This is a genomic window from Pseudomonas sp. LW8 (assembly GCF_041956865.1).
GTDB lineage: Bacteria > Pseudomonadota > Gammaproteobacteria > Pseudomonadales > Pseudomonadaceae > Aquipseudomonas > Aquipseudomonas siliginis.
Genome location: NZ_CP168138.1, coordinates 5539955 through 5902350 on the forward strand (window position 1 = coordinate 5539955; position 362396 = coordinate 5902350).

Annotated in this window: 332 protein-coding genes and 2 pseudogenes (1 of these 334 cut by a window edge); 144 read left to right on the plus strand and 190 right to left on the minus strand. The window is 60.1% G+C overall.

Annotated features, from left to right (window positions below; all coding sequences use genetic code 11):
* Positions 1-2672 carry the 3' portion of a class I adenylate cyclase gene (locus AB9L16_RS25170; RefSeq protein WP_375122860.1) on the plus strand. It extends 172 nt beyond the left edge of the window, so the window shows 2672 of its 2844 coding nt (coding positions 173-2844); its start codon lies off the left edge, out of view; its stop codon occupies positions 2670-2672.
* A gap of 9 nt (positions 2673-2681) precedes the next feature.
* Here AB9L16_RS25170 and rnk read toward each other — a convergent pair whose 3' ends face one another.
* From rnk to cyaY, 3 genes are all read right to left on the minus strand, one after another.
* A complete protein-coding gene (gene rnk / locus AB9L16_RS25175) occupies positions 2682-3101 on the minus strand; it encodes a nucleoside diphosphate kinase regulator (RefSeq protein WP_024014769.1) in 420 nt (139 codons plus the stop codon).
* A gap of 254 nt (positions 3102-3355) precedes the next feature.
* Positions 3356-3577: a DUF1289 domain-containing protein gene (locus AB9L16_RS25180; RefSeq protein ID WP_076564524.1), complete on the minus strand. Its 222-nt coding sequence runs from the start codon at positions 3575-3577 to the stop codon at positions 3356-3358.
* A gap of 3 nt (positions 3578-3580) precedes the next feature.
* A complete protein-coding gene (gene cyaY, locus AB9L16_RS25185; RefSeq protein WP_056791639.1) occupies positions 3581-3913 on the minus strand; it encodes an iron donor protein CyaY in 333 nt (110 codons plus the stop codon).
* A gap of 314 nt (positions 3914-4227) precedes the next feature.
* On the opposite strand from cyaY, the gene AB9L16_RS25190 reads away from it, so the two are divergent.
* Genes AB9L16_RS25190 through AB9L16_RS25215 form a run of 6 tightly spaced genes read left to right on the plus strand, consistent with a single transcriptional unit; the run spans position 4228 to position 8834 of the window.
* Entirely contained in the window at positions 4228-4398 is a 171-nt protein-coding gene (locus AB9L16_RS25190; RefSeq protein WP_016772589.1) for a lipoprotein, read from the plus strand.
* A 9-nt stretch (positions 4399-4407) separates the two neighbouring features.
* Positions 4408-5655, plus strand: coding sequence for a diaminopimelate decarboxylase (gene lysA / locus AB9L16_RS25195; protein WP_056791636.1), 1248 nt, complete (start codon positions 4408-4410; stop codon positions 5653-5655).
* Between the two features lie 3 nt (positions 5656-5658).
* Complete coding sequence (gene dapF, locus AB9L16_RS25200; RefSeq protein WP_041476933.1) at positions 5659-6489, plus strand: diaminopimelate epimerase; 831 nt, start codon at positions 5659-5661, stop codon at positions 6487-6489.
* A 13-nt stretch (positions 6490-6502) separates the two neighbouring features.
* The gene (locus AB9L16_RS25205) at positions 6503-7228 is read left to right on the plus strand and encodes a DUF484 family protein (RefSeq protein ID WP_315434573.1); all 726 of its coding nucleotides are present in this window, start codon (positions 6503-6505) and stop codon (positions 7226-7228) included.
* 2 nt (positions 7229-7230) lie between these two features.
* Positions 7231-8130 (plus strand): tyrosine recombinase XerC, encoded by a 900-nt coding sequence (xerC, locus tag AB9L16_RS25210; RefSeq protein WP_252877097.1) that lies wholly within the window; start codon positions 7231-7233, stop codon positions 8128-8130.
* The gene (locus tag AB9L16_RS25215; RefSeq protein ID WP_056791630.1) at positions 8127-8834 is read left to right on the plus strand and encodes an HAD family hydrolase; all 708 of its coding nucleotides are present in this window, start codon (positions 8127-8129) and stop codon (positions 8832-8834) included. The genes xerC and AB9L16_RS25215 overlap by 4 nt, the downstream gene beginning before the upstream one ends.
* Before the next feature lie 190 nt (positions 8835-9024).
* On the opposite strand, the gene sutA is transcribed toward AB9L16_RS25215, so the two are convergent.
* The 4 genes from sutA to glnK form a co-directional block, all read right to left on the minus strand.
* Positions 9025-9351 carry a transcriptional regulator SutA gene (gene sutA / locus AB9L16_RS25220; RefSeq protein ID WP_056791627.1) on the minus strand — a complete coding sequence of 109 codons (327 nt, stop codon included), beginning with the start codon at positions 9349-9351 and terminating at the stop codon, positions 9025-9027.
* A gap of 101 nt (positions 9352-9452) precedes the next feature.
* Positions 9453-9878, minus strand: coding sequence for a secondary thiamine-phosphate synthase enzyme YjbQ (locus tag AB9L16_RS25225; RefSeq protein ID WP_024014775.1), 426 nt, complete (start codon positions 9876-9878; stop codon positions 9453-9455).
* A gap of 215 nt (positions 9879-10093) precedes the next feature.
* Positions 10094-11431 (minus strand): ammonium transporter, encoded by a 1338-nt coding sequence (locus tag AB9L16_RS25230; protein WP_041476939.1) that lies wholly within the window; start codon positions 11429-11431, stop codon positions 10094-10096.
* Between the two features lie 37 nt (positions 11432-11468).
* On the minus strand, positions 11469-11807 hold the full coding sequence (gene glnK / locus AB9L16_RS25235; RefSeq protein ID WP_002555808.1) for a P-II family nitrogen regulator: 339 nt from the start codon (positions 11805-11807) through the stop codon (positions 11469-11471).
* 394 nt (positions 11808-12201) lie between these two features.
* Here glnK and AB9L16_RS25240 point away from each other — a divergent pair, with 394 nt between their 5' ends.
* Entirely contained in the window at positions 12202-12462 is a 261-nt protein-coding gene (locus AB9L16_RS25240) for an accessory factor UbiK family protein (RefSeq protein WP_095181253.1), read from the plus strand.
* 211 nt (positions 12463-12673) lie between these two features.
* Here AB9L16_RS25240 and AB9L16_RS25245 read toward each other — a convergent pair whose 3' ends face one another.
* Positions 12674-12862, minus strand: a complete 189-nt coding sequence (locus AB9L16_RS25245) for a transcriptional regulator (RefSeq protein WP_375122861.1) — start codon at positions 12860-12862, stop codon at positions 12674-12676.
* 333 nt (positions 12863-13195) lie between these two features.
* Here AB9L16_RS25245 and AB9L16_RS25250 point away from each other — a divergent pair, with 333 nt between their 5' ends.
* A complete protein-coding gene (locus AB9L16_RS25250; protein WP_082530345.1) occupies positions 13196-13660 on the plus strand; it encodes a hypothetical protein in 465 nt (154 codons plus the stop codon).
* Positions 13661-14043: 383 nt separating this feature from the next.
* Positions 14044-15537 (plus strand): YifB family Mg chelatase-like AAA ATPase, encoded by a 1494-nt coding sequence (locus AB9L16_RS25255; protein WP_071172128.1) that lies wholly within the window; start codon positions 14044-14046, stop codon positions 15535-15537.
* Here AB9L16_RS25255 and AB9L16_RS25260 read toward each other — a convergent pair.
* The 3 genes from AB9L16_RS25260 to AB9L16_RS25270 all read right to left on the minus strand — a co-directional run bounded on the left by AB9L16_RS25260 (position 15534) and on the right by AB9L16_RS25270 (position 20029).
* A complete protein-coding gene (locus AB9L16_RS25260) occupies positions 15534-16748 on the minus strand; it encodes an aldose 1-epimerase family protein (protein WP_252877101.1) in 1215 nt (404 codons plus the stop codon). The genes AB9L16_RS25255 and AB9L16_RS25260 overlap by 4 nt on opposite strands.
* 195 nt (positions 16749-16943) lie before the next feature.
* Complete coding sequence (locus AB9L16_RS25265) at positions 16944-18920, minus strand: methyl-accepting chemotaxis protein (protein ID WP_016772578.1); 1977 nt, start codon at positions 18918-18920, stop codon at positions 16944-16946.
* A gap of 188 nt (positions 18921-19108) precedes the next feature.
* The gene (locus AB9L16_RS25270) at positions 19109-20029 is read right to left on the minus strand and encodes a LysR substrate-binding domain-containing protein (RefSeq protein WP_024014781.1); all 921 of its coding nucleotides are present in this window, start codon (positions 20027-20029) and stop codon (positions 19109-19111) included.
* Between the two features lie 159 nt (positions 20030-20188).
* On the opposite strand from AB9L16_RS25270, the gene AB9L16_RS25275 reads away from it, so the two are divergent.
* Positions 20189-21583: a NorM family multidrug efflux MATE transporter gene (locus AB9L16_RS25275; protein ID WP_236167766.1), complete on the plus strand. Its 1395-nt coding sequence runs from the start codon at positions 20189-20191 to the stop codon at positions 21581-21583.
* Between the two features lie 128 nt (positions 21584-21711).
* Here the strand turns inward: AB9L16_RS25275 and AB9L16_RS25280 are convergent, their stop codons facing one another.
* Positions 21712-23385, minus strand: coding sequence for a bifunctional diguanylate cyclase/phosphodiesterase (locus AB9L16_RS25280; protein WP_056791613.1), 1674 nt, complete (start codon positions 23383-23385; stop codon positions 21712-21714).
* Positions 23386-23657: 272 nt separating this feature from the next.
* On the opposite strand from AB9L16_RS25280, the gene rep reads away from it, so the two are divergent.
* Together rep and AB9L16_RS25290 are read left to right on the plus strand one after the other, a co-directional pair.
* On the plus strand, positions 23658-25667 hold the full coding sequence (gene rep, locus AB9L16_RS25285; protein WP_016772574.1) for a DNA helicase Rep: 2010 nt from the start codon (positions 23658-23660) through the stop codon (positions 25665-25667).
* Positions 25668-25724: 57 nt separating this feature from the next.
* A complete protein-coding gene (locus AB9L16_RS25290; RefSeq protein ID WP_016772573.1) occupies positions 25725-26297 on the plus strand; it encodes a xanthine phosphoribosyltransferase in 573 nt (190 codons plus the stop codon).
* A 131-nt stretch (positions 26298-26428) separates the two neighbouring features.
* Here the strand turns inward: AB9L16_RS25290 and AB9L16_RS25295 are convergent, their stop codons facing one another.
* From AB9L16_RS25295 to dadA, 6 genes are all read right to left on the minus strand, one after another.
* On the minus strand, positions 26429-28351 hold the full coding sequence (locus AB9L16_RS25295; RefSeq protein ID WP_375122862.1) for an acetyl-CoA hydrolase/transferase C-terminal domain-containing protein: 1923 nt from the start codon (positions 28349-28351) through the stop codon (positions 26429-26431).
* Positions 28352-28521: 170 nt separating this feature from the next.
* Positions 28522-28935 (minus strand): cytochrome c5 family protein, encoded by a 414-nt coding sequence (locus tag AB9L16_RS25300; protein WP_039757383.1) that lies wholly within the window; start codon positions 28933-28935, stop codon positions 28522-28524.
* A gap of 181 nt (positions 28936-29116) precedes the next feature.
* Complete coding sequence (locus AB9L16_RS25305) at positions 29117-29665, minus strand: cupin domain-containing protein (protein ID WP_375122863.1); 549 nt, start codon at positions 29663-29665, stop codon at positions 29117-29119.
* Positions 29666-29753: 88 nt separating this feature from the next.
* Positions 29754-30827 (minus strand): alanine racemase, encoded by a 1074-nt coding sequence (gene alr, locus AB9L16_RS25310; RefSeq protein ID WP_252877104.1) that lies wholly within the window; start codon positions 30825-30827, stop codon positions 29754-29756.
* Between the two features lie 93 nt (positions 30828-30920).
* A complete protein-coding gene (locus AB9L16_RS25315; RefSeq protein ID WP_041476645.1) occupies positions 30921-31274 on the minus strand; it encodes a RidA family protein in 354 nt (117 codons plus the stop codon).
* Positions 31246-32550, minus strand: a complete 1305-nt coding sequence (gene dadA, locus AB9L16_RS25320; protein ID WP_122506211.1) for a D-amino acid dehydrogenase — start codon at positions 32548-32550, stop codon at positions 31246-31248. Before dadA ends, AB9L16_RS25315 begins: the two co-directional genes overlap by 29 nt.
* A gap of 153 nt (positions 32551-32703) precedes the next feature.
* Here dadA and AB9L16_RS25325 point away from each other — a divergent pair, with 153 nt between their 5' ends.
* On the plus strand, positions 32704-33192 hold the full coding sequence (locus AB9L16_RS25325) for an Lrp/AsnC ligand binding domain-containing protein (RefSeq protein ID WP_010465173.1): 489 nt from the start codon (positions 32704-32706) through the stop codon (positions 33190-33192).
* 120 nt (positions 33193-33312) lie between these two features.
* On the opposite strand, the gene AB9L16_RS25330 is transcribed toward AB9L16_RS25325, so the two are convergent.
* Entirely contained in the window at positions 33313-33666 is a 354-nt protein-coding gene (locus AB9L16_RS25330; protein ID WP_041476668.1) for a YkgJ family cysteine cluster protein, read from the minus strand.
* Between the two features lie 146 nt (positions 33667-33812).
* Between AB9L16_RS25330 and AB9L16_RS25335 the strand changes: the two genes are divergently transcribed.
* Positions 33813-35123, plus strand: coding sequence for an NAD(P)/FAD-dependent oxidoreductase (locus tag AB9L16_RS25335; RefSeq protein ID WP_375122864.1), 1311 nt, complete (start codon positions 33813-33815; stop codon positions 35121-35123).
* Positions 35124-35170: 47 nt separating this feature from the next.
* Here the strand turns inward: AB9L16_RS25335 and AB9L16_RS25340 are convergent, their stop codons facing one another.
* Positions 35171-35413, minus strand: coding sequence for a DUF1127 domain-containing protein (locus AB9L16_RS25340; RefSeq protein ID WP_150637114.1), 243 nt, complete (start codon positions 35411-35413; stop codon positions 35171-35173).
* A 175-nt stretch (positions 35414-35588) separates the two neighbouring features.
* Between AB9L16_RS25340 and AB9L16_RS25345 the strand changes: the two genes are divergently transcribed.
* Both AB9L16_RS25345 and AB9L16_RS25350 read left to right on the plus strand, forming a co-directional pair.
* Positions 35589-37010, plus strand: a complete 1422-nt coding sequence (locus tag AB9L16_RS25345; protein WP_252882864.1) for a PLP-dependent aminotransferase family protein — start codon at positions 35589-35591, stop codon at positions 37008-37010.
* A 61-nt stretch (positions 37011-37071) separates the two neighbouring features.
* Complete coding sequence (locus tag AB9L16_RS25350; protein ID WP_375122866.1) at positions 37072-38640, plus strand: phospholipase D family protein; 1569 nt, start codon at positions 37072-37074, stop codon at positions 38638-38640.
* A gap of 87 nt (positions 38641-38727) precedes the next feature.
* Here AB9L16_RS25350 and AB9L16_RS25355 read toward each other — a convergent pair whose 3' ends face one another.
* Together AB9L16_RS25355 and AB9L16_RS25360 are read right to left on the minus strand one after the other, a co-directional pair.
* A complete protein-coding gene (locus tag AB9L16_RS25355; protein ID WP_375122867.1) occupies positions 38728-39870 on the minus strand; it encodes an MFS transporter in 1143 nt (380 codons plus the stop codon).
* A gap of 261 nt (positions 39871-40131) precedes the next feature.
* Positions 40132-41625, minus strand: coding sequence for an aldehyde dehydrogenase (locus AB9L16_RS25360; protein ID WP_041476638.1), 1494 nt, complete (start codon positions 41623-41625; stop codon positions 40132-40134).
* A 236-nt stretch (positions 41626-41861) separates the two neighbouring features.
* Between AB9L16_RS25360 and AB9L16_RS25365 the strand changes: the two genes are divergently transcribed.
* Entirely contained in the window at positions 41862-42224 is a 363-nt protein-coding gene (locus AB9L16_RS25365; RefSeq protein WP_150637118.1) for a cupin domain-containing protein, read from the plus strand.
* 203 nt (positions 42225-42427) lie between these two features.
* On the opposite strand, the gene rpmG is transcribed toward AB9L16_RS25365, so the two are convergent.
* Both rpmG and rpmB read right to left on the minus strand, forming a co-directional pair.
* Entirely contained in the window at positions 42428-42583 is a 156-nt protein-coding gene (gene rpmG, locus AB9L16_RS25370) for a 50S ribosomal protein L33 (RefSeq protein ID WP_016772554.1), read from the minus strand.
* Positions 42584-42594: 11 nt separating this feature from the next.
* Positions 42595-42828 (minus strand): 50S ribosomal protein L28, encoded by a 234-nt coding sequence (gene rpmB / locus AB9L16_RS25375; protein ID WP_007920377.1) that lies wholly within the window; start codon positions 42826-42828, stop codon positions 42595-42597.
* 446 nt (positions 42829-43274) lie between these two features.
* On the opposite strand from rpmB, the gene AB9L16_RS25380 reads away from it, so the two are divergent.
* Entirely contained in the window at positions 43275-44861 is a 1587-nt protein-coding gene (locus AB9L16_RS25380; RefSeq protein WP_150637120.1) for an ABC transporter substrate-binding protein, read from the plus strand.
* A 145-nt stretch (positions 44862-45006) separates the two neighbouring features.
* Here the strand turns inward: AB9L16_RS25380 and radC are convergent, their stop codons facing one another.
* A complete protein-coding gene (gene radC / locus AB9L16_RS25385; RefSeq protein WP_375122868.1) occupies positions 45007-45681 on the minus strand; it encodes a DNA repair protein RadC in 675 nt (224 codons plus the stop codon).
* Positions 45682-45814: 133 nt separating this feature from the next.
* Between radC and coaBC the strand changes: the two genes are divergently transcribed.
* The 7 genes and pseudogenes from coaBC to AB9L16_RS25420 all read left to right on the plus strand — a co-directional run bounded on the left by coaBC (position 45815) and on the right by AB9L16_RS25420 (position 51426).
* Positions 45815-47023, plus strand: coding sequence for a bifunctional phosphopantothenoylcysteine decarboxylase/phosphopantothenate--cysteine ligase CoaBC (gene coaBC / locus AB9L16_RS25390; protein ID WP_016772551.1), 1209 nt, complete (start codon positions 45815-45817; stop codon positions 47021-47023).
* 5 nt (positions 47024-47028) lie between these two features.
* Entirely contained in the window at positions 47029-47484 is a 456-nt protein-coding gene (gene dut / locus AB9L16_RS25395; protein WP_016772550.1) for a dUTP diphosphatase, read from the plus strand.
* A 239-nt stretch (positions 47485-47723) separates the two neighbouring features.
* Positions 47724-49127, plus strand: a pseudogene (locus AB9L16_RS25400) (phosphomannomutase/phosphoglucomutase); the annotation flags it as partial.
* A gap of 17 nt (positions 49128-49144) precedes the next feature.
* Complete coding sequence (gene argB, locus AB9L16_RS25405) at positions 49145-50050, plus strand: acetylglutamate kinase (RefSeq protein WP_016772548.1); 906 nt, start codon at positions 49145-49147, stop codon at positions 50048-50050.
* A 196-nt stretch (positions 50051-50246) separates the two neighbouring features.
* The gene (locus AB9L16_RS25410) at positions 50247-50459 is read left to right on the plus strand and encodes a hypothetical protein (RefSeq protein WP_056791581.1); all 213 of its coding nucleotides are present in this window, start codon (positions 50247-50249) and stop codon (positions 50457-50459) included.
* Between the two features lie 15 nt (positions 50460-50474).
* On the plus strand, positions 50475-51047 hold the full coding sequence (locus tag AB9L16_RS25415; RefSeq protein WP_016772546.1) for a hypothetical protein: 573 nt from the start codon (positions 50475-50477) through the stop codon (positions 51045-51047).
* Entirely contained in the window at positions 51034-51426 is a 393-nt protein-coding gene (locus AB9L16_RS25420; protein WP_150637124.1) for a hypothetical protein, read from the plus strand. Before AB9L16_RS25415 ends, AB9L16_RS25420 begins: the two co-directional genes overlap by 14 nt.
* A 102-nt stretch (positions 51427-51528) precedes the next feature.
* On the opposite strand, the gene pyrE is transcribed toward AB9L16_RS25420, so the two are convergent.
* The gene (gene pyrE, locus AB9L16_RS25425) at positions 51529-52173 is read right to left on the minus strand and encodes an orotate phosphoribosyltransferase (protein ID WP_056791572.1); all 645 of its coding nucleotides are present in this window, start codon (positions 52171-52173) and stop codon (positions 51529-51531) included.
* A gap of 82 nt (positions 52174-52255) precedes the next feature.
* Between pyrE and AB9L16_RS25430 the strand changes: the two genes are divergently transcribed.
* Positions 52256-53035, plus strand: coding sequence for an exodeoxyribonuclease III (locus tag AB9L16_RS25430; protein ID WP_016772543.1), 780 nt, complete (start codon positions 52256-52258; stop codon positions 53033-53035).
* 67 nt (positions 53036-53102) lie between these two features.
* On the opposite strand, the gene gltS is transcribed toward AB9L16_RS25430, so the two are convergent.
* The 3 genes from gltS to rph all read right to left on the minus strand — a co-directional run bounded on the left by gltS (position 53103) and on the right by rph (position 55798).
* A complete protein-coding gene (gene gltS, locus AB9L16_RS25435) occupies positions 53103-54311 on the minus strand; it encodes a sodium/glutamate symporter (RefSeq protein ID WP_056791569.1) in 1209 nt (402 codons plus the stop codon).
* A 370-nt stretch (positions 54312-54681) separates the two neighbouring features.
* Positions 54682-55050, minus strand: coding sequence for a DUF4870 domain-containing protein (locus tag AB9L16_RS25440; protein WP_016772541.1), 369 nt, complete (start codon positions 55048-55050; stop codon positions 54682-54684).
* Positions 55051-55075: 25 nt separating this feature from the next.
* The gene (gene rph, locus AB9L16_RS25445) at positions 55076-55798 is read right to left on the minus strand and encodes a ribonuclease PH (RefSeq protein ID WP_027610407.1); all 723 of its coding nucleotides are present in this window, start codon (positions 55796-55798) and stop codon (positions 55076-55078) included.
* Positions 55799-56066: 268 nt separating this feature from the next.
* Here rph and AB9L16_RS25450 point away from each other — a divergent pair, with 268 nt between their 5' ends.
* The 6 genes from AB9L16_RS25450 (at position 56067) to AB9L16_RS25475 (ending at position 61369) form a co-directional block, all read left to right on the plus strand.
* Positions 56067-56930 carry a YicC/YloC family endoribonuclease gene (locus AB9L16_RS25450; protein ID WP_016770639.1) on the plus strand — a complete coding sequence of 288 codons (864 nt, stop codon included), beginning with the start codon at positions 56067-56069 and terminating at the stop codon, positions 56928-56930.
* Positions 56931-56942: 12 nt separating this feature from the next.
* Positions 56943-57563, plus strand: coding sequence for a guanylate kinase (gmk, locus tag AB9L16_RS25455; RefSeq protein ID WP_039757364.1), 621 nt, complete (start codon positions 56943-56945; stop codon positions 57561-57563).
* A gap of 168 nt (positions 57564-57731) precedes the next feature.
* Positions 57732-57995 (plus strand): DNA-directed RNA polymerase subunit omega, encoded by a 264-nt coding sequence (rpoZ, locus tag AB9L16_RS25460; protein WP_008030604.1) that lies wholly within the window; start codon positions 57732-57734, stop codon positions 57993-57995.
* Between the two features lie 57 nt (positions 57996-58052).
* A complete protein-coding gene (spoT, locus tag AB9L16_RS25465; RefSeq protein WP_007920338.1) occupies positions 58053-60158 on the plus strand; it encodes a bifunctional GTP diphosphokinase/guanosine-3',5'-bis pyrophosphate 3'-pyrophosphohydrolase in 2106 nt (701 codons plus the stop codon).
* A gap of 24 nt (positions 60159-60182) precedes the next feature.
* Positions 60183-60563 carry a RidA family protein gene (locus AB9L16_RS25470; protein ID WP_014340863.1) on the plus strand — a complete coding sequence of 127 codons (381 nt, stop codon included), beginning with the start codon at positions 60183-60185 and terminating at the stop codon, positions 60561-60563.
* A 65-nt stretch (positions 60564-60628) separates the two neighbouring features.
* A complete protein-coding gene (locus tag AB9L16_RS25475; protein WP_252868469.1) occupies positions 60629-61369 on the plus strand; it encodes a hypothetical protein in 741 nt (246 codons plus the stop codon).
* Positions 61370-61456: 87 nt separating this feature from the next.
* Here AB9L16_RS25475 and AB9L16_RS25480 read toward each other — a convergent pair whose 3' ends face one another.
* Complete coding sequence (locus tag AB9L16_RS25480) at positions 61457-62311, minus strand: SDR family oxidoreductase (protein ID WP_095181235.1); 855 nt, start codon at positions 62309-62311, stop codon at positions 61457-61459.
* Between the two features lie 188 nt (positions 62312-62499).
* On the opposite strand from AB9L16_RS25480, the gene exbB reads away from it, so the two are divergent.
* From exbB to AB9L16_RS25510, 6 genes are all read left to right on the plus strand, one after another.
* Entirely contained in the window at positions 62500-63453 is a 954-nt protein-coding gene (gene exbB / locus AB9L16_RS25485) for a tonB-system energizer ExbB (protein WP_041476629.1), read from the plus strand.
* A 6-nt stretch (positions 63454-63459) separates the two neighbouring features.
* The gene (gene exbD, locus AB9L16_RS25490) at positions 63460-63888 is read left to right on the plus strand and encodes a TonB system transport protein ExbD (protein WP_016772535.1); all 429 of its coding nucleotides are present in this window, start codon (positions 63460-63462) and stop codon (positions 63886-63888) included.
* On the plus strand, positions 63885-64631 hold the full coding sequence (locus tag AB9L16_RS25495) for an energy transducer TonB (RefSeq protein WP_024014804.1): 747 nt from the start codon (positions 63885-63887) through the stop codon (positions 64629-64631). The genes exbD and AB9L16_RS25495 overlap by 4 nt, the downstream gene beginning before the upstream one ends.
* A 216-nt stretch (positions 64632-64847) precedes the next feature.
* Positions 64848-65777, plus strand: coding sequence for a hydrogen peroxide-inducible genes activator (locus AB9L16_RS25500; protein WP_024014805.1), 930 nt, complete (start codon positions 64848-64850; stop codon positions 65775-65777).
* Positions 65778-65786: 9 nt separating this feature from the next.
* Positions 65787-67862 (plus strand): ATP-dependent DNA helicase RecG, encoded by a 2076-nt coding sequence (recG, locus tag AB9L16_RS25505; RefSeq protein WP_375122870.1) that lies wholly within the window; start codon positions 65787-65789, stop codon positions 67860-67862.
* A 79-nt stretch (positions 67863-67941) separates the two neighbouring features.
* On the plus strand, positions 67942-69342 hold the full coding sequence (locus AB9L16_RS25510; RefSeq protein WP_041476626.1) for an aminoacyl-tRNA deacylase and HDOD domain-containing protein: 1401 nt from the start codon (positions 67942-67944) through the stop codon (positions 69340-69342).
* A gap of 88 nt (positions 69343-69430) precedes the next feature.
* Here the strand turns inward: AB9L16_RS25510 and AB9L16_RS25515 are convergent, their stop codons facing one another.
* Both AB9L16_RS25515 and AB9L16_RS25520 read right to left on the minus strand, forming a co-directional pair.
* Positions 69431-71995 carry a hypothetical protein gene (locus tag AB9L16_RS25515; protein ID WP_375122871.1) on the minus strand — a complete coding sequence of 855 codons (2565 nt, stop codon included), beginning with the start codon at positions 71993-71995 and terminating at the stop codon, positions 69431-69433.
* A gap of 188 nt (positions 71996-72183) precedes the next feature.
* Positions 72184-72567 (minus strand): hypothetical protein, encoded by a 384-nt coding sequence (locus AB9L16_RS25520; protein ID WP_007920327.1) that lies wholly within the window; start codon positions 72565-72567, stop codon positions 72184-72186.
* 368 nt (positions 72568-72935) lie between these two features.
* On the opposite strand from AB9L16_RS25520, the gene AB9L16_RS25525 reads away from it, so the two are divergent.
* Positions 72936-73298: a DUF6124 family protein gene (locus AB9L16_RS25525; RefSeq protein ID WP_056790830.1), complete on the plus strand. Its 363-nt coding sequence runs from the start codon at positions 72936-72938 to the stop codon at positions 73296-73298.
* 59 nt (positions 73299-73357) lie between these two features.
* On the opposite strand, the gene AB9L16_RS25530 is transcribed toward AB9L16_RS25525, so the two are convergent.
* The 4 genes from AB9L16_RS25530 to AB9L16_RS25545 all read right to left on the minus strand — a co-directional run bounded on the left by AB9L16_RS25530 (position 73358) and on the right by AB9L16_RS25545 (position 76354).
* Positions 73358-73789: a hypothetical protein gene (locus AB9L16_RS25530; protein WP_252877114.1), complete on the minus strand. Its 432-nt coding sequence runs from the start codon at positions 73787-73789 to the stop codon at positions 73358-73360.
* A gap of 13 nt (positions 73790-73802) precedes the next feature.
* A complete protein-coding gene (locus tag AB9L16_RS25535; protein WP_237143798.1) occupies positions 73803-74390 on the minus strand; it encodes a lysozyme inhibitor LprI family protein in 588 nt (195 codons plus the stop codon).
* Between the two features lie 4 nt (positions 74391-74394).
* Positions 74395-74850 (minus strand): cell division protein, encoded by a 456-nt coding sequence (locus AB9L16_RS25540; RefSeq protein ID WP_252877116.1) that lies wholly within the window; start codon positions 74848-74850, stop codon positions 74395-74397.
* Between the two features lie 139 nt (positions 74851-74989).
* Positions 74990-76354, minus strand: coding sequence for a lysozyme inhibitor LprI family protein (locus AB9L16_RS25545; protein ID WP_256807625.1), 1365 nt, complete (start codon positions 76352-76354; stop codon positions 74990-74992).
* Between the two features lie 11 nt (positions 76355-76365).
* On the opposite strand from AB9L16_RS25545, the gene AB9L16_RS25550 reads away from it, so the two are divergent.
* Positions 76366-76638 carry a hypothetical protein gene (locus AB9L16_RS25550; protein ID WP_375122873.1) on the plus strand — a complete coding sequence of 91 codons (273 nt, stop codon included), beginning with the start codon at positions 76366-76368 and terminating at the stop codon, positions 76636-76638.
* Positions 76639-76811: 173 nt separating this feature from the next.
* Here the strand turns inward: AB9L16_RS25550 and AB9L16_RS25555 are convergent, their stop codons facing one another.
* The 23 genes from AB9L16_RS25555 to tssA form a co-directional block, all read right to left on the minus strand.
* Positions 76812-77321, minus strand: coding sequence for a hypothetical protein (locus tag AB9L16_RS25555; RefSeq protein ID WP_252877119.1), 510 nt, complete (start codon positions 77319-77321; stop codon positions 76812-76814).
* Complete coding sequence (locus tag AB9L16_RS25560; protein WP_375122874.1) at positions 77311-80346, minus strand: hypothetical protein; 3036 nt, start codon at positions 80344-80346, stop codon at positions 77311-77313. The genes AB9L16_RS25555 and AB9L16_RS25560 overlap by 11 nt, the downstream gene beginning before the upstream one ends.
* A 16-nt stretch (positions 80347-80362) precedes the next feature.
* Positions 80363-81382 (minus strand): tetratricopeptide repeat protein, encoded by a 1020-nt coding sequence (locus tag AB9L16_RS25565; RefSeq protein ID WP_256807621.1) that lies wholly within the window; start codon positions 81380-81382, stop codon positions 80363-80365.
* A gap of 5 nt (positions 81383-81387) precedes the next feature.
* Positions 81388-83424, minus strand: coding sequence for a type VI secretion system tip protein VgrG (locus tag AB9L16_RS25570; RefSeq protein WP_375122875.1), 2037 nt, complete (start codon positions 83422-83424; stop codon positions 81388-81390).
* 28 nt (positions 83425-83452) lie between these two features.
* On the minus strand, positions 83453-84454 hold the full coding sequence (locus tag AB9L16_RS25575) for a serine/threonine-protein kinase (RefSeq protein WP_375122876.1): 1002 nt from the start codon (positions 84452-84454) through the stop codon (positions 83453-83455).
* Positions 84451-85179, minus strand: a complete 729-nt coding sequence (locus AB9L16_RS25580) for a PP2C family serine/threonine-protein phosphatase (RefSeq protein ID WP_041476618.1) — start codon at positions 85177-85179, stop codon at positions 84451-84453. Before AB9L16_RS25580 ends, AB9L16_RS25575 begins: the two co-directional genes overlap by 4 nt.
* On the minus strand, positions 85179-88718 hold the full coding sequence (gene tssM / locus AB9L16_RS25585; RefSeq protein WP_375122878.1) for a type VI secretion system membrane subunit TssM: 3540 nt from the start codon (positions 88716-88718) through the stop codon (positions 85179-85181). The genes AB9L16_RS25580 and tssM overlap by 1 nt, the downstream gene beginning before the upstream one ends.
* 14 nt (positions 88719-88732) lie before the next feature.
* Positions 88733-89608 carry a type IVB secretion system protein IcmH/DotU gene (gene icmH / locus AB9L16_RS25590; protein ID WP_016772511.1) on the minus strand — a complete coding sequence of 292 codons (876 nt, stop codon included), beginning with the start codon at positions 89606-89608 and terminating at the stop codon, positions 88733-88735.
* 5 nt (positions 89609-89613) lie between these two features.
* A complete protein-coding gene (gene tssK / locus AB9L16_RS25595) occupies positions 89614-90945 on the minus strand; it encodes a type VI secretion system baseplate subunit TssK (RefSeq protein ID WP_256807612.1) in 1332 nt (443 codons plus the stop codon).
* Between the two features lie 2 nt (positions 90946-90947).
* Complete coding sequence (gene tssJ / locus AB9L16_RS25600; protein ID WP_016772509.1) at positions 90948-91448, minus strand: type VI secretion system lipoprotein TssJ; 501 nt, start codon at positions 91446-91448, stop codon at positions 90948-90950.
* A gap of 5 nt (positions 91449-91453) precedes the next feature.
* Complete coding sequence (gene tagH, locus AB9L16_RS25605) at positions 91454-92650, minus strand: type VI secretion system-associated FHA domain protein TagH (protein WP_056790868.1); 1197 nt, start codon at positions 92648-92650, stop codon at positions 91454-91456.
* Positions 92651-92668: 18 nt separating this feature from the next.
* The gene (locus AB9L16_RS25610) at positions 92669-92809 is read right to left on the minus strand and encodes a hypothetical protein (protein ID WP_003229566.1); all 141 of its coding nucleotides are present in this window, start codon (positions 92807-92809) and stop codon (positions 92669-92671) included.
* Between the two features lie 297 nt (positions 92810-93106).
* Entirely contained in the window at positions 93107-94627 is a 1521-nt protein-coding gene (locus tag AB9L16_RS25615; protein ID WP_150637159.1) for a sigma-54-dependent Fis family transcriptional regulator, read from the minus strand.
* Positions 94628-94637: 10 nt separating this feature from the next.
* Complete coding sequence (gene tssH / locus AB9L16_RS25620) at positions 94638-97295, minus strand: type VI secretion system ATPase TssH (protein WP_041476615.1); 2658 nt, start codon at positions 97293-97295, stop codon at positions 94638-94640.
* A gap of 11 nt (positions 97296-97306) precedes the next feature.
* A complete protein-coding gene (gene tssG / locus AB9L16_RS25625) occupies positions 97307-98314 on the minus strand; it encodes a type VI secretion system baseplate subunit TssG (protein ID WP_095181222.1) in 1008 nt (335 codons plus the stop codon).
* On the minus strand, positions 98278-100065 hold the full coding sequence (tssF, locus tag AB9L16_RS25630; RefSeq protein WP_056790882.1) for a type VI secretion system baseplate subunit TssF: 1788 nt from the start codon (positions 100063-100065) through the stop codon (positions 98278-98280). Before tssF ends, tssG begins: the two co-directional genes overlap by 37 nt.
* A gap of 80 nt (positions 100066-100145) precedes the next feature.
* Positions 100146-100523 (minus strand): hypothetical protein, encoded by a 378-nt coding sequence (locus AB9L16_RS25635; RefSeq protein WP_056790885.1) that lies wholly within the window; start codon positions 100521-100523, stop codon positions 100146-100148.
* The gene (locus tag AB9L16_RS25640) at positions 100520-101371 is read right to left on the minus strand and encodes a hypothetical protein (protein ID WP_095181221.1); all 852 of its coding nucleotides are present in this window, start codon (positions 101369-101371) and stop codon (positions 100520-100522) included. Before AB9L16_RS25640 ends, AB9L16_RS25635 begins: the two co-directional genes overlap by 4 nt.
* A 4-nt stretch (positions 101372-101375) precedes the next feature.
* Positions 101376-101882: a PAAR domain-containing protein gene (locus AB9L16_RS25645; protein WP_353187220.1), complete on the minus strand. Its 507-nt coding sequence runs from the start codon at positions 101880-101882 to the stop codon at positions 101376-101378.
* A gap of 11 nt (positions 101883-101893) precedes the next feature.
* Positions 101894-102301, minus strand: coding sequence for a type VI secretion system baseplate subunit TssE (gene tssE / locus AB9L16_RS25650; protein ID WP_007920274.1), 408 nt, complete (start codon positions 102299-102301; stop codon positions 101894-101896).
* Positions 102302-102310: 9 nt separating this feature from the next.
* Entirely contained in the window at positions 102311-103786 is a 1476-nt protein-coding gene (gene tssC / locus AB9L16_RS25655; RefSeq protein WP_016772499.1) for a type VI secretion system contractile sheath large subunit, read from the minus strand.
* 28 nt (positions 103787-103814) lie between these two features.
* The gene (tssB, locus tag AB9L16_RS25660; RefSeq protein WP_016772498.1) at positions 103815-104318 is read right to left on the minus strand and encodes a type VI secretion system contractile sheath small subunit; all 504 of its coding nucleotides are present in this window, start codon (positions 104316-104318) and stop codon (positions 103815-103817) included.
* Between the two features lie 32 nt (positions 104319-104350).
* On the minus strand, positions 104351-105913 hold the full coding sequence (gene tssA, locus AB9L16_RS25665; RefSeq protein WP_252877123.1) for a type VI secretion system protein TssA: 1563 nt from the start codon (positions 105911-105913) through the stop codon (positions 104351-104353).
* A gap of 698 nt (positions 105914-106611) precedes the next feature.
* Between tssA and tssI the strand changes: the two genes are divergently transcribed.
* The 6 genes and pseudogenes from tssI to AB9L16_RS25695 all read left to right on the plus strand — a co-directional run.
* On the plus strand, positions 106612-108636 hold the full coding sequence (gene tssI, locus AB9L16_RS25670; RefSeq protein WP_375122879.1) for a type VI secretion system tip protein TssI/VgrG: 2025 nt from the start codon (positions 106612-106614) through the stop codon (positions 108634-108636).
* On the plus strand, positions 108633-109481 hold the full coding sequence (locus AB9L16_RS25675; RefSeq protein ID WP_252879114.1) for a DUF4123 domain-containing protein: 849 nt from the start codon (positions 108633-108635) through the stop codon (positions 109479-109481). Before tssI ends, AB9L16_RS25675 begins: the two co-directional genes overlap by 4 nt.
* A complete protein-coding gene (locus tag AB9L16_RS25680) occupies positions 109478-110269 on the plus strand; it encodes a hypothetical protein (protein ID WP_252868481.1) in 792 nt (263 codons plus the stop codon). The genes AB9L16_RS25675 and AB9L16_RS25680 overlap by 4 nt, the downstream gene beginning before the upstream one ends.
* Positions 110266-112596, plus strand: a complete 2331-nt coding sequence (locus AB9L16_RS25685) for a lipase family protein (protein WP_375122880.1) — start codon at positions 110266-110268, stop codon at positions 112594-112596. Before AB9L16_RS25680 ends, AB9L16_RS25685 begins: the two co-directional genes overlap by 4 nt.
* Positions 112597-112622: 26 nt before the next feature.
* Entirely contained in the window at positions 112623-113243 is a 621-nt protein-coding gene (locus AB9L16_RS25690; protein WP_375122881.1) for a hypothetical protein, read from the plus strand.
* Positions 113244-113287: 44 nt separating this feature from the next.
* Positions 113288-113449, plus strand: a pseudogene (locus tag AB9L16_RS25695) (phosphatidate cytidylyltransferase); the annotation flags it as partial.
* Positions 113450-113552: 103 nt separating this feature from the next.
* On the opposite strand, the gene AB9L16_RS25700 reads toward AB9L16_RS25695, so the two are convergent.
* The 3 genes from AB9L16_RS25700 to AB9L16_RS25710 form a co-directional block, all read right to left on the minus strand.
* A complete protein-coding gene (locus tag AB9L16_RS25700) occupies positions 113553-113828 on the minus strand; it encodes an HU family DNA-binding protein (RefSeq protein WP_003213368.1) in 276 nt (91 codons plus the stop codon).
* Positions 113829-114018: 190 nt separating this feature from the next.
* Positions 114019-115167, minus strand: a complete 1149-nt coding sequence (locus AB9L16_RS25705) for an NAD(P)/FAD-dependent oxidoreductase (RefSeq protein WP_375122882.1) — start codon at positions 115165-115167, stop codon at positions 114019-114021.
* A gap of 19 nt (positions 115168-115186) precedes the next feature.
* Entirely contained in the window at positions 115187-115354 is a 168-nt protein-coding gene (locus tag AB9L16_RS25710) for a rubredoxin (RefSeq protein ID WP_016772491.1), read from the minus strand.
* Between the two features lie 201 nt (positions 115355-115555).
* Here AB9L16_RS25710 and AB9L16_RS25715 point away from each other — a divergent pair, with 201 nt between their 5' ends.
* On the plus strand, positions 115556-116116 hold the full coding sequence (locus AB9L16_RS25715; protein ID WP_041476602.1) for a chorismate lyase: 561 nt from the start codon (positions 115556-115558) through the stop codon (positions 116114-116116).
* Positions 116116-117006, plus strand: coding sequence for a 4-hydroxybenzoate octaprenyltransferase (gene ubiA / locus AB9L16_RS25720; RefSeq protein WP_056790919.1), 891 nt, complete (start codon positions 116116-116118; stop codon positions 117004-117006). Before AB9L16_RS25715 ends, ubiA begins: the two co-directional genes overlap by 1 nt.
* Positions 117007-117121: 115 nt before the next feature.
* On the opposite strand, the gene AB9L16_RS25725 is transcribed toward ubiA, so the two are convergent.
* Positions 117122-117505, minus strand: a complete 384-nt coding sequence (locus AB9L16_RS25725; RefSeq protein WP_252877130.1) for a hypothetical protein — start codon at positions 117503-117505, stop codon at positions 117122-117124.
* Positions 117506-117656: 151 nt separating this feature from the next.
* On the opposite strand from AB9L16_RS25725, the gene phoB reads away from it, so the two are divergent.
* The 3 genes from phoB (at position 117657) to AB9L16_RS25740 (ending at position 121234) form a co-directional block, all read left to right on the plus strand.
* A complete protein-coding gene (gene phoB / locus AB9L16_RS25730; protein WP_007896474.1) occupies positions 117657-118346 on the plus strand; it encodes a phosphate regulon transcriptional regulator PhoB in 690 nt (229 codons plus the stop codon).
* Between the two features lie 137 nt (positions 118347-118483).
* Complete coding sequence (gene phoR, locus AB9L16_RS25735; RefSeq protein ID WP_240997448.1) at positions 118484-119770, plus strand: phosphate regulon sensor histidine kinase PhoR; 1287 nt, start codon at positions 118484-118486, stop codon at positions 119768-119770.
* Positions 119771-119893: 123 nt separating this feature from the next.
* The gene (locus tag AB9L16_RS25740) at positions 119894-121234 is read left to right on the plus strand and encodes a hemolysin family protein (RefSeq protein WP_016772486.1); all 1341 of its coding nucleotides are present in this window, start codon (positions 119894-119896) and stop codon (positions 121232-121234) included.
* 172 nt (positions 121235-121406) lie between these two features.
* Here AB9L16_RS25740 and AB9L16_RS25745 read toward each other — a convergent pair whose 3' ends face one another.
* From AB9L16_RS25745 to AB9L16_RS25780, 8 genes are all read right to left on the minus strand, one after another.
* On the minus strand, positions 121407-122303 hold the full coding sequence (locus AB9L16_RS25745; protein WP_150742875.1) for a M23 family metallopeptidase: 897 nt from the start codon (positions 122301-122303) through the stop codon (positions 121407-121409).
* Positions 122304-122619: 316 nt separating this feature from the next.
* On the minus strand, positions 122620-123558 hold the full coding sequence (locus AB9L16_RS25750) for a response regulator (protein WP_056790928.1): 939 nt from the start codon (positions 123556-123558) through the stop codon (positions 122620-122622).
* Between the two features lie 176 nt (positions 123559-123734).
* Positions 123735-124496, minus strand: coding sequence for a phosphate signaling complex protein PhoU (gene phoU / locus AB9L16_RS25755; RefSeq protein WP_016772483.1), 762 nt, complete (start codon positions 124494-124496; stop codon positions 123735-123737).
* Positions 124497-124601: 105 nt separating this feature from the next.
* The gene (gene pstB, locus AB9L16_RS25760; protein WP_041476597.1) at positions 124602-125435 is read right to left on the minus strand and encodes a phosphate ABC transporter ATP-binding protein PstB; all 834 of its coding nucleotides are present in this window, start codon (positions 125433-125435) and stop codon (positions 124602-124604) included.
* A gap of 93 nt (positions 125436-125528) precedes the next feature.
* On the minus strand, positions 125529-127199 hold the full coding sequence (gene pstA, locus AB9L16_RS25765) for a phosphate ABC transporter permease PstA (protein ID WP_016772481.1): 1671 nt from the start codon (positions 127197-127199) through the stop codon (positions 125529-125531).
* A 16-nt stretch (positions 127200-127215) separates the two neighbouring features.
* Positions 127216-129501: an ABC transporter permease subunit gene (locus AB9L16_RS25770; protein ID WP_024014834.1), complete on the minus strand. Its 2286-nt coding sequence runs from the start codon at positions 129499-129501 to the stop codon at positions 127216-127218.
* A gap of 252 nt (positions 129502-129753) precedes the next feature.
* Positions 129754-130752 carry a phosphate ABC transporter substrate-binding protein PstS gene (locus AB9L16_RS25775; protein WP_016772480.1) on the minus strand — a complete coding sequence of 333 codons (999 nt, stop codon included), beginning with the start codon at positions 130750-130752 and terminating at the stop codon, positions 129754-129756.
* Positions 130753-130986: 234 nt separating this feature from the next.
* The gene (locus AB9L16_RS25780; protein WP_016772479.1) at positions 130987-132285 is read right to left on the minus strand and encodes an MFS transporter; all 1299 of its coding nucleotides are present in this window, start codon (positions 132283-132285) and stop codon (positions 130987-130989) included.
* Between the two features lie 377 nt (positions 132286-132662).
* Between AB9L16_RS25780 and AB9L16_RS25785 the strand changes: the two genes are divergently transcribed.
* Positions 132663-133067, plus strand: coding sequence for an acyl-CoA thioesterase (locus tag AB9L16_RS25785; protein ID WP_003229628.1), 405 nt, complete (start codon positions 132663-132665; stop codon positions 133065-133067).
* A gap of 57 nt (positions 133068-133124) precedes the next feature.
* Positions 133125-134024 carry a D-hexose-6-phosphate mutarotase gene (locus AB9L16_RS25790; protein ID WP_375122884.1) on the plus strand — a complete coding sequence of 300 codons (900 nt, stop codon included), beginning with the start codon at positions 133125-133127 and terminating at the stop codon, positions 134022-134024.
* 233 nt (positions 134025-134257) lie between these two features.
* On the opposite strand, the gene AB9L16_RS25795 is transcribed toward AB9L16_RS25790, so the two are convergent.
* The 5 genes from AB9L16_RS25795 to AB9L16_RS25815 all read right to left on the minus strand — a co-directional run bounded on the left by AB9L16_RS25795 (position 134258) and on the right by AB9L16_RS25815 (position 138073).
* Positions 134258-134794 carry a DUF3299 domain-containing protein gene (locus AB9L16_RS25795; protein WP_056790934.1) on the minus strand — a complete coding sequence of 179 codons (537 nt, stop codon included), beginning with the start codon at positions 134792-134794 and terminating at the stop codon, positions 134258-134260.
* A gap of 93 nt (positions 134795-134887) precedes the next feature.
* Positions 134888-135133, minus strand: coding sequence for a GlsB/YeaQ/YmgE family stress response membrane protein (locus tag AB9L16_RS25800; protein ID WP_016772475.1), 246 nt, complete (start codon positions 135131-135133; stop codon positions 134888-134890).
* 111 nt (positions 135134-135244) lie between these two features.
* Complete coding sequence (locus AB9L16_RS25805) at positions 135245-136327, minus strand: 5-(carboxyamino)imidazole ribonucleotide synthase (RefSeq protein ID WP_041476593.1); 1083 nt, start codon at positions 136325-136327, stop codon at positions 135245-135247.
* Between the two features lie 10 nt (positions 136328-136337).
* The gene (gene purE, locus AB9L16_RS25810) at positions 136338-136829 is read right to left on the minus strand and encodes a 5-(carboxyamino)imidazole ribonucleotide mutase (protein WP_007920220.1); all 492 of its coding nucleotides are present in this window, start codon (positions 136827-136829) and stop codon (positions 136338-136340) included.
* Between the two features lie 335 nt (positions 136830-137164).
* Positions 137165-138073 carry a LysR substrate-binding domain-containing protein gene (locus AB9L16_RS25815; RefSeq protein WP_024014837.1) on the minus strand — a complete coding sequence of 303 codons (909 nt, stop codon included), beginning with the start codon at positions 138071-138073 and terminating at the stop codon, positions 137165-137167.
* Positions 138074-138253: 180 nt separating this feature from the next.
* Here AB9L16_RS25815 and aspA point away from each other — a divergent pair, with 180 nt between their 5' ends.
* From aspA to AB9L16_RS25850, 7 genes are all read left to right on the plus strand, one after another.
* Positions 138254-139678: an aspartate ammonia-lyase gene (gene aspA / locus AB9L16_RS25820; RefSeq protein ID WP_016772472.1), complete on the plus strand. Its 1425-nt coding sequence runs from the start codon at positions 138254-138256 to the stop codon at positions 139676-139678.
* Positions 139679-140162: 484 nt separating this feature from the next.
* Positions 140163-141611, plus strand: a complete 1449-nt coding sequence (locus AB9L16_RS25825; protein ID WP_150637183.1) for a sodium:alanine symporter family protein — start codon at positions 140163-140165, stop codon at positions 141609-141611.
* Positions 141612-141782: 171 nt separating this feature from the next.
* The gene (locus AB9L16_RS25830; protein WP_375122886.1) at positions 141783-142787 is read left to right on the plus strand and encodes an asparaginase; all 1005 of its coding nucleotides are present in this window, start codon (positions 141783-141785) and stop codon (positions 142785-142787) included.
* Positions 142788-143032: 245 nt separating this feature from the next.
* Positions 143033-144028: an AraC family transcriptional regulator gene (locus tag AB9L16_RS25835; RefSeq protein ID WP_256807576.1), complete on the plus strand. Its 996-nt coding sequence runs from the start codon at positions 143033-143035 to the stop codon at positions 144026-144028.
* A gap of 155 nt (positions 144029-144183) precedes the next feature.
* Positions 144184-145209, plus strand: coding sequence for a histone deacetylase family protein (locus tag AB9L16_RS25840; RefSeq protein WP_150637187.1), 1026 nt, complete (start codon positions 144184-144186; stop codon positions 145207-145209).
* On the plus strand, positions 145206-146300 hold the full coding sequence (locus tag AB9L16_RS25845) for a polyamine ABC transporter substrate-binding protein (protein ID WP_150637189.1): 1095 nt from the start codon (positions 145206-145208) through the stop codon (positions 146298-146300). Before AB9L16_RS25840 ends, AB9L16_RS25845 begins: the two co-directional genes overlap by 4 nt.
* A gap of 141 nt (positions 146301-146441) precedes the next feature.
* Complete coding sequence (locus AB9L16_RS25850; protein WP_375122887.1) at positions 146442-151046, plus strand: dermonecrotic toxin domain-containing protein; 4605 nt, start codon at positions 146442-146444, stop codon at positions 151044-151046.
* Here AB9L16_RS25850 and AB9L16_RS25855 read toward each other — a convergent pair.
* Positions 151003-152553 carry a PLP-dependent aminotransferase family protein gene (locus AB9L16_RS25855; RefSeq protein ID WP_375122889.1) on the minus strand — a complete coding sequence of 517 codons (1551 nt, stop codon included), beginning with the start codon at positions 152551-152553 and terminating at the stop codon, positions 151003-151005. The two genes, AB9L16_RS25850 and AB9L16_RS25855, sit on opposite strands and share 44 nt — an antisense overlap.
* Before the next feature lie 93 nt (positions 152554-152646).
* Here AB9L16_RS25855 and AB9L16_RS25860 point away from each other — a divergent pair, with 93 nt between their 5' ends.
* From AB9L16_RS25860 to AB9L16_RS25870, 3 genes are read left to right on the plus strand one after another with little or no spacing between them, the layout of a single operon-like run.
* Positions 152647-153270 carry an FMN-binding negative transcriptional regulator gene (locus tag AB9L16_RS25860; protein WP_252868487.1) on the plus strand — a complete coding sequence of 208 codons (624 nt, stop codon included), beginning with the start codon at positions 152647-152649 and terminating at the stop codon, positions 153268-153270.
* 10 nt (positions 153271-153280) lie between these two features.
* A complete protein-coding gene (locus AB9L16_RS25865) occupies positions 153281-153727 on the plus strand; it encodes a GNAT family N-acetyltransferase (protein WP_236167797.1) in 447 nt (148 codons plus the stop codon).
* A 12-nt stretch (positions 153728-153739) separates the two neighbouring features.
* Positions 153740-154411 (plus strand): GNAT family N-acetyltransferase, encoded by a 672-nt coding sequence (locus tag AB9L16_RS25870; protein ID WP_375122890.1) that lies wholly within the window; start codon positions 153740-153742, stop codon positions 154409-154411.
* Between the two features lie 122 nt (positions 154412-154533).
* Here AB9L16_RS25870 and AB9L16_RS25875 read toward each other — a convergent pair whose 3' ends face one another.
* Complete coding sequence (locus AB9L16_RS25875) at positions 154534-155436, minus strand: homocysteine S-methyltransferase family protein (protein WP_375122892.1); 903 nt, start codon at positions 155434-155436, stop codon at positions 154534-154536.
* A 113-nt stretch (positions 155437-155549) separates the two neighbouring features.
* Between AB9L16_RS25875 and AB9L16_RS25880 the strand changes: the two genes are divergently transcribed.
* The gene (locus tag AB9L16_RS25880) at positions 155550-156368 is read left to right on the plus strand and encodes an ABC transporter substrate-binding protein (protein WP_016772458.1); all 819 of its coding nucleotides are present in this window, start codon (positions 155550-155552) and stop codon (positions 156366-156368) included.
* Positions 156365-157201, plus strand: coding sequence for an amino acid ABC transporter permease (locus AB9L16_RS25885; RefSeq protein WP_056790962.1), 837 nt, complete (start codon positions 156365-156367; stop codon positions 157199-157201). The genes AB9L16_RS25880 and AB9L16_RS25885 overlap by 4 nt, the downstream gene beginning before the upstream one ends.
* 7 nt (positions 157202-157208) lie before the next feature.
* Here the strand turns inward: AB9L16_RS25885 and AB9L16_RS25890 are convergent, their stop codons facing one another.
* Positions 157209-157487, minus strand: coding sequence for a helix-turn-helix domain-containing protein (locus tag AB9L16_RS25890; RefSeq protein ID WP_041476582.1), 279 nt, complete (start codon positions 157485-157487; stop codon positions 157209-157211).
* The gene (locus AB9L16_RS25895; RefSeq protein WP_252887032.1) at positions 157484-158833 is read right to left on the minus strand and encodes a HipA domain-containing protein; all 1350 of its coding nucleotides are present in this window, start codon (positions 158831-158833) and stop codon (positions 157484-157486) included. The genes AB9L16_RS25890 and AB9L16_RS25895 overlap by 4 nt, the downstream gene beginning before the upstream one ends.
* A gap of 179 nt (positions 158834-159012) precedes the next feature.
* On the opposite strand from AB9L16_RS25895, the gene AB9L16_RS25900 reads away from it, so the two are divergent.
* Both AB9L16_RS25900 and AB9L16_RS25905 read left to right on the plus strand, forming a co-directional pair.
* Entirely contained in the window at positions 159013-159300 is a 288-nt protein-coding gene (locus tag AB9L16_RS25900) for a hypothetical protein (protein WP_375123787.1), read from the plus strand.
* Positions 159203-161392: an autotransporter domain-containing protein gene (locus tag AB9L16_RS25905; RefSeq protein ID WP_375122893.1), complete on the plus strand. Its 2190-nt coding sequence runs from the start codon at positions 159203-159205 to the stop codon at positions 161390-161392. Before AB9L16_RS25900 ends, AB9L16_RS25905 begins: the two co-directional genes overlap by 98 nt.
* Before the next feature lie 209 nt (positions 161393-161601).
* Here AB9L16_RS25905 and oadA read toward each other — a convergent pair whose 3' ends face one another.
* Together oadA and AB9L16_RS25915 are read right to left on the minus strand one after the other, a co-directional pair.
* Complete coding sequence (gene oadA / locus AB9L16_RS25910; RefSeq protein ID WP_083353857.1) at positions 161602-163410, minus strand: sodium-extruding oxaloacetate decarboxylase subunit alpha; 1809 nt, start codon at positions 163408-163410, stop codon at positions 161602-161604.
* A gap of 11 nt (positions 163411-163421) precedes the next feature.
* Positions 163422-164837, minus strand: a complete 1416-nt coding sequence (locus AB9L16_RS25915) for an acetyl-CoA carboxylase biotin carboxylase subunit (RefSeq protein ID WP_024014853.1) — start codon at positions 164835-164837, stop codon at positions 163422-163424.
* Between the two features lie 190 nt (positions 164838-165027).
* On the opposite strand from AB9L16_RS25915, the gene AB9L16_RS25920 reads away from it, so the two are divergent.
* Positions 165028-165990 (plus strand): LysR family transcriptional regulator, encoded by a 963-nt coding sequence (locus AB9L16_RS25920; protein ID WP_095181203.1) that lies wholly within the window; start codon positions 165028-165030, stop codon positions 165988-165990.
* On the opposite strand, the gene AB9L16_RS25925 is transcribed toward AB9L16_RS25920, so the two are convergent.
* From AB9L16_RS25925 to AB9L16_RS25935, 3 genes are all read right to left on the minus strand, one after another.
* Positions 165932-166135 carry a PA3496 family putative envelope integrity protein gene (locus AB9L16_RS25925; RefSeq protein ID WP_080902479.1) on the minus strand — a complete coding sequence of 68 codons (204 nt, stop codon included), beginning with the start codon at positions 166133-166135 and terminating at the stop codon, positions 165932-165934. The genes AB9L16_RS25920 and AB9L16_RS25925 overlap by 59 nt on opposite strands.
* 233 nt (positions 166136-166368) lie before the next feature.
* Positions 166369-167235 (minus strand): transcriptional regulator HexR, encoded by an 867-nt coding sequence (gene hexR, locus AB9L16_RS25930; RefSeq protein ID WP_007962240.1) that lies wholly within the window; start codon positions 167233-167235, stop codon positions 166369-166371.
* 127 nt (positions 167236-167362) lie between these two features.
* Complete coding sequence (locus AB9L16_RS25935) at positions 167363-170236, minus strand: GGDEF domain-containing phosphodiesterase (RefSeq protein WP_056790975.1); 2874 nt, start codon at positions 170234-170236, stop codon at positions 167363-167365.
* A 256-nt stretch (positions 170237-170492) separates the two neighbouring features.
* Between AB9L16_RS25935 and uvrD the strand changes: the two genes are divergently transcribed.
* From uvrD to AB9L16_RS25950, 3 genes are all read left to right on the plus strand, one after another.
* A complete protein-coding gene (uvrD, locus tag AB9L16_RS25940) occupies positions 170493-172676 on the plus strand; it encodes a DNA helicase II (protein WP_016772450.1) in 2184 nt (727 codons plus the stop codon).
* A gap of 239 nt (positions 172677-172915) precedes the next feature.
* Entirely contained in the window at positions 172916-173791 is an 876-nt protein-coding gene (locus tag AB9L16_RS25945; protein ID WP_016772449.1) for a Tim44 domain-containing protein, read from the plus strand.
* Between the two features lie 135 nt (positions 173792-173926).
* On the plus strand, positions 173927-174334 hold the full coding sequence (locus AB9L16_RS25950; RefSeq protein ID WP_056790981.1) for an SMI1/KNR4 family protein: 408 nt from the start codon (positions 173927-173929) through the stop codon (positions 174332-174334).
* A gap of 21 nt (positions 174335-174355) precedes the next feature.
* Here AB9L16_RS25950 and AB9L16_RS25955 read toward each other — a convergent pair whose 3' ends face one another.
* The gene (locus tag AB9L16_RS25955; protein ID WP_095181199.1) at positions 174356-176119 is read right to left on the minus strand and encodes a cation:proton antiporter; all 1764 of its coding nucleotides are present in this window, start codon (positions 176117-176119) and stop codon (positions 174356-174358) included.
* A 278-nt stretch (positions 176120-176397) separates the two neighbouring features.
* On the opposite strand from AB9L16_RS25955, the gene AB9L16_RS25960 reads away from it, so the two are divergent.
* The gene (locus AB9L16_RS25960) at positions 176398-176880 is read left to right on the plus strand and encodes an acyl-CoA thioesterase (RefSeq protein ID WP_016772447.1); all 483 of its coding nucleotides are present in this window, start codon (positions 176398-176400) and stop codon (positions 176878-176880) included.
* A gap of 105 nt (positions 176881-176985) precedes the next feature.
* On the opposite strand, the gene pdxY is transcribed toward AB9L16_RS25960, so the two are convergent.
* Positions 176986-177858 carry a pyridoxal kinase PdxY gene (gene pdxY, locus AB9L16_RS25965; RefSeq protein WP_041476573.1) on the minus strand — a complete coding sequence of 291 codons (873 nt, stop codon included), beginning with the start codon at positions 177856-177858 and terminating at the stop codon, positions 176986-176988.
* Between the two features lie 117 nt (positions 177859-177975).
* Here pdxY and AB9L16_RS25970 point away from each other — a divergent pair, with 117 nt between their 5' ends.
* Positions 177976-178389, plus strand: coding sequence for a DUF3301 domain-containing protein (locus tag AB9L16_RS25970; RefSeq protein ID WP_038861179.1), 414 nt, complete (start codon positions 177976-177978; stop codon positions 178387-178389).
* Between the two features lie 6 nt (positions 178390-178395).
* Here the strand turns inward: AB9L16_RS25970 and AB9L16_RS25975 are convergent, their stop codons facing one another.
* Positions 178396-179361, minus strand: coding sequence for a CobW family GTP-binding protein (locus tag AB9L16_RS25975; RefSeq protein WP_375122894.1), 966 nt, complete (start codon positions 179359-179361; stop codon positions 178396-178398).
* A 40-nt stretch (positions 179362-179401) separates the two neighbouring features.
* Here AB9L16_RS25975 and AB9L16_RS25980 point away from each other — a divergent pair, with 40 nt between their 5' ends.
* Entirely contained in the window at positions 179402-179758 is a 357-nt protein-coding gene (locus tag AB9L16_RS25980; RefSeq protein WP_375122895.1) for an NADH:ubiquinone oxidoreductase, read from the plus strand.
* 4 nt (positions 179759-179762) lie between these two features.
* Here the strand turns inward: AB9L16_RS25980 and AB9L16_RS25985 are convergent, their stop codons facing one another.
* The gene (locus AB9L16_RS25985; RefSeq protein WP_150743153.1) at positions 179763-180413 is read right to left on the minus strand and encodes a DUF1826 domain-containing protein; all 651 of its coding nucleotides are present in this window, start codon (positions 180411-180413) and stop codon (positions 179763-179765) included.
* Entirely contained in the window at positions 180413-181618 is a 1206-nt protein-coding gene (zigA, locus tag AB9L16_RS25990; RefSeq protein WP_375122896.1) for a zinc metallochaperone GTPase ZigA, read from the minus strand. Before zigA ends, AB9L16_RS25985 begins: the two co-directional genes overlap by 1 nt.
* Positions 181619-181827: 209 nt before the next feature.
* On the opposite strand from zigA, the gene AB9L16_RS25995 reads away from it, so the two are divergent.
* The 5 genes from AB9L16_RS25995 to AB9L16_RS26015 all read left to right on the plus strand — a co-directional run bounded on the left by AB9L16_RS25995 (position 181828) and on the right by AB9L16_RS26015 (position 185606).
* Positions 181828-182205, plus strand: coding sequence for a glutamine synthetase (locus AB9L16_RS25995; protein WP_375122897.1), 378 nt, complete (start codon positions 181828-181830; stop codon positions 182203-182205).
* An 83-nt stretch (positions 182206-182288) separates the two neighbouring features.
* Positions 182289-183185 (plus strand): GTP cyclohydrolase FolE2, encoded by an 897-nt coding sequence (gene folE2, locus AB9L16_RS26000; RefSeq protein ID WP_375122898.1) that lies wholly within the window; start codon positions 182289-182291, stop codon positions 183183-183185.
* Positions 183182-183850: a metal ABC transporter ATP-binding protein gene (locus tag AB9L16_RS26005; protein WP_375122899.1), complete on the plus strand. Its 669-nt coding sequence runs from the start codon at positions 183182-183184 to the stop codon at positions 183848-183850. The genes folE2 and AB9L16_RS26005 overlap by 4 nt, the downstream gene beginning before the upstream one ends.
* Entirely contained in the window at positions 183850-184719 is an 870-nt protein-coding gene (locus AB9L16_RS26010) for a metal ABC transporter permease (protein WP_375122900.1), read from the plus strand. Before AB9L16_RS26005 ends, AB9L16_RS26010 begins: the two co-directional genes overlap by 1 nt.
* An 11-nt stretch (positions 184720-184730) precedes the next feature.
* The gene (locus AB9L16_RS26015; RefSeq protein ID WP_375122901.1) at positions 184731-185606 is read left to right on the plus strand and encodes a metal ABC transporter substrate-binding protein; all 876 of its coding nucleotides are present in this window, start codon (positions 184731-184733) and stop codon (positions 185604-185606) included.
* 81 nt (positions 185607-185687) lie between these two features.
* Here the strand turns inward: AB9L16_RS26015 and AB9L16_RS26020 are convergent, their stop codons facing one another.
* The gene (locus tag AB9L16_RS26020; RefSeq protein WP_016772436.1) at positions 185688-186206 is read right to left on the minus strand and encodes a DUF3617 domain-containing protein; all 519 of its coding nucleotides are present in this window, start codon (positions 186204-186206) and stop codon (positions 185688-185690) included.
* Between the two features lie 131 nt (positions 186207-186337).
* Here AB9L16_RS26020 and cls point away from each other — a divergent pair, with 131 nt between their 5' ends.
* A complete protein-coding gene (cls, locus tag AB9L16_RS26025; RefSeq protein ID WP_375122902.1) occupies positions 186338-187777 on the plus strand; it encodes a cardiolipin synthase in 1440 nt (479 codons plus the stop codon).
* A 10-nt stretch (positions 187778-187787) separates the two neighbouring features.
* On the opposite strand, the gene cfaB is transcribed toward cls, so the two are convergent.
* The 5 genes from cfaB to hflK (AB9L16_RS26050) form a co-directional block, all read right to left on the minus strand.
* Positions 187788-188975, minus strand: a complete 1188-nt coding sequence (gene cfaB, locus AB9L16_RS26030; protein ID WP_252868501.1) for a C17 cyclopropane fatty acid synthase CfaB — start codon at positions 188973-188975, stop codon at positions 187788-187790.
* A gap of 177 nt (positions 188976-189152) precedes the next feature.
* The gene (locus tag AB9L16_RS26035) at positions 189153-191063 is read right to left on the minus strand and encodes a heavy metal translocating P-type ATPase (protein ID WP_375122903.1); all 1911 of its coding nucleotides are present in this window, start codon (positions 191061-191063) and stop codon (positions 189153-189155) included.
* Positions 191060-192109: a protease modulator HflK gene (hflK, locus tag AB9L16_RS26040; protein ID WP_056791024.1), complete on the minus strand. Its 1050-nt coding sequence runs from the start codon at positions 192107-192109 to the stop codon at positions 191060-191062. The genes AB9L16_RS26035 and hflK (AB9L16_RS26040) overlap by 4 nt, the downstream gene beginning before the upstream one ends.
* A complete protein-coding gene (hflC, locus tag AB9L16_RS26045; protein ID WP_375122904.1) occupies positions 192106-193134 on the minus strand; it encodes a protease modulator HflC in 1029 nt (342 codons plus the stop codon). The genes hflK (AB9L16_RS26040) and hflC overlap by 4 nt, the downstream gene beginning before the upstream one ends.
* Positions 193131-195092 (minus strand): protease modulator HflK, encoded by a 1962-nt coding sequence (gene hflK / locus AB9L16_RS26050; RefSeq protein ID WP_375122905.1) that lies wholly within the window; start codon positions 195090-195092, stop codon positions 193131-193133. Before hflK (AB9L16_RS26050) ends, hflC begins: the two co-directional genes overlap by 4 nt.
* Before the next feature lie 210 nt (positions 195093-195302).
* Here hflK (AB9L16_RS26050) and lpdA point away from each other — a divergent pair, with 210 nt between their 5' ends.
* Positions 195303-196703 carry a dihydrolipoyl dehydrogenase gene (gene lpdA / locus AB9L16_RS26055; RefSeq protein WP_016772429.1) on the plus strand — a complete coding sequence of 467 codons (1401 nt, stop codon included), beginning with the start codon at positions 195303-195305 and terminating at the stop codon, positions 196701-196703.
* Positions 196704-196802: 99 nt separating this feature from the next.
* Here the strand turns inward: lpdA and AB9L16_RS26060 are convergent, their stop codons facing one another.
* Positions 196803-197276, minus strand: a complete 474-nt coding sequence (locus AB9L16_RS26060) for an Lrp/AsnC family transcriptional regulator (protein ID WP_024014870.1) — start codon at positions 197274-197276, stop codon at positions 196803-196805.
* Positions 197277-197422: 146 nt separating this feature from the next.
* Here AB9L16_RS26060 and AB9L16_RS26065 point away from each other — a divergent pair, with 146 nt between their 5' ends.
* Complete coding sequence (locus AB9L16_RS26065; RefSeq protein ID WP_375122907.1) at positions 197423-198052, plus strand: LysE family translocator; 630 nt, start codon at positions 197423-197425, stop codon at positions 198050-198052.
* Here AB9L16_RS26065 and AB9L16_RS26070 read toward each other — a convergent pair.
* The 6 genes from AB9L16_RS26070 to AB9L16_RS26095 all read right to left on the minus strand — a co-directional run bounded on the left by AB9L16_RS26070 (position 198049) and on the right by AB9L16_RS26095 (position 206348).
* Positions 198049-200184: a hypothetical protein gene (locus AB9L16_RS26070; RefSeq protein WP_375122908.1), complete on the minus strand. Its 2136-nt coding sequence runs from the start codon at positions 200182-200184 to the stop codon at positions 198049-198051. The two genes, AB9L16_RS26065 and AB9L16_RS26070, sit on opposite strands and share 4 nt — an antisense overlap.
* On the minus strand, positions 200171-201355 hold the full coding sequence (locus AB9L16_RS26075; RefSeq protein ID WP_375122909.1) for a DUF3142 domain-containing protein: 1185 nt from the start codon (positions 201353-201355) through the stop codon (positions 200171-200173). The genes AB9L16_RS26070 and AB9L16_RS26075 overlap by 14 nt, the downstream gene beginning before the upstream one ends.
* Before the next feature lie 136 nt (positions 201356-201491).
* Positions 201492-202331: a class I SAM-dependent methyltransferase gene (locus tag AB9L16_RS26080; RefSeq protein ID WP_375122910.1), complete on the minus strand. Its 840-nt coding sequence runs from the start codon at positions 202329-202331 to the stop codon at positions 201492-201494.
* Positions 202325-203479 (minus strand): acyltransferase, encoded by a 1155-nt coding sequence (locus AB9L16_RS26085; protein ID WP_310218618.1) that lies wholly within the window; start codon positions 203477-203479, stop codon positions 202325-202327. The genes AB9L16_RS26080 and AB9L16_RS26085 overlap by 7 nt, the downstream gene beginning before the upstream one ends.
* Positions 203476-204777 carry a glycosyltransferase gene (locus tag AB9L16_RS26090; protein WP_375122911.1) on the minus strand — a complete coding sequence of 434 codons (1302 nt, stop codon included), beginning with the start codon at positions 204775-204777 and terminating at the stop codon, positions 203476-203478. Before AB9L16_RS26090 ends, AB9L16_RS26085 begins: the two co-directional genes overlap by 4 nt.
* On the minus strand, positions 204771-206348 hold the full coding sequence (locus tag AB9L16_RS26095; protein ID WP_375122912.1) for a glycosyltransferase: 1578 nt from the start codon (positions 206346-206348) through the stop codon (positions 204771-204773). Before AB9L16_RS26095 ends, AB9L16_RS26090 begins: the two co-directional genes overlap by 7 nt.
* 426 nt (positions 206349-206774) lie before the next feature.
* On the opposite strand from AB9L16_RS26095, the gene AB9L16_RS26100 reads away from it, so the two are divergent.
* From AB9L16_RS26100 to AB9L16_RS26135, 8 genes are read left to right on the plus strand one after another with little or no spacing between them, the layout of a single operon-like run.
* Positions 206775-207689 carry a GDP-mannose 4,6-dehydratase gene (locus AB9L16_RS26100; RefSeq protein ID WP_375122913.1) on the plus strand — a complete coding sequence of 305 codons (915 nt, stop codon included), beginning with the start codon at positions 206775-206777 and terminating at the stop codon, positions 207687-207689.
* The gene (gmd, locus tag AB9L16_RS26105) at positions 207686-208657 is read left to right on the plus strand and encodes a GDP-mannose 4,6-dehydratase (protein ID WP_105704732.1); all 972 of its coding nucleotides are present in this window, start codon (positions 207686-207688) and stop codon (positions 208655-208657) included. The genes AB9L16_RS26100 and gmd overlap by 4 nt, the downstream gene beginning before the upstream one ends.
* A 3-nt stretch (positions 208658-208660) precedes the next feature.
* Positions 208661-210103: a mannose-1-phosphate guanylyltransferase/mannose-6-phosphate isomerase gene (locus AB9L16_RS26110; RefSeq protein WP_375122915.1), complete on the plus strand. Its 1443-nt coding sequence runs from the start codon at positions 208661-208663 to the stop codon at positions 210101-210103.
* Positions 210104-210901: an ABC transporter permease gene (locus tag AB9L16_RS26115; RefSeq protein WP_056791068.1), complete on the plus strand. Its 798-nt coding sequence runs from the start codon at positions 210104-210106 to the stop codon at positions 210899-210901. It begins immediately after the preceding gene.
* Positions 210901-212154, plus strand: a complete 1254-nt coding sequence (locus tag AB9L16_RS26120; protein ID WP_056791071.1) for an ABC transporter ATP-binding protein — start codon at positions 210901-210903, stop codon at positions 212152-212154. Before AB9L16_RS26115 ends, AB9L16_RS26120 begins: the two co-directional genes overlap by 1 nt.
* Positions 212151-213518, plus strand: coding sequence for a glycosyltransferase family 4 protein (locus AB9L16_RS26125; RefSeq protein ID WP_375122916.1), 1368 nt, complete (start codon positions 212151-212153; stop codon positions 213516-213518). Before AB9L16_RS26120 ends, AB9L16_RS26125 begins: the two co-directional genes overlap by 4 nt.
* Positions 213502-214632, plus strand: coding sequence for a glycosyltransferase family 1 protein (locus AB9L16_RS26130; protein WP_150637253.1), 1131 nt, complete (start codon positions 213502-213504; stop codon positions 214630-214632). Before AB9L16_RS26125 ends, AB9L16_RS26130 begins: the two co-directional genes overlap by 17 nt.
* Positions 214633-215763 carry a glycosyltransferase family 4 protein gene (locus AB9L16_RS26135; RefSeq protein ID WP_150637255.1) on the plus strand — a complete coding sequence of 377 codons (1131 nt, stop codon included), beginning with the start codon at positions 214633-214635 and terminating at the stop codon, positions 215761-215763.
* A 7-nt stretch (positions 215764-215770) separates the two neighbouring features.
* Here the strand turns inward: AB9L16_RS26135 and AB9L16_RS26140 are convergent, their stop codons facing one another.
* From AB9L16_RS26140 to mnmG, 18 genes are all read right to left on the minus strand, one after another.
* Positions 215771-216397: a glutathione S-transferase family protein gene (locus AB9L16_RS26140; protein WP_236167828.1), complete on the minus strand. Its 627-nt coding sequence runs from the start codon at positions 216395-216397 to the stop codon at positions 215771-215773.
* Positions 216398-216501: 104 nt separating this feature from the next.
* Positions 216502-217428 carry a LysR family transcriptional regulator gene (locus tag AB9L16_RS26145; protein ID WP_041476539.1) on the minus strand — a complete coding sequence of 309 codons (927 nt, stop codon included), beginning with the start codon at positions 217426-217428 and terminating at the stop codon, positions 216502-216504.
* A 75-nt stretch (positions 217429-217503) separates the two neighbouring features.
* The gene (glmS, locus tag AB9L16_RS26150; RefSeq protein ID WP_041476529.1) at positions 217504-219336 is read right to left on the minus strand and encodes a glutamine--fructose-6-phosphate transaminase (isomerizing); all 1833 of its coding nucleotides are present in this window, start codon (positions 219334-219336) and stop codon (positions 217504-217506) included.
* 2 nt (positions 219337-219338) lie between these two features.
* Positions 219339-220115: a DeoR/GlpR family DNA-binding transcription regulator gene (locus tag AB9L16_RS26155; protein ID WP_041476528.1), complete on the minus strand. Its 777-nt coding sequence runs from the start codon at positions 220113-220115 to the stop codon at positions 219339-219341.
* A gap of 206 nt (positions 220116-220321) precedes the next feature.
* Positions 220322-221689 (minus strand): bifunctional UDP-N-acetylglucosamine diphosphorylase/glucosamine-1-phosphate N-acetyltransferase GlmU, encoded by a 1368-nt coding sequence (gene glmU / locus AB9L16_RS26160; RefSeq protein ID WP_056791096.1) that lies wholly within the window; start codon positions 221687-221689, stop codon positions 220322-220324.
* Positions 221690-221807: 118 nt separating this feature from the next.
* Entirely contained in the window at positions 221808-222233 is a 426-nt protein-coding gene (locus AB9L16_RS26165) for a F0F1 ATP synthase subunit epsilon (RefSeq protein ID WP_016772407.1), read from the minus strand.
* 45 nt (positions 222234-222278) lie between these two features.
* Positions 222279-223658 (minus strand): F0F1 ATP synthase subunit beta, encoded by a 1380-nt coding sequence (atpD, locus tag AB9L16_RS26170; protein WP_016772406.1) that lies wholly within the window; start codon positions 223656-223658, stop codon positions 222279-222281.
* Between the two features lie 27 nt (positions 223659-223685).
* Entirely contained in the window at positions 223686-224546 is an 861-nt protein-coding gene (gene atpG / locus AB9L16_RS26175; RefSeq protein ID WP_056791102.1) for a F0F1 ATP synthase subunit gamma, read from the minus strand.
* A gap of 50 nt (positions 224547-224596) precedes the next feature.
* Positions 224597-226141: a F0F1 ATP synthase subunit alpha gene (gene atpA, locus AB9L16_RS26180; RefSeq protein WP_016772405.1), complete on the minus strand. Its 1545-nt coding sequence runs from the start codon at positions 226139-226141 to the stop codon at positions 224597-224599.
* A 21-nt stretch (positions 226142-226162) separates the two neighbouring features.
* Positions 226163-226699, minus strand: coding sequence for a F0F1 ATP synthase subunit delta (locus AB9L16_RS26185; protein WP_016772404.1), 537 nt, complete (start codon positions 226697-226699; stop codon positions 226163-226165).
* A 12-nt stretch (positions 226700-226711) separates the two neighbouring features.
* On the minus strand, positions 226712-227182 hold the full coding sequence (locus tag AB9L16_RS26190; protein ID WP_016772403.1) for a F0F1 ATP synthase subunit B: 471 nt from the start codon (positions 227180-227182) through the stop codon (positions 226712-226714).
* Between the two features lie 58 nt (positions 227183-227240).
* Positions 227241-227498 carry a F0F1 ATP synthase subunit C gene (gene atpE / locus AB9L16_RS26195; RefSeq protein WP_003097235.1) on the minus strand — a complete coding sequence of 86 codons (258 nt, stop codon included), beginning with the start codon at positions 227496-227498 and terminating at the stop codon, positions 227241-227243.
* Between the two features lie 133 nt (positions 227499-227631).
* Positions 227632-228501 (minus strand): F0F1 ATP synthase subunit A, encoded by an 870-nt coding sequence (gene atpB / locus AB9L16_RS26200; RefSeq protein WP_016772402.1) that lies wholly within the window; start codon positions 228499-228501, stop codon positions 227632-227634.
* A 16-nt stretch (positions 228502-228517) separates the two neighbouring features.
* Positions 228518-228925 carry a F0F1 ATP synthase subunit I gene (locus tag AB9L16_RS26205; RefSeq protein WP_016772401.1) on the minus strand — a complete coding sequence of 136 codons (408 nt, stop codon included), beginning with the start codon at positions 228923-228925 and terminating at the stop codon, positions 228518-228520.
* 148 nt (positions 228926-229073) lie between these two features.
* Complete coding sequence (locus AB9L16_RS26210; protein WP_375122918.1) at positions 229074-229946, minus strand: ParB/RepB/Spo0J family partition protein; 873 nt, start codon at positions 229944-229946, stop codon at positions 229074-229076.
* Between the two features lie 9 nt (positions 229947-229955).
* Positions 229956-230753, minus strand: a complete 798-nt coding sequence (locus AB9L16_RS26215) for a ParA family protein (protein ID WP_016772400.1) — start codon at positions 230751-230753, stop codon at positions 229956-229958.
* Positions 230754-230771: 18 nt separating this feature from the next.
* Entirely contained in the window at positions 230772-231416 is a 645-nt protein-coding gene (gene rsmG, locus AB9L16_RS26220) for a 16S rRNA (guanine(527)-N(7))-methyltransferase RsmG (RefSeq protein WP_123441912.1), read from the minus strand.
* Positions 231413-233311: a tRNA uridine-5-carboxymethylaminomethyl(34) synthesis enzyme MnmG gene (gene mnmG, locus AB9L16_RS26225; protein ID WP_056791112.1), complete on the minus strand. Its 1899-nt coding sequence runs from the start codon at positions 233309-233311 to the stop codon at positions 231413-231415. Before mnmG ends, rsmG begins: the two co-directional genes overlap by 4 nt.
* A 569-nt stretch (positions 233312-233880) precedes the next feature.
* On the opposite strand from mnmG, the gene AB9L16_RS26230 reads away from it, so the two are divergent.
* From AB9L16_RS26230 to AB9L16_RS26240, 3 genes are all read left to right on the plus strand, one after another.
* Positions 233881-234387, plus strand: a complete 507-nt coding sequence (locus AB9L16_RS26230) for a sigma-70 family RNA polymerase sigma factor (protein ID WP_375122920.1) — start codon at positions 233881-233883, stop codon at positions 234385-234387.
* Complete coding sequence (locus AB9L16_RS26235) at positions 234387-235337, plus strand: FecR domain-containing protein (protein ID WP_375122921.1); 951 nt, start codon at positions 234387-234389, stop codon at positions 235335-235337. The genes AB9L16_RS26230 and AB9L16_RS26235 overlap by 1 nt, the downstream gene beginning before the upstream one ends.
* A gap of 117 nt (positions 235338-235454) precedes the next feature.
* Positions 235455-237890: a TonB-dependent siderophore receptor gene (locus AB9L16_RS26240; protein WP_375122922.1), complete on the plus strand. Its 2436-nt coding sequence runs from the start codon at positions 235455-235457 to the stop codon at positions 237888-237890.
* A gap of 43 nt (positions 237891-237933) precedes the next feature.
* Here AB9L16_RS26240 and mnmE read toward each other — a convergent pair whose 3' ends face one another.
* The 5 genes from mnmE to rpmH all read right to left on the minus strand — a co-directional run bounded on the left by mnmE (position 237934) and on the right by rpmH (position 241855).
* Entirely contained in the window at positions 237934-239301 is a 1368-nt protein-coding gene (gene mnmE, locus AB9L16_RS26245) for a tRNA uridine-5-carboxymethylaminomethyl(34) synthesis GTPase MnmE (RefSeq protein ID WP_252877171.1), read from the minus strand.
* A gap of 81 nt (positions 239302-239382) precedes the next feature.
* A complete protein-coding gene (gene yidC / locus AB9L16_RS26250) occupies positions 239383-241062 on the minus strand; it encodes a membrane protein insertase YidC (RefSeq protein ID WP_041476523.1) in 1680 nt (559 codons plus the stop codon).
* 2 nt (positions 241063-241064) lie between these two features.
* Positions 241065-241310 (minus strand): membrane protein insertion efficiency factor YidD, encoded by a 246-nt coding sequence (gene yidD, locus AB9L16_RS26255; protein ID WP_027901580.1) that lies wholly within the window; start codon positions 241308-241310, stop codon positions 241065-241067.
* Positions 241303-241704: a ribonuclease P protein component gene (gene rnpA / locus AB9L16_RS26260; RefSeq protein WP_024014946.1), complete on the minus strand. Its 402-nt coding sequence runs from the start codon at positions 241702-241704 to the stop codon at positions 241303-241305. The genes yidD and rnpA overlap by 8 nt, the downstream gene beginning before the upstream one ends.
* A gap of 16 nt (positions 241705-241720) precedes the next feature.
* Entirely contained in the window at positions 241721-241855 is a 135-nt protein-coding gene (gene rpmH / locus AB9L16_RS26265) for a 50S ribosomal protein L34 (RefSeq protein WP_003213577.1), read from the minus strand.
* Positions 241856-242421: 566 nt separating this feature from the next.
* Between rpmH and dnaA the strand changes: the two genes are divergently transcribed.
* Genes dnaA through gyrB form a run of 4 tightly spaced genes read left to right on the plus strand, consistent with a single transcriptional unit; the run spans position 242422 to position 248629 of the window.
* Positions 242422-243945, plus strand: a complete 1524-nt coding sequence (dnaA, locus tag AB9L16_RS26270; RefSeq protein ID WP_024014947.1) for a chromosomal replication initiator protein DnaA — start codon at positions 242422-242424, stop codon at positions 243943-243945.
* A gap of 39 nt (positions 243946-243984) precedes the next feature.
* Positions 243985-245088 (plus strand): DNA polymerase III subunit beta, encoded by a 1104-nt coding sequence (gene dnaN, locus AB9L16_RS26275; protein ID WP_016772390.1) that lies wholly within the window; start codon positions 243985-243987, stop codon positions 245086-245088.
* Positions 245089-245102: 14 nt separating this feature from the next.
* The gene (gene recF, locus AB9L16_RS26280; protein WP_056791117.1) at positions 245103-246206 is read left to right on the plus strand and encodes a DNA replication/repair protein RecF; all 1104 of its coding nucleotides are present in this window, start codon (positions 245103-245105) and stop codon (positions 246204-246206) included.
* A gap of 5 nt (positions 246207-246211) precedes the next feature.
* Positions 246212-248629 carry a DNA topoisomerase (ATP-hydrolyzing) subunit B gene (gyrB, locus tag AB9L16_RS26285; protein WP_024014948.1) on the plus strand — a complete coding sequence of 806 codons (2418 nt, stop codon included), beginning with the start codon at positions 246212-246214 and terminating at the stop codon, positions 248627-248629.
* A gap of 56 nt (positions 248630-248685) precedes the next feature.
* On the opposite strand, the gene AB9L16_RS26290 is transcribed toward gyrB, so the two are convergent.
* On the minus strand, positions 248686-249405 hold the full coding sequence (locus AB9L16_RS26290) for a response regulator transcription factor (RefSeq protein WP_073470814.1): 720 nt from the start codon (positions 249403-249405) through the stop codon (positions 248686-248688).
* Positions 249406-249569: 164 nt separating this feature from the next.
* Between AB9L16_RS26290 and AB9L16_RS26295 the strand changes: the two genes are divergently transcribed.
* Complete coding sequence (locus tag AB9L16_RS26295; RefSeq protein ID WP_375122923.1) at positions 249570-251105, plus strand: ATP-binding protein; 1536 nt, start codon at positions 249570-249572, stop codon at positions 251103-251105.
* A 170-nt stretch (positions 251106-251275) separates the two neighbouring features.
* Here AB9L16_RS26295 and AB9L16_RS26300 read toward each other — a convergent pair whose 3' ends face one another.
* The 4 genes from AB9L16_RS26300 to glyQ form a co-directional block, all read right to left on the minus strand.
* Complete coding sequence (locus AB9L16_RS26300) at positions 251276-252055, minus strand: 1-acyl-sn-glycerol-3-phosphate acyltransferase (RefSeq protein WP_041476517.1); 780 nt, start codon at positions 252053-252055, stop codon at positions 251276-251278.
* 84 nt (positions 252056-252139) lie between these two features.
* Entirely contained in the window at positions 252140-252679 is a 540-nt protein-coding gene (gmhB, locus tag AB9L16_RS26305; RefSeq protein WP_163018924.1) for a D-glycero-beta-D-manno-heptose 1,7-bisphosphate 7-phosphatase, read from the minus strand.
* A gap of 4 nt (positions 252680-252683) precedes the next feature.
* The gene (glyS, locus tag AB9L16_RS26310) at positions 252684-254738 is read right to left on the minus strand and encodes a glycine--tRNA ligase subunit beta (RefSeq protein ID WP_076564738.1); all 2055 of its coding nucleotides are present in this window, start codon (positions 254736-254738) and stop codon (positions 252684-252686) included.
* On the minus strand, positions 254735-255688 hold the full coding sequence (glyQ, locus tag AB9L16_RS26315; RefSeq protein WP_003187265.1) for a glycine--tRNA ligase subunit alpha: 954 nt from the start codon (positions 255686-255688) through the stop codon (positions 254735-254737). The genes glyS and glyQ overlap by 4 nt, the downstream gene beginning before the upstream one ends.
* 81 nt (positions 255689-255769) lie before the next feature.
* Here glyQ and AB9L16_RS26320 point away from each other — a divergent pair, with 81 nt between their 5' ends.
* On the plus strand, positions 255770-256327 hold the full coding sequence (locus AB9L16_RS26320) for a DNA-3-methyladenine glycosylase I (protein ID WP_056791133.1): 558 nt from the start codon (positions 255770-255772) through the stop codon (positions 256325-256327).
* Positions 256328-256368: 41 nt separating this feature from the next.
* On the plus strand, positions 256369-257256 hold the full coding sequence (locus AB9L16_RS26325) for a lysophospholipid acyltransferase (protein WP_056791136.1): 888 nt from the start codon (positions 256369-256371) through the stop codon (positions 257254-257256).
* Positions 257257-257313: 57 nt separating this feature from the next.
* Here the strand turns inward: AB9L16_RS26325 and AB9L16_RS26330 are convergent, their stop codons facing one another.
* The 5 genes from AB9L16_RS26330 to def form a co-directional block, all read right to left on the minus strand.
* Entirely contained in the window at positions 257314-257628 is a 315-nt protein-coding gene (locus AB9L16_RS26330; RefSeq protein WP_252868526.1) for a tetratricopeptide repeat protein, read from the minus strand.
* 149 nt (positions 257629-257777) lie between these two features.
* Positions 257778-259154, minus strand: coding sequence for a Trk system potassium transporter TrkA (trkA, locus tag AB9L16_RS26335; protein ID WP_041476512.1), 1377 nt, complete (start codon positions 259152-259154; stop codon positions 257778-257780).
* A 21-nt stretch (positions 259155-259175) separates the two neighbouring features.
* Complete coding sequence (gene rsmB / locus AB9L16_RS26340; RefSeq protein ID WP_375122924.1) at positions 259176-260486, minus strand: 16S rRNA (cytosine(967)-C(5))-methyltransferase RsmB; 1311 nt, start codon at positions 260484-260486, stop codon at positions 259176-259178.
* The gene (fmt, locus tag AB9L16_RS26345; protein WP_150743207.1) at positions 260483-261442 is read right to left on the minus strand and encodes a methionyl-tRNA formyltransferase; all 960 of its coding nucleotides are present in this window, start codon (positions 261440-261442) and stop codon (positions 260483-260485) included. Before fmt ends, rsmB begins: the two co-directional genes overlap by 4 nt.
* 57 nt (positions 261443-261499) lie before the next feature.
* Entirely contained in the window at positions 261500-262006 is a 507-nt protein-coding gene (gene def / locus AB9L16_RS26350; protein ID WP_041476509.1) for a peptide deformylase, read from the minus strand.
* Positions 262007-262165: 159 nt separating this feature from the next.
* Here def and AB9L16_RS26355 point away from each other — a divergent pair, with 159 nt between their 5' ends.
* The 4 genes from AB9L16_RS26355 (at position 262166) to AB9L16_RS26370 (ending at position 265915) form a co-directional block, all read left to right on the plus strand.
* On the plus strand, positions 262166-263191 hold the full coding sequence (locus AB9L16_RS26355; protein ID WP_375122925.1) for a LysM peptidoglycan-binding domain-containing protein: 1026 nt from the start codon (positions 262166-262168) through the stop codon (positions 263189-263191).
* Between the two features lie 84 nt (positions 263192-263275).
* Complete coding sequence (dprA, locus tag AB9L16_RS26360) at positions 263276-264373, plus strand: DNA-processing protein DprA (RefSeq protein ID WP_375122926.1); 1098 nt, start codon at positions 263276-263278, stop codon at positions 264371-264373.
* A 55-nt stretch (positions 264374-264428) separates the two neighbouring features.
* Positions 264429-264986, plus strand: a complete 558-nt coding sequence (locus AB9L16_RS26365; RefSeq protein WP_039757175.1) for an L-threonylcarbamoyladenylate synthase — start codon at positions 264429-264431, stop codon at positions 264984-264986.
* 260 nt (positions 264987-265246) lie between these two features.
* A complete protein-coding gene (locus tag AB9L16_RS26370; protein WP_052392118.1) occupies positions 265247-265915 on the plus strand; it encodes a hypothetical protein in 669 nt (222 codons plus the stop codon).
* Between the two features lie 179 nt (positions 265916-266094).
* On the opposite strand, the gene AB9L16_RS26375 is transcribed toward AB9L16_RS26370, so the two are convergent.
* A complete protein-coding gene (locus AB9L16_RS26375; protein WP_375122927.1) occupies positions 266095-267072 on the minus strand; it encodes a quinone oxidoreductase in 978 nt (325 codons plus the stop codon).
* Between the two features lie 150 nt (positions 267073-267222).
* Between AB9L16_RS26375 and hemF the strand changes: the two genes are divergently transcribed.
* Positions 267223-268137 (plus strand): oxygen-dependent coproporphyrinogen oxidase, encoded by a 915-nt coding sequence (gene hemF / locus AB9L16_RS26380; RefSeq protein WP_024014963.1) that lies wholly within the window; start codon positions 267223-267225, stop codon positions 268135-268137.
* Positions 268138-268146: 9 nt separating this feature from the next.
* Complete coding sequence (gene aroE, locus AB9L16_RS26385; protein WP_252868530.1) at positions 268147-268968, plus strand: shikimate dehydrogenase; 822 nt, start codon at positions 268147-268149, stop codon at positions 268966-268968.
* Positions 268969-269045: 77 nt separating this feature from the next.
* Here the strand turns inward: aroE and AB9L16_RS26390 are convergent, their stop codons facing one another.
* The 3 genes from AB9L16_RS26390 to betC form a co-directional block, all read right to left on the minus strand.
* Positions 269046-270614, minus strand: a complete 1569-nt coding sequence (locus AB9L16_RS26390; protein ID WP_252885082.1) for a SulP family inorganic anion transporter — start codon at positions 270612-270614, stop codon at positions 269046-269048.
* A gap of 256 nt (positions 270615-270870) precedes the next feature.
* Positions 270871-271791 (minus strand): choline ABC transporter substrate-binding protein, encoded by a 921-nt coding sequence (gene choX, locus AB9L16_RS26395; RefSeq protein ID WP_056791166.1) that lies wholly within the window; start codon positions 271789-271791, stop codon positions 270871-270873.
* 10 nt (positions 271792-271801) lie between these two features.
* The gene (betC, locus tag AB9L16_RS26400) at positions 271802-273322 is read right to left on the minus strand and encodes a choline-sulfatase (protein ID WP_375122928.1); all 1521 of its coding nucleotides are present in this window, start codon (positions 273320-273322) and stop codon (positions 271802-271804) included.
* Between the two features lie 114 nt (positions 273323-273436).
* Here betC and AB9L16_RS26405 point away from each other — a divergent pair, with 114 nt between their 5' ends.
* The gene (locus AB9L16_RS26405; RefSeq protein WP_252879170.1) at positions 273437-274387 is read left to right on the plus strand and encodes a choline sulfate utilization transcriptional regulator; all 951 of its coding nucleotides are present in this window, start codon (positions 273437-273439) and stop codon (positions 274385-274387) included.
* Positions 274388-274410: 23 nt separating this feature from the next.
* Here AB9L16_RS26405 and AB9L16_RS26410 read toward each other — a convergent pair whose 3' ends face one another.
* On the minus strand, positions 274411-275076 hold the full coding sequence (locus AB9L16_RS26410) for an NAD(P)-dependent oxidoreductase (protein WP_375122929.1): 666 nt from the start codon (positions 275074-275076) through the stop codon (positions 274411-274413).
* Positions 275077-275157: 81 nt separating this feature from the next.
* Between AB9L16_RS26410 and AB9L16_RS26415 the strand changes: the two genes are divergently transcribed.
* The 10 genes from AB9L16_RS26415 (at position 275158) to AB9L16_RS26460 (ending at position 286516) form a co-directional block, all read left to right on the plus strand.
* Positions 275158-275484 (plus strand): DOPA 4,5-dioxygenase family protein, encoded by a 327-nt coding sequence (locus AB9L16_RS26415; RefSeq protein WP_024014969.1) that lies wholly within the window; start codon positions 275158-275160, stop codon positions 275482-275484.
* A gap of 403 nt (positions 275485-275887) precedes the next feature.
* Positions 275888-277195, plus strand: a complete 1308-nt coding sequence (locus AB9L16_RS26420) for a CitMHS family transporter (RefSeq protein ID WP_076564783.1) — start codon at positions 275888-275890, stop codon at positions 277193-277195.
* An 85-nt stretch (positions 277196-277280) separates the two neighbouring features.
* Positions 277281-278048 carry a TerC family protein gene (locus tag AB9L16_RS26425; RefSeq protein WP_041476497.1) on the plus strand — a complete coding sequence of 256 codons (768 nt, stop codon included), beginning with the start codon at positions 277281-277283 and terminating at the stop codon, positions 278046-278048.
* A gap of 432 nt (positions 278049-278480) precedes the next feature.
* Complete coding sequence (locus AB9L16_RS26430) at positions 278481-280139, plus strand: Na/Pi cotransporter family protein (RefSeq protein WP_056791186.1); 1659 nt, start codon at positions 278481-278483, stop codon at positions 280137-280139.
* 176 nt (positions 280140-280315) lie between these two features.
* Complete coding sequence (locus AB9L16_RS26435) at positions 280316-281710, plus strand: M16 family metallopeptidase (RefSeq protein ID WP_375122930.1); 1395 nt, start codon at positions 280316-280318, stop codon at positions 281708-281710.
* Positions 281711-281921: 211 nt separating this feature from the next.
* Positions 281922-282950, plus strand: coding sequence for a DUF5924 family protein (locus AB9L16_RS26440; RefSeq protein ID WP_375122931.1), 1029 nt, complete (start codon positions 281922-281924; stop codon positions 282948-282950).
* A gap of 54 nt (positions 282951-283004) precedes the next feature.
* Positions 283005-284153, plus strand: a complete 1149-nt coding sequence (locus tag AB9L16_RS26445; protein WP_076564805.1) for an ABC transporter permease — start codon at positions 283005-283007, stop codon at positions 284151-284153.
* Positions 284150-284953, plus strand: coding sequence for an ABC transporter ATP-binding protein (locus AB9L16_RS26450; RefSeq protein WP_122506332.1), 804 nt, complete (start codon positions 284150-284152; stop codon positions 284951-284953). The genes AB9L16_RS26445 and AB9L16_RS26450 overlap by 4 nt, the downstream gene beginning before the upstream one ends.
* Before the next feature lies 1 nt (position 284954).
* A complete protein-coding gene (locus AB9L16_RS26455; RefSeq protein ID WP_150637292.1) occupies positions 284955-285893 on the plus strand; it encodes an MlaD family protein in 939 nt (312 codons plus the stop codon).
* Positions 285890-286516: an ABC-type transport auxiliary lipoprotein family protein gene (locus AB9L16_RS26460; RefSeq protein ID WP_375122932.1), complete on the plus strand. Its 627-nt coding sequence runs from the start codon at positions 285890-285892 to the stop codon at positions 286514-286516. Before AB9L16_RS26455 ends, AB9L16_RS26460 begins: the two co-directional genes overlap by 4 nt.
* 115 nt (positions 286517-286631) lie before the next feature.
* On the opposite strand, the gene AB9L16_RS26465 is transcribed toward AB9L16_RS26460, so the two are convergent.
* The 5 genes from AB9L16_RS26465 to AB9L16_RS26485 all read right to left on the minus strand — a co-directional run bounded on the left by AB9L16_RS26465 (position 286632) and on the right by AB9L16_RS26485 (position 291102).
* Positions 286632-287861 (minus strand): nucleoside recognition domain-containing protein, encoded by a 1230-nt coding sequence (locus tag AB9L16_RS26465; RefSeq protein WP_041476489.1) that lies wholly within the window; start codon positions 287859-287861, stop codon positions 286632-286634.
* A 202-nt stretch (positions 287862-288063) separates the two neighbouring features.
* Positions 288064-289395: a glutamate/aspartate:proton symporter GltP gene (gene gltP, locus AB9L16_RS26470; protein ID WP_253497553.1), complete on the minus strand. Its 1332-nt coding sequence runs from the start codon at positions 289393-289395 to the stop codon at positions 288064-288066.
* Positions 289396-290111: 716 nt separating this feature from the next.
* Positions 290112-290576 (minus strand): inhibitor of vertebrate lysozyme family protein, encoded by a 465-nt coding sequence (locus AB9L16_RS26475; RefSeq protein ID WP_016772356.1) that lies wholly within the window; start codon positions 290574-290576, stop codon positions 290112-290114.
* Positions 290577-290578: 2 nt separating this feature from the next.
* Positions 290579-290743: a DUF1328 domain-containing protein gene (locus AB9L16_RS26480; protein WP_003177151.1), complete on the minus strand. Its 165-nt coding sequence runs from the start codon at positions 290741-290743 to the stop codon at positions 290579-290581.
* Between the two features lie 74 nt (positions 290744-290817).
* Positions 290818-291102 (minus strand): hypothetical protein, encoded by a 285-nt coding sequence (locus AB9L16_RS26485; protein WP_024014979.1) that lies wholly within the window; start codon positions 291100-291102, stop codon positions 290818-290820.
* A 428-nt stretch (positions 291103-291530) separates the two neighbouring features.
* On the opposite strand from AB9L16_RS26485, the gene algB reads away from it, so the two are divergent.
* Both algB and AB9L16_RS26495 read left to right on the plus strand, forming a co-directional pair.
* Complete coding sequence (algB, locus tag AB9L16_RS26490; RefSeq protein WP_024014980.1) at positions 291531-292877, plus strand: sigma-54-dependent response regulator transcription factor AlgB; 1347 nt, start codon at positions 291531-291533, stop codon at positions 292875-292877.
* 10 nt (positions 292878-292887) lie between these two features.
* A complete protein-coding gene (locus AB9L16_RS26495; protein ID WP_095182300.1) occupies positions 292888-294678 on the plus strand; it encodes an ATP-binding protein in 1791 nt (596 codons plus the stop codon).
* Here AB9L16_RS26495 and AB9L16_RS26500 read toward each other — a convergent pair.
* From AB9L16_RS26500 to AB9L16_RS26530, 7 genes are all read right to left on the minus strand, one after another.
* The gene (locus AB9L16_RS26500; RefSeq protein ID WP_095182299.1) at positions 294675-296288 is read right to left on the minus strand and encodes an EAL domain-containing protein; all 1614 of its coding nucleotides are present in this window, start codon (positions 296286-296288) and stop codon (positions 294675-294677) included. The genes AB9L16_RS26495 and AB9L16_RS26500 overlap by 4 nt on opposite strands.
* 75 nt (positions 296289-296363) lie before the next feature.
* Entirely contained in the window at positions 296364-297146 is a 783-nt protein-coding gene (locus tag AB9L16_RS26505) for an N-acetylmuramoyl-L-alanine amidase (RefSeq protein WP_375122933.1), read from the minus strand.
* Positions 297147-297247: 101 nt separating this feature from the next.
* Positions 297248-299263: a diguanylate cyclase gene (locus tag AB9L16_RS26510; RefSeq protein ID WP_375122934.1), complete on the minus strand. Its 2016-nt coding sequence runs from the start codon at positions 299261-299263 to the stop codon at positions 297248-297250.
* Entirely contained in the window at positions 299260-300138 is an 879-nt protein-coding gene (locus AB9L16_RS26515) for an endonuclease/exonuclease/phosphatase family protein (RefSeq protein ID WP_024014985.1), read from the minus strand. Before AB9L16_RS26515 ends, AB9L16_RS26510 begins: the two co-directional genes overlap by 4 nt.
* Before the next feature lie 14 nt (positions 300139-300152).
* Positions 300153-300794, minus strand: a complete 642-nt coding sequence (locus AB9L16_RS26520) for a thiol:disulfide interchange protein DsbA/DsbL (RefSeq protein ID WP_016772349.1) — start codon at positions 300792-300794, stop codon at positions 300153-300155.
* A 199-nt stretch (positions 300795-300993) separates the two neighbouring features.
* Complete coding sequence (locus AB9L16_RS26525; protein WP_056791217.1) at positions 300994-301605, minus strand: cytochrome c; 612 nt, start codon at positions 301603-301605, stop codon at positions 300994-300996.
* A 30-nt stretch (positions 301606-301635) separates the two neighbouring features.
* A complete protein-coding gene (locus tag AB9L16_RS26530) occupies positions 301636-301941 on the minus strand; it encodes a cytochrome c5 family protein (protein WP_016772347.1) in 306 nt (101 codons plus the stop codon).
* Between the two features lie 191 nt (positions 301942-302132).
* On the opposite strand from AB9L16_RS26530, the gene yihA reads away from it, so the two are divergent.
* Entirely contained in the window at positions 302133-302777 is a 645-nt protein-coding gene (gene yihA, locus AB9L16_RS26535) for a ribosome biogenesis GTP-binding protein YihA/YsxC (protein WP_056791221.1), read from the plus strand.
* Between the two features lie 401 nt (positions 302778-303178).
* Here the strand turns inward: yihA and polA are convergent, their stop codons facing one another.
* A complete protein-coding gene (gene polA / locus AB9L16_RS26540) occupies positions 303179-305983 on the minus strand; it encodes a DNA polymerase I (RefSeq protein WP_375122935.1) in 2805 nt (934 codons plus the stop codon).
* Positions 305984-306057: 74 nt separating this feature from the next.
* Between polA and AB9L16_RS26545 the strand changes: the two genes are divergently transcribed.
* Positions 306058-306345, plus strand: a complete 288-nt coding sequence (locus AB9L16_RS26545; RefSeq protein WP_095182295.1) for a DUF2782 domain-containing protein — start codon at positions 306058-306060, stop codon at positions 306343-306345.
* A 58-nt stretch (positions 306346-306403) separates the two neighbouring features.
* Positions 306404-307357 carry a homoserine kinase gene (locus AB9L16_RS26550; protein ID WP_150743225.1) on the plus strand — a complete coding sequence of 318 codons (954 nt, stop codon included), beginning with the start codon at positions 306404-306406 and terminating at the stop codon, positions 307355-307357.
* Positions 307358-307485: 128 nt separating this feature from the next.
* Here the strand turns inward: AB9L16_RS26550 and AB9L16_RS26555 are convergent, their stop codons facing one another.
* Complete coding sequence (locus AB9L16_RS26555) at positions 307486-308406, minus strand: zinc ABC transporter substrate-binding protein (RefSeq protein ID WP_375122936.1); 921 nt, start codon at positions 308404-308406, stop codon at positions 307486-307488.
* Between the two features lie 66 nt (positions 308407-308472).
* Here AB9L16_RS26555 and AB9L16_RS26560 point away from each other — a divergent pair, with 66 nt between their 5' ends.
* Genes AB9L16_RS26560 through AB9L16_RS26575 form a run of 4 tightly spaced genes read left to right on the plus strand, consistent with a single transcriptional unit; the run spans position 308473 to position 311272 of the window.
* On the plus strand, positions 308473-308955 hold the full coding sequence (locus tag AB9L16_RS26560; RefSeq protein WP_024014990.1) for a Fur family transcriptional regulator: 483 nt from the start codon (positions 308473-308475) through the stop codon (positions 308953-308955).
* On the plus strand, positions 308955-309740 hold the full coding sequence (gene znuC / locus AB9L16_RS26565; RefSeq protein ID WP_024014991.1) for a zinc ABC transporter ATP-binding protein ZnuC: 786 nt from the start codon (positions 308955-308957) through the stop codon (positions 309738-309740). The genes AB9L16_RS26560 and znuC overlap by 1 nt, the downstream gene beginning before the upstream one ends.
* A complete protein-coding gene (znuB, locus tag AB9L16_RS26570) occupies positions 309733-310521 on the plus strand; it encodes a zinc ABC transporter permease subunit ZnuB (RefSeq protein ID WP_016772340.1) in 789 nt (262 codons plus the stop codon). The genes znuC and znuB overlap by 8 nt, the downstream gene beginning before the upstream one ends.
* 37 nt (positions 310522-310558) lie before the next feature.
* Positions 310559-311272, plus strand: a complete 714-nt coding sequence (locus AB9L16_RS26575; protein ID WP_016772339.1) for a PA5502 family lipoprotein — start codon at positions 310559-310561, stop codon at positions 311270-311272.
* Positions 311273-311366: 94 nt separating this feature from the next.
* On the opposite strand, the gene katE is transcribed toward AB9L16_RS26575, so the two are convergent.
* Positions 311367-313508: a catalase HPII gene (gene katE / locus AB9L16_RS26580; protein ID WP_024014993.1), complete on the minus strand. Its 2142-nt coding sequence runs from the start codon at positions 313506-313508 to the stop codon at positions 311367-311369.
* A gap of 263 nt (positions 313509-313771) precedes the next feature.
* Between katE and AB9L16_RS26585 the strand changes: the two genes are divergently transcribed.
* From AB9L16_RS26585 to AB9L16_RS26595, 3 genes are all read left to right on the plus strand, one after another.
* Entirely contained in the window at positions 313772-314779 is a 1008-nt protein-coding gene (locus tag AB9L16_RS26585) for a methionine ABC transporter ATP-binding protein (protein WP_016772338.1), read from the plus strand.
* Positions 314779-315453 carry a methionine ABC transporter permease gene (locus AB9L16_RS26590; protein WP_016772337.1) on the plus strand — a complete coding sequence of 225 codons (675 nt, stop codon included), beginning with the start codon at positions 314779-314781 and terminating at the stop codon, positions 315451-315453. Before AB9L16_RS26585 ends, AB9L16_RS26590 begins: the two co-directional genes overlap by 1 nt.
* Positions 315454-315517: 64 nt before the next feature.
* Positions 315518-316288 carry a MetQ/NlpA family ABC transporter substrate-binding protein gene (locus AB9L16_RS26595; protein ID WP_252879183.1) on the plus strand — a complete coding sequence of 257 codons (771 nt, stop codon included), beginning with the start codon at positions 315518-315520 and terminating at the stop codon, positions 316286-316288.
* A 281-nt stretch (positions 316289-316569) separates the two neighbouring features.
* On the opposite strand, the gene AB9L16_RS26600 is transcribed toward AB9L16_RS26595, so the two are convergent.
* The 5 genes from AB9L16_RS26600 to AB9L16_RS26620 are packed head-to-tail and all read right to left on the minus strand — an operon-like array spanning position 316570 to position 320478.
* A complete protein-coding gene (locus tag AB9L16_RS26600) occupies positions 316570-317205 on the minus strand; it encodes an SCO family protein (protein ID WP_375122937.1) in 636 nt (211 codons plus the stop codon).
* Positions 317202-318101, minus strand: a complete 900-nt coding sequence (gene cyoE, locus AB9L16_RS26605) for a heme o synthase (RefSeq protein WP_375122938.1) — start codon at positions 318099-318101, stop codon at positions 317202-317204. Before cyoE ends, AB9L16_RS26600 begins: the two co-directional genes overlap by 4 nt.
* On the minus strand, positions 318089-319168 hold the full coding sequence (locus tag AB9L16_RS26610; protein ID WP_375122939.1) for a heme A synthase: 1080 nt from the start codon (positions 319166-319168) through the stop codon (positions 318089-318091). The genes cyoE and AB9L16_RS26610 overlap by 13 nt, the downstream gene beginning before the upstream one ends.
* 10 nt (positions 319169-319178) lie before the next feature.
* A complete protein-coding gene (locus AB9L16_RS26615; RefSeq protein ID WP_236167896.1) occupies positions 319179-319772 on the minus strand; it encodes a hypothetical protein in 594 nt (197 codons plus the stop codon).
* Entirely contained in the window at positions 319738-320478 is a 741-nt protein-coding gene (locus tag AB9L16_RS26620; RefSeq protein ID WP_353188168.1) for an SURF1 family protein, read from the minus strand. The genes AB9L16_RS26615 and AB9L16_RS26620 overlap by 35 nt, the downstream gene beginning before the upstream one ends.
* A gap of 70 nt (positions 320479-320548) precedes the next feature.
* On the opposite strand from AB9L16_RS26620, the gene AB9L16_RS26625 reads away from it, so the two are divergent.
* The gene (locus AB9L16_RS26625) at positions 320549-320752 is read left to right on the plus strand and encodes a twin transmembrane helix small protein (protein ID WP_016772330.1); all 204 of its coding nucleotides are present in this window, start codon (positions 320549-320551) and stop codon (positions 320750-320752) included.
* A 9-nt stretch (positions 320753-320761) separates the two neighbouring features.
* On the opposite strand, the gene AB9L16_RS26630 is transcribed toward AB9L16_RS26625, so the two are convergent.
* From AB9L16_RS26630 to coxB, 4 genes are all read right to left on the minus strand, one after another.
* Positions 320762-321649: a cytochrome c oxidase subunit 3 gene (locus AB9L16_RS26630; RefSeq protein WP_095182286.1), complete on the minus strand. Its 888-nt coding sequence runs from the start codon at positions 321647-321649 to the stop codon at positions 320762-320764.
* 25 nt (positions 321650-321674) lie between these two features.
* Positions 321675-322226 carry a cytochrome c oxidase assembly protein gene (locus AB9L16_RS26635; protein ID WP_375122940.1) on the minus strand — a complete coding sequence of 184 codons (552 nt, stop codon included), beginning with the start codon at positions 322224-322226 and terminating at the stop codon, positions 321675-321677.
* 261 nt (positions 322227-322487) lie between these two features.
* On the minus strand, positions 322488-324074 hold the full coding sequence (ctaD, locus tag AB9L16_RS26640) for a cytochrome c oxidase subunit I (protein ID WP_016772327.1): 1587 nt from the start codon (positions 324072-324074) through the stop codon (positions 322488-322490).
* Positions 324075-324156: 82 nt separating this feature from the next.
* A complete protein-coding gene (coxB, locus tag AB9L16_RS26645) occupies positions 324157-325284 on the minus strand; it encodes a cytochrome c oxidase subunit II (RefSeq protein WP_016772326.1) in 1128 nt (375 codons plus the stop codon).
* Between the two features lie 370 nt (positions 325285-325654).
* Between coxB and AB9L16_RS26650 the strand changes: the two genes are divergently transcribed.
* Positions 325655-326305, plus strand: a complete 651-nt coding sequence (locus tag AB9L16_RS26650) for a hypothetical protein (RefSeq protein ID WP_041476468.1) — start codon at positions 325655-325657, stop codon at positions 326303-326305.
* A gap of 136 nt (positions 326306-326441) precedes the next feature.
* On the opposite strand, the gene AB9L16_RS26655 is transcribed toward AB9L16_RS26650, so the two are convergent.
* From AB9L16_RS26655 to AB9L16_RS26665, 3 genes are all read right to left on the minus strand, one after another.
* The gene (locus AB9L16_RS26655) at positions 326442-327968 is read right to left on the minus strand and encodes a SulP family inorganic anion transporter (RefSeq protein ID WP_375122941.1); all 1527 of its coding nucleotides are present in this window, start codon (positions 327966-327968) and stop codon (positions 326442-326444) included.
* A 90-nt stretch (positions 327969-328058) separates the two neighbouring features.
* On the minus strand, positions 328059-328787 hold the full coding sequence (locus AB9L16_RS26660; protein WP_016772323.1) for a carbonic anhydrase: 729 nt from the start codon (positions 328785-328787) through the stop codon (positions 328059-328061).
* 237 nt (positions 328788-329024) lie between these two features.
* Positions 329025-330083, minus strand: coding sequence for a PA0069 family radical SAM protein (locus AB9L16_RS26665; protein ID WP_375122942.1), 1059 nt, complete (start codon positions 330081-330083; stop codon positions 329025-329027).
* A gap of 243 nt (positions 330084-330326) precedes the next feature.
* Here AB9L16_RS26665 and AB9L16_RS26670 point away from each other — a divergent pair, with 243 nt between their 5' ends.
* Positions 330327-330629, plus strand: coding sequence for a hypothetical protein (locus AB9L16_RS26670; RefSeq protein ID WP_236167900.1), 303 nt, complete (start codon positions 330327-330329; stop codon positions 330627-330629).
* A 69-nt stretch (positions 330630-330698) separates the two neighbouring features.
* Here the strand turns inward: AB9L16_RS26670 and AB9L16_RS26675 are convergent, their stop codons facing one another.
* The 3 genes from AB9L16_RS26675 to AB9L16_RS26685 are packed head-to-tail and all read right to left on the minus strand — an operon-like array spanning position 330699 to position 334543.
* Positions 330699-332000 (minus strand): cytochrome c, encoded by a 1302-nt coding sequence (locus AB9L16_RS26675; RefSeq protein ID WP_236167901.1) that lies wholly within the window; start codon positions 331998-332000, stop codon positions 330699-330701.
* A 12-nt stretch (positions 332001-332012) separates the two neighbouring features.
* Positions 332013-333797: a GMC family oxidoreductase gene (locus AB9L16_RS26680; protein WP_024015017.1), complete on the minus strand. Its 1785-nt coding sequence runs from the start codon at positions 333795-333797 to the stop codon at positions 332013-332015.
* Positions 333798-333799: 2 nt separating this feature from the next.
* On the minus strand, positions 333800-334543 hold the full coding sequence (locus AB9L16_RS26685; RefSeq protein WP_056791272.1) for a gluconate 2-dehydrogenase subunit 3 family protein: 744 nt from the start codon (positions 334541-334543) through the stop codon (positions 333800-333802).
* A 280-nt stretch (positions 334544-334823) separates the two neighbouring features.
* Between AB9L16_RS26685 and AB9L16_RS26690 the strand changes: the two genes are divergently transcribed.
* On the plus strand, positions 334824-335471 hold the full coding sequence (locus AB9L16_RS26690) for a tyrosine-protein phosphatase (protein ID WP_024015019.1): 648 nt from the start codon (positions 334824-334826) through the stop codon (positions 335469-335471).
* A 5-nt stretch (positions 335472-335476) separates the two neighbouring features.
* Here the strand turns inward: AB9L16_RS26690 and AB9L16_RS26695 are convergent, their stop codons facing one another.
* The 3 genes from AB9L16_RS26695 to prlC form a co-directional block, all read right to left on the minus strand.
* Positions 335477-337504 (minus strand): M3 family metallopeptidase, encoded by a 2028-nt coding sequence (locus AB9L16_RS26695; protein WP_375122943.1) that lies wholly within the window; start codon positions 337502-337504, stop codon positions 335477-335479.
* Positions 337505-337617: 113 nt separating this feature from the next.
* A complete protein-coding gene (locus AB9L16_RS26700) occupies positions 337618-337908 on the minus strand; it encodes a YheV family putative zinc ribbon protein (RefSeq protein ID WP_016772316.1) in 291 nt (96 codons plus the stop codon).
* The gene (gene prlC / locus AB9L16_RS26705) at positions 337905-339956 is read right to left on the minus strand and encodes an oligopeptidase A (RefSeq protein WP_375122944.1); all 2052 of its coding nucleotides are present in this window, start codon (positions 339954-339956) and stop codon (positions 337905-337907) included. Before prlC ends, AB9L16_RS26700 begins: the two co-directional genes overlap by 4 nt.
* 89 nt (positions 339957-340045) lie before the next feature.
* Here prlC and AB9L16_RS26710 point away from each other — a divergent pair, with 89 nt between their 5' ends.
* Together AB9L16_RS26710 and AB9L16_RS26715 are read left to right on the plus strand one after the other, a co-directional pair.
* Entirely contained in the window at positions 340046-340591 is a 546-nt protein-coding gene (locus tag AB9L16_RS26710) for a gamma carbonic anhydrase family protein (protein ID WP_375122945.1), read from the plus strand.
* A gap of 28 nt (positions 340592-340619) precedes the next feature.
* The gene (locus tag AB9L16_RS26715) at positions 340620-341270 is read left to right on the plus strand and encodes an HAD family hydrolase (protein WP_024015022.1); all 651 of its coding nucleotides are present in this window, start codon (positions 340620-340622) and stop codon (positions 341268-341270) included.
* Between the two features lie 99 nt (positions 341271-341369).
* On the opposite strand, the gene AB9L16_RS26720 is transcribed toward AB9L16_RS26715, so the two are convergent.
* On the minus strand, positions 341370-342446 hold the full coding sequence (locus tag AB9L16_RS26720) for an aminopeptidase (RefSeq protein WP_375122946.1): 1077 nt from the start codon (positions 342444-342446) through the stop codon (positions 341370-341372).
* Positions 342447-342504: 58 nt separating this feature from the next.
* Between AB9L16_RS26720 and AB9L16_RS26725 the strand changes: the two genes are divergently transcribed.
* Positions 342505-342927, plus strand: coding sequence for a hypothetical protein (locus tag AB9L16_RS26725; RefSeq protein ID WP_056791288.1), 423 nt, complete (start codon positions 342505-342507; stop codon positions 342925-342927).
* 39 nt (positions 342928-342966) lie between these two features.
* Positions 342967-343386 carry a hypothetical protein gene (locus tag AB9L16_RS26730; protein WP_095182275.1) on the plus strand — a complete coding sequence of 140 codons (420 nt, stop codon included), beginning with the start codon at positions 342967-342969 and terminating at the stop codon, positions 343384-343386.
* Between the two features lie 7 nt (positions 343387-343393).
* Here AB9L16_RS26730 and AB9L16_RS26735 read toward each other — a convergent pair whose 3' ends face one another.
* Positions 343394-343633: a DUF1161 domain-containing protein gene (locus tag AB9L16_RS26735; protein WP_095182274.1), complete on the minus strand. Its 240-nt coding sequence runs from the start codon at positions 343631-343633 to the stop codon at positions 343394-343396.
* 240 nt (positions 343634-343873) lie between these two features.
* Positions 343874-344305, minus strand: a complete 432-nt coding sequence (locus AB9L16_RS26740) for an OsmC family protein (RefSeq protein WP_016772308.1) — start codon at positions 344303-344305, stop codon at positions 343874-343876.
* 240 nt (positions 344306-344545) lie between these two features.
* Here AB9L16_RS26740 and AB9L16_RS26745 point away from each other — a divergent pair, with 240 nt between their 5' ends.
* Positions 344546-345547, plus strand: coding sequence for an LLM class flavin-dependent oxidoreductase (locus AB9L16_RS26745; protein WP_375122947.1), 1002 nt, complete (start codon positions 344546-344548; stop codon positions 345545-345547).
* Between the two features lie 164 nt (positions 345548-345711).
* Here AB9L16_RS26745 and AB9L16_RS26750 read toward each other — a convergent pair whose 3' ends face one another.
* Together AB9L16_RS26750 and AB9L16_RS26755 are read right to left on the minus strand one after the other, a co-directional pair.
* Positions 345712-345936 (minus strand): DUF1161 domain-containing protein, encoded by a 225-nt coding sequence (locus AB9L16_RS26750; RefSeq protein ID WP_071173980.1) that lies wholly within the window; start codon positions 345934-345936, stop codon positions 345712-345714.
* Positions 345937-346065: 129 nt separating this feature from the next.
* Entirely contained in the window at positions 346066-346281 is a 216-nt protein-coding gene (locus tag AB9L16_RS26755) for a dodecin (RefSeq protein ID WP_016772305.1), read from the minus strand.
* A gap of 166 nt (positions 346282-346447) precedes the next feature.
* Here AB9L16_RS26755 and AB9L16_RS26760 point away from each other — a divergent pair, with 166 nt between their 5' ends.
* Positions 346448-346774, plus strand: coding sequence for a YqjD family protein (locus AB9L16_RS26760; protein ID WP_039757078.1), 327 nt, complete (start codon positions 346448-346450; stop codon positions 346772-346774).
* Here AB9L16_RS26760 and AB9L16_RS26765 read toward each other — a convergent pair.
* Complete coding sequence (locus tag AB9L16_RS26765; RefSeq protein ID WP_375122948.1) at positions 346747-347664, minus strand: LysR family transcriptional regulator; 918 nt, start codon at positions 347662-347664, stop codon at positions 346747-346749. The two genes, AB9L16_RS26760 and AB9L16_RS26765, sit on opposite strands and share 28 nt — an antisense overlap.
* 113 nt (positions 347665-347777) lie before the next feature.
* Between AB9L16_RS26765 and trpB the strand changes: the two genes are divergently transcribed.
* Positions 347778-349010, plus strand: a complete 1233-nt coding sequence (trpB, locus tag AB9L16_RS26770; RefSeq protein WP_016772302.1) for a tryptophan synthase subunit beta — start codon at positions 347778-347780, stop codon at positions 349008-349010.
* Entirely contained in the window at positions 349010-349819 is an 810-nt protein-coding gene (gene trpA, locus AB9L16_RS26775; protein ID WP_016772301.1) for a tryptophan synthase subunit alpha, read from the plus strand. Before trpB ends, trpA begins: the two co-directional genes overlap by 1 nt.
* Positions 349820-349876: 57 nt before the next feature.
* On the opposite strand, the gene AB9L16_RS26780 is transcribed toward trpA, so the two are convergent.
* From AB9L16_RS26780 to AB9L16_RS26825, 10 genes are all read right to left on the minus strand, one after another.
* The gene (locus tag AB9L16_RS26780) at positions 349877-351838 is read right to left on the minus strand and encodes a DUF4105 domain-containing protein (protein ID WP_315435052.1); all 1962 of its coding nucleotides are present in this window, start codon (positions 351836-351838) and stop codon (positions 349877-349879) included.
* Complete coding sequence (locus AB9L16_RS26785) at positions 351835-352155, minus strand: DUF2388 domain-containing protein (protein WP_041476450.1); 321 nt, start codon at positions 352153-352155, stop codon at positions 351835-351837. The genes AB9L16_RS26780 and AB9L16_RS26785 overlap by 4 nt, the downstream gene beginning before the upstream one ends.
* Before the next feature lie 27 nt (positions 352156-352182).
* Entirely contained in the window at positions 352183-352500 is a 318-nt protein-coding gene (locus AB9L16_RS26790; protein WP_375122949.1) for a DUF2388 domain-containing protein, read from the minus strand.
* Between the two features lie 108 nt (positions 352501-352608).
* A complete protein-coding gene (locus AB9L16_RS26795) occupies positions 352609-352926 on the minus strand; it encodes a DUF2388 domain-containing protein (protein WP_016772298.1) in 318 nt (105 codons plus the stop codon).
* 333 nt (positions 352927-353259) lie between these two features.
* The gene (locus AB9L16_RS26800; RefSeq protein WP_007911656.1) at positions 353260-353475 is read right to left on the minus strand and encodes a DUF1127 domain-containing protein; all 216 of its coding nucleotides are present in this window, start codon (positions 353473-353475) and stop codon (positions 353260-353262) included.
* A 321-nt stretch (positions 353476-353796) separates the two neighbouring features.
* Positions 353797-355290, minus strand: coding sequence for an acetyl-CoA hydrolase/transferase family protein (locus AB9L16_RS26805; RefSeq protein WP_071173986.1), 1494 nt, complete (start codon positions 355288-355290; stop codon positions 353797-353799).
* A gap of 214 nt (positions 355291-355504) precedes the next feature.
* Positions 355505-356938, minus strand: a complete 1434-nt coding sequence (locus AB9L16_RS26810) for an NAD(P)(+) transhydrogenase (Re/Si-specific) subunit beta (RefSeq protein WP_041476447.1) — start codon at positions 356936-356938, stop codon at positions 355505-355507.
* Complete coding sequence (locus AB9L16_RS26815) at positions 356938-357258, minus strand: NAD(P) transhydrogenase subunit alpha (RefSeq protein WP_003220416.1); 321 nt, start codon at positions 357256-357258, stop codon at positions 356938-356940. The genes AB9L16_RS26810 and AB9L16_RS26815 overlap by 1 nt, the downstream gene beginning before the upstream one ends.
* 15 nt (positions 357259-357273) lie before the next feature.
* Positions 357274-358395, minus strand: coding sequence for a Re/Si-specific NAD(P)(+) transhydrogenase subunit alpha (locus tag AB9L16_RS26820; protein ID WP_375122950.1), 1122 nt, complete (start codon positions 358393-358395; stop codon positions 357274-357276).
* Between the two features lie 434 nt (positions 358396-358829).
* A complete protein-coding gene (locus AB9L16_RS26825) occupies positions 358830-359729 on the minus strand; it encodes a LysR family transcriptional regulator (RefSeq protein WP_056791320.1) in 900 nt (299 codons plus the stop codon).
* 157 nt (positions 359730-359886) lie between these two features.
* Between AB9L16_RS26825 and AB9L16_RS26830 the strand changes: the two genes are divergently transcribed.
* Together AB9L16_RS26830 and AB9L16_RS26835 are read left to right on the plus strand one after the other, a co-directional pair.
* Entirely contained in the window at positions 359887-361068 is a 1182-nt protein-coding gene (locus tag AB9L16_RS26830; protein ID WP_024015035.1) for an acyl-CoA dehydrogenase, read from the plus strand.
* Between the two features lie 14 nt (positions 361069-361082).
* Entirely contained in the window at positions 361083-362303 is a 1221-nt protein-coding gene (locus tag AB9L16_RS26835) for a CaiB/BaiF CoA-transferase family protein (RefSeq protein WP_252877204.1), read from the plus strand.
* Positions 362304-362396: the final 93 nt, after the last annotated feature.

Here is a 362396-nt window from a genome sequence, read left to right on the forward strand (position 1 = left end):
ACGTCAATCATCCGTTGCTGCCCGGCTATGTCTCGGGCAGTACGCCGGCCGGTCTCTCGAATTATGAGCCGGACGCCAATGCGCTGACCGAGGCGCAGCGCCTGACCCGCTCGTTTTCTTACAAACCGCGCCATGGCAGCAACCCGCCGCGACCGATTCACGGTTTGTTCCTGATGGGCAGCCTCGGCACGCTGGCACAGGCCGATCAGAGCGACATGGATGTGTGGGTCTGCCATGCCCCAGATCTGAGCGAAAGCGAACTCGCCGAGCTACGCAAGAAATGCCAGTTGCTGGAAACCTGGGCCGCGAGCCAGGGTGCCGAAGCGCATTTCTTCCTGATCGACCCGGCGCGCTTCGTAAAAGGCGAACGTGATGCTCAGCTCAGTTCGGAAAACTGCGGCAGCACCCAGCACTATCTGCTGCTCGACGAGTTTTATCGCACAGCGATCTGGCTGGCCGGGCGCACGCCGATCTGGTGGCTGGTGCCGGTCTATGAAGAAACAGCCTACGACGCTTACACCCACACCCTGCTGTCCAAACGCTTTATTCGCGCCGACGAAACCCTCGATCTCGGGCCGATGGCGACCATTCCGCCCGGGGAATTCATCGGTGCCGGGTTGTGGCAGTTGTTCAAAGGCATCGAATCGCCCTACAAGTCTGTGCTCAAACTGCTGCTGACCGAGGTGTACGCCAGTGAACACCCGCACGTGCAGTGCCTGAGTCTGCGCTTCAAGAAAGCCGTATTCGCCAATCAGCTCGATCTCGATGAGCTTGACCCATACATGGTCGTGTACCGGCGTATCGAGGAATACCTGATCGCCCGCAACGAACCGGAACGTCTTGAGCTGGTGCGCCGTGCGCTGTATCTGAAGGTCAACCGCAAGCTCACCGGCAACAGCCGCAGTCAGGGTTGGCAACGCGCACTGCTCGAACGCCTGGCCGGCGAGTGGCACTGGGATCAGCGGCAACTGGCGCTGCTCGACAGCCGCAGTCAGTGGAAAGTCCGCCAGGTCAGCGCCGAGCGCCGCGCGCTGGTCAACGAACTCAACTACAGCTATCGCTTCCTGACCCAGTTCGCCCGCAGCGAACAGACTGTCAGCCTGATCAACAAGCGCGACCTCAATGTGCTTGGCCGTCGACTCTACGCGGCATTCGAGCGCAAGGCCGACAAGGTCGAGTTCATCAATCCGGGCATCGCCCCGGACCTGGCCGAAGATACCCTGACCCTGGTGCAGTCGCCGAACAAAAAGGAGCCGGGGCAGACCCAGTGGGGTTTGTACAACGGCAGCCTGACGGCGCTGGAGTGGGAACATTTCGCGCCGATCAAGCGCAGTCGCGAGCTACTTGAACTGCTGACCTGGTGCCACCGCAACGGCGTGATCGACAGCAGTACGCGCCTGGCCCTGCATCCGGGCACCAGCGACTTGAGCGAGTTCGAGCTGTTCAACCTGCTCGGCAGCCTGCAGCAATGCATCGCCCTGCCCTTGTCCACCGTCGCCGAAGAGCCCTTGCTGCGCGCCGCCGTGCCCAGCGAAGTGCTGCTGCTGATCAACGTCGGCGTCGATCCGCTCAAGCATCACCGTGATCTGAACATTTTGATGACCACCGAACGCACCGACTCGCTGAGCTATGCCGGCGTGCGCGAGAATCTGGTGCTGACCCTCGATCAGGTCACGCTCAACAGCTGGAACGAAGTGCTGGTCAATCGTTTCGACGGCCCGCATGCGCTGCTCGACTGCCTGCGCGATTACCTCAACAACCTGCCGCGCGGCCCGGTGCAGCCTTCGCTGAAAGTGCGCTGCTTCTGCCACAACCGCGCGCAATTCATTGCCCGCCGCGTCGAGGAAATCGTCGACACCGCGCAGACCCTGTTGCTCAGTGACTTGAATCATCGCTACCTGATTCAGGTGCAGCAGCACTATCACGTGCTGGAGCTGGTGCCGGGTCAGGTCAACCATGTCGCCCTCGCCACCCTGCCGGCGCTGCTCGATTATCTGGGCGAAGAACAACCGCGCTACAGCCCGCTGCACCTCGACCCGATGGCGCTGGAAGATCACGATCTGGCGCTGATCCTGCCGATGGGTCAGCCGGAGTGCATTCAGGTGTTCTATCGCATCAGCGAACAGCAGGCGGAGCTGTACGTGCTGGATGAATTCAATGCGCTGTGGCAACAACATCTGCCGTACCACGACGAGCAGAGTCTGCTGGTGCCGCTGCAACGTTTTCTGCAATCGATCCAGTACCGCCGTGAAGCGCAATTGCCGATGGACGGTGGCCCTGCGGGCAGCCCCGAGACTTTGTATTACCAGCTGTTGCCGTCAGGCCCGGGGCGCTCGCGCAGGGTCGAAACCCGACCAGCACCGCAGACCCCGGTGAACAAACCGTTCTACGACGTGCAGGCAATCATCGGCAAAGCCGCACCCGGCGAAGTGCAGGTCACCTTGTACTGCAATCAGCGGGAATTCAGCGAGCTGGAGCATGGCGACCAGTTGTTCAGCGTGGTCGCCCGGGAGATCGTCGAGCAGCGTCGCGAGACCGATCGTTATCGCTGCTACATCACCGACCTCGACCTGTCGGGTCTGCTCGGTGACGGGCACAGTTCAAGCAATCTGTATCTGCGCTACAAGGCAGACCTGGAGCGCTCGTTGAATGAAGCGCTCGAACAGGTTTGAAGCAGGAATTTATTCGGGAAAGGCGCCGCCGTTGACCGGTTGCGATTCCACTTCCAGCAAGGTCAGTTTCAGCGACTTGCCGCCCGGCGCCGGCCAATCGATGTGCTGACCGACCTTCAGGCCCAGCAGCGCACTGCCAACCGGAGCGAGAATGGAAATCTTGCCTTCATCGGCGTTGGCGTCCTTGGGATAGACCAGCGTCAGGTGGTAATCCTTGCCACTGCCTTCTTCGCGGCAATGCACGCGGGAATTCATGGTCACGACATCGGCGGGCACTTCATCGTGGCCGACCACGGTATCGGCGCGGTCCAGCTCGGTTTGCAGCGCAATCACGCCCGGCGCAGCCTGGTCTTTGTCGCTCAGGCTGTCGATCAGGCGCTCCAGACGTTGCACGTCCAGACGGGTAAGGGTGATGGAAGGTGCGGTCATGATCCAGGCAGACTCCTTTCTTCTGCACAAAAAAAGCAAAACCCCGCCAAAAAAGACGGGGTTTTCACCGTGCCTCGGTGGTTTGAGGCGTTCGCGGACACTATCACAGCTCAAAAAATATACAAGTCACGCCCTTTTTTGCCTGGGTGAAACCCTTGTGGCGAGGGGATTTATCCCCGTTCGGCTGCGCAGCAGCCGTATAGATTTTGGGGCCGCTACGCGACCCAACGGGGATAAATCCCCTCGCCACAATATCAACAGGCTTGGGACTTTCGTGCGGTAGCCTGCTGGCAAATCACCCGGCGCCGCTGATCATCCGCCGAGCGCCACTCGCGAATGTCCTCGACGTGGCGCGCACAGCCGAGACAGACTTTCTGCTCGTCCAGTCGACACACACCCGTGCAGGGCGAAGGCACCGCCGGGCTGACGTTGCTGTAGAGCGGTTTCGGCGGGCGAACAGGCGCGGCATCCGTCACGAATCACAGACCTTCGAAATCGAATTCGGCGCCAGCCTGCTGCTTTACGAGGCGCTGAAGCATTTCGCCCAATTGCTCTTCGCTCTTGTCGCACATCCAGCGCTCGCTTTCTTCGTCGTAGTCGAAGTGGAAACCACCGGACACGGCCGCCAGCCACAGCTGACGCAACGGCTCCTGGCGGCTGAAGATCAGCTGCGAGCCATTTTCGAACTTGACGGTCAAGACACCTGCCGAGCTCTCCAGGTCGATATCCAGGTCGCTGTCATCAAAGATATCTTCCAGCGTCTGCTGGGTAGCATCGACCAGATCGTGGAAACGGGCTTCGGACAAACTCATTGCGGCAACCTCAAAAATGTCTGATCAGGCTCAAGCGCCGAAAGATACGGACGCTGCCGACCGATTGCAAAGATTAACGACCAAGCACCTGTCGGCCCATCCAGCACCGCCCCCGTGGGAGCGAGCCTGCTCGCGAAAGCGGTGTGTCAGGCAACGAGCCTGTTGAATTTGCCGACGCCTTCGCGAGCAGGCTCGCTCCCACAGGGATGATGCGCATCACAGGAGCCCCGCCGGACGGGAACCCCCTCGCATAGGCAAGCTGCCGGGTGGCCGGTATACTCCGGCGCAATTAACGCATTTTCAAGGATTTCGCCATGAAGCGCCTGATCTCTTCCCTTGCTGCGCTCGTCGCGGTTGCCTGCCTCGTTTCGGCCTGTGGTCAAAAAGGCCCGCTGTACCTGCCGGATGACGATCAGGACCCGGCCGAACAAGCCCAGTCTTCGCAGAAGCAGCCATCCAAGGCTCACAAGCACGACGTTTACTAAGGGATCGCCATGGACGCTTTTAACTACCGTGGCGGGGAGCTGTTCGCGGAAGGTGTGGCGCTGTCCGCCATCGCCGACCGCTTCGGCACGCCCACCTATGTCTACTCGCGCGCGCACATCGAAGCGCAGTATCTGGCCTACGCCGATGCGCTGGCCGGCATGCCGCATCTGGTCTGCTTCGCGGTCAAAGCCAACTCCAACCTCGGTGTACTGAATGTCCTGGCCCGTCTCGGCGCCGGTTTCGACATCGTTTCCCGTGGCGAGCTGGAACGTGTACTGGCCGCTGGTGGCAGCGCCGACAAGATCGTTTTCTCCGGCGTCGGCAAGACCCGTGACGACATGCGCCGCGCCCTCGAAGTCGGCGTGCACTGCTTCAACGTCGAATCCACCGACGAGCTCGAGCGCCTGCAAGTAGTCGCCGCCGAGCTGGGTGTTCGCGCCCCGGTTTCGCTGCGCGTGAACCCGGACGTCGATGCCGGCACCCATCCGTACATTTCCACCGGTCTGAAAGAGAACAAGTTCGGCATCGCCATTGCCGATGCCGAAGACGTGTACGTGCGCGCCGCGCATCTGCCGAACCTGGAAGTAGTCGGTGTCGACTGCCACATCGGTTCGCAACTGACCACCCTGCCGCCATTCATTGACGCCCTCGATCGCTTGCTCGATCTGGTCGACCGTCTGGGCGATTGCGGCATTCACCTGCGCCACATCGATCTCGGTGGCGGCCTGGGCGTGCGTTACCGCGATGAGGAGCCGCCGCTGGCTGCCGACTACATCAAAGCCGTGCGCGAGCGTCTCGACGGGCGTGATCTGGCGCTGGTGTTCGAACCGGGTCGCTTCATCGTTGCCAATGGCGGCGTGTTGCTGACGCAGGTCGAATACCTCAAGCACACCGAGCACAAGGATTTCGCCATCGTCGACGCGGCGATGAACGACCTCATCCGTCCGGCGCTGTATCAGGCGTGGATGGACGTCACGGCGGTGAAACCGCGCGACAGCGCTGCACGCAAGTACGACATCGTCGGCCCGATCTGCGAAACCGGCGACTTCCTCGCCAAGGACCGCGAGCTGGCGCTGGAAGAAGGCGATCTGCTGGCGGTGCATTCGGCCGGCGCCTACGGTTTTGTGATGAGCTCCAACTACAACACCCGTGGCCGTGCCGCCGAGGTGCTGGTGGATGGTGATCAGGTTTTTGAAGTGCGTCGCCGCGAAACCGTGGCCGAGCTGTTTGCCGGCGAAAGCCTGCTGCCGGAGTAACCCATGCTGCTGCGTTTTACCAAAATGCACGGCCTGGGCAACGACTTCATGGTCCTCGACCTGGTCAGCCAGCACGCGCACATTCAGCCCAAACACGCCAAGCAATGGGGCGATCGCCACACCGGTATCGGTTTCGACCAGTTGCTGATCGTCGAAGCGCCGAGCAACCCGGACGTGGACTTTCGCTACCGGATCTTCAACTCCGACGGCTCGGAAGTGGAGCAGTGCGGCAACGGTGCGCGCTGCTTCGCCCGCTTCGTGCTCGACAAGCGCCTGACCGCCAAGCGGCAGATCCGCGTCGAGACCAAGGGCGGCATCATCGAACTGGACGTGCGTAACGACGGCCAGATCGGCGTCAACATGGGCGCGCCGCGCCTGGTGCCGGCAGACATTCCATTCCAGGCGCCGGCCCAGGCCAGCAGCTATCAGCTGGAAGTCGATGGCACCACGGTCGAACTGGCCGCCGTGTCGATGGGCAATCCCCATGCGGTCATTCGCGTGGACGACATCAACAGCGCACCGGTGCATGAACTGGGGCCGAAGATCGAACACCACCCGCGCTTTCCGGCGCGGGTCAATGTCGGCTTCCTTCAGGTCATCGATCGCCATCGCGCGCAACTGCGTGTTTGGGAGCGCGGCGCCGGGGAAACCCAGGCCTGCGGCACCGGCGCCTGTGCGGCGGCGGTGGCGGCCATCAGTCAGGGGTGGATGGATTCGCCGCTGTTGATCGACCTGCCCGGCGGGCGTCTGTCCATCGAGTGGGCCGGCCCGGGCGAACCGGTGTTGATGACCGGTCCGGCAGTGCGTGTATACGAAGGACAAGTGCGTCTTTGAGCGAGCAGAAATCATGACCGACAAGCCACAGGTACCCGCCCGACCAGCCGACGAATCAGCGTCCGAGAGCCTCGAGGCAGCCGCGGTTGCCGCCTACCTGGGGGCTCATCCGGACTTTTTCGTCGAGCACGAAGAGCTGCTGCCGTCGTTGCGCATCCCGCACCGACGCGGCGACACCGTGTCGCTGGTCGAACGGCAGATGACCATCCTGCGCGACCGCAACATCGAGATGCGCCATCGCCTTTCGCATCTGATGGACGTGGCCCGCGACAACGATCGCCTGTTTGAAAAGACCCGCCGCCTGATTCTCGCGCTGATGGATGCATCGACCCTGGAAGACGTGGTCATCAGCGTTGAGGACAGCCTGCGTCAGGATTTCCAGGTGCCTTTCGTCAGCCTGATCCTGCTCGGCGACAACCCGGCACCGGTCGGCCGCTGGGTGACTCACGCCGACGCGCAAACCGCGATCGGTGGCCTGCTCACCGAAGGCAAAAGCGTCAGCGGCAGCCTGCGTGAACATGAGCTGGATTTCCTCTTCGGCGAAGAACAGCGCCAGCAGATCGGCTCGACCGCCGTGGTTGCCATCAGCCATCAGGGCATTCACGGCATTCTGGCCATCGCCAGCCGTGACCCGCAGCACTACAAGAGCTCGGTCGGCACCCTGTTCCTGAGCTACATCGCCGAGGTCATGGGCCGCGTGCTGCCACGGGTCAACAGCTCGCTGCGCTCGGTACGCTGACCATGGAACGACAACTGGACGCTTACTGCGAACATCTGCGCAGTGAGCGACAGGTGTCGCCGCACACCCTGTCGGCTTATCGCCGCGACCTCGATAAAGTCCTTGGCTGGTGCATCAAGCAGAACATCGGCAGTTGGGCCGCGCTGGATATCCAGCGCCTGCGCAGCCTGATCGCCCGGTTGCATGCGCAAGGCCAGTCCTCGCGCAGCCTCGCCCGCCTGCTCTCGGCGGTGCGCGGGCTCTATCACTACTTGAATCGCGAAGGCCTGTGCGACCACGACCCGGCCACCGGCCTGGCCCCGCCGAAAGGCGAACGACGCCTGCCGAAAACCCTTGATACCGATCGCGCATTGCAGCTGCTGGAAGGTGCGGTCGAGGACGATTTTCTCGCCCGGCGCGATCAGGCGATTCTGGAGCTGTTCTATTCCTCTGGCCTGCGCCTGTCCGAGCTGACCGGGCTCAATCTCGATCAACTCGACCTCGCCGACGGCATGGTTCAGGTGCTCGGCAAGGGCAGCAAGACCCGGCTGCTGCCAGTCGGCGCCAAGGCCCGCGAAGCCCTCGAACACTGGTTGCCGCTACGCGCAATGACCAACCCGGCAGACGATGCCGTATTTGTCAGCCAGCAGGGCCGACGCCTTGGCCCGCGCGCGATTCAGGTGCGGGTCAAACTGGCTGGCGAGCGCGAACTGGGGCAGAACCTGCACCCGCACATGCTCCGGCACTCCTTCGCCAGCCATTTGCTCGAGTCCTCGCAGGATCTGCGCGCGGTGCAGGAATTGCTCGGCCACTCCGATATCAAAACCACACAGATCTATACCCACCTCGACTTCCAGCATCTGGCGGCGATCTACGACAGCGCCCATCCCCGGGCCAAACGCATGAAAGGCGATGATTCATGAGCATTCAGTTGATCACCTTCGACCTCGACGACACCCTGTGGGACACCGCTCCGGTGATCGCCAGCGCCGAAACCGTGTTGCGCGAATGGCTGAGCGAACATGCCTCGGGTCTGGGCGCGGTGCCGGTGGAGCATTTGTGGTCGATTCGCGAGCGTGTGCTGGCGGGCGAACCGGGGCTCAAGCACCGCATCAGCGCGCTGCGTCGACGTGTGCTGTTCCATGCGCTGGAAGAAGCCGGGTATGCCCACGGCGAGGCCTCGGAGCTGGCTGACAAGGCTTTTGAAGTGTTCCTGCATGCGCGGCATCAGATCGAGGTGTTCCCGGAGGTCGAGCCGCTGCTGGAGCTGCTCGCCAATCATTACGCCCTCGGCGTGGTCACCAATGGCAATGCCGACGTGCGTCGGCTGGGGCTGGCGGATTACTTCAAGTTCGCCTTGTGCGCCGAAGACATCGGCATCGCCAAACCGGATGCGCGGCTGTTTCATGAAGCGTTGCAGCGCGGCGGTGTAAGCCCCGCAGCGGCGGTGCATGTCGGCGATCATCCTGGCGATGACATTGCCGGCGCTCAGCAGGCAGGCTTGCGCGCGGTGTGGTTCAACCCGACGGGCAAGGTCTGGGAAGCGGAGCGCTTGCCGGATGCGGAAATTCGCAGCCTGACCGAATTGCCCGTCGTCCTCTCCCGCTGGAATGCCACCTCGAAATAATCCACAAACCCTGTGGGAGCGAGCCTGCTCGCGAATGCGGTGTGTCATTCAACATGTATGTCGGCTGACATGCCCTCTTCGCGAGCAGGCTCGCTCCCACAGAGGACTGCATTTGCTTTCAACGGATTTATTTCAGGCATAAAAAAGCCCGCAGCGACGGCGGGCTTTTTCAGCAAGCGAGCGACGCGCCTCAGATAGGGCGGCTGCCGTACTTGTTATCCGGCTTCTTGGGCGGATCGGCGACCACGTTGGCCTCCACTTCCTGCACCTTGCCGCCGCGCGCAAGGAATTCTTCCATGGCCTTGGCCAGGGCGTCACGCTCCTTGTTCTTGGCTTCGATGCTCGGCAACTCGTCGACCGAGACCGCAGCCTTGGCTTTGCCTTTGGCAGCCGGGGCCGGCGTGTCGTCACCGCCATCGTCTTCGGTAACGTCTTCCGCTGCCGCTTCCAGGCCTTCCTCGGCCTCGTCTTCGTCGCCTACTTCGAGGTCGTCGTTTTCCAGATCATCGTCGCTCATGTTCTACCTCATGACTTGCCAAAAGCAGATTAGTTATAGACCAGCTTTGGCGGCTGTCGAAGCCGCCGTTGAAAAATCTTCTGCCGCTGCCCGGCAGCGGCTCATGCCTGTTCACCGTGCAAGGTGGCGAGGACTTTACGGGCACCGCCATGATCACGGTGCTCGCCCAGATAAATCCCTTGCCAGGTACCCAGTGCCAGCCGCCCTGCCGCAACCGGCAGACTGATCTGGCAACCGAGCACGCTGGCCTTGAAGTGCGCCGGGAGATCATCCGGGCCTTCGTCGTTGTGCTCGTAGCCGTCTGTTCCTTGTGGGATCAGACGATTGAAAAATCGTTCGAAGTCGCGACGAACTGCCGGATCGGCGTTCTCGTTGATGGTCAACGATGCCGACGTGTGCTGCAGCCACAAATGCAACAGACCGACCCGACAGGTCTTGAGTTCAGGCAAGCCTGCGAGTAACTCGTCCGTCACCAGATGAAAGCCCCGGGGCCTTGCCCGCAGGGTTATCAGAGTCTGTTGCCACATACAGTTCTCCGCTCGTTCGGGGCGCATTCTAGCGTGCTCTGAAAAAAAACAAAGGCCCTAATATTCCTGCAGCGATGTAAGCGATTGCCCGCAGAAAAAGCCTCGTCGTAAAGACGACCAAAGCCGTAAGAAAAATCCTTTCAGCCGCACCTTGAATGACAAATCCCGGACAAAAAAATGCCCGGCGAACCGGGCAATTTTTTTATCGCGCGTACTTACAGGTTGTAGCCGCGTTCGTTGTGTTGTGCCAGATCGAGGCCGACCGACTCTTCTTCCTCGGTTACGCGCAGACCCATGACGGCGTCCAGCACCTTGAGGATGATGAAAGTCACGATCGCGGTGTAGATCACCGTGAAGCCGACGCCTTTGATCTGAATCCAGACCTGCGCGCCGATGTCAGTCACGGTGCCGAAGCCGCCCAGTGCCGGTGCGGCAAACACACCAGTGAGGATCGCGCCGAGGATACCGCCGATACCGTGCACGCCGAAGGCATCCAGGGAGTCGTCATAGCCGAGTTTGCGTTTCAGGGTGGTGGCGCAGAAGAAGCACACCACGCCTGCGGCCAGACCGATCACCAGTGCACCCATCGGGCCTACAGTGCCAGCGGCCGGAGTGATCGCGACCAGACCGGCGACCACGCCCGAAGCAATCCCCAGTGCGCTTGGCTTGCCGTGGGTGACCCACTCGGCAAACATCCAGCCCAGTGCCGCAGCGGCCGTGGCGATCTGGGTAACCAGCATGGCCATACCGGCAGTGCCGTTGGCGGCTGCAGCGGAACCGGCGTTGAAGCCGAACCAGCCGACCCACAGCATCGCCGCGCCCATCAGGGTGTAGCCGAGGTTATGCGGAGCCATCGGTGTGGTCGGGAAGCCTTTTCGCTTGCCCAGTACCAGGCACGCGACCAGGCCGGCGATACCGGCGTTGATGTGCACCACGGTGCCGCCAGCGAAGTCGAGCACGCCCCAGTCCCACATCAGGCCGCCGTTACCGGACCAGACCATGTGCGCGATCGGTGCATAAACCAGCGTGAACCAGATGCCCATGAAGATCAGCATCGCGGAGAACTTCATGCGCTCGGCGAACGCACCGACGATCAGCGCCGGGGTGATGATCGCGAAGGTCATCTGGAAGGTGATGAACACCGCCTCAGGGAACAGCGCCGCCGGGCCGGTGATGCTCGAAGGCGTGACACCAGCGAGGAACGCCTTGCCCATGCCGCCGAAGAACGAATTGAAGTTGACGACGCCCTGTTCCATGCCGGTGGTGTCGAAGGCAATGCTGTAGCCATAAATGACCCACAGGATGCTGATCAGGCCGGTAATGGCGAAGCACTGCATCAGCACGGAAAGAATGTTTTTCGAGCGAACCATACCGCCGTAGAACAGCGCCAGACCGGGGATGGTCATGAACAGCACGAGCGCTGTCGAGGTGAGCATCCAGGCGGTGTCGCCGGAATTGAGGACTGGCGCTGCCACTTCGTCTGCCGCCATGGCGATGCCGGGCATTACGATGGACAACAGGGCGCCTAGCCCTGCGAATTTACGCAGAGTCATATTGTTTTCTCCTGGGGCGTTGGGTTTGTGGCGGCGCTTAGATCGCGTCGGTATCGGTTTCGCCGGTACGGATGCGGATCGCCTGTTCCAGATTGACCACGAAGATCTTGCCGTCACCGATCTTGCCGGTGTTGGCCGCTTTGGTTATCGCCTCGATAACCCGATCCAGGTCCTTGTCGTCGATGGCCACGTCGATTTTCACCTTGGGCAGAAAATCGACCACATATTCCGCGCCGCGATACAGCTCGGTGTGACCCTTCTGCCGGCCGAAGCCTTTGACTTCAGTGACGGTAATGCCCTGCACGCCGATTTCGGACAGCGACTCGCGCACGTCGTCCAACTTGAACGGCTTGATGATGGCAGTGACTAGCTTCATGAAACTCTCTCCCGAATTGGTGGACTTGCCCCAGGAAAACAAACCCGTCTCAAGTCTAAGCGCAGTGCCTGGCTTTGTAACGCATCGTTGACGCCAGCTAACCGCATCAGACGAAACTCCCCGCTTCGTCTGCCGCACTGCATTCGTCACAGCGACTGCATCAGTGCATGGGTCGAGGGTGACTAAGCAGAAACCTTGCCAGCTCGGCAAAAACCCTGCATTTCAATCGCTTGGCACCTGTTGCAAGCGCTCGGGCAGAAAAGCTTTTGCCGATACGCACAACAACGGTGCGCCACCGTCCGTCCCCCTGCGCGAAAAGCGTGCATCCGTGCAACGGGATTGACTATAGACACTGCGTGATACACTGCCGGCCATTGTTTCCAGGACATTTCCCATGCTCGCGCCCAAAGACTTCCTCGACGCCCTGAGCGGCACCGCCTCCCGCCTCTTCAGCGGCGACACCCCGCTGCCGAAAGCCGAAATGGAAAGCCAGTTCAAAATGCTGCTGCAAAGTGCCTTCAGCAAACTCGATCTGGTCAGCCGGGAAGAGTTCGATAGTCAGATGGTAGTGCTGGCGCGTACTCGCGCCCGCCTCGAAAGCCTCGAAGCCAAGGTTGCCGAGATGGAAGCGAAGCTGACACCGCCCGCTGAATAATTCGCGTCCCCTGTAGGAGCTGCCGAAGGCTGCGATCTTTTGATCTTCAGCCCTTGAACCATCCCCGCAACGTCCTACAACCTTAATGACCGCCGTCCGATTGCGCCAAAAAGCCCAGGTTTCTAAGCTATCTGATGCTGAATGTTCAGCAGAGGATTGGGCGACCCGGGCAGGGCCATGGTGGAAATGGGCTTCGCGGATGCTGCAATCGCTATGAGCCCGCATGCCGGAGCTGGGCTCTGCGCAAATCGTAAGTCGACTGAAGATTCATCCAGAACTCAGGCGTAGTGTTGAGCTGAATGGCGAGGCTGATTGCCAGATCGGCGCAGATCCTGAGCTGGCATTTCACAAGCTCTTCGATCTCGCTTTCGAGCCATTTCGTGGGCATGGCCAGATCCATGACAGTCACGCCCAACGGCTCCATGAATCCTTATTCAGAACCTCGCCCGGATGAATCGGGCGCATACCACTGCGGTCCGTTTTTTTCGCCTCCAGAGGCTGCGTTGAGTGGCCAACTGGAGCATCCGACTCCCGGATACAAGACCTTCACACCCCTTTCGCCAGCGTCCTACAAATATTAGGGCATGGCCCTACAAACATCAGCGTCTGCGCCTGATTCCGTGAGCTCTTCGCTGTGATTAGGCTGGTGGCTTTCGCCTGCGCTGGTCGATCCTATTCGTCGAGTTCCAGGCGATACACATTGATCGCCAGACACTCTGGTTCTGGATCCCTCTTGTCTGATTTGCTCAAGCTCAAAGAAAACACGCTGGTTCAGCATCCAGATGGTGGTTACATCTTTGGCACGATCCCCGATATGCCAAAATTCGGCTTGCCAGGCGGGAAGATTTATCTGCGGGTAGGTATTCACCGTCGAGCGAATAGTGGTTTTGGCGTAGTGCACATTTGGGAAGCCCATAGTGCCGATTTGCTCAAGCATGGTTGCCAGACTGCCGATGGGGTAGCAGCGATTGTTGCGAAAATGATCGTCCCGGGGGCGCAAATCTATTGTGAGTTCAAAGAACAACGATGTGGAAACAGGGTCGCGGTACTGAGGACATCTATGGGAACACTGATTCTTGAACCGCGACACGAGCGCGCCACAGGATTTGGTTACTTCGTGGTGACTTGGTACCCGCAAAAACGTGCACATGGCACGTTAGTGGGGCAGATACCACGAGCACCACCAAATCAGAAATAAAAAAAGGCGTCCGATGGACGCCTTTTAAGTATTTTTTGAGGAGTAGTCGCAGCGATTCTTTAGCTCCTGGCTTTACGGCCTTGGGTTCAGAATCCGACAGGCTAGCCCGTCGTCACTACTTCAGAGAAACCAGCTTTCTCTGCTGCCAAAAATGCGGGGGAGCTTTTGCTGGTGCCCAGTCCCGACGAATGCGCAGTTGCAGTCCTCGAATGGGATGATCCTTCAATGCCGTGCGAGAGTCAACGCTCTAATTCAGGCAAGCAGTGACAGCCCATCGGGTCTGGATACGTCTTGTAAACCTCTATTTCAGCACCGAAACCCGGCTCAACTACCCTTCAAAAACCCGCATGAAGCGGCTCCCCGATTCAGCTCAAGGAACGACCATGTCCCTCTCCATTGTCCACAGTCGCGCCCAGATTGGCGTGGAAGCCCCCGCTGTTACCGTCGAAGTCCATCTGGCCAACGGTCTGCCGTCGCTGACCATGGTCGGCCTGCCCGAAGCGGCGGTGAAGGAGAGCAAGGATCGCGTACGCAGCGCGATCATCAATTCCGGGCTGCAATTTCCGGCGCGGCGGATCACCCTGAATCTGGCGCCGGCGGATCTGCCCAAGGATGGCGGGCGGTTTGATCTGGCGATTGCCTTGGGGATTTTGTCGGCCAGTGTGCAGGTGCCCTGCCTGACCCTGGACGAGGTGGAATGTCTGGGCGAGTTGGCGCTGTCGGGTGCCGTGCGGCCGGTGCGTGGTGTGCTGCCGGCGGCACTGGCGGCGCGCAAGGCCGGGCGGGCGCTGGTGGTGCCTCGAGCGAATGCAGAAGAGGCGTGCCTGGCATCCGGGCTCAAGGTGTTTGCGGTCGATCATTTGCTGGAAGCGGTGGCGCATTTCAATGGGCACACGCCGGTCGAGCCTTACGTTTCCGATGGTTTGATGCACGCTGCCAAGCCCTATCCCGACCTCAACGAAGTGCAGGGTCAAACAGCCGCAAAACGCGCATTGCTGATTGCCGCAGCGGGGGCGCACAACTTGTTGTTCAGCGGGCCTCCGGGAACCGGCAAGACGCTGCTGGCCAGTCGTCTGCCAGGATTACTGCCACCGCTTTCCGAATGTGAGGCGCTGGAAGTGGCAGCGATTCAATCGGTCGCCAGCGGGGTGCCTCTGACTCACTGGCCGCAACGCCCCTTCCGCCAACCACACCATTCGGCTTCAGGGCCGGCATTGGTCGGTGGCAGCTCGAAACCGCAACCCGGCGAGATCACCCTCGCCCACCATGGCGTGCTGTTTCTCGATGAGTTGCCGGAGTTTGATCGCAAGGTGTTGGAAGTTTTACGCGAGCCTTTGGAGTCGGGACATATCGTCATCGCGCGGGCCAAGGATCGCGTACGTTTCCCCGCGCGATTTCAATTGGTTGCCGCGATGAATCCGTGTCCCTGTGGATATCTTGGCGAACCGAGCGGCAAATGCTCGTGCACACCGGACATGGTCCAGCGCTATCGCAACAAGCTGTCAGGGCCGCTGCTGGACCGGATCGATCTGCACCTGACCGTGGCGCGGGAGGCAACCGCGTTGAATCCGGCAGCCAAGCCCGGCGAAAACAGCGCCAGCGCTGCGGCTCTGGTGGCCGAGGCTCGCGAACGACAGCAGAAGCGTCAGGGCTGTGCCAATGCGTTTCTCGATCTGCCGGGGCTCAAGCGTCACTGCAAGTTATCCACAGCTGACGAGAAATGGCTGGAGGCGGCATGCGAGCGACTGATCCTGTCGCTGCGCTCGGCGCATCGCCTGCTCAAGGTCGCGCGCACACTGGCGGATCTTGAGCAGGCCGATGCGATTACCCGCGAGCATCTGGCCGAGGCACTGCAATACCGGCCGGCGACACCTTAATGCTCGGTCAGATCAACCAGCGGTGCCTGACGCACTTCGGTATCACGCCCGGCCTGAATATCGGTCACACGCTTCAAGGCGTTATCCACCGCAGCTTTATCCGCCAACAGGCTGTAGCTGATCTGGAACTGCTTGTGCTGTTTTGGGGCGATGGTCGGCACCAGATTCAACGGCCGCTGATAGCGACGGTTATAGGAAAAACTCGTCCCAGGCTCCAGCCCGGTGACGTAGCCCTGCCCCTGGGTGTCGGTGTTTTTCCACAGCGAGAACACCGGCAACTGCTCGGTGTTGAAGCCAACGGATACGCCGAGACTACCGGCCTTGTTGTGCAACACAGTCAAGGTGTCACCCTTGGCGTCCGCATACGGCACGACGTTGTAGACAGTTTCGTCGTAGTCCTTGGTTGGCGCGCGATAGGTCTGCCAGTCGGGCAGGTCACCCTTGGCCTTGTCGTTGAACGGCGATACCTGCTTCACCGGCGCAGCGAATTTTGCCCCTTGCTCAAGAAACGGCGTGCTGAAATTGCTGTGATACAGCGCCTGATATTCCTTCGCATAGTCGCCGTTGTTGGTCAGAGTGTCGTTAAGGGCGAAGCTTGCGCTGCCCGGTTCGGTGACCAGTTCGGTCGCTACCGAGAAATCGACTTTCTTGAATGCCTGCTCTTTCAGCTCGCCACGCAGCGTGATGGCATACGGCGGCTTCTCGTCGATGTGCAAAGTGACGGTGCTGGCCGGGATGTTGGCGGCGCGACCGTGCAGGGTCAGCAGTTCGCCGTTGTCCATGCCGGGATGGCCAACCCACTCGTAACCGCAACGGGTGACCAGCTCATTGAAGCCTTCCAGCCAGCCCAGACCACCGCGACCGTTGAGTTCGATGAACGCTGGGTTGACCACGTCCTTGACCGGCGAATCCCAGCCCATGCGCACGTCGCCCACCGAAGCCTGCAACACGTTCATGCCACGGGTTGGCACCACCGAGAGTTTCATCGTGCCGTTATCGATGTCGACGATGCTGACGCCCTCCTGACGACCGCCATGCAGAGTACGCAAGGTCACGGAAAACGGTTTGGCGGTTTTTACACCGAGTTGCTCACTGGTGATCGTCCGGTTTTTTGCCGGAGTGTTGGCGTCGAGCAGGACATAGTCCCAAGCCATGGCATGAGAAGCGGCAGAGAATGCGCCGAGGGCGACGAGGAGTTTGAGCGGGGTCATGGCAGCAGCCTTTATTGGAGTTGTGCCATTTTTATAGCGCTGCGGAAACGTTTCAGCAAGTGCAAAGAAGAGGCGGGAGAAAAGCATTCGCAAGCAGGCTCGCTCCCACTGGGGTTTCCGGATTTCACAACCTTTGTGAATCACACCGAAAACTGTGGGAGCGAGCCTGCTCGCGGTAGCTGTTTCAAAGACGCATCAACGGAAGCGATCAACCTCGGAACGCAGATCCGCCGCCAGCTTCTCCAGCTCTTTCGCGGTGACAGCCAGGTTCGACACCACCTCACGCTGCTCACTGTTGGCCAGTGCGATGCTCTGCAAATTGCTGCTCAGCAACGTAGCAGTGCTGCTCTGCTCCTGAGTGGCGGTGGTGATCGCGGCGAACTGCTGGCCTGCCGAACGGCTCTGCTCGTCGATCCGCGCCAGCGCCGAGGCGACATTGGCGTTGCGCGACAGGCCTTCCTGCATCAGCACGTTGCCCTGTTCCATAGTGCTGATCGCGTTGCCGGTTTCCTGTTGGATGCTGTGGATCATGCTGGAGATTTCATCGGTCGCCTGACGGGTACGCGAGGCGAGGCTGCGCACTTCGTCCGCGACCACGGCAAAACCGCGACCTTGTTCACCGGCACGCGCGGCTTCGATGGCAGCGTTGAGTGCCAGCAGGTTGGTCTGCTCGGCGATCGAGGTGATCACACCGACAATTCCGCCGATTTCCTGAGAGCGCTGCCCCAGCGTGTTGATCACGCTGGCGGTGCTGTTCAGCGCACCGGCGATCTGCTCCAGCGACGACGACGCTTCTTCCATCGAGCTGCGGCCGATCTGCGTTTGCTGAGCGTTTTCCTGCGCCAGGCGCTGGGTCGCGCCCATGTTGTCGGCGATGTTCAACGACGTCGCGCTGAACTCTTCCACGGCGCCGGCCATGCTGGTGATTTCGCCCGACTGCTGCTCCATGCCCTCATACGCACCGCCGGACAAACCGGACAGCGCCTGCGCACGGCTATTGACCTCTTCCGAAGCGCGGCGGATGTGCTCGACCATGGTCGACAGCGCCTGGCTCATCTGGTTGAACGCGCGGGACAGCTGCCCGATTTCATCGTGGCTCGATACGTTCAGACGCACGCTCAGATCACCAGCACCCAAGGCCTCAGCCTGACGCACCAGATCGCCCAGCGGCGCGAGTTTGCTGCGCAGCAGCCAGACCACGGAACCGACCGCGAGCAACATCGCCAGCAGGCTGCCGATCGCCAGTTGCGTACCGACGCTCCAGGTCACCGCGCGGATCTCGGCTTTCGGCATGCTCGCCACCACCGACCAAGGGCCACCTTCGAACGGCACGGCGATGCTGTAGAAGTCCTCGCCCTTGTCGCTCCAGAACTCACCCTTGCCCGGGGTTTTGACCAGATTGTTGATGGTCGGGGCGGCTTGATCCAGGTTTTCGACACCGGCAATCGGCACCAGCCATTTGTTCTGCTCGTCGAGCAGGGCCAGCGAGCCGGTCTTGCCAATGCGGAAGCGCTTGAGATTGGCGAACTGCGCGTTCTGCGCGTCGGTGTAATCGAAACCTACATACAACACGGCGATGATCTTGCCGCCCGCATCGCGCACCGGTGTGTACTGCGACATGTAGTAGCGCTCGAACAGCAACGAGCGGCCGACATAACTCTGCCCTGCCATCAACTTCGCGTAGGCCGGGTTGGCATGATCGAGCACGGTGCCGATGGCACGGGTGCCGTCCTGCTTGCTGACGTTGGTGCTGACGCGAATGAAGTCTTCGCCGCTGCGCACGAATACCGTGGCCACACCGGCAGTCATCTGCTTGAACTCGTCAACTTCCTTGAAGTTGTTGTTCAGCACTTCGTTGCCCAGATGCAGACCCGGGGTCTGCACGCCGGCCACGGTCACTGGCTGATCGGGGTGCACACTCAGGCCACTGCCGAAGCGTTTTTCGAACAGACCGCTCAGGCGCAGGGTGCTTTCGCGCAGCGTACCGTGGAAGGTACTCAGTTGATCGGCCAGCAGCCGGGCCTCACTGGCCAGATGCTCTTCACGGGTGGCGAGGTTGGCGGAATCCAGCGAACGCAAGGCGAACACCGTACTGCCGCTGATGACTATCGCCAGTATCACAGCAAGGGCAAGGCCCAGCTGCGAGGCGATCCGAGCACGAGGTTGAGACATGAACAGCTCCTGGCCGAGCCACCGAATCCTCCTTGATCGCGGTAATTGCCCGGAAAATATTCTAATAGTGGGGTGTAACGCGGAACCGGCACGACGGTTCCACAAGCTCGTAGTCGGCGGTAAAACCGAATACTTGAGCGCATTGCGTGGGTATGGCGCAGTGGTGGCATTGTGCCGGCTCGAACGTTTCAGCTCAAGCGCTCTACCGCCGGCAATTGCATGGCGCGGACTTCGCCTTGGAGAAAATCGCTGAGGCGGCGCAAACGTTCACCTCCCGGGCGCGGCTTTGGCCAGACCAGGTAATAATTCAGGCCACTGGCGACGGCCGTAGGCCACGGCAGGCTCAAGCGCCCTTGCGCAACATCTTCGGCAACCATCAATAGATCCCCCATCGAAACGCCGTAGCCGCGCGCCGCCGCGATCATGCCCAGCTCCAGCGTATCGAACACTTGCCCGCCCTTGAGCGAAACCTGATCGGACAGGCCCATGCGCTCCAGCCAACTGCGCCAGTCGCGGCGATCCGGGGTCGGGTGCAGCAGTTCAGCAGTCGCCAGACGCGCTACATCCCAAGGTTGATCATTGAGCAGGTTCGGCGCGCCGACCGGGATCAATTCCTCGGGAAACAGCAGGCTCGCTTCCCAGTCCGGCGGGAAATGCCCGTCACTGAGCAACACCGCGCAATCGAACGGTTCGTTGTTGAAGTCCACCGAATCAATGTCCATCCACGCGCTGGTCAGTTGCACCTCATTGCCCGGCTGCAAATGGCGGAAGCGACTCAACCGCGCCAGCAGCCAACGCATGGTCAGGGTAGATGGCGCTTTCATGCGCAGGATGTCGTCCTCGGCGCGCAAGGTATTGCAGGCGCGCTCAAGGGCGGCGAAGCCTTCGCGGATTCCGGGTAGCAGCAGCCGCGCCGATTCGGTCAGTTGCAGGTTGCGCCCGCTGCGATGAAACAGCCGGCAGGCGAAGTGTTCTTCAAGGGTGCGCATGTGCCGACTGACCGCGCTCTGGGTGATCGACAATTCTTCCGCCGCGCGGGTGAACGAGCTGTGTCGCGCTGCCGCTTCGAATGCGCGCAGGGCATACAACGGCGGAAGGCGTCGGGACATGCAAAAAGCTCCAGTAGCGGGGATACAGCCAATTCGGCAGGACGTTTCAGGATGAGTATTAATCATGCCACCCATCCTTTTTATCCCTTTGTGCAAAGCCTGCCAAGCGCCGAGAATCGACGCTCTTCTGCTTCCTCTGATATTTGGGTGGTGATGACCATGCAGCATCCTGTGCGTACCGAACTCTGGGCCATTCTGCGGCTGGCGGGGCCGCTGATTGCTTCGCAGTTGGCGCACATGCTGATGGTGCTCACCGACACCCTGATGATGGCGCGCCTCAGTCCCGAAGCGCTGGCCGGTGGCGGCCTCGGTGCGGCGAGCTACTCGTTCGTGTCGATTTTCTGCATCGGCGTGATTGCAGCGGTCGGCACACTGGTGGCGATTCGTCAGGGTGCCGGCGACATCATCGGCGCGGCGAGGCTGACGCAGGCCGGGTTGTGGCTGGCGTGGCTGATGGCCCTCGGCGCCGGGCTGCTGTTGTGGAACCTCAAACCGGTGTTGCTGCTGTTTGGCCAGACCGAAACCAACGTCAACGCCGCCGGGCAATTCCTCATCGCCCTGCCCTTCGCCCTGCCCGGTTATCTGAGCTTCATGGCTCTGCGCGGCTTTACCAGTGCAATCGGCCGGGCGACGCCAGTGATGGTCATCAGCCTCGCCGGCACGGTGGCCAACTTCCTGCTCAACTACGCGCTGATCACCGGCATGTTCGGCCTGCCGCAACTGGGTCTGACCGGCATCGGTCTGGTCACGGCGATTGTCGCCAACTGCATGGCACTGGCGCTGGCCTGGCATATCCGTCGGCATCCGGCTTATGACGCTTATCCGTTGCGCGCCGGTCTGTCGCGGCCGAACCGGCAATACCTGAAAGAACTCTGGCGCCTGGGCCTGCCGATTGGCGGCACCTATGCGGTGGAAGTCGGGCTGTTTGCCTTTGCCGCGTTGTGCATGGGCACCATGGGCAGTACGCAAATGGGTGCGCATCAGATCGCCCTGCAGATCGTGTCGGTGGCCTTCATGGTCCCGGCCGGGATGTCCTATGCCATCACCATGCGCGTCGGCCAACACTACGGCGCCGGGCAACTGGTCGATGCACGGATGTCCGGGCGTGTCGGTATCGCTTTCGGCGCCGTGGTGATGCTCGGCTTCGCCCTGGTGTTCTGGCTGTGGCCGAACCAGTTGGTCGGCCTGTTCCTGGACCATAATGACCCGGCGTTTGCCGAGGTGATCCGTCTGGCGGTGAGCCTGCTGGCAGTAGCGGCGTGGTTCGAGCTGTTCGACGGCACGCAGACGATTGCCATGGGCTGTATTCGCGGGCTCAAGGATGCCAAGACTACGTTTCTCGTGGGGCTGGCTTGCTATTGGCTGATTGGCGCACCGGCGGCGTGGTGGATGGCGTTCCACCTCAACTGGGGGCCGACGGGCGTCTGGTGGGGATTGGCGCTGGGCCTGGCGTGTGCGGCGGTGAGCCTGACGCTGGCGTTCGAATGGAAGATGAAGCGGATGATTCGGCGCGAGCCGCAAGCTCAAGGTTTCAACATCCCCCAGGCCGAATGAGGGTTTCCTTTGTGGGAGCGAGCCTGCTCGCGAAGACCGAGTGTCAGGCCCAGATCATTCAGCTGACATAACGCCTTCGCGAGCAGGCTCGCTCCCACGGGGATTTGTGCCGGCCGCAACAATCGTGATCAACCGACGATTTCCAAAGCCGGCTGCTGGTTCGATCCCGAGGTCAGATATTCCACCAGCTCATCCAACGGCAACGGCCGGCTGATCAGATAACCCTGCACCTGATCGCAGCCGAACCCGCGCAACAATTCCAGCTGCTCCGGCGTTTCGACGCCCTCGGCGACCACTTCCAGATGCAGGTTGTGCGCAAGGTTGATCATCGCGTGCACCAGTTTGCGGTTCTCTTCGCGCTGTTCCATGCCGCCGACAAAACTCTTGTCGATCTTCAGCAAGGTGATGGGCAGGCTGTTGAGGTGCACGAATGATGAAAACCCGGTGCCGAAATCGTCCAGGGAGAAGCGCACGCCGAGGCGGCCGAGAGCATCCATGGTCTGTTTGACCAGATCGCTGCGCCGCATTACCGCGGTTTCGGTCAGTTCGAATTCCAGCCACTGCGCCTCGACGCCGCGCTCGGCAATCAGACGGCTGAGCGTCGGCAGCAACTGGCTGTCCTGAAACTGTCGGAACGACAGGTTGATCGCCATGTGCAGTGCCGGCAGACCCTGCTCGCGCAAGGCCTGCATGTCGCGCAAGGCGCGGGAAATCACCCAGTAACCCAATGGCACGATCAGACCGCTCTGCTCGGCCAGCGGCACAAATTCACTCGGTGGCAGCAGACCGCGCTCACCGTGACGCCAGCGCACCAGCGCTTCGAGGCCGACAATCTGGCCGTCCTCAAGATTCAGGCGTGGCTGGTAATGCAGTTCCAGCTCATCGCGGCGCAACGCCCGGCGCAGTTCACTTTCGAGGTCGGCCATGCTCCGCGCGTTGCGGTTGATGCGTTCGTTGAAAATATGAAAGGTGCAGCCCTGCGTGCTCTTGGCCTGCTGCATGGCGATATGGGCGTGCCACATCAGTGGATCGGCACCGCCGTTGGCACGGGCATGGGCGATGCCAAGGCTGGAGCCGATCAGCAGGCTCTCGCCGTCGACCCAATAAGGTTCGGCCAACGCCTCAGTGATGCGTTCGGCCATCCACTCGGCGCGTTGCGGCGCGCGGCGGGTATCGATCAGCAGAGCGAATTCATCGCTGCCCAGCCGTGCCAGTTGATCGCCGGCCTCCAGCTGACTTTTCAGCCGCGCGACGACCTGCAGAATCAGACGATCCCCGGCCTGATGCCCGAGGGCGTCGTTGGCATGGCGAAAATTGTCGAGATCAAGATGGCCGAGGGCGAGACCGCGCCCGTCGCCTTCGGCAAGACGCGCAGTAAGCAGGGTCTGAAAGCCCTGGCGATTGGCGATGCCAGTCAGCGGATCCTGTTCGGCGAGACGCTGGAGAGTGTTTTCCAGCACGCCGCGCTCGCGCACATGGCGCAGGCAGCGCTGGAGCATGCCGGCGTCGAGAGCGTCGAACACCAGCCAATCGCTGACACCGACCGGCGCAGTGGCCGGTTCGTGCTCCAGCAGCAGAACGGTCGGCAGGCTGCAACGACCGGGCGGCGGTTGCAACGCTGGCAGGGTCAGCAGTACCGCGTGGCGGTTGTCTTCGAACAGGCGGCTGACCGAATCCCAGTTCGGCGCGCTGATCAGCACCGCCGCGCTCCCCATCGGAGCCAGACACTCACGCAACAACGCTGTCCACGCTGGCTCTTCGGCCAGTAGCAGCAAACGCAAGGGTTCGACAGGCGTAGACAAGCTGACTCCCTAGACTCTGCAATGATGTAGGCGGGGCATTATGCCGGTGTGCTGAACAATGACCAATGCGTTGTCTGATGACAACGGCATCGAAACGTTATTTTGTGTCACGAATGAGAACATTAGCCGCAAAATCCCCGCGCATCCTGCGTGAAAGTAACAAAACCGGCAAATTTGAATCGCGTGTTGCGTCACAAGTCGGACAGAGCAGCACAAATCGCTGAGCCTGTTAAAATGCCGGCCCATTTCGTCAACGACTCCCGAATTTTCGTATGTCCCGACTCAATCCCCGGCAGCAAGAAGCCGTGAACTACGTCGGCGGCCCTCTATTGGTGCTCGCCGGTGCTGGCTCCGGCAAGACCAGCGTGATCACGCGCAAGATCGCGCACCTGATTCAGAACTGCGGCATCCGCGCCCAGTACATCGTCGCCATGACCTTTACCAACAAGGCCGCGCGCGAAATGAAAGAGCGGGTCGGCACCCTGTTGCGTGCCGGCGAAGGACGCGGCCTGACCGTCTGCACCTTCCACAACCTGGGCCTGAACATCATCCGCAAGGAGCATGCGCGGCTGGGCTACAAACCCGGTTTCTCGATCTTCGACGAGACCGACGTCAAAGCCCTGATGACCGACATCATGCAGAAGGAATACGCAGGCGACGACGGCGTCGACGAGATCAAGAACATGATCGGCGCCTGGAAAAACGATCTGATCCTGCCCGCCCAGGCCCTGGAAAACGCGCGCAATCCCAAGGAACAGACCGCGGCGATCGTCTACACCCACTATCAGCGCACGCTCAAGGCGTTCAACGCGGTGGACTTCGATGACCTGATCCTGCTGCCGGTAAAGCTCTTCGAAGAACACGCCGACATTCTCGAAAAGTGGCAGAACAAGGTGCGGTACCTGCTCGTCGACGAATACCAGGACACCAACGCCAGCCAGTATCTGTTGGTGAAGATGCTCATCGGCAAGCGCAACCAGTTCACCGTGGTCGGCGACGACGACCAGTCGATCTATGCCTGGCGTGGCGCGCGCCCGGAAAACCTGATGCTGCTCAAGGACGACTACCCGTCCTTGAAAGTGGTCATGCTCGAGCAGAACTACCGCTCCACCAGCCGCATCCTGCGCTGCGCCAACGTGCTGATCTCGAACAATCCGCACGAATTCGAAAAACAGTTGTGGAGCGAGATGGGCCACGGCGACGAGATCCGCGTGATCCGCTGCCGCAACGAGGACGCCGAAGCCGAGCGCGTGGCCATGGAAATCCTCAGCCTGCACTTGCGCACCGACCGCCCGTACAGCGATTTCGCCATTCTCTATCGCGGTAACTACCAGGCCAAGCTGATCGAATTGAAGCTGCAGCACCACCAAGTGCCGTATCGCCTGAGCGGCGGCAACAGCTTCTTCGGTCGTCAGGAAGTGAAGGACCTGATGGCCTACTTCCGCCTGATCGTCAATCCGGATGACGACAACGCCTTCCTGCGCGTGATCAACGTGCCACGCCGCGAGATCGGCTCGACCACCCTGGAAAAGCTCGGTAACTACGCTACCGAACGCAAGATCTCGATGTACGCCGCCACCGACGAAATTGGCCTGGGCGAACATCTCGACAGCCGCTTCACCGATCGCCTGGCGCGCTTCAAGCGCTTCATGGACAAGGTCCGCGAGCAGTGCGCCGGCGAAGATCCGATTTCGGCGCTGCGCAGCATGGTCATGGACATCGACTACGAGAACTGGCTGCGCACCAACAGCTCCAGCGACAAGGCGGCGGACTACCGCATGGGCAACGTCTGGTTCCTGATCGAGGCGTTGAAAAACACCCTCGAGAAAGACGAAGACGGCGAAATGACCGTCGAAGACGCCATCGGCAAACTGGTGCTGCGTGACATGCTCGAGCGCCAGCAGGAAGAAGAGGACGGTGCCGAAGGTGTGCAGATGATGACGCTGCATGCGTCCAAAGGGCTGGAATTTCCCTACGTGTTCATCATGGGCATGGAAGAGGAAATCCTCCCGCATCGTTCCAGCATCGAAGCCGACACCATCGAAGAAGAGCGTCGCCTGGCCTATGTGGGCATCACCCGCGCCCGCCAGACCCTGGCATTCACCTTCGCTGCCAAGCGCAAGCAGTACGGTGAAATCATCGACTGCGCGCCGAGTCGCTTTCTGGATGAGCTGCCGCCGGACGATCTGGCCTGGGAAGGCAACGACGACACCCCGACTGAAGTCAAAGCCGTGCGTGGCAATAGCGCATTGGCCGATATACGCGCGATGTTAAAGCGCTAGAATCGACTACTTTTTAATCTACCTTCGGCGCCCATCGCGCCAACAGAGGAAGCTGTTGTGGAAGCACTGCACAAAAAAATCCGCGAAGAAGGCATCGTGCTTTCCGATCAGGTCCTGAAAGTCGACGCTTTCCTGAACCACCAGATCGACCCGGCCCTGATGAAGCTCATCGGTGACGAATTCGCCGCGCTGTTCAAGGATTCCGGGATCACCAAGATCGTCACCATCGAGGCCTCAGGCATCGCCCCGGCGATCATGACCGGTCTGAACCTCGGCGTGCCGGTGATCTTCGCCCGCAAGCAACAGTCGCTGACCCTGACTGAAAACCTGCTCTCGGCGACCGTCTACTCGTTCACCAAGAAGACCGAAAGCACCGTGGCCATCTCCCCGCGCCACCTGACCAGCAGCGACCGCGTGCTGATCATCGACGACTTCCTGGCCAACGGTAAGGCCTCGCAAGCGCTGATCTCGATCATCAAACAGGCCGGCGCCACCGTTGCCGGTCTGGGCATCGTCATCGAGAAGTCGTTCCAGGGCGGCCGCGCCGAACTGGACTCGCAGGGCTACCGCGTTGAGTCGCTGGCCCGGGTGCAATCGCTGAAGGATGGCGTCGTTACCTTCATCGAGTAACCAGCGGCACCGAGTTTCCCCTGTGGGAGCGAGCCTGCTCGCGAATGCATTGTGTCAGTCACCCTGTTGAGTGAATGACACACCGCTTTCGCGAGCAGGCTCGCTCCCACAGTGGGTTCTGGTGTGGGCAGTTATTGCGCGGTAGCTTTGAGGCCTGTGAGCAGCAGGCGTTGGAAAAGGTCCTCCTTCAGGCCCTCCGGATTGGTCAGCTGCATCCGCTCAAGGTGTTCCGGGAACGTTGAGGCCTCCGGCGCATCCAGCGCTGCCTTGCCCAATTCCAGAATCTCCGTCAGCTTGAACTTGCTCTTCAGCCAGTTCAGCGCCCGCAGCAGATCCCGTTCGATCACAGTGAAATCACAGCCCAGCGGATACTCCGGAAACAGGTTCGGATGTCGCGCGGCAATCGCCTGCAAGCGTTGCGGTGTGTTATCGGCAAACCGTGGATCGATACGGAAATCCTTTGGCAGCTTGCCGACTTTCTGCGCCTGTTCGATCAGCCCCGGCTGGAAGCGCGAATCGCTGATATTGAGCAGCGCTTCAATCACCGACGCGTCGGACTTACCGCGCAGGTCGGCGATGCCGTACTCGGTGACGACGATGTCGCGCAGGTGCCGCGGGATCGTGCAGTGGCCGTAGTCCCAGACGATATTGGAGCTGACTTCGCCGCCGGACTCGCGCCAGCTGCGCAGGATCAACATCGATCTCGCGCCTTCCAGTGCGTGTCCCTGAGCAACAAAGTTGTACTGCCCACCGACACCGCTGAGCACGCGTCCGTCTGCCAATTGATCAGCCACGCCGGCGCCGAGCAGAGTCATGGTGAACACTGTGTTGATGAAGCGCGCATCGATGCGCTGCAAGCGCTTGAGCTCTTCCTGGCCGTACAGCTCGTTGATGTAGCTGATACGGGTCATGTTGAATTCCAGCAGCTTGCTTTGCGGCAACTCGCGCAGCCGCTCATAGAAACTGCGCGGGCCAAGGAAGAAGCCGCCGTGCACCGAGATACCGTCGGGCTGCGCGCCTTCGTCGAGGGTACCGGCATTGGCCTGCTCCTGGGTCGGCACATCCGGATAGACCTTGCGCCGAATGATCCCGGCATCCGCCAATACCAACAGCCCGTTGACGAACATCTCGCTGCAACCGTAAAGGCCTTTGGCAAATGGCGCGGTGCCGCCCTCGCGCTGGATCAATTGCGCCCATTGGCTGAGGTTGATGTCATCCAGCACCGCCTGATAGCCGGCGTTATCGGCCTGCCGCGCGAGTAGCGCAGCAGTCAACGCATCCCCCATCGAGCCGATACCAATTTGCAATGTACCGCCATCGCGCACCAGCGCACTGGCGTGCAAACCAATGAAATGATCCTGAAAGCCCACCGGCATATTCGGCGTGGAAAACAGCGTGCTGCTGTCCTTTTCGTCGATCAGCAGATCAAACGTGTCGATATCGACTTCCGCATCGCCGGGCATGTACGGCAGATCCGTATGGACCTGGCCGACCAGCACAATGGTCTCCCCCGCTTCGCGGCGCTTGGCGATCATCGGCAGCAGGTCGAGGGTGATGTCCGGGTTGCAGCTCAGGCTCAGACGATCGGGATGCTCACTGTTGCTGGCCAGCAGTTGCGCCACAAGGTTCAGGCCCGCCGCATTGATGTCGCGGGCAGCATGGCTGTAATTGCTGCTGACGTAATCCTGCTGCGCCGGCGCGCTGTTGAGCAGACTGCCCGGCTGCATGAAGAACTGTTGGATTCGGATGTTGGCGGGCAGGCTGTCATGCTGGAGATCGGCGAGAAAATCAAACTCCGGATAATCACCAAACACGCGTTCGACGAAAGGCTCGATAAAGCGCTTCTGCAACCCATCGCCCAGATTCGGCCGACCGAGGCACAGCGCGGTATAGATCGTCAGCTGCCGCTCGGGCAGGTCCTTGATGCGCCGGTATAGCGCGTTAACGAAGTGATTCGGCTTGCCCAACCCCAGCGGCAGGCCCATGTGGATGTGCGCAGGCAAACGCGCCAGCACGTCGTCCACCGCCTGTTCGATCGAACACAACTGCACCATCTGAAGCCTCCCGCCCGTTCTATTGATAGGGGTAGACCGAGATTGCCTTGAGTTTGCTGCAAAGGACAGTGTTTGGTTTGGAGGGATCAGGGCCTGAATGAATCGGAAACCAGAAACCACAGACACAAAAAAACCGTCCGAAGACGGTTTTTTTTCAAAGCCGGCGCTGATTACAGACCGGACATCTCTTTGATCGCGCCCTTGAGCTCTTCATCGGAGCAATCGGCGCAGGTGCCTTTTGGCGGCATGGCGTTGATGCCGGTGATGGCCTTGGCGAGGATGCCGTCCAGACCACCCTGATGATCGGCCCGCTCCTTCCAGGCTGCCTTGTCGCCGATCTTCGGCGCGCCGAGCAGGCCCGTGCCGTGACAAGCGTTGCAGTGCTTGGCGATCACGTCTTTAGGGGCCTTTGCTCCGCCGCCACCGCCAGCGGTAGCAGCCACTTCCATACCCTTGCATTCCTGCCCTTGAACACACACCTGGCCGACGGGCTCGAGGCGTTTGGCGATGTCGTCATTTGTCGCAGCTTGAGCGCTGACAGCCCAGAGGGCCAGTACGGTTGCTGGTGCAGCCAGCATTTTCATAATTAGGTTCACGCGTTCACCCTCAATGGTGGCTATTCACGCCTGCGGCCACGGTTCGCAGGCGGGCGCAAGTATAGCGGGTAGGCCGCTGTACTGAAACAACCCCATGGTTAGAGGGGTCTTGTTGCCCATCGGTAAAACGGTTCTGGGGCCTTTGCCGTATTGGCTTGGCGCCTTCTGCTTAGAAATTCGCCGGCGTGGCTGCGCTGATTAGTCGCGCCGGCACGTCGAACGGGTTACGGAAACGATGCGGCTTGGTACTTTCAAAATAGTAGCTGTCGCCGGCTTCGAGGATAAAAGTTTCCAGACCCACCACCAGTTCGAGGCGGCCTTCGACCAGAATTCCGGTTTCCTCGCCCTCGTGGGTGAGCATTTCTTCGCCAGTGTCGGCGCCCGGCGGATAGATTTCGTTGAGGAAGGCGATGGCGCGGCTCGGGTGGGCGCGGCCGACCAGTTTCATGGTCACGGCGCCGTCGGAGATGTCGATCAGCTCATTGGCCTTGTAGACGATCTGGGTCGGCTGGTCCCGCAGGATCTCTTCGGAAAAGAACTCGACCATCGACATGGGAATGCCGCCGAGCACCTTTCTCAGCGAACTGATCGATGGGCTGACGCTGTTCTTTTCGATCATCGAAATGGTGCTGTTGGTGACGCCCGCGCGTTTGGCGAGTTCACGCTGGGAAAGCCCTTTGAGCTTGCGGATCGATTGCAGTCGTTCACCGACGTCCAAGGCGGGAGCCTCCTGATGTTGTAAGAATATTGAGCGTTATCATGGCGACAGCGTTCAGTATTTACAACACTTGGCCCCCGCAGCGGCGTCAACCCTCGGAATAGAGCCTTGGCACACGTTTCAGGTTGCAGAAGATCTGATACGGGATGGTATCGGCCCACTTCGCCACATCGCTGGCGAGGATGTTTTTGCCCCACAGTTCGACGTTGGAACCGAGGCCCGCTTCCGGTATGTCGGTCAGGTCGATGCAGAGCATGTCCATCGACACACGCCCCAGCAGGCGGCTGAGTTTGCCGGCCACCAGCACCGGCGTGCCGGTCGGCGCCTGACGCGGGTAACCGTCGGCGTAACCCATGGCGACCACGCCGATGCGCATCGGCTTGTCGGTGATGAATCTGGCGCCATAACCGATCGGTTCGCCGGCCGGCAATTCACGCACGCTGATGACTTTCGATTCGAGGGTCATCACCGGTTGCAGGCGTTCGGCCACGGCGTTGACTTCTTCGAAGGGGGTCGCGCCGTAGAGCATGATGCCCGGGCGTACCCAGTCGCTTTGGATTTCTGGCCAACCGAGCACGGCTGGCGAGTTGCGCAGGCTGACTTCCGCCGCCAGACCCTGACGCGCCGCTTCGAACACCGCGACCTGCTCGGCGCTGCTTTGCGCATGCAGTTCATCGGCGCGGGCGAAGTGGCTCATAAGCACGATTTTCGCCACCTTGCCGCTGGCCAGCAGACGCTGATAGGCCGCTGGATAATCTTTCGGATGCAGGCCGACGCGATGCATGCCGGAATCGAGCTTGAGCCACACCGTGATCGGTTTGCTCAGGACTGCCTGTTCGATCGCTTCGAGCTGCCACAGCGAATGCACCACGCACCAGAAATCATGCTCGACGATCAACGCCAGCTCATCGGCTTCGAAGAAGCCTTCCAGCAGCAGTACCGGCGCGCGAATTCCGGCAGCACGCAGCTCCAATGCTTCTTCGATGCAGGCCACGGCAAAACCATCCGCTTCGGCTTCCAGCGCTTGGGCGCAACGTACCGCGCCATGGCCGTAGGCGTCCGCCTTGATCACGGCGAGCGCCTTGGCGCCGGTGACTTCGCGGGCAATTCGGTAGTTGTGGCGCAGGGCTTGGAGGTCGATCAGGGCACGGGCAGGACGCATGGCGGCAGACTTCTGGGCGGTCATGGGAAGAAAAACCGGCGCTGACTGACGACGTGAACCGCCAACAGCACCGGGAGAGGGATCTGTAAAACGTTATGGCAGCGCGGCGACGATGGATATCTCCACCAGAATGCTTGGCTTGGCCATCTTCGCTTCGACGGTGGCACGGGCCGGTGCGGCGCCTTTTGGCAGCCACTGGTCCCACACCGCGTTCATCCCGGCGAAGTGCGCTTCAATGTCGTTCAGGTAGATCGTCGCCGACAACAGATGCTGCTTGTCCGTCCCGGCCAGATCGAGCAGGCGCTCGATATTGGCGAGCACCTCGCGGGTCTGCTGTTCAATTCCGGCGTCAAAGTCGTCGCCGACCTGCCCGGCCAGATACACGGTGCCATTGTGGCTGACGATCTGACTCATGCGCTCATTGGTGAGCTGGCGCTGGATTGACATGTTTTGCGGACTCCTGGGTCTGGTTGCCGTAACGGGAAATATCGAGGCCTTCGGCGCTGATCTGCGGCTTTTTCTTCGCCATCAGGTCGGCGAGCAAACGGCCGGAACCGCAGGCCATGGTCCAGCCGAGCGTGCCGTGACCGGTGTTGAGGAACAGATTCTTGAACGGCGTGGCGCCAACGATCGGCGTACCGTCCGGCGTGGTCGGGCGCAGGCCGGTCCAGAAACTCGCCTCGGCCAGATTGCCGCCCTGAGGATAAAGGTCGTTGACGATCATCTCCAGGGTTTCGCGCCGACGCGGGTTCAGCGACAGGTCAAAACCGGCGATCTCGGCCATGCCGCCGACGCGGATGCGGTTGTCGAAACGGGTGATCGCGACCTTGTAGGTCTCGTCGAGAATGGTCGACGTTGGCGCCATGTCCGGGTTGGTGATCGGCACGGTCAGCGAGTAGCCCTTGAGCGGATACACCGGGGCCTTGATGCCCAACGGCTTGAGCAGTTGCGGCGAGTAGCTGCCGAGCGCCAGCACGTAGCGGTCAGCGGTTTCCAGCTTGCCGTCAATCCACACGCCGTTGATTCGATCACCGGCGTAGTCGAGTTTCTGGATGTCCTGGCCAAAACGGAATTCCACGCCGAGCTTGCGCGCCATTTCGGCGAGGCGCGTGGTGAACATCTGGCAGTCGCCGGTCTGGTCATTGGGCAGACGCAGCGCGCCAGCGAGAATGTCAGTCACGCCTGCCAGAGCCGGTTCGACGCGGGCGATGCCGGCGCGGTCGAGGACTTCAAAGGGCACGCCGGATTCTTTCAGCACGGCGATGTCTTTGGCGGCGTTATCCAGTTGCGCCTGAGTACGGAACAACTGCGTGGTGCCGAGGCTGCGGCCTTCGTAGGCGATACCGGTTTCGGCGCGCAATTCATCGAGGCAGTCGCGGCTGTACTCGGACAGACGCACCATGCGCTCCTTGTTCACCGCGTAACGGCTGGCGGTGCAGTTGCGCAGCATTTGCGCCATCCACAGGTATTGGTCGATGTCGGCAGTGGCTTTGATCGCCAGCGGCGCGTGGCGTTGCAGCAGCCACTTGATCGCTTTGAGCGGTACGCCCGGCGCAGCCCACGGCGAGGCGTAACCCGGCGAGACCTGGCCGGCGTTGGCGAAACTGGTCTCCATGGCCGCAGCAGGCTGCCGGTCGACCACCACCACTTCAAACCCGGCACGGGCCAGATAGTAAGCACTGGCGGTACCGATGACGCCGCTACCCAAGACCATGACGCGCATTTTCAATCCCTCATCGCGGCTTTTCGCCGAACTGTTTGTTAGAGCAATGATGGGCGCAGTGTAAAAAAGAAATGCCAGTGCTTTTCACTATATAAGCGCCTATATTTGGCGACAATTCTCGGCAAAAACCCTTTTCACGGAGGCGCATCCCCTATGCGTACCAACACTCAGACCAAACGTGAGCTGGACAAGATCGACCGCAACATCCTGCGCATCCTCCAGGCGGACGGGCGGATTTCCTTTACCGAACTCGGGGAAAAGGTCGGTCTCTCGACCACGCCCTGCACCGAGCGCGTGCGGCGCCTGGAGCGCGAGGGGATCATCATGGGCTACAACGCCCGGCTCAATCCGCAGCACTTGAAGGGTAGCTTGCTGGTGTTTGTCGAGATCAGCCTCGACTACAAATCCGGCGACACATTCGAAGAATTCAGACGCGCGGTGCTGAAGCTGCCCCATGTGCTGGAGTGCCATTTGGTGTCAGGGGATTTCGACTATTTGGTGAAGGCGCGGATTTCCGAGATGGCCTCGTACCGCAAACTGCTCGGCGACATTCTGTTGAAGCTGCCACATGTGCGTGAATCGAAGAGCTATATCGTCATGGAAGAGGTGAAAGAGAGCCTTTGCCTGCCGATTCCGGACTGATCACCGCAATGATCGTTCCCACGCTCTGCGTGGGAATGCAGCCCGGGACGCTCTGCGTCCCACAGGCCGAACGCGGAGCTTCCGAAGAGGCATTCCCACGCAGAGCGTGGGAACGATCGCTTACACCAACACCTGCCGATTCGCCGCCATGTACTCGAAAATCTGCTTCTCGACCCGTGGATGTATCAACTCCACCGGCCGCCGCTCGTTCGGGCACGGCAGGGTCTTGGTCGTACCAAACAATCGACAGATCAGCGGCCGCTCTTCATACACCGTGCAGCCATTCGGCCCCAGGTGCACACAGTTGAGTTCTTCCAGCGCGGCATCCTGCTCGGCGCGGGATTTGCGCGGCAGCCGGGCCATTTCCTCGGGCGACGTGGTCACCGGGCCGCAGCAGTCGTGGCAGCCCGGCACGCAGTCGAACGTGGGGATCTGCTGACGCAGGGTGCGGATTTTCTGACTGTTGCAGCTCATCGAAACGGTGACCAAAGTGGCGGGCTGATGATTGTGCCGCAAAAGTCCGGATCCAGACACCGCAGGCCGACCGATGTTGCCCACGTTCGGGCGCGCGGCTTATGCTCCGTCAAATTTTCTCGACACTCAGCCGTTGGATGATGCCCATGACCGCCCGCGCCCCGACCACCGCGAGCCAACCCCACGTTGCCTCTTATTACGCCGCCAGCAGCCTGCAGCAGCCTGACCATCCCGTGCTGCAAGGCGAGGTGGTGGCGGATGTCTGCGTGGTCGGCGGTGGCTTTTCCGGGTTGAACACGGCGCTGGAACTGGCCGAACGCGGTTTCAGCGTAGTGTTGCTGGAAGCGCACCGGATCGGCTGGGGCGCCAGCGGTCGCAACGGCGGGCAGTTGATTCGCGGTGTCGGTCACGGCCTTGACCAGTTCGCCAATGTCATCGGTGCCGAGGGCGTGCGCGAGATGAAACTCATGGGCCTGGAAGCGGTGGAGATTGTCCGTCGGCGCGTTGAGCGTTTCGGCATTGCCTGCGACCTGACCTGGGGCTACTGCGACCTCGCCAACAAGCCTTCCGATCTCGACGGTTTTGCCGAAGATGCCGAAGAACTCCGCAGCCTGGGTTATCGCTACGAAACCCGTCTGTTGCAGGCCAGTGAAATGCACACCGTGGTCGGTTCCAAGCGCTATGTCGGCGGTTTGATCGACATGGGTTCCGGGCATCTGCACCCGCTGAATCTGGCGCTGGGCGAAGCGGCAGCGGCGCAGCAACTGGGCGTGCAATTGTTCGAGCAATCGGCAGTGACGCGCATCGATTACGGCCCCGAAGTGAAGGTGCACACCGCGCTAGGCTCGGTGCGGGCGAAGACTCTGGTGCTGGGCTGCAATGCCTATCTCCATGACCTCAACCCGCAACTGAGCGGCAAGGTCCTGCCCGCCGGCAGCTACATCATCGCCACCGAACCGCTGAGCGCAGAGCAGGCGCACAACCTGCTGCCGCAGAACATGGCGGTCTGCGACCAGCGGGTGGCGCTCGATTACTACCGGCTCTCGGCGGATCGACGTTTGTTGTTTGGTGGCGCCTGCCATTATTCAGGGCGCGATCCGAAAGACATCGGCGCCTATATGAAACCGAAGATGCTTGAAGTGTTCCCGCAACTGGCCGAGGTGAAAATCGATTATCAGTGGGGCGGAATGATCGGCATCGGTGCCAACCGCTTGCCGCAGATTGGCCGGCTCGTCGACCAGCCGAATGTGTATTACGCCCAGGCCTATTCCGGGCATGGGGTGAATGCCACGCACTTGGCCGGCAAGCTGCTGGCCGAGGCGATCAGCGGGCAGCATGGCGGCGGCTTTGATCTGTTCGCCCAGGTGCCGCACATCACCTTCCCCGGCGGCAAGCACTTGCGCTCACCGTTGTTGGCGTTGGGGATGTTGTGGCATCGGCTGAAAGAGTTGGTCTGACGAATCAGGATCGTTCCCACGCAGAGCGTGGGAACGATCTGTGGTATTCATATCCGCCAGAACGGCTTCAACCCCTCCTCCCTTGCCTGCTCCCGCGTCAACCCGACATCCTTGAGCTGCTCCGGTGTCAGGCCGAGCAATGCCTTGCGCGTGTGCAGACGATGCCAGAACAGCTCCCAGCGACTGAGGCCGGACGGCGCATTACGCAGCAGATTGCGCGCGTTGTCCTTTTGCCCTGCCGCCAGTTCCTGACTGTGCAACGTCAGCCGCACATCGCTCAAGCCGTTCATTTTCGTTGCTCCTGTTTACTTGGGTAGCCAGAGATTCCATGATGCGCGGGCGAGCAAAACCATTACAGACTCAAAGAACCAGTATTAAATCCATACAGATTTGCCGATTCGCCGACTGAATGATTGATTTTTGCCGCATCTGTACTGGTTTTCACCAAGACGCACCGAGGCCACCATGACTCTGTATGTAAACCTCGCCGAATTGCTCGGCACCCGCATCGAACAAGGCTTCTATCGTCCCGGCGACCGCTTGCCGTCGGTGCGTGCCTTGAGCGTCGAACACGGAGTCAGTCTGAGCACGGTGCAGCAGGCGTATCGCGTGCTTGAAGACAGCGGTCTGGCCACGCCAAAACCCAAGTCCGGCTATTTTGTCCCCGTAGGACGCGAATTGCCGGAGCTGCCCGCAGTAGGCCGCCCCGCGCAACGGCCGGTAGAGATTTCGCAATGGGATCAGGTGCTGGAACTCATTCGCGCCGTACCGCGCAAGGACGTCGTGCAATTGGGTCGGGGCATGCCCGATGTCGGCTCACCTACCATGAAGCCGCTGCTGCGCGGGCTGGCGCGAATCAGTCGGCGGCAGGACATGCCCGGTCTGTATTACGACAACATCCACGGCAACCTCGAACTGCGCGAACAGATCGCGCGCCTGATGCTCGATTCCGGCTGCCAGTTGAGCGCCAGCGATCTGGTGATCACCACTGGCTGCCACGAAGCGCTGTCCACCAGCATCCATGCGATCTGCGAGTCGGGCGACATCGTCGCGGTGGACTCGCCGAGTTTTCACGGCGCCATGCAGACCCTCAAAGGCCTGGGCATGAAAGCCCTGGAGATTCCCACCGACCCGCTCACCGGGATCAGCCTCGACGCCCTGGAACTGGCGCTGGAACAGTGGCCGATCAAGGCCATTCAGCTCACCCCAAACTGCAACAACCCGCTCGGCTACGTCATGCCCGAGTCGCGCAAACGCGCGTTGTTGACCCTGGCCCAGCGTTTCGACGTGGCGATCATTGAAGACGATGTGTATGGCGAGCTGGCCTATACCTACCCGCGCCCGCGTACGATCAAATCCTTCGACGAAGACGGCCGCGTGTTGCTCTGCAGCTCGTTCTCCAAGACCCTGGCGCCGGGGCTGCGCATCGGCTGGGTGGCGCCGGGCCGATATCTGGAGCGAGTGCTGCACATGAAATACATCAGCACCGGCTCCACCGCACCACAACCGCAGATCGCTATCGCCGAATTCATCAAGGCCGGCCATTTCGAGCCGCACTTGCGGCGTATGCGCATGCAGTACCAACGCAATCGTGACGCGATGATCGACTGGGTGACGCGCTATTTCCCGGCCGGCACCCGCGCCAGTCGCCCGCAGGGCAGCTTCATGCTCTGGGTGGAACTGCCGGAAGGTTTCGACACGCTGAAACTGAATCGCGCGTTGCACGATCAGGGCGTACAGATTGCTGTCGGCAGCATCTTTTCCGCCTCGGGCAAGTACCGCAATTGTTTGCGGATGAACTACGCTGCCAAACCAACAGCGCAAATCGAAGAAGCGGTGCGCAAGGTCGGCGCTGCGGCAATCAAATTACTCGCTGAGACCGACTGACCTTTTTTGCGCGCCCGGCGTCCAAATTGCCGACCTCAGCCGCCAACCGGAACGACCCTACGTGAGCTTCAGACAGCCCTTACTCGCTTTACTGATACTCGCCTCGTTCCTCAGCGGCTGCGCCAGCCTTGATGTACCGCGCGAACCGAGCCAGGCTTTGCCAGCTTCGCAATCCAGCTTCGGCCGTTCGATCCAGGCGCAGGCCGCGCCCTACAAGGGGCAGTCAGGGTTTCGCCTGCTCTCCGACAGCGGCGAGGCGTTTACTGCCAGGGCCGAGCTGATTCGTCACGCCCAGGTCAGCCTCGATTTGCAGTACTACATCGTCCACGACGGCATCAGCACGCGGATGCTGGTGGAGGAAGTGTTGAAGGCGGCCGACCGTGGCGTGCGCGTGCGCATCCTGCTCGACGACACCACCAGCGACGGCCTCGACCAGATCATCGCGACCCTTGCGGCACATCCGCAGATCCAGATTCGTTTGTTCAATCCGTTGCACCTGGGACGCAGCACCGGCGTAACACGCGCGGCCGGGCGACTGTTCAATCTGTCCGTGCAGCACCGGCGCATGCACAACAAGTTGTGGCTGGCGGACAACAGCGCGGCCATCGTCGGCGGGCGCAATCTGGGCGATGAATATTTCGACGCCGAACCCAATCTGAATTTCACCGACATCGACATGCTCAGCATCGGCCCGGTGGCCGAGCAGCTCGGACACAGTTTCGACCAGTACTGGAACAGCGCGCTGAGCAAGCCGATCGACGAATTCCTCTCCAGCCAACCGACCGCCGCCGACCTGCAAAACACGCGCACGCGCCTGGAAGAGTCGCTGGAAGAAACCCGCAAGCAGAACCACGCGCTGTATCAGCAGTTGATGAAGTTCACCACCGACCCGCGCATGGACATCTGGCGCAGAGAGCTGATCTGGGCCTGGAACCAGGCCTTGTGGGATGCGCCGAGCAAGGTCCTGTCCAAGGGCGAACCCGATCCGCATCTGCTGCTGACCACGCAACTGGCGCCGGAACTGACCGGCGTCAGCAAAGAGCTGATCATGATTTCCGCCTACTTCGTGCCGGGTCAGCCAGGGCTGGTGTACCTGACCGGGCGCGCCGATGCCGGGGTCTCAGTAAGTCTGCTGACCAATTCGCTGGAGGCTACCGACGTACCGGCGGTGCATGGCGGTTACGCGCCCTATCGCAAGGCGTTGCTTGAACACGGGGTGAAACTCTATGAGTTGCGCCGCCAGCCTGGGGATAACTACGGCAGCGGGCCACGCGTGTTCTACAGCAAGTCGTTTCGCGGCTCGGATTCCAGCCTGCACAGCAAGGCGATGATCTTTGATCGACGCAAATCGTTTATCGGTTCGTTCAATTTCGACCCGCGCTCGGTGCTGTGGAACACCGAAGTCGGCGTGCTCGTCGACAGCCCGGAACTGGCCGAGCACGTGCGCGCACTGGCACTGCAAGGCATGGCGCCGACCTTGAGTTATCAGGCGAAACTCGAGGACGGCAAGGTCGTCTGGGTCACCGAAGACAACGGCCAGATGCACACCCTGACCAAGGAACCGGGGAGCTGGTGGCGGCGCTTCAACTCATGGTTCAGCACCAGCGTCGGCCTGGAGCGGATGCTGTAAAAAGCAAAGATCGCAGCCTTCGGCAGCTCCTACAGGGCAAACGCATTTCCAACTGTAGGAGCTGCCGAAGGCTGCGATCTTTTGATCTCAAGCAGTCTGGATTTTGCCGAAGGCGCCCTGGCGCAACAACAGGATAACCAACCCGAAAGCCCCCGCCGCCATCAACAGTGGCAACGCATGCCCGTTGATCCACTGACTCCCCGCCCCCGCCGCCAATGGCCCGACCAGACAACCGACACCCCACAACTGGGCAATATGCGCATTGGCGCGCACCAGCGCATCGTCACGATAACGCTCGCCAATCAGAATCAGCGACAGGGTGAACAAGCCGCCAGCACTGGCGCCGAACAGCACCCACAGCGGCCAGATCAGCAGCGTGTCGATCAGCATCGGAATGGCCAGACTCGACAGCATCAACACCACCGCGCAACCAGCGAACAGCGTGCGCCGCGACAGGTAATCGGCCAATGCGCCGATCGGCAATTGCAGCAGCGCATCGCCGACCACCACGGTGCTGACCATGGCCAGCGCGATTTCGGCGGTGAACCCCTGTTGCAGACAATACACCGGCAGCAGCGTCAGGATCATCGCCTCGAACGCGGCGAACAACGACACCGCCCAGGCAATCGCCGGCAGCTCACGGGCGAAGCCCCACAGATCACCAAACGTGACGCTGTTGGCCTCGCTGCTCGGCGCGCCGCTGCGCCCCAGCAGCAGGAAAGGCGAGAGCGTCAGCAGACCGGCCCCGACCCAGAAACCGTAATCATGCTCGGTACCCAGCGCACCCAGCAGCAACGGACCGGACAGTTGGCTCAGCGCATAGCTGCTGCCATACACCGCCACCAGACGCCCGCGCCACTGCTCGACCACCAGCTGATTGATCCAGCTCTCGCCGAGGATGAACACGATGGTCAGGATCACACCGATCAGCAACCGCAGCAGCAACCAGATCGGATAACTCGGCAGCAGCGCCAGCAGGCCGATCGACAATGCCCCGGCCCACAGGCACAGGCGCATCAGGTTCGCCGTGCCGAAAAACGCAGCGAGATGGCTGGAAACCTTCGCCCCCAGCAACACGCCGATCGCCGGCATGGCTGCCATCACACCGATCGCGAACGAGCCGTAGCCCCAGCCCTCCAGACGCAACGACACCAGCGGCATGCTGACCCCCAGGGCCAGGCCGACACTCAAGACAGACGCCAACACGGCGAAATACGTCGCCCACCGCATGTTCCACGCTCCTGTGGATATTTTTATATGCACCACAAAATCACTGTGGGAGCGAGCCCCTGTGGCGAGGGGTTTATCCCCGTTGGGTCGCGCAGCGGCCCCAAAACCTGCAACCACGATGTACCAGGTACACCGCGTGCAATGGTTTAGCGACTGCTTCGCAGCCGAACGGGGATGAATCCCCTCACCACAGAGGCTCGCTCCCACAGGGGATCTCTGTCCGGTTCGGGAGCCTGACTGAATCAGGCTCCCTTTAGCGGTTTACAGCTTGATCCACGTCGCCTTCAGCTCGGTGTACTTGTCAAAGGCGTGCAGCGATTTGTCGCGACCGTTGCCCGACTGCTTGAAGCCACCGAACGGCGCGGTCATGTCGCCGCCATCGTACTGGTTGACCCACACGCTACCGGCGCGCAGGGCCTTGGCAGTCAGATGCGCCTTGGAGATGTCCTGGGTCCACACCGCTGCGGCCAGACCGTATGGCGTGTCGTTGGCGATCTGGATGGCTTCTTCGGCGCTATCGAAAGCGATCACCGACAACACTGGGCCGAAAATCTCTTCCTGAGCAATCTTCATCGCATTGCTCACACCATCGAAAATGGTTGGCTCGACGTAAGTGCCACCGGTCTCCTGGAGGATGCGCTTGCCGCCGGCGACCAGTTTGGCGCCATCGCTATGGCCGGATTCGATGTACGACAGTACGGTGTTCATCTGCTGGGTATCGACCAGCGCACCGACGTTGGTCGCCGGGTCCAGCGGATTGCCGGGCTTCCAGGTTTTCAGCGCCTCGATCACCATCGGCAGGAATTTGTCCTTGATCGAGCGCTCGACCAGCAGACGCGAACCGGCGGTGCAGACTTCGCCCTGGTTGAAGGCGATGGCGCTGGCGGCGGATTCAGCGGCGGCCTGCAGATCCGGCGCATCGGCGAAGACGATGTTCGGGCTCTTGCCGCCGGCTTCCAGCCAGACGCGCTTCATGTTCGATTCGCCGGCGTAGACCATCAGTTGCTTGGCGATCTTGGTCGAGCCGGTGAAGACCAGCGTGTCGACATCATTATGCAGACCCAGCGCCTTGCCGACGGTGTGGCCATAGCCCGGCAGCACATTGAGCACGCCTTTCGGAATACCGGCTTCAATGGCCAGCGCAGCGATACGGATGGCGGTCAGCGGCGACTTTTCCGACGGCTTGAGGATCACCGAGTTGCCGGTCGACAGCGCCGGGCCGAGTTTCCAGCAAGCCATCATCAGCGGGAAGTTCCACGGCACGATAGCGCCGACCACGCCCACCGGCTCGCGAGTCACCAGGCCCAGTTGGTCATGCGGGGTCGCGGCGACTTCGTCGTAGATCTTGTCGATCGCTTCACCGCTCCAGCTCAGCGCCTGCGCCGCACCCGGCACGTCGATGTACAGCGAATCGCTGATCGGCTTGCCCATGTCGAGGGTTTCCAGCAGCGCGAGTTCTTCGGCGTGCTGTTTCAGCAGGCTGGCGAAGCGGATCATGGTGGCTTTGCGTTTGGTCGGCGCCAGGCGCGACCAGACGCCGGAGTTGAAGGTGGCGCGGGCGTTTTCTACAGCACGGTCAGCATCGGCGGCGTCGCAGCTGGCGATCTTGCCGAGCAAGCGGCCATCGACCGGGCTGATGCATTCGAAGGTTTCGCCGGAAACGGCGTCGGTGTATTCGCCATTCAGGAAGGCGCGGCCTTCGATTTTCAGATCGCGGGCGCGTTGTTCCCAGTCGGCACGAGTCAGGGTGGTCATTCGGGTGTCCTCCTCTTATTGAATACGAGCACCGCAAGCGCTGCGGCGCTGTTCAAGAATTCTGCCCGGCCAGCCTGCACTTTCGGCCCGAGGCACCCGCCACCCTAAACCAGCGACCGGGTTTGTTTCAATATATTTGACATAAGCTGGCCATACGGCCTTGCGGTGTTCATTTTAATAAACATAGACTTTGGCCCATTCCAGCCAACGCGCCGTCATTAACGGAGAAAACAACAATGAACATCCAGAACGTCGTCGACATCAGCCTCGCCAGCAGCGAAGTCGAGCGTTATCGCCCGGACCCGGCGAAAGTGCTCAAAGGCGACCCTGAGCAAGCGGTGTTTCATCAATACGACAGCCCTTGTGGGCAAATGGGTGTTGGTGTGTGGGAAGGCGCGGTGGGCCAGTGGACGGTGAATTACACCGAGAATGAGTACTGCGAGATTCTGCAGGGGGTTTCGGTATTGCGTGACAGCGATGGCAATGCCAAGACCTTGCGCGTTGGCGATCGCTTCGTGATCCCGGCGGGGTTTCGCGGAACCTGGGAAGTGCTGGAGGCTTGCCGCAAGGTTTATGTGATCTTTGAACAGAAGGCTTGAGATGTTTGCTGGCTGATCGGCCCTCATCGCTGGCAAGCCAGCTCCCACAGGTTTTGTGCATGACACAGGTTCTGTGAAGACCGGCAATCAATGTGGGAGCTGGCTTGCCAGCGATAAGGCCTAACCGGTCACCGCAGAATCCAAGCAAAAAAAAAGGCCCGTATCTCACGATACGGGCCTTTTTCGCAGTCAGGAAAAATCAATTACTTGATTTTGCCTTCCTTGTACATCACGTGCTTGCGAACAACCGGATCATATTTCTTGATCTCGATTTTGTCCGGGGTAGTACGCTTGTTCTTGTCGGTAGTGTAGAAGTGACCAGTACCGGCGCTCGAGATCAAACGAATCAATTCACGCATGATTAGCTCCCTTAAATCTTGCCATCGCGGCGAAGTTCGGCGAGCACGACAGTGATGCCACGCTTGTCGATGATACGCATGCCTTTGGCAGATACGCGCAGACGCACAAAACGTTTCTCTTCTTCAACCCAGAAGCGGTGATGCTGCAGGTTCGGCAGGAAACGACGACGGGTTTTGTTGTTTGCGTGGGAAATGTTATTCCCAGTCACCGGACCCTTACCGGTAACTTGACATACTCTCGACATGCCTCAGCCCTCTAAAACCACATGCCCAACCCGGCATGGGTTGGCCGCTTAATCTCTCAGTCATTTGGCGCCAGGCGCCGCGTTTCTTTAGAGGTCTTACCGGCTACACCTACAGTGAAGGAACCGGGCCCCTAGAAAAGAGCGCTGCTTTATACCAGAAAGACCGGGGTGCAACAACAATCGGTGTGCAATCAATCGGCAAAAGGGCGATTTTTTCCGCCGCAGACGCCTTGGGCAAAGGCTGCGGCCAGTTTTGACCACTCGTCGCAGAAATCCCGTCCTACAGGCGATTCAGACTTTTCATCGGGCGGCCCACGCTCGAAACCGCGCAAGAGTGCGCCTGAAAATGCAAAAAGGGGATAGTCATTTGCAATTCAGAGCTCTAGGGTAGGACTTTTCCAGACTGCACTTGCAGATGGGCCTTCGATCTGTAAAGGAAACCGACCATGCGCCTCGCTGCCCTACCCCTGTTGCTCGCCCCGCTCCTGCTGAGCCCCCTTGCCCAGGCCGCCGCGTTGAGCGTGTGCACCGAGGCCAGCCCTGAAGGGTTCGACGTGGTGCAGTACAACTCACTGACCACCACCAATGCTTCGGCTGACGTATTGATGAACCGCCTGGTGGATTTCGACACCGCCAGCGGCAAGGTCATTCCGAGCCTTGCCGACAGCTGGGAAGTCAGCACCGACGGCCTCACCTATGTGTTCAAACTGCACCCGCAGGTGAAATTTCACACAACCGATTACTTCAAGCCGAGCCGCGAGCTGAGTGCCGAAGACGTAAAATTCAGCTTCGACCGCATGCTCGACCCGGCCAACCCGTGGCACAAAGTCGCGCAGAGCGGCTTCCCCCATGCGCAGTCGATGCAACTGCCAAGCCTGATCAAGAAGATCGACGCCCTCGACCCGCTGACCGTGCGTTTCACGCTTGATCATCCGGATTCGACCTTCCTCGCGACCCTGAGCATGGGTTTCGCCTCGATCTATTCCGCCGAATACGCTGACAAACTGATGAAGGCCGGCGCCACCGACAAACTCAACAGCCAGCCGATCGGCACCGGCCCGTTCGTGTTCAATCGCTTCCAAAAAGATGCAGCGATTCGCTACAAGGCCAATCCGGACTATTTCCGTGGCAAGCCTGCCGTCGACCCGTTGATCTTCGCCATCACGCCGGACGCCAACGTGCGCCTGCAAAAGCTGCGGCGCAATGAATGCCAGATCGCCCTGTCGCCGAAACCATTGGATGTACAGGCCGCGCTGAAGGAACCGACGCTGAAAGTCGAAAAGACTGACGCGTTCATGACCGCTTTCGTGGGCATTAACAGCCAGCATCCGCCGCTGGACAAGCCGGAAGTGCGCCAGGCGATCAACCTCGCCTTCGACAAGGCCAACTACATCAAAGCCGTGTTCGAAGACACCGCCGAGGCAGCCAATGGGCCATACCCACCGAACACCTGGAGCTATGCCAAGAACCTGCCGGGCTATCCGCACGACGTGGCCAAGGCCAAGGCGCTGCTGGCCAAGGCCGGCTTGAAGGACGGCTTCCAGACCACGATCTGGACGCGGCCATCGGGCAGCCTGCTCAACCCGAACCCAAGCCTCGGCGCGCAGATGCTGCAGTCGGATCTGGCCGAGATCGGCATCCAGGCAGAAATTCGTGTGATCGAATGGGGCGAGCTGATTCGTCGCGCCAAGGCCGGCGAACATGATCTGCTGTTCATGGGCTGGGCCGGTGACAACGGCGACCCGGACAACTTCCTCACCCCGCAGTTTTCCTGCGCAGCAGTGAAGTCCGGGACCAACTTCGCCCGGTACTGCAACGCCGATCTGGACAAGCTGATCAGCGCCGGCAAGACCACTAGCGAGCAAGGCGTGCGCACCAAGCTGTATGAGCAGGCACAAGCGCAGATCCAGCAGCAGGCATTGTGGCTGCCACTGGCGCACCCGACGGCCTACGCTTTGACGCGCAAGGATGTTCAGGGTTATTCCGTCAGCCCGTTTGGCCGGCAGGATTATTCCAAGATCAGCCTCAAATAACCTGCCTGACACACCGGTGGATGGAAACAATCTGTGGGAGCGAGCCCGCTCGCGAAAGCGGTCTTTCAGCAAACAATGATGCTGACTGATAAAACGCCTTCGCGAGCAGGCTCGCTCCCACAAGGTCCAGAATCGGCGCCGAGAACTACATCCAACCACACTCCGCCATCGACAGCGGCTCGCCGTCGCCGATGATGAAGTGATCGAGCACTCGCACGTCAATCAGCTCCAGCGCTTTCTGCAGGAGCTTGGTCAGCAGCCGATCGGCCTGACTCGGATCGGTGTTGCCGGACGGGTGGTTGTGACACAGGATCACCGCTGCGGCGTTATTGGCCAGCGCGCGCTTCACCACCTCCCGAGGATGCACGCTGGTGTTGTCGATCGAGCCGCGAAACAGCGCCTCGAAATTCAGCACCTGGTGCTTTGAATCGAGAAACAGGCAGCCGAACACCTCGTGCGGCTCATGCCGCAGCATCGCCTTGAGGTAATCGCGGACGACCTGAGGGTTCTCCAGCGCCGGTTTCTGCCGTGAGCGCTCGGCCAGATGGCGCTTGCTCATTTCCTGCGCGGCTTGCAGCTGGGCGAACTTGGCCGGGCCGAGGCCCAATTGTTTGCTGAATGCGTCCTGATCGGCCTCGAGCAGCAAACGCAGGCCACCGAATTGCGTCAGCAGATGTCTGGCGAGGTCGACAGCGCTTTTTCCGGGCAATCCGGTGCGCAGAAAAATCGCCAACAACTCAGCGTCCGAAAGACTCCCTGCGCCGTGTTCCAACAGCCTTTCCCGCGGCCGTTCCGCCGCCGGCCAATCGCGAATACTCATAGCACCTCCTTGTCTGTGGGCGCCGCTGTTCCGTAGCGGTCGCTGTGATATCGTAGCCCATCTTTTTGGCGGTCGATTCAACCCTGGGGAGGGGCATCGCACCGCCGTCATCAACGAAATGAAAGGCAGACCTATGCAGCGGCTGTATCGGAAACGCATCGTTCTGGGCGTCGGCGGCGGCATTGCGGCCTACAAGAGCGCCGATCTGGTTCGCCGCCTGATCGACCAGGGTGCCGAAGTGCGCGTGGTCATGACCCATGGCGGCGCCGAATTCATTACCCCGCTGACCATGCAGGCCCTGTCGGGCCACCCGGTTCACCTCGACTTGCTCGACCCTGCCGCCGAAGCCGCCATGGGCCATATCGAGCTGGCGAAATGGGCCGATCTGGTGCTGATCGCCCCGGCCACCGCCGACCTGATCGCCCGTCTGGCCCAAGGCATTGCCAACGATCTGCTGACCACGCTGGTGCTGGCCACTGATGCCGTGGTTGCCGTCGCACCAGCGATGAACCAGGCGATGTGGCGCGACCCGGCGACCCAGGCCAACCTGCAACTGTTGGAGAGCCGTGGCCTGAAGACTTTCGGCCCGGCCTCGGGCAGCCAGGCCTGCGGCGACGTCGGCATGGGCCGCATGATGGAAGCCACCGATCTGGCACTGCTCGCCGCCGATTGCTTCCAGCGCCAGGCCCTGACCGGCAAGCATGTGGTGATCACCGCCGGCCCGACTCAGGAAAACATCGACCCGGTGCGTTACATCACCAACCACAGCTCCGGCAAAATGGGTTTTGCCCTCGCCGAAGCAGCCGTGGAAGCCGGCGCCCGTGTGACGTTGATCAGCGGCCCGGTGCACCTGCCGACGCCGGATCGCGTGACGCGGATCGATGTGGTCAGCGCCCGCGACATGCTCGCCGCCTGCGAATCGGCCATGCCTTGCGATGTGTTCATCTCGTCGGCAGCGGTGGCGGACTACCGCCCGGAAGTAGTAGCTCCGCATAAACTCAAGAAAGATCCTACGAGCGGCGACGGCTTCGTCCTGCAAATGGTGCGTAACCCGGACATCCTGGCCACCATCGCGACCCGTCCCGACCGTCCGTTCAGTGTCGGCTTCGCCGCCGAAACCGAACACCTGCTCGACTACGCTGCACGCAAGCTGAAGGACAAGAATCTCGATCTGATCGTCGCCAACGACGTCGCCAACCCGAGCATCGGTTTCAACAGCGAAGAAAACGCCTGCAGCGTCATCGACCGTGAGCTGCACGCCACGGTTTTCGCCCAGACCAGCAAGAGCAAGATCGCTCGCCAACTGGTCACTTTTATCGCCGAACGTCTGAACCAGGTTTAATTTACATGCACGCTTTGCAAGCCAAGATCCTCGATCCACGCATCGGCACCGAATTCCCGCTGCCGCAATACGCCACGCCGGGCTCCGCCGGCCTCGACCTGCGCGCCATGCTGGAACAGGACATCGTGATCAAACCGGGTGAAACCGTGCTGATTCCCACCGGCCTGTCGGTGTACATCGGCGACCCGAATCTCGCCGCACTGATCCTGCCTCGCTCGGGCATGGGCCACAAACACGGCATCGTGCTGGGCAATCTGGTCGGCCTGATCGACTCCGATTACCAGGGTCCGCTGATGGTCTCCTGCTGGAACCGCGGCCAGAGCGACTTCACCATGACCGTCGGCGAACGCCTGGCGCAATTGGTGCTGGTACCGGTAGTGCAAGCACATTTCGAAATGGTTGAAGAGTTTGTCGAGACCGAGCGCGGTACCGGTGGTTTTGGCCATACCGGCACCAAATAACCGGATAGAAATTATTGTGGTGAGGGGATATATCCCCTCGCCACAAAAAATGCGCTACATCGGCAGCAGGTTTTAACACCGTAAATCAAGGTTTTGCCGGCCGAAAGCCACGCCAGCCGGGGCGTCATGGCCCTTTCATAGCACGAACTCTCTGTGGAAAACGCCGTCATACCCTTCAGTTTGAGCCTGCCGTCGAATCATTCGCCGGTCTGTCCCGCCCTTTTCGAGATGGAGCATGTCCACAGATGAGCACCCCCGCCAAGATCGCCCCGAAGCTGCCTGACAGCATTTTCCGCGCCTACGACATTCGTGGCACCGTGCCGGAATTCCTCAACGGTGAAACCGCCTACTGGATCGGTCGCGCCATCGGCTCGCAGAGCCTGGCTCAGGGCGAACCGAACGTGTCGGTCGGTCGTGACGGTCGCCTGTCCGGCCCGGAGCTGGTCGCGGAACTCATTCGCGGCATCGCCGAGAGCGGTTGCCACGTCAGCGATGTCGGCCTGGTGCCCACGCCGGCACTGTACTACGCCGCCAACGTGCTGGCCGGCAAGTCCGGGGTGATGCTCACCGGTAGCCACAATCCGTCGAACTACAACGGCTTCAAAATCGTCATCGCCGGCGACACCCTCGCCAACGAGCAGATTCAAGTGCTCCACGAGCGCATCAAGAACAATGACCTGAGCAGCGGCCAGGGCAGCGTCACTCAGGTCGAAATCCTCGACCGCTACAACACCGAAATCGTCCAGGACATCAAACTCGCTCGTCGCCTGAAAGTCGTGGTCGACTGCGGCAACGGCGCGGCCGGCGTGATCGCCCCGCAACTGATCGAAGCGCTGAACTGCGAAGTCATCCCGCTGTTCTGCGAAGTCGACGGCAACTTCCCGAACCATCACCCGGATCCGGGCAAACCGGAAAACCTCGTAGACCTGATTGCCAAAGTCAAAGAGACCAACGCCGATATCGGCCTGGCCTTCGACGGTGACGGCGACCGCGTTGGCGTGGTGACCAACACCGGCAGTATCGTCTACCCGGATCGTCTGCTGATGCTGTTCGCTCGCGACGTAGTGGCGCGTAACCCGGACGCGGAAATCATCTTCGACGTCAAATGCACCCGTCGCCTGGTGCCATTGATCAAGGAATACGGCGGTCGGCCGCTAATGTGGAAGACCGGTCACTCGTTGATCAAAAAGAAAATGAAACAATCCGGCGCGCTGTTGGCCGGCGAAATGAGCGGGCACATCTTCTTCAAGGAACGCTGGTTCGGTTTCGACGACGGCATCTACAGCGCCGCACGTCTGCTGGAGATCCTCAGCAAGGAAAAATCCACCGCGGAAGAGCTGTTTGCGACCTTCCCGAACGATATTTCCACGCCGGAAATCAATATCCATGTGACCGAAGAGAGCAAATTCAGCATCATTGATGCACTGCACGATGCTCAGTGGGGCGAAGGCGCCGACCTGACCACCATCGACGGCGTGCGTGTCGATTACGCCAAAGGCTGGGGCCTGGTGCGCGCATCCAACACCACACCGGTGCTGGTGCTGCGCTTCGAGGCCGATGACGAGGCTGAATTGCAGCGCATCAAGGATGTGTTCCACGCCCAACTGAAACGCGTTGCACCTGATCTCCAACTACCGTTCTGATCCACCCGGAGCCCTGAATGACCCTCGAACGCGAAGCCGCCGCCAACACTGCCAAGGTCCTGTCCGAAGCGCTGCCTTACATCCGACGCTATGTCGGCAAGACCCTGGTGATCAAATACGGCGGCAACGCGATGGAAAGCGAGGAGCTGAAAACCGGCTTCGCCCGCGACATCGTGCTGATGAAAGCCGTGGGCATCAACCCGGTGGTGGTGCACGGTGGCGGCCCGCAGATCGGTGATCTGCTCAAGCGCCTGTCGATCGAAAGCCACTTCGTCGACGGCATGCGCGTTACCGACGCGGCGACCATGGACGTGGTGGAAATGGTCCTTGGCGGTCAGGTCAACAAGAGCATCGTCAACCTGATCAACCGCCATGGCGGCAGCGCCATCGGCCTGACCGGTAAGGATGCCGGGCTGATCCGGGCGAAGAAGCTCACCGTCTCCCGCCAGACCCCGGAGATGACCCAGCCGGAAATCATCGACATCGGCCACGTCGGCGAAGTCGTCGGCATCAATACCGAGCTGTTGAATCTGCTGGTCAAAGGCAACTTCATCCCGGTCATTGCGCCGATTGGCGTCGGTGAGAACGGCGAGTCGTACAACATCAACGCCGACCTGGTGGCGGGCAAGGTTGCCGAAGCACTGAAAGCTGAAAAGCTGATGCTGCTGACCAACATTGCCGGCCTGATGGACAAGTCGGGCACCGTGCTGACCGGCCTGAGCACGCAGCAGGTCGACGACCTGATCGCCGATGGCACGATCTACGGCGGCATGCTGCCGAAGATCCGCTGCGCACTGGAAGCGGTTCAGGGTGGCGTAGGTAGTTCGTTGATCATCGACGGTCGTGTGCCGAACGCGATTCTGCTGGAAATCTTCACTGATACTGGCGTGGGTACGCTGATCAGCAATCGCAAGCGTCCTTGATCGCTGATACACCGGAGATCGCAATCTGCGGCAGCGCCTGCAAATTTCGTTGATGCGAAATTTCTGTAGGAGCTGACGAAGGCTGCGATCTTTTTTGTGCGCGCAGGAAACGCCTGACTCGACACAGCGAAACGTCCGACATCCCTCCAGAACAAATCTCCATAGGATCTTCCCCTCATCCAACGGAGATCTTCCCATGCAAAAAAACAGCGTTCCTTACGGCAGTGACATTTCGGCTGGCACTTACGCCTGCGTGGACTGCGGCCGAGAGTATTCAGCCCCTTCGCAGACTTCGATGCCGCCCTGCCCTGACTTCACCGAAGCCTCTCACCCACTCAAGGGCTGGAAAGTGCTCACCGGCCAAGGAGATGCACCCCAGGATCCCTACCCAGCCGCCAGCGACAAATAACCGGAGCGGCGACTCATGCAGATCTCGTTCACGATCGACGCCGATGCTTTCGAGCAGGAACAGAAGGAACCGGTGAAAAAGACCTTGCGCATCGGCGATGCGGAAATCGCCCATGCGCTGGAGCGCATCGCCAAAGCCAGCCTGACCGAATACCTGAAAATGCTGGTCGAGGGCGGCATGCCCAGCCGGGCCGACGAAGCCAAGCAGGATCGCCTGCTGTATCTCATTCAGAGTTACTTCGGGCAAACCCTGCCGACCGAATCGCAGATCTCGACGATCTTTCAACTGACCCAGAGCCAAAGCAAAACCCTGCTGAAGAACACCGTTTCGCGTTTTCGCAACCAGCTCGACGACATCCTGCAGCACAGCATGCGCGCCGTAATCCAGTCCGCCGAGCATGCGCAAAACGTGTTTCTGGTGGTGATCAGCTCGGACGTGATCCGCGATGAATTGAACATGCTCATCACCCAGAACGAGCCGACCTTCAAACCCATCACCAAACGCAAGGGCAGCGCCGGGCAATTCGAGATCAGCGAAGATTCCCACGCATTGCTCTGTGCAACGCTGGGTCTGAATGCCGTTCAGTGACATCGTCGCGGTCAGTGGCTTGCTGCTGACCCTGACCACGTTCATGTTCAATCTGGCATGGCCGGCGCTTAATGCAGCGTTGGCTGAGGATGAATTTCAAAAAGGTTCGCAGGGCCGAAAGCGCAGTCGAGACAAGGTGATGGCTGCTTTCTGCTGGCAAGCAGTGCCACTGACGTGCGCGTTTGTGGCGCTGTTTTACGTCAACTTGCCGGCTGCGGTTGGCATCATCGACAGCAGCACGCTGGATTTGTGGGATTTCGATGTGGATCGCACGTTGTACGTGATGGTGGTTGTAGCGCTGCTGGTGTTTGCGCTGGTCAATGCGGGACTGGCGCTGAGACTGCTGATCAAATGGCAAAAACTGCGTAGACCACTGTAGGAGCTGCCGAAGGCTCGGGCCGCGATCGGACGATCTTTTGATCTTGATCCTGAAAAACAAGATCAAAAGATCGCAGCCTTCGGCAGCTCCTACAGGTGCGTATCACACGCCAAATTGGGCGCGGTACGCTTCCACGGCTGGGAGGTGTTGCTTGAGCTGCGGATCGTCGGCGAGGAACTCCAACACCTGATTCAGCGAGACGATGCTGATCACCGGAATGCCGAAGTCACGCTCGACTTCCTGGATGGCCGACAATTCGCCGTTGCCACGCTCCTGGCGGTTCAGCGCGATCAGCACACCGGCGGCTTTGGCGCCGTCTTGGGAAGCGATGATCTGCATCACTTCACGAATGGCGGTGCCGGCGGTGATCACGTCGTCGATGATCAAGACTTCGCCAGTCAGCGGCGCGCCAACCAGGCTGCCGCCCTCGCCGTGGGCCTTGGCTTCCTTACGGTTGAAGCACCACGGCAGATCACGATCGTGATGCTCGGCCAGCGCAACGGCGGTCGTGGCCGCCAGCGGAATACCTTTATAAGCCGGGCCAAACAGAACGTCGAAGGGGATGCCGCTCTCGGTGATGGCGGCGGCGTAGAAACGCCCCAGCTGCGCCAGGGCCGAACCCGAGTTGAACAGGCCGGCGTTGAAGAAGTAGGGACTGGTGCGCCCGGACTTCAGGGTGAACTCACCGAAGCGCAAAACGCCGCGATCGATGGCAAAACGAATGAAATCGCGCTGATACGCTTGCATGAAAAAAACCCCAAATACCACGGATTTAGCTAATTAGCTTGACGCCGTGTATCATACACGCACGCGATTTTTGGGGCCATTTATGCGGATCATCAGTGTGAACGTCAATGGTATTCAGGCGGCAGTCGAGCGCGGTTTGCTCAGTTGGCTGCAAGCCCAGAATGCCGACGTCATCTGCCTGCAGGACACCCGTGCCTCCGCCTTTGAACTGGATGACCCAGCCTTCCAACTGGATGGCTACTTCCTTTATGCCTGCGATGCTGAAGTCCCTGCCCAAGGCGGCGTGGCTTTGTATTCGCGGTTGCAACCGAAGGCTGTCATCAGCGGTCTCGGTTTCGAGACGGCCGACCGCTACGGGCGCTACCTGCAAGCAGATTTCGACAAAGTCAGTATTGCCACCTTGCTGTTTCCTTCGGGGATGAACGGCGATGAGGACTTGAACCAGAAGTTCAAGCTCATGGACGATTTCGGCAAGTACCTGGACAAACAGCGACGCAAACGTCGCGAGTACATTTATTGTGGCTCGCTGTACGTTGCGCAGCAGAAACTCGACATCAAGAACTGGCGCGACAGCCAGCAATCTCCAGGCTTCCTGGCGCCGGAACGCGCCTGGATGGACGAGATTGTCGGCAACATGGGCTACGTCGATGCGCTGCGCGAAGTCAGCCGCGAAGGCGATCAGTACAGCTGGTGGCCGGATAACGAACAGGCCGAGATGCTCAATCTGGGCTGGCGTTTCGATTATCAGATCCTGACCCCGGGCCTGCGTCGCTCGGTGCGCAGTGCACGCCTGCCGCGTCAGCCACGGTTCTCGCAGCACGCGCCGTTGATCGTCGACTACGACTGGACGCTGACCATCTAAGCGTCGTATCGCAGCCAAAGAAAATGCCCGCATCGTGAGATGCGGGCATTTTTATGCGCCGTGCTTCCTAAACCGCAGCGAAGAATGGCAAGGCCAGGTACAGCTTGATCACGATGACGTTAACGATATCGATGAAGAACGCTCCTACCATCGGCACCACCAGAAACGCGATTTGCGAAGGGCCATAGCGCTGCGTCACCGCTTGCATGTTGGCAATGGCCGTAGGCGTGGCACCCAGCCCAAAGCCGCAGTGTCCCGCAGCGAGTACGGCGGCATCATAGTTGCTGCCCATCACCCGAAACGTTACGAAAATCGCGAACAGCGCCATGACCAGCGCCTGCACGGCCAGAATGATGAAGATCGGCAATGCCAACGCCGCCAGATCCCAAAGCTTCAGCGACATCAGCGCGATCGCCAGAAACAGCGAGAGGCTGACATTGCCGAGCACGGAAACTTCACGCTCGAACACCTGATACAAGCCAAGTGCTGACAGACTGTTGCGCAACACCACACCTACAAACAGCACGCAAACAAACGTCGGCAGTTCGAACGCAGTGCCATGCAGAACGCCATTCAGAAGGTTGCCAGCGAGCAGGCTGACGGCAATCAGCGCCAGCGTCTCGACGAACGAAAACGGCGTGATTGAGCGTTCCTTGTTTGGCTGTTCAAAACCTCTTGGCAGTCGCGGCGCTTGTTGCGGATTGCAACCCGGCACTTGCACGCGCTTGATCAGCAACCGGGCAACGGGCCCACCGATCAGACCACCCAGCACCAGACCGAACGTCGCTGAGGCCAGCGCCAGCTCTGAAGCCGACGCCAGGCCATATTTCTCGCTGAACACCGCGCCCCATGCAGCGCCAGTGCCGTGGCCGCCGGCCAGCGTGATCGAGCCCGTCAGCAAGCCCATCAAAGGGTCGAGCCCGAGCAGGGTTGCCAACCCGATGCCCATGGCGTTCTGCACCACCAGCAAGCCAATGACCGCCAGCAGGAAGATACCGACAATGCGGCCGCCCTTCTTCAGACTGGCAAGGTCAGCACTCAAGCCAATGGTGGCAAAGAAAGCCAACATCAGGGGGGTTTGCAATGATGTATCGAAGCGGACTTCAATGTCGAAAGTGCGCAATATCAACAGGAGCACGGCAACCACAAGGCCGCCTGCTACCGGTTCAGGAATATTGTAACTTCGCAGAAAGCCGACACGCGTAACAAGTCCGCGTCCGAGCAGCAGTACTAAAGAAGCGGCCACGAGCGTGCCGTAGAAATCGAGCTCAATCATGTGGATTATTCTTGGCTAAGTATTCACGAGGCGAGCGTTTACCTGGGCTCGACGGGTGAACCGGCTGATTTTCTCAACACTGATTACTGGGGAATTCAAGTGCCATCGATGGCTTGAACATATCGGAATGTTTCAACCGAAACATTACATCGGGCAACTTTAACAACCAGCTCGCGCCAATAACAAGAACGGGAATAAGCACTGGACCGATCAGTTGTGACCAAAGATGTAATAGAGGAATATCAGCAAATAAATGCCAAACCGCACATCGTTAACAGACTAGTCCTACAACAAAAACCAATTATTAAGTTGCACAAATAAAAATACCCCGATAAGTCGGGGTATTTTCATATTGCGATACAACAGACTTTCACTTGATCAATCGCCAGGTGAACGGATATCTGTATGGGAAACCTTCGTTGGCTTTGACCCCTGCAATGATCGTCAGGACCAGTGCGGCGATCGCCAACAAACCAAACAGGAAGAAACCAATGATCAGCAGCATGAGCAGGAAGCAGATCATTGAGGCTATCGCCACCGTGATCTGAAAATTCAACGCCTCTTTGCCCTGTGCATCGATGAACGGGTCTTTCTCGCGCTTCATCTGCCATAGGATCAACGGCCCGATCAGATTGCCGAACGGAATCCAGATCCCCAGCAAGGCGGACAGGTGACAGAACATTGCCCACTGGCGAACCTCCTGGCTCGGTTTGGGCAGCAACTCTTGCTCGTCACTCATCATGTCCTCCTTGTGGTCGAAAACCTCAGTCGGCCAGTGCAGCCTTCTGCAGTTCGAAGATCTCGTTCATGCCTTTCTTCGCCAGTTCCAGCATGGCGTTCAAGTCTTCAGGCTGGAACGGCGCGCCTTCAGCAGTGCCCTGCACTTCGATGAAACCGCCGGTGCTGGTCATCACTACGTTCAGGTCGGTTTCAGCAGCGGAATCTTCAAGATAGTCCAGATCCAGCACCGGCTCGCCCTGATACATGCCCACCGAGACTGCACCGATCATCTGCTTGAGCGGGTCACCGCCTTTCAGGCCGCCGCGCTTCTTGATCACTTTCAGGGCATCGACCAGCGCAACCATGGCGCCGGTGATGGACGCGGTGCGAGTACCGCCATCGGCCTGGATCACGTCGCAATCGACATACAGGGTCACGTCGCCAAGCTTGGACATATCCAGCGCCGCGCGCAGGGAGCGGCCGATCAGACGCTGGATTTCGAGAGTACGACCGCCCTGCTTGCCACGGCTGGCCTCACGCTGGTTACGCTCACCGGTGGCGCGCGGCAGCATGCCGTACTCGGCAGTCAACCAGCCCTGGCCCTGGCCTTTGAGGAAGCGCGGCACGCCATTTTCGACGCTGACGGTGCAGATGACTTTGGTATCACCGAATTCGACCAGTACGGATCCCTCGGCGTGTTTGGTGTAGTTGCGGGTGATGCGGATCGAGCGGAGCTGATCGGCAGCGCGACCACTTGGACGTTTCATAGGGATACCTGTACTGAGGACGGAAAACTGCCGAGCATTATAGAGCGCTGCACCGCGAGTGGGCACTGGTTAAAACCGCCGGCCGACGACCGAAGCCCCTCGAGCGCGCATAACCGACGGGCTGCAGCGCTTTGTCACACCGTGTGTTTGGGCGCATTCGCCGCACTGCGCTACAATCCTGCGCCTTTGCTGCCAGTCGGCTTAAATTCATTGAAATCGCGCCTGCGAAACAGCGTTTCGCGCCGATCTGCATTGCGAGGTCACCGCCATGGTGCACAGCATGACCGCCTTCGCCCGCGTCGAGAAAGCCGGCGTTCAGGGCACCCTGAGCTGGGAACTGCGCTCGGTCAACAGCCGCTATCTGGAACCGCACCTGCGCTTGCCCGAATCGTTTCGCGACCTCGAAGGCGCCGTGCGTGAAGCACTGCGTCAGGGCCTGTCGCGGGGCAAACTGGAATGCACGCTGCGCTTCACCGAAGAAAGCACCGGCAAACCGCTGCAAGTGGACCGCGAACGCGCCGCACAACTGGTGGCCGCTGCGGAAACCGTTGCCGGGCTGATCAAGAATCCTGCTGCGCTGAATCCGCTGGAAGTGCTGGCCTGGCCCGGCGTGCTGGTGGCCGATGCGACCGACCCGCAAGCGCTGAACGCCGAAGCGCTGGCGCTGTTCAATCAGGGCTTGAAGGATCTGAAGGCTGGTCGCGAGCGCGAAGGCGCGGAGCTGGCTCGCTTGATCAACGACCGCCTGACTTCCATCGAAGAAGACGTGGTGACCCTGCGTGAACTGGTGCCGCAGATGCTCGCCACCCAGCGCCAGAAGGTCCTCGACCGCTTTGCCGACATGAAGGCCGAGCTCGACCCGCAGCGCCTGGAACAGGAAATGGTCATCCTCGCGCAAAAAAGCGACGTGGCCGAAGAACTGGATCGCCTGAGCACTCACATCATCGAAGTCCGCCGGGTGCTCAAGTCCGGTGGTGCCGCCGGGCGGCGTCTGGACTTCCTGATGCAGGAGCTCAACCGCGAGGCCAACACACTGGGCTCCAAAGCCTTCGACCCGCGCAGCACCCAGGCCGCCGTCAACCTCAAGGTGTTGATCGAGCAGATGCGCGAACAAGTGCAGAATATTGAGTAAGGCTACCCTGACATGACCCAACACACCGGCACCCTGTACATCATTTCCGCGCCATCGGGCGCGGGCAAGAGCAGTCTGGTCAAGGCGTTGACCGACGCCGACCCGGAGATCCGCGTTTCGGTCTCGCACACCACCCGCGCCATGCGCCCGGGCGAAGTGGATGGCGTGAACTACCATTTCGTGACCCGCGAAGAGTTCGTGAAGATGGGCGAGCACGGCGACTTTCTTGAACGCGCCGAAGTCTTCGGCAACTTCTACGGCACCTCGCAAAGCCGTTTGCAACAGACTCTGGACGAAGGTCACGACCTGATTCTGGAAATCGACTGGCAAGGCGCCGAGCAAGTGCGCAAGCTGATGCCGCAAGCGCGCTCGATCTTCATCCTGCCGCCATCGCTGCAAGCCCTGCACCAGCGCCTGACCAACCGCGGCCAGGACAGCGACGAGATCATCGACGGCCGCATGCGCGAAGCGGTCAGCGAGATGAGCCATTACGTCGATTACGATTACCTGATCATCAACGACGATTTCGCCCACGCGCTGGACGATCTGAAAGCGATTTTCCGCGCCAATCAGCTGCAACAGAAACGCCAGCAAGTGCGTTTCGGCAAATTGCTGGCTGAATTGCTCGGCTAAAACAGCACTTCCCAAAATGCCTGCAAGCGCTTTACATTGGTGCTTGCAGCGCGTTGAAGGGTCTGGTCAAAAAATCAGCGCTTCCCTAATCGCTGGTGATTTTTTAAACTGCTCAGTCCGCTCGCCCAACCGGGCAGCGCGCATATTGCATTCGCTCCGAGGAATACCATGGCCCGCGTAACCGTTGAAGACTGCCTAGAACACGTGGAAAACCGCTTTGAGCTGGTCATGCTCTCTACCAAGCGTGCCCGTCAACTGGCCACCGGCGGCAAAGAGCCATTGGTGCAGTGGGAAAACGACAAGCCGACCGTTGTCGCGCTGCGTGAAATTGCTGAAGGCCTGATGAGCTACGAGTTCATCGCCGAGCAGGAAATCGTCCAGGATGAACCGCTGTTCGCAGCGTTCGAGGACGAGTCGAACGAGGCCGTCTAAGCCTATGCCTGGTCGACGTAGCACGGCGCGGGGTCACAGCTTTCGGCAGGAATCATCATGCCGAGCATAGACGCCCTCGCCGATCGCTTATCGACCTACCTCGGCAACGACCAGGTCAACCTGGTCCGCCGAGCGTATTTCTACGCCGAACAAGCCCATGACGGTCAACGCCGTCGCAGTGGTGAGGCGTACGTCACGCATCCTCTTGCCGTGGCCAATATACTTGCCGACATGCACATGGACCATCAGAGCCTGATGGCCGCGATGCTGCATGACGTGATCGAAGACACCGGTATCGCCAAGGAAGCGCTGCAAGCGCAGTTTGGTGAAACCGTGGCCGAACTGGTCGACGGGGTCAGCAAACTGACCCAGATGAACTTCGAAACCAAGGCCGAAGCACAGGCTGAAAACTTCCAGAAAATGGCCATGGCCATGGCGCGCGACATCCGGGTGATCCTGGTCAAGCTCGCCGACCGTCTGCACAACATGCGCACGCTGGAAGTGCTGTCCGGCGAAAAACGCCGGCGTATCGCCAAGGAAACCCTCGAGATCTACGCACCCATCGCCAACCGGCTGGGCATGCACGCGATCCGCATCGAATTCGAAGACCTCGGCTTCAAGGCCATGCACCCGATGCGTTCCGCGCGGATCTACCAGGCGGTCAAGCGCGCCCGGGGCAACCGCAAGGAAATCGTCAACAAGATCGAAGAGTCCCTCGGCCATTGCCTCGCCATCGACGGCATCCAGGGCGAAGTCAGCGGTCGGCAGAAACACCTCTACGGCATCTACAAGAAAATGCGCGGCAAGCGTCGGGCCTTCAACGAAATCATGGACGTTTACGCGTTCCGGATCATCGTCGACAAGGTCGATACCTGCTACCGCGTATTGGGTGCTGTGCATAATTTGTACAAACCGTTGCCAGGGCGCTTCAAGGATTACATCGCGATCCCCAAGGCCAACGGCTATCAGTCGCTGCACACCACGTTGTTCGGCATGCACGGTGTACCGATCGAGATCCAGATCCGCACCCGCGAAATGGAAGAAATGGCCAACAACGGCATCGCCGCCCATTGGCTGTACAAATCCAGCGGTGACGAGCAACCGAAAGGCACGCACGCCCGCGCTCGCCAGTGGGTCAAAGGCGTGCTGGAAATGCAACAACGTGCCGGCAACTCGCTGGAATTCATCGAAAGCGTGAAGATCGACTTGTTCCCGGACGAGGTCTACGTGTTCACGCCCAAAGGCCGGATCATGGAGCTGCCAAAAGGCTCCACGGCGGTCGACTTTGCCTACGCAGTGCACACCGATGTCGGCAACAGCTGCATCGCCTGCCGCATCAATCGTCGTCTCGCGCCGCTGTCGGAACCGCTGCAAAGCGGCTCCACGGTCGAGATCGTCAGCGCTCCCGGCGCACGGCCGAACCCGGCGTGGCTCAACTTCGTGGTCACCGGCAAGGCACGCACACATATTCGTCATGCGCTGAAGCTACAACGCCGCTCCGAGTCCATCAGTCTTGGCGAACGCCTGCTGAACAAGGTCCTCAACGGTTTCGACAGCTCCCTGGAGAAGATCCCGGCAGAGCGCGTCAAAGCAATGCTTACCGAGTACCGCCTCGAACTGATCGAAGACCTGCTCGAAGACATCGGCCTGGGCAACCGCATGGCCTATGTCGTTGCCCGTCGCCTGCTCGGCGAAGGTGAGCAGCTGCCGAGCCCGGAAGGTCCGCTGGCGATTCGCGGTACCGAAGGCCTGGTGCTCAGCTACGCCAAATGCTGCACGCCGATCCCGGGCGACCCGATTGTCGGGCACCTGTCGGCGGGCAAAGGCATGGTCGTGCACCTGGATAACTGCCGCAACATCAGCGAAATCAGGCACAACCCGGAAAAATGCATCCAGCTCTCGTGGGCCAAGGATGTCACCGGCGAATTCAACGTCGAGTTGCGCGTCGAGCTGGAACACCAGCGCGGCCTGATCGCCCTGCTGGCCAGCAGCGTCAACGCGGCCGACGGCAATATCGAGAAAATCAGCATGGACGAACGCGATGGTCGCATCAGCGTCGTGCAGTTGGTGGTCAGCGTCCACGACCGTGTGCACCTGGCCCGCGTGATCAAGAAACTGCGCGCCTTGACCGGGGTGATCCGCATCACCCGCATGCGCGCATAACCTGCCTATTACAAGGAGTCCTACATGACCAAAACCGTCATCACCAGCGACAAGGCCCCGGCCGCCATCGGTACTTACTCCCAGGCGATCAAGGCAGGCAACACCGTGTACATGTCGGGCCAGATTCCTCTGGACCCAAAAACCATGGAACTGGTTGAGGGCTTCGAAGCCCAGACCGTCCAGGTCTTCGAGAACCTCAAAGCCGTGGCCGAAGCTGCCGGCGGTTCGTTCAAGGACATCGTCAAACTGAACATCTTCCTCACCGACCTGAGCCACTTCGCCAAGGTCAACGAGATCATGGGCAAGTACTTCGACCAGCCATACCCTGCCCGCGCCGCCATTGGCGTGGCCGCCCTGCCGAAGGGTGCGCAGGTTGAAATGGATGCCATTCTGGTCATCGAGTGATGCGCACGGCGCGGCCTTCACGCCGCGCCGACTGCCGCAAGAAAAGGTTTTGAAAGGATTTCACCATGCGCAAAGCGCTAGCTCTCTCGCTGCTCGCCCTGTTTCTCGGCGGCTGCGCCAGCGACCCTGCCGACCGTGACATCAGCGGCACCTGGATCAACCAGGTGGCGATCGATGCCGCCGCCAAGGGCGGTCCCCTGCGTGAAGCGCTGCAGGCTTACGGCCCGAATCTGGAGTGGGACGTCAACACCAAGGCCGGTCAGGCCCGCTACACCAACGGTTTTGAGAACGTCGAAGGACGGCTGCTGGGCGGAGAGTCCGGCGCCTGGAAGGTCGACTTCTACGGCAGCTCCGCCAGCGAACTGAAACGCGACGGCGGGCGCCTGCAACAAGCTGCCAGCGACAACGAACCCGAACAAGTCTTCGATCGCGCACAAATCCCCGTGCCGGAAGGCGCGCCAATCGGTGCCAGCTTCGAACGCGCGCTCTACTCAGCATACCTGGGCGGCAACTGGACCATCGCCAGCGGCCAGGGTGAAGGCGGCACCGTGCAGTTCCAGGCCGACGGCCAGGTGACCGGCCTGCCGGGCGTTGACCGTTATGCCTTGTGTCTGGCCGGCGATTGCGCGTCCATGAGCAATGGCAACGACAGCATGTGGCTGCAACTCAATGGCCAGGGCAACAACTGGATCTTTGTGCGCAAGGGCAAGGAGCTGGAGATTCTGCAGGCAGTCAATGCTGCGCTGGCAGATGAGCAACCGCAGTTTGCCGCAGGTGAGCGCAAGTGGTTGCTGGAAAAGCAGTAACCCGCTGAAAAGATCGCAGCCTTCGGCAGCTCCTACTTTGGAATGCATTTTCCTGAAGGAGCTGCCGAAGGCTGCGATCTTTTGCTTTTAGCGACCTTCCAGGATCGCTGCATAGCCTTCGCGGTAACTTGGATACTTCGGCACCCACCCCAACGCTTTCGCCCGCGCATTGCTGCAACGCTTGCTGCCGGTGCGCCGCACACTGGCGTCGTCCGCCCATTCAGTCACACCCAGGTACTCGCGCAACCAGCCCACCACTTCGGCCAATGGCGCAGGCGCGTCATCCACACCGATAAAGAGCTCGTCCAGCTTGACGCCCTCGCGGTCTTTTTCCAGCAAGAACGCCAGCAGCCCCGCTGCATCATCGGCATGAATACGATTGCCATACAGCGGTGGCTCCGTAGCCACGCGATAGCCGCGACGCACCTGAGTCAACAGCCACTCGCGGCCCGGGCCGTAAATGCCGGTCAGGCGCAGCACGCTTGCCGGGATGCCGCTATTGAGCGCGACCTGCTCGGCTTCGAGCATCAAGCGACCTGAATATCCGGCCGCGACAGTCTCGGAGGTCTCATCCACCCATGCTCCATCCTGCTGGCCGTACACGCTGCTGCTGGACACGAAGATCAGCCGCTCAGGCACTTGCCCATAGTCACCCAGCCAGCTCAGCACATTCTGCAAACCCTGCACGTAAGCTTTGCGATAGCCCTCTTCGTCGTGATCGGTGGCCGCAGCGCAATACACCAGATAATCGACAGCGCCTACCGGCCAGGTCGCCGGGCACTCTTCGCTGAACAGGTCGCCGGCGACGCCGATGACACCCTCCGGCAGCTTGGAAACGTCGCGGCGCAGGCCATGGACTTGCCAGCCAGCCGCCAGCAATTGCGTGGCCAGACGACTGCCGACATCACCACAACCGGCAATCAAAACAGAAGGCGCGGACATCAGAAAACTCCCATCGGAAAGGCACAGACTAGCTCTGGCACAGGACGAACGGCTAGCAATGAAGGAAAAAAAGTTACTCTATTACTTTTGTTAACAAGAATTACTTGCAATAATGCACGCCACTTTTGTTCTCGGCCTCACGAGGCCTGGAAGAGCAACAACGTTTTTCTATCTCAGGTCCGGCCAGCATGACACGTAATCAAACTCCCGCTTCGCCAACCACTCGACCTCGCGCCTGGAGCGCCGTCGCGGCTCTGTTGCTCAGCCTGATGCTGGCACCGACCGCCGCCTTCGCCGACGCCCAAGCGCCCGCCACCCCAGCCGCCACCGAGCAGAGCGCACCCGCTGCCGCTCCGGCTGCACCAGCCGCCACCGATCCGGTGCAGGCTGTCGACGCCGCCGACGCACCTGAAGCCCTCGAAGCCGACAACACCTTGGGCATGGCCCACGACCTTTCGCCGTGGGGTATGTACCAGAACGCCGACATCATCGTGAAAATCGTGATGATCGGTCTGGCCATCGCTTCGATCATCACCTGGACTATCTGGATCGCCAAAGGCTTCGAGCTGATGGGCGCCAAGCGTCGTCTGCGTGGCGAAATCGCTGCACTGAAAAAAGCCACCACCCTCAAGGAAGCCAGCGCCACGGCTGGCAAGGAAGGCACCCTCGCCAACCTGCTGGTGCATGACGCGCTTGAAGAGATGCGCCTGTCGGTCAACAGCCGCGAGAAAGAAGGCATCAAGGAACGCGTCAGCTTCCGCCTCGAGCGCCTCGTTGCTGCCTGCGGTCGCAACATGAGCAGCGGCACCGGCGTCCTCGCCACCATCGGTTCGACCGCACCGTTCGTAGGTCTGTTCGGTACCGTGTGGGGCATCATGAACTCGTTCATCGGCATCGCCAAAACCCAGACGACCAACCTTGCAGTTGTCGCACCGGGTATCGCTGAAGCGCTGCTGGCCACTGCACTGGGTCTGGTTGCGGCGATTCCTGCTGTGGTGATCTACAACGTCTTCGCCCGTTCCATCGCCGGTTACAAGGCGCAGGTCTCCGATGCCTCGGCAGAAGTCCTGTTGCTGGTCAGCCGCGATCTCGACCACCAGCCTGAGCGCAGCTCGCAGCCGCACATGGTTAAAGTGGGGTAATCGGCCATGGGCCTGCATTTGAAAGAAGGCGCAGACGACGATCTGGCCGAGAACCACGAAATCAACGTCACGCCGTTCATCGACGTGATGCTGGTGCTGTTGATCATATTCATGGTGGCCGCGCCGTTGGCCACTGTGGACATCAAAGTCGACCTGCCGGCCTCGACCGCCAAACCGGCGCCGCGGCCAGAGAAACCGGTGTTCCTCAGTGTGAAAGCGGACCAGCGCCTGTTCCTCGGTGACGACGAAGTGAAAGCCGAAACCCTCGGCGCCACCCTCGACGCCAAGACCCAGGGCAAGAAAGACACCACGATCTTCTTCCAGGCTGACAAAGGCGTGGATTACGGTGACCTGATGAGCGTGATGGACAGCCTGCGCGCCGCCGGTTACCTGAAGGTCGGTCTGGTCGGACTTGAGACGGCAGCCAAGAAATGATCACGACGCGCCATAAGCTGACGCGTTACAGCGGTAGCCTGGCCGTGGTGCTGGGCGTGCACGCGCTGGCCATCGCGCTGGCGCTGAACTGGACCGCCCGCCCGCCCATCGAATTGCCGCCGCAGGCAATGATGGTCGAGCTGGCCCCGTTGCCTGCCCCGCCACCGCCGGCTCCGCCGAAAGTCGTCACACCGCCGCAGCCACCGGCTCCGGTTGAAGAGTTGCCGATCCCGAAACTGGCTGAAGCACCAAAAGCGGAAATCGCGGTACCGAAACCCAAGCCGAAGCCCAAGCCAAAACCGCCGAAGCCGGTCGAGAAAAAGCTGCCCGAGCCGCCGAAGGAGAAACCTTCCGAGGAGAAACCGGCCGATACCCAGCCGACCCAGGCACCGACGGAGAAATCCGCCCAGCCGGCACCGGGCCCATCGCCAGCTCAAGTCGCGGCCAAGGCCAGTTGGCAAGGCGCCCTGCTCGCGCATCTGCAGAAGTACAAGAAGTACCCGCAGAGTGCGCAGTCGCGGGGCAAGGAAGGCTTGAATCGTCTGCGTTTCGTGGTTGATGGCGAAGGTAATGTGCTGTCGTTCGAACTGGTGGGCCGCTCTGGCAACGCTGATCTGGACCGGGCCACCCTGGACATGATCCGCCGCGCGCAACCGCTGCCCAAGCCTCCGGCCGACATGCTCAACAACGGCTCGATCGAAATTGTTGCGCCGTTTGTTTATTCGCTGGAACGCCGCCGCTAAGAAGCACCGCAATACCTGTGGGAGCTGGCAAGCCAGCTCCCACAAGGTTCTCCGCCAGCCGAGAGAACCAAGCCAAGAGGCACCGAAAGGTGCCTTTTGCATATCTGCCAGCGGCAAACCGACCTCGACCGGTGTCGCACTCAGCCCGCAGTCTGATAACGTGCGTCTATCGATTGCAGCCGGTATGCTTGGCGCGCATCTTCATGGACGCTTGCTATGACCCTCACAGAATTACGCTACATCGTTACCCTCGCCCAAGAGCAGCACTTCGGCCATGCCGCCGAGCGTTGCCACGTCAGTCAGCCGACGCTGTCGGTGGGCGTGAAAAAACTTGAAGACGAACTCGGTGTGCTGATTTTCGAGCGCAGCAAAAGCGCCGTGCGCCTGACCCCGGTCGGCGAGGGCATCGTCGCCCAGGCGCAGAAAGTCCTCGAACAAGCCCAAGGCATTCGCGAACTGGCCCAGGCCGGCAAGAACCAGCTGACCGCACCGCTGAAAGTCGGCGCCATCTACACCGTCGGCCCGTACCTGTTCCCGCATCTGATTCCACAACTGCACCGGGTCGCCCCGCAGATGCCGTTGTACATCGAAGAAAACTTCACCCACGTGCTGCGCGACAAACTGCGCAACGGCGAGCTCGACGCGATCATCATCGCCCTGCCGTTCAATGAAGCCGACGTGCTGACCCTGCCGCTTTACGACGAGCCGTTCTACGTGCTCATGCCGGCCCAGCATCCGTGGACCAAGAAAGAATCCATCGACGCCGGCCTGCTCAACGACAAGAGCCTGCTGCTGCTCGGTGAAGGTCACTGTTTCCGCGATCAGGTGCTCGAAGCCTGCCCGACTCTGACCAAGGGCAACGACGGCGCCAAGCACACCACGGTAGAATCCAGCTCGCTGGAAACCATTCGCCACATGGTCGCGTCCGGCCTGGGCATCTCGATCCTGCCGCTGTCGGCGGTGGACAGCCATCACTACGCCCCCGGCGTGATTGAAGTGCGTCCACTGACCGCGCCGGTGCCGTTCCGCACCGTGGCGATCGCCTGGCGCGCCAGCTTCCCACGGCCGAAAGCCATCGAGATCCTCGCCGACTCCATTCGCCTGTGCTCGGTGGCCAAGCCAGCGGCGCCGGTCACGGCCGGTTAAGCGAGCGTCATGACGGAGCTGTCGCAAGTGTCGGTGATGGCACTCAAGGGTGTCGGCGAAGCCATGGCCGAGAAACTGGCCAAGGTCGGCCTCGAGAATCTGCAGGACGTGCTCTTCCACTTGCCGCTGCGTTATCAGGATCGCACCCGCGTGGTGCCGATCGGCGCATTGCGACCGGGGCAGGACGCCGTGGTCGAAGGCACCGTCAGCGGTGCCGACGTGGTCATGGGTCGCCGCCGCAGTCTGGTCGTGCGCTTGCAGGACGGCACCGGCGGGCTGAGCCTGCGCTTCTACCATTTCAGCAACGCGCAGAAGGAAGGGCTCAAGCGTGGCACGCGGGTTCGCTGCTACGGCGAAGCCCGGCCCGGCGCCTCAGGCCTGGAAATCTACCACCCCGAATACCGCGCCATCACCGGCGACGAACCGCCGCCAGTGGATGAAACCCTGACCCCGGTCTACCCGCTCACCGAAGGCCTGACCCAGCAGCGCCTGCGCCAGTTGTGCATGCAGACCTTGACGCTGCTCAAGCCGAGCACCCTGCCGGACTGGCTGCCGACCGAACTGGCCCGCGACTACCAACTGGCGCCGCTGGCCGACGCGATCCGTTACCTGCACAACCCGCCCGCCGATGCCGACGTCGATGAACTCGCCCTTGGCCATCACTGGGCGCAGCATCGTCTCGCTTTCGAAGAACTGCTGACGCACCAACTTTCACAGCAACGTCTGCGCGAAAGCATGCGTTCCTTGCGCGCCCCAGCGATGCCGAAAGCGAAAAAGCTGCCGCCGAAATACCTGGCCAACCTCGGCTTCAACCCGACCGGCGCGCAAAAGCGCGTCGGCAACGAAATCGCCTACGACCTCAGTCAGCACGAACCGATGTTGCGGCTGATTCAGGGTGACGTTGGCGCGGGGAAGACCGTGGTTGCCGCCCTCGCCGCACTGCAAGCGCTGGAGGCCGGTTACCAGGTTGCATTGATGGCGCCGACCGAGATCCTCGCCGAACAACACTTCATCACCTTCAAGCGCTGGCTCGAACCGCTTGGCATTGAAGTCGCGTGGCTGGCCGGCAAGCTCAAAGGCAAAAACCGCGTCGCCGCGCTGGAGCAGATCGCCAGCGGAACACCAATGGTGGTCGGCACCCACGCGCTGTTCCAGGACGAAGTGCAGTTCAAGAACCTCGCACTGGTGATCATCGACGAACAGCACCGCTTCGGCGTGCAACAGCGTCTGGCACTGCGGCAGAAAGGCGTTGGCGGGCGCATGTGCCCGCACCAACTGATCATGACCGCCACACCGATTCCACGGACGCTGGCGATGAGCGCCTACGCCGACCTCGACACCTCGATCCTCGATGAATTGCCGCCCGGGCGTACCCCGGTCAACACCGTGCTGGTCACCGACACCCGCCGCGTCGAAGTCATCGAACGGGTGCGCAGCGCTTGCGCTGAAGGTCGTCAGGCCTATTGGGTATGTACGCTGATTGAAGAATCGGAAGAGCTGACCTGCCAGGCCGCCGAAACCACGTTTGAAGACCTCACCGCCGCCCTCGGCGAATTGAAGGTCGGGCTGATTCACGGGCGCATGAAACCGGTAGAGAAAGCCGCCGTCATGGCCGAGTTCAAGGCCGGCAACCTGCAACTGCTGGTCGCGACCACGGTGATCGAAGTCGGCGTCGACGTGCCCAACGCCAGTCTGATGATCATCGAAAACCCTGAACGCCTTGGTCTCGCACAGTTGCACCAGTTGCGTGGTCGCGTCGGCCGGGGCAGCGCCGCCAGCCATTGCGTACTGCTCTACCATCCGCCGCTGTCGCAGATCGGTCGCCAGCGCCTGGGCATCATGCGCGAGACCAACGACGGTTTCGTTATCGCCGAAAAGGACCTCGAACTGCGCGGCCCCGGGGAAATGCTCGGCACCCGCCAGACCGGCCTGCTGCAATTCAAGGTCGCCGACCTGATGCGCGACGCCGATTTATTGCCCGCCGTGCGCGATGCAGCCCAGGCTTTGCTGGAGCGCTGGCCGACCCACGTCAGCCCATTGCTTGACCGTTGGCTGCGGCATGGGCAGCAATACGGCCAAGTGTGAGCACCGTCGCAGTTTGTGCAGGATCGTTCCTACAGAGCTGGTTATACTCCTGCCATTGTTTCAAAAACGGATACAGACCATGACCGAAGCTGCTCTCGTCCCCGAATCTCCGCAAGCTCCGTCTGTTATTCGGCTGCTGCTCAACAAGCTGGGCGTTGCCTACGAAGAAGTGCTCGACCACCACGGCCTCAATGCCTCGCGCAAAGTGCAGGCCGTGTTGCTGGACGACGCCGTGGGCGCGTTGATGGTGCTGTTTCCACAGAGCCAGTTGCTGGATCTCAATCGCCTCGCCGAACTCACTGGTCGCCGACTCACAGCCGTGTCCACCGAACGCCTGGAAAAGATGCTCGGCAAACACAATCTGAGCCTGCTCCCAGGCCTGCCGGCGCTAACCAGTTCGCCGTGCCTCTACGAAGAAAGCCTGCTGCGCGAGCCGAAGCTGCTGATCAACTCCGGCGAGCCGGGCCTGCTGCTGGAAATCAGCAGCGAAGACTTCAAATCGATGCTGACCAAGGCCAGCGCCGCCAACTTCGGCGAAGCCCTGAGCAGCATCCGCCCGAACCTCGACCGCCCGGACGATGACCGCGAGGAAATCACCCAGGCCGTGCAGGCGTTCACCGCGCGGCGCATTCAGCAGCGTCTGGAAGCGACCATCGAGATTCCGCCGCTGGCCGAAACCGCGCAAAAAATCATCAAGCTGCGCGTTGACCCCAATGCCACCATCGACGACATCACCGGCGTGGTTGAAACCGACCCGGCGCTGGCCGCGCAAGTGGTGAGCTGGGCGGCGTCACCGTACTACGCCTCGCCGGGCAAGATTCGTTCGGTGGAAGACGCGATCGTCCGCGTGCTGGGCTTCGATCTGGTGATCAACCTCGCGCTGGGCTTGGCCCTCGGCAAGACCCTGAGCCTGCCGAAAGACCACCCGCAACACACCACGCCGTACTGGCAGCAGTCGATCTACACCGCCGCCGTCATCGAAGGCCTGACCCGCGCCATGCCGCGCGCCCAGCGCCCGGAAGCCGGCCTGACGTATCTGGCCGGTCTGCTGCATAACTTCGGTTACCTGCTGCTGGCCCACGTGTTCCCGCCGCACTTCTCGCTGATCTGCCGCCACCTGGAGGTCAACCCGCACCTGTGCCACAGCTACATCGAGCAACACCTGCTCGGTATCAGCCGTGAACAGATCGGCTCGTGGCTGATGCGCTACTGGGACATGCCGGATGAACTGGCCACCGCCCTGCGCTTCCAGCACGACCCAAGCTACGACGGCGCCTACGCCGAATACCCGAACCTCGTCTGCCTGGCCGTACGCCTGCTACGCAGCCGCGGGATTGGCTCCGGGCCGGATGAAGATATTCCGGATGCCCTGCTTGAACGCGTCGGCCTGAGCCGTGACAAAGCCAACGATGTCGTCAGCAAAGTGCTTGAGGCTGAAGTGCTGCTGCGTGAACTGGCTTCGCAGTTCAGCCAGGCCTGAAAAGCTTCGCAGGCAAGCCCGCTCCCACAAGATCGATGCGATCTTCAGGAGCGGGTGCGTTGCGGCCAACTGTTGATTATTGGCGTAATCAACCGCGGTACCGAATCACCCAGCCCTGCGGGTTCGGGAAGCTTCCAATGAAATACCCTCCCACTACAATTCGGCCGTCCCCCAGTACCGTCATGTCATGAAGAGCCTCCAGGACCCCGGCCTCGTCGAAGATGCTGAACCCTGTGCCGTTGAATGACAGGTCCGGTGTTCCGTCCGCCAAAAACTTCGCCGTGATCGCACTCGGATCATCGTCGGTGACTCCGATTCCGGTGTCGCCGCTGACGACGATTGAACCGTCAGGTCGCGCTACACAGCGCAACCATCTCAAACCTTGCGGGACGAAGTCGGATAACAACGGTTTACCATTATTGAATACGAGATTGTAGGAACCTTTGGATGTGAGTACCGCAATCACTCCACGCATACCACCGTCCCTTACGGCAGCCCCTGCAAGAACAATCTTGCTATCCACAATTGAAACGGCGGACAGGTGGATCTCATCCTCACCTGAGAGGGTCACGACTCCGTTACCGCTCTCGCCGAATGACCTGTCGATCTTGCCGTTAGCGTCGAATCGAATGACGTAAGCGCCCGAAGATGGCCCGCTATAGCTGCCACCAACCACCACAGCGCCGTCAGGTTGATGCACGACCAGCTGCGCAGAACTGTGTTGGTATGCAATGCCAGCGAGCTCGACAAGCGCGAAACCCGTGCCATTGAACGTGGTGTCGTCGGAGCCATCCGCATTGAGCCGCATGACGATGCCGCTCACACGGCCAGTGTCGTCTTCGACGGAGCCGACCAGCAGGATTTTCTCGTCTTGCCGCAAGACATTGTCGCCATGACCCGCGCTCCCCATCTGCGCATAAGGAATGTAACGCACACCCTGGTCAGCAAAGTTGTGATCCAGCCGTCCATCTTTGTCTTGTTTCACGACAACCAGCCCGGCAGAAACATCAGGCCCATTGTTCTGGTACTCGGCACGAACGAGCCAACCGCCATCCGGGAACGGCGTCAACTCGAGCATCGAGTGCATATACAAACCGTCCTTGAGTGAAATCTCGACGAATCCGGTCTTTTCTTCACCAAAACCGAGGTCCAGTTGGCCGTCCTCCAGAAGCCGGGCGATCAGCGTTTCCAGGCCATCCTTGCGTCGACGAACAGCCACCAGCAACTTGTTGTCCGGCAGAGCCAATACCGCTCTTACGTCAAACTCAGACAATCCTCCAAGCGGAAATCTGACAATGCCGTTTTCGCCAAAAGACGGATCAAAATTCAGCGTGCCACTCGTCAGGTTTGCGCTTAGATAGCGAGTGATCCAGCCATCCACCCGGGAAGGGTCAGAAAGGCTGGTGTGGGTCATGGACACCACTATCCGACCGTCCTCCATGATTGCCAGATCATGAGGAAACACTGGCCCCGCTACGTTATCGAATAGCGTATAGCCAATACCGTTGAAGGCCGTGTCCAGCTTGCCGTCTGCGAGAAAGCGCGCGGTAATTACCGCGGAATCACCGGCTCCAACGACAATGATCGAGCCGTCGAGCTGTGATGTATGCCGCCACGTCAATCCGTCTGGCAGTAACGGGGAAAACAGAGGCTGGCCATTATTGAATACAAGATTGGATGCTCCGCTGGCGTTCAGCACAACCACCAACCCGCCATGGACGTTCTTTTGCCAGGCGTCACCCACCGCAACGATCCTGCCATCACTTTCGCGCACCGAAACAGCGTTCAAAGAGCTCTCGCCATCCTCGTCGAAAATCAGCTTCGCCTGGCCGTTGTTGAAATCCTTATCCAGCTTCCCCGCTACGTCCAAACGTGCCAGAAAAACTCCGGAGGCTGTCTCACCACTCTGAAAAACGCCGCAAACCAATACTTTGCCATCGGCTTGAACAGCGATAGCGCCAGCGGTGCTCGAGGTGGCACCGACATCCACCAAGACGTACCCCGCGCCGTCAAATGATGGATCGAGCGAGCCGTTTGCCAAAAGACGCATCACGACGGGCGATGGCCATGGCTCATCGATCAGCAGGAAATGGAGCAGGACGATTTTGCCATCGGCCTGCTGAACTGCAGAGACGGTAGAGGCATCTGTAGCGGGGGACTTTTGGCTTGACTTCGCCCCTGCCGACGACGCAAGCGTGGAGCCCGGGATCTTGTAGAAAGAAAATAAACTCACGCCTTTATCGCCGAACGAATCGTCCAGCTCACCGTCGCCTTTCAAGCGGATCATTGCTTGGCCGGCATCGACGGCCTTCTGTGTGAAGTATTGAACGCGCACCAGCCAGCCGCCGTCCCGCAACGCATCGAGCCCAAACACGGTGCTGATGCTAGCGCCGTTCAAAGATATCTCGACGAAACCCGTCTCATGACTTCCGAAGGACTTGTCGAGCGTACCGTCTTCGTTCAATCGGGCGATGGCCAGCAGCGCGTCACTTCCTTCCAGAGGAAGAGCGACCAGCAACTTCCCGTCGGGAAGGGCCAAAACGGCCGCAGCCTCATGGCTTGCAATGCCCGGTATCGGTAATTTCAATAAACCATTCAGGGCAAAAGAGGGATCGGGGGTACCTGGGGTGGTCAAGTCCTGAGCCTGAGTCATGTTCTTGCTCCATCAAGTGCGTGGCGTCCTTTACGGGACCGGAGCTTGAGTAGAGCATCGCGAAGATGAGCAAAGCACCTGACAGAAATGACAGTTCGACCGTCTTTACAGGCCTGAATAAAGACTTTGCGAGCCAAAGAACGCACGATTCTTCATTGTGCTTCGCTTGAAGCCAACCCAAAAAAATCTCAAGCCTTGGCCTTTGCCTTCCTCGGCTTCAAATACTTCATCAACCCCTGAAACCACATCACCAGCGCCGGATTGCCCTTGAGCTGGATCGACTTGTCCTGAATCCCCTGCATAAACGCCAACTGCTTGTTCTTCGCCTGCATTGTGGCAAAGCCATAACCGGCATCTTTAAACGCAATCGCAAACGCCGGCTCCGCCACCACGCCAGACTTGCTGGTGATGCGCTGATCCTTGACCACGAAATGCCGCGCCACTTTCCCGTCCAGCGTCTGCAACTGAAACACCAGATCCTTGTCACCCAACTGCTGCTGGAACGCAGGATTTGTCCGGCTGGCCTTACCCATCAACAAACCCATCATCCACAGGAGAAAACGAAATTTCATGCGCACAGCCTCAAAAGGAAAATGAACGGCCGGGGCAGTGTAAGGGATTCGGACGATAACGCCAGTATCTGAAGCTGTTGGAAGAGGATGCAGACCATTTCCCGCACGATGACCGCCAAGTCACGATTCCGCAAGCAACGTCCTACACCTGTTGAAACACATCCCTGTAGGAGCTGGCGAAGCCTGCGATCTTTTGATCTTCCGCCCCGCGAATCCATGGGAAGTTTCCTGCAAAGTGCGGGGCTGTCCGTGAACTAGGCGAGCTTGAAGATCACCGATAGGCTTCCTGCGTCATCGGGTATTCGGTGACCGGATGTGCAAGTCCGAATTCGGGAGCAATTTCTTCTTACTCCAAGGGATTTACACCGATGACCAATTCAAATACCAACACCGAGGACACCTCCCCCTACGAATCCTTCGATTCAAGAAAATTACATGAAGCCGCCGAACGCGCCCTCGATCACCACTTCGGCAAATCTGACCTCTCTCAGGCCCCACGCCCTGAAGGCCTGTTCAGCCTGAACCCGGACATCGATGCCGAAGCCCTCCTGGCCAACGCCTCGGAAGACCTGCTATCCATCAGCATCATCGCTGCGGACCTTGCGGACGACATAGATGGCTCACGCCGCTCGGTTGCATTGGCATTGAGTAGGATGGCGGACGGGGTCAGATTGATGGTGGAAGGGACGCTTGATCACATTGAAGTGCGAAGCGTGGCGGCCAAGCCGTAGCGAGATTGGTGAATGAAAAAAAAGGGGACGTTAAGTCCCCTTTTTGAATATTCCCTGCTTCACCACTGGCAACCTGTTTCAGGTTTCGCATCCACGTTGTAATCGTTTTCAAACGAATACTTCTTTGCAGACTTGTAATTCGTATACGTCATCGCATCAACCCGGCCACCCTGAGTGACCATCTGATACTCACCTGTCAGTGCGCCATCAACTACTTCAACCCAAGTTGTCGTGTACTGGTAGGGCCGGCCATACACGAGTTCTTCTTGTTCAGTACTGCGATGAACCAGCCCGATTGCCTTTTTCGACTTGCTGTACTTGACGCCAGCACCGCTCCATTTGGCGACAGAGTCGTAATAGGTTCGGAATTCAAAATTTATGGGTTTGCCTTCGTAGGAGCGAAAGCAAAAAACCCCGGTCGTGACCTCGCTATGAGCCGCCAGAGGAATGAAAACGAGCATCGCGGAAAACAATGCAGACGAAAATTTCAAACCAAACATTCCTTTAGCGGTTCATGGGTAATTGAAAGCGCATCCTCACCACGCAGTAGGCGACGTCTTCACGCAACAGACGGCTAGCCATCTGGCAGTGCCCTTCTGCGTACTTCTTCCAAAGCGGATCATCGAATTGATCCCCTCCCAGCCGCTCGATTGAGGCCGCTAAATTTCTCTCACGATCCTTCCCTGCAATCGCGGATGCCGCTTTGTAAAAACCATCCAGCAGTAAACCCGTCTGTAGAGCGATCAACTCTCCCAGCCGAGCATTGGTCGTCTGCACCAGACACCCAAGCCTCTCGATTGGCGCCTCAGCACCCGGCAACGCAGCTTGGTAAAGCTCTTCGCAAAACGACTCTTTGAAGCGCACCCAGTTCTTTTGCACATCTCTCAGGTGGCTTTGCTCCGCAGGAGCCAGAGTCGACAGCGCTTTTTTGTATTGCTCGTTCAAGACACCATCGACTTTCTTGAAGGTTTGCTGGCCGCAGGTGATCAAGTCCGGGTTGGACAAACTGTCTGGGTTGCACGCTTCTCCAGCAAACAATGCGGATGAAGCAGCAGAGAGCAAGCAACCGAGAAGAATCGAAAATACTTTCACGCTGTTACTCCTTCCTTTGACGGTCATGTCTGTACAGCCAAAACAGCGGCGGCAACAACACCAACAGAGCTAAACCATCCAGCCACACGTGCGACCAGACCTGCTGTTGCGCCGAGAGCCACATGTCCTGCGGCGCCCATAACAGGATGCCGGCGATCAACCAGCCCCAGATGGCCGGAGCTTTCAAGCGATTGCCCAAGTGCACCAGCGCGAACATGTACAGCGAATAACTTTGCAACGTCGCGCCGAACAGCGCGAGCCACCAGACTTGTTGTTCGCGGCCGGCGGTGGGAACCGCATCGGCACCCCAGAACGACAGTTCGAGGACTTGCAGGTAGCCATCGAGCAAGCCGGAGTCACCGGCCCAGGTCAGGGTAAGACCGGCGAGGATATGCGTGATCGCAGCGGCATATAGCCAAAGCACCAACGCTGGGCGAAGCGAGGAAGAAGGGGCTGGCATTCCGTGTCCTGAGCGCGTTCCTTGGGGGTGGGGAGTTTAAAGGAAAATCGGGGGAGTCAGATGCTCAAGCGTTAAACGTTTTAGCCTGAGGGATTCAGGCAAAACTTGTGCAAAACCGCCTCAAACAGGCCCTCGAAATTCAAATGCAGTGGCTGGATTTGATGGGCGCCGTGGCTGACGATCCCAATCGCCCCACGTTGAAGAGGCCCAGCTGATCACCTTTGTCAGCCGCCATTTGATAACAGGCTAACGCTCGAGACATATCCTTCGTTCCCCACTCGCCTGCTTCAAAGGTAGAAGCCAGATAATTCATCGCGTCTGTGGAGCCCATGGTAATCGCTCGAATAACCTGCTCTTCTGCCTGCTTGGGATGAAGGCAAGGGCCGTTATAGTCGGTGGAGTTTCCCGAACAAAGAAACGTCGCATAGCCCAGCGCACCCTTTGGTATTTTCGAGGCCGCTTTGAACAAAGCCTCAACCTTAGGGGTTTCCAACTGAGATGCCATTTGCGAAAGACTCAGGCTCGCCGCCGACAGGCTCGCCTGTGCATCGCCCGACTCTGCAGCACACACAAAATTTTCCAGCGACGCTTCAATCAGCTCCGCAGTCAGCCCGTATTGCTCAAGAGACCCCAGCCCACCCAACGCTTCTGCACGCTGATAACAAAAGTTTTCGGCGCGGCTCATTCCCGGGTTATCCGTTGCGACAAGATCCTTCTCGCTGACCGACCAATCCTCAATCCCCTCAAGCACCCAGCACGCCTGACGAGAGAAGTTGAAGATCTTGATATTGCTGTTGCCGGCCCGTTTATCCACCACGTTGACGTGACTGTCATCAACCTCTTCAATCTCGACCCCAGGTGTCTTGCCGGGCGTGATTGCAGCCATCAGCGGATAGGTGAAGGTTGTTCCACTGACACCCGAGGTCGAAGGCTCAAAGGTACGTCGATCCTTCCCAGCTACCGGTTTCAACACCAGCGACTTGACCGTCATTGCAGTCAGACGGCGTTGTGATTCGCTGTTGGCGGAAAACGCGGTCAGGAAAGGCGCGAACTCCTCCGAGGGGCAAGCGTCGCTGGTCGGTGCCGTCGAAGCGCTCTTATCGGATGCAAGCGCAGGGACAATCTTGTCCAGATACGCCGAGCGCTCGCGACTCATTCTGGCGATGCACAAGTTAACCGCGAACACATGCGCCGGCATCCCAGTCTCGATCTCGAATGCCTCCAAAGGGCAGTTAGCATCGCGCAATTTCAACCACGCACGTTGCGACTCTTTAACCTTCGCCGCGTACTCCGCACCCAACGCCGGATCTGCTCGATAGTCAGACTCAAGCCGCGACATCAACTGCTTGTAGCTGACGTTCAACTGCGCATCGGCAGCCTTCTTCGCCGCCTCCGAACAGGGCACCATTTCCAGGCTTGAGGTGACATGGCTGCAGTCATCCTGCGCATAGGCCGCTGAAACCGGCAGTAGCACGGCCAGCAGGGTAAAAACAAAACGTTTCACGGGGTTCTTCCTTGAGTCATTCAGGCTTTGCGTTTGGTGAGTCGGGTGATGCATCGATCTGGTCCGTTCATGCCCCAGTAAGTGCTGAGCAACGTCTTACGTTTTTTGTCGACGCGCAGGTTAACGAAGCCATCGCCGCAGTCCGGCTGCAACTCTTCAAACGTGCCGGATTTGGGGCTGATTTCGTGTCGACACCGTTGACGGGACTCAATGTGGTGGTTTCAGCTAACGCCGGCATCGTCCAAGTCAGACCGATTAGTGATGCCGCTAAAGGGTTGAACTGAATTTACCCGCCCTACTCCCACCTGCGCCCGGAATCCCAGGAGTGCAAACGGGTCGTTGCAACATCAGGGATAGTCGATGGCGACAACGCAGGAAATGAACACGCTGGAGAAAGGGGAGGTGCGGACTTAGCCAGAGGCACATCCGTCACCTTTCCCCTTGGAATAAACCAAATTTACTGATCGACAAGTTCGATCAGAGTGAGCTTCTTGCCATCGAACTCGTAGAAGCGCTGCCGGTTACCCTCCTCGAGATCGTTACCCTCTACATCCACTTCCGGATCGGCCGCTACACCCATAATTTCGAGCAATTTGCTGTCTGGCTTGTAGACGGCCGCGTAGGGTGCGGTACCGTCATTTCCGATGATGTAATAAGCATTAGGAAAGGACGTAACAACCTCCCCCGTTTTCACGTCAAGAATTTCGCCACAGATAGACCCGCCGCCACAGCCGTTTGCGTAAACAACATAATGGCCCGCAAAATTTACGGGTTGCTTGATGGCTTTCTTGCGCCCCTCAGCCCAGCTTTTATTTTCATCACTGGCAACAGCGTCGTGATGTTGGCCCTTAAAAATTTCGTCGACTTTATAGTTTTCGAACCGCGGCACATCGGCCTTGGCAAAACACGAGAAGAGAAAAAGCGCGCCCAGCCAAAACAAGCGGGACGCTGATAACTTACTTGCCATTGTTTTTTGACTCCTCGAGAACACGAACCATGTCAGCCGGCAAAATGTGAGCGGTATTGAGACCGTCGCCCGCATAATACGACTGTCCCTCAAAGCTTGCGACCCTCGCGAGCATCACCGGTTTGCCGTCTTTCATTTCGATGTTTCCGTGCTCATCTTTCTTCGGCACCGGGCTAATGGTCTTGCCCTTTCTTACACCTGCCGAGGCGAATTCCAAGGCCCAGGCATAGGCAGCTTTTTCGACGTCGCCATCGCCTTCCAGATACTGGATGAATGCCTTGCGCTTAACTTTTATCAAGTATTCCTCAAAAATCTTATCCTGAGTCTCTTCGTCAAATTTAAGCGTGGAAGCAAGTTCGAGCTTTTTCACAGCACCATTTATCGTGTCAGGAACCATTTGATAGCGACCCGCCGCAAAAATATCCCGGTCCTTCTGTTTCTGCTGTAGTTCAGCGATGGTCAACGTAGTCAAATCAGTTTTATAAAACGCTTTCAGTCCACCCTTGGTCCTATTGTAAGCAGTGTAATCATTATTCGACTCAACGCTCGCGAGCAAATTGGCAAACGCACTGTGCGCCCAACCTTTTCCAGGCACGGCAAACTTCATGAAATTATTGACGAACGCAATCGGGTGAAAATGATAGACCTGTTTCGGAAGAGGCATCTGTAACGCACCCGCCAGCTCATCCCAAAAAACAAGCTTGTCAATCCGCTCTTTTTCATGTTCCAGTAACTTTGGCGACTCAGCGAGCAATTGATCAAGACGACTCCACTTGGGCTCGGAAGACTTCGCCTGCCACTCGGTGGGGTGGTAAGCAATCAACTTTGTCCATTTATCCCGGAACTCCACATTCTTCAATGCCGAGTTCAAGTCCGCGGAGGTAACTTCACCATCTTTGTCACCCAAAGCGTCGAGTTTCGCATGGAGCTCCTTGAAAAAAGGCGGCATCGAGTCCGGATCAAGAAAACCATCTGAATTCTCATCGCCCTCTTTGACAACTGCATATCCCAACTTTGCCCAATCATGTTGAGATATCAACTGAGCACCTGCAGACGTAAAGGTAACATCTGCCTTTTTGATCAGGCCCGTCAGCTTTTTATCTTTCTCTGTAACGGTCGGCTCATACCACTCAACCCCTTTTGAGTCCTTGAACACAGAGACCGATCCCATAGGAACTATATGTTTGGACTCAAGGGTCGCAGGCTGTCCCGTGGTCGCCTTACTGGCAAGTACCGTGCCCGCCGGCAGATTCAGGTAACTCATGCCAATTTTCAGGGCAGCTTCATTCTGCAAGAATTTATCGAGGCCGGTATCACTGGTGAATATCTCAATATGAGCGTGATATTTGCTAGAGATTGAACCCTCAACTTTCCCGAGGTTCTCCTGCAAGCCTAAAAACCCTATTGGATGGCCTGCTTTTATCGCTGCTTCGCAAGCAATTACCTTATCGAATTCGGCAGGTGTGACTTCGGCCCACGTGACCATCCGACCGTTACCGATATCTTCGACGCTCGCCCAGAATGTTGACGGAACCGTTCCTGCGCCTCTCAAACCGCCAGACAGGCAGGTGCACTCAGCCATCCGAACCAGAGAACTTCCAACCTTCAGATTAAATACTTTTGTGCCGTCGAATTTAATTTCACTGTTCAAACAAAGGGCCATTTCTCCCAGCGGTTCACCAGCACTTTCACCGTTAGCAACAGCTTTGGGCGCTGCGAACAACGGCAATCCGTTCGGGGCGCTGACACGAGCCTTAACCAGCCCCTTCCAATAGCCTGGCCGGGTTCGTTCCGGCGGTAATATTGCGCTCCAGATCGCGGTGTCTTTTTTATTCTTGACTGCCACACCATCTTTCTTATAAGCAAACCAGGATTCTTCCCCTAATTTCCTGTTAGGCACCTTGCCACTTAACAACTTACCTCGGGCGTAAGTGATACCGTTGCTGGCAAGCTTTTCTTCTAGAACTTCAAAGACAGAGCCCGCAGAAATCAGCCCATACTTCACGCATTCCGGACCTTCCTCAGAATCACTGCGGGCAGTAAAATCTCCCACCGTGAACTTTATCTTCGGCTTACCCAACTCCTCCTCTGTAGGCAAGTAGCCTTTATAGGGCATCAAGTGCATATAAAGACTGAAAAATACCAGCTTATTTTGTTTCCCTTTGTTCGGGCCTTCTTCCGGGTTAGCGGGCGACTTGTAGTCATGCCGAACCAGGCAGAAAGAATTAGAGTATTTAAGCTTGGCCGGTTTATCTCCAGCGTACTCCGACTGTAAATAATCTTCGTTGAGGCGATAGGCTACAACCACACCATCCGCCATGCATCGTACGGGCTCGTCTTTCACACAGTAGGATGCACTGGCATTGCTAATATGAATGCCACCGTGCCAAAAGTTATAGCTACCCAAAAGGTATTGACCTGAGGTCTCATTTTCGATGGCGGTATACAGTTCATTGGCACTGTCGAACTGTTTCCCATCAGCCTTTCTTATGGGGAATTGAAAGTTTAGAACAGGCTCCGGTCCAGCAGGCGTTGGTGCAGGAGCGGGGGCAGGGGCCGGTTGTTCCGCTGCGCCGGTTCTATACTCTTCTTTAGCCCTGAGAAATTTTGTAGGAATGGGCCAGTAGAAGGCCGGATCTTTAGTGCCAAAGTAAGTAAATGACGGCCCTTTCCTCGTCTGCGCGCCGAAGAACTTGCCTGCAGTACCGGTAGGATTAACGTCAACAACAATACCGGTATGAAATAACTTATCTCCACCACCCAGCGGATCTTCATTAATCCAAAGAGCGATATCGCCTTTCTTGACGTCGGGTGGCACCACGGTTGTGTAGTAAGTGGAGTCCACCATTACACGTGTGTCTTGATACGGGATTTTATAGCCAGCCCCCGTTAGCAACAAATTAACCATGTGCGAGCAGTCGATTAACTTATTACCGGCCGCATTTGTTTTTATGCCATCGCCGCCCATCTTGTACACGTAGCCACGGCTTTCGTAATTACCCGTTAAATCTAATGGTTCTGTCATTTCTGCATCCTGCAAATCAATAGCAATGGCTGGATTCTGTGGCGTCAGCGGTTTGCGATTTCAATCTGGTTAAATTACTCAGGGCGGTGGCATTTCCTTTACTGGCGGCCAAGCGATAGCAATCCAGTGCTCTGGAGGCATCCTTGGTTACCAATCTACCGGTCTCGAATGTATCACCCAGTTTATTTTGAGCATCGGAAGAGCCCATCGATGCGGCGCGAATCAATTCCCTTTCTGCTTCTTCAGGATGCTGACAAGGGCCCTCGGGATCTGTGTCATTGCCATAACAATAGAATGTGGACAATGCAGAAGCTCCGCTTGCCAGAGTAGTAGCGGCGGCCTTGAACAGGGCTTCGACCTTCTCTGTTTCCAATTGCGATGCCATTCCGGAAAGGCTCAGACTGGCAGCACTGAGACTTGCCTGAGGATCGCCGGAAGCTGCTGCACACAGGTAGTTTTCCAATGCTGCTTCAAAGAGTTCTCCCGTCAGGGAGTATTTGTCCAGGCCACCAAGGCGTCCGTAAGTTCGCGCACGCTGATAGCAAAAGTTCTCGGCGGTACTCAGGGTCGGCGTGGTCCCTTCAACAAGGTCTTTATCATTGATCGACCAGTTCTCGACGCCCTCGAGTACCCAGCATGCCTGACGAGAAAAATTGAAAATCTTGATGTTGCTGTTACCCGCTCGCTTGTCCACAACGTTGACGTGACTGTCGTCGATTATTTCGACTTCAACCCCGTCTGTCTTGTCTGTGGCTAAAGGTGCCATCAGCGGAAACGCCAATGTGGAGCTGTTGATCTCCGCCGTTTGCGGCTCAAGAGTCCGCCCCTCTCCTTCGGGTTTCAACACCAGCGACTTCACCGTCATCGCAGTCAAACGCTGCTGGGTTTCAGCATTCGCAGAAAACGCCGGCAGAAACTGGGAAAAATCCTCGGACGGGCATTCATCCGCATAAGCGCTGCCATGAAACAGGCTCAACAGCGACGCGGTGAAAACCGCTATCGCGATGCCATTGCTCTTCTTCAAAACACGATTCATGTCGATCACTCGGAAAACACAAAAAAAGCCTTCGGTTTAACTTTCTCAGGCGGTGCATTCAACAACGCCTGATCCATCAAACTCCCCGCCTTATCCTTATCCGCCGCCCCCGGCAGCACCGGCGGTTTAATCCCGATGCCAGTCCCCGATCCCGCAGAACCACCCGCATTGATCTTGATCACCGGCCCAACCACCGTGACCCCACCGCCATCCAGCTTGATAAAGCTCCCACCCCCAAGAATGGTCAGCTCTGTCCCCGCCTCAATAACGATCTTGTCCCCAGCCTTAAGGTGAATCTCTTTCCCCACGCTGGTCAGTTGCGCAGTCCCGAGCTTCACATGCTGGTTCTGCCCAATCGTCAGGTGATCATCCAGCTTCGCTTCAATCTTGCGGTCAGAGATCGTGGTGCGGTGCTCTTCAGCCTTCAGCTCGGTGTAGGTGTTCTTAACCACCGTGTCATGACGTTCATTACCGACGCGAATCTTCTGGTCATGCTCAACGTTCTCATCCCAGTCACGCTGCGCATGAATGTAGATCTGCTCCGCACCTTTCTTGTCTTCAATGCGAAGTTCGTTATAACCACCACCACCCGGTGAGCTAAGCGTTTTGAACACACTGCGGGTTTTGTTAGCCGGCAAGGCGTACGGCACCGGGTTTTCCTTGTGGTACAGGCAGCCGGTCACCAGCGGTTGGTCGGGGTCGCCTTCGAGGAAGGTGACGAGGACTTCCATGCCGATGCGCGGGATGCTGATGGCGCCATAGCGGTCGCCGGCCCAGGAGCTGGAGACGCGCAGCCAGCAGCTGGTTTTGTCGTCGGCCAGGCCTTCGCGGTCCCAGTGGAATTGCACTTTGATGCGGCCGTATTGGTCGCAGTGGATTTCTTCGCCTTTGGGGCCGGTGACCATGGCGGTCTGGCTGCCGAGTACGCGCGGTTTCGGGTGTTCGAGGGCCGGGCGGTAGAACACGTCCCATGGGGTGGCGAGGAAGGTGTTGCGGTAGCCCTGGTGGAAGTCGTCTTTTTCGTCCGTGGTGTCGCTGGTCACGCCTTCTTCGAGGACTTGCGGTTGTTTGCCTTCGTGGAAGATTTCGGTGAGCAGCCACAGGTCGTTCCACTCGCTGCGCGGGTGGTCGGACATTTCCATGAAGTGGCCGCTGACCAGTCTGGTCTGGTCGCCGCGGCCTTCCGCCTGGCGGTAGTCAGCGCGGTGGCGTTCGAGGGCGCGCTGGCTGAGGAACTTGCCGCGCGCGCGGTCGATGAAGCGGCCGGGGTAGTCGTAATCTTCGAGATCCGGCTCGGTGCTGTCGCCGTCAGGTTTGTACGCCGCTTCCATTCGCAGGCGCGGTTTTTCGAAGTCGTAGTCACGGCGAGTGGTGCGCGTGGTGCGGGTTTCCAAGCGCAGTTTGAAGGCTTTGATTACCGGCTCGTCCGCGACCATGCCGCTGCCCTGCACGTAGGCGGTTGGCTGCCCAAGGTTCTGGAACACGGTCTGGTCGTCGCCGAACACCAGCAGGTGGGCCTTTTCGCTGTGCTGGAAGTGGTAGTGAATGCCCTCTTCTTCGCACAGGCGCTGGACGAAATGCAGGTCGGTTTCGTCGTACTGCACGCAGTAGTCGCGATCCGGGCACGGCTGGCTGAGCTGGAAGCTGTAGGCGTTGCTCTTGATGCCGTGCTCTTCAAGGATCAGCGCGATGATTTTCGGCGCCGACATCTGCTGGTAGATGCGCTGGTTGGTGCGGTGATGCAGGTATTGCAGTTGCGGCACGATCGAGACTTTGTAGCGGGTCAGGCGCTTGCCGGCATCGCCCTGGGCGACGCGGTAGATCTGCCCGTGAATGCCCGAGCCCTGTGGATCGAATGCCAGAAACGCCTGCTTGTGCAGCAGTTGTTCGAGGTCCAGATCGGGGTTTTCGCTGACCAGTTCGAGGTCGAAGCGATACGCCTGGCTGATGCCTTCGGTGCCGGTGAAGGACAGCACTTGCAGGTCGCCGACGTAGTCTTCGACCTTGAGGCTGAAGTGGGTTTCGTTAGCTGAGTTGAACATCGTGTGCTCCCTGTTCGAATGTCATCCGTTACGCCCGAAGTCGCAGACGTTGCAGCCAGGACGAAGTGGCGCCCAAGGCGTCACGCAATTGTTGGGCAGTGATGGTGCGTTCTGCCGGGTTGAAGCTCAGCGCGGTTCGCAGCGCGTGCCAGCCGTGCTGGGGTAGATTGGCTGGGGCGCGCAGTTCGCGCTCCAGGTGCTCGTCGCGGGCCTGGGTCGAGGGCAAGCGGCGGAACGGGTGTTTGCCGCCCGCCAGTTCATAGATCACGCAGGCCACGCCGTACACGTCCGCGCTGGCCGACAATGGTTGGCCCTCAAGCAGTTCGGGGGCGGCGTAGCCCGGGGTCCAGGCGTTGAAACGCTCGCGGCTCAGGTGCGGCAGACCGGGCAAGGTGCCCTCCTCTGCCTGTCCCAGACCGAAGTCGAAAAGGCGCAGGCCGTCTTCGCTGACCATGACGTTGCTCGGTTTCAGATCACCGTGCAGCACGCCGCGACGGTGGGCGTAGGCCAGCGTGTCGAGCAGCGGCAGGACGATGTCGCGCAATTCTTGCCACGGCAGGCCGAGGGGCCGCTCGCAGAGCAATTTGTCCAGGGTCAGGCCACGCATGTATTCCATGGTGATGAAGGCCCGTTGGCAGTCGGTGTCGACTTCAAAGGTGTGCGCACGTACGACGTTGTCGTGGCGCAGACGCCGGGTCAGGGCGAACTCGCTGTAGAGCAAGGCACTGGCATCCGGCGATTCGGCAAATTCTTCGCTGAGGATTTTCAGCGCGATGTAAGGATCGGGATCGCCGAACTGTTCGTGCAGCAGATCCCGCGCCCGGTAAACGGCGCCCATGCCACCGGCCCCGAGCAGACGCTCGAGGTGGTAGCGACCGGCGAGTACATCCGGCAGCGCACCGATGCTGGCCTTGGTCGGCGCCAGCAACGGTTCGGCCTTGTTGCCCTTGGCGAAGGCGAAGTAGGTCAGGTTGCTGGCCTGTTCTTCGCTGATCAGCAGGTCATCGATGGGCGATTCGAGTTCACTCATTGGCGGATCACCACGGCAGTCAGGTTGTCCCGCGCAGCGCCACGCAGGGCGCCGTCGAACAAACGTTCCAGCGCCACGTGCGGCGCGCTGAGGCTGAGGGCGTTGCCGAGGGCATCGCTGCTCAGACCCTGATACAAACCATCGCTGCAGAGCAAAAACACATCGCCCGGATAGACCTCGAGTTCAAGCACATCCAGGGTCAGTGTGTCGGCGGCGCCGACGGCTCGGGTGAGTGCCTGAGCCGCCGGGTGCGCTGCCGCCTGTTCGACGCTCATTTGCTGCTCGTCGATCAATTGCTGTTGCAGCGAATGGTCCTTGGACAGCTGATACAGCCGCTGCCCGCGCCACATGTAGCAACGACTGTCGCCGGCCCAGATGCAGGCCGCGCGATTGCCTTCCACCAGCAGCGCGACGACGGTGCTGCCCATGATGCTGTCGTGACGCCCGGCGGTGACGGTCAACTCCTGCCCCAAGCGCCGGTTCAGCCAGTGCAGGCACTGGCGGATGGCTTTGAGGCGTTCGTCGAAATCCTCATGTTGCGGCAACTCAGCCAGGCTGGCGACGATCAACTGGCTGGCGATGTCGCCACCCTGATGACCGCCCATGCCGTCCGCGACCACCCACAGCCCATGCTGCGGGGAATCGAGGAAGGCATCTTCGTTGCGCGCCCGCACCTTGCCCGGGTCGGTACGCGCCGCGCTGCGCCAGGGACTGGCCACCAGCATCAGAGCTGCACCGGCATACGGAAGGTGCGCAGCACGCCCATGTCGAACGGGTTCGGCGTGCGCTGGCTGGTCAGCAGGTAGTTGGCGCGCAGGCCGCCCACGTCGGCTTTCAGTACCAGCACGTCGCGACCGTTCAGGTACTCGGTCTGCATCAGGTCGAACAGACGGAACAGCGACCATGGGCCGGAGTTCTTCTCGATCCCGATCGGACGCCCGGCCATCTTGTCCATGACCAGGCTGGTGCGACCGTCTTCAGCATCGGTCGGCCACTTGAAGGTCATTGGCAGGATCGGGCCGTGACGGTATTCCATGGTCTTGTCACCGAACTTGAATTCGGAGCGGCTGACCGCCGGATCGAGGGTGTAGGGCTCAAGCTTGAACTGCACGGTCGGCTCGGCCGGGTTGATCGAGAAGAAGCTCTGGCGAATGGTCTGCGCCGCCGCCATCTGATCGAGGTAGACCTTCGATACCGGCAGGCTGTGACCGTCGACGCTGCGCATGCGGTAGTTGCCCGGATCGCCGCTGACGAATGGACGCATGTAGCTGTCGAAGAAGCGGTCGACGGTACCTTGAGCACGGAAGAACTCGCGGAAGTCGCTGATCGCCACATCGCTGGTGCTGCTGGCGCTGAACGGATAACGCTTGCTGATGGTTTTGCCGTACACGCTGTACAGCTCGTTCTGATAACGGCCGTTCAGGTATTGGTAGGCATCGTTAAGCACCAAACGCCACGAGTCTTCGGCCAGCACGTTGAACCACACGCTCAGCGGACGCGGCAAACGACCTGAGGCATTACGCAGGTTGGTCAGCGCATCACGCTGGCCGCTCATGCGCGTCTTGGCCATCTCGAACGCAGCTTGCTCCGGCGTGCTGGAACGGGCCAGACCGGCCAGTTGCAGTTGCAGGTCGTTGAGCGCGCTGAACGCTGGCGTCAGGTCAGCGCCCGGGCCGTTGTTGTCGTCGAGCAGACGATGCAGCGGTTCGAAGCGGCGTTGCAGGGATTTCTTCGCGGTGTCCGGCAGGTTCTTCGCCACGTTCAGCGCCGAAGCCTTGTCGGCGGCAGCGGCGGCGAGTTTGCCGACCTTGCCCAGTTTGCCTTTCTGTCCGGCCAGCGCATCGGCGGCTTCGCCGGCTTCATCGACCGGATCAGCCGCGGCTTCGAAGCGGGTGTTTTCACGCACTTCGGTGAGCAGCGCGAGGACCGGCGAGTTGGCCGAAGTCAGGCCCGCCAGTTGCTCGGCGCCTTCGCCAGCGTCGCTGATCGGTGGCAGTGCGACCTGGCCAACGGCTTCGCTCCAGTAGTTGGCGTAGTCGCGGAAGTACAGCTGCTCAAGCTCGACCATCAGGCGACGCAAATCCATGTCGCTGATGCCCGCGCCTTCGCCCAGCACCCAGTTGTCACGCAGGATGTCGGTGACCAGCGCCGCGCCCTGCACCGAGAAATACTGCTGATAACCCTGCTGGGTGTAGAAACCCGGGATCACGTATTCAGTGCCGATGAACAACGAACCTTGCGGGCCGAGGTGCTGGCTGAAGCGGTAGTCCGGCAGGTTGCGCGCCTGCTCGCGGAGCATGCGGTAAACCACGTTGGCCAACGACTCGCTGCGCAGGACCTGACGCGCCTGCGTGACCAGTTGATCGTTCAGCGGATAAATGAACGGCTGCTTGAGCAAACGCTCGAGGTGCGTGTTCAGACCATTCTGCACCGCAGTGTTACCGGTGTAGCGCTGCGACCAGTCAGTGGCGACCCAGTCCTTGAGCCACGCCGCGTCGCGACGATCCTTCATGTTCAGCATCAGGTACGCGCGCAGGCTGTTGAGCAGGCGATCGCGGTCCTTCATGTTGGCGCGGATCTGCCCCTCGAGCATGGTCGCCACCCGTGGCAGCAACTGCGCTTCCAGCTCACGCTCGTAGGCGGTTTTCACCACCGGGTTGATCTCTTCGCCCTGATACAGGCCGCCACGCTCGTGGTACGACACGTCGCTCTTGTTCGGGAACACCTGGGTCGCGGCGTAGCTGGTGTCGAGGACTTTCAGCACGCCCATGGCGTCATCGCGCGGCGTCACGGCCGAGCGTTGCTGGGTCCAGTTCTGCGCCAGCGTGCGCAGGTTTTCCAGACGCTCGTAGTTGGCCGAGAAACCACCGGCCCAGAGCATGCCGAACAGTGCCAGTGCCGCCAGAGCGCCGACGTACAGCGCACGCTGGCCCCAATGAATGCGGCTGCGCTCGCGCTTGTCCAGACCGGCCAGATCGGCCTCGGGGAAAATCACCTGGCTGAGCAAGTGGTGGATGAATCGCGAACGACCGCTGCGCAGAGTCGGCAGCACACCGGCGTTCATGCCCAGGCTGGCGCCGATGCCGGCGGTGGTCGAATCCATTTCCTGGGTCAGGTGCGGCGCGCTGGTCAGGTAGAAGCCGCGCAGTTGCGTGGCGCGCTGATAGCGGTTGCCGGTGAACGCCATGTCGACGAACAGGCACAGGCGCTCGCCGATCTGCCCGAGCTGATGCGGGAAGTCGAGAATGCGGCCACGGCGCTGAGTGTCGCGCTCGGAGTGCATGCGCATGATCACTTGGCTGTTCAGGCGGCGCAGCAGCTCTTCGAACTCGTTGCGCAGAACCGCGACGTCGGTGCCGACCTGATCCTTGCGGAAACTGGTGCCGAGCACCTGATCGCTTTCTTCGCGGGTCAGTTGATCGAAGAATTCGTCGAAGCCGAGCAGCTTGTCCGCCTTGCTCAGGACCAGATACACCGGCACATCGACGTGGAGTTTCTGATGCACATCCTGCAAACGGCTGCGCACCTGGCGTGCGAGGGTTTCGATGTCCTGCTCGCTACCGCCGGTCAGGGTTTCCACCGGAATGGTCACCAGCACGCCGTTCAACGGACGACCGCGACGACGCTTGCGCAGCAGCTCCAGCAGTGTTGTCCAGGCGTTGCCGTCGACTTCGGCGTCCGGTTGAGTGGTGTAACGCCCGGCGGTGTCGATCAGTACACCGTGATCAGCGAAATACCAGTCGCAATGACGGGTGCCGAGGGTGTCGCGGGTCAGCTTGCGGTCGATCTTGTTGATCGGAAATTCCAGACCGGAAAAGTCCAGCAGGCTGGTCTTACCCGAGGCCTGCGGACCGATCAGCAGGTACCACGGCAAGTCACTGCGCCAGCGCTCGCTGCGACCGCGATACAGGCTCGACGTCTTCAGGGTTTTCAGCGCGTCCTTGAAACGCGCCTTCAACTCTTTCTGTTCTTCGTCGATCAGCTCTTCGCGGCGAATGCGGTCCTGACCGTCCTCGCTTTCTTCCTCGGCTTTCTTGCGGATACCCGCGCGCCAGCTGACGAAGACCATGGTCAGGCCCCAGATCAGGAACAGCACGCTGATGGTCAGCAGACGCGAGGTCGCGCTTTCCCAGAACTTGTAATCATCCACCGCCAACAACGGGCCGACGAACCACACCAGCAGCGCCACGAACAGCACCAGCAGCAGAGTCCAGACCCAGGTCTGGCGCAGGAAGGCGCCGACTTTCTTGAAAAACTTTTTCATCACACGTCCCTGTTTTACGGCTGCGCCTGCGGTTGCACCGCGGCTGGATCAAGCGGCTGATAAGGATGCAGAACGGTGTCGCGTTGTTCGCTCAGGACCCAGGCGAAGCCCGAATACATCACCACCAGACAGACCAGAGTAAAGAGCACCACCATCCACGCCGGCACGATGCGCACCAGGTTGCGGCGCTGATCGTTGAGACCTTCCCAGTGCGGCGACAACTCGCGCGGCACGTCGCCGCGCAACTGACGGATCTGCCGGTACAAGGCGTCGCGGATGCCTTCAAGCTCAAGCATGCCGCGCGCCTGCACGCGGTACTTGCCCTCGAAACCGAGGGACAGGCACAGGTACATCAGTTCGAGCATCGGCAGGTGCTTGACCGGGTTTTTCGACAGCCGATCGAGCAGCTGGAAAAACTTCTCGCCGCCGAAGGTTTCGTTGTGGAAGCTGCTCAGCAGGCTCATCTGCGACCACTCGCTTTCGTTGCCCCACGGCGTGGTCACGACGGCTTCGTCGACCACGGTGCAGAGCACGTAACGCGCGGCCATTACCTGGCTGCTTTCCGCACCGTTGTGCAGGGCGCGCACTTCGAACAACTTCAGCCCGGCGGTCAGCCGCTCATTCAGCGCGTACAGATCTTCGCGGGTCTCGCTGTGCTTGAGACGCACCACTTCCGAGAGCAGATCGGACGAAGCGGCGACCAGCGAGTTGAGGCTGATGTTGAACGCCTCCGCCGGACGCAGGCGCGCGGCGTAGATCATGCGTTCTTCCAGTTGCTCGAAACGCGGCGGCGCGGCGAAGTCGGTCAGCGGACTCGATGCCGGTCCGTGGCCCTGACGGTCGAGCAGGACGGTTTTGTCGTCCTGGTTGTAATCCGTTTCCTTGATCATGTCGGTCAGTTCCTGATGGCCCAGAATTTCAGTTCAAGCTCGGCGAATTCGCCGGACACGTGGAACGCGAAACCGCCGGAGCGCTCGAGTTGTGCCAGGTCTTCGGAACTGAGTTCGAGGATGAAATAGGTTTTGTTCGAGTGGAACGCGATCTGCCGTGGGGCCACCGGCAACGGTTTGACCTTGATCCCCGGCAAGTGCAGGTTGACCAGTTGGCGGATGCGCTCCACCGGGCCGACCTTGAGGTGCTGCGGCAAGCGCTGACGCAGTTCTTCGGAGTCGCAGTTGGCACTGGCTGCCAGCACGAACGAGGCCGAGCCGAGCAGTTTGTGATCGTGCAACGGCGAGACGATGATGCCGTACTGACGCGCCTGCAGCATCAGTTCGATGGCGTGCTGTTCGAGCACCATCGACAGCACCTGACGGATCGCTTCCATCAGTTTGCGAAAGCTCGCGCCCTGATCGGCGTGGGAATAGCGGCTGTCCAGACGCGGGCGTTTGCTCTCGCCGGAGAAGGTCGCCAGATCGCCGAGCATGGTCAGCAGCGTGCGGTACAACTCTTCCGGATGCACCTGCTCCAGACCCAGATAGTGACGCAGCAGCAGTTCGGTGCGGTTGATCAGTTGCAACATCATGAAGTCGCCGACTTCAGCGCCGCCGACCTTGCCGTTGGAGCGAATCCGCTCGGCAATCGTGTCGCCACGGTGGCTGAGCATGCTGATGACTTCTTTCAGGCACGACAGCAAATAGCTGGAGGCGTGGGCCTGAATGTAGGTCGGGACGAAATCCGGGTCGAGGCTGATCACGCCGTCGGGCGTGGTGTCGAGCACGTCGCAGATTTTCAGCTTCACGTAGGCCTGATCGCTCTGCTGCTCGCCGAGCAACAGTTTGAAGTCCGGACGACCGCAGCTGACCTGGCTGGCGGAATCATCGCCGGCGTTGGAGTCGGCGACTTCGGCGTCATACGCGGTGTAGCGCGCGAGCACGTCGGATTGCTCCGGGCGCCGGGCCTCGATGTGGTTGCCAGTGACCAGCGGCAGCGCCAGATAGATCGGCGTGTTGCCGGTGTTCGGCGGCACGTCCAGCGCCAGCGGCTCAGTGTTGCCACCAAGTTCGAACAGGCTGCCGTCCGGCAGAATCCCCGAGGCTTCACTGATCACCAGTTTGCCCATGTTGAGGAACTGCAAGTCGATTTCCAGGTTGAGAAAACCCCAGGTGTAGCCACCGAGCAATTGCGTGCGGGTTTTCATCTGGTGATCGTAGTAGCGATCGTTGTGCTGGAAGTGCTGCGGTCGCAGCAGCATGCCTTCCTGCCAAATGACTTTATGGGTGTTCATGATCAGTCATCCGCCTTGGCGAGCACTTGTTGGGTGTTGCGGATACCGGCCTGATCGAGGGTCAGATCAGCCTCGGTGAGTTCCAGCGGAGTGATCTGCACGGTGTGGCGCCACTGGGTATCCGGCAGGTCGCGATAGGCGGCGAGGATGCCCACGTAACGGCTGCCCTCCTCTACGCTGAGTTTCAGTTCCACGGTTTCACCCGGGCGCAGTTCGAGTTCTTCGCTGGCCACCAGATCCGGGTTGAGGGATTCCTTGGCGCGTTCGTAGAGGCTGAAGAAGTCAGCGTTCTCGAAGGTCACCGGGTGCTTGAGTTCGAACAGGCGCACGACGATCGGCGACGGCCGCCCGTTGAGGTCCGGATTGAGCTGATCGCTGCCGGTCAGCTTGAGGTTGATCTTGGTCACTTTCGAGTACGGCGACAGCGACGAGCAACCAGCGAGCAGCACCAGCACGGTGAGCGCAGTCAGCGTCTTGAAAAAAGCGGTCGAGCGGCGAGACATGCGCATCATCCTTGGTGGTCGGTGTGGAGGGTGGAGATCAGGCGGATCTGTTCTTCGTAGGCCTGGGCAAAGTCGCGGGCCAGCAGACGCTCGCTCCAGTCATCGTCCTGACGCAGTGCCTGGTGATAGCGGCCGAACGCTCTCCAGCGCCCACCCGATGTTGCAATCAATGGCTTGTTGTCGCGCTCGAAACGCAGGGTCAGCTGCTCTGGCGAGAAGTGCTCCAGCGTGCCGCGTACGGCGGCGCGACTGGCAGTCAGCAGAGCCACTTGGTGCGCCTGCAAATCACGGAATGCGCGGGAGATCGCCTGCTCGGCCGGCAGGTGCCCAGGCTTGCTTGGCTGCAACAGAATCTGCAGTGCTTCGCTCGGGTCGACGGCGAATTTCAGCGGGTTCTTGTTGGTGCCCTGCACGGTGGTCTGGGCCAGACGCAGCTCGTTTTTCAGCTCCGAGCGGGTGCGCAGGCTCTGCTGCAAACCACCGATGCTCTGGCGCAGCAGCCGCGCAGCGTTCAGCGCCAGCGCTTCGCGTTCGTCGTGGCTGAGGCCTTTGACGTCGACGCCCAGCGCCGCGCCGAAGTGTTCCCAGAAACCTTCGCTCTGACGCTCGACGGCTTTCGGTGCAGGCGCCGGCTCAGGTTCGACCGGGGCGGCAATCAGCTCCGGGACCATCAGGCTTTCCATGTCGATGCGCGCGTAGTCGGCACGCTGACGGGAGTCTTCCGGCTTGGCGGTGGGCGACAGCAGTTCGTCGATTTCCGAGTACACGCGCTCTTGCTGTTCGAGGGCGTTGAGCGGGTCGAGGTCAAGGAACGCGTCGTCCGGAATGATGCTGCCAGCGGCGCGCGGGCGGCCGACTTCGCCGTCGAAGGTCGCCGGGTCACGGACCAGCCGCGCACGGATCTCGAAGTCGCCGAGAATGTAGGTGCTGCCGTGCTCGATGCGCACCGGCTCGCCCTTGTGCAGGCGCGCGCCGCTGCTGCCGTCCTGGACACCGTTGCTGCTGGTGTCGGTGAGGAAGAACGAGCCCTCGCGGTAGCTGACAATCGCGTGATGATTGGACAGGTGCCGCTTGCGGTCAGGGATGATCCAGTCGCAGTCCTCGCCGCGCCCGATCACGCCGCCGGCCTGCTTGAAGGTCCGCTGGCACAGCTCGGTGGGCACGAACTGCTTGGTGTTCAGCATTTCGAAAACCAATTCCATGTTTGATGCTCCTTGCGGTCACTTGCCGCGATTGACCGCTTGCGGATCACCCAACGGGCGATAGTCGTTGTCGTTGAATTTGTAATTGCCGCTACAGCCGCCAAGGCCGCATAGAACGACGAGGGTCAGCAGGACAGCGTGCCAGTGACGAACAGACATCAGAGGGTCTCCAGGTGTAGACAAAGCACAAAGCGCCGACCCTTGCGGGCGGCGCTGAAATAAGTTTTTGAGGTGGGCTCGAAGCCTCTAGATCGGGGCCTTGAGCCATAGCCTGGAGGTACGGCGACCTCCCGTGGCGAGGGGACTTGTCCCCGTTGGGGTGCGCAGCGTCCCCATAACCTGCCAGCGCGATTTCTCAGTGAAACCGTATGTACCGGACTGCGACTGCTGCGCAGCCGAACGGGGATAAATCCCCTCGCCACAGGGTATGTGTTGGGTTCGAAGAAGTGCTGTAGCTCAACCATCAAAGTCACCCAAATTGATATTCAGGCGCCCGAGGCGGTACAGCAGCGTGCGCCGTGGCAGGCCCAGTTCGCGGGCCGCGAGGGTCTGGTTGCCGTCGTTCTTGCGCAGGCAATCGAGCAGCAATGTGCGCTCGACTTGCTCCAGGCGTTCGCGCAGATTCAGGCCGCTGTTGTCTTCGGGCATCGGTTCCAGACGCAGGGAAAAATGCTCGGCGAGCAACTCGCCGCCTTCACACAGCAATACCGCGCGCTCGACCAGTGCCTTGAGTTCGCGAACGTTGCCGGGGAAGGTGTAACCGCACAGATGCTCCAGCGCCGAATCCGACCAGCGCACCGGATCACGCTGCAGAAAGGTGCAGGTCTTCTCGGCGAAATGCCGGGCCAGATCGAGGATGTCGCCTTCGCGCTGACGCAGGGCCGGCAGCTCGATCGGGAATTGTGCGAGGCGGTAGTACAAGTCCTCGCGGAACTTGCCTTCGCTGACCAGCGCCGCCAGATCACGGTGCGTCGCGGCGATGATGCGCACGTCGATCTTGTGCGTGTCGTTGGAACCCAGCGGACGAATCTCGCCTTCCTGCAACACACGCAGAATCTTCGCTTGCAGCGACAACGGCATGTCGCCGATTTCATCGAGCAGCAACGTGCCGCCATTGGCCGCGTCGAACAGCCCTGCGCGATCTCGATCGGCGCCGGTGAAGGCGCCTTTGCGGTAGCCGAACAGTTCGCTTTCCAGCAGGTTTTCCGGGAACGCCGCGCAGTTCTGCACGATGAACGCCTGGGAGCGACGCGGGCCGCAATCGTGGATCGCCCGCGCCACCACCTCCTTGCCGGTGCCGGTCTCGCCACGCAACAGCACAGTGTACGGGCTGTGAAGAATCTTGCTGATCAGCGAATAGGTCTGGCGCATCGCCGCGCTTTTGCCGATCAGGCCGTAGCCGCTGATGCTCGGCACGCTGCGTGTGGCGGTGGCCGATTCGGCGGCTGGCTGACGCAGGCGTTGCAGCAGATGCAGTTGGCCGAGCACGAACGAGCCGAGCTGGCCGAGGGAATCGGCAAAACCCTGAAGGTCAGTACGCCGACGGCTGGCGCAGAGCAGCAAGCCCTCGACCGACTTGTGCTGATTGACCAGCGGCACGCACAACAGCGACTGCCACGGCGTGCTCGCCGCCGGTAGAAAACTGGTTTCGTGCAGGCTGCCGGTCAGGTCGTCGAGGCACACCACGCGGTTCTGGCACAGGGCGAATTGCAGCAGTTGCTCGCCGTTGTAATCCGCTGGCATGCTCGCCGCCTGACGCGGTTGCAGCGCACCGTCGAGGCACTCGGCGTTCATCCCCAGGCAAGTGTGGGTGGCATCGAGCAGATACAGCTGCGTCAATTCACAGCCGCTCAGCTCGGCCAACCCACGGACGAATTCACCCAGCAGCGCAGCACTGTCCGCCGCCCGCGACAGACTGGCGAACTGCGCCAGCAACGCTTCGGCATAGACCAGTGGCTGCGGCACCTGAGTGAACATCACGCCCACCTCAGACGAACTCGCAGGTCACGCTGGAGTTGCCGTCGAGCGTGGCATGCACACGCTTGAGGCTCTCGCCGGTCGCCATCGCATCAAGCAGACGATCGGCCACCAGCGGCAGCACGTGTTGATCGAGCAGATGATCGATCAGGCGCGCGCCGCTTTCGCTTTGCGTGCAGCGCTCGGACAGGTGATCGACGAGGTTCTGGCACCAGCTGAACTCCAGCTGACGGCGGTTCAGGCGCTCGCCGAGACGGCCGAGTTTGATCTCGATCAGCTCGCGCAGCACCGGGCCGCCCACCGGGTAGTACGGCACCACTTTCATCCGCGCCAGCAGCGCCGGTTTGAAGTGTTTGCTGAGTACCGGGCGAATGGTTTCTTCGAGCACTTCGGCGGTCGGCCGCGCGCCGTCTTCGCAGAGTTCGCTGATCTTGTCGCTACCCAGGTTCGAGGTCATCAGGATCAACGTATTGCGGAAGTCGATTTCGCGACCTTCGCCATCGTTGGCCACGCCTTTGTCGAAGATTTGGTAGAACAGGTTGAGCACGTCCGGATCAGCCTTCTCGACTTCATCGAGCAACACCACCGAATACGGCTTCTGGCGCACGGCTTCGGTGAGCATGCCGCCCTCGCCGTAACCGACGTAGCCCGGTGGCGCACCAATCAGACGCGAGACGGTGTGCTTTTCCTGGAACTCGGACATGTTGATGGTAGTGATGAAGCGGTCGCCGCCGTACAGCAGGTCCGCCAGTGCCAGCGCGGTTTCGGTCTTGCCGACGCCGCTCGGGCCGACCAGCAGGAAAACCCCGACCGGTGCATCAGGCTTGTTCAGACCGGCAGCGGTCGCGCGCATCGAACGATCTAGCGCGTGCACGGCTTGTTCCTGACCACGGATGCGCGTGCGCAGGTCGGTGGCGAAACTGGCGACCTTGGCGTTGTGCTCGCGGGCCAGTTGCGCCAACGGCACGCCGGTCCAGGCGCTGATCACTTCGGCAACCAGACGCGGGCAGACTTCGAAGCTGACCAGGCGTTCTTTGACTTGCGCGGCAGTCAACGCGGCGTGGGTTTCATGCAATTGGGCTTCCAGCGCTTCGACGCTTTGGCCTTCTTCGACTTCGGCGACCAGAGTTTCAATCACGGTGCCTTCGGCGTCTTCTTCCACGCTGACGGTCGGCTCGACGGCTGCGGCTTCGCGAGCCTTGGCCAGTTGCTGACGCAGTTCCAGCAGACGCTCGGCCAGCTCTTTCTGCTCAGTCCACAGGGTCTCGAGCGCAACCATCTCGCTTTCCGCTTCGTCCAGCCGCGCTTCCAGCGCCTCCAGCGCTTCGTGGTCGATCAGCAGACCGGCCTCGGCATCGCGGCGCAGGGCCTGACGCTGACGGCCGCCTTCAGCCAGTTCGCCACGCAGGCGCTCGAGGCTTTCCGGGGCCGCAGCGAGGCTGATGCGCACGCGGGCGCACGCGGTGTCGAGGACGTCTACAGCCTTGTCCGGCAGTTGCCGACCGGCCAGGTAACGCGCAGACAATTCAGCAGCGGACACCACCGCGTCATCGCGCAGGTAGATGCCGTGGCTCTTCTCGTAGACCTGAGCCAGACCACGCAGAATGGTCACCGCTTCGCTGACGGTCGGTTCGTGCAGTTGCACAGGCTGGAAACGACGGGCCAGCGCCGGGTCTTTCTCGAAGTATTTCTTGTACTCGGCCCAGGTGGTCGCGGCGATGGTGCGCAGTTCGCCACGGGCCAGCGCGGGTTTCAGCAGGTTGGCCGCGTCGGAACCGCCGGCATTACCGCCCGCGCCGATCAGGGTGTGAGCTTCGTCGATAAACAGAATGATCGGTTTTGGCGAGGCTTTGACCTCATCAATCACGCCTTTCAAACGACGCTCGAATTCACCTTTGACGCTGGCGCCGGCCTGCAACAGGCCCATGTCCAGCGAGAGTAATTCAACGCCTTTGAGTACCTGCGGCACTTCACCGGCAGCGATGCGCGAAGCGAGGCCTTCGACGATGGCGGTTTTACCGACACCGGCCTCACCGACGACGATCGGGTTGTTCTTGCGGCGACGGGCGAGGATGTCGACCATCTGGCGGATCGCGCCGTCACGGCACAGCACCGGGTCGAGTTTGCCGTCGCGGGCCTGCTGGGTCAGGTTGTGGGTGAAGCGCTGCAACAGCGATTCGCCCTGTGCCGCCGGTTTGCCATTGGCCGCCGGTTGCTCCTGTTGCGACAGGGCAAATTCCTTCAGGCGATCGATGTTCAGCTTGGCGAGCAGCGGCTGATAACGGCTGCCGGCGTAACGCATCGGGTTGCGCAACAAAGCCAGGATCAGCGCCGCGTCTTCGACCTGGGTCTGGCCCAGTTCGAGGTTGGCCACCAGCAGCGCGTCTTGCAGCCATTGCACCAGTTCCGGGGCGAACACCGGGTTGCGCGAAGCGCTGTGCTCGACTCGCGATTGCAATGCAGCGGTCAGTTCACCGGCGTCGACGTCAGCATCTTGCAACGCGCGCGACAGCAAGCCGTTCGGACGCTCGAGCAAGCCCAGCAGCAAGTCTTCGACGAGAATCTTGCTGCCGCCCCGGGCGACGCAACGCTCGGCCGAACGCTCCAGATCACGACGGGTTTCGGCGTCCAGCGCCTGGATGAGTTGTTGCAGGTCTACGTTGATCATGGCTCACGTCCTTAATGAATTTTGCTGCCCAGGGTCACCACGCCGTCCGCTTTTTCGCGGCCCAGCCAACTGGTCCAACCGAGGCGACAGGCGTTCTGCTCACCGATGCGCAGTTCGCGGATTTCTTCCTGGCGCAGGACCAGGCGGATGTCGTAATCGAGCGGGTCACGCAAGGTGAACCGCACCAGCGCGCAGAGCGGCTGGTAGCCGAAACCGATCGGCAGGAATTCATGGAATCGCTGCCAGTCGAGTTCGGTGATGTGGATGCGGAATTTGCCGCTGCGGTCGCGCACGTGCTCGCCCAGCACCAGGTCTTCGCCGAGTACGCTGTTGGCGCGGCCCAAACGATTGCGTTGCTCTTCGAGAATTTCCACGCGGCGCTCGATGCACTGCTCGATGACCAGGTCTTCGTGCTTGAAGTAGTAACGCAGCACGGCTTCGATCAACGCCGCCGAGTGCGCCCGCAAGCTGAGCAGACCGAGGTACGGCAGCAGGCGTTTCCAGTTGAGTTCCTTGGCCTTGCGGATCTCGTCGCCGCCCAGGCCGATCAGCGCAAAAAGTTGCGCCGAGAAGGGATCGATCGCGCCGCTCTGGAAGCTCGCGCGGTAGCGGTACTTGCGCCAGATCGGCAGCATCAGTCGTTGCAGGCGATGGTGGAACAGGTCGAGGAAATTGCGCGTCGGGTTGCCGTCCTCGCTGTCGCCCAGGGCTTGTTCGCCATAGAACGCTGGCAGCGGCGAACCGGAGCCGACCAGGCCGATCAGGTTGAAGCGCATGCGCGCGCGCATCTTGCCGTGTTCTTCGAAAAACTCGACGCGATCGACATCGCTGCGCGGAAAGCCCAGGCTCGGGTTGGCCTGGAACTCGACCTGGTCGTACAGATCGTCTTCGCTCAGATGCGGGTGTGCCTCGCGCAGCCGGTCGATCACCAGCAGCACGGCCTGAAACAGCGAGTACTCGCGTATTACCTTGGTCAGCCCGCTTAAAGCAGGGGCTGCAGGCCCATACGTGGTGTCCATTGGTACACCTCTCCCTGTGTGCTTTTTACCCGCAGCTCATGGAATGAATTGAGACTGGCGTAAAGCGCGAAAAACTCGTTGAGAACCGAAGCGAAGACGAACAGGTCGCCTTCGCCGATATAGCCTTCCGGGTCGATGGTCAGTTCGGTGCGCAAACCGCGCACCGGCAGACCGCGATGCAGGCGGTCGACGTGGTGATGCTTGATGTGCTTGAGGCCGCCGAGCAGGCGCTTGCTGACCTTTTCCGCGTGCTGGTCGTAGTAGCGAGGCAGGTCGTAGGTTTCCAGAATCACCTTCAACGCATTGACGTCCGCCAGCGACAGATAGTTAAGCGACATGTTGCTGATCAGCTTCCACAGGAAGTCACGGTTCAGCGGCGGCGCGAAACTCGGAGTGGCCGGGGTGATGTTGCGGAAACTGAGGAATTCCGGGGTCTGCTCGCTGGCCATGCAGATGTCGCCGAGCTTGAGCTTTTTCGGCAGGTTCTGGTTGGTGCACATCAGCTCGATCGACAGGGTTTCGTGGGCTTCGGTGTGGCGGATGCCGAAGCTCAGGTAAGTGTCGAGGCCGTCATGCAATAAGGACGAACGCTGGCGAATGCTGTAATGCGGACGGCTGTTGGGCACGTCGAAACTCGGGTCGTGCTCGAAGGACTCGAACGGCACGTATTCCTGATAACCGAGACCGCCGGGCTTCCAGCCAGTGACGGTTTCCACCGAGAACACACCGCAGTTTTCCAGGTCGTATTCCGCCGGCAGCAACAGGTACTCGTCCTGCTTGCCATCGAGACGGATCGGCAGCGCGTCGTGCTCGAACAGATTGACGATCGGCGTGCAGAACAGCTTCACGTTATCGAGGGTCGGGCGCATGCGCATGATGCCGCTCTTGCGGATGTCGAAGCGCAGTTCGAGACCACGCATCTGCTTGAGCGTGTCTTCCGGCAGCGCCTTGAGAATGTCCAGACCGTTGACGTCGACGAACAGGAACTTGTCCTGGAAGGCGAAATATTCCTGCAGGTAGCGATAGCCACGGAAGGTGTTCAGCGGATACGGAATCAACGCTTCTTCTTCGGCAAAGCCCACTGGTTTGACCCGATCACCGGGAATCTTGAACGCCATCGGTTTGCCGCTGACGCCATCAATCGGCTTGCCGGCGGCGTCGAGCGGGATCAGCTCGATGCCTTCGAGGTTGCGCAGCAGGCTCAGATACAGCATCTGGCTGATGTAACGCTCACCGGCAAAGTGCAGGCGCAGCTTGCTCAGTTCCAGTTCGCCGAGGTGGCCGTCGGCGCTCATTTCCAGACGCAGGCTGAGCAGCGAACCGTCGCCCTTCACCGAGTAATTCAGCGCGGCAAGATCCAGCGGCAAGACTTCGGTCGGATAGCAGGTGCGGAAGCGGCAGCGCACGTCTTCTATCGGCTTGCTCTCGATCGGCGTATCGCGCTCAACCAGCAGCGCCGGGCCGGAACGCTTGAGCGGATCAAACTGCAGAATGCTGAACGCCGGCAGCGGACGCATGTAGTTCGGCCACAGCAGCTGCATCAGCGAATGGCTGAGCTCCGGCAGTTCGTCATCGAGCTTCTGGCGCAGACGCCCGGTAAGGAACGCAAAGCCTTCCAGCAACCGCTCCACATCCGGATCCCGCCCGGCCTGCCCCAGATACGGCGCCAGCGCCGGACTACGCTCGGCGAAACGGCGACCGAGCTGGCGCAGTGCGGTGAGTTCGCTTTGGTAGTAGTGGTTAAAGGACATTTCTGGCTGCCTGGGTATTGATTCGTTTGATTTAAAAAAATTAATCGACCAAAAGCACTAATAGCGGAAAACGAAAAAAATCATTTCGCACCCCGGGCCAACAAAAACCTTTCAAACTTGCCGGCCACCAATATCGCCAGCGTAGTAAGTCCGCCTGTTAGAACGATATAGGCCAACGCTCGAACGGGATAAAGCGGCAGCAGATAAACCAATATCAAGGCCACCATAAAAAACACAACACACAACTTAAAACGTCGATTCGGAATTACAGCAACGAGCAAATTAACAAAAATGAATAAGTAAAAAACCATATACATGGCAATTCCAATGGAAGCACCACGGGACGTTAACCCGCCGAATAAAAATTTATAGAGAGAAACACCATAGTAATTAACAACGACGTAAATTACGCAGGTAAAAAAATGGACGAGCAAGCTCCCAGCTATTCTCGTCATCATCTCTTCCACTCTCCGTACGTATCTACAGAGCCCTGCGTAATGAAGCTTTTCAACTTCTGGTCGGAAACGCCGAGATAAACCGTGCTCGTAATTACTTTCTCGCGATAGCCCATTCGCCCCACAAATACTTTTACCGTTTCCGTACGTAGATCAAAGTTCTCGGAGGCCCACAAAGCACCGCGCAGCACCATGTAGTTATCGTATTCATTGGTTTTGTCCTCCTTCGGAAATATAGGAAGACCATCGCCATACTCCATGCCGGTTTCAACGGTTTTCTTGATAGCCGTTTCCACGGACTTGGTTTCCTCCAGATATAACCGGTATGTATCGGTAGCGAATGGTATTTGCCCTACACCGTCAGCCCAGTAAGGTTCGCCCTCGATCATGACCAACAAGAATCCAGAACCGCCCTCCGGACTGTTTTTCCAATCACCCGGCATTTTAGCGGCGAAGCTAATCGACATTCTGTCAACAGCTGCAAACTTGGCAATTTCCGCCCAAGTAAATTGTTTATATGCATTGTATGCATCGGTGCCAGCGACTTTGGACTCGGGATTTATCCAAGATTTTTCCCGATAATTATCAGCTAACGGCTCAAACCACTGAATGGCTTCCGCATACAGTTTTTCGGCCGTCATGATTCTGAACTGTGCATCTGTCGCATTCGGCTTTACCGCGAAGAGAGGCACGCCATTGCCTCTAGTTATCAGCCACATACTTGGCAAAGGAAGCTTTTTCGGCTCTTTATCCTCGCTAGGCGTAGTTTCGCCTTCAATTTTCAACTCCGTTTTACCATCGGAGGTCTCGAAAATATGTGCGATGCCATCGATAACAATAGAGGTTTCCACGTGCTTACTCCGCCGACACGTAGATGGTAACCATCTCGCCTTGTTTACCCGTCGAGAAACATCCCGTGCCACCGGCCGCCGATGAACGTCCTGCTTTTTCTAATCCACTCTCAGAAACCATTCTGTAATTCAAGTTCTCGACGGGCTGTCCATCCGCTGCATGGAAGGAAAAAACACGGTTAAAGACTCCGGGAATAACAACAGGCTCTGGCGGCACAAACGGCGCTGGCGTATGCGAATTGCCAATAATCACCGTCCCGGACCCAGCCGTGACCTTGTTGCCGTGAGATCCAACCGAACCTACTGTCGCAGCCGGTTTGCCGTTGATCAGAACAGTGGTCGCCAAGCCGCCGGACATCGCACCACCACACGCCGACGCATCGCCTTGGCGGGCGGCCGCGAGGCCGTCGAAGAATACGTCGCCGGAACCGGCGGCGATCGGGTTGGTGCCGTGGCCGGGGAGCGGGCAAGCGGTGGGGTCGGATACGCGTGCTGCGGGTTTGCCAGACATCGGGGATCTCCTTAGGTGACCTTGACTTGACCGCTGCCATCCAGGCGCGCGGAAAAACTGACCTGGCGCTTGAACCCTTCAACTTCCAGCAGGCCTTCGATACTGAAGGCCAGGCGAAGTTGATCGTGGTCACGCGGCAGGGAAATGACACGCACATTGCTCAGGCGTGGCTCGTAGGCTTCGATGAAGTTTTCGATAGCCAGACGTGCCTGACTCAGGGAGTCGTGCAGGCTCAGACGCATGTCATTGAGATCGGGCAACCCGTAGTCGGCCAGCGTTTGCACGCTGCCGGCCCGGGTGCTGAGCATTTTGGCCAGATGGGCAGCCACTGACGCCATGGCACAAGCCTCAAGGCTGTTGCCCTTGCGTAGTTGTGCGTCGCCGTTGAGGCGTTCGAACAGGCTGCCGTATCCGTCCATGAGTCGCTCTTACTCTTTGTCCAGCTTGCCAACCAGCGACAGGGTGAAATCGGCACCCATGTACTTGAAGTGCGGACGCACGTTCAAGCTCACGCGGTACCAGCCCGGCTCGCCTTCAACGTCGCTGACGATCACTTGCGCAGCGCGCAGCGGACGACGGCCACGCACTTCGGCGCTCGGGTTTTCCTGGTCGGCAACGTACTGACGGATCCACTTGTTCAGTTCCAGCTCGAGGTCGGTACGCTCTTTCCACGAACCGAGTTGCTCGCGCTGCAGCACTTTCAAGTAGTGAGCCAGGCGGTTGACGATCATCATGTACGGCAGTTGGGTGCCGAGCTTGTAGTTCAGCTCTGCCGCCTTGCCTTCTGCGCTGATGCCGAAGAACTTCGGCTTCTGCACCGAGCTTGCGGAGAAGAACGCCGCGTTGTCGGAGCCTTTGCGCATGGTCAGGGAGATGAAGCCTTCCTCGGCCAGTTCGTATTCACGACGGTCGGAAACCAATACTTCGGTAGGGATCTTGGTTTCGATTTCGCCCATGCTTTCGAAATGGTGCAGAGGCAGATCTTCAACCGCGCCACCGCTCTGCGGGCCGATGATGTTCGGGCACCAGCGGAATTTGGCGAAGCTGTCGGTCAGCTTGGTGCCGAACGCGTAAGCGGTGTTGCCCCACAGGTAGTGCTCGTGGCTGTTGGCAACGGTTTCCTTGTACACGAACGATTTCACCGGGTTTTCTTCCGGATCGTACGGGTTACGCAGCAGGAAACGCGGCACGGTCAGGCCAACGTAGCGCGAGTCTTCCGAGGTACGGAAGCTCTGCCATTTGGCGAATTGCGGGCCTTCGAAGTGATCTTTCAGGTCTTTCAGATCCGGCAGGCCGGTGAAGCTTTCCAGACCGAAGAATTTCGGGCCGGCGGCAGCGATGAACGGCGCGTGGGACATGCACGAAACGCTGGCCACGTACTGCATCAGCTTGACGTCTGGCGAGCTTGGCGACATGTAGTAGTTGGCGATGATCGCGCCCACTGGCTGACCACCGAACTGGCCGTATTCAGCGGTGTAGATGTGCTTGTACAGGCCCGACTGCATGACTTCCGGCGAATCTTCGAAATCGTCCAGCAGGTCTTCTTTGGAGACGTTGAGGATTTCGATCTTGATGTTTTCGCGGAAGTTGGTGCGGTCGACCAGCAACTGCAGACCACGCCACGACGATTCCAGCGCCTGGAAATCCGGGTGGTGCAGGATCTCGTCCATCTGACGGCTGAGCTTGGCATCGATCTCGGCGATCATGCGGTCAACCATGGCTTTCTTGACCGGCTCACCGTTGTTCTGCGGCTTGAGCAGCTCTTCGATGAACGCCGACACGCCACGCTTGGCGATGTCGTAGGCTTCGTCGTCCGGAGTCAGACGGGTTTCGGCGATGATGCTGTCGAGAATGCTGTATTCGCCGCTGGCGGCGCTCTTCTCTTGTGCTGCGCTAGTGCTCATTGTGTTGGCTTCCTTGGCTACTGGAGTCTCAGGCGTCCGGGGCTGCGGCGTTCAGGCCCAGCTCACCGAGTACGCGACCGCGGGATTCGTCGTCGGCGAGCACGCCTTCGATCGCTTTACGGAACGCAGGTGCGTTACCCAGCGGGCCTTTGAGGGCCACCAGCGCATCGCGCAGTTCCATCAGTTTTTTCAGCTCAGGCACTTGCTCGACCAGGCTGGCCGGGTTGAAGTCCTTCATCGAATTGACGCGCAATTGCACGGCCAGCTCTTCAGCCTCGCCATCTTCCTGCAGACGGTTCGGCACGCTCAGCGTCAGACCCAGCTCTTGCTTGGCCAACACTTCGTCGAAGGTCATCTTGTCGATGCTGATCGGCTTGCGATCTTCGATTTTGCGATCGTCCTTGCGGTGGGTGTAGTCACCGATTGCCAGCAGCTTCAGCGGCAGTTCAATCTCTTCCTGAGCTCCGCCGGTGGCGGGTTTGAAGGTGACGTTGATGCGTTCCTTGGGGGCTACCGAGCCTTCTTTGGCCATGGCTTTTCTCCTTGCGGTTGTGGCCCTGGGGCCTATTCGAGTACCACTTCGAGGTCGAGGTGGCACAGCCTGCGATAAATCTCTTCCTTGCTTTCACGTACGGCGTGGTTCTGCGGCAACAACTCGCAGCAACTGTGCAGCAGGTGCAGCACTTGCAATGCAAGATCGGGCTCCCAGGCGTGCAGGCCTGAGTCCTGTAATGTCTGATCGAGGGTTTCGAGCTGGTTCTTGGCCAGTTCGTATTTCTTGGCCAGGAAACACAGCCGCGCGAGGCTGAACTGCCAGAAGAAGCGTTCACGGCCACCGTGGGCCGATTGCAGACCCTGCTTGAGAATCTGCACGGCCGGCTTCAAACCTTCCTTGCGCAGAATCGGCTGGACTTCCTCGAGGGCTTTTTCCCAGGCCGGCTGGGTTTCAACGTTCTCGCTTTCGACCTTGCGCGGCGCGCTGGCGCTTTGCAGATGCGGCATGACGTTGGCGGCGATCCACGCGCGGGTGGACGGATCGGCAAACGGCGCGCCGTCATGGAAGCGCAACTCGATGATGCCCGGCAGGCGCTGAATCAAAAGCGCGAAGTGGATTTCCACTTCGCGCATGGCCAGCTCGGCGTTGAGGTTCTGGAGACATTCCCAGACCATCCTCTGGCCATCGAACCAGAACGGCGCCTTCGCCAGGCTCGCCTCCAGTTCCACCAGCAGATCGGCGTATTTGCCCTGATCGAAACGGTCCTGATAGAGCTTGAGCTTTTCCAGCGGCAGACCGCGCAGCACGGTGATCTGCTCGGCGTTGCGCTCGGGCACCGCGTCGATGGTCATCCACAACAGCGTGCGATTGAGGCGCAGGGCACGCAGATCGGTAGCCTTCTGCTTGAGCCACCAGGCACACAACGGCCGGGCGCTGTCCTGCTGGGCGCGCAGGGCTTTGTGCGCATCCCGCTCGTTGTCGATCGGCGCGCCAGGGGTGAGCAACTGGGTCGCGGCCTGCTTGACCTGCGCCACCGCCGCGCCCACCACGCCGGGTGCCGGCTGGTTGTCGGCGGCACGCTGGATCATGGTTTTCAGGCGGCGGGAGATCGGCAGCAGCAGTGGCGCGTCATCGCCCAGATGTTCAGTGCACGCGGCCTCAAGACCGGCCAGGTGCTCGGAGAGCTGCCGGAACATCGGCAACTGCTCTTTGATCGCAATGTTTTCGGTGATGACCTGCTCGAGACGCGGCACCAGCCAGCCGATCGCGGCGGCACGGGTGCGGGGTTTGAGCGGGTGGACGTCGGCCCAGTTGTTTTCCGACAGATGGTGCAGCAGACCGAGGCCGGCAAGCAGCCCGGGGAAGGATTCGCGCTGGTACAGCGACCAGGTCAGCCAGGCGCCGACACGCAGATCCTTGGATTGGGTACGCAGCAGATTTTCGCTGTTTTCGCGGATTTTCAGCCAGTCGATCTGCCCGCTTTCGTGCATCGACGAAGCCTTGGCCAGCTCACTTTCCAGCGCCTCGAATTCGCTCGAAAAACGAACGTCTTCGCCCGCAAAATTCTCTTTGGAAACAGAGACTTTTGCGAGTTCGAGGTAATGGGCGGAAAGTTTGCTTGAGTAGGACATCCATGGCCTTTATTAAGGATTACAGTCATGCGCGTGAATGGAGTTTCAGCAACGCGGGACAGTATCGAAGAGCAGTTCAGCGACTCATCCAATTGAGATGTGCTCTTTCAAGTGGGCGCATCGTAATCACTATGATGGCCACTAGCAAGCATCTGATTAAACAACAAGACGAACTGTTCATTGCGATCTGTAGGAGATCGCCCTATATGTCGCAGGGGTTTCCCTGATGCCGTTTATAAATCAGCGCATTTTCCCGGCTCCCGCCAAACCATTGTCCCAGAGCCTCGGCCGCAGCCGGGCGAGTTTACCTGACGCCCGCACCCTCGAGCGGCGTGCAGCATGCCAAATTCAAAAAAAAATAGAAGTAGGACACTTCCTAAAATGACCGGGTTCCATCGAGAAGTTTGCAGCGACAACGATCAATGCAAAAAGTGCCACTATAATGATGGCATTTCATTATTCTGAAACTTTACTCCCCCGGCAAATACTGGCACTTCGATAGTTATCCGAGCCGCGTCCTACAGACACTTCTCGCATTCCAACCAAGACTTCCACACCGGAATACTCTGACAAATTTCAGGGATACTTCTTACATCAATTAGTTTGCCGCGCCGCTAGCTTGCCCTGGCAACTTTTCATGCGCGGCGATCAGGGAGGACGGTATCGCGCTTTGACTCACTTTGCTTAAGGACAAGCCCATGTTCTGCAAAGGCCACTGCGCGCCATTCTCACTGCATATCCCGGCCATTCGTCACGACTTCAAGGTGCTCGCGTTCACTGGCACCGAAGCGATCAGTCAGCTGTACGCATTTCGCATCGAGCTGGTGAGCGAGTACGCGGACTTCGATCTGGAAAGCCTGCTCAGCCAGCCTGCTTTTCTGCAATTCGGGTTAGCGGGCGAAGGCATTCACGGGCGGATCGAAAATGTCATGCTCGGCGAATCGGGAAAGCGCCTGACCCGCTATGAGCTGTCAGTGGTACCGGCGCTGCATTATCTGCAAATGAGCCACGACCAGCGGATTTTCCAGCAGCTGACAGTGCCGCAGATCATCGCGCAAGTGCTCAAAGGGCATGGCATCCAGGCCGATGACTTCACGTTCAATGTCGCCGCCGGTGAGCCTCGTGAGTACTGCACGCAATACGGCGAAAGCGACTTCCTGTTCATCCAGCGCCTGTGCGCCGAAGAGGGTATTGCCTGGCACCACCAGCATTCGCTCGACAGGCATTTGCTGGTGTTCAGCGACAGCCCGGTGTTCGCGCGCAAATTGGGCACCACACCCTTCAGGGTCGATAGCGGCATGGTCGCCGAACACCCGGTGGTCAACCACCTGAGCATGGGCTTCAACACACGTACCAGCACGGTCACCCGCCGCGACTATGACCTCAAGCGCCCAAGCCTGCTGCTGGAAAGCCGCTTCACCGCAGAATTCACGCCGGCTCTGGAGGACTATCGCTATCCACTGCTGATCAAGTCCGAGAAGCACGGCAAACAGCTGGCGCGTCAGGCATTGGAGCGCCATCGCAGCGACTATCAATGGATTGAAGGCAAAAGCAATCAGCCGATTTTGCGCAGCGGTCACCTGTTCGAGCTGAGCGAACATCCCAGGGCCGACTGCAACGAGTTGTGGCTGCTGGTCAGTCTCAGTCACGAAGGCAAGCAACCGGCGGTGCTCGAAGAGGCTTTCAGCAGCGAGGCGAAACCTGCCGATGGTTTTTCCCAGGGTTACCGCAATACCTTCAGGGCCATTCCCGCAGAGGTGGTTTACCGTCCGCCTTTGCCCGCGCCAAGGCCCTTGCTGGTCTGCCAGACCGCGCGCGTTACCGGGCCTCCCGGAGAAGAGATCTTCTGTGATGAATACGGCAGGGTTCGTGTCGAGTTTCCTTGGGATCGCGCTGAACGCAACAGCGAAAAAAGCAGCTGCTGGTTACGCGTAGCTTCCAGTTGGGCAGGTGACGGATTCGGTGCGGTGACCATTCCCCGGGTCGACATGGAAGTGGTCGTGACCTTCCAGGAAGGCGACCCGGACCAACCGCTGATTACCGGCTGCGTCGCCAACAAGGTCAATGCCGTCGCCCATCCCTTGTCGGCGAGTAAAACCCGCACGGTATTACGCAGCCAGAGCTCACCGCGCAATGGCGGCTACAACGAACTGTCGATCGAGGATCGCGCCGGGCAGGAGAAGATCTACCTGCGCGCGCAGCGCGACCTCGAGCAACTGATCCTCAACGACAGCCGCAGCCTGATCACTCGCGACCGCCATGAGCATGTCGGCAATGACAGCACCAGTCTCATCGAGGGCAGGGATTCGCGCACTCATCAAGGACTGCGCAGCACAGTAATCAACGCCGATGACTTGTTGCAGGTCAGCGGTACCAGCAGCCAGACCCTGGGCGCTCTGGTGATCCAGGCCGGCCAGCAGGCGCATGTCACGGCAAGCAACGTGGTGATCGATGCCGGCATGAGCCTGACGCTGTCAGCGGGCGGTCATCACATCGTGATCAATGCCGGCGGGATTTTCAGCAGCGTGCCCATCGTTCAGGGCGGCGCGCCACTGCCGGCTCTCGCACCGCTACAACCGCTGCAAGTTGAGGCCGGCCTGCCAGCTGCGATCAACGCCACGCCGCTGTCGATCGTCAACAGCGCCCGCCAGCAGGCAGCGGATTTTTGCCCGCTGTGCGAAGCCTGCGCAGCGGGTCTGTGCGAGCTGGGAGAAGTCGCATGAGCCCGGTCGAACAATGGTTGCACGCTCAGTCCCGCGCCGGCTGCGATCTGTATCTGATGCTCGACACCGACGGCCACAGCGCAGAGCACGCTGCGTTGACCCGCGACCTCGGCACCGAGCGGTTTCGTCCGCTCTACACCGGCACGCCGGCCGAGTCGCTGGTGCCGACCGGCCCGCTGCTGTTGCAGATCGATACGGCGCAGCATCCCGCGATCCAGACCTTGCTCGCCACGCCCGAGCGCAATTGGGGCTGGCTGGCCAGTGCCCGTCACGTCGAACTTGATCTGCTGGCGGCGCATTGGCGCGATCGCCTGATAACCGGCGAACGTCCGAATCAGGCGGTGTACCGCGTGCATGACAACCGGGTTCTGGGACGTGCGCTGGCGCACCTGCAACCCGAGCACCGCGCGGCGTTTCTCGGGCCATTCAACAGCGTTTGCTATTGGCACGCAGAACGATGGAACGCCATCGACAACCCGGACCCCGGCCACCACCCGCTGCCGATGGATCCGCCGTGGCTGCACACGCCGACCCCGGAACTGATCTACGCCAACGTGCTGTTCGACAACACCCGCCGTTACCTGGTCGGCGAACACACCGAAGCCATGGCCACGCTGGCCGAACAGCTCGACGTCGATGAGTGGCTGTGGGGCCTGATTCAACTGACGCACTTGTGGGGCTGGCAACAACCGGAGCAAGTGCATTTCTTGCTGACCCGCAGTTTGCAGTTACCGGGATATCGGCCAGGCAAATCATGGCTGCCCAAACCCGGTGAAGATCCGGCGATGCATTTTGAGCGGGTATATCAGGAAGCGTTGTATTGGCAGGGAGAAGTAGGTCGATGAGGAACTTGAAACGAGGGTTGATACTGAGTGGTTGCCTGGGATTGCTGGTGGGTTGTACGACGGTGAAGACCCCGAACACCTTTATGTTTGTTCCGGATTTTCCGCCCGGATTCAAATATGAGCTGAAGGCTATCTACATGCCCGCAGCGGGTGAAACCTGCCGCTTGCCAGGGAAGCCGGATTTCTGGGTGAGCTTCAATAAACCCACCATGGAATATGTAAGCACTGCGGAAATCGAGTTGTACAAAACCGTCAGCGATTGTCCGTTGGCGCTCAACAAAGTGGAAATCAAGGTCATCGGCTTTTATGGAAAAGGCCGAAGCAACTTCAGCATGGACTACGCCTCGATTTTCGTACGTCCAGAGTTGCTGGAACGACTAAAGGGCACATTCAACGAGGACGGCCTGGGTGAGTTTACAGGCGAATGCATGTGGTTTTTTCGGACAGTCAGCCCCAAGCGTAACCTAATAAAAATGTTGAGATGTAAAGGAATGGATCAAGAAGGAAATGTAGCCCGGAGCCGCCCTCATGGCGCGTACACACTGGATCAACTCCCAGGAAAAACCGTGAGGTTGAAAATAAACCTAGCGAATGAAGAGCAACCTGGTTGGGGGGACACTTGGGTCCAGGTTCCTGGTGGCTGGAAGCGCTGTATGGGGGAAGGCTATGAGGACCAGCGTGGTTATTGCAATGGAAATTATGAAGACTTCAGCACCTTCAGAATGGTGGATGGACGGATTTGCACCATCTATCCAAGTTGCAACGAAAACACGGACGAGACTCCATGAACGCTGAATCCTTACCGACAAGCGTTACCACCTTCATGCAAGGTGATATCCACGCCTGCCCGATGCGCGGGCATTCGACCAGTTTTCAATTGGTGAATGAGTTCGGAGATGGCACACCCTACGCCGGCTTGGCATATGAGATCACCGACTACGAAGACACCGTTCATACAGGAAAACTGGATGCGAAAGGCTGGGCAAAGGTAAACAACCACCATTGTGGCCCGGTAGTGCTCAAGCTGAATAAGCCTTTTCAAGGAGCAGACGCGCTGTATCGAGACTTGAGAAAAAGACTGGACTACCCCCTCCCCATTACCGAACTCCAAGTCCGCGCCGAAAAGACCCGCTTCTTCCATAAAACAGGTACTCGCACCCAGGCCAATCCGGCCAAGGACCTGCCCGAAACCGATGCGTACTGCCAGGTCGAAGTCAGTGAACTGGTAAAACACATCGCCCACCTGCCGCCGCTGGCTGCTCGTCGCGACCCTCCGAAAAGGGCGGCGCACAAGCTCATGCGATCGGCGGCGAAGTCCAGAGACTTCACGCTCGTCGATAAAACCGCCGCGGATGGCGGACTGCACGCAATCCTGAGTCCGGCGGAAATGGCCACCGTCGAGCTGGGGTTTTCCCCGCCGCCGCCCAAGGGCGTCGCACTGCTGCCGAACAAACACCATGTGCTGGAAGTACGGCCGATGAGAGCGCTACGGCCAATGCTGTCGACAGGCGAGGCGTTCTGCGCGCTCAACCTTTATCAGCTGTCGGTGATGGCGACGCTGAGCTACACCGATTTCGGACAGCAACCCAACACTCAACCGGTGCAGACCGACACGGTAAGCTTTCCGCTACAGCCCAGCAGCGGCAACTGGTTCGGCCACGCGCTACCGCAGTTCGATGAGTTGTGGAAGGTCGATGACTCGCAAACGCAGAAATACTACCCACTGTACGAAGACGTGCCGTATTCGAAACGCCTGGAGGTGGTGCCGTTCGACCCGAACCTTTACCCCGAAGTGAATGACCCCGCGTTGGGCGACGAACAAGAACACCCGGCCAAGTTGCACTGTCTCGATGACCGTAACAAAGACAACAGTACTGATACCCAGGCCTTTATCTGCCACCACGACGAACTGATCCTGATCAGCGTACGCGGTACCAGTGAGATCTGGCCCGACGGCCGGCGTGACGGCGATGCCTATCAGGTTCCCTTTGCCGAAGGAGAAGGCAAAGTGCACCGCGGTTTCTACGGTGGCGCTTTGGCGGCTTATCCATTTATCGTGACTTATCTGGAAAAATTCTACAGCGGGCAAAAGCTGCTGATCACGGGTCACAGTCTGGGCGGTGCAGTTGCACTGATCCTGTCCGAGATGCTGAGACGCAACCTGGAGTTCTCCCCGCAAATCGTGCTCTACACCTACGGCGCCCCCCGCGCCGGCGACACCACCTTCATCGAAAGCGCCAAAGCATTGGCCCACCACCGCATCGTCAATCAGAACGACCCGGTTCCGAGCGTCCCCGCCACATGGATGAATACTTTCGCCAAGCCGAAGGAAATGTATGCGGCCAACGTGGGACTAGTGGCCCTGCATCCAGTTGGAGGTTTCGCATTTCTGATCCTGGGAATGATCAACTTACTGGGAGATGACTATGGGCATCACGGTGATTTGCGTCATTTCATGCCGGTGACATTTGGCGAAGGTCACAAGTCGTCGATTCTGTGGAAACCGGGTTGCAGCACGATCATCGATCACGGCTGCGCCAAGGCCCTGCACGCTACCAACGGCTTACCCGAACGCGAATCGTTTTTGCGGCAGTTGTTCTCCGCAGGTCACCACTCAATGGTCGGCAGCTACATCCCCGGCTGCTGGGCCAGCTTGCGCCGTTGGCAGGAAGCACTGCAGCTCAAGCGTTCGCTGGTGACCAATCGCGAATACGAATGGATCAGCAGCGCCCTGGAGAATATTCAGCAACAGCTGCGGGCCGTTAAGCGCGATCTGCAAAACAACCACCGTTCTTACGTGCGAGAGCAGGAGCGCGCGCACAAGACGCTGATGCTCAATCAGGAAATAGACAAGATCAGCATGACCATGGCCCGCCTGACAGCGCTGCGCAGTCAACGGGTCACCGAGGTCGACGTTTACGGCAGCTATGCCGACCAGCCCGAATGGGTCGAGGAAGGTCTGCTGCGCTGGAACGCCCATCCTGAAAACCTGGTTCAGGAGCAACTGGCGATGATCCCGCCAGCCGCTGAAGACCACGATGCCGCTATCGCCGCGATGACCGGAGGGCATGCGGTTGGCGCGCCGTTTCGGCTGGATATTGATTCGTTCATTTAACTTAATCAGTCAACAAGGAAGTACCGATGTTCTCGTTGTCCCCCAAGTTAAACTTCGTCACTGCAACGCACTCGATCCGCGCTTTGTTATTGGCCAGCTTCATAATATTTGGAACTGGATGCAATTCGTTCTCCAGTTCGGCAACACTGAACATGGACATCCCTGCGAATTTTAGCGTCACCGCCGAAGCGTACTATCAGCCGTTTTCCCCATATTACTGTTACGCGCCAGAAAACTACGCAAGAGACCCCAACCTTGGAGTCAAAAAATTTAAACAACCTTGGCAACCCACTGCGCAGACCGCCAAGTTCAACGTCAAATTACTTCCCAGCATTGGGGGCTGTCTCACGCTCCTCAGCGAAATCAAGATCTGGATCATGGACATGACTGAGGATCCAGAGAAACTTGGCTTAAGCGCCGTCTGGATACATATTAATGACCTGGCAGATGAACCACTGGACGAGCATGGGTCGAACGAGAACTTGCTTTCAGTCGAGTGTAAATATGCGGACTCCCGGTTAAGTAAAGTCTTCAAATATGAATTGGTATGCAAAGGGCAGAGTACGAACGATGAAATTTTGGGCAGGCTACGAATTGAGCAATTCCAGGATAAGCCATTGCGATTAACCGTTCGGATGACCGAGTAGTCGGCGTGCTGCCCGATGCTTAAGTCCCAATGACTGCCGCAAGCTGGCTAGGCAGCTTGGTCATGTCCGCTATCAAACGCAGTCTGAGCGCGAAGGACTGGGGCACAATGATCAAAGGTCACGGCGGAATCCTCGATTGGATGGACTCGATATGCTTCGCGGCACCGCTCTTCTTTCACCTGACGCGTTACTTCTTCTCCGTCTGATCTAGACGAATGCTCCAACCACAAAAAATGGGCACCCGACCGCAATCGGTGTGCCCATTTTTCATTTGCGGTTCTCCCCGTCATTCAGGGGAGCACGCCGCCATCAAGGATTGACGCTGTCTTTCAACGATTTGCCTGGCTTGAACGCCACGGTGTTGCTGGCCTTGATCTTGACCGGTTCGCCGGTCTGCGGGTTTTTGCCGGTGCGGGCGCCGCGGTGGCGTTGCAGGAAGGTGCCGAAGCCGACCAGCGTCACGCTGTCCTTGCGGTGCAGGGCGCCGGTGATTTCTTCGAGGACGGCGTTGAGGACGCGATTGGCCTGTTCTTTGGTCAGGTCTGCCTTTTCGGCGATTGCAGCGGCGAGTTCTGGTTTACGCATTAGTGAAGCCCCTTTGACGGTTTTTTGTTGTTATGTCCGTGCTGTTCTCGTTGGAACAGCGCCCAAGGCGCCGCAGGCTCTACTCTGCGGCAGACGGGAGTGAGAATGGCACGCCGCCAACGGCGGCGCCAGTCTCCCCAAGACCTTTGTCGGGGCAAAAGAGCGGTGTTTGCGACAGAACGACCGGCATTTACGCCAGCAACGGCGGCAGTTGTTTGTTGAGGGCCAGTTTTTCCATGACTGCCCCGCCGGTCAGGGCGTATCCGAGTAACTGACCGTCGGCACTGTGGCACAGCGCTTTGATGTCGGCGCCCTGCCCTTCGACGCTCCAAATGCCTTCGCTGCCCCGTGGCGGCGGCGAAACCACCAGCGGGCACACCGGGGTTTTCACGGTGATCGGCATCGGCCCATAGCTGACCGCGGTCGGGTTTCCGGCGAGGGTTTGCGCCAACGCGCGCGCGCAGCTCATCAGTGGCATCACGTAGAGCAGATTGAGCCCGTCGACTTCGGCGCAATCGCCCAAGGCGTAAATGTTGGCGTGAGAGGTCTTCAGGTAACGATCGACCATCACGCCGCGATTGATCTGCACGCCGGCAGCCGCTGCCAGATCGATGCGCGGGCGCAGACCGATCGCCGAGACCACCACATCGCACGGGATGATCTGACCGTCGGACAGGTGCGCTTCCAGGCCATCGACTACTTGCTCAAGGCGGGTCAGCACCGGGCCGAGGTGAAACTTCGCCCCGATACTTTCCAGCCCGGCCTGCACGGCCGCCGCAGCGGCAGGATGCAAAAGCATTGGCATGACTTGTTCGCACGGCGCGACCAGTTGCACTTCGTAGCCGCCGAGAATCAGGTCATTGGCAAATTCACAGCCGATCAGCCCGGCGCCGAGCAACAACACCCGACGCTTGCCCGCGGCTGCGGCACGAAAGCGCGCGTAGTCTTCCAGATCGTTGATCGGAAATACCAGTTCCGCGCCGTCGCCTTCGATCGGCACGCGCACGGTTTCCGCGCCCCAGGCCAGGATCAGATCACGATAAGGCACGGCTTCTTCACCGATCCACAAGCGTTTGTGGCCGGCGTCGATGCCGCTGATGCGCGTGTGGGTGCGCACTTCGGCCTTCAACTGCTCGGCCATGACGCCGGGCTCGGCCATGCTCAGGCCGTCGGCATCCTTGTTCTTGCCGAAACCGGTGGAGAGCATCGGCTTGGAGTAAGAGCGGCCGTCATCGGCGGTGATCAGCAGCAGCGGGGTTTCGCTGTCGAGCTTGCGAAACTCGCGGGCCAGGTTGTAGCCCGCAAGCCCGGTGCCGATGATGACGACTGGTGCGCTCATGCCTTACTCCTCTATTTGCTTAGTTGATTTCAATCATTTCGAAGTCCATTTTGCCGACGCCGCAGTCGGGGCACAGCCAGTCTGCCGGTACGTCTTCCCAGCGGGTGCCCGCCGCGATGCCGTCATCCGGCCAGCCATCGGCTTCGTTATAGATCAGGCCACAGACGATACATTGCCACTTCTTCATTCAGGTACTTCCTCAGGGTTCAGGCGTAGTGCCGGCGCGGACGGTCGATGGGTGTTGCGCTGCCATCCTGCTCAGGGCGTTTTGTACTGAGGGTGCCGCGCAGATGCAAGCCTGTTCGGCGCAACGGCGGCCGGCGCCGCTCAATCCTGTCGCCTGCCATGGTAAGCTCGCCGCCTCATTTGCGGCCAATAATGACTCATTGTGCAACATTCAAATGCCTGCCCCGCCCCGCTCTGGCTGACCCAAGACCGCCTGACGCCCCGCCCCGATCCGTTGACCCTGGACTGGTTGTTCGACGAAGGTTCGCTGACCCGCCGTTTGACCCGTTTGTCCGAGGATGGCTTCAGCGTGTCGCCGTTGTTCGAAGGCTGGGACACCCTGCGCGCTGATGAATGCGCGGCGCTGGATCTGGCCGAGGGCAGCGAAGGCTGGGTGCGTGAGGTGTATTTGCGTGGTCATGGCGAAGCCTGGGTGTTTGCCCGCAGCGTCGCCTCGCGCGCCGCCCTGCAAGGTGATGGTTTACACATGGATGAACTGGGTAGCCGCTCGCTGGGCGAATTGCTGTTTTGCGATCGCGCATTTCAACGCCGCGCCATTGAAGTCTGCCACTACCCTGAACAATGGTTGCCGCCAGCGGTGCAAGCCCCTGCACTGTGGGGCCGGCGTTCGCGTTTCGACCGTGGCACGCTGAGCGTGCTGGTCGCGGAAATCTTCCTGCCGAGCCTGTGGGACGCCGCCCGCGCCCATCCGGAGAACTGCTGATGTATCAGAGCCTGCTCAAGTCCCTCAACCGTCTGAACCCGCGCGCCTGGGATTTCGTTCAGTTGACGCGCATGGACAAGCCGATCGGCATTTACCTGCTGCTGTGGCCGACATTGTGGGCATTGTGGATTGCCGGCAAGGGCTCGCCGTCGCTGGCCAACGTGGTGATTTTTGTTCTTGGCGTAGTGCTGACCCGTGCCGGCGGCTGCGTGATCAACGACTGGGCCGACCGCAAGGTCGACGGCCACGTCAAACGCACCGCGCAACGGCCGCTGGCCAGCGGCCGGATCAGCTCGAAGGAAGCGCTGGTGTTCTTTGCCGTGCTGATGGGCATCAGTTTTCTGCTGGTGCTGTGCACCAATGCGCCGACGATCTGGCTGTCGCTGGGCGGTCTAGCGCTGGCATTCACTTACCCGTTCATGAAGCGCTACACCTACTACCCGCAAGTGGTGCTGGGCGCGGCGTTCTCCTGGGGCATGCCGATGGCCTTTACCGCCGAGACCGGCGAGTTGCCAGCGGCGGCGTGGCTGCTGTGGATTGCCAACCTGCTGTGGACGGTGGGCTACGACACTTATTACGCGATGACCGATCGTGATGACGACCTGAAGATCGGCGTGAAATCCACGGCGATTCTGTTTGGCGAGGCGGATCGGGTGATCATCCTCAGCTTGCAGGCGCTGTCATTGGGCTGCCTGATTCTGGCCGGGTCGAAGTTCGAGCTGGGGATCTGGTTCCACCTCGGCCTGCTGGTGGCTGCGGGGTGTTATGCGTGGGAGTTCTGGTACACACGCAGCAAGGACCGCATGCGCTGCTTCCAGGCCTTCTTGCACAACCACTGGGCAGGGTTGGCGATATTTGTCGGGATCGTGCTGGATTACGCACTGCGCTAATGCATGACACCTGTGGGAGCGAGCCTGCTCGCGAAGGCGTCATGTCAGTCACCTCTGCGATAACTGACACATCGTTTTCGCGAGCAGGCTCGCTCCCACAGCGTCTGGGTTGCATCTATTTGGCCTTGGCGACTTTCCACGCGCCGTCCATTTTGCCGTCGCCGGTCATGTCGCCGGCCTTTTTGTCCATCACGAAGGTGTACAACGGCATGCCCTGGTAGGCCCACTGCATCGTGCCGTCGTCACGCTTGATCACCGTCCAGTCGCCCATGGATTTGTCACCCGCCTGCGCCATCAACGGCGGCCAGTTTGCCGCGCACTTGTCGTTACACGCGGACTTGCCAGCGGAGTCCTTGGCGAAGGTGTACAGGGTCATGCCCTTGTGGTCGGTGTACATGCCGTCCTTCTCCATCGCCGGATCGGCCGCCATGGCCAGCCCCGGCAATGTCAGGGCGGCGGCCATCAGCAGGGCTTTGAAAGAAGCAGTCATCTGAGTCATGGAAACCTTCTTTTGTGGTTGTCAGGATTCGGACTTAGAGCTTAGTCGAGGATGGGTGCAAATGTTGCCGGCCTGAAATACTGTCACACGACTGCAATAATTCCGTTATCTAATGCGGCGCAAGACAGTTAAATGACAAGAGGATTAAGGCATGGTTGGCAGGAGCATTCTTATCGTCGACGACGAAGCGCCCATTCGCGAAATGATCGCCGTGGCGTTGGAAATGGCCGGCTATGACTGCCTCGAGGCAGAGAACTCGCAGCAGGCTCACGCCATCATCGTCGACCGCAAACCGGACCTGATCCTGCTCGACTGGATGCTGCCCGGCACCTCGGGCATCGAACTGGCCCGGCGCCTCAAGCGTGACGAGCTGACCGGGGACATCCCGATCATCATGCTCACCGCCAAGGGCGAAGAGGACAACAAGATCCAGGGCCTGGAAGTCGGCGCCGACGACTACATCACCAAACCGTTTTCCCCGCGTGAACTGGTCGCCCGCCTCAAGGCTGTGCTGCGCCGCGCCGGACCGACCGATGGCGAAGCGCCGATCGAAGTCGGCGGCCTGCTGCTCGACCCGATCAGCCACCGCGTGACCATCGACGGCAAACCCGCCGAGATGGGCCCGACCGAATACCGCCTGCTGCAATTTTTCATGACCCATCAGGAACGCGCCTACACCCGTGGCCAGTTGCTTGACCAGGTCTGGGGTGGCAACGTCTACGTCGAAGAGCGCACCGTCGACGTGCACATCCGGCGCCTGCGCAAGGCCCTCGGCGACGCTTACGAAAATCTGGTACAAACCGTGCGCGGCACCGGCTACCGGTTCTCCACAAAAGCATGAAAGCAGCTGCAAGCTTTCAGCTACAAGCGGCAAGAAACAGCGAGCCGCTCTGACTTGCAGCTTGTAGCTTGAAACTTGACGCTGCGGCTAAGGACGCCTCTGTGAATCAAAACTGGCATGGCACCCTGATTCGCCACATGCTGTTGCTGGTCACCGCCTGCCTGGTGATCGGCCTGATCACCGGCTATTACGGCTGGAGCCTCGCGGCGGGTCTGGGGCTTTATCTGGCCTGGACGCTCAAGCAATTGCTGCGTCTGCACGAATGGCTGCGCCAGCACCAACCCGACGAAGCGCCGCCCGATGGCTATGGTCTGTGGGGCGAGGTGTTCGACAGCATCTATCACCTGCAACGCCGCGACCAACGGGTGCGCGGGCGTCTGCAAGCGGTGATCGACCGGGTGCAGGAATCCACCGCCGCGCTGAAAGATGCAGTCATCATGCTCGACAGCGACGGCAATCTCGAATGGTGGAACCGCGCCGCTGAAACCCTGCTCGGCCTGAAGACTCCGCAGGACAGCGGCCAACCGGTGACCAACCTGGTGCGCCATCCGCGCTTCAAGGAATACTTCGAGCAGGACAGCTTTGCCGAGCCACTGGAAATCCCTTCGCCGACCAACGATCGCGTGCGCATTCAGCTGTACCTGACCCGCTACGGCAACAATGAACACCTGATGCTGGTCCGCGATGTCACGCGCATCCATCAGCTGGAACAGATGCGCAAGGACTTCATTGCCAACGTCTCCCACGAGCTGCGCACACCGCTCACGGTGATCTGCGGCTATCTGGAAACCCTGCTGGACAATGTCGAAGAAGTGAACCCGCGCTGGAGCCGAGCCCTGCAACAGATGCAACAACAGGGAGGGCGCATGCAGACACTGCTCAACGACCTGTTGCTGCTGGCCAAGCTGGAAGCCACCGACTATCCGTCGGACAACCAGCCAGTGCAGATCGACACCTTGCTGCAATCGATCACCAGCGATGCGCAGCAGTTGTCCGGGGCAAAGAACCAGCGCATCAGCCTCGAGGCCAATGCCGCAGTGCTGCTCAAGGGCAGCGAGGCCGAGCTGCGCAGCGCGTTCTCCAATCTGGTGTTCAACGCGGTCAAGTACACTCCGGCCGAAGGCAACATCCGCATTCGCTGGTGGGGCGACGATCAGGGCGCGCACCTTAGCGTGCAGGATTCCGGCATCGGTATCGACAGCAAACACCTGCCGCGCCTGACCGAGCGTTTCTACCGCGTCGATTCCAGCCGCAACTCCAACACCGGGGGGACCGGCCTCGGCCTGGCCATCGTCAAGCACGTGCTGCTGCGCCACCGCGCGCGAATGGAGATCAGCAGCGTGCCCGGCCACGGCAGCACGTTTACCTGCCATTTCGCCCCGGCCCAGGTGGCCAGCGCACGGGCGATCAGCGCCACCGAGTGACGCCGCCCGGCACACGCCACTAGGCAATCGCACGGTCAGCCGCTACATTGGCTGACTTGTGCCTGCCTTTCAGGCGCTGTTTCTCCCTAATTTCGAATCACACGGAACCCGCAAAACTCCATCATGGACCCTTCCCCTGGCTTGTCCCTCGCAACCATTTTTGCCGACTTCGGCATGATTCTTTTTGCTCTGATCCTGGTTTTGCTCAACGGCTTTTTCGTTGCGGCGGAATTCGCCATGGTCAAACTGCGCTCGACCCGGGTCGAGGCCATCGCTGAACAACACGGCTGGCGCGGACACATCCTGCGCACCGTGCACAGTCAGCTCGATGCCTACCTGTCGGCGTGTCAGCTCGGCATCACCCTCGCCTCTCTCGGTCTGGGCTGGGTCGGTGAACCGGCGTTCGCGCATATTCTCGAGCCGCTGCTGAGCGCAGTCGGCGTCGACTCGCCCGAGATCATCAAAGGCGTGTCGTTCTTCACCGCGTTCTTCATCATTTCGTACCTGCACATCGTGGTCGGCGAGCTGGCGCCCAAGTCGTGGGCGATCCGCAAACCCGAGCTTTTGTCGCTGTGGACCGCGGTGCCGCTGTACCTGTTCTACTGGGCGATGTACCCGGCGATCTACCTGCTCAACGCCAGCGCCAACGCGATTTTGCGTATCGCCGGGCAAGGTGAACCCGGCCCGCACCATGAACACCATTACAGCCGCGAAGAACTGAAACTGATCCTGCACTCCAGCCGTGGCCAGGATCCGAGCGATCAGGGCATGCGCGTGTTGGCTTCGGCGGTGGAAATGGGCGAGCTGGAAGTGGTCGACTGGGCCAATTCCCGCGAAGACCTGATCACCCTCGAATTCAACGCGCCGCTGAAGGAAATCCTGGCGATGTTCCGTCGCCACAAGTTCAGCCGTTATCCGGTGTACGACAGCGAGCGCCAGGAGTTCGTCGGCCTGCTGCACATCAAGGATCTGCTGCTGGAACTGGCCGCGCTGGACCACATTCCCGAGTCGTTCAACCTGGCCGAGCTGACCCGCCCGCTGGAGCGCGTATCGCGGCACATGCCGCTGTCGCAGCTGCTGGAGCAGTTCCGCAAGGGCGGCTCGCACTTCGCCGTGGTCGAGGAGGCTGACGGCAACATCATCGGCTACCTGACCATGGAAGACGTGCTGGAAGTGCTGGTCGGTGATATCCAGGACGAGCACCGCAAGGCAGAGCGCGGCATTCTCGCCTATCAGCCAGGCAAGCTGCTGGTGCGCGGTGATACGCCATTGTTCAAGGTTGAACGTCTGCTGGGCATCGATCTCGATCACATCGAAGCGGAAACCCTTGCCGGGCTGGTTTACGAAACCCTGAAACGGGTGCCGGAAGAGGAAGAAGTGCTGGAAGTCGAAGGCCTGCGGATCATCATAAAGAAGATGAAAGGGCCGAAGATTGTTCTGGCCAAGGTGTTGATGCTCGATTGATGGGAGTTTGGGGGGCTCTTGTGGCGAGGGGATTTATCCCCGTTGGACGGCGCAGCCGTCCCAAAACCATTGAATGCAGTCAGTTAGTACAGAGTTGCAATATTTGGGGCCGCTTCGCGGCCCAACGGGGATAAATCCCCTCGCCACAAAAACCCTCAACACCCTATCGCGCCTACTGCTTGCCCAACGCAAAGTTGGGCAAGGCTCCCAGTGGCTGGTTGAACTGATAGGGAATCGACACCAGCCCCTCTCCGGTATTGCGCTGCACCACGAAGTGCAGGTGCGGGCCGCTGCTGTTGCCGGTGTTGCCCGACAGCGCCAGCGGGCTGCCGACCTTGACCCGCTGGCCTTCGCGCACACTCACCGAACCCTGTTTCAGATGCAGGTACACGCCCATCGTGCCGTCGTCGTGCAGCACCCGGACGAAATTGCCGGAGGCATCGGTACCGCGCCCGCTCTGGGAATTCTCGGTTTTCACCACTACTCCCGCTCGCGCGGCGATGATCGGCGTGCCCACCGGCATGGCGATGTCCATGGCGTAGCGGTTCTTCGGCCCGTAGTGGCTGTATTGGCCGTTGGCGCCCTGACTCAGGCGAAACGGCCCGCCACGCCAGGGCAGCGGATAGCGATAGCTCTGTGCGGTGCCTGCGGGGTCGCCCAGCGAATACTGGAACTGCGGCGAATACACCAGCGGCTGGTCACGGCTGATCGCCGTCAGCAGCGCCAGCCGTGTGTTGCTGCGCGGCGGCAGCACGCGACGGATCGCCCGCGCGGGCACGCCGCGCACATTACTCGTGCCAATGAAGGCCAGGGCAACCTCGACCGGCGCGTACAAATCGTTGCGCGCAAACACCACGTCGACGCCTTTCTGCTTCTTGATGTCCAGGTACACCTGGCGGTCGAGGCGCTCGACCATACGGTCCTGAAACACGAACACCTTTGCGCCTTTGCTCGGGCGGTCGCTGTACGAGACCACGCCGTTGGCATCGGTGGATTTGTAGATGGTCATGGCCATCGCCAGCTGGGAGGCCAGGCAGAGACCGCAGAAAAACAGCAGGCGCGCGAACATGGGCAAAAGTCTGTCGAAGGAAGGCCTGGGAATCAGCCTAGCAGCTGAGACAGACCAGGCTAGTCGACAGATGTTTCAAATGATCGTCCCCACGCTCTGCGTGGGGATGCAGCCCGGGACGCTCTGCGTCCCCTGCACAGAGGACACGGAGCGTCCGGTTGAGGCATTCCTTTGCTGCGCGTGGGAACGATCAGAGCACGGGAGACAAGTGGTGTTTTGGCTGGCCCCTTCGCGAGCAGGCTCGCTCCCACATTTGGAATGCGTTCCAGGGTGGGAGCGAGCCTGCTCGCGAAGGCGGCCTATCGGGCGACGAAGCTTACGCGCCGGGTACGAAATGCTTCTGCGCCGTGCCCCGGGCGATCAGGCGCGAGATGTAGTCGAGCTTCTGCGCATCCTGGTCGACAAAGCGGAAGGTCAGTTGCAGCCAGTCGCTGTCGGCTTTCTGCTCGTGGGCGACGATGGCGTGCAGGTAACCATTGAGCCGCGCGATCTCGGCGTTGTCGCCCTGCTCCAGATCGAGCACGGCGCTGTCGAGGATCTGCGGCAGGGTCTCGGTGCGCTTCACTACCAGCAGCGCCTCCTTGATGCTCAAGGCCTTGATCACGCATTGCTGGGTACCGCTCGGCAGGCGCAACTGGCCCTGCCCACGACCGCCCACCGGCGCCTTGGATGCACCGGGCGCCTGAACTGGCGGGCTGTTGAGCAAACCGCGCGACGGCGCAGCGGCTGGAGCGGGTGCAGTAGCGGCAGCGGCAGGCCTGGCCGCAGCGCCGCCGACCACGGCAGGCTTGCCGCCGGTCAGTGCGCTCAGGGAATCGTTGCCGAATGCCGAATTCATCTTGGTCGGCGCGCTGTTCATCAAGGTGTCGAGCTTGCCGACCTTGTTCAGTGCCTGCTTGACCTTGGTCAGCAGCTGCTCGTTGGTGAACGGCTTGCTGACGTAACCGGATACGCCGGCCTGAATCGCCTGCACGACGTTTTCCTTGTCACCACGGCTGGTGACCATGACGAACGGCATGGTCTTGAGGTTGTCCTGCTCGCGGCACCAGGTCAGCAGTTCGAGGCCGGACATTTCCGGCATTTCCCAGTCGCACAGCACCAGGTCGAAAGCCTCTTTGGCCAGCATCGCCTGGGCCTTTTTGCCGTTGATGGCGTCCTCGGTGCGGATCCCCGGGAAGTAATTACGCAGGCACTTTTTCACCAGGTCACGAATGAACGAAGCATCGTCCACGACCAACACACTGATCTTGCTCATCCAACACCCCTATTAAAATCCCGGCAAGCATAACGCTGGCTGATGGCACATTGCCAAAACTCTTCAGTCACGCCGGGACTTTTCGTTCGCGGGTGCTGCTTTTAATACGAATCCGCTTCTGAAAAGCAGAAACAAAAACGCCCGGCCAGAGGGCCGGGCGCTTTTCTCAGGCAATCTTACTTATCGTCAGCTTCGCCCGGAACATTAGCGGTTTCAGCGCTTGTGCCTTCAACTTCTTCTTTCATGCGCTTGAGGCCCATGTGGCGCACGTCGGTGCCGCGCACCAGATAGATCACCAGTTCGGAGATGTTGCGCGCATGATCGCCGATGCGCTCCAGTGAACGCAGGACCCAGATGATGCTCAGCACCCGCGAGATAGAGCGCGGGTCTTCCATCATGTAAGTGGCCAGCTCACGCAGGGCGGTTTTGTATTCGCGGTCGATGATCTTGTCGTACTGCGCCACCGACAAGGCCAGATCGGCGTCAAAACGCGCGAAGGCGTCCAGCGCATCACGAACCATGTTGCGCACCTGGTCGCCAATGTGACGGACCTCGACGTAACCGCGCGGCGCTTCACCTTCTTCGCACAACTGGATGGCGCGGCGGGCGATCTTGGTGGCTTCGTCGCCGATACGCTCGAGGTCGATCACCGATTTGGAAATGCTGATGATCAAACGCAGGTCAGAGGCTGCCGGCTGACGACGGGCGAGAATGCGCAGGCATTCTTCGTCGATGTTGCGTTCCATCTGGTTGATCTGGTCGTCGATCTCACGGACCTGCTGAGCCAGGCCGGAGTCGGCCTCGATCAGCGCCGTGACCGCGTCGTTGACCTGCTTCTCGACCAGCCCGCCCATGGCAAGGAGGTGGCTGCGCACTTCCTCCAGTTCAGCGTTGAACTGCGCGGAAATGTGATGGGTAAGGCCTTCTTTGGAAATCATTGTTCGCTCCGCGAAAGTTGCAAGCTTCAAGCAGTTATGTATAAGTCCTGATATCGCACCAATTCTTTCTTGCCGCTTGAAGCTTGCGGCGTGCAGCTGCTGCAATCAGCCATAGCGACCGGTGATGTAGTCTTCGGTCTGCTTCTTCGCCGGATTGGTGAACAGGGTATCGGTGTCGCCGAATTCCACCAGTTTGCCCATGTACATGAACGCGGTGTAGTCGGACACCCGTGCCGCCTGTTGCATGTTGTGGGTAACGATGACGATGGTGAATTTGGACTTCAGCTCGTAGATCAGCTCTTCGACTTTCAGCGTCGAGATTGGGTCGAGAGCCGAGCACGGTTCGTCGAGCAGCAGCACTTCCGGCTCAACCGCGATGGTGCGCGCGATCACCAGACGCTGTTGCTGACCGCCGGACAGGCCGAGGGCCGAGTCGTGCAGGCGGTCTTTGACCTCGTCCCACAGTGCTGCGCCTTTCAACGCCCACTCAACGGCTTCATCGAGAATGCGCTTCTTGTTGATGCCCTGGATGCGCAGGCCATAGACCACGTTTTCGTAAATGGTCTTCGGGAACGGGTTGGGCTTCTGGAACACCATGCCGACGCGACGACGCAGTTCGGCAACGTCTTCGCCCTTGCGATAGATGTTGTTGCCGTACAGGTTGATCGCGCCCTCGACACGGCAGCCGTCGACCAGATCGTTCATCCGGTTGAAGGTACGCAGCAGCGTCGACTTACCGCAGCCGGACGGGCCGATGAACGCCGTCACGCGCTGTTTCGGGATGTTCATGCTGACGTCGAACAGTGCCTGTTTGTCGCCGTAGTAGAGGCTCAGGCCCGGCACTTCGATGGCGACGGTTTCCTGCGCCAGGTTGAGGCTCTGCTTGTCGCGGCCCAGGGCAGACATGTTGATGCCGTGGCTGTGTGTTTCGTGCTGCATGGGTCTCACTCCGTTCGTAGCTGCAAGCTTCTGGCTGCAAGCTGCAAGTTTGAGCAAAAGCGGCTTGTAGCTTGCCGCTTGTGGCTAATGGCTTTAGCTATCCAGTGCTTTGTATTTTTCGCGCAGGTGGTTGCGGATATACACCGCCGACAGGTTCAGCGTCGCGATCACCAGCACCAGCAGCAGCGCGGTGGCGTACACCAGCGGGCGGGCTGCTTCGACGTTGGGGCTCTGGAAGCCGACGTCATAGATGTGGAAGCCCAGGTGCATGATCTTCTGGTCCAGGTGCAGGTACGGGTAGTTGCCGTCCACCGGCAGCGACGGCGCCAGTTTCACCACACCCACCAGCATCAGCGGCGCCACTTCACCGGCGGCACGGGCCACGGCGAGGATCATCCCGGTCATCATGGCCGGGCTGGCCATCGGGATAACGATTTTCCACAGCGTTTCCGCTTTGGTCGCGCCGAGGGCCAACGAGCCTTCACGCACGGTACGAGGAATCCGCGCCAGACCTTCTTCGGTCGCCACAATCACCACCGGCACTGCCAGCAGCGCCAGGGTCAGCGAGGCCCAGAGCAGGCCCGGCGTACCAAAGGTCGGCGCCGGCAGTGCTTCAGGGAAGAACAAGCGGTCGACCGAACCACCCAGCACGTAGACGAAGAAGCCCAGACCGAACACGCCGTAAACGATCGCCGGTACGCCGGCGAGGTTGTTCACCGCGATACGAATGACGCGAGTCAGGGTGTTCTGCTTGGCATATTCGCGCAGGTACACCGCTGCCAGCACGCCGAACGGTGTAACGATCATCGCCATGATCAGGGTCATCATCACAGTGCCGAAGATCGCCGGGAAGATCCCGCCTTCGGTGTTCGCTTCACGCGGGTCGTCGGAGAGGAATTCCCAGATCTTGCTGAAGTAGAAGCCGACCTTGGTCAAGGTACTCATGCCGTTCGGCTGGTAAGCGTGAACCACTTTGCCCAGACCGATTTCGATTTCCTTGCCGTTGGCGTCACGGGCGGTCAAGGCGTCGCGGTTGAACTGTGCATGCAAATCAGACAGACGTGCTTCGATGTCTTTGTAGCGCGCGTCCAGCTCGGCGCGCTCGGACTCCATGTCCGCTTGTGCGGTGGCGTCGAGTTTGCCTTCCAGCTCCAGTTTGCGGCCATGAAGTCGGATGCGTTCGAGGCCGGCATTGATTGCGCCGATGTCGGTTTTTTCCAGCGTTTTCAGTTGAGCCGCAAGATCGTTCACCCGATCGATGCGCGCTTGCAGTTCAGGCCAAGCGGCCTCGCCTTCGGCGATGACCTTGCCATCCTGTTTGACGTTGACCAGGTAGCCGTAGAAGTTGCCCCACTCGCGACGCTCGATCGCCATCAGCTCGGGCGGCGTGGTCTGCTTGGTCAGCCACTCGCCGACGATCCAGGTGAAGTCGTTACCGTTCAAGTCACGGTTGCCGACCTTGATCAGCTCGCGGGTCATGAATTCCGGACCTTCGTCCGGCACCGGCAGACCGGCGCTCTTCAGACGTGCGCGCGGCACTTCTTCTTTCTGCACCACTTCGCCGATCACCAGGTGATTGGCCTGGCCCGGTACGTCGTAATGCGCGTGGATCAGGTCCGCCGGCCAGAAGTGACCGAGACCGCGCACGGCAATCACCGCCAACAGGCCAATGGTCATGATGACCGCGATGGACACCGCGCCACCGCTGATCCAGACGCCCGGGGCGCCGCTCTTGAACCATCCTTTCAGGGAGTTCTGTTTCACAGACTTCTACCTTTGCTTAAAGCGACGAGTATTTCTTGCGCAGACGCTGACGAATCAGTTCTGCCAGGGTGTTCATGACGAAGGTGAACAACAGCAGCACCAGCGCCGAGAGGAACAGCACGCGGTAGTGGCTGCCGCCGACTTCCGACTCGGGCATTTCCACCGCGACGTTGGCGGCCAGGGTGCGCAGGCCTTCGAACAGGTTCATCTCCATCACCGGGGTGTTGCCGGTGGCCATCAGCACGATCATGGTTTCGCCGACCGCACGGCCCATGCCGATCATCAGCGCCGAGAAGATGCCCGGGCTGGCGGTCAGGATCACCACGCGGGTCATGGTCTGCCATGGCGTCGCACCCAGGGCCAGCGAACCCAGGGTCAGGCCGCGCGGCACACTGAACACGGCGTCTTCGGCGATCGAGTAGATGTTCGGGATCACCGCGAAACCCATGGCCAGACCGACCACCAGGGCGTTGCGCTGGTCGTAGGTGATGCCCAGGTCATGGGAGATCCACATGCGCATGTCGCCGCCGAAGAACCAGTTCTCCATGAACGGGCTCATGTACAGCGAGAGCCAGCCCACAAACAGGATCACCGGAATCAGCAGCGCACTTTCCCAGCCGTCCGGGACTTTCAGGCGGATCGACTCGGGCAGGCGGCTGAAGGTGAAACCGGCGACCAGAATGCCGATCGGCAGCAACATCAGCAGGCTGAAGATGCCCGGCAGATGGCCTTCTACGTACGGCGCGAGGAACAGGCCGGCAAAGAAACCGAGGATCACCGTCGGCATCGCTTCCATCAGCTCGATCACCGGTTTGACCTTGCGGCGCATGCCCGGCGCCATGAAGTACGCGGTGTAGATCGCCGCAGCGACGGCCAGTGGCGCGGCCAGCAGCATGGCGTAGAACGCGGCTTTCAGGGTGCCGAAGGTCAGCGGCGACAGGCTCAGTTTCGGTTCGAAATCGGTGTTGGCGGCGGTCGATTGCCAGACGTATTTAGGCTCGTCGTAGTTCTCGTACCAGACCTTGCTCCACAGCGCGCTCCACGATACTTCCGGGTGCGGGTTGTCGAGCAGCAGCGGTTGCAGCTTGCCGCCGGCTTCGACGATCACCCGGTTGGCGCGCGGCGACAGACCAAACAGGCCCTGGCCTTCAACCACCTGATCGACCAGCAACGTGCGGTGTGCGGTGCTGTGGAACACGCCGAGCTTGCCGCTGGCATCAAGGGCGAGGAAGCCTTTGCGGCGTTCTTCGGCAGCGATTTCAACGATCGGCGTGGTGCCCATCTGGAAGGTGCGGATCTGCTTCAGACGCTGCTCGCCATCGGTATCGCGAGCCATGAACCACTGGGCCAGACCGCCCTTGGAATCGCCGACGATCAGCGAGATACCGCCGACCAGCTGCGCGGTGGCAGTGACTTGGGCGTCAGCGTTTTCCAGCAGTTTGTAGCGCCCGTTGAGGCTCTTGTCGCGCAGGCTGAACACGTCGGCCTGAGCACGACCGTTGACCACGTACAGCCACTGCTGGCGCGGGTCGACGAAGATGTTTTTCACCGGCTCGGTCATCTGCGGCAGATCGATGCGCGTCTGCTCGTTGGTGACTTCGCCGGTCATCATGTTTTCTTCGCTGGTCAGCGACAGCACATTGAGTTGCGAGCCAGTGGAGCCGACCAGCATCAGCGTCGAGTCGGTGGCGTTGAGGCTGACATGCTCCAGCGCGCCGCCGCTTTCGTTCAGCGCAATTGGCGCCTCGCCATAGGGATATTCGATGGCCGGGCTGATGGTTTTCTTGCCATCGGGATAGCTGACTTTATAGGTATGACGGAACACCAGCGCCTGACCGTTGGACAGACCCACGGCCACCAGCGGATGACCCGGCTGGTCTTCGCCAATAGACGTCACAGTGGCGCCCGCAGGCAGCGGCAGATCGACACGCCTCAATTCAGCGCCACTGTCGAGATCGAAGAACAGCGCCTGGCCCTTGTCGGATACACGCATGGCCACCTGATTCTGCTCTTCGAGCGAGATCATCAGCGGCTTGCCCGCGTCCTGCATCCAGGCCGGGGTGATCGAGTCTTTCGCGGTCAGGTCGGCGCCTTGAAACAGTGGCGCAACGACGTAGGCGAGGAAGAAGAAGATCAGGGTGATGGCCGCGAGCACCGCCAGGCCGCCAACGAGGACGTACCAACGGGTGAAGCGATCCTTGAGCGCGCGGATGCGGCGCTTGCGTTGCAGCTCAGGCGTATTGAAATCAATGCGCTTGGGAGGGGAAGACGTAGTCATTGGGGAATTGGCCAGATCATTCATGCGCACACCCTAGCGATCCTGTATGACAGAAAGATGACAGTGCAGTGACGCAGCAAATCCGCCAGCCGGAAGTCCGGCAGCGGAGTCGAGAATTCGAGGTTGTGAAACCTGTGCAGGAGCTGTCGAGGGAACCGAGGCTGCGATCTTTTGATCTTGCGATCAGAGGCCAGATCAAAAGATCGCAGCCTCGTTTCACTCGTCAGCTCCTACACGGTTCCAGCAGGTCCGGGGGGTTGCCCCGGATCTGCGGTGTTACTTCTTGGCGACAGCGCCGCCTTCTTGCAGACCGAGGTCAGCCAGTGCTTTGGCAGCAACCTTGGCTGGCAGCGGGATGTAGCCGTCTTTCACTACCACTTCCTGGCCCTGCTTCGACAGCACCAGCTTCACGAACTCGGCTTCCAGCGGGGCCAGAGGCTTGTTCGGGGCTTTGTTGACGTAAACGTAGAGGAAGCGCGACAGCGGATACTTGCCGTTCAGGGCGTTTTCTTCGGTGTCTTCGATGAACTCGCCGCCTTCTTTCTTGGCCAGGGCTACGGTTTTCACGCTGGCGGTCTTGTAGCCGATGCCCGAGTAGCCGACGCCGTTAAGCGAGCTGCTGATCGACTGCACCACCGACGCCGAACCTGGTTGTTCGTTGACGTTTGGCTTGTAGTCACCTTTGCACAGGGCTTCTTCCTTGAAGTAGCCGTAGGTGCCGGACACCGAGTTACGGCCGAACAGCTGGACCGGCTTGTTGGCCAGGTCACCGGTCACGCCCAGGTCACCCCAGGTCTTGACGTCAGCTTTGGCACCGCACAGGCGCGTCGAGGAGAAGATCGCATCGACCTGAGCCATGGTCAGGTGCTTGATCGGGTTGTCCTTGTGCACGAACACGGCCAGGGCATCCACGGCAACCGGGATCGCCGTCGGCTTGTAGCCGTACTTCTGCTCGAAAGCCTGCAGCTCGTTGTCCTTCATCTTGCGGCTCATCGGGCCCAGGTTAGCGGTGCCTTCGGTGAGTGCAGGTGGCGCGGTGGAAGAACCGGCAGCCTGAATCTGGATGTTGACGTTCGGGTATTCTTTTTTGTAGTTCTCGGCCCACAGGGTCATGAGGTTTGCCAGGGTATCGGAACCGACGCTGGACAGGTTGCCCGACACACCAGTGGTCTTGGTGTAGCTCGGGATAGCAGGGTCAACAGCGGCGAACGCGTTGGCAGTCGCAACGCCAGCAGCGACAAAAGTCATTGCCGCCATCAAACGCTTCAGTTTCATGCCTTACTCCTAGCAGATAGGGTGTGTTAAGTCGGGGCCAAGTATCAGCAGGCCATGTGAACACTCTATGGCTGAAATATGACAATTGGATGAAAGGCCAGCATCGGGTTTTGCTGGATGATTTGTGGCGTCCCCATTCGCGAGCAGGCTCGCTCCCACAATTGAAATGCATTCCAACTGTGGGAGCGAGCCTGCTCGCGAAGTGGCCGGTATTGGTGGAGTAGATCCTGGGCTTTAGCGCCCCTTCTTCCAGAGCCAGGCGCCTACCAGAATCCCCATCCCGCACAGCACTGCCACATAGTAGGCAGGCCCCATCGCGCTTTCCTTCAGCAGCAGACTGACCACCATTGGCGTCAGGCCACCGAAGATCGCGTACGCGACGTTGTAGGAAAACGACAGGCCACTGAAGCGAACCACCGGCGGGAACGCTTTGACCATCACGTACGGCACCGCGCCGATGGTGCCGACCAGCAAGCCGGTCAATGCGTACAGCGGGAACAACCAGTCCGGGTGGTCGGCGAGGCTGTGGTAGAAGGTCCAGGAGCTGATCAGCAGACCGAGGCAGCCAAAGACAAAGACGCGACCGGCGCCGAAGCGATCGGCCAGCGCGCCAGCGCCAATGCAGCCGAGGCTGAGGAAGACGATGGCCAGGCTGTTGGCCTGCAGCGCCGTGGTCGGCGAGAAGTGGTAGACCGTTTGCAGCACGGTCGGGGTCATCAGGATCACTACGACGACGCCAGCCGAGAGCAGCCAGGTCAGCAGCATCGAAATCGCGATGGCGCCGCGATGGTCACGCAGCACCGCGCGCAACGGCACTTCTTCGGCCAGTGCCTTGCGCAATTGCAGTTCGGCGAACACCGGTGTCTCGTGCAGCCAGCGGCGCAGGTACACCGAGAACAGGCCGAACACGCCGCCGAGCAGGAACGGGATCCGCCAGGCGTAATCCGACACTTCGGCTGGCGTATAAATGCTGTTGATTGCCGTGGCGACCAGCGAGCCGAGGAGGATGCCGGCAGTCAGGCCACTGGTGAGCGTGCCGCAGGCATAACCGATGTGCTTTTGCGGTACGTGTTCGGAAACGAAGACCCACGCTCCCGGCACCTCACCGCCAATAGCGGCGCCCTGGATCACCCGCATCAGCAGCAACAGGATCGGTGCCCAGATGCCGATCTGCGCGTAGGTCGGCAGCAGCCCCATGATCAGCGTCGGCACGGCCATCATGAAAATGCTCAGGGTGAACATCTTCTTGCGCCCCAGCAGGTCACCGAAGTGCGCCATGACGATGCCGCCCAAAGGACGCGCCAGATAGCCGGCGGCGAAGATGCCGAAGGTCTGCATCAACCGCAGCCACTCGGGCATGTCGGCCGGGAAGAACAGCTTGCCGACGACGGTGGCGAAGAAAACGAAGATGATGAAATCGTAGAACTCCAGCGCCCCGCCAAGGGCGGACAGCGACAGAGTCTTGTAGTCATTGCGGGTCAACGGTCGTGCGGGTTGCTCGGGCTGCGCGAGGCTCGAAGGCGCTGTGGTCATGGCAAGGGCTTCTCTTATAGTCGAATCTGTCGCCACAACAACGCTGGCGGTGGCTTGGACAGGTTCGGCACCATAGCAAATTGTTCGAAAAAGCACATAGAGGCGCGTAATTGACGGTCGAAATCAGAACCGGGTGGTCGTCGCGGGGTCTATCGACCGATATACTCGCCACCTGCGCAGGATTTGTAAGAGGTTGCTGTGCGAAAACGTTGTTGGCCCGTCCTTTGCTCGGGATTTAGCCTTTTTCGCAGAGTTTCCCTTTAGGCGCCTGATGGAAAACGTGACGAACGCAGTGTGTTCGGTGTTGAATCGTTTTTCTTGAAGACGGCTACCACTCGCAATACCCACGAAGAGTCATGGGTCAGAGGCCCCTCGGCATGATAGAGCTCGAACAAGAAGATCCGATCCCACAGGGCGACCTGGCCCTGCAAATCACCGCACTTCCCCGCGAAACCAACGGCTTTGGCGATATTTTCGGCGGCTGGCTGGTCGCGCAGATGGATCTGGCCGGCACCGCCATGGCCAGCCGGGTGGCCGGTGGCCGCGTTGCCACTGTCGCCATCGACCGCATGGCGTTCCTCGTCCCGGTCGCGGTCGGCGCGCAGTTGTCCTTTTATACCCAGACCCTGGAAATCGGCCGCAGCTCGATCCAGATGATGGTCGAAGTGTGGAGCGATGACCCACTCTCCAGCGAATGGCGCAAGGTCACCGAAGCGGTTTTCGTTTTCGTCGCCATCGACGGCAGCGGTCGCACCCGTTCGGTGCCGCCACGCGCGCGTTAAACCTCGCGACCGTTTTGCGGTCGATAGTCGTCCCCAGTGTCTGATCGAGAGTTGCCCATGAACACGCCCAACGTTGAAGCCGTGAAACAGGATGAACTGAACTGCTGGCGCATCCGCCACGGCAAGGCCGAAGTGCTGGTGGCCCAGCAAGGCGCGCACATCCTCAGTTATCAGATCGACGGCCAGCCGCCGATCATCTGGCTCAACGACAAGGCCGAGTTCAAGACCGGCAAAAGCATCCGCGCCGGCGTGCCGGTGTGCTGGCCGTGGTTCGGCAAATTCGAACGCAACCCGAGCAGCGTGCAGGCCATGTATACCGGCGAGCAGCCGGCCCCCGCGCACGGTCTGGTGCGGGCGATGGACTGGGAGTTGGGCAACATCGAATCAGAGGCTGACGGCATCAAGGTCGAATTCAAGCTGCCCTACCCGGAAGGTGGCCTGCCGGGCTGGCCCCACGAAGTCGATCTGACCCTGACCCTGCATCTGGCGGATCAACTGCATTACAGTCTGACCAGCCATAACCGGGGGACTGACAGCGTCACGCTGAGTCAGGCGCTGCACACCTATTTCGCCGTGAGTGACGTGCGTAATGTGCATGTCGACGGCGTGGCCGGGCTCAACTACATCGAGACCCTGGACGACTGGAACACGGCCAGCCAGAGCGGCGATCTGCATTTCGCCGGCGAGACCGACCGCATCTACCTCAATGCTCCGCCGCAATTGAGCATCGTTGATCCGACCTGGGAACGACGCATCGTGCTGACCTCTACCGGCTCGCGCACTGCGGTGATCTGGAACCCGTGGATCGACCGCGCCGCCGCACTGCCGGACATGGACAACGATGGCTGGCAACGCATGCTGTGCATCGAAACGGCGAATGTGATGGATGATCTGGTGACCCTGGCGCCGGGTGCGCGCCATACGATGGGTGTCAACGTGGCCGCTACGCCGCTCTAAGCTCTAGCGCAATACAAAAGGGCAAAGAGCCCCGTGGCGAGGGGATTTATCCCCGCTGGGTCGCGAAGCGGCGCCCGCTTTTTTTTTAAATCAAAAGCTGGGGCCTGCTGCGCAGTCCAGCGGGGATAAATCCCCTCGCCACAGATAAATCCCCTCGCCACAGATAAATCCCTTCACCACAGATAAATCCCCTCACCACAAAGGCTCGCTCCCAAATTTATGTGCGGCGCGCTTTAGAGGTCAGCCTCCTGCACCACCCGCACCTTCTCCGCCTCCAGCGCATACGCCGCATCCGCCAGGTCATTACTGACCTTTTCGATTTTAAGCGTGCCGGTCACCCAAAGCGGTGTGTAGATATCCTCCAGCTTCAACCCTTTCGGATATCGCACCAGCACCAGTTGATTCGGCGGTGGTGGCGGCACGTGGATGCAGGCGCCCGGATACGGCACAAGGAAGAACAGCGTGCTGCGGCCCTTGGCATCGGACTCCAGCGGCACCGGGTAACCACCGATGCGGATGTGCTTGTCGTTCATCGACGCCACGGTTTTCGTCGAATACATCACCGCTGGCAGACCTTTGGCCTGCTTCATCCCGCCCTTCTCGGTGAAGGTGCCGGTGGCTTCGGGGGAGTTGTGGTCGATTTCCGGCATGGCCTCGAGGGCCTTTTGATCCGACTTGGGCATCAGTTCCAGCCAGTCGGTTTCCGGCAGTTCGCCGGCGTGGGCGAGATAGCTGCCCAGCAAGAGGAGAGTCAACAGAAGACGGCGCATGAAGGTGCTCGGCAGGCAAAGGAATGGACGGTGAGTCGCCGCGCATTCTAGCCCTCCCGGCCGCGCTGGCCGAGAGGGCTTTGTCGCTTTCGATCAGTTCTTTTTGATCAGACCGTAGATCACCAGCAACACGACAGCGCCGACCAGTGCGCCGAGGAAACCCGCGCCCTCGCCCGCCTGATAGATGCCCAGAGCCTGGCCGCCGTAGGTGGCCGCCAGCGAACCGCCGATACCGAGCAGGATGGTCATGATCCAGCCCATGCTGTCATCGCCCGGTTTCAGGAACCGAGCCAGCAGGCCGACGATCAAGCCGATAAAGATGGTTCCGATAATTCCCATGGCATTTCCCTCTGATTTGGAAGATATGCGAAAGACTAGCCAGTGTTTCGCATCCTGCCATGAGAGAACGGCGGCCCCTGAATGGTTCCGCCGCGGCCACATGAAACTGGTTTACTCGGCGATCAGCGCTTCGACCTTGATGATCTGCGCTTGCAGCGTGGCCATGTCAGCGCAGCGCAGGTTGGCGTGGCCGACCTTGCGTCCGGCCTTGAAAGCTTTGCCGTAGTGATGCAAGTGGCAGTCTTCGATAGCGATGACTTTCTCCACCGGCGGCACTACGCCGATGAAGTTGAGCATCGCGCTCTCGCCGACCTTGGCGGTCGAACCCAGCGGCAGGCCGGCCACGGCGCGCAGGTGGTTTTCGAACTGGCTGCACTCGGCACCTTCGGTGGTCCAGTGCCCGGAGTTGTGCACGCGCGGGGCGATTTCGTTGGCTTTCAGGCCACCGTCGACTTCGAAAAACTCAAAAGCCATCACGCCGACGTAGTCGAGGTGTTTGAGCACGCGACTGGAATAATCTTCCGCCAGCGCCTGCAACGGGTGATCGGTGCTGGCCACCGACAGCTTGAGGATGCCGCTGTCGTGGGTGTTGTGCACCAGTGGATAGAACTTCGTTTCACCATCGCGGGCACGCACGGCGATCAGCGACACTTCGCCGGTGAACGGCACGAAGCCTTCCAGCAAGCAGGCAACGCTGCCCAGTTCGGCGAACGTACCCGCCACGTCTTCCGGTTTGCGCAGGACTTTCTGGCCCTTGCCGTCATAACCCAGGGTGCGGGTTTTCAGCACGGCCGGCAGACCGATGGAAGCGACGGCGGCATCCAGGTCGGCTTGCGACTGGATGTCGGCGAAGGCCGGGGTCGGAATGCCGAGGTCTTTGAACATGCTCTTTTCGAACCAGCGGTCACGAGCAATGCGCAGGGCTTCGGCGCTCGGGTAGACCGGCACGAATTGCGAAAGAAACGCCACGGTTTCGGCCGGGACGCTTTCGAATTCGAAGGTCACCAGATCGACTTCATCGGCCAGTTGGCGCAGATGATCCTGATCGCCGTAATCGGCCCGCAGGTGTTCGCCCAGCGCGGCCGCACAGGCGTCCGGCGCAGGGTCGAGGAAAGCGAAGTTCATGCCCAGCGGAGTGCCCGCCAGGGCCAACATGCGACCCAACTGGCCGCCACCGATTACACCGATCTTCATCTCAACAACCTCAGGCAATACGTGGGTCTGGATTGTCCAGGACGCTGTCTGTCTGCTCGGCACGGAAGGTTTTCAGTACCGCGTGAAATTGCGGGTGCTTGGCGCCGAGGATGCTCGCCGAGAGCAGGGCGGCGTTGATTGCGCCGGCCTTGCCGATAGCCAGGGTGGCAACCGGAATGCCCGCAGGCATCTGCACGATCGACAGCAGCGAATCGACGCCCGAGAGCATGGCCGACTGCACCGGCACGCCCAGCACCGGCAGGTGGGTCTTGGCCGCACACATGCCTGGCAAGTGGGCTGCGCCACCGGCACCGGCGATGATCACCTCAATGCCGCGGCTTTCAGCCTCTTCGGCGTACTGGAACAGCAGATCCGGGGTGCGGTGGGCGGAAACCACCTTGACCTCGTACGGGATGCCGAGCTTTTCCAGCATATCGGCGGTGTGGCTAAGGGTGGACCAATCGGACTTGGAGCCCATGATCACGCCAACCAGTGCACTCATCGTCGCGCCTCTTCTCTCTGGAGCGCCCGCAGGCGCGTCATAAAACAACAAGCCACGCAGGTTGCGTGGCTTGATTGTACGAAAAATGGCCGGACGTGCCGGCCGAAGGCCGCGCAGTATACCGCAAAGAAAGCAATAAACAGCCCCCGAAACGACCATCTGTCAAATGAGCGAAACGCCCGGTTTTATTGACCTTGAGGTCAGCGAAAGAACACCGCAAAAATCCCCCTGTGGGAGCGAGCCTGCTCGCGAAAGCGTTGCGTCAGACGATACCTCAGCGCCTGAAACTCCGCATTCGCGAGCAGGCTCGCTCCCACATTCGATCTTCATCAGCTTCAAGCGCTTTGTGCGGCGCCACCTTCTAGTTTTCGCCACAGCAACCGCACGTTGGCCTTGCGCACCAGGGCGCAGCGGTACAGGCGGATCTCCAGCGGCACATGCCATTGCGGGCCGCCGCACACCACCAGTTCACCGCGGGCCAGTTCGGCGCGTACGCTCAGTTGCGGCACCCAGGCAATGCCGAGGCCTTCCAGGGCCATGCTTTTCAGGCTGTCGGCCATCGCGGTTTCGTAGATCGTGGTGAAGCGCAACTGGCGCTGGCGCAGCAAGCCGTTCACCGAACGACCGAGAAACGCCCCGGCGCTGTAAGCCAGCAACGGCACACTCGCCTCGCCTTCCAGATCGAACAATGGTTTGCCATCCAGATCTGCCGCGCACACCGGCAGCATCTCGGTCTGGCCCAAGTGCAGCGACGGGAAAATCTCCGGGTCCATCTGCATCGCCGAATCCGGGTCGTAGAACGCCAGCATCAGATCGCAGCCACCTTCACGCAAAGCGTGCACGGCGTCGCCGACGTTGGTCGCCACCAGCCGTGTGGCGATGTTCAGCCCTTCGTTGCGCAACTGGGCGATCCAGCGCGGGAAAAAGCCTAGCGCCAGCGAGTGCGCCGCTGCGACTTGCATGACCTCGCCCTGCCCGCCTTCCAGATGATGCAGGTGGCGCAGCACTTCACCGAGTTGTTCGACCACGGTGCGCGCAGTCACCAGAAACAACTGCCCCGCCGCCGTCAGTTCGACCGGCGTGCGCGAGCGATTGACCAGAGTCAGCCCCAGCGCCGCTTCGAGGCTGCGGATCCGCCGACTGAATGCCGGCTGGGTCACGAAGCGCCGTTCGGCCGCCTGAGAGAAGCTGCGGGTGGCGGCCAGGGCACTGAAGTCCTCGAGCCATTTGCTTTCCAGATTCATCACGTCCTCCCGGACACGCACCAAAACAGGTCACACGTCTGCCGCACAGGCGGCGTCACACGGGCATTATGCCGAATGTGCATAGGGCAGTGCTGAACAGCATTGGCCCAAAAATCCCCACAAGCCTAGCATTCGCAGCGTTCCGGCACAGACCGGGTCCTTATCGAGATGATTTCTATCATGTCCTCCGCTGCATCTTTCCGCACAGAAACCGACCTGCTTGGCGCCCTCGAAGTACCGGCCCATGCGTATTACGGCATCCAGACCCTGCGAGCGGTGAATAACTTCCGCCTCTCGGGCGTTCCGATTTCGCATTACCCGAAACTGGTTGTGGGCCTGGCGATGGTCAAACAGGCCGCCGCTGACGCCAACCGCGAGCTGGGTCACCTGAGCGAAGCCAAGCACGCTGCCATCAGCGAAGCCTGTGCGCGATTGATCCGCGGCGATTACCACGAAGAGTTCGTGGTCGACATGATTCAAGGTGGCGCCGGCACCTCCACCAACATGAACGCCAACGAAGTGATCGCCAACATTGCTCTGGAAGCGATGGGCCACGAGAAAGGCGAGTACCAGTACCTGCACCCGAACGACGACGTGAACATGGCGCAGTCGACCAACGACGCCTACCCGACGGCGATCCGCCTGGGTCTGCTGCTGGGTCACGACGCGCTGCTGGCCAGTCTCGACAGCCTGATTCAGGCCTTCGCGGCCAAGGGCAAAGAGTTCGACCACGTCCTGAAAATGGGCCGTACCCAGCTGCAAGACGCCGTGCCGATGACCCTCGGCCAGGAATTCCGTGCCTTCGCCACCACCATGGGCGAAGACCTCGCGCGTCTGAAGACGCTGGCCCCGGAGCTACTGACCGAAGTCAACCTGGGCGGCACCGCGATCGGCACCGGCATCAACGCCGACCCGCGTTATCAGGCACTGGCTGTTCAACGTCTGGCTTTGATCAGCGGGCAACCGCTGGTACCGGCCGCCGACCTGATCGAAGCGACCTCCGACATGGGCGCGTTCGTGCTGTTCTCCGGCATGCTCAAGCGCACCGCGGTCAAGCTGTCGAAGATCTGCAACGACCTGCGCCTGCTGTCCAGCGGCCCACGCACCGGCATCAATGAAATCAACCTGCCGGCGCGTCAGCCAGGCAGCTCGATCATGCCCGGCAAGGTCAACCCGGTGATCCCGGAAGCCGTGAACCAGGTCGCGTTCCAGGTCATCGGTAACGATCTGGCGCTGACCATGGCAGCCGAGGGCGGCCAGCTGCAACTGAACGTGATGGAGCCGCTGATCGCTTTCAAGATCCTCGACTCGATCCGCCTGCTGCAACGTGCCATGGACATGCTGCGCGAGCACTGCATCGTCGGCATCACCGCCAACGAAGCGCGCTGCCGTGAACTGGTCGAGCACTCGATCGGTCTGGTCACCGCACTGAACCCGTACATCGGCTACAAAAACGCCACCCGCATCGCCCGTATCGCTCTCGAAAGCGGCCGCGGCGTGCTGGAACTGGTGCGCGAAGAAGGTCTGCTCGACGAAGCCATGCTCGCCGACATCCTGCGCCCGGAAAACATGATTGCCCCGCGTCTGGTTCCGCTCAAAGCCTGAGCCGACGCGAACTTGTAGCACCGCTCACCAGGTCGAGGGACTAGACACCTCTCACCTTTTGAGGGCTTGGGGATTTTGTCCCCGAGCCCTTTTTTTTAACTTCTTTGCGGGCAGGACGTTAGATGCTTTGTGTATTCGATACCGCCAAGATCGCAGCCTTCGGCAGCTCCTACAGGATTGACGTGCACCTGTAGGAGCTGCCGAAGGCTGCGATCTTTTGATTTGCAGCAACCTCGTTTCGTCGCTTGCACCACTACCGTGCAGACGGGCGCGCCACTGATCGGTATAGTGCCGCCCCTCTTCGCGTGAGCGGTCGTCGGTAACGAGGCCATAACCCATGCGAAACCCGAACTAATAACAAAACCCGCGATATGGATCCGGGACGAAACCTTCGCCTCACCCGTCGTGCCGCGCGCAGGCCGGTGTAACACGATGTTTCTCCGATCCAGCATTTGCACCCACAAAAAACAGCGAGGATAAATCCATGCTCGAAGTCATCAACGACTTCCTCTCAGGGAAAGTACTGATCGTGCTCATTGTCGGGCTCGGTAGTTACTTCACGATTCGCTCGCGTTTCGTTCAACTGCGTCATTTCTTCCACATGTTCGCGGTGTTCCGCGACAGCCTCAAAGGCAGCGCCGGGCAACTCAGCTCGTTCCAGGCCTTGATGCTCAGCCTCGCCGGCCGCGTCGGTGCAGGCAACATCGCCGGTGTCGGCATCGCCGTGACCCTCGGTGGTCCGGGTGCGGTGTTCTGGATGTGGGTGACCGCACTGGTCGGCATGTCCAGCAGCTTCTTCGAGTGCACCCTGGCCCAGGTCTACAAGCGCGCCGATGGCGATGGCCTGTACCGTGGCGGTCCGGCCTACTACATCCAGCACGGGCTAAAGCTCAAAGGCATGGCGATAGTCTTCTCCGTTCTGCTGCTGGTCACCTACGGCTTCGCCTTCATCGGCCTGCAGTCCTACACCGTGACCCACTCGCTGCAGAACGCCTTTGACTTCAACCCGCAACACACCGGTATCGTCCTGGCGGTGCTGCTGGCCATCACCTTTATCGGCGGGATCAAGCGCATCGCTTCGGTGTCCGACCTGCTGGTACCGATCAAGACCCTGGCCTACATCGGCGTGACCCTGTACGTGATCGGCACCCAGATCGAACACGTGCCGGCCATGCTGGAAACCATCTTCAAGAGCGCCTTCGGCCTCGACCCGGCGTTTGCCGGCCTGCTCGGCAGCGCCATTGTCATGGGCGTGAAGCGTGGCGTGTTCGCCAACGAAGCGGGCCTGGGCAGTGCGCCGAACGTCGCGGCCGTGGCCGCCGTCAAGCACCCGGGCGCGCAGGGCGTGGTCCAGGCTTTCAGCGTATTCCTCGACACCTTCGTGATCTGCACCTGCACCGCGCTGCTGATCCTGCTGTCGGGCTTCTATACCCCGGGCTTCGAAGGTGACGGTATCGTCCTGACCCAGAACTCGCTGGCGGCCGTGGTCGGTGACTGGGGCCGCATGTTCGTCAGCGTTGCGCTGTCGCTGTTCGTCTTCACCTGCATCCTCTACAACTACTACCTGGGCGAGAACAGCTTGCAGTTCCTCAGCCGCAACCGCGCCCTGCTGATGCTGTTCCGCGGCCTGGTGCTGGCGCTGGTGGTATGGGGTTCGATGCAGGACCTGACGACGGTGTTCGCCTTCGCCGACATCACCATGACCTGTCTGGCCTTCGTCAACCTCGTGGCCCTGGCCATGCTGTTCAAGGTCGGCCTGCGGGTGATGCGCGACTACGATGAGCAGCGTCGCGCCGGCGTCAAACAGCCAGTGTTTGATTCGAGCAAATTCGCCGATCTGGATCTGGATCGCAACGCCTGGCCGGTGAACCCGCCAGCAACGGCGGGCCAGACTGAAACTGCGCCGCAAGGCGTACCTGCAGCGCAACGCTGACAGGTGAATGACGGGCGCATCCCCTGCGCCCGTCAGTTATTGTGATGCAATAACTTGTAGGAGTGAGCCTGCTCGCGATGGCGGACTTTCAGCCAACATCATTGTTGAATGACACACTGCTTTCGCGAGCAGGCTCGCTCCCACAGGGCCCTCATCGTTTCGGAGAATCCTATGAGCTCGTCGACCTATCCCGCCGCTCAACACGTCATGGTGCTCTACACCGGTGGCACCATCGGCATGCAGGCCAGCGCCAACGGTCTGGCCCCGGCGTCCGGTTTCGAAGCGCGGATGCGCGACTACCTGCACAGTCAGCCTGAGCTGGTAGTGCCGCAGTGGCAATTTCGGGAAATGTCGCCGCTGATCGACAGCGCCAACATGACCCCGGCCTACTGGCAGCAACTGCGCGAAGCGGTGGTCGATGCCGTGGATGTGCAAGGTTGCGACAGCGTGCTGATCCTGCACGGCACCGACACCCTGGCGTACAGCGCGGCGGCGATGAGTTTTCAGTTGCTCGGTCTGCATGCCCGCGTGTGTTTCACCGGTTCGATGCTGCCAGCGGGTGTGACCGACAGCGATGCCTGGGAAAACCTCGGCGGCGCGCTGGTCGCCCTCGGCCAAGGCCTGGCGCCGGGCGTGCACCTGTACTTTCACGGCGAACTGCTGGCGCCGACCCGCTGCGCGAAAGTGCGCAGCTTCGGCCGCCATCCGTTCAAACGCCTGGAGCGTCAGGGCGGTGGTGTGAAGGCGCCTTCGATTCCAGTCGCGCTGAACTACAACCAGCCGAAGCAACTGGCGAAAGTCGCGGTGTTGCCGCTGTTTCCCGGCATCAGTGCCGAAGTCCTCGACGGCCTGCTCGACAGCGGCATTCAAGGTCTGGTGCTGGAATGCTACGGCAGCGGGACCGGGCCGAGCGATAACCCCGAGTTCCTCGCCAGCCTTGGCCGTGCACGGGATAACGGCGTGGTGGTGGTGGCAGTGACGCAATGCCATGAAGGCGGGGTCGAGCTGGATGTCTACGAGGCTGGCAGCCGCTTGCGGGGTGTTGGCGTGTTGTCCGGTGGCGGCATGACCCGCGAGGCGGCGTTCGGCAAGTTGCATGGCTTGCTGGGGGCCGGGCTGGAAACGGCTGAAGTGCGCCGATTGATCGAACTGGATTTGTGTGGTGAGTTGAACTGAGCTCGGCGCTGGATTGCCCCTCACCCTAACCCTCTCCCAGAGGGAGAGGGAACTGACCCTGTTGTCTTGCGCTATACACCGACCTGATAAACAGTGTCGATTATGGATTCGGCGGCGGTGTCTCACGTCGGTGTAGTTCTGCAATATCCCCCGTTCGGCCCCCTCTCCCTCTGGGAGAGGGCTGGGGTGAGGGCCTGCGGCATGCAACTTGCTGGGTCCCAGCCACCTCCAGGCTGGAAGATCCCATGCTCCACTCCCACCTCACCACCCTCAACGCGGTCTCGCTGATCCTCAACACGTTCAAGGCCGAAGGCCTGTCGAGCGAGGCGCTGCTGGCTGGCAGCGGTATTGTTGCGGCGGATCTGCAGCGGGCCGATACGCGCATCACCACCCATCAAGAGATGCAGGTCTGCACCAACGCGGTCGCGCTCAAACGTGACATTGGCCTCGAATTGGGCCGGCGCATGCACGTGTCCTGTTACGGCATGCTCGGTTACGCCCTGCTGACCTGTGCCACCTTCGGTGACGCTTTGCGGCTGGCGATCCGTTATCCGGCGCTGTTGGGCACGTTGTTCGAACTGAGCCTGGAAGACGATGGCGAGCAGGTCTGGTTCGTCGCTGCTGATTACCGTGAAAGCGCGGCGATGGCGGTGTTCAACGCCGAATTCTGTCTGGTGTCCCTGAAAGTCATCTGCGACGACTTGCTCGGCCATTCCCTGCCGCTGCGCGCCACGCGCTTCGAACATGCAGCGCCGGACTACCGCGACAGCTATGCCGAACCCTTTAACTCGCCACTGCACTTCTCGGCCAAAGACAACGCCTTCGCCTTCGACCGCCATTGGCTCGATCAGCCGCTGCCGCTGGCCGACGCGATCACTCATCAGGCCATGGCCGAACGTTGCCGCAAGCAGAATCTTGAGTTCACCGGACGTCAGGCCTGGCTGGGGCGGATTCGTCAGTTGCTCAGCGCACAATTGAATGCCGCGCCGGGGCTCGAGGGGCTCGCGCAGCAAATGAAGTGCTCACCGCGCACCCTGCGCCGGCATTTGAAAGACATGGGCAGCAGCTATCAGGAACTGCTCGATGAACTGCGCTTCGAACGGGCCAAGCAGATGCTGTGTGAAGACCAGTTGCCGATCTATCGGATCGCCGAGACGCTGGGCTTCAGCGAGACCGCGAGTTTCCGTCATGCATTTGTGCGCTGGAGTGGCGTGGCGCCGAGTCAGTTCAGACCGCATTGATGTCTACTTCAGGCATGAGCCTGCATGAACAAGGGGCGAATTGCGGTCAGAGGTTTTGGCCATATCGATCCCCTTTTGGCCGCTCCCGACGTTCTCCGATTCAAACTGCGCCGCAACACTGAAAGCCACCGAATCAGCCTTGCGGAGAACAACAAATGCTGACGATCTACTCAGACGATCACCACTTGCACCATGGCCGCTGCGAACTCATCGATGGCCAGCTCAAGCCGTGCTTCGAAATGCCGTCGCGTGCCGACCACGTACTGCAACGCGTGCAGAAGCAAAACCTCGGGGCGGTCGAAGCGCCGAAGGATTTCGGCCTGGAGCCAATCGCGCGCATTCACAGCCGTGACTATCTGGAATTTTTCAAAGGTGCATGGCAACGCTGGACCGAGTTCAACACCGACGGCGACTTGCTGCCTTACACCTGGCCGGCGCGCACGCTGCGTGCGATCAAACCGACCAGCCTGCATGGCCAGCTCGGTTATTACAGCTTCGACGGCGGCGCGCCGATTACCGCCGGCACTTGGCAAGCGGCCTACAGCGCGGCGCAAGTGGCGCTTACCGCGCAGGCTGAAATCCAGCGTGGCGCACGCGCGGCCTTCGCGCTGTGCCGTCCGCCGGGACATCACGCCGCCAGCGACTTGATGGGCGGTTATTGCTACCTCAACAACGCCGCCATCGCCGCTCAGGCCTTCCTCGATCAGGGCCACAAGAAAGTCGCGATCCTTGACGTCGACTACCACCACGGCAACGGCACTCAGTCGATTTTCTATGAACGCAGCGACGTCCTGTTCACTTCGATCCACGGTCACCCGGAAGCGGAGTTTCCGTTCTTCCTCGGCTATGACGACGAGCGTGGCGAAGGCGCCGGTGAAGGGTTCAATTTCAACTATCCGCTGCCGGCCGGTTCCGGCTGGGATGTCTGGAGTGCAGCGCTGGATCAGGCCTGCGACGAGATTGATCGCTACGGAGCGGACATCGTTGTCGTCTCCCTCGGCGTCGATACGTTCAAGGACGATCCGATCTCGCAGTTCAAACTCGACAGCCCGGATTACCTGGCCATGGGCAAGCGCATCGCCGCCCTCGGCAAGCCGACCCTGTTCGTCATGGAAGGTGGCTACGCGGTGGAAGAAATCGGCATCAACGCAGTGAACGTGCTGGAAGGTTTCGAACAATGAAAAAGCGACTGATCGCCTCGGCGCTGTGCGCAGCCATGCTGAGCGCTGGCGCCCACGCCGAAGAACGCACGCTGCGCGTTTATAACTGGTTCGACTACATCACGCCCAAGGCGCTGGACGACTTCAAGGCACAGAACAGCCAGACCAAACTGATCTACGACATCTTCGACACCAACGAAGCGCTCGAGGCCAAGCTGCTCACCGGCAACTCCGGCTATGACGTGGTAGTGCCGTCCAACGTGTTCCTCGCCAAGCAGATCGAGGCCGGAGTGTTCCAGCCGCTTGATCGCAGCAAGTTGCCGAACTGGAATCATCTCGATCCGAAGCTGATGAAGCTGATCGAAGCCAATGATCCTGGAAACAAATTTGCCGTGCCGTACATGTACGGCACCATTCTGATCGGCTTCAACCCCGCCAAGATCAAAGCAGCCCTGGGCGATAACGCGCCGGTAGACAGTTGGGACCTGATCTTCAAGGAAGAGAACATCAGCAAGCTCAAGCAGTGCGGCGTCGCCCTGCTCGACTCACCGTCGGAGATTCTGCCGCTGGCTCTGCAACACCTGGGCCTGGACCCCAACAGCAAGAAGCCGGCGGATTACGCCAAGGCCGAAGCGCTGCTGATGAAGATTCGTCCTTACGTGACCTACTTCCATTCGTCCAAGTACATGGCCGACATCGCCAACGGCGACATCTGCGTGGCCGTCGGTTATTCCGGCAGCTTCTCGCAAGCGGCCAACCGCGCCAAGGAAGCGAAAAACGGCGTGGTGGTGGAAATGCGCTTGCCCAAAGAAGGCGCGCCGATCTGGTTCGACATGCTCGCCATTCCCAAGGGCGCGAAGAACACCGAGGACGCCTACACCTTCATCAACTATCTGCTGCAACCGGCGGTGATTGCCCCGGTCAGCGATTTTGTCGGCTATCCGAACCCGAACAAGGACGCCACCGGCCTGGTCGATCCAGCCATTCGCAACAACCCGAACCTGTACCCGACCGACGCGGCAATGAGCACGCTCTACACCTTGCAGCCGCTGCCTCGGGATGCCGAACGCGCACGCACGCGAGCGTGGACGAAAATCAAGTCCGGGACCTGAAACCGGCTCGTTTGCTCAAGACCCGCCTCGGCGGGTCTTTTTTTGCCTGGCAGCTTTATCTACCGCACGGGTCGCTGTTGCGCCTTTTAACTTGCCCTGCTCCGCCGCCCTTGCGGCGTCCCGACAGAGCAGGAAACCACCATGACCGCCATTCCCAAAGCCAGTGCCGTCGATATCGTGACTCAGCTGGTTACTGGCCCCTCACTGCAGGAAGTCGCTTCAAAAACGCTGCGCGATGCCCTCAAGACGCTGTATCCGAATCTCGACATAGACCCGCGTCTGGCGATGGTCGTGCAACCCACCTGGGCCATTGTGGATGGTCGAGTCGTACCCGACGGGTATCAGGCTGGATCGCTGACCAACGCCCTGGTGCGGCTCGGCCTGTCCGGCACCACGGTGACGTACCTTGATGGCGAGCATTATCTGACCCTGCAACCCGGCATGCCCGCACCCGCGCATCTGCCGGTAAAGATCGATGCCATCGGCCTGTTGCTCAACGAACTGGCGCCACTGCTGTTCATCGCCTACAAGGAGCAGCACGTCGAATACTGGGACGAGTTCACCTACCCCGGGCAACCGCGCTGGCAGCAGTTGTCCGAGGCACTGCGCAACCTGTGGAACGTCGATGCCAGCGTCGGCTGGGACGCTGACGAGATCGCCATGGCCCGGGCGATTTTCAAACAGCCCGACCCGCAACAACGCCTGGCCCCCGCCCCGTACTCGGCAAAGGCATATCTGATTGACCTCGATCGCGGTAGCTCCGACAAGCCATCGCACTTGACCCTGGTCGATGCCGCAGTAGTGATCGGCACAATCGCAGACCGCAAGTTGATTCTCACCCACGCGGTCACCCAGGGCTTTCAGCGTTTCGACTCACTGGAGGAACTCGGCGAGGCTCTGCTGCGGATATATGGCGCAAGCGTCTCGGGCGAAGATCTCAAGTGGCGGCTGGTCGAACCCCAGGGCAATTTCTTCGACCAGCAGGCGTGCACGCTGATTTCCATGGAAGCAGATGCCTTGGGCGAAATCAGTTTTTTTCAGGATTCCCCTGGTAAACGCGTCTATCCGCATACCGGCACGGCCGGCAAACCGGCTCAACCGACACCGCGCCTCGAAGCGCACTTCGAGCGTTTGCAGCCGATGCTTCCGGACTGGCTGAACGACGCACTGCCCATGGATCAGACGCGTTACAGCCGGCACCTGCTGGATCTGACAACGCTGCAGCACGAAAACAACGGCAAATCCTTTCAAAGCGAAATCACCAGCCTGCAGGCGTTCACTCGTGCAGCGCTGATCAAACAGATTCTCAAGGAGCAGCCCGGCGCCAAAGACGTGAACATCGACAACATCGAAATCACCATCACCAGTCTCGTGGTCTGGGGCACGTTTGTATTGCCGGGAAATACTCAGGCTCAGACATGGACGCTGACCGAGCTTGCCCTGCAAAACCTCGCAGGCCTGCCGTTGGGCAACAAGACTGTGCGGTACAAGGATGGCAGCCCGGTACCCGAGTGGATGAGCGCGACTTTTCTGGAAAAACTGGTCAGCACGGTCGACATCGGCAAGACCTACCCGGCGCATCTCAAGGCCATGCTGCTAGACGACCCCGTGCAAGCGCCGCTGTTGCAAGGGCTCTACACCAGTCAGCTGCGCATTGAGCTGCCATTGCTGGCGTTGCAGCACAAGATCCGGGGTAGAGCCGGCCTCGATGAATCGGGTTATCGATACGTGGTCGCCGCATTCGCCACCACTGGCGCGGAACGCTACGTCGATGGCGAGGAAATCGTCATTCGCCCATTGGCCTTCGTCGCTCATCGCAGCCGCTCCACCGCAGACACTGTCGACAACATGTATGTCATAGGCCCTCGCGATGCCGACAAAGGGCCGTGCGTGCTGTATCGACCACTGTTTGACAAGACTCTGCTGCAATATCCGGGGCCCGCGAATCTGCTTTTTGCGATCCAGCATTCGCGACATTTGCGTGACTCGGTACTGGCCTGGTTGCCGGACGATGTGCGCTTCAATTACAGCCAGTTCGTCTTCACCGCCAGGCTGCCGTCGGTGTGGACGATCCCGCAACTGATGATCAATCCGACCACTGCGCTGGATATGTCAGGCGCGGTCGCGCTGGGCACTAAGGTGATCGCCAGCGATGTCCTCGCAACCCTGCACGAACGCAACGTCAAGGCGCTTGTCACTCAAGCCGACCGGCAGTCGGTCTCCGATGCCGAAGCACGCTGGGCCTCGCTGAAACAGGGCGGCTGGGTGATGCTCAATGCCGCGCTGCCGTTCCTGGGCCGCAGCGTAGGCACAGCGGCGTGGATCTGGCAGATCATGGATGATCTGCAGGAAATCACCGACGGCGCCAACGAGCAATCGGGGAAGATCGCCTGGACGGCCATCGCCGATATTCTCCTGGCGCTGGGCATGGTGCTCGCCCACCGTGCGGCGGTGGGCGATGCGCCATCGACACCCGTGGCCACGGAGCTCGAAGAGGACCCAGCGACGACCAGACCTGCCGCCAGAATCGTCAAAGCGCTGCGCCAGCCCGATATCACCGGCCCGCAATTAACCCAATTCCATGGCACATCAATCGACAGCATCACGGCGCTGAAGCGATCCCCGACGGCACTCGCCACGCTGTTGGACGGGTTCGAGGTCGGCAAGCCCCAAGCCCTTGGCGCAGCCACCCGGGAAGGCGCGTACCGAGACCTCTACGCCCACGCAGACAAATGGTACGCCCGGGTCGGTGAGCGCTGGTTCGAAGTCGCGCGCAACGCGCATGGCGATGTGCACATCGTCGATACGCGTCAGCCCACCCGACCAGCCGGGCCCAGGCTTGCCTATACCGCCAATGGCCAATGGGTGATAGATCTGCGTTTGCGCCTGCGCGGAGGCGGGCTGGAGGACGGGCGCAAGGTGGCGCAAGGCAAAAAAAACCAGGAGGTGGCCGTATTGTCCGAGCAGATCACCGCGTTCGATTTGACGATGGAGAGCAAAGGCAGCCTTCTCGATACCGAACGCAACAGCCTGCGCGATGCCCCTGCGCAGGCACGCGAACAAGCGCTTGCGCAGTACCTCGCCACGCTCGATTCACAGCACAACGAATATGCCGCGAACATTCAGCTGATCAAGACACTCAACTGCAAGCAATCGATTCCCAACTACCGCACGGTCATGCCGGAGCGATTGGACATGCAGTTGTTTCTGGGGCAGGAGTGGCTCAGTAATAACGCTTCGGATTACCAGCAACGCGTACTGAGGGTGCAGGCGATACTGGACGACGAACTGCGCGGCGAATCGCAGGCGGTCACCTCTGCGTTCGAACAGTTGAACGATGCCACTCAAACCATTATCGAGAAAATGGAGTCGGCTGAAGCCTGCCTGGATGAACTGACCAGGCTGGGACCTGATGGCCTGGAGATAAAGCAGAAATACAACATCAGCCTGGCGCCCTACCCGCTGGATGATCTGAAGACTCTGCAGATCAGTCTCGGCCAGTACACCTGCATCAAACCCGGCGATTCCACCGCTCATGTCGAGGCACAACAAGCGCTGGCCAGTCTGTTCGAAGATGCTGCGCTGAACGTTCAGAGTTCGCGGGACCTGAGCGCCGATGAAAGCCTCAGTGATCTGCGCATACGCATCGACGCCCTGAGTCAGGTGAGCGAACAGTTCGCTTCCGTGGACAAGCGTTTCGATGACCTGGCGAGTGAATATTCCGAACACATACACACGGAGCGACTCAAGCAGTTGCAGGCGCGCGTGGTCGCATTCAAGGAAAGCGCCGACAATCGACTCGCCGATCTGTTGCGCTACCGGCATCTACTGGTGCCGCAAGCCGGTCCGTCGAGACCCGCAACGTCAGCTTCGAATCGGCAGATCATCAAGACACGCAACAAGGGCACCCTGGTCGGCCAGCGGAAAAAAAGCCTCGACGGCAAGAACACCGATCTGGTCGAAGTCGGTACGGCGCTGACGAGAGTGATCGCGACATTCAAGGAGGAATCGCCAGGTATCTGGGTCGAGCAGAGTGCACGGCCTGCACCGTTGCCTAAAGCCAGGCCCAACCTCAACAAGAGCATCAGCGAAGGGCAGGCATTGATCGACGGGCTGGCGGCGTTTCATCGGCGCATCGAGGCGCGTCTCAAACGCGGCTCGCGCATTCCAGTGGAGGTCGAAGAGGAATACCACAACCACGCCGCCCTGTTGCGCAAAGCCGGTGCGGCGATCGATGAAGCGCTGACGGCGAGTAACCTCACCGCTGCTCTGCATGAACCGTCCGAAGAGCTCAACCACAAGCTCGACGCTGCGGCTACGACACTGGAGCAAAAAGGCACCAGCACGCGAATCCGCCTGGTCAAGCAACAACTGCCAACAGCTGCCGGGGTCGAGTGGCTCAAGGACAAGGGCGAAGTGAGCATCTCGAAAACCCTGACCCGACGGCGTCTGAGGCGCCATCAGAACGATTTTCTCGACGAGTATCAGATTCGTGATGCGCATACCGACAAGGTCCTCTGCTATGCGCATTTCCATTACAGCAGCGTCGACGCGCCCGTTGGTGCATTTGTGCGTGGACATATGAAAACGCTCGCTCAGCACCGCATGGGGGGCGTCGCCGAAATAACGGGTGTGGATAATCAGAGGCTGATAGAAATCCATCGCAGCGAAATTTCCACTCGCAGCGCCGAAACGCTGTTCTTCAATCTCTCCAAGCCTGCCGCAGACGCGACAGCGCCGCTTTGATCGCAGGCTCTGGTACGGCGGCAAAACCCAGCACCAGGCCGGCGCGCTGATCCATGGGCGTAGTCGAGTCGGGTAACCAGTAGCTGCTCAGGCCGTTGATTTCGACATCGACATCAGCGGCCTGAGCGATCAATTGCTGCTCGCGCGCGATGCTGTCCACGGCGACGGTCAGGTGCAGCCCGGCCGACACGGCGGGCAACTGACCGACACCGGCGATCATCGGCCAGCCTTCGAGCAGGCAGTTGCGCCGGCTCAGCGCAGCCCGGCGCATGCGACGGATATGTCGCTGGAAATGCCCGGCAGCCATGAATTCGGCCATCACCGCTTGGGTGCTGACCTCCGAGTGCCGCACATCGACGGCGCGGCGTTGCGCAAACGCGTCGACCAGCGCTGGCGGCAGCACCAGATAACCAAGGCGTAACGCCGGAAAAGCGACCTTGCCGAAGGTGCCGACGTAGAGCACACGCCCCTGACGATCAAGTGCGGCCAACGGCGCCAGGGGTGCGCCGGTGTAGCGGTACTCGCCGTCGTAATCGTCTTCGACGATCCAGCCGCCGACCCGCTCGGCCCAGGCGAGCAATTCCAGACGCCGGGCCAGACTCATCACCACTCCGGTCGGGTACTGATGAGACGGCGTGACATAAGCCACCCGACAATCGCTGAGCCGGGCCATGGCGCTGCAATCGATACCGTCGCTATCTACCGCCACCCCATGCAATTTCGCCCCCGCCACAGCGAAGGCATGCCCGGCGGCGCGATAGCCCGGATTCTCGATCGCCACACCGTCCCCCGGCTCGACCAGTAACTGTGCACAAAGGCTGATGCCCTGCTGTGCGCCACTGGTGATCACAATTTGCTCAGCGGCGCACTGCATGCCCCGCGAGCTGCGCAGATAGGCAGCGATCATGCCGCGCAGCCGCGCGTCACCGGCTGGGTCGCCGTAACACAGCTGCTGCAGATCCGGTTTACGCCAGAAAGCCGCGTTCAGCTTGGCCCAGACCTCGAACGGGAACAGATCAAATGCAGGCACACCCACCCGAAAAGCGCGCGGCGGACCGCTCGGTGGTCGAGGTAAATGGTGCTTTTCAATGCGAGAAAAGCCACCACTGTGGATAACTTTGCTGGATGAATTCACAGGTAAATCCAGCCAATTTGTGGATAAGGCTGTGGGTAAGCCTGTTGACAAGCCTGTGGATGAATTTGTGGATATTTTTTTCTTCGACGTGGCTGTCTGAGCCAATTGCGCCACGTAAGTACCGTCGCCGACGCGCCCTTCGATAAAGCCCTCGGCATACAACTGATCGTAGGCGCGCACCACGCTGTTACGGGAAATGCCCAGCGCCGAGGCCAGGTCACGGCTGGCCGGCAATCGCGTGCCACTGGCCAGACGTCCATCAAGCACCCGCAGGCGCAAAGACTGATAGAGCTGGCGACTCAGGCCCTGACGGCGATCGAGTTCGATTCCGGCCGGATTGAAAGGCATCGACAAGGGTGGCAGATCAGGCATGGCGAATGGACCTATGAAATGGCTCGGCAATGGCTCTTACAACGAACCAATAGCCTGCCTAGGATGCAGGCATTCGCCAAGGAAAATCTGTCCATGTACACGCCACGCGCCTTTGCCATCGAAGACTTGTCCCAACTGCACGAACTGATCCTCGCCACGCGCCTGGCCATTCTGGTCAGCCACGGTGAGAACGGACTCCAAGCCAGCCACGTGCCGGTGCTGCTGCATCGCGAACAGGGCGAATACGGCACGCTCTACGGGCATCTGGCCAAGGCCAATCCGCAATGGAAAGACCTGCGTGACGGCGCCGAGGCGATGTTGATCTTCGCCGGACCAGACGCCTACGTAAGCCCGGGCTTCTATCCGAGCAAGGCCGAGCACGGCAAGGTCGTGCCGACCTGGAACTACATCGCCGTGCACGCCTACGGCCAGGCCGAGACCTTCAGTGATGGCGGCCGGTTGCTCGACATTGTCAGCACCCTCACTGACCGTCACGAAGCGGGCCGCGCCCAGCCATGGTCAGTGGACGATGCGCCAGCCGAATACATCGACGGCATGCTCAAGGCCATCGTCGGGTTTGCCATTCCCATCGACCGCCTCGAAGGCAAACGCAAGCTCAGCCAGAACCGCAGCGCTGAAGACATTGCCGGCGTGCGCGAAGGCCTCGCCGCCAGCCCCGACGCCAACGATCAAACCCTCGCCCGCTTGATGCGCTAAGGAAATCACCATGACTGAGATCGACATTCGCCAGGTCAGCGCCGACGACCACGATGCCTGGCTGCCGTTGTGGCAAGCCTATTTGCGCTTCTACAACACCGAACTGCCGGACGCCGTCACCCAGAGCACCTGGCAGCGCTTTCTCGACCCGAATGAACCGACCCACGCCGCCCTCGCGTGGGCCGATGGCAAAGCATTGGGCATGGTGCATTACATCTATCATCGCTCGAACTGGAGCATCGAAAATTCCTGCTATTTGCAGGATCTGCTGGTGGTGCCGGAAGCCCGTGGCACCGGTGTCGGTCGGCTGTTGATCGAGCATGTCTACGCTACCGCCAAGGCCGATGGTTGCTGCAAAGTCCACTGGCTGACCCATGAAACCAACGCCACGGCGATCCAGCTCTACGAGCGCATTGCCGAACGTCCGGGATTCATCCAGTTTCGTAAAGCCCTTTAAGGAGACGCGCACATGACTGCTTCACTCGCTGACTGGAAAGGCGTCCCCGCCCCCTCCGCCACCCTGCTCGAGGGCCGTTTCATTCGTCTGGAAAAACTCGACCCGGCGCGTCATGGCGATGAGCTTTACGCCGCCCTCGAAGGGCCGGGTGCCGATCCGAAGCTTTGGGATTATCTGCCTTACGGTCCGTTTCGCGAGCGCTGCGCGTTCAACGACTGGCTGAACAATCATGCGGCCAACAGCGACCCGTATTTCTTCAGCATCATCGACCGTGCGACTGGTCAGGTCCAAGGCATCCTCAGCCTGATGTCGATCGTCCCGGCGCAGGGCCGCATCGAAATCGGCCACGTCACTTTCGGTGCGCCAATGCAGCGCTCGCCGAAAAGCACCGAGGCGGTGTACCTGCTGGCCAAATATTCGTTCGAGCTGGGTTACCGGCGCCTGGAATGGAAGTGCAACAACGGCAACGCCCGCTCCAAATACGCGGCCGAGCGTCTGGGCTTCAGCTTCGAAGGCGTGTTTCGCCAGCACATGGTGGTCAAGGGGCAGAACCGCGACACCGCGTGGTATTCGATTCTGGATGCGGAATGGCCGGCGATCGATGCGGGATTCGAGCGCTGGCTGAGCGATGAAAACCAGACGCCTGCTGGCCAACTCAAAGGTCTGGCCGAATGCCGTAGCTGAACTTCACGGATACCCCTGTGGGAGCGAGCCTGCTCGCGAAGGCGGTGTGTCAGTCACCGCAGATGTTGACTGACTGACCGCTTTCGCGAGCAGGCTCGCTCCCACAATGGGCGGGGTCTTTCTTAACAACGCAGTTCTTGCGCCAGCACCGCAATGTGCTCCGGGCCGATCCCGCAGCAGCCACCCAGATGACTGGCGCCGCGCTGTTGCCAGTCCAGCGCCCAGTGCAGATACCCCGGCGGATCGAGATCGTCACGCAACGGGTCGAGGCCGTCGTTGGCCGTGGCTTCTTTCGGTTGCGGAGGAAACGCGTTGGCATACGCGCCGATATTGATCATGACGCCGAGACGCTCAAAGGTTGCGCGCGCCGCGTCGATTGCTGCGCCAATCACTTCAGGCTGACTGCAGTTGAACAGCAGGGTTTCGACGCCGAGTTCAGCCGCCACCGCAGCCGCTTCGGCTACCGGCTCACCGGAGCGCAGGCGTGGCACTTCATCGGTGTCTTCATCCTTGAGAGTGAATGACAGCCAGAACGGTTTGCCGTCCTTCGGCAGCCCGGCGTGAATGGCGCGTGCCTCGATAATCGAACTCTGGGTTTCCGCCAGCCACAGATCAACATGCGAGGCCAGCCCATTGACCAGCGGCGTCAGCAGCTCGCTCACGCGATCCGCTTCGAACAGATCCGGACGATACGAACCAAACAGCGGCGGCAACGAACCGGCAACACGCACTGGCTTGCCGGATGCCTGCACCGCCCGCCGCGCCAACTCCCCCGCCAGTGCCGCAAGCGCCTGGCCTTCAGCCGCAAAGCGCGCCTCGCCAATGTGAAACGGCACCACCGCGTAACTGTTGCTGGTGATCACGTCGGCGCCGCTGTTGATGTAAGCGGCATGCACCGCCTCGACCGCCTGCGGCGCTTCGCTCAGCGCCAGTGCCGACCACTCGGGCTGGCGAAATGGCGCCCCGGCGCGTTGCAGTTCACGGCCCATGCCGCCATCGAGAATGACCGTACTTGCTGCGCCCATATGCTTTTCACTCATATGCTTATGAAAATAACTCACTATCAGAGTCGTTCTTATAACTATTTAATACGCACCACTCGGTTAATAACAACCTCTTTTTTCAACAGGAATCGACTGTGAAACTCCAACCGCTATTGGCCCTGGGCCTGACCATTCTGGCCTCCACCCAAGCCTTCGGCGGCGCGACGCTGGACCGCGTCGAACAGAAAAAAGAGCTGGTCGGCGTGCTCATGGAAAGCTATCCACCCTTCTCGTTTCTCAATGAGCAGAATCAACTCGACGGTTTCGATGTCGACGTTGCCAAAGCGGTGGCTGACAAGCTTGGCGTCAAACTTCGTCTTGAAACGCCGTCCTGGGACGTGATCGCCGCCGGTCGCTGGAGCGGACGATACGACATCTGCATCTGCTCGATGACCCCGAGCAAGGCCCGCGCAGAAGTGTTCGACTTCCCGGTCGAGTACTACGCCTCGCCAGCGGTAATCGTGGTCAATGCCAAGGACGATCGCATCCACAGCGCCAAGGATCTGAGCGGCAAAAAGGTCGGCCTGACCAGCGCCTCCAGCTACGAAAGTTATCTGAACAAAAATCTGGTGATCGAAGGCGCCGAGGATACGCAGTTGCAGTATCCGTTCGAGGATGTGCAGATCGCTCCTTATGACACCGACAACGTCGCCTTCCAGGATCTGGGCCTGGGCGCCGGCGTGCGCCTGGATGCAATCCTTACCAATCTGGTCACCGCACAGCCGCGCCTGAATCAGGATCAGCGCTTCAAATTGGCCGGCGAACCGCTGTACTCGGAACCGAACTCGGTGGCCATCGAAAAGGGTGACCCGCAATGGGACGCCAAGGTACGCGAGGTGTTCGCACAACTGAAACAGGACGGCACCCTGAGCAAGCTGTCGCAGAAATGGATCGGCGCCGATATCAGCCAATGACTTCTTTTCCGACCCCGCCACAGCCACCGCAACCGGTGGCTGAAACACGCCTGCAAAAGCTCTTTGGTTTCCGCACGCGCCTGTACCTGACGTGGGCGGCGCTGTTCTGCCTGTTCGCCGGATTCTTCCTCAGCTTCGACCTGAAGTTCGCGATCATCCTCGACAAACTGCCCAACCTCGTTGGCCTGAAGCTGGCGCCAAACGGCTTCCTGCAAGGCGCAGCGCTGACCCTGTTTCTGTGCGCCTGCTCGATCATCGCCTCGTCGCTGCTCGGTTTCATCACCGCGCTGGCGCGCCTGTCGAGCAGCGCCGTGGCGTTTGGCATCGCCAGTTTCTACACCTCGTTCTTTCGCGGCACGCCATTGCTGATCCAGATCCTGCTGATCTACCTCGGCCTGCCGCAACTGGGCATCGTCCCCGGCGCCATCGTCGCCGGCATCATTGCCCTGTCGCTGAACTATGGCGCCTACCTGAGCGAAATCTTCCGCGCCGGCATCCTCGGCGTCGATCACGGCCAACGCGAAGCATCCCTGGCGCTGGGCCTGCGCGAAAGCGTGATCTTCTGGCGCATCACCCTGCCCCAGGCCATGCGCACGATTATCCCGCCGACCACCAACCAGTTCATCTCGATGCTCAAGGACTCGTCGCTGATCTCGGTAATGGGCGTCTGGGAAGTGATGTTTCTCGCCCAGTCCTACGGGCGCTCAAGCTATCGCTACATCGAAATGCTCACCACGGCGGCGATCATCTACTGGCTGATGTCGATCGGGCTGGAGCTGATTCAGGCACGGATGGAGCGGCATTTCGGCAAGGCGTATGTGCGCCGTAGTTGAGGTGCATTCAAATGGTGTCCCGGCGAATCCGCACTACGCCCATTTTCATGCCGAATGGGCGGAACACCGCGTTCAGCGACTTCAGGGTCTGATTGCCTTCGCCATGTTCGATATGCACCAGCGTGCGCACAGAAATCTTGCACATCTTCGCGAACTGGGTCTGATGCAGACCGGTGACTTCGACCCGTAAACGGCGCACGGCGTCACCGATTTCCAGAGTGCCTTCGGCCAGTGATTGCTGAATGCTTTCGATGAGCGCCGTGCGCTCGAGGACGGTCAGACTCATTGCAGGTCCCACTCTTTCAAACGTTGCTCGAGGTTTTTCAGGTGAACGCTCGGGTGATTCATGGTTCTGGCGGGCAAACCGCTGGCCGCAAGAATATCCGGCAGTGCGGCCAGACGGCGGGCATCCGCGCGCAGGCCTTCGAACAGCGCAGAGGCATCCAGCCCCGCCAACGAATCGTGCGGATCTGCGTTATCGGCCAATACGCGGCAGACACCTCGCCAATCGACATCTCCCGCCCGCTCCAACTCTTTTGGCCATTTGGTCGTACGCGTCACGCCTTCGTCATCCATGACCATCGGGGCGAGGTCATAAATCGGCGCGAGCTGGAAAGCGTTCTCTTGCCGGATGATCGCCGTGTTACGACCGTGGTTATCTGAGTTTCCGAGGATTTTATTGATCAGGTCGCGACGCAGATAATCGGCGACGAGGCCGGGAATCTGGCTGGCCTGACCCGCTTTGCTCCAGAGCCCGGCGAGCATGCGGATCACTTCCAGATGATTCATGGCGCTGCCTGGCGTCGTCACTTCAGCCAGCGAATAAATCGATTCGACGGCGAAACGCGACACCGCCCCATCTTTCACTTGTCGATCAAAACGCCGCATCCACAAACTCGGTTTGGTCGCCTCTTCCAAGGCCAGGCCTTCTGCCGCGACGGTTGCGATGCCCAATGTCTGCAGCGCTTTGTAGTAATGGAATTCGCTGCGCAGGATGTCCTGGTCGGTCTGCCCGCCCCTGTTTCTGGCGAATTTCACGAACCAGTGCTGTCGCACTTCTTCATCGTCCAATACCGCATCGGGATACAGAAGCCCGGCGCTGTTCTCTGCCAGTAAGAGCTTCGGAGCTTCCCCACCTGCCCCCGTCGCGCCACCGATGGCCGCGCCCAGCTCGTAGGCATATTCAAGAAAGCGGTTGTCGCGGCTAATGACCTCCTCGCGCTTGAATCCGATCGGCTTCCTGTCATCGACTGCTTCCGCCGATTCCTTTATTCGCATGTTGCCAATGGGTGCCGGTGTACTGCGACCCAGCAGAAAGAGATCGGCGCTGATCTCGGCGGGTCTTTCCTGACCCAGGCGGGCGAGTAGAAACCGCTTGGCTGCGCCTGCCGGTGCGATGTCGTGGACAAAGGCCGGCGTCTTCGCGCGCCGACCTTCCCAATCCAGCGGATACAGGGCACTCACGGCTTGGGAAAAAGGCGACCCGATCAACTCGATGTTTTCCACCAGATAGTCCGCTTCATAGCCAAAACTGCAGCGGCTTTCGAAGCCTTTTTCCGGATCATCGAAGTCAAGAATCATCGCGTCGTGCCATTGCCCAGCGGTGAAGATCTGGAGTGTCAGGTTGTACATGTTGATTCCGTGTGCATTTTAATGCGTTTCAAGAAAGAGAAATCTTCGACAATTGCAATATAGTGCATTCTGGCAGCCAAAGACGCCCCAAATCTGCAACTAAATGCACATTAGCGCTCGCTACTGACTTACCAAATGCAAAATAATGCAGACAAGCATTTAACTTCACGCTGATAAAAATGCCGTCTTCAAGCGAAAGCTGTAGGAAAAAGAACAAGTGGCGCCGCGCAAAAGAATTGTTTGCGAAATCCAGTGAGGATTTTCCACAGAACGATCCGATGTCGCCTGCGTGGATGTGGGAAGCGGCCGACATCGGTTTTTTTCAGGCAGCAATAGAGTTGGATTTTCTCGATACGGAAATCGAACCTGATGCCCACTCAACACCTATTCGCACCAAAACACCTGGCTCTGGCTATTTCATTGGCGCTGGGTGGCGTAGCGCTGGCGAACGCCGAGCAATCCACTGAAGCAATCGAGCAGCCCCCAAGCATGGAAACGACGGAGCAGCCCGAAGCCAACCCCAAGCAACAGGCTTTGGAACGGCTCCAGGGTTTTCTCAACGACGCGAGCACAGTGCCGATTACCTTTACGACACCGGAAGCCGTGTTCAAAGGGACTGAAGTCAACGACTTGATCACCCTTGCAGACGGGGCAAGCTTCACTGGCCGGCTGGATGGCGGCAAGGGCGATAACGTGTTGTTCCTGAATGCTGCGGATGGCGGCACGTTGAACGACACGCGCAACTTCAATGGGTTATTCGTCGCCCAAGGCGACTGGACATTGAGCTCCAAAGGCGATTTCCATGAAGGTGTTCTGGTCGACAGCGGTGGAGCGTTGACCAACCTCGGCAGCATCAAGGGTGATGTGTATGTCCAGAATGGCGGCAGTTTCGCCGGTAAAGGCACGGTGGGAAATCTTGAGGTGGGTGGGCTGCTCACCGTCAATGCAGCGCTTGGCGCACCACGAGTGAAGGGTAATTTGCACTTGGCGCCTGGCGCCGAATTGGCTTACGAGGTCACTCCCGCTGGTGGTCAGACGATCAAGGTCGATGGCACCGCCCAACTCGAAGGTGCCACCCTGAAGATTGTTTCGGCTCCCGGAGAATATCCGCAGAGCAGCCAATACAAAATCATCGAAGCCCGTGAGGTGAAAGGCGAGTTTGGCCGGATCGAGAACGATCTGGCGTATATGACGGCCACGGCTCAATACAACAAGAAATCGGTTGGGCTGACTTACGCTCGCAATGGTGAACCGCTTGAAAGCCTCGCTCCTACAGAAAATGCAGGCGCACTTGCAGGAAGTATTATCGAGCCAGAGCAGCCGACTTCTCCCGCTGTACCGATCGCGACAACGCCCGCTCCAGCTTCAATGACAGCGGGGATCGCAACTCCAGCCCCCGCCCTGACCTCAGTTGCGACCTTGATTGAAGACTCCGCATCGGTGGAATCATCGATACCCGACGAAATCGTAACTGCACAAACCACCGCACAGCCCGCGTCGGAGCCTGCAAAGCCCATTAACACCGCCGTCGCCGCACTGCTGACCAGCGATAAAACCACCGCACCCATCGCGCTCGATCAACTCGCCGCAGGCAGCAATGCCAACCTCGCCAAAGCCACGCTGAGCAGTATCACGCCGGTCAGTACGAGCATGCTCTCGGCGATGCGCCAACTGGACAACCGTTCCGGCTCTACTGACGGCTCGCGCAGTTCATCGCGTCAGGCCGCAGGCAACGAAGACTCCGGACGGGTGTGGGTTCAGGCGCTGGGCCACGGCGGCAAGGTTGACCGCGACGCTGACGGCATCCTCCAACATGCCACGCAAGGACTGGTCGTGGGCGCTGACTGGCGACTCGATGAGCACTGGCATGTCGGCCTGCTTGGCGGCAAATCGCAGACGAAACTCGATGCCCGCCAGTACGACGGCGACCTCGACAGCTGGCACCTCGGTGCCTATGCCGTGCGTCAGGACGGCCCGCTGTCGCTGCGTCTCGGCGCGACCTACGCCAGCCATGACGGCAGCAGCACACGGCGGGTAGCGTTCAAGGGTTTCAGCGATCGTCTCAAGGGCAATTACAACGCCAATACTCAGCAAGCATTTGCCGAGGCCGGGTTCAATCTGGGCCGGGATCGCTTAACCCTCGAGCCCTACGCCAGCCTCGGCTATCAGCGCTATCAGCGCGACAGCTACAACGAAAAGGGCGGCGACGCGGCACTGAAAGTCTACGGCCAGACCCGCGACAACTTCAGCAGCACCTTTGGCCTGCGGCTTGCGCAGATCAATACGCTGGATAACGGCATGCATTTGACCCCGCGCTTGAGCGCAGGCTGGAAACATAGCTTCGGCGCGATCGACAGCGACACCCGCCAGCAACTGCGCAAGGGCGGCAAGCGCTTTGAAGTGACCGGGGCGACACTGGATCGGAACAGCCTCGCGGTGGATGCGGGGCTCGACCTTGGTCTATCGGCGGCGCACACACTGGGCGTGGGCTTAACGGGTGAGCTGGGTAATGACAGCCGATCGTATGGCGTGGCGGGTCAATGGCGCATGGCGTTCTGATGCATTAAGCACGCCTCCTGTGGGAGCGAGCCTGCTCGCGAAAGCGGTGCATCATACAAAGATGCTATTGGCTGACCTGGCGCATTCGCGAGCAGGCTCGCTCCCACATGCGGTCCCTGACAATGACCTGACAGGTCGGAAAATCACAGGCAAAAAAAGGGGAGCACATGCCCCCCCGAGGTTTAAAGCATTGGATCGCGACTGTTATCTCAGCCTTCGATCTCGATGAGGATTTCGCCCGGGTTGACCCGGTCGCCCTTGGCCACGTGAATCGCGGTGACCTTGCCGGCAATGGCAGCCTGGACTTCGGTTTCCATCTTCATCGCTTCGGTAATCAATACCGCCTGGCCCGCCTTGACGGTGTCGCCCTCCTTGACCAGCACATCGACGATGTTGCCCGGCATGGTGGTGCTGACATGGCCCGGTGCCGAGGCCTGTTTGCGTTTGCTGCTGCCACCACCGACAAATTCGTTGAGCGGTTCGAACACCACTTCTTCCGGCATGCCGTCGATGGACAGATAGAAGTGGCGCTTGCCCTCGGCCTTGACGCCGACACCAGTGATGTCGACGCGGTAGGTTTCGCCGTGCACATCGATGACAAACTCGGTCGGCACACCTTCGCCGCTCGCCGAGGCAACGGCGCCCGCTTCCGGGATCGGCAAAAGCACTTCCGGCGTAAGAGTGCCGGCGGCGCGTTCTTCAAGGAACTTGCGGCCGATGTCCGGGAACATGGCGAAGGTCAGTACGTCTTCTTCGGATTTGGCCAGTGCGCCGATATCGGCACGCAGCTTGGTCATTTCCGGTTTGAGCAGATCGGCCGGGCGCACGTCGATGACGTCTTCGCTGCCGATCGCCTGACGCCGCAGCTTTTCATTGACCACGCCCGGTGCCTTGCCGTAGCCGCCCTGCAGATACAGCTTCACTTCGTTGGTGATGGTCTTGTAGCGCTCGCCGGCCAGTACGTTGAAAAACGCCTGGGTGCCGACGATTTGCGAGGTTGGGGTCACCAGCGGCGGGAAGCCGAGGTCTTCACGTACGCGCGGGATTTCTGCGAGCACTTCGCCCATGCGATTCAGAGCGCCCTGCTCTTTCAACTGGTTGGCGAGGTTGGAGATCATCCCGCCCGGCACTTGGTTGACCTGCACACGGGTATCGACGGCGGTGAATTCGCTTTCGAACTGGTGGTACTTCTTGCGTACGGCATAGAAGTACAGGCCGATTTCCTGGAGCAGCTCCAGATTCAGGCCGGTGTCGTACTCGGTGCCCTTGAGCGCGGCGACCATTGATTCGGTGCCCGGGTGGCTGGTGCCCGAGGCGAAGCTGGAGATTGCGGTATCGATGTGATCGGCGCCGTTTTCGATCGCCTTGAGCTGGCACATGGCGGCCAGGCCGGCGGTGTCGTGGGAGTGGATGAACACCGGCAACGACTGCTCGGCTTTCAGAGCACGCACCAGTTCACCAGTGGCATACGGGGTCAGCAGACCGGCCATGTCCTTGATCGCTACCGAGTCGCAGCCCATGGATTCCATTTGCTTGGCCTGGGTGACGAAAGCGTCGATGGTGTGCACCGGGCTGGTGGTGTAGGCGATGGTGCCTTGCGCATGTTTGCCGGCAGCTTTCACTGCTTCAATGGCAACGCGCAGGTTACGCACATCGTTCATCGCATCGAAGATGCGGAACACGTCGATGCCGTTCACCGCTGCTTTGGCGACGAAAGCTTTGACCACGTCATCGCTGTAGTGGCGATAGCCGAGCAGATTCTGCCCGCGCAGGAGCATTTGCAGGCGGGTGTTGGGCAGCGCCGCACGCAGTTGGCGCAGGCGCTCCCACGGGTCTTCCTTGAGAAAGCGCACGCAGGCGTCGAACGTCGCGCCGCCCCAGCATTCCAGCGACCAGTAGCCGACCTTGTCGAGCTTGTCGCAGATCGGCAGCATGTCTTCGGTGCGCATGCGGGTGGCGAGCAGCGATTGGTGAGCGTCGCGCAGGATGGTGTCTGTTACGAAGATTTTCTTGCTCATTCTTGTATTCCTCACAGGCCTGCGTGGGCGGCGATGGCGGCGGCGATGGCCAGGGCCAGCTCTTCGGGTTTGCGCTTGATCGAGTAGTTGGTCAGTTCCGGGTGGCTTTCAACGAAGCTGGTGTTGAACTGGCCGCTACGGAATTCCGGGTTGCGCAGGATTTCCTGGTAGTACGCGGCGGTGGTCTTCACGCCCTGCAGACGCATGTCGTCGAGGGCGCGCAGGCCACGGTCCATCGCCTCTTCCCAGGTCAGCGCCCAGACCACCAGTTTCAGGCACATCGAGTCGTAGAACGGTGGAATGGTGTAGCCGGTATAGATCGCCGTGTCGGTGCGCACGCCCGGGCCGCCGGGGGCGTAGTAACGGGTGATCTTGCCGAAACTCGGCAGGAAGTTGTTCTTCGGGTCTTCGGCGTTGATACGGAACTGCAACGCAAAGCCACGGTGCTGAATGTCTTCCTGCTTCACCGATAGCGGCAGGCCGGAAGCGATGCGAATCTGTTCGCGGACGATGTCGATGCCGGTGATTTCTTCGGTGATGGTGTGTTCCACCTGCACCCGCGTGTTCATTTCCATGAAGTACACCTCGCCCTCGGCGAGCAGGAACTCCACGGTGCCGGCGTTCTCGTAGCCCACAGCCTTGGCTGCACGTACCGACAGGTCGCCGATGTAGGCGCGCTGTTCCGGGGTCAGCTGCGGGCTCGGCGCGATCTCGATCAGCTTCTGGTTGCGGCGCTGGATCGAGCAGTCACGCTCGAACAGGTGCACGACATTGCCGAAGCTGTCGCCAAGGATCTGCGCTTCAATGTGCTTGGGATTGACGATGCATTTTTCCAGGAACACTTCCGCCGAACCGAACGCCTTGGTGGCTTCGGAGATGACCCGGGGGAAGTTCTGTTCGAGTTCTTCGCGGCTGTTGCAGCGACGGATACCGCGACCGCCACCACCGGAGGTGGCCTTGAGCATTACCGGGTAACCGATGCGATCGCCTTCGACCAAGGCTTCTTCGATGCCGGAGACGTTGCCCTCGGTACCGGGCGTCACCGGTACGCCGGCCTTGATCATGCTGCGGCGCGCTTCGGTCTTGTCGCCCATGCGCCGGATGACTTCCGCCGACGGGCCGATGAATTTGATGCCGCGCTCAGCGCAGATTTCCGCCAGCTCGGCGTTTTCCGAAAGGAAGCCGTAGCCGGGGTGCAGCGCATCGCAGCCGGTTTCCACCGCCAGGTTCACCAGCTTGCGCGGGTTCAGATAGCCGGCCAGTGGCTCGGCACCCACGCTGTGGGCCTCGTCCGCACGCTTCACATGCAAGGCATGGCGATCGGCGTCGGAGAAAATCGCAACCGAGCGAATGCCCATTTCGGCGCAGGCTCGTACGATGCGTACGGCAATCTCACCACGGTTGGCGATCAGGATCTTTTTTATCACTTGGAGGTTCCCTTGAGCCGGTGGCACCACGACCTGCTAGACCCAGGTCGACGCGTGACCAAATGTTTCAATTCAGTCGCAGGTCCACACTAGCGCTGCTGAGGGATTAACAAAAATGAATAAAAATTGGGTCAGGCATAAGCAAACACTTATAGTTGAAGCAACTGACCGCTGACCGAGCCTGAAAAATATGCGTAAGTCATTGATGCGTATGACATTGCGTCAATTGCAGATCTTCAATGAGGTGTGTGATTTACGCTCGTACAGCCGCGCCGCCGAGGAAATGTCCCTCACACAACCGGCCGTGAGCCTACAGATTCGTCAGCTGGAAGAGCTGATTGGCCAGCCGCTGTTCGACTATGTCGGCAAAAAACTCTACATGACCGAGGCGGCGGAAGCGCTTCAGCGCGCCAGCCGCGACATTTTCGGGCGCCTGGAAAACCTCGACATGCAACTGTCGGACATGCAGGGTTCACTGCAGGGTCAGCTGAAACTGGCGGTGGAATCGAGCGCCAAATATTTCGTGCCGCATCTGTTTGCTGCATTCAAGCGCCAGCATCCGGAAGTCAATTTGCAGCTGACCGTGGTCAACCGTGGCCAGGTCATCCGCCGCCTCTCGGACAACCGTGATGATCTGGTGATCATGTCGATGGTGCCGCAGGACATGGGCCTGGAATTCCTGCCGTTTCTCAATAATCCGATTGTCGCCGTGGCGCGCCCGGATCATCCGCTGGCACACATGGGCCCGTTGCGCTTGCAGGATCTGGAGCCTTACACGCTGCTGATACGCGAGCCGGGCTCGGGCACGCGTCTGGCCTGCGAGGAATACTTCAAGGAAAAACGCGTGCACTTCACTCAGACCCAGGAAGTGGCGTCCGCCGAAGCTCAGCGCGAATGCGTGTTGGCGGGTCTGGGCCTGGCGCTGCTGACGCGCCACGCCCTGAACCTGGAGCTGGCGACCGGCGGCCTGGTCGAGCTGCCGGTCGAAGAGTTGCCGCTGATGCGCAGCTGGTGCCTGGTGCAAGCCAAAGCCAAACGGCTGTCACCGGTGGCGCACGCCTTCCTGGCGTTCATCCGCAGCGAGCGGGCGCAGATTATTGCGCTGGTTGAGCGTTTCGACGGGAAGCGGCGGGCGCTGCCTGCCAGTGCGTGATCTCGGGAAAATCGCCGATCTCGGCCTGAAGCTGGCGAAGTTCGAAGCGATCCTCGATTGCGCGGCGAAATTCCATGCGGCGCTGATCTTCCTGCTGACGACGGGTTTTCGCGGCGCTGTTGCGTTCTTCGTAGGGCTGAGCCATTTCGAGTCTCCCAGGGCGAGTACGGGAGTTTTACGATAGGCGTGGGGGATGACGGTTTGGCTGCGCGGGGATGACAATGTGATGAAATGTGCGCAGGGATGTGCTGTTGTTGAGGACGCTTTCGCGAGCAGGCTCGCTCCCACATTTGATCCCGTTATGACCCAGAATTTATGTTCTCAGAAGCCCCCCTGTGGGAGCGAGCCTGCTCGCGAACAAGGTCGGAACGACCTTGCTCAATCGTCCAGCGCTTTCACGGCCTTGGGCGACAAACGCAGACTGCGCAGACTGCGCTTCACGCTCTTGAGATGATTGACCAGGCTCGGCCCGCGCGCCATGGCCACGCCCATCGCCAGCACGTCGATCACCACCAGATGGGCGATTCGCGAGGTAAGCGGCGTGTAGATTTCGGTGTCTTCATGCACATCGATCGCCAGATTGACGGTCGACAGTTCGGCCAACGGCGTCTGGCTCGGGCACAGGGTGATCAGCGATGCCCCGCTCTCGCGAACGAGGTTAGCGGTGATCAGCAAATCCTTGGAGCGCCCTGACTGGGAAATACAGATCGCCACATCGGTCGGCTTCAGCGTCACAGCCGACATCGCCTGCATGTGCGGATCGGAATACGCCGCCGCGGTCAGCAGCAAACGGAAAAACTTGTGCTGTGCATCCGCGGCCACCGCTCCGGAAGCACCGAAGCCATAGAACTCGACACGCTGCGCCTGGGACATCAGCGTCACCGCGCGCTGCAGCTCCACTGGATCGAGCTTCTCGCGCACTTCCATCAGGGTGTGCAGCGTGGTGTCGAAAATCTTCAGGCTGTAGTCGGCGACGGAGTCATCTTCGTGGATCGCGAACTGGCCGAAGCTGGCGCCGGCGGCCAGGCTTTGCGCCAGTTTCAGCTTGAGGTCCTGAAAGCCGGAACAACCGATCGCGCGGCAGAAACGCACGATGGTCGGCTCGCTGATGCCGACGCTGTGAGCCAGGTCGGCCATGGAACTGTGCATCACTGCCGCAGGGTCAAGCAGCACGTGGTCGGCGACCTTGAGCTCCGACTTGCGTAACAGGTGACGTGACTGGGCGATGTGTTGCAGCAGATTCAAGGGGCTGGACTCTTCTTGTGGGCAAGGATGTAGCAAGCTTGTAGTTATACTACATGAATGGGCATTTTGCCTGCTCAATGCGTAACTCGATGTCCCGGCATCAGGCGCGCTGAGGTGCATGTAGCCCTTACTGCGGATTGGCCTGATCACGCAGAAGCCCGGCCAGACGGGCAGCGTCCACCGGCCGGCTGATCAGATAACCTTGCACTTCGTCGCAGCGTTCGGCGCGCAGAAATGCCAGCTGATCCTCACGCTCGACACCCTCGGCGACGACTTTGAGGGCCAGTCCGTGAGCCATGGCGATGATCGCGCGAGTGATCGCCGCGTCCGCACTGCCCTCGCTCAAGCCGCGAATGAACGCCTGATCGATCTTCACGTAATCCACCGGAATGCGCTTGAGGTAACTCAACGACGAATACCCGGTACCGAAATCATCGATCGCCAGTTTCACCCCCAGATCGCGCAGTTGCTGGAATGTGGCAATGATGTGTTCGACGCTGTCGAGCAAATGGCTCTCGGTCAGCTCCAGCTCGAGGTAGTGCGGCGCCAGCCCGGTTTCTTCCAGCACTTGCCGGACCAGACTGACCAGCTTGCCCTGACGCAGCTGATGCACCGACAGGTTCACCGACACGCGGATCGGCGCCAGCCCCTGCCGTTGCCATTCGCAGGCTTGCCAGCACGCCTGACGCAAAACGAATTCGCCGATCGGCCCGATCAGACCGGTCTCTTCGGCCAGGCCAATGAAATCTGCCGGCGGCACCTGGCCCATGCTCGGATGATCCCAGCGCACCAGCGCTTCAGCGGCATTCATGCGGCCGGTTTGCAGGCACAGTTTGGGTTGGTAGAACACTGTCAGTTGCTGTTCTTCAATGGCTCGGCGCAAGTGGTTTTCCAACTGCAAGCGTTCGAGTGTGCTGGCTTGCAGGCTGTCGGTGAAGAACTGGAAATTGTTGCCGCCCAGATGTTTGGCATGCTGCATGGCCATGTTCGACTGGCTGACCAGCGCGGAAATCTCCCGCGCGTTGTCCGGCAACAGGCTGATGCCCATTGAAGCGCTCACCACCAGTTCATGCCCGTCGACGCTCAGCGGCAAACGCAGCTTGGCCGACAACCGCGTCGCTACCCGTGCCAGGCTCGACAGATTGCCGTAGGCATCGAACAGCACGGCAAACTCGTCTCCCGACAAGCGCGCAATGGTGTCGGCCTCAGGCAAGGCATTGACCAGCCGCCGGGCCATTTTTTGCAGGAGCTGATCGGCGACTTCATGGCCGAGGCTGTCATTGAGCAATTTGAAACGATCCAGATTGATGTGCAGCAATGCGAGACTGCGGCGCCCGCCCTGCCGCACCCGCTGATGGGCTTCGTGCAGGCGTTCGCGGAACAGTGAACGGTTGGCCAGGCCGGTGAGCTCGTCGTAATGGGTCAGATAACGCAGGCGTTCTTCCGACGCACGCCGTGCCGAGAGGTCGGCGAAGAAGCCGACAATATGGCTGACATTGCCCCGGCTGTCGCGCACCGCGTTGAGCTGCAACCACTGCGGGTACAACTCGCCGTTCTTGCGGGTTTCCACCAACTCACCCTGCCAACTGCCGTGCTGCTCCAGTGCATGACGGATCGCCACATAGTGGCGATGGGCATCGCGGCTGCAAGGCAACTCGACGACGTTGCGCCCGAGCATGTCGTCGATCTCGTAACCGGTGACCCGGCTAAAAGCCTGATTGATCGCAATCAGCGCGTAGTTCGGGTCAAGAATCACGATGCCTTCGCTGGCCGCTTCGAACACCGTGGCCGCCAGCCGTTGCTGCTCTTCGAGGCTTTTGCTGGCGCTGATATCGCGGCGAGTGCCGACCATGCGGATCACCCGGCCGCTGGCGCTGCGCTCCACGGCACGGCCACGGTCCTCGATCCACACCCAGTGGCCGTCGCCATGGCGCAGGCGATATTCGACCTGATAATCCTCGGTGCGCCCCTTCAAATGCTCGACCAGGGCGAACTTGAGTGACGGCACATCTTCAGGGTGCAGTCGTGGCTTGAGGTCGCGCAGCAGCGCCGTGACGTATTCCGGGGCGAGGCCGAACAGTTCCTGAATCTGCGTGTGATGGACCTCGTCGGTCTGCAGATTCCAGTCCCACAATCCGAGCTCACTGGCCTTGAGCGCCAGCGCCAGGCGCGCTTCGCTTTTGCTCAGGGCCTGATTGGCGGCATCCAGTTCGCGGCTGCGCTGGGCCACGCGATCTTCCAGATCGACCTGCGCTTCACGCAATTGCGCCTCGGCACAGCGGCGCTGTTCGATCTCTTTGCCAAGCTCATGATTGAGTTGTTCGCTGCGCGTCTGCGCTTGCTGCAAATGCTCGATCAGGTGCTGATTCTGGAAACGCCGCAGCAATCCACGGTCGATCAGCCGATTGACCTGCCATGCCACCACACTCAGCGAACCGAGCAGGATCAGACCCAGCCAGCCCCAGCCCCGCGCCTGATCGTCGCCGCCCCAGAACAGGTAGCCGATCGCTGGCAGCAGGCACGGCAAGGTAAACGAGAGGAACGCCGGCAGGCTCACCGCGTAGGCGACGCTGGCGGACAGCGTTGCCGCGCCGATCAGGCCGAACACCCAGGCTTGCTGCATGAAGTTGTCAGCGGGTACCAGAGCGATGCCGGCTCCCGCCAGCGTCAGGCCGGTCATGGTCGAACCGAGCAGGAACATGCGGAACCAGATCGGCTGGGCCTGACGATCGGGAATCGCCGAATCGAACGCGGCCACCTGAATCACCCGCAGCGCGACCAGCGACAGCAGCCACACCAGCCAGACGCTGACCACGAAGTAGCGCTGCGGGCTCCAGAGCAAAGCGGCGCAGACCAGACCATTGATCAACATGAAAAGCGTGGGCAACAACGAGCCCTGATACAGCAGACGCGTGCGCTCCACCGCCATTTCGACGGCATAGTGCTTGCGGATCACCCGGGGGTCCACGGAGGGCCCCGACAGTTCGGCGCTGAGGATCATGGGCAACGTTCTTGTTCTTATAGGAGGGCGTGCGCCCGAAACGTGGACGGAGCATACACAAGCCGATCCCGATGCCAAACTGCTGCCGATCACAATTGCGGGGAAATTTTCCGCCGCTTGCGCACCGCTGCAACCCCTCAGGCGAGACGGGCCGAAGCCTGCAGCCAGTGACCGACCGGTCGTCATCGGCAGCACTTTCATCGGCTAATGCAACGCACGGTTTGCCCGGGCCTGCGGCGCACCCTAGAATGCCCCGATGCGCGATGATCTCTCCCTTCTGCTGAACTCCCTCAACGATGCCCAACGCCAGGCCGTAGCAGCCCCCGTTGGCCGTCAGTTGGTCCTGGCCGGCGCCGGTTCCGGTAAAACCCGAGTGCTGGTGCACCGTATCGCCTGGTTGATCCAGGTCGAAAACGCCTCACCTCACTCCATCCTGTCGGTGACTTTCACCAACAAGGCCGCTGCCGAGATGCGCCATCGCATCGAGCAGTTGCTGGGCATCAACCCGGCCGGCATGTGGGTCGGCACCTTCCACGGCCTCGCGCACCGCTTGCTGCGGGCGCACTGGCAGGAAGCGGGCCTGAGCCAGACCTTCCAGATTCTCGACAGCGATGACCAGCAACGTCTGGTCAAGCGGGTGATCCGCGAGCTGGGCCTGGACGAGCAACGCTGGCCGGCGCGTCAGGCGCAGTGGTTCATCAACGGCCAGAAAGACGAAGGTCTGCGACCGCAACACATTCAGGCCAGCGGCGACCTGTTCCTCGCTACCATGCGCGGCATCTACGAAGCCTACGAGGCGGCGTGCCTGCGGGCTGGCGTGATCGACTTCTCCGAACTGCTGCTGCGCGCGCTCGATCTGTGGCGCGATCACCCGGGCCTGCTGGCGCACTACCAAAAGCGCTTCCGCCATATTCTGGTCGACGAATTCCAGGACACCAACGCCGTGCAGTACGCCTGGTTGCGCCTGCTCGGCAAGGGCGGCGACAGCCTGATGGTGGTCGGCGACGACGACCAGTCGATTTACGGCTGGCGCGGGGCGAAGATCGAGAACATCCATCAGTACTCTTCGGACTTCCCGGACTCCGAAACGATTCGTCTGGAACAGAATTACCGCTCCACCGCCGGTATCCTCAAAGCCGCCAACGCGCTGATCGCCAACAACACCGGGCGTCTCGGTAAAGAGCTGTGGACCGACGGTGGCGATGGCGAAGCGATCAACCTGTACGCCGCGTTCAACGAGCATGACGAAGCGCGCTACGTGGTAGAAACCATCGAAAGCGCGCTGAAAACCGGTCTGGCCCGTAGCGATATCGCGATTCTGTACCGCTCCAACGCCCAGTCGCGGGTGCTCGAAGAAGCCCTGCTGCGCGAGCGCATCCCGTACCGCATCTATGGCGGGCAGCGCTTCTTCGAACGCGCGGAAATCAAGAACGCCATGGCCTACCTGCGTTTGCTTGAAGGTCGCGGCAACGACGCGGCGCTGGAGCGGGTGATCAACGTGCCGGCCCGGGGCATCGGCGAGAAAACCGTCGAAGCGATTCGCGAGCATGCGCGGCACAGCGACGTGTCGATGTGGGAAGCGATGCGCCTACTGGTGGCCAACAAAGGCCTGACCGGGCGCGCCGCGAGTGCGCTCGGTGCGTTTATCGAGCTGATCGAGAACCTCGCCGCCAAGTGCGCCGAGATGCCGCTGCACCTGATGACGCAAACCGTCATCGAGCAATCCGGCCTCATCGCCTATCACGAAGCGGAAAAAGGTGAGAAAGGCCAGGCCCGGGTGGAAAACCTTGAGGAACTGGTCAGCGCCGCACGTAACTTCGAGAACACCGAAGAGGACGAAGAACTCACGCCACTGGCGGCATTCCTCGGCCACGCATCGCTGGAGGCCGGCGATACTCAGGCCGACGAGCACGAAGACAGTGTGCAACTGATGACCCTGCACAGCGCCAAAGGTCTGGAATTCCCTTACGTGTTCCTCGTGGGCATGGAAGAAGGCCTGTTCCCGCACAAGATGAGCCTGGAAGAACCGGGTCGTCTCGAGGAAGAACGGCGCCTGGCTTACGTCGGTATCACCCGGGCGATGCAGAATCTGGTCATGACCTACGCGGAAACCCGGCGCCTGTACGGCAGCGAAACCTATAACAAGGTATCGCGTTTCGTCCGCGAGGTGCCCAAAGGCCTGATCCAGGAAGTGCGCCTGTCCAATAGCGTCAGCCGACCGTTCGGCGGCAACCAGTCGATGAGCGGCAGCAGCCTGTTCAGCGGCAGCGAGATTCCGGAAACCGGTTTTGTGCTCGGTCAGGCCGTACGTCACTCGATCTTCGGCGAAGGGGTGATCCTCAACTTCGAAGGTTCCGGCGCCCAGGCCCGGGTGCAGGTGAATTTCAGCGAAGGCAGCAAGTGGCTGATGCTCGGCTATGCCAAGCTGGAAGCGATCTAATCACCGGCACTGAACCCATGTGGGAGCGAGCCTGCTCGCTCCCACAGGTTATGCGGCGCAAGTGCATCAATCCCTCTGAACCTATCGCCTTTTCCTACAGACAAAAGTACATCGGCTGATTGCCTCGCCAAGCTGAACGCAACCTGTCAGGCAAAAGCCCGAAACACTCTCTCGCTAGCCAGTAACACTTCAGCTGTGCAACATGGCGCGCGTGTCTCCACAAAACGGGAATACCCTTTATGAAACGTTTTCTTAGCATCGCCATGGCGTTGTGCATCGGCCTGACGATGAGCCTCGACGCCAACGCCAAGCGCTTTGGTGGTGGCAAAAGCGCCGGCGCTGCGCCGACGCACCAGACCAGCCAGATGGCTCCCTCTTCTCCAGGCGTGGGCGGCGCAGCAGCGACCGCTGGCGCTGCCGGTGCTGCTGGCGCCGCGGCCAAGGCCGGCGGTGCTTCGCGCTGGCTCGGCCCATTGGCGGGCATCGCCGCCGGTGGCCTGCTCGCGTCGATGTTCATGGGCGACGGTTTCCAGGGCATGCAGATCTTCGACATCCTGATCATGGCCCTGATCGCGTTCGTGATCTTCCGCTTCATCGCCGCCCGTCGTCGCAAGCAGCAGGAGCAATTCGCTCCGGCCGGCGCGCCGATGCAGCGTGAAGTGTTCGAGCAGAAGCCTGCCGCCATGGGTTCGATCTTCGGTGGTTCGGCTGCTCCGGCTGCCGCCCGTCCAGTGATCAACGCACCGGCCTGGTTCAACGAAGAGCGCTTCCTTGAAGCTGCGCGTAGCCACTTCCAGTCGCTGCAGCAGCACTGGGACGCCAACGAAATGGACAAGATCGCCGAGTTCGTGACCCCGCAAATGCTTGAGTTCCTCAAGCGTGAGCGTGCGGATCTGGGCGATGGCTTCCAGTCGACCTACATCGACAACCTGCAGGTGCAGCTGGACGGCGTCGACGATCGTGCCGACAAGACCATCGCCACCCTGACCTTCACCGGCGTGTCGAAAACCTCGCGTTTCGACCAGGGCGAAGTCTTCAGCGAAAGCTGGAACATGGAACGTCCGCAGGGCGACAACCAGCCTTGGCTGGTCGCCGGTATCCGCCAGAACGGCTGATCCCTGCTGCGCTTCACTTGCGGTAACAGAACCCCGGCCTCGGCCGGGGTTTTTCATTTCACGGTTGCATCTATGGCGAGCTACTGTATAAACCGGCCCATATAAACCGCGCCATTCAGCAAGAGGATCCCGGACGTGGAAGAAATCATCGAACAACTGCGCGAAGCCAACGAACCCGTACCGGTTCCTTTGGAATTGCCTGACGAAGACCTGCTGGTGGAAATCGAAGAACAACTGTTCATCGACATTCCGTTCGTCTTCAAAGAATTTTTGCTGACCGTCAGCGATGTGGTCTATGGCAGCCTCGAGCCGGTGACCGTCACTGATCCGCAATCGCGCACCTATCTGCCGGACGTGGCGGCCAATGCATGGGACGCGGGTGTTGATCGCAGCTTGATCCCGATCTGTCAGGACGGCGATGACTACTACTGTGTCGAAGAAGACGGCACCGTGGTGCTGTGGCAGGCCGAAGAAGAACTGATTGCTGAAGAAACCTGGGAATCGGTGTGGCACTGGGCGCGGGACGTCTGGCTGGAAAGCTGAGCCGCCAAACGCCCCTGTGGGTCAATGCCCCGACGATTCCTTATGGTTGTCGAGGGTTTCCAGCAAGGCCACCTGCATCCGCGTATGCACGCGGATGAACCAGCGCCAGAGCAGCGCCGCAACGGCGGCCGCGACGACGGCGATCAGCACCAGCAGCTTGTTGGTCGGCAGGATACTGGCCGACAAGGCTGCCAACAGCAGGAAAATCACCAGCAGCGAGAGAATCGGGATCACTTCGGCGATCACCCGGCGCACTCGCTGCGTGTGACGCCCGGCCATCTCCGGCTTGACGCCCATTTCCGCCAGCAGCATCGACAGCGCCTTGAGCTTGCGATAAGCCGCAATCAGGAACGGTAGCGAGACCAGCAACGCCCCGCCCCAGATCAGTGCCTTCTGCCAGCTCGGATCGCTGATCCAGTCCTGCAGCCACAACGACATGCGCTCGGCGAAGTATGCGCCGGCAAAGAAGATCGCAATCACCAGCGCCAGATTGACCCCGACCTGCAACAGGATCCGTCGGATCATCGACGCCAGTAGCGCGCCCTCACCTTGCGGCTGGATGCTGCGCAACCATTCGCCATACATGCCGAGTACACGCCCGAGACGCTTGGGCACGACTGCCGAGAGCTTGATCGACAACGGATCCGCCGCGCGGATCAGATACGGTGTCAGCAGTGTGGTGATCACCGACACGGCTACAGCGACCGGGTAGAGGAAGTTGCTGGTCACCTGCAAGGTCATGCCCAGCGCGGCGATGATGAAGGAAAATTCGCCGATCTGTGACAGACCCATGCCGACCCGCAGTGAGGTCCGTCCGTCGTTGCCAGCGATAAACGCACCGAGGCCGCAGGACAACATCTTGCCCAGCACCACGGCCACGGTGATCACCGCGATCGGCCAGGCGTATTCGATGAGAATCAGCGGGTCGAGCATCAAGCCGATGGCGACAAAAAAGATCGCACTGAACAAGTCGCGAACCGGCTCGACCAACTGCTCGATTTTCAACAACTGCTTCGACTCGGCCATGATCGCACCGATCAGGAAAGCCCCGAGAACCATGCTGTATTCGAGCTTGACCACAAGGAGGCAGAAGCCGAAACACAGGCCGAGCACGGTGATCAGCAGCATCTCGTTGCTTTCGAATTTCGCCACATAAGCCAGCAGACGCGGCACCAACAGAATGCCGATGACCAGCGCGACGATCATGAACAGCGACAGCTTGCCGACCGTGGAAAACACTTCCCCCGAGCTCACCGTGCCGCTGACGGCGATGCTCGACAGCAACGCAATGATGCCAATGCCAAGGATGTCCTCGACAATCAGTACACCGAAGATCAACTGCGCAAAGCGCTCGTTCTTCATCTTCAGGTCATTCAGCGCTTTGACGATGATGGTGGTTGAGGAGATCGCCAGAATCGCGCCGAGGAACAACGAATCCATGGTGTTCCAGTCGAACCAGCGGCCGATTTCGTAGCCGATCCAGATCATCAGGATGATTTCGAGAAACGCGGCAATGAACGCCGTGGCGCCGACCTTGAACAGCTTGCGCAGGCTGAACTCCAGACCAAGGCAGAACATCAGGAAGATCACCCCGAGTTCGGCCAGGGTCTTGATGGTTTCTTCGTCGTGAATCAGGCCGAACGGCGGCGTATGCGGGCCGATGATGAAGCCGGCGACGATGTAGCCGAGCACCACCGGTTGTTTGAAACGATGAAACAGTACGGTTACCACGCCCGCGACCAGCATGATCACTGCCAGATCCTGAATAAAACTGATGGCATGCATGGCGTAGGCTCCTTGATGACGAGGCGCGCGGACAGACGTAAGACGTTCTGCGCGAGCAGGGTAAAAATCCGCTTTTAATGTAGGAATTGCCCTTGGGCAGGGCTTTTGCAGGTTAACACCGCGACTTCGCTCTGGAAGCCGGTGCAATATATGGAAACAGATCGCTACCGGCGTGACGGCGGCCCGCCGCGCGGCGTCCCGATAACGGTGCTTTTTGAAAAGCCACCAGGTGCCCGCAGAGGCGCTTCCTGCAATCAGCCTTGATCCGTGAGAACGTTATGGAACCCGGAAACGCCCAGCTGTCGATGACGGTACTGATGACCCCCGACATGGCCAACTTCTCTGGCAATGTCCACGGCGGCACCCTGCTCAAATACCTCGACGAAGTGGCCTACGCCTGCGCCAGCCGTTATGCCGGGCGCTACGTGGTGACCCTGTCCGTGGATCAGGTGATTTTCCGCGAGCCGATTCATGTCGGCGAACTGGTGACGTTCCTGGCCTCGGTCAACTACACCGGCAACACGTCGATGGAAGTTGGCATTAAAGTGGTCACCGAAAACATCCGCGAACGCTCGGTGCGCCACACCAACAGCTGCTTCTTCACCATGGTCGCGGTGGATGATCAGCGCAAACCGGCCGCCGTGCCGCCGTTGCAACCGCAGAACAGCGAAGACAAACGCCGCTTCATGCAGGCGCAGCAGCGCCGGCAGATTCGTCAGGAACTGGAGAAGCGTTATCAGGAGATCAAGGGCGACGCCTGAGACCAAAAAGCAAAAGATCGCAGCCTTCGGCAGCTCCTACATTTTGGAATGCAAACCCATGTAGGAGCTGCAGAAGGCTGCGATCTTTTTTGAACAACGACGAGATTAAAGACTGATCGCGGTCGCCTCGAATTTCACCCGCGGATGCGCAATGCGATCCTGCGCCCGCACAAGTTGCAGCTCGTAACTGGCGCACGCCTGGGTTTCCAGCAACACCTCATGCACTGCCGCTGCGGTGAATTCGAATGCCGCCAACAGCGTGTCGCCCAGCAGTACCCGCGCCAGGAACAGGCCGGACGTTAGGTCGCCCACCCCCACCGGCTGACGCGGAAACGCCAGCAAGGGACGGCGCAAATGCCAACTGCCCTCAGCCGTCACCAACAACATTTCGAAGCCATCCGCCGGTTTGCCCGGATAATCCAGATGCTTGACCAGAACCGCTTTCGGCCCGCGCGCCAGCAGCGCACGTGCCATCGCCAGGCAATCGAACAGCGACTGCGGCTTGCGCCCGGAAAAACTGTCCAGCTCCAGCTGGTTCGGGCACATGATGTCCGCCACGGCAGCCGCTTCATCGAGAAGGAAATCGCTGACCTCGGTGGGCACGCTGCAACCCTTCTCTGGATGGCCCATCACCGGATCACACAGATACAGCATCTTCGGATTGACCGCTTTGATCCGCGCCACACCGCTGAGAATCGCCCGGCCCTGCGCGGCGCTACCGAGATAGCCGGACAGCACCGCGTCGCAATTGCCCAGCTCGCCAATCGCAGCGATGCCTTCGATCAGCTCGGGAATCTGCTGCGGTGCCAGCACTTCACCGGCCCACTGACCATACTGGGTGTGGTTGGAAAACTGCACGGTGTTGAGCGGCCAGACGTTGACCCCGACGCGCTGCATCGGAAAAACCGCAGCGCTGTTGCCGGCGTGGCCAAACACCACGTGGGACTGGATGGCGAGCAGATGAGGCGTACGTTTCATTCGGGTCATTCCGTAAAACGATTGAAATTCAAGCCGCGCAGTATGCGACGAAACACAGCCTGTACGACAGACCGGCGAGACAGTTAAGCTGACGCCATCTTTTGGAGTTCGATGTCGATGCTGACCCTGGAAAACATCTTCGTGCTGATGCTGTTCGCCGCCGCCGGTGCCTGGCTATGGCACAACCACGGCTTGCGCGAGCGCGCGCTGGAGCGGGTCAAACAGCATTGCACCAATGTTGGCGTCGAGCTGCTGGACGGTAACGTCGCGCTGAAAAAGATCGGGCTGATCAGGGATGCCAACGGTCGCCGACGACTGGCGCGGGTCTACAACTTCGAGTTCACCGTGACTGGCGAAAGCCGCCACAACGGCACCGTCACCCAGTTCGGCGCGCACAGTGCGCAGATTGAACTGGCACCCTACCCGGCGCCGTTCGACGACACGCCGCCGGTGGTCGAAGTGCACAAGCCTCGCGCAGAAGTCATCGAGCTGAGCCAGTGGCGCCAGGAACATACCAAGTGGAAGCCTTGAGCTGACTCACTGAATCCGGCATTCAGCCAAACCGGCTTGCAGCTGTTCGATGTTCTGCGGTTCAGCGAAGATCAGCTCGATTCTTGAGTCTTTTCGCCATTCGCTGGCTTGCCAACTCAGCTCGGCATGCTCCAGGGCATTGCCCGAAACCCAGCCATCCGTGCTGTGGATAACCAGTTTCGCCCGGTTCCAGTCGAGCGCGCTCAGCCAATAGGCGATGCGTGCTTGATCAAATACCTGCTGCGGATGCCAGCGCCAACCGATGCTCCACCCACCCTCCTGCGCCTGACTCAGGCAAATCGGTTCGGCCGGATCGCTCCAGAGCGCTGGCAGCTGTGCCAATCCAGTGGGCAGCGGCAGATGCCCTGCGCCTTCGTTCGCTTTTACTGCCAGCCCCGGAAGCTCGCTCAGAGGCAGCTGGGCTTGCTGCGTCCAGATCAGCCTGACGGGCGGCAACTGGCTGGCGATTCTGTCTCGAGCTGTTTCATCGAGATCTTCCGCCTTGTTCAACAGCAACAACCCCGCGCTGGCCAACGCTTGCTGCTGGGCGTCCGGCAAGGCTCTACCTGCGTGCAATGCCTGAGCGTCCAAAACCAGAACACAGGGCTGAACCGCCAGCACGCCCAGCCACGGCGCCTCGTTAAGTTGCTTGAGCAATTGCGCCGGATGGCCCAGCCCGGATGGCTCGATAAACAGTCGATCCGGCCTGGCCTTGCGCAGCAGGCGGCCAAGGCCGATCTGGAATGGCGCGCCATTGACGCAACACAGGCAGCCCCCGGCCACCTCACCCAGTGCGATACCATCGTCGTCGCGAGTCAGCAACGCGGCGTCCAGACCAATCTGGCCGAACTCGTTGATCAGTACCGCCCAACGTTCGTCCGCCGGCCGTTGCGCCAGCAACTGGCGAATCAGGCTGGTCTTGCCGGCGCCCAACGGGCCGGCGATGACGTGGGTCGGAATGTTCTGCAACATGGCGGCTACTTTCTGCGGACAGTTATTGAGGAGATCGAAGATGCGCTGGTCGGGATGGTCGTTGCTGTTGGCGCTGCTGTCGAGTGAAGCGTGGGCCGAGGCCTGCGTGGTGCACACACAGGGCGAACGGCTCGACGTCAAAGTCTGTCAGCAGAACCGGACGATTCCGCAGAAATTGTTCAATGACGGCTTCTGCCAACCGACGCTGGCCGGGCAGAAGGTCGAGGTGCAATACGTCGACCAGTGCCCGAGCGGCGCTTTCGGCGTGTGCAGCAACGCGCAAGTCGCCAATATGCCCTATCGCCAGGATATCCACTATTACGGCGTGGCCACCGATGCGGCGTATCTCAAGCCATATTGCGAAGGCCAGAGCCAGGGCGTCTGGCGCAAGCCCTGATGTGTCAGCCGAGCCAGTCGAGGGTCAGCAACAGACGGCGCTCACCGGGTGCCGGTTGCGGCGAACGATGGATCAGGCCGAAGCCTTCATTGCCGTGCCACTTTTCGCCTTTGAGCAGCGCGACGTCGCCGCTGTTGAGCTGACGAATCGACGCTGGATCTTGCGGTTCGGCATTGGACTGGCCAAGTTGCGCGCGGTCCATCGCACCCTCCTCAAGCCATTGGCTGCCGATGCCAGCGTAAGTAGTGATCAGGCGCACCGGCACGTGATCGACGTGGAAACGCGGACACATGGCCTTGTCCAGCACGCGCAAACGCACGCCGATACGCCGCGCGCCCAACAGACAGGCGAAGGCACTGATCAGCCACTTGAGGTCGCTCATGAAGCCTTCGAATCCTTGCAGATCACACAGCCCTGCAGCCAGACCGGCGAGATCCGGTTCGGCATCTTCGTCGGGCAATTCCAGACACAGCGACTCCGCCAAGGGCTCGTTGAGCGACAGCACCAATTGCGCAAAATCGGCGATGTGCACGGGTAGCTGGCGTTGCCAGACGGCGAGATTGGTCTGATCTTCGAGGATTCGCGTCAACGTTTGCGGGGTCAGGCCCTGGTACTGATGACGGGCAAGAAGCGGCTGATCCTTGAGTGCGAGCATCAGGCGGCCTCGTCGTGCCACGGGCCGAATGGATCAGGCAGCAAACGCCAGCCTTCTACACCCATGGCCATTTCTTCGTCGGTCAGCAGACAGGCATCGAGTTCGGCGGAGAGCTGTAGGAAATCTATGTTCTGACCGATGAAAACCAGCTCCTGGCGGCAATCTCCTACGCTTGGAATCCAGTTTCCCATGATCGCCTGGGCGCTTTCCTGATCCTGGGGCCATTGATTCTTTGGCACGAAACGCCACCAGCGACCGGCGAATCCATGCCGCATCAAGCCGCCTGCCTGGGACCAGCTACCGGCATCGGTGGGTTTGCTGGCGAGCCAGAAGAAGCCTTTGGAGCGCAGCAGCTTGCCGTTCAGCCAAGGTCGATCAATGAAGCTGAAGAAACGTTGCGGGTGAAATGGCCGGCGAGCGCGGTAGGCCGTCGAGGCGATGCCGTATTCCTGTGTTTCCGGGACGTGCTCACCGCGCAATTCCTGCAGCCATCCCGGGGCTTGTGCGGCTTTCTCGAAATCGAAACGACCGGTGTTGAGAATGTTCTCCAGGGGGATTTCGCCCATCACCATTGGAATGATTTCAGCCTGGGCATTCAGGCGCTTGAGGATGGCGGTGAGTTCTTCACGCTCGTGCTGGCTGATCAGGTCGATTTTGCTGATCAGCAGGACGTCGGCGAACTCGATCTGCTCGATCAACAGATCGGTGATGGAACGCTCGTCTTCTTCACCGAGAATCTCGCCGCGAGAGGCAAGGCTTTCGGCCGCTTGGTAATCGAGCAGGAAATTCACGCCGTCGACGACCGTGACCATGGTGTCCAGGCGCGCGATGTCGGCGAGGCTTTGCCCTTGTTCATCGCGGAAGGTGAAGGTTTCAGCGACCGGAAGCGGTTCGGAAATGCCCGTGGACTCGATCAGCAGGTAATCAAAACGATCCTCGCGGGCGAGTTTGCTGACTTCTTCAAGCAAGTCTTCACGTAGCGTACAGCAGATACAGCCATTGCTCATTTCGATGAGTTTTTCCTCAGCGCGGTTCAGGCTGACATCACGCTGGACTTCACTGCCATCGATGTTGATTTCGCTCATATCGTTAACGATCACCGCAACGCGCAAGCCGTCTCGGTTACGTAGTACGTAATTCAAAAGTGTACTTTTTCCGGCGCCGAGAAATCCTGAAAGTACGGTGATGGGCAATTTGGATGACATTGGATAATCCTCTTAAATGGCAGCCGATTTTCGCTTTCAGGTGTGCGCTTGGCGTGTTGCGCTCCATTTACTCGGGACAATGAAGGCAAACGATTGTGATCGGAAGTTCAGGCTGGTGGCGGTTGATGTTATAGTATAACAACCTGAGCTTGCCAGTCCGACGCAGGAGATTTCGCAAATTGCCGCAGCACCGATCGTGGAAATTCTCAATGAACAATGGGTTGAAATACCTGCTTTTGAGCTTTGCTATGTCGCTGGCCGTCCAAGCCCAAGCGCAGATGCCGGCGCTCGCGCACTGCACGCGCAGCGCTAATTTGCTGGCATGTGTAGACGCCGACGGCAATGCCTATAGCGTCAATACGGTCGGCACCACGCTTTATTTGCGAGGGTTCGAAAAGAACGGCCATCGCTATTGGGCGCAAACCAACAGCCGCTTCGGCCAATTGACCTTTTTTACCGGTATTGCCTCCGATGGCGAGGCTTGGGTTGGCTACACCCGCCGTGTCGGCTGGACAACCATCAACCGCTTCTCCAGCTCGGGAGGGAGCAGCGCAAGGTTCACTTGCAGCCGGATGACGGGCTGCTAGTGAAATCCTTTTCATGAAAAAAGCATCGCTGAATGGATTGTTATAATGTAACGTAAATAGAGATCAATACGACGGTCTCAACCATGAATGCTCTTACTCTCCCGGATATCGCCGCCCAATCTGCGCGCCAGGCACTGCCACTCGATTGGGTAGGCATGCGTGGGATTGCTCTACCCGTTGTGCTTGAAGGCCAATGCCTCAGCGCCAGAGTCGACGCTGGCGTGAGTCTCGATGATGGTGAAGCGCGTGGTATTCACATGTCGCGCTTGTATCTGGCACTCGAAACCCTCGAACAGCGAAGCCTTTCTCCCGCTTTGCTGCATCAGGTACTCAAGTGTTTTCTGACAAGCCATCAAGGTCTATCCGCCTGCGCTTATCTGGATATTCACACCGAATTGTTGCTGAAACGACCCGCGTTGGTCAGCCCCTTGGCCGGCTGGAAATCCTATCCGGCGTCCATTTCAGCGAGCCTGAAACAGCAAATGTTCCACGTGGAACTAAAAATTGAACTGCCCTATTCCTCGACGTGCCCATGCTCCGCAGCCTTGGCAAGGCAATTGATCCAGCAGCAATTCGTCGACGATTTCGCCAACAAGGCTCTGCAACACGCAGATGTTTTGGCATGGCTTGGCTCAACCAAAGGGATCGTAGCCACTCCGCACAGCCAGCGCAGCTATGCGCAACTGCACCTGCATCTCGACAATTTCATCGACGAGCTACCGCTGACAGCGATCATCGATGACGCTGAAGCAGCCCTCGGCACCGCCGTGCAGACCGCAGTAAAGCGACCCGACGAGCAAGCATTCGCTCTCGCCAATGGGCAGAACCTGATGTTCTGTGAAGACGCCGCGCGCCGCCTCAACCTGGCACTGCAACGCACACCCGGCATCAACCAATTCCACATCCGCGTGATCCATGCCGAAAGCCTGCATGCCCATGACGCCGTCGCCGAAAGCAGCTGGCGACCGGAGCAAAAATGATCCGTTGCCAATCCTTGGTCTGGGGCGCACCCGGCCAACCGCTGACGACGCCTCTGAGTCTTGAGTTCGAAAGCGCCAGCCTGACCGCAATCATCGGCGCCAACGGCTGCGGCAAAAGCAGTCTGCTGAAAGTCATCGCCGGTTTGCAGAAGCCCTTGGCCGGCAAGGTGGAAATGGCTGTTCCACGCCAAAGCGGCATTTCCTTTCTGCCGCAACAGCAACATTTGGATCGGCAGTTTCCAATCAGCCTCGAAGAGCTCATCGCCGCAGGTTTCTGGGGCCGTCGGCTCTCGACACAGCTGCGCACGCAGCGACTGAAAAACGCATTGGAAGACTGGCATTTGAGTGGACTCGAACAGCGCCCGTTGATGGCCCTGTCCGGCGGTGAGCTACAACGTGCCCTGCTCGCGCGACTGAGCCTTGCTGACGCCCCGGTGCTGTTGCTGGACGAACCGCACGCCGCACTCGACGAACTCGGCCAGCAACTGCTCTGGCAACACATTCACCACTGGCACGCCGAGGGCCGGACACTGGTCATGGTCTGCCATGACCTGGCGGCGGTGCGAGAACACGTTCCGCATACGCTGCTGATCAAAAACGGCCACTGCGTGTACGGAACCAGCCGAGAACTGATCCAGACAACACCGCACATGCAGGTCGCCTGATGCTCGCCACCGTCAGCCATTTCTGGCAGCCGTTCAGCGAATTCGTGTTCATGCGCCGCGCCCTGCTCGGTGGCCTGGTGCTGGCGTGCAGCACGGCGCCCTTGGGCGTGTTTCTGATTCTCAGACGGATGAGCCTGATCGGCGACGCTGTCGCCCACGGCATTCTCCCTGGCGCAGCGCTGGGATTCTGGTTTGCCGGTTTGAGTCTCCCTGCCCTGACGCTCGGCGGCCTCGGCGCCGGTCTGAGCATGGCCGGACTTGCAGCCTGGATCACCCGGCGAACGGGGTTGCGAGAAGATGCCAGCCTCGCCGCGATCTATCCGATCTCACTGGCCAGCGGCGTTTTGATCCTTGGCATCGCCGGCAAGCGCCTAGACCTTCTGCACTTGCTGTTCGGTTCGGCGCTAGCCGTGGATGGACCGACGCTGACCGGCATGCTTTGGGTCTCGGCCATCAGCCTCATGGCCATGGCGGCGATCTACAAACCCCTGCTGTTGGACACACTCGACCCGCTGTTCTTGCGCACAGTCAGTCGTCTCGGGCCACTGGCTCATGGCGTGTTCCTGACTCTGGTCGTGCTGAATCTGGTGATCGGTTTTCAGGCCATCGGCGCACTGATGGTAGTCGGGCTGATGATGCTTCCGGCTGCCGCGTCGAGATTCTGGAGTCGTCATCTGCCGATACTGATTACCGTCGCCGCCGTCATGGGCTGCGTGTCGGTGTGGCTCGGTTTGCTGGTGTCGTTCTATTACTCGCTGCCCAGCGGCCCGGCCATCGTCCTGGTTGCCGGGGCCGGCTATCTGCTGTCGGTGGTGTTTGGACCGGTTCACGGTTTGCTGCGCCGCCCGCCTTTGCTCACATCCCAATGAGGTGTTTCCCGATGCGCGCTCTATTCGTGCTGTTCAGCCTGATGCTGTCGATGTCCTTGTCGGCCGCCGAAAAACTGCCGGTGGTTACCAGCTTCAGCATCCTTGCCGACATGGTTCATCAGGTCGGCGGCGAGCTCGTGCAGATTACCAACATGGTCGGCGCGGACGCCGATGCGCACACCTACGAGCCGACACCGGACGATGCCAAGGCGCTGCTCAAAGCCAAAGTGATCATCAAGAACGGCCTGGGTTTCGAACCTTGGCTGGATCGCCTGGTGACCAGCACCGACAGCAAGGCGACGGTGATCAGCGCCAGTCGCGGGGTGATTCCACGTTCGCTCGATGAAGACGGCGAGACTGTTGCGGATCCACACGCCTGGCACAATCTGGCGAACGCTGAGTTGTACGTCGCCAACATCACCAAGGCGCTGATCGCCGCCGACCCGGCCAACAAGGCTGACTACGAGCGCAATAGCCAGACCTACCTCAAGCAGATCTATGCCCTGCTCGCCGAAGCCAAAAACAAACTCGGCGCGCTGCCGCCGGGTAATCGCAAGATCGTCACCAGCCACGATGCCTTTGGCTATCTGGGTCAGGCCTATGGCATCGACTTTATCGCGCCACAGGGTTTGTCCACCGAACGCGAACCCTCCGCCGCCGAAGTCGCTGCGCTGATCACGCAGATTCGCCAGGCGAAGGTCAAAGCGGTGTTCATGGAGAACATCAAGGACGCGCGCCTGCTCAAGCAGATCGCGGATGAAAGCGGCGCACACATCGGTGGCACGCTGTACTCGGATGCACTGGCGGCGAGTGGACCGGCGAGCACCTTTACCGGGCTGTTCGAATACAACCTCAATACGCTGTACAAGGCGTTGAGTCAGCCATGACTTGAGGTGTACTTCCGATCTATTCGCGAGCACGCTCGCTCCCACAGTTGGAATGGGTTCCAGCTGTGGGAGTCGGAGGTTTTAAGCGCGGGGTTTTACCGTGCCGCAATCCTGACCCAGCCAGACTGCCCGGGTTTCCAGGCTGCCCTTCTGGTTGATGCCGATAGCGTTGAAGGTGCCATTGGCGACGGTGGTGAATTCGCGGTCACTGAGGAATGTCGCCACACCGGTGCCTTGGGCTTTCGGGCAGCTGAAGCGGAATTTCCATTGATTGCCGGTGCGCTCGGTGATCTGTTGCTTGCAGCCCGATTGCGGATCGGCCAGCGGGATGTCGTTGGTTGCCACCTGCTGCGGCGTCAGGCAGGCACGGATCCCCTTGCCGCCAATATTGATGCCGTTTTTCTCGAGCGCAGCGCGCTGCTGCGGGGTGATCTGGCCTTGAATCTGGCCAAGGATCGATTGCACGTCCATGGCTTGATCATCGACCTTCAGATTGCTCGAAGACATTTCCCACAACCCCGGCTGTAGCATTTGTGCCTGCGCAACCACCGGTAATGCCAAACCCAGGCCCAGCGCCAAACCCAGCAGACGAACGTTCATCGAGTAACTCCTGATCAGTTGTGGCCGTTAGACGCCGGCCGATTGTGTCGGTTCATGCGCCGATTAAATAGAGACATTCGCCGCAGAACATGGTCTGTTAAGCATTGCATCTCGCGGAGCAAGGCTGCCCCATGGATTTTTTCGGACCGCACATTTTCGGTTACCTGATCGCCCTGTTGCACACACTCGGTTCGATCGCTGCAATCCATGCGGTGCTCACCGTGCGCACAGCGCAAGGCTCGATCGCCTGGGCATTGTCGTTGATCTTCATTCCCTACTTCACGCTTATTCCATATCTGGTATTTGGTCGCAGCACCTTCGATGGCTACATCAAGGCCCGGCGCCAGGCCAACGAGCAGATGCGCCTGGCCATTTCCGAACTGAACTGGCGTCCGTGGGTGGAGGAAGCCCTGGCCGCTCGCGCTTCGAGTGCCTACGCCTCACTGCGCGCGATGCCGAAACTGGGGCGCATGCCGTGCCTGGCGAACAACGAGGTGCAACTGCTGGTGAACGGCACCGCGACCTTCGATGCAATATTTCAGGCGCTCGAACAAGCCAGGGAGGCAGTGCTGGTCCAGTTCTTCATCATTCACGACGATCGGCTCGGCCAGCGCTTGCGTGATTTGCTGTTGAAGAAAGCTGCCGAAGGCGTGTCGATTCATTTGCTCTACGACCGCATTGGCAGCCATGCCCTGCCCCATCACTACGTGCAAGCGTTGCGTGATGCCGGCGTCGAGGTCAAAGCCTTTGCCACGCGCAGCGGCTGGCTCAACCGCTTTCAGGTCAATTTCCGCAACCACCGCAAAATCGTCGTGGTCGATGGCGTAGTCGGGTTTGTCGGCGGGCATAACGTCGGCGATGAATACATGGGTGAGAAACCACCGCTGGCGCCATGGCGTGACACCCACGTCAAAGTTCGCGGGCCGGTGGTAGCCTGCATGCAGGAATCGTTCGCCGAAGACTGGTTCTGGGCTGCTCGTACCCTGCCGCCGTTGATCCTGCCGGATACGTACCCGGAGGATGGCGTGCTTTGCCAATTGCTCGCCAGCGGCCCGGCGGACGCCTACGAAACCTGCTCGCTGTTTTTCGTCGAAGCCATCCACGCAGCAACGCAACGGGTGTGGATCACCAGCCCGTACTTCGTCCCGGACGAAGCGGTATTCGCAGCACTCAGGCTGGCGGTTTTGCGTGGTGTCGATGTGCGCCTGCTGTTGCCGTCGCGGCCTGATCATCGCATCGTCTATGCCGCCTCAAGCCTGTATGCCTTTGAAGCGGTGCGTGCCGGCGTGCGGGTGTTCCGCTATCGACCGGGTTTCCTGCATCAGAAAGTGGTGTTGATCGACAGCGAAATCAGCGCCATCGGCAGCGCCAATCTGGATAATCGCTCGTTCCGCCTGAATTTCGAAGTGATGTTGCTGACCGTCGACAGTGAGTTCGCCGCCGCCGTGGAACAGATGCTCAATGACGATTTCGCCCAGGCCGATGAGGTGGCCAAAGAAGAAAGCCGGGAGATCCACCGCCTGCAACAGGTCGGCATGCGGATCGCCCGGCTGATTTCGCCGATACTCTGAGTGGCCCGTTTCAGGGGTGGTAGATATCGTCGCGGGTCCAAGGCAGTTCGTGGCTGCCATCCGGATGCGCTTTCACAGCGAGGATCTGATGCAGGTTGATCCAGCCCCGCGCGAAGGCATAAGCGCAACCGGCCAGATACAGACGCCAGATACGCAGTGCTTGCTCAGGCACCAGTTTCGCCGCAGCTTCGAGGTTGTCCTCCAGTCGCTCGCTCCAGTGATCGAGCGTGCGCGCGTAATGCAGGCGCAGGCTTTCGACATCGACGATTTCCAGCCCGGCTTCACTGATCTCGGCAGAGATCATCGCCAGGTGCGGTAACTCGCCGTTGGGAAACACGTATTTTTCGATGAAGTTGCCTGCGCCGCGTCCAACCGGGCGGCCATCGGTGTGCTTGGCGGTAATGCCGTGGTTCATTACCAGGCCGCCCTCCTTCACCGCACCAAACAGCGTTGCGCAATACTCGGCGAGATTGGCATGACCAACATGTTCGAACATGCCGACGCTGACAACCTTGTCGAAGCGGCCGTCTTGCGGCAAATCGCGATAGTCGAGCAATTGCAGTTCGACCTGATCGTCCAGCCCTTCGGCTTTGACTCGCTCCTGCGCCAGGGCCAATTGTTCCTTGCTCAAGGTAATACCGAACACTTTGACGCCAAACTCTCGCGCCGCATACCGCGCCAGACCGCCCCAACCACAACCGACATCCAGCAAATATTCGCCCGGCTGCAAGCGCAGCTTGCGGCACAGATGGCGGAATTTGGCTTGCTGAGCCTGTTCGAGGGTTTCGCTGCCGGTTTCGAAATAGGCACAGGAATACGCCATGTCGCTGTCCAGCCACAGCTGATAAAAGGCATTCGACAGGTCGTAATGATAGGAGATGGCTTTGGCGTCGGTGTCCTTGTCGTGTTGCGCGCGCACCGGCTGACTGTCTTCGTCTTCGTCGAGCAGCGCATTGCTCAACTCATCGCAAACCCGGATGACCTCGCTGATCGAGCCCTCCAGTTCCAGTTTGCCTTCGACGAACGCCGCACCCAGCGCATCCAGGCTTGGGTGGGTGAATTGAGTGACCATCTGCGGGTCCTTGACCACGATGGTTACGCTGGGCGTCGGCCCCAGATTGAACTCGTGGCCGTCCCAGAGTCGCAGGCGAAGCGGTAACTGCAGGTTCTGCAAGGCCGGTGGAAGTTGCGCGAGCATGGAAAATCCCCCCTTGTTTCAGACGTCTGATCTGAGGGTAGACCAACCTGGAAAAATAGCAGGCTATCGATTCGATCGGCCTTGTCTATCGTGATCGGCACATCGGCTGAACGCCACAGGCGACGTGCCTTACGATAGATGACTGCCTGCGTACTCTGCGGTTCGATGAATTTTCTTTCATTTAGCCTGAGGGTCGAGCCTGAGCAATGGCTCCTGAAAGCGCAGCAAACGTCCGGCGTTGCCCAACACCAACAAGGTACTCAGGTTATGCAGCAGCGCCGCGATCATCGCCCCGGCCGCGCCAAGCCAACCGAAAGCCGCGAAGACCACGATCGCCAGGGTCCAGCCGAGGCCGATGATCACATTGACCTGCAAAGTACGCCGGCACTGACGACTCAAGCGCACGCAAGTACCGAGGCGACGCAAGTCGCTGCCGATCAACACGATGTCCGCCGACGCCAAGGCAATGTCGGCCCCGCCAGCGCCCATCGCCACGCCGACCACGCCGGCCTTGAGCGCGAGTGAATCGTTGATGCCGTCACCGACCACCATCGGGCGGAAGCCGTGATCGATTTCCTTGAGCACGCGATTGAGTTTGTCCTCCGGTAGCGCTTGCGCCTGCACTTCGTTCAGCCCGACTTCCTGCGCCAGGGTTAGGGCAACGCTCTGACGATCACCGGTCAACAGGAGTTGGCGTCCCAGCCCCAGTTCGCGCAATTCGCTCAAGGCAAAGCGCGCTTCCGGTTTGATGCTGTCTGCTAGCAGCAGCCAGGCGAGGAATTCACCGTTCAAAGCCAGGCCGGCAATCGGGCCATCGTGTTCAGGAACGAGGGGCGTTGTGATGCCCAGTTGCGCGAACAACTCTGGACGACCGAGCGCAGCTTCGCCCTTCTCTGTCGTCGCCACTACGCCCAAGCCTTGGCGCTCATGGATTTTGGTCAGAGGCCAATAGGCTTCCTGATCGGCCATCCCGGCGAGTGCCCGGCTCACCGGATGACTGCTCGCCGCGCCAAGACTGGCGGCCAGCGCCTGCACTTCTTTAGTGTCCACACTGAGGCTGTCGATCGACTGCAAACGCAACGTGCCGTAAGTCAGCGTGCCGGTCTTGTCGACCACCAGCGAGGTCAGATCGGCAAGTTCTTCGAGGAACGCCGAGCTGCGAATCAGAATCCCGTGGCGCGCGGCGACGGCGACACCGGCAATCGCCGTGGCCGGCGCCGACAGCACCAACGCACACGGACACGCCGCCACCAGCACCGCGAGCATCGCCTGTGCATCATGGGTGACGAACCAGGTCACCGCCGCCAGCAACAAGACCAGCACCATGTAACTGCCGGCATAGCGTTCGAGCAATCGCGTGATCGGCGGTTTCGAGCGCTCGGCGTTTTGCATCAGGGCGATGACTTTGCCCAAGGTGGATTCGTCGCCGATGCGGGTGACTTCGACGCGCAGCAATCCATCGAGGTTGATCGCGCCGCCGAACACCAGCATGCCCACGCCCGCTTCCACCGGTACCGATTCACCGGTAATCGACGCCGTATCGAGACTCGCCTGGCCGGACAATACCCGACCGTCCGCCGGCACCCGATCACCGGCCCGCACCTCGACAATATCGCCAGCACTGAGCGTGCGGTTGTCCACTTCGATGATCGAACCGTCCGCTTGCAGCTTGCGCGCATGGCTGCGGGTCAGCCGGCCAAGCGCATTGATCGCTTCCTGAGAACCGATGACGCTCCGCTCTTCCAGCACATGGCCGAAGATCATGATGATCGGCAACAACGCCGCAGTGAGCAGATCACCGGTCGCCCAGGCACCGAGCATGGCCAGCGCAATCAATTGATCGGTAATGCCGTGCAGGCTTGGATAACGCAGGCTGTACCAGGCCGAACGCATTACCGGAACCGCTACGAGCAAAGAAGCGAAACCCAGCAGCAGTTGGCTGACACCGATTTGCTCCGGGAGTATCCAGCGCCAGACCAGCCCCAGACCCAGCAGCCCGAGCGCAAGCATCGCCAGGGTCAATTGGCGCGCGGCGCGACGTTGTTCGGCCGAGGACAACAGACTTGGAGCAGCGGTGGTCGCGGTCATTGACTGGCTCCTTGAATGATCAACCGGGAATCGTCTTTCGGATTGACGGTGGTGACCGACCCGGCCTGACCGAGGATCTTCGGTATGCGCTCGCGATACAGACGCAGGAGCATTTGCGGGTCGGCAGACTTGGCCAGACTCATGACGGTTGCGGTATCGGTTGAGGCTTTTGCAAGACGCTCGCCTGCCTGCGCGTGAGCCACCTGGAGCGTGCGGTCTGCCTGTTCGTTGGCGGACTGGGCAAGTTTCTCGGCATCGGTGCGCGCGTTAGCCACTGCTTTGTCAGCCTGCTGACTGGCCGTTAGAACCGCATTGAAAGCAGTGATCGCTGGCTCCGGCAGACTCGATTGCACATCGACCCGCGACACCTCGATACCTATGCCCTGCCCGCTCGCCTTCAGTTCAGCGAGACGCGCGTTGATGCCTTGCACCAGATCACCGCGCAATCGCTCACGGTGCTCGGCCGCCTGATTGTCGGCGCCGATCAGTTCCGGGCGAGCGACCAGAATGGTGTCGAGGTCTCGCGCGGCGGTCAGTGCCACGGCGCTGCGCGTCACCAAGCGATCGAGTGCTGGCAGCACGTGTTCGCCCTGTAACACGAACGCATAGGGATCGGAGACTTGGTAAAACACTCGCACGTCCAGTTGCACTACGCCGGCGTCACCGGTCAATAAATAACCAGACCCGGCGAGTGCATCGCTCAATGGCGTAGCGAAGGACGCCACCCGGTCAGCCGTCAGCGCCTCGTCACTGCGCAACAGATTTTCCACTCGGCGCTCAATCATCCGATCCGCCGCCGGCAACAGAATCACCTGCTCAAAAGGCTGCGGCCACGCCCATAACAGTCCGGCATTCTGAACGCGATCCAGTGCGCCGAAGTGCAGCACCACGGCGCGGTCCTGCGGATCAATCTGCCGGACATTCGAGACCGCCCATGCTAATGCGGCCAAAACAGTGATCGCATACAAGGCGATGAAGGTCAGACGGCCGGCCTGAATCCACGGACTGTTCAACGCATGTGTTCCACGTGGAACTTCTTCGCTCATGGCTGCGATCCGACTTTGTTGTCGAGCGTCGGTGGGCCGTCGACCAACACACGGAACGGCGCAGCATCGGTGCGCAGAATCAATTTGGTGTCCGGCGTGACGATGGTGCCGAGCGTATCGAGGGAGCGCAGCAAGTTGTAAAGCTGCGGCGAACTGGCGTAGGCGCGCCCATAAATCTGTGCAGCCTCGACTCGCGATTGCGCTTCAATGTCGGCGGCTTTCACCGTCGCATCAGCCTGGACGATTCGCGCATCGCGCTCGGCGGCGGAGCGAATTTGCGCCGCTTCGCGTTTGCCGATCGCTGTACGTTCCGTAGCAATGGTTTCACGCTCGGCGCGCATGCGATCGACCGTGGCACTGAGCGTTACCGAGGGCAAAGTCAGCCGCTCGATACCGACCTGCACCACGCGCACGCCATAAGTGGCGAGCAACTGTTGGTCGATCTGCTGACGCAACTGCGCTTCAAAATCGCCGATGCGCACTTGTTTGGCATCAGTGTTGACCAGATTGGCCAGATCGAAACTGCTGGCCGTGGTCTCCAGTGCCGAGCCGACAAAGGTGCGAATCTGCCGCGCCGCCTCGTCCGGCTGATTCTGCACGGCACGCATGAAACGCTGCACATGTTCAGGATCACCCTGCACCTGCCACGCCACGTAGGCCTGAACGATGATGCGCAAACCGTCCTTGGTGCCGACGTCCTGCAAACCACTTGAGGTGGTACGTAGACGCAAGTCCACTGGAATCGCCGCTTCGAACGGCGCAGGCCAGCGCCAGCTCAAACCGGGATCAAGCAATACCCGCGACGGATTTCCGAAACGCGTGATGACCGTGGCTTCGCCGGAGCGCACCTGCACCAGACTCGCGGCGGCAATGGCAAACGCCACCAGCAACGCAGCCCAGGCCACACGCCGCCATGGAATTGGTCCGGCTTCTGGCACCTCGCCGTGATGATGATGGTGATGCCCGCCGTGGCCGTGGTCGTGGCCGCTGTGGTCGTGAACGTCATGAACAGGCGACTGGCTCAATGGGTGGCTCCTGGTTGAGCGGTGGTGCGGGGGGACGACGGATCAGTCGGCAGTGCGAAAGTACGCAGATCGATGGTTGGCGCATTTGCGCTCCCGCCAAGTCGATGGTCGAGCACCAGCAACCTGCCTTTACTCAAGCCCTGACTGAGCTGGCTGAGGTATTGCTCCAGCACGAACGCCTGGCCAGCACTGGCGAAAGCTTTCTGTTCAGCGCTGAATTTCAGGTCGGCGGTCTGCGCGGCGGCATTGATCTCCCGCGCATTGGCCGTTGCCTGATCCCGCGCCGTGCTCGCCTGCAACTGCGCCTCGTTAGTGGCCTGCGCAGCCGCCCCGCGTTCGCGAGCGATCAACGCCTGCGCGCCGATCTGCGCCGCTTGCACACTGTGATAGGCATTCGCCGCGCCGGCCGGCGGATGAATCGCTTCGACAACTGTGGCAAGGATCTCTACACCACTGTTCAATCTGTTCAGATCGCTTTGCACCGAGCGACCGATTTCCTCGGCCAGCCCTGCCCTGTCGTCGCCGAGCAGACCGTCGAGGGTGCGCGAGGCAAAATCGTGAACCAGGATGCGGCTGGCGGTGCTGCGAATCAGCGTCGGTACATCGGCGCTGTTATAAGTCGCGGCGAGTGCCGCCTCGTCGTTCAAACCGATGCGATAAACGAAGCGCACGTCCATGTTGACGATTTGCAGGCCCTGTTGCGCGCCGCGGCTGCTGGCGATGACCTGGGATTTGTCATTGACGTGGCTGGCGTCCCACAAACGGTTGGCGGTCAGCGGCGCCGGGCCTTCAGCGGAGTCGGACTGCACGGCGACTGGCTTGTCGCCGACACTGGTTGCCAGTTCATGGACCACGCCGTTTTCAACGGAGATCACACGCCCCAATGGCCAAGGCAACCCGCTATGCAAACCCGGGCCGAAAACCTGTACCGGTTTACCGAAGCGCTCATAGATGCCGCGACCTTGCAGGGGAATTTCATGTACGCCGGTCAGCAGCCAACCGCTAAGGGCGACCACCGCCAACACTGGCAACAAGGCCCGGCGCATGTAACTGAAGGCCCAGATCTGGCGCAAATCGATGCCGAAACGGTTGTGCATTTCATGCTGTAACGCCAGCCACGGCTGCGGCGGCCAACGCAGCATATCGGCGATAAAACTGCGCGCCAGCAGGGTCGGTTCGAGTTGTTCGCGGCGCGGGCTGAAAACAGACAGCACCGCGCGCAACAACAGTTCGACGGTAACCAACATTGGCAGGACTGCGCTGAGCACCGCCACGCGTACCGGCCAGACTGCGCTTTCGCTGGCAAACAACAGACACAGCGCACCGATCAACAGGGTGATGATCACCGCCCGGGTCAGTTGTGCCAGCGCAGCCGCTTCCGGCCATTGCGCCGGCGGTACCTGCGCCAGTTGCCGCTCCAGCACCAGCAGGGCAAACGCCAGCAACAACGCCAATGCCGCACCGATGCTCGCCGACAGCCCCAAGGCCGCCGCAGGCAACGTTAGATTCCACACCTGCTCAATACCAAGCAGAACCAGCAACGCCCAGCCGCCGAGCCACAACGTCGGCGCGCCGATTTGTCCAAGCAGATGGCGGCTCTGCTGACTCAAGCGCTCCAGAAGCCTTTCGTACCAGCCCTCGGCTGCGCCGCCCTCTTCCACGACGGTCGATTGCGAGGCGGGCGGATGCATCACCCGCGCGCGCCATTGCGTCACCCACCACGCCGATTGCAACCCGGCGACCAGTACCAGCAACGCCGCGCTCTGATTGACCAATAACGATAACCACAGGGACTGCGGCGCAAACAGGCCGACGAAAAACGCCAGCACCCAGCCCGACGCGGCCACTGCGCCGAGTCCATAAGCCAGCCGACGTAATTTGCGTGACTGCGCATCTGCTTGCTGAAAGCGCGGCAGCCCGGTGACTGGCGTGGCGTCCAACTCAAGATCGACTTGCATAAAACCCCGGAAATGTAGGCTCAGCGTTCATAGCGTTACGATATAACGGACACTGTGAAATATTCGTACACAATTTCATCTATTCAAAGATGCCGCAGCTGTCGCTTGCCTGAAGCCTTGACCGAAATGTTCGACGAAGCTCATATTACGCACATAATTTTTATCGCGACTAATCTTGGCTTTCCCCATCGAGCAATCTGGAGCAAGCGCATGAGCAACTATGACGTGGTGATTCTGGGCGGCGGCCCTGGCGGTTATAACGCAGCGATCCGCGCCGGCCAGCTCGGGCTCAAGGCCGCTTGCGTTGAAGGACGTGCAACCCTCGGCGGCACCTGCCTGAACGTCGGCTGCATGCCGTCCAAAGCCTTGCTGCACGCGTCGGAGCTGTACGCCGCTGCGGTGGGGACAGAGTTCGCCAATCTCGGCATCGAGGTCAAACCGACGCTGAACCTCGCGCAGATGATGAAGCAGAAGGACGAAAGCGTCGCCGGCCTGACCAAGGGCATCGAATTTCTGTTTCGCAAGAACAAGGTCGACTGGATCAAGGGCTGGGGCCATATCGATGGCCCGGGCAAAGTGACGGTGACCGACGCCCAAGGCAACAAGAGCGAACTCAGCGCCAAGGACATCATTATTGCCACTGGTTCCGAGCCCACTCCCCTGCCCGGCGTCGAGATCGACAACCAGCGCATCCTCGATTCCACCGGCGCGCTGTCATTGAGTGAAGTACCCAAACATCTGGTGGTCATTGGTGCCGGGGTGATCGGCCTGGAGCTGGGTTCGGTATGGCGCCGACTCGGCGCGCAGGTCACCGTGGTCGAATACCTTGATCGCATCTGCCCCGGCGTCGATGGCGAGGCCGGCAAGACCTTGCAGCGCGCACTGAGCAAGCAAGGCATTGCCTTCAAACTGAGCTCGAAGGTCACCAGCGCCACCAGCTCCGCCACAGGCGTGCAGCTGAGCGTCGAGCCTGCCGCTGGTGGTACGGCTGAGCTGATCGAAGCCGACTATGTGCTGGTGGCCATCGGTCGCCGGCCGTACACCCAGGGCCTGGGGCTGGAGAACGTCGGCCTCAGTACCGACAAACGCGGCATGCTCGCCAACAAGCAACATCGCACCGAAGCCGCCGGGGTCTGGGTGATCGGCGACGTCACGTCCGGGCCGATGCTCGCGCACAAGGCTGAAGACGAGGCCATGGCCTGCGTCGAGCAGATCCACGGCAAGGCCGGTGAGGTCAATTACGCGCTGATCCCCAACGTGATTTACACCCAACCGGAACTGGCCAGCGTCGGTCAGACCGAAGAACAGCTCAAGGCCGAGGGCCGCGCCTACAAGGTCGGCAAGTTTCCCTTCACTGCCAACAGCCGGGCGAAGATCAATCACGAAACCGAGGGCTTTGCCAAAGTCCTCGCCGACGAGCGCACGGACGAAGTGCTCGGCGTGCATCTGGTCGGGCCGAGCGTGAGCGAGATGATCGGCGAGTTTTGTGTGGCGATGGAGTTCAGCGCGTCGGCCGAGGACATTGCCCTGACCTGCCATCCGCACCCGACGCGTTCGGAAGCGTTGCGTCAGGCAGCGATGAATGTCGAGGGGATGGCGACGCAGATGTAGGTTCCAAACCTTGCCGCCGTCTTCGCGAGCAGGCTCGCTTCCACTTTGGAATGCGTTCCCCCGTGGGAGCGAGCCTGCTCGCGAATGGCGCCACCCGGTCTACAGCGGCAGATGGCCTAACGGCAACGCCCCCGGCGCTTTCACCGTGTGAATGGCAAAGTTGCTGCGAATATCGCTCACCCCCGGCAGTTTCAGCAGGTGCGCGCTGACAAAGCGGTCATAAGCGCGCAAGTCAGGCACCACTACCTGCAACAAAAAGTCCGATTCGCCGGACACCAGAAACGCTGAGACCACCTCAGGCAGCGCAGTAACAGCGGCATAAAAAGCCTCGGCGCGTTCTTCGTTGTGCCGCTCGACCTTGACCCCGACAAACACCGTCAGCCCAAGCCCGACTTCATCGCGATCCAGATTGGCCTGGTAGCCTCGAATCACCCCCGCCTCTTCCAGCATGCGCACCCGCCGCAGACACGGTGAGGCCGACAGGCCGATTTCTTCTGCCAGCTCGACATTGCTCAAGCGCCCGTTGCGCTGCAGCGCGGCGAGAATCTTGCGGTCATAGGCGTCGAGTTTCATCTTTGGCAGATCCCGATAGTCTGACGGTTGAAAACCAGCAGGTTATGCCAAAGCTGTGAACAATTGAAGCCGACTACGCAAGCACCTGCCCTACCGTCTCGCTCTAGACTGGCGCGAGAAAATCGACATCGAAAACGGGGTGTGATGTGGCAAGTCTTTGGCTGTTTATTCTGACGCTGGCTGTGGTTCTGCTACTGCCGGGACCGGACATGATCCTGCTATTGCAAACCGGTGCTCGGCAAGGTCGCGGTGCGGCGCTGGCCACCGCACTGGGCCTGGCCATCGCCCGCGCCTGTCACGTTGCCTTGGCGGCACTGGGGCTGGCGGCGCTGTTCAAAACGGCGCCGTGGACGTTTGACGTGGTGCGCATCGCTGGCGCGGCCTATCTGTTGTGGATCGGTATCCAGTGTTTGCGCACCTCGCTGGTACCGCGTCTGCAAAACCAAGAGCAGGCACCTGCTCCCGGCCAGTGGCGCGATGCGATCCGTCGCGGCTTGCTGACCAACCTGCTCAATCCCAAGGCGTTGCTGTTCTGCTCGGTGCTGCTGCCGCAATTCATCGTCAGTCACGGCGCGCCGGTGCTGAGCCAGTTTGCCGTGCTTGGCATGGTGCTGGTCGCCGTCGGTCTGCTGTTCGACAGCGTGGTTGCCCTGACTGGCGCGGCACTGGGCCGTTGGCTGCAACACAGTCCAACCGCCCAGCGCGTTCAGCAATGGTTGTTCGGCAGCCTGTTGATTGGCTTCGCCGTACGCCTGAGCTTCCTTCAGCAGACTTAAGCCTTGCGTACCTTGCGCTGACGACGGGTGATCAGCAGTAACGCGATGGCCGCGACTACGACGATCGCGCCGATCTGCACCGGCCACTTGTACGGCCGCAGCGTCCCACGCACGGCATCGGTCACTTGGGTAACGTAACGCTTGTCGGCATTTTCGAAGTCCGGGTACGGGCATTGATTGCCGAAGTCTTGCGCCCACGGCACATAAGGGCCTTCCTTGACGTAGCGCTGATACAACGCACTCTGGTCCTCAAGGCTGCTGTTCCAGCCGGCCGCGTTGCACAACACGGCGGCAAACGCCTGACTGGTGTGCGGCAGGTTATCGGCGGCGCGACTGGCCAGTGCCGTGGCGACGAAACGATAGTGATAACGCTGATCCGGTTGCGCGGCGCTGGCCTGTTGGCGCTGCACTTCCGCCGTGGAAATCAGCGGGCCGACATCCAGCTTCGTGCTCTCCAGCGTGTAATTGCCGCCGAAGGTGGCGTAATCAGGCGCCATCTCATAACCGAGGATGTCCATGCCCCACTCCCGGGCTGTCCACGCGGCGTTGTACAACGCACTGGCGCGTTTGCTCGGCCACCACGCCGACTCGGCCTTGAGCCGTTGCTCGCTATAGAGCCGGGCCTTGTGCTGCAGATCGTCACTGGCGAAATAACCGACCGCCTCCTCGTATCGCCCTTCTCGCAGCAAGCGCCGACCGAGCAGATTGCGCAGATTGGCGGCCACCGACAGCGGCACATAGTTGTCGCGCTCTTGCTGCGTCAATGGCGGCGGCGCCGGCACGTTCTCATCGACGTACCGCTTGAGCTCATCGACCGTCAGCACCCGCTCGGCAACGGTGGCGGCATCGAACCAGTAAAGGCTGTTGCTGCGATACAGCTGCACGAATGCTTGCAGGTATTCGCCGCGTTGCAGCGCGAGGATCGCGTTTTCGCCCTCGACCCGACATTTGGGCTGCACCGTTTCAAACGCCCAGTCCGGCGTGCGGCGATAGCCCCAGTCTTCATTCTGCGGAAAGGCCTGGGCGGCTTTGGCGTAGGCGGCGGCAGCGGCAGTCGTGTCGCCCTCACGCACTGCGAGTTTTGCCCGCAGCCACCAGGCCAGCCCGCCGTCCCCGGCGTTTACCAGAAAGGCCTTGGCAGACGCGTAGTCACCCTGTTGATAACTCATCGCCGCCAGTCGATCGGCATTGTCGAGGCTGCCACGGGTGCTGTTCTGCAACAGCGTTACCAATTTCTTTTCGTTGGCCGGCTGCTCGCCAAATGACCAGCCCTGGCGGCTGACCAGCGACGCCGTGACCAGTTGCTGCACCGCTGGCTGCTGCAGCAGTTTGGCCAGTTGAGATTCCGGCAACTCGGCCAGTTCGTTCATCAGTTGCTTGAGCGAGGTGTAACCGACGGCCGAACCGTGCAGGTTCTGTGCTTCGTACAGTTCGATGGCGCCGCTCCAGTCGCCCGCGCTGCGCAACGCCCGCGCCTCTTCACCGAGGCTGGCAACGCCCAGTTCCAGCGGATCGCTGAAGCCGTCGATGCTCAGTTGCCGGGCTTGGCGAAAGGCATCGCGCGCCTGCTCCAGCGCTTCGATGCGGTCGTGCGCCCCGTTGCTCATGGCGAAGGCGATGCGCCCCAGGGAATACGCCGCCCACGTGCTGCGCAACGGACGCTGGTCTGCCGGCAGGGCCAGCACCTTGTTGAAATACTCACTGGCCAATTGATGATCACCGGTGGCAAAGGCCACCGCGCCGGCGACGTACAAACGTATTTCCGCCGGCAGACTGGCGCCCTGCTCCTCGGCCTGACGCGCATCGCTGAGCCCGCGCAGTCGCTTGACCACGGCGTATTGCTCAGCGCTCAGGCCCACCTGCTCAGCCTGTTCGCGCGCCAGCTCTGACGCGTTGTCTTCGGCATAGTCGTTGGGGTTATGGGTCGCTGCGGTGACGTTTTTCAGCCCGGCAATGGTTTTACCCAGGCGACTGATTTCGAAGCTGAAGCTGCCCTCGGGCAAATCGGCCAAGGTCTGCGCGCGGTTGTCGAGCAGGCGCATCGGGAAGTCCGGGCCGCAGGCCAGCGCCGAACCCAGCGGCAGGCTGAGGCTCAGGCAGAGCAGATGGCGGGGCCAGTTACGGGTCAACATGCGAACCTCCTTGATCAATATGTGCACAACGCGCCCAACCGACAGCGCGCTGCCCGCCCGCCGGCAAGCGGCCGTCACGCAGGCGGGTGAAGGTAAGCAGATTGGCACTTTGTTGCAACGAGTAACCGGCGAGCGCATCAGCGCCTGCACAATCCTGCGCCTTGAGCGTAATTTGCGCGGGCCACGGGCTGTCGAGATTGCCGCGGTTATCGAGCAGGATGTCATAGAGTCCACCCTGCTCTTTGAATGACAAGCGCAACTGACTGTTCAGCCCATCGCCCCGCGCCACGGCGCGCAAAGTAGTCAGGCTCCAGGCGCGACGATCGTTGGTCAGCGGCAAGCGAAACCAGATCAACCCGGCCAGATGCTCAGGCGGATCCTCGCGCAAGGTTTTGGCCAATTGGCTTAGTTGCTGCGGATCGGCGAGCAATTCCCGGCGCTGCCCGCCGCGCTCCAGTTGCACTTCGCTTTCCACTACCGGCGCGCCACCATCATCGCTCAACAGCGCAACGCCGTAGGCCGGCAGCGCCAGATAGAACGGTTTGTCGCTGACATGTGCCCAGGCCTTGGCCCACTTCAACGCCTGCCTGGCGTCGAAAAGACCCAGTCGCGGATCGCTCACGGCGTGGACTTGCAGCACGCTGCTGTCGACGCTCTGCAACAGCGCCGGCAAGTGCGCGCTGTCGAGCCAGGCCGGCAGTGCGGTGATGCTCAAAGGCAACGATGGCGGCAAGGTCGCGCGCAGATCTTTGAGCAATTGGGCATACGCATGCAGCCGTGCTGTACCGGCGTCGTGATCGATCTCGACGCCGCTCAACGTGAGGCCCTGCGCCTGCCAATCGGCGATGACTTGCAGAATCTGCGCGGTGACCTGCTGCTGGTCCAGTGATTGCAGCTGACCATCAAGGCGAATCACTGCAATCAACGGCCGGCCATCGGCTCTCAACAAGGCTGGATCAACCCGCGCCCTGCTCCACCGCTCGCAGGGAAAGGCCTGCAATGCCAGTACGCGCAGCGTCGAGAAATCATCGCGACTGTCACGCAATGCCGGTTCATGCGCCGGTGTCCATTGGCGCTGCCAGACGTAGAGTTGCTGGTCGAGGGCCGGCGCGACGTGTTGCTCGCAACCTGCCAGCAAGACGCCAAGGAACAGACACACAATCAACCGCATACCTTGAAAATCCCTGAAACCACAGGGCTGCAAGGTTACACAAAAACCGTGTAGGAGCTGACGAGTGAAACGAGGCTGCGATCTTTTGATCTAGCTTCAAGACTCCAGATCAAAAGATCGCAGCGTGCCGTAGCGCCTACAGGGATGCCGCAGGCTTGCGCGCGATAATCACCTGACTCTTGGCCACCACCGCATCCAGCGCCTGCTTGATCTGCGCGCCGCGCGGGGAATCCAGCACCGCTTGCCAGGTATTGGCCCAGTGCTCGAGCATCGGGTGATCGGGGTTGCTGAGATCGACCTTGGCTTCCCAGAACAACATCATCCACATCGACCAGTAGAAGCCATATTTACTGTGGCTGATGATCTCCAGCCCGGCGTCGCTGACCATGGCCTTGAACTGGTCTTCGCTGATAATGCGTATGTGATTGGGTTTCTGGAAATACTCCGGCGCGGCGATGTCCTTTTGCAGGTCCTCGGAGCTGGGATGCGGCACGCTCAGCAGATACAAAGCGCCCGGCTTGCCGACACGCACCAGTTCGGCAAGAAACTGCGCGGGATCATCAACATGCTCGATCACCTCGGTGGAGACCACACGCGTCGCCGTTGCGTCGGCGATCGGTAGCGGGTTGCAGTCGGTAATGTGGCATTCGATGTCCCGGGCCGGCGTGTCGCTCAGACGCTGGCGGGTGGCCTCGACCTTGGCCCCATCGATATCGGCAAGAATGATCTTCGCTCCGCGCATACCGCAGAAGTGCACGTTGCCGCCATCACCGCAGCCGACATCAAGCAACGTATCGTCGGCACTCACAGGGAATCCCGTGTACAGCTCGTGGGTTGCCTGGTTGTACCAGCCGCTGAGCTTCGCATCGTAAAGGCCGAGCATGTACGGATCGACTTTATCGGCAACCGCAGCGACCGGTTCTGCCGAAGTTTGCGCAGGCGTTGTCGCCGAGAGTTTCTTCAAAAAGCTCAGCATGAGGTGGCTCCGGGTGAGGTAACTGCAGTTCGGGAGGTGTCGAGGCGCTTGACCAGTGCAGCACCGCGATTGCGCATCGGCATTTCGACCACGCGGTAGTTGAGTTCGCTGAGGAGCGCGATCAGGCCAAAGGCAATCAGCATCGTAATGATGGGATGTCCGGCGGGGCTCGGCAGGCCACTGCTCTGCAAGCGAAAGATCAGTTCACGCACCAATAGATACGCCGGAATGTGAATGAGGTAGATACCGTAGGAGCGGCTGCCGATCCATGCCAGCAACCGCTGCAAGCGTCCGGCAGGCATCAGGTAGTCACAGTTGTACGAGGCGATCCAGACCAGCAGCGCACTGAGCACGGCGATCGAACCGATCCGATAATTGGCCAGGGTAAAACGGTCGGTGGCCATGAAGCTCAACAGCGCTCCAATGACCATCAACGCTGAAATGCCAAGCCATGGTCGGCGCAAGAACGAGGGCTGCCAGCGCTGAAAACCCGGCTGCGCACTCCACATCGCCAACAGCACGCCAAGGGCCAGCGCATCGGTGCGTACTACCATCAGCAAAGGCGTGCGCACAGTCAGAATCTGCACCGCCACCAGCGCCAGCAATGCCCAGACCAGGTGTCGGCGAAACAACAGGATCAGCAACGGAAAGAGCAGGTAGAACTGCTCCTCCAGCGCCAGGCTCCAGTAGACGAAACTGCTGCCGTATTCGTATTGGAAAAAGCTGTCGGCGAAGCGGAAATTGGCGTATTGCAGTACCCCGGCCAAGGTCGCCTGAAGATTGGCGGATAGCGTGCCGAACGCACCGGATCGATTGAAAAACACACAGGCCAGCAGGATCACCGCCAGCCATAACCAGGCCGAAGGCAACAGGCGAAAAGCCCGGCGCAGCCAGAAATGGCGCACCTGTTGCCAGCGCTCCTGGCCCGTCGTGCAGCCTTGCAGCACCGGGATCAAGCTGCGGGCGATGACAAAACCGGAGATCGCAAAAAACAGGTCGACGCCCCACCACGTCTGCGCCCATTCGTGGATCCGGGCAAGCGACGGCACCGGGTCAGTGAACAGATTGTCCGGCAAATGGTGGAACAACACCGCGAGCACCGCGACCGCACGCAGGACTTCAACGTCCATGATGCGCTTGGCGTTCATGCTTGGGGGGCTTCCAAGGCAGCCGCACGATGCTCGAACAACTGCGTCAGAAACCCTCGCAAACGCTGTTCAGCCACAGTCTGGCTGCAGAACGCCTGCAAACTTACGACCGCCTGCGCCGACATCTCGGCATAGCGCTGCGGCTGGTTTTTCGCGACGTCGTAACTGGCCCGATAGGCCTCGCACAATGAGCTCCAGTTGGTCACGTAACGCAGGGTTCGGAAGGCTTTGCGCGGGTCGTGGGGCCAGGCTGTCAGCTCGTCGGTGGACTCGATGAGAAAGGCATTTTCCGTGCTCAGGTAATCGATCATCGCCGTGGTACGCGGCGCCACCGCCGGCTTGCCGCAGGACATGAATTCCATCAGCGGCAGACACTGACCTTCGCCGTAGGAGGTGTTGACCACGTACCGCGTGGCCTGCACCAGTTGCTCGTAGTCCGGATCGGCGAGGTAACCGTAGATCAGAACGATGCGGCAACGGTAAGACTGGTTTTTGTACAAATGATGGAGGATATCGCTGAGCGCTTCTTCGGCGTCGTGGTGAGTGAGCTTGAGCACCAGCGTCGCGTCTTCGAGATCGCGAAAACTAACGCAAAAAGCGCTGAGCATGTCTTCCCAGTTCTTGCGCCCGTCACCGGGATTGAACACCGAGGTATAAACCACTCCGTCAAGCACCAGCGTCTGCTCGGAGGCCGGCGCGGCGAAGTCGATGCCGTCGCCGCTGCGCAGGTGCGCCGGCCCGAATGCATTCAGATTGAGGTTGCGGCTGTCCGCGACCAGCCCTTTGATCGTCAGGCTGTAGGCGGCGGCCAGGGCTTGCTCGGGCATTTTCGCGCCACGGGCAGCAAAGCGGTCCCAGACCGGCGCCGGCACCGCGACGATCGGGTACTCGGCACCCATCGCCTCGTGCACGGCATTGACCGTGTAGCTGGAATGGGTGATCGCTGCGCCACAGGCATGCAAGACGCTACGCCAGTCATTGCGCGGCTCGCCCGCAAAGGCTTCATTGGGGATCGTGCTGAACTCCCACGCAAACACCGGCAGCGTCGGACAGGCCAGGTGAACGGGAGTGCGATGCGGCGGCGAGAACGACAGAAACACGCAAGGCTCGCCACGGCTCAGACACTCCAGATACAGAGCATCGACTTCTGTCTGCGGATCGGCCACTTCCACGACCCGACCGATGCGTTCGAGCACCGGACGATACTCCTTGAGCACGAAGTAATAGCTGTACTCCGAACGCCCGAGGTTCTGCGCAATGGTGTGCCGGTTGGTTTCCGAATGAATGATGATCAGCATGAGGCGTTATCCGTCACAGGCGCAGCATCGGTGGGGCCTGCTGTCAGCGCAAAGAACTCCGCGAGCCGTTTGCGCACCGGCGCGAAGGCGCAGTATTGCTGCATGCGCGCGACGGCGGCGGCAGACATCCGCTGATACTCCTGCGGCTGGGCCTTGGCCATTCGATAGCTGTTTTCGTAGGCGTTTTTCAGCGAGCCCCAGTCGGGGCGGTGCCGCAGCGTGCGGTAGATGATCCGCGTGTCCTGCGGCCAGATCGTCAGCTCTTCACTGGACCTGACCACGAACGCCACCGAGTCATCGATGTAATCTTCCATCGCCGTGTGATCGGGGGCGATCACCGGTTTACCGCTGGACATGAACTCCATCAAGGGCAGGCACAGCCCTTCGCAGCGTGACGCGTTGACGTAGAAACTGGCCGCCTGATAGAGCCTGGCGTACTGCGCGTCGTCGAGGTAACCGTGCATCACCACGACCCGACAGGCGAACGGTGTGAGTTGCGCCAGCAGGGTCATCAACTCGCTGTAATAGGACGCCAGATCATTCTGGGTGATCTTGAGCACCAGCGTCGCGTCGGGCGTTTCGCGGAAGGCCCAGCAGAATGCGCTGATCAGTCGATGCCAGTTCTTGCGGCCATCCTTGGGATTGAATACCGAGACGTACACCACACCCTCGACTGTGGTTTCGACCACCGATGAGGTGTCCGGCAGATCGAGTGGCGCCGGTTCGATCACGGGCACCGGCGCAGCGCCGCACACCTCAGGCCAACGCTGTTGCAGCCAGCCATGCAAAGCGTCCGGCAGCAGATCGCGAATGCCCTCCCAGTACCAGTTGTGCAGAAATTTCACCCGCGGCATCGGTTCCGCCTGTTCGCGTCCCAAGTCCAGTGCCCACAGGCGCAGATAATGTCGAGCAATGACCAGTCGGCGTTTGAACGTCAACGGTGGCGGGCGCGCGGCTTCAATTGCTGCGGCCAGTGCAGCCTGCTCTTCAGGGCTGATTGGCGTTGGGATCAGCGCATCGGCTGACAGGCCGAGGGTGCGCGAATCGAAAATACAGCCCTTGATCGCCAGTGCAGTCCTGGGATTGACCGGCATGGGTTGGTGTTGCTGACGAATCGTTGCGAAGCTGTCCCACAACGGCGTCGGCAAAACCAGCACCGGGAACGCTTCGCCCATGGCGCGGCGGATGGCCGTTGCCGTGTGGCTCGACAGAGTGATGACCCGGCCGTGGCGTGCGAGCATGCGTGTCCAGTCCTGACGCGGATCGTCGTCCCACTGTTCATCGGGGATCGAATCGAACTCCCAGGCCACCACGCAAATCGTCGGGCATTCCAGATCAACCGGGGTCTTCTGCGGTGGGGTGAAGGACAGGAACACAGTGTCTTCACCTGCGGCGAGCAATTGCCGGTAAATCACATCGACGTCGGCGACAGATCCGGCCACGTGCACGCGCCCCAGGCTTTCCAGCACCGGGCGATAGGCTTTGAGGACAAAGTAATAGCTGTATTCCGGACGCCCCAGACTGGCACTGATGGAGCTGTCGTTGACGTCCGAGTAGAGAATGAAATTCATGGCATCCCACGATGAAGCGCCATCCCGGCGACTTCATGCTATGACGGCCGCGCGTCGGATCGGGTCGGCAGGGCCGGCACTCGTCCGTCATCATCGGGCACGTCTCTGTTCTTGTTTTAGTGGTCAGTTTCACCCCGCGTCGCGGCGTCCGGAAAACAATCGGCCAACTCGCGACGAAGGCCATTCTAAACACATCCATCGCGAGTCCGGGAACCGCCGGGCGAGAATAAATCGGACTATGCTGACGAGAACTGACCAGTCACGGTTTGCCCGGTTGAAATTGCCGAGCAATTGGCACAGATTGGCAACCAAACAACTACAACAACGGCTTCGCCTGCTGTTTGCGCGGATATTCCCCGCTGTATTTCAGACTTATCCCAAAAGCATCCGGGAAAGCGGCGCGAGTCATGACCAAGGGGTCGCTGTTTGAAAAAACGTCTGTTCGTCACGGGCCTCAGCGGCTTCGTGGGACAACACATTCAGTCTCGTCTGGCGTCGCCGGGCTCGTCGTGGGCGCTGCTGCCTGCCGCATCGGCCTACGACCTTACGAACGCCGACAGCCTCATCGACCTTTGGCCCGAGATGCCGGATGCAGTCATTCATCTGGCCGGACAGACCTTCGTGCCGGAAGCCTTTCGTGACCCGGCCCGCACCCTCGACATCAATCTCTTCGGCACCCTCAATCTGTTGCAGGCGCTCAAGGCTCGCGGCTTTGCCGGGACGTTTTTGTACGTCAGCTCCGGCGACGTTTACGGGCAAGTCGGCGAGCAGCACCTGCCGATCACCGAGCAACAACCACCGCTGCCACGCAATCCGTACGCGGTAAGCAAACTTTCAGCGGAGTTCCTCAGCTTGCAATGGGGCCTGAGTGAAGGCTGGCCAGTGCTGGTCGCACGCCCGTTCAACCACATCGGCACCGGGCAAAAAGACAGCTTCGTGATCGCCAGCGCAGCCCGGCAGATCTGCCGTATCAGACAGGGTCTGCAAGCGCCGCGATTGCAAGTCGGCGATATCGACGTGACACGGGATTTTCTTGATGTCGGCGACGTGATCGCAGCGTATTTCGCATTGCTGGAAAACGGCACACCGGGGCAGGTCTACAACATCTGCTCGGGCCGCGAGCAAAGCATTCGCAGCCTGATCGAGCAATTGGCCGATCTGGCCGAAGTCGACGTTGAACTGGTGCCGGATCCGGCGCGCATGCGTCGCGCCGACCAGCGCCGCGTCTGCGGCAGCCACGCAAAACTGGCCAAAGCCACAGGATGGGCGCCAGCCACCACCACACAACAATCCCTGCGGGCGATCCTGTCCGACTGGGAGATGCGAGTACGACAAGAATGACAAAAAGTGCACTGATTACCGGGATTACGGGCCAGGACGGCGCCTATCTGGCCAAACTGCTGCTGGACAAGGGTTACAAGGTTCACGGCCTCGTTGCTCGACGCAGCAGCGATTCACGCTGGCGCCTGCGCGAGATGGGTGTCGAAGCCGACATTGTCTACCTCGACGGCGACATGGCCGATGCCTGCTCGGTGCAGCGTGCGGTAATCAAATCGGCACCGGACGAAGTCTACAACCTCGCCGCACAGAGTTTTGTCGCCGCCTCCTGGGATCAACCGGTCACCACCGGCATCGTCGATGGATTGGGCGTGACACACCTGCTCGAAGCGATCCGTCAGTTCAGTCCGCACACGCGTTTTTATCAGGCCTCGACCAGCGAAATGTTCGGCCTGATCCAGGCTGAGCAACAGGACGAGAACACGCCATTCTACCCGCGCAGCCCTTACGGCGTAGCCAAGCTCTACGGCCACTGGATCACCGTCAACTACCGCGAAAGCTTCAACCTGCACGCCAGCAGCGGCATCCTCTTCAACCATGAATCACCGCTGCGCGGCATCGAATTCGTTACCCGCAAAGTCACTGACGCTGCCGCGCGCATCAAGCAGGGCAAACAGCACGAGTTGGCTCTTGGCAACATTGACGCCAAGCGCGATTGGGGCTTTGCCGGCGATTACGTCGAGGCCATGTGGTTGATGCTGCAACAGGACAAACCCGACGATTTTGTGGTCGCCACGGGCGTCACCACCACCGTGCGCGAAATGTGCCGCATTGCCTTCGATCACGTCGGCCTTAACTACCGTGACTACGTGAAGATCGACCCGGCGTTTTTCCGCCCGGCCGAAGTCGAAGTGCTGCTCGGCAACCCGGCCAAGGCCCAGCGTGTGCTGGGCTGGAAACCGAAAACCGACCTGGATACCTTGATCCGCATGATGATGGATGCGGACATGAAACGCGTCGCCAAGGAGTAGGCCATGCTGATTCCGGTGATTCTGTCCGGCGGTGCCGGCACCCGTTTGTGGCCGGTGTCCCGCGAGGGCCACCCCAAGCCGTTCATGGCCCTGCCCGACGGCCAGTCGCTGCTGGGCAAGACCTACCAACGTGCGGCGGCGTTGCTGGACGGCTGGGGCGACATCGTCACGGTGACCAACCGCGAGTATTACTTCCAGAGCAAGGATCACTACTGCGCGGCGCATGTGTCGCGCCATCGCGGGCACTTTCTGCTGGAGCCGAGCGGGCGCAATACCGCACCGGCGATCGCAGCGGCAGCACTGTCATTGCAGGCGCTGCATGGTGACGACGCGGTCATGGTAGTGATGCCGGCCGATCACTTGATCGTCAATCAGGACGCCCTGAAGAGTGCGGTCGAGCACGCAGTGAATCTGGCGAAGGACGGTTATCTGGTGACCTTCGGCGTGGTTCCGACCGCCCCGGAAACCGGCTTCGGTTATATCGAAACCGGTGCGCCGCTGGACGCCAGAGGCGCGGCCAAGGTGCAGCGTTTCGTCGAGAAACCCGACCTGCATACCGCCACGCATTACCTGGAGAGCGGCAACTTCCTGTGGAATTCGGGGATGTTCTGCTTCACCACCGCGACGCTCATTGCCGAACTGCAACTGCACGCACCCGAGTTGCTGGAACAGACCCGCGCCTGCATGGCCGTCAGCGCACCGGTCGAAACGGTCGGCTGCCTGCAACAGGAGCTGTCACCGACGCTGTTTGCCGAAATCACCGACATCTCCATCGACTACGCGCTGATGGAGCGCTCGGAAAAAGTAGTGGTGGTACCTGCCGGTTTCGACTGGAGCGACATCGGTTCGTGGAGCGCGGTCGCCGCGCTGATTCCCGCCGATGCCGACAACAACCGCGCCAGCGGCGAAGCGATCTTCATCGACAGCCACAACAACTTCGTGCAGAGCGAAGGCCGGCTGGTGGCGACTGTCGGGGTGGATAATCTCATCGTTGTAGATACTGCCGATGCGGTGCTGGTGGCCCATGCCGACCGTGCGCAGGATGTACGCCGCGTGGCGAAGCAACTCAAGGACAAGTCCCACGAAGCCTATCGCCTGCATCGTACGGTCAGCCGTCCGTGGGGCACCTACACCGTTCTGGAGGAAGGCCCGCGTTTCAAGATCAAGCGCATCGTGGTCAAACCCGGTGGCAAGTTGTCGTTGCAGATGCACCATCACCGCAACGAGCACTGGGTGGTGGTCGAAGGCATGGCCAAGGTCACCAACAACGGTTCCGGCACGACCCTGGTCGCCAAGAATGAATCAACGTTCATCGCCGCCGGCCACAAGCATCGCCTGGAGAACCCCGGGGTGATCGATCTGGTCATCATTGAAGTGCAAAGCGGCGAATATCTGGGCGAGGACGATATCGTTCGCTTCGAAGATCAATATGGCAGGACGGTCTGAATGCTGCTTTCCCTGTACCGCTCGCTGCACAGCTACCGTGGATTCATCCTCGGCAGCGTGCAGCGCGAGTTTCAAGCGCGTTATCGCAATTCGCTGTTCGGCGCGCTATGGCCGATTTTCAATCCGCTGTCGATGATCATTGTCTACACGGTGATCTTTTCCCAGATCATGCGCGCACGTTTACCGGGTGTGGACGACAGCATGGCCTACAGCGTCTACCTGTGCGCTGGTCTGCTGGCCTGGGGACTGTTTTCCGAAATAACCCTGCGCAGTCAGAACATGTTTCTGGAAAACGCCAATCTGCTGAAGAAAATCAGTTTCCCGAGGATCTGCCTGCCGGTGATCGTGCTAATCAACGCCGGGATCAATTTCGCCATCATCATCAGCCTGTTTCTCGGATTTCTGCTGATCACCGGGCGCTGGCCAGGGATGGCTCTGCTGGCGCTGATTCCGCTGATTGCTCTGCAAATGATGTTCTGCGCCGGGCTGGGTATGGTCCTTGGCGTGTTGAACGTGTTCTTTCGCGATGTCGGCCAGTTGTTCGGCATCTGCCTGCAGTTCTGGTTCTGGCTGACACCGATCGTCTACCCGATCACGATTCTGCCGGAATGGGTGCAGCGCCTGCTGCAACTCAACCCGCTGACCAACCTGTTCAGCAGTTATCAGAACCTGTTTCTCTACGGTCAGTGGCCGGTATGGAGTTCGCTGCTGCCGGTTTTCATTACTGGCGTGGTGTTCTGTCTGATCGGTCTGCGGCTGTTTCGCCAGCGCGTCGGCGAAATGGTGGATGAACTCTGATGGGACATATTCGCGTCACCGGCCTGGGCAAGGCCTATAAGCAATACCCAAACCGCTGGGCACGGCTGGCCGAGTGGCTGATTCCGTTTTCGCCGCTTCGGCATCAACAGCACTGGGTACTGCAAGATGTCGAATTCGAGATTGCTCCGGGTGAAGCGGTGGGTATCGTCGGCGCCAACGGAGCAGGCAAAAGCACCTTGCTGAAAATGATCACCGGCACCACTCAACCCACCCAAGGCAAGATTGAATTGCAAGGGCGCGTCGCAGCGCTGCTCGAGCTGGGCATGGGTTTCCATCCGGACTTTACCGGTCGGCAGAACGCAATCATGGCGGGTCAGTTACTGGGCATGCAGCTTGAAGAAATCCAGGCCCTGATGCCCGATATCGAGCACTTCGCTGAAATTGGCGATGCGATCGACCACCCGGTCCGCACTTATTCCAGTGGCATGCAGATGCGCCTGGCGTTCAGTGTCGCCACCGCCCGGCGCCCGGACATCCTGATCGTCGACGAAGCGCTGTCGGTGGGTGATGCCTATTTCCAGCACAAGAGCTTCGAACGCATCCGCAGCTTTCGCAAATCCGGCACGACGTTATTGATCGTGTCCCATGATCGCTTCGCGATTCAGTCGATTTGCGACTCGGCGATCCTGCTCAAGGATGGGCGCGTGGCCATGCGCGGCAAACCGGAGCCGGTTCTCGATTATTACAATGCGCTGATGGCCGAACGTGAGGGTCAGGTAGTACGCCAGGAAACGCTCGCCGGCGGCGAGGTGCAAACGGTCTCCGGCACCGGCGAGGCGGCGATTCTGAGCGTACGCCTGCTCGATGAAAACCAGCGCAGCATTGAGGCTGTCGAAGTCGGCCAACCGGTGGTGCTCGAAGTGCAGGTCGAAGTGCGCAAGGACATCGAACGGCTGGTGCTGGGCTTCATTCTCAAGGATCGCCTCGGCCAGATGATGTACGGCATCAACACCCACCGGCTGAACAAGGCATTGACCGATCTGCGCGCCGGTGAACGCTTCACCTATCGCTTCGCCTTCATCATGGGCCTGGGCAAAGGCAACTATTCGGTGTCGCTGAGCCTGTCGCGTCTGGACTCACATCTGGATCGCAATTTCGAGTGGCGTGACTACGGGATGGTGTTCCAGGTGATCAACAGCCGTCGGGAAGACTTCGTCGGCTGTACCTGGCTGGACGCTAAAACCACCATCAGCCGCGACACCGAGGCCCGGCCTGTCGAGCGTGCGCCATGACCCGCCTCTTGGTTGAATGCACTCACGTATTCAAACACCCCAAGATCAATTCGGGGATCCAGCGCGTGGTGCGCAACGTCATCAAGCAGCTGCCCGCCAGCGCTGACGGCGTCGAGTGCATGCCGGTGGTGGTGATCAATCGCCAGCTCTACCGCGTGCTGCAACTGGCGCCACTCGATACACCGTTCTGGAACAGCCTCGAAACCTTCGGTGAACGCCTGGAGCGCCTCGCCCATCGTTTCTGGCAGTGGCATCAGCGCCGCGATGCGCTATGCACTTCGAAACTGGCGCGGCGGCTCCTTTACGCCAGCTATCGGTTGACCCAGTTTGCCGTGCTCGGCCTGCCGATTCGGCTCGTCAGACGGATCAATCGCAGGCAGCTGCTTAAACGTTGCTCGCCGCTTCAACACCACCCGGGCGATCAACTGGTGCTGCTGGATTCATCCTGGCACTCGGACTTTTTCGCCCATGTCGAGCAGCTCAAACGCGACGGCGTCGGCATGATCGCGGTGATCTACGACCTTATTCCGCTGACGCATCCGCAGTTTTACGACACGCGGCTGGTCGAAGTTTTCAATGAGTGGTTCGACTGGATCACCCGCACGGCCGATGGCTACATGGCGATTTCCGCCACAGTGCGTGATCAGGTGCGTGGTGAATTGCAACGCAGAGTCGGTGCCGAGCAGACTGAAAAGCGCTGGTTCGATTACTTTTATCTGGGGTCCGAGCTCGATCTGCAGCACAGCGAAGCCACGGTCGAACCGCGCCTGAGTGACCTGTTCACTGCGACCGAAGCGGTTTTTCTGATGGTCAGCACCATCGAGCCGCGCAAGAACCATGGGTACCTGCTCGACGCCTTCGAACTCGCCTGGGCTGCCGGTTCGACCGCACGCTTGTGCATCGCCGGGCGTATCGGCTGGAAATGCGAGGCGCTGCTTGAGCGAATCCGCAATCATCCGGAACTGAATCGGCGCCTGTTCATGTTCAATGACCTGAGCGACACCAGCCTCGAATACGCCTATGCGCAGGCCAGCGCGTTGGTGTTTCCTTCGTTTGTCGAAGGCTTCGGCCTGCCACTGGTAGAAGCCATGCAGCGCGGTTTGCCAGCGATGGGCAGCGACGTCGCGGTATTCCGCGAAATCGGTGGCGAGTTCATGGCGTATTTCGATCTGCTGGATCCACAAAGCCTTGCCGATCTGATCGAAACCTATCAGCGCAGCGGACAGTTTCCCGCCGCCCGCGACGTCGCTGACTGGCGCTGGATCGGCTGGCGCGAGGCCAGTGAGCAGTTGGCGACACGCAGCCTTGCCCATGTTCAGCAGGCCCTGCGCGTGCAAGCGAGGCCGCATGCGCATTGCTCTTAACGCCCGCATCCTGCAAGCGCCGCGCACCGGCATTGGCCACTACGTCGCCGAACTGGTCAACGCCTTGCGCAGCGAACCCGATGTGGACGTAAGCCTGTTTCACGGATGGGGCTGGAGTTCGGCCCTGCCGGACGCGGCCATGCCCGGCTACTCGCGCATGACGCCATTGCTGCGAAAAATTCCCGGGGCCTATCAGGCACGCCGCTGGCTGGAGCAGAAACGTTTCGATCAGGTGCGTGCACAAAAGATTGATCTTTATCACGAGCCAAGCCTGTGGCCGCTGGCCTTCGACGGCCCGACCGTGATCACCCTGCATGATCTGACGCACCTGCATTTTCCAGAAACCCAGCCACCTGCACGTTTGAGGGAAATCGAACGTCGTCTGGCCGCCGGCGTGGAGCAGGCGCGGGTCATTCTGACCGATTCGCAGGCGATCGCTGACGAGGCGCAGGCCTACTTTAATCTCCCTGCACAGCAATTCGTTGTGGCGCCGTTGGGTGTGTCCGAGCGCTTCCGTCCCCGGCCACTTGAGGAAATCGACAGTGTGCTCAAGGCTCACGCCGTCCAGGCACGGGAATATTTCCTCTGTGTCGGCACCCTGGAGCCGCGCAAGAACCTGAGCCTGGCGTTGCAGGCCCACGCCCTGCTGCCAGACGCCGTGCGCCAGCGCTTTCCCTTGTTGATTGCAGGCATGGCCGGATGGCAGCGCGAGCAGTTCAGCGAGCCACTGCGCCAGGCATTGGCCAGCGGCCACGTGTGCCTGCTCGGCTATCTGCCCGATGAGCAATTGGCGCAACTGCTGGCCGGCGCCCGGGCGCTGATATTTCCGTCGTTGTATGAGGGCTTTGGCTTGCCGGTGCTGGAAGCCATGGCCAGTGGCACACCGGTGGTGACCACCCGTTCTTCAGCGATGCCGGAAGTGGCTGGCGCGGCTGGCAACTATATTGAAGCGGACGATGCCGAGGGTCTGCGTGATGCAATGGGCCGGCTGATCGACGACTCGCTGCATTGGCAGGCCTGCCGCGAAGCGGGATTGCAGCAGGCGGCACTTTTTTCCTGGCAACGTTGTGCACAGGCTACGGCTGGTGCCTACCGCCAGGCCATGGGAGGTTGAATGCGCGTTCTTCATTTCTTCAAGACGTACCTGCCCGATTCGGTCGGCGGCATCGAACAAGTCATCTTTCAGTTGTGCGAAAGCGGCGCTCAGCATGGCATCGATGGGCAAGTGCTGACCCTCAGCACCAATCCGACACCGCCCGTGGTGCAACTGGGTCAGCACGAAGTACATCGGGCGAAGCTGGATGTCCAGTTCGCCTCCACTGGCTTTTCCTGGAGTGTGTTCAAGCAGTTCCGTGAGCTGGCCGCCGAAGCCGACGTGATCAACTATCACTTCCCCTGGCCGTTCATGGACCTGGTGCATTTCGCCAGCGCCGTGAACAAGCCGAGCGTGGTCACCTATCACTCGGACATCATTCGCCAGAAGCATCTGCTCAAGCTCTATCGGCCACTGATGAATCGCTTCCTCGCCAGCGCCGACCGCATCGTTGCTGCATCGCCGAACTATCTGCACACCAGCGATGTGCTGCAGCAGTTTCAGGACAAGACCCGCGTTATCCCCTACGGCCTGAATAAAGCAGGTTATCCACAGCCCGATACCGAACGCATGAACCGCTGGCGCCAACAGCTTGGGGATAAGTTTTTTCTGTTCGTCGGGGTGATGCGTTATTACAAGGGCCTGCACATCCTGCTCGACGCGCTCAAAGACATCGATTATCCCGTGGTGATTGTCGGTGCCGGTCCGCTGGAGCAGGAACTGCATGCACAGGCCGCCGCGCTGGGCCTGCGCAATATTCATTTCCTCGGCCGTCTGAGTGACCAGGACAAAGTGGCGTTGCTGCAATTGAGTTACGCGATCGTATTTCCTTCGCACCTGCGCTCCGAGGCTTTCGGGATTTCGTTGCTCGAAGGCGCGATGTACGGTAAACCGATGATCTCCAGCGAAATCGGCACCGGCACCAGTTTCATCAATATCCACAACGAAACCGGACTGGTGGTGCCGCCGAGCAATCCACAGGCCTTTCGGGAAGCCATGCGTACGCTATGGGACAACCCTGAGCGTGCCGCCGAGATGGGCGTCAAAGCGGAAGCGCGCTATCGGCAGTTATTCACTGCCGATGAAATGGGCCGCAAGTGGACAGAGCTGTATCAGGAACTGCTGGCTGAAAAGGCTCTGTCCTACGCTTGAGTGGAGGTCACGCGGTTTTCTGCAACCCGGCCACCGTGCGCGGCATTGCGACAAAACCCGGCAACGCTTCGACTCGTGCCAGCCAGGCGCGAACGTTGGCGTAGTCGTCCAGCGAGACATTGCCCTCCGGGGCATGCGCAATGTAGCTGTAGGCAGACACGTCAGCGATGGTCGGCTCTTCGCCCGCCAGATACGCTGTTTTGCCCAGTTCCAGCTCCATGACCTTGAGCAGATTGTGCGCACGGCCAATGACTTCCTCGGCATTCAGTTGCGCACCAAACACCGTGATCAGGCGTGCCGCCGCCGGGCCAAAGGCAATCGGTCCCGCCGCTGCCGACAACCAGCGCTGCACATGCGCTGCGCCCACCGGGTCGGCCGGCAGCCAGCGTCCGTTGCCATATTTCTGCGCCAGATAAACCAGAATCGCGTTGGAATCGGCCAGCACCACGCCGTTGTCATCAATCGCCGGCACTTGGCCAAAGCTGTTGATCGCCAGGTACTGCGGCTGCTTGTGCTCACCTTTGGCCAGATCGACGAAGATCAGCTCGGTCGGCAGTTGCAGCAGCGACAGCATCAACTCGACGCGGTGGGCGTGACCGGAACGTGGGAAGTTGTAGAGTTTGATCGCTTGCATGGTCGACTCCGCTGAAAAATGACGTCGCTACGGGAATGAGCGCGCCGATGGAGTCATCATCTATGGGTTGCCGGAACAACAGAATAACCAGCCACTGCAATCGATTATTTCATCTCGTGCAATAACGCCGCAGCACTCAAGGCTGGATGCTCACGCAGCGCCTTCACGGCGAAGTCGACAAAACTGCGGATCCGCGCCGGTGCCTTGCGCCCGCCCTGATACACCACATGGATCGGCAACGGTGGCAATTCAAACTCGGCGAGGACGATTTCCAGCTCCCCCGCCGCGACTTTGTCCGCCACTTGATACGACAGCACTCGCGTCAGGCCCAGGCCTTTGCGCGCGGCAGTGATCGCCGACTGATTGGCCGTGACGGTCAGGCGCGGTTCGGTGCGCACACTGAGTGCTTCACCGCCGTCGAGAAACGGCCAGTTGCGTTGCTGACCGATCGCCGATGTCGCCACCACCGGCAACCCGGCCAATGCCTGCGGATGCTCCGGGCGGCCATGTTCAGCCAGAAACCCCGGCGAAGCGCAGATTACCCGCCGCACTTCCCCAACTCGGATCGCATGCTGATTGCTGTCCGGCAGCTCACCGATGCGTACCGCGACATCAATGCCCTCCTCGACCATGTTGACGACCCGGTCCAGCAACAGCGCGTTGATCGACACATCCGGATAACGACAAAGGTAATCGGCCATCACTGGCGTCACGAACAGATCGCCAAACAGCACCGGCGCAGTAATCGTCAACTGCCCGCGCGGCAAGGCATGGCTGCCTGCCGCCGAATCCTCGGCCTCCTGCACCTCGGCAAGAATCCGCCGGCAGTCATCGAAATAACGCTGCCCGGCTTCGGTGAGATGCACGGTGCGCGTGGTACGCACCAGCAACTGCGTACCGATATGCTGCTCCAACGCCGCTACGGCCCGGGTGACGCTCGCCGCCGACAGACCCAGACGCCGCGACGCCGCCGAAAAGCCTTGCTCCTGGGCGACGACAACGAAGATCTGCATTTCCTGAAAGCGGTCCATGGGATTCCTCGGCGGCGGATACGACAATCGCAGCCGAGGCTGCGATTGTGGGAGCGTAGATCAACGGTGGATAACTTATTCCACGGTGACCGATTTCGCCAGGTTGCGCGGCTGATCAACGTCGGTACCCTTGAGCACGGCGACGTAATACGACAGCAGTTGCAGCGGGATCGTATAAAGGATCGGCGAGAGAATGTCGTGGATGTGCGGCATTTGCACCACGTGGGTGCCTTCGCCGTTGGTCATCGCAGCCTTCTCATCCGCGAACACGATCAACTCGCCGCCGCGAGCGCGGACTTCCTGCAGGTTGGATTTGAGCTTCTCCAGCAGTTCGTTGTTCGGCGCGACGGTCACCACTGGCATGTCGTTATCCACAAGTGCCAGCGGCCCGTGTTTGAGCTCGCCGGCCGGGTAGGCTTCGGCATGGATGTAGGAGATCTCCTTGAGCTTCAAGGCACCTTCCATTGCTACCGGGAATTGCGCACCACGGCCGAGGAACAGGGTGTGGTTTTTCTCGGCGAACAGCTCGGCGATTTTTTCCACGGTGCTGTCCATCGCCAGCGCTTCGCCGAGGCGAGTCGGCAGGCGACGCAGTTCTTCGACGAGTGTTGCTTCGACGCCGTTAGCCAGAGTGCCGCGCACCTGACCCAGCGACAAAGTCAGCAGCAACAGGCCGACCAGTTGCGTGGTGAAGGCTTTGGTCGAGGCCACACCGATTTCGCGACCTGCCTGGGTCAACAGGGTCAGATCGGATTCACGCACCAGCGAGCTGATGCCGACGTTGCAGATCGCCAGGCTGGCGAGGAAGCCCAGCTCCTTGGCATTGCGCAGGGCCGCGAGGGTGTCAGCGGTTTCGCCGGACTGCGAGATGGTCACGAACAGCGTGTCCGGCTGCACCACCACTTTGCGATAACGGAATTCACTGGCGACTTCCACCTGGCACGGGATGCCGGCCAGTTCTTCGAGCCAGTAACGCGCGACCATGCCGGCGTGATAACTGGTGCCGCAGGCAACGATCTGCACGTTGCGCACTTTGGCAAACAGCTCGGCAGCTTGTGGACCGAAGGCCTCAACCAGCACTTGATTGTTGCCCAGGCGACCTTCGAGGGTGCGCTGGACCACGGCCGGCTGCTCGTGGATTTCCTTGAGCATGTAATGGCGGAACTCACCCTTGTCGGCGGCTTCGGCACCATCGGTGTACTGCACGGTCTGGCGCTCGACAGCGTTGCCGTTCACGTCCCAGATCTGCACGCTGTCGCGACGGATTTCAGCGATATCGCCTTCTTCCAGGTACATGAAGCGGTCAGTGACCTGACGCAGAGCGAGTTGGTCGGAAGCGAGGAAGTTCTCGCCCAGACCCAGGCCGATCACCAATGGACTGCCACTGCGCGCGGCAACCAGGCGATCCGGTTGGCTCGCATTGATCACCGCCAGACCGTAGGCACCGTGCAGCTCCTTGACAGTCGCTTTGAGCGCGGCAGTCAGGTCCGGTTGTTCCTTGAGCTTGTGGGTCAGCAGGTGGGCGATGACTTCGGTGTCGGTGTCCGAGCTGAAAGAGTAACCCAAGGCTTTGAGTTGTTCGCGCAGAGCTTCGTGGTTCTCGATGATGCCGTTGTGCACCACTGCAATGTCACCGGAAAAATGCGGGTGAGCGTTGCGCTCGCACGGCGCGCCATGGGTCGCCCAACGGGTGTGGGCGATACCGAGACGACCGGACAGCGGCTGTTCGGTCAGGGCGGTTTCCAGCTCACTGACCTTGCCCGGACGGCGCATGCGTTCCAGGGTCTGGTCATTGGTATAAACCGCCACACCGGCGCTGTCATAGCCCCGGTATTCGAGGCGCTTCAGGCCTTCGAGAAGGATGGCGGTGATATTACGTTCAGCTACAGCGCCGACAATGCCACACATGGTTATTTCTCCTGACTGACAGCCGCACAGATCAAAGTGATCCCACGGGCCTGAAGCTGATCGCGTGCCTCGACGGGCAGGCGATCATCGGTAATGAGGGTATGGATGCTGCTCCAGGGCAGCTCCAGGTTGGGAATCTTGCGACCGATCTTGTCGGCCTCGACCATGACGATCACTTCTCGCGCAACGTCGGCCATCACCCGGCTGAGGCCGAGCAACTCGTTAAAGGTTGTGGTGCCGCGAACCAGATCGATACCGTCGGCGCCGATGAACAGTTGGTCGAAGTCGTAAGAGCGTAGTACCTGCTCGGCGACCTGGCCCTGAAAGGATTCCGAGTGCGGATCCCAGGTGCCACCGGTCATCAGCAGCACCGGCTCGTGTTCCAGTTCGCTCAAGGCGTTGGCAACATGCAGCGAGTTGGTCATCACCACCAGACCCGGTTGCTGGCCCAGCTCGGGAATCATCGCGGCGGTGGTGCTGCCGCTGTCGATGATGATGCGCGCGTGCTCGCGGATGCGTTTTACCGCCGCGCGAGCGATCGCCTGTTTGTATTTGGAAATACTCTGCGCCGTTTCTGCGACCAGCTCTTGCGGCATGGTGATCGCACCGCCGTAACGACGCAGCAATAGACCATGGGTTTCCAGCGCGGCGAGATCCTTGCGAATCGTAACTTCCGAAGTTTCGAAACGCTTGGCCAGCTCGTCGACACTGACTTCGCCCTGCTCATTGAGCAAGGCGAGGATGTTATGGCGACGTTGAGGAGTATTGCGCTTGGACATGGCAGCTTAAGTTTCGATTCGAAAGATAACGCAAGCAATGAAACTCTATCGAAAGGTTGCCGTCAAGACGCGGGGAGAAAAATTCAGAAAAATTGAAATGACTGTGGGGCGAGCCCGCTCGCGAAAGGGGAGTCCTAGCCACTCAAGACGTGACTGAGAGACCGCATTCGCGAGCAGGCTCGCTCCTACAGGGGATTGTGGATAAATCAGGATTTTTTGATTTTTTCCGGCCGCTTCCAGCCGTCGATGTTCTTCTGGCGGGCTCGGCCTACCGCCAACTGAGCGTTATCCACATTTTGCGTGATAGTCGATCCGGCCGCAGTGGTTGCACCGTTGGAGATATCCACAGGGGCGACCAGCGAGTTGTTGGAGCCGATGAAAACGTCAGCGCCCAACACGGTTTTCCACTTGTTCGCGCCATCGTAATTGCAGGTGATGGTGCCGGCGCCGATGTTGGTGCGTGCGCCGATTTCTGCATCGCCCAGATAGGTCAGGTGGCCAGCCTTGGCACCTTCGCCCATGTGTGCATTTTTCAGCTCAACGAAGTTACCCACATGGGCGCGCGCTTCGAGCACAGTGCCCGGGCGTAACCGCGCGAAGGGACCAGCGTCACTGCCTTCACCGAGAATGGCGCCTTCTATATGACTGTTGGCCTTGATTACCACGCCTTTGCGCAGGGTGCTGTCCTTGATCACGCAGTTCGGGCCGATCTGTACGTCGTCTTCGATGATGACCTTGCCTTCGAGGATCACGTTGATGTCGATCAGCACATCGCGACCGACGCTGACTTCGCCGCGTACGTCGAAGCGGGCCGGGTCACGCAGGGTCACGCCCTCAGCCATCAGACGACGGCCGGCGCGCAACTGGTAATGACGCTCCAGTTCAGAGAGCTGCTTGCGATCGTTGGCGCCCTGCACTTCCATCGGGTCGTGCGGTTGTTCGGTGGCGACGACCAAACCATCGCTGACCGCCATTTCGATCACGTCGGTGAGGTAGTACTCGCCCTGCGCGTTGTTATTCGACAGGCGACTCATCCAGTCCGCCAGGCGATTGGCCGGCACAGCGAGGATGCCGGTGTTGCCTTCGGTGATCGCACGTTGCGCTTCGCTGGCGTCTTTGTGCTCGACGATGGCCGCGACCTTGCCGTCGGCATCGCGCACGATGCGGCCATAACCGGTCGGGTCATCCAGCTCGACAGTGAGCAAACCCATCTGGCCCGGCACGACATGCTTGAGCAGACGTTGCAGGGTTTCGACTTCGATCAGCGGCACATCACCGTAAAGAATCAGCACGGTGTCGGCATCAATGAACGGCACCGCCTGGGCGGTGGCATGGCCAGTGCCCAGTTGCTTGTCCTGCAACACGAAATTCAGGTCATCAGCTGCCAGCCGCTCACGCACCACATCGGCACCGTGACCGATCACCACGTGAATGCGTTGTGGATCAAGTTGCCGAGCGCTGTGGATAACATGGCCGAGCATGGAGTTGCCGGCAATCGGGTGCAGCACCTTGGGCAGCGCCGAGCGCATGCGCGTGCCTTGACCGGCCGCGAGGATAACGATTTCGAGAGACATGACTGGCTACCAATCCTGGGTGGTCAGCAACTGCGACCGGTTTGTGGGAATTCGGAAAAGAAAAAAGGGTAGCCGAGGCTACCCTTTTTTATCAATCGCACAACAAGCGGATGACGGATTAACCGCCAAACTTCTTGCGGATCTGCTGGACGGTGCGCAGCTGGGCTGCAGCCTCGGCCAGACGAGTGGCAGCGGCGCCGTAATCGAAGTCCGCGCCTTTTTCGTTCAGGGCATTCTCGGCAGCCTTGAGAGCTGCCTGAGCCTGAGCTTCATCCAGGTCGGCGGCACGTTGCACGGTATCGGCAAGTACCTTGACCATGTTCGGCTGAACCTCGAGGAAACCACCGGAGATGTAGAACACCTCGGCTTCCCCGCCTTGCTTGATCAGGCGGATCGGACCCGGCTTGAGATTAGTGATCAGCGGCGCGTGACCCAGAGCGATACCAAGATCACCCAGTGCACCGTGCGCAATCACCATCTCGACCAGGCCGGAAAAGATTTCCCCTTCCGCGCTGACGATATCGCAATGGACTGTCATAGCCATCTGATTGCCTCAACCTAAATTAGCGCCCGTTGCCGGGCGCCGGGATTACAGTTTCTTGGCTTTTTCGATCGCTTCTTCGATGCCGCCAACCATGTAGAACGCTTGTTCTGGCAGGTGGTCGTAGTCACCGTTGAGGATGCCTTTGAAGCCAGCAATGGTGTCTTTCAGGGAAACGTATTTACCCGAAGCACCGGTGAAGACTTCAGCCACGAAGAACGGCTGCGACAAGAAGCGCTGGATCTTACGAGCACGGTTAACCAACTGTTTGTCGGCTTCCGACAGCTCGTCCATACCCAGGATCGCGATGATGTCTTTCAGCTCTTTGTAACGCTGCAGAACATACTGAACGCCGCGAGCGGTGTCGTAGTGGTCCTGACCGATCACGTTCGGGTCCAGCTGGCGCGAAGTCGAATCCAGTGGATCTACCGCCGGGTAGATACCCAGGGAAGCGATGTCACGGGACAGAACGACGGTGGCGTCCAAGTGGGCGAAGGTGGTCGCTGGCGACGGGTCGGTCAAGTCGTCCGCAGGTACGTATACCGCCTGGATCGAGGTGATCGAACCTTCCTTAGTCGAAGTGATACGTTCCTGCAGAACGCCCATCTCTTCAGCCAGGGTCGGCTGGTAACCTACTGCCGAAGGCATACGGCCCAGCAGTGCGGATACTTCAGTACCGGCCAGGGTGTAACGATAGATGTTGTCGACGAACAGCAGAACGTCGTTACCTTCGTCACGGAACTTCTCGGCCATGGTCAGGCCGGTCAGTGCTACGCGCAGACGGTTTCCCGGCGGCTCGTTCATCTGACCGTAAACCAGTGCCACTTTGTCCAGAACGTTGGAGTCCTTCATCTCGTGGTAGAAGTCGTTACCCTCACGAGTACGCTCACCCACACCGGCGAACACGGAATAACCGCTGTGCTCGATGGCGATGTTACGGATCAGTTCCATCATGTTTACGGTTTTGCCTACACCGGCACCACCGAACAGACCGACTTTACCGCCCTTGGCGAACGGGCAGACCAGGTCGATAACCTTGATGCCGGTTTCCAGCAGGTCGTTGCCGCCTGCTTGCTCGGCGAACGAAGGTGCTGCGCGGTGAATGCCCCAGCGCTCTTCGGTGTCGATCGGGCCAGCTTCGTCGATCGGGTTACCGAGGACGTCCATGATCCGGCCCAGGGTCGCTTTACCGACCGGTACGGAGATGGCTGCGCCAGAGTCGGTGACTTCCAGACCGCGCTTCAAGCCCTCGGTGGAACCCATCGCAATGGTACGCACCACGCCGTCGCCCAGCTGCTGCTGAACTTCCAGGGTGGTTGCGGCCGCGCTTTGTACAGTCAGCGCGTTGTAGATGCTCGGTACGCTGTCGCGTGGAAATTCCACGTCGATAACGGCGCCGATGATTTGAACGATACGTCCGCTACTCATAGCTGGATCCTCTGAATATTTGAACCGTTAAACCGCGGCAGCGCCGCCGACGATTTCCGAGATCTCTTGGGTGATCGCAGCCTGACGCGCCTTGTTGTAGATCAGCTGCAAATCGCTGATCAAATCACCGGCGTTGTCGGTAGCGTTCTTCATCGCGATCATCCGCGCAGCCTGTTCAGCCGCGTTGTTCTCGACCACCGCCTGGTAGACCTGCGACTCGACGTAACGGACCATCAAGCCGTCAAGCAGCTCTTTGGCGTCCGGTTCGTAGAGATAGTCCCAGTGGTGCTTGAGATCCTGATCCGGGGTTGCCACCAGTGGAATCAACTGCTCCACGGTAGGCTGTTGTGTCATGGTGTTGATGAACTTGTTGGACACCACGGACAGGCGGTCGATACGGCCGTCCAGGTAGGCATCCAGCATCACCTTGACGCTGCCGATCAGATCATTGATCGACGGCTCTTCACCCAGGTGGCTGATAGCTGCAACGACGTTACCGCCGAAGTTGCGGAAAAAGGCCGCACCCTTGCTACCGACTACACACAGATCAATCTCGACGCCGTTTTCGCGGTTTAACGCCATGTCCTTGACCAGGGCCTTGAACAGGTTGGTGTTCAAGCCGCCGCACAGACCACGGTCACTGCTCACGACGACATAACCGACGCGCTTGATTTCGCGGTCGATCATGAACGGGTGGCGGTATTCCGGGTTGGCGTTGGCCAGATGCCCAATTACCTGGCGGATACGCTCCGCATAAGGACGGCTAGCAGCCATGCGCATTTGTGCCTTGCGCATTTTGCTGACCGCCACTTTTTCCATGGCGCTGGTAATCTTTTGCGTGCTTTTGATGCTCGCAATCTTACTGCGAATCTCTTTTGCGCCTGCCATGTAACACCTATCAGGTTAGCAAGCGGGAGCCTCGCGGCTCCCGCTGCGGCTTACCAGGTTTGGGTGGCCTTGAACTTCTCGATACCGGCTTTCATGCCAGCGTCGATTTCGTCATTGAAGTCACCTTTAACGTTGATCTTGGCCATCAAATCGGCGTGATCGCGGTTGAAGAAAGCAATCAGCGCTTGTTCGAAGCTGCCGACCTTGGCGATTTCAATGTCAGTCAGGAACCCACGCTCAGCGGCATACAGCGACAGCGCCATGTCAGCGATCGACATTGGTGCGTATTGCTTCTGCTTCATCAGCTCGGTAACGCGCTGACCATGCTCAAGTTGCTTGCGGGTCGCTTCGTCCAGGTCAGAAGCGAACTGAGCGAATGCCGCCAGTTCACGGTACTGAGCCAGAGCGGTACGGATACCACCGGAGAGCTTCTTGATGATCTTGGTCTGAGCGGCACCACCCACACGGGATACCGAAACACCGGCGTTCACTGCAGGGCGGATGCCCGAGTTGAACATGGCCGATTCCAGGAAGATCTGACCGTCGGTGATGGAAATCACGTTGGTCGGAACGAACGCGGAAACGTCGCCAGCCTGGGTTTCGATGATCGGCAGTGCGGTCAGGGAACCGGTTTTGCCGGTCACTGCGCCGTTGGTGAACTTCTCTACGTATTCTTCCGAAACGCGGGATGCGCGCTCCAGCAGACGGGAGTGGAGATAGAACACGTCGCCTGGGTAAGCTTCACGGCCTGGTGGACGGCGCAGCAGCAGGGAAATCTGGCGGTAAGCCACTGCCTGCTTGGACAGATCGTCATAAACGATCAGCGCGTCTTCACCGCGGTCGCGGAAGAATTCACCCATGGTGCAACCGGAGTACGGTGCCAGGAATTGCAGCGCAGGAGATTCCGAAGCACTGGCAGCCACGATGATCGTGTTGGCCAGGGCGCCGTTTTCTTCCAGCTTGCGAACCACGTTGGCGATGGTCGATTGCTTCTGACCGATGGCTACGTAGACGCAGAAAATGCCGCTGTCTTTCTGGTTGATGATCGCGTCGATCGCCAGAGCGGTTTTACCGATCTGACGGTCACCGATGATCAGCTCACGCTGGCCACGGCCGACAGGGATCATGGCATCGACAGCCTTGTAGCCAGTCTGTACAGGCTGGTCTACCGACTTACGCCAGATCACGCCTGGAGCAACTTTCTCGACCGCGTCGGTCTCGGTGTTGCCCAGTGGACCTTTGCCGTCAACAGGGTTACCCAGAGCATCGACTACGCGGCCCAGCAATTCCTTACCAACAGGAACTTCGAGGATGCGGCCGGTGCACTTGGCGCTCATGCCTTCAGCCAGCGACTGGTAGGAGCCCAATACCACGGCACCTACGGAGTCCTGCTCCAGGTTGAGAGCCATACCGTAGACGCCGCCCGGAAACTCGATCATCTCGCCGTACATGACGTCGGCCAGACCGTGAATCCGCACGATGCCGTCAGATACGCTGACGACAGTGCCTTCGTTACGGGCTTGGGAGGTCACATCGAGCTTGTCGATGCGGCCCTTGATAATTTCACTTATTTCGGAAGGATTGAGTTGCTGCATTGCTCTGCTGCCCCTTCAAACTCAAGATTTCAATGCTTCGGCAAGTTTCGCGATTTTGCCGCGAATCGAGCCATCGATAACCAGGTCGCCGGCGCGGATCACGACACCACCAATCAAGGCAGCGTCCTCCGCAACTTGCAGGCGCACTTCCCGGTTGAGTCGTGCACTGAGAACCTTGGCGAGTTTGTCTTGCTGTTCTTGGTTCAATGCAAATGCACTGGTCACTTCAACGTCTACCGATTTCTCTTGTTCGGCCTTGTACAGGTCGAACAGAGCGGCGATCTCCGGCAGAAGCAGGAGACGGTCGTTCTCGGCAACGACGTTGATGAAATTGCGTGCCTTTTCATCAAACTTGTCGCCGCACACGTCAATGAACGTGGCGGCCTTTTCTGCGCTCGTCAGTCGCGGGGCCTTGAGCACGCGCTGCAGGGTGTCGTCTTGCGACACCGCTGCTGCCAGGCCGAGCATGGCTGACCAATTGGCCAGTTGCTGGTGGGCCTGAGCGTGCTCGAAGGCCGCCTTAGCGTAAGGTCGGGCCAACGTGGTCAGTTCTGCCATGATCGCCCTCGCTTAGATTTCAGCAGCCAGTTGGTTAACCAGCTCTGCGTGCGCGTTTTGATCGATTGTGGCACCCAGGATCTTCTCGGCGCCGCCAACAGCCAGCAAGCCCACTTGGGCACGCAGCTTGTCTTTGACGCTGTTCAGTTCCTGTTCGATCTCGGCTTGAGCCTGAACCTTCACACGGTCAGCGTCGATACGGGCTTTTTCAACAGCCTCTTCGACGATCTGGTTACCGCGTTTCTTGGCTTGCTCGATGATTTCAGCTGCCTGAGCTTTCGCTTCGCGCAGTTGCTGACCCGCTTTCTCTTGGGCCAACTCCAGGTCGCGAGCTGCACGGCTGGCAGCGTCCAGACCATCAGCGATCTTCTTTTGACGTTCGTGCAGAGCAGCGATGACCGGAGGCCATACATACTTCATGCAGAACAGTACAAAAATCAGGAACGCAACGGACTGGCCAATCAGGGTCGCATTAATGTTCACGCCAACACCTCGCAGTTACGTTGTCCATCACACCAAATTACCCGGAAGATCCGAGTAATCAGCCAGCGATCTGACCAACGAACGGGTTCGCAAAGGTGAAGAACAGAGCGATACCAACACCGATCATGGTTACGGCGTCGAGCAGACCGGCAACGATGAACATTTTTACTTGCAGCATTGGAACCATTTCTGGCTGACGCGCTGCGCCTTCCAGGAACTTGCCGCCCAGCAGGCCGAAACCAATTGCGGTACCCAGTGCGCCCAGGCCGATCAACAGTGCAACAGCGATAGCGGTTAGACCAACTACAGTTTCCATCTTTCCTCCCGACTTTTACGTCGTATGGTTTAGGTTTTTTAGATTAAAGCGGTAAAACAAATCGTTTCAGCTGCCCCGCAAGGAGCTCCCTCCCGTTTGACCGGGAGGAACATCAGACTAGTCGAGACTGGTCTTAATGGTTTTCTTCGTGCGCCATCGACAGGTAGACGATGGTCAGCATCATGAAGATGAACGCCTGCAGGGTGATGATCAGGATGTGGAATACAGCCCACGCCCACTGCAGAACAACGCCCAGGCCGCTGAGCCAGAGCAGGCCGCTGCCGAACATCACAGCGATCAGAATGAACACCAGCTCGCCGGCATACATGTTGCCGAACAGACGCAGAGCCAGAGAGATCGGCTTGGCGATCAGGGTGACGAATTCCAGCAGGAAGTTCACCGGGATCAGCAGGGCCTGAACGAAGATGTTCTTGCTGCCGAACGGGTGCAGGGTCAGTTCGCCGATGAAGCCACCGATGCCCTTGACCTTGATGCTGTAGAAAATGATCAGTGCGAACACCGAGAACGCCATGCCCAGAGTCGCGTTCGGGTCGGTAGTCGACACGGCGCGGAACGGGATGTGGGCATCGCCGGAGATCAGGATGGCCAGCTGAGGAATCCAGTCGACCGGTACCAGGTCGACGGCGTTCATCAGGAACACCCAGACGAAGATGGTCAGTGCCAGCGGTGCAATCACCGGGCTACGGCCATGGAAGCTGTCTTTCACGCTGCCATCGACGAATTCGACCAATACTTCAACGAAGTTCTGCAAGGCACCCGGCTGACCCGAAGTCGCTTTCTTTGCCGCCATGCGGAAAAGAAGAACGAAGATCAGACCCAGCGCGACCGACCAGCCGAGGGTATCGACGTGGAAAGCCCAGAAGCCCATTTCCTTGGCTTCTGCTGCGGTGTGGGCAAAGCCCCAGCCGCCGTTGGGTAGCTGACCGAAAGTCAGGTTCTGCAAGTGGTGCTGGATATAGCCCGAAGCGGTTGTCTCTGCCATGGTTGCCTCAAACGCCCTAAGGTCTCGAAAGTCTTGTTCTCATCAGCAGGGGAGCGAACCAGCTGACCGACTGCGTCAGCACGAACACGCCGAATACTGCGATCGGCGCCAGTGGCTTCACACCTGCGAACACCAGTGCAAACAGCACTGCCGTCAAAATAAGTTTGCCTGCCTCGCCGGCATAAAAAGACCGGACGATGGACTGGGCTGCTCGGGCGCCGGAAAACCGAAATGCCCTGTGAGCGAAATAAACATTGGGCAGCAAGGCTATCAGGCCTCCGCAAAGTCCCGAGTATCCGGCAACGACTCCATGCCATTGCCAGAGCGCCAAAGCGGCAATGAGCAGAATGACAAATTGAGCCATCAACACCGGAAAAACCGCCAGGCGATGGAAAGGCAAGCGGTTTGGCGTGCGGGTTTCCATCACAGTTGCTCTCCAATGGTCGGCTGCCGAAATTCAATAACTTGGCATAATTTGTGCCGACAAAATGCGCGCAGAGTATAGGGGCGGTTCTGCCCCTATTCAACTGTCAGGTAGTGATTTCCGACTGCGCGCTACATGAGGAAATGTTTCAGCGGATGTGTGCGAGCACACCTTGAAGCTCGTCGAGCGAGTTATAACCAATCACCAATTGGCCTTTGCCCTTCTTGCCATGGCGAATCTGCACCGCAGAGCCTAGGCGCTCGGCCAAACGCTGCTCGAGACGGGCGATATCCGGGTCGGGTTTTGCAGCTTCCACAAGCTCCGGTTTGCCACTCAACCACTGGCGAACCAGTGCCTCGGTTTGGCGCACAGTCAGTCCTCGTGCGACAACATGTCGCGCCCCTTCGACCTGCTGATTGTCCGGCAGACCGAGCAAGGCACGCGCGTGACCCATTTCCAGGTCACCGTGCGACAGCATTGTCTTGATCACTTCAGGCAGTGCAATAAGTCGCAACAGGTTAGCCACAGTCACCCGCGACTTACCCACAGCCTCGGCAACCTGCTGCTGAGTCAGCTGGAATTCCTGCTGCAAGCGCTGTAAGGCGACGGCTTCTTCGATCGGATTGAGATCTTCGCGCTGGATGTTCTCGATCAGCGCAATCGCAATGGCGGTTTCATCCGGCACATCGCGGACCATCGCCGGGATGGTTTCCTGCCCGGCCTGCTGACTGGCGCGCCAGCGACGTTCACCGGCAATGATCTCGAAGCGACCGCCGCCAATCGGGCGTACCACGATCGGCTGCATCACGCCTTGGGCCTTGATCGACTGCGCCAGCTCTTCCAGGGCCTGCGGGTCCATGTCACGGCGCGGCTGATATTTGCCACGCTGCAGCAGGTCCAGCGGCAGGTGTTGCAGTTCGCGGGTGTCGGCCTGCGCGGCTTGTTCTTCCAGCGCGCTGACCGTCGGACCACTCAGCAGTGCATCCAGTCCACGTCCGAGACCTCGTTTCTTGACGGCCATGGGGATTCCTTAAGTTGGCTGAGCAGCAGCAATGCGTGAATTTTTGCGCTGACGACGAACCATCTCGCCTGCCAGAGCCAGATAGGCCAGGGCACCACGCGATTGCTTGTCGTAAGCCAGCGCCGGCATGCCGTAGCTCGGTGCTTCGGCCAGGCGAATGTTGCGCGGGATCACCGTGTCGTACAGCTGATCGCCGAAGTGTTCCTTGAGCTGCGCCGAAACATCGTTCATCAGGCTCAGGCGCGGGTCGTACATGGTCCGCAGCAGGCCTTCGACCTTCAGGTTCGGATTGAGCAGCTCGGCGATGCGCTTGATGTTATCCACAAGGTCGCTCAAACCTTCCAGCGCAAAGTATTCGCACTGCATGGGGATAATCACCCCGTCAGCGGCGACCAGTGCGTTGAGTGTGAGCATCGACAGCGACGGTGGGCAGTCGATCAAAATGTAATCGTAGTTGTCACGGATCGGCGCCAGCGCGCTGCGCAGACGGCTTTCCTTCATCTGCATTTCCAGCAGCACCACTTCGGCCGCGGTCAGATCGCGGTTGGCCGGCAGCAATTGATAACCGCCGTGCTCGGAGAAGTGCATGGCCTGACCCAGATCGCATTCACCGATCAGCAGATCGTAGACCGAGTTTTCCAGACCATGTTTATCCACACCGCTACCCATGGTGGCGTTGCCCTGTGGATCGAGATCGATCAACAGCACCCGTCGCTTGGTCGCGACCAGGGATGCTGCGAGGTTGATGCAGGTGGTGGTTTTGCCCACACCACCCTTCTGGTTCGCTATCGCGAATACCTTAGCCATTCTTGCTTGTGTTCCCAATCATGCCGTGCGGCGCAGTATCAGCAGATGGCGTTGGCCTTGGCAACCGGGGACGGCCAGGGCGTGTTCGCTATCGAGTTTGAAATCTGCCGGCAATGCTACCAGCTCATCGGCCGGATGAACGCCCTTCATTGCCAGCCAGCGTGTATCGGCATCGCCCAAGTGGCGAGTCCAGTTGGTGAAGTTTTCCATGCTGCTGAAGGCCCGGGAAATGATCCCGTTGAATGGTTGCGCAGGCTGGAACGCTTCGACGCGACTGTGGATAACTTGCAGGTTATCCAGCTTCAGCTCCAGTTTGACCTGAGTCAGAAAGCGGGTTTTCTTGCCATTGCTGTCCAGACAGGTCACCTGCGAGTCCGGATACAGGATCGCCAGCGGAATACCAGGCATGCCACCACCACTGCCGACATCGAGCCAGCGACCGTTTTCGATAAACGACATCACGCTGAGACTATCGAGCAAGTGCCGCGAAACCATTTCGTCCGGATCGCGCACAGCGGTCAGGTTGTAGGCCTGGTTCCATTTGATCAACAGGGCCAGATAACCCAGCAGCAATGCGTGCTGAGTTTCTGTGAGATTGACACCGAGCTCGCGGGCTCCTGTGGATAACTCTTCGGCGTGTTGCGAAGTGACCTTGGCACTCAAGCGCTTTGCTCCAACTGACGGCCCGCGCCGCGTTTTTTCAAATGAATCATCAACAGCGAAATCGCTGCCGGGGTCACGCCCGGGATCCGCGAAGCCTGGCCCAGCGTTTCAGGACGTGTGGCGCCGAGCTTGCTCTGGATCTCCTTGGACAGACCGGAGATGTTGGTGTAATCGATATCCACAGGCAATTTCGTGTCTTCGCTGGCGCGCAGACGGGCGATTTCGTCCTGTTGGCGGTCGATGTAACCGGCGTACTTGGTCTTGATCTCAACCTGCTCGGCGACCTGTGGATCTTCGGCGCCCTGCCCGGTCACTTCGACCAGACCGACGTAGTCGATTTCCGGACGGCTCAACAGGTTGAGCAGGTTGTATTCGTGGGTCAGCGGCGTGCCGAATTTCTCGGCAATCGCATCGCCCTGCGGGGTGTTCGGCCGAACCCAGGTGCTTTTCAGACGCTGTTCTTCAAGCTCGATGCTTTCGCGTTTCTTGCAGAAGGCCGCCCAGCGCGCGTCATCGACCAGACCGAGCTCGCGACCTTTTTCGGTCAGACGCAGGTCGGCGTTGTCTTCGCGCAGAATCAGGCGGTACTCGGCGCGGGACGTGAACATACGGTACGGCTCTTGGGTACCGAGGGTGATCAGGTCGTCGACCAGAACGCCGATGTACGCTTCATCGCGGCGCGGACACCAGGCCTCTTTGCCCTTGGCCCGCAGCGCGGCGTTGGCGCCGGCGAGCAGACCTTGAGCGCCGGCTTCTTCGTAACCGGTGGTGCCATTGATCTGCCCAGCGAAGAACAGACCGCCGATGACTTTGGTTTCCAGGCTGTACTTCAGATCGCGGGGATCGAAGTAGTCGTACTCGATCGCATAACCCGGACGCACGATGTGCGCGTTTTCCATACCGCGGATCGACTGCACGATCTGCAATTGCACGTCGAACGGCAGGCTTGTGGATATTCCGTTTGGATACAGCTCATGGGTGGTCAGACCTTCCGGTTCGATGAACACCTGATGGCTTTCCTTGTCGGCAAAGCGATGAATCTTGTCTTCGATCGACGGGCAATAACGCGGGCCGACACCTTCGATTTCACCGGCAGCGGAATACATCGGCGAACGATCAAGGTTCGCCGCGATGATTTCGTGGGTACGGGCATTGGTATGGGTGATCCAGCAGCTGACCTGGCGCGGATGCTGCTCCTTGCTGCCCATGAACGACATCACCGGGATCGGAGTGTCACCCGGCTGCTCGGTCATCACCGAGAAATCCACAGATTTGCCATCAATACGCGGCGGTGTACCGGTCTTCAGGCGCCCGACACGCAATGGTAACTCACGCAGACGGTGGGCCAGAGCAATCGACGGTGGATCACCGGCGCGACCGCCAGAGAAATTCTGCAAACCAATGTGGATAAGTCCACCGAGGAAGGTACCAGTGGTCAACACCACGGAATCGGCGAAGAAGCGCAGACCCATCTGTGTGACGACACCGCGGACTTGCTCCTGCTCGACAATCAGGTCGTCAGCAGCCTGTTGAAATATCCACAGGTTTGGCTGGTTTTCCAGGATTTCGCGGACAGCGGCCTTATAGAGAATCCGGTCCGCTTGCGCACGGGTCGCCCGTACGGCCGGGCCTTTGCGGCTGTTCAACACGCGAAACTGGATGCCGCCCTTATCGGTAGCCATGGCCATCGCGCCGCCGAGGGCATCGATTTCCTTGACCAGATGGCTTTTGCCGATGCCACCGATGGCCGGGTTGCAACTCATGGCGCCGAGGGTTTCCACGTTATGCGTCAGCAACAGGGTTTTTGCCCCCATGCGTGCTGACGCCAGTGCTGCCTCGGTACCGGCATGACCGCCGCCGATGACGATCACTTCAAAACGGGAAGGGAAATCCACCACGCACCTCGTGCCTGCTTAAGTAGGTCATTCAGGAAATATTGAAACCAGGTTTCTGGACCTGGTCGGCAAGTATAGGGACTTCGCCCTTTCTAAAGAACCCTTTGCACAAAATTTAACCAGCTGTGGAGAACTCGAGGTTAAAAAAATAAAAAAGAGAGAAATTTATAAAACCTTTGTTTTTATGTTTATTCTTACTGAACCACTTTTCTGTGGATAGATCGCTACAGACCTTATTTTTCAGCGTGTACAGAGATTAAAAACCCTGTGCTCATGTGGCAATGAGGCCCTTGGATAACCGGTGTAAGCCTGTGGATGAAAGGGGTGGTTATCCACAGAGCGGGTTATATCCAGTTTTCAACCCCCTTTATCAACTGACCTCAGGAGCAGTTATTCACAGGTCTTAGTCCACAGAAAATCGCCAACATGTCTTTTTCTGGACGCAAAAAAAGCGTCAGCTAGGGATTAGTGACGCTCGGCAAGCCAAGGGCAGGAAATGAAAAGGCTATTGTGAGAGGACGTAACAGAAGCTAATAATAGCCATTATCATTAAAACATCAGTTTCTCCCATGCCCCTACCCGCCCACACCGCTGCGATCGAGCAAATCTACGAGCAACATCATTCGTGGCTGTATGGTTGGCTCAAGGGCAAACTGCACAACGCCTGCGATGCAGCCGATGTGGCGCATGACACGTTTTTGCGAGTTCTGGCGGCGCGCAATGCAGCTCATATTCGTGAGCCGAGGGATTACCTGACGACTATTGCGCGCGGCCTGGTCATCGATCGTTATAGACGCAGGGCGATTGAAAGAGCTTATCTGCAGGCCCTCGCAGCTCGGCCGGAAGCGTCAGTCATTAGCGAAGAAGACAGGGCGCTGATCATTGAAACCCTGATCGCTGTGGATAAAGCATTGACCGGGCTGGGTCCGCGAACACGGCAGATCTTCATGCTTTCGCAAGTCGACGGACTGACTTATCAACAGATCGCCGTGCAATTGAGAGTCTCGCTGACCACAGTAAAAAAACACATGATCCGCGCCCTGACTGAGTGCGCCCTGGTCATGGCGCAGCCATGATGGCCGCCGCTGCAAACCGTCAGGCATTGGAAACTGCCGCCAGCTGGTACGTGCAGTTTCAGTCTCAGCCACCGAGCCTTGCCGAACAAAAGGCCTGGCAGTTGTGGATAGACAGCGATCCAGCGCATCTGGCGGCGTGGAACCAGATGGAACAATTGCAGCGCCACCTCGGTACGCTGCCGCAGGATCTGAAACGACGTGCGCTCAATAACACTGGTCAGCACCGCCGGCAGGTGCTCAAGCTGTTGCTGCTCGCAGCGGGAACAGGCTTCGTTGGCTGGAGTGCTCAACGACACACATCCCTCGGCAACGTTTGGGCCGACTATAAAACCGGTGTGGGTCAGCGTCGCACCATCAGCCTGGCCGATGGCAGCCAGATCCAGCTCAACACCGACTCGGCCATCGATGTTTCTTTCGACGCAGCGCAACGCCTGATTCAACTGCGTGCCGGTGAAATCCTCATCCAAACCGGCAAGCTTGGCGATCAGCGGCCGTTTTATGTGCAAACCCGCGACGGGCGGATTCAAGCTTTGGGCACCCGGTTCTCGGTGCATCAGATGTCCAGCTCAACCAGAGTTGGGGTGCTGGAAGATCGAGTCAGCGTTCAACCCGCGCAGTCATCCACTGCTGCGCTCATTCTGAAAGCAGGCGAAGGCGCGGATTTCGACAGTCGACATATCGGCCTCAGTCATCCCTTCCAACCATCAGACGTCGGCTGGATCAACGGCCAGTTAATCGTTCTCGACGCGCGCCTGGGCGACGTAATCGCGGAGTTGGGACGCTATCGCAGTGGTGTATTGCATTGTGATCGCCGCGCCCGGGATCTGCGGGTCTCCGGGACTTTCCGGCTCGATTCGACCGACGCAGTGCTGGCCAACCTTCAGGCCTCGTTGCCAATCAACGTGCGCTATTTCAGCCGTTACTGGATCTCGATCAGCCATAGCGCTTGATCAAAAAATGCCTGGGGAAAAATAATTTCAAGCAGGGTTATCTTTTTTCGCCCTGACCCGGCCCTACAGGTAATCGCGATAAACGCGGCTCTTCGCCACCTTAGGGCTAATCCACACATGCGTCTTCCCACGTTCCGTCAGCGCTTTTCTCCACATTGCATTGCATGCAGCTTATTGATGGCCAGCGCTGCGTCTTGTCTGGTGATCAGCAACAGCGCCTTCGCGGCGTCGGTATCCCAGCGTTACGCCATTGCCGCCGGCCCGCTGGATAGTGCCTTGAGCCAGTTCGCCGCTGCCGCCAATGTGATTTTGTCGTTCTCGCCGCAGCAGACCAGCCGCTTGCGCAGTGCCGGTTTAAATGGCGATTTCAGCGTCGAACAAGGTTTCGCTCAATTGCTGCAAGGCTCGGGTTTACAGGCAGTGCCACAAGCACCCGGCAGTTACATTCTGCAGAACGTGCCCAACGGTGACGCCCTGGAACTGGCGCCGACCAACATCAATGCGCAGTTGGGCAATCCAATGCATCTGGATTACGCCGCCGACGTCGGCTACAAGGCGCAAAACAGCCGGATCGGTACGAAAACCAGTACGCCGCTGTCGCAAACACCGCGTTCGGTGTCAGTGGTGACCGGGCAGCGGATCAAGGATCAGAAATCCCAGACTCTCACCGACGTCCTCGGCTACGTGCCGGGGATCTTCGCCCCACCGTTCGCCGCCGGTGACAGCCTGGCTGGCGACCTGTTCTATATCCGTGGTTTCAACGCCACCGATTACGGCTACGGTCTGCTGCGCGATGGACTGCGCGTGCAGGGCAATCGCTATGACACCAGCACCGAGCCGTACGGACTTGAACGGGTCGAGGTATTCCGTGGCCCGTCGTCGCTGCTGTATGGCGAAAATGCGCCGGGCGGTCTGGTCAATCTGGTCAGTAAACGCCCGACCGCCGCGCCTCAGGGCGAAGTGCAATTGGGCTATGGCTCGAACAATCGCCGGCAAATCGGCGTAGATGTCTCCGGCCCGCTCAATGACAGCGGCAACGTTCTCGGACGCGTGGTGATGCTGGGGCGCAAATCCGATACCCAGACCGAGCACGTTCCTGACGACCGGATTTATGTCGCCCCTTCGCTGACCCTGAATTTCGACGATTTCAATACGCTGACGCTGTTGGCCAACTACCAGAAAGACCACACCAACATGGAGCTTGGCCTGCCGGCCGCCGGTACGTTGCTGAGCAATCCCAACGGCCGGTTATCCAAAGACACGATGCTCGGCGATCCGGACTGGAATACCTTCGAACGGGAAACCTGGAGCAGCGGTTACGAGTTCAGCCACTCGTTCAACGATGACTGGCAGTTCCGCCAGAACTCGCGCTACATGCAGTCGCGCATCACCCGCCACGAAACCTGGCCGGGCAATCTGAACAACGCCGGTTTCGGCACGCGGTTGAACGTGACCGCTTACGATCGCTTCAACAAATCCATGGTGTATTCGCTGGATAACCAGCTCGAAGGCAAGTTCGAGGCGGGCGAGTTGGAAAACACCGTGCTGTTTGGCGTCAGCTACGATCGCACCTCGTTCAACCAGGACTGGAATGCCGGCGTTGTCGGGCCGATCGATGTGTATAACCCGGTTTACCTGCGCGATCCGACCACGCCAATTGCCGTGCAGAACACTTTGCTCGAGCAGCAGATGAAGGGTGTTTATGCACAGATTCAGAGCAAGTACGACCACTGGATGTTCTTGCTTGGCGGACGCCAGGACTGGGTCGACAGTGACTTCCGCGACAAGGTGGCGCGAGGCAGCAACATCAGCTCCGAGGACAAGAAGTTCACCTATCAGGGCGGCGTGATGTATCAGTTCGACAACGGCATGACGCCGTATGTCAGCTATTCAACAGCGTTCGTGCCGGTGCAGCAGATTTCCAATGCCGGCGCACCGCTTGATCCGATCACCAGTAGCCAGTACGAAGTGGGTTTGAAGTACGAACCGATTGGTTGGGACACCGCTTTCACCGCTTCGGTGTATGACCTGCGCAAAAAGGACGACACCTATTTCGACGCAACGACGTCAACCTATCGCCAGGTGGGCGAAAGCCGCGCCAAAGGGGTGGAGCTGGAACTCAACAGTAATCTGACGCAGAACCTCAATGTCACGGCGGCTTATACCTACACCGATGCAAAGATCACCAAGGATGCAGCGACGTCGCTGGTCAAGGGCCATCAAATGACCGGCGTGCCGCGCAACCAGGCCTCGGTCTGGGCGAAATATCGCTTCCTCGACAGTGATTTGAAAGGCATGTATGTGGCGGGGGGCGTGCGTTATTTCGACAGTGCGTTTGCCTACACTTCGCCTTCTCTCTACGGAAAACTGGATGCCGGCGACGTGACATTGGTCGACGCGGCTGTTGGATATCAGATCGATACACACTGGAGTGTCGATTTGAACGCGAAGAACCTGTTCGATAAGGAATACGTTTCGGGATGCAACGACGCAGGTCGCTGTTACTGGGGCGAGGATCGTACTTTGCTCGGTACGGTTTCCTATAACTGGTGAATGGAAAAAGGGGCCGTGGATGAATTATCCACAGCCCCTTTCTTTATTTGCCGATGCAGAAGCTGGAGAAAATCCTTCCGAGCAAATCATCAGAACTGAACGCCCCGGTAATTTCACCCAGGGAATGTTGAGCCTGGCGCAAATCCTCAGCGAGCAACTCCCCAGCGCCCGCCAGGGTCAGTTGCGCGCGGCCATGTTCCAATGCCGCGCTGGCGTGGCGCAGTGCCTCCAGATGCCGGCGACGTGCGCTGAAGCTGCTCTCCGAGGTCTGCTCGTAACCCATGCACGCCTTTAGATGATCACGCAGCAGGTCGAGGCCTTCAGCGGACTTGGCGCTGAGACTGATGGTCACATGGCCGTCGTCACTGGTTTCCAGAGCAATCGCTTCACCGGTCAGATCGGACTTGTTACGGATCAGGGTGACTTTCGCCGGATCCGGTCGAGACTCAAGGAATTCTGGCCACAAGGCAAAAGGATCCAGTGCCTCCGGTGCGGTCGCATCGACCACCAGCAAAACCCGATCCGCTTCACCAATGGCTTTCAACGCCCGTTCCACACCGATCTTTTCCACATGATCATCGGTGTCACGCAGTCCTGCAGTATCGACCACATGCAACGGCATCCCGTCGATGTGGATATGTTCGCGCAGGATATCCCGCGTAGTACCGGCAATCTCGGTGACGATGGCGGCTTCGCGACCGGCCAATGCATTCAACAGGCTGGATTTTCCGGCATTCGGCCGCCCAGCGATGACGACGGTCATACCATCACGCAACAATGCGCCCTGCCCCGCTTCACGCAGCACTGTGGATAACTCATCGCGTACCTTATCGAGCATGCCCAATACATGACCGTCGGCGAGAAAGTCGATTTCCTCTTCCGGGAAGTCGATGGCGGCTTCGACGTAGATACGCAGACCGATCAGTTGCTCGGTCAAGTTATGCACACGCTGGGAAAACGCACCCTGTAATGAACGCAATGCATTGCGCGCAGCCTGTGCAGAACTGGCTTCGATCAAATCGGCGATTGCCTCGGCCTGGGCCAGATCGAGTTTGTCATTGAGGAAGGCGCGCTCGCTGAATTCACCTGGACGGGCCAGACGGCAGCCCAGTTCCAGACAACGCTTGAGCAACATGTCCAGAACGATCGGGCCGCCATGGCCCTGCAATTCCAAGACGTCTTCGCCGGTAAACGAGTTCGGACCCGGAAAATACAAAGCCAGACCTTCGTCCAGCACCTGCTGGTCGTCACTGAAAAACGGCCCGTAATGAGCGTAACGTGGTTTCAGTTCTCGGCCGCTGATGGCTATTGCCGCAACGCTGGCCAACGGCCCGGAAATACGGACGATGCCCACACCGCCGCGCCCTTGAGCGGTGGCGACAGCGGCGATGGTTTCACGGGGTGTGCTCATAAAGCGGCATCCAGACAAAAGTGGCAGATAGCAAAACGCCCCACTAGGGGGCGCTTTGAGTGGTGTTATCCACAGTGCAAGTTACGCCTCGGCTTTTTTCGTCGCCGCTTCGATCTTACGCGTGATGTACCACTGTTGTGCAATCGACAGGCAGTTGTTCACAACCCAGTACAGTACCAGGCCCGCCGGGAACCACAGGAAGAAGAAGGTGAAGATGATTGGCATCATTTTCATGACCTTCGCCTGCATCGGATCCGGAGGCGTCGGGTTCAGCTGCTGCTGGATGAACATGGTTGCGCCCATGATGATCGGCAGAATGAAGAACGGATCCTTGATCGACAGGTCAGTGATCCACAGCATGAACGGCGCCTGGCGCATTTCCACGCTTTCCAGCAGAACCCAGTACAGCGACAGGAAGACCGGCATCTGCACGAGGATCGGCAAGCAGCCGCCCAGTGGATTGATCTTCTCTTTCTTGTACAGCTCCATCATGGCCTGCGACATTTTCTGCCGGTCATCGCCATGTTGCTCTTTCAGCGCAGCCAGTTTCGGAGCCACGGCACGCATGCGCGCCATCGATTTGTAGCTGGCGGCCGACAGCGGGAAGAAAATCCCTTTGATCAGCATGGTCAGGAAGATGATCGACCATCCCCAGTTACCGACAATGGCGTGGATATGTTGCAGCAGCCAGAAGATCGGCTGGGCAATGAACCACAGAATGCCGTAGTCGACGGTCAGTTCCAGACCTGGGGACAACTCTTTCAGTACAGCCTGACTCTTCGGACCGGCGTACAGCACAGCACTGGTTTCAACTTTCGCACCCGGAGCAGCGGTCAGAGTCGGACCGGTGTAACCAATGATGTAGTTGCCTTTGCTGTCTTTACGGGTCTGGACGATGTTGTTTTCGCCCTTGGCCGGAATCCACGCGGTCACGAAGTAGTGCTGCAACCAGGCTACCCAACCACCGGTGACCGTTTCCTTGAGCTGCGCCTTGTCCATGTCCTTCATCGACACTTTCTTGTACGGCTCGGAACTTGTCCACAGGGCGGCGCCCAGGTAAGTCGCGGTGCCAGTAGCAGTGGTCGACGAAGGATCAGCGCTGGCGTCGCGCTTCAACTGGGCAAACATTGCGCCGTTCCAGGGCTGAGCGCTCTGGTTATCCACAATGTAGGAGACAGCGACGTCGTACAGGCCACGTTTCATTGTGAAACGCTTGATGTAGTTGACGCCGTCTTTGCTGAATTTCAGGTCAACGACGAGTTGATCCTGACCGTCAGCCAGTTGGTAAACCTTCTTCTCCGAGGAATAAACCGGACGACCGGCCGGGTTTGCATCCGGGCCGTTGGTACCGATCAGACCGCTTTGCGCCAGATATACACGTTCGCCGCCGTTATCGAACAGCTGGAACGGAACGTCAGGACGATCCTGACGACGTGGATACAAAGGCAGAGTCAGTTGCGCAACGTCGCCACCCTGTGGATCGATCGCCAGATCGAGCACATCGGTCTTGACCTGAATCAGATCCTTGCTGGCGGCGACCGGCGTTTCGGCAGGTGCGCTGGTATCGCTGGCGGCGCGCGGAATATCGTCACTGGCAGCATTTGTGCCAGTGGCGGTGTCCGGCAAACCGGATGTAGTCGTACTGGAAGCAACATTCTGAGTCGGCAGGGCAGCCTGGCCATAATCCTGGTTCCATTTAAGAACCATGACGTAGGACACGATTGCCAGGGCGACGATCAGGATCGTGCGTTTGATATCCATGATTACTCGGCCATCGAAGAAGAACGGGAGGTAGGGACAGGTGGAACCGGGTCATAACCACCGGGATTCCACGGATGACAGCGACCTAAACGACGAAAGGTCAGCCAGCCACCGCGCAGAAGGCCATGATTTTCAATGGCTTCATACGCGTAGCAGGAACAACTGGGGTAGAAGCGACAGTGGCTGGCCATTAAAGGACTAATGGCATAGCGATAAAACTGGATCGGAACGAGGGCCAGTTTACGCATCGGTACTGTCTACCCCTACAGTTTCGGTTTTGACTGCCGGAACGGGCTTGTTGCGTGCCAGACGCTTCCAGAGTTTGCCGAAATGCTGAATCAATTCGGGGTTTTCTACATCACCCAAACCTTTGCGCGCGACGATAACGATGTCCCAGCCGACCAGTGAATCCTGGTGCAGACGGAACGATTCGCGCATCAGACGTTTGAGGCGATTGCGCTCAACGGAGAGCTTTACGCTCTTTTTCCCGATAACCAGCCCGAGACGGGGGTGATCAAGATCGTTGTTGCGTGCAAGGAGCAGGAGATTTTTCCCCGGAACCTTGCCGGTAGGGGAGTCAAAGACTGCCTTGAAATGCCGGGGGGTAAGCAGACGCTTTTCCCGACTGAAGTCCTGACTCACCTCCAGTACCGGATTATCAAACTGCCAGACGCGCACGACCTTTGGCGCGACGACGCGACAGGACTGCGCGGCCGTTCTTGGTAGCCATGCGAGCACGGAAACCGTGGGTACGAGCGCGTTTGATAGTGCTTGGTTGGAAAGTACGTTTCATGTCGTGTTACCTGGTTCGTCCACAACGGGCCGGAATGGCCCCCGTTTTAAGAGACCGGGGATTCTAGAGAAAGCAAGCCTTCAGGTCAATTTCCAACCAGCGTTTCCTTATAAATAGATCAGGGCAGGGTTTGAGCTCGAAAGCCTGTCAGCTAGATATAGAAATAAAGAAGGGAATTATTTAAAGCTTTTCTGTAAAGCTTGTAAAAGCTAGACACGCCATCTTCTGTGGATAACTGCCATGGGGCCTTATTCTTCGGGGTGTACAGAGAATGACAACTACAGTGGAAAACCGTGTTCAGCCTGTGCTGCGCTATCGGAAAAGCTGTGTGTGAAAGGGCTTGTTATCCACAGGCTGGTTATCCACCGGGTTTAACCCCCAGTTGTCCAGTGCCCTCAGAGGCGTTTATCCACAGGGCTTATTCATGTGCCGTTGGTCGCCTTTTAATGCGTTAACGCATTGATAAATGATGGCGATGGACCTACCTGCATGTGGATAAGTGAACCGCTCGCCGCTACAATGGCCGCTTGTTTTTGCCTCACCGGCTTTCAACTTAGGGGATATCCGTGTCAGTGGAACTTTGGCAGCAGTGCGTGGAGCTTTTGCGCGAAGAGCTGCCTGCCCAACAATTCAACACCTGGATCCGTCCACTACAGGTCGAAGCCGAAGGCGACGAGTTGCGCGTCTACGCACCGAATCGTTTCGTGCTGGACTGGGTCAACGAAAAGTACCTGGGCCGCGTTCTTGAACTGCTGGATGAGCACGGCAATGGCTCGACGCCGGCGCTGTCCTTGTTAATAGGCAGCAAGCGCAGCTCGGCACCTCGTGCCGCACCCAATGCGCCGCTGGCGGCCGCGCAGGTTGCTCAGGCGCAGGCCAATAATGTGCCAGCGAGCAATCCGGCACCGACGCCAGCCCCTGCTCCGGCCAAACGTTCCACACAGAAGGCCGCTGAAGTCAGCGAAGAACCTTCCCGCGACAGCTTCGACCCGATGGCCGGCGCCGCTTCGCAGCAGGCCCCGGTTCGCGCGGAGCAGCGCACCGTGCAGGTAGAAGGTGCGCTCAAGCACACCAGTTACCTGAATCGCACGTTCACCTTCGAAAACTTCGTTGAAGGTAAATCCAACCAGCTAGCCCGTGCAGCGGCCTGGCAGGTGGCGGACAATCCCAAGCACGGCTATAACCCGCTGTTCCTTTATGGTGGCGTCGGCCTGGGTAAAACCCACTTGATGCACGCAGTGGGCAACCATCTATTAAAGAAGAATCCGAATGCCAAGGTCGTGTACCTGCATTCCGAGCGTTTCGTGGCCGACATGGTCAAAGCGCTGCAACTGAACGCCATCAACGAATTCAAGCGTTTCTACCGTTCGGTGGACGCCTTGCTGATCGACGATATTCAGTTCTTCGCCCGCAAGGAGCGTTCCCAGGAAGAGTTTTTCCACACCTTCAACGCGCTGCTTGAAGGTGGTCAGCAGGTCATTCTCACCAGTGACCGCTACCCGAAAGAAATCGAAGGCCTTGAAGAACGCCTCAAATCCCGCTTCGGCTGGGGCCTGACCGTTGCGGTCGAGCCGCCTGAGCTGGAAACCCGCGTGGCGATCCTGATGAAGAAGGCCGATCAGGCCAAAGTCGAGTTGCCCCATGACGCCGCGTTCTTCATCGCCCAGCGCATCCGCTCGAACGTTCGTGAGCTGGAAGGCGCGCTGAAACGTGTGATCGCTCACTCGCACTTCATGGGCCGCGACATCACCATCGAGCTGATTCGCGAATCCCTCAAAGACTTGCTGGCGTTGCAGGACAAACTTGTTTCTGTGGATAACATTCAGCGCACCGTCGCCGAGTATTACAAGATCAAGATTTCCGACCTGCTGTCCAAGCGCCGCTCGCGCTCGGTGGCTCGTCCGCGTCAGGTGGCCATGGCGTTGTCCAAGGAACTGACCAACCACAGCCTGCCGGAAATCGGCGATGTGTTTGGCGGCCGCGACCACACCACCGTGCTGCACGCCTGCCGCAAGATCAACGAACTTAAGGAATCCGACGCGGACATCCGCGAGGACTACAAGAACCTGCTGCGTACACTGACCACTTGATGAACACCAGCGCAGCTTATTAAGGCAAGGGACTAGACCATGCATTTCACCATTCAACGCGAAGCCCTGTTGAAACCCCTGCAACTGGTCGCAGGCGTCGTCGAGCGCCGACAGACCTTGCCGGTACTGTCCAACGTGCTGTTGGTCGTCGAAGGCCAGCAACTGTCACTGACCGGTACCGACCTGGAAGTCGAGCTGGTCGGTCGTGTGCAACTCGAAGAGCCGGCCGAAACCGGTTCCATCACCGTGCCGGCGCGCAAGCTGATGGATATCTGCAAAAGCCTGCCCAACGATGCGCTGATCGACATCAAGGTCGACGAGCAGAAGCTGGTGGTAAAGGCCGGTCGTAGCCGCTTCACCCTGTCGACCCTGCCGGCCAACGATTTCCCGACCGTCGAAGAAGGCCCGGGCTCGCTGACCTGCAGCCTGGAGCAAAGCAAACTGCGTCGTCTGATCGAACGCACCAGCTTCGCCATGGCCCAGCAGGACGTGCGTTACTACCTCAACGGCATGCTGCTGGAAGTTTCCGCTGGTGTGATCCGCGCCGTGGCCACCGACGGACACCGTCTGGCGATGTGCTCGATGCAGGCCGATATCGGTCAGCCGGATCGCCATCAGGTGATCGTGCCGCGCAAAGGTATCCTCGAACTGGCGCGTCTGCTCACCGAGCCGGATGGCAATGTCAGCATCGTCCTCGGCCAGCACCACATCCGCGCCACCACGGGCGAGTTTACTTTCACCTCGAAACTGGTCGACGGTAAATTCCCGGATTACGAGCGCGTCCTGCCGAAAGGTGGTGACAAGCTGGTACTCGGCGATCGTCAGGCGTTGCGTGAAGCGTTCAGCCGTACCGCGATTCTGTCCAACGAGAAGTACCGCGGTATCCGTCTGCAACTGGCCAGCGGTCAGTTGAAGATCCAGGCCAACAACCCGGAGCAGGAAGAAGCGGAAGAAGAAGTGGGCGTTGAATACAACGGCGGCTCGCTGGAGATCGGCTTCAACGTCAGCTACCTGCTCGACGTGCTGGGCGTGATGACCACCGAGCAGGTTCGCCTGATCCTGTCCGACTCCAACAGCAGTGCGCTGGTGCAAGAGTCCGACAATGACGATTCGGCTTACGTTGTCATGCCGATGCGTCTGTAATCAGCTGATCCTGAATGTCGTTAAGTCGTGTTTCGGTCACCGCGGTGCGCAATCTGCACCCGGTGACCTTCTCCCCCTCCCCCCGCATCAACATTCTTTACGGCGCCAACGGCAGCGGCAAAACCAGTGTTCTGGAAGCCATTCATCTGCTGGGGCTTGCCCGTTCGTTTCGCAGCACGCGGCTGTTGCCCGTGATTCAGTACGAACAGCTCGCCTGTACCGTATTCGGTCAGGTTGAGCTGGCTGAAGGCGGACACAGTGCGCTGGGGATTTCCCGCGACCGTCAGGGCGAGTTCCAGATTCGCATCGACGGCCAGAACGCCCGTAGCGCTGCGCAGCTGGCGGAGATCCTGCCGCTGCAGTTGATCAACCCGGACAGCTTCCGTCTGCTGGAAGGCGCACCGAAGATTCGCCGGCAGTTTCTCGACTGGGGCGTGTTCCACGTCGAACCGCGTTTCATGGCCACTTGGCAGCGTTTGCAGAAGGCGCTGCGCCAGAGAAACTCCTGGCTGCGGCATGGTACACTTGACGCCGTTTCGCAAGCGGTTTGGGACAGGGAACTGTGCCAGGCCAGCGCTGAAATCGATGAATACCGCCGCGCTTACATCACAGCCTTGAAACCGGTCTTCGAACAGACCTTGAGCGAACTGGTTGAGCTCGAGGGTTTGACGCTCAGCTATTACCGAGGCTGGGACAAGGACCGCGAATTGAGCGCCGTACTCGCCGCTTCCGTACAACGGGACCAGCAGATGGGGCACACCCAGGCCGGACCGCAACGAGCTGATTTGCGTCTCAGATTGGGCGCACACAATGCCGCGGACATTTTGTCCCGGGGTCAGCAGAAGTTGGTGGTGTGTGCACTGCGGATTGCCCAAGGGCACCTGGTCAGCCAGGCCCGTCGCGGACAGTGTATTTATCTGGTGGATGACTTGCCGTCCGAGCTGGACGAGAGCCACCGTCGCGCGCTATGCCGCTTGCTGGAAGACTTACGCTGCCAGGTGTTTATCACCTGTGTAGATCACGAATTACTGAGGGAAGGCTGGCAGACGGAAACGCCAGTCGCTTTGTTCCACGTGGAACAGGGCCGTATCACCCAGACCCACGACCATCGGGAGTGAAGGCATTGAGCGAAGAAAATACGTACGACTCAACGAGCATTAAAGTGCTGAAAGGCCTGGATGCCGTACGCAAACGTCCCGGTATGTACATTGGTGACACCGACGATGGCAGCGGTCTGCACCACATGGTGTTCGAGGTGGTCGACAACTCGATCGACGAAGCCCTCGCCGGCCATTGCGACGACATCAGCATCATCATTCACCCGGACGAATCCATCACCGTTAAAGACAACGGTCGTGGCATCCCGGTAGACGTGCATAAAGAGGAAGGCGTTTCCGCCGCAGAGGTCATCATGACCGTCCTCCACGCTGGCGGTAAGTTCGACGACAACTCCTACAAAGTATCCGGCGGTCTGCACGGCGTAGGTGTGTCGGTGGTGAACGCGCTGTCCGAAGAACTGGTCCTTACCGTTCGCCGCAGTGGCAAGATCTGGGAACAGACCTACGTCCACGGCGTGCCTCAGGCACCGATGGCCATCGTTGGCGACAGCGAAACCACCGGTACCCAGATCCACTTCAAGGCTTCCAGCGAAACCTTCAAGAACATTCACTTCAGCTGGGACATCCTCGCCAAGCGCATTCGTGAACTGTCCTTCCTCAACTCCGGTGTCGGCATCGTCCTCAAGGACGAGCGCAGCGGCAAGGAAGAGCTGTTCAAGTACGAAGGCGGCCTGCGTGCGTTCGTTGAATACCTGAACACCAACAAGACTGCGGTCAATCAGGTGTTCCACTTCAACATCCAGCGTGAAGACGGCATCGGCGTGGAAATCGCCCTGCAATGGAACGACAGCTTCAACGAGAACCTGTTGTGCTTCACCAACAACATTCCGCAGCGCGACGGCGGCACTCACCTGGTGGGCTTCCGCTCGGCACTGACGCGTAACCTGAACAACTACATCGAGCAGGAAGGTCTGGCGAAGAAGCACAAAGTCGCCACCACCGGTGACGACGCTCGTGAAGGCCTGACCGCGATCATCTCGGTGAAAGTGCCGGATCCGAAGTTCAGCTCGCAGACCAAAGACAAGCTGGTGTCTTCCGAAGTGAAGACTGCGGTGGAACAGGAGATGGGCAAATACTTCTCCGACTTCCTCCTGGAGAACCCGAACGAAGCCAAGCTGGTGGTCGGCAAGATGATCGACGCCGCCCGTGCCCGTGAAGCTGCGCGCAAGGCCCGTGAAATGACCCGCCGCAAAGGCGCGCTGGACATCGCCGGCCTGCCGGGCAAGCTCGCTGACTGCCAGGAAAAAGACCCGGCGCTGTCCGAACTGTACCTGGTGGAAGGTGACTCCGCGGGCGGTTCTGCGAAGCAGGGACGTAACCGCAAGACCCAGGCGATCCTGCCGTTGAAGGGCAAGATCCTCAACGTCGAGAAGGCGCGTTTCGACAAGATGATCTCGTCCCAGGAAGTGGGCACGCTGATCACCGCTCTGGGCTGTGGCATCGGTCGCGAAGAGTACAACATCGACAAGCTGCGCTATCACAACATCATCATCATGACCGATGCTGACGTCGACGGTTCGCACATCCGTACCCTGCTGCTGACCTTCTTCTTCCGTCAGCTGCCGGAGCTGATCGAGCGTGGCTACATCTACATCGCCCAGCCACCGCTGTACAAAGTCAAAAAAGGCAAGCAAGAGCAATACATCAAAGACGACGACGCCATGGAAGAGTACATGACGCAGTCGGCCCTGGAAGATGCAAGCCTGCACCTGAACGAAGAAGCCCCGGGCATTTCCGGCGAAGCGCTGGAACGTCTGGTGAACGACTTCCGCATGGTGATGAAGACCCTCAAGCGTCTGTCGCGTCTGTACCCTCAGGAGCTGACCGAGCACTTCATCTATCTGCCGGCCGTCAGTCTGGAAACCCTGGGCGACCACGCGGCGATGCAAGAGTGGCTGGCGCAGTATGAAGTCCGTCTGCGTACCAACGAGAAGTCGGGCCTGGTCTACAAGGCCAGCCTGCGTGAGGATCGCGAGCGTGGCGTCTGGCTGCCAGAGGTCGAACTGATCTCCCACGGCCTGTCGAATTACGTCACCTTCAACCGCGACTTCTTCGGCAGCAACGACTACAAAACCGTGGTCACCCTGGGCGCGCAATTGAGCACCCTGCTCGACGAAGGCGCGTACATCCAGCGTGGCGAGCGCAAGAAAGCCGTTACCGAGTTCAAGGAAGCCCTCGACTGGCTGATGGCCGAAAGCACCAAGCGCCACACCATCCAGCGCTACAAAGGTCTGGGCGAAATGAACCCGGATCAGCTGTGGGAAACCACCATGGACCCAAGCGTGCGCCGCATGCTGAAAGTCACCATCGAAGACGCCATCGGTGCAGACCAGATCTTCAACACCCTGATGGGTGATGCGGTCGAACCTCGCCGAGACTTCATCGAGAGCAACGCATTGGCGGTTTCCAACCTGGATTTCTGATCCTGTTTGCTATCCGCTCATGAAAAACCCCGGCCAATGCCGGGGTTTTTTTTGCCTCACTCATTCCCAGTGCCGACACTCTCCAACCGATACCCATACCCATAAATTGTCAGCAACTGCCAACCCCGATCCGCTGTCAGCCCGAGCTTGTTGCGCAATCGGTAGATATGCGTATCCAACGGCCGCGAGGAAGTCGTCTCTTCGTTCGGCCAGAAGCGCTCGTACAGATAATCCCGCGACAATGGTCGACCCAGATTGCTGAACAGGCAGCGCGCCAAGCGGTATTCGCGTTCGGTCATGAGGATCGGTTTGCCTTCACGGGTGACGGTCAGTTCGGCGTCGTCGAAAGTCAGATCGTGAAACGTCTGTATTTCGCCCGCCGCGCTGCGCGGTTGGCTATGCCGACGCAATACCGCTGCCACCCTCGCCTTCAACTCATTGGGGCGAAACGGCTTGCTGACATAATCGTCGGCCCCGGCATTCAAGGCTTGAACGATATCGCTCTCGCCATCGCGGCTGGTGAGCATGATTGCAGCGGGTGGCGCGTCCATGTGTTCGCGGGTCCAGCGCAGCAGTGCCAGACCCGTGAGATCAGGAAGTTGCCAATCGAGAATCAACAGGTCGAAGGTTTCCCGGCGCAACTGGCGCAACAAGTCTTCGCCGCGCTCGAAGCTGTGCAGTGACCACGGCTGCTCGCCAGCTTCGGCCATTTGCTCCAGGGTTTGCTCGACCCGGCGCAGTTCGGCGGGTTCGTCGTCCAGAATGGCAACGCGCATCGGCGGTGTTCCTTGTCGCTGGGGCTGGGATGTCGACAATAGCGACTCCCTGGCCGCGATGAAAGAAGCAGCCCGTCGGTGGTCGACGTCCGCTATGATTCTTCGGGTCTACGCCTCCGACCCGAGACCTATGAAACCCTATCCACTGCCCTGCCCTTTGCCTCATGCGTAACCCTCAACGCCGACGTGAAAGTCGTGAGCCGAGCCAGGTCCAGCGTCTGTTCCGGCGGCTGGTGCGCGAGTGGTTGTGGATAAGTCTAGTGCTGTTGCCGCTGACTGCCTTGTTGTCTTATCGCGCCCAGATCAATCTGCACAATCCGTCGCCAGCGCCCGGCGCTCTGTTGTCCGTGGCGATGGTCGCGGGTGTGCTGGGATTATTGCTGTGGCGGCCGCGTTGGGCGCTGTGGGTAACCTTGGTCGGTATGGCCTGTGCGCTGATCGCCAGCGCCCTGCTGGCCGAAGTCCGCTACTGGTGGTCGCCAACGCCAGCAGCCTTGGGGATGTTGTTCGGTTACCTGATCTGGAACTGGCGACGCCTGAGTGTTGTGCTGACCTATTTTGGCTGGGAGCTGGCACGTCTGGACAGCGAACCGAAAGTCTTCCCTGAACGTCGGCGGACCCGCTTCACCGGTGCCGACCGTTTGCAGGGCCAGATCATGGCGCTCGAACAAGCTATGAGCCGCACCCGCGACACCCGGCGGTTCATTGCCGATGGCCTGGAATACCTGCCGGTGGCGACGCTGATCAGTGATCCGCTGGGCAAGATCCTGCTGGGCAATCGCAAGGCGCGCGAGTTGTTCGAGGATCCGCTGGTGGGCGATGACGTACTCGATCAACTGGCACGGCTCGGCTATCCGGAATTATCCACAACGCCGCGACCGCCGCTGGCCACCCTGCCGCTGCTGGAATTTCGCGATCACAGGGAACGCAGTCTGCGCCTGGAAAGAGCGGCGCTGCTGCCGGTCGACGGCGATACGCCGATCGGTTGGCTGCTCAGCCTGACGGACTTGAGTGCCGAGCGTGCGGCTGAGGAGCAGCGCGGCGTCCTGCTGCGTTTTCTGTCCCACGACCTGCGCGCCCCCCATTCGGCGATCCTTGCCCTGCTGGATGTGCATCGTCATCAGGCGGGTGCTGATGCGCCGCTGTTCGAGCAGATTGAGCGTCAGGTGCGCCGCGCGCTGGATCTGACCGATGGTTTTGTCTTGTTGGCGCGGGCTGAATCCGAGACCTACCAGTTCCGCCCGACATTGTTCGCCATGCTGGTACTGGACGTGCTGGATCAGGCCCTGCCGATCGCTCAGCAGAAACGCATCGAGCTACTCAACGAAGTTGATGAGGAATGTCAGGAGCGGCTGATTCTGGCCGATCAGGGATTGCTGACGCGCGCCCTGTTCAACCTGCTGGAAAACGCGATCAAGTACAGCCCCGCAGACAGCACTGTGCAACTGAAGGTCAGCTGTGATGGACAGTGGCTGCGCTGCGAATTGACCGATCAGGGCAAGGGCATTGCCGCCGATGAATTGCCTGACCTGTTCAGCCAGTATCGGCGTTTCTCTTCGGCCCAAGGCATCGACGGCGTGGGCTTGGGTTTGTCGATGGTCAAAGCCGTGATTGATCATCATGGCGGTACGATCGAGTGTCGTAGCGTGGTCGATGCGGGAACCACTTTCCTTATCGAGTTGCCGCTGCTTGCTGAATGAAAAAGGGGCACAAAAAAACCGGCTATAACGGCCGGTTTTTTTACATCCGAATAAAACTTATGCACGGATTTTGTTCAATTCATAAATTTATAAATATCTATGAAAATCAATAAGTTAGAGAACAATTGCGGTCTTTTTTAGCAAAAGCGTACACAGGTTATCCACAAAATTCAGACAGCCAGCTGGTCACTCGCGGCCGGTGCCTGTGGCGCCGGTGGCAGCGAACCCATTTCACGCTGGGTCTTCTCGTTCCACGCCTGCACACGGTCATTCAGATCAGCGATGGCGCGCGGCCCGCTGCCTTCGGCATACATCGGTTCGCCAATGACCACGGTGATCACTCCGGCCTGTTTGCCCCAGCCGATTTTTGGCCAGAATTTGCCGGCATTGTGTGCAATCGGCAGCACCGGAAGCGCCGCATTCACCGCCAATGCGCTGCCACTGCGAGAGAATTTTCCGACAGTGCCGTAGGGGACTCGTGTGCCTTCGGGAAAGATCAGCACCCAGACGTTGTCCTTGAGCAGCTCGTCGCCTTTAGCCGCGACTTGTTTGAGCGCGGCCTTCGGGTTGTCGCGGTCAATGGCGATCGGGCGCAGCATTGCCATGGCCCAGCCGAAGAACGGCACGTAGAGCAATTCGCGCTTGAGCACTTGGCTCAATGGCGAGAAATAAGCGGAGAGAAAGAAGGTCTCCCAAGTGCTCTGATGGTTCGATTGAATCACGCAGGGCCGGTCAGGCACGTTTTCCGCGCCTTTGATTTCGTAGCGGATGCCAAGGAAAACCTTGGTCAGCCACAGGGCGCAACGGCACCAGTACACGTTGATGAAACGATAGCGCGCCTTGAAGGACAGAAACGGCGCGATGAAAAAGCTCAGACTGCACCACAGCAACGCTGTTGTGCCCAGCAGCAGGTAAAAAACAAAGATTCTGAAGGCCCGCAGTATCGACATGGCGACGGTTACCGTTACGGGGCAATGCCCCGACTGTTCAAGCGCACTCCCGAGCAATCCCTGGCCAGGAAATTCAGAAGTACCCTAGTTGTGGATAAGTTCTGCGGCAATCGCCGCCAGATCGTCAAAAATCAGGGTGCCAACCGGCAGGGTTTTACCCTGAGTCTTTTCGCCTTTCCCGGTCTTCACCAAAACTGGCTGTGAATCGACGGCTTTGGCGGCCTCCAGGTCACCAAGGCTGTCGCCGACGAACCAGACGTTGGTCAACGGCACCGTGTAATGCTCGGCAATGGTTTTGAGCATTCCCGGTTTCGGTTTGCGGCAATCGCAACCTTCGTCCGGGCCGTGCGGGCAATACACGATCAAACCGACTTCGCCGCCCTGCGCCGCGACCAGCTCGCGCAGGCGCGCGTGCATGGCCTCGAGGGTGGCGAGGTCGTAATAGCCGCGAGCAATGCCCGACTGGTTGGTGGCCACCGCCACCGTCCAGCCGGCCTTGCTCAACTGCGCAATCGCTTCGATCGAACCGGGCAGCGGAATCCACTCCTCCACCGACTTGATGTAGGCATCGGAGTCGTAATTGATCACGCCGTCACGATCGAGAATCAGCAGTTTCAACAGCAATCCCTCAACCCAGCAGCGAAATGTCGGCAACACCGAGGAACAGGCCACGCAGACGCGCCAGCAGCGCGTAACGGTTGGCTCGCACATTGGCATCGTCGGCATTGACCATCACCGCGTCGAAGAACGCGTCGACCGGCTCGCGCAGTGCCGCCAGGCGTGCCAGCGATTCGTTGTACTGACGCGCCGCGGCCATTGGCTGCACGGCCTGATCCGCTTGCTGGATTGCCGAATACAGCGAGAACTCGTTGGCGTTGTCGAAATACTTGGCTTCGACCACGGTCGGTACCGAGCCTTCGACTTTGCTCAACAGGTTCGATACGCGCTTGTTCACCGCCGCCAGCGCTGCCGCTTCCGGCAGTTTGCGGAAGGCCTGCACCGCCTGCACACGCTGGTCGAAGTCCAGCGCCGAACCCGGCTTCAGTGCACGCACCGACAGGTAGGTGGCGACGTCGACGCCTTCGTCTTCATAACGCGCACGCAAGCGGTCGAAGATGAATTCCAGCACGGCTTCGTTGAGGCCGGCAGCCTTGACCTTGCCGCCGAACGCATTCACCGCGAAAGCCACGGCGTCGTTCAGGTCCAGATCCAGTTGTTTCTCGATCAGGATCCGCAGCACGCCCAGTGCTGCACGGCGCAGGGCATAAGGGTCTTTGCTGCCGGTTGGCAGCATGCCGATACCGAAGATGCCGACCAGAGTGTCGAGCTTGTCGGCGATGGCGACAGCTGCACCGGTCAGGGTCGCCGGTAATTCAGCCCCGGCACCGCGTGGCATGTACTGCTCGTTCAAGGCCAGCGCGACGTCCTGCGGCTCGCCGTCATTGAGGGCGTAGTAGTAACCGGCGACACCTTGCATCTCCGGGAACTCGCCGACCATTTCGGTGGCCAGGTCGCACTTCGACAGCAGGCCCGCACGGGCAGCCCACGAGGCGTTGCCGCCGATACGTGCGGCGATGTACGCGGCCAGTTTGGAAACGCGCTCGGCCTTGTCGTAGACGCTGCCGAGTTTTTCCTGGAACACCACGTTTTGCAGGCGCAGGTTGAAGTCTTCGAGTTTCTGCTTCTTGTCCTGCTTGAAGAAGAACTCGGCGTCGGTCAGGCGTGGGCGAACCACTTTCTCGTTACCGGCGATGATCTGCTGCGGGTCTTTGCTTTCGATGTTGGCCACGGTAATGAAACGTGGCAGCAACTTGCCGTCGGCATCCAGCAGGCAGAAATACTTCTGGTTGTCCTGCATGGTGGTGATCAGCGCTTCTTGCGGTACGTCGAGGAAGCGTTCCTCGAACGAGCACACCAGCGGCACCGGCCATTCAACCAGCGCAGTCACTTCGTCGAGCAGCGCCGGTGGCACGATCGCCGTGCCTTCCTGACGGGTGGCCAACTCTTCGGTGCGCTTGCTGATGATCTCGCGACGCTCGTTGGCATCGGCCAATACGTAAGCGGCACGCAGGTCGGCGAGGTAGCTCGACGGCGAACCGATGCGCACGCTCTCCGGATGATGGAAACGGTGACCACGGGAATCACGGCCAGCCTTCTGCGCGAGGATCGTGCAGTCGATGACCTGGTCACCGAGCAGCATCACCAGCCACTGGGTCGGACGCACGAATTCTTCCTTGCGCGCACCCCAACGCATGCGTTTCGGAATCGGCAGGTCGTTCAGCGAATCTTCGACGATGGTCGGCAGCAGGCTCGCGGTCGGCTTGCCGGCGATGTTCTGGCTATAACGCAGTTTCGGACCGCTCTGGTCGATTTCGCTCAGCTCGACGCCGCACTTCTTGGCGAAGCCCAGGGCGGCCTGAGTCGGATTGCCATCAGCGTCGAACGCGGCCTGACGTGGCGGGCCATCGAGGTTGATGCTGCGATCCGGCTGCTGAGTGGCCAGCGCAGTGATCAGCACGGCCAGACGACGTGGCGCGGCATAAACGGTTTTGCTTTCGTAGCTCAGGCCGGCGGCTTGCAGGCCCTTGTCGATACCGGCGAGGAACGCATCAGCCAAAGTGTTCAGGGCTTTGGGTGGCAGTTCTTCGGTGCCCAGTTCAACCAGAAAATCTTGCGCACTCATTGTGCAGCCTCCAGCTTGGCCAGTACTTCGTCACGCAGGTCCGGGGTCGCCATCGGGAAGCCCAGCTTGGCGCGAGCCAGCAGGTAGGCTTGCGCAACGGAACGCGCCAGGGTGCGCACGCGCAGAATGTATTGCTGACGCGCGGTCACCGAGATTGCCCGGCGCGCATCCAGCAGGTTGAAGGTGTGCGACGCCTTCAGCACCATTTCGTAGCTCGGCAACGGTAGCGGCTGGTCGAGTTCGATCAGGCGCTTGGCTTCGCTTTCATAGAAGTCGAACAGCTCGAACAGTTTGTCGACATTGGCGTGTTCGAAGTTGTAGGTGGATTGCTCCACTTCGTTCTGGTGGAACACATCGCCGTAGGTGACTTTGCCGAACGGGCCGTCAGCCCAGACCAGGTCGTAGACCGAATCGACGCCTTGCAGGTACATCGCCAGGCGCTCGAGACCGTAGGTGATCTCGCCGGTCACCGGGTAGCACTCGATGCCGCCCGCTTGCTGGAAGTAGGTGAACTGGGTGACTTCCATGCCATTGAGCCAGACTTCCCAGCCCAGACCCCAGGCGCCGAGGGTCGGCGATTCCCAGTTGTCTTCGACGAAGCGGATGTCGTGCACCAGCGGGTCGAGGCCGACATGCTTGAGCGAGCCCAGGTACAGTTCCTGGAAATTGTCCGGGTTCGGCTTGAGCACGACCTGGAACTGGTAGTAGTGCTGCAGACGGTTCGGGTTTTCGCCGTAACGGCCGTCAGTCGGACGGCGGCTTGGCTGCACGTACGCGGCGTTCCAGGTTTCCGGGCCGATGGCGCGCAGGAAGGTCGCGGTGTGGAAAGTGCCGGCGCCTACTTCCATATCGTAGGGCTGAAGTACCACACAACCTTGCTCGGCCCAGTATTGCTGGAGCGCGAGGATCAAGTCTTGGAAGGTACGCACGGCTGGCGTAGGCTGGCTCACGAAATTCACCTGTTTCTTGGGCTGCGATTTAAAGAGCGGGAGTATACCCGATTCGTTGCTGCGCACGCCCCCTGGAGCCTTATGCCACGCTGCTTTTGGTGTACCGAAGATCCGCTGTACATGGCTTATCACGATCAGGAGTGGGGCACGCCGCTGCGCGATGCGCAGGGTTTGTTCGAGTTGCTTTTGCTCGAAGGGTTCCAGGCCGGGTTGTCGTGGATCACTGTGCTGCGCAAACGCGAGCGTTACCGTCAGGTGCTGTTCGGCTTCGATGTGCAGCGCGTGGCGCAGATGAGTGACGCCGAGATCGACGAACTGATGCTCGACCCGGGCATCATCCGCAATCGCCTGAAACTCAACGCCGCCCGGCGCAATGCCCAGGCGTGGCTGGCGCTGGAGGATCCGGTGGCGTTGCTCTGGTCATTCGTGGGCGACCAACCGATCATCAATCATTTCAAGGATCGCAGCGAAGTCCCGGCGATCACCCCCGAAGCGCTGGCGATGAGCAAGGCGCTGAAAAAAGCCGGCTTCACCTTCGTCGGTCCGACCATTTGCTACGCGCTGATGCAGGCCTCGGGCATGGTCATGGACCACACCCAGGATTGCGACCGCTACGCGCAGCTCGCCAACGCCGGTTAGAATGCCCGCCTCGCGCACAGCACAAAGATCAGGAGTGACCTGTGGAAAAGTTTAAAGGCGCCTTGCTGGTAGGCGCTCTGCGGCTGTTTGCCCTGCTGCCATGGCGGGCCGTGCAGGCCGTGGGTTCGGTGATCGGCTGGATCATGTGGAAAACCCCCAATCGTTCCCGCGACGTGGTGCGGATCAACCTGTCCAAGTGTTTTCCGCAGATGGATGCGGCCGAACGTGAGCGTCTGGTCGGACAGAGTTTGAAGGACATCGGCAAGTCGCTGACCGAAAGCGCCTGCGCGTGGATCTGGCCGGCGCAGCGCTCGATCGATCTGGTTCGCGAAGTCGAAGGCCTCGATGTGTTGAAAGACGCGCTCGCTTCGGGCAAAGGCGTGGTCGGCATCACCAGCCACCTCGGCAACTGGGAAGTGCTCAACCACTTCTATTGCAGCCAGTGCAAACCGATCATTTTCTATCGTCCGCCGAAGCTCAAGGCAGTGGATGAATTGCTGCGCAAACAGCGCGTGCAGCTGGGCAACAAGGTCGCGGCGTCGACCAAGGAAGGCATTCTCAGCGTCATCAAGGAAGTGCGCAAGGGTGGTGCCGTGGGCATTCCCGCCGACCCGGAACCGGCCGAATCCGCCGGGATTTTCGTGCCGTTCTTCGCAACTCAGGCGCTGACCAGCAAATTCGTGCCGAACATGTTGGCCGGCGGCAAAGCGGTCGGTGTGTTCCTGCACGCCCTGCGCCTGCCTGACGGCTCGGGCTACAAAGTCATTCTCGAAGCCGCGCCCGAAGCGATGTACAGCACCGATACCGCAGAGTCCTGCGCGGCGATGAGCAAGGTAGTGGAACGTTATGTTGCGGCGTATCCGAGCCAGTACATGTGGAGCATGAAACGCTTCAAGAAGCGTCCGCCGGGCGAGGCGCGCTGGTACTGAGCAACTTCGATGGGGTGACGGTTGATGCAGACGGGCTCGCCTTGCTCAATCGGTAGCTCAAGGCGCCTGCCGCTCAAGCTTTTTCAGGAATACCGTCATCTCCTTCTCGGCCTGTTTGTCACCCTGGGCGCGGGCCGCTTCCAGGCCTTGTTCCCAGGCCTGACGCGCAGCGGCGTGATCGCCTAGCGCCAGCTGCGCCTTGCCCAGCAGCTTCCACGCTGCCGAGTATTTCGGATCGAAAGCGACACAACGCTGAAAATGCTCGGCAGCCTTGGCGTTTTCACCCAAGTCCAGATAACCCTTGCCCAGACCGAAGCGCAACAGCGCGTTATCCACACCCTTGGCGAGCATTTTTTCCAGGGATTCAAGCATTGGCGGATTCCTTTCTATTGTTCGTCAGAGAACCTGCGAGTCTGTCAAACCGCTTTCGCGAGCAGGCTCGCTCCCACATTTGGAATGCATTCCACTGTGGGAGCGAGCCTGCTCGCGAAGGGGCCATCACGGGCAACGTTGTCTTCAGGTCAGAAAAAGCTCAACCCCACATGAAACAGCTTTTCCACATCGCGAATATGCTTTTTATCCACAAGGAACAGAATCACATGGTCACCCGCTTCGATCACCGTGTCGTCGTGGGCGATGATCACGTTCTCGTTGCGGATCACTGCGCCGATGGTGGTGCCCGGCGGCAGGCCGATCTTCTCGATCGGCTTGCCGATGACCTTGCTGGACTTCGCATCACCGTGGGCAATCGCCTCGATCGCTTCCGCCGCGCCGCGCCGCAGTGAGTGCACGCTGACGATATCGCCTCGGCGCACGTGGGCGAGCAAGGTGCCGATGGTCGCCAGTTGCGGGCTGATGGCGATATCAATGTCGCCGCCCTGGATCAGGTCGACGTAGGCCGGATTGTTGATGATCGTCATGACCTTCTTCGCCCCCAGCCGTTTCGCCAGCAGCGACGACATGATGTTGGCTTCGTCATCGTTGGTCAGGGCGAGGAAGATATCGGCGTCGGCGATGTTCTCTTCCAGCAGCAGATCGCGGTCCGAGGCACTGCCCTGCAACACTACAGTGCTGTCGAGGGTATCGGAGAGGTAGCGGCAGCGCGCCGGGCTCATCTCGATGATCTTCACCTGATAGCGGCTTTCGATGGCCTCGGCCAGGCGCTCGCCGATCTGCCCGCCCCCGGCGATAACGATGCGTTTGTAGGTTTCGTCGAGGCGACGCATTTCGCTCATCACCGCGCGAATGTCCTCACGGGCAGCGATGAAGAACACCTCGTCATCGGCCTCGATCACCGTGTCGCCCTGCGGCAAAATCGGCCGGTCACGGCGGAAGATCGCCGCTACGCGGGTTTCGACGTTCGGCATGTGCTCGCGCAACTGGCGCAGTTGCTGGCCCACCAGCGGCCCGCCGTAATAGGCGCGCACCGCTACCAGTTGCGCCGCGCCTTCGGCGAAGTCGATCACCTGCAAGGCGCCGGGATGCTGGATCAGGCGCTTGATGTAGTTGGTTACGACTTGCTCGGGACTGATCAGCACGTCGACCGGAATCGCTTCGTTCTGGAACAGCTGTTCCTCGCGATTGAGGTACGACGCTTCGCGCACCCGGGCGATCTTGGTCGGCGTGTGGAACAGCGTGTGGGCGACCTGGCAGGCAACCATGTTGGTTTCGTCGCTGTTGGTCACCGCTACCAGCATGTCAGCGTCGTCGGCACCGGCCTGACGCAGCACCGACGGCAGCGAGCCCCGGCCCTGCACGGTGCGGATGTCGAGGCGGTCGCCGAGGTCGCGCAGGCGCTCGCCATCGGTGTCGACCACAGTGATGTCGTTGGCCTCGCTGGCCAAATGTTCGGCCAGCGAACCGCCGACCTGTCCCGCACCGAGGATGATGATTTTCATCCAGTCACTCCATGAATCCGTTTAGCCGCGCGCGGCGGCGATCTTGATCAGCTTGGCGTAGTAGAACCCGTCATGCCCGCCCTGCTGGGCCAGCAACTGGCGACCATGGGGCTGCTTGATTCCCGCCGCTGTGGCCAGGTCCAGTTCACGGGCACCGGGGGTGCGCGCGAGGAACGCGGCGATGACTTCGGTGTTCTCGGTCGGCAGCGTCGAGCACGTGGCGTAGAGCAGGATGCCGCCGACTTCGAGGGTTTTCCACATGGCGTCGAGCAGTTCGCCTTGCAGTTGCGCGAGGGCGACGATGTCGTCCGGCTGGCGGGTCAGCTTGATGTCCGGATGGCGACGAATTACCCCGGTGGCCGAGCATGGCGCGTCGAGGAGGATGCGCTGGAACGGTTTGCCGTCCCACCATTTGTCGATATCGCGACCGTCGGCGGCGATCAGTTCAGCGTTGAGGCCGAGGCGCTCGAGGTTTTCCTTCACCCGCACCAGACGCTTGGCCTCCAGATCCACCGCCACCACCCCGGCCAACGCCGGTTCGGCTTCAAGGATGTGGCAGGTCTTGCCGCCAGGGGCGCAACAGGCGTCGAGTACGCGCTGGCCCGGGGCCAGATCGAGCAGGTCGGCGGCCAGTTGCGCGGCTTCGTCCTGCACGCTGATCCAGCCTTCGGCGAAACCCGGCAGGCTGCGCACGTCGGCAGCGGCTTCGAGGACGATGCCGTCGCGGCTGTAAACGCACGGTGTCGCGGCGATCCCGGTTTCGCCCAGCAACGCAAGATAAGCATCGCGGCTGTGATGACGGCGGTTGACCCGCAGGATCATTGGCGGATGCGCGTTGTTCGCTGCGCAGATCGCTTCCCACTGCTCGGGCCAAAATGCCTTCAGGGATTTTTGCAGCCAGCGCGGGTGGGCCGTGCGCACCACCGGGTCGCGTTCCAGTTCGGCGAAGATCGTCTCGCTTTCGCGCTGGGCATTGCGCAGCACGGCGTTGAGCAGGCCTTTGGCCCAAGGCTTTTTCAGCTTGTCGGCACAACCGACGGTTTCGCCGATCGCGGCATGGGCCGGTACCCGGGTGTATAGCAGTTGATACAGACCGACCAGCAGCAACGCCTCGACATCAGCGTCGGCGGCTTTAAACGGTTTCTGCAGGAGTTTTTCCGCCAATGCCGACAGGCGTGGCTGCCAGCGTGCGGTGCCGAAGGCCAGATCCTGAGTGAAACCGCGATCACGATCCTCGACCTTGTCCAGTTGCGTCGGCAGGGAGCTGTTCAGCGAGGCTTTGCCGCTAAGCACGGCGGCGAGCGCCTTGGCGGCAGCCAGACGCGGGTTCATTGCGCTTCCACCGCAGCGCCGAGGACGCTGCCGACGGCGAATTTCTCGCGGCGGCTGTTGAACAGGTCACTGAAGTTCAGCGCCTTGCCGCCGGGCAATTGCAGGCGGGTCAGGCACAGCGCTTGTGCACCGCAGGCGACAATCAGGCCGTCCTTGCTGGCGCTGAGGATTTCACCCGGGGCGCCAGTGCCTTCGGCCACGGTCGCGGCAAGCACTTTCAACGCTTCGCCATTGAGCGTGCTGTGGGTGATCGGCCATGGATTGAAGGCGCGGACCAGACGTTCCAGCTCCACCGCCGGACGGCTCCAGTCGATGCGTGCTTCGTCTTTGTTGAGTTTGTGCGCGTAAGTGGCGAGCTCGTCGTTCTGCACCTCACCTTGCAGGGTGCCGACAGCCAGACCGGCAATCGCCTGCACCACGGCGGGCGGCCCCATCTCGGCGAGGCGATCATGCAGGGTGCCGCCAGTGTCTTGCGCGCTGATCGGCGTGACGACCTTGAGCAGCATCGGCCCGGTGTCGAGGCCGGCTTCCATGCGCATCACTGTTACACCGCTTTCGGCGTCGCCGTGCTCAACCGCGCGCTGGATCGGCGCCGCACCGCGCCAGCGTGGCAGCAACGACGCATGGCTGTTGATGCAACCCAGACGCGGAATATCCAGCACCGCTTGCGGCAGGATCAAACCGTAGGCGACCACCACCATCAAGTCCGGCTTCAGCGCGGCCAGCTCCGCCTGGGCCTCGGCATTGCGCAACGTCGGCGGCTGCAACACCTGGATATTATTTTCCAGGGCCAGTTGTTTGACCGGGCTTGGCATCAGTTTTTGCCCACGGCCGGCCGGGCGATCCGGCTGGGTGTAGACCGCAACGATCTCGTACGGGCTGCTCAGCAGGGCCTTGAGGTGTTCAGCGGCGAATTCCGGGGTACCGGCAAAAACAATGCGCAGTGGCTCAGTCATGAAAGGCGTCTCATAAAAAGAAAAAGGCTTGCCGCAGCAAGCCTTTGAAGAGGGGCATCAAGCGTTCTGGCGGTGCAGCTTTTCCAGCTTCTTCTTGATCCGGTCGCGTTTGAGCGTGGACAGGTAATCGACGAACAATTTGCCGTTGAGGTGGTCGCATTCGTGCTGGATGCACACCGCGAGCAGGCCTTCGGCGATCAGCTCATAGGGCTTGCCGTCGCGGTCCAGCGCCTTGATTTTGACCTTCTGCGGGCGGTCGACGTTTTCGTAGAAGCCCGGTACCGAGAGGCAGCCTTCCTGATACTGGTCCATCTCCTCGGTCAGCGATTCGAACTCGGGGTTGATGAACACCCGTGGCTCGGTGCGGTCTTCGGACAGGTCCATCACGACGATACGTTTGTGCACGTTGACCTGGGTCGCGGCGAGGCCGATGCCCGGCGCTTCATACATTGTTTCAAACATGTCGTCGACCAACTGACGCACTTCGTCGTCCACTACAGCCACTGGTTTGGCGATAGTGCGCAGACGCGGGTCCGGAAATTCGAGGATGTTTAAAATGGCCATAGGCTTCGATTGCTGCACACGTTGAGTAAAGTCGGGTCGATGGCCTGGCGGGTCCGAAGATGCAGGCTACCGTTGTGAAGCGTAGCTTCTGAAAAACAGAAGCGAGCCACGGGGGCTCTGACGATTCACGCGAACGCACATGATAAAGGGATTCACTGCATGAGGAAAACACTACTCGCCCTGCTGCTTCTGGCTTCGGCCGGCGCCGCGCAAGGGCAAGTGCAACTCAAGGATGGTTTTCCACAGCAATACACGGTGGTTTCCGGGGACACGCTCTGGGACATTTCCGGCAAATACCTGCGCGAGCCGTGGCAGTGGCCACAACTGTGGCGGGCCAATCCGCAGATCGAAAACCCCAACCTGATCTATCCCGGCGACAGGCTGACCCTCAGCTACGTCAACGGCCAGCCGCAACTGACCGTCCATCGTGGCGAGTCGCGCGGCACCATCAAGCTCTCGCCACGAATTCGCACCAGCCCGGTGGCCGAGGCGATTCCGAGCATTCCGCTGAAATCGATCAACAGCTTTCTGCTGAGCAACCGCATCGTCGACAAGGCCGAAGACTTCGACAAGGCGCCGTACATCGTCGCCGGCGATGCCGAAGGGGTGCTCAGCGGTACAGGCGATCGCATCTTCGCGCGCGGCCATTTCGATCCGGAGCAGCCGGTGTACGGCATCTTCCGCCAGGGCAAGGTCTACACCGACCCGCAGACCAAGGAATTCCTCGGCATCAACGCCGACGATATCGGCGGCGGCGAGGTTGTTGCCACCGAAGGCGACGTCGCCACTCTCGCCTTGCAACGCACCACCCAGGAAGTGCGCCTCGGTGACCGCTTGTTCGGCGGTGAAGAACGTTCGATCAATTCAACGTTCACGCCCAGCGCGCCGAAGCGTTCCATCGACGGCCTGATCATCGACGTGCCACGCGGCGTCACGCAGATCGGTGTGATGGACGTGGTTACCCTGAACAAAGGCAAACGTGACGGTCTGGCCGAAGGCAATGTCCTGGCGGTGATGAAAACCGGCGAAACGGTGCGCGACCGGATCACTGGCCAGCCGTTGAAGATTCCCGATGAACGAGCCGGCCTGCTGATGGTGTTCCGCACCTACGACAAACTCAGTTACGGCCTGGTCCTCAATGCTTCACGCTCGCTGGCGGTGCTCGACAAGGTGCGAAATCCGTAAGCTTGCTTAACAAGTTACCAACAGAGTTATCCACAACTTGTTCCGAATGGTTCGGAGCATCGAACGATCAAGGATGATCCATTCATGTTGTCTGTCAGTACGGCCATTTCCCCGGCGGAACTGGAGGCGCGTCTGCGTCTGCACCGCATGCCGGATATCGGCCCCAAGCGTTTTGCCAAACTGCTCGAAGCCTTCGGCTCGGCGTCCAAAGCCCTCAGCGCGCCGGCCAGTGCCTGGCGCTCGCTCGGGTTGCCGGCGGCGTGTGCCGAAGCACGGCGTTGTCCGACGGTGCGCGACGGCGCCAGCTACGCAATGCGCTGGCTAGAGCGCCCCGGTCAACATTTGCTGATGTGGGACCAGGCGGACTATCCAGCGTTGCTGGCGCAGATTCCTGACCCGCCGCCACTGTTATTCGTCGCCGGCGATCCGTCGATTCTGGAAAAACCGCAACTGGCGATGGTCGGCAGCCGCCGCGCTTCGCGCCCGGGCATGGACACGGCGGCGGCGTTTTCTCGCAGTCTGGCCGGGGCCGGTTTTGTCATCACCAGTGGTCTGGCGCTGGGCATCGATGCCGCTGCCCATCAGGCTGCTCTGGACGTTGGCGGCTTGACCGTGGGGGTGCTTGGCACGGGCCTGGAGAATTTTTATCCACAGCGCAATAAACGCCTGGCTGAGGCGATGATTGCGTCGGGCAGCGCGGTGCTCTCGGAGTTTCCGCTGGACGCCGGGCCAACCGCGAGCAACTTCCCCCGGCGCAATCGCATCATCAGCGGGTTATCCCTTGGCGTGCTGGTGGTCGAGGCCAGTGTTGCCAGCGGTTCGTTGATTACCGCGCGGCTGGCGGCAGAGCAAGGGCGCGAGGTTTATGCCATTCCGGGCTCTATCCATCACCCCGGCGCGCGCGGTTGTCATCAGTTGATTCGCGACGGGGCGGTGTTGGTGGAGACTATCGAACATATCCTCGAAGCCCTGCGCGGCTGGCAGCAACCGTTGTTATCCACAGCGCCTCCGCAGGCCGATCACCCGTTGCTGACGCTGCTGCACGCGGCGCCGCACACCAGCGAGGCGTTGGCCGCGAGCTGTGGCTGGGCGTTGCCGAAAGTGCTGGCAACGTTGACCGAGCTGGAGATCGAAGGCCGTGCGGTATGCGAAAACGGTCGCTGGTTGGCGCGGTCGAGCTAGGTTTTACGATGAAGATCGGTAAACTGCGCGAAACCTGTTTGTGGAGAGTTTTTTCATGGTCAACAGTTGGCGTGTGCAACAAGCCGCGCGGGAAGTTCGCGCCGGCGCGGTGATTGCCTATCCAACCGAAGCCGTCTGGGGGCTGGGTTGCGACCCGTGGAACGAAGACGCAGTGGACCGCTTGCTGGCGATCAAGAATCGCTCGGTGAGCAAAGGGCTGATCCTGGTCGCCGACAATATCCGCCAGTTCGATTTCCTCTTCGAGGACTTCCCGCAGGACTGGATCGACCGCATGGCCAGCACCTGGCCGGGGCCGAACACCTGGCTGGTGCCGCACCAGAACCTGTTGCCGGAATGGGTCACAGGCGTGCATGACACCGTGGCGCTGCGAGTCAGCGATCACCCGCAGGTGCGCGACTTGTGCTCGCTGGTCGGGCCGCTGATCTCGACATCAGCCAATCCACAGGGGCGACCGCCCGCGCGCACGCGTTTGCGCATCGAGCAGTATTTCCGTGGGCAGGTCGATCTGGTGCTCGGCGGGAGCCTTGGCGGGCGCAAGAATCCCAGCGTGATCCGCGACCTGGCCACCGGTAACGTCGTTCGTCCTGACTGACGCCATTCTTTTTATTTTTTGCGGACTCCTCGGCGCTATGACGAGGAGTTCTGCGCATGCCCGCAGTTTATTCCTGCATTCGTTCAAAACTTATCCGTTGCCATTGTTCTTGCATGCGTCAGACGAATCTTTGAGTCTGAAATATCTGTAAGTTTTCCCACGTGATTATCAGAGCGCGTGCAGTGGCGAGATTTCCAAAAGCAACCATTCTTTCAATGTGCTTGATACAACTTCGAAATGTTAATGGCTGCGGAGAAGTAATGGATATTACGGATTTACACCTCAAGGATTATCTGCAGGGCTTTCAGGAGACACTCAAGAATCAACAGGCCGACTATCGAGTGGCCATTCTTGAGGCGGGGTCGGACGCCGGAGAATTCGAGCGTTTCATTGGTCGGCAGTTTCGCCTGCGATTGCAGCATTACATGCTCACCTCCAGAGCCCGGGCGCTGGAAACCCGCTTGGCGATCACCTCGCGCAGTACGCACTTCCTGCTCTACCAGCGAGATCAACTCATTGCAGTGCTGCGGGCAACCCCGGCGCCGTTCGAATGGGCCTCACTGGCGCAGCATCATGTGTCTCCCACTGTGGCATTGGCGCGGCATGTCGAATTCAGTCGCTTGATTACCCATTCCCAGCAGCACCGGCCGGTGTCGATCAATGGCTTGCTCGCCACCGCCGCCGAATGGGCGATCGATCGCGGATATCAGGGGGTGACGGCCTTGTGCAGATCGCCACAGCGGCAACTGTTTCAGCGCTTCGGCCTGACACCGATCGCTTCGCACGCCATGCATATCGAGCAGCGTGCCCGGGGCGATTATTGGCTGTTGTCCGCCGAATGGCGGCAAATTCTGATGGCCCTGGATCAGCCAGTGAACATGAACGTGCATCAGCCGGAGTATCGTGATGTTCATAACCGTCAGTATTGATCCGCCAATAATCGAAGAGTGGGCAGAGAAATGGCTTGTATACGAGTCGAAGAAGTTGCGCAGGAAGTTTTCCGGTCGTAGGCCAGCGGCGAAGAAACTTCACCGGAAGATGTACTTGATCTAGCTGAAAGATACTCGGCGAACTCATGGAAGAGTTCACCGAGTATCAACTTGAAGCGTTATGGCAACAGAATCGTGGAACCGGTAGTGCGCCGTGCCGACAGTTCGGTTTGTGCTTTTGCCGCATCGGCCAATGCATGGCGCTGGCTGATGTCGACCTTCAGCTTGCCGCTGATGATCATCTCGAACAGCTCGTCGGCCATGCGCTGCAGATTCTCGGCGTTGTTGGCGTAGGTCGCCAGCGTAGGCCGGGTGACGTACAACGAGCCCTTCGCGGCAAGAATGCCCAGGTTGACGCCGTCGACTGCGCCCGAAGCATTGCCGAAACTCACTACAAGGCCACGTGGTGCCACGCTGTCCAGGGACGTGAGCCAGGTGTCCTTGCCGACGCCGTCATACACCACCGGGACTTTCTTGCCGTCAGTCAGCGCCAGCACGCGCTCGGCAACGTTTTCATGGCTGTAGTCGATGGTGGCCCAGGCGCCGTTGGCCTTGGCCAGTTCGGCCTTCTCCTTCGAGCTGACGGTGCCGATCAGCTTCACGCCCAGCGCTTTGGCCCATTGGCAGGCCAGCGAGCCGACGCCACCGGCTGCGGCGTGGAACAGAATGGTTTCGCCGCCCTGCAGTTGGTAGGTCTGGCGCAGCAGATATTGCACGGTCAGACCCTTGAGCATGACCCCGGCGGCAGTTTCGAAACTGATTTCATCGGGCAGGTGCACCAGATTGTCCTGCGGCAGAACATGCAGCTGGCTGTAGGCGCCGAGTGGGCCGCTGCCGTATGCCACGCGATCGCCGACCTTGAAACGGGTGACTTCGCTACCCACCGCATCGACCGTGCCGGCGCCTTCCGAACCCAGGCCGGACGGCAAGGCAGGTGGCGCATAGAGGCCGCTGCGGTAATAGGTGTCGATGAAGTTCAGGCCGATCGCCTGGTTGGCCACGCGCACCTGATTCGGCCCGGGTTCAGCGGGTTCGTAGTCAACATATTCGAGCACTTCGGGACCGCCGTGGGCGCGGAACTGGATACGCTTTGCCATCTGCCTGCTCTCCTTGGGTCGTTGCTAAGCCCTCTATCCAACTCCCCTGCTTGATCTTCGTCAACTGCGGCGCGCCGGTCTGCGATGGTATGCTACGCGCCCATTTGCGCCGCCCGCCTGCCGGGGCGCCGCCCGATTCAAGGTGAAGCCATGACGACCCGCACCGACGCCGTAAAGGCCTATCTGCTCGATCTGCAAGACCGCATCTGCGCTGCACTGGAAACCGAAGACGGCGGCAAATGCTTCGTCGAAGACGCCTGGACCCGGCCGGCGGGCGGTGGCGGGCGCACCCGCGTGCTGGAAAACGGCACGCTGATCGAAAAGGGCGGCGTCAATTTTTCCCACGTGTTCGGCAGCGGCCTGCCGCCCTCGGCCAGCGCCCATCGGCCGGAACTGGCCGGGCGTGGTTTCGAGGCGCTCGGCGTGTCGCTGGTGATCCACCCGCACAACCCGCATGTGCCGACCTCCCACGCCAACGTGCGTTTTTTCATTGCTGAAAAAGAAGGCGAAGAACCGGTCTGGTGGTTTGGCGGCGGTTTCGACCTGACCCCGTATTACGGCGTTGAGGAAGATTGCATTCATTGGCACCGCGTCGCCGAGCAAGCCTGCGCGCCGTTCGGTGCGGACGTCTATCCGCGTTACAAGGCCTGGTGCGACACCTATTTCCATATCAAGCATCGTCATGAGCCACGTGGCATTGGCGGTCTGTTCTTCGACGATCTGAACGAGTGGGATTTCGACACCAGTTTCGCCTTCATGCGCGCCATCGGCGATGCTTATATCGAGGCCTACCTGCCGATCGTGCAGCGGCGCAAGAATGACGCCTTCACTGCCCAGCAGCGCGAATTCCAGGAATTCCGCCGAGGCCGCTACGTCGAATTCAACCTGGTTTACGACCGTGGCACGCTGTTCGGTCTGCAATCGGGTGGCCGCACTGAATCGATTCTGATGTCGCTGCCACCGCAAGTGCGCTGGGGCTATGACTGGAAGGCCGAGCCGGGCAGCGCAGAAGCGCGCCTGACCGATTACTTCCTGCAGGATCGCGACTGGCTGGCCGAGGCCTGAGGACGGGTGATGGATCGTTACGTCGTTTTCGGTAATCCGATCGGCCACAGCAAGTCGCCGATGATTCACCAGTTGTTCGCCGAACAGACCGGCCAGCGCCTCGACTACAGCACGCTGCTGGCGCCGCTGGATGATTTTGTCGGCTGCGCCAAGGCGTTCTTTCGCGAAGGGCGCGGCGCCAATGTGACGGTGCCGTTCAAGGAAGACGCCTACCGTCTGGCCAACAGCCTGACCGCCCGCGCGCAGCGCGCCGGTGCGGTGAACACCTTGAGCAAACTGGACGATGGCTCACTGCTCGGCGACAACACCGATGGCGCAGGCCTGGTCCGCGATCTGACGGTGAATGCCGGGTTCAGCCTGACCGGTAAGCGCATCCTTTTGCTCGGCGCTGGCGGCGCGGTGCGCGGTGCGCTGGAGCCATTGCTGGCGGAGAAGCCGGCCTCGGTGATCATCGCCAATCGCACCGTGGACAAGGCTGAACTCCTGGCCGAGTTGTTCTGCGACCTCGGGCCGGTGTCGGCCAGTGGTTTCGACTGGCTGCGCGAACCGGTGGACGTGATCATCAACGCCACCTCCGCCAGCCTGACCGGTGACGTGCCGCCGATTGCGCCAAGCCTGATCGAGCCAGGCCAGACGCTGTGCTACGACATGATGTACGGCAAGGAACCGACCGCGTTCTGCCGCTGGGCCACTGAGCACGGCGCGGCGCTGGCGATGGATGGTCTGGGCATGCTCGCCGAACAGGCAGCCGAGGCGTTCTGGCTGTGGCGTGGCGTACGCCCGGATACCGCGCCGGTACTCGCCGAACTGCGCCGCCAACTGGCCCTTTAAGCTTTGCTCCCACATTGAAATACGATCAATGTGGGAGCGAGCCTGCTCGCGAATCGCATCACCACCGCGATATCAGATCAATCCTCAAACCTGATTGGGCACTTCTCCGCCCCCTCCAGCTTCCTCAACTCCTCCACGACCGGCGACCGCGCCCGGCGCAGGGTCAGGCTGCGACCCTGGCCCAGCAGGCGTCGCGCTTCCTGATGCAGCATCTCCACCCCCGAATAATCGATGAAGTTGATCTGCTGCGCCTCGATCACCACCCGTGCGCCATGCAGGCGTTGCAGGCGCACTTGCAGGTAATGGCTGGCGCCGAAAAAGATCGAACCACCCACGCGCAACACATCGTCGTCACCGTCGCGCCAATGCTGCACCCGTGGTTGCGAGGTGCGCTTGAGGTAGAAAAACAATGACGCCAGCACCCCGGCGTAGATCGCCGTCTGCAATTCCAGCAGCAGAGTCGCCAGGCAAGTCAGGGCCATCACCACGAACTCGGCGCGGCTGACCCGCAGCAAGGCGCGAATGCCCCGGTGATCGACCAGACCCCAGGCAATCAACAGGATGCTGCCGGCCATGGCCGGGATCGGGATGTGCGCGATCAGCCCTGCGCCGAACACCGCAAACAGCGCCACCCAGAGCGCCGAAAACACCCCGGCCAGCGGCGAGCAGGCACCCGCCTCGTAACTCAATCCCGAGCGGGTAAACGATCCGGCTGAGAGCGACCCGGAAAAGAACGCACCGACGATGTTCGACAAACCCTGCGCGCGGACTTCCTGATTGGCATCAAGCAACTGTTGCGAGCGCGCCGAAATCGAGCGGGCAATCGACAGGCTGGTGACCAGCCCGAGCATGCCCACTGCCACCGCGCTTGGCAGCAGGCGCAGGATAACCTCCAGATCCAGCGGCAGCGTACTGAACGGCGGCAGGCGTCCGACGAAAGCGCTGACCAGATGCACATGGCCGAACATCGCTGGCCAGATCCACACCAGCAGACTGGCCAGCACCAGCGTGAGCAACAGCGTCGGCCAGCGCGGCAGAAGTTTTTTCAGGGCCACGCCGACGATCACTGTAGCGACGCCGAGCATCAGCGAGGGCTTATCCACAGCCCCCAGATGCCGCAACAGGTCCATCAGGCTGGCGAGCGCTGTGGTGTTGGCCGGCAATTCCAGCCCGAGCAGATTGGGCAATTGCCCGATGGCGATCACCACGGCGGCACCGAGGGTGAAGCCGAGCACCACCGAATGCGAAACGAAATTCACCAGTGCGCCAAAGCGCAGCAAGCCGAGCAACCATTGGAAAATCCCGGCGAGAAACGTCAGCAGCAGGATCAGGGTGATGTAGTCCTCGGAAGCCGGCACCGCGAGCGGGCTGACGCTGGCGTACAGCACGATGGAAATCGCCGCCGTCGGGCCGCAGATCAGATGCCATGACGAACCCCACAGGCAGGCGATCAACACCGGGATGATCGCCGCATACAGGCCGTATTCCGGTGGCAGCCCGGCAATCAGCGCGTAGGCAATCGACTGGGGCAAGGCGAGAATCGCACCGCTGAGGCCGACGATCAGGTCCCGCCCGACGCTGGCGCGGGTTTGCCGTGGCAACCAGCTCAGGAAAGGAAAAAGTGAATGGCGGCTGGGGAAGGCCATGGGTCCTCGCGGTTGGGGTTTTGTTCAAGGTTATCAGGGTGTCAGGTGTAAAAGCCCCTCACCCTAGCCCTCTCCCTGAGGGAGAGGGGACTGACCGAGCTGTTTGTTGAAGATTCACCGACCTGCGATTTCGGCGTTGAACGCAAGTTTTGATTCAACAGCGATCGGCTCCCTTTCCCCCTCGCCCCCTTGGGGGAGAGGGCTGGGGTGAGGGGGCAAAAATCTCCAGCCGAACGCTATTCCAGCAACCCTGAGATCAAAGCTTGGCCTTCACCGCCACCAACGCATCCTTGCCATCCACGGTCTTCACCCCGTCCAGCCACTTGTCCAGCACCGCCGGATTGGCCTTGATCCACGCCTTCGCCGCTTCGGCATTGCTGACCTTCTTGTTCACCACCTCGGCCATGATGCTGTTCTCCATGTCCTGGGTGAACGCCAGATTGGTCAGCAATTTACCCACATTCGGGCAGGCCTCGGCGTAGCCCTTACGGGTCAGGGTGAATACGCTGCCGGTATCGCCGAAGTATTTTTCGCCGCCCTTGAGGTAACGCATTTTCAGTTGCACGTTCATCGGGTGCGGGGTCCAGCCGAGGAAGGTGACGAATTTCTGTTTCTTCACCGCCCGCGACACTTCGGCGAGCATCGCCTGTTCGCTGGACTCGATCAGCTTCCACTGGCCCATGTTGAAGTCGTTCTTCTTGATGATCTCCTGCAGCGAAATGTTCGCCGGCGCCCCCGAACCGATGCCGTAGATTTTCTTGTCGAACTTGTCGGCGAATTTGTTCAGGTCGGCAAAATCATGCACACCCGCCTCCCAGACATAGTCGGGGACGGCGAGGGTGAATTCGGTGCCTTCCAGGTTCTTGGCCAATTGCGTCACATCACCGGTGGCGACGAACTTGTCATAGAAGCCCTGCTGCGCCGGCATCCAGTTGCCGAGGAACACGTCAACCTGGCCATCCTTCAAGCCGCCGAAGGTGATCGGCACCGCAAGGGTGTCGACTTTGGCCTTATAGCCCATGCCGTCCAGCAGAAACCCGGTGATGGCATTGGTTGCGGCGATGTCGCTCCAGCCCGGATCGGCCATCTTCACGGTTTCGCAACTTTGCTCGGCGAAGGCCGAGGCGCTGCTCAATGCGATCAGGCCGACAGTGACAGCTGTGGATAACTTGCGCATGGACTTCCCCTTAACATTTTTGGTTTTGGCAGGGTTGTGGATAACGGGCCTTGCGCTCCAGATCATCAAGGTCGATGTGGTTGCGCATGTATTGCTGACTGGCATCGACCAGCGGCTGGTGATCCCAGCTCTTCAACTTGCCGATGGTTAACGCATCGGCGACGAAACGGCGTCGGCGCTGGCTGGCCAGTACGTCCCGATGGATTGCCGGAATGTCCCACTTGGCCCGCGCTTCGGCGAGAAAGTCCTCGAACAGCTGACGATGTTGCGGCGATTGGCTCAGCTCTTCTTCTTCGCGCGGATCGTTATCCACATCGAAGAGTAGGCACGGGTCGCTTTCGCTGTAGATAAATTTGTAGGCGCCCCGGCGAATCATCATCAGCGGGCTGACAGTGCCTTCGGCCATGTATTCGCCGAACACCTCGTCATGCCCGCCCTGCCCTTGCAGGTGCGGCAGCAAGGAACGGCCGTCCAGTGGCAGGCCCGGCTCAAGCGTGCCACCGGCCAGATCCACGAAGGTCGGCAGCAGGTCGGCGGTGGATACGGCGGCGCTGACCCGGCCCGCCTCGAATTGTCCCGGTGCGCTGATCAGCAGCGGCACTCGCGCGGCCATCTCGAACCAGTGCATTTTGTACCAGAGGCCCTTCTCGCCGAGCATGTCGCCATGGTCACCGGAGAAGACGATGACGGTGTCATCGATCAGCCCGGTTTCCTCAAGGGTTTGCAGCAGTTTGCCGACATTGGCGTCGATATAGCTGCAAGCGCCGAAGTAGGCGCGACGGGCATCGCGGATTTTATCCACAGGCAGCGGCTTGTCCCACAGGTCGTAAACCTTGAGCAGACGTTGCGAGTGCGGATCGAGTTCGTCCTGGTTCAAGGCTGTAGGCAACGGGATATCAGCATCGTCATACAGATCCCAGAAAGCCTTGGGAATCGTGTACGGATCGTGAGGGTGGGTCATCGACACAGTCAGGCAGAACGGCTGGTCGCCGTCCTCGCGGATGTGATCGAACAGATATTGCTGCGCCTTGAACACCACCTCTTCGTCGAAATCCAGCTGATTGGTGCGCACGCACGGCCCGGCCTGTAATACCGAAGACATGTTGTGATACCAGCTCGGCCGCACGTCCGGCTCGTCCCAGTTCACCGCCCAACCGTAATCGGCCGGGTAGATATCGCTGGTCAGGCGTTCTTCATAACCGTGCAGCTGGTCCGGCCCGCAGAAATGCATCTTGCCCGACAGCGCGGTGCGGTAGCCGAGACGCCGCAGGTAATGCGCGTAAGTCGGAATGTCGGCGGGGAAATCAGCGGCGTTGTCGTAGGCGCCGATCTTGCTCGGCAACTGGCCGCTGACCAGGGTGAAGCGCGACGGCGCGCATAGCGGGCTGTTGCAATAAGCAGCATCGAACACCACGCCTTGGGCGGCGAGGCGGGACAGATTCGGCAGTTTGATTGGCGATGGGCCGTAGAACGGCAACATTGGCGCGGCCATTTGATCGGCCATGATGAAAAGAATGTTCTTGCGCTTCATGTGATCGCGGCATTCCATGTTGAATATTTATGCGAGAGTGCTTCGATCGAGCATGGATTCCATGCCTGTTCCGGTAAAGCCCGCGCCGGACAATGACTAGGATAAGTACAGCTTATGTATGACGCCCTCGGTGACCTCTCCCTCGATCTGCTGCGCGCTTTTGAAGCGGCGGCCCGCCATCGCAGTTTTACCGCTGCTGCGGTTGAGCTTGGCACCACGCAACCGGCTATCAGCCAGCAGATAAAACGTCTGGAGGAGCAGCTCGGCACACGCCTGTTCGATCGGATCTACCGGGGCATCGAATTGACTGAGGTGGGCAGCCTGCTTTTCCAGCAAGTTGCCCTCGGTTTGCAGAATATCGACGCAGGATTAAGCGCAATCAGCACTCAGCAGCAACATGAAGTGCTGCAAGTGGCCACGGATTTCGCTTTCGCCGCCTATTGGCTGATGCCGCGCCTGCATCGCTTCCATGAGGCCAATCCGCACATTGATGTCAGCCTGGTCACCAGCGAGCGCAACCACAACATGCTGCGCACCGACATCGACGTGGCGATCCTGTTTGGCGATGGTCGATTCAAGCAGGGTGAGAGCCACTGGCTGTTCAGCGAAGAAGTGTTCCCGGTGTGCAGCCCGCTGCTGCTCAAGGAGCGTTCATTGCCGTTGCCCGCGCAGGCCCTGCTGGAATTGCCGCTGCTGCATCTGCGTGGGGAAAACAGCAGCAACTGGTTCGACTGGAGTGGCTTGTTTCGTCAGTTGGGCCTGACTACGCCGCCAGCGCCGGGGCAATTGCGCTTCGACAATTACACCTTGCTGATTCAGGCGGCGATCGGCGGACAAGGCGTGGCGATTGGCTGGCGGCACCTTGTGGATAACTTGCTGGTGCAGGGTTTGCTGTGCCGGCCGCTGGCGGAAACCACGCTGTCGCGGCTGGGGTATTACGTGGTGTTGCCGCAACGCAAGCGTCGGGGTGCGTTGATTCAGGATTTTGTTGATTGGTTAATGGCGGAACAGGCCAGCAGTGCCGAATCGCTTAACGGTCTGGCCCTGCCCTCGATTGCGGTGTGAAGAGCAAAAGATCGTCCGATCTTTTACGAATCAGAAGCCGCCACAAAATTCACATGCTGCCCCACATGCAGGTTCAACCGCAGTTCATCGGCAATCCCCACCGCGACACGGTTCAAGCGTTCCAGCGGTTCGGCCAATCCCGGTTCGAGATTGCCGCCGACCTGACTGAAGTGCTCGATGGTCAATCCGGCCACGCCATGCGGCGCATTGACCAAGGTCCAGCGCAGTGAGCTGCTTTGTACCGCCTCGAGGATTTCTTCGGCAGCGTGACGTTGCAGACGCTCGTCATTGTCAGGCTCGTCGAGCACACCGAAGTTGCCGACCAGAAACAGGCGCGGCACGCTGGCCAGTTGCAAACCTTCGACCAGCGCGTCGACTGCCAGTACCTGTTCGACCGGCCCCAGCGTTACCGAGCGCTCGACATGATCGCTGTTGAACGGCAGCCCCGGAGCGTCCAGCAGGCAGATCACCGCCGAGCTGCCGGCGACGCTTTGATTGACCCGCTCGGCATCGAACAGATCGCCGGTCTTGGTGCGCAACCCCGGACGCGGCGCGAGTGCGGTGAGATCGTCGAGAATGGCGATGACTTCGTGTTGGCGACGCAGCAATTCAGCCATCAATGCACCGCCCAGGCTGGCCATGGCACCATAAAGCACCACTTTGACCACTGGGGTCTCGGCATTTTTCATGGCTGTTTTCCTTATAGTTGTCCTATATGACCTGTGACGGTGGAAACAGCCAAGGGTTCGAACCGATTGAGAGGCGACACGATGCAAGGGATCAAGGGCTATCACGCCCATGTCTATTTCGACGCGCAAACCATCGACCAGGCGCGGGCCTTGTGCGAACAGGCCGCGCAGTTGTTTGCGCTGAAAATGGGCCGCGTGCACGAACGCCCGGTGGGGCCGCACCCCGACTGGAGCTGCCAACTGGCTTTCGGTCCCGAGCTGATCGGCGAGGTGCTGCCGTGGCTGGCGCTTAACCGCAAGGGGTTGGTGGTGTTCCTGCATCCGGACACTGGCAACGACCTGCTCGACCACACCGAACACGCGATCTGGATGGGCGCGGTGCGGCCGCTGGATCTGTCGATTTTTTAACCAGGTGCTTGGACTGAACTGATAACGAATATGTCCAGACTGCCAGCCAGCGTTGTCTATCCGTTCCCTCGTATCGCTTGTCGTCCCGTATTCATTGGCTGTCGCTGCATCCGACCGCCGGTTGACCATTCATTCATCGCTTTCGGTCGCGAAAGGTAGCTGAAAGCTTCCCCGATTAGGATCGCCCCACTCCCGGCAACAGACCGGTTGGCCCAAGCCCTGTGTTTTTTCCACAGGCCCGGCCCAATTAACAACAACAATGGTGATTCTGATGTCTTCTGCAACCCGCCGTTTCTCCCGCTTCCTGCTGGTCACTCCGCCCGTACGCCTCGCGCCTCCCGTTCTGCGCTGATCCCGCCCGATCCGCTCATTCAACTAGCCGCGCTACGCCTGGAGTATTCCCATGCTGACTTTCCTTGGCTTCGCCATGGTCATCACGTTCATGTTCCTGATCATGACCAAGCGCCTGTCCGCGCTGATCGCCCTGATCATCATCCCGATCCTGTTCGCCCTGTTCGGTGGTTTCGCGCCGAAGATCGGCCCGATGATGCTTGAAGGCATCACCAAACTGGCGCCGACCGGCGTGATGTTGATGTTCGCCATTCTGTATTTCGCCCTGATGATCGACTCCGGTCTGTTCGACCCGGCCGTGCGCAAGATCCTCAAACTGGTCAAGGGCGACCCGCTGAAAGTTTCGGTCGGTACCGCCGTTCTGGCGCTCGTCGTTTCCCTCGATGGTGACGGCGCGACCACTTACATGATTTGTGTGGCCGCGATGCTGCCGCTGTACAGCCGCATCGGCATGAGCCCGCGAATCATGGCCGGTCTGATCATCCTCGCCGGTGGCGTGATGAACATGACCCCGTGGGGCGGTCCGACCGCCCGCGCGGCTAGTGCCCTGCATGTGGATCCTTCGGACATTTTCGTACCGATGATCCCGGCCATGGCCGCCGGTGTCTTGGCGATCCTGGTGATTGCCTACTTCTACGGCAAGCGTGAACGTGCCCGTCTCGGCGAGTTGCACCTGGTTGGCGACGAGATCGATCACAGTGAAATCAGCGTCTCGCAATTCCCCGACGCACGCCGTCCGAAGCTGATCTGGTTCAACGCCGCACTGACTTTCGGCCTGATGTGCACGCTGATCGGCGGTCTGTTGCCGCTGCCGGTGCTGTTCATGGTGGCGTTCAGTATTGCCATGATCGTCAACTACCCATGCCTGCAAATGCAGAAGGATCGCGTCGCCGCGCATTCCGGCAGCGTGCTGGCAGTGGTCGGGCTGATCTTTGCGGCCGGTATCTTCACCGGTATCCTGTCGGGCACCGGCATGGTCGATGCGATGTCGAAGAGCCTGTTGGCGGTGATTCCGGATTTCCTCGGCCCGTACCTGGCGGTGATTACGGCGCTGGTGAGCATGCCGTTCACCTTCTTCATGTCCAACGATGCGTTCTATTACGGTGTATTGCCGGTGCTGACCGAAGCGGCCAGCCACTATGGGATCACTGCGGTGGAAATGGCCCGTGCCTCGATCGTCGGCCAGCCCGTCCACTTGCTGAGCCCGTTGGTGCCGTCGACCTATCTGTTGGTGGCGCTGGCCGGCATCGATTTCGGTGATCACCAGCGTTTCACCCTGAAATGGGCGATCCTGGTGTGTATCTGCATTCTGATTGCTGCACTGCTGTTGGGGACTTTCCCGCTGTTCAGCACTCTATAAGCCCAAGACTCACCGTTACGGGTCCCGGCTTCGCGGTTTGAAGCCCGGACCTGTTTCGGTTTAACACTCGCTCAAAGGAATACACATGGATTGGCTGACCAACCCCGAAATCTGGGTTGCCTTTTTTACCCTGACCGCCCTGGAAATCGTCCTCGGTATCGATAACATCATCATGATTTCGATCCTGGTCAGCCGCATGCCGAAACACATGCAGCAGCGCACGCGGATCTTCGGTCTTGGCCTGGCCATGGTCACCCGGATCCTGTTGCTGCTGTCGATTACCTGGGTCATGCGCCTCACTGCCGACCTGTTCGAAGTGTTCGGCCAGGGCATTTCCGGCCGCGACCTGATCCTGTTCTTCGGTGGCCTGTTCCTGTTGTGGAAGAGTTCGCAGGAGATGTACCACGCGCTGGAAGGTGAAGATGAAAGCGACGACGCGCCATCGGGCAAGGGCGGCAACTTCCTCTACACCATCATCCAGATCGCGATCATCGATATCGTCTTCTCGCTGGACTCGGTGATCACTGCCGTCGGCATGGTTTCCCACGTGCCGGTGATGGTCGCGGCGATCATCGTGGCGGTGCTGGTGATGATGCTGGCGTCGGGCAAGATCAGCGAATTCATCGACAAGCACCCGTCGCTGAAAATGCTCGCGCTGTCCTTCCTGCTGGTGGTCGGTACCGTACTGATCGCCGAATCGTTCGACGTGCACGTGCCAAAAGGCTACGTCTACTTCGCCATGGCGTTCTCCCTGGCAGTGGAAGCGATCAACATCAAACTGCGCGGCGCGATGGCCCGGAAAAAGAAACAGCAGGATCCGGTGAAACTGCGCAAGGATGTTCCGGGCCAATAATCCGGTAGTCCCGGCAGCACGCTACACCCCTGTGGGAGCGAGCCTGCTCGCGAAGACGGAGTGCCAGTCGACAACAATGTTGGCTGGCCCACCGCTTTCGCGAGCAGGCTCGCTCCCACATTTGTTAGTGCAGCATTCAGGCACCGCGGACCCTGTGGGAGCTGGCTTGCCAGCGATAGCGGAATGTCAGGCGACATCAATGTTGGTTGTGCCGACGCCATCGCTGGCAAGCCAGCTCCCACAGGGGCGGCGTTGATTTAAATGGGAGTGTATGAAGCGCTTCTCATGACACTTTTGTTTCAATCCACGCTTTAGCTGTGCAATGCTGGCGCCGAGGCCGTTAGCCAACTACAGCTTAAGTATCAAGAACGTAGAAACCGCGCGGTGCCTTCCACTTGCCCCTCTGGGGCGCTGCTACTACAGGGGGTCTGCATGCTCACCCTGCTCAATCTGTTGTCCGCCGTCGCCCTGTTGATCTGGGGCACGCACATCGTCCGAACCGGCATCCTGCGGGTTTATGGCACCAATCTGCGACATGTCATCGGCCAGAACATGTCGAAGAAATGGCTGGCGTTCATCGCCGGTATTCTCGTCACCGCCATGGTGCAGAGCAGCAACGCCACGGCGATGCTGGTCACTTCGTTTGTCGGTCAGGGTCTGATGGCGCTGACCCCGGCGCTGGCGACCATGCTGGGCGCAGACGTCGGTACCGCGTTGATGGCGCGGGTGCTGACCCTCGATCTGTCATGGCTGTCGCCGCTGCTGATTTTCCTCGGGGTGATTTTCTTTCTGTCGCGCAAACAGACGCGGCTCGGGCAGATGGGCCGGGTGTCGATCGGGCTGGGGCTGATCATTCTCGCCCTGCAATTGATCGTCGAGGCCGCCGCGCCGATTACGCACGCGCAAGGGGTGAAGGTGATTTTCGCCTCGCTGACCGGCGACATCCTCCTCGACGCCCTGGTTGGCGCCCTGTTCGCGATGATTTCCTACTCCAGCCTCGCCGCCGTGCTGCTCACCGCCACGCTGGCCGGGGCTGCGGTGATCAGTTTGCCGGTGGCGATCGGTCTGGTGATCGGCGCCAACATCGGCAGCGGCATCCTCGCCTTCATGAGCACCAGCATGCAGAACGCCGCCGGCCGCCAGGTTGCACTGGGCAGTCTGTTGTACAAATTGATCGGTTTGCTGCTGATCATCCCGGTGCTCGACCCGCTGGTGCACTGGATCGACAGCCTCGATTTCAGCCCGCAGGAAATGGTCATCGGCTTTCACCTGCTCTACAACACCGCGCGCTGCCTGATCCTGCTGCCCAGTGTCGGGCCGATGGCGCGGCTTTGTGCGTGGCTGCTGCCCGAGCGGCCGGAGGTCAACGGCGCCGCCAAACCACGCCATCTCGACCCGACCGCGCTGGTCACGCCGAGCCTGGCGCTGGCCAATGCCGCGCGGGAAACCCTGCGCATGGGTGATCTGCTCGACAACATGCTCGACGCCTCCCTCGATGTGTTGCGCGGCAAGCAGACCGCCGTCACCCAGGAGATGCGCCGACTGACCGACGACATCGAAGCGCTGTACAGCGCGATCAAGCTGTATCTGGCGCAGATGCCCCGCGAGGATCTCGGCGAGCACGACAGTCGGCGCTGGGCCGAGATCATCGAACTGGCGATCAACCTGAAACTCGCCGCCGACCTGATCGAGCGCATGCTGCGCAAGATCCAGCAGCAGAAGACTTCGCAGCGTCGTTCGTTTTCCGAAGAAGGCCTGGAAGATCTTGCCGGGCTGCAACAGCAACTGATCGCCAACCTGCGCCTGGGCCTGTCGGTGTTTCTCAGCGGCGACCGCGAAAGCGCGCGGCAGTTGTTACGGGAGAAACGCCGCTTTCGTGCGCAGGAACGGCGTCTGGCCCATGCGCATGTCAGCCGTTTGCAACGCAAGATCGTTCAGAGCCTGGAGACCAGCTCGCTGCATCTGGAGTTGATCGCCGACATGAAACGGCTCAATTCTTTGTTCTGCAGCAGCGCCTATGTGGTGCTGGAAACGGCGGACACCGGCGCGCTGGCGGTGGATGACATGGCCGACATTACGCATTCGCCTTGAACGTCTGGGGCTGGGGCCAGTCAGTTACAGTGGTTCAGCCTTGAGACCGTCATCGCTGGCAAGCCAGCTCCCACAGGGTTTTGTAAGCGCCGCAGATCCTTGTGGGAGCTGGCTTGCCAGCGATGGGGCCCTGACTGACGACACGGATCTCCAAATCAGCCGTATGGAAGCCTGTTATGCGTTGCCTGTTGTTCGCCTGTCTGTTGCTCGGTTCCCTGCCCGCTTTTGCCCTGGATCGGTTTCAGGTCGAAGGCTATGCGCTGCCCAACGGTTTGCAACTTATGCTCAAACCCGGCACCGAGCGTGGGCATGTGGCGATCCGGCTGGTGGTCGGCGTCGGCCTGGATGACTTCGACTGCGACGAGAAAGAGCTGCCGCATTTGCTCGAACACCTGCTGTTCAGCGGTATCGACGCCACTGGCGAAGGCGGTCTGGAAGAGCGTATGCAGGCGCTGGGCGGGGACTGGAACGCGTTCACCAGCAACGCCGACACCACGTTCGTCATCGAGGCCCCGGCGAAAAACCAGCGCAAGGTGCTCGACCTGCTGCTCGCGCTGCTGACCCAGACTCGAATTGACGACAACGCAATCAACGCGGCGAAACGAGTGGTCGAGCGTGAGGACGGCGGGCATTACACCAAGCTGCAACGTTTCCTCGACCGTCAGGACCTCGGCCATACCGCGAGCAATCAACTGGCTGTCGAGCTGGGACTGAAATGCCCGCAGCGTGCCGAAGTCGGCCATCTGACCCAAGAGCAACTGGAGAAGGTGCGCAAGGCCTGGTATGCGCCGAACAACATGACCCTGATCGTCGTCGGCGAACTCGACAAACTGCTGCCGGCCTATCTTGAGCGTACCTGGGGTGAGCTGGAGCCGGTCGAGCCGAGCGAACATCGGCCGCTGCCGGACATCCGCACCAGTGCCGCCCATGAACGCACCCTCACCCGTGGCTTTATCGGCGACAGCGCCAAGCTGCACTGGCTGGTGCCGGAACCGGTGCTCGACGATCAGTACGACCAGACGTTCGACATTCTCAAGGATTACCTCGACTGGGCGCTGTACCGGCAGATTCGTCTCAACCACGGCTTGTCGTACGGGCCGTGGGCCGAGCGCGAAGTGTTCGGCGGTGTCGGCTTCATGAGCCTCAACGCTGACCTGGATCGCGATGACGTCGACGAAGCCATTCAAGTGCTTGATGACCTCAAGGCCGACCTGCTGCAAAACGGCCTCGACCCGAGCACCTTCGCCCGCATCAAGCAAGCCGCCATCGCTCACCAGGCCTGGGCCGTGCAGGGCAACAGCGCACTGGCTGACTATTACTGGAGCGCGCTGGCCGACTATCAGGATGGCCGCTTTGCCAATCCCGCGCGCGAGCTGCAAGGGGTGACGCTGGAAGCGGCGAACAAGGCGATGCGCGAGCTGTTGCTGCAGCCGGGGTATATTCGGATCGAGAAGCCGTTGATCAGTGATGATCAGGTGTTGTGGCTGGCTGCAGGCGGCGTCGGTCTGGTGCTGCTGATGTTGATCGGCTGGCGTGTGTATCGCCGCCACAAAATTGCTGGAAGCCATTAATCCTGTGGTGAGTGAGCACTTGTGGCGAGGGGATTTATCCCCGATGGGCTGCGCAGCAGCCCCAATAAGGGCCGCTCGGTATATCCAGACAGAATTCGCTCGCAGGATCTACGACGGCTGCGCCGCCGATCGGGGATAAATCCCCTCGCCACAGGGGTCATGCGGCGTTAACCTTTCCGGGATTTTCCCCATATCGTCGTGAACCGCCAAAATGCCAAAACTGACCCTCCTTATCCAGCGCCTTCTCGAGCTGATGAAGCGCTACCCCGGGTTGATCGCGGCGGGTGGTTTCATTTCCGGGGTCGGCAGTTTCATCCTCGTCGATCGCCAACAGGGTCTGGCCAGCTGGATCACGGTGATCATGCTGCTCAGCTGGATCTGGCTGATGCTGGAAAACACCCTGACCGGGCTGTTCACACGGATCTTCAAGCGCGAGATTCCCCAGCCGCTGCTGCGCTACGCGACGCAGATGATCCATCAGGAAAGCCTGTTTTTCGTTCTGCCGTTCTTTTTCATCACCACCACGTGGAACAGCGGCCAGTTTGTCTTCACGGGGCTGCTCAGCGTTGCTGCACTGATCTCCATCGTCGATCCGCTGTACTACAAATGGCTGGCGCCACGGCGCTGGGCGTTTCTCGCGCTGCACACCCTGACCCTGTTCGCCGCCCTGCTCACTGCGTTGCCGGTGATCATGCACCTGACCACCGCGCAGAGTTTCAAATGGGCGCTGGGGATTGCCGTCCTGCTGTCGTTCCCGAGCCTGGCGTCGATCTTCCCGATCCGCACAGTGCGCAATGCCCTGGCGATTCTGTTCATTACCTTCGGCATCGGCGGCGTCGGTTGGGCGCTGCGTTCGTGGGTGCCGCCGGCAACGCTGTGGATGACCGACGTAGCGATCAGCACGCAGTTGCAGGATCGCACCCCCGGCGCCAGTCTTGATACTGTCAGCGCCGAGCAGATCCGCAGCGGCGGGCTCTACGCCTACACCGCAATCAATGCGCCGCGCGGCCTCGATGAGCGGATTTATCATGTCTGGACCTTCAACGGCAAAGAGGTCGACCGCATCGCCCTCGACATCCATGGCGGGCGCAAGGAAGGCTACCGGGCGTGGACGCACAAACAGAATTTCCCCGGCAACCCGGCGGGCAAGTGGCAGGTGCGGGTGCTGACCGAGGATGGCCAGTTGATCGGCGTGCTGCGTTTCGCAATCACCGACAGCACACAGGCCAAAGAAAAGTAATCCGGTTCGTGCTATTACGTAGGATCTCGTAACGGCCGTACAAGCACGGAGCTTATGACCAGCAGCCCAACCCCCGGCAGTGCCCACCTGGACACCGCGCTCAGCCCTGCCCGTCTGCGGGTCAGCGGCGACTGGACGCTCGCCCACTACACCGCGCTCAAGCACCTGAGCGAAAAGCTCCGCGGCCAGTACGACGCCAACACTTCCATCGATCTGAACGGCCTCGGTGCCCTCGACACCGCTGGCGCGTCATTGCTGGTCGAGCTGCTCGGTTCCGAGCGCTTGGGCAAAACCGCCGAACACCCCGATTGCACCCTTTCAACTGCCGACCGCGCCTTGCTGCAAACCGTGTATTGCTCGCTGAGCGATTTCTGCGTGCCGATCAAGGAGCCGGAAGTCAGCGTCAGCGTGCAACTGCTGACGCGCATCGGCCGCGCGGTGGACAAGGTCTGGACCGACACGCTGCAACTGCTCGGCTTCGTCGGCCTGATTCTCGAAGTCATCGCCCGTGGTCTGTTGCGGCCCAAGCGCTGGCGCATTACGCCGATGATCGCGCACATCGAGCAGACCGGCCTCGACGCCGCACCGATCGTGGCCCTGCTGACGTTTCTGGTCGGCGCGGTGGTGGCATTTCTCGGCGCCACGGTGCTGGCCAGTTTCGGCGCGACGATTTTCACCGTGGACCTGGTCGGCTTCTCGTTCCTGCGCGAATTCGGCGTGTTGCTCACGGCGATCCTGATGGCCGGGCGCACCGCCAGTGCATTCACCGCGCAGATCGGCTCGATGAAGGCCAACGAAGAAATCGACGCGATCCGCACCCTCGGCCTCGACCCGATCGAGTTGCTGGTGGTGCCGCGTGTGCTGGCGCTGCTGGTGGCGCTGCCGATGCTGACGTTTCTGGCGATGCTCTCGGGGATCGTCGGCGGCGGTGTGGTTTGTGCGGTGTCGCTGGACATCTCGCCGGCGATGTTCCTCTCGCTGCTGCAATCGGACATCGGCATTCAGCATTTTCTGGTCGGGCTGGTGAAGGCGCCGATCTTCGCCTTCCTGATCGCGGCGATCGGTTGCCTGGAAGGCTTCAAGGTCAGCGGCAGCGCCGAATCGGTCGGCGCGCACACCACCTCCAGCGTGGTGCAGTCGATTTTCGTGGTGATCGTGCTCGATGCGGTGGCTGCGCTGTTTTTCATGGAGATGGGCTGGTGAGTCGTCTACCCCGCGCGCCCTCGGAGGCGGTGATCGAAGTCCGTGGCCTGTGCAATCGCTTCGGCCCGCAGAGCGTGCACGAGAATCTTGATCTGGACGTGTACAAGGGCGAGATCCTCGCCGTGGTTGGCGGCTCCGGTACCGGCAAATCGGTGCTGCTGCGCAGCATTGTCGGGCTGAATCGGCCCAGCGAAGGCATGGTCAAAGTCTTCGGCCAGAACCTGCCGAATCTGCCCGAGCATGAGCGCTCGCTGATCGAAAGGCGCTTTGGTGTGTTGTTCCAGAAAGGCGCGCTGTTCTCGTCGCTGACCGTGACCGAGAACGTCGCCCTGCCCCTGATCGAACACGCCGGCCTCAGCCGTCACGACGCCGAGCATCTGGCGGCGGTGAAACTGGCGCTGGCCGGGCTGCCGTTGTCGGCGGCGGACAAATACCCTGCGTCGCTGTCTGGCGGCATGATCAAGCGCGCGGCGCTGGCGCGGGCTTTGGCGCTGGATCCGGACATTCTGTTTCTCGATGAACCCACCGCCGGCCTCGATCCGATTGGCGCGGCGCAGTTCGATCAATTGATCCTGACCCTGCGCGATGCCTTGGGGCTGAGCGTGTTTCTGGTGACCCACGACCTCGACACGCTGTACACCATCACCGATCGCGTGGCGGTGCTGGCGCAGAAGAAAGTGCTGGTTGCCGGCCCTATCGACGACGTCTCGGAAACCGCCGACGCGTGGATTCACGAATACTTCCACGGCCCGCGCGGCCGCTCGGCGCTGGACGCCGCCAAACTGCTCAACGAGGTCTGATATGGAAACCCGAGCCCATCATGTGTTGATCGGCCTGTTCACGGTGATCGTCGTGGCCGGCGCCCTGCTCTTCGGCCTGTTTCTGGCAAAGTCCAGCGTCGACACCGAATTCAAGGATTACGAAGTGGTGTTCAACGAGGCGGTCAGCGGTCTGTCCAAGGGCAGCTCGGTGCAGTACAGCGGGATCAAGGTCGGTGACGTGGTCAGCCTGCGCCTTGACCCGCAGGACCCGCGCCGGGTGCTGGCGCGGATTCGTCTGGCGGGCGACACGCCGGTCAAGGAAGACACCCAGGCCAAGCTGGCACTGACCGGCATTACTGGCACGTCGATCATCCAGCTGAGCGGTGGTACGCCAGAGAGCCCGAAATTGCGCGGGCATGACGGCAAGCTGCCAACGCTGGTCGCCTCGCCCTCGCCTATTTCGCGTCTGCTCAACGACAGCAGCGACTTGATGACCGGCATCAGCGCCCTGCTGCAAAACGCCAACAACATGTTCTCCGCGGAAAACGTCGAGCGCGTGAGCAAGACCCTCGCCCATCTGGAACAGACCACCGGCACCATCAATGACCAGCGCGGCGACATCAAGCAAGCCATGCAGCAACTGGCAACGGTCGGCAAACAGGCCGGCAGCATGCTCGAGCAGACCTCACTGTTGATGCGCAACGCCAACGGCCTGCTTAACGATCAGGGCAAGCAGGCCTTGGGCAGTGCCGAACAGGCGATGAAGTCGCTGGAGCAAAGCAGCGTGACCATCAATGGCTTGCTCAGCAAAAACCAGAATTCGCTGGATAACGGCATGCAGGGCCTCAACGGCCTGGCCCCGGCGATTCGCGAACTGCGCGAGACGCTGACCTCGCTGCGCGCGATTTCCCAACGCCTTGAGGCCAATCCCAGCGGTTACCTGCTGGGCAGCGACAAGAACAAGGAATTCACCCCATGAAGCTGACTCGAATCGCCCTGCTCGGCGCTGGCCTGACCCTGATCGGCGCGTGCTCGATCTTGCCCAAGTCGGAACCTTCGGATGTTTACCGCCTGCCCGCTGCACCGGCGCCCGCCTCGGCCAGCCCGGCGACGGTTCAGCCGTGGTCGCTGCGCTTGAATAAATTGCAGGCCAGCGAAGCGCTGAACCGGCCGAGCATTGCCGTGATTCCGCAGGGCGATGTGATCAGCTCCTACAAGGGCTCGCGCTGGAGCGATCCGGCGCCGGTGCTGCTGCGCAATCGCTTGCTTGATGGCTTCGCGCGGGATGGTCGAGTGACGCTGCTGAGCACCGACGACAGCAACTTCCAGGCGGATCTGGAACTGGGCGGTAGCTTGCAGGCGTTTCAGACGGAATATCAGGGCACCCAGGCCGGCGTTGTGGTGCGGGTTGATGCGTTGCTGGTGCGTGGTTACGACCAGCGCATCCTCGCCAGCCGCCGTTTTGAAGAGCGCCAGTCGTTGAATGATGTGCAGGTGCCAGCGGTGGTCGCCGGGTTTGGCCAGGCCAGTGATCGCCTTACGGCCAAGGTCGTCGCGTGGGCCGTCGACCAAGGCCAAAAGCTCGCCCCCCCAAAACCTTAAGCCCGACACAACCCCTGTGGGAGCGAGCCTGCTCGCGAATGCGGAGTGTCATTCACATTGATGTGGCTGACACGACGCCTTCGCGAGCAGGCTCGCTCCCACAGTGGATTTGTGGTTAGCCGAAGAACCAGTAGCAGACGCCGATAGCGCCAACCACACCAGCAAACTCCGCCAGCAACGCACACCCCACCGCATGCCGCGCGCGCTGAATGCCCACCGCGCCGAAATACACCGCCAGCACATAGAACGTGGTTTCGGTACTGCCCTGCACCGTCGCCGCGACCAGCGCCGGGAAGCTGTCGACGCCGGAAGTCTGCATGGTCTCGATTAGCATCGCCCGCGCGGCGCTGCCGGAGAACGGTTTGACCATCGCCGTCGGCAACGCATCGACGAAGCGCGTGTCCCAGCCGGCCCACTCGACCAGATGCCGAATACCGTCCAGGCCGAAATCCAGCGCACCAGAGGCGCGCAACACGCCAACCGCACAGAGCATCGCCACCAGATACGGCAAAAGGTTCTTCGCCACATCGAAGCCCTCTTTCGCGCCTTCGACGAACGCCTCGTAAACCTTGACCTTGCGCAGCGCGCCGATCAGCAAGAACAGCATGATCAAGCCGAACAACGTGAGATTGCCGAGGATCGACGACAATCCCGCCAGCGCAGTGGCGGAAAGCGTGCCGAGCAGCGCCATGAAGCCGCCGAGAATCAGCGCGCCGGGCACCAGATAGGCGAGCACCACCGGGTCCCAGATGCGCAGGCGTTGCATGAAGGCAACGGAGAGGAAGCCGACGATGGTCGAGCAACTGGTCGCCAGCAGAATCGGCAGGAACACCAGCGTCGGATCCGGCGCGCCTTGCTGGGCGCGGTACATGAAGATGGTCACGGGCAGCAGGGTCAGCGACGAGGCGTTGAGCACCAGAAACAGGATCTGCGCGTTGCTGGCGATGGTGGCGCTGGGGTTGAGCTCCTGCAGCGCTTTCATGGCTTTCAGGCCGATCGGCGTGGCGGCGTTGTCCAGGCCCAGACCGTTGGCGGCGAAGTTCAGCGTGATCAGGCCAAGGGCAGGGTGGCCGGCCGGGACTTCCGGCATCAGCCGCAGAAACAGCGGGCCGAGGACCTTGGCCAGCCACTCGACGATCCCGGCCTTTTCGGCGATGCGCAGAAAGCCCAGCCACAGGGTGAGGGTGCCGAACAGCAGCACCATGACTTCGACCGACAGCTTGGCCATGGCGAAAATGCTTTCCACCATCGCCGCAAAGATCCCGGCGTTGCCGCCGATCAGCCACTGCGCCAGCGCCGACACGGCTGCCACGATGAAGAAGCCAAGCCACAGGCCATTAAGCATCAGTCAAATCCCCCGAAGAATGCGGCGAATGATAGCGGGGTCACCAGAAACGACAAACCCCGGATTTATCCGGGGTTTATTGGTGGGGCTTGCATCAATCACTGTGGGAGCGAGCCTGCTCGCGAAGAGGCAGGAACGTTCAACATCTCTGTAGATTGATGCACCGTCTTCGCGAGCAGGCTCGCTCCCACAAGGTTTTGCGTTACGGCTTCGAGATTTCGCCAGCCGGCAGTTTTTCCTTGCTGCGCCAGTGCGGCAGGGAGTTCCAGTAACGCTCGCCCTTGGCGTCGTCGTACATGCCTTCCCAGCGCGCGATAACCAGCACTGCCAAGGCATTACCGATCACGTTCAGTGCAGTACGCGCCATGTCCATGATGCGGTCGACACCAGCGATGAACGCCAGGCCTTCAAGCGGGATGCCGACGCTGCCCAGAGTCGCCAGCAGCACCACGAAAGACACGCCCGGTACACCGGCGATGCCTTTGGAGGTGACCATCAGGGTCAGCACCAGCAGCAGTTGCTGGCTGATCGACAGGTCAATGCCGTAGAGCTGGGCAATGAAGATCGCCGCGATCGACTGGTACAGGGTCGAGCCGTCGAGGTTGAACGAGTAACCGGTCGGTACCACGAAGCTGCAGATGGCTTTCGGTGCGCCATAGGCTTCCATCTTCTCGATTACCCGTGGCAGCACGGTTTCCGAGGAAGCGGTGGAGTAGGCCAGCACCAGCTCATCCTTGAAGATGCGCATCAGCTTGAGCACCGAGAAGCCGAACAGCTTGGCGATCAGGCCCAGCACGACGAAGGCGAAGAAAGCGATGGCGACATAAACCAGGATCACCAGTTTTGCCAGCGGCAACAGCGAAGCGAAGCCGAAGTTGGCGACGGTCACCGCGATCAGTGCGAATACGCCAATCGGAGCGTAGTTCATGATCATGTGGGTGACTTTGAACATGCTTTCCGAAACGCCCTGGAACATCTTTACCAGCGGCTCGCGCAGGTCCGACTGCAGGCTCGACAGGCCGAGACCGAACAGTACGGAGAAGAAGATGATCGGCAGCATTTCGCCGCGAGCCATGGCCGCGAAGATGTTCGACGGGATCAGGTTGAGGATGGTTTCGATGAACGCATGTTCATGCTGCACTTCGGCGGCGGTAGCCTGGTACTTGGAGATGTCCACCGTGCCCAGGGTGCTCATGTCGATGCCGGTGCCCGGATGGAACACGTTGGCCAGCACCAGGCCGACGACGATGGCGATGGTGGTGACGATCTCGAAATAGATGATCGTCTTCAGGCCGATACGCCCGAGCTTCTTGGCGTCGCCCACGCCAGCGATGCCGACGATCAGCGAGGAAATGACGATCGGGATCACGATCATCTTGATCAGACGGATAAAGATATCGCCTGCCGGTTGCAGGACGTTGCTGATCCACCAGGCCTTCTCGGCGCTGAAGTGATTGAGCAACGCACCCAGTGCAATCCCCAGAACCAGACCGATGAGGATCTGCCAGGCGAGGCTGATTTTTGCCTTCTTCATTATCTTTACCCTTACTTGCGTTTGACTCAGGCACATGCAGGAACTGGAACGCTCATCAGCGGAAAAGTCTGTGCATCTGCCTCCGTATAAGGTGCCCCGAAGCGCGTGTTTACGGCTCTTCGGCAGGCGAAAAAAGGCGCAACTATTCCGATGCAAGGTGGCGCCGTCTAATGCCGTAAACGCCTACCCTATGCCGAATCGGCATGAGCTTTTTCATTTGAAACTGGCGTCCCAAGCGGTTCGATTGTGACATTTCAGCCGGCATAAGTGCCGTGAACCGGCCATTACAGCTTAGGGCGGTCAAATTTTGTACAGCGGGAATTGGCGGAAATTTCCAGAAAAACTCCAAATCGAAAGACTAGGAGTCACACGAATCGAGCGCGATCTTTGTCGATATACGGTCGTCAGGAAACACCGCGAAATGTTTTTCCGCACAGTGTCGACGATTCTAAGAAGGGGATTGGCGCGCTGGATCAATGGTTTAGCTGATTCAAAGCCCAGCGCAGATTCGTCAGACCATCGGGTCGACGAACCTGCGGCGCAGCTTTTACCCTGACCCGGCCCTTGCGCAGGTACTCCCTGTACCCGTAGGTCACTCCGACTCTGCATCAGTCAGAACGTCCCGGCCCCCTGGTCATGCACCGACCCTCATCGGGCGGCGCAATGGAAAGCAGCGGGGCGCTGCTTTCGTGTTCGAAACCTTTGCGCGTCCTGCGTCAGTACCACTTCGGATCTTTCTTCAGGGTTTCCATCAGCAGATCCTGCATGCCCTGATCAGGTTTGCCGAAGAAGCGATAAGTCGCGTGTCGCGTCGGCGACTTGTCTTGCGGCAGACCTTCCGGCACATCGACCAGCATGGCGTAGGCGTCATCCTTGTCGAAGCTGAAGGCCACGATCAACCGGTGATTCAGGCACTTGTCCTGACTCTCGCAGAGCGGGCCGACCAGATACTGATCACCATCTTCCGTAACGGCGTGCATCTGTTGCTCGGAAGTGCCGGACAGGTTGATCACCCATTCCGGTACGCGCTCTTCCTTTTTGATCACGCCTTCCCAGGTTTCACGGTACTGCGCGTCGGAGGCGAGCAGTTCGTTGACCCGAGTCTGGCCATCATTGGCCGCCATGGCCATGGCACTGCCGCCCAGAAGCAGGGCGGCGGCCAATGTCTTGAGACCGATCATCGTTAACCTCGGCCGCGACGGCCAAAGAAGAAGGAAGCGATGAACATCACCAGGAACACGACAAAGAGAATCTTGGCGATACCCGTGGCGGTGCCCGCGATACCACCGAAGCCCAGAACGGCGGCGATGATGGCAATGATCAAGAATGTAATTGCCCAGCTCAACATGGTGATTCTCCTTACTTCTCTATTTAGGGGTGTTTCCGGTTTCCGGCGCTACGCGCCCGAATGTATTCACTGACTTAGAAAACCCAGCGCTCTTCCCGTGGCAATTGATCCAGCGGTTGCGCCTGGTCGACATCGATCATGTGCATCGAAGCGTTTTCAGCCTGGCTGCTGCTCACGGCACTGAAGTGCGTCTGAGTGCTGTGCTGCATCGAAATCAATGGCTCGGGTTTACGGCTGTTTTCCCAGCTCATGTACTGCTGGCAGACGATCAGGGTGATCAGCAACGCCAGTACACCGAACAGACCTTGCTGGATCTGCAGTGGCGAAATACGTACTTGGGCGGCGATTGGGCGAGTCATCCTGTGTTCCTCACGCTTGTTCTGTTGGGGCAGTGCTGTTCTGCCCGGGCTGAGTGAGGTATTGCAGCCTGCATGCCAGTTTTTTGATGTCAGAAATTATCAATAAAAACAATAAGTTACGTACTCTTCGGAAATTTCCTGCGACGCATCCTGCACGATGGCTCTTCTGCGGTCGTGCGCAATGCACGATTATTTCGTGGGAAATTTCGATGATATGGAATTGCTACCGGTACGCAGATGTCAGAAGAGGACGCAGGATCTGCCCTGCAAAACGCCGAATGTTTTAAAACTCAACGAAATCAATGAATTGGCCGTTATGGCAGTAGAGAGCTACCCTCCTATGGCTGGTATCGTTCAGAATCAACCATGCAACTTGCCCGATTTTTCCGGGACTAACCCAAGACTAATCACTATGGAGCGTAGGAAAAATGGAATCTGCCACTGAGCAACAAGGCCGCATTCTGCTGGTGGACGATGAATCCGCCATCCTGCGTACGTTTCGTTATTGCCTCGAAGACGAAGGCTATACGGTAGCCACCGCCAATAGCGCGGCCCAGGCCGATGCTTTGCTGCAACGTCAGGTCTTCGATCTGTGCTTCCTTGATTTGCGTCTGGGCGAGGACAACGGTCTCGACGTTCTTGCACAGATGCGCATTCAGGCGCCGTGGATGCGCGTAGTGATCGTCACCGCCCACTCGGCGGTCGACACCGCGGTTGATGCCATCCAGGCTGGCGCCGCCGATTATCTGGTCAAGCCGTGCAGCCCTGATCAACTGCGCCTGGCCACCGCCAAGCAGTTGGAAGTGCGCCAGCTCTCCGCACGCCTTGAAGCGCTCGAAGGCGAGATCCGCAAACCGAAAGACGGTCTCGATTCCCACAGCCCGGCGATGAAAGTCGTGCTGGAAACCGCACGGCAGGTCGCAAGCACCGACGCCAACATTCTTATCCTTGGCGAGTCCGGTACGGGTAAAGGTGAACTGGCCCGTGCGATCCACGGCTGGAGCAAGCGCGAGAAGAAATCCTGCGTCACTATCAACTGCCCGTCGCTGACTGCCGAGCTGATGGAAAGCGAACTGTTCGGCCATAGTCGTGGCGCGTTTACCGGTGCCAGTGAAAGCACCTTGGGGCGTGTTAATCAGGCTGATGGCGGCACGCTGTTTCTCGACGAGATCGGCGACTTTCCTCTGACGTTGCAACCAAAATTGCTGCGCTTCATCCAGGACAAGGAATACGAGCGGGTAGGCGATCCGGTCACTCGCCGCGCCGATGTGCGCATCCTCGCCGCCACCAACCTCAACCTCGAAGACATGGTCCGTGACGGCCGTTTCCGCGAAGACCTGCTCTATCGCCTCAACGTCATCACCCTGCATCTGCCGCCATTGCGCGAGCGCGCCGAAGACATCCTGACCCTTGCCGATCGCTTCCTCGCACGCTTCGTCAAAGAGTACGCACGCCCAGCGCGCGGCTTTAGCGATGAGGCGCGCGAAGCGCTGCTCGGTTATCGCTGGCCGGGCAACATTCGCGAACTGCGCAACGTGGTCGAGCGAGCTAGCATCATCTGCCCGCAGGAACGCGTGGAAATCAGCCACCTGGGCATGGCCGAACAACCGGCCAACAACGCGCCACGGGTCGGCGCGGCACTGAGCCTGGACGAGCTGGAGAAAGCGCACATCGGCGCGGTTCTGGCCACCGCCGGCACCCTGGATCAAGCGGCGAAAACCCTCGGCATCGACGCCTCGACCCTGTATCGCAAACGCAAGCAGTACAACCTGTGAGCACTGCGCGATGAAACTGGCGATCAAGCTGCGCACGCGCCTGTTCCTGAGCATTTCTGCGTTGATCACGGTGGCCTTGCTCGGACTCTTGCTCGGGCTGGTCAGCGTGATGCAGATGGCCGGGTCGCAGGAAGCGCTGGTGCGCAGCAACTTTGTCACCCTGGATCTGGGGCTCAAGCTGCGCCAGACCCTCGGTGATCAATTGATCATCATGCTCGCCGAAAAACCCGACCCCGTCGCGTTCGAAGCGTCCAAGCAGCACTACTTCGAGTTGCTCGACCAAGGCATCGCCCAACAGCAGGAGGGCGATGACCAGCCTTACGGTTTCCGCCAGGCCAAGGCCGATTACCTGAGCTTCCTCGCCTCATTCGACGTGACTGCCGAAGCGGCAAAGAACGCCAGCACCAGCGCGGATTTCCGCGAGCGCTTCAATATTCTGCGTAATGGGTTAATTGCTGAGCACAAGCACGCGCTGGACAGTATCAATGAGGTGCAGCATGCCGCTCGCGAACGCGCCCTGCTGATAGCCGGGCTGCTTGGCCTGGTCGGGCTGGCAGTGCTGATCATCGGTTTTGTCACGGCGCAGGGCATTGCTCGGCGCTTCGGCGCACCGATCGAAGCGCTGGCCAAGGCTGCGGACAACATCGGCCAGGGTAACTATGACGTGACTCTGCCGATTTCCACGGCCATGGAAGTCAATCTGCTGTCGCGGCGCTTCGGCCTGATGGCCGAGGCGTTGCGCGAACACCAGGCGATGAATGTCGACGAACTGTTGGCCGGCCAGCAGCGCTTGCAAGCGGTGCTCGACAGCATCGACGACGGTTTGTTGATGATTGACCGCCAGGGCCAGCTTGAGCACCTCAACCCTGTTGCTCAGCGCCAGTTGGGCTGGGAAGACGATCGACTGGGCCAAGGCTTGGGCACCGCGCTCGGCCGCCCGGAACTGGATGCACAACTGCAATTGGTCCTGCGCGGCGGCACGCTGGAGCGGGCGCCGGAAGATCTGAGCATCGAAGTCGATGGCGAATCGCGCCTGCTGACTTACAGCCTGACGCCGGTCAGTCATACCCAAGGGCATATTCTCGGTGCGGTGATGGTGCTGCACGACGTCACCGAGCAACGCGCGTTCGAGCGCGTGCGCAGTGAGTTTGTTTTGCGCGCTTCCCATGAACTGCGCACGCCGGTCACAGGCATGCACATGGCCTTCGGACTGTTTCGCGAGAGGGCGAAATTCCCGGCTGAATCGCGCGAAGCTGACCTGCTGGATACGGTCAACGAAGAAATGCAGCGGCTGATGCAATTGATCAACGACTTGCTGAATTTCTCGCGCTACCAGAACGGTCTACAGAAACTCACCCTGGCGCCATGTTCCATTGAGGACCTGCTGGAGCAGGCGCAACTGCGCTTTGCCGACGTGGCTGCGGCCAAAGGTGTTGCGCTGAACGTCGAGATTCAAGGCCCGCTGCCGAGGTTGCAGGCTGATCAGGCGCAACTCGATCGCGTCCTCGACAATCTGATCGACAACGCCTTGCGCCATACCGCCCGCGACGGGCAGATCCGTCTGCAGGCGCGCCGCCATGGCGAGCGGGTGATCATCAGCGTCGAAGACAATGGCGAAGGCATTGCCTACGGCCAGCAGGGGCGGATTTTCGAGCCGTTCGTGCAGGTCGGGCGCAAGAAGGGCGGCGCCGGGCTCGGCCTGGCGCTGTGCAAGGAAATCGTCCAGTTGCACGGCGGGCGCATGGGCGTCTACTCGCGGCCTGGGCAGGGCACCCAGTTCTACATGGCGCTGGCCGTTTAAGCCTCGTCGTCCATACGCCGCCCGGCCAGGCGTCGACCTCGGGTGATCAGTTCGATGAATTGCACGGCGCTCAAGGCGTGGGCGAACAGCCAGCCCTGACCGAACTTGACCCCCTCACTGCTGAGCAGCGCTGCCTGGGATTCCAGCTCGATGCCTTCGGCAATCACTTTCAGATCCAGCGCCTGCGCCATGTGAATGATGTGCGGAGCGACGCCGCTGCTCGCCGCGTCATGGCCCAGCGCATCGATGAACGCCTTGTCGATCTTCAGGCAGTCCACCGGCAAGGTCTGCAGATAGGCAAGGCTGCAATAGCCGGTGCCGAAATCATCGATCAGCACCTGATGGCCAACGTCGCGCAAGGCTTGCAGGTTCTCCCGCGCCACCACTACATCGATCAGGCCGCGCTCGGTGACTTCGAAGGCTATCTGCCGCGCGGCGACACGGTGCAGGGCAAGCAGCCGCGCCATGACCTGGCCGATGCGCGGCACCATGACGTCGCAGGCCGCGAGGTTCACCGAGATATACAGCTGCGGATTGGCGCGCAGTAACTGGCCCAGTTGTTCGAGCAGACGCTGCAACACGAAGTCGGTCATCTGCCGGATCTGCCCGGTGTTCTCCGCCATGGGAATGAACAGGTCGGGGCTGGTCAGGGTGCCGTCCGGGCGCCGCCAGCGCAGCAGCGCTTCGGCGCCGACGCAGTGACGGCTGTCGAGGTCGAAGATCGGCTGATATAGCACCTGCAACTCACCCCGGCGGATCGCTCCGTGCAGCTCGGCATCCAGTGACTGGCGCTGACGCACCAGCAGCAAGGTCAGAAAGCCGACAACGGCGCCGGCGATCAGGCACACCGGCAACAGCCACCACCACACAGCCGGGACGTGCATGCCCGTGCGCGGCGTGATCAGCACCAATTGATATTCCGGGTTGTCGGTGGGCATGCGATAGATCAGCCGCGTTTGCGTGACTTGCAGCGCATCACGGCTCTTCGGTGGCCAGGGTTCGGTCGGTGGCCAGGTCTGTGCGGTGCCGAGCACCGGAATCGCGCGAGTGCCGTGATCGAGTACCACCAGCAGGCTGCTGCCGGGCGACAGATCGACCATGTCGGTCAAATGTCCGCGCGAGGTAGCGACACGGAAGTTGCCGCGGCCAAGCATCAGCGCCGCGCGGTTTTCATCGGGTTCGGTGGTGGTGTTCAGCCAATAGCTGTAGGTCGGGCCCTGAATGTCCGGCGCGCGCACCAACGACAGACCTTCCTGGCGCGGACGGTTGGAGCAGAATCGCGAAGCGTCCATATATGCCGCTTCATAGACGAAGCGGTAGTTGAAGGTGACTTGCTGCAGGGTCGCGATCATTTCTTCGTCGCAGCCGCGCAAGGGCTGGGCTTCAAGGTCGTCGAGACTTTCGCGCAACTGGCCGAACAATTGTTCGAGGCGAGCGAGGAAACGCTCGCCCTGGGCGTTCATTTCCTGGCTCTCGCGCATTTCCATCTGGCGTATCGCCGCGAACATACCGCCGGCGATCAACAGACTGGCGCTGAGGACAGCCGCGATCATCGCCAAAAAAGCAGGGCGATAAAACCAGCTACGCAGCGTCTCTCGGGTCGCAGCCATCAAGGATTTTCCGAAGAATTACCATGAGTTATAGCTGCTGATTGCGATTTCGCCCTGACCGTCGGGCGGGCGTCATTATTTTGTCTGATTGAGGACCAGAAGAAGTGCCGCGGTTTGCGCATCCGGCGTCCCGTCGAAGCGAGCAGGGCGGTAATGCATCTGGAACGCGGCGAGGACGTGGCGCGTGGCGACGTCCAGCTCGCCGGTTTGCGGCGTGTCGTAACCCAGGCGCGCAAGTTGCGCCTGGAACCAGCCGATCTCCGGCAGCGGATTGGTGTTGAAAACCGCCTGCTGACGCGCCACCGCTTGTTCGTTCGGCCACAGGCCAAGGCCTTCGGCGGCGAGACGTTTCCACGGAAACAGTGGCCCCGGATCAAGCTTGCGCAGCGGCGCGATGTCGCTGTGACCGATGATGTGCCGCGGGCTGATGCCGTTGCGTTTGCTGATGTCCTTGAGCAGCGTAATAAGCGACTGGATCTGCGCTTCGCTGTACGGATACCACAGGCGCCCGGTCGGGGTGTCCTTGTAGCCGGGGTTGACGATTTCGATGCCGATGGAACTGGAGTTCAGCCAGGTACGGCCCTGCCACTGGCTTTCGCCGGCGTGCCAGGCCCGTTGGTTTTCGTCCATCAGCTTGTAGATTGTGGCGTTGTTGTCATCGCCGATCAGGTAATGGCTGCTGACGTCGCCATGGGTCAGCAATTGCAGCGAACGCTCCAGCGACGCCGAGGTGTAATGCACCACAACGAACTGGATGCGGCTGTCGTAATTGGCCGAAGGGTGGCTGGTGTCATAGCGCGGACCGCTGGCGCAACCAGCGAGGACGAGCAGCGAGGCAACAAGGGCAAGGAATTTCATGGCAGGGGACGATACGCTGAAAACGATAATGCAACAGTGTAACGTACGGATTTGCTCAGAGTCCGCCAGCGGGCGGATTTAAACAAAATGGAACAATTGCCTTAGCCGAGCTCCACTCGGTTGCGCCCGGCGTTTTTTGCCCTATACAGCGCCTGATCGGCTCTTTTCAACACAAGATCGCTGTGTTCTCCGACCCTGAACGATGCCAATCCCATGGAAATCGTAATGGTCACTCGCTCGCCTTTGAAATGAAACGGGCAGGCTTCGATCGCCGCGCGCAGGGTTTCCAGCAGTTTCGCGCCAACCGCTGGTGGCGTCGCCGGCAGCAACAGCACGAACTCTTCACCGCCGAAACGGGCGATGAAATCCGAGCCGCGCAGGCGTTTGCGCAACACCGTGGCGATGATCTTCAGCACTTTGTCGCCGGCCAGATGGCCGTAGCTGTCGTTGATCCGCTTGAAGTGATCGAGGTCGAGCATGGCCAGGCTGAGGGTGTTGCCGTGCTGCTGCCATTGCTGGATTTCATGCTCCAGGCGTTCACTCCACGCCGCGCGGTTGGGCAGGCCGGTCAACGGATCGATCAGGGCTTTCTGCCGCTGCTCTTCAAGGTGTTCACGGAAACCCAAGGCTTCCTGCTCCATATGCGCCACGCGCTCCGACAGGCTCTTCAACCTGGCGGCGACTTCCTGTTCGCGGGCGTCGCGCTGCTTCTGGTGCTGGTCCATCGTTCCCAGCAGGCCTTCCAGATGATTCTCCAGCACATGCTTGAGGTCATCGAGGTCCGCCGCTTGCTGGACGCTGCTCTGCAAGCCGTCGACTTGCTCGCGAATCTGCGTGTCCATGGCCCGCGCCGCCGAGCTGTTGTCGGCATGCCCTTCGCTGGCCGCTTGCAGGTTGCTCTGGAACGCTTCAAGGCGTTCGTTGAGCTGTTGCAGATAGGCTTCGAATTCGTGCTGACCGCTATCGGTAATCGCCAGCATCAAAGTTGCAAGATCGTCGAGGATCGGCAGCAGTTCGTACCAGTTCAACCCGTGTTTGAGCCGTTCGCGCATGGCTTCGGCTTGCGGCCGGTGACGCTCGGGCAGGGTCAGGTCATCGAGCAGGCCGATCAGCGTGTCTTCGATGTGTCTGGCCACGGAGCTGTAGGACGGCTCCGGGGAATCCGGCAGAGCGAAGAGGATGTCGTGTTCCGACTGCTCCAGGTCGATAGCGGCCAAGGCTTGAGCGATTGGCTCGGGCAAGGGCAGGCTGTCGAGGAGCAGCGGCGAGGGATCGCCGGGGTGGATCAATTCATCGGGGTTGAACGCCTCGGTTGCTTGCGCAGCGACGGTTATCTCGGTGTCAGCGGCTGGCTCAACCTGCGTTGGCTCGGCTTCAACGGCGACCACAGGCGTAGCGAACGCAACGATTTGCGGCTCATCAGGCGGGGTCTGGGCGGGCGTTTCGATGATGGTCGCGGGCGCTGCGATCGCTGGCTCCGCGTTGTCCACCGGTGCCGATTGCGCAGGCTCCGGTTCAGGCAGCCGGGCTTCGACCGGCTGCGGCACTGGTGTTGCTGGTATGTCGGCCGCCGGTGCAACGGCTTCTTCACCGTCGCGACTACCAAACAAACGCTGCAACAACCCCGGCCGACCCGGCTCGGCAGGCGTTTCCAACTGACTCAAGGCCTTGCCCTGCAAGCCACTGAGTTCGCTCAGCAGCAGTGGCATTTCCCGCGCCTGACCGACGCGGCTGTCCAGTTGTTTGGCGAATTTCTTCAGCGGTTGCGCGACTTCGCGCGGCAGCGGCAAAGCCTGCAACTGGGTGACCAGCGCGGTCAGCGCGGTGCTGACCTGATCAATGCGGGTCTCACGGCGCTGCTCGGAGTCGAGCACGGCTTTTTCCAGACGCGGCAGCAGGGCCGCGAGGCCGGCGTCCATGTCATCGGTGCGCACGACTTCGCGCATTTCTTTCATGCACTGATCGACGACCTTGTCGGTGCCCTCGGCCGCCAGCGTGCTGCGCACCAGACCGCGCCGCAGCAGGTCCAGTCGCGCGGCCCAGCGGCGTTCGAGCTTGTCCTGCTGTTCGATGCTCTTGAGGTACTTCTCTTTCCAGCGCTGGGCGTCGTCGCTCATTCACAGGTTCCGCGAGGGGCAGGGCTCAACGCGGGCAATGCGTCGGCCGTGAGCGAACCCGGCAGACGAATTTCCACCGCGACCGGCAGGTGATCGGAAATGGGCTGGGCCAGTACCTCGACCTTTTCCAGGGTCAGAGTCGGGCTGAGCAGAATATGATCAAGGCAACGCTGTGGGCGCCAGCTGGGGAAGGTCGCTTCCACCTGCGGGGCCAGCAGGCCGAGATCGCGTAATGGCGAGTGTTCGAGCAGGTCGCTGGCATGGGTATTCATGTCGCCCATCAGCACCTGATGCTTGTAACCGCTGATCAAATCACGAATGTAGGCCAGTTGCAGGCTGCGGGTCCGCGCGCCGAGGGCCAGGTGCATCATTACCACCACCAACGCTTCCGGACCTTCGCCGAAACGCAGCAGGATCGCGCCGCGACCTTTCGGGCCGGGCAGCGGATGATCCTCGATCGCCCACGGCTTCAGGCGACTGAGCACGCCATTGCTGTGCTGGGCCAGTCGACCGAGGTTGCGATTGAGTTGTTGATACCAGTAGGGAAAGGCGCCGAGATGGGCCAGATGTTCGACCTGATTGACGTAGCCCGAACGCAGGCTGCCGCCATCGGCTTCCTGCAGGGCGACCAGATCGAAGTCGCCGAGCAGGTCACCGATCTTCTGTAGATTGCCGGAACGCCCGGTGTGCGGCAGCAGATGCTGCCAGCTGCGGGTCAGATAATGCCGGTAGCGCTCGGTGCTGATGCCGACCTGAATGTTGAAACTGAGCAAGCGCAGACGCTGGTCTGCGGGCAGGCCCGTAGACGCCAGGTGATGCTCGTTGACCTGCGGATCATGCAGGCCAACGATGCGTTCGGACTTCCAGCGGCGCATGGCGAATGCCGCGCTTAGTTGGCAGCAGCCTTGTTCGCCGCTCGCTCTTTGGCGACCAGATCGTCGGCCAGCTTCAATGCTTGCTCGGCACCACCGGCAGAGCCGATGTCGAAGCGGTATTTACCATTGACGATCATGGTTGGCACGCCAGTAATTTCGTACTTCTTCGCCAGCTCACGGGCCTTGACGATCTGGCCTTTGATAGCGAACGAGTCGAAAGTGGCGAGGAACTTGTCCTTGTCCACGCCTTGAGTGGCGAGGAAGTCAGCCATGTCGTTCTTGTCGGTGAGCTTCTTGTGTTCTTTCTGGATCGCGTTGAACACGGCGTTGTGCACCTGGTGCTCGACACCCATGGCTTCCAGAGTCAGGAACATCTGGCCGTGAGCGTCCCATGGGCCGCCGAACATGGCGGGAATGCGCACGAAGTTGACGTCGGACGGCAATTTTTCAACCCATGGATTGATCACTGGCTCAAAAGCGTAGCAATGCGGGCAGCCGTACCAGAACAGCTCGACCACTTCGATCTTGCCAGGCTTTGCAACCGGCACCGGATTGGCCAGTTCGACATAAGGGGCGGCAGGGGCTTCAGCGGCCTGGGCGGTGACGCCGAACAGGCTGGCAGCGACGAGGGCGGCGCTGATGATCAGATTACGCATGCTTTACTCCTGAACAATTTGGGTCGCCTCGCTCGACCTGTTGCGACACAGATCCTGGCGGGCATGAGTGCTGTAGTGTAACGGCAGCGGCCACAAAAAAGGGCGGCCAAAGCCACCCTTTTTATACTTGCTGCGAAGGATTAATCGAGCGTTAACGTGGCCGGCGCTGCGCGCCTCGTTCAGCCCTCGATTCAGGGCCTCAGTGCAGGCCCTGGATGTAGCTGGAAACCGCAGCGATGTCTTCGTCGCTCAGCTTGCGCGCGATGGTGCGCATGGTCATCGCGTCGCCGTCGTTGGCGCGACCGCCGTCTTCCTTGCGGAAATCGGTCAGTTGCTTGGCGATGTATTGAGCGTGCTGGCCACCCAGGTGCGGGAAGCCTGCGGCGGCATTGCCGGCACCGTTCGGCGAATGGCAACCGGTGCAGGCTGGCAGGCCTTTTTCCAGGTTGCCGCCACGGAACAGCGCTTCACCGCGAGCGACGATCTTCGGATCGGCGGCGCCGACACTGCCTTTCTGACTGGCGAAGTACGCAGCGATGTCGGCCAGATCCTGATCATTCAGGTTGGTCAGCAGCCCGGTCATTTCCAGCACCACGCGCTTGCCCGACTTGATGTCGTGCAATTGCTTGTCGAGGTAGCGTTCACCCTGACCTGCCAGTTTCGGAAAGTTTGGCGCCATGCTGTTGCCGTCCGGGCCATGGCAGGCCCCGCAAACGGCAGCTTTGGCCTGGCCTGCTGCGGCATCGCCGGCAGCATGGGCGATACCTGAAATTCCCACGGTCAACAGCAGACTCACGATCAATTTGTTCATCAGCTAATCCAACTACGGCTAAGGGTTAAGTTATGGACCGGGCTTACTCTCGCTCATCCACAGGATGATGGCCTGGTAATCCTCGGCACTGCAGTCCATGCACAAACCACGCGGCGGCATCGCCTTGAAACCCTGGGTCACGTGTTGCACCAGCGTCCCCATACCTTTCGCCAACCTCGGCGTCCAAGCTTCCTGATCGCCTCTTGCGGGCGCCATGGGTAGTTGGCCGGAATGACAGGCACCACAAACACGGTTGTACACGGCTTCCGGATCCTGTGTAGCCTGTGCGCTGTAAAGCGGCATCAAGACTCCGGCAGCCAGCAGCCATTTCGTCATAAAACGACCTTTTCAGGGTTGAGAGCGTTCTGCGTTCTAATGCGCAATCAAAGTCTGTCGCTCTCGTGAGCTTCATCCTTCGCTGGGACAAAGCACACACAAAATCTGCGGCATTATATACTGGCGTCACTGAAACGGAAGCGACACCGCGTTCCGCGCCCAATCCCGGCGCCGCCCACATCGGAAATCCCATGCAACTCAAGAATCCCATCCTCGGCCTGTGCCAACAGTCCACATTCATGCTCAGTGCCGCCAAAGTCGATCAATGCCCTGACGACGAAGGCTTCGAAGTGGCGTTTGCCGGTCGTTCCAACGCCGGCAAATCCAGCGCGCTGAACACCCTGACCCACGCCAGCCTGGCGCGCACCTCGAAAACTCCGGGTCGCACACAGCTGTTGAACTTCTTCAAGCTAGACGATGATCGCCGTCTGGTCGACCTGCCGGGCTACGGTTATGCAAAAGTACCGATCCCGCTCAAGCAACACTGGCAGCGCCACCTTGAGGCTTACCTCGGTGGTCGGGAGAGTTTGAAAGGTCTGATTCTGATGATGGACATCCGCCATCCGATGACCGACTTCGACCTGCTGATGCTCGACTGGGCCGTCGCCGCTGGCATGCCGATGCACATCCTGCTGACCAAAGCCGACAAGCTCACCTACGGCGCAGCCAAGAACACCCTGCTGAAAGTACAGTCGGAAATCCGCAAGGGCTGGGGCGACTCGATCACCATCCAACTGTTCTCGGCACCAAAACGCATGGGCCTGGAAGAGGCCTACACCGTATTGGCCGACTGGATGGAACTGGCAGACAAAAACACCGAGGCGGCAGCCGAGTAAGACAATTTCAAAACTGACTGTGGTGCTGTCAGGCAAGGTGAAAGCACCGCTAAAAAGCGGAGTTTAGGGTACCTAAATGAGCATTTTTAGCGGTGCTTTTAACGCAGCATGACGGCATCACAGCCAGTTTTGGGGCAAAAAAAGCCCCGGACTTCATTGGGGAGGGAGAAGTTCCGGGGTTCAAGTTCCGAACCGCTAGGGCGGGGTTCAGATATCTGCCAACACTTAACACAACATAGGAGCATCGAAGGGCTTCACCAGCCATTCAGTACCTCTGAGTGTTCGGTCGACAGATTAGTTCAGATTTTTTTCAAAAAGCTTTGGAATAGCCTCAAGCATTTATCGTTCTAAGCCGGTTTACGGGACTTGCCGCGACGTCGCGTCGCGGCACCTTTACAAACTCAGTGCGCCTCATCCCAGTTGTTGCCCACGCCAACTTCCACCAGCAGCGGCACATCCAGTTTCGCCGCTTCGCTCATGTGCGTACGAATTTCGGCACTGACCTGCTCGACCAGATCCTCGCGAACCTCCAGCACCAGTTCATCGTGCACCTGCAGGATGACCCGGGCATCCAGCCCCGACGTCGCCAGCCAGTTGTCCACTGCGACCATGGCTTTCTTGATGATATCCGCTGCCGTGCCCTGCATCGGCGCGTTGATCGCTGTGCGTTCTGCAGCGGCGCGTTCCTGCGGCTTGTTCGAGTTGATCTCCGGCAAGTACAGGCGACGACCGAAGAAAGTTTCGACGTAACCCTGATCCGCCGCCTGCGCACGAGTGCGCTCCATGTATTCGCGAACGCCTGGATAACGGGCGAAGTAGGTGTCGATGTAAGCCTTGGCGGTCTTGGTGTCGACGCCGATGTCCTTGCCGAGCTTCTGCGCGCCCATGCCGTAGATCAGACCGAAGTTGATCGCCTTGGCGCTGCGGCGCTGGTCCGAGGTCACTTGATCAAGCTCGACCTTGAATACTTCGGCAGCGGTTGCAGTGTGCACGTCGAGATTGTTGCGAAAGGCGTTCATCAGGCCTTCGTCGCGGGACAGGTGCGCCATGATCCGCAACTCGATTTGCGAGTAGTCCGCCGCCAGCAGTTTGTAACCCTTCGGCGCGACGAACGCCTGACGAATGCGCCGGCCTTCGGCAGTGCGTACCGGGATGTTCTGCAGGTTCGGATCACTGGAGGACAGGCGTCCGGTCGAAGCCACAGCCTGGTGATACGAGGTGTGGATGCGCCCTGTGCGCGGGTTGATCTGTTCGGGCAGGCGATCGGTGTAGGTGCTTTTCAGCTTGCTCATCGAACGGTGCTCCATCAGCACCTTCGGCAAGCGGTGATCGTCTTCGGCGAGTTTCGCCAGCACTTCTTCAGCGGTGGACGGCTGGCCCTTGGCGGTTTTCTTCAGCACCGGCAGGCCGAGCTTTTCATAGAGAATCACGCCCAGCTGCTTCGGCGAGCCGAGGTTGAATTCCTCCCCGGCAATTTCGAAGGCTTCACGCTCCAGCGCGACCATTTTGTTGCCCAGCTCAATGCTCTGAATGCCGAGCAGTTCGGCATCGACGAACGCGCCCTGGCGTTCGATGCGCGCCAATACCGGTACCAGTGGGATTTCGATGTCGGTCAAGACGCTGGCCAGGCTCGGAATCGCGCTGAGCTTGTCGAACAGGATCTGGTGCAGGCGCAGAGTGATGTCGGCGTCTTCGGCGGCATACGGCCCGGCCTGTTCCAGAGCGATCTGGTCGAAGGTCAGTTGCTTGGCACCTTTGCCGGCGATGTCCTGGAAGCTCACCGTGGTGTGGTCAAGGTACTTCTGGGCGAGGCTGTCCATGTCGTGACGGGTCGCGGTGGAATTGAGTACGTAGGACTCGAGCATAGTGTCGAAGGCGATGCCGCGCACGCTGATGCCTTCACTCTGATCGCCGCCAATGGCGCAGTTGGCCAGAATGTTCATGTCGAACTTGGCGTGCTGGCCAACCTTGAGTTTGCTCGGGTCTTCCAGAATCGGCTTGAGTGCGCGCAGCACGGTGTCGCGATCCAGCTGCTCCGGCACGCCGATGTAGGAGTGGGTCAGCGGGATGTACGCAGCTTCGTTGGCCTGTACGGCGAACGACAGACCGACCAGTTGCGCTCGCTGCGCGTCGATGCCGGTGGTTTCCGTGTCGAAGGCGATCAGCTTGGCGTTGCGCAGTTTTTCCAGCCAGACGTCGAAGCGAGCCTGATCGAGGATGGTTTCGTAGGCGGCTTCGGCAGGGGCAGCAGGTGCCTCGGCTTGCGGGGCGCTGAACAGATCATGGGCGGGCGCAGGTTCGGCCGCCGCGCTCAGTTCCAGACGCTTGGCATCGCGATCCAGATCATTGAGCCAGCTCTTGAATTCCAGCAGGGTGTACAGCTCGTAGAGTTTGGCCGGATCTTCCTGACCCATCTGCAGATCGTCGAGGCCGATATCCAGCGGCACGTCGACCTTGATGGTCGCCAGTTGATAGGACAGGAAAGCCATTTCCTTGTGCTCTTCGAGCTTGGCCGGCAGGGTTTTTGCGCCACGGATCGGCAGGGTCGGCACGATGTCGAGGTTGGCGTACAGCTCGGTCAGACCGCCGTTGACGCCGACCAGCAGGCCGGACGCCGTCTTCGGGCCGATCCCCGGAACGCCCGGAATGTTGTCGGAGGAATCGCCCATCAGTGCCAGATAATCGATGATCTGCTCCGGTGCGACGCCAAATTTCTCCTTCACGCCTTCCACATCCATCGAGCTACCGGACATGGTGTTGACCAAGGTAATGTGGCCGTCGACCAGTTGCGCCATGTCCTTGTCACCGGTGGAAATGATCACCGGGCGATCTGCTGCCGCACTGCTGCGGGCGAGGGTGCCGATCACGTCGTCGGCTTCGACGCCGTCCACGCACAGCAGCGGGAAGCCGAGGGCGATCACGCTCTGGTGCAGCGGCTCGATCTGCACGCGCATGTCATCGGGCATGCTCGGCCGGTTGGCCTTGTATTCGGCGTACATCTCGTCACGAAATGTTCCGCCCTTGGCGTCGAACACCACGGCGAAGGGGCTGTCCGGGTACTGCTTGCGCAGACTCTTGAGCATGTTCAGCACGCCTTTGACCGCACCGGTCGGCAGGCCTTTGGACGTGGTCAGTGGTGGCAGTGCATGAAAGGCGCGGTACAGGTAAGACGAACCGTCCACCAGGACGAGGGGGGCTTGGCTCATGAGCAGGATCAACCTTTTCGGCGGGTCCGGCGCTAGAATAGCGGGACCGTTGACGACAAAGGGACAAGGTTATCATGCGTACGTTAAATCGCTTGCTGCTGGTCGGGTTGATCGCTGTCTCACCACTGGCCGCGATTGCGGCGGATGATGCGCCGGGCGGCGACCCCGAGGTCACCATCCGCACGGAGGGCGACAAGACTATTCAGGAGTACCGTCAGAACGGTTTCCTGTATGCGATCAAGGTCACGCCGAAGGGCGCGCCGCCGTACTTTCTGGTGCGCGCCGACGGAACGGATGCCAACTTCATCCGCTCGGACCAGCCGGATATGCTGATCCCTGAATGGAAGATATTCGAGTGGTAGTAGATTTTTAATTCACTTGTGGCGCCGCCGTTGCGGCGCCCGTACTGGCAGTTAAGACATGTCTGTGTTCACTCCCCTGGCTCGGCCCGAGCTGGAAACCTTTCTCGCCCCTTACGGGCTCGGCCGCCTGCTTGATTTCCAGGGGATCGCCGCCGGCAGCGAAAACACCAATTTCTTCATCAGTCTGGAGCAGGGCGAGTTTGTCCTGACCCTGGTCGAGCGCGGCCCGGTGCAGGAGATGCCGTTCTTCATCGACCTGCTCGACGTGCTGCACGAAGCCGATCTGCCGGTGCCTTACGCCCTGCGCACCACTGACGGCGTGGCACTGCGTGAACTCAAAGGCAAGCCGGCGTTGCTGCAACCGCGTCTGTCGGGCAAGCACATCAAGGTCGCCAACGCCCAGCATTGCGCCCAGGTCGGTGAGTTGCAGGCACATCTGCATCTGGCGACTCAGGGCGAGCGCATGATCAAGCGCAAAACTGATCGCGGCCTGGACTGGATGCTGGAGGAGGGCACTGAATTTCTCTCGCACCTGAGCGATGAGCCGCGTGCCTTGCTGCAAAAGGCGCTGGATGAGATCACCGAGCGCAAAGAGAAGATTCTTGCGCTACCTCGCGCCAATATTCACGCCGATCTGTTCCGCGACAACGCCATGTTCGAAGGCACCCATCTGACCGGGTTGATCGACTTCTACAACGCCTGCTCGGGGCCGATGCTGTACGACGTGGCGATCGCGTTGAATGACTGGTGTTCTGACGAGGAGGGCGTGATCGATGGCCCGCGTGCGCGTGCGTTTCTCGGTGCCTATGCGGCGCTGCGGCCGTTCACGGCGGCGGAGGCTGAGCTCTGGCCAACGATGTTGCGTGTGGCCTGTGTGCGGTTCTGGCTGTCACGCTTGATCGCCGCCGAACAGTTCGCCGGGCAGGACGTGTTGATTCACGATCCGCAGGAATTCGAGCAGCGCCTGGCGCAGCGGCAGAAGGTCAATACACCGTTGCCCTTCGCCCTCTGAGTAGATTCGCCAAGCAAACACGAACCTGTGGGAGCGAGCCTGCTCGCGAAGGCGGCGGCCCGTTCAGCATTTTTGCTGACTGACCAACCGCTTTCGCGAGCAGGCTCGCTCCCACAAGGTTTGTGTTGTTACAGCGACTCCAGGCACCCGGCCAGATCATTGCTGAGTTTTTCCAGCACCTGCTCATAGCCCTGAGCCGTCGCCGGCGTATAACCACCCAACGCATCCAGCTCGGCGAGTTTCACCGGCAAACCGGCCACCAGGGTTTCCGCCAGGCGCGGACGCAACGGCGGCTCGCTGAACACACAGGTCTTGCCCACTTCCTGCAAGCGCTTGCGCATCGCCGCCACATGCTGGGCGCCGGGCTGTACTTCGGCGGCCACCGCGAACACCCCGGCGTGCTTCAGGCCGTAAGCGTCTTCGAAATAATCAAAGGCCTCGTGAAAGACGAAGTACGGCTTGCCTTCGACATTGGCCATACGCGTCTTCAAGCGCTGATCCAGCGCATCCAGACGTTCATCGAAGGCTTTGGCATTGCTCTGATAGCGCTGGGCATTGGCCGGGTCGGCGGCGCTGAGGTCGGCGGCCATTTTGTCAGCGATCACCCGCGCGTTGGCCGGTGACAACCACAGGTGTGCGTCCAGCGAGCCGGGGCGATGGTCGTGATCATGCTCATCGGCCTCTTCGGCGTGGGAATGGTTGTCCGCGCCGAAATGCCGCAGCTTGAGCCCCGGCAGATCCTGCACGGCGACGCTCGGCAGGCTGCGACCGCCGAGTACGCGCGGCAGGAAACCTTCCATGTCCGGGCCGATCCAGTAGAGCAGATCGACCGACTGCACCTTCCGTACGTCGGATGGGCGCAGGGCGTAATTGTGTGGGGAGGCACCCGGCGGCAGCAGCACCTCGGGAATCGCCACGCCGTCCTGCACGGCAGCGGCAATCAGCTGCAACGGTTTGATACTGGTGAGCACTTTGACCTCGGCCTGGGCCGTACCGATCAGCAGAAAACTGGCAACACAAGCCACAAAAACAGAAAAAAGTCGGGACACGATGACCACTCAAGGAAGCGAGAACGGGTAACATAATAACGTCTCCAGCAAATCTCGTCGCCGCTCATGCCTATTACACCGATTGCCAGCCGTCCCCACGACCACTCCCATTGCGTGCACAGCGCTCTGTCCGAGGCCGATACCTTGTGCGCGCAGAAAGGTTTGCGTCTGACTGCCCTGCGCCGCCGCGTGCTGGAACTTGTCTGGCAGAGTCACAAGCCGCTGGGTGCCTACGACATCCTTGCGGTGCTCAGCGAGCAGGACGGCCGCCGCGCCGCGCCGCCTACCGTGTACCGCGCACTGGATTTCCTGCTCGAAAACGGCCTGGTCCATCGCATCTCGTCGCTCAACGCCTTCGTTGGCTGCGTGCATCCTGAACACGCGCACCAAGGCCAGTTCCTGATCTGCCGCGAGTGCCACGCCGCCATCGAACTTGAGCAAAAAGTGATCAGCGACGCGATCATCAGCAGCGCCAAAGATGTCGGTTTCATCGTCGAAGCGCAGACGGTCGAAGTGGTCGGCCTGTGCGCCGGTTGCCAGGGGGCCTGATGAGCAATGCGCTGATCCGTCTGGAACAGGTCGCCGTCACGTTTGCCGGGCAGACCGTGCTGGACAACATCGAGCTGAGCGTCGAACCGGGGCAGATCGTCACCCTGATCGGCCCCAATGGCGCCGGCAAGACCACGCTGGTACGCGCCGTGCTCGGGCTGTTGAAGCCGAACAGTGGCAGCGTCTGGCGCAAGCCGAAATTGCGCGTCGGTTACATGCCGCAGAAACTGCATGTTGACCCGACGCTGCCGCTGTCAGTGCTGCGCTTCCTGCGCCTGGTGCCTGGCGTCGATCGTTCGCGTGCCTTGGCCGCGTTGAAGGAAGTTGGCGCCGAACACGTGATCGACAGCCCGGTGCAGAGCGTTTCCGGCGGCGAAATGCAGCGCGTGCTGCTGGCTCGGGCACTGCTGCGTGAGCCGGAACTGTTGGTGCTGGATGAACCGGTGCAGGGCGTCGACGTGGCCGGGCAGGCCGAGCTGTACAGCCTGATCACCCGTCTGCGTGACCGCCACGGTTGCGGCGTGCTGATGGTGTCCCACGATTTGCATCTGGTGATGAGCACTACCGATCAGGTGGTCTGCCTCAATCGTCACGTCTGCTGCTCCGGGCATCCCGAGCAGGTCAGCGGCGATCCGGCATTTGTCGAGTTGTTCGGCAAGAACGCGCCGAGTCTGGCGATCTATCACCACCATCACGACCACGCCCACGACCTGCACGGTTCGGTGGTCAAAGGCCCGCTCGGCGGGCAACCTCATGTTCATGGAGACGGCTGCAAGCATGGCTGATTTTCTTTTGTACGCCCTGCTTGCAGGTCTGGCCCTGGCGCTGGTGGCCGGACCGCTCGGCTCGTTTGTGGTGTGGCGGCGCATGGCCTATTTCGGCGATACCCTGTCCCACGCCGCATTGCTCGGCGTGGCACTGGGCTTTTTGCTGGACGTCAGCCCGACCGTGGCGGTGACGGTCGGTTGCCTGCTGCTGGCGGTGCTCTTGGTGACGCTGCAACAGCGTCAGCCACTGGCGTCCGACACACTATTGGGAATTCTTGCGCCGAGCACCCTCTCTCTCGGCCTGGTGGTACTAAGCTTCATGCATGAAGTGCGGATCGACCTGATGGCCTATCTGTTCGGCGACTTGCTGGCAATCAGTCCGAGCGATCTTGCGTGGATTCTCGGTGGCACCGCGGCGGTGCTGGTGTTGCTGGTGACGCTGTGGCGACCGCTGCTGGCGGTCACCGTGCACGAAGAACTGGCGCGGGTCGAAGGCTTGCCGGTTGCGGGTTTGCGCTTGGCGCTGATGCTGTTGATCGCGGTGGTGATCGCCGTGGCGATGAAAATCGTCGGGGTGTTGCTGATTACATCGCTACTGATCATCCCGGCGGCTGCGGCACAGCGTCACGCCCGTTCGCCGGAGCAGATGGCCTTGGGCGCGAGCCTGCTGGGCATGCTCGCGGTGTGCGGCGGGCTGGCGTTGTCGTGGTTCAAGGACACTCCGGCGGGGCCGTCTATCGTTGTGACGGCAGCCGCGCTGTTTCTGTTGAGTTTTGTTCTGCCCCGTCGTGGGGTGTAGACTTGGCCGCTTTTTGCGCAATTAGAGAGTCGCAGGAATGAAGCCGTTCGCCTCCCGTTATCTGCTCCTTGTCGCATTTTCAGTGCTGCTGGGCGCCTGCCAAAGCACGCCGCCGGTGGCTGAAGTCCCCGATGCGCGGGCTACGGCCATCGCACAGCTGGAGCAAAGCCTGGCCAGCAGCGAACTGGCCACCGCCGAAGACCAGTTGGCCGCGTTGCAGGCCGCGACCCCCAACGATCAGTCCCTTGAGCAGTACCAGCGGCAGCTGGCCGAGGCGTACCTGCGCCGCAGCCAGATCGTTCTGCAGAAAGGCGATGTCAACGCTGCCGCCACCGCGCTCAGCCGCGCCCGTGCTCTGATGCCCAAGGCGCCAGCGCTGACCGGCGGCGTCAACGGCGCGATCACCGAAGCGCGCAAGGCCGAGCTGGAAAAGGCCGAGGCCGCGCTGCTGGCTGCCGAAGCCAGGCCGAAAGCCAAGGTCATCGACCCGACCGCCGAGAGCACCACTGTTGCGTTGAACATCGGCGATATTCACAAGCTGCAACGACAACTCGATGCGATCGCCGCCGATGTGGTGAATTACGAATGCGCCGTCAGCATTCAAGCGCCGCGCACCGCGGATTATCCGTGGCTGGCGACGTTGCTGAGCAAGCGAGTCAAGAAGCTCGATCCTGATTTTGATTTGCAGATCGAGAAGCAGATCTTGCGCACGGTACCGGCGCAGATGGTTTTAAGCCCGCGCAAGCCATAAAAAGCTTCGCGAGCAGGCTCGCTCCCACAGGTGCAACAGCGTACCTGTGGGAGCGAGCCTGCTCACGAAAGCGTCCTCTCAGCCAATAAAGATCTTAAGCCGGAATAGCCTTGGCCTTAGGCTCCCGCGCCCAGACCCGATGCTCGCCGATCGCGGCGAAGAACGGTTTGGTCAACGCCCCTACATCCGCGCCCTGCAGCAGCCCAGCATCCGCATCCAGCTTCAGCAAGTCCTGCAATTGCTTGGCCTCGCCGTGCAGCGCGATCGCCTTCAGGTGCTTGTAGGCTTCGAGCAGGTAGTGCAACGCCACGCCGTCACCGCTCAACGCGGTAATCGACGCCGCGCCACCCGGTACGAACACCGCATCGAACGCAATTGAAGGCATGCCTTCCATCGACGCATCCACCGGCAATGCCTTGCCGTCAGCGGTCTTCACTGGCGCCGAGGTCGGGCCGAGCAGTTTCGCGTGGGCGCCTTCGGCTTCAAGTGCTTTCTTCATCGCATCGATGGCTGCAGCATCAACGCCGTTGGCCGCGAGAATCGCCACTTTGCGCGTCTTGATGTTGCCTGGCAGCAGGTTGGCCTGGCTCAGCGCTGGCGATTGCTCCAGCGAGGTCTTGCGCACTTCGACCGTGCCTTTGGCTGGTGCCGGCAAACCAAGGTTTTCAGCCACACGTTTGGCCAGGGTCAGGTCGATATTGGCGAGGATCTCGTTCACTTCACGGGCACGGATGAACTCACGTTCGACCTTGCCCAGCTCGAAGCTGTAGGCAGCGATGATGTGCTCTTTCTCGTGGTCGCTCATGCTGTTGAAGAACAGGCGGGCCTGGGAGAAGTGATCGCTGAACGACTCGCTGCGCTGACGGATCTTCGCTGCGTCGATGCGCTCCGGGTAGCTCTCGAAACCACCGTCCTGTGCCGCTGGCGGGGTTTCTTTTGGCCAACCGCCGTCGATCGAGTTCGGCTCGTACGAGGCACGCCCCTTGTCGATGGTGGTGCGGTGTTGCGCATCGCGCTGGCCGTTGTGGAACGGCGCCACCGGACGATTGATCGGCAGCTCATGGAAGTTCGGCCCGCCGAGTCGGCTGATCTGCGTGTCGGTATAGGAAAACAGCCGACCTTGCAGCAACGGGTCATTGGAGAAGTCGATACCCGGCACGATGTGGCCAGGGCAGAAGGCGACCTGCTCGGTTTCGGCGAAGAAGTTGTCCGGGTTGCGGTTCAGGGTCATTTTGCCCAACGGCGTAATCGGGACGATTTCTTCGGGGATGATCTTGGTCGGGTCGAGGATGTCGAAGTCGAAATCGTGTTCGTTCTCTTCTTCGACGATCTGCACGCCCAGTTCCCATTCCGGGTAATCACCCATCTCGATCGCTTCCCACAGGTCGCGGCGGTGGTAGTCGGTGTCCTTACCGGCGAGCTTCTGCGCCTCGTCCCACACCAGCGAGCAAGTGCCGGCGGTAGGGCGCCAGTGGAATTTGACGAAGCGTGATTTGCCCTCGGCGTTGATCAGGCGGAAGGTGTGCACGCCGAAGCCCTGCATGCTGCGCAGGCTTTTCGGGATCGCCCGGTCGGACATCGCCCAGATGACCATGTGCGCCGATTCCGGCACCAGCGAGACGAAGTCCCAGAACGTATCGTGAGCCGAGCCGCCGGTCGGGATTTCGTTGTGCGGCTCGGGTTTCACCGCGTGGACGAAGTCCGGGAACTTGATCGCGTCCTGAATGAAGAACACCGGCATGTTGTTGCCGACCAGGTCGAAGTTGCCTTCGTCGGTGAAGAATTTCACCGCAAAGCCGCGCACGTCACGCACGGTATCGCCGGAACCCCGTGGCCCCTGCACCGTAGAAAAACGCACGAACACCGGGGTTTTCTTGCCCGGATCCTGTAGGAAACCGGCCTTGGTCAGTGCTGCATGGTTCTCGTAAGTCTGAAAGAAACCGTGCGCGCCGGTACCGCGCGCATGGACGATACGCTCCGGAATGCGCTCATGGTCAAAGTGCGTGATCTTTTCACGCATGATGAAATCTTCCAGCAGCGACGGCCCGCGCGGCCCGGCTTTGAGGGTGTTCTGGTTGTCGGCGATCTTCACGCCCTGATTGGTGCGTAGCGCCTGACCGGTGGCGTCGGAACGGAATTCTTCCAGGCTGTCGAGCTTGGCGTTGGTGTTGGCGCGATCCGGGGTATCGGTCCCGGCCATTTCGCTTTTATCAGGTGCAGGCTTTTTGATGCTCATCAGACGTAAACTCCTCGTTTGGCCCCGGATGCCTTCCGAAGACCCTTGAGTGATTCCCGGGCACGGCACCCAGGGGTTTCAAGTCGCTTAAGTAGTGACTGATGAGCGTTTCAGCCGTTCCGTTTATCTGACCTTTGATCGCGTTATTGCCAAATTGAAGGTTAATTGCGAAATAAATGCTAAGAACCTCTATACGGACAGGCTAAAATGCGCGCCCGGCTAACCGCTGATCCTTTTCCAACGCGCCCCACAAGGTTCGCTACGTGATCGAGTTTCAAAACGTCCACAAGACTTACCGCGTTGCCGGTAAGGATATTCCCGCGCTGCACCCGACCAGTCTCGCCATCGAGAACGGCCAGGTGTTCGGCCTGATTGGCCATTCCGGTGCGGGCAAAAGTACCCTGCTGCGTCTGATCAATCGCCTGGAAGACTCCAGTGGCGGCAAGATCATCGTCGACGGCGAAGAAGTCACCGCACTGGACGCCAACGGCCTGCGCCGTTTCCGCCAGCAGGTCGGGATGATCTTCCAGCACTTCAATCTGCTCGCCTCCAAGACCGTCGCCGACAACGTGGCCCTGCCGCTGACCCTGGCCGGTGAGCTGTCGAGCAGTGAAATAAACCAACGGGTGGCCGAGCTGCTGGCGCGGGTCGGTTTGTCCGACCACGCGAAAAAGTATCCGGCGCAACTGTCCGGCGGTCAGAAGCAGCGCGTCGGCATCGCCCGTGCGCTGGCGACCAAGCCGAAGATTCTGCTGTGCGACGAGGCCACCAGCGCCCTCGACCCGCAGACCACCGCATCGGTCCTGCAACTGCTGGCGGAAATCAATCGCGAACTGAAACTGACCATTGTCCTGATCACCCACGAGATGGACGTGATCCGGCGCGTCTGCGATCAGGTCGCGGTGATGGACGCTGGCGTGATCGTCGAGCAGGGGCCGGTGGCCGATGTGTTCCTGCATCCGCAGCACCCGACCACCAAGCGTTTCGTGCAGGAAAGCGAGCAGATTGACGAGAGCGAGCAGCGTGACGATTTCGCCCACGTGCCCGGGCGCATCGTGCGTCTGACCTTCCAGGGCGAAGCGACCTACGCGCCGTTGCTCGGCACCGTCGCCCGGGAAACCGGCGTCGACTACAGCATCCTCGCCGGTCGCATCGACCGCATCAAAGACATTCCGTACGGGCAACTGACCCTCGCTGTCACCGGTGGCGACATGGAGGCGGCGTTCGCCCGCTTCACCGCCGCTGACGTTCACATGGAGGTGTTGCGCTAATGGCTGATCTGATGAGTTTCTTCGCCAATATCGACTGGTACGAAATCTGGCTGGCGACTGGCGACACCATGCTGATGCTCGGCGGTTCGCTGCTGTTCACCGTGCTGCTCGGCCTGCCGCTGGGGGTGCTGCTGTTTCTCTGCAGCCCGCGTCAGTTGCTGGAGAACCGTGGCCTCTACGCCGTGCTGTCGCTGGTGGTGAACATCTTGCGTTCGCTGCCGTTCATTATTCTGCTGATTGTGATGATCCCGTTCACCGTGCTGATCACCGGCACCTCGCTGGGTGTGGCCGGGGCGATCCCGCCGCTGGTGGTGGGCGCCACGCCGTTCTTCGCGCGTCTGGTGGAAACCGCGCTGCGCGAAGTCGATCGCGGCATCATCGAAGCGACCCAGTCGATGGGCGCGACCACGCGACAGATCATCATGAACGCCCTGCTGCCGGAAGCCCGTCCGGGCATCTTCGCAGCGATTACGGTGACAGCGATTACACTGGTGTCCTACACGGCGATGGCCGGTGTGGTCGGCGCCGGTGGTCTGGGCGACCTGGCGATCCGTTTCGGCTACCAGCGTTTCCAGACCGACGTGATGATCGTCACCGTGGTGCTGCTGTTGATTCTGGTGCAAGTGCTGCAAATGGTTGGCGACCGTCTGGTCGTGCATTTCTCGCGCAAATAAGCGGTTTTTTAATCAAGAGGCGCGGGCCATTCGCTGGCGGGCGCCCTCACAAGGAGTTAGCTGAATGAAAAAACTGATCGCTGCTTTCGCCGCTGTTGCGGCGTTTTCGGCCCACGCCGAGACCCTGACCGTTGCCGCCACTCCGGTGCCGCACGCGGAAATCCTCGAGTTCGTCAAACCGGCCCTGGCCAAGGAAGGCGTGGATCTGAAGGTCAAGGTCTTCACCGACTACATTCAGCCGAACGTACAGGTCGCGGAAAAACGCCTCGACGCCAACTTCTTCCAGCACCAGCCATATCTTGATGAGTTCAACAAGGCCAAGGGCACTGATCTGGTCGCTGTGACAGGCGTGCATCTGGAGCCACTGGGCGCATATTCGAGCAAGATCAAGGATCTGAAAGACCTGCCCGGCGGTGCCAACGTGGTGATCCCGAACGACGCCACCAACGGCGGCCGTGCGCTGTTGCTGCTGGACAAGGCTGGCGTGATCAAGCTCAAGGATTCGAAGAACATCCTGTCGACCGTCAAAGACATCGCCGAGAATCCGAAAGACCTGAAGATCCGTGAACTGGAAGCCGCGACCATTCCGCGCGTGCTGACCCAGGTCGATCTGGCGCTGATCAACACCAACTACGCGCTGGAAGCCAAGCTTGATCCGTCCAAGGATGCGCTGGTGATCGAAGGCAACGACTCGCCATACGTAAACATCCTCGTGTCCCGCCCGGACAACAAGGACAGCGACGCGATGAAGAAACTGGCGGCTGCACTGCACAGCCCGCAAGTGAAGCAGTTCATTACCGAGAAGTACAAAGGCGCGGTATTGCCGGCGTTCTGATTTGGATGGCTGCAATGAAAAAGGGGACGCCAATGGCGTCCCCTTTTTTGTGTCTGGTGTCTGGCTTTGGACCTGCTTTGAAGCTGCCCCTCACCCCAGCCCTCTCCCAGAGGGAGAGGGGGCCGACCGAGGTGTCTGGCGCTATGCATCGACATGAAAGATCCAGTCGATTATGGATTCAGCACAGCGCTTACAAGTCGGCGTATTGCTTCAGCATCCCCCAATCAGTCCCCTCTCCCTCTGGGAGAGGGTTAGGGTGAGGGGCTTTTCGCTTTCTGCGTTTATTTGCGGTTGAGCATCACCGGCAATTGCGCCACCAGTTTGGTGTTATTCAACGGCGCCCGAATAAACCCACGCTGCGTACCATCCGGCCCGATCACCGCCAGATTGCCGCTATGGTCCACCGTGTAATTCGGCTTACTCGTATCCGCCGGAATAAACGGAATACTCACCGCGTTCGCCACCTTCTGCAGCTGTTCGATCGATGTCGGCGTCAGGCCAATGAACTGCGGATCGAAGTAGCCCAGATACTGTTTCAACTGCTTCGGCGTATCGCGGTTGGGGTCAACGCTGACCAGCACGATCTGCAATTTATCCACAGCCTCTTTCGGCAATTCACTCTTGATCTGCCGCAGTTGCGCCAGGGTGGTCGGGCAGATGTCCGGGCAAAAGGTGTAGCCGAAGAACAACAGACTCCATTTGCCTTTCAACTCATCGATTGCAACCGGTTTGCCGTCCTGATCGGTCATGGTCACGTCCGGCAGGTTGCGGCTCTGCGGCAGCAGGATGATCCCGGCGTCGATCAGCGCAGTCGGGTCGCCCTGGCCTTTGCCGCTCAGCACTTTATTCACGGTAAGCCCGAGGATCAGCGCGATCACGGCGACGAGGATGAAGACGGTTTTCTGGGTTCGGGTCATAGGTTCAACAGTAAGTAGTGGTCTACGAGCAGGGCGATGAACAACAGGAACAAGTAATAAATAGAGTACTTGAAGGTATTGATCGCCGCGTGCGGCCGAGTGCCACGGTACAGCACCACGGCCCATTGCAGAAACCTTGCGCCCAACGCCAGCGCACAGACCAGATACAGCACGCCGCTCATGTGAATCACGTACGGCAGCAGACTCACCGCCAGCAACGCAAATGTGTACAGCAGAATGTGCACTTTGGTGTAGTGCTCGCCATGGGTCACCGGCAGCATCGGAATGTCGGCCTTGGCGTATTCCTCCTTGCGATGAATCGCCAGCGCCCAGAAATGCGGCGGGGTCCAGGCGAAGATGATCAGCACCAGCAACAGCGGTTCGGCGCTGACATGGCCGGTGGCGGCGGTCCAGCCGAGCAGCGGTGGCGCGGCGCCAGCGAGGCCGCCGATGACGATGTTCTGCGGCGTCGCACGTTTGAGGAAACCGGTGTAGACCACCGCGTAACCGAGCAGCGAGGCGAGGGTCAGCCACGCGGTCAGCTGATTGGTGAAAGTCAGCAGCAGCGCCTGACCGAGCAGCGCCAGCACCAAAGCGAAGGTCAGCGCCGCCGCAGGTGAAACCCGGCCTTCGGCCAAGGGACGTTTGTGCGTGCGCGCCATTACCGCATCGATACGCCGATCGACCACATGATTGACCGCCGCCGCACCACCGGCACACAAGGCGATGCCCAGATTGCCAAACACCAGCACTGTCCACGGTACGCCCGCGCGGGTGGCGAGGAACATGCCGACCAGCGAGGTGATCAGCATCAGCACCACGACTTTCGGTTTGGTCAGCTCCAGATAATCGCGCCACAGCGCTTGCGCCGCACGCTCGCCGGTCAGACTCGCCATGGCGTTTCTCCTTTCAATGCGATGGGCGCAACGGCAGGTTTGCGCGCACTAAAGCGCCAGCGCGCCAGCACCGGTTGGCTCACCCGCAGCAGGCTGGTGCGGGCGTGGTAATTGACCAGTACCAGCGTCAGCAATAACGCCGCACCGCCAGCGTTATGGGCGACGGCCACCGGCAGCGGCAGATGAAACAGCACGTTGCTGATGCCGAGGGTGATCTGCGCTGCAAGGGCGATCAGCACCAGCCCGGCCAGTCGGGTCATGCCCACCACTTTCAACTGCCACGCCAGACCGAGCAGCACGACCGTCACCAGCAGAGCGCCGATGCGGTGAGTCAGGTGAATCGCCGTGCGTGCATCGCTATCGAGTTGTCCGCCGAGATAATTCGGGCCGATGTGCTGGGTCAGGTGGAAACCGTTGGCGAAGTCCGCCGGCGGCAGCCATTGGCCGTGGCAGGTGGGGAAGTCGATGCAGGCCACCGCTGCGTAGTTGGAACTGACCCAGCCGCCCAAGGCGATCTGGCCGATCACCAGCAGCAGGCCCGCCGTCGCCCAATATTGCAGGCGCTTGGGTACCGTCAGCGCCGGCAGCACGCCGGACAACCTCAGCGTCAGCAGGAACAGCAGACTCAACGTGGCAAAGCCGCCGAGCAAGTGCCCGGTGACCACTTGCGGCCAGAGCTTGAGCGTCACCGTCCACATACCGAACGCCGCTTGGGCGATGACCACCGCCAGCAGAAACAGCGGCAGTTTCACCGGCTGGCCCGGATGGCGCCGGTTGACCCAGGCGCGCCCGGCCAGCACTGAAATCAGCAAACCGAGGGTGCCGGCGAAGTAGCGGTGAATCATCTCGTTCCAGCCCTTGTGCGCCTCCACTGGCGCGTCAGGGAAGTGCAGTTCGGCATGGGCCAGTTGCGCCTCGCTTTTCGGCACGCTGATAAAGCCGTAGCAGCCTGGCCAGTCCGGGCAGCCGAGGCCGGCGTGGGTCAGGCGGGTGTAGGCGCCGAGCAGCACTACAATCAGTGCCAGCAGGGTGGCAAACAGCGCGAGGCGAAATCCAGGTTTGGCCATGACGATGCCCTCATCCGATGTTCGACAGTTTCAGCAGATGCCGCAGGTCGTTAAGCAGATCCTTGCCCTTCACATTCGGCTCGTAACGCAGCACCAGATTGCCGTGTGGGTCGACGATCCACAGCTGCGGCACGGCTTTGTCGCCGGTGGTCTTGTTGAACACCCCGGCATCCAGCGGATAGCGCTGCAGCTGCGGATATTCACGGTCGAGCTTGGCGGCGTAATCGGCGCTCAGTGGTTGCGCGGCGGCGAGGGCGTGGCTGGCGCGGCCGGCTTCGCGGCCGAGGCTGATCTGGATCTGCCGCGCCAGATAAACCAGTTGCTGGCAATCGACGGCACAATCCTTCGGCGCCGTGACCAGAATCTGCCAGCGCTGCTCATCGGCCTGCACGCCGAGGTCGGCGCGGGTCTGGCCGTTGCCGATCAGCTCGCCGTGATAGCTGCGTCCTTCCGGCACCCAGAACTGCAATTTGTACATGCCGGTCGCGAGCAGCATCGGCCCGACCACGCCAAGCACGATCAGCAACAACTGAATGCGCCCGCGCCGGCGGCTGGGAACGGGTTTGGCCTCAGACATGCTGGGTGGATTCATGGCGCTTCCCATGGCGTTTCTCCTTTGCGTTGTGCCAGCCCAAATAGAGGTAAAGACCGAGCAGGGCCGTGGCCATGGCGAACCATTGCACGGCGTAGCCGAGGTGTTTTTCCGGACCCATCGCGACCACCGGCCAATCGGTCTGATAGCTGGCCGGGCCGGGTTCGGCGCGTAATTCGTAGGCGAAGCCGTCGCGCTCCAGGGTTTGCCACAATTTGCCCGGCTCGACGGCGGTAATGGTTTGCGGCCAGACACTGCTGACCGGATCGGCGTGCAACTGGAACGTTGCGCCGGGGGCGACATAGACCCAGGCGTCGAGCGTCAGCGCCTCGGCGGGTGTCGTGAATTGCGGCGGCACACGCCGGTCGGGCCAAGGCAGCCAGCCGCGATTGACCAGCAGCCAGAGACCGCTGCGTTGATCCTGAAACGGTTGCAGCAGTTCAACGCCGACCTTGCCGCCACGCTGGCGGTTGTCGAGCAACAGGGTATGGGCGGGGTCGAACTGGCCGTGCAGGCGCACGCGGCGGTAAGCCGGGTCGGCGTTGCCGAGCAGTTCACTGCTGGCCAGCGGTTCGGCCACGCGACGTTCGGCATAACTGGCCAGCAGCGCGGTTTTCTCCGCGCCCCGGCCCAGTTGCCAGAAGCCCAGCGCAACCATCAGCGGCAGCAACAGCGCCACCACGACAGTGGGAATCACGCCCGGGCGAAAGCGCTTCATGGGCGCGCCATAAAGTCAGTCATCGCGATCGCTATACTCAATTGCATCGCCTGTCCCCCGGAGTCTTGCCATGTTCAAAGCAGCGATCGTCCTGATGCTGATTGCCACGGTCGTCAGCCTGTTCAGCGGCCTGTTTTTCCTGGTCAAGGACGACAGCAGCTCCAATCGCCTGGTCATCGCCTTGAGTGTTCGGGTGGCACTGGCCGTGGTCACCGTCGGCCTGATGGCCTGGGGTTTCTATAGCGGCCAGTTGGTGTCCCATGCGCCCTGGTAGCGCCAGCAGTCAGAGGACGTAAACGAAGAAGAACAAACCGATCCACACCACATCGACGAAGTGCCAGTACCAGCTCGCCGCCTCGAAACCGAACTGGTGCTCGTTGTCGAAGTGGCCCTTCATGATGCGCATCAGCATCACGAACAGGATGATCGTGCCGATGGTCACGTGGGCGCCGTGGAATCCGGTGAGCATGAAGAACGTCGCGCCGTAGATGCCCGAGCCGAGGGTCAACCCCAGCTCTTTATAGGCGTGGATGTATTCCTCGGCCTGGAAACCGAGGAACGCGATGCCCAGCAGTACGGTGATCGCCAGCCACAGTTTCAGTGCGCCGCGATGGCCTTTCTTCAGCGCATGGTGGGCGATGGTGATGGTCACGCTGGAGCTGACCAGCAGAATGGTGTTGATCAGCGGCAGGCCCCACGGGCTGATGACTTCTTTTGGCGGCGGGAACAGTTTCGGATCAGGTGTGTGCAGCAGCGGCCAGACAAATTCGAAGTTCGGCCAGAGCATGTGCGCGATGCCTTTCGGCCCCTCACCGCCCAGCGCCGGCCCGGACACATGGCGCACATAGAACAGCGCGCCGAAGAAGGCGACGAAGAACATCACCTCGGAAAAGATGAACCAGCTCATGCCCCAGCGGAACGAGCGGTCCAGCTGCGGGCTGTACAGCCCCGCGCGACTTTCCTTGATCACCGCACCGAACCAGCCGAACAGCATGTACGCCAGCAGCAGGCCGCCGACGAAAAAGATCAGCGGGCCGTGGGAGTCCGGGCGTGCGGCCTTGAGATCGTTGAACCAGGTGGCGAGGCCGTACACGGTGACGAACATCCCGAGCGTGGCGATGATCGGCCATTTGCTCTGGGCCGGGACGTAATAATGCTCATGAGTTGCCATTTATTGTTCTCCTTATCGGCCACGCTCAACCGCCAGTGTTAACAGCCACCGGCGGATGTCGGGCGGTGATATCGAACAGCGTGTAGGACAGCGTCAGGTGCTTCACTTCCTTGGGCATGTCGCGGTCAACGATGAAACGCACCGGCATCTCGATCTGTTCACCGGGTTGCAGCACCTGCTGGGTAAAGCAAAAGCATTCGGTCTTGTGGAAAAACGCCGCGGCGTTGCTCGGCGCAATACTCGGCACCGCTTGCGCACTCATCGGTTTGTCGGTGGGATTGCGTGCGATGAAGACCATCTCGTTCACCGCGCCGGGATTGGCGGTCAGCTCGTCGTGTTTCGGGTAAAAGTCCCACGGCATGTCGGCGGTGTTGGTCGAGAGAAACTGCACGCGCACCTGGCGCGAGGTGTCGACCACTTGCTCGCCCGCATACTGGCCGCCGGTCTTGCCGTTGATGCCGAAGGCTTTGCACATCACGTCGTAGATCGGCACCAAGGCGAAACCGAAGACGAACATCGCCACCACCACCAGCAACAGGCGGATGACGAGTTTCTTCAGCGAGATCGAGTCAGCCATGATTTTCAGCCTCCCTCGTGTTCCCCGGTGGCCGGTGATGCTTTGTGGTGAGGGGATTTATCCCCGACTGGCTGCGCAGCAGTCGTAAACCCGGCGCATGCGGTGTGCCTGATACACCCCGATTGCAGATTTTGGGGCTGCTGCGCAGCCCAACGGGGATAAATCCCCTCGCCACGGGGGATCTGTGTACATCCACAGAAGATCTGTGAGCATCCACTGGGGATCTGTGCCTCTGCACACATTGCAAAAAACAGGAGGTGTTCATTTCACTTCCGGCGGCGTGGTGAAGGTGTGATACGGCGCCGGCGACGGCACGCTCCACTCCAGCCCTTCGGCGCCGTCCCATGGTTTCGCCGGGGCCGGTGCGCCGCCACGGATGGTCTTGATGACGATGAACAGGAAGAAGATCTGCGTGGCGCCAAACATGAACGCGCCGATCGACGAGACCATGTTGAAATCGGCGAACTGCAAGTTGTAATCCGGAATCCGTCGCGGCATCCCCGCAAGGCCGACGAAGTGCATCGGAAAAAAGGTCAGGTTCATGCCCACGAACGACAGCCAGAAATGCAGCTTGCCGAGGGTTTCGTCGTACATGTGCCCGGTCCACTTCGGCAGCCAGTAATAGGCCGAGGCGAAGATGCCGAAGATCGCCCCGGGCACCAGCACGTAGTGGAAGTGCGCGACAACGAAGTAGGTGTCCTGGTACTGGAAGTCCGCCGGGGCGATCGCCAGCATCAGCCCGGAAAAACCACCGATCGAGAACAGAATGACGAACGCCACGGCAAACAGCATCGGCGTCTCGAAGGTCATCGAGCCCTGCCACATGGTGCTGGCCCAGTTGAACACTTTCACACCCGTAGGCACGGCGATCAGCATGGTCGCGTACATGAAGAACAACTCGCCCACCAGCGGGATGCCGACCACGAACATGTGGTGCGCCCAGACGATGAACGACAGGAACGCGATGCTCGCCGTGGCGTAGACCATCGAGGTGTAGCCGAACAGCGGCTTGCGCGCGAAGGTCGGGATGATCTGGCTGACCGCGCCGAACGCCGGCAGGATCATGATGTACACCTCGGGGTGGCCGAAGAACCAGAACACGTGCTGGAACAGCACTGGATCACCACCGCCGGCAGCACTGAAGAAACTGGTGCCGAAGTGGATGTCCATGAGCATCATCGTCACGCAGCCAGCGAGCACCGGCATCACTGCGATCAGCAGAAACGCGGTGATCAGCCAGGTCCACACGAACAGCGGCATTTTCATCAGGGTCATGCCGGGTGCGCGCAGGTTGAGGATGGTCGCGACTACGTTGATCGCGCCCATGATCGAACTGATGCCCATCAAGTGGATGGCGAAGATGAAGAACGTCACGCTTTCCGGTGCATAAGTCGTCGACAGCGGCGCGTAGAACGTCCAGCCGAAATTCGGCCCGCCACCGGGGGTGAACAGCGTCGAGACCAGCAGCAGAAACGCTGCCGGCAACAGCCAGAAACTGAAGTTGTTCATCCGTGGCAGGGCCATGTCGGGCGCGCCGACCATCAGCGGAATCATCCAGTTGGCGAGACCGACGAAGGCCGGCATCACTGCACCAAAGACCATCACCAGACCGTGCATGGTGGTCATCTGGTTGAAGAATTCCGGCTGGACGATCTGCAGGCCGGGCTGGAACAGCTCGGCGCGAATGACCATGGCGAACGAGCCGCCGAGCAGGAACATGCAGAAGGCAAACCACAGGTACAGCGTGCCGATGTCCTTGTGGTTGGTGGTCAGCACCCAGCGCATCAGGCCTTTGGCGGGGCCGTGGGCGTGGTCGGCGTGACCGTGGTCATCGATGACAGCGCTCATGGCCGGTCTCCTTCACGAAAGTGGACGGGGCGGGCCGGGGCGCGCTGCCCCGACCGGTTCACTGAATACGCAATTGACCGGCTCATTTGCTTTCCGCCTGTTTCAGCTCCAGCACTTCTTTTGGCGTGACCATGTCGCCCTTGTTGTTGCCCCAGGCGTTACGTTCGTAAGTCACGACCGCTGCGATATCGACTTCCGACAGCTGTTTGCCGAACGCCGCCATGGCCGTGCCCGGTTTGCCGTGGTAGACGATGCTCAGGTGATCCTTGATCGGCCCGGTGGCGATTTTCGAGCCCTTGAGTGCCGGGAACATCGGCGGCAGGCCCTGGCCTTCGGCCTGGTGACAGGCCACGCAAGTGGTGTGGTAAACCTTGTCGCCGCGCTCCTTGAGCTCGTCGAGGGTCCATTCCTTGCTGGTCAGTTCTTTGAGCTGCGCGGCCTCGGCCTTGCGCTCGGCGAGCCATTTTTCGTAGTCGGCCTGTTCCTTGACCTCGACCACGATCGGCATGAAGCCATGGTCCTTGCCGCACAATTCGGCGCACTGGCCACGGTAGAGGCCGGGCTTGTCGATGCGCGTCCAGGCTTCGTTGACGAACCCGGGGATCGCGTCGCGCTTGACCGCAAACGCCGGCACCCACCATGAGTGAATGACGTCAGCCGAGGTCACCAGAAAGCGCACCTTGGCGCCGATCGGCAGCACCAGCGGCTTGTCGACTTCGAGCAGGTAGTGCTCGCCCTTGGCTTCTTTGTTGTGAATCTGTTCGGCGGGGGTGGCCAGGTTGCTGAAGAACTCAACGTCCTGGCCCAAGTATTTGTAGTGCCACTTCCACTGATAACCGGTGATCTGGATATCGATGTCCGGCTCGCTGGTGTCGTACATCTTGATCAGCGTCGCGGTGGCAGGGACGGCCATGGCCACCAGGATCAGCAGCGGCACGATGGTCCACATGATCTCGACGCCGGTGCTTTCGTGGAATTTGGCCGCGACCTGGCCGGTAGAGCGGCGGTGCACCATCATCGACCAGAACATGGCGCCGAAGACGATGATCCCGATCACCACACAGATCCAGAAAATGGTCATGTGCAGGTCGAATACTGCGTGACTGATTTCAGTCGCTCCAGGCGCCATATTCACAGTCCAGGCCGCGTTGGCCGGGCTGAAAATCGACCACAACAGGAGGCCCATCCAGACATGTGGATGTCGCATCATTGCGGGTTCCCCTTATCGTTCTTGTTATCCCGCCGGCGTATCGCCTGCGGCAAGGGAGCGGCTGCATCAGACTACGAACTTGAATCGCCGGGCCTTGCTGCGGGTGCAGTCGGGCGTCATCAGCTAACTCCATTCATTGGCGAGTATAGACAGCGCCCGGGAATTGCAACCCGGGCACGTAAATGAGCTGAAACACCCGGCGCTTGCGTTCAAGTGCCCGAATGGAGAAGGATGCAGACGAGTGGTGGCGAATGGATATAACGCAGCTGCATCAAGGATGAAATAATTATGACAAATGCGTCTTAGCGTTTTTCGTAAGCCAGCTAAGTTATGTCTTCCCTATTTCATTGCCTTGTTTCCTGGAGTTTTCATGAACACCGCCGCATTGCGCGAGCAGATCCAACAAGCCCAACAGCACGAAAAAGACACCGGCCTGCTGACCCGTCAGCTGGAAAGCAAGCTGCCTCACCTGCACCCGGCGATCCAGTTGCCGGAAGCCGACGCCCAGGGCGTGCTGACACGTTTTGTCGCCGCCTACATCGATGAAGTGCCGGACCTGCTGGATGCAGCCAATGAAGTCGCCAGGGAAGCGGGAATCGAATCGCAGATCAAACCGGTGCTGAAGATCGCCGAGCAGTATTTCCTCCAGCCGCCGGCGATCATGGCTGGGCACGTCGGCCTGGACAGCCTGCTCGACGAGGCCTATCTGGCACACCGTTTTGTCGAAGAGGTCAACGACCTGTACATCAAGCATTTCGGCCAGCCATTGATCCCCTTGGACATGACGGTCGCCAACCTGATTGCTCACCAATTGATCGGTGAGGAATTCGCCAACCAACTGGACGAAGCGGTGCATCACGCGATCGACGAGATGCTCAACGAAGAGAGTTTTGCTTTGGAGTCGGTAGAAGCCTACCGCGAAAAACTCAGCAGTCCGGACACTGGCGCGGCGTGGAAACGCTGGCCGTGCATGAGCCGCCGGTTGGGTGTGGGGCTTGAGCTGGATCAGCCTGCTGCCTGATTTTCTTGTGTCATAAATCCAGTGTGGGAGCGAGCCTGCTCGCGAATGCGGTCGATCATTCAACATCTCTGTTGGCTGATACACCGCTTTCGCGAGCAGGCTCGCTCCCACAGGGTTTGTGTTCACAATGGATTATCTAGCCGGCCGCACCGATGCCGGTGTTAGTCCGCACCCGCCCCTCAAGCCTTCGCTTCAACCCACGCGATTCGATCAACAGCTTCGAACCCTTGGCCGCATTCGCCCGGCCCCATTCCTCAAGCAACTCCAGGCACGAATGGTCGATGTAGCTCAGGTTGTTGAGCGGCACATGCACTGTGGTGCCGTGAGGAATGCTGCCCAGAACCTGGGTCAGCGCCGGTACTTTGAGGAACGTCGCCGCGCCGACCAGACGCAATTCCATCTCGCCGTCCTGCGGCAGGTCGATCAGGCTGATCTTCAGGCGCGAAGCCTTGAATGCCAGCTTCAACATGGTCAGACCGAAGCCGATCAGCACACCGGTGAGCAGGTCAGTGAAGATGATCGCCAACGCTGTAGCGGCGTAGGTGAACATCGGCATCCGCCCGTACCGACCCAGACCACGGAAAGCTTTCAGGTCGACCAGCTTGAAGCCGGTATACACCAGCACACCCGCCAGACTCGCCACCGGAATGCTTTGCAGCACGCTCGACAGCAACAGCACGAATGCCAGCAGCCACAGGCCATGGAAAATCGTCGAGTAGCGTGTGGTCGCACCGGCCTGGACGTTGGCCGAACTGCGCACGATCACCCCGGTCATCGGCAGCGCGCCGACCAGACCGCAGAGCATGTTGCCGACACCTTGCGCCGACAGTTCACGGTCGAAGTCCGAACGCACGCCGCTGTGCATGCGATCCACCGCCGCAGCGGACAGCAGTGTTTCGGCACTGGCGATAAACGCCACGGCGAACGCGGCAACCAGCAGTGTCGGGTCGGCCAGATTCATCAGGTCGGCCGGCTTGAGCCAATCGATCGCTTCGGCCAGGTTCGCCGGTACCTCAACGCGCTTGACCTGCAACGCCAGCATCAGGCTCGCCACCGTCGCCAAACCCACACCGAGCAATGCGCCGGGAATGAAGCGCAGCGAATGCGGACGGAATTTTTCCCACAGCCACATCACCGCAATCGTCGACAAGCCGAGCAGACCCGCCTGCCAGCCCAACGATGGCAAGGCCTGCGCCACGGCCGCCGGGAACGCCGTGAGGTTGTCCAGCCCGGAAGGCTGCGGCTTGGCATCGAGCATCACATGGATTTGCGAGAGCACAATCAACACGCCAATGCCCGCGAGCATGCCGTAGACCACCGCTGGCGCCGTGACCCGAAACCAGCAGCCAAGCTTCAGTCGCCCGGCGACCAGTTGCAGAAAACCGGCGAGCAGCAGGATCGGTCCGAGCATCTCGACGCCATGCTGGCGCACCAGCTCGAAAACCAGCACTGCCAGACCCGCCGCCGGACCGCTGACCTGCAACGGCGACCCCGCCAGCCAACCGACCACCAGACCGCCGATAATGCCGGTGATCAGACCTTTTGCCGGCGGCAGCCCTGACGCAATCGCGATGCCCATGCACAGCGGCAGGGCGACCAGAAACACAACCACGGAAGCGAGCAGCTCCCGTGGCAACACAGCTTTCAATTGAGCCGCACGCATGGCGATTCTCCCGAAGTTTTCTTCAGGCGTGGCGAGGCCGGACCGCTGAATCAGCGGCCGGCGTCATACCACACAGATTGTTGGGAAGATTTAGAAGCGCGCTTTGGGCGTCGCCACAGGAATCGGATGGCTGCCGTCGAGAGGCAGGAAACGACCCTGGTCCGCGTCGTAAGCTTTGATTTCGCTGGTTTCGATGTTGTAGACCCAGCCATGGATGAACAGATGACCGTTCGCCATGCGCGAGGCTACCGAAGGATGGGTACGCAAGTGCTGCAGTTGGGCGATGACGTTTTCCTCGGTGAGGATCGGCATGCTGTCTTTTTCGTCGGTGCAGTTGCAGTTGTCGTGCACCATGGTTTTTGCGACTTCAGCGTGGCGCAGCCAGGCTTTGACCGTCGGCATTTTTTCCAGGCTGTCGGGGTTGAGTACCGCGCGCATGGCGCCGCAATCGGAGTGGCCGCAAATGATGATGTGCTGCACGCCCAGCGCCAGTACCGCGTATTCGATCGCGGTGGAGACGCCGCCGTTCATCTGACCGTAGGGCGGCACCACGTTGCCGACGTTACGGGTAACGAACAGATCGCCCGGCGAGCTCTGGGTGATCAGCTCGGGAACGATGCGCGAGTCGGCGCAAGTGATGAACATCGCCTTGGGCGCCTGAGCGGTGGCGAGCTTCTTGAACAATTCTTCCTGCTGCGGAAAAACGTCATGGTGAAAGCGTAAAAAGCCATCAACGATCTGTCGCAGTGCTGCATCGGCGGATTGTGCTTCAGGGCTTTGCGCCGAGGCAGCCAACGACTGTTTATCCTTGTCACTCATGATTCATCCTCTTGTGCGGATTCAGGGAGTCTTCCCCGGTATTCCGGTATGAAGCCAGTGGCTGTTTAAACCATCCGGGTCATCCCGACCCGTCAGTCACTCGATGAACAAGGTAGCCGCCGAAACTTAACTGAAACTGAATCAAACGCTCTAGAACGTGTGTTCCAGGTCACAAAAAACGTGACCGGCGTGTTTCGGCGGAAGGATTCCAACCCGTCAACCCAAAGCCAATTGTCGCTAAATCAACGACATCTGGCGACCCGGCGGACAGAAGGCCGAGCAGTCGAGGTTATAGCCCTCGCGTTTGTTCAGGCCAAGCTTTTTGATGGCCTTGGCAAATCTTTGTGCGAGCAGGTCGGCAAACGGCCCTTCACCACGCATCCGCGCGCCGAATCGACTGTCGTAGAGTTCACCGCCGCGACTCTGGCGGATCAGGCTCAGCACATGGGCGGCACGTTGCGGATAGTGCGCCTGCAACCACTCCTCGAACAGCGGCGCGACTTCCAGCGGCAGGCGCAGCATCATGTAGGCAGCGCTTTGCGCACCGGCGGCGTGGGCCTCGTTGAGCAGGCTTTCGATTTCACTGTCATTGATCATCGGAATCATCGGCGAACACAGCACGCCGACTGGAATGCCTGCTTCGCGCATCACCCGGATCGCGCGCAAGCGTGCCTTGGGCGCAGCGGCGCGCGGTTCAAGGATGCGTTTAAGTTCGTCGTCCAGGGTGGTCAGGCTGATCATCACCGACACCAGCCGTTGCTGCGCCAACTCGGTCAGCAAATCGAGATCGCGCAGAATCAGCGAACCTTTGGTGACAATGGTCACCGGATGCCGGTAACGCAGCAGCACTTCCAGGGTCTGACGGGTGATTTTGTATTCGCGCTCGATGGGCTGATACGGGTCGGTATTGGAGCCGAGATTGATCGGCGCACATTGATAGCCGGGTTTGCTCAGCTGTTCCTCGAGGACCTGGGCGGCATTGGTCTTGGCAATCAGCCGGGTTTCGAAATCCAGGCCCGGCGACATGTCCCAATAGGCGTGGCTGGGGCGTGCGTAGCAATAGATACAGCCGTGTTCGCAGCCGCGATAGGGATTTATCGAACGGTCGAAGGGCAGATCCGGCGAGGTGTTGCGGCTGATGATCGATTTGGCCTTCTCGATGATCACTTCGGTGTTTTGCGTCTCTGGCACTTCCTGATACCAGCCATCGTCCTCGGCCACCGAACGACTCGGCGCAAAGCGGTTGTGCGGATTGGTTGCGGTGCCGCGACCGCGGGGCGGGACTGAAGTGATCATCGAACGAACCTCTGCTCTGTATATGCATACAGTATCCGAGGCTGTGCGCTATGATCCAGTACCGTTCAGCGACGCTATTGAAATTGCGGTGCCGCTCGTTGGTAAAGTTGTTCGTCAGATAATCTTCGCTGATTGACGACAATCGAAGATACAGATGCTCAATTGCTGAACTCAAATCCGCTATATAGGCTCTGGACTTCCCGGCAACAGACTCCGGCCAACTAATTAAAGGGATTTAATTGAATGTCTTATTTGAATCAACGTGGTGTTTTTCTGCAAATGACGCGGCCCAGCATCACCGACTCCAACACTATTGTTTCGCTACAGCTGGCGCGCAAGGAACTGGGCTGGAACGCGGAGCAAGAGCTTTCCACCGAGACTCTGGTCGATTCGATCTACGTCGTGGCGGTATCTGCCGACAAAGGCCAAACATTCACCATTCGCACGAACAAGAAAGATGTCGATGGCGACGGCGATATTGATCGCGATGACAAGGCAAAGTTGATCGCATTGGCCAAAGCTTATGTGGCCATCATTAATCCATAAGCAGAAATAGTTGCCACACATCCATAAATAAAACCCCCTGCATGAAGACATCATGCAGGGGGTTAGTTCTTAGTTGTGCTGGGTGACCTGGCCGAGATCATCACCAGAGGTGGTTTGCATGTCTTCACTGCGCAGGTGTGCAACATCTTTGGCACTGACCGGCGCACCCTTGTTGCCCCAGCTGCCACGAATGAAACTCACCACATCCGCGACTTCCTGATCCGACAGGCGCCAGGCGAAACCGGGCATGGTGAAGGTCGATGGCGCGGTGTGCGTTGCCGGCAAAGTCCCGCCCTTGAGCACGATGTGGATCAGCGATGTCGGGTCATCCGTCTGCAGCACCGGATTGCCCGCCAGCGCCGGGAACACCCGGGTGTAGCCATGGCCGTCGGTACGGTGGCAGGCTGCGCAGTTGTCGATGTACACCGACGCGCCACGCTGGCTGTCATCGCCATTCCACAGCGCTTTGGCGACTTTCTCATCGTACTGATGCGGCTGATCCGCTGGATCATTGGCCGGTAGCGATTTGAGATATCGGGCAATCGCGGTGAGGTCGGCGTCGCTCATGTACTGCATGCTGTGGGTGACCACATCGCTCATGCCGCCGAACACTGCGCTGCGATCACTGCGCCCGGTCTTGAGGAACTGCACCAGTTGTTCTTCGCTCCAGCTGCCGAGGCCATCCTTGTGATCGCCGCGCAGGCTCTTGGCGATCCAGCCTTCCAGCGGTGCACTGCCGGCGAGGAATTCGCTGCCGTCCGCCGCGCTCAGGGATTTTTCCTGCATGGTCAGCGCGCGCGGGGTATGACAGGCACCGCAGTGGCCGAGGCCTTCGACCAGGTATGCGCCACGATCGATCACCGGATCGGCCGATGTGGCCTGGTAATCCTCGACCTTCGGCGCAAACAGCCAGCGCCAGCCCATCAGCGGCCAGCGCATGCTCAACGGCCAGGGAATGTCGCTGGCCTTGTTCTCCTGCGCCACCGGTTCGACGCCGTGCATGAAGTAGGCGTACAGCGCTTGCATGTCGGCCTGGTTGACCCGCGCGTAGGACGGATACGGCATCGCCGGGTACAACGTGCTGCCGTTTTTGGCCACACCGTGGCGCACGGCCTGATCGAAGTCTTCGAAGCTGTAGTCGCCCAGACCGGTCTTGTCCGGGGTGATGTTGGTCGAGTAGATCGTGCCGATCGGCGTCTCCATCGGCAGACCGCCGGCGAACGGCTTGCCGCCCTTGGCCGTGTGGCAGGCCACGCAGTCGCCGGCGCGGGCAAGGTATTCGCCTTGCTTGATCAGATTTTGATCAACATCGGCCGCATAAATTGCAGTGCTGCCGAGCAGGGCGACGGTGGCGATAACGAGGGTTTTCATGGTCATCGCTCCTTAAGCCTGCACCAGCGGGCCGGGGTTTTTCAGGTATTGCTCGCGGATCGCTTTTGCCGACCAGTAGGTCAGCGCCGCCACCAGCCCGGTCGGGTTGTAGCCCAGGCCCTGCGGGAACGCCGAGGCGCCCGGGACGAATACGTTGTGCACGTCCCAGCTCTGCAAATAGCGGTTCAGGGCGCTGGTCTTCGGATCGGTGCCCATGATCGCGCCACCGTTGAGGTGGGTGGTCTGGTACGAGGCGGTGTTGAAGTGATCGCCGACCTGCTTGCCGATCACTGCAATGGCTTTCGGGCCCATGGCTTGGGCGATCTTGCCCATTTTCTCGACCATGAAGCGGTTCATCTTGATGTCGTTTTCCTGCCAGTCGAAGGTCATGCGCAGCAGCGGCAGGCCGTAGGCATCGCGATACACCGGATCGAGGTCGAGGTAGTTGCCACGGTAGGACTGATGCGCGCCGTGGGCGTCCATCGACACCTGGTGGGTGTAGTAATCGGCGGTGGCGCGTTTCCATGCGCTGCCCCAGGCCGGTGTGCCCGGCGGGTTCGAGGTGCCGGCAATCGGTCGACTGCCAGCCTGGTTGACCCACATCGGCGAACCGCCGACGAAGCCGTGCGGGCCGTGGTCGAAGTTGTCGGCGTTGAAATCGTCCACCGCCACGCCGTTGCCGCCAGCGCCGATGAAGTTGTTGGTGTGGGTGTCCTTGTCGAAGAAGGCCTTGATGGTGGCCATGTTCTGGTAGGCGAAGTTACGCCCGACCACGCCTTCGCCGCTGATCGGGTCGTACGGTTTGCCGATCCCGGACAGCAGCATCAGACGCACGTTGTGCAACTGGAATGCGCCGAGGATCACCAAATCCGCCGGCTGCTCGATCTCGCGGCCCTGGCCGTCGATGTAGGTGACGCCGGTCGCTTTGGACTTGCTGCTGTCGAGGTTGACCCGCAGCACATGGGAGTTGGGCCGCAGCTCGAAATTCGGCAGGGGCTTGAGCGCCGGCAGAATGTTCACGTTCGGCGAGGCTTTGGAATACATGTAGCAGACGTAGCCGCTGCAGAACCCGCAGAAATTGCACGGCCCCATCTGTGCGCCGTAGGGATTGGTGTACGGCCCGGAAGTATTGGCGGAAGGCAGGTTGTAGGGTTTGTAACCGACTTCTGTAGCCGCCTTGCCGAACAGCTGTGCGGATACGGTGTTCTTCTGCGCTTCAAGCGGGAACGGGTTGGAACGATCCGCCGCGTATGGGTTGCCGCCCTTGCCCTGACCGACCAGTTGGCCCTTCACCGTCCAGGCCTGGCCGGAGGTGCCGAAGACTTTTTCCGCGAAGTCGAAAAACGGTTCCAGCTCTTCATAGCTGACGCCGAAATCCTGGATGGTCATGTCTTTGGGGATGAAGCTTTTGCCGTAGCGTTCTTCGTAGTGGCTGCGCATACGCAACTCGATCGGGTCGACGCGAAAGTGCACGCCCGACCAGTGCAGACCGGCGCCGCCGACGCCGTTACCCGGCAAAAACGCGCCCAACTGGCGGTTGGGCAGGGCGATGTCGTTGACGCTGTGGCGAATGGTCACCGTCTCTTTGGAGATGTCCTGAAAGAGTTTCTTGCGCACGCTGTAGGTGAGTTCGTCGATCACCTGTGGATAGTTGCCGTCGGGGTAGGTGTCCTGCATCGGCCCGCGCTCCAGCGCCAGCACGTTGAGGCCCGCCTCGGTGAGCTCCTTGGCCATGATCGCGCCCGTCCAGCCGAAACCGACGATAACTGCATCAACCTTCTTCATTACCGTTGCCATGCTTACGCCCTCTCGCCGCGAATCGACACTGCCGGGAAGGGGTATTGCTCGTTGCGTTCCACCCAATCCATGAAATCGGCGCGGGCGCCGGGGAAACCGATCATGGTCCAGCCGACCATGCCTTTATTGCCACCGTGGATCGGGTCGCAGAAGAACCCTTCCTTGGTGTTTTGCAGCAGCAGATTGAAGAAAATCTTCGCCGGCACCGCATCGAACTGCGGCTTGCCGGCTTCCAGTTGCTTGAGCAAATCGTCTCGGGTAGCGCTGTCTTGCTCGGCAAATGTTTTACCGCTCAAACCTTTTACCCACTGATCCGTGGCGGCGATGCCGAGGCGATAGATGTCTTTGGGCACCAGTTTGCTCTGCCAGCCCATCTCCGGTGCCGCGTCGGCATTGAACGGGCCTTGCATGTACCACAGGGCACCGGCGGCGTACGGGGTGTTCATCTGGCGGTCGATGTATTCCGGCACGCCGGCTTCGAGGGCACCGGGGCCTTGCGCGTCGTTGGGGATCAACTGGGCGACGGCGGCATTGATGAATGCCCATTCTTCAGCGGTGAAAAAGCTCGGCTGATAGTCACCAGCGACAGAGGCCGGTTTTGCTGCGGCCGGCGCCGGTGTGCTTTCAGGTGCGGCTTGCAGCACGCTGCTGCCCAGGCCGGTACCGGCAAGCGTGACCACCGGAATCAGGGTCAGGGATTTGCGCAAGAACTCACGCCGCGGGTTGTCTCGATCTTGATCAGACATGGGGGGCACCTCATCAGGCATAGAAGTCAGCCGCTTCTGCGAGCAGCTCGAGGAATTTTGCGTTGCGACGATCAGGGTTCGGTCGGGTAAAGGCCGATCCCTCTGCAACATCATGTGACAAATGGTAGCAGGCTAAGCATCAAGAAAAACCGTTTGCACGGAAAAAAGCCCGGCGCGGCGACGATTCACGTTTCTTTGACGGCCGGCTCACGGCGCGTTGACCGCTCAAACGCGAAGCTGCAATTCCTCCCATGAAGATTGCCGAAACGGTCAGCCCAGCATGTCTCGAGTGCGCTTTTTCCCCGCGTTATGTTTTTCGCTTGTTGCACTGTTGCATGGCATTGCCGCCCGGGCGGCCGACGCCACGCCATCTCGCCCGGCCGAGTGGGCACAGCCGGTTGAGGCGCAGTTCAACCTGTTCCGCATGTCACCGACGCTGTATCGCAGCGCCTTGCCCAGCCGCAGTGCGGTGCCGCTGTTGAACGATCTGCATGTCGTCACGGTGATCAACTTCCTGCCTGACGCTGATAGCGACTGGCTCTCCGCGCCGGGCATCAAGCAGGTGCAACTGCCGTATCGCACCAATCACGTCGACGACAGCGATGTGCTCAAGGCTCTGCGCGCGATTCAGTCCGCCGAAGCCGACGGCCCGGTGCTCATGCACTGCAAGCACGGTTCTGACCGCACCGGACTGATGGCGGCGATGTACCGCGTGGTGGTACAGGGCTGGAGTAAAGAGCAGGCGCTCAAGGAAATGACCGAGGGCGGTTTTGGTGACAGTCAGCATTTCCACGACAGCGTGCGCTACGTGATGCAGGCCGATGTCGATCGGTTGCATGAAGCCTTGATCAATGGCGAATGCAGCACCAGTGCATTCGCCATGTGTTCGATGAAGAGCTGGTTCGACTCGGCCCACGTTCAGCGTTGATCAGCTCAAGCGGCTGGCGCAGGAAATAGCGCGTTGTCGATGGGTTTTCCGAGAAAGGCTTGCAGTGCGGCGGGCAGTGCCTGCCTGTCCCCCGAGAGCAGGTGTTCGCGCATGTCGCGGCCCGTCTGTTCGTTGAACAGACCTTCACGTTCGAAGCGCTTGAACGCCTCGCTCGCCAGCACACCCGACCATTTGTAGGCGTACAGCGAAGCCTCATAACCGGTAACCAGATAATCGCAGCTGTTGGCGAAGCGGCAGTAGGCCGGGATGGACAGGTGCGCGAACTCACTTTGCACATCCTCGACTACTTGCTGAACAGTGCGACCGTCACCGTGACAGCGGTGCAGTTCGAAGTCGACCAGCGCGTTCAGCAACAGCATTGCCGTCTCCCGGCTGCGCTGGATGCCTGTGGCGGAAAACGCGGTATTGGCCTGCGCTTCGGAGAGACGTTCACCGCTCTGGTGATGCGTACCCAGCCAGCGCAGGAATTGCCCGGATAACGCCCATTTTTCGAACAGTTGCCCGACAAACTCGGCAGCGTCGCGGCTCAGATGCGAAATGCCGGACAGGTTGTAATGCGGCGAACGCGTCAGCACGTGATGCAGGCAATGGCCGAATTCGTGCAGCAGAACGCGCAGATCCTGCGGATCCAGCAGGTACGTTTGCCCGTTTTCCGCTGCCGGGTAATTGCATTGAAGCGAGGCAATCGGCAGTAATGGTCGGCCTTCGGCGGTGATCCGTCGATTGCGCAGTACACCGGTCCAGGCATAGTCGTTGCCCGCGTCGCGGTGGAACGGGTCGATGTAGATGTAACCAACCGGTTGCTGACGCTCGCTGATTTCGAACAGGCGAACATTTTCTGCGAAACGCTCGTGGACGGTATTTTCGCTGATGCTGATACCGAACATATGCTCGCTGAAACGGCAGAGGCTGTGCAGTGTGGCTTGCAGCGCGAAGAACTCGCGCAGGTCCTGCTCCGCGCCGCCGGACTGCTTCAGGCGTAATTGCTCGGCGAGGAAATCGTGATCCCACGCTTGTAGCTGTTCAACCCCGTGCTCGCGGGCCAAGGCCTGCAAATCATCGGTCTCGCCCGCCAGTGACACGGCATTGCGGGCGATCTGCTGGCGCAGAAAACGGCCAACCTGATCGGTACCGGTAGCCATACGGTTGTGCAGGCGCAGATGGGCAAAGTTGTCAAAACCCAAGAGCCGGGCTTTGGCATGACGTGCGGCCAGCAGCGTCTGCAAAACCGGCCCGTTATCGAAGCGACCGGCGTGTGGCCCCTGATCCGAAGCGCGGGTGCACCAGGCTTTGAAATACTCCTCGCGCAGTCCGCGGTGTTGTGCCCGCCTCATGACCTGTTGGTAAGTGTTCTGATCCAGGGTCAGCCGCCACCCGGGCAGGCCGGCCTTGTGGGCATTGGCGGCCAGATGCGCCTGCATTTCGGCCGGCAGTCCCGCCAATAGCGCGGCATCGTCGATGTCCTTGCTCCATGCCGCGTTGACCGATCTGAGGTTGCTCATGAAGCGCTTTTCCAGCAGATCGATTTCGCCGTTCAATCGCGCCAGATCCTTGCGCTGCGCACTCGACAATTCGCTTCCCGCCAAGTGAAACCGGCGCAGGATTTTCGCCAGCGAGGCTTTGCGTGCATCACTGAAGCTAGCGGCTATGGAGCTCTGTGCCAATCGTTGATAAACCTGGAGCAACTGTCGATTGCCGGCCTTCGCAGTCTTGTAACGCTGCGCGGCGTGCGTACTCAGGGCTTCCTGCATCAACCACTGGGGCTCATCGGCATGACTGATCGAGAGGAATTCGATGATCGCCATGGTTTCATCCAGGCGCGCATCGGCTTCATCGATGGCAATTACCACGTCGTCCCAGTTGGGATGATCGACCTGAGTGGCGATGACGTTTTCGATGATCAGCAGGTTGTCGGCAACGATGCGCTCGACTGCTGGCAGCAGATGTTCGGCGCGTATCGCCGCCCAGGGCGGCAACTGCCAATGTTGCAGGAGTGGGTTGGTGTCAGGCATGGCGTCTTCCGTGAGAGAGGGCTGGATTGGCCAGCCTAATCAGGAAGCGCAGAGGCAAGGTGGTGGATAGATACCGCCACCTGCCGACGATGATCGGCAGGCAGCGGTCGTTGTCATTGTTGCTCGTCGGGCTTTTTCTTCAACTTGGGGTTGGGGAAGAACTGCACCGCCTGAACCTTTTTGTCGGCGGCAGGCTTCAGCGCGCTGGTATTGACCCGCGTGCCCAGCTCTTTGGGCACCGACAGGCCTTGCTCGTTGAGCGTGTCGGAGTAACCGCAGGCCACGCATTCGCGGTGCGGCACGCCGTCTTCGTTCCACATCATCAACTTGTCCGGCTCGCTGCACGCCGGGCAGACCGCCCCGGCGATGAAGCGCTTCTTGGTGATCACAGGGCCGTCGCTCATGCTGCCGCGTCCTCACTCAGGCCGCTGTGGCGAAGCAGCGCGTCGATCGACGGCTCACGGCCCCGGAAGTCGACGAACAGCACCATCGGTGCCTGGGAACCGCCGCGCGCCAGAATCGCTTCGCGGAACGCACGACCGGTTTCAGCGTTGAGCACGCCGTCCTCCTCGAATTTCGAGAAGGCGTCGGCGGACAACACTTCGGCCCACTTGTAGCTGTAGTAACCGGCTGCGTAACCGCCGGCGAAAATGTGCGCAAAGCTGTTAGGGAAGCGGTTGTACGCCGGTGGACGCATCACCGACACCTCGTCACGCACGCCCTCCAGCACTTGGGCCACGCTGCGGCTATCGCCGTGGGTGGCGTGCAGTTCGAAGTCGAACAGCGAAAACTCCAGCTGACGCACCATCATCAGCCCGGACTGGAAATTCTTCGCCGCGAGCATTTTTTCCAGCAGGTCCTGCGGCAGTGGCTCGCCGGTCTCGTAGTGGCCGGAGATCAGCGCGAGGCCTTCCGGCTCCCAGCACCAGTTTTCCATGAACTGGCTCGGCAGCTCGACCGCGTCCCAGGCCACGCCGTTGATGCCGGATACGCCAGCGTGTTCGACGCGGGTCAGCAGGTGATGCAGGCCGTGGCCGAACTCGTGGAACAGGGTGGTCACTTCATCGTGGGTCAGCAGCGCAGGCTTGCCGCTGTCGGCCGGGGTGAAGTTGCACACCAGATTGGCCACCGGGCTTTGCAGCACGCCGTCGACGGTGCGACGACGGTCGCGGGCGCCGTCCATCCATGCGCCGCCACGCTTGTTGGCGCGGGCATACAGGTCGAAGAAGAAGCGGCCGACGTGCTGGCCGTTTTCCTTGATCTCGAACAGGCGGACGTCCGGATGCCAGGTGTCGAAGCCTTTCTGCTCGGCGATCTCGATGCCGTACAAACGCTGGACGATGGCGAACAGACCGCTCAGGACCTTATCGATCGGGAAGTAGGCACGCAGGGTTTCCTGGGCGACGCTGTAACGCTGCTCGCGAAGTTTTTCACCGTAGAAACCACTGTCCCAGCTTTGCAGATCGGCGCAGCCCTGTTCGGCAGCGTAAGCGCGCAGCTGTTGCAGATCCTGCGCGGCGAACGGCTTGCTGCGCTGGGCCAGATCCCGCAGGAAGCTCAGCACCTGATCGCTGGATTCGGCCATTTTCGTCGCCAGGCTCAGCTCGGCGAAACTGGCGAAGCCCAGCAGTCGGGCCAGTTCCTGGCGCAGGTCGAGGATCTCTTCCATCACCGGGCCGTTGTCGTTCTGGCCGGCATTCGGGCCTTGATCCGAGGCACGGGTGCAGTAGGCGGCGTAGACTTCTTCGCGCAGCGCGCGGTCTTGCGCGTAGGTCATCACCGCGTAATAGCTGGGGAATTCCAGAGTGATCAACCAGCCATCCAGACCTTTGGCCTGGGCGGCGGCAGCCATTTGCGCCTTGGCTGAATCGGTCAGGCCGGCGAGGGCGGCTTCATCGGTAATATGTTTGGTCCACGCCTGAGTGGCGTCGAGCAATTGGTTGGAGAAGCGGCTGCCGAGCTCGGACAGCTTGCTCTGCACTTCGGCGTAACGTTTCTGCTCGGCTTCCGGCAGATCGATACCCGACAGACGGAAATCGCGCAGGGCGTGTTCCAGAATGGTTTTTTGCGCGACGTCGAAACTGGCAGCTTCCGGACTGTTGGCCAGCGCTTCATACGCCTGGAACAGTTCGCGGTTCTGGCCCATCTCGGTGGAGTAGGCGCTCAGAGCCGGCAGGCACGACTCGTAGGCTTCACGCAATTCGGCGCTGTTGCACACGGCGTTAAGATGGCTGACCGGGCTCCATGCCGCACCGAGGCGATCGTTGAGTTCGTCCATCGCCAGCACCAGACCGGCCCAGGTCGGGTTCTTGCCCTGGGTCTTGAGGATCTCGGCGATGGCGGCGCGGTTGTCCGCGAGGATGGTTTCGATGGCGGGCAGGACGTGTTCGGCACGGATCGTGGAGAACGGCGGCAGGTCGTAGGACTGCAAAAGAGGGTTGTTCACGCTCACGGTTGGCACCTTGGCTGGAAGAAACATGCGCCCATCTTAATTACAATCGACACTCACCGCAGCTATCGGCGACAGAGAGAGAACTAATCGTGTCCCTTCGCAAATACCAGAATCACACCCCCCGCTTGAGCAACGGCGCATTCGTCGACGGTTCGGCGGTGGTGATCGGCGACGTCGAAATTGGCGCAGACAGCTCGGTCTGGCCGCTGACGGTGATCCGTGGCGACATGCACCGCATCCGCATCGGTGCGCGCACCAGCGTGCAGGACGGCTGCGTGCTGCACATCACCCACGCCGGCCCGTTCAACCCGGACGGCTTTCCATTGCTGATCGGCGATGACGTGACCATCGCCCACAAGGTCATGCTGCACGGGTGCACCGTTGGCAGCCGCGTATTGATCGGCATGGGCAGCATCGTCATGGACGGTGCCGTGGTCGAGGACGACGTGATCATCGGCGCCGGCAGCCTGGTGCCGCCGGGCAAGCGCCTGCAGAGCGGCTTCCTGTATGTCGGCAGCCCGGTCAAGCAAGTGCGGGCGCTGACCGAAAAGGAAAACGCCTTCTTCACCTACAGCGCGGCGAATTACGTCAAGCTCAAGGACCTGCATCTGGCCGAAGGCTACGACCAGCTCTGAATCGCCCTACACCTGCTCGGGAATTTCCATGCATTACCAGACTGTACTGTTCGACCTCGATGGCACCCTGACCGACCCGCGTGAGGGCATCACCCGCTCAATTCAATTTGCCTTGGCCAATCTCGGCATCGACGAGCCGGACCTGAGCAAACTGGAACACTTCATCGGCCCGCCGCTGCTGCAAGCGTTCATGCAGTTTTACGATTTCGACGAGGCCAAGGCCTGGGAAGCGGTGAATTTCTACCGTGAGCGCTTCAAGGTCACCGGCCTCTACGAGAATCGGGTGTTCGACGGGGTGACGCCGTTGCTGGAAACCTTGAGCGGGCAGGGGCGGCAGTTGTACATCGCGACGTCCAAACCGTGGGTGTTCGCCCGCGAGATCGCCCGGCACTTCGACTTCGCCCGCCACTTCAAAGTGATCTACGGCAGCGAGCTGGACGGCACGCGGACTAACAAGGTTGAGCTGATTGCGCATCTGCTTGAGGAAGAACGTCTGGACCCGGCACAGACCCTGATGATCGGTGATCGCAAGCACGACCTGATCGGCGCGCGCAGCAATGGCCTGGATGCGGCGGCGGTGGGCTATGGGTTCGGCAGTTTTGAAGAACTGAATGCCGAGGCGCCGGCTTATCACTTTGAAACCTTGGACGAGTTGCATCAGGCGTTTTTGCAGCGCTGATGAAATAGCCTTCGCGAGCAGGCTCGCTCCCACAGAGGCAGCGCGATCCAATGTGGGAGCGAGCCTGCTCGCGAAAGAGCCGTTATGCCTCCGAGTTCCTTAGGACTGGGCCAGCGCTTCCAGCGCCGCCTTACGCTCATCAACCGGCAACCGTCCCAACCGCTCAACCTCGGCATAAAACCTCAGCCAATCCCCATCCATTTGCCTGAACAGCGCCGCAAACGCCGGCACCCACTGGTCATACAGCCCGAACGGCAACAGTCGCGCGTTGTTCAGCGGCGCATTGACCCAGGCGTCATAGCGCTTATCTCCGGCCCACTGACTGTCGCGCGTTACCTGATACTCCCGGCGCAAGCGCTCGAATTCAGCTGCTTTGCGCTCACGCATCTGCTCAACCGACAGCGGCTGCGGATACAGCGTCTCCAGTCGCGAGCGCGTGGCGAGTACCAGTTCGATGAACTGATGACGCTGCTTGAGCCTGGCATCCGACTCTGCCGGTAGCCCGCGAAAGGCGCGCCATTGCCGCGTACCTTCCTGCTCGACAAACGTGGCAAATGACTCGTTGAATTCGGTGTCGTCCTTCACATAGAACTTCTGGTGCGCCAGTTCATGAAAGATCAGTGTGGCCAGTCGTTCATCGCCCCAGCCCATCATCGAATTGAGGATCGGGTCATTGAACCAGCCGAGCGTCGAGTACGCTTCGACCCCGCCGATCGACACATCCATACCCTGCAAACGTTGAATCGCCGCTTCGCCACGGGCGGCGCTCTGGCTGTAGTAGCCGCGATAGGCCACGCAGCCGGCAATCGGGAAGCAGTGATTCTGCGGTGTCAGGGAGAACTCTTGAGTAGCGAACACATTCCACACCACGTAGGGGCGATGGATATCGGCGTACAGGCGATAGCTCTGGTTATCCGGCAAATGCAGATGCTCGCTGGCAAAGGTACGGGCCTTTTGTGATTGAGCCAGATGCGCGCGCAATTTGGCATCGCGGCTGGGGTCGGCAATGACCTTCTCCACCGGCTCCCGGGCGCGCAGCAATTGCAACTGGCCGCTGGCGAGCTGGCTGTAATAGCTGACGCTGGCGCAACCGTTGAGCAACAAAAACAACACACCCGGAAACAAAATCGGAAAAACGCGATCAAGTAACCCAAGGCTGGAAAACGGCCTGATCAAAATAAGAAATTCCCCGGAAAGTCTGCCCCAAGACTATCCCGCCTCAAGGAGCACCGCTATGCGCATGTTCATGCTGACAGGAGGCCTGCTGACGCTGGCCGGTTGTGCCGGATTCGGAATGCCCGACCCCGACCCCTCGCAAGCCTGGATCGATCTTGACGCTCGCCAACACGACACGGCGCTGCAAGCCGTTCAAGTCGATGCCACCCAGGCCATCGACAAACGCTATTTCGAAGTGCAGCCCGGCAGCCATGAGCTGAAGGTGCGCTATCAATTCCCGGTCGAGGCCACCAATATCGGCCCGACTGCCGAACCGCTGTGGCGCGATTGCCAGTTGAGCGTGAAATTCAAGGACTTCAACGCCGGCCAGCGCTATCAGCTGCAGGCTGGCAGCATCGGCTTCAGGCCTTGGGCCAAGCTGTATGACGAACAGCGCAAGGTTGTCGGTCAGGGCACACCGGCGGGCTGTCAGAGCAGTTGATCGGCGCTATGCTGGAAATCCCGTCTAAGGATATCGATCATGCGCAAGTTGACGACATTGCTGGCCGCCAGTGTGCTCGCCGGTTGTCAGAGCCCGTTGCCGGCGGCCGATCCAGACAAAGCCTGGGTCGACTTCGCCATGCCTACCCCCGGCGGCAAGGTGCTGATGGCCGAGCGCCTGGATAAACAGCGCTCGCGCGACGGACGGTTTTTTCAGGTGACGCCCGGTAGTCATGAGCTCACCGTGCGCTTTGACTTCGAAGTATTCGGGGGTGGTCAGGGCATGGATACCGATCCGCAAGAGCGGCTGTGTTACATGACCGTGCCCTATGAACACTTCGAGGCCGGGCAGCGTTACCGCCTTGAGGCCCGATCGCTGGCCTTCACGCCAAGTGCACGCTTGATCAATCGTCAGGGGCAGATCGTTGCCAACGAGCGGCAGATCAATTGCGTGCCGTGATAGGCAATCAGCTATCGTTTTTCTGATAGATGATTCGCTTGGTGCCGTTCTCGCAAGTACCGACGATCATGGCCGAGTCATGCTGCTTCGCCTCCTCCGCCGTGATGATTTCCAGGGTGTACGTTGGGACCGCTTTCGCCTGAATTTTGACCTCGATTTCCTTTCTGAGCTTTTCGCAGTCCTTGGGGGCTGCGAAAGCGGAAGTGGCCAGTGCACTGCAAAGGATCGCCAAGCCAATACGTTTCATCGATGAAGCTCCTTGAGGCAGCGCGCACGGGTGTGCGCTGAAGCTGCTGTCGATTATTCGACCACAATTCTGCGGAGCGGGTTCTGACTTTGCTCACACCTTGTATTAATTGCCGGCCGCTGAGCAGGTTTCTAGACTGCCTTCGCGAGCAGGCTCGCTCCCACACTGGATCCGCGACGTGCACAAATCCCCTGTGGGAGCGAGCCTGCTCGCGAAGGCGTCAGCCCTGCAAACGCCGAATCAGCTGACCAGCGAAGCCTCAAGCGTGATCTTCGCATTCAACACCTTGGAAACCGGGCAACCTTCCTTGGCCTTGTTGCTCAGTTCTTCAAACTGCTGCTGAGTTGCGCCTGGAATCTTCGCCTTGAGAATCAGCTTTACCGCAGTGATTGCGAAGCCGCCGTCAACCTGATCGAGGGTGACTTCAGCGTTGGTGTCGATGCTGTCTGCCTTCAGGCCGGCATCGCCGAGAATCATCGAAAACGCCATGGAAAAGCAGCCGGCGTGGGCCGCGCCGATCAGTTCTTCCGGATTGGTACCCTTGCCGCCTTCAAAGCGCGCCTTGAAGCCGTACGGCGCTTCGCGCAGTACGCCGGTTTCGGTGGAGATCGAGCCGAGACCGGTTTTCAGATCGCCTTCCCAATGCGCCGATGCCTTTTTCACGATAGCCATGTCTGCCTCCTCAAATGTGGCGCGGGACGCCGCGCCTTCGCGGTTTTTACTAGCAAGGCTTCTGAGGATAGACGGCGGAACAAAGTTCAGCCTGGCTGAATCGTTGACTTTTTTAGTAGGAAATTTCGCCGCTGCTATTGAATCTCGGGTATATGCCCTCATTCCATAAAACACGCTTATGGATTTGGCAGGTTTTCGCTCGCAAGAAAAACCTGCCTCCCCACCCGGAGATGCAGGTTCATGAAAAAAATGTCCGACGTAAAATTTTCCACCCTCGACCTGGTGCCAGTGCGCGAAAACGGCAGCGCAGCGCAATCGCTGCGCAACTCGCTGGATCTGGCACAACATGCCGAAAAATTCGGCTACACGCGCTTCTGGGTCGCCGAACATCACAACATGGACGGCATCGCCAGTTCGGCAACTTCGGTGTTGCTCGGCTATCTGGCCGGAGGCACGTCGACGATCCGCGTCGGTTCTGGCGGGGTAATGCTGCCCAACCATGCGCCGCTGGTGATCGCCGAGCAGTTCGGCACCCTCGAGAGCCTGTATCCGGGGCGAATCGATTTGGGCCTGGGCCGCGCGCCCGGCTCTGACCGGATGACCGCCCGCGCCTTGCGCCGCGAGCGCTCGGGCAGCGCTGACGACTTCCCTGAAGACGTTGCCGAACTGATGCGCTACCTCGGCCCGCGCACTCCGGAACAACGGGTGATCGCCATGCCCGGCACCGGCACCAACGTGCCGGTCTGGCTGCTCGGCTCAAGCCTGTTCAGTGCGCAATTGGCGGGTGAGCGCGGCTTGCCTTACGCCTTCGCCTCGCACTTCGCGCCGCGCTTCATGCACGAGGCGATCCGCATCTACCGCAATCACTTCAAACCGTCGGCGGTGCTCGACAAGCCGTACGTGATGCTCGGCGTGCCGCTGGTGGCAGCGGATACCGATCAGCAAGCCGATTATCTGGCGACGTCGGTGTACCAGCGCATTCTTGCGCTGATGCGTGGTCAGAGCCTGGTGCAGCGTCCGCCGGTGAAAACCATGGACGGTCTGTGGCTGCCCCATGAACGTGAAGCGGTGGGCGATTTCCTCGGTCTCGCCATGGTCGGCGGCCCGCAGAAGATCCGCGCCAAGCTTGAGGTGTTGATCGAGCAGACCCAGGCGGACGAGCTGATTTTCACCAGTGATCTTTACGAACACGCCGATCGCATCCATTCCTACGAATTGTTGGCCCAAGTCATGAAGGGATAACGCGAACCCTTGTAGGAGCTGTCGAGTGCAACGAGGCTGCGATCTTTTGATTATGATTTGAAATCAAGATCAAAAGATCGCAGCGTCCCGCAGCTCCTACCCGGAAAATCATCGTCCACCAAAAAGCCGACGCATCCACGTCGGCTTTTGTATTTCAGGCGCAATCAACCTCGCTTGTAGACGATGTCCTTGCTGCCGCCTTCGCAACTGCCGACGACGTCGCCATCAGCGGCCGCACCCTTGTCGACAACTTCCAGCGAATAACCGGATACGCCTTTGGCGTCGAGCTTCGCGGCGATTTCGCTTTTCAGCTCTTCACAAGGCTTCCCGGCTGCAAACGCACCACCCGCAAGGCTCAACAAACCTACTGCCAACATGAACTTCTTCATCGGTCGCACTCCCTGGTCGGATTGAATGAGGCGGGCATCGGGTCATCCACCCGATGCGCTCACCTTGTAGCGCTTTGCCATTCCCTATGGCACTCGGCCAGCGCGCAAGTTCAGAAGACTAGCTCAAACTCAGCTGGCGGCAATCTTGAAGCCGACTTTCAGCGTTACCTGAAAGTGCGCCACCTGGCCGTTTTCGATGTGGCCACGGGTTTCGGTCACTTCAAACCATTCCAGATTGCGCAGGGTTTTGTTGGCTTCGGCCAGTGCGTTGTTGATGGCGTCTTCGATGCTGGTGGTGGACGAACCGACCAGCTCGACTTTCTTGTACGTGTGATGGTCACTCATGGCGTTCTCCTTGGGTTGGAATGGCGTGTGAAATTGAGCCTAGCAGGCAATTGCACTGTTGATTTCGGCGCCTCTGCGCTGCCGAAGTTCAGAATTTCTGCACTTTCTCGAAGTGGTGAAGTCCCAACCAACACACGCCACTCATCACCAATGCAGGAGAGCCACCATGGCCAACACCTCTTTACGTAAAGCCTCGTTGCAAAGCATGGAAGCCGAGATCGAGAGTCTGCTCAAATCGTTGGAAAGCTTGAAAGACGATGCTTCGGACGAGTCGCGCAAGACCCTCAAGGCGCTGAAAAGCAATGCCGAAAGTGCATTGAAACATTCCCGTCATCTGCTCAGCGACGCGTACGAAGAAGTCAAAGTGAAAACCCGCGAGACCGGCATTGCCACTCGTGATTACGCGCAGGAACATCCTTGGACCACAGCCGGTGTGGCTGTCGGTGCAATCGGTCTGCTCGCTGCCTACTTTTTGTTCAAGCGCGGTGAGTGATCAGGCTGGCGCAGCTCGTTTTTGAGCCACTGCGCCAGTTGCCGGGCGCGCCCGTCCGCGGCGCGCTTGGGTAGCCACAACGCCAGTTGCGCCGGGGTTTCGCAGAAGCCCCACGGCGCAACCAGGCGACCCGCCTTCAGGTCTTCAGTTACTAACGGCTCCGGTGCGATTGCCACGCCGAGACCTGCAACAGCCGCCTCCAGCAAATAATACAAATGCTCAAAACCTTGCCCGAGCTTCAACGCCTTGGAATCGAGGTGGTTTTGCTGTGCCCAGCTGGGCCAGGCTTGCGGGCGAGAGGTGGTGTGCAGCAAGGGCTGCTTGAGCAATTCTGCGCCAGGAGCGTCGTGCAGGTTCTGATAACCGCTGAATAACGGGCTCATCACCGGGCCGATGCGTTCCGCCGCCAGTTCGTAGACCTGCATATCGGCCGGCCACGGTGGCTCGGCGAACAGCAATAGCGCATCGAGTCCCGGGCGCCGAGGGTCGAGATCGCCTTCACCGGCCGACAGGTGCAGTCGCAGATCAGGCAAATCGGCATTCAACCGCCCCAGGCGCGGAATGAACCAGCGCGCCAGCAGGCTCCCGGAACAACCAAGCACGAACGGCGCATCGGCAGTGCTTTGGGTCAATTCCGCACAAACAGTTCGCAAGCGATCGAACGCCTCTGCGCTGGAATCGCGCAGACGCACGCCGGCATCTGTGAGTTTCAAGCCGCGCCCGTCCTTGACGAACAGGCTCACGCCGAGATGTTCTTCAAGCGCTTTCAGCTGGCGGCTGACCGCGCCGTGAGTTACATGCAGCTGCTCGGCAGCCTGACTGACGCTGTTCAGACGGGCGGTGGCCTCGAAGGCGCGCAAGGCATTGAGCGGGGGAAGGTCGTGGCTCATGGTATCTGTGAGTTTTCCTGACAGGTTGCGGCGATCTTATCGGTTTTCAGCCTGGAAAGTCAGGGGTAGAGTGGTCGTCATTGTCTTCTGACCGAATTCACCTGGAGCGACCCATGACCCAGACTTCGAACACTTCTGATCTGCGTAACGGCCCTGACGCCAACGGCCTGTTCGGTGCGTTCGGTGGCCGTTATGTAGCGGAAACCCTGATGCCGTTGATCCTCGACCTGGCCCGCGAATACGAAGCGGCCAAGGAAGATCCGGCATTCAAAGAAGAATTGGCCTACTTCCAGCGTGATTACGTCGGACGTCCGAGCCCGCTGTATTTCGCCGAACGCCTGACCGAGTTCTGCGGCGGCGCCAAGATCTACCTCAAGCGTGAAGAGCTGAATCACACCGGCGCGCACAAGATCAACAACTGCATCGGCCAGATCCTGCTGGCGCGGCGCATGGGCAAGAAGCGCATCATCGCCGAGACCGGCGCCGGCATGCACGGCGTGGCCACGGCCACCGTTGCTGCGCGTTTCGGTCTCGATTGCGTGATCTACATGGGCACCACCGACATCGAACGTCAGCAGGCCAACGTCTTCCGCATGAAGCTGCTAGGCGCTGAAGTCATTCCGGTTGTGGCCGGCACCGGCACCCTGAAAGACGCGATGAACGAAGCCCTGCGTGACTGGGTGACCAACGTCGACAACACCTTCTACCTGATCGGCACCGTGGCCGGCCCACACCCTTATCCAGCAATGGTCCGCGACTTCCAGGCCGTCATCGGCAAGGAAACCCGCGATCAGCTGCAGGCTCAAGAAGGTCGTCTGCCGGACAGTCTGGTGGCATGCATCGGTGGCGGTTCGAACGCCATGGGCCTGTTCCACCCGTTCCTCGATGACAAGAGCGTGGAGATCATCGGCGTCGAAGCCGCCGGTTACGGCATCGAAACCGGCAAGCACGCGGCCAGCCTGAACGGCGGTGTGCCGGGCGTGCTGCACGGTAACCGCACCTTCCTGCTGCAGGACGACGATGGGCAGATCATCGACGCCCACTCGATTTCCGCTGGCCTCGACTATCCGGGCATCGGTCCTGAACACGCCTGGTTGCATGACATCGGCCGCGTCCAGTACACCTCGGTAACCGATGACGAAGCGCTTGAAGCGTTCCACAAATGCTGCCGTCTGGAGGGGATCATTCCTGCCCTGGAAAGCGCCCACGCTCTGGCCGAAGTGTTCAAACGTGCACCGAAGCTGCCGAAGGATCACCTGATGGTGGTCAACCTCTCGGGCCGTGGTGACAAGGACATGCAAACCGTAATGCACCATATGCAACAGTCGCAGCAGGAGAAACACTGATGAGCCGCCTGCAAACCCGCTTTGCCGACCTCAAGCAACAGAACCGCGCCGCGCTGGTGACCTTCGTCACCGCTGGTGATCCTGACTACGACACTTCGCTGGCAATCCTCAAAGGCCTGCCTGCCGCAGGTGCCGACGTGATCGAACTGGGCATGCCGTTCACCGATCCGATGGCCGATGGTCCGGCGATCCAGCTGGCCAATATCCGCGCACTGGGCGCCAAACAGAATCTGGCGAAAACCCTGCAAATGGTTCGCGAATTCCGTGAAGGCAACAGCGACACGCCGCTGGTGTTGATGGGTTACTTCAACCCGATCCACAAATTCGGCGTCGAGCGCTTTATCGCAGAAGCCAAGGATGCCGGCGTCGATGGCCTGATCGTGGTCGACATGCCACCAGAGCACAACGAAGAGCTGTGCGACCCGGCGCAGGCTGCTGGCCTGGACTTCATCCGCCTGACCACGCCGACCACCGACGACGCGCGCCTGCCGCGTGTGCTCAACGGTAGTTCCGGTTTTGTCTACTACGTGTCGGTCGCGGGTGTCACCGGCGCCGGTGCAGCGACTCTGGAACACGTGGAAGAGGCGGTTGCGCGTCTGCGTCGGCATACCGACCTGCCGATCAGCATTGGCTTCGGTATCCGTACACCGGAGCAGGCTGCGGCCATCGCGCGTCTGGCTGACGGTGTGGTGGTGGGCTCGGCGTTGATCGATCACATCGCCAGTGCCGATACGCCTGAGCAGGCCATTGATGGCGTGTTGAGTCTGTGTTCGGCGCTGTCCCAAGGCGTGCGCAAGGCTCGCGTCTAAAGCCGCAGGGGAAAACCAAAAGGCTTCAGAACAGGCGTTCTGAAGCCTTTTTTGTGCTCAGGGCAATTGCAGTCCGCCCGAAGCCTTGTGCAGTTTGCGCAAATGCTCGCCAATCTGCTTGACGTTGGCCTCGCTGGCGGCAATCTCGGCGGCGCGCTTGGGTTCGAGCAGCTTGCGCACTTCAGTATCGAGGTCGCCGGACAGGGCGAGCAGCTTCTTCTGCCGTTGGCTGCTTTCCGCTTCCAGTCGGCCAAACTCGCTCGGTTGCGGTAGTCCGTAACCTTTGGAGTCGAGCAGTTCCGCCGGGCGGCTGAGGAAGCCACTGTTGGCGAGAATCTCCTGCAAGGTCGCGTTGGCTTTGTCCATGCCGCCATTTTCCAGCTCGCGGGCACCGAGGTAGCGTTGCTTGACCTCGTCCTGGGCCAGCAACAACTGCCGGCGGAAACTGGCTTGCTCCAGCAGCAACAGGGCCGCGCTGGTGCGCAGGTCGGCGCGATCGAACCATTCGCGGCGTTGTTCAGCGCTGAGTGACAGCCAGTCTTCGACAGTGGTCTGCTTGATCGGCAGCTGCTTCTTCAATACATCGAACATCGCCTGATAGCGATCGCGGAACGAGTCGAAGCGGTAACCCAGACGCAGCGCTTCTTTCGGATCGTCGAGCACACTGGTGTCGGCCAGACCACGGCCCTTGAGCACTTCCAGCAAGCCGTTGGGCATGATGCTGTCGAGGCCGACCAGTTGGCTGTTATTGCTGCCGCTGCGCAACAGTTTCAAGCCTTCCACCGCGCAGTTGTTGGAGAGGAAGAAGTAATTGCCGTCGTAACTCCAGTGCATCTCGGCGGCATGTTCGACCACGCCCTCGATCTCCTCGCGAGACAGGTTCAGCGGCACTGAAGCGAGGCTGCGCAGCTCGGTCTTGGTGTATTCGTCGATCACCTGTGCCAGCGGCAACACGAACAGCCGCGACGGGTATTTGCCGACCAGTCCATCCCAGCTCGACAGCTGCACATCGCCAACGAAGGCGCGATAGGACAGCACCAGGTGCTGATCGAGGTCGAGGCGGCAATCCGGGCCGCGCGGGCGACCGGGGGCGCAGATCACCAGGCGCAGCATGCTGTGGCCCCAGCGACTGACCCAGTTCTGATTGGCCTCGGCCAGCAGGTAATCGACCGCGTAGACGCGCTCCGGATCGACTTGCCCCAGAGGCTGCTTGGCGAAGTCATTGCCTGCATTGAGAAAGGCAAAGCTCTTGCTGCAGGTGTCCTGCGCTGGCGGCGCCCAGCCGAAATGTTCCTTGTAGTAGCGATACAGCGCCGGGCGGCGGCAGGCGTAGCTCGGGTCGAGGAGGAAGTACTCCATGTTGACCGCGACAAATTCCTTGGGACTGGAAATTTCGTAGAGGTCCGGGCTGCGCGCGATCTGCCGGTTGTGTTGTTCACGCTCGCCGCGGCGGCCGACGTATTGCTGCCACCCGGCGAGGTCAAGCAGGCGCGGGTCATCGCTGATGGTGAAGCGCCGACCGTTCTGCCCGCGACACTCATCGGGAATACCGATCAGCCCGGCGCTGTTGAAGCGTCGGGTGCAGCGCTGGATCAACGTGCGTTCGGCGCTTGGCCATAAACGCGCGCGGTCGTAGATATGCGTGATTTCGTGCAGCACTGTGGCTAGCAGTTCCTGGCGCACAGTGCCGTGGGGGCGATTGGTTTTCTCTTTCGCCGCGCTGCCATCGGTGAGAGCTGCGAGAAGCTTGCGATTCAGATCAAGTTCGGCAACCAGCGTCGCCTGCCCGTAAGCATTGGCCGGCATGTCGTCGGTCCAGCCGACATCGATACGCCGATCCAGCCGCTCGATGAAGCTCGGCGGCAGTTTCGCCATGGCCTCATCAATCAGCGCCTGACTGGCCTGTTGTTGAGCGGGGCTCAGACCCTCGGTCTTGAGCCGCAATTGCAGGCCGGCGTGGGCGCTGTTGCCAAGCAGCAACAACGCCCCGGCCAGCAGCCAGGCGCCAACGGACCTCACAGTGCGAGGATGGCTTCGGCGAGTACCTGGTCACTGGCGTCGCGCGCTTCCGGCACCCGTGTACGCAAGGTGTTGAGAGCGGCTTCGAGGTGCGCGCCACGGATGTCGCCGTTGCTGGCGACGAAACTGGCGGCGTCGTCGTGGGCTTCGCGGATGATTTTCGAATCGCGAATCGACGTGGTGGTATCGGAGGTGAAATCGATGCTGCGCTGGGAGGCACGAACGATGATGTTACTGGTGGCTACCAGGGTGTGCGCCTGGGCCACATCGGCCAACACAAACAGGCCAAGGGCGGCAGCAATCAGCGGGCTACGCATGGAACGACTCCGGAAGGACAAGGATAACTATTGGACGAGAATTGCTTCTGCCAGTTCAAGGTCGCTGGCATGAAGTTTCGGCCGGGTTTTGCGCAGGTAATGCAGCGCGGATTCCAGCCATGCGCCTCGCCATTCACCGTCACTGGCGATGAAGGCGGCCGCGTCATCATGGGCGGCGAGCAGCAGTTTACGGTCGAACGGCGCAGAAGACACCATGCTGGTGGCGTAACCGCTGACAACCGTACCTTGGGTCGATGCATTGAAAGCATCGAAGGCGTTGGCAGACATCGCCCAGCAGGCGGTGAATAAAGTAGAAGAGATGAGCAGAGTTGGAAGAAAGCGCATGGGACTCGACAACTGTTAACGAGCCTGAAGGCTAGCGCAAATGCCCGGGCCAGAGCCAGCGTTGAAACATCGGGACACGGCTGGCGTGTCCCGCAATACCGCAAGCGATCAGAGCGTCAGAATGGCCTGAGCCAATTGGGCATCGGTGGCATTGAGTTGTGGCGCCTGATGGCGGATGTGATCGAGCGCGCTTTCCAGCTTCACCCCACGGATATCGCCTTCGCTGGCCACGAAGCTGGCGGCATCGTCGCGGGCGGCGAGGACGATCTTGTCGTCACGGAACGAGGAGGTCACATCGGAAGTGGCGTCGGAAGTGGCTTTCAGCGCGCCGACGATCGAGTCGGTGGTGACGATGAAACTGGTAGCACTGGCGTTGGCAGCCACGGCCAGCAGGGCGGCGGCACTGAGCAGGCGAAGACGGGTCATGATTTAACTCCTTTGGATAAACCGTAGTGAGAGGTGGCTCGGTATCTGAGGAGTCAGACGCCTGTTGCGCAACGTTCGCCACGTTCTGCATGGATATTAGGCTGCCAAATCCGGTTCGCCCAGTGGTGGCCAGTGATACTCCAAAGGTTCTGCATAACTGTACTGGTGTTATCTGAGGCTTTCGTGAATTGTACCTGTACTCATTCAGTTATGCGTTTTAGAGCATTCAAGGCCCTGAAACGACAAAACCCGTCGTGGTTGCCCACGACGGGTTTTGCTTATGCAATTCGGGTTGCTGGCGGTGGGTCTGACGACCAGAGCCAGCGACGCTGCTTAGCGCCAGAACGGCTTGCTCAGCTCTTCGTAGCGTTGTGCTTCGCTGATACCGGCGTCGGCCAGCAGACGCGAATCCAGACGGGCCAGTTGGTGGCGGCTGGAGATGCGGCGCTGCCACAACATCAGGTTGGCGATAACGCGCAGAGGCAGGGAAGCCTGGGTGTTTACAGCTTTGTCTTCGAAGAACAGTTCGGAACTGAGTGTACGTTCCATGGTTGACATCCTTCCGCTTGTGGCGGGATCAGGTAGTGGTTTGACTGGTGCCCATGATCCTCTCGTTTGGATAGTCTCTGTAGATACAGTTCATTTGTATTGTGAGTGAGCAGTTAACTGTTTATGGATGGTGTACGGGTCGAAATTGGGCAAACTGTACCTGTCTGCACTTGATTGGTGCATTTCGGCTCGTATCAGGGGGTTGAGTAGGAGTTTGCGCTAGGAAAAGACCGGTACAGCAGTACAGTTTTTTGCGATCCTGTTTCTCGCGGGCATCCCTCGAGGCAAAACTGTGTTTGCCTCGATGGTAATCTGTGTGGATCACACTGCCAGCATGCGCCCAGTTTCTTCCAGGTTCATATGCCAGCTCAGGGCTTCGCGCAGAATATGCGGGGTGTGACCGCCGATTGCACAGGCAGCGCTGAAGTAATCATTCAGTGCCTGGCGGAAGTCCGGATGCACACAGTTGTCGATGATCACTCGCGCACGCTCCCTTGGCGCCAGGCCACGCAGGTCGGCGAGGCCGACTTCGGTCACCAGAATGTCGACGTCATGCTCGGTATGGTCGACGTGGCTGACCATCGGCACCACGCTGGAGATGGCGCCACCCTTGGCGATCGATTTGGTCACGAATACCGCCAGATGCGCATTGCGCGCGAAGTCGCCGGAGCCGCCGATGCCGTTCATCATCCGCGTACCGCAGACATGGGTGGAGTTGACGTTGCCATAGATGTCGAACTCCAGCGCGGTGTTGATGCCAATGATGCCCAGACGCCGCACCACTTCCGGGTGATTGGAGATCTCCTGCGGCCGCAGAATCAGTTTGTCCTTGTACTTCTCCAGGTTGCCGAACACGTCGCTGTTGCGGCGCTCGGACAGGGTGATCGAACTGCCCGAGGCGAAGCTCAGCTTGCCGGCATCGATCAGGTCGAAGGTCGAGTCCTGCAGCACTTCCGAGTACATGGTGAGGTCTTCGAACGGCGAGTCGATCAAGCCGCACATCACCGCGTTGGCGATGTTGCCAATCCCGGCTTGCAGCGGGCCTAGCTTGTTGGTCATGCGCCCGGCCGCGACTTCCTGCTTGAAGAAGGTGATCAGGTGTTCGGCAATGGCATTGGTATCAACGTCCGGTACCGACACTGTGGACGGCGAGTCCGACTGCTGAGTGATGACAATCGCAACGATCTTCTCCGGTGGAATCGGGATCGCCGTGCTGCCGATGCGATCGTCGACTTTCACCAGCGGGATTGGCGTCCGCGTCGGGCGGTACGTCGGGATATAGATGTCGTGCAGGCCTTCGAGGTTGGCGTTGTGGGCCAGGTTGATCTCGACGATCACTTGTTTGGCGAAGATCGCGAAGCTGGCCGAGTTGCCCACCGAAGTGGTCGGCACGATATGGCCTTGTTCGGTGATGGCGACTGCCTCGATGACGGCGATGTCCGGCAGCTTCAATTGCTGGTTGCGCAGTTGCTCTACGGTTTCCGAGAGATGCTGATCAATGAACATTACTTCGCCGGCGTTGATTGCCTTGCGCAACGTGCTGTCGACCTGAAACGGCATGCGCCGCGACAGCACGCCGGCCTCGGTCAGTTGCTTGTCGAGGTCGTTGCCCAGGCTGGCGCCAGTCATCAGGCTGATCTTCAGCGGCGTGACCTTGGCGCGCTCGGCCAGTGCGTGGGGAACGGCCTTGGCTTCGCCGGCGCGGGTGAAACCGCTCATGCCGACGGTCATGCCGTCCTCAATCAGAGCAGCGGCGTCGGCAGCGCTCATCACTTTGTCCAACAACGAAGGCAGGCGAATACGGTCACGGTACATGGATTATTATCTCGGGCAACGAGTAGCAGGATGCGCAGTCTAGTGAATTTGGCCGGCGCCTGTCCCGCTACCAAGGTCGCAAACGAGGCCTCTATTTCGCGGGTTTGCAGTAAAACACCGTTACCGGATCTGCAACAACGCGGCAAATTGTCCAGCGTCTGGCGCAAACAAAAACGCCCCGACAAGTCGGGGCGTTCGCTATTGCAGTGGTGAATTACTCGACCGCTTTGACCATGTCTTCGATGACTTTCTTCGCATCGCCGAAAACCATCATGGTCTTGTCCAGATAGAACAGTTCGTTGTCCAGACCGGCATAGCCGCTGGCCATCGAGCGCTTGTTGACGATGATGGTCTTGGCCTTGAACGCTTCGAGAATCGGCATACCGGCAATCGGTGACTTCGGATCGTTCTTCGCGGCCGGGTTGACCACGTCGTTCGCGCCGAGCACCAGCACCACGTCGGCCTGACCGAACTCGGAGTTGATGTCTTCCATCTCGAACACCTGGTCGTAAGGCACTTCGGCCTCGGCGAGCAAAACGTTCATGTGCCCAGGCATCCGACCGGCCACCGGGTGAATCGCGTACTTCACGGTTACGCCGCGATGGGTCAGCTTCTCGGTCAATTCCTTCAGTGCGTGTTGTGCACGGGCCACTGCCAGACCGTAACCCGGGACGATGATCACGGTGTCGGCGTTGGTCAGCAGGAAGGTTGCGTCGTCAGCCGAGCCGGATTTCACCGGGCGGGCTTCCTGCGCACCGGCAGGACCTGCATCTGCCGTATTGCCGAAGCCACCGAGCAGCACATTAAAGAAGGACCGATTCATCGCCTTGCACATGATGTACGAGAGAATCGCACCGCTCGAACCCACCAGCGAGCCGGCAATGATCAGCATCGAGTTGTTCAGCGAGAAGCCGATCCCCGCCGCCGCCCAGCCGGAATAGCTGTTGAGCATCGAAACCACCACCGGCATGTCGGCGCCGCCGATCGGGATGATGATCAGCACGCCCATCACGAACGCCAGGGCCAGCATCAGTGCGAACGCCGTAAGGTTGCCGGTGAACATGAAAGTCAGACCGAGAACCAGCGTTGCCAGACCCAGAATCGCATTGAGCTTGTGCTGGCCACTGAACTGTACCGGTGCGCCCTGGAACAGGCGGAACTTGTACTTGCCCGAGAGCTTGCCAAAGGCAATCACCGAACCGGAGAAAGTGATCGCACCGATTGCCGCACCGAGGAACAGCTCCAGACGGTTGCCCGCCGGGATCGCATCGCCCAGCTGTTTGACGATACCCAACGACTGCGGCTCAACTACCGCCGCAATGGCAATGAACACCGCCGCGAGGCCGATCATGCTGTGCATGAACGCTACCAGTTCCGGCATCTTGGTCATTTCAACGCGCTTGGCCATGATCGAACCGGCGGTGCCGCCGACCAGCAGGCCGACGATCACATAACCGATGCCAGCCGTGGCCAGTTCAGCGCCCAACTTATAGATGAGGCCGACGGTGGTGATGATAGCCAGTGCCATGCCGAGCATGCCGAACAGGTTGCCGCGCCGCGAGGTGGTCGGGTGCGACAGGCCTTTGAGGGCCTGGATAAAGCAGATCGACGCGATCAGGTAGAGCGTCGTCACGAGATTCATGCTCATTACTTCGGCGCCTCTTCTTTTGCTTTCGGGGCTTTCTTTTTAAACATCTCAAGCATGCGGCGAGTGACCAGGAAGCCACCGAACACATTGACCGCCGCCAGTGCCACAGCCAGCGTGCCCATGGTCTTGCCCAAAGGCGTGACTGTCAGCGCAGCGGCGAGCATGGCGCCGACGATCACGATCGCCGAGATCGCGTTGGTGACGGCCATCAACGGCGTGTGCAGCGCAGGCGTAACGTTCCAGACCACGTGGTAACCGACATAAATCGCCAGCACGAAGATGATCAGGTTGTAGATACCGGGGGAGATAAGCTCTTCCATCGTCTGAATCCCTGCTTAGGCGTTTTTGCGGATGACTTGGCCGTCGCGGCACATCAGGCACGCGACGACGATGTCGTCTTCGAGGTTGACGTCGAACTGGCCTTCCTTGGTGAACAGCAGCTTGAGGAAGTCCAGCAGGTTGCGTGCGTACAGCGCCGAAGCATCGGCAGCGACTTCACCGGCGAGGTTGGTCGGACCGACGATCGTCACACCGTTTTCCACAACGACCTGATCGGCGACGGTCAGCGGACAGTTGCCACCCTGAGCGGCCGCGAGGTCGATGACCACCGAGCCCGGCTTCATCTGCGCCACGGTCTCGGCGCTGAGCAGCGTCGGTGCCTTGCGGCCCGGAATCAGCGCAGTGGTGATGACGATATCGGCCTGCTTGGCGCGCTCGTGCACGGCCTGGGCCTGACGTTGCATCCAGCTCGCCGGCATCGGCCGCGCGTAACCGCCGACACCGACGGCGCATTCGCGCTCTTCATCGGTCTCGTAAGGCACGTCGACGAACTTCGCGCCGAGGGATTCGATCTGTTCCTTCACCGCTGGGCGCACGTCGGACGCTTCGATCACCGCACCCAGGCGTTTCGCCGTGGCAATCGCCTGCAAACCGGCCACGCCTGCGCCAAGAATCAGCACCCGCGCCGCTTTCACGGTACCCGCAGCAGTCATCAGCATCGGCATGAAGCGTGGGTAATAGTGAGCCGCGAGCAACACCGCTTTGTAGCCGGCGATATTCGCCTGCGACGACAACACATCAAGACTCTGCGCCCGCGAGGTGCGCGGCGCCGCTTCGAGGGCGAACGCGGTAATGCCGCATTCGGCCATCTTCGCGATGGTCTCGTTGTTGAATGGGTTGAGCATGCCCACGAGCACCGTGCCGCGCTTGATCAGCGGCAATTCGGCATCGCTTGGCGCGACCACTTTGAGAATCAGCTCGGCGCCAAACGCGTCATTGGCGCTGCCAATGCTTGCGCCGGCCGCTTCATAGGCACTGTCGACGACACTGGCTTTGACGCCAGCGCCGCTTTGCACAGTGACCTTATGGCCTTGGCTGATCAGCTTCTTGATGGTTTCCGGGGTTGCAGCAACCCGTGTTTCACCGGTCTGGGTTTCGAGAGGAACACCAATGTGCACGTCAAATCTCCTGCGTGATCTTATTGAGTAAACCCATGCACTACGGATGGTGCGACTGGGGCGGCCGATCAGCACGATCCCGCCGAATCAGGGCGGGGCGCGGCATTTTGCAGGCGAACTTTATGCCCTTCAAGGGATTATGACGGGTGACGGAAAATTAACTACAAGTCATGCCGTGACCGAATGTCGCAGATGGCCAGTTGAACCCCTTGCAGGCCGTGCCCTGCAAGGATTCTGGCTGAATTTGAAAAAAATTCGCATCGGTGGCGTGAATAGGCAGCAATGAGTCGCCATTAGAGGCTCAAAGCCACGTGTTTGGCAGCTTGTGGGACGTCTGTACGACTTTCGGATACAGTCTGCTCAGAAGCGACAAATAGTTATATCTGTAGGGCTTTGGTTTTTCTGACTACGAGGTTAGATATTGCGCAAAGCCTTTATTCTTCTAGGCTGTAGCTCTGCGCCTGATTTACCAGCCAGTCACGAAATGCCTTCAGCGATGCCGATTCGACCTTTCGCTCCGGAATCATCAGGTAATAGGCCTTGATGCTGGAAAGCGCTTGAGAGTTGGCAACCACCAGACGTTTCTCTGTCAGCTCGCGCTGAATCAGAAACGGCGGAATCAGCGCGACGCCCATGTCGTGCATGGCTGCCTGGGCAAGCATGGAGAATAGCTCGTAGCGTGGACCTGTCATGTCGCGAGGGATATTCAATTGCTGCGAGTTGAACCATTGGCGCCAGGCGTAAGGTCGGGTGGTTTGCTGCAGCAGCGGTAGTTCAGCGATGGCTTGCGCTGTCAGATGTTTGCGATTGCCAAGTAGGGTGGGACTGCACACCGGCATCGGATTCTCGCCCATCAATCTGTGGGATTCGGTACCCGACCAGTCGGCGTCGCCGAAGTAAATCGCGGCATCGAATTCGGTGTCGGCAAACAGGAATGGCCGGGTGCGGTTGGTCAGGTTGACGGTCACTTCCGGGTGCTTGAGCTGAAAATCCTTAAGGCGTGGCAGCAGCCATTGCGTGCCGAAGGTCGGGACGACGGCGAGCTCGATAACGTTGGTGCCCTGCTGGCCCATCACGGAAAGGGTGTCGCGCTCCACTGCATCGAGCTGAGTCGCCACCCGACGGCTATATGAAAGACCCGCCTCGGTCAGTTTCACTCCACGCCGCGAGCGTCGGAACAGTTCCACGCTGAGGAAATCTTCCAGGCTGGCGATCTGTCGGCAAATGGCGCCTTGGGTGAGCGACAGTTCTTCAGCAGCACGGGTAAAGCTCTCATGGCGGGCGGCAGCTTCGAAACTGATCAGGGCGGCGGTGCTGGGGATCTTCCTGCGCATGTACGTCAACCTCACTAATGCGTCGCATAAAAGGCTATTCGCGACGGTACGGAGTGAGAAATTAGCACAACAAAATGCGAAATCCTCGTTTGCCCCGACGGCGAACCGCGCCTAGGATCAATGCCACGTTAATTCATCCGATTGCGAGGGCACACTCATGGGCGGTAAAGCTAGCTTCAACTGGATCGATCCCCTACTGCTGGATCAACAGCTCACCGAAGAAGAGCGGATGATCCGCGACACCGCCGCGCAGTTCGCTCAACAGAGTCTCGCCCCGCGTGTGCTCGAAGCTTTCCGTCATGAAAAGACCGACCCGGCAATCTTCCGCGAGATGGGTGAAGTCGGCCTGCTCGGTGCGACCATTCCCGAACAATACGGTGGCAGCGGTCTGAACTATGTCAGCTACGGCCTGATTGCCCGTGAGGTCGAGCGCGTCGACTCCGGCTACCGCTCGATGATGAGCGTGCAATCCTCACTGGTGATGGTGCCGATCAACGAATTCGGTACCGAAGCACAGAAGCAGAAGTACCTGCCGAAACTGGCTTCCGGTGAATGGATCGGTTGCTTCGGTCTGACCGAGCCGAACCACGGTTCCGATCCGGGCGCGATGATCAGCCGGGCGCGCAAGGTCGATGGCGGCTACAGCCTGACCGGCGCGAAGATGTGGATCACCAACAGCCCGATCGCTGACGTATTCGTGGTCTGGGCCAAGGATGATGCCGGCGATATCCGTGGATTCGTTCTGGAGAAAGGCTGGAAAGGTCTGAGCGCTCCGGCGATTCACGGTAAGGTCGGCCTGCGCGCTTCGATCACCGGTGAGATCGTCATGGACAACGTGTTCGTGCCGGAAGAAAACATCTTCCCGGATGTCCGTGGCCTGAAAGGTCCTTTCACCTGCCTTAACTCCGCACGTTACGGCATTTCCTGGGGCGCGCTGGGCGCCGCCGAGTTCTGCTGGCACACCGCGCGTCAATACACTCTGGATCGTCAGCAATTCGGTCGACCGTTGGCCGCGACTCAACTGGTACAGAAGAAACTCGCCGACATGCAGACCGAGATCACTCTGGCGCTGCAAGGTTGCCTGCGCTTGGGCCGGATGAAGGACGAAGGTACCGCCGCCGTTGAAATCACTTCGATCATGAAGCGCAACTCCTGCGGCAAGTCGCTGGATATTGCGCGGATGGCGCGCGACATGCTCGGTGGCAATGGTATCTCCGATGAGTTCGGCGTGGCCCGTCACCTCGTCAACCTGGAAGTGGTGAATACCTATGAAGGTACCCATGACGTTCACGCGCTGATCCTCGGGCGTGCGCAAACCGGTCTGCAGGCGTTCTATTAATAGGAGGGCGGACCATGGGCGCGCTGTCGCATCTACGGGTACTGGATTTATCACGAGTGCTGGCCGGGCCTTGGGCCGGACAGATCCTCGCCGACCTGGGCGCCGAGGTGATCAAGGTCGAGCGCCCGGGCAATGGTGATGACACCCGCGCCTGGGGCCCGCCCTTTCTTAAAGACGCTTACGGCGAGAACACATCGGAAGCGGCTTATTACCTCTCGGCAAACCGCAACAAGCAATCGGTGACCATCGACTTCACCCGGCCTGAAGGGCAGAAGCTGGTGCGCGACCTGGCGGCGAAGTCGGACATTCTGATCGAGAATTTCAAGGTGGGCGGTCTGGCGGCCTATGGTCTGGACTATGAGTCGCTAAGGGTTCTCAACCCGAATCTGATCTACTGCTCAATCACCGGCTTCGGCCAGACCGGCCCGTACGCGAAGCGCGCAGGGTATGACTTCATGATCCAGGGGCTTGGCGGCTTGATGAGCCTGACCGGCCGGCCTGACGGAGATGAGGGCGCCGGTCCGGTGAAAGTCGGTGTCGCGCTCACGGATATTCTTACTGGGCTGTATTCAACGGTGGCGATTCTCGCGGCGTTGGCTCATCGCGATCACGACGGTGGCGGCCAGCACATCGATATGGCGTTGCTGGATGTGCAGGTCGCGTGTCTGGCGAACCAGGCGATGAACTACCTGACCACGGGCAATGCGCCAAAGCGTCTGGGAAATGCGCATCCCAACATCGTGCCTTATCAGGACTTTCCTACGGCGGATGGTGACTTCATTCTTACCGTGGGTAATGACGGGCAGTTCCGCAAGTTCGCAGAGGTGGCTGGCCAACCGCAGTGGGCGGATGATCCGCGCTTCGCGACCAACAAGCTGCGGGTAGCGAACCGCGCGGTGCTGATCCCGTTGATCCGCCAAGCTACGGTCTTCAAGACCACGGCCGAGTGGGTTGCTCAGCTGGAGCAGGCGGGTGTGCCTTGTGGGCCGATCAATGATCTGTCGCAGGTGTTTAAAGATCCCCAGGTGAAGGCGCGCGGTCTGGCGATAGAGCTGCCGCATGCATTGGCGGGGATGGTGCCTCAGGTGGCCAGCCCGATTCGATTGTCGGAGACGCCCGTTGAATATCGTCATGCGCCTCCTTTATTAGGTGAGCACACATTAGAGGTTCTGCAGCGGGTGCTGGGTCTGGGGGCAGGCGCGGTGGCTGCGTTGAAGGAGGAAGGCGTCCTTTAAGTCTTCTTCTATATAGAAGAAGCTCTTTTCTCATTTGATTGGATGTTTTTTAACCAATACGCAAGTTATTGAAAGAAAAGCGAAATTAACGGT

Bases quoted from the DNA above. Each gene is read 5' to 3' on its own strand.
- rpoZ (WP_008030604.1), top strand. From the start codon at position 57,732: ATGGCCCGCGTAACCGTTGAAGACTGCCTAGAACACGTGGAAAACCGC.
- AB9L16_RS25240 (WP_095181253.1), top strand. From the start codon at position 12,202: ATGCTCGCGCCCAAAGACTTCCTCGACGCCCTGAGCGGCACCGCCTCC.
- AB9L16_RS26185 (WP_016772404.1), bottom strand. From the start codon at position 226,699: ATGGCAGAACTGACCACGTTGGCCCGACCTTACGCTAAGGCGGCCTTC.
- AB9L16_RS26320 (WP_056791133.1), top strand. From the start codon at position 255,770: ATGCCACGCTGCTTTTGGTGTACCGAAGATCCGCTGTACATGGCTTAT.
- phoB (WP_007896474.1), top strand. From the start codon at position 117,657: ATGGTTGGCAGGAGCATTCTTATCGTCGACGACGAAGCGCCCATTCGC.
- AB9L16_RS26615 (WP_236167896.1), bottom strand. From the start codon at position 319,772: ATGGGAAGCGCCATGAATCCACCCAGCATGTCTGAGGCCAAACCCGTT.
- AB9L16_RS25745 (WP_150742875.1), bottom strand. From the start codon at position 122,303: ATGTTCGCGCGCCTGCTGTTTTTCTGCGGTCTCTGCCTGGCCTCCCAG.
- AB9L16_RS25935 (WP_056790975.1), bottom strand. From the start codon at position 170,236: ATGATCCTCAGCGCCGAACTGTCGGGGCCCTCCGTGGACCCCCGGGTG.
- AB9L16_RS26810 (WP_041476447.1), bottom strand. From the start codon at position 356,938: ATGAGCATGAATCTCGTGACGACGCTCTACCTGATCGCGTCGATCTGC.
- sutA (WP_056791627.1), bottom strand. From the start codon at position 9,351: ATGAGCGACGATGATCTGGAAAACGACGACCTCGAAGTAGGCGACGAA.
- AB9L16_RS25510 (WP_041476626.1), top strand. From the start codon at position 67,942: ATGACCGAAGCTGCTCTCGTCCCCGAATCTCCGCAAGCTCCGTCTGTT.
- katE (WP_024014993.1), bottom strand. From the start codon at position 313,508: ATGAGCATCAAAAAGCCTGCACCTGATAAAAGCGAAATGGCCGGGACC.
- trpB (WP_016772302.1), top strand. From the start codon at position 347,778: ATGACCCAGACTTCGAACACTTCTGATCTGCGTAACGGCCCTGACGCC.
- AB9L16_RS25800 (WP_016772475.1), bottom strand. From the start codon at position 135,133: ATGGGAATTATCGGAACCATCTTTATCGGCTTGATCGTCGGCCTGCTG.
- AB9L16_RS26590 (WP_016772337.1), top strand. From the start codon at position 314,779: ATGGCTGATCTGATGAGTTTCTTCGCCAATATCGACTGGTACGAAATC.
- AB9L16_RS26655 (WP_375122941.1), bottom strand. From the start codon at position 327,968: ATGCGTGCGGCTCAATTGAAAGCTGTGTTGCCACGGGAGCTGCTCGCT.
- trkA (WP_041476512.1), bottom strand. From the start codon at position 259,154: ATGAAAATCATCATCCTCGGTGCGGGACAGGTCGGCGGTTCGCTGGCC.
- AB9L16_RS25275 (WP_236167766.1), top strand. From the start codon at position 20,189: ATGCAGCATCCTGTGCGTACCGAACTCTGGGCCATTCTGCGGCTGGCG.
- AB9L16_RS25770 (WP_024014834.1), bottom strand. From the start codon at position 129,501: ATGAATGATCTGGCCAATTCCCCAATGACTACGTCTTCCCCTCCCAAG.
- AB9L16_RS25295 (WP_375122862.1), bottom strand. From the start codon at position 28,351: ATGGTGCAGTTGTGTTCGATCGAACAGGCGGTGGACGACGTGCTGGCG.
- AB9L16_RS26355 (WP_375122925.1), top strand. From the start codon at position 262,166: ATGAGGAAAACACTACTCGCCCTGCTGCTTCTGGCTTCGGCCGGCGCC.
- AB9L16_RS26500 (WP_095182299.1), bottom strand. From the start codon at position 296,288: ATGGCTGCGACCCGAGAGACGCTGCGTAGCTGGTTTTATCGCCCTGCT.
- AB9L16_RS26420 (WP_076564783.1), top strand. From the start codon at position 275,888: ATGCTGACTTTCCTTGGCTTCGCCATGGTCATCACGTTCATGTTCCTG.
- AB9L16_RS25580 (WP_041476618.1), bottom strand. From the start codon at position 85,179: ATGCTGGTGGCCAGTCCCTGGCGCAGCGCGGCGCGTACCGACCCGGGC.
- AB9L16_RS26010 (WP_375122900.1), top strand. From the start codon at position 183,850: ATGCTCGCCACCGTCAGCCATTTCTGGCAGCCGTTCAGCGAATTCGTG.
- AB9L16_RS25565 (WP_256807621.1), bottom strand. From the start codon at position 81,382: ATGAATCGTGTTTTGAAGAAGAGCAATGGCATCGCGATAGCGGTTTTC.
- AB9L16_RS26440 (WP_375122931.1), top strand. From the start codon at position 281,922: ATGCCAAAACTGACCCTCCTTATCCAGCGCCTTCTCGAGCTGATGAAG.
- AB9L16_RS26120 (WP_056791071.1), top strand. From the start codon at position 210,901: ATGGGACATATTCGCGTCACCGGCCTGGGCAAGGCCTATAAGCAATAC.
- AB9L16_RS26700 (WP_016772316.1), bottom strand. From the start codon at position 337,908: ATGAGCGACGGCCCTGTGATCACCAAGAAGCGCTTCATCGCCGGGGCG.
- AB9L16_RS25440 (WP_016772541.1), bottom strand. From the start codon at position 55,050: ATGAGTGACGAGCAAGAGTTGCTGCCCAAACCGAGCCAGGAGGTTCGC.
- AB9L16_RS26650 (WP_041476468.1), top strand. From the start codon at position 325,655: ATGAACACCGCCGCATTGCGCGAGCAGATCCAACAAGCCCAACAGCAC.
- AB9L16_RS25515 (WP_375122871.1), bottom strand. From the start codon at position 71,995: ATGACTCAGGCTCAGGACTTGACCACCCCAGGTACCCCCGATCCCTCT.
- AB9L16_RS26730 (WP_095182275.1), top strand. From the start codon at position 342,967: ATGCGCAAGTTGACGACATTGCTGGCCGCCAGTGTGCTCGCCGGTTGT.
- AB9L16_RS26365 (WP_039757175.1), top strand. From the start codon at position 264,429: ATGGTCAACAGTTGGCGTGTGCAACAAGCCGCGCGGGAAGTTCGCGCC.
- AB9L16_RS26155 (WP_041476528.1), bottom strand. From the start codon at position 220,115: ATGTCCAAGCGCAATACTCCTCAACGTCGCCATAACATCCTCGCCTTG.
- cyoE (WP_375122938.1), bottom strand. From the start codon at position 318,101: ATGGCGAGTCTGACCGGCGAGCGTGCGGCGCAAGCGCTGTGGCGCGAT.
- AB9L16_RS26215 (WP_016772400.1), bottom strand. From the start codon at position 230,753: ATGGCTAAGGTATTCGCGATAGCGAACCAGAAGGGTGGTGTGGGCAAA.
- dnaN (WP_016772390.1), top strand. From the start codon at position 243,985: ATGCATTTCACCATTCAACGCGAAGCCCTGTTGAAACCCCTGCAACTG.
- AB9L16_RS26725 (WP_056791288.1), top strand. From the start codon at position 342,505: ATGCGCATGTTCATGCTGACAGGAGGCCTGCTGACGCTGGCCGGTTGT.
- aroE (WP_252868530.1), top strand. From the start codon at position 268,147: ATGGATCGTTACGTCGTTTTCGGTAATCCGATCGGCCACAGCAAGTCG.
- ubiA (WP_056790919.1), top strand. From the start codon at position 116,116: ATGTATCAGAGCCTGCTCAAGTCCCTCAACCGTCTGAACCCGCGCGCC.
- AB9L16_RS25520 (WP_007920327.1), bottom strand. From the start codon at position 72,567: ATGAAATTTCGTTTTCTCCTGTGGATGATGGGTTTGTTGATGGGTAAG.
- AB9L16_RS26685 (WP_056791272.1), bottom strand. From the start codon at position 334,543: ATGTCTGATCAAGATCGAGACAACCCGCGGCGTGAGTTCTTGCGCAAA.
- AB9L16_RS26130 (WP_150637253.1), top strand. From the start codon at position 213,502: ATGCGCATTGCTCTTAACGCCCGCATCCTGCAAGCGCCGCGCACCGGC.
- AB9L16_RS26690 (WP_024015019.1), top strand. From the start codon at position 334,824: ATGTCTCGAGTGCGCTTTTTCCCCGCGTTATGTTTTTCGCTTGTTGCA.
- AB9L16_RS25945 (WP_016772449.1), top strand. From the start codon at position 172,916: ATGAAACGTTTTCTTAGCATCGCCATGGCGTTGTGCATCGGCCTGACG.
- AB9L16_RS25860 (WP_252868487.1), top strand. From the start codon at position 152,647: ATGTACACGCCACGCGCCTTTGCCATCGAAGACTTGTCCCAACTGCAC.
- AB9L16_RS26835 (WP_252877204.1), top strand. From the start codon at position 361,083: ATGGGCGCGCTGTCGCATCTACGGGTACTGGATTTATCACGAGTGCTG.
- AB9L16_RS25830 (WP_375122886.1), top strand. From the start codon at position 141,783: ATGAGCTCGTCGACCTATCCCGCCGCTCAACACGTCATGGTGCTCTAC.
- AB9L16_RS25635 (WP_056790885.1), bottom strand. From the start codon at position 100,523: ATGATGACGAGAATAGCTGGGAGCTTGCTCGTCCATTTTTTTACCTGC.
- AB9L16_RS26575 (WP_016772339.1), top strand. From the start codon at position 310,559: ATGAAGCCGTTCGCCTCCCGTTATCTGCTCCTTGTCGCATTTTCAGTG.
- tssI (WP_375122879.1), top strand. From the start codon at position 106,612: ATGTTCTGCAAAGGCCACTGCGCGCCATTCTCACTGCATATCCCGGCC.
- ctaD (WP_016772327.1), bottom strand. From the start codon at position 324,074: ATGAGCGCTGTCATCGATGACCACGGTCACGCCGACCACGCCCACGGC.
- AB9L16_RS25270 (WP_024014781.1), bottom strand. From the start codon at position 20,029: ATGTCCCGACGCCTTCCGCCGTTGTATGCCCTGCGCGCATTCGAAGCG.
- AB9L16_RS25895 (WP_252887032.1), bottom strand. From the start codon at position 158,833: ATGTACAACCTGACACTCCAGATCTTCACCGCTGGGCAATGGCACGAC.
- aspA (WP_016772472.1), top strand. From the start codon at position 138,254: ATGTCCTCCGCTGCATCTTTCCGCACAGAAACCGACCTGCTTGGCGCC.
- AB9L16_RS26715 (WP_024015022.1), top strand. From the start codon at position 340,620: ATGCATTACCAGACTGTACTGTTCGACCTCGATGGCACCCTGACCGAC.
- znuB (WP_016772340.1), top strand. From the start codon at position 309,733: ATGGCTGATTTTCTTTTGTACGCCCTGCTTGCAGGTCTGGCCCTGGCG.
- rep (WP_016772574.1), top strand. From the start codon at position 23,658: ATGTCCCGACTCAATCCCCGGCAGCAAGAAGCCGTGAACTACGTCGGC.
- oadA (WP_083353857.1), bottom strand. From the start codon at position 163,410: ATGAGCAAGAAAATCTTCGTAACAGACACCATCCTGCGCGACGCTCAC.
- hflK (WP_056791024.1), bottom strand. From the start codon at position 192,109: ATGAGCGAAGAAGTTCCACGTGGAACACATGCGTTGAACAGTCCGTGG.
- argB (WP_016772548.1), top strand. From the start codon at position 49,145: ATGACCCTCGAACGCGAAGCCGCCGCCAACACTGCCAAGGTCCTGTCC.
- AB9L16_RS25740 (WP_016772486.1), top strand. From the start codon at position 119,894: ATGGACCCTTCCCCTGGCTTGTCCCTCGCAACCATTTTTGCCGACTTC.
- znuC (WP_024014991.1), top strand. From the start codon at position 308,955: ATGAGCAATGCGCTGATCCGTCTGGAACAGGTCGCCGTCACGTTTGCC.
- AB9L16_RS25890 (WP_041476582.1), bottom strand. From the start codon at position 157,487: ATGAGTCTGACCGTCCTCGAGCGCACGGCGCTCATCGAAAGCATTCAG.
- AB9L16_RS26485 (WP_024014979.1), bottom strand. From the start codon at position 291,102: ATGACTCGCCCAATCGCCGCCCAAGTACGTATTTCGCCACTGCAGATC.
- AB9L16_RS26795 (WP_016772298.1), bottom strand. From the start codon at position 352,926: ATGACCCGTCTTCGCCTGCTCAGTGCCGCCGCCCTGCTGGCCGTGGCT.
- AB9L16_RS25365 (WP_150637118.1), top strand. From the start codon at position 41,862: ATGAACATCCAGAACGTCGTCGACATCAGCCTCGCCAGCAGCGAAGTC.
- AB9L16_RS26110 (WP_375122915.1), top strand. From the start codon at position 208,661: ATGCTGATTCCGGTGATTCTGTCCGGCGGTGCCGGCACCCGTTTGTGG.
- AB9L16_RS25690 (WP_375122881.1), top strand. From the start codon at position 112,623: ATGTTCTCGTTGTCCCCCAAGTTAAACTTCGTCACTGCAACGCACTCG.
- AB9L16_RS25495 (WP_024014804.1), top strand. From the start codon at position 63,885: ATGATCACGACGCGCCATAAGCTGACGCGTTACAGCGGTAGCCTGGCC.
- AB9L16_RS26070 (WP_375122908.1), bottom strand. From the start codon at position 200,184: ATGTTGACCCGTAACTGGCCCCGCCATCTGCTCTGCCTGAGCCTCAGC.
- AB9L16_RS26680 (WP_024015017.1), bottom strand. From the start codon at position 333,797: ATGGCAACGGTAATGAAGAAGGTTGATGCAGTTATCGTCGGTTTCGGC.
- AB9L16_RS25340 (WP_150637114.1), bottom strand. From the start codon at position 35,413: ATGAACGGCTTGAGCGATGTGCGGCTGACGTTGCACAGTCAGGAACTG.
- gmd (WP_105704732.1), top strand. From the start codon at position 207,686: ATGACAAAAAGTGCACTGATTACCGGGATTACGGGCCAGGACGGCGCC.
- AB9L16_RS25840 (WP_150637187.1), top strand. From the start codon at position 144,184: ATGCTGACGATCTACTCAGACGATCACCACTTGCACCATGGCCGCTGC.
- AB9L16_RS26785 (WP_041476450.1), bottom strand. From the start codon at position 352,155: ATGCGTAGCCCGCTGATTGCTGCCGCCCTTGGCCTGTTTGTGTTGGCC.
- icmH (WP_016772511.1), bottom strand. From the start codon at position 89,608: ATGATCAAGGAAACGGATTACAACCAGGACGACAAAACCGTCCTGCTC.
- AB9L16_RS26625 (WP_016772330.1), top strand. From the start codon at position 320,549: ATGTTCAAAGCAGCGATCGTCCTGATGCTGATTGCCACGGTCGTCAGC.
- AB9L16_RS25955 (WP_095181199.1), bottom strand. From the start codon at position 176,119: ATGCATGCCATCAGTTTTATTCAGGATCTGGCAGTGATCATGCTGGTC.
- AB9L16_RS26550 (WP_150743225.1), top strand. From the start codon at position 306,404: ATGTCTGTGTTCACTCCCCTGGCTCGGCCCGAGCTGGAAACCTTTCTC.
- AB9L16_RS26465 (WP_041476489.1), bottom strand. From the start codon at position 287,861: ATGCTTAATGGCCTGTGGCTTGGCTTCTTCATCGTGGCAGCCGTGTCG.
- atpA (WP_016772405.1), bottom strand. From the start codon at position 226,141: ATGCAGCAACTCAATCCTTCCGAAATAAGTGAAATTATCAAGGGCCGC.
- AB9L16_RS26805 (WP_071173986.1), bottom strand. From the start codon at position 355,290: ATGTACCGTGACCGTATTCGCCTGCCTTCGTTGTTGGACAAAGTGATG.
- AB9L16_RS25875 (WP_375122892.1), bottom strand. From the start codon at position 155,436: ATGGGCGCAGCAAGTACGGTCATTCTCGATGGCGGCATGGGCCGTGAA.
- rph (WP_027610407.1), bottom strand. From the start codon at position 55,798: ATGAAACGTCCAAGTGGTCGCGCTGCCGATCAGCTCCGCTCGATCCGC.
- AB9L16_RS25805 (WP_041476593.1), bottom strand. From the start codon at position 136,327: ATGAAGATCGGTGTAATCGGTGGCGGCCAGTTGGGTCGCATGTTGGCC.
- pdxY (WP_041476573.1), bottom strand. From the start codon at position 177,858: ATGAAACGTACGCCTCATCTGCTCGCCATCCAGTCCCACGTGGTGTTT.
- dapF (WP_041476933.1), top strand. From the start codon at position 5,659: ATGCTGCTGCGTTTTACCAAAATGCACGGCCTGGGCAACGACTTCATG.
- dadA (WP_122506211.1), bottom strand. From the start codon at position 32,550: ATGCGCGTCATGGTCTTGGGTAGCGGCGTCATCGGTACCGCCAGTGCT.
- AB9L16_RS26695 (WP_375122943.1), bottom strand. From the start codon at position 337,504: ATGCCTGACACCAACCCACTCCTGCAACATTGGCAGTTGCCGCCCTGG.
- mnmE (WP_252877171.1), bottom strand. From the start codon at position 239,301: ATGAGCACACCCCGTGAAACCATCGCCGCTGTCGCCACCGCTCAAGGG.
- AB9L16_RS26330 (WP_252868526.1), bottom strand. From the start codon at position 257,628: ATGCTTGAATCCCTGGAAAAAATGCTCGCCAAGGGTGTGGATAACGCG.
- AB9L16_RS25190 (WP_016772589.1), top strand. From the start codon at position 4,228: ATGAAGCGCCTGATCTCTTCCCTTGCTGCGCTCGTCGCGGTTGCCTGC.
- AB9L16_RS26660 (WP_016772323.1), bottom strand. From the start codon at position 328,787: ATGAGTGACAAGGATAAACAGTCGTTGGCTGCCTCGGCGCAAAGCCCT.
- AB9L16_RS26595 (WP_252879183.1), top strand. From the start codon at position 315,518: ATGAAAAAACTGATCGCTGCTTTCGCCGCTGTTGCGGCGTTTTCGGCC.
- AB9L16_RS26135 (WP_150637255.1), top strand. From the start codon at position 214,633: ATGCGCGTTCTTCATTTCTTCAAGACGTACCTGCCCGATTCGGTCGGC.
- AB9L16_RS25855 (WP_375122889.1), bottom strand. From the start codon at position 152,553: ATGCCTGATCTGCCACCCTTGTCGATGCCTTTCAATCCGGCCGGAATC.
- yihA (WP_056791221.1), top strand. From the start codon at position 302,133: ATGCAACTCAAGAATCCCATCCTCGGCCTGTGCCAACAGTCCACATTC.
- glmU (WP_056791096.1), bottom strand. From the start codon at position 221,689: ATGTCTCTCGAAATCGTTATCCTCGCGGCCGGTCAAGGCACGCGCATG.
- AB9L16_RS25835 (WP_256807576.1), top strand. From the start codon at position 143,033: ATGCTCCACTCCCACCTCACCACCCTCAACGCGGTCTCGCTGATCCTC.
- glyS (WP_076564738.1), bottom strand. From the start codon at position 254,738: ATGAGTGCGCAAGATTTTCTGGTTGAACTGGGCACCGAAGAACTGCCA.
- AB9L16_RS25500 (WP_024014805.1), top strand. From the start codon at position 64,848: ATGACCCTCACAGAATTACGCTACATCGTTACCCTCGCCCAAGAGCAG.
- zigA (WP_375122896.1), bottom strand. From the start codon at position 181,618: ATGTCATCCAAATTGCCCATCACCGTACTTTCAGGATTTCTCGGCGCC.
- choX (WP_056791166.1), bottom strand. From the start codon at position 271,791: ATGCGCAAGTTATCCACAGCTGTCACTGTCGGCCTGATCGCATTGAGC.
- AB9L16_RS26165 (WP_016772407.1), bottom strand. From the start codon at position 222,233: ATGGCTATGACAGTCCATTGCGATATCGTCAGCGCGGAAGGGGAAATC.
- AB9L16_RS25230 (WP_041476939.1), bottom strand. From the start codon at position 11,431: ATGACTCTGCGTAAATTCGCAGGGCTAGGCGCCCTGTTGTCCATCGTA.
- AB9L16_RS26435 (WP_375122930.1), top strand. From the start codon at position 280,316: ATGCGTTGCCTGTTGTTCGCCTGTCTGTTGCTCGGTTCCCTGCCCGCT.
- AB9L16_RS26740 (WP_016772308.1), bottom strand. From the start codon at position 344,305: ATGGCTATCGTGAAAAAGGCATCGGCGCATTGGGAAGGCGATCTGAAA.
- AB9L16_RS26630 (WP_095182286.1), bottom strand. From the start codon at position 321,649: ATGGCAACTCATGAGCATTATTACGTCCCGGCCCAGAGCAAATGGCCG.
- AB9L16_RS25330 (WP_041476668.1), bottom strand. From the start codon at position 33,666: ATGAGCTGCAACAGTCAGAAAATCCGCACCCTGCGTCAGCAGATCCCC.
- AB9L16_RS25480 (WP_095181235.1), bottom strand. From the start codon at position 62,311: ATGTCCGCGCCTTCTGTTTTGATTGCCGGTTGTGGTGATGTCGGCAGT.
- AB9L16_RS26755 (WP_016772305.1), bottom strand. From the start codon at position 346,281: ATGAGTGACCATCACACGTACAAGAAAGTCGAGCTGGTCGGTTCGTCC.
- AB9L16_RS25885 (WP_056790962.1), top strand. From the start codon at position 156,365: ATGACTTCTTTTCCGACCCCGCCACAGCCACCGCAACCGGTGGCTGAA.
- tssB (WP_016772498.1), bottom strand. From the start codon at position 104,318: ATGGCCAAAGAAGGCTCGGTAGCCCCCAAGGAACGCATCAACGTCACC.
- AB9L16_RS26140 (WP_236167828.1), bottom strand. From the start codon at position 216,397: ATGCAAGCGATCAAACTCTACAACTTCCCACGTTCCGGTCACGCCCAC.
- AB9L16_RS26145 (WP_041476539.1), bottom strand. From the start codon at position 217,428: ATGGACCGCTTTCAGGAAATGCAGATCTTCGTTGTCGTCGCCCAGGAG.
- AB9L16_RS26665 (WP_375122942.1), bottom strand. From the start codon at position 330,083: ATGATCACTTCAGTCCCGCCCCGCGGTCGCGGCACCGCAACCAATCCG.
- glmS (WP_041476529.1), bottom strand. From the start codon at position 219,336: ATGTGTGGCATTGTCGGCGCTGTAGCTGAACGTAATATCACCGCCATC.
- AB9L16_RS26745 (WP_375122947.1), top strand. From the start codon at position 344,546: ATGAAAAAAATGTCCGACGTAAAATTTTCCACCCTCGACCTGGTGCCA.
- tssJ (WP_016772509.1), bottom strand. From the start codon at position 91,448: ATGTCTCGCCGCTCGACCGCTTTTTTCAAGACGCTGACTGCGCTCACC.
- AB9L16_RS26375 (WP_375122927.1), bottom strand. From the start codon at position 267,072: ATGGCAAAGCGTATCCAGTTCCGCGCCCACGGCGGTCCCGAAGTGCTC.
- AB9L16_RS26510 (WP_375122934.1), bottom strand. From the start codon at position 299,263: ATGAGCGACGACGCCCAGCGCTGGAAAGAGAAGTACCTCAAGAGCATC.
- rpmG (WP_016772554.1), bottom strand. From the start codon at position 42,583: ATGCGTGAATTGATTCGTTTGATCTCGAGCGCCGGTACTGGTCACTTC.
- AB9L16_RS25540 (WP_252877116.1), bottom strand. From the start codon at position 74,850: ATGCCAGCCCCTTCTTCCTCGCTTCGCCCAGCGTTGGTGCTTTGGCTA.
- AB9L16_RS25725 (WP_252877130.1), bottom strand. From the start codon at position 117,505: ATGACTCAGATGACTGCTTCTTTCAAAGCCCTGCTGATGGCCGCCGCC.
- AB9L16_RS25410 (WP_056791581.1), top strand. From the start codon at position 50,247: ATGCAAAAAAACAGCGTTCCTTACGGCAGTGACATTTCGGCTGGCACT.
- AB9L16_RS25420 (WP_150637124.1), top strand. From the start codon at position 51,034: ATGCCGTTCAGTGACATCGTCGCGGTCAGTGGCTTGCTGCTGACCCTG.
- AB9L16_RS25325 (WP_010465173.1), top strand. From the start codon at position 32,704: ATGCGTACCAACACTCAGACCAAACGTGAGCTGGACAAGATCGACCGC.
- rnk (WP_024014769.1), bottom strand. From the start codon at position 3,101: ATGACCGCACCTTCCATCACCCTTACCCGTCTGGACGTGCAACGTCTG.
- exbD (WP_016772535.1), top strand. From the start codon at position 63,460: ATGGGCCTGCATTTGAAAGAAGGCGCAGACGACGATCTGGCCGAGAAC.
- AB9L16_RS25775 (WP_016772480.1), bottom strand. From the start codon at position 130,752: ATGAAACTGAAGCGTTTGATGGCGGCAATGACTTTTGTCGCTGCTGGC.
- AB9L16_RS26115 (WP_056791068.1), top strand. From the start codon at position 210,104: ATGCTGCTTTCCCTGTACCGCTCGCTGCACAGCTACCGTGGATTCATC.
- yidD (WP_027901580.1), bottom strand. From the start codon at position 241,310: ATGCGTAAACTGGCCCTCGTTCCGATCCAGTTTTATCGCTATGCCATT.
- AB9L16_RS25300 (WP_039757383.1), bottom strand. From the start codon at position 28,935: ATGAAAATGCTGGCTGCACCAGCAACCGTACTGGCCCTCTGGGCTGTC.
- AB9L16_RS26515 (WP_024014985.1), bottom strand. From the start codon at position 300,138: ATGCGCCGCTGGAAGTCCGAACGCATCGTTGGCCTGCATGATCCGCAG.
- AB9L16_RS25475 (WP_252868469.1), top strand. From the start codon at position 60,629: ATGCGCAAAGCGCTAGCTCTCTCGCTGCTCGCCCTGTTTCTCGGCGGC.
- AB9L16_RS26480 (WP_003177151.1), bottom strand. From the start codon at position 290,743: ATGTTGAGCTGGGCAATTACATTCTTGATCATTGCCATCATCGCCGCC.
- AB9L16_RS25415 (WP_016772546.1), top strand. From the start codon at position 50,475: ATGCAGATCTCGTTCACGATCGACGCCGATGCTTTCGAGCAGGAACAG.
- algB (WP_024014980.1), top strand. From the start codon at position 291,531: ATGGAATCTGCCACTGAGCAACAAGGCCGCATTCTGCTGGTGGACGAT.
- AB9L16_RS26830 (WP_024015035.1), top strand. From the start codon at position 359,887: ATGGGCGGTAAAGCTAGCTTCAACTGGATCGATCCCCTACTGCTGGAT.
- AB9L16_RS25960 (WP_016772447.1), top strand. From the start codon at position 176,398: ATGGAACCCGGAAACGCCCAGCTGTCGATGACGGTACTGATGACCCCC.
- phoR (WP_240997448.1), top strand. From the start codon at position 118,484: ATGCTGTTGCTGGTCACCGCCTGCCTGGTGATCGGCCTGATCACCGGC.
- AB9L16_RS26800 (WP_007911656.1), bottom strand. From the start codon at position 353,475: ATGGAACGTACACTCAGTTCCGAACTGTTCTTCGAAGACAAAGCTGTA.
- AB9L16_RS26240 (WP_375122922.1), top strand. From the start codon at position 235,455: ATGCGTCTTCCCACGTTCCGTCAGCGCTTTTCTCCACATTGCATTGCA.
- AB9L16_RS26670 (WP_236167900.1), top strand. From the start codon at position 330,327: ATGTCTTATTTGAATCAACGTGGTGTTTTTCTGCAAATGACGCGGCCC.
- gltS (WP_056791569.1), bottom strand. From the start codon at position 54,311: ATGATTGAGCTCGATTTCTACGGCACGCTCGTGGCCGCTTCTTTAGTA.
- AB9L16_RS26300 (WP_041476517.1), bottom strand. From the start codon at position 252,055: ATGTCGATACTGCGGGCCTTCAGAATCTTTGTTTTTTACCTGCTGCTG.
- AB9L16_RS26295 (WP_375122923.1), top strand. From the start codon at position 249,570: ATGCGTAACCCTCAACGCCGACGTGAAAGTCGTGAGCCGAGCCAGGTC.
- recF (WP_056791117.1), top strand. From the start codon at position 245,103: ATGTCGTTAAGTCGTGTTTCGGTCACCGCGGTGCGCAATCTGCACCCG.
- AB9L16_RS26370 (WP_052392118.1), top strand. From the start codon at position 265,247: ATGGATATTACGGATTTACACCTCAAGGATTATCTGCAGGGCTTTCAG.
- AB9L16_RS25705 (WP_375122882.1), bottom strand. From the start codon at position 115,167: ATGAGCGCACCAGTCGTCATCATCGGCACCGGGCTTGCGGGCTACAAC.
- hemF (WP_024014963.1), top strand. From the start codon at position 267,223: ATGACGACCCGCACCGACGCCGTAAAGGCCTATCTGCTCGATCTGCAA.
- coxB (WP_016772326.1), bottom strand. From the start codon at position 325,284: ATGATGCGACATCCACATGTCTGGATGGGCCTCCTGTTGTGGTCGATT.
- AB9L16_RS25335 (WP_375122864.1), top strand. From the start codon at position 33,813: ATGACCGCCCGCGCCCCGACCACCGCGAGCCAACCCCACGTTGCCTCT.
- AB9L16_RS25265 (WP_016772578.1), bottom strand. From the start codon at position 18,920: ATGTCTCAACCTCGTGCTCGGATCGCCTCGCAGCTGGGCCTTGCCCTT.
- AB9L16_RS25380 (WP_150637120.1), top strand. From the start codon at position 43,275: ATGCGCCTCGCTGCCCTACCCCTGTTGCTCGCCCCGCTCCTGCTGAGC.
- AB9L16_RS26790 (WP_375122949.1), bottom strand. From the start codon at position 352,500: ATGCGCTTTCTTCCAACTCTGCTCATCTCTTCTACTTTATTCACCGCC.
- purE (WP_007920220.1), bottom strand. From the start codon at position 136,829: ATGAGTGCACTGGTTGGCGTGATCATGGGCTCCAAGTCCGATTGGTCC.
- AB9L16_RS26760 (WP_039757078.1), top strand. From the start codon at position 346,448: ATGGCCAACACCTCTTTACGTAAAGCCTCGTTGCAAAGCATGGAAGCC.
- AB9L16_RS25470 (WP_014340863.1), top strand. From the start codon at position 60,183: ATGACCAAAACCGTCATCACCAGCGACAAGGCCCCGGCCGCCATCGGT.
- AB9L16_RS26675 (WP_236167901.1), bottom strand. From the start codon at position 332,000: ATGAAAACCCTCGTTATCGCCACCGTCGCCCTGCTCGGCAGCACTGCA.
- AB9L16_RS26290 (WP_073470814.1), bottom strand. From the start codon at position 249,405: ATGCGCGTTGCCATTCTGGACGACGAACCCGCCGAACTGCGCCGGGTC.
- AB9L16_RS26530 (WP_016772347.1), bottom strand. From the start codon at position 301,941: ATGACGAAATGGCTGCTGGCTGCCGGAGTCTTGATGCCGCTTTACAGC.
- AB9L16_RS25850 (WP_375122887.1), top strand. From the start codon at position 146,442: ATGACCGCCATTCCCAAAGCCAGTGCCGTCGATATCGTGACTCAGCTG.
- AB9L16_RS25970 (WP_038861179.1), top strand. From the start codon at position 177,976: ATGCTGACCCTGGAAAACATCTTCGTGCTGATGCTGTTCGCCGCCGCC.
- AB9L16_RS25780 (WP_016772479.1), bottom strand. From the start codon at position 132,285: ATGACCACAGCGCCTTCGAGCCTCGCGCAGCCCGAGCAACCCGCACGA.
- tssF (WP_056790882.1), bottom strand. From the start codon at position 100,065: ATGTCCTTTAACCACTACTACCAAAGCGAACTCACCGCACTGCGCCAG.
- AB9L16_RS25255 (WP_071172128.1), top strand. From the start codon at position 14,044: ATGTCCCTCTCCATTGTCCACAGTCGCGCCCAGATTGGCGTGGAAGCC.
- def (WP_041476509.1), bottom strand. From the start codon at position 262,006: ATGGCCATTTTAAACATCCTCGAATTTCCGGACCCGCGTCTGCGCACT.
- AB9L16_RS26430 (WP_056791186.1), top strand. From the start codon at position 278,481: ATGCTCACCCTGCTCAATCTGTTGTCCGCCGTCGCCCTGTTGATCTGG.
- AB9L16_RS25925 (WP_080902479.1), bottom strand. From the start codon at position 166,135: ATGGCTCAGCCCTACGAAGAACGCAACAGCGCCGCGAAAACCCGTCGT.
- pyrE (WP_056791572.1), bottom strand. From the start codon at position 52,173: ATGCAAGCGTATCAGCGCGATTTCATTCGTTTTGCCATCGATCGCGGC.
- AB9L16_RS25450 (WP_016770639.1), top strand. From the start codon at position 56,067: ATGGTGCACAGCATGACCGCCTTCGCCCGCGTCGAGAAAGCCGGCGTT.
- AB9L16_RS26005 (WP_375122899.1), top strand. From the start codon at position 183,182: ATGATCCGTTGCCAATCCTTGGTCTGGGGCGCACCCGGCCAACCGCTG.
- AB9L16_RS26415 (WP_024014969.1), top strand. From the start codon at position 275,158: ATGCAAGGGATCAAGGGCTATCACGCCCATGTCTATTTCGACGCGCAA.
- AB9L16_RS26495 (WP_095182300.1), top strand. From the start codon at position 292,888: ATGAAACTGGCGATCAAGCTGCGCACGCGCCTGTTCCTGAGCATTTCT.
- AB9L16_RS25645 (WP_353187220.1), bottom strand. From the start codon at position 101,882: ATGTCTGGCAAACCCGCAGCACGCGTATCCGACCCCACCGCTTGCCCG.
- AB9L16_RS26230 (WP_375122920.1), top strand. From the start codon at position 233,881: ATGCCCCTACCCGCCCACACCGCTGCGATCGAGCAAATCTACGAGCAA.
- AB9L16_RS25525 (WP_056790830.1), top strand. From the start codon at position 72,936: ATGACCAATTCAAATACCAACACCGAGGACACCTCCCCCTACGAATCC.
- recG (WP_375122870.1), top strand. From the start codon at position 65,787: ATGACGGAGCTGTCGCAAGTGTCGGTGATGGCACTCAAGGGTGTCGGC.
- AB9L16_RS26125 (WP_375122916.1), top strand. From the start codon at position 212,151: ATGACCCGCCTCTTGGTTGAATGCACTCACGTATTCAAACACCCCAAG.
- AB9L16_RS25245 (WP_375122861.1), bottom strand. From the start codon at position 12,862: ATGGATCTGGCCATGCCCACGAAATGGCTCGAAAGCGAGATCGAAGAG.
- AB9L16_RS25900 (WP_375123787.1), top strand. From the start codon at position 159,013: ATGCCGTCTTCAAGCGAAAGCTGTAGGAAAAAGAACAAGTGGCGCCGC.
- lpdA (WP_016772429.1), top strand. From the start codon at position 195,303: ATGAGCAACTATGACGTGGTGATTCTGGGCGGCGGCCCTGGCGGTTAT.
- AB9L16_RS25870 (WP_375122890.1), top strand. From the start codon at position 153,740: ATGACTGCTTCACTCGCTGACTGGAAAGGCGTCCCCGCCCCCTCCGCC.
- spoT (WP_007920338.1), top strand. From the start codon at position 58,053: ATGCCGAGCATAGACGCCCTCGCCGATCGCTTATCGACCTACCTCGGC.
- rsmB (WP_375122924.1), bottom strand. From the start codon at position 260,486: ATGAACCCGCGTCTGGCTGCCGCCAAGGCGCTCGCCGCCGTGCTTAGC.
- AB9L16_RS25570 (WP_375122875.1), bottom strand. From the start codon at position 83,424: ATGTTCAACTCAGCTAACGAAACCCACTTCAGCCTCAAGGTCGAAGAC.
- tssM (WP_375122878.1), bottom strand. From the start codon at position 88,718: ATGAAAAAGTTTTTCAAGAAAGTCGGCGCCTTCCTGCGCCAGACCTGG.
- AB9L16_RS26610 (WP_375122939.1), bottom strand. From the start codon at position 319,168: ATGGCCAAACCTGGATTTCGCCTCGCGCTGTTTGCCACCCTGCTGGCA.
- AB9L16_RS26750 (WP_071173980.1), bottom strand. From the start codon at position 345,936: ATGAAGAAGTTCATGTTGGCAGTAGGTTTGTTGAGCCTTGCGGGTGGT.
- yidC (WP_041476523.1), bottom strand. From the start codon at position 241,062: ATGGATATCAAACGCACGATCCTGATCGTCGCCCTGGCAATCGTGTCC.
- AB9L16_RS26410 (WP_375122929.1), bottom strand. From the start codon at position 275,076: ATGAAAAATGCCGAGACCCCAGTGGTCAAAGTGGTGCTTTATGGTGCC.
- AB9L16_RS25360 (WP_041476638.1), bottom strand. From the start codon at position 41,625: ATGACCACCCTGACTCGTGCCGACTGGGAACAACGCGCCCGCGATCTG.
- AB9L16_RS25560 (WP_375122874.1), bottom strand. From the start codon at position 80,346: ATGACAGAACCATTAGATTTAACGGGTAATTACGAAAGCCGTGGCTAC.
- gltP (WP_253497553.1), bottom strand. From the start codon at position 289,395: ATGAAGAAGGCAAAAATCAGCCTCGCCTGGCAGATCCTCATCGGTCTG.
- radC (WP_375122868.1), bottom strand. From the start codon at position 45,681: ATGAGTATTCGCGATTGGCCGGCGGCGGAACGGCCGCGGGAAAGGCTG.
- AB9L16_RS25680 (WP_252868481.1), top strand. From the start codon at position 109,478: ATGAGGAACTTGAAACGAGGGTTGATACTGAGTGGTTGCCTGGGATTG.
- tssH (WP_041476615.1), bottom strand. From the start codon at position 97,295: ATGATCAACGTAGACCTGCAACAACTCATCCAGGCGCTGGACGCCGAA.
- AB9L16_RS25315 (WP_041476645.1), bottom strand. From the start codon at position 31,274: ATGTCAATCCAGCGCCAGCTCACCAATGAGCGCATGAGTCAGATCGTC.
- AB9L16_RS26090 (WP_375122911.1), bottom strand. From the start codon at position 204,777: ATGCTGATCATCATTCATTCGGAAACCAACCGGCACACCATTGCGCAG.
- AB9L16_RS26825 (WP_056791320.1), bottom strand. From the start codon at position 359,729: ATGCGCAGGAAGATCCCCAGCACCGCCGCCCTGATCAGTTTCGAAGCT.
- AB9L16_RS26520 (WP_016772349.1), bottom strand. From the start codon at position 300,794: ATGCGTAATCTGATCATCAGCGCCGCCCTCGTCGCTGCCAGCCTGTTC.
- folE2 (WP_375122898.1), top strand. From the start codon at position 182,289: ATGAATGCTCTTACTCTCCCGGATATCGCCGCCCAATCTGCGCGCCAG.
- atpG (WP_056791102.1), bottom strand. From the start codon at position 224,546: ATGGCAGGCGCAAAAGAGATTCGCAGTAAGATTGCGAGCATCAAAAGC.
- atpB (WP_016772402.1), bottom strand. From the start codon at position 228,501: ATGGCAGAGACAACCGCTTCGGGCTATATCCAGCACCACTTGCAGAAC.
- tssC (WP_016772499.1), bottom strand. From the start codon at position 103,786: ATGAGCACTAGCGCAGCACAAGAGAAGAGCGCCGCCAGCGGCGAATAC.
- AB9L16_RS25700 (WP_003213368.1), bottom strand. From the start codon at position 113,828: ATGCGTAAACCAGAACTCGCCGCTGCAATCGCCGAAAAGGCAGACCTG.
- lysA (WP_056791636.1), top strand. From the start codon at position 4,408: ATGGACGCTTTTAACTACCGTGGCGGGGAGCTGTTCGCGGAAGGTGTG.
- AB9L16_RS25975 (WP_375122894.1), bottom strand. From the start codon at position 179,361: ATGTTGCAGAACATTCCGACCCACGTCATCGCCGGCCCGTTGGGCGCC.
- hflK (WP_375122905.1), bottom strand. From the start codon at position 195,092: ATGCAAGTCGATCTTGAGTTGGACGCCACGCCAGTCACCGGGCTGCCG.
- pstB (WP_041476597.1), bottom strand. From the start codon at position 125,435: ATGCAGCACGAAACACACAGCCACGGCATCAACATGTCTGCCCTGGGC.
- AB9L16_RS25795 (WP_056790934.1), bottom strand. From the start codon at position 134,794: ATGCGCCGTCTTCTGTTGACTCTCCTCTTGCTGGGCAGCTATCTCGCC.
- phoU (WP_016772483.1), bottom strand. From the start codon at position 124,496: ATGATTTCCAAAGAAGGCCTTACCCATCACATTTCCGCGCAGTTCAAC.
- AB9L16_RS25615 (WP_150637159.1), bottom strand. From the start codon at position 94,627: ATGTTCACTCAGGTGCCGCAGCCACTGGTCTATGCCGAAGCGTTGCTG.
- trpA (WP_016772301.1), top strand. From the start codon at position 349,010: ATGAGCCGCCTGCAAACCCGCTTTGCCGACCTCAAGCAACAGAACCGC.
- AB9L16_RS25865 (WP_236167797.1), top strand. From the start codon at position 153,281: ATGACTGAGATCGACATTCGCCAGGTCAGCGCCGACGACCACGATGCC.
- fmt (WP_150743207.1), bottom strand. From the start codon at position 261,442: ATGACTGAGCCACTGCGCATTGTTTTTGCCGGTACCCCGGAATTCGCC.
- rpmH (WP_003213577.1), bottom strand. From the start codon at position 241,855: ATGAAACGTACTTTCCAACCAAGCACTATCAAACGCGCTCGTACCCAC.
- AB9L16_RS25790 (WP_375122884.1), top strand. From the start codon at position 133,125: ATGAACACGCCCAACGTTGAAGCCGTGAAACAGGATGAACTGAACTGC.
- AB9L16_RS25815 (WP_024014837.1), bottom strand. From the start codon at position 138,073: ATGAATCTGGAAAGCAAATGGCTCGAGGACTTCAGTGCCCTGGCCGCC.
- AB9L16_RS25575 (WP_375122876.1), bottom strand. From the start codon at position 84,454: ATGAGTGAACTCGAATCGCCCATCGATGACCTGCTGATCAGCGAAGAA.
- atpD (WP_016772406.1), bottom strand. From the start codon at position 223,658: ATGAGTAGCGGACGTATCGTTCAAATCATCGGCGCCGTTATCGACGTG.
- AB9L16_RS25675 (WP_252879114.1), top strand. From the start codon at position 108,633: ATGAGCCCGGTCGAACAATGGTTGCACGCTCAGTCCCGCGCCGGCTGC.
- AB9L16_RS26635 (WP_375122940.1), bottom strand. From the start codon at position 322,226: ATGGCTGACTCGATCTCGCTGAAGAAACTCGTCATCCGCCTGTTGCTG.
- AB9L16_RS26525 (WP_056791217.1), bottom strand. From the start codon at position 301,605: ATGAACAAATTGATCGTGAGTCTGCTGTTGACCGTGGGAATTTCAGGT.
- AB9L16_RS25610 (WP_003229566.1), bottom strand. From the start codon at position 92,809: ATGTCTGTTCGTCACTGGCACGCTGTCCTGCTGACCCTCGTCGTTCTA.
- AB9L16_RS26085 (WP_310218618.1), bottom strand. From the start codon at position 203,479: ATGAACGCCAAGCGCATCATGGACGTTGAAGTCCTGCGTGCGGTCGCG.
- AB9L16_RS25845 (WP_150637189.1), top strand. From the start codon at position 145,206: ATGAAAAAGCGACTGATCGCCTCGGCGCTGTGCGCAGCCATGCTGAGC.
- AB9L16_RS26735 (WP_095182274.1), bottom strand. From the start codon at position 343,633: ATGAAACGTATTGGCTTGGCGATCCTTTGCAGTGCACTGGCCACTTCC.
- AB9L16_RS25685 (WP_375122880.1), top strand. From the start codon at position 110,266: ATGAACGCTGAATCCTTACCGACAAGCGTTACCACCTTCATGCAAGGT.
- dut (WP_016772550.1), top strand. From the start codon at position 47,029: ATGCACGCTTTGCAAGCCAAGATCCTCGATCCACGCATCGGCACCGAA.
- tagH (WP_056790868.1), bottom strand. From the start codon at position 92,650: ATGGAATTGGTTTTCGAAATGCTGAACACCAAGCAGTTCGTGCCCACC.
- AB9L16_RS25555 (WP_252877119.1), bottom strand. From the start codon at position 77,321: ATGGCAAGTAAGTTATCAGCGTCCCGCTTGTTTTGGCTGGGCGCGCTT.
- AB9L16_RS26060 (WP_024014870.1), bottom strand. From the start codon at position 197,276: ATGAAACTCGACGCCTATGACCGCAAGATTCTCGCCGCGCTGCAGCGC.
- AB9L16_RS25430 (WP_016772543.1), top strand. From the start codon at position 52,256: ATGCGGATCATCAGTGTGAACGTCAATGGTATTCAGGCGGCAGTCGAG.
- AB9L16_RS26505 (WP_375122933.1), bottom strand. From the start codon at position 297,146: ATGAAATTCCTTGCCCTTGTTGCCTCGCTGCTCGTCCTCGCTGGTTGC.
- tssK (WP_256807612.1), bottom strand. From the start codon at position 90,945: ATGAACACCCATAAAGTCATTTGGCAGGAAGGCATGCTGCTGCGACCG.
- AB9L16_RS26210 (WP_375122918.1), bottom strand. From the start codon at position 229,946: ATGGCCGTCAAGAAACGAGGTCTCGGACGTGGACTGGATGCACTGCTG.
- xerC (WP_252877097.1), top strand. From the start codon at position 7,231: ATGGAACGACAACTGGACGCTTACTGCGAACATCTGCGCAGTGAGCGA.
- AB9L16_RS26475 (WP_016772356.1), bottom strand. From the start codon at position 290,576: ATGATCGGTCTCAAGACATTGGCCGCCGCCCTGCTTCTGGGCGGCAGT.
- tssE (WP_007920274.1), bottom strand. From the start codon at position 102,301: ATGGACGGATACGGCAGCCTGTTCGAACGCCTCAACGGCGACGCACAA.
- AB9L16_RS25985 (WP_150743153.1), bottom strand. From the start codon at position 180,413: ATGCTCGCACTCAAGGATCAGCCGCTTCTTGCCCGTCATCAGTACCAG.
- AB9L16_RS25205 (WP_315434573.1), top strand. From the start codon at position 6,503: ATGACCGACAAGCCACAGGTACCCGCCCGACCAGCCGACGAATCAGCG.
- betC (WP_375122928.1), bottom strand. From the start codon at position 273,322: ATGAAGCGCAAGAACATTCTTTTCATCATGGCCGATCAAATGGCCGCG.
- AB9L16_RS26600 (WP_375122937.1), bottom strand. From the start codon at position 317,205: ATGACCCGAACCCAGAAAACCGTCTTCATCCTCGTCGCCGTGATCGCG.
- tssA (WP_252877123.1), bottom strand. From the start codon at position 105,913: ATGTCCTACTCAAGCAAACTTTCCGCCCATTACCTCGAACTCGCAAAA.
- cfaB (WP_252868501.1), bottom strand. From the start codon at position 188,975: ATGCTCGCGCAACTTCCACCGGCCTTGCAGAACCTGCAGTTACCGCTT.
- AB9L16_RS25260 (WP_252877101.1), bottom strand. From the start codon at position 16,748: ATGACCCCGCTCAAACTCCTCGTCGCCCTCGGCGCATTCTCTGCCGCT.
- AB9L16_RS26015 (WP_375122901.1), top strand. From the start codon at position 184,731: ATGCGCGCTCTATTCGTGCTGTTCAGCCTGATGCTGTCGATGTCCTTG.
- AB9L16_RS25710 (WP_016772491.1), bottom strand. From the start codon at position 115,354: ATGAAGAAGTGGCAATGTATCGTCTGTGGCCTGATCTATAACGAAGCC.
- AB9L16_RS26205 (WP_016772401.1), bottom strand. From the start codon at position 228,925: ATGGAAACCCGCACGCCAAACCGCTTGCCTTTCCATCGCCTGGCGGTT.
- atpE (WP_003097235.1), bottom strand. From the start codon at position 227,498: ATGGAAACTGTAGTTGGTCTAACCGCTATCGCTGTTGCACTGTTGATC.
- AB9L16_RS26405 (WP_252879170.1), top strand. From the start codon at position 273,437: ATGTATGACGCCCTCGGTGACCTCTCCCTCGATCTGCTGCGCGCTTTT.
- AB9L16_RS26035 (WP_375122903.1), bottom strand. From the start codon at position 191,063: ATGACCGCGACCACCGCTGCTCCAAGTCTGTTGTCCTCGGCCGAACAA.
- AB9L16_RS25920 (WP_095181203.1), top strand. From the start codon at position 165,028: ATGCGTAAGTCATTGATGCGTATGACATTGCGTCAATTGCAGATCTTC.
- gmk (WP_039757364.1), top strand. From the start codon at position 56,943: ATGACCCAACACACCGGCACCCTGTACATCATTTCCGCGCCATCGGGC.
- cls (WP_375122902.1), top strand. From the start codon at position 186,338: ATGGATTTTTTCGGACCGCACATTTTCGGTTACCTGATCGCCCTGTTG.
- AB9L16_RS26545 (WP_095182295.1), top strand. From the start codon at position 306,058: ATGCGTACGTTAAATCGCTTGCTGCTGGTCGGGTTGATCGCTGTCTCA.
- AB9L16_RS26425 (WP_041476497.1), top strand. From the start codon at position 277,281: ATGGATTGGCTGACCAACCCCGAAATCTGGGTTGCCTTTTTTACCCTG.
- tssG (WP_095181222.1), bottom strand. From the start codon at position 98,314: ATGGACACCACGTATGGGCCTGCAGCCCCTGCTTTAAGCGGGCTGACC.
- AB9L16_RS26455 (WP_150637292.1), top strand. From the start codon at position 284,955: ATGGAAACCCGAGCCCATCATGTGTTGATCGGCCTGTTCACGGTGATC.
- AB9L16_RS26445 (WP_076564805.1), top strand. From the start codon at position 283,005: ATGACCAGCAGCCCAACCCCCGGCAGTGCCCACCTGGACACCGCGCTC.
- exbB (WP_041476629.1), top strand. From the start codon at position 62,500: ATGACACGTAATCAAACTCCCGCTTCGCCAACCACTCGACCTCGCGCC.
- AB9L16_RS26815 (WP_003220416.1), bottom strand. From the start codon at position 357,258: ATGGAAGAGCTTATCTCCCCCGGTATCTACAACCTGATCATCTTCGTG.
- AB9L16_RS26560 (WP_024014990.1), top strand. From the start codon at position 308,473: ATGCCTATTACACCGATTGCCAGCCGTCCCCACGACCACTCCCATTGC.
- AB9L16_RS25785 (WP_003229628.1), top strand. From the start codon at position 132,663: ATGATAGAGCTCGAACAAGAAGATCCGATCCCACAGGGCGACCTGGCC.
- rpmB (WP_007920377.1), bottom strand. From the start codon at position 42,828: ATGTCGAGAGTATGTCAAGTTACCGGTAAGGGTCCGGTGACTGGGAAT.
- cyaY (WP_056791639.1), bottom strand. From the start codon at position 3,913: ATGAGTTTGTCCGAAGCCCGTTTCCACGATCTGGTCGATGCTACCCAG.
- AB9L16_RS25980 (WP_375122895.1), top strand. From the start codon at position 179,402: ATGCGCTGGTCGGGATGGTCGTTGCTGTTGGCGCTGCTGTCGAGTGAA.
- AB9L16_RS26620 (WP_353188168.1), bottom strand. From the start codon at position 320,478: ATGAAGCGCTTTCGCCCGGGCGTGATTCCCACTGTCGTGGTGGCGCTG.
- AB9L16_RS26095 (WP_375122912.1), bottom strand. From the start codon at position 206,348: ATGAATTTCATTCTCTACTCGGACGTCAACGACAGCTCCATCAGTGCC.
- AB9L16_RS26235 (WP_375122921.1), top strand. From the start codon at position 234,387: ATGGCCGCCGCTGCAAACCGTCAGGCATTGGAAACTGCCGCCAGCTGG.
- AB9L16_RS25215 (WP_056791630.1), top strand. From the start codon at position 8,127: ATGAGCATTCAGTTGATCACCTTCGACCTCGACGACACCCTGTGGGAC.
- AB9L16_RS25345 (WP_252882864.1), top strand. From the start codon at position 35,589: ATGACTCTGTATGTAAACCTCGCCGAATTGCTCGGCACCCGCATCGAA.
- AB9L16_RS26080 (WP_375122910.1), bottom strand. From the start codon at position 202,331: ATGCTGAGCTTTTTGAAGAAACTCTCGGCGACAACGCCTGCGCAAACT.
- dprA (WP_375122926.1), top strand. From the start codon at position 263,276: ATGTTGTCTGTCAGTACGGCCATTTCCCCGGCGGAACTGGAGGCGCGT.
- AB9L16_RS25225 (WP_024014775.1), bottom strand. From the start codon at position 9,878: ATGTGGCAACAGACTCTGATAACCCTGCGGGCAAGGCCCCGGGGCTTT.
- AB9L16_RS26075 (WP_375122909.1), bottom strand. From the start codon at position 201,355: ATGCGGTTGATTGTGTGTCTGTTCCTTGGCGTCTTGCTGGCAGGTTGC.
- AB9L16_RS26765 (WP_375122948.1), bottom strand. From the start codon at position 347,664: ATGAGCCACGACCTTCCCCCGCTCAATGCCTTGCGCGCCTTCGAGGCC.
- AB9L16_RS25750 (WP_056790928.1), bottom strand. From the start codon at position 123,558: ATGAGCAAGATCAGTGTGTTGGTCGTGGACGATGCTTCGTTCATTCGT.
- AB9L16_RS25355 (WP_375122867.1), bottom strand. From the start codon at position 39,870: ATGCGGTGGGCGACGTATTTCGCCGTGTTGGCGTCTGTCTTGAGTGTC.
- uvrD (WP_016772450.1), top strand. From the start codon at position 170,493: ATGCGCGATGATCTCTCCCTTCTGCTGAACTCCCTCAACGATGCCCAA.
- AB9L16_RS25905 (WP_375122893.1), top strand. From the start codon at position 159,203: ATGCCCACTCAACACCTATTCGCACCAAAACACCTGGCTCTGGCTATT.
- AB9L16_RS26020 (WP_016772436.1), bottom strand. From the start codon at position 186,206: ATGAACGTTCGTCTGCTGGGTTTGGCGCTGGGCCTGGGTTTGGCATTA.
- polA (WP_375122935.1), bottom strand. From the start codon at position 305,983: ATGAGCCAAGCCCCCCTCGTCCTGGTGGACGGTTCGTCTTACCTGTAC.
- glnK (WP_002555808.1), bottom strand. From the start codon at position 11,807: ATGAAGCTAGTCACTGCCATCATCAAGCCGTTCAAGTTGGACGACGTG.
- AB9L16_RS26390 (WP_252885082.1), bottom strand. From the start codon at position 270,614: ATGGCCTTCCCCAGCCGCCATTCACTTTTTCCTTTCCTGAGCTGGTTG.
- alr (WP_252877104.1), bottom strand. From the start codon at position 30,827: ATGCGTCCTGCCCGTGCCCTGATCGACCTCCAAGCCCTGCGCCACAAC.
- AB9L16_RS26460 (WP_375122932.1), top strand. From the start codon at position 285,890: ATGAAGCTGACTCGAATCGCCCTGCTCGGCGCTGGCCTGACCCTGATC.
- coaBC (WP_016772551.1), top strand. From the start codon at position 45,815: ATGCAGCGGCTGTATCGGAAACGCATCGTTCTGGGCGTCGGCGGCGGC.
- AB9L16_RS25995 (WP_375122897.1), top strand. From the start codon at position 181,828: ATGAACAATGGGTTGAAATACCTGCTTTTGAGCTTTGCTATGTCGCTG.
- AB9L16_RS25825 (WP_150637183.1), top strand. From the start codon at position 140,163: ATGCTCGAAGTCATCAACGACTTCCTCTCAGGGAAAGTACTGATCGTG.